The organism is Chitinophaga rhizophila (assembly GCF_019492185.1).
Taxonomy (GTDB): domain Bacteria; phylum Bacteroidota; class Bacteroidia; order Chitinophagales; family Chitinophagaceae; genus Chitinophaga; species Chitinophaga rhizophila.
The window spans coordinates 461,372-922,744 of sequence record NZ_JAICCF010000002.1 but is presented as its reverse complement, the minus strand read 5'-3'; the positions used below and the strand labels follow the sequence as shown (position 1 = coordinate 922,744).

Annotated in this window: 386 protein-coding genes, 6 tRNA genes and 2 riboswitches (2 of these 394 only partly in view); of the genes, 234 read left to right on the top strand and 158 right to left on the bottom strand. The window is 45.1% G+C overall.

All coding sequences use genetic code 11. From position 1 onward, the window contains the following. The 7 genes from K1Y79_RS12700 to K1Y79_RS12670 all read left to right on the top strand — a co-directional run. Nucleotides 1-1,226 carry the 3' portion of an ATP-dependent Clp protease ATP-binding subunit gene (locus K1Y79_RS12700; protein WP_220250407.1) on the top strand. Its footprint begins 1,309 nt before the window's first position, so the window shows 1,226 of its 2,535 coding nt (coding positions 1,310-2,535); the start codon falls outside the window, past its left edge; the stop codon is at nt 1,224-1,226. Between the two features lie 620 nt (nt 1,227-1,846). Then, entirely contained in the window at nt 1,847-3,670 is a 1,824-nt protein-coding gene (locus K1Y79_RS12695) for a hypothetical protein (RefSeq protein ID WP_220250406.1), read from the top strand. 84 nt (nt 3,671-3,754) lie between these two features. Then, nucleotides 3,755-6,490: a beta strand repeat-containing protein gene (locus K1Y79_RS12690; RefSeq protein WP_220250405.1), complete on the top strand. Its 2,736-nt coding sequence runs from the start codon at nt 3,755-3,757 to the stop codon at nt 6,488-6,490. Nucleotides 6,491-6,538: 48 nt separating this feature from the next. Then, nucleotides 6,539-8,110: a T9SS type A sorting domain-containing protein gene (locus tag K1Y79_RS12685; RefSeq protein WP_220250404.1), complete on the top strand. Its 1,572-nt coding sequence runs from the start codon at nt 6,539-6,541 to the stop codon at nt 8,108-8,110. A 161-nt stretch (nt 8,111-8,271) separates the two neighbouring features. Then, nucleotides 8,272-8,958, top strand: coding sequence for a (d)CMP kinase (cmk, locus tag K1Y79_RS12680; protein WP_220250403.1), 687 nt, complete (start codon nt 8,272-8,274; stop codon nt 8,956-8,958). Nucleotides 8,959-9,518: 560 nt separating this feature from the next. Then, the gene (locus tag K1Y79_RS12675; RefSeq protein ID WP_220250402.1) at nt 9,519-11,339 is read left to right on the top strand and encodes a tetratricopeptide repeat-containing sensor histidine kinase; all 1,821 of its coding nucleotides are present in this window, start codon (nt 9,519-9,521) and stop codon (nt 11,337-11,339) included. 16 nt (nt 11,340-11,355) lie between these two features. Beyond that, nucleotides 11,356-12,132 (top strand): LytR/AlgR family response regulator transcription factor, encoded by a 777-nt coding sequence (locus tag K1Y79_RS12670; RefSeq protein ID WP_220250401.1) that lies wholly within the window; start codon nt 11,356-11,358, stop codon nt 12,130-12,132. Nucleotides 12,133-12,559: 427 nt separating this feature from the next. Here the strand turns inward: K1Y79_RS12670 and K1Y79_RS12665 are convergent, their stop codons facing one another. Continuing rightward, nucleotides 12,560-13,786, bottom strand: coding sequence for a 4-hydroxy-3-methylbut-2-enyl diphosphate reductase (locus tag K1Y79_RS12665; RefSeq protein WP_220250399.1), 1,227 nt, complete (start codon nt 13,784-13,786; stop codon nt 12,560-12,562). A gap of 46 nt (nt 13,787-13,832) precedes the next feature. After that, nucleotides 13,833-14,711, bottom strand: coding sequence for a rhomboid family protein (locus K1Y79_RS12660; RefSeq protein ID WP_220250398.1), 879 nt, complete (start codon nt 14,709-14,711; stop codon nt 13,833-13,835). Between the two features lie 222 nt (nt 14,712-14,933). Here K1Y79_RS12660 and rpsA point away from each other — a divergent pair, with 222 nt between their 5' ends. After that, nucleotides 14,934-16,826, top strand: a complete 1,893-nt coding sequence (gene rpsA / locus K1Y79_RS12655; protein ID WP_220250397.1) for a 30S ribosomal protein S1 — start codon at nt 14,934-14,936, stop codon at nt 16,824-16,826. Between the two features lie 501 nt (nt 16,827-17,327). Here the strand turns inward: rpsA and hxpB are convergent. Beyond that, nucleotides 17,328-17,984 carry a hexitol phosphatase HxpB gene (gene hxpB, locus K1Y79_RS12650; RefSeq protein WP_220250396.1) on the bottom strand — a complete coding sequence of 219 codons (657 nt, stop codon included), beginning with the start codon at nt 17,982-17,984 and terminating at the stop codon, nt 17,328-17,330. A 476-nt stretch (nt 17,985-18,460) separates the two neighbouring features. Here hxpB and K1Y79_RS12645 point away from each other — a divergent pair, with 476 nt between their 5' ends. The 4 genes from K1Y79_RS12645 to K1Y79_RS12630 all read left to right on the top strand — a co-directional run bounded on the left by K1Y79_RS12645 (nt 18,461) and on the right by K1Y79_RS12630 (nt 23,797). Then, on the top strand, nt 18,461-20,572 hold the full coding sequence (locus K1Y79_RS12645) for a nitrite reductase (protein ID WP_220250395.1): 2,112 nt from the start codon (nt 18,461-18,463) through the stop codon (nt 20,570-20,572). Nucleotides 20,573-20,609: 37 nt separating this feature from the next. Further along, nucleotides 20,610-21,386, top strand: coding sequence for a uroporphyrinogen-III C-methyltransferase (gene cobA, locus K1Y79_RS12640; protein ID WP_220250394.1), 777 nt, complete (start codon nt 20,610-20,612; stop codon nt 21,384-21,386). Between the two features lie 81 nt (nt 21,387-21,467). Next, a complete protein-coding gene (locus K1Y79_RS12635) occupies nt 21,468-22,049 on the top strand; it encodes a precorrin-2 dehydrogenase/sirohydrochlorin ferrochelatase family protein (RefSeq protein ID WP_220250393.1) in 582 nt (193 codons plus the stop codon). A gap of 1,079 nt (nt 22,050-23,128) precedes the next feature. Beyond that, nucleotides 23,129-23,797, top strand: a complete 669-nt coding sequence (locus K1Y79_RS12630) for an HD domain-containing protein (RefSeq protein ID WP_220250392.1) — start codon at nt 23,129-23,131, stop codon at nt 23,795-23,797. 58 nt (nt 23,798-23,855) lie between these two features. Here K1Y79_RS12630 and K1Y79_RS12625 read toward each other — a convergent pair whose 3' ends face one another. Then, nucleotides 23,856-24,371 (bottom strand): acyl-CoA thioesterase, encoded by a 516-nt coding sequence (locus K1Y79_RS12625; RefSeq protein WP_012794180.1) that lies wholly within the window; start codon nt 24,369-24,371, stop codon nt 23,856-23,858. Nucleotides 24,372-24,673: 302 nt separating this feature from the next. On the opposite strand from K1Y79_RS12625, the gene K1Y79_RS12620 reads away from it, so the two are divergent. The 3 genes from K1Y79_RS12620 (at nt 24,674) to K1Y79_RS12610 (ending at nt 29,337) form a co-directional block, all read left to right on the top strand. Then, complete coding sequence (locus K1Y79_RS12620; protein ID WP_220250391.1) at nt 24,674-26,326, top strand: CTP synthase; 1,653 nt, start codon at nt 24,674-24,676, stop codon at nt 26,324-26,326. Nucleotides 26,327-26,443: 117 nt separating this feature from the next. After that, nucleotides 26,444-28,297 carry a membrane protein insertase YidC gene (gene yidC, locus K1Y79_RS12615; protein ID WP_220250390.1) on the top strand — a complete coding sequence of 618 codons (1,854 nt, stop codon included), beginning with the start codon at nt 26,444-26,446 and terminating at the stop codon, nt 28,295-28,297. Nucleotides 28,298-28,389: 92 nt separating this feature from the next. After that, nucleotides 28,390-29,337, top strand: coding sequence for a M20/M25/M40 family metallo-hydrolase (locus K1Y79_RS12610; protein ID WP_220250389.1), 948 nt, complete (start codon nt 28,390-28,392; stop codon nt 29,335-29,337). A 69-nt stretch (nt 29,338-29,406) separates the two neighbouring features. Here K1Y79_RS12610 and K1Y79_RS12605 read toward each other — a convergent pair whose 3' ends face one another. Further along, nucleotides 29,407-31,788 (bottom strand): transglycosylase domain-containing protein, encoded by a 2,382-nt coding sequence (locus tag K1Y79_RS12605; protein WP_220250388.1) that lies wholly within the window; start codon nt 31,786-31,788, stop codon nt 29,407-29,409. A gap of 206 nt (nt 31,789-31,994) precedes the next feature. Then, nucleotides 31,995-34,913 carry a type IX secretion system periplasmic lipoprotein PorW/SprE gene (gene porW, locus K1Y79_RS12600; protein WP_220250387.1) on the bottom strand — a complete coding sequence of 973 codons (2,919 nt, stop codon included), beginning with the start codon at nt 34,911-34,913 and terminating at the stop codon, nt 31,995-31,997. Nucleotides 34,914-35,278: 365 nt separating this feature from the next. Between porW and K1Y79_RS12595 the strand changes: the two genes are divergently transcribed. The 5 genes from K1Y79_RS12595 (at nt 35,279) to K1Y79_RS12575 (ending at nt 37,534) form a co-directional block, all read left to right on the top strand. After that, nucleotides 35,279-35,683, top strand: a complete 405-nt coding sequence (locus K1Y79_RS12595) for a hypothetical protein (protein ID WP_220250386.1) — start codon at nt 35,279-35,281, stop codon at nt 35,681-35,683. Between the two features lie 192 nt (nt 35,684-35,875). Then, entirely contained in the window at nt 35,876-36,334 is a 459-nt protein-coding gene (locus tag K1Y79_RS12590) for a bactofilin family protein (protein WP_220250385.1), read from the top strand. Continuing rightward, entirely contained in the window at nt 36,285-36,527 is a 243-nt protein-coding gene (locus tag K1Y79_RS29535; protein ID WP_220250384.1) for an AtpZ/AtpI family protein, read from the top strand. Before K1Y79_RS12590 ends, K1Y79_RS29535 begins: the two co-directional genes overlap by 50 nt. 91 nt (nt 36,528-36,618) lie before the next feature. Further along, nucleotides 36,619-36,906 (top strand): hypothetical protein, encoded by a 288-nt coding sequence (locus K1Y79_RS12580; RefSeq protein WP_220250383.1) that lies wholly within the window; start codon nt 36,619-36,621, stop codon nt 36,904-36,906. A gap of 7 nt (nt 36,907-36,913) precedes the next feature. Next, on the top strand, nt 36,914-37,534 hold the full coding sequence (locus K1Y79_RS12575) for a SprT-like domain-containing protein (protein ID WP_220250382.1): 621 nt from the start codon (nt 36,914-36,916) through the stop codon (nt 37,532-37,534). Nucleotides 37,535-37,591: 57 nt separating this feature from the next. Here K1Y79_RS12575 and K1Y79_RS12570 read toward each other — a convergent pair whose 3' ends face one another. Then, nucleotides 37,592-38,608 carry a DUF4407 domain-containing protein gene (locus K1Y79_RS12570; protein WP_220250381.1) on the bottom strand — a complete coding sequence of 339 codons (1,017 nt, stop codon included), beginning with the start codon at nt 38,606-38,608 and terminating at the stop codon, nt 37,592-37,594. A 609-nt stretch (nt 38,609-39,217) separates the two neighbouring features. Then, nucleotides 39,218-40,432, bottom strand: coding sequence for an ADP-forming succinate--CoA ligase subunit beta (gene sucC, locus K1Y79_RS12565; RefSeq protein WP_220250380.1), 1,215 nt, complete (start codon nt 40,430-40,432; stop codon nt 39,218-39,220). Between the two features lie 109 nt (nt 40,433-40,541). Here sucC and K1Y79_RS12560 point away from each other — a divergent pair, with 109 nt between their 5' ends. The 7 genes from K1Y79_RS12560 to K1Y79_RS12530 all read left to right on the top strand — a co-directional run bounded on the left by K1Y79_RS12560 (nt 40,542) and on the right by K1Y79_RS12530 (nt 47,769). Beyond that, nucleotides 40,542-41,363: a purine-nucleoside phosphorylase gene (locus K1Y79_RS12560; RefSeq protein WP_220250378.1), complete on the top strand. Its 822-nt coding sequence runs from the start codon at nt 40,542-40,544 to the stop codon at nt 41,361-41,363. Between the two features lie 170 nt (nt 41,364-41,533). After that, nucleotides 41,534-43,501, top strand: coding sequence for a putative porin (locus K1Y79_RS12555; RefSeq protein ID WP_220250376.1), 1,968 nt, complete (start codon nt 41,534-41,536; stop codon nt 43,499-43,501). A gap of 175 nt (nt 43,502-43,676) precedes the next feature. After that, complete coding sequence (locus K1Y79_RS12550) at nt 43,677-43,889, top strand: hypothetical protein (protein ID WP_220250374.1); 213 nt, start codon at nt 43,677-43,679, stop codon at nt 43,887-43,889. Nucleotides 43,890-43,929: 40 nt separating this feature from the next. After that, entirely contained in the window at nt 43,930-44,328 is a 399-nt protein-coding gene (locus K1Y79_RS12545; protein WP_220250373.1) for an HYC_CC_PP family protein, read from the top strand. An 84-nt stretch (nt 44,329-44,412) separates the two neighbouring features. Then, a complete protein-coding gene (locus K1Y79_RS12540; RefSeq protein WP_220250372.1) occupies nt 44,413-44,958 on the top strand; it encodes a heavy-metal-associated domain-containing protein in 546 nt (181 codons plus the stop codon). Nucleotides 44,959-44,992: 34 nt separating this feature from the next. Beyond that, nucleotides 44,993-45,853 carry a transporter gene (locus tag K1Y79_RS12535; protein WP_220250371.1) on the top strand — a complete coding sequence of 287 codons (861 nt, stop codon included), beginning with the start codon at nt 44,993-44,995 and terminating at the stop codon, nt 45,851-45,853. 227 nt (nt 45,854-46,080) lie between these two features. Then, nucleotides 46,081-47,769, top strand: coding sequence for a L,D-transpeptidase family protein (locus K1Y79_RS12530; RefSeq protein WP_220250370.1), 1,689 nt, complete (start codon nt 46,081-46,083; stop codon nt 47,767-47,769). 285 nt (nt 47,770-48,054) lie between these two features. Here the strand turns inward: K1Y79_RS12530 and K1Y79_RS12525 are convergent, their stop codons facing one another. Further along, nucleotides 48,055-49,287, bottom strand: a complete 1,233-nt coding sequence (locus K1Y79_RS12525) for an NADP-dependent isocitrate dehydrogenase (protein WP_220250369.1) — start codon at nt 49,285-49,287, stop codon at nt 48,055-48,057. Nucleotides 49,288-49,477: 190 nt separating this feature from the next. Further along, complete coding sequence (gene icd, locus K1Y79_RS12520) at nt 49,478-50,743, bottom strand: NADP-dependent isocitrate dehydrogenase (protein ID WP_220250368.1); 1,266 nt, start codon at nt 50,741-50,743, stop codon at nt 49,478-49,480. A gap of 136 nt (nt 50,744-50,879) precedes the next feature. Here icd and K1Y79_RS12515 point away from each other — a divergent pair, with 136 nt between their 5' ends. The 5 genes from K1Y79_RS12515 to K1Y79_RS12495 all read left to right on the top strand — a co-directional run bounded on the left by K1Y79_RS12515 (nt 50,880) and on the right by K1Y79_RS12495 (nt 54,697). Next, complete coding sequence (locus tag K1Y79_RS12515) at nt 50,880-51,521, top strand: SGNH/GDSL hydrolase family protein (protein WP_236059584.1); 642 nt, start codon at nt 50,880-50,882, stop codon at nt 51,519-51,521. 114 nt (nt 51,522-51,635) lie between these two features. After that, the gene (locus tag K1Y79_RS12510) at nt 51,636-52,514 is read left to right on the top strand and encodes a LiaF transmembrane domain-containing protein (protein WP_220250366.1); all 879 of its coding nucleotides are present in this window, start codon (nt 51,636-51,638) and stop codon (nt 52,512-52,514) included. A 33-nt stretch (nt 52,515-52,547) separates the two neighbouring features. Further along, nucleotides 52,548-52,901 (top strand): DUF4288 domain-containing protein, encoded by a 354-nt coding sequence (locus tag K1Y79_RS12505; RefSeq protein WP_220250364.1) that lies wholly within the window; start codon nt 52,548-52,550, stop codon nt 52,899-52,901. 25 nt (nt 52,902-52,926) lie between these two features. Next, nucleotides 52,927-53,982, top strand: coding sequence for a sensor histidine kinase (locus K1Y79_RS12500; protein WP_220250363.1), 1,056 nt, complete (start codon nt 52,927-52,929; stop codon nt 53,980-53,982). Continuing rightward, nucleotides 53,960-54,697 (top strand): LytR/AlgR family response regulator transcription factor, encoded by a 738-nt coding sequence (locus tag K1Y79_RS12495; RefSeq protein WP_220250361.1) that lies wholly within the window; start codon nt 53,960-53,962, stop codon nt 54,695-54,697. Before K1Y79_RS12500 ends, K1Y79_RS12495 begins: the two co-directional genes overlap by 23 nt. Before the next feature lie 78 nt (nt 54,698-54,775). Here the strand turns inward: K1Y79_RS12495 and K1Y79_RS12490 are convergent, their stop codons facing one another. Beyond that, nucleotides 54,776-56,653, bottom strand: coding sequence for an Nramp family divalent metal transporter (locus tag K1Y79_RS12490; protein WP_220250360.1), 1,878 nt, complete (start codon nt 56,651-56,653; stop codon nt 54,776-54,778). A gap of 104 nt (nt 56,654-56,757) precedes the next feature. Further along, complete coding sequence (locus tag K1Y79_RS12485; RefSeq protein WP_220250358.1) at nt 56,758-57,423, bottom strand: metal-dependent transcriptional regulator; 666 nt, start codon at nt 57,421-57,423, stop codon at nt 56,758-56,760. 135 nt (nt 57,424-57,558) lie between these two features. Between K1Y79_RS12485 and K1Y79_RS12480 the strand changes: the two genes are divergently transcribed. Then, the gene (locus K1Y79_RS12480) at nt 57,559-58,485 is read left to right on the top strand and encodes a hypothetical protein (RefSeq protein WP_220250357.1); all 927 of its coding nucleotides are present in this window, start codon (nt 57,559-57,561) and stop codon (nt 58,483-58,485) included. A gap of 160 nt (nt 58,486-58,645) precedes the next feature. Here the strand turns inward: K1Y79_RS12480 and aat are convergent, their stop codons facing one another. Both aat and K1Y79_RS12470 read right to left on the bottom strand, forming a co-directional pair. Next, nucleotides 58,646-59,290: a leucyl/phenylalanyl-tRNA--protein transferase gene (gene aat, locus K1Y79_RS12475; protein WP_220250356.1), complete on the bottom strand. Its 645-nt coding sequence runs from the start codon at nt 59,288-59,290 to the stop codon at nt 58,646-58,648. Further along, a complete protein-coding gene (locus tag K1Y79_RS12470; protein WP_220250355.1) occupies nt 59,290-59,598 on the bottom strand; it encodes an ATP-dependent Clp protease adaptor ClpS in 309 nt (102 codons plus the stop codon). The genes aat and K1Y79_RS12470 overlap by 1 nt, the downstream gene beginning before the upstream one ends. A gap of 113 nt (nt 59,599-59,711) precedes the next feature. Between K1Y79_RS12470 and K1Y79_RS12465 the strand changes: the two genes are divergently transcribed. Then, entirely contained in the window at nt 59,712-61,868 is a 2,157-nt protein-coding gene (locus K1Y79_RS12465; RefSeq protein WP_220250354.1) for a cation:proton antiporter, read from the top strand. A 61-nt stretch (nt 61,869-61,929) separates the two neighbouring features. On the opposite strand, the gene K1Y79_RS12460 is transcribed toward K1Y79_RS12465, so the two are convergent. From K1Y79_RS12460 to mtaB, 5 genes are all read right to left on the bottom strand, one after another. Next, the gene (locus tag K1Y79_RS12460; RefSeq protein WP_220250353.1) at nt 61,930-62,910 is read right to left on the bottom strand and encodes a methylenetetrahydrofolate reductase; all 981 of its coding nucleotides are present in this window, start codon (nt 62,908-62,910) and stop codon (nt 61,930-61,932) included. A gap of 542 nt (nt 62,911-63,452) precedes the next feature. Further along, a tRNA-Val gene (locus K1Y79_RS12455) sits at nt 63,453-63,527 on the bottom strand. Between the two features lie 83 nt (nt 63,528-63,610). Beyond that, nucleotides 63,611-63,685, bottom strand: a tRNA-Val gene (locus tag K1Y79_RS12450). 32 nt (nt 63,686-63,717) lie between these two features. Then, nucleotides 63,718-63,792, bottom strand: a tRNA-Val gene (locus K1Y79_RS12445). Between the two features lie 179 nt (nt 63,793-63,971). Further along, a complete protein-coding gene (gene mtaB / locus K1Y79_RS12440; RefSeq protein ID WP_220250352.1) occupies nt 63,972-65,249 on the bottom strand; it encodes a tRNA (N(6)-L-threonylcarbamoyladenosine(37)-C(2))-methylthiotransferase MtaB in 1,278 nt (425 codons plus the stop codon). Nucleotides 65,250-65,358: 109 nt separating this feature from the next. On the opposite strand from mtaB, the gene K1Y79_RS12435 reads away from it, so the two are divergent. The 3 genes from K1Y79_RS12435 (at nt 65,359) to priA (ending at nt 69,076) form a co-directional block, all read left to right on the top strand. Further along, nucleotides 65,359-65,814: a DUF4258 domain-containing protein gene (locus K1Y79_RS12435; RefSeq protein WP_220250351.1), complete on the top strand. Its 456-nt coding sequence runs from the start codon at nt 65,359-65,361 to the stop codon at nt 65,812-65,814. 65 nt (nt 65,815-65,879) lie between these two features. Beyond that, nucleotides 65,880-66,620, top strand: a complete 741-nt coding sequence (locus K1Y79_RS12430) for a lysophospholipid acyltransferase family protein (protein WP_220250350.1) — start codon at nt 65,880-65,882, stop codon at nt 66,618-66,620. A gap of 8 nt (nt 66,621-66,628) precedes the next feature. Beyond that, nucleotides 66,629-69,076 carry a replication restart helicase PriA gene (gene priA / locus K1Y79_RS12425; protein ID WP_220250349.1) on the top strand — a complete coding sequence of 816 codons (2,448 nt, stop codon included), beginning with the start codon at nt 66,629-66,631 and terminating at the stop codon, nt 69,074-69,076. Between the two features lie 160 nt (nt 69,077-69,236). Here priA and K1Y79_RS12420 read toward each other — a convergent pair whose 3' ends face one another. Continuing rightward, nucleotides 69,237-69,902: an NAD(P)H-binding protein gene (locus K1Y79_RS12420; protein ID WP_220250348.1), complete on the bottom strand. Its 666-nt coding sequence runs from the start codon at nt 69,900-69,902 to the stop codon at nt 69,237-69,239. Nucleotides 69,903-69,966: 64 nt separating this feature from the next. Here K1Y79_RS12420 and murB point away from each other — a divergent pair, with 64 nt between their 5' ends. Continuing rightward, nucleotides 69,967-70,983 carry a UDP-N-acetylmuramate dehydrogenase gene (gene murB / locus K1Y79_RS12415; protein ID WP_220250347.1) on the top strand — a complete coding sequence of 339 codons (1,017 nt, stop codon included), beginning with the start codon at nt 69,967-69,969 and terminating at the stop codon, nt 70,981-70,983. Nucleotides 70,984-71,004: 21 nt separating this feature from the next. Here murB and K1Y79_RS12410 read toward each other — a convergent pair whose 3' ends face one another. The 4 genes from K1Y79_RS12410 to nagB all read right to left on the bottom strand — a co-directional run bounded on the left by K1Y79_RS12410 (nt 71,005) and on the right by nagB (nt 75,728). After that, entirely contained in the window at nt 71,005-71,973 is a 969-nt protein-coding gene (locus K1Y79_RS12410; protein WP_220250346.1) for a YpdA family putative bacillithiol disulfide reductase, read from the bottom strand. 293 nt (nt 71,974-72,266) lie between these two features. Continuing rightward, nucleotides 72,267-73,160 carry a class I SAM-dependent methyltransferase gene (locus K1Y79_RS12405; protein ID WP_220250345.1) on the bottom strand — a complete coding sequence of 298 codons (894 nt, stop codon included), beginning with the start codon at nt 73,158-73,160 and terminating at the stop codon, nt 72,267-72,269. A 118-nt stretch (nt 73,161-73,278) separates the two neighbouring features. Then, entirely contained in the window at nt 73,279-73,713 is a 435-nt protein-coding gene (locus tag K1Y79_RS12400) for a phosphohydrolase (RefSeq protein WP_220250344.1), read from the bottom strand. Nucleotides 73,714-73,802: 89 nt separating this feature from the next. Then, nucleotides 73,803-75,728 carry a glucosamine-6-phosphate deaminase gene (gene nagB / locus K1Y79_RS12395; RefSeq protein WP_220250342.1) on the bottom strand — a complete coding sequence of 642 codons (1,926 nt, stop codon included), beginning with the start codon at nt 75,726-75,728 and terminating at the stop codon, nt 73,803-73,805. Between the two features lie 330 nt (nt 75,729-76,058). On the opposite strand from nagB, the gene K1Y79_RS12390 reads away from it, so the two are divergent. The 5 genes from K1Y79_RS12390 (at nt 76,059) to K1Y79_RS12370 (ending at nt 83,737) form a co-directional block, all read left to right on the top strand. Further along, nucleotides 76,059-76,469: a hypothetical protein gene (locus K1Y79_RS12390; RefSeq protein WP_220250341.1), complete on the top strand. Its 411-nt coding sequence runs from the start codon at nt 76,059-76,061 to the stop codon at nt 76,467-76,469. A 381-nt stretch (nt 76,470-76,850) separates the two neighbouring features. Beyond that, nucleotides 76,851-77,414, top strand: coding sequence for an RNA polymerase sigma-70 factor (locus tag K1Y79_RS12385; RefSeq protein WP_317197482.1), 564 nt, complete (start codon nt 76,851-76,853; stop codon nt 77,412-77,414). 91 nt (nt 77,415-77,505) lie between these two features. After that, nucleotides 77,506-78,600, top strand: a complete 1,095-nt coding sequence (locus K1Y79_RS12380) for a FecR family protein (protein ID WP_220250340.1) — start codon at nt 77,506-77,508, stop codon at nt 78,598-78,600. Between the two features lie 176 nt (nt 78,601-78,776). Next, entirely contained in the window at nt 78,777-82,259 is a 3,483-nt protein-coding gene (locus K1Y79_RS12375) for a SusC/RagA family TonB-linked outer membrane protein (protein WP_220250339.1), read from the top strand. Nucleotides 82,260-82,273: 14 nt separating this feature from the next. Next, on the top strand, nt 82,274-83,737 hold the full coding sequence (locus tag K1Y79_RS12370) for a RagB/SusD family nutrient uptake outer membrane protein (RefSeq protein ID WP_220250338.1): 1,464 nt from the start codon (nt 82,274-82,276) through the stop codon (nt 83,735-83,737). Nucleotides 83,738-83,835: 98 nt separating this feature from the next. On the opposite strand, the gene K1Y79_RS12365 is transcribed toward K1Y79_RS12370, so the two are convergent. From K1Y79_RS12365 to K1Y79_RS12350, 4 genes are read right to left on the bottom strand one after another with little or no spacing between them, the layout of a single operon-like run. Further along, complete coding sequence (locus K1Y79_RS12365; protein WP_220250337.1) at nt 83,836-84,597, bottom strand: copper homeostasis protein CutC; 762 nt, start codon at nt 84,595-84,597, stop codon at nt 83,836-83,838. A 9-nt stretch (nt 84,598-84,606) separates the two neighbouring features. After that, nucleotides 84,607-85,662: a N(4)-(beta-N-acetylglucosaminyl)-L-asparaginase gene (locus K1Y79_RS12360; RefSeq protein ID WP_220250336.1), complete on the bottom strand. Its 1,056-nt coding sequence runs from the start codon at nt 85,660-85,662 to the stop codon at nt 84,607-84,609. A gap of 38 nt (nt 85,663-85,700) precedes the next feature. Further along, nucleotides 85,701-86,666, bottom strand: coding sequence for an ROK family protein (locus tag K1Y79_RS12355; protein WP_220250335.1), 966 nt, complete (start codon nt 86,664-86,666; stop codon nt 85,701-85,703). Beyond that, entirely contained in the window at nt 86,638-88,308 is a 1,671-nt protein-coding gene (locus K1Y79_RS12350) for an MFS transporter (RefSeq protein WP_220250333.1), read from the bottom strand. The genes K1Y79_RS12355 and K1Y79_RS12350 overlap by 29 nt, the downstream gene beginning before the upstream one ends. A gap of 330 nt (nt 88,309-88,638) precedes the next feature. On the opposite strand from K1Y79_RS12350, the gene K1Y79_RS12345 reads away from it, so the two are divergent. Both K1Y79_RS12345 and K1Y79_RS12340 read left to right on the top strand, forming a co-directional pair. Continuing rightward, on the top strand, nt 88,639-89,961 hold the full coding sequence (locus K1Y79_RS12345) for a sugar MFS transporter (RefSeq protein WP_220250332.1): 1,323 nt from the start codon (nt 88,639-88,641) through the stop codon (nt 89,959-89,961). Nucleotides 89,962-90,078: 117 nt separating this feature from the next. Next, entirely contained in the window at nt 90,079-91,626 is a 1,548-nt protein-coding gene (locus K1Y79_RS12340; RefSeq protein WP_220250331.1) for an IS1182 family transposase, read from the top strand. A gap of 168 nt (nt 91,627-91,794) precedes the next feature. On the opposite strand, the gene K1Y79_RS12335 is transcribed toward K1Y79_RS12340, so the two are convergent. Then, nucleotides 91,795-93,189: a Gfo/Idh/MocA family protein gene (locus K1Y79_RS12335; protein WP_220250330.1), complete on the bottom strand. Its 1,395-nt coding sequence runs from the start codon at nt 93,187-93,189 to the stop codon at nt 91,795-91,797. Between the two features lie 325 nt (nt 93,190-93,514). Here K1Y79_RS12335 and K1Y79_RS12330 point away from each other — a divergent pair, with 325 nt between their 5' ends. From K1Y79_RS12330 to argH, 9 genes are all read left to right on the top strand, one after another. Then, nucleotides 93,515-95,596, top strand: coding sequence for a discoidin domain-containing protein (locus tag K1Y79_RS12330; RefSeq protein WP_220250329.1), 2,082 nt, complete (start codon nt 93,515-93,517; stop codon nt 95,594-95,596). Nucleotides 95,597-96,053: 457 nt separating this feature from the next. Further along, nucleotides 96,054-96,869, top strand: a complete 816-nt coding sequence (locus tag K1Y79_RS12325) for a GNAT family N-acetyltransferase (RefSeq protein WP_236059583.1) — start codon at nt 96,054-96,056, stop codon at nt 96,867-96,869. A 69-nt stretch (nt 96,870-96,938) separates the two neighbouring features. Beyond that, nucleotides 96,939-98,138 (top strand): argininosuccinate synthase, encoded by a 1,200-nt coding sequence (locus tag K1Y79_RS12320; RefSeq protein WP_220250328.1) that lies wholly within the window; start codon nt 96,939-96,941, stop codon nt 98,136-98,138. A 23-nt stretch (nt 98,139-98,161) separates the two neighbouring features. Next, nucleotides 98,162-99,145 carry an N-acetyl-gamma-glutamyl-phosphate reductase gene (gene argC / locus K1Y79_RS12315; protein ID WP_220250327.1) on the top strand — a complete coding sequence of 328 codons (984 nt, stop codon included), beginning with the start codon at nt 98,162-98,164 and terminating at the stop codon, nt 99,143-99,145. A 67-nt stretch (nt 99,146-99,212) separates the two neighbouring features. Further along, nucleotides 99,213-100,343 carry an aspartate aminotransferase family protein gene (locus K1Y79_RS12310; RefSeq protein ID WP_220250325.1) on the top strand — a complete coding sequence of 377 codons (1,131 nt, stop codon included), beginning with the start codon at nt 99,213-99,215 and terminating at the stop codon, nt 100,341-100,343. A gap of 30 nt (nt 100,344-100,373) precedes the next feature. Beyond that, nucleotides 100,374-101,333, top strand: a complete 960-nt coding sequence (locus K1Y79_RS12305; RefSeq protein WP_220250323.1) for an N-acetylornithine carbamoyltransferase — start codon at nt 100,374-100,376, stop codon at nt 101,331-101,333. Continuing rightward, the gene (argB, locus tag K1Y79_RS12300; RefSeq protein ID WP_220250322.1) at nt 101,330-102,118 is read left to right on the top strand and encodes an acetylglutamate kinase; all 789 of its coding nucleotides are present in this window, start codon (nt 101,330-101,332) and stop codon (nt 102,116-102,118) included. The genes K1Y79_RS12305 and argB overlap by 4 nt, the downstream gene beginning before the upstream one ends. A 4-nt stretch (nt 102,119-102,122) precedes the next feature. Continuing rightward, nucleotides 102,123-103,187 (top strand): M20 family metallo-hydrolase, encoded by a 1,065-nt coding sequence (locus K1Y79_RS12295; protein WP_220250320.1) that lies wholly within the window; start codon nt 102,123-102,125, stop codon nt 103,185-103,187. Nucleotides 103,188-103,190: 3 nt separating this feature from the next. Continuing rightward, on the top strand, nt 103,191-104,522 hold the full coding sequence (gene argH / locus K1Y79_RS12290; protein WP_220250319.1) for an argininosuccinate lyase: 1,332 nt from the start codon (nt 103,191-103,193) through the stop codon (nt 104,520-104,522). Nucleotides 104,523-104,592: 70 nt separating this feature from the next. Here argH and K1Y79_RS12285 read toward each other — a convergent pair whose 3' ends face one another. Next, entirely contained in the window at nt 104,593-106,158 is a 1,566-nt protein-coding gene (locus K1Y79_RS12285; RefSeq protein WP_220250318.1) for a DUF6770 family protein, read from the bottom strand. Nucleotides 106,159-106,516: 358 nt separating this feature from the next. Then, nucleotides 106,517-108,892 (bottom strand): TonB-dependent receptor, encoded by a 2,376-nt coding sequence (locus tag K1Y79_RS12280; RefSeq protein WP_220250317.1) that lies wholly within the window; start codon nt 108,890-108,892, stop codon nt 106,517-106,519. 63 nt (nt 108,893-108,955) lie between these two features. Further along, nucleotides 108,956-109,048, bottom strand: a riboswitch (TPP riboswitch). Nucleotides 109,049-109,237: 189 nt separating this feature from the next. On the opposite strand from K1Y79_RS12280, the gene K1Y79_RS12275 reads away from it, so the two are divergent. From K1Y79_RS12275 to K1Y79_RS12255, 5 genes are all read left to right on the top strand, one after another. Then, a complete protein-coding gene (locus K1Y79_RS12275) occupies nt 109,238-109,630 on the top strand; it encodes a single-stranded DNA-binding protein (RefSeq protein WP_220250316.1) in 393 nt (130 codons plus the stop codon). 589 nt (nt 109,631-110,219) lie between these two features. Next, nucleotides 110,220-110,291, top strand: a tRNA-Met gene (locus K1Y79_RS12270). A 68-nt stretch (nt 110,292-110,359) separates the two neighbouring features. Continuing rightward, entirely contained in the window at nt 110,360-111,229 is an 870-nt protein-coding gene (era, locus tag K1Y79_RS12265; RefSeq protein ID WP_220250315.1) for a GTPase Era, read from the top strand. A gap of 12 nt (nt 111,230-111,241) precedes the next feature. Continuing rightward, the gene (gene der / locus K1Y79_RS12260; protein ID WP_220250314.1) at nt 111,242-112,567 is read left to right on the top strand and encodes a ribosome biogenesis GTPase Der; all 1,326 of its coding nucleotides are present in this window, start codon (nt 111,242-111,244) and stop codon (nt 112,565-112,567) included. Between the two features lie 78 nt (nt 112,568-112,645). Further along, nucleotides 112,646-112,864 (top strand): hypothetical protein, encoded by a 219-nt coding sequence (locus K1Y79_RS12255; RefSeq protein WP_220250313.1) that lies wholly within the window; start codon nt 112,646-112,648, stop codon nt 112,862-112,864. A 195-nt stretch (nt 112,865-113,059) separates the two neighbouring features. Here the strand turns inward: K1Y79_RS12255 and K1Y79_RS12250 are convergent, their stop codons facing one another. Then, complete coding sequence (locus K1Y79_RS12250) at nt 113,060-114,661, bottom strand: S41 family peptidase (protein ID WP_236059582.1); 1,602 nt, start codon at nt 114,659-114,661, stop codon at nt 113,060-113,062. A 105-nt stretch (nt 114,662-114,766) separates the two neighbouring features. Between K1Y79_RS12250 and K1Y79_RS12245 the strand changes: the two genes are divergently transcribed. From K1Y79_RS12245 to K1Y79_RS12210, 8 genes are all read left to right on the top strand, one after another. Then, nucleotides 114,767-115,609, top strand: coding sequence for an N-acetylglucosamine kinase (locus K1Y79_RS12245; RefSeq protein WP_220250312.1), 843 nt, complete (start codon nt 114,767-114,769; stop codon nt 115,607-115,609). Nucleotides 115,610-115,624: 15 nt separating this feature from the next. Further along, the gene (murQ, locus tag K1Y79_RS12240) at nt 115,625-116,437 is read left to right on the top strand and encodes an N-acetylmuramic acid 6-phosphate etherase (protein WP_220250310.1); all 813 of its coding nucleotides are present in this window, start codon (nt 115,625-115,627) and stop codon (nt 116,435-116,437) included. Between the two features lie 88 nt (nt 116,438-116,525). Further along, the gene (locus K1Y79_RS12235; protein ID WP_220250309.1) at nt 116,526-117,089 is read left to right on the top strand and encodes a hypothetical protein; all 564 of its coding nucleotides are present in this window, start codon (nt 116,526-116,528) and stop codon (nt 117,087-117,089) included. A 254-nt stretch (nt 117,090-117,343) separates the two neighbouring features. Further along, nucleotides 117,344-118,033, top strand: a complete 690-nt coding sequence (locus K1Y79_RS12230) for a succinate dehydrogenase cytochrome b subunit (protein ID WP_220250307.1) — start codon at nt 117,344-117,346, stop codon at nt 118,031-118,033. 19 nt (nt 118,034-118,052) lie between these two features. Next, a complete protein-coding gene (locus K1Y79_RS12225) occupies nt 118,053-120,026 on the top strand; it encodes a fumarate reductase/succinate dehydrogenase flavoprotein subunit (RefSeq protein WP_220250306.1) in 1,974 nt (657 codons plus the stop codon). A gap of 28 nt (nt 120,027-120,054) precedes the next feature. After that, nucleotides 120,055-120,819, top strand: a complete 765-nt coding sequence (locus K1Y79_RS12220; RefSeq protein WP_220250304.1) for a succinate dehydrogenase/fumarate reductase iron-sulfur subunit — start codon at nt 120,055-120,057, stop codon at nt 120,817-120,819. A 112-nt stretch (nt 120,820-120,931) separates the two neighbouring features. Next, a complete protein-coding gene (locus K1Y79_RS12215; RefSeq protein ID WP_220250303.1) occupies nt 120,932-122,314 on the top strand; it encodes a Gfo/Idh/MocA family protein in 1,383 nt (460 codons plus the stop codon). 39 nt (nt 122,315-122,353) lie between these two features. Further along, nucleotides 122,354-124,486, top strand: a complete 2,133-nt coding sequence (locus K1Y79_RS12210) for a S9 family peptidase (protein WP_220250302.1) — start codon at nt 122,354-122,356, stop codon at nt 124,484-124,486. Between the two features lie 185 nt (nt 124,487-124,671). On the opposite strand, the gene murI is transcribed toward K1Y79_RS12210, so the two are convergent. The 3 genes from murI to K1Y79_RS12195 all read right to left on the bottom strand — a co-directional run bounded on the left by murI (nt 124,672) and on the right by K1Y79_RS12195 (nt 126,948). Next, nucleotides 124,672-125,490, bottom strand: coding sequence for a glutamate racemase (gene murI / locus K1Y79_RS12205; protein WP_220250301.1), 819 nt, complete (start codon nt 125,488-125,490; stop codon nt 124,672-124,674). Further along, nucleotides 125,487-126,152 carry a carbonic anhydrase gene (locus K1Y79_RS12200; protein WP_220250300.1) on the bottom strand — a complete coding sequence of 222 codons (666 nt, stop codon included), beginning with the start codon at nt 126,150-126,152 and terminating at the stop codon, nt 125,487-125,489. Before K1Y79_RS12200 ends, murI begins: the two co-directional genes overlap by 4 nt. Nucleotides 126,153-126,225: 73 nt before the next feature. After that, entirely contained in the window at nt 126,226-126,948 is a 723-nt protein-coding gene (locus tag K1Y79_RS12195) for an EcsC family protein (protein WP_220250299.1), read from the bottom strand. A gap of 85 nt (nt 126,949-127,033) precedes the next feature. Here K1Y79_RS12195 and K1Y79_RS12190 point away from each other — a divergent pair, with 85 nt between their 5' ends. Continuing rightward, nucleotides 127,034-128,680 (top strand): ABC-F family ATP-binding cassette domain-containing protein, encoded by a 1,647-nt coding sequence (locus K1Y79_RS12190; protein WP_220250298.1) that lies wholly within the window; start codon nt 127,034-127,036, stop codon nt 128,678-128,680. A 174-nt stretch (nt 128,681-128,854) separates the two neighbouring features. Here K1Y79_RS12190 and K1Y79_RS12185 read toward each other — a convergent pair whose 3' ends face one another. Both K1Y79_RS12185 and K1Y79_RS12180 read right to left on the bottom strand, forming a co-directional pair. Then, nucleotides 128,855-129,259 (bottom strand): response regulator, encoded by a 405-nt coding sequence (locus K1Y79_RS12185; protein WP_220250297.1) that lies wholly within the window; start codon nt 129,257-129,259, stop codon nt 128,855-128,857. A 290-nt stretch (nt 129,260-129,549) separates the two neighbouring features. After that, nucleotides 129,550-130,512: a DUF3450 domain-containing protein gene (locus tag K1Y79_RS12180; RefSeq protein ID WP_220250295.1), complete on the bottom strand. Its 963-nt coding sequence runs from the start codon at nt 130,510-130,512 to the stop codon at nt 129,550-129,552. A 106-nt stretch (nt 130,513-130,618) separates the two neighbouring features. Between K1Y79_RS12180 and K1Y79_RS12175 the strand changes: the two genes are divergently transcribed. Together K1Y79_RS12175 and holA are read left to right on the top strand one after the other, a co-directional pair. After that, nucleotides 130,619-131,344 carry a ribonuclease H-like domain-containing protein gene (locus K1Y79_RS12175; protein WP_220250294.1) on the top strand — a complete coding sequence of 242 codons (726 nt, stop codon included), beginning with the start codon at nt 130,619-130,621 and terminating at the stop codon, nt 131,342-131,344. 6 nt (nt 131,345-131,350) lie between these two features. Further along, nucleotides 131,351-132,346: a DNA polymerase III subunit delta gene (holA, locus tag K1Y79_RS12170; RefSeq protein ID WP_220250292.1), complete on the top strand. Its 996-nt coding sequence runs from the start codon at nt 131,351-131,353 to the stop codon at nt 132,344-132,346. On the opposite strand, the gene K1Y79_RS12165 is transcribed toward holA, so the two are convergent. Then, nucleotides 132,347-133,279, bottom strand: coding sequence for a bifunctional riboflavin kinase/FAD synthetase (locus K1Y79_RS12165; RefSeq protein ID WP_220250291.1), 933 nt, complete (start codon nt 133,277-133,279; stop codon nt 132,347-132,349). A 108-nt stretch (nt 133,280-133,387) separates the two neighbouring features. Between K1Y79_RS12165 and K1Y79_RS29405 the strand changes: the two genes are divergently transcribed. Further along, nucleotides 133,388-134,566 carry an AIR synthase related protein gene (locus K1Y79_RS29405; RefSeq protein WP_220250290.1) on the top strand — a complete coding sequence of 393 codons (1,179 nt, stop codon included), beginning with the start codon at nt 133,388-133,390 and terminating at the stop codon, nt 134,564-134,566. Between the two features lie 134 nt (nt 134,567-134,700). Here the strand turns inward: K1Y79_RS29405 and K1Y79_RS12155 are convergent, their stop codons facing one another. Both K1Y79_RS12155 and K1Y79_RS12150 read right to left on the bottom strand, forming a co-directional pair. Beyond that, nucleotides 134,701-135,951 carry a M56 family metallopeptidase gene (locus tag K1Y79_RS12155; protein WP_220250289.1) on the bottom strand — a complete coding sequence of 417 codons (1,251 nt, stop codon included), beginning with the start codon at nt 135,949-135,951 and terminating at the stop codon, nt 134,701-134,703. Continuing rightward, nucleotides 135,948-136,328 (bottom strand): BlaI/MecI/CopY family transcriptional regulator, encoded by a 381-nt coding sequence (locus K1Y79_RS12150; protein ID WP_220250288.1) that lies wholly within the window; start codon nt 136,326-136,328, stop codon nt 135,948-135,950. Before K1Y79_RS12150 ends, K1Y79_RS12155 begins: the two co-directional genes overlap by 4 nt. Nucleotides 136,329-136,478: 150 nt before the next feature. Here K1Y79_RS12150 and K1Y79_RS12145 point away from each other — a divergent pair, with 150 nt between their 5' ends. From K1Y79_RS12145 to K1Y79_RS12130, 4 genes are all read left to right on the top strand, one after another. Further along, the gene (locus K1Y79_RS12145; protein ID WP_220250287.1) at nt 136,479-137,171 is read left to right on the top strand and encodes a cell division ATP-binding protein FtsE; all 693 of its coding nucleotides are present in this window, start codon (nt 136,479-136,481) and stop codon (nt 137,169-137,171) included. 234 nt (nt 137,172-137,405) lie between these two features. Further along, complete coding sequence (rpsO, locus tag K1Y79_RS12140; RefSeq protein ID WP_012794085.1) at nt 137,406-137,678, top strand: 30S ribosomal protein S15; 273 nt, start codon at nt 137,406-137,408, stop codon at nt 137,676-137,678. Nucleotides 137,679-137,763: 85 nt separating this feature from the next. Beyond that, nucleotides 137,764-140,118 carry a polyribonucleotide nucleotidyltransferase gene (locus K1Y79_RS12135; RefSeq protein ID WP_220250286.1) on the top strand — a complete coding sequence of 785 codons (2,355 nt, stop codon included), beginning with the start codon at nt 137,764-137,766 and terminating at the stop codon, nt 140,116-140,118. 211 nt (nt 140,119-140,329) lie between these two features. Then, nucleotides 140,330-141,142, top strand: a complete 813-nt coding sequence (locus K1Y79_RS12130) for an NIPSNAP family protein (RefSeq protein ID WP_220250284.1) — start codon at nt 140,330-140,332, stop codon at nt 141,140-141,142. A gap of 95 nt (nt 141,143-141,237) precedes the next feature. On the opposite strand, the gene K1Y79_RS12125 is transcribed toward K1Y79_RS12130, so the two are convergent. Then, the gene (locus tag K1Y79_RS12125; RefSeq protein ID WP_220250283.1) at nt 141,238-141,825 is read right to left on the bottom strand and encodes a hypothetical protein; all 588 of its coding nucleotides are present in this window, start codon (nt 141,823-141,825) and stop codon (nt 141,238-141,240) included. A 113-nt stretch (nt 141,826-141,938) separates the two neighbouring features. On the opposite strand from K1Y79_RS12125, the gene prmA reads away from it, so the two are divergent. The 3 genes from prmA to K1Y79_RS12110 all read left to right on the top strand — a co-directional run bounded on the left by prmA (nt 141,939) and on the right by K1Y79_RS12110 (nt 144,548). Further along, nucleotides 141,939-142,760, top strand: coding sequence for a 50S ribosomal protein L11 methyltransferase (prmA, locus tag K1Y79_RS12120; protein ID WP_220250282.1), 822 nt, complete (start codon nt 141,939-141,941; stop codon nt 142,758-142,760). 131 nt (nt 142,761-142,891) lie between these two features. Then, a complete protein-coding gene (gene plsY / locus K1Y79_RS12115) occupies nt 142,892-143,545 on the top strand; it encodes a glycerol-3-phosphate 1-O-acyltransferase PlsY (RefSeq protein ID WP_220250281.1) in 654 nt (217 codons plus the stop codon). A gap of 199 nt (nt 143,546-143,744) precedes the next feature. Then, nucleotides 143,745-144,548, top strand: coding sequence for a M48 family metallopeptidase (locus K1Y79_RS12110; RefSeq protein ID WP_220250280.1), 804 nt, complete (start codon nt 143,745-143,747; stop codon nt 144,546-144,548). 96 nt (nt 144,549-144,644) lie between these two features. Here K1Y79_RS12110 and K1Y79_RS12105 read toward each other — a convergent pair whose 3' ends face one another. Together K1Y79_RS12105 and K1Y79_RS12100 are read right to left on the bottom strand one after the other, a co-directional pair. Next, nucleotides 144,645-145,592 (bottom strand): hydrogen peroxide-inducible genes activator, encoded by a 948-nt coding sequence (locus K1Y79_RS12105; protein ID WP_220250279.1) that lies wholly within the window; start codon nt 145,590-145,592, stop codon nt 144,645-144,647. 182 nt (nt 145,593-145,774) lie between these two features. Further along, nucleotides 145,775-147,145 carry a hypothetical protein gene (locus K1Y79_RS12100; protein ID WP_220250278.1) on the bottom strand — a complete coding sequence of 457 codons (1,371 nt, stop codon included), beginning with the start codon at nt 147,143-147,145 and terminating at the stop codon, nt 145,775-145,777. 144 nt (nt 147,146-147,289) lie between these two features. Here K1Y79_RS12100 and K1Y79_RS12095 point away from each other — a divergent pair, with 144 nt between their 5' ends. From K1Y79_RS12095 to K1Y79_RS12085, 3 genes are all read left to right on the top strand, one after another. Further along, nucleotides 147,290-148,030, top strand: a complete 741-nt coding sequence (locus K1Y79_RS12095) for a glycosyltransferase family 2 protein (RefSeq protein ID WP_220250277.1) — start codon at nt 147,290-147,292, stop codon at nt 148,028-148,030. Between the two features lie 14 nt (nt 148,031-148,044). Next, nucleotides 148,045-148,836, top strand: a complete 792-nt coding sequence (locus tag K1Y79_RS12090; protein WP_220250275.1) for an O-methyltransferase — start codon at nt 148,045-148,047, stop codon at nt 148,834-148,836. A gap of 539 nt (nt 148,837-149,375) precedes the next feature. Further along, complete coding sequence (locus K1Y79_RS12085) at nt 149,376-150,167, top strand: carboxylesterase family protein (protein WP_220250274.1); 792 nt, start codon at nt 149,376-149,378, stop codon at nt 150,165-150,167. Between the two features lie 69 nt (nt 150,168-150,236). Here the strand turns inward: K1Y79_RS12085 and hemL are convergent, their stop codons facing one another. Genes hemL through hemA form a run of 7 tightly spaced genes read right to left on the bottom strand, consistent with a single transcriptional unit; the run spans nt 150,237 to nt 157,520 of the window. Further along, complete coding sequence (hemL, locus tag K1Y79_RS12080; RefSeq protein WP_220250273.1) at nt 150,237-151,526, bottom strand: glutamate-1-semialdehyde 2,1-aminomutase; 1,290 nt, start codon at nt 151,524-151,526, stop codon at nt 150,237-150,239. Between the two features lie 41 nt (nt 151,527-151,567). Then, the gene (gene hemB, locus K1Y79_RS12075) at nt 151,568-152,533 is read right to left on the bottom strand and encodes a porphobilinogen synthase (protein WP_220250272.1); all 966 of its coding nucleotides are present in this window, start codon (nt 152,531-152,533) and stop codon (nt 151,568-151,570) included. Between the two features lie 22 nt (nt 152,534-152,555). Further along, nucleotides 152,556-153,467 carry an oxygen-dependent coproporphyrinogen oxidase gene (hemF, locus tag K1Y79_RS12070; protein ID WP_220250271.1) on the bottom strand — a complete coding sequence of 304 codons (912 nt, stop codon included), beginning with the start codon at nt 153,465-153,467 and terminating at the stop codon, nt 152,556-152,558. A gap of 12 nt (nt 153,468-153,479) precedes the next feature. After that, nucleotides 153,480-154,505: a uroporphyrinogen decarboxylase gene (hemE, locus tag K1Y79_RS12065; RefSeq protein WP_220250270.1), complete on the bottom strand. Its 1,026-nt coding sequence runs from the start codon at nt 154,503-154,505 to the stop codon at nt 153,480-153,482. A 5-nt stretch (nt 154,506-154,510) separates the two neighbouring features. After that, entirely contained in the window at nt 154,511-155,287 is a 777-nt protein-coding gene (locus K1Y79_RS12060; protein WP_220250269.1) for a uroporphyrinogen-III synthase, read from the bottom strand. 13 nt (nt 155,288-155,300) lie between these two features. Beyond that, complete coding sequence (gene hemC / locus K1Y79_RS12055; protein ID WP_220250268.1) at nt 155,301-156,224, bottom strand: hydroxymethylbilane synthase; 924 nt, start codon at nt 156,222-156,224, stop codon at nt 155,301-155,303. Between the two features lie 3 nt (nt 156,225-156,227). After that, on the bottom strand, nt 156,228-157,520 hold the full coding sequence (hemA, locus tag K1Y79_RS12050) for a glutamyl-tRNA reductase (protein WP_220250267.1): 1,293 nt from the start codon (nt 157,518-157,520) through the stop codon (nt 156,228-156,230). A 205-nt stretch (nt 157,521-157,725) separates the two neighbouring features. On the opposite strand from hemA, the gene hemH reads away from it, so the two are divergent. From hemH to K1Y79_RS12025, 5 genes are all read left to right on the top strand, one after another. Then, nucleotides 157,726-158,754, top strand: a complete 1,029-nt coding sequence (hemH, locus tag K1Y79_RS12045) for a ferrochelatase (RefSeq protein WP_220250266.1) — start codon at nt 157,726-157,728, stop codon at nt 158,752-158,754. A gap of 25 nt (nt 158,755-158,779) precedes the next feature. Beyond that, nucleotides 158,780-160,108 carry a protoporphyrinogen oxidase gene (hemG, locus tag K1Y79_RS12040; protein ID WP_220250265.1) on the top strand — a complete coding sequence of 443 codons (1,329 nt, stop codon included), beginning with the start codon at nt 158,780-158,782 and terminating at the stop codon, nt 160,106-160,108. 40 nt (nt 160,109-160,148) lie between these two features. Then, a complete protein-coding gene (locus K1Y79_RS12035; protein WP_220250264.1) occupies nt 160,149-160,898 on the top strand; it encodes a DUF72 domain-containing protein in 750 nt (249 codons plus the stop codon). Between the two features lie 118 nt (nt 160,899-161,016). Further along, on the top strand, nt 161,017-161,796 hold the full coding sequence (locus tag K1Y79_RS12030) for a DNA-formamidopyrimidine glycosylase family protein (protein WP_220250263.1): 780 nt from the start codon (nt 161,017-161,019) through the stop codon (nt 161,794-161,796). Between the two features lie 197 nt (nt 161,797-161,993). Beyond that, a complete protein-coding gene (locus K1Y79_RS12025; RefSeq protein WP_220250262.1) occupies nt 161,994-163,067 on the top strand; it encodes a hypothetical protein in 1,074 nt (357 codons plus the stop codon). Between the two features lie 41 nt (nt 163,068-163,108). Here K1Y79_RS12025 and K1Y79_RS12020 read toward each other — a convergent pair whose 3' ends face one another. Then, the gene (locus K1Y79_RS12020; RefSeq protein WP_220250261.1) at nt 163,109-164,563 is read right to left on the bottom strand and encodes a baeRF7 domain-containing protein; all 1,455 of its coding nucleotides are present in this window, start codon (nt 164,561-164,563) and stop codon (nt 163,109-163,111) included. Nucleotides 164,564-164,747: 184 nt separating this feature from the next. On the opposite strand from K1Y79_RS12020, the gene K1Y79_RS12015 reads away from it, so the two are divergent. From K1Y79_RS12015 to K1Y79_RS11995, 5 genes are read left to right on the top strand one after another with little or no spacing between them, the layout of a single operon-like run. After that, nucleotides 164,748-165,878, top strand: coding sequence for a Re/Si-specific NAD(P)(+) transhydrogenase subunit alpha (locus K1Y79_RS12015; RefSeq protein ID WP_220250260.1), 1,131 nt, complete (start codon nt 164,748-164,750; stop codon nt 165,876-165,878). A gap of 34 nt (nt 165,879-165,912) precedes the next feature. Beyond that, complete coding sequence (locus K1Y79_RS12010) at nt 165,913-166,227, top strand: NAD(P) transhydrogenase subunit alpha (RefSeq protein WP_220250259.1); 315 nt, start codon at nt 165,913-165,915, stop codon at nt 166,225-166,227. Nucleotides 166,228-166,246: 19 nt separating this feature from the next. Then, entirely contained in the window at nt 166,247-167,641 is a 1,395-nt protein-coding gene (locus K1Y79_RS12005) for an NAD(P)(+) transhydrogenase (Re/Si-specific) subunit beta (protein ID WP_220250258.1), read from the top strand. A 57-nt stretch (nt 167,642-167,698) separates the two neighbouring features. Then, nucleotides 167,699-169,093 (top strand): methyltransferase RsmF C-terminal domain-like protein, encoded by a 1,395-nt coding sequence (locus tag K1Y79_RS12000; RefSeq protein ID WP_220250257.1) that lies wholly within the window; start codon nt 167,699-167,701, stop codon nt 169,091-169,093. Nucleotides 169,094-169,140: 47 nt separating this feature from the next. After that, nucleotides 169,141-170,154 carry a LysM peptidoglycan-binding domain-containing protein gene (locus tag K1Y79_RS11995; protein WP_220250256.1) on the top strand — a complete coding sequence of 338 codons (1,014 nt, stop codon included), beginning with the start codon at nt 169,141-169,143 and terminating at the stop codon, nt 170,152-170,154. Between the two features lie 230 nt (nt 170,155-170,384). Here the strand turns inward: K1Y79_RS11995 and fmt are convergent, their stop codons facing one another. Beyond that, nucleotides 170,385-171,329 (bottom strand): methionyl-tRNA formyltransferase, encoded by a 945-nt coding sequence (fmt, locus tag K1Y79_RS11990; protein ID WP_220250255.1) that lies wholly within the window; start codon nt 171,327-171,329, stop codon nt 170,385-170,387. Continuing rightward, nucleotides 171,319-172,485, bottom strand: a complete 1,167-nt coding sequence (locus tag K1Y79_RS11985; RefSeq protein WP_220250254.1) for an exo-beta-N-acetylmuramidase NamZ family protein — start codon at nt 172,483-172,485, stop codon at nt 171,319-171,321. Before K1Y79_RS11985 ends, fmt begins: the two co-directional genes overlap by 11 nt. A gap of 128 nt (nt 172,486-172,613) precedes the next feature. Here K1Y79_RS11985 and K1Y79_RS11980 point away from each other — a divergent pair, with 128 nt between their 5' ends. Next, nucleotides 172,614-173,042: an FKBP-type peptidyl-prolyl cis-trans isomerase gene (locus tag K1Y79_RS11980; protein ID WP_220250253.1), complete on the top strand. Its 429-nt coding sequence runs from the start codon at nt 172,614-172,616 to the stop codon at nt 173,040-173,042. A 98-nt stretch (nt 173,043-173,140) separates the two neighbouring features. On the opposite strand, the gene K1Y79_RS11975 is transcribed toward K1Y79_RS11980, so the two are convergent. From K1Y79_RS11975 to metE, 3 genes are all read right to left on the bottom strand, one after another. Then, on the bottom strand, nt 173,141-173,536 hold the full coding sequence (locus tag K1Y79_RS11975; protein WP_220250252.1) for an acyl-CoA thioesterase: 396 nt from the start codon (nt 173,534-173,536) through the stop codon (nt 173,141-173,143). A 17-nt stretch (nt 173,537-173,553) separates the two neighbouring features. Then, entirely contained in the window at nt 173,554-173,796 is a 243-nt protein-coding gene (locus K1Y79_RS11970) for a cysteine-rich CWC family protein (RefSeq protein WP_220250251.1), read from the bottom strand. 69 nt (nt 173,797-173,865) lie between these two features. Further along, complete coding sequence (gene metE / locus K1Y79_RS11965; protein WP_220250250.1) at nt 173,866-176,193, bottom strand: 5-methyltetrahydropteroyltriglutamate--homocysteine S-methyltransferase; 2,328 nt, start codon at nt 176,191-176,193, stop codon at nt 173,866-173,868. Nucleotides 176,194-176,237: 44 nt separating this feature from the next. Further along, a riboswitch (cobalamin riboswitch) is annotated at nt 176,238-176,445 on the bottom strand. Nucleotides 176,446-176,675: 230 nt separating this feature from the next. Between metE and pepT the strand changes: the two genes are divergently transcribed. The 3 genes from pepT (at nt 176,676) to K1Y79_RS11950 (ending at nt 179,191) form a co-directional block, all read left to right on the top strand. Then, on the top strand, nt 176,676-177,920 hold the full coding sequence (gene pepT / locus K1Y79_RS11960; RefSeq protein ID WP_220250249.1) for a peptidase T: 1,245 nt from the start codon (nt 176,676-176,678) through the stop codon (nt 177,918-177,920). A gap of 119 nt (nt 177,921-178,039) precedes the next feature. After that, on the top strand, nt 178,040-178,753 hold the full coding sequence (locus K1Y79_RS11955; protein ID WP_220250248.1) for a MotA/TolQ/ExbB proton channel family protein: 714 nt from the start codon (nt 178,040-178,042) through the stop codon (nt 178,751-178,753). A gap of 27 nt (nt 178,754-178,780) precedes the next feature. After that, on the top strand, nt 178,781-179,191 hold the full coding sequence (locus K1Y79_RS11950) for an ExbD/TolR family protein (protein ID WP_220250247.1): 411 nt from the start codon (nt 178,781-178,783) through the stop codon (nt 179,189-179,191). A gap of 75 nt (nt 179,192-179,266) precedes the next feature. Here the strand turns inward: K1Y79_RS11950 and K1Y79_RS11945 are convergent, their stop codons facing one another. Next, a complete protein-coding gene (locus K1Y79_RS11945) occupies nt 179,267-180,994 on the bottom strand; it encodes a PAS domain-containing sensor histidine kinase (protein ID WP_220250246.1) in 1,728 nt (575 codons plus the stop codon). A gap of 99 nt (nt 180,995-181,093) precedes the next feature. On the opposite strand from K1Y79_RS11945, the gene K1Y79_RS11940 reads away from it, so the two are divergent. Then, nucleotides 181,094-181,273, top strand: a complete 180-nt coding sequence (locus K1Y79_RS11940; RefSeq protein ID WP_220250245.1) for a hypothetical protein — start codon at nt 181,094-181,096, stop codon at nt 181,271-181,273. A gap of 59 nt (nt 181,274-181,332) precedes the next feature. On the opposite strand, the gene K1Y79_RS11935 is transcribed toward K1Y79_RS11940, so the two are convergent. Next, nucleotides 181,333-182,190 carry an OmpA family protein gene (locus K1Y79_RS11935; protein ID WP_220250244.1) on the bottom strand — a complete coding sequence of 286 codons (858 nt, stop codon included), beginning with the start codon at nt 182,188-182,190 and terminating at the stop codon, nt 181,333-181,335. A 262-nt stretch (nt 182,191-182,452) separates the two neighbouring features. Between K1Y79_RS11935 and K1Y79_RS11930 the strand changes: the two genes are divergently transcribed. Then, entirely contained in the window at nt 182,453-183,856 is a 1,404-nt protein-coding gene (locus tag K1Y79_RS11930) for an alpha-L-fucosidase (RefSeq protein ID WP_220250243.1), read from the top strand. Between the two features lie 422 nt (nt 183,857-184,278). On the opposite strand, the gene K1Y79_RS11925 is transcribed toward K1Y79_RS11930, so the two are convergent. After that, nucleotides 184,279-184,701, bottom strand: a complete 423-nt coding sequence (locus tag K1Y79_RS11925; RefSeq protein ID WP_220250242.1) for a hypothetical protein — start codon at nt 184,699-184,701, stop codon at nt 184,279-184,281. A gap of 652 nt (nt 184,702-185,353) precedes the next feature. Between K1Y79_RS11925 and K1Y79_RS11920 the strand changes: the two genes are divergently transcribed. Continuing rightward, nucleotides 185,354-185,809: an SMI1/KNR4 family protein gene (locus K1Y79_RS11920; protein WP_220250241.1), complete on the top strand. Its 456-nt coding sequence runs from the start codon at nt 185,354-185,356 to the stop codon at nt 185,807-185,809. 7 nt (nt 185,810-185,816) lie between these two features. Here the strand turns inward: K1Y79_RS11920 and K1Y79_RS11915 are convergent, their stop codons facing one another. Further along, nucleotides 185,817-186,128 (bottom strand): hypothetical protein, encoded by a 312-nt coding sequence (locus K1Y79_RS11915; protein ID WP_220250240.1) that lies wholly within the window; start codon nt 186,126-186,128, stop codon nt 185,817-185,819. A 118-nt stretch (nt 186,129-186,246) separates the two neighbouring features. Here K1Y79_RS11915 and nfi point away from each other — a divergent pair, with 118 nt between their 5' ends. From nfi to K1Y79_RS11895, 4 genes are all read left to right on the top strand, one after another. Beyond that, complete coding sequence (gene nfi / locus K1Y79_RS11910; protein ID WP_220250239.1) at nt 186,247-186,933, top strand: deoxyribonuclease V; 687 nt, start codon at nt 186,247-186,249, stop codon at nt 186,931-186,933. A gap of 565 nt (nt 186,934-187,498) precedes the next feature. Further along, entirely contained in the window at nt 187,499-188,530 is a 1,032-nt protein-coding gene (locus tag K1Y79_RS11905) for a sugar phosphate isomerase/epimerase family protein (RefSeq protein WP_220250238.1), read from the top strand. A gap of 164 nt (nt 188,531-188,694) precedes the next feature. Then, a complete protein-coding gene (locus tag K1Y79_RS11900) occupies nt 188,695-189,168 on the top strand; it encodes a DUF6934 family protein (protein ID WP_220250237.1) in 474 nt (157 codons plus the stop codon). Nucleotides 189,169-189,200: 32 nt separating this feature from the next. After that, on the top strand, nt 189,201-189,401 hold the full coding sequence (locus tag K1Y79_RS11895; protein ID WP_220250236.1) for a hypothetical protein: 201 nt from the start codon (nt 189,201-189,203) through the stop codon (nt 189,399-189,401). A gap of 120 nt (nt 189,402-189,521) precedes the next feature. Here the strand turns inward: K1Y79_RS11895 and K1Y79_RS11890 are convergent, their stop codons facing one another. Further along, nucleotides 189,522-190,313 (bottom strand): FecR family protein, encoded by a 792-nt coding sequence (locus K1Y79_RS11890; protein ID WP_220250235.1) that lies wholly within the window; start codon nt 190,311-190,313, stop codon nt 189,522-189,524. 208 nt (nt 190,314-190,521) lie between these two features. On the opposite strand from K1Y79_RS11890, the gene K1Y79_RS11885 reads away from it, so the two are divergent. The 5 genes from K1Y79_RS11885 (at nt 190,522) to K1Y79_RS11865 (ending at nt 195,299) form a co-directional block, all read left to right on the top strand. Next, nucleotides 190,522-191,700, top strand: coding sequence for a proline dehydrogenase family protein (locus K1Y79_RS11885; protein ID WP_220250234.1), 1,179 nt, complete (start codon nt 190,522-190,524; stop codon nt 191,698-191,700). Nucleotides 191,701-191,859: 159 nt separating this feature from the next. Continuing rightward, a complete protein-coding gene (locus tag K1Y79_RS11880) occupies nt 191,860-192,282 on the top strand; it encodes a hypothetical protein (protein WP_220250233.1) in 423 nt (140 codons plus the stop codon). A gap of 109 nt (nt 192,283-192,391) precedes the next feature. Then, a complete protein-coding gene (locus K1Y79_RS11875) occupies nt 192,392-193,186 on the top strand; it encodes a thymidylate synthase (RefSeq protein ID WP_220250232.1) in 795 nt (264 codons plus the stop codon). Nucleotides 193,187-193,231: 45 nt separating this feature from the next. Next, nucleotides 193,232-193,726 (top strand): dihydrofolate reductase, encoded by a 495-nt coding sequence (locus K1Y79_RS11870; protein ID WP_220250231.1) that lies wholly within the window; start codon nt 193,232-193,234, stop codon nt 193,724-193,726. 196 nt (nt 193,727-193,922) lie between these two features. After that, a complete protein-coding gene (locus tag K1Y79_RS11865) occupies nt 193,923-195,299 on the top strand; it encodes a T9SS type A sorting domain-containing protein (RefSeq protein ID WP_220250230.1) in 1,377 nt (458 codons plus the stop codon). Nucleotides 195,300-195,549: 250 nt separating this feature from the next. Here the strand turns inward: K1Y79_RS11865 and dnaG are convergent, their stop codons facing one another. Then, nucleotides 195,550-197,535, bottom strand: coding sequence for a DNA primase (dnaG, locus tag K1Y79_RS11860; protein WP_220250229.1), 1,986 nt, complete (start codon nt 197,533-197,535; stop codon nt 195,550-195,552). A gap of 272 nt (nt 197,536-197,807) precedes the next feature. Between dnaG and K1Y79_RS11855 the strand changes: the two genes are divergently transcribed. The 8 genes from K1Y79_RS11855 (at nt 197,808) to K1Y79_RS11820 (ending at nt 208,635) form a co-directional block, all read left to right on the top strand. After that, on the top strand, nt 197,808-198,407 hold the full coding sequence (locus K1Y79_RS11855) for an RNA polymerase sigma factor (RefSeq protein ID WP_220250228.1): 600 nt from the start codon (nt 197,808-197,810) through the stop codon (nt 198,405-198,407). Between the two features lie 99 nt (nt 198,408-198,506). Beyond that, nucleotides 198,507-199,490: a FecR family protein gene (locus tag K1Y79_RS11850; protein ID WP_220250227.1), complete on the top strand. Its 984-nt coding sequence runs from the start codon at nt 198,507-198,509 to the stop codon at nt 199,488-199,490. Nucleotides 199,491-199,579: 89 nt separating this feature from the next. Further along, nucleotides 199,580-202,975 carry a SusC/RagA family TonB-linked outer membrane protein gene (locus tag K1Y79_RS11845; RefSeq protein WP_220250226.1) on the top strand — a complete coding sequence of 1,132 codons (3,396 nt, stop codon included), beginning with the start codon at nt 199,580-199,582 and terminating at the stop codon, nt 202,973-202,975. 11 nt (nt 202,976-202,986) lie between these two features. Beyond that, nucleotides 202,987-204,570: a RagB/SusD family nutrient uptake outer membrane protein gene (locus tag K1Y79_RS11840; protein WP_220250225.1), complete on the top strand. Its 1,584-nt coding sequence runs from the start codon at nt 202,987-202,989 to the stop codon at nt 204,568-204,570. Between the two features lie 163 nt (nt 204,571-204,733). Continuing rightward, entirely contained in the window at nt 204,734-205,942 is a 1,209-nt protein-coding gene (locus K1Y79_RS11835) for an LVIVD repeat-containing protein (protein WP_220250224.1), read from the top strand. Beyond that, nucleotides 205,942-206,697 carry a DUF3575 domain-containing protein gene (locus K1Y79_RS11830; protein ID WP_220250223.1) on the top strand — a complete coding sequence of 252 codons (756 nt, stop codon included), beginning with the start codon at nt 205,942-205,944 and terminating at the stop codon, nt 206,695-206,697. Before K1Y79_RS11835 ends, K1Y79_RS11830 begins: the two co-directional genes overlap by 1 nt. Before the next feature lie 27 nt (nt 206,698-206,724). Beyond that, nucleotides 206,725-207,381: a hypothetical protein gene (locus K1Y79_RS11825; protein ID WP_220250222.1), complete on the top strand. Its 657-nt coding sequence runs from the start codon at nt 206,725-206,727 to the stop codon at nt 207,379-207,381. Nucleotides 207,382-207,453: 72 nt separating this feature from the next. Then, the gene (locus tag K1Y79_RS11820; protein ID WP_220250221.1) at nt 207,454-208,635 is read left to right on the top strand and encodes an acetyl-CoA C-acyltransferase; all 1,182 of its coding nucleotides are present in this window, start codon (nt 207,454-207,456) and stop codon (nt 208,633-208,635) included. A gap of 344 nt (nt 208,636-208,979) precedes the next feature. On the opposite strand, the gene K1Y79_RS11815 is transcribed toward K1Y79_RS11820, so the two are convergent. Further along, nucleotides 208,980-209,618 (bottom strand): hypothetical protein, encoded by a 639-nt coding sequence (locus K1Y79_RS11815; protein WP_220250220.1) that lies wholly within the window; start codon nt 209,616-209,618, stop codon nt 208,980-208,982. 187 nt (nt 209,619-209,805) lie between these two features. On the opposite strand from K1Y79_RS11815, the gene K1Y79_RS11810 reads away from it, so the two are divergent. Then, nucleotides 209,806-210,789: a pyruvate dehydrogenase complex E1 component subunit beta gene (locus K1Y79_RS11810; protein WP_220250219.1), complete on the top strand. Its 984-nt coding sequence runs from the start codon at nt 209,806-209,808 to the stop codon at nt 210,787-210,789. A gap of 98 nt (nt 210,790-210,887) precedes the next feature. On the opposite strand, the gene cysM is transcribed toward K1Y79_RS11810, so the two are convergent. Beyond that, nucleotides 210,888-211,769, bottom strand: a complete 882-nt coding sequence (gene cysM, locus K1Y79_RS11805; RefSeq protein WP_220250218.1) for a cysteine synthase CysM — start codon at nt 211,767-211,769, stop codon at nt 210,888-210,890. Continuing rightward, on the bottom strand, nt 211,770-212,585 hold the full coding sequence (locus K1Y79_RS11800; protein WP_220250217.1) for a serine O-acetyltransferase: 816 nt from the start codon (nt 212,583-212,585) through the stop codon (nt 211,770-211,772). It lies immediately after the preceding gene. 168 nt (nt 212,586-212,753) lie between these two features. On the opposite strand from K1Y79_RS11800, the gene K1Y79_RS11795 reads away from it, so the two are divergent. From K1Y79_RS11795 to K1Y79_RS11775, 5 genes are all read left to right on the top strand, one after another. Then, entirely contained in the window at nt 212,754-213,938 is a 1,185-nt protein-coding gene (locus K1Y79_RS11795; RefSeq protein ID WP_220250216.1) for a sigma-54-dependent transcriptional regulator, read from the top strand. A gap of 99 nt (nt 213,939-214,037) precedes the next feature. Continuing rightward, nucleotides 214,038-214,694 (top strand): alpha/beta hydrolase, encoded by a 657-nt coding sequence (locus K1Y79_RS11790; RefSeq protein WP_220250215.1) that lies wholly within the window; start codon nt 214,038-214,040, stop codon nt 214,692-214,694. A 214-nt stretch (nt 214,695-214,908) separates the two neighbouring features. Further along, nucleotides 214,909-216,090: a signal peptidase I gene (lepB, locus tag K1Y79_RS11785; RefSeq protein WP_220250214.1), complete on the top strand. Its 1,182-nt coding sequence runs from the start codon at nt 214,909-214,911 to the stop codon at nt 216,088-216,090. Nucleotides 216,091-216,334: 244 nt separating this feature from the next. Beyond that, nucleotides 216,335-216,820 carry a cytidine deaminase gene (gene cdd, locus K1Y79_RS11780; protein WP_220250213.1) on the top strand — a complete coding sequence of 162 codons (486 nt, stop codon included), beginning with the start codon at nt 216,335-216,337 and terminating at the stop codon, nt 216,818-216,820. A 95-nt stretch (nt 216,821-216,915) separates the two neighbouring features. Continuing rightward, nucleotides 216,916-217,551 carry a tetratricopeptide repeat protein gene (locus tag K1Y79_RS11775; protein WP_220250212.1) on the top strand — a complete coding sequence of 212 codons (636 nt, stop codon included), beginning with the start codon at nt 216,916-216,918 and terminating at the stop codon, nt 217,549-217,551. A gap of 58 nt (nt 217,552-217,609) precedes the next feature. Here the strand turns inward: K1Y79_RS11775 and K1Y79_RS11770 are convergent, their stop codons facing one another. From K1Y79_RS11770 to K1Y79_RS11760, 3 genes are all read right to left on the bottom strand, one after another. Further along, nucleotides 217,610-219,538, bottom strand: coding sequence for an arginine--tRNA ligase (locus K1Y79_RS11770; RefSeq protein WP_220250211.1), 1,929 nt, complete (start codon nt 219,536-219,538; stop codon nt 217,610-217,612). Nucleotides 219,539-219,664: 126 nt separating this feature from the next. Then, a complete protein-coding gene (locus K1Y79_RS11765) occupies nt 219,665-220,258 on the bottom strand; it encodes a porin family protein (protein WP_220250210.1) in 594 nt (197 codons plus the stop codon). Between the two features lie 51 nt (nt 220,259-220,309). Further along, a complete protein-coding gene (locus tag K1Y79_RS11760; RefSeq protein ID WP_220250209.1) occupies nt 220,310-221,659 on the bottom strand; it encodes an OmpA family protein in 1,350 nt (449 codons plus the stop codon). A gap of 249 nt (nt 221,660-221,908) precedes the next feature. Between K1Y79_RS11760 and dnaK the strand changes: the two genes are divergently transcribed. The 3 genes from dnaK to K1Y79_RS11745 all read left to right on the top strand — a co-directional run bounded on the left by dnaK (nt 221,909) and on the right by K1Y79_RS11745 (nt 226,190). Continuing rightward, nucleotides 221,909-223,816, top strand: coding sequence for a molecular chaperone DnaK (gene dnaK, locus K1Y79_RS11755; RefSeq protein WP_220250208.1), 1,908 nt, complete (start codon nt 221,909-221,911; stop codon nt 223,814-223,816). A gap of 83 nt (nt 223,817-223,899) precedes the next feature. After that, the gene (locus tag K1Y79_RS11750) at nt 223,900-224,910 is read left to right on the top strand and encodes a dipeptide epimerase (RefSeq protein WP_220250207.1); all 1,011 of its coding nucleotides are present in this window, start codon (nt 223,900-223,902) and stop codon (nt 224,908-224,910) included. A gap of 23 nt (nt 224,911-224,933) precedes the next feature. Beyond that, nucleotides 224,934-226,190, top strand: a complete 1,257-nt coding sequence (locus K1Y79_RS11745; RefSeq protein ID WP_220250206.1) for a DUF6807 domain-containing protein — start codon at nt 224,934-224,936, stop codon at nt 226,188-226,190. 260 nt (nt 226,191-226,450) lie between these two features. Here K1Y79_RS11745 and K1Y79_RS11740 read toward each other — a convergent pair whose 3' ends face one another. Together K1Y79_RS11740 and K1Y79_RS11735 are read right to left on the bottom strand one after the other, a co-directional pair. Further along, a complete protein-coding gene (locus K1Y79_RS11740) occupies nt 226,451-226,762 on the bottom strand; it encodes a hypothetical protein (RefSeq protein WP_220250205.1) in 312 nt (103 codons plus the stop codon). Beyond that, nucleotides 226,722-227,360, bottom strand: coding sequence for a redoxin domain-containing protein (locus tag K1Y79_RS11735; protein WP_220250204.1), 639 nt, complete (start codon nt 227,358-227,360; stop codon nt 226,722-226,724). The genes K1Y79_RS11740 and K1Y79_RS11735 overlap by 41 nt, the downstream gene beginning before the upstream one ends. A 350-nt stretch (nt 227,361-227,710) precedes the next feature. Here K1Y79_RS11735 and K1Y79_RS11730 point away from each other — a divergent pair, with 350 nt between their 5' ends. After that, nucleotides 227,711-228,571, top strand: coding sequence for a DUF1266 domain-containing protein (locus K1Y79_RS11730; RefSeq protein ID WP_220250203.1), 861 nt, complete (start codon nt 227,711-227,713; stop codon nt 228,569-228,571). Nucleotides 228,572-228,836: 265 nt separating this feature from the next. Here the strand turns inward: K1Y79_RS11730 and K1Y79_RS11725 are convergent, their stop codons facing one another. After that, a complete protein-coding gene (locus tag K1Y79_RS11725) occupies nt 228,837-229,646 on the bottom strand; it encodes a DUF4249 domain-containing protein (RefSeq protein ID WP_220250202.1) in 810 nt (269 codons plus the stop codon). A gap of 5 nt (nt 229,647-229,651) precedes the next feature. Next, the gene (locus K1Y79_RS11720) at nt 229,652-231,970 is read right to left on the bottom strand and encodes a TonB-dependent receptor (protein WP_220250201.1); all 2,319 of its coding nucleotides are present in this window, start codon (nt 231,968-231,970) and stop codon (nt 229,652-229,654) included. Between the two features lie 145 nt (nt 231,971-232,115). Here K1Y79_RS11720 and K1Y79_RS11715 point away from each other — a divergent pair, with 145 nt between their 5' ends. Both K1Y79_RS11715 and K1Y79_RS11710 read left to right on the top strand, forming a co-directional pair. Next, a complete protein-coding gene (locus K1Y79_RS11715; RefSeq protein ID WP_220250200.1) occupies nt 232,116-233,183 on the top strand; it encodes a sensor histidine kinase in 1,068 nt (355 codons plus the stop codon). Then, nucleotides 233,158-233,916 (top strand): LytR/AlgR family response regulator transcription factor, encoded by a 759-nt coding sequence (locus tag K1Y79_RS11710; RefSeq protein ID WP_220250199.1) that lies wholly within the window; start codon nt 233,158-233,160, stop codon nt 233,914-233,916. Before K1Y79_RS11715 ends, K1Y79_RS11710 begins: the two co-directional genes overlap by 26 nt. A 6-nt stretch (nt 233,917-233,922) precedes the next feature. On the opposite strand, the gene K1Y79_RS11705 is transcribed toward K1Y79_RS11710, so the two are convergent. Together K1Y79_RS11705 and ligD are read right to left on the bottom strand one after the other, a co-directional pair. Continuing rightward, nucleotides 233,923-234,366: a DUF6496 domain-containing protein gene (locus tag K1Y79_RS11705; protein ID WP_220250198.1), complete on the bottom strand. Its 444-nt coding sequence runs from the start codon at nt 234,364-234,366 to the stop codon at nt 233,923-233,925. Between the two features lie 37 nt (nt 234,367-234,403). Further along, nucleotides 234,404-236,416, bottom strand: coding sequence for a DNA ligase D (ligD, locus tag K1Y79_RS11700; protein ID WP_236059580.1), 2,013 nt, complete (start codon nt 236,414-236,416; stop codon nt 234,404-234,406). A gap of 103 nt (nt 236,417-236,519) precedes the next feature. On the opposite strand from ligD, the gene K1Y79_RS11695 reads away from it, so the two are divergent. Continuing rightward, nucleotides 236,520-237,131: a chemotaxis protein CheB gene (locus K1Y79_RS11695; RefSeq protein ID WP_220250197.1), complete on the top strand. Its 612-nt coding sequence runs from the start codon at nt 236,520-236,522 to the stop codon at nt 237,129-237,131. A 128-nt stretch (nt 237,132-237,259) separates the two neighbouring features. Here K1Y79_RS11695 and K1Y79_RS11690 read toward each other — a convergent pair whose 3' ends face one another. Then, nucleotides 237,260-238,072 (bottom strand): SDR family oxidoreductase, encoded by an 813-nt coding sequence (locus K1Y79_RS11690; RefSeq protein ID WP_220250196.1) that lies wholly within the window; start codon nt 238,070-238,072, stop codon nt 237,260-237,262. A 39-nt stretch (nt 238,073-238,111) separates the two neighbouring features. Here K1Y79_RS11690 and K1Y79_RS11685 point away from each other — a divergent pair, with 39 nt between their 5' ends. From K1Y79_RS11685 to K1Y79_RS11650, 8 genes are all read left to right on the top strand, one after another. After that, nucleotides 238,112-239,455, top strand: coding sequence for a FecR domain-containing protein (locus tag K1Y79_RS11685; RefSeq protein ID WP_220250195.1), 1,344 nt, complete (start codon nt 238,112-238,114; stop codon nt 239,453-239,455). 881 nt (nt 239,456-240,336) lie between these two features. After that, nucleotides 240,337-240,912 carry an RNA polymerase sigma factor gene (locus tag K1Y79_RS11680; protein ID WP_220250194.1) on the top strand — a complete coding sequence of 192 codons (576 nt, stop codon included), beginning with the start codon at nt 240,337-240,339 and terminating at the stop codon, nt 240,910-240,912. Next, nucleotides 240,900-242,732 (top strand): porin family protein, encoded by a 1,833-nt coding sequence (locus K1Y79_RS11675; protein WP_220250193.1) that lies wholly within the window; start codon nt 240,900-240,902, stop codon nt 242,730-242,732. Before K1Y79_RS11680 ends, K1Y79_RS11675 begins: the two co-directional genes overlap by 13 nt. A gap of 25 nt (nt 242,733-242,757) precedes the next feature. Beyond that, the gene (locus K1Y79_RS11670) at nt 242,758-243,180 is read left to right on the top strand and encodes an OB-fold putative lipoprotein (RefSeq protein ID WP_220250192.1); all 423 of its coding nucleotides are present in this window, start codon (nt 242,758-242,760) and stop codon (nt 243,178-243,180) included. An 11-nt stretch (nt 243,181-243,191) separates the two neighbouring features. Further along, a complete protein-coding gene (locus K1Y79_RS11665; RefSeq protein ID WP_220250191.1) occupies nt 243,192-243,587 on the top strand; it encodes a c-type cytochrome in 396 nt (131 codons plus the stop codon). Nucleotides 243,588-243,599: 12 nt separating this feature from the next. Next, entirely contained in the window at nt 243,600-244,142 is a 543-nt protein-coding gene (locus tag K1Y79_RS11660; protein WP_220250190.1) for a YceI family protein, read from the top strand. 7 nt (nt 244,143-244,149) lie between these two features. Beyond that, a complete protein-coding gene (locus K1Y79_RS11655) occupies nt 244,150-245,034 on the top strand; it encodes a DUF5777 family beta-barrel protein (protein ID WP_220250189.1) in 885 nt (294 codons plus the stop codon). A 16-nt stretch (nt 245,035-245,050) separates the two neighbouring features. Continuing rightward, the gene (locus K1Y79_RS11650; RefSeq protein WP_220250188.1) at nt 245,051-245,194 is read left to right on the top strand and encodes a hypothetical protein; all 144 of its coding nucleotides are present in this window, start codon (nt 245,051-245,053) and stop codon (nt 245,192-245,194) included. Between the two features lie 117 nt (nt 245,195-245,311). Here K1Y79_RS11650 and K1Y79_RS11645 read toward each other — a convergent pair whose 3' ends face one another. Continuing rightward, nucleotides 245,312-245,746, bottom strand: coding sequence for a DUF2147 domain-containing protein (locus K1Y79_RS11645; RefSeq protein WP_236059579.1), 435 nt, complete (start codon nt 245,744-245,746; stop codon nt 245,312-245,314). Nucleotides 245,747-246,073: 327 nt separating this feature from the next. On the opposite strand from K1Y79_RS11645, the gene K1Y79_RS11640 reads away from it, so the two are divergent. Both K1Y79_RS11640 and K1Y79_RS11635 read left to right on the top strand, forming a co-directional pair. Continuing rightward, nucleotides 246,074-250,513, top strand: a complete 4,440-nt coding sequence (locus tag K1Y79_RS11640; RefSeq protein WP_220250186.1) for a T9SS type B sorting domain-containing protein — start codon at nt 246,074-246,076, stop codon at nt 250,511-250,513. A gap of 4 nt (nt 250,514-250,517) precedes the next feature. Next, complete coding sequence (locus K1Y79_RS11635) at nt 250,518-251,513, top strand: PorP/SprF family type IX secretion system membrane protein (RefSeq protein ID WP_220250185.1); 996 nt, start codon at nt 250,518-250,520, stop codon at nt 251,511-251,513. 223 nt (nt 251,514-251,736) lie between these two features. Here the strand turns inward: K1Y79_RS11635 and K1Y79_RS11630 are convergent, their stop codons facing one another. Continuing rightward, a complete protein-coding gene (locus K1Y79_RS11630; protein ID WP_220250184.1) occupies nt 251,737-254,100 on the bottom strand; it encodes a phosphoketolase family protein in 2,364 nt (787 codons plus the stop codon). Nucleotides 254,101-254,111: 11 nt separating this feature from the next. Further along, entirely contained in the window at nt 254,112-255,296 is a 1,185-nt protein-coding gene (locus K1Y79_RS11625) for an acetate/propionate family kinase (RefSeq protein WP_220250183.1), read from the bottom strand. 59 nt (nt 255,297-255,355) lie between these two features. On the opposite strand from K1Y79_RS11625, the gene K1Y79_RS11620 reads away from it, so the two are divergent. Then, the gene (locus K1Y79_RS11620; protein ID WP_220250182.1) at nt 255,356-255,970 is read left to right on the top strand and encodes a hypothetical protein; all 615 of its coding nucleotides are present in this window, start codon (nt 255,356-255,358) and stop codon (nt 255,968-255,970) included. Between the two features lie 127 nt (nt 255,971-256,097). On the opposite strand, the gene K1Y79_RS11615 is transcribed toward K1Y79_RS11620, so the two are convergent. Further along, nucleotides 256,098-257,345 (bottom strand): WG repeat-containing protein, encoded by a 1,248-nt coding sequence (locus K1Y79_RS11615; RefSeq protein WP_220250181.1) that lies wholly within the window; start codon nt 257,343-257,345, stop codon nt 256,098-256,100. Nucleotides 257,346-257,470: 125 nt separating this feature from the next. Between K1Y79_RS11615 and K1Y79_RS11610 the strand changes: the two genes are divergently transcribed. Both K1Y79_RS11610 and K1Y79_RS11605 read left to right on the top strand, forming a co-directional pair. After that, nucleotides 257,471-257,719, top strand: coding sequence for a hypothetical protein (locus K1Y79_RS11610; protein ID WP_220250180.1), 249 nt, complete (start codon nt 257,471-257,473; stop codon nt 257,717-257,719). Nucleotides 257,720-258,808: 1,089 nt separating this feature from the next. After that, nucleotides 258,809-259,804, top strand: a complete 996-nt coding sequence (locus tag K1Y79_RS11605) for a zinc-dependent alcohol dehydrogenase family protein (protein WP_220250179.1) — start codon at nt 258,809-258,811, stop codon at nt 259,802-259,804. 95 nt (nt 259,805-259,899) lie between these two features. Here the strand turns inward: K1Y79_RS11605 and K1Y79_RS11600 are convergent, their stop codons facing one another. Continuing rightward, entirely contained in the window at nt 259,900-260,613 is a 714-nt protein-coding gene (locus K1Y79_RS11600; RefSeq protein WP_220250178.1) for a 2OG-Fe(II) oxygenase, read from the bottom strand. Between the two features lie 233 nt (nt 260,614-260,846). Here K1Y79_RS11600 and K1Y79_RS11595 point away from each other — a divergent pair, with 233 nt between their 5' ends. From K1Y79_RS11595 to K1Y79_RS11550, 10 genes are all read left to right on the top strand, one after another. Then, a complete protein-coding gene (locus K1Y79_RS11595) occupies nt 260,847-261,740 on the top strand; it encodes a helix-turn-helix domain-containing protein (RefSeq protein ID WP_220250177.1) in 894 nt (297 codons plus the stop codon). A gap of 100 nt (nt 261,741-261,840) precedes the next feature. Next, nucleotides 261,841-262,683 carry an oxidoreductase gene (locus K1Y79_RS11590; RefSeq protein ID WP_220250176.1) on the top strand — a complete coding sequence of 281 codons (843 nt, stop codon included), beginning with the start codon at nt 261,841-261,843 and terminating at the stop codon, nt 262,681-262,683. A gap of 60 nt (nt 262,684-262,743) precedes the next feature. After that, entirely contained in the window at nt 262,744-263,271 is a 528-nt protein-coding gene (locus K1Y79_RS11585) for a hypothetical protein (RefSeq protein ID WP_220250175.1), read from the top strand. Nucleotides 263,272-263,466: 195 nt separating this feature from the next. Then, nucleotides 263,467-263,715, top strand: a complete 249-nt coding sequence (locus tag K1Y79_RS11580) for an Atu4866 domain-containing protein (RefSeq protein ID WP_220250174.1) — start codon at nt 263,467-263,469, stop codon at nt 263,713-263,715. Nucleotides 263,716-263,759: 44 nt separating this feature from the next. Then, complete coding sequence (locus K1Y79_RS11575; protein ID WP_220250173.1) at nt 263,760-264,818, top strand: NAD(P)H-dependent flavin oxidoreductase; 1,059 nt, start codon at nt 263,760-263,762, stop codon at nt 264,816-264,818. Nucleotides 264,819-264,947: 129 nt separating this feature from the next. Continuing rightward, entirely contained in the window at nt 264,948-265,532 is a 585-nt protein-coding gene (locus K1Y79_RS11570) for a TetR/AcrR family transcriptional regulator (RefSeq protein ID WP_220250172.1), read from the top strand. Between the two features lie 64 nt (nt 265,533-265,596). Beyond that, nucleotides 265,597-266,508, top strand: coding sequence for an alpha/beta fold hydrolase (locus tag K1Y79_RS11565; protein WP_220250171.1), 912 nt, complete (start codon nt 265,597-265,599; stop codon nt 266,506-266,508). A 335-nt stretch (nt 266,509-266,843) separates the two neighbouring features. After that, nucleotides 266,844-267,914 (top strand): hypothetical protein, encoded by a 1,071-nt coding sequence (locus K1Y79_RS11560; RefSeq protein ID WP_220250170.1) that lies wholly within the window; start codon nt 266,844-266,846, stop codon nt 267,912-267,914. A gap of 78 nt (nt 267,915-267,992) precedes the next feature. Continuing rightward, a complete protein-coding gene (locus tag K1Y79_RS11555) occupies nt 267,993-268,472 on the top strand; it encodes a hypothetical protein (RefSeq protein WP_220250169.1) in 480 nt (159 codons plus the stop codon). 12 nt (nt 268,473-268,484) lie between these two features. Then, entirely contained in the window at nt 268,485-269,138 is a 654-nt protein-coding gene (locus K1Y79_RS11550; protein WP_220250168.1) for a fibrobacter succinogenes major paralogous domain-containing protein, read from the top strand. Nucleotides 269,139-269,142: 4 nt separating this feature from the next. Here the strand turns inward: K1Y79_RS11550 and K1Y79_RS11545 are convergent, their stop codons facing one another. The 3 genes from K1Y79_RS11545 to K1Y79_RS11535 are packed head-to-tail and all read right to left on the bottom strand — an operon-like array spanning nt 269,143 to nt 271,114. Then, nucleotides 269,143-269,715: a hypothetical protein gene (locus K1Y79_RS11545; protein WP_220250167.1), complete on the bottom strand. Its 573-nt coding sequence runs from the start codon at nt 269,713-269,715 to the stop codon at nt 269,143-269,145. Next, on the bottom strand, nt 269,712-270,254 hold the full coding sequence (locus K1Y79_RS11540) for an RNA polymerase sigma factor (RefSeq protein WP_220250166.1): 543 nt from the start codon (nt 270,252-270,254) through the stop codon (nt 269,712-269,714). The genes K1Y79_RS11545 and K1Y79_RS11540 overlap by 4 nt, the downstream gene beginning before the upstream one ends. 5 nt (nt 270,255-270,259) lie before the next feature. Then, a complete protein-coding gene (locus K1Y79_RS11535) occupies nt 270,260-271,114 on the bottom strand; it encodes a hypothetical protein (RefSeq protein ID WP_220250165.1) in 855 nt (284 codons plus the stop codon). Nucleotides 271,115-271,390: 276 nt separating this feature from the next. Between K1Y79_RS11535 and K1Y79_RS11530 the strand changes: the two genes are divergently transcribed. The 5 genes from K1Y79_RS11530 to K1Y79_RS11510 all read left to right on the top strand — a co-directional run bounded on the left by K1Y79_RS11530 (nt 271,391) and on the right by K1Y79_RS11510 (nt 283,634). Beyond that, nucleotides 271,391-275,470, top strand: a complete 4,080-nt coding sequence (locus tag K1Y79_RS11530; RefSeq protein ID WP_236059578.1) for a hybrid sensor histidine kinase/response regulator transcription factor — start codon at nt 271,391-271,393, stop codon at nt 275,468-275,470. 199 nt (nt 275,471-275,669) lie between these two features. After that, nucleotides 275,670-278,867, top strand: coding sequence for a SusC/RagA family TonB-linked outer membrane protein (locus tag K1Y79_RS11525; protein WP_220250163.1), 3,198 nt, complete (start codon nt 275,670-275,672; stop codon nt 278,865-278,867). Nucleotides 278,868-278,887: 20 nt separating this feature from the next. Next, nucleotides 278,888-280,534, top strand: a complete 1,647-nt coding sequence (locus tag K1Y79_RS11520; protein ID WP_220250162.1) for a RagB/SusD family nutrient uptake outer membrane protein — start codon at nt 278,888-278,890, stop codon at nt 280,532-280,534. Between the two features lie 12 nt (nt 280,535-280,546). Further along, nucleotides 280,547-281,806, top strand: a complete 1,260-nt coding sequence (locus tag K1Y79_RS11515) for a glycan-binding surface protein (RefSeq protein WP_220250161.1) — start codon at nt 280,547-280,549, stop codon at nt 281,804-281,806. 88 nt (nt 281,807-281,894) lie between these two features. Further along, nucleotides 281,895-283,634, top strand: a complete 1,740-nt coding sequence (locus tag K1Y79_RS11510; RefSeq protein WP_220250160.1) for an alpha-L-arabinofuranosidase — start codon at nt 281,895-281,897, stop codon at nt 283,632-283,634. Nucleotides 283,635-283,720: 86 nt separating this feature from the next. Here K1Y79_RS11510 and K1Y79_RS11505 read toward each other — a convergent pair whose 3' ends face one another. The 4 genes from K1Y79_RS11505 to K1Y79_RS11490 are packed head-to-tail and all read right to left on the bottom strand — an operon-like array spanning nt 283,721 to nt 286,505. Further along, nucleotides 283,721-284,386: a DUF6620 family protein gene (locus K1Y79_RS11505; RefSeq protein WP_317197481.1), complete on the bottom strand. Its 666-nt coding sequence runs from the start codon at nt 284,384-284,386 to the stop codon at nt 283,721-283,723. Next, nucleotides 284,316-285,290 carry a hypothetical protein gene (locus K1Y79_RS11500; RefSeq protein ID WP_220250158.1) on the bottom strand — a complete coding sequence of 325 codons (975 nt, stop codon included), beginning with the start codon at nt 285,288-285,290 and terminating at the stop codon, nt 284,316-284,318. Before K1Y79_RS11500 ends, K1Y79_RS11505 begins: the two co-directional genes overlap by 71 nt. A 2-nt stretch (nt 285,291-285,292) precedes the next feature. Further along, the gene (locus tag K1Y79_RS11495) at nt 285,293-285,544 is read right to left on the bottom strand and encodes a hypothetical protein (protein WP_236059577.1); all 252 of its coding nucleotides are present in this window, start codon (nt 285,542-285,544) and stop codon (nt 285,293-285,295) included. A 4-nt stretch (nt 285,545-285,548) separates the two neighbouring features. Next, nucleotides 285,549-286,505, bottom strand: coding sequence for an SPFH domain-containing protein (locus K1Y79_RS11490; RefSeq protein WP_220250157.1), 957 nt, complete (start codon nt 286,503-286,505; stop codon nt 285,549-285,551). Between the two features lie 314 nt (nt 286,506-286,819). On the opposite strand from K1Y79_RS11490, the gene K1Y79_RS11485 reads away from it, so the two are divergent. Beyond that, nucleotides 286,820-287,917 carry an AI-2E family transporter gene (locus tag K1Y79_RS11485; RefSeq protein WP_220250156.1) on the top strand — a complete coding sequence of 366 codons (1,098 nt, stop codon included), beginning with the start codon at nt 286,820-286,822 and terminating at the stop codon, nt 287,915-287,917. 3 nt (nt 287,918-287,920) lie between these two features. After that, nucleotides 287,921-288,388 (top strand): hypothetical protein, encoded by a 468-nt coding sequence (locus K1Y79_RS11480; protein WP_220250155.1) that lies wholly within the window; start codon nt 287,921-287,923, stop codon nt 288,386-288,388. 106 nt (nt 288,389-288,494) lie between these two features. On the opposite strand, the gene K1Y79_RS11475 is transcribed toward K1Y79_RS11480, so the two are convergent. Together K1Y79_RS11475 and K1Y79_RS11470 are read right to left on the bottom strand one after the other, a co-directional pair. Continuing rightward, nucleotides 288,495-290,381, bottom strand: a complete 1,887-nt coding sequence (locus tag K1Y79_RS11475) for an OmpA family protein (RefSeq protein ID WP_220250154.1) — start codon at nt 290,379-290,381, stop codon at nt 288,495-288,497. Nucleotides 290,382-290,779: 398 nt separating this feature from the next. Continuing rightward, nucleotides 290,780-292,348, bottom strand: a complete 1,569-nt coding sequence (locus K1Y79_RS11470) for a hypothetical protein (protein ID WP_220250153.1) — start codon at nt 292,346-292,348, stop codon at nt 290,780-290,782. 649 nt (nt 292,349-292,997) lie between these two features. Here K1Y79_RS11470 and K1Y79_RS11465 point away from each other — a divergent pair. Then, complete coding sequence (locus K1Y79_RS11465) at nt 292,998-293,786, top strand: SGNH/GDSL hydrolase family protein (protein ID WP_236059576.1); 789 nt, start codon at nt 292,998-293,000, stop codon at nt 293,784-293,786. 226 nt (nt 293,787-294,012) lie between these two features. On the opposite strand, the gene K1Y79_RS11460 is transcribed toward K1Y79_RS11465, so the two are convergent. Next, the gene (locus K1Y79_RS11460; protein WP_220250151.1) at nt 294,013-294,882 is read right to left on the bottom strand and encodes a hypothetical protein; all 870 of its coding nucleotides are present in this window, start codon (nt 294,880-294,882) and stop codon (nt 294,013-294,015) included. 113 nt (nt 294,883-294,995) lie between these two features. Beyond that, on the bottom strand, nt 294,996-295,940 hold the full coding sequence (locus K1Y79_RS11455; RefSeq protein ID WP_220250150.1) for a hypothetical protein: 945 nt from the start codon (nt 295,938-295,940) through the stop codon (nt 294,996-294,998). Between the two features lie 422 nt (nt 295,941-296,362). On the opposite strand from K1Y79_RS11455, the gene K1Y79_RS11450 reads away from it, so the two are divergent. After that, nucleotides 296,363-297,367, top strand: a complete 1,005-nt coding sequence (locus K1Y79_RS11450) for a PDDEXK nuclease domain-containing protein (RefSeq protein ID WP_220250149.1) — start codon at nt 296,363-296,365, stop codon at nt 297,365-297,367. A gap of 135 nt (nt 297,368-297,502) precedes the next feature. Here K1Y79_RS11450 and K1Y79_RS11445 read toward each other — a convergent pair. The 4 genes from K1Y79_RS11445 to K1Y79_RS11430 form a co-directional block, all read right to left on the bottom strand. Beyond that, nucleotides 297,503-297,588: transfer RNA gene (locus K1Y79_RS11445), tRNA-Leu, on the bottom strand. Nucleotides 297,589-297,641: 53 nt separating this feature from the next. Continuing rightward, nucleotides 297,642-297,714, bottom strand: a tRNA-Gly gene (locus K1Y79_RS11440). A 258-nt stretch (nt 297,715-297,972) separates the two neighbouring features. Continuing rightward, nucleotides 297,973-298,422, bottom strand: a complete 450-nt coding sequence (locus tag K1Y79_RS11435; protein WP_220250148.1) for an Hsp20/alpha crystallin family protein — start codon at nt 298,420-298,422, stop codon at nt 297,973-297,975. Between the two features lie 164 nt (nt 298,423-298,586). Then, a complete protein-coding gene (locus tag K1Y79_RS11430; protein ID WP_220250147.1) occupies nt 298,587-299,081 on the bottom strand; it encodes a hypothetical protein in 495 nt (164 codons plus the stop codon). Between the two features lie 128 nt (nt 299,082-299,209). Here K1Y79_RS11430 and K1Y79_RS11425 point away from each other — a divergent pair, with 128 nt between their 5' ends. Both K1Y79_RS11425 and K1Y79_RS11420 read left to right on the top strand, forming a co-directional pair. Next, nucleotides 299,210-299,374 carry a FeoB-associated Cys-rich membrane protein gene (locus tag K1Y79_RS11425; RefSeq protein WP_220250146.1) on the top strand — a complete coding sequence of 55 codons (165 nt, stop codon included), beginning with the start codon at nt 299,210-299,212 and terminating at the stop codon, nt 299,372-299,374. A gap of 515 nt (nt 299,375-299,889) precedes the next feature. Beyond that, the gene (locus K1Y79_RS11420) at nt 299,890-300,702 is read left to right on the top strand and encodes a hypothetical protein (protein WP_220250145.1); all 813 of its coding nucleotides are present in this window, start codon (nt 299,890-299,892) and stop codon (nt 300,700-300,702) included. A gap of 199 nt (nt 300,703-300,901) precedes the next feature. Here the strand turns inward: K1Y79_RS11420 and K1Y79_RS11415 are convergent, their stop codons facing one another. Both K1Y79_RS11415 and K1Y79_RS11410 read right to left on the bottom strand, forming a co-directional pair. Next, nucleotides 300,902-301,837: an NmrA family NAD(P)-binding protein gene (locus K1Y79_RS11415; RefSeq protein WP_220250144.1), complete on the bottom strand. Its 936-nt coding sequence runs from the start codon at nt 301,835-301,837 to the stop codon at nt 300,902-300,904. Between the two features lie 98 nt (nt 301,838-301,935). Further along, nucleotides 301,936-302,358 (bottom strand): lipocalin family protein, encoded by a 423-nt coding sequence (locus K1Y79_RS11410; RefSeq protein WP_220250143.1) that lies wholly within the window; start codon nt 302,356-302,358, stop codon nt 301,936-301,938. Nucleotides 302,359-302,521: 163 nt separating this feature from the next. On the opposite strand from K1Y79_RS11410, the gene K1Y79_RS11405 reads away from it, so the two are divergent. The 6 genes from K1Y79_RS11405 (at nt 302,522) to K1Y79_RS11380 (ending at nt 309,232) form a co-directional block, all read left to right on the top strand. Beyond that, nucleotides 302,522-303,661, top strand: a complete 1,140-nt coding sequence (locus K1Y79_RS11405; protein ID WP_220250142.1) for a tetratricopeptide repeat protein — start codon at nt 302,522-302,524, stop codon at nt 303,659-303,661. A gap of 41 nt (nt 303,662-303,702) precedes the next feature. Beyond that, complete coding sequence (gene uvrA, locus K1Y79_RS11400) at nt 303,703-306,225, top strand: excinuclease ABC subunit UvrA (RefSeq protein WP_220250141.1); 2,523 nt, start codon at nt 303,703-303,705, stop codon at nt 306,223-306,225. Between the two features lie 75 nt (nt 306,226-306,300). Continuing rightward, the gene (locus K1Y79_RS11395; protein WP_220250140.1) at nt 306,301-307,098 is read left to right on the top strand and encodes a HipA family kinase; all 798 of its coding nucleotides are present in this window, start codon (nt 306,301-306,303) and stop codon (nt 307,096-307,098) included. Continuing rightward, the gene (locus K1Y79_RS11390) at nt 307,076-307,459 is read left to right on the top strand and encodes a DUF3037 domain-containing protein (RefSeq protein ID WP_220250139.1); all 384 of its coding nucleotides are present in this window, start codon (nt 307,076-307,078) and stop codon (nt 307,457-307,459) included. Before K1Y79_RS11395 ends, K1Y79_RS11390 begins: the two co-directional genes overlap by 23 nt. Before the next feature lie 166 nt (nt 307,460-307,625). Then, entirely contained in the window at nt 307,626-308,444 is an 819-nt protein-coding gene (locus K1Y79_RS11385; protein WP_220250138.1) for a DUF5953 family protein, read from the top strand. Nucleotides 308,445-308,500: 56 nt separating this feature from the next. After that, nucleotides 308,501-309,232, top strand: a complete 732-nt coding sequence (locus K1Y79_RS11380; protein ID WP_220250137.1) for a DNA-formamidopyrimidine glycosylase family protein — start codon at nt 308,501-308,503, stop codon at nt 309,230-309,232. 39 nt (nt 309,233-309,271) lie between these two features. Here the strand turns inward: K1Y79_RS11380 and K1Y79_RS11375 are convergent, their stop codons facing one another. Next, entirely contained in the window at nt 309,272-310,102 is an 831-nt protein-coding gene (locus K1Y79_RS11375) for a hypothetical protein (protein ID WP_220250136.1), read from the bottom strand. Between the two features lie 132 nt (nt 310,103-310,234). Here K1Y79_RS11375 and K1Y79_RS11370 point away from each other — a divergent pair, with 132 nt between their 5' ends. The 3 genes from K1Y79_RS11370 (at nt 310,235) to K1Y79_RS11360 (ending at nt 312,610) form a co-directional block, all read left to right on the top strand. Beyond that, nucleotides 310,235-311,230 (top strand): DUF3667 domain-containing protein, encoded by a 996-nt coding sequence (locus K1Y79_RS11370; RefSeq protein ID WP_220250135.1) that lies wholly within the window; start codon nt 310,235-310,237, stop codon nt 311,228-311,230. 8 nt (nt 311,231-311,238) lie between these two features. Next, nucleotides 311,239-312,018, top strand: a complete 780-nt coding sequence (locus K1Y79_RS11365) for an enoyl-CoA hydratase-related protein (protein WP_220250134.1) — start codon at nt 311,239-311,241, stop codon at nt 312,016-312,018. Between the two features lie 73 nt (nt 312,019-312,091). After that, a complete protein-coding gene (locus K1Y79_RS11360) occupies nt 312,092-312,610 on the top strand; it encodes a hypothetical protein (protein ID WP_220250133.1) in 519 nt (172 codons plus the stop codon). A 179-nt stretch (nt 312,611-312,789) separates the two neighbouring features. Here K1Y79_RS11360 and K1Y79_RS11355 read toward each other — a convergent pair whose 3' ends face one another. After that, nucleotides 312,790-315,060, bottom strand: coding sequence for a Tex family protein (locus K1Y79_RS11355; protein WP_220250132.1), 2,271 nt, complete (start codon nt 315,058-315,060; stop codon nt 312,790-312,792). Between the two features lie 138 nt (nt 315,061-315,198). Here K1Y79_RS11355 and mazG point away from each other — a divergent pair, with 138 nt between their 5' ends. The 3 genes from mazG (at nt 315,199) to K1Y79_RS11340 (ending at nt 320,599) form a co-directional block, all read left to right on the top strand. Beyond that, nucleotides 315,199-315,966: a nucleoside triphosphate pyrophosphohydrolase gene (gene mazG, locus K1Y79_RS11350; RefSeq protein ID WP_220250131.1), complete on the top strand. Its 768-nt coding sequence runs from the start codon at nt 315,199-315,201 to the stop codon at nt 315,964-315,966. A 5-nt stretch (nt 315,967-315,971) separates the two neighbouring features. Continuing rightward, nucleotides 315,972-319,751 (top strand): sensor histidine kinase, encoded by a 3,780-nt coding sequence (locus K1Y79_RS11345; protein ID WP_220250130.1) that lies wholly within the window; start codon nt 315,972-315,974, stop codon nt 319,749-319,751. A 308-nt stretch (nt 319,752-320,059) separates the two neighbouring features. After that, complete coding sequence (locus K1Y79_RS11340) at nt 320,060-320,599, top strand: hypothetical protein (RefSeq protein WP_220250129.1); 540 nt, start codon at nt 320,060-320,062, stop codon at nt 320,597-320,599. A gap of 167 nt (nt 320,600-320,766) precedes the next feature. On the opposite strand, the gene plsX is transcribed toward K1Y79_RS11340, so the two are convergent. The 3 genes from plsX to K1Y79_RS11325 form a co-directional block, all read right to left on the bottom strand. Further along, nucleotides 320,767-321,708, bottom strand: a complete 942-nt coding sequence (gene plsX / locus K1Y79_RS11335) for a phosphate acyltransferase PlsX (RefSeq protein ID WP_220250128.1) — start codon at nt 321,706-321,708, stop codon at nt 320,767-320,769. Nucleotides 321,709-321,752: 44 nt separating this feature from the next. Next, nucleotides 321,753-321,947, bottom strand: a complete 195-nt coding sequence (rpmF, locus tag K1Y79_RS11330; protein WP_012793868.1) for a 50S ribosomal protein L32 — start codon at nt 321,945-321,947, stop codon at nt 321,753-321,755. A 79-nt stretch (nt 321,948-322,026) separates the two neighbouring features. Continuing rightward, nucleotides 322,027-322,563: a YceD family protein gene (locus K1Y79_RS11325; RefSeq protein ID WP_220250127.1), complete on the bottom strand. Its 537-nt coding sequence runs from the start codon at nt 322,561-322,563 to the stop codon at nt 322,027-322,029. A gap of 167 nt (nt 322,564-322,730) precedes the next feature. Here K1Y79_RS11325 and K1Y79_RS11320 point away from each other — a divergent pair, with 167 nt between their 5' ends. Then, complete coding sequence (locus K1Y79_RS11320; protein ID WP_220250126.1) at nt 322,731-324,752, top strand: ATP-binding protein; 2,022 nt, start codon at nt 322,731-322,733, stop codon at nt 324,750-324,752. A gap of 9 nt (nt 324,753-324,761) precedes the next feature. Here K1Y79_RS11320 and K1Y79_RS11315 read toward each other — a convergent pair whose 3' ends face one another. Together K1Y79_RS11315 and K1Y79_RS29120 are read right to left on the bottom strand one after the other, a co-directional pair. After that, a complete protein-coding gene (locus tag K1Y79_RS11315; protein WP_220250125.1) occupies nt 324,762-325,643 on the bottom strand; it encodes a fructosamine kinase family protein in 882 nt (293 codons plus the stop codon). Continuing rightward, the gene (locus K1Y79_RS29120) at nt 325,633-325,779 is read right to left on the bottom strand and encodes a hypothetical protein (RefSeq protein ID WP_236059628.1); all 147 of its coding nucleotides are present in this window, start codon (nt 325,777-325,779) and stop codon (nt 325,633-325,635) included. The genes K1Y79_RS11315 and K1Y79_RS29120 overlap by 11 nt, the downstream gene beginning before the upstream one ends. On the opposite strand from K1Y79_RS29120, the gene K1Y79_RS11310 reads away from it, so the two are divergent. Next, complete coding sequence (locus K1Y79_RS11310; RefSeq protein ID WP_236059612.1) at nt 325,735-326,745, top strand: DUF3810 domain-containing protein; 1,011 nt, start codon at nt 325,735-325,737, stop codon at nt 326,743-326,745. The genes K1Y79_RS29120 and K1Y79_RS11310 overlap by 45 nt on opposite strands. 4 nt (nt 326,746-326,749) lie before the next feature. Further along, nucleotides 326,750-329,359 carry an MGH1-like glycoside hydrolase domain-containing protein gene (locus K1Y79_RS11305; protein WP_220250123.1) on the top strand — a complete coding sequence of 870 codons (2,610 nt, stop codon included), beginning with the start codon at nt 326,750-326,752 and terminating at the stop codon, nt 329,357-329,359. 85 nt (nt 329,360-329,444) lie between these two features. Here the strand turns inward: K1Y79_RS11305 and K1Y79_RS11300 are convergent, their stop codons facing one another. After that, nucleotides 329,445-330,392 carry an arginase gene (locus tag K1Y79_RS11300; RefSeq protein WP_220250122.1) on the bottom strand — a complete coding sequence of 316 codons (948 nt, stop codon included), beginning with the start codon at nt 330,390-330,392 and terminating at the stop codon, nt 329,445-329,447. A gap of 257 nt (nt 330,393-330,649) precedes the next feature. Here K1Y79_RS11300 and K1Y79_RS11295 point away from each other — a divergent pair, with 257 nt between their 5' ends. Together K1Y79_RS11295 and K1Y79_RS11290 are read left to right on the top strand one after the other, a co-directional pair. After that, the gene (locus K1Y79_RS11295) at nt 330,650-331,789 is read left to right on the top strand and encodes an acyl-CoA dehydrogenase (RefSeq protein WP_220250121.1); all 1,140 of its coding nucleotides are present in this window, start codon (nt 330,650-330,652) and stop codon (nt 331,787-331,789) included. Nucleotides 331,790-331,913: 124 nt separating this feature from the next. Further along, the gene (locus tag K1Y79_RS11290) at nt 331,914-332,591 is read left to right on the top strand and encodes a YggS family pyridoxal phosphate-dependent enzyme (protein WP_220250120.1); all 678 of its coding nucleotides are present in this window, start codon (nt 331,914-331,916) and stop codon (nt 332,589-332,591) included. A gap of 100 nt (nt 332,592-332,691) precedes the next feature. Here K1Y79_RS11290 and K1Y79_RS11285 read toward each other — a convergent pair whose 3' ends face one another. From K1Y79_RS11285 to K1Y79_RS11275, 3 genes are all read right to left on the bottom strand, one after another. After that, nucleotides 332,692-333,537, bottom strand: coding sequence for a sigma-70 family RNA polymerase sigma factor (locus tag K1Y79_RS11285; protein WP_220250119.1), 846 nt, complete (start codon nt 333,535-333,537; stop codon nt 332,692-332,694). A 40-nt stretch (nt 333,538-333,577) separates the two neighbouring features. Next, nucleotides 333,578-334,039 (bottom strand): carboxymuconolactone decarboxylase family protein, encoded by a 462-nt coding sequence (locus K1Y79_RS11280; RefSeq protein WP_220250118.1) that lies wholly within the window; start codon nt 334,037-334,039, stop codon nt 333,578-333,580. Between the two features lie 134 nt (nt 334,040-334,173). Next, nucleotides 334,174-335,019, bottom strand: a complete 846-nt coding sequence (locus tag K1Y79_RS11275; protein WP_220250117.1) for an alpha/beta fold hydrolase — start codon at nt 335,017-335,019, stop codon at nt 334,174-334,176. Nucleotides 335,020-335,256: 237 nt separating this feature from the next. Here K1Y79_RS11275 and K1Y79_RS11270 point away from each other — a divergent pair, with 237 nt between their 5' ends. Both K1Y79_RS11270 and K1Y79_RS11265 read left to right on the top strand, forming a co-directional pair. Then, nucleotides 335,257-335,616 carry a VOC family protein gene (locus K1Y79_RS11270; protein ID WP_220250116.1) on the top strand — a complete coding sequence of 120 codons (360 nt, stop codon included), beginning with the start codon at nt 335,257-335,259 and terminating at the stop codon, nt 335,614-335,616. 75 nt (nt 335,617-335,691) lie between these two features. Beyond that, nucleotides 335,692-336,933, top strand: a complete 1,242-nt coding sequence (locus tag K1Y79_RS11265; RefSeq protein WP_220250115.1) for a peroxiredoxin family protein — start codon at nt 335,692-335,694, stop codon at nt 336,931-336,933. Nucleotides 336,934-337,026: 93 nt separating this feature from the next. Here the strand turns inward: K1Y79_RS11265 and K1Y79_RS11260 are convergent, their stop codons facing one another. From K1Y79_RS11260 to K1Y79_RS11250, 3 genes are all read right to left on the bottom strand, one after another. After that, a complete protein-coding gene (locus tag K1Y79_RS11260; RefSeq protein WP_220250114.1) occupies nt 337,027-337,335 on the bottom strand; it encodes a YtxH domain-containing protein in 309 nt (102 codons plus the stop codon). A 60-nt stretch (nt 337,336-337,395) separates the two neighbouring features. Next, on the bottom strand, nt 337,396-338,118 hold the full coding sequence (locus tag K1Y79_RS11255) for an SRPBCC family protein (protein ID WP_220250113.1): 723 nt from the start codon (nt 338,116-338,118) through the stop codon (nt 337,396-337,398). 149 nt (nt 338,119-338,267) lie between these two features. Next, nucleotides 338,268-338,903, bottom strand: a complete 636-nt coding sequence (locus K1Y79_RS11250) for a tetratricopeptide repeat protein (protein ID WP_220250112.1) — start codon at nt 338,901-338,903, stop codon at nt 338,268-338,270. A 143-nt stretch (nt 338,904-339,046) separates the two neighbouring features. Here K1Y79_RS11250 and K1Y79_RS11245 point away from each other — a divergent pair, with 143 nt between their 5' ends. Then, entirely contained in the window at nt 339,047-339,892 is an 846-nt protein-coding gene (locus K1Y79_RS11245) for a 3-keto-disaccharide hydrolase (protein WP_220250111.1), read from the top strand. A gap of 22 nt (nt 339,893-339,914) precedes the next feature. On the opposite strand, the gene K1Y79_RS11240 is transcribed toward K1Y79_RS11245, so the two are convergent. Further along, entirely contained in the window at nt 339,915-340,094 is a 180-nt protein-coding gene (locus tag K1Y79_RS11240; protein ID WP_220250110.1) for a hypothetical protein, read from the bottom strand. Between the two features lie 180 nt (nt 340,095-340,274). On the opposite strand from K1Y79_RS11240, the gene K1Y79_RS11235 reads away from it, so the two are divergent. Beyond that, nucleotides 340,275-341,471: an acyltransferase family protein gene (locus K1Y79_RS11235; RefSeq protein WP_220250109.1), complete on the top strand. Its 1,197-nt coding sequence runs from the start codon at nt 340,275-340,277 to the stop codon at nt 341,469-341,471. A gap of 17 nt (nt 341,472-341,488) precedes the next feature. On the opposite strand, the gene K1Y79_RS11230 is transcribed toward K1Y79_RS11235, so the two are convergent. Further along, on the bottom strand, nt 341,489-342,862 hold the full coding sequence (locus K1Y79_RS11230; RefSeq protein WP_220250108.1) for a glucoamylase family protein: 1,374 nt from the start codon (nt 342,860-342,862) through the stop codon (nt 341,489-341,491). A 210-nt stretch (nt 342,863-343,072) separates the two neighbouring features. Here K1Y79_RS11230 and K1Y79_RS11225 point away from each other — a divergent pair, with 210 nt between their 5' ends. Both K1Y79_RS11225 and K1Y79_RS11220 read left to right on the top strand, forming a co-directional pair. Then, entirely contained in the window at nt 343,073-343,786 is a 714-nt protein-coding gene (locus tag K1Y79_RS11225) for an RNA ligase family protein (protein WP_220250107.1), read from the top strand. After that, nucleotides 343,752-344,897 (top strand): AAA family ATPase, encoded by a 1,146-nt coding sequence (locus tag K1Y79_RS11220; RefSeq protein ID WP_236059575.1) that lies wholly within the window; start codon nt 343,752-343,754, stop codon nt 344,895-344,897. Before K1Y79_RS11225 ends, K1Y79_RS11220 begins: the two co-directional genes overlap by 35 nt. A gap of 105 nt (nt 344,898-345,002) precedes the next feature. Here the strand turns inward: K1Y79_RS11220 and K1Y79_RS11215 are convergent, their stop codons facing one another. Then, nucleotides 345,003-347,213, bottom strand: coding sequence for a TonB-dependent receptor (locus K1Y79_RS11215; protein ID WP_220250106.1), 2,211 nt, complete (start codon nt 347,211-347,213; stop codon nt 345,003-345,005). Nucleotides 347,214-347,447: 234 nt separating this feature from the next. On the opposite strand from K1Y79_RS11215, the gene K1Y79_RS11210 reads away from it, so the two are divergent. Together K1Y79_RS11210 and K1Y79_RS11205 are read left to right on the top strand one after the other, a co-directional pair. Beyond that, nucleotides 347,448-348,896: a 3-keto-disaccharide hydrolase gene (locus K1Y79_RS11210; protein WP_220250105.1), complete on the top strand. Its 1,449-nt coding sequence runs from the start codon at nt 347,448-347,450 to the stop codon at nt 348,894-348,896. An 18-nt stretch (nt 348,897-348,914) separates the two neighbouring features. After that, complete coding sequence (locus K1Y79_RS11205; RefSeq protein ID WP_220250104.1) at nt 348,915-350,897, top strand: c-type cytochrome; 1,983 nt, start codon at nt 348,915-348,917, stop codon at nt 350,895-350,897. Nucleotides 350,898-351,207: 310 nt separating this feature from the next. Here K1Y79_RS11205 and dcd read toward each other — a convergent pair whose 3' ends face one another. Then, a complete protein-coding gene (dcd, locus tag K1Y79_RS11200) occupies nt 351,208-351,744 on the bottom strand; it encodes a dCTP deaminase (RefSeq protein ID WP_220250103.1) in 537 nt (178 codons plus the stop codon). Between the two features lie 88 nt (nt 351,745-351,832). Here dcd and K1Y79_RS11195 point away from each other — a divergent pair, with 88 nt between their 5' ends. The 8 genes from K1Y79_RS11195 to K1Y79_RS11160 all read left to right on the top strand — a co-directional run bounded on the left by K1Y79_RS11195 (nt 351,833) and on the right by K1Y79_RS11160 (nt 362,094). Continuing rightward, nucleotides 351,833-352,501 carry a 4'-phosphopantetheinyl transferase family protein gene (locus K1Y79_RS11195; RefSeq protein WP_220250102.1) on the top strand — a complete coding sequence of 223 codons (669 nt, stop codon included), beginning with the start codon at nt 351,833-351,835 and terminating at the stop codon, nt 352,499-352,501. An 18-nt stretch (nt 352,502-352,519) separates the two neighbouring features. Continuing rightward, nucleotides 352,520-353,044 carry a shikimate kinase gene (locus K1Y79_RS11190; RefSeq protein ID WP_220250101.1) on the top strand — a complete coding sequence of 175 codons (525 nt, stop codon included), beginning with the start codon at nt 352,520-352,522 and terminating at the stop codon, nt 353,042-353,044. Between the two features lie 372 nt (nt 353,045-353,416). Further along, a complete protein-coding gene (locus K1Y79_RS11185; RefSeq protein WP_220250100.1) occupies nt 353,417-353,809 on the top strand; it encodes a DUF423 domain-containing protein in 393 nt (130 codons plus the stop codon). 96 nt (nt 353,810-353,905) lie between these two features. Continuing rightward, on the top strand, nt 353,906-355,306 hold the full coding sequence (locus K1Y79_RS11180; protein WP_220250099.1) for an alpha/beta hydrolase family protein: 1,401 nt from the start codon (nt 353,906-353,908) through the stop codon (nt 355,304-355,306). Between the two features lie 313 nt (nt 355,307-355,619). Beyond that, nucleotides 355,620-358,253, top strand: coding sequence for an FtsK/SpoIIIE family DNA translocase (locus K1Y79_RS11175; RefSeq protein WP_220250098.1), 2,634 nt, complete (start codon nt 355,620-355,622; stop codon nt 358,251-358,253). A gap of 95 nt (nt 358,254-358,348) precedes the next feature. Beyond that, complete coding sequence (locus tag K1Y79_RS11170; RefSeq protein ID WP_220250097.1) at nt 358,349-359,026, top strand: LolA family protein; 678 nt, start codon at nt 358,349-358,351, stop codon at nt 359,024-359,026. 109 nt (nt 359,027-359,135) lie between these two features. Then, nucleotides 359,136-360,542, top strand: coding sequence for a dihydrolipoyl dehydrogenase (lpdA, locus tag K1Y79_RS11165; protein WP_220250096.1), 1,407 nt, complete (start codon nt 359,136-359,138; stop codon nt 360,540-360,542). Between the two features lie 715 nt (nt 360,543-361,257). Continuing rightward, nucleotides 361,258-362,094 (top strand): M57 family metalloprotease, encoded by an 837-nt coding sequence (locus K1Y79_RS11160; protein ID WP_236059574.1) that lies wholly within the window; start codon nt 361,258-361,260, stop codon nt 362,092-362,094. A gap of 408 nt (nt 362,095-362,502) precedes the next feature. Here the strand turns inward: K1Y79_RS11160 and K1Y79_RS11155 are convergent, their stop codons facing one another. Continuing rightward, entirely contained in the window at nt 362,503-363,399 is an 897-nt protein-coding gene (locus tag K1Y79_RS11155) for a class I SAM-dependent methyltransferase (RefSeq protein ID WP_220250095.1), read from the bottom strand. Between the two features lie 287 nt (nt 363,400-363,686). Further along, entirely contained in the window at nt 363,687-365,240 is a 1,554-nt protein-coding gene (locus K1Y79_RS11150; protein WP_220250094.1) for an acyl-CoA mutase large subunit family protein, read from the bottom strand. A 113-nt stretch (nt 365,241-365,353) separates the two neighbouring features. Between K1Y79_RS11150 and K1Y79_RS11145 the strand changes: the two genes are divergently transcribed. After that, nucleotides 365,354-366,280: a M23 family metallopeptidase gene (locus tag K1Y79_RS11145; protein ID WP_220250093.1), complete on the top strand. Its 927-nt coding sequence runs from the start codon at nt 365,354-365,356 to the stop codon at nt 366,278-366,280. 6 nt (nt 366,281-366,286) lie between these two features. Here the strand turns inward: K1Y79_RS11145 and K1Y79_RS11140 are convergent, their stop codons facing one another. From K1Y79_RS11140 to K1Y79_RS11125, 4 genes are all read right to left on the bottom strand, one after another. Then, nucleotides 366,287-366,820: a DUF7935 family protein gene (locus K1Y79_RS11140; RefSeq protein WP_220250092.1), complete on the bottom strand. Its 534-nt coding sequence runs from the start codon at nt 366,818-366,820 to the stop codon at nt 366,287-366,289. A gap of 135 nt (nt 366,821-366,955) precedes the next feature. Beyond that, the gene (locus tag K1Y79_RS11135; RefSeq protein WP_220250091.1) at nt 366,956-368,155 is read right to left on the bottom strand and encodes a pyridoxal phosphate-dependent aminotransferase; all 1,200 of its coding nucleotides are present in this window, start codon (nt 368,153-368,155) and stop codon (nt 366,956-366,958) included. Nucleotides 368,156-368,343: 188 nt separating this feature from the next. Next, entirely contained in the window at nt 368,344-369,060 is a 717-nt protein-coding gene (locus tag K1Y79_RS11130) for a DUF4397 domain-containing protein (RefSeq protein WP_220250090.1), read from the bottom strand. Between the two features lie 37 nt (nt 369,061-369,097). After that, on the bottom strand, nt 369,098-370,312 hold the full coding sequence (locus tag K1Y79_RS11125; protein WP_220250089.1) for a serine hydrolase: 1,215 nt from the start codon (nt 370,310-370,312) through the stop codon (nt 369,098-369,100). 218 nt (nt 370,313-370,530) lie between these two features. On the opposite strand from K1Y79_RS11125, the gene secDF reads away from it, so the two are divergent. Next, a complete protein-coding gene (secDF, locus tag K1Y79_RS11120) occupies nt 370,531-373,698 on the top strand; it encodes a protein translocase subunit SecDF (protein ID WP_220250088.1) in 3,168 nt (1,055 codons plus the stop codon). 705 nt (nt 373,699-374,403) lie between these two features. On the opposite strand, the gene K1Y79_RS11115 is transcribed toward secDF, so the two are convergent. From K1Y79_RS11115 to nusB, 6 genes are all read right to left on the bottom strand, one after another. Further along, nucleotides 374,404-375,513, bottom strand: a complete 1,110-nt coding sequence (locus K1Y79_RS11115; protein WP_220250087.1) for a glycoside hydrolase family 5 protein — start codon at nt 375,511-375,513, stop codon at nt 374,404-374,406. A gap of 147 nt (nt 375,514-375,660) precedes the next feature. Beyond that, complete coding sequence (locus tag K1Y79_RS11110) at nt 375,661-378,540, bottom strand: DEAD/DEAH box helicase (RefSeq protein ID WP_220250086.1); 2,880 nt, start codon at nt 378,538-378,540, stop codon at nt 375,661-375,663. A gap of 41 nt (nt 378,541-378,581) precedes the next feature. Then, nucleotides 378,582-379,205 carry a dephospho-CoA kinase gene (coaE, locus tag K1Y79_RS11105; protein WP_236059573.1) on the bottom strand — a complete coding sequence of 208 codons (624 nt, stop codon included), beginning with the start codon at nt 379,203-379,205 and terminating at the stop codon, nt 378,582-378,584. A 42-nt stretch (nt 379,206-379,247) separates the two neighbouring features. Next, nucleotides 379,248-379,589: a preprotein translocase subunit YajC gene (yajC, locus tag K1Y79_RS11100; RefSeq protein WP_236059572.1), complete on the bottom strand. Its 342-nt coding sequence runs from the start codon at nt 379,587-379,589 to the stop codon at nt 379,248-379,250. A gap of 44 nt (nt 379,590-379,633) precedes the next feature. Further along, nucleotides 379,634-380,083: a DUF1573 domain-containing protein gene (locus K1Y79_RS11095; RefSeq protein ID WP_236059571.1), complete on the bottom strand. Its 450-nt coding sequence runs from the start codon at nt 380,081-380,083 to the stop codon at nt 379,634-379,636. Nucleotides 380,084-380,111: 28 nt separating this feature from the next. Next, nucleotides 380,112-381,041 (bottom strand): transcription antitermination factor NusB, encoded by a 930-nt coding sequence (gene nusB / locus K1Y79_RS11090; protein ID WP_220250084.1) that lies wholly within the window; start codon nt 381,039-381,041, stop codon nt 380,112-380,114. A gap of 596 nt (nt 381,042-381,637) precedes the next feature. On the opposite strand from nusB, the gene K1Y79_RS11085 reads away from it, so the two are divergent. From K1Y79_RS11085 to K1Y79_RS11060, 6 genes are all read left to right on the top strand, one after another. Then, nucleotides 381,638-381,919 (top strand): co-chaperone GroES, encoded by a 282-nt coding sequence (locus tag K1Y79_RS11085; protein ID WP_012793817.1) that lies wholly within the window; start codon nt 381,638-381,640, stop codon nt 381,917-381,919. 61 nt (nt 381,920-381,980) lie between these two features. Continuing rightward, nucleotides 381,981-383,615, top strand: coding sequence for a chaperonin GroEL (gene groL, locus K1Y79_RS11080; protein WP_220250083.1), 1,635 nt, complete (start codon nt 381,981-381,983; stop codon nt 383,613-383,615). A gap of 107 nt (nt 383,616-383,722) precedes the next feature. Beyond that, complete coding sequence (locus K1Y79_RS11075; RefSeq protein WP_220250082.1) at nt 383,723-384,226, top strand: FKBP-type peptidyl-prolyl cis-trans isomerase; 504 nt, start codon at nt 383,723-383,725, stop codon at nt 384,224-384,226. Nucleotides 384,227-384,269: 43 nt separating this feature from the next. After that, nucleotides 384,270-384,776, top strand: a complete 507-nt coding sequence (locus K1Y79_RS11070; protein WP_220250081.1) for an FKBP-type peptidyl-prolyl cis-trans isomerase — start codon at nt 384,270-384,272, stop codon at nt 384,774-384,776. A gap of 458 nt (nt 384,777-385,234) precedes the next feature. Further along, nucleotides 385,235-386,668 carry an L-serine ammonia-lyase gene (locus tag K1Y79_RS11065; protein ID WP_220250080.1) on the top strand — a complete coding sequence of 478 codons (1,434 nt, stop codon included), beginning with the start codon at nt 385,235-385,237 and terminating at the stop codon, nt 386,666-386,668. Nucleotides 386,669-387,103: 435 nt separating this feature from the next. Beyond that, nucleotides 387,104-389,911 carry a TolB-like translocation protein gene (locus tag K1Y79_RS11060; protein ID WP_220250079.1) on the top strand — a complete coding sequence of 936 codons (2,808 nt, stop codon included), beginning with the start codon at nt 387,104-387,106 and terminating at the stop codon, nt 389,909-389,911. Here K1Y79_RS11060 and K1Y79_RS11055 read toward each other — a convergent pair. The 3 genes from K1Y79_RS11055 to K1Y79_RS11045 form a co-directional block, all read right to left on the bottom strand. Continuing rightward, a complete protein-coding gene (locus tag K1Y79_RS11055; protein ID WP_220250078.1) occupies nt 389,908-390,408 on the bottom strand; it encodes a hypothetical protein in 501 nt (166 codons plus the stop codon). The two genes, K1Y79_RS11060 and K1Y79_RS11055, sit on opposite strands and share 4 nt — an antisense overlap. Before the next feature lie 61 nt (nt 390,409-390,469). Continuing rightward, nucleotides 390,470-393,115 carry a valine--tRNA ligase gene (locus K1Y79_RS11050; protein ID WP_220250077.1) on the bottom strand — a complete coding sequence of 882 codons (2,646 nt, stop codon included), beginning with the start codon at nt 393,113-393,115 and terminating at the stop codon, nt 390,470-390,472. Nucleotides 393,116-393,178: 63 nt separating this feature from the next. Further along, a complete protein-coding gene (locus K1Y79_RS11045) occupies nt 393,179-394,201 on the bottom strand; it encodes a threonine aldolase family protein (protein ID WP_220250076.1) in 1,023 nt (340 codons plus the stop codon). A gap of 326 nt (nt 394,202-394,527) precedes the next feature. On the opposite strand from K1Y79_RS11045, the gene K1Y79_RS11040 reads away from it, so the two are divergent. The 4 genes from K1Y79_RS11040 to K1Y79_RS11025 all read left to right on the top strand — a co-directional run bounded on the left by K1Y79_RS11040 (nt 394,528) and on the right by K1Y79_RS11025 (nt 398,025). Next, complete coding sequence (locus tag K1Y79_RS11040; RefSeq protein ID WP_012793808.1) at nt 394,528-395,385, top strand: sigma-70 family RNA polymerase sigma factor; 858 nt, start codon at nt 394,528-394,530, stop codon at nt 395,383-395,385. 235 nt (nt 395,386-395,620) lie between these two features. Beyond that, on the top strand, nt 395,621-396,565 hold the full coding sequence (gene trxB / locus K1Y79_RS11035; protein ID WP_220250075.1) for a thioredoxin-disulfide reductase: 945 nt from the start codon (nt 395,621-395,623) through the stop codon (nt 396,563-396,565). A gap of 240 nt (nt 396,566-396,805) precedes the next feature. After that, nucleotides 396,806-397,156, top strand: coding sequence for a dihydroneopterin aldolase (locus K1Y79_RS11030; protein WP_220250074.1), 351 nt, complete (start codon nt 396,806-396,808; stop codon nt 397,154-397,156). Nucleotides 397,157-397,269: 113 nt separating this feature from the next. Further along, a complete protein-coding gene (locus K1Y79_RS11025; RefSeq protein ID WP_220250073.1) occupies nt 397,270-398,025 on the top strand; it encodes a tetratricopeptide repeat protein in 756 nt (251 codons plus the stop codon). 3 nt (nt 398,026-398,028) lie between these two features. On the opposite strand, the gene K1Y79_RS11020 is transcribed toward K1Y79_RS11025, so the two are convergent. Next, nucleotides 398,029-399,360 carry an MATE family efflux transporter gene (locus tag K1Y79_RS11020; protein WP_262903168.1) on the bottom strand — a complete coding sequence of 444 codons (1,332 nt, stop codon included), beginning with the start codon at nt 399,358-399,360 and terminating at the stop codon, nt 398,029-398,031. Nucleotides 399,361-399,421: 61 nt separating this feature from the next. Here K1Y79_RS11020 and K1Y79_RS11015 point away from each other — a divergent pair, with 61 nt between their 5' ends. From K1Y79_RS11015 to K1Y79_RS11000, 4 genes are read left to right on the top strand one after another with little or no spacing between them, the layout of a single operon-like run. Further along, nucleotides 399,422-400,291: a DUF3822 family protein gene (locus K1Y79_RS11015; RefSeq protein ID WP_220250071.1), complete on the top strand. Its 870-nt coding sequence runs from the start codon at nt 399,422-399,424 to the stop codon at nt 400,289-400,291. Beyond that, nucleotides 400,282-400,833: an RsmD family RNA methyltransferase gene (locus tag K1Y79_RS11010; RefSeq protein ID WP_220250070.1), complete on the top strand. Its 552-nt coding sequence runs from the start codon at nt 400,282-400,284 to the stop codon at nt 400,831-400,833. Before K1Y79_RS11015 ends, K1Y79_RS11010 begins: the two co-directional genes overlap by 10 nt. Before the next feature lie 6 nt (nt 400,834-400,839). Continuing rightward, entirely contained in the window at nt 400,840-401,310 is a 471-nt protein-coding gene (gene coaD, locus K1Y79_RS11005) for a pantetheine-phosphate adenylyltransferase (protein WP_220250069.1), read from the top strand. A 29-nt stretch (nt 401,311-401,339) separates the two neighbouring features. After that, complete coding sequence (locus K1Y79_RS11000) at nt 401,340-401,774, top strand: hotdog fold thioesterase (RefSeq protein WP_220250068.1); 435 nt, start codon at nt 401,340-401,342, stop codon at nt 401,772-401,774. A gap of 37 nt (nt 401,775-401,811) precedes the next feature. On the opposite strand, the gene K1Y79_RS10995 is transcribed toward K1Y79_RS11000, so the two are convergent. Next, complete coding sequence (locus K1Y79_RS10995) at nt 401,812-402,438, bottom strand: NUDIX hydrolase (protein ID WP_220250067.1); 627 nt, start codon at nt 402,436-402,438, stop codon at nt 401,812-401,814. 39 nt (nt 402,439-402,477) lie between these two features. Between K1Y79_RS10995 and pyrE the strand changes: the two genes are divergently transcribed. Together pyrE and K1Y79_RS10985 are read left to right on the top strand one after the other, a co-directional pair. After that, the gene (gene pyrE / locus K1Y79_RS10990; protein WP_220250066.1) at nt 402,478-403,125 is read left to right on the top strand and encodes an orotate phosphoribosyltransferase; all 648 of its coding nucleotides are present in this window, start codon (nt 402,478-402,480) and stop codon (nt 403,123-403,125) included. Nucleotides 403,126-403,196: 71 nt separating this feature from the next. Further along, nucleotides 403,197-403,562 carry a heavy-metal-associated domain-containing protein gene (locus K1Y79_RS10985; protein WP_220250065.1) on the top strand — a complete coding sequence of 122 codons (366 nt, stop codon included), beginning with the start codon at nt 403,197-403,199 and terminating at the stop codon, nt 403,560-403,562. An 82-nt stretch (nt 403,563-403,644) separates the two neighbouring features. On the opposite strand, the gene K1Y79_RS10980 is transcribed toward K1Y79_RS10985, so the two are convergent. Then, nucleotides 403,645-404,100 (bottom strand): LEA type 2 family protein, encoded by a 456-nt coding sequence (locus K1Y79_RS10980; protein ID WP_220250064.1) that lies wholly within the window; start codon nt 404,098-404,100, stop codon nt 403,645-403,647. A gap of 206 nt (nt 404,101-404,306) precedes the next feature. Between K1Y79_RS10980 and K1Y79_RS10975 the strand changes: the two genes are divergently transcribed. Beyond that, a complete protein-coding gene (locus K1Y79_RS10975; RefSeq protein ID WP_220250063.1) occupies nt 404,307-404,942 on the top strand; it encodes a WbqC family protein in 636 nt (211 codons plus the stop codon). Nucleotides 404,943-405,173: 231 nt separating this feature from the next. Next, the gene (locus tag K1Y79_RS10970; protein ID WP_220250062.1) at nt 405,174-406,571 is read left to right on the top strand and encodes a type III PLP-dependent enzyme domain-containing protein; all 1,398 of its coding nucleotides are present in this window, start codon (nt 405,174-405,176) and stop codon (nt 406,569-406,571) included. A gap of 824 nt (nt 406,572-407,395) precedes the next feature. Here the strand turns inward: K1Y79_RS10970 and K1Y79_RS10965 are convergent. Continuing rightward, a complete protein-coding gene (locus K1Y79_RS10965) occupies nt 407,396-408,223 on the bottom strand; it encodes a hypothetical protein (RefSeq protein WP_220250061.1) in 828 nt (275 codons plus the stop codon). Nucleotides 408,224-408,404: 181 nt separating this feature from the next. After that, a complete protein-coding gene (locus tag K1Y79_RS10960; RefSeq protein WP_220250060.1) occupies nt 408,405-408,854 on the bottom strand; it encodes an Hsp20/alpha crystallin family protein in 450 nt (149 codons plus the stop codon). Nucleotides 408,855-409,084: 230 nt separating this feature from the next. Here K1Y79_RS10960 and K1Y79_RS10955 point away from each other — a divergent pair, with 230 nt between their 5' ends. From K1Y79_RS10955 to K1Y79_RS10885, 14 genes are all read left to right on the top strand, one after another. Beyond that, entirely contained in the window at nt 409,085-409,498 is a 414-nt protein-coding gene (locus K1Y79_RS10955) for a BrxA/BrxB family bacilliredoxin (protein ID WP_220250059.1), read from the top strand. A gap of 179 nt (nt 409,499-409,677) precedes the next feature. Continuing rightward, nucleotides 409,678-410,976 (top strand): prolipoprotein diacylglyceryl transferase, encoded by a 1,299-nt coding sequence (locus tag K1Y79_RS10950; protein ID WP_220250058.1) that lies wholly within the window; start codon nt 409,678-409,680, stop codon nt 410,974-410,976. Nucleotides 410,977-410,978: 2 nt separating this feature from the next. Continuing rightward, nucleotides 410,979-411,404, top strand: coding sequence for a hemerythrin domain-containing protein (locus K1Y79_RS10945; protein ID WP_220250057.1), 426 nt, complete (start codon nt 410,979-410,981; stop codon nt 411,402-411,404). Between the two features lie 302 nt (nt 411,405-411,706). Continuing rightward, nucleotides 411,707-414,169, top strand: coding sequence for an outer membrane beta-barrel family protein (locus K1Y79_RS10940; protein WP_220250056.1), 2,463 nt, complete (start codon nt 411,707-411,709; stop codon nt 414,167-414,169). Nucleotides 414,170-414,354: 185 nt separating this feature from the next. Beyond that, nucleotides 414,355-414,921, top strand: a complete 567-nt coding sequence (locus K1Y79_RS10935) for an RNA polymerase sigma factor (RefSeq protein WP_220250055.1) — start codon at nt 414,355-414,357, stop codon at nt 414,919-414,921. Next, on the top strand, nt 414,921-415,472 hold the full coding sequence (locus tag K1Y79_RS10930) for a hypothetical protein (protein ID WP_220250054.1): 552 nt from the start codon (nt 414,921-414,923) through the stop codon (nt 415,470-415,472). The genes K1Y79_RS10935 and K1Y79_RS10930 overlap by 1 nt, the downstream gene beginning before the upstream one ends. Continuing rightward, the gene (locus tag K1Y79_RS10925) at nt 415,456-416,541 is read left to right on the top strand and encodes a hypothetical protein (protein ID WP_220250053.1); all 1,086 of its coding nucleotides are present in this window, start codon (nt 415,456-415,458) and stop codon (nt 416,539-416,541) included. The genes K1Y79_RS10930 and K1Y79_RS10925 overlap by 17 nt, the downstream gene beginning before the upstream one ends. Nucleotides 416,542-416,578: 37 nt before the next feature. Beyond that, on the top strand, nt 416,579-417,319 hold the full coding sequence (locus K1Y79_RS10920; protein WP_220250052.1) for a head GIN domain-containing protein: 741 nt from the start codon (nt 416,579-416,581) through the stop codon (nt 417,317-417,319). Nucleotides 417,320-417,471: 152 nt separating this feature from the next. After that, nucleotides 417,472-417,963 carry a YajQ family cyclic di-GMP-binding protein gene (locus K1Y79_RS10915; protein WP_220250051.1) on the top strand — a complete coding sequence of 164 codons (492 nt, stop codon included), beginning with the start codon at nt 417,472-417,474 and terminating at the stop codon, nt 417,961-417,963. A gap of 156 nt (nt 417,964-418,119) precedes the next feature. Further along, nucleotides 418,120-418,371, top strand: a complete 252-nt coding sequence (locus K1Y79_RS10910) for a type B 50S ribosomal protein L31 (RefSeq protein ID WP_220250050.1) — start codon at nt 418,120-418,122, stop codon at nt 418,369-418,371. 67 nt (nt 418,372-418,438) lie between these two features. After that, nucleotides 418,439-419,608: a putative sugar nucleotidyl transferase gene (locus K1Y79_RS10905; RefSeq protein WP_220250049.1), complete on the top strand. Its 1,170-nt coding sequence runs from the start codon at nt 418,439-418,441 to the stop codon at nt 419,606-419,608. A 32-nt stretch (nt 419,609-419,640) separates the two neighbouring features. Further along, complete coding sequence (gene tpiA / locus K1Y79_RS10900) at nt 419,641-420,402, top strand: triose-phosphate isomerase (protein ID WP_220250048.1); 762 nt, start codon at nt 419,641-419,643, stop codon at nt 420,400-420,402. 586 nt (nt 420,403-420,988) lie between these two features. Further along, nucleotides 420,989-421,597 carry a 2'-5' RNA ligase family protein gene (locus K1Y79_RS10890; RefSeq protein WP_220250046.1) on the top strand — a complete coding sequence of 203 codons (609 nt, stop codon included), beginning with the start codon at nt 420,989-420,991 and terminating at the stop codon, nt 421,595-421,597. 141 nt (nt 421,598-421,738) lie between these two features. After that, complete coding sequence (locus K1Y79_RS10885; protein ID WP_220250045.1) at nt 421,739-422,014, top strand: acylphosphatase; 276 nt, start codon at nt 421,739-421,741, stop codon at nt 422,012-422,014. A 1,091-nt stretch (nt 422,015-423,105) separates the two neighbouring features. On the opposite strand, the gene K1Y79_RS10880 is transcribed toward K1Y79_RS10885, so the two are convergent. The 7 genes from K1Y79_RS10880 to K1Y79_RS10850 form a co-directional block, all read right to left on the bottom strand. Continuing rightward, nucleotides 423,106-424,233, bottom strand: a complete 1,128-nt coding sequence (locus K1Y79_RS10880) for a C1 family peptidase (protein WP_220250044.1) — start codon at nt 424,231-424,233, stop codon at nt 423,106-423,108. 106 nt (nt 424,234-424,339) lie between these two features. Beyond that, nucleotides 424,340-426,361, bottom strand: coding sequence for a M56 family metallopeptidase (locus tag K1Y79_RS10875; protein ID WP_220250043.1), 2,022 nt, complete (start codon nt 426,359-426,361; stop codon nt 424,340-424,342). 33 nt (nt 426,362-426,394) lie between these two features. Next, nucleotides 426,395-426,787 (bottom strand): BlaI/MecI/CopY family transcriptional regulator, encoded by a 393-nt coding sequence (locus K1Y79_RS10870; RefSeq protein ID WP_220250042.1) that lies wholly within the window; start codon nt 426,785-426,787, stop codon nt 426,395-426,397. An 850-nt stretch (nt 426,788-427,637) separates the two neighbouring features. Next, entirely contained in the window at nt 427,638-428,258 is a 621-nt protein-coding gene (locus K1Y79_RS10865) for a hypothetical protein (protein WP_220250041.1), read from the bottom strand. Nucleotides 428,259-428,335: 77 nt separating this feature from the next. Next, nucleotides 428,336-429,205, bottom strand: a complete 870-nt coding sequence (locus K1Y79_RS10860) for a DUF4249 domain-containing protein (protein ID WP_220250040.1) — start codon at nt 429,203-429,205, stop codon at nt 428,336-428,338. A gap of 22 nt (nt 429,206-429,227) precedes the next feature. Then, the gene (locus K1Y79_RS10855) at nt 429,228-431,600 is read right to left on the bottom strand and encodes a TonB-dependent receptor (protein WP_220250039.1); all 2,373 of its coding nucleotides are present in this window, start codon (nt 431,598-431,600) and stop codon (nt 429,228-429,230) included. Nucleotides 431,601-431,724: 124 nt separating this feature from the next. Continuing rightward, entirely contained in the window at nt 431,725-431,943 is a 219-nt protein-coding gene (locus K1Y79_RS10850) for a hypothetical protein (RefSeq protein ID WP_220250038.1), read from the bottom strand. 105 nt (nt 431,944-432,048) lie between these two features. On the opposite strand from K1Y79_RS10850, the gene K1Y79_RS10845 reads away from it, so the two are divergent. Continuing rightward, nucleotides 432,049-433,050 carry a helix-turn-helix transcriptional regulator gene (locus K1Y79_RS10845; protein WP_220250037.1) on the top strand — a complete coding sequence of 334 codons (1,002 nt, stop codon included), beginning with the start codon at nt 432,049-432,051 and terminating at the stop codon, nt 433,048-433,050. Nucleotides 433,051-433,275: 225 nt separating this feature from the next. Here K1Y79_RS10845 and K1Y79_RS10840 read toward each other — a convergent pair whose 3' ends face one another. The 8 genes from K1Y79_RS10840 to K1Y79_RS10805 form a co-directional block, all read right to left on the bottom strand. Next, nucleotides 433,276-435,501 (bottom strand): sodium-translocating pyrophosphatase, encoded by a 2,226-nt coding sequence (locus tag K1Y79_RS10840; RefSeq protein WP_220250036.1) that lies wholly within the window; start codon nt 435,499-435,501, stop codon nt 433,276-433,278. Between the two features lie 88 nt (nt 435,502-435,589). Beyond that, a complete protein-coding gene (locus K1Y79_RS10835; protein ID WP_220250035.1) occupies nt 435,590-437,134 on the bottom strand; it encodes an NAD(P)H-hydrate dehydratase in 1,545 nt (514 codons plus the stop codon). 107 nt (nt 437,135-437,241) lie between these two features. After that, a complete protein-coding gene (locus K1Y79_RS10830; protein WP_220250034.1) occupies nt 437,242-437,763 on the bottom strand; it encodes a hypothetical protein in 522 nt (173 codons plus the stop codon). A 45-nt stretch (nt 437,764-437,808) separates the two neighbouring features. Then, nucleotides 437,809-438,264: a hypothetical protein gene (locus K1Y79_RS10825; protein ID WP_220250033.1), complete on the bottom strand. Its 456-nt coding sequence runs from the start codon at nt 438,262-438,264 to the stop codon at nt 437,809-437,811. A gap of 300 nt (nt 438,265-438,564) precedes the next feature. After that, nucleotides 438,565-438,864: a Na+/H+ antiporter NhaA gene (locus K1Y79_RS29530; protein ID WP_394370765.1), complete on the bottom strand. Its 300-nt coding sequence runs from the start codon at nt 438,862-438,864 to the stop codon at nt 438,565-438,567. A 142-nt stretch (nt 438,865-439,006) separates the two neighbouring features. Further along, nucleotides 439,007-441,037 carry an OstA-like protein gene (locus tag K1Y79_RS10815; protein WP_220250032.1) on the bottom strand — a complete coding sequence of 677 codons (2,031 nt, stop codon included), beginning with the start codon at nt 441,035-441,037 and terminating at the stop codon, nt 439,007-439,009. 8 nt (nt 441,038-441,045) lie between these two features. Beyond that, nucleotides 441,046-442,044 (bottom strand): MlaD family protein, encoded by a 999-nt coding sequence (locus K1Y79_RS10810; protein WP_220250031.1) that lies wholly within the window; start codon nt 442,042-442,044, stop codon nt 441,046-441,048. Between the two features lie 207 nt (nt 442,045-442,251). After that, on the bottom strand, nt 442,252-443,928 hold the full coding sequence (locus tag K1Y79_RS10805; RefSeq protein WP_220250030.1) for an N-acetylmuramoyl-L-alanine amidase family protein: 1,677 nt from the start codon (nt 443,926-443,928) through the stop codon (nt 442,252-442,254). Nucleotides 443,929-444,129: 201 nt separating this feature from the next. On the opposite strand from K1Y79_RS10805, the gene K1Y79_RS10800 reads away from it, so the two are divergent. After that, entirely contained in the window at nt 444,130-446,913 is a 2,784-nt protein-coding gene (locus tag K1Y79_RS10800) for a putative LPS assembly protein LptD (protein WP_220250029.1), read from the top strand. 81 nt (nt 446,914-446,994) lie between these two features. On the opposite strand, the gene K1Y79_RS10795 is transcribed toward K1Y79_RS10800, so the two are convergent. Both K1Y79_RS10795 and K1Y79_RS10790 read right to left on the bottom strand, forming a co-directional pair. After that, nucleotides 446,995-447,738 (bottom strand): lysophospholipid acyltransferase family protein, encoded by a 744-nt coding sequence (locus tag K1Y79_RS10795; protein ID WP_220250028.1) that lies wholly within the window; start codon nt 447,736-447,738, stop codon nt 446,995-446,997. Nucleotides 447,739-447,838: 100 nt separating this feature from the next. Next, entirely contained in the window at nt 447,839-448,591 is a 753-nt protein-coding gene (locus K1Y79_RS10790) for a carboxypeptidase-like regulatory domain-containing protein (protein WP_220250027.1), read from the bottom strand. Nucleotides 448,592-449,033: 442 nt separating this feature from the next. Between K1Y79_RS10790 and K1Y79_RS10785 the strand changes: the two genes are divergently transcribed. Then, nucleotides 449,034-449,786, top strand: a complete 753-nt coding sequence (locus tag K1Y79_RS10785; RefSeq protein ID WP_220250026.1) for a M57 family metalloprotease — start codon at nt 449,034-449,036, stop codon at nt 449,784-449,786. A 281-nt stretch (nt 449,787-450,067) separates the two neighbouring features. Beyond that, nucleotides 450,068-450,316, top strand: a complete 249-nt coding sequence (locus K1Y79_RS10780; protein WP_220250025.1) for a hypothetical protein — start codon at nt 450,068-450,070, stop codon at nt 450,314-450,316. Nucleotides 450,317-450,373: 57 nt separating this feature from the next. On the opposite strand, the gene K1Y79_RS10775 is transcribed toward K1Y79_RS10780, so the two are convergent. Continuing rightward, the gene (locus tag K1Y79_RS10775; protein ID WP_220250024.1) at nt 450,374-451,255 is read right to left on the bottom strand and encodes a serine hydrolase; all 882 of its coding nucleotides are present in this window, start codon (nt 451,253-451,255) and stop codon (nt 450,374-450,376) included. 375 nt (nt 451,256-451,630) lie between these two features. Here K1Y79_RS10775 and K1Y79_RS10770 point away from each other — a divergent pair, with 375 nt between their 5' ends. Beyond that, nucleotides 451,631-453,475 (top strand): glycoside hydrolase family 2 protein, encoded by a 1,845-nt coding sequence (locus tag K1Y79_RS10770; RefSeq protein ID WP_220250023.1) that lies wholly within the window; start codon nt 451,631-451,633, stop codon nt 453,473-453,475. Nucleotides 453,476-453,555: 80 nt separating this feature from the next. On the opposite strand, the gene K1Y79_RS10765 is transcribed toward K1Y79_RS10770, so the two are convergent. From K1Y79_RS10765 to K1Y79_RS10745, 5 genes are all read right to left on the bottom strand, one after another. Next, complete coding sequence (locus tag K1Y79_RS10765) at nt 453,556-454,167, bottom strand: hypothetical protein (RefSeq protein ID WP_220250022.1); 612 nt, start codon at nt 454,165-454,167, stop codon at nt 453,556-453,558. Between the two features lie 167 nt (nt 454,168-454,334). Beyond that, the gene (gene galB / locus K1Y79_RS10760) at nt 454,335-456,779 is read right to left on the bottom strand and encodes a beta-galactosidase GalB (RefSeq protein ID WP_220250021.1); all 2,445 of its coding nucleotides are present in this window, start codon (nt 456,777-456,779) and stop codon (nt 454,335-454,337) included. 3 nt (nt 456,780-456,782) lie between these two features. Continuing rightward, nucleotides 456,783-459,335, bottom strand: coding sequence for a cellulase family glycosylhydrolase (locus K1Y79_RS10755; RefSeq protein ID WP_220250020.1), 2,553 nt, complete (start codon nt 459,333-459,335; stop codon nt 456,783-456,785). Between the two features lie 23 nt (nt 459,336-459,358). Further along, nucleotides 459,359-460,387, bottom strand: a complete 1,029-nt coding sequence (locus tag K1Y79_RS10750; RefSeq protein WP_220250019.1) for a glycoside hydrolase family 53 protein — start codon at nt 460,385-460,387, stop codon at nt 459,359-459,361. 38 nt (nt 460,388-460,425) lie between these two features. Beyond that, nucleotides 460,426-461,373, bottom strand: partial view of a SusE domain-containing protein gene (locus tag K1Y79_RS10745; protein WP_220250018.1) — the 3' portion only. It continues 111 nt past the right edge of the window; the window shows 948 of its 1,059 coding nt (coding positions 112-1,059); its start codon lies beyond the right edge, outside the window — the gene reads right to left on this strand; it ends in the stop codon at nt 460,426-460,428.

Here is a 461,373-nt window from a genome sequence, read left to right as displayed (position 1 = left end):
TGGAAAAACAGATCGAAGACATCAAACAGGAAAAGAATAAAGTAGTAAAGAGCCAGCGTTTTGAAGAAGCTGCTGCTTTACGCGATACAGAAAAGAAACTCGGAGAAGATCTGGAGCGTGCGAAGAATGTGTGGGAAGAAGAAGTGAAACACAAACGCTACCCAATCGACGAAGAAGCTATCGCAGAAGTAGTGAGCATGATGACAGGTATCCCTGTTAAACGTATGGTTCAGGCTGAAACTGAGAAACTCCGCCGTATGAGTGAAGACCTCAAAGGCGCTGTAGTTGGTCAGGACGAAGCTATCCTTAAAGTTACAAAAGCTATTCAGCGTAACAGGGTAGGGTTGAAAGATCCTAAGAAACCAATCGGTACCTTCATCTTCCTCGGACCTACCGGGGTTGGTAAAACCGAGCTGGCTAAATCCCTCGCACGTTATATGTTCGACTCAGAAGATAGCCTCATCCGCATCGATATGAGTGAATATATGGAGAAATTCTCCGTAAGCCGTCTGATAGGTGCGCCTCCGGGATACGTTGGTTATGAAGAAGGTGGTCAGCTGACTGAAAAAGTACGCCGTAAACCTTACTCTGTAATCCTCCTGGATGAGATCGAGAAAGCTCACCCTGATATTTACAACATCCTGTTGCAGGTATTGGATGATGGTATCCTGACCGATGGTCTGGGCCGTAAGGTGGATTTCAAGAACACTCTCATCATCATGACGTCTAACATCGGTGTGCGTCAGCTGAAAGATTTCGGTGCAGGCGTTGGTTTTACCACATCTGCAAAGGCAAGCAGCGAAGAAGATAATACTAAATCAGTAATTGAAAAAGCACTGAAACGTACCTTCTCTCCTGAGTTCCTTAACCGTATCGATGATGTTATCATATTCAACTCACTGAGCAAAGAACATATCTATACTATCATAGATATTACTATGCAGAGTGTACTGAAACGCCTGAACAACCTGGGCTTCAGCCTGGAACTGACAGAAGAAGCCAAAGGCTTCCTGGCAGAAAAAGGTTACGATCAGCAGTTCGGTGCCCGTCCGCTGCACAGAGCGATCCAGAAATACCTGGAAGACCCACTGGCAGAAGAGATACTGAATATGAACATCCATAACGGAGATGTATTGATTGCAGATCTCGACAAGGAAAATCAGAAACTGATCTTTACCTTGAAGAACTCTTCAAAAAGTAACAAATCCGAAAAATCAGAGGCATAACAATAAGCCATAGTTGATAGAAATTGTTTCGATAAGATCCCGGACGAAAGTCCGGGATTTTTTTTGCCCTGGCTGCTGGCATATCGCTCAATGTTACCTCCTCCGTTACCCGATATTCGCCTTTTTAGTTCACCCCTAAGTTACCCACGCCCTCTTTTCATAGCAAATTATCCTAACATGAAAGTGTTATTTAAAAGCTTCCCTCCCTGAAATCAGGGATATGGTTATCAGCACTTAATTACACCTGAAAAATAAGTCTGTGACTATCAATCGCGTGTAAACCTCTTCTGTGCTGTAAAATGATACGTTCATGTCATAAGCCGAATCTCATTAATATTAGATATTTGCACCATACAAAAACAGCCGGGCACATCCGGTAAATCAGCATAAGCATTGCTTCGTAAACGATAGTGAACAATTAAAGCATCCACCTTTTTTTAACCTGCATTTTTACTGAAAAACGAATTGACTGCAAACGCAGATGGTTATGTCTTGTGTGTTTACCTCACTGCAGATAAACGTTAAGACTACTCTTTGATGCATGGTACGGAGGTTTCCGTTTGCAAATTACCGGGACTTTATTATTAACAGATAAACATAAATCTATCTATCCCTATACTATGAAATCAGTTATACGTAACACATCCCGTACGCTCGTTCTGGCTGGCGGTATTACGCTCGCAGCTACTGCAGCTAATGCCCAGATGAAGATTGGTGACAATCCGGCTACCATCACAAAATCAGCTATACTTGAGCTGAGTAGCAACAAACAAGGTCTCTTATTACCAAGAATCCCCAACTTTACCGCCATCGACGCCGCTATCGGAACAGATGCTGTAGATGGAATGATCGTATACCTGGCTAGTGGCACTCCCGCTACTGATGGGGTATACATGAGAAGAGCAGGTGCCTGGGTGAAAATTGCCAGTGCTGCTGACGCTCTCTCCAACTGGAGCCTGAAAGGTAACGCTGGTACTACCGCTACCGACTACCTTGGTACTTCTGATGCAAGACCTTTATCTCTCCGTACCAATGGTACAGAAGCTATCGGCATACAGACAGATGGTCAGCTGCACTTCTCTACTGTTAACCAGGATAACAGCCTGCTCGACGTTGTCATGCTGAGCGCTACAGGTATTGTGTCAAAAAGAACCTTACCACAAACTGCTTTCAGCAGCCTGTTTGCCAACATCAAAACCAGCGCTGATTCTGCTAACACACAGTTCAATGTAACTGAGAACACTACTACCGGTGAAATCACTGTGAATGCACCAATCCTGGCTGCATCTACTACAGCAACTTACGGTTTCCTGAAAAAATCAGACTGGGATAAACTGCAGGCTCTTTCCAGCGGTAACAATATGACCATCGCTGACTTCATTACTACTGTTGCTGCTTCCGAAGTGAACAGAGGTGGACGTATCACTTATGATGCTGCTACTGCCAGCTACAGGCTTGAACTGGTTGCTGCCAGTGCAACACAAGCTGGTATTGTAACAGCAGGTACACAGACTTTCGGTGGCGACAAGACTTTTGACGGTGCCACTACTGTTAATAACAGCCTGAACGTAACTGGTGGTACCACTTTAGGTAATACACTGAATGTAACTGGTGCGACTACACTGACCGGCGCTACAAATATTAACAATACACTTGGTGTTACCGGTGCAACCAATCTGGGTAATACCCTGACTGTAACCGGCGCTACTACACTGAATACACTTGCTGTAACCAATGCTACTACACTCAATGGCTCTGTAACGCTGAACAGTGTTGCAGATGCAGCTACTGCTGCTACTTACGACGTGTTAGTACGGGAAGGTAGCACTGTTACAAAACGTCCTTTTGATCTGGATGCTATCGCTAAAGCTATCCGCACTATCAATGCCGGTACAGGTGCTACTGATAATGTGAACGTAAGCTTTAAAGCTGACAGCATTGGTGCTAACTTCGATATCCAGGCAACTGCAAACGAAGTGTCTTTCAACCTGCCTAATGCAAGTGCAGTTGATGCTGCACACACCACCGCGCAGCGAGGTGTTGTATCAACAGGTAACCAGAGCTTTGCAGGTAACAAAAGCTTCGCTGCTGGCGTAGCTGTAGGTACTGCTGCTCCTGCTAATTCAACATTGGAAGTAAATGGTTCCGTACAGATGAGAATCTACAGAACTACTGCTTCTTACACAGTAACTGACAATGACAATACTGTCCTGGCAGATGCATCCGGTAGTGCGCTGACTATTACCCTGCCTGCTCCTTCCGCTGCTATTGCTGGTCGTATATACACCATCAAAAAAGTAGGTAACGGCGATATTGATCATGCTGTAAGGATACTGCCAACTTCCGGTACAATTGAAGGTGGTGCTGATTATACCATCTACAACGACTGGACCTTTGTAACTATACAAACAGACGGTACCAACTGGTACATCATCAGGAAATAATAGACATCTACTTAACAGGGGCAGTCTTCTACTGCTCCTGTTATTCCTTGTATATCTGAAACTTCCTGTAACCTATAAAGACCTATGAAAATATTGAATTGTCGCAGTGGTCTCCTGAGCTTGTGCGTACTGCTGCTTCCGGCGCTTGTACGTGCCCAGCAACTGAAATTGGGCACCGCTCCTGCAGTGATCGAGAAGTCAGCACTGTTAGAACTGAACAGTGATAAACAGGGTTTGTTATTGCCCCGTGTAAGCAACTATGCCGTCGCGCCGTTAAACACAGCGCCAGACGGTATGCTTATTTACTACGTTCCTGACAGAACTTTATACGTAAGGAAAAACGGTATCTGGAGGAAACTAATCGACGAAACCAATAGTATTACATCCGTTAACGGGCAAACTGGTCCCGCTGTAACCTTAACCACCAACAATATTGCTGAATCTGTAAATCTATACTATACAGACGCAAGAGCCAGGTCAGCATTCAGTGCCGGCACAGGCATCAACCTGAACGCTGCTGGCGTGATCTCAGCACTGAATACCTCCGCTATCTGGAATGCTTCTCAGCTCCGGGGGCGCAACATTGCCAATACCAATCCAAATAATAATGATGTTCTGACCTGGGATAACGGATCAGCATCATGGGTGCCCAGAGCGCCAACAGCCGGTACTTCCGGTTCTGTAACTTCAGTAGGATTGTCGCTGCCTTCCATCTTTAACGTAACTAATAGTCCGGTAACTTCTTCCGGTACACTGACCGCAACTTTCAACAACCAGCCGCAAAGACAGGTATTCGCCTCTCCCGTTTGGGGAACAGGCGCTCCTTCCTTCAGAGCGCTGGATGGTAATGATATTCCTGATATTGATGCTGGTAAGATTACCAGTGGTGTGCTGCCTTATCAAAGAGGTGGTACCGGTATCAACTACCTCGGCTCTGCCAGAGATGTACTTAGAGTAAGACCAGATGGTACTGGTGTAGAATGGTCCAATGATTATGTTGCTTTGACATCATCTCCTAATTTCAACGGAGATGTAACTGCTACAGGTAACTTCTATTCTGTTAATACCTCCCTCGTTAATGTCGGCACTGCGGGTACTTATACCAAGGTAACCACCGATGCGAAAGGTAGGGTTACCTACGGTACAACCCTTTCTGCCGGCGATATTCCAAACCTTGATGCCAGTAAGATTACCAATGGTGTATTCCCTATTGCAAGGGGTGGACTTGGTCTTGGTTACTTCGGTTCTGCCGGACAATCCATCAGGGTCAACGCTGGTGGCAATGGATTTGAATATTATACGCCTGCTGCCTCTGCTACCAATATTACGCTATCAGGAGATGCCACCGGTAGCGGTACTACCAATATTCCCGTTACGCTGGCTAATACCGGCGTAACCGCTGGTACTTATACCAAAGTGACTGTGGATAGTAAAGGCCGTGTTACGACAGGCAGTGCATTGGCTGCTGCCGATCTTCCCGCTGGTTCCGGCAACTATATACAGAACATCGGTTCAGGTACGCAAACTGCCAGTTATGCTATCAGCGGTAATGGTAGTGTAGGTGGCACCTTCTCATTGCCATCTATGACAACCGGTTCCATACTGTTTGCAGGTAATGGTGGTGTGGTGTCACAGAAGAATGCAAACCTGTTTTGGGATAATACCAATAACCGTCTCGGTGTAGGTATAAATAACCCTGCCAATACACTGGAAGTAGGTGGTACTGTGAACGGTACCGGTGTATCCGGCCTTCGGCTGAGAGACCTGAATAACGCTACTGTACAGACATATAACAGCAAAGTATTATCCATCAATAACAACGGTGATGTCATCGTTACACAGAACGCGGCTGCCAATAACTGGTTAATCTCGGGTAACAGTAATGTTAATGCCAACAACCAGTTTCTAGGCACCACCGATGATAATAAAATGGTGATCCGTTCCAATAACATCCCATTGCTGGAATTTGGCCGCAGACAAACTTTGGGACTTACTGAAGGCTATGCAGACTATACTGACAATGATGAGATGGTTACACATATGCGCTCTGCATTACAGTTTGCAGTACCTGCATCTGTTAACTTCTACAAGCCTAAAATGTGGACAACTGCTGACGGTAACTTCCGTATGAAAGGTTGCTCGGCCGGAACTGATTACTTTGAGTTCGGCGCTACCGGAGTGAATAATAATGGTGGATTTGAATTTATTGTCGGTGATGATGGCGATGAACCTATCGTTTTTAAAAGTTATAACTATACCGGTCCAACATTTACAGAGATTATGAGAATGCAGAATCTCAACGTGGGTATTGGTCTGGGAGGTGCAACGCCTGTAAAACGTTTACATGTCAATGCAAACAATGACGCAATACGCATTACTAACCTGGCTTCAGGCAGTGGTGCCCCATTGGTTATTGCCAGCAACGGCGATGTAAGACAGGGTACTTCTCTGGATGGTATGGCAATAGGTACTACCAACCCTGCCAGTGGTACATTCACTACATTATCAGTGTCCACAGGTACTTTGAACCTGTCAGGTAATAACCATAATAATATAAACATCGGCACCGCTTCTTTTATCCGGATTACCGGTCCTGGAAACGATTTTACTATCAATAGTATTATCGGCGGTACGGATGGTCGTATGATCACTTTGTACAATACAACAAACAACGACATGATCATTGGCGATAATACATCCGGTACCCAGGCTAACAGAATACTGGCTAATGGTAACGTGCGTACGAACGGTGCCGGTACTGTTTCGCTGATATACTCAGGTGCTGATAACAGATGGGTTGTGACCGGTCTTGTACCATAAATAAATTTATAAAAGTATAAGCGGCGATAGCAAACGCATTGTACCTGCATGAAGAGATATTTACTCATATTATGTTTTCTGGTGCTTTCCATCGAAACCCTTACTGCACAACAGGCGGCTTATATTCCTGCTGACGGTAAGGTGTGGAGTTTTGGCAATGTCGCTTTCTTCGGTGATGTCACCAATGACGGTACACTGGGGTCAAGCCCCTCCTCTGTGCTGTATTTCCTGGGGCAGCAATGGACCAACGGTTATAACGCGTTGCTGTCAGATGAAAGTCCTTCAGGAATTGGGGGAATGGGCGGGATTTTCCGTTTTGCGGGCATCAATGGTCAACAGACTATTGCTGGTGGATATAGCCTGGCTGCCAAAGCAGGACCAAGCTTTCCTAACCTGGAGGTCAGTAACGCCAATGGTGTTGTGCTGGCTGATCTGAATGACCTGCGCATACGGAATACACTACAGCTCACTAACGGACATGTATATTTGAATGGATGGAATCTGATGGTAGGATATAATAATCCTGGTACCATCAGCGGTTATAGCGATCAGCGGTTTATTGTAACTGGTACAGAGACTGCCGGCGGCTTCCTGTATCGTGCAAAGCTAAGCAGTACCTCTGGAAAGGTGGTTTTTCCTATAGGCACAAGCGCTACAAACTATGCGCCTGCTGGTGTGCTGTATGACGGAAATCCGGAAGATTTTAAAGCCAGGGTATTTGATAGTGTATATGTTAAAGCTATCGCCGGCAAAGTGATATATGACAGTGTAGTGTTCAAAACCTGGAACCTGGGTCAGGAAAACAGTTTCGCTATTGCGCCGACCAATATTGCTTTGCAACACATGGATGATACAGAAGGAGAGGAGTTTAAAATGAATCGCCTGAGTAGCTACATTAGTCACTTCACCAATGACAACTGGGAGCTTCGTACCTCGTCCAATGATAATATGAAAGAGGGTTCATTGACGACCCATCCTATGCAGCAGGCAGCTACCATGCACTCGCGCAGTTTTGAGGGGATAGGTACTAATGCCTATTTTACCAAGTTGTCTTCCATGTCTTCTTATCTGCCTGCAGATTTTATTTATTTTAATGCTTACCGTGTCAGCTATTCCCTGGTTGATATCGTGTGGGCAACCAGCAGGGAAACAAATAATGCGGTGTTTGAGATTGAGCGTATGCTGGATAATGAGACATCCTTTAAGAAGATTGCTACCGTTGCTACCAAAGCGCCGGGAGGGTATAGTACTACCCGACTGGACTATTATTTCCAGGATACCAATGATTACGACGGCTGGAGCTACTACCGTATCAAAGCAGTATCCACCACGGGTAAATATGTATATACTGATGTGAGGGAAGTAGGGCCATTGATTACGGCTACCGTATTCCCGAATCCGAACTATGGTCAGTTTAAAGTGAAGGTGAGAGGTATTAAAACGCCGTTGATCGTCCAGGTGATCGATACATGGGGGCAACAGATCCGCAGACTGGAGATGATCGGTGAAAGTGAGGTGAATATCAGGGATATGCCTACCGGCACTTATTTCCTTGTGCTGACGCATAAAGACAGTGGAAAACAAGCCTGGGTATCCAAAGTAATTGTGATAGACCATTGATACAGATGATGTTATTAAAGAGAAAAGCCGCAGGTGATGATAACCGGCGGCCTTTCCTGTTTTTATTTAAGGAAACCCTGCGGACTAACCTTTCCGATTCTGTATTTTTCCTTTAACTTTACAGCGTCTAATTTTTTGTACAGCATTTAACAACAGGGGTTTTGAAAAAAATTATTATCACTATAGATGGTTATTCTTCATGTGGAAAGAGTACGCTTGCCAAACAACTGGCAGCGCAGCTGGACTATGTCTACATTGATAGCGGAGCCATGTATCGTGCTATAACCCTGTACTTTATTCAGAACCGGGTGGACTGGGCCGATCATGAAGCAGTGAAAGAGGCATTAGGTAACATTCACCTAGAGTTTGAATTTAATCCCATGACACAGTCCTCCGAAATTACCCTCAATGGGGAAAACGTGGAGCATATGATCAGGGAGATGCTGGTTGCTGAAAAAGTAAGCGAGGTCGCCGCTGTAAAAGAAGTGCGTGAATTTGCAGTAGCCCAGCAGCAGAATATGGGTACCCGAAAAGGTATAGTGATGGATGGAAGGGATATCGGTACTACCGTGTTCCCGGATGCAGAACTGAAAATCTTTATGACCGCTGATACAGCCATTCGTGTTGAACGCAGGTTCAAGGAGCTCTATGCTAAGAATAAAAATATTAGTATTCACGAGGTAAAAGAAAACCTTGAACTGCGGGACTATATTGACACTAATAGGGAAATCAGTCCCCTCAGAAAAGCAGAAGATGCGATCATATTAGACAACAGTCAGCTCACTCAGGATGAACAGCTGAAGCTGGTAATGCAATGGATAGAAGACGCTGTTTTGGTACAATCCTGAAATTATTTTTTAGTTTTAAGAAAACCTTTTTAAATTTGTTCTGTTCCCGGTCGTAACCGGGGAGAAACCCTTCGGTAATTTTCCACATCCTCTCGAATTTCCTGCAATTTATTGTATCGTGTTGACCGGTTCATGTAATGCACCGTTTAATATATTATTCCCAACGTGGTCAAGAGAAGTCGTATAAGGTCACAATGATCTTACTATAACTATATCCATAGACCTGTTGCTATTAACCGTTACGAAACTAATATTCTATATATATCCAGGCTTTGTGGGCCGATATTTATTCAACTTAATGTGGTACAGGCAGGAATGCCTGCCTTGTTCCATATTTTCAGTAGGTGTATTCGGTTAATAGGAAGAAGGGGCGAATTCTTTCGCCCTTTCGCTTTTTTAATTAACTTGTGGTATTACCTGGCTGATGCATGTTTAAAGGCTACTTTCATCTACTTTTCTTGCTCTTATTGGTAATAGGGAATAATCTGAAAGCCCAGGACTCCGTCCTTGTATTCCGGACCCTTGATTCTGCAAAGCGGCTTCCCGGAGATACGAACAAAGTGAATTGGCTCATAAGTAAAGGCAAATCGCTGGGACGTTACTTTGATAAACAAGGCACTGAAAATCCCTTTTTCCACGAAGCAATTGTACTGTCACAACGCATAAAATATGCGTACGGCTCTTTCAATGCATATATAGAAGCCGGCATCTCCAAAAGAAACAAATCTGAATACCTTCTCGCCGCAGATTACCACCAGAAAGCGATCAAATTTGCTGAAGATGCCAGGAATGACCGCTGGCTATGTATTGCCTTAAATAACACTGGTGTGGACTACCGCCGTATGGACGATCAGCTGGAAAAAGCGTTTGATTACCATTTCCGGGCACTCCAGCTGGCAGAGAAAATTAATGATGTCCGCAATATCTGTATCGCTATCAACAGTATCGGTAATATCAACCTCTCCACCGAAAAATATCAGGAAGCAATCGATCATTTTGAGAAAGCCCTCGAACTGGAAAGGCAAAACAAAAATAGTCTTGGTGTTGCTATCAACCTGGGCAATATAGGTTATGCCTACCAGGGATTGAAAAAGCTGGACCTGGCTATTGAATATTATAAGAAATCGCTCGCGGTTAATCAGCAACTCGACAACAGTATCGGATTAGCTATCTGTTATAACTCACTCGGCTCAGCCTATCAGGAGAAAAAAGACTACGCCCTAGCGCATGAGTATCTCAATAAAGCCCTCGAAGTGAACGATAATGTAGGAGATAAAGTACATATCGCAGAAAGCTACCTGAATATTGGTAAACTCTGGAGTCTGCAGGGAAAACATGAAGAAGCCAGAAAGTATTTTAATGAGTCTATCAACCTGAGCCTGATATGGCGATTTAAGTTTCTGTTGATGGAAGCCTATAAGGCAATAGCAAAAGACTATAAAGCATCAGGAGACTTCAAACGGTCTATGGAAGCCATGGAAAAATCCCTGGTGTACAAAGATAGCCTTATCAGTGAACAGTCCTCCCTGGCATGGGCACAAACCCAGGCTATTTATGATGTGGATAGAAAGGACAACCAGATTAAACTGTTGGAGCATGATAAACAACTGAGTGAACTCCGCACAAAACGTAATGTTGTATATACCCTCTCTATGGCCGGGTTTCTCCTGATGCTGGTCGTAGGCGGTTTTTTTTATATCAGGCACCGGAATCTTGAAACCAATAAGCAGACCCTGCAGCTGGAGTTGCGCTCCTTGCGTGCACAGATGAATCCACATTTTATCTTTAACTCCTTGAGCTCAATTCACAGGTTCATCTGGAGTAATAATCAGGAGGAGGCATCTGACTACCTGACAAAATTTTCCAGGTTAATGAGGATGATACTTGATAATACGCAGTACACATTCATATCTTTGAATAAGGAACTGGAATCACTACGCCTGTATGTAGATCTTGAAAAACTGCGTTGCAATGATGTATTTGAATACCAGATCACTGTAGCTGACGATATTAATGAAGAGGAGGTCATGATTCCTCCGATGATTATTCAACCATATGTAGAGAATGCAATCTGGCATGGACTGGTACACAGGTCCGGCCGGGGTATGCTGGAAATAGCGGTCACATTGAAAGGGAAAACCCTGACCTGTACGGTAACGGATAATGGTATAGGACGGAAGAAAGCAATAGAAATTAAAGAAAAGAAGGGACAAACCCATCGCTCAATGGGTATGAAGGTAACGGAAGGCCGTATAGACCTCATCAGGAAGATCAATAATACCAAAGAAGCAGAAGTGACCATCACCGATCTGGAAGATGAGACTGGTAAAGCTTTAGGTACAAGAGTGACACTTACTTTACCGGTGGAATTTATATTTTAAACTTTACACAGACAGCATGAGCGAAATTAAAGCAATCATCGTTGATGATGAGCAACACTGTATCGATGCTCTGCAGACTATGCTTCAGAAGAAATGCCCGGAAGTCACTGTGCTGGGTGGGGTAAATAGCGTTAAAGAAGCAAAGGAGCTGATAGCAACGTTGCAACCGGATCTGGTCTTCCTTGATGTGGAAATGCCTCATCAGAACGGATTTGAGTTGTTGAAAATGTTTGATAAGATCACATTCGACGTAATATTCACAACCGCATACGAGCAGTATGCATTGAAAGCCATAAAATTCAATGCGCTTGACTACCTGTTAAAGCCATTCAGCGTTAAAGAGTTACAGGATGCAGTACAGAAATGTATCAGCCGCCGTAATGCAGCAGCCAGTAGTACCCAGCCCGAGGCTGTAACTTCTCCGATCGAGGTTTTCCTCCAGAATATGAAAACCCTTCATCAAACGCATAAGAAGATTGCGCTACCGACCATTAACGGACTGGTGTTTATGCCGGTGCAGAATATAGTTCGTTGTGAGTCAACAGGTAACTATACCCGCATATTTTTTACGGATAAAAAAAACCTGATGGTATCCAGGCCGTTAAAAGAGTTTGAAGAACTCTTAACCGACGTCGATTTCTTCCGGGTACATAATTCACATCTTATTAATCTACAGCAGATGCAGTCCTATATTCAGGGTGAAGGCGGTTTTGCACTGATGAGCGACGGAACTCAAGTGGAAATATCACGTAGGAGGAAGGCCGATTTCCTGAAAAAGGCCATGCAGTTCTAACCAGATTTAACCTGATTTACGCCACTTACAGGAAATAGACCACCGGATAATAATTCTCTGTTGCGCACATACTGACGAACGACTACTTTTGATCCAGGTTTAAACTTATTACGATATAAAATTTTTTTTCTCTGCATTACTAGCATTGATTAGCCCCAAAGAAAAAAGACACCGCCTGGTGTCTTTTTTGCTTTTATGAGTTTTCCGTTTTATATGTTATTCCTGCCAACACGAGACCCGCTATCGGGCATGCCTAATTATCGACCTGTTACCTGTTCAAATATTCCAAGGTGTCAACCTGTTCCAGGATAATATAGAAGTTGCTTTTCCTTTTACCATCCTACGTTCATCCTACGTTTATGAACGTAAGATGAACGTAGGATGGTAAAAGGAAAAGCGAATATTCAACGATAAATATCAATGAGGCTTAAGCGAAAGAAGCTGCAACTTCTTCTATCTTATATTCCAGGTTATAGAAAGACAGCAATTTTCTGATCACTGCTTCCACCATAGCATCAGGGCAGGATGCGCCGCTGGTGAGCATGATGGTAACCTGTTCCTGGGTTGGGAGGAAGGAAGTGCTATGTAATTCCTGTTTGTGGTGGAAATCCCAGTGATGTACTTCATTGGCTGCCACTAGTTTCTCTTCTGAGGAGATGAAATACGTCGGCAGTTTTACTTCACAGAGTTCCACGAGGTGGGAGGTATTTGAGCTGTTATATCCGCCTACTACGATAGCCAGATCTGCTTCTTCCTGGAGCAGGCCCGTTACAGCGGTCTGGTTATCATTGGTAGCATAGCAGAGGGTATCGCGGGTATCGGCAAAGCGTTCATTAACGTTGTCAATAGTCAGGCTATACCTGTCCATGATCACATTTTTGATGTAATCGGCGATGGCCTGAGTTTCAGTAGCCAGCATGGTGGTCTGATTGACAACGCCCACCCGCTGTAGGTCTTTTGTAACGTCGAAGCCGGGAGAGTATTGGCCGTCGAAAAGTGTATAGAACTCTTCAGGGCTTTTCTCGCCGGTGATGAAACCTGCCAGTATTTGCGCTTCTTTCATGTCTTTCACTACAACCGTCGGCGTATTGCTGCGGCTATGGGAAAAAGTAGCGCGTGTTTCTTCATGACCAGGTTTACCGTGCACAATAACAGTATAGGCTTGTTTACCGATCTGCTCTGCCTTATTCCATACTCTTTCAACGAAAGGGCACGTAGTATTATACTGCAGAGGTGCGATACCGAGGGAGCTGAGTTTTTCCTCAATTTCCAGGGTAGTACCGAATGCCGGGATGATCACAATATCTTCAGGAGTGAGGCTCTCCCATGATACCAGCTGTTTGCCGGCAGTATCCATGATGAATTGAACACCTTTAGCCAGCAGGTCATTATTAACATGCGGGTTATGTATCATTTCACTGAGCAGGAAGATGCGTTTATCAGGATGTTCCTCAACTGTTTTAAAGGCTATTTCGATAGCATTTTCCACGCCATAGCAAAAGCCAAAGTGGCGGGCCAGTAATATTTTCAGCGGACCAAAATCCAGTACTGTCGGAGTAAAATCTTTCTTCATGCGGTCCTGTTGCTTACGACGGTTTTTGATGGCCGTGATCAGTGGACTGCGATATATGATAGGAACGTTAAATGTTTTCATCTGGCGGCGAAGTTACATATTTTGAATGGCAGGCATACAGTGCCGCTTATTCCTGGCTCATTTTCTTTAGCCAGGCTCTTTCTTCAGGACTCAGGCTTTCGATGCCATTATCATTGATTTTGTCAAGCAGCTGATCCAGGCGGAGTTGTTTGTTTTCTTCAGGACTCGGCTTTACGACTTTCAATGGAGATTTCTTAGGTTTAAAATTGCGGCGTCTCCTGACTGTGGCGCGGGTCGGTTTGTTGAACAGCCAGATCAGAGGATGACCGAGGTCGGTGCCGTTATTAAGGAACTGGATATAGACAAAACCGAAAAGAGCGCCGCCCATATGTGCAACGATACCGCCGATATTCCCCTGAGTAAGAGAAACGAGATCCAGGATGATTACTATAATAGCCAGCCATTTTAACCGGATGGAGCCGATGAAGAGCAGTCCGATCTCATAGTTTGGTAATTTGGTGGCGCAGGCAATAAGGATAGCCATTACTGATGCAGACGCGCCGATCATGGGCACATTCAGGCCGCCGAAGGCGAGGTTATACACCAGAAGGTAGGCTGCGCCTCCAGCAATACCTCCCAGCAGGTAGAGTGGTAAAACGCGCTGATTACCAAGGAATGAGCGGAAAATATTGCCAAACCAGTAAAGATTCAGCATATTAAAGAAGATGTGGAGAATGTCAAAGTGTGTAAACATGTAAGTGAGTAATCCCCAGGGCTTTTTCAGGAAAGCAAGCACATTGGAGTGCAGGGAAAGATTGTCACTTAAAAAGAGGGAAATGAAACCGGTAGATGGAGCAATTTTGCCAGTCAGGTACACAATTCCCAGGACAAGGAAAACAACTACATTCCAGAAAAGAAGAAGGTTAATGGTGTTTCCTTGTCGAAGCCAGTAGCGAATATCAGCGCTGAATGAGGTCCCGTTCATAGTTGAAAATTAGTACAAAATCCGCAATCGGAAGTCTATTTAACATTACATTTTTTTTGCCGGAATAGCCGCCATGGACCATCCCGGATGGAAGAGGTTGCAAGGCCGTAAAACGTGCGAAAAAAGGTGGGATTATAATGTTTATTAAGTATCTTTGCCGTCCAATTAAAACTTTCGGGCACAAAATCCGGGAGAATTTTATTTAAAAGGAGGAACCAAATTTTGGCAGAAAACAACATTACTAACGAACAAAACGCTGAACAGCAGGCACCTGCAGCAGCAGCTCAGGAAACAGCGACAACAAAGGCGCCTGTTGTAGAAACCGCTCACGATGACTTCGATTGGAGCGTAGACAAACGCAATGTATCATCTTACAGCAAAGATGAGAAAGCGAAGTACGATGCAACGTACGACAACACTTTCAAAGTGATTGAAGAAAACGGTCTGCTCACTGGTACTGTAGTTGGTTTAACCAAAACAGATGTAGTGATCAACATCGGCTTCAAATCTGACGGTCTGATTTCGCTGAACGAGTTCCGCGATCTGCAGGGTCTGAAAGTTGGCGACGAAGTAGAAGTACTGGTAGTTGAAAAAGAAGACCGCGATGGTAACCTGCACCTGAGCCGTAAACAAGCTCGTCAGCAACGTGCATGGGAAAAAATCGTGGAAGTTTACAGAACCGGCGAAGTGGTTACTGGTACCGTTACCAGCAAAACCAAAGGCGGCTTGATCGTAGACGTTTATGGTATGGAAACATTCCTGCCAGGTTCTCAGATCGATGTTAAGCCTGTTACAGACTACGACCAGTTTGTAAGCAAAACAATGGAATTTAAAGTGGTTAAGGTTAACGAAGCCATCAGAAATGCCGTTGTATCTCACAAAGCGCTTATCGAAAGCGACATCGAACAGCAGAGAGTCGATATTATCTCCAAACTGGAAAAAGGCCAGGTTCTGGAAGGTACTATCAAAAATATCACCGATTTCGGCGCATTCATCGACCTGGGTGGTCTGGATGGTCTGCTGTACATCACCGACATCAGCTGGGGTCGTATCTCTCATCCAAGCGAAGTACTCCAGATGGATCAGAAGATCAATGTGGTGGTACTGGACTTCGACGACGAGAAAAAACGTATCAGCCTTGGTTACAAACAACTTACTCCTCACCCATGGGATACCCTGCCTGCACACATCACTGAAGGTGCGCGCGTAAAAGGTAAGGTAGTTAACATCGAAGATTACGGTGCATTCCTGGAAATTCTGCCTGGCGTAGAAGGTCTGGTACACGTATCTGAGATCTCTTGGGCTTCTACTCCTATCAATGCTAAAGAATTCTTCAAATTAGGCGAAGAATACGAAGCAGTGGTAGTGACACTGAGCAAAGATGAGCGTAAGATGAGCCTGTCTATCAAGCAACTGACAGAAGATCCTTGGGCTACTATCGAAACTAAATTCCCGCTGGACAGCCGTCACAAAGGTATCGTGAAGAACATCACTCCTTATGGCGTATTCGTTGAACTGGAAACTGGTATTGGTGGTATGATCCATATCTCTGACCTGAGCTGGATCAAACGCTTCAACCACCCAAGTGAGTACACTAAAGTGGGTAGCGAAATCGAGGTAGTAATACTGGGTATCGATAAAGATAACCGTAAACTGAGCCTTGGTCACAAACAAATCGAAGAAGATCCTTGGAACACATTCGAGACTATCTTCCCGATCGGCTCCGTTCATGAAGGTACAGTAGTGAAGAAAGACGAAAAAGGTGCTACAGTTCAGCTGCAGTACGGTCTGGAAGCCTACTCTCCTGCTCGTCACCTGCGCACAGAAGATGAGAAACCAATCAACGTTGAAGATGTGAAAGAATTTATGATTATTGAATTTGATCGCAGCGAAAAACGTATCCTGGTATCTCATACAAGAGTGTGGGAACAAGCTAAGAACGAAGAAAAAGAAGCAGTTGCCAAAGAAAGAAAAGCAGACGCTGACAAAACTCGTAAAGCAGTGAAAACAATCCAGAGCAAGGTAGAAAAAGCTACCCTCGGCGACCTGGGTGCACTGGCTGAACTGAGAGAGAAGCTGAAGCAGAACGAAGGCGACGAAAAGAAAGGTGAATAAGCTTTTTTAGGTTGTTGAAATATAGAAGGGTGTTCCGAAAGGACACCCTTCTTCTTTATTATAACCTGGAGATCCGATATAGATGAGTCTGAATGCAGCGGAAGCTGCTTTTTTTATTTAAGGATAGCGTTCTGCCATTACTAGTCCGCATTTACGGCAATCAAAAGCGTGGTCTAAGAGAGCAGAAGATCCGCACTATCATCTCAAGCATAGCCATTATTAGCTTTTCTCCTGAAACTGATGTGAAATTATGACATAGCGAATAGTGAAAGTCGTAGATCTCTTAGTAGGTAAATCGAAGACTTGAGTAAAAACATGGTATAATAAAATCCCGGTCACGTCTCGCAACCGGGATCAGTAAAAATATAGTGAATAGCCTTAGTTATTCGCCATCCTATCACTCTTATAAGATAGGTATATCGGTGCCTAATAAATTGATAACGAAGTTAAAGCGTTTTAGCTATTGCGAGCAGGGTGCTTCTGCATAAAAATGGTGCTGGATTATCCTAACTTCTGAAGTATAGCATCGTTGAAATCAAGTAATGAACCCAGCTGTACGTCTGCCAGTGCATAGCGTTTATTTTCACGGTTATGTGCTTCAGGCACAACGACCGTTTTCATGCGGGCTGCTTTGGCAGCAGTCATACCAGTTACAGAATCTTCAAAGGCAACACAATCCAGTGGAGAACTACCCAGTTTTTTTGCACAGGTTAGATAAACTGCAGGGTGAGGCTTACCGTGAGACTCAAATTCAGCGGAAGATATTGCCTGAAAGCGGTCCCGGATACCCATATGATCCACCGCAGATTCAATCAGGCGGAGTGGGGAAGAAGAAGCCAGTCCTATTTTGAAGTTCTTTTGAGTGAAGTACTCCAGGATATACTCCAGTCCTTCCATAGCTTCACCTTTTGCCATTATCTTAGCAATAACAGCATCGATTATCTCATTGGTTACCTGAAGATTATCCTTGCCTTCCCATTTGAAGTAATTCTGCCAGTAGTCTACTACCTCTGCTGTACGAAGTCCGGTAGTATGGCTGGCTAGTTCCGGGGTCAGCGCAACGCCGACTGTAGCAAAAACTTCTGTCATTGCTTCACCCCAAAGTGGCTCAGAGTCAATCAATAACCCATCCATATCAAATATCACCGTATTTATCATGCTCTTTACGTTTAATCTGCGCCGCAAAGTTACGACAGACGGGTCAGAAAGTAATATCTGTTGCCGCCAGGCATAAATAATAGTTATGCCTTATAATCACAGGTTATGGCGTCCATTACCGGCAGGTGGCGGCTATCCCCTGTGCAGCCTGCCATAGCGGGGAATCAGGTGAAATTACTATTATCAGGGCTGGTCAATAGGTATCTACTAACATACCCCGTAAGCGGTCAAAATACTTTTGGAAATCTCACCCAGATGTATAACTTTGTAATAGTCTACTAAAGTAATGGGGAATATAGGAATCGAGTGTAGTAGAAGATGAGGAGGCGCAGATGTATAAGAAGAATGATCAACTAAGAATCAAACAATATATACAGGGCCTCCGACAACAGTGTACGGAGGCTTTGTGTTTTATATCTGATCAGGAAGTATAACATTTTAATCTCTGATAATTTACCACCAAGAAAATATTACTTATGCAAAGCTTCAGAACAGAACTGGAAAATCCCGTCGTTGAGAGAGATATCATAGAGCTGGAGAAGAAGATCCGTCTATTCCGTGAAGGACAGATACCGGAGGAGAAGTTTCGTAGCCTGCGTCTGGCAAGGGGTATATATGGCCAGCGTCAGCCTGGTGTACAGATGATCCGTATCAAGTTGCCTTATGGTAAAATGACGCTGGAGCAGTGGAAACGTATTTCTGATGTCTCAGACGAGTATTCAACCGGTAATCTCCACCTGACCACCCGTCAGGATATCCAGATACACTTTGTAAGCCTGGATAAAACGCCTGAGTTATGGAGCAAACTGGATCTGGATGACATCACGATTCGTGAGGCTTGTGGAAACACCGTTCGTAATATTACCGCTTCTGACAGAGCGGGCATTGATCCGCAGGAGCCGTTTGATGTAACGCCTTATGCTGATGCAGCATTCCGTTATTTTCTGCGTAATCCTGTCTGCCAGGATATGGGGCGTAAATTTAAGATGTCCTTTTCCAGCAGCGATGCTGATACCGCCTGGTCATTTATGCATGACATGGGAGCGATTCCAAAGGTACGGGTGGTAAATGGAGAGGAAGTACGTGGATTTAAGGTGCTGGTAGGCGGCGGATTGGGAGCACAGCCTTACCTGGCGCATGTAGCGCATGAATTTCTGGAAGCTGACCAGCTTATACCATATATAGAAGCCGTATTGCGTGTGTTTGACAGGAATGGTGAAAGAGCGAGCCGTCATAAGGCGCGTATGAAATTCCTGATTCAAAAGATTGGATTTGAGGAATTTACCAGGCTGGTAGCAGAAGAGTATACTGCCAACAAGGTAAAGTCATTCCATGTGGATGCAGACAACTGGGCAGATCCTGAGTTGCCGGCAGCAGATGCGGTAATTCCTGCTTACACAGTGAAAGATGCCAAAAAGTATGAAAGCTGGAAAGCAACGAACGTATTTCGTCAGCGTCAGGCAGATTACTTTGCAGCTTATGTACGTGTACCATTGGGTAATATCAGTTCAGTCATATCGCGTCAGCTGATCGAAGCATTGAAACCTGCGGTCGCTAATGACGTAAGAGTAACTGCCAATCAGGGCCTGTTGCTGAAATATATTCAGCCTGCACATCTGCCATACGTGTTCAGTGCTTTAGAGGCAGCTGGGTTTGCAGAGCCGGGATTTGATAGTATTGCGGATATCACAGCCTGCCCGGGTACTGATACGTGTAACCTGGCAATATCCAGCAGTACTGGTATTTCAACCGCACTGGAACTGGTAATACAGGAAGAATTTCCGGATCTGGTATATAATAAAGATATCAAGATCAAGATCAGTGGTTGTATGAACTCCTGCGGTCAGCATGGTATTGCATCTATCGGTTTCCATGGCTCTTCTTTGAAGAGCGGTGGAAAGGTATTACCTGCTTTACAGGTATTACTGGGTGGAGGCATCGTAGGAGACGGTGTAGGTCGCGTAGCAGATAAGGTTATTAAGGTGCCCAGTAAAAGAGGCCCTGACGTACTGCGTTACCTGCTGAGAGATTATGAGGCAAACGGCCAGCAAAATGAAAGGTTCAATGACTATTACGATCGTCAGGGTGAAAAATACTTCTATGATCTGCTGAAACCATTGACTGATCTGGGATCCCTGATCGATGAAGACTTCGTAGACTGGGGACAGGGCGATAAGTTTGCTACAGCTATAGGTGTCGGGGAATGTGCGAGTGTGGTAATAGACCTGGTAGCTACCTTATTGTTTGAAGGAGAAGAGAAACTGCAGCTGAGCAAGATTGCGATGGACGAGCAACAATATGCTGACAGTATCTATCATTCTTATTCGACATTTGTTCAGACAGCTAAAGCACTATTGCTGGGTGAAGGCGTGAGCTGTAATACTCAGACCGGTATTATCAATGACTTTGATAAGCATTTTATAGAGACAGGTAAATGGTCCCTGGAAGGTAGTTTTAAAACACTGGTTTTACAGATCAATCAGAATGAACCTACAGAGAGTTTCGCCAGGGGTTATCACCAGCAAGCGGCGGATTTTTACCAGCAGGCACATACATACAGGCAACAAACAGCTGCGGTGACAGTATAAGTTATCAACAGCGGTTATCACATTTTAAACGTACACTATGCAGAATATACATCCGAAACTAACATTGGTAGGCGCGGGGCCCGGTGATCCGGAGCTGATCACAGTAAAAGGCCTGAAGGCAATTCAACAGGCCAGAGTGATCCTGTATGACGCACTTTCCAATAACGAACTGCTTGAGCATGCGTCTAGCAATTGCCTGAAGCGTTTTGTAGGAAAACGTGCGGGTATGCATGTGTACTCACAGGACGAGATCAACCGTATGATTGTGAAATATGCTTTAACATACGGCAGTGTAGTGCGACTGAAAGGAGGCGACTCATTTGTATTTGGCCGTGGCCAGGAAGAGATGGCGTTTGCCCAGCAGTTTAATATTGATACTGAAGTGATTCCAGGAGTTACCAGCGCGATCTCTGTGCCGGGTATCAACAAGATACCAGTTACAGCAAGAAATGTAAGCGAAGGTTTCTGGGTCCTGACAGGTACTACACAGAGTGGGAGCTTATCCCGAGACCTGGCTTATGCTGTTCAGGCAGATACGACCGTGGTGGTATTGATGGGGATGGGCAAATTGGATGAAATCTCAGCAGCATATGTAGCGCAGGGTAAAGGAAATGTGCCGGCAGCCATTATTCAGAACGGTACTATGCCCGATCAGAAGGTAGGCATCGGTAATGTGTCAGATCTCAAGGCGATTGCCCAAAGGGATAATCTGCGTAATCCTGCCATTATTGTAGTGGGAGAGGTCGTTCGATTCCATGAAGCTTTCCAGACCGTGCGCGAAAAGATCGCAGAAGAGTTAAAAATTGCAGTATAACTGATATATTACAGATGACGGAATGTAGTATTCTTATGGATACTGCATTCCGTCATGCTGTAATTCGTAATTTGGACTATTATGGAAGAAAATCATCTTTTCCCGGTATTTTTTAAGTTGAGCCGCTTACATGTACTGGTAGTGGGAGGAGGGCAGGTTGGCTTTGAAAAGGTCAATGCCCTTCTGGAGAATTGTCCATCAGCAAATATTACTATTGTGGCTACCTGGTTTCAGCAGGAGCTGATTGACCTGGTGAAAGACGCTCCTAATGTGGAGCTGATACAGAAGTCCTTTTCCTGCGGAGATATGCTGGGGAAAGATCTGGCTGTTGCAGCCACTGCCGATGCAGAGTTAAATCAATATGTGTGGGAGAAGGCAAAATGCAGCAGGGTACTTATTAATGTGGCAGATACGCCTGAGTTATGTGATTTCTATCTTGGTTCTATTGTTCAGAAAGGACAACTAAAGATTGCTATTTCGACTAACGGAAAGTCGCCTACCGTGGCAAAACGCCTGAAGGAAGTGCTTCAGGAGGTGATTCCTGGTTCTATTAATGAAGTACTTGACAAATTGCAGGTGATCAGGGACCGCATTAAAGGCGATTTTACGGAGAAAGTGAAGGAGTTGAACCGGATCACAGATGTTTTAGTCAGAAAAGATTAGCCCCTATATACCATTATAACCTAAATACACCTGGTTAACTCCTCCCTGATGATGTTCCTGTTCTTAAAGGAATACGGGTGTTAATATTTGTTTTGTTTCAGTTAAAATACTATTTGACTTTCGATCTCTTTCAAGATGTTTTCAGTACTTATCTATAGTATTATAAATAAAAATATGTATGATATTTCAGGTTAATGGCTGTGAAATATCATACATGATTCCTATTTTTATGATGAAATCATGATAGATGATTGGAATATTTGAACAAATGACGTGATTGTTTAAAATATAATTATATTTATAATATAACAATCTTGAGTTTATGAGAACAGTTCCGAGAAACAGATTTAGCCGAATGGTAATTAAGAGAGCCTGGTATAGTGATCATGTAGCATTGCCGGTACAACAGCATATATCTATTGTAAAAGATCAGACTGTAAAAATTTTAAAACCAACCCGCAGCGCAGTACTATCCTATGATTACCGGCTAAGAACGGGTACTGCTCTGTAAAGATACAGGAATGCCAAAAGGGTAAACCTTCAATTCATAAAAGTAAGCGGTAAAAGGCGGGGAGGTCCTATGACTAGGGTCAGCAAGGCCAACAAAAATTTTGACCTCGCAGTCAGGGATACACTGAGTTTATTCCCCCGCCTTGCGCCGCGCCTAATAGTAAAAATATTCCCGCTTCCCTGAAGTATATACCTTATACTGAGAGGCCCAAAAGGGGCCTCGCTAAGGTATTCTCCGGCAAGCGTAACAAAAGGTCTTTTAGTTTTATCAACCAGAATCGTATCGCAAAAAGCGAGTATGTAGATTGCACCCTTTTCCAGGGGAGCAAACTTTCAACAAAATCTGAATCGCAATGCGACCACCATTAAAACACAATAACGAATGGATGGCTATTACAACAAATGAATCTGCTTTTTATCCTAAACCATTCAAGGAAAAACGGAGAAGATCTTAGTGAAGCAAGGTCCCTGGACAATTCTACAATTGCATGCCGGAATCCCGGGAGGGAGGTAATCTCCTTTTCTTCGTTTTTCCTGTTATTGTTTGCCCTGATGTATATTTGGCCCCTATGAATCTATCTACTGCTGAAACTCATCAGCTGATTACAGCTACCGAACAATTCGTAAAGAAAGAACTGGAAGGCGCCGAAGGCGGTCATGACTGGTGGCATATTTACCGGGTATGGAAACTGGCAGGTACAATTGCTGCTGGTGAACAGGTAGATATGCTTGTTGTAGGTTTAAGTGCCCTATTGCATGATATTGCTGACGCCAAATTCCATGATGGGGATGAATCTGCTGGTCCGCGGAAAGCCAGGGCATTCCTGGAATCTCAGGGCGCTGCACCAGCTGTTATTCAGCATGTTGTAGACATTATAGAGAACATTTCCTTCAAAGGAGGGCATAATAGCGGGGGATTCTATTCTCCGGAATTAGGTGTTGTACAGGATGCCGACCGGCTGGATGCAATTGGCGCTATCGGTATTGCCAGAACTTTCAATTATGGAGGTTTCAAGAACAGGGCTATGTACGATCCGTCAATTCCACCTAACCTGAATATGACCAGGGAACAGTATAAAAACAGTACCGCTCCTACCATTAATCACTTTTACGAGAAGCTTTTACTGCTCAAAGACAGGATGAACACTGCTACAGGACGTAGACTGGCCTCCGAAAGGCATGCTTTTATGGAAACATTCCTGGAGCGGTTTTACCAGGAGTGGGAAGGGGAGAGTTAATATTATGACAGCCACCGGCGGACAAGCTTCTTGTCCGCCGGTGGCTACATTTTATATCTTAAAGGAATAGTGCTCTCAGCTCTTCTGCATCCTGCGGTTTCATTTTCCCACTCAGGATCAGCCTTAGCTGGCGTCTACGCATAGCACCTTCATACAGCTGCTTTTCTTCTTCGGTATCCGGAATGATCTGAGGTACCAGCCTGGATTTGCCATTAGGGTCCAGCGCCACGAACGTCATAAATGCCTCATTGGATTTATACCGGTATTGCTGTACCGGATCTTCTCCCCACACACGCAGGTGTACTTCCATGGAGGTAGAAAAAGCCCTGCTCACTTTCGCTTCAATATGTACAACGTTGCCCAGCTTAATGGGAGTCTCGAAAGAAATATTATCTACGGAAGCGGTCACTACGGGAGCACTGCAATGTTTCATGGTGGCCAGAGCGCCGGCTATGTCCATCCAGTACATAAGGCGGCCTCCCATTAGATTGCCGAAAGTGTTAGTATCATTTGGCAGTACCAGTTCCGTCATCTGGATCACCGAGTCCTGCGCACGCTTGGGCGTTAATGTCATATGCTGATTTATTACGGCGGCAAAATTAGCAAGAAGTTTGCTGACAGGCGCAAGAAATGCCACGCCCCGATAAGTATTTCCAAAATGATAAATTTATGATCTCAAATTTGGCCTATAATTAACTTGCTTTGAATCTGTTATATGTTTTAGAATGACAAAATGTGAAAATGTGGTTTGGGAGCACTTCAAATTTGTCTTAGCTTTGCATGACCTTCGGAAGTTATTTTTACTTGACTGGTTACATCAAAAGTCGTCCGGCACTTCTCTTTAGGTCAAGTATATCTACAGAATTTTTAGATCTTATGGCAAAATATATCTTCGTTACGGGAGGTGTGACTTCCTCGTTGGGTAAAGGAATTATAGCTGCCTCGCTGGCAAAATTGTTGCAGGCTCGTGGCTTTAGAGTGACAATTCAGAAATTTGATCCATATATCAATGTGGATCCGGGAACATTAAACCCTTACGAACACGGTGAGTGCTTTGTAACTGAAGATGGCGCAGAAACAGACCTGGACCTTGGACACTATGAGCGTTTCCTGAACACGCCTACTTCTCAGGCGAATAATGTGACAACTGGACGTATCTATCAGACTGTTATTAACAAAGAACGTGAAGGCGCATACCTGGGTAAAACCGTACAGGTAGTGCCGCATATCACTGATGAAATTAAACGTCGTATTCTCCTGCTGGGTAAAGACGGTAAACATGATATCGTTATTACCGAGCTGGGTGGTACTGTAGGTGATATCGAATCCCTGCCTTATATAGAGGCAGTTCGTCAGTTACAATGGGAACTGGATGAGCAGGATTGCCTGGTTGTACACCTTACCCTCATTCCTTACCTGCGCGCTGCTAAAGAGCTGAAAACAAAGCCAACACAGCACTCTGTTAAGATGATGAGTGAAAACGGCGTACACCCCGACGTAATCGTGTGCCGTACGGAAGAGCCAATGTATAATGATCTGAAAAAGAAAATTGCGCTGTTCTGTAACGTAACGCCTGATGCCGTTATTGAGGCTACAGATATGAGCACCATTTACGAAGTGCCGCTGGAGATGCTGCGCGAGAAACTGGATGTGATCTGTATGAAAAAGCTGGGTATTCCTATTGAAAAGGAACCAGATATGACCAAATGGCGCGCATTCCTGGATAAACTCAAATATCCTAAATCCAAAGTAACGATCGGTCTGATCGGAAAATACGTTGAACTGCAGGATGCTTACAAATCTATCCTGGAGTCCTTCATCCATGCCGGCGCAATGAATGAATGTAAAGTGGTAGTACAGAACATTCACTCTGAGTTCCTGACACAGGAAAATGTAGCTGAAAAGCTGCGTAACCTGGACGGTCTGCTGGTAGCTCCTGGCTTTGGCCACCGTGGTATTGAGGGTAAGATCGTGGCTATTCAGTACGCCCGTGAAAATAACCTGCCATTCTTTGGTATCTGCCTCGGTATGCAGATGTCGGTAGTAGAATACGCTCGTAACGTAATCGGCTGGACTGATGCACACTCAACCGAAATGAACCCGGATACTGCTCACGCGGTAATCGGCCTGATGGAAGAGCAGAAGAAAATTACTGTGAAAGGTGGTACCATGCGTCTGGGCGCTTACACCTGCGAACTGATCCCTGGATCCAAAGCTGCTACCATCTATGGTAGTACCCAGATCAGCGAGCGTCACCGCCATCGCTATGAGTTTAATAGCCAATACCTGGCTGACTTTGAAAAAGCTGGTATGGTGCCTTCCGGCCGTAACCCGGAAAGCGGATTGGTTGAAATGGTGGAATTACCTGATCATCCTTTCTTCGTAGGCTGTCAGTTCCACCCAGAACTGAAAAGCACCGTGGAAGCTCCTGCTCCGCTATTCGTACACTTCATAGCAGCTGCCAAGCAGTATGCAGAAGATAAGACCAATAAGGCGAAAATTGCAGAAGAAAAGATCGCACATCAATAATATTTATCTATAACTGACAAGCTTTCAGTGGTAACAATAAGGCATTATCTTTATTGATTACGGCTGAAAGCTTGTTGCTTTTACTTACCTTTGCTGCCTAAATTTTAATTGAATTTCATGGACAGAAACTCAGTCATTGGCTTTGTATTGCTGGGGGTGTTGTTCGTTGGTTACATTTTCTTTAACCAGAAACAACAGACTGCTGCTAAAATAGAGAAAGATCGTCAGGATTCTATCGCTAATGTCAATAAGCCTAAACCTGTTGATACTGCTGCCTACACCACAAACGGAGCAGCTGACTCAAGCAAACTGGCAAGCGCCTATGGCACTTTCGCCGGTGCTGCCAATGGTACACTTCAGACAGCCGTTCTTGAGAACGAAGTACTGAAAATCACCTTCTCTAACCAGGGTGGTCAGCCATCCTTGGTACAACTGAAAAAATTCAAGGATTTTGAAGGAAAACCACTGATGCTGGTAAACAGCTCTTTCAACCGTATTTCCCTTAAAGTTCCTGCTAATAACAATACCTTATTAAATACTGCAGACCTGTACTTCACCGGTGGTAAAGTACAACAACTGCAAGACGGTAGCCAGGCTATCAGCTATCGCCTTACTACCTCCAATCCTGAACAATACCTGGAGTATGTATATACCCTCAAACAGGATGGTTACGCCGTAGACTTTGATATTCACGCTATTGGCCTGGAAAACGTAGTGCCTGCCGGTCAGAAAACCCTGTCCTTACAGTGGGATTCCGAAAACGACAAGCAGGAAAAAGATATGCAGAACGAACGCCAGAACAATCAGGTACATTACCGCGATGCTGATGGCAAGCATGACTACTTCACCCTCGAACGTACCAGCAACCAGAAATGGAACAACCAGTTACAATGGGTGAGCGTAAAACAGCAGTTCTTCAATACCACCTTCATCGCCAGAAATGACGCACGCTTCGCAGCTGCTGAAATCAATACCAAGGTGCCTGAGAGTGCAAATATTGTCGGACAAACCTTCGCTACGCTGGAGATTCCATACAATCGTGCCCACGATTTTAACTTCCCGATTGAAATCTATTACGGCCCTAACCACTATAAGACTTTAAAGTCATTTGATATCGGACTGGAAAGCATCATCCCACTGGGTTCCGGTATCTTCGCTTTCGTTAAATATGTGAACAAATGGATCATTATCCCTGTGTTCAACTTCCTGAGCGAATTTATCACCAATTACGGTCTTATTATCATCCTGCTGACTTTATTCATCCGTCTGCTGATCGTTCCTTTCACTTACCAGAGCTACGTATCTCAGGCTAAAATGAAAGTACTGAAACCAGAAATTGACGCATTAAGAGCTAAACACGGAGATGACCAGCAGGCTTTCGGTATGGAACAGATGAAACTATTCAAAAGCGCAGGCGTAAACCCGCTCGGTGGTTGTTTACCAGCCCTGATGCAGTTACCTATCCTGGTAGCCATGTATAGCTTCTTCCCATCCTCCATTGAGCTGCGCCAGGAAAGCTTCCTCTGGGCAACAGACCTTTCTGCCTATGACTCCATCCTGGACCTGCCATTTACCATTCCATTCTACGGTAACCACGTCAGCCTGTTTACCCTGCTGATGACTATCACCAGCTTGATCCTGGCATTCAATAACCGTGGTATGGCAGATCAGAGCAATCCGGTAATGAAATATATGCCATATGTGTTCCCGATCATGCTGTTAGGTATCTTTAACCGTCTGGCTTCCGCACTGACGTTCTATTACTTCCTGTCAAACGTGATCAGTATCGTTTTACAATGGGCTATCCAGAAGTTCCTGGTTAACCACGACAAGATCCACGCACAGATCCAGGAGAACAAAAAGAAGCCTGCTTCCAAATCCAAATGGCAGGAGAAGCTGGAGGAAATGCAGAAAAAACAACAAGACATGCAAAAACGTCAACAGGAAATACAACAGCGTAAAAAGCAATAGTATCTGACCTATTTGACATAGTATATTAACAGAAGGCTTCCCACGTAGGAAGCCTTCTGTATTTTCAGGAAAATCATGCATAATCATACCTAATGAAGTACTTATTGTTTCTCATTACAGCTACAACTGTCTGCACCGGTGCCTATGCACAGGACTACCAACCATCCGCCAGCCGTATCCAGAAAACGGTTACTTATCTGGCATCAGAGAAATTAAAAGGCCGTGGTACTGCCGAAAAAGGCGGTATCAAAGCCAGCAGCTATGTTGCTAAACAATTCAAATCACTCGGACTGAAACCAGGTAATGGCGACAGTTACTTCCAGGCATTTTCTTTTGACAGGAAAGAACATAAAAACATCCCCAGCCGCAATGTTATCGGCTACCTGGATAATGGTGCTGCTAAAACCATCGTAATAGGCGCACACTACGATCACCTGGGTACTGCCGCGCTCTTTGATGGGAAATACCCTGTCGGCCAGATTCATAACGGTGCAGATGATAACGCCTCCGGTGTAGCCGGATTGCTGGAACTGGCCAGGTACTTTACAGAGAATGGTCAGAAAGAACCTTTCAACTTCCTCTTTATTTCTTTTGGTGGTGAGGAACTGGGCTTACAGGGTTCAAAGTACTTTACTGCTAATCCGACTATCCCGCTTACCAGCATGCACTTCATGCTGAATATGGATATGATAGGCAGATACAATGAGGAAAGAGGACTCGGCATCGGTGGATATGGTACTGCACAGGAATGGCCTGCCATATTTAAAGATGCACAGGAACCAGGCATCAAGTACTTCACAGATGGTTCCGGCAAAGGCGCTTCCGACCATCATAACTTCTATATGCACGATGTACCGGTTATATTTCTGCACACCGGACCACACGATGACTATCATAAGCCAACCGACGATGTGGAGAAGCTGAAAGCGAAAGAAGAAGCGCTGGTATTAAAGCTCGGTATTCAGCTGATTACCAATGCTATGAAGTATACAGACATACACTACGTGGAGAACGAAAAGAAGGTAGAAGATAAGAAGTAATTGTTTAGTTGTATATAAAAGTAAAAGGGCGTCCTGTACACAGGACGCCCTTTTTAATATCTATAATACTTATGGTTGCGGTTTCTGCGGATAAGTAGCTTTAGGCATGGTAGAAGGAATAGGCTTCTCCTTATTAGCTTCTGCCTGTTTCTCCCGCTCTCTTTCCCTTGCTTCCTTGTCAGCTTTTGGCTCGCTTTCATAAACATCTATATACTCGCTGGCTTCTCCATTACCCTGGTCAGCTGCTTCCGCTCCAGGATTTACATTCTCGTCAAATCGCTGATAGAACTCACTATTAACAGACTGTGGAATAGCGAAAGTAGCCTTGTCATCTATCTTTAGCGTTTTGTCAGCGTATACCTTCTGGAAGAAGTACGCCCAGATCGGCAGGCCGGTATTAGCACCCTGACCGGTTGCGGTAGAATTGAAGTGCAGGAAGTTGTTTTCACAACCTACCCAGGCACCTGCCAGTAACTGCGGCGTGAAGCCCAGGAACCAGCCATCTGTGTTATCATTCGTAGTACCTGTTTTACCTGCTACCTCACTCTGGATGCCATAACGGGAACGGAGACGGGCAGAAGTACCACCTGGTGCAGTTACTCCCTGCATCATTTTCACCATCGTATAAGACTCGTTTTCACTGATTACTTCACGTTTTTCAGGAGCGAATGTCTGCAGAATGTTTCCATTCCTGTCCTCTATACGGGTAATGTAAATTGGTTTTGTGATAATACCGCGTGCTGGGAACATGGTATATGCCTGCAGCATCTCATACAGAGAGATCTCTGGTGTACCCAGGGAAATGGATGGATAAGGAGGAATCTCTGCACTGAAGCCAATCTTGTTTTTAGCAAAATCAGCCACTGCCTGCGGACCTAATTGTTTGATCAGGTAAGCAGATACCAGGTTTAATGATTTGGCCAGTGCACCAGCCATGCTGATGTTACCGCCTACACTACCTTCAGAGTTGCGGCTCAGTGTCCAGTTATATTTAGGGAATGATACAGGCTCGTTCGGCAGCATGGTGCTAGGAGACATACCATTCATAATGGCGAAGGTATACAGGAATGGTTTGAATGTAGAACCTACCTGTCTACGCGTCTTGGCAACGTGGTCATTTTTAAAATAACGGAAGTCTGGTCCGCCCACCCAGGCTTTGATCTCGCCACTCTCCGGGTCCATAGCCATAAAGCCTGCCTGCAGGATCGCTCGCATGTACTTGATAGAATCTATCGGCGTCATGACAGTATCCAGTTCGTTCATATCAGGTTCGGTATAGCTCTTCCAGGCAAATACTTTCATCCTGGTAGGCGTATTGAATGCTTTTTTGATCTCGTCATCTGATGCGTTAGCCTCTTTCATGTTTCTGTAACGCTCAGATTCTTTCATATAACGGTCAACATAACTCTGCCAGTTTTTCCATACGCTACCTGACTTGATATTAGACTGTGTAGCAAATATCTTTTGCAGGTCTTTCAGGTGGTGGTCAACAGCTTCTTCTGCATACAACTGCATACGCGGGTTGATCGTTGTATAGATCTTCAGACCGTCGCGGTAGAGGTTATACTCAGTACCGTCAGCTTTTTTATGTTCTTTACACCACACCTTCAGTTCATCACGCAGTACTTCTCTGAAGTAAGGTGCCAGGCCTTTATTATGATCTATCTTATTGTAGCGTAATACAATAGGTTTACTTTTCGCTGCTGTTTCTTCAGGTTTGGTGATAAAGCCATTTTTCTCCATCAGTTCAATCACCGTATTCCGGCGGTTCAATGCACCTACCGGGTTACGGCGGGGATTGTAGATAGAGGTCCCTTTCAGCATAGCTACCAGTGTAGCAGCTTCCTCAATAGACAGGTGACCTGCATCTTTACTGAAGAAGGTGCGTGCACCATTTTCAATACCATATACGTTGTCACCAAAAGGAACAGTATTTAAATAAAGGGTGATAATCTCTTCTTTGGTAAAGTTGCGTTCCAGCCTTACCGCAATCAGCCATTCCTGCATTTTCTGGAAGGCCCTTACCAGCTTGTTACTGGCACGGGTAGTTCCTGTATTATCTGCTTGCAGGTTCAGTGCCAGCTGCTGGGTAATTGTACTCGAACCCCTCTTCTTACCTATAGCCAGGTAAAAAGGAATGGCGATAGTCGCATAAGGGTCGATACCAGAATGCTCGTAGAAGCGCACGTCTTCTGTAGCAATCAGGGCGTTAATGACGTTTTTGGAAATTTCGTTGTAGTCAGAACTGGACCTGTCTACCTGATAATATTTACCGAGGATGGTTCCATCTTCGGCGATTACCTCAGCGGCAAGAGCAGCCCTTGGGTTTTCCAGGGTCTCCATGGATGGCATGTTGCCGATAATGCGGAAATTGACCAGTAAGATCAGTAAAAGGAATATCCCAGTTACTGACAAAACTGTGATCCACAATATTTTAACGGATTTTTTCATACTTGCTTTAAATATTTGATTTGCCCGGCCAGCATTGCACAGGGATGGCATCTAACCCTGTTATAGCAATTTACGGGCCTTAATACGCAATAGCTTGTAATAGCGGGCAAAACTATTAAAAAATTCGGGTTGATACCCCCCAATAATTGTTAAAAGGTTGATTTAATACACTGAATGAATTAGGTTGTTTTCTATCTTATTGTCCCTTATTGTGTAACGTAGTTGTCGTTAAAGAATTTCCGGTAGCCCTCCACATCCTTCGTACTGTTCATCTGGATAAAGTTATCCCTGGAAATGATAAACATGGTATAATCGGACGGACGAATGCGCGGTGCAATCTTTTCCGCGTCATACCTGACTTCATCATAGTAGTCCAGTGCCTTATCCTCATTAGGGAACAGCCTGAAAATCAGCATCACATCCTGCTGAGTAAGCACAAAGTTGGCCACCTGGATGTTCTCTGATCCATGCTTTTCTGCATTGTACCGCGTGAACTGTGTCAGGGCTTCTTCAATAGCCGCTTTATTGGTACGCAGGAAGTACATTACTACGAAATGTGGATTATCGGCTTTCAGCTTATATATGGTCACAGGTTTGATCGGAGCTGGTAATGGCGCTACTTTCAATCCGGCGTTGGCAGTCGCCACTTTAACCGAATCAGCTTTAGCTGTCTGTATCTTCTCCGACTCAAATTTAGGCTCGGGTTTCTGCCATGGATAGCGGATGGAGATATTCTCGTCTACCGCTGTATTATTGTCATTCTTCTTTTCAATCTCCAGTCTGGACAAGTATACTACCAGTGCGGCCCTGTTATCCAGCGCTTCCAGCAAAGATTTGGCTTTCTCCTGTACCGCATCTTCCTGTTTATATTTGTTGATGACGTTCACCACTGCCTGACGGCCATATTCGCAGGTATCCATCCGCATGATGATCATCGCTTCCAACAGGTCAAATTTAGGCTGCATGAAGTTCAGCCCATAGGCGGAATCTGCTGCTTTCTTCATATCGTAGGCTGCTGCATAGTTTCCTCGTTGGAAATTCACGTATACTGAGTCATATGATGTGGATATCTCCTTCTTTTTCCCTTCGTTAATGTCCTGCAGCGCGCCATATTTGATAATATTTGCAAATTTTGAATCGCCATACTGCATCACTACGTTCTGTTTATACTTCGCCGCAAGTGCTGTATGTCCCAGTTTAGTATGCCATATGTATAAGGAATACACTACTTCCGTCTTATGTGGATGCTGGGGATATCTGTTCAGCAGCGTATCATAAGTTTCGATAGCCAGTTCTGTGTTATCCAGCTGGTCATTATATAGTTTACCAAGATCATAATAGGCGTCTTCTACAATCACATTGGATTTCAGGAGATCATCCGGTGTTAGTGGCAAGCCTGCTGCCAGTGAGCGGGCGCTGGCACTATCTCCCGAAACTTTATTTGCTTCGCCGCCGATCGGATTACCGTTTTCGTCTTCAGGCTGCAGTGCCTGATTAGCTGAAATGGCTGCTCCCTGGGTCCTACGCCAGTTATCGGCTAACGGCCTGTTCCCCCAGCGTTTCTTAAATTCTGAGTAACCAGTAGCCTTGCTGGCGCTATTGTAAAAATACCATTCGCCCTGGTCATCCTTGTTAGGGGTGGCCGGACTGTTATTATTGATCATATTGTTAGCCAGCGGGTTGTTGGCCAGCTGGGGATCAATACCTCTTTCTGCGTCTTCTCTTTCTTTTTTAGCTTTCTCTTCTGCTTCTCTGCGCATCTGACCTGCCATTTTCTCAAGGAATATCATCCTGTCAGATTCCGGCATAGCGGCAATACGCTGGAGACTATCTTCCCGCTGGATCGCTTCTACACGGATGGCTACATCATTCAATACGCGCTTACGTTTGTTAACTATCGCTGAATCAGTAAACTCAGGCGGCATTACCGTAGCGGTGCTATCATAAAAGTTTCTGGCCAGGCGATAACGGCGCTGTCCATAATAAATATCTGCAATACCCTTGAAAGACAGTGCTTTCTGCATAGTATTGCTGCTCTCTACCTTGAGGGACTGGCGCAGGTATTCCAGGGCCAGGTCAGCATCTTTGGGCAGTACCAGGTTAGCCATGGTGTAATAGATCGCATCGCGGAACTCCATGTATTTTTCCTTCCGCACCATACGTTTGAGTCGGGCCAGGCTTTCGTCCAGTGAACCACCCTCCCGGGTAGCATCCAGTTTCGCTATCTGCATACGTGCCTGGAAATCCATGATCGGATCAGGCTTTTGCTTGATCACCTTATGAAACATCATTACGGCAGAGTCAGGACGGCTGTAATTCGTATATAACTGGCCCAGGATATAGTACATGCGGGCGCGTTCATCCCGGTTACGCCTGCTTTTTACAGCTGTCTGCAACGGGTTGATCACTTCAGCAAAACGCTCCTGTTTATACAGGGCATAAGCCCTGATTTCTGCCATGTCGCCTGCCAGCCTTTTCGGGAAGTAAGGATCCTGTTCCAGGATGTTCATCATGGAACGGGCCTCGTCAAATTCTTTCATTTCAAGCAGGGTCTTGGCTCTCCACACAAATGCATCGTTACGGGCATAGGTATGCTTGAAATATCCGAACGGTGGCTTACGCTTTTCACGGGAGGCAATAGATAGCTGATCTTTAGCGGTAGAGCCCACTACAGCTTTATAGTCTGATTTTTTCTTCGGAGCATAGGTGGTATTGATAAACAGGAAGGTCCGGTTAGCTTTATCCCATTCACCCTGGTAGAAGTATGCTTGTCCGATAACCAGGTAACTGTCATCGATCCATTTACTGCGTGGATCATGTATCTGAATATTGATAGACGCTTTTTCGATCACCGTGTCAAGGTCACCTGCGCTGAGGCCGAGATTTTGTAAACTGTAAGGATAGAAGGGAAGGAGGTAGTTATAGTTATCCTGACCCTGGCGGCTCACGTTATGGGTAATGAGACGCAATTTCTTGCGGGCATTAAACAAATAGTTATATCTGGCCAGCATGTTCTGCACCAGCTTCCGTTTGATAGTCCATCGGCGTTCGGCCAGCAGTTCAGCGGGCGGACGCCTGTTTTCTGGTTTAGGCTGCGCCACTTTGGGAACAAGCGGCTTCTGCATGGTCCTTTGAGGGGGCCTGCTGTTATTATTTCTGGACTGGTTCCTCGTAACCGTGGTATCCCGTCGCTGGGCGCTTAAGCTGTTGATTCCGATACAGCACAACAACAGACTTGCTAAACAGGTATATGATAGAAATTTGAGAACTGATCTGTGATAATTCATGGATGCCAGGGTGTATAGGCCTACCTATATAACTTATATGTCAGGAAATTATTTTTTAAAGATAGCATAATTTTTTTGAGGCTATCAAAGTGTCCTGGTGGATTAAAAATGAGTCCTATCCAATTTTTTAAATACGAAATAATATAAATGTTTAACTTTAGCCGGTTGATAATCAGAAAAATTATTCAAGTTTCATAGCGAGTATGGCTAATAAGCGTGATAAAAAGGGCAGAAATGTGGGGCGGATCGGTAACAGGTACCGCCTGGTAATTATGAATGACGATACTTATGAAGAGGTAACATCATTCAAATTATCAAGGATGAGCGTGTACATTGCTTTGAGTACTTTGTTTGTGTTGCTGGTAACCATCACTGTCGCAACTGTAGTATTCACGCCATTGCGTTATTATATTCCGGGATATGGCGACCTGAAGCAGCGTAGAGAATTTATCCGGCTGAAGATGCGTACCGATTCACTGGAATCAGCTATTAATGCCCGTGATAAATACCTGGATAATATCAAGCAGGTTATCAGCGGAGACTTCTCTGCAACCAAACTCGACACAACTACCATTAAAGTTCCAAAAGTAGACAATAGTACATACTAACTAATTAAGGTCAGGGGCACAAAATATCGCGCGACAAAATATATGTCAAGGTAAGATACGCAAAGGGGGCCAGACGTCGTTATTGGGAGAATGTGAATAACTTCTTAAATGAAGTGATTGTCAATAGGGAATAATATGTTAATAAATAATACTATCTTACATCACACTAAAAGCTGAAAAACCTAGTATCCTATGTTTAGCAACAACAATCGTAATGCCAGAAGCGAAAGCAAATCGATAATGCCGTCTTCAAACGTTAACATTATTGGCAGTGGAACTTCCATTCAGGGAGATATTGTATGCGAAGGTGATATTCGCATTGACGGTCAGGTGAATGGCCTGGTATCAACAAAAGCTAAAATTGTGGTAGGTCCTGAAGGGGAGATTATCGGTGATCTGGTATGTCAGAGTGCTGACATCCTGGGTAAAGTAACTGGTATTGTTAAAGTGGAAGATCTGCTGTTCCTGAAAGGGAATGCACTTGTAAAAGGTGATCTGTACACTGCACACTTTGAGATGGAGCCAACTGCAAAATTCAATGGTCGTTGCTTCATGGAACCCGAAGAGGTAGCTGCTGCAAACGCAAATCACAAAGATAAACATGCAAAACCAGTCGTTCCAGCCAAAGAAAAAGTCGAAGAAAAAGCCTGATAACAGGTTGATTTTCCGCTATACAGGCTTGGCATTTCAGATGATGGCCACATTAGGCATAGCTGTATTCGCAGGTTATAAAATTGACCAGCGGACAGGATGGTCGTTCCCTTTCTTTCTGATCATTTTGTCTTTAATAGCTTTAGCTGTAATTTTGCGGCAAATTATCAAAGATACCAGCAGGAATGAGTGACAGGTTTTACTTTAGAGTTATTGGCCTTTTCATATTATTGAATGGCGCATTATTATTATTAAAAGCCTGGTTGTTAGGTAATGGAGCACACATGACGGCGCTTCTAATCGGCAACCTGGCTTTAGCTTCCATCTCCGCTATCACCTATAACATGAGCCGCAAGGGAATACAGTCTGAAAATAACAGCGTTTTCCTTCTCCGTGTATACGGTTCCATGATCAGCAGAATGATGTTTTGCCTGGCCGGCATTACCATATATGCCGTAGCGAACAGGCCGCATACAAGCAAAATTACTATCTTCATACTGATGTTCTTCTACGCCGTTTACTCGGTAGTGGAAAACGTTAGTCTGCAAAAAATTACAAGAAGAAAAAACTAAGACATCCGTGAAGCAGGAGGCTCCTTTACATGCATTAGCTGCATATCTGCCAGAGGGAACTTTCGAGCAGGTCATGGCCTACCTTAACCAGTACAAGGTCCATCTGACCGTAACACGTGAACGGCATAGCATCCTGGGTGACTACAGGCATCCCGACCGCAAGGGAGGGCATCGCATCAGTATCAACGGGAACCTGAATCGTTATGCCTTTTTAGTAACGCTACTTCACGAAATTTCTCACCTTACCACCTATATGCAATACGCTAACACCGTTGCATCACACGGGAAGGAATGGAAGCAGCATTTCTCAAACATCCTGAAAGAGTTTGTCGGTAAAGGGTATCTGCCCGCCGATGTTGAAGGCGCACTCCGCCAAAGTATCCGCAATCCTGCAGCCAGTTCCTGTGCAGACGATGAACTGATGCGTGTTCTTAAAAGGTATGACCGCAAAAAGGATAATCATTTCCTGGTAGAACAGTTACCCCTTCATCAGTTATTCCGTACCAAAGATGGCCGCGTTTTCCGTAAAGGAGAACGTATCCGTAAGCGCTACCGCTGCGAAGAAGTAGCCACTAAACGCATGTACCTATTCAGTCCCGTATACGAAGTCGAAGTAGTGGCTGCCTAAAAAAAGGACCTGCATCCCAAAAGCTGCAAGTCCCTTTTATGTCATAAAATCACTGTATTAAGCATTTACTCCCGCTGTTTGCCCAATCATCATACGCTTATTGTACTCCCTTTCCCTTTTCTCTATCTGTTCCTTCCGGAAAATGATATACGCATGTTCATGTGCTTCGAGCAGGTCGTCATAAGGGCCGCGCGGAGAAATCAGTTTTACAAAAACAGGCGCTGTCTCAATAGTCACAAACAACAACATAATGAACCAGTTAGCCCAGCGCACATGTTCACTACGTTCTGTCAGGTGACCTAACGCATCCAGCCGGGACGCCAGTCCGTCTATACGACTGCGGTCCAGCGAACCGACAGTTGCCTTCCTGGTAGAGTCGATGGCTGCCAGCTGCTGGCGCTTCTGGGCAATCAGGGCACCATTCTGCACAGTAATCCTTTGCAATAAAGCTCCCGCACTGTCTGCATCTGCCTTTTTTGCTTTGTAAATGGGGCCGAGGTTTTGCCTGCGGGAGCCGCCTGTACCATCTGCTTCTTGCTGCGCTATGATCTTCAGGGTGTCATGTTTGGCCGCCTGCTGACGGATACCCTCATTCAATAAGCCAATTTCAGTATTCAGTGTAACAACCTGCTGCTGAAAACGGTCCTGTACCCGGTCTTCCTGGGTTTTGAATACCTGCTGCTCCATGACGATCAGTTCCTGGTTGATTTCTTTCTCAAATACCTTCAATTCCAATGGTTTGGATATCACCACGGCAATGAATACGGCGAGAATCAGCCGGGGTAAGGCCATACCAAATTCCTGCATTGCCTTATTACGTTTCTTCATGCCTGATACAATATATCTGTCCAGGTTGAAGATCATCAGCCCCCATACAATACCAAAGGCGATGGCACCCCAGGGAGAACTGAATACGGTCCATAAAGCATATCCGCCGGAGAAAGCTGCCAGCAAACCGGTAAAAAAGATTGTTGCGCCAATGCCGCCATACTTATTTGTTTCTGATGGGGCCCTTTTCAGCATAGGCACGTGCACTCCTGAACAAAACAGGAAAAAGTCGCGGAAGCGCTTCATGTTAATTAATTGTACGATTTGGTATATATAATAAAATCTCACCCTGCGGATGGCAGGTATATAGTGAAGGATGGATAATGAAGGTACGATTTTTTGACCGCTTCCACATGGGAATGTGATCAAAACCGGTGAATATGTGATGGAAAATGGCAGGTTGAAAAATCGACATGTGTAGTTGACTACATATCTATATTATCCTGTTAGTGACGAAGCAGGTTTGTTGCCGGGCGGAGCTATAGAGGAATAGGAGAGTAAGTTAAGTCTACCAGCAGGATTATCTGGAAGTAGAAAGGACGAGCATGCCAGGTAAGCCAGGAGGAATAAGGGCAAAATAGTAGTTGCAGAAGGATGTAGATAGGATGCACTTCCTGTATGAGTAAAGTGGAATCAAAGTAAACCCAGCCTTGGAGAAGGAGATGGATAGTAGATACTTGTTGTACAGGTAGGGGGAAGCCAGGGAATGATAATAACACAAACGGGATATCAATAAGGTATACCAAGGGTAGTACTAGCGTAGTACTAGCGACCTCCAAGATGATATAAAAACAAAACCCCGGACATTATCCGGGGTTTCATTTTCTATTTTTAGTCAATCACTACAATATAATATTAAGCAGTCACTGCTTTGTTAACCAGCGCAGCAGCTTCGCTCAACAGGATAGCTGACTGTACGGTCAGACCGCTTTCTTCGATCAGCTTCTTTGCTTCTTCAGCATTTGTACCCTGCAGACGAACGATGATAGGTACAGTGATGTTACCGATTGATTTATAAGCATCGATTACACCCTGTGCAACACGGTCGCAACGTACGATACCACCGAAGATGTTGATCAGGATAGCCTTCACTTTTGGATCTTTCAGGATGATGCGGAAACCAGCTTCTACAGTCTGTGCGTTTGCAGTACCTCCTACGTCCAGGAAGTTAGCCGGCTCACCGCCACTCAGCTTGATCATATCCATAGTAGCCATTGCCAGACCAGCACCGTTAACCATACAACCTACGTTACCGTCCAGTTTCACATAGTTCAGGTTGAATTTACCTGCTTCTACTTCTGTTGGATCTTCTTCAGAGATATCACGCAGTGCTTCCAGATCAGCATGACGCATCAGTGCGTTATCGTCCAGGTTCAGTTTACAGTCAACTGCAATGATCTTCTCATCGCTGGTTTTGAACAGTGGGTTGATTTCCAGCATGCTTGCATCCAGACCTACGTACGCGTTGTACAGGTTGGTCACGAATTTCACCATGTTCTTGAAAGCCTCACCGCTCAGACCGAAGTTGAAAGCAATCTTTCTGGCCTGGAATGCCTGGAGGGTAGTATTTGGCTGTACCCACTCTTTGAAGATTTTCTCAGGAGTGTTATGCGCTACTTCTTCGATATCCATACCACCTTCTGTAGAGTACATGATCACGTTCTGACCTTTTGCACGATCCAGGAGGATAGAAAGATAAAATTCTTTTATTGGGTTAGGGCCAGGGTAGTACACATCCTGTGCTACCAGCACCTTGTTAACTAATTTACCTGCTTCTCCGGTCTGGATGGTTACCAGTACACCGCCCAGGATATTTCCGGCAATGGTTTTCACATCTTCGGCATTCTTACCTACAGCCACGCCTCTCTGTTCTTTACCACGGATGGTACCTTTACCACGTCCACCGGCATGTATCTGCGCCTTTACGACAGCAAACTCATTACCATGTTGTACTTTAAGTTGCTTATAAGCTTCTGCCGCCGCTTCAGGGGTATCTACCGGAATCCCTTCCTGTACCGGTACGTTATATTTCTTCAACAGTTCTTTAGCCTGGTATTCATGTAAGTTCATCTGATAAAAATTTGCCGCTAAAATAGGTCATTATGATTTAAATATAAAACCGTAGTGTTTTGTGAATTAAAAATAACTTTGCGCAACCTGTTTTAAAGACATTAATATAATGAGTGATCTCTTACAACAAATAGCTGCTGCGGCGGAATACATCCGTAATTCATGGTCTGGCACCCCGGAAGTGGGTATTATTTTAGGTAGTGGATTGGGCAACCTGGCCAGTGATATTACTGACAGCACCGAGATTCCCTATGAGCAGATCCCGCACTTCCCCTCTTCTTCCGTAGAAGGGCATAAAGGCCGTCTCATATTGGGTAAACTGAACGGTCGCCCTGTAGTGGCAATGGCCGGCAGGTTCCATTATTATGAAGGACTGACCATGCAGCAGGTAACCTTCCCAGTAAGAGTGATGAAAGCATTGGGAGTACATACCTTACTGGTTTCCAATGCAGCCGGTGGAATGAACAAGGCTTTTAATGTCGGAGATCTGATGATCATCAACGATCATATTAATCTGCAACCCGAACATCCGCTGCGCGGCCCTAATATCAATACGCTGGGTCCCCGTTTCCCGGATATGAGTGAACCATACTCTAAAGCATTGATTGAGAAAGCTAAAGAAATTGCTGCTGCGAATAGTATTCCGGTACATACCGGCGTTTATGTAGGTGTACAGGGGCCAACGTTTGAGACAAGGGCTGAGTACAAGTACATGCACATCATCGGCGGCGACGCCGTAGGCATGAGTACTGTTCCTGAAGTGATTGTGGCTATCCATAGCGGTCTGAAAGTGTTTGCCATGAGTGTGATTACTGATATCGGCATCCGCGAAGAGGAGAATGTCATTACTCATGAAGAAGTACTCGAAGCGGCAAACGCAGCGGAACCAAAATTAACGCTTATTTTCAGGGAGCTGGTGAAGGTTATATAACCAGCTTGTATTAGCTTGCAGCCCTGCCCGTAGGATTTTATTCTAGGGGAATGGCTGAGAATGTCCGTCTGAATTATGGGTTTTCAGCACCGGTATGTCCGGTCATATCATAGAATTTTTATCAATACCAGTCAATTAAAGAAGCTCCAAGCAGGAAATTATATCATAGGATGAGGTCATTTATTTTAATATGTTGTTTGCTGATAGGTGTACAGTGCGCGCACGCACAGATCGGGCAGCGTTTCGGTAACATGGGCGGTGGCGGCGGTTCTACCATGCAACGGGATACCGGCTCGCATGCACATGAACCGGATACTATCACTATCAGCTACCGGCTGCTGGGAGAACCTACAGATTATAAACTGGACTCCTCTGTCGCCGACTTCACCGCCTCTTTCCTGCGTATACCCGCCAGTTATGCCTTCCTGGGCAATAACGGTTCGCCTGCCAGGAACCTCCTGTTCACGCCATTCATGAAACCAGGCTTTGATGCCGGCTACCATACGTTCGACGTATATGGTTTCAATCATCAGAATGCCCGGATATATACGACAACCAAACCGTACTCTGAACTGCAGTATATGATTGGTAGTCAGCAGGAACAGCAGATCGGAGTGCTGCATACACAGAACCGTACTGACCGCTTTAACTTCGGATTTGAGTATAATAAAAAATATGCGCCAGGCTTCTTCCGCTCACAGGCCACCAACCATGATATATATCGTATCACTGGTAGGTACAACAGCAGGGATAAGCGATATAATGCCTATCTGAGCTACTTCTTTAATAAATTTATCAATGGCGAAAACGGTGGATTACGGGTAGCTGATTCTGTGCTGGACAATCCGGATTATAGCCAGCGAAAGACGGTTGACGTAAATCTGGGTAACTATACTGCTACTACTTCAGGACTATTCAGTACCACCATGCCGGTAAAGAACACCAATAAGCAGTCCGGCTTCATGCTGGTACAGCAATATGACTGGGGTAAAGGAGATACGATTCACGTTAATGACACAACAGACTATTATAAGTTTGATCCCGTATTTCGTGTACAGTATACCTTTAAAATGGATAATAACGGGTTGGAATATCTTGATGGGCAACCAGATACATTTTATTATGCTAACAAATACCGTTGGGCCTTCAGTGGAGATACTGTTCGGGCGAAACATGAATGGCGTAATATCTCAAATGATGTATCACTGATCCAGTTTCCTATCCGTGGTAACCAGGGCCACTTCCTGAGTGCCGGAGCCAGGTTTGAAAGCATCAGAGGTACTTTCCTGGATGCTAATATCAGCTTCAGCAATCTTGCTTTGCATGGAGAATACCGGAATAAGACACGTAACCAGAAGTGGGACCTGTCAGCAAAAGGTGAGTTCTACTTCGCCGGACAAAACACTGGCGACTATAATGTAAGCGGTATGTTAAGCCGTTATCTGAATGAAACATTAGGTAATGTGCACCTCTTTTTCAGTAATACCAACCGCGAAGCCTCTTATATATATAAATATTTCAGCAGCTCCTACGACAGCTGGTACAATAGTACGCTGGGAAAGGAGAATATCACACAGTTACAGTTCGCTGCTAATAATAAAAAACTGAAATATAACCTGACGGTCAACTATTACCTGATGGAGAATTACACGTATTTCCAGAATTATTATACGAGTGCGCAGGCACCTGCGTTGTTCAACCTCTTGCAGGTGATCTTCAGCAAGCACTTCAGGTATCGACATTACAATTGGTACGCTGACTTTGCATTTCAGCAGGTTCACGGCGATGGAAGGATTAATGTACCGACTATCTGGACCAGGCACAGGCTGACCTACGAGAACAAAATATTCAATAATCTGAACCTTGTTGCAGGTATTGAGGGAAAATATAATACGTCATATTACGCAGATGATTATTCTCCGGTAGTTGGTCAATTTGTGTATCAGACTACCCAACGGGTGAAATATTATGCGCCTGATCTTGCGGCTTTTGTACACTTTCGTATAAAGTCTTTGAGTGCGTTTATACGTGGTGAAAATCTCAATACTTTCTTTGCTACAAATAACTTCGCCGGACCCGCTTATCCATACAACAACTTCACGTTCAGACTGGGTTTACGCTGGTGGTTTATTAATTAACCATCTGATAACAAAGCCCTGAGGCTGCCACCTGATGACACTGTAAAGTGTTTGAAATCATTGTTTTATATTCTGCATTGGTAAACCGTTTTACTATTACTTAGGCAGATAGATTTGTTTTTGACTGCAACCTTCTGGCGTACTGTTTGTTTATGTTTGTATAAATCAATTTTATATGAAGGCCTTTACAGTTGTTTATAACGCAGACAGGTATATGGTTAAACCATTAAACGGTCATTCTCCACGCTTTCTGGTGAAAGTACACGGGCAGGATGTTATTTTTGAACATGATCTGGACGGTCATATCAGAGCAGAATCTAATAAAGTAGCAAGTATGTCATTGTTACTGGGTCTGGCTGATAAAATCGAAGAGAGCGCAGGGAAATAGCAAATCTGGCAGTAAATTGCTATTTTTGCATCCGTTATTCATGAAGAGACTCATTACCATATTACTAGCTTTCCTGTATATCACGCTCACCAGTGGCTTCACGGTGAACGCGCATTACTGTATGGGTAAGCTGGCATCCCTGAATCTGATCTCTCATGCTGATGACGTATGTAATAAATGCAGCAAACCCGAAAAGAAGAAAAAAGGGAAATGCTGTAAGGAAGAGGCCAAATTCTGTAAAGCAGACGTTTCCTCCCACCAACTAGCCAAAGTACAGCAAAGCAGTGAACCAGCTGTTAAAGATCTTAGTTTACCGGTAACTATATTACCGGTACCTGCTATCAGCAGTACACAGTTCATCGTTCCTTACAGTCACGGTCCTCCCGATGACTGTAAACCCGTACCCCTGTATATTCAGTACTGCACTTACCTGATCTGATGTGTACATCGTTTCCGAAGTATCTGGCTGCTATGCTTATAGCAGCCATGGTTATTTTTTCATTCGATTACAAAATATCAGATCATGAAGTCATTGCTTGCTATCATATTCCTGGCCATAGGCCTGCACACATCTTCTTATGCACAAATTAAAAAGGCGTCTTTACAGGCTGCCGGTCTTACCTGTGCAATGTGCTCAAGAGCAACACTTGAAGCGCTCAAAACACTTCCATTTGTAGATAAGATCGACACAGATCTTAACAACACTACTTTCCTGCTTTCATTCAAGCCTGATGCTCAGGTGAATATTGATGAGATTAAGGCGAAGGTAGAAGATGCCGGTTTCTCAGTAGCTAAACTTACAATAACCGCTTCTTTTGATAAAATAGCTGTAGAAAAGGACGCGCACATTAAATATGAAGGCGCTACCTTTCATTTCATCAATGCCAAACAACAGGTATTGTCTGGTGATCAGCAGTTAACTGTGATAGATAAAGACTTTGTATCTGCAAAGCAATTTAAGAAGTTCAGTACACAGACCACTATGTCCTGCTACCAGACCGGCGTAATGGCCAGCTGCTGCAACATGGAGGGAAAAGCGCCTGAACGCATCTATCACGTTTCTATCTGATCCACCCGGGAATGATTTCCTGCAATACCAGTAAATGAAGAGATTCTTATGCTTTATAGTCCTGCTTTTGCCTGTATGTGTACATGCGCAGGAGCTATATGTGTCTACAGAGCCCGCCAGTAATATGCCCGCCCGGTCATTAGGTTTCCGTGTTACTAACCGGTTCTTTAAAATGGAACATGAGGGAGTGACCGGTATGCGTATCGAACCGGAACTGATGTGGGGCATTTCCAAGAAGCTGATGGTGCATGTCACCGGTCTTGCTTCTAACCAGATGCAGCCCTCTCTGCGTTTTGAAGGGGGAAGCATCTACGCTAAATACCGTTTTCTTTCTTCAGATGATCTGCATTCACATTTCCGTATGGCGGCTTATGTGAAAGGATCTGTTATTGATAATCCGTTTGTTCCTGCTATGCGGGAGCAGGCCACTAAACCATTTGATAACCGGGAATTAGACCTGGAAGGTGGGGCATCCGGTGTGTCGGGTGGTATCATTGCTACACAGCTGTTACACAAACTGGCTGTTTCTGCAACACTGGGTTATAACCGGTTTATGAATAACACTAAAGATAAGCTGCCGGCATACATGTCTGCCAATGCGGTAAACTATAGTCTTTCTGCGGGGTACCTGCTTTTGCCGCGCAGTTATCGTAGTTATGAGCAGACAAATCTGAACCTTTATATAGAATTGCTGGGTAAGGCAAATACAGACGCTGTAAGCCGGAATCACTATATGGACGTGGCTCCCGCTATTCAGTTTATCTTCAATAGCGCGACTCGTCTGGATTTTTCTTACCGTACACAATTATTTGGTGGTATGTCTCGCAATGTATTTAATACCTTTACATTACGGTTCGAGCACAATATTTTCAATATTTCAACAAAGAAAAAATGAAGAAGATAGCGATAGCAGTGCTGCGGTTTATCCAATCACTGTTAATGAAGAAGGATTGTTGTAAATAACTATTCCAATCTATTAGTAAAGTTGTTGCTCTTCCAGGGGCGGGCATTTAGCCTGCCCTTTTTTATGCCTGAATCTGGCGTGGCAATTGCTAACGTTAAACAATATATTTCCAGTATTTGTACAGCAAATGTCTATCTTTAAACATTGTTTTGACGCCAATGAAGTATAGGTTTCTAAGGGACAATCTACTAATCGTAATTGTATTATTATCATTGTTTGCCTGCAACAGAAAGCGGGTGCTCCGGGAAAGGGAAATTGTAGGGGATGTACGCCAGTTAAGTGAAGTAATACCGGAAAATATTGTTGAACGTCTTGAGTTTATTGCAGATAACCAGGATGTAATGGAAGATAGTGTACCTGTGCTCAGCACAGCAGCGCTCAATTACTTCTATCAGCAGACGAATAACAGTCCTGTATGGTCGTCTGGTGGTGTACTGGATACACAGGGCGACTCGCTGTTTTCATACGTTATGCATGCTGACGAAGCAGGCCTGCGTCCTGCAGACTATCACAGTGTGGCGCTGCAACGTGCTATGAAACGTATTCAGGAAGATGCTACTGCTAAAAAAGATGCAACGCTATGGGCGCAGGTAGATCTGCTGATGACAGACGCTTTCATGAAGATGGCTACTCACCTGCGTTTTGGTACTGGTCCGCGGGATAGTATTACCCTGCGTAAAGACTCTACCTATTCAGATACCTTACTGGCCAATTATCTTACTGCTGCGTTACACCAGCATATCATCGGCGCTACGCTAAGAGGACAAGAGCCTCAGTACCAGGGCTATCAGCTGCTTAAATCTGCCTGGGCTAATTTCAAAGGTAAGTATAGTGGTATGCAATGGGACTCACTGCCGGCATCCTATACAGATACACCTGCTTTCCGCCAGCTGCTCATTAACAGGCTGGTACAGAGCGGGCATGTGGATACCTCCGGCGGTCACAGTACTGATACCTCTTTACTCAGGCCAGGTATCAAAGCTTTCCAGAAAGAATTTAATATGTATGAAGACGGGCAGGCTGGTAAGAAGACGATTCAGGCGCTTAATAAGTCATTTACTGACTGGGAATCACAGATAGCTGTTAATATGGATCGCTGGCGTAAATTGCCCGATTCCCTACCACAACGTTATATCATGGTTAATGTGCCAGGCTACCGTATGGAATTGTGGGACAGCGGAATGGTGGTTGTGGCTTCCCGGGTGATCGTAGGCGCACCCCGTACGCGTACGCCACTGCTTAACTCACGTATGACCAACTTTGTGATGTATCCTTATTGGAGAGTACCTTATAGCATTGCTACTAAAGAGATGTTGCCCGCTATCAAGAAAGACATTGGTTATCTGCACAGGAAGAACTTAGAGGTTATCAACAGTAAAGGTGAAGCGATTGATCCGAATAGCGTAGACTGGAATAAGCTAACCAAGAACTATTTCCCTTATGTACTCCGCCAGATGGATGGTATAGAAAATTCATTAGGTATTATGAAGTTCAACTTCATGAATAAATTCGCCGTATACCTGCATGATACCAATAGCAGAGGATTGTTTAATAACTCTTACCGCGCTCTCAGTCATGGTTGCGTACGTGTACAGCAATGGGATAGCCTCTCCATGTATCTGACAAAAGATGATACCCGCCACCCCAGAGATAGTATGCGTAAATGGCTGGCAAATGGAGAAAAGCGGCAGATCGATATTCAACGCGCTGTGCCTATTTACTTCAGATACTTCACCGCAGAAAGCAGGGACGGACAAATGGTGTGGCATGAAGATATTTACGGAGAAGACAAGGTATTGCTAAAGCAGATGGGAAGGAAAAACCATGATGTAGCAAGCAGGAACTAACGTGTTGTATACAATGGGTGCTTTTACATATCTCAGAAAGCGGCTGTGTTATCATATAAAATACTTAAAGGGCTGACCAGTTTTATCTGGTCAGCCCTTTCGTTTATTTCCTGCTGGTGGTATACATCATTCAAAGACTGACGGCTAAAACGATAACTGGTTTGCTGACAATAACACCTTATCAGGCGACTGGCTGATGGACAATATATGGCACCTGTGTGCTAATAAAAAAGGGTCCTGCATACGCAAGACCCTTTTGTTCATATCAGTATTAAATACGTGTACTTACTTTTTCAGCTTCGCTTTCAAAGCATTATCCAGTTCCTGAAGGAACTCTTCGGTGTAAAGATAATGTTTTCCGTGCTCAACTTTATTACCATGTATACAAACGGCAAGATCTTTTGTCATTTTGCCGCTTTCTACGGTTTCAACGCATACTGCTTCCAGTGCATGACAGAAGTCGATCAGTTCCTGGTTTTTATCCAGGCGACCACGGAACTCCAGACCACGGGTCCATGCAAAGATAGATGCAATCGGGTTGGTAGATGTTGGTTTACCAGCCTGGTGATCGCGGTAGTGACGGGTTACAGTACCGTGAGCAGCTTCAGCTTCCATTACAGAACCATCAGGTGTGATCAGGGTAGATGTCATCAGACCGAGTGAGCCAAAACCTTGTGCTACAGTATCAGACTGTACGTCGCCATCGTAGTTTTTACAAGCCCATACAAAGTTACCATTCCATTTCAGTGCGCTGGCAACCATGTCATCGATCAGACGGTGCTCATAGGTCAGGCCGTTTTTCTGAAACTCAGCTTTGAACTCGTTCTGATAGATTTCCTCGAAGATATCTTTAAAACGACCATCATACTTTTTCAGGATGGTGTTTTTAGTACTCAGGTACAGCGGCCATTTTTTCATCAGCGCCTGGTTGAAACATGCACGTGCGAAGCCTTTGATAGACTCGTCAGTGTTGTACATGGCCAGTGCAACGCCATCGCCTTTGAAGTTGAATACTTCATGTTCAATTACTTCTCCGTTTTCGCCTTCGAACTTGATGGTCAGTTTACCTTTACCTTTTGTTACGAAGTCAGTAGCACGGTACTGGTCGCCAAATGCGTGACGGCCGATACAGATAGGAGCAGTCCAGTTAGGTACCAGGCGTGGTACATTCTGGGTGACGATTGGCTCGCGGAATACGGTACCGTCCAGGATATTACGGATAGTACCATTTGGAGATTTCCACATCTGTTTCAACTTGAACTCCTTCACGCGCTCTTCATCAGGGGTGATGGTAGCACATTTGATACCTACGCCGACTTCTTTGATAGCATTTGCCGCATCGATAGTCACCTGATCGTTTGTAGCGTCACGGTGTTCCATGCCAAGGTCAAAGTATTTGATATCAACGTCCAGGTAAGGAAGGATCAGTTTATCTTTAATGAATTTCCAGATGATTCGCGTCATTTCATCACCATCCAGTTCTACCACCGGATTGGCAACTTTAATTTTTTCTGCCATTTCGACTTTGATTTTTAATTAGATACGATTGTTCATGTGATAATCGTGAAATATACGACAACCGGTTATAATTTACAAGTTCCGCTTTCCAAAGCCGGGAGCAACAACCTTTCTTTTACAGAAAAATGAAAGATTTGTTGTCAACCAACGCCTTGAAAAGCGGAACCATATCCTTAGGTAACCGGTAGGGTTACAGTTGCTTGATCACTTCGTCTGCAAACTCGCTGGTTTTCACCAGGGTAGCATCATCCATCAGCTTGTAGAAGTCTACTGTTACACGTTTGCGTGCAATAGCGGTGCTGAGGCCTTTTACAATGATATCTGCAGCTTCTTTCCAGCCCATGTATTCCAGCATCATTACACCACTCAGTATAACAGAGCTAGGGTTCATGGTATCAGTATTTGCGAAGCGTGGCGCTGTACCGTGGGTCGCTTCAAATACTGCATGACCGGTCAGGTAGTTGATGTTAGCGCCCGGAGCAATACCAATACCACCAACTGCTGCAGCCAGTGCATCAGAGATGTAGTCACCGTTCAGGTTCAGGGTAGCTACTACAGAGTAATCCTGTGGTGCCAGCAGAATCTGCTGCAGGAAGTTATCCGCAATAACATCTTTTACGATCAGTTTTTTATGTGCAATGGCTACGTTCAGTTCTTTGTTAGCTTCATCTTCGCCGCTTGCTTTTTTAGTGGCTTCCCACTGTTCCCAGGTGTATACTTTATCGCCAAACTCACGTACTGCCAGTTCATAGCCCCAGTTTTTGAAACCACCTTCGGTGAATTTCATGATATTACCTTTGTGAACGATTGTCAGGGAAGGTAGTTTCTGTTCCAGTGCATATTTCAGCGCTGCACGTACCAGCCTTTCAGTACCGTCTTTAGATACTGGTTTGATACCCAGGGAAGAAGTTTCCGGGAAACGGATTTTCTTAACACCCATTTCATTCTGCAGGAAATTCAGCAGCTTTTCAGCTTCCGGTGTTCCGTACATGTACTCTATACCGGCATAGATATCTTCAGTATTCTCACGGAAGATAACCATATCTACCTTTTCCGGATGTTTCACTGGAGAAGGTACTTTATCAAACCAACGTACAGGGCGTACACAGGCATACAGATCCAGTTCCTGGCGCATTGCCACGTTCAGGGAACGGATACCGCCACCTACCGGAGTAGATAATGGCCCTTTAATAGATACCAGGTACTCTTTAAACGCTTCCAGCGTTGCTTTTGGCAGCCATTCGCCAGTTTGCTGGAAGGCTTTCTCCCCAGCCAGCACTTCTTTCCATTCTATCTTTCTTTTTCCTCCGTAGGCCTTTTCAACAGCGGCGTCAAATACACGCACACTGGCCCGCCAGATATCAGGTCCGATTCCATCACCCTCAATAAAAGGAATAATCGGTTGATCAGGCACCTGTAACTGGCCATTGGTCATTGATATTTTTTCTGCCGGCATAAAACAGTTTCTTTACGTGTTTCGTAATTATATTAATCGAGCGCAAAGGTACGGAATAACACACATCTTTATGGGCTACTATCTATGTTCAATGCTCTTTTTCTTATTTTTGGGAACAAAAAATGAGCAAATCCCTATGATACAGGGCAACAGCACGTCTCAGGATACTACTGTTAAAATTTTCACATATCTCGCTTTAGGTGATAGTTACACCATCGGAGAGAGTGTACCCGAAGAAGACCGATTCCCTAACCAGGCTGCCAGATTGCTTGCTACCGATAGTATTCATCTTGCCCCTCCCCGCATCATTGCTAAAACAGGCTGGACCACTGATGAACTGGAAGCTGCTATCGGCGAAGCCAATGTTACCGACACTTTCAGTATCGTCAGCCTCCTGATCGGTGTCAATAACCAGTATCGCGGCCGTAGCTTACATGAATACAAGACCGAGTTTACCCGCCTGCTCAAACAGGCCATCCACTTCGCCGGTAACCATCCAGACAGGGTAGTGGTACTCTCTATTCCCGACTGGAGCGCTGTTCCTTTTGCTGAAGGCCGTGACCGGCAACTCATTTCAACTGAAATAGACGCCTTTAATGCGGTTAACAAAAACATCTCTAAAAAGTTCAAAGTTCACTATATCAATATCACTGCCGACTCCCGCAAAGCAGCCCGGGACGCTTCCCTGGTAGCTGGCGACGGATTACACTACTCCGCCAAAGGAATGGCTGTCTGGGCCGGTAAATTAGCCGGTGTAATGCGCACCATCCTGCAATAAACTTTTTTACCGGCATTTTCCTGCCTTTTACCGGCACTCTGTTACTTGTTAACCTAAATCGGCTTCCTTAACCCGCGCCGGCTTCCTAAGTTTGTATCGTAAATGATAACAAACATGGACAATCAACAATATACAAACGAAGATAATTGGAAAGAACGCCAGCTGCGTAAAGACGAAGCCCGCCGTCAGAAAAGAAATAGCAGATGCGGTAACCGGGAAAATCACTGGTATAATAAAGGACTGATCTTTCTCCTCATCGGTCTTTTCCTTTTCTTACGCACCATGGACCTCGACTTACCCGTATGGGCTGTATCCTGGCAGATGCTGCTTATCGTAATAGGCCTTATTATATGGACTGTCAGCCTGTTCAGAAACTGGGGAGGACTGATCGTTACACTGGTAGGTGCGGTATTCTTCGCCAAGCAATATATGGTAGTAGACTACAACGTCACCCGCTTTTTATGGCCGACTGTTTTCGTAATTATCGGCCTTGCTCTTATCTTCCGCAGACGCCAGGAAGTAAGCAGTAAGAACAATGATATCGCCGGCAAGACCAGTGATGATAGCAGCAATTACAGTAGCAGTGAGAGTGGTAGCCTGACTAAAGAAAAATATGTTGTTCCCCCAACAGAATTATCTTCTGAAGATGTGATCAATTCCACTGTCATCTTCAGTGGAGAAGAAAGGGTCGTGGTATCCAAAAACTTCAGAGGCGGTAATGTCACTGCTATCTTTGGTGGTGCTGAATACAACCTGATCCAGGCTGATTTCAAAGACAGGATAGAACTGGAAGTAACCTGCATCTTTGGTGGTGTAGAGATCACCTTACCTACAAACTGGGACGTTCGTGTTGAAATGGATACCATTATCCTGGGCGGTGTATCAGACAAACGCCCTGTAGAACTCCTCGCTAATGCAGGTAACTCCGACAAGATCCTGGTCATCAAAGGCACCTGCATCTTAGGTGGTATTGAAATCAAAAGCTATAATTGATAAACTTTTCCTTCATCCTCTCAATATAATTTTATGCAATGGTTTGTAGCTAAAATAGTTTACCAGATCATCAGCGGTAACGGTGATCATGCCCCTCAGTTTGACGAGCAGTTAAGACTGATCAGCGCTGATAACAAACAAGAAGCCTGGAAACGTGCAAGTGAAATGGGTATACAGGAACAATACGCTTTCAGGAATCAGCGGCAGGAACTGGTTGAATGGCGCTTCATTAACGTGCCGGAAGTGAATATGCTTTCCTCCCTGGATGACGGTATGGAGCTCTATTCACGCATCGAAGAACCCGGAGATGCCAATGCTTATATCTCCTGGTTACAGGTGAAAGCAGCACACATCAAAGGGCCTGCACTCATAGACAAACGCGCCTGATTCATTCATCCTTATTCCTAACACTTTGGCAAATCACATACTGGCAAACAGGTCTTTCAGATGGGCGATGATAAGTGCCACCTATATGTTCACTATCATTCACGCTTACCTGCTGATCCTATGGTTCAAAATTGCAGATACAATCGCATGGACTGACAGTATTATCCACATTGTATCTCTTGCGCTGATATGTGTTGCTGTCTGTTTAAGTCTGTCTCACTACAGACCTGTCAAAGGAAAGATTGCTTTTCTCCTGATCTACTGTTCGGTGCTGACTTTCATGTGGACAGGCTGCTGCTACTGGCTGATAAATGAACTCTTTCAGGTACCGTACTATCAGCACTTTACCTACTTTGCCATACCAGTAAGATTTATCCTGGGATGGCTGATTGTAACAGGTATCGGTGTGAAGACTTTGTCCTGGTATGATATGGAAGATAAACAGCAGGAGCTGGCCCGTAAAGAAGAAACCGAGCGTATGGCCAGAGAAGCGGAGCTCTTTAAACTGAGACAACAGTTACAACCGCACTTCCTGTTTAACAGCCTGAACTCTATCAACGCGCTGATCGCACTACGCCCGCAGCAGGCAAGAGAGATGGTACTGAAGCTGAGCGACTTCCTGCGAGGTACGCTGAAACGTGAAGATCAGCAATGGATACTGTTACCCGAAGAAATACAGTATCTGCAATTATACCTTGATATTGAAAAGGTCCGTTTCGGTCATCGTTTATCCACCGATACGACAATGGAAGATAGCGCGAAATCCATGAAGATGCCGCCTATGCTGCTACAACCTGTTGTGGAAAACGCTATCAAATTCGGATTATACGATACTACCGATGCTATCACGATCGCTATCTCTGCATGGGAGTCAGATGATATGCTACACATCCAGGTACAGAATCCTTTCGATCCTGAAATGCAGGCACCGGCTGGTACCGGTTTCGGACTCACTTCCATACACAGGAGACTTTATCTGCTCTTCGGAAGACAGGATCTGCTGGAAACAAACGCAAATGGAAACATATTTACAACATTGATTAAAGTGCCGCAACTATATGATAAAAGCAGTAATAATTGACGATGAACCACTGGCAAGGGAAATCGTAAAAGAATACCTGGCCTCCTTTCAGCAGATACAACTGATGCAGGAATGTGGTGACGGATTTGAAGGGCTGAAAGCAATACAACAACAACAACCTGATATCATCTTCCTCGACGTTCAGATGCCTAAGATCAATGGCTTTGAAATGCTGGAACTCGTAGAAACGCTGCCTGCGGTAATATTTACTACTGCCTTTGAAGAACATGCTATCCGCGCCTTTGAAGTAAATGCGGTGGATTACCTGCTGAAACCTTTTTCAAAAGAACGTTTTGATAAAGCTGTACAGAAATGGCTGGACCGCCATGCCGCAGATGAAGCCCAAACCGCCAATCTGCTTGAAACTGCTGCCAGTTCACCTATACAAAGTAACAGGGTGGTTGTTAAGATCAATGGTAAGATCAAAATTATTCCTGTGCAGGATATTCACTATCTCGAAGCAGCGGATGACTATGTAAAAATCGTTACACCCGAAGGCGCTTTTCTGAAGAATAAAACAATGCAGTTCTTCGAGAAATCTCTCGACCCCGAACAGTTTGCGCGTGTACACCGCTCTTACATGCTGAATGTAAACCAGGTAACGCGTATCGAGCCATATGAAAAAGAAAATCATCTGGCGATATTAAAATCAGGAGCAAAAGTTCCTGTCAGCAAAACAGGATATCCCCGGCTGAAAACAGCGCTGGGATTATAAAATATATGCTTTTTTCAGGAGACAAGGGAAAGACAGTTATTGTTTTTCCCTTTCTTTTTGCCCCTGTTGCTAACGCTTTTACTGTACAACCAGTACCGGTATCCTCACCTTATGTCTTACCTGGTTGGTTGTCTCTCCATATATCCAGTCTTTGATGCCTGTATGCCCGTGACCTCCCAGTATAAGGAAGTCTGCCTGCTCTTCTTTCACAATACGTACAATCTCTTCTGCCCTGTGGCGGTATCCCAGCAAGCCTTTTGCATGAATATTACGATCGCGCAGCAGCGTGATGTAAGCATCCATCTGTTCCTTATCCTTACGGGTTTCAAAGTCGTCAGATTCGCCACCGAGATATTTGGCGGAAGCGCTTTCCACAATATGAATCAACAGGTATTGCGTATTGGGATTACCATGCGCCAATGCATTGGAAATGATCTTTTCATCATCCTTGCTGAAATCTAGCGCGAGTGCAATCCTATTATATACAGGTGGTTGTATATCTCCCAGGGAAATAGCTGGCGTAGTATGTATCCGTGCCGATGCTTTCTGCTGATAACGGCTCATCAGCGGATAAGCGATAGTAATGCCAATCAGTACCAGGAAACCTATGCCACCCCCAATAATCAGGATATCCACCAAGATGTTGCCGTTACCTTCAATGTAACGCATCGCTTCTGTAAATACCATGCGGCTGTTAAGATATACCAGCACTGCTGTAATGATCCAGCTGATGACTTTTACCGTCGGACCAACTGCATAAGTTCCCATTGTCTTCTTGTCGCTGACAAAGTGTATCAACGGAATGATGGCAAAACCCAGCTGTAGACTTAATAGTACCTGGCTGAATACCAGTAATTCACCTACCTTTTCAGGTCCTGCTATCATAATGACCAGCAAGGCAGGTACGATAGCAAGTAAACGGGTAAGCAGGCGACGTAACCATGGATTGATACGCAGGCGGAGGTAGCCTTCCATCACAATCTGACCGGCAAGTGTACCTGTCACGGTAGAGCTTTGTCCGGCAGCAATCAATGCAATAGCAAATAGGGCAGGAGCCCATTTATTACCCAACAGTCCTTCCAGTAGCTGATGTGCATCCTGTATTTCTGCCACATCGGTACGGCCTGTTTTGAAGAATACGGCAGCTGCCAGTATCAGGATAGCAGCGTTTACAAAGAATGCCAGGTTAAGCGCTACAGCGCTGTCTATAAAGTTCAGTTTCAATGCCTGCCGGATGCCTTTTTCATCCCGCTTAATCTTACGTGTCTGTACAAGTGCAGAGTGAAGATAGAGGTTGTGCGGCATCACGGTAGCACCTATAATACCAATGGCGATATATAAAGCGGTGTTATCAGGAATGGTGGGTTTAAAACCAGTCACCACTTCGGCCATCACTGGCTTTGCCATAACCAGTTCTGCAAGGAAAGATATCCCTACAATGGCTACCAGACCGATAATGAATGCCTCCATTTTTCTGATACCATATTTCTGTAACACCAGTAGCAGGAAGGTATCAAATACGGTGATGCTGACGCCCCAGGCCAGTGGTAATCCTGTCAGCAACTGTATACCGATGGCCATACCCAGCACCTCTGCAAGGTCGGTAGCGGCAATGGCTATTTCTGCCAATATGTATAGTACGAAGTTAACGCCGGGAGGATAGGTTTCACGATTCGCCTGTGCAAGGTCTCTGCCTCTGACAATACCAAGACGTGCACTCAGTGTTTGCAGCAACAAGGCCATCAGGTTACTCATCAGAAGCACCCACAACAGGGAGTACCCGTATTGACTACCGCCTGCCAGGTCAGTAGCCCAGTTACCCGGATCCATGTATCCTACACTGACAAGATATGCCGGGCCAAAGAAAGAAAGGAGTTTACGCCAGCGGCTGGTGCTGGGCACAGTTGTGTCTACACTTTGATGTACTTCGCCTAACGACGTGTGCTGATGATTCATATGTTAGCTGTTGTGCAGCCTGCCGGCGGGTCACCCGGCCTAAAGCCGGTAGTCAGGGTGAATTTTTTAGTCTGTCCCTCTTTGATTGCCTGCAGCTGACTGTGTTATATGGGTTTGACCATTATATTTTTTGATACCTGTTCACTAATTGTAAAAGCAGGCTGGTTACGTATCTTCAGTTCTATTGAATTGTCAAATTCGTACCGTTCAATTACATCCAGTTGTGTCCCTAACCGGATGCCTTTAGCATTCAGAAATTCAAGTAGTGCGGTTGATTTGTCAGAAACGGCCACTACTTCCAGCCGTTTCGCCTTTGCCTTATGCAGGGGTGTTTGTACACGCGGCTTGCCCATCTTGCCCAGCGCATCGGGAATAGGATCGCCATGAGGATCTATCTGCGGGTTACCCAAAAAGTCGCTGAGTCGGTTGATCAGCTTCTCACTCCGCACATGTTCCAGTTCCTCTGCCAGTTCATGTACCTCTTCCCAGCTGAAGGAAAGTTTATCGACCAGGAAACATTCCCACAAACGGTGCCGCCTGATAATGCTCAGCGCCGCTTTTTTCCCTTCAGACGTCAGATTGATACCCTGGTACTTTTCGTATGATATAAGCTGTTTTTCTTTCAATTTCTTTGCCATATCTGTCACAGATGCTGGCTTTGTATCCAGTTCATTGGCCAGTGCGTTGGTGGTAACCGCCTCCTGTCCCTCTTCTTCCAGTTTATAAATCGACTTGATATAGTTCTCCTCAGCAATCGACAAATTCATCATTCCTTAAAATAAAGTTTAGGTAAATCTAAATAAAAGTTATCAGAAATGCAAACGCAACGCCCGGTAGCCCCTTTCTATTTTGATCATATCATTTTTTTCTCTAACTTTTCGGCCATAATAAACAAGCATATACGCATGAATAAGCTCGTGTTAGCGCTGTTGACTATTGGTCTACTGGCGGGATGTGGCCCCAAAAAGAATAAATCAGGAAAAGATGACTTCACCTTTGAAGACTTTCGTCAATTGTTTGCCGAGGCAAAACTGCCCTACAAACTGACGCCGGAATCTTTACAGGAAAAATCGTCCGATAGTTCCATGATCTCTCCGGAGGTCCTGAAACAGTTCCTGACCGATACACTCGGCAAATCTGATTTTCCCGAAGGTGCCACTATTAAATTCTATCCGGTAGCAACGATTGACGGTGCAGCGGTAAACTATTTTGTGGTGAAAGCGGTAGGCAAATCAGCTACCACAGCGTATATCTGCTTCCTTGATAAAAAAGGTAAATACCTGAACCGCCTGCCCGCCGCTAAAATAGAGAGCAAAAAAGACCAGCACTTCTTCTCTATTGATACCCGTCAGGTAATCAAAGTGACCAATGAAAAAGAGCTCAGCCCGGGTAACAAATCCATCCGTGAAGATTTCTTTGGTGTTTCAGAAGATGGTACTACAACATTGATCATGACTAACTCCGCAGGCGACGCTGCCGCCGGACAGTTATTCAATCCGATAGATACCATGAAGGCTGCACACAAATTGTCCGGTGATTACCTCTCCGGCGAAAACAGTATTATATCTATCCGTGATGGGGATGATCCTAAGTCATTTCTGTTCTTTATTTCTTTCTCAAAAGATAAAACAGGCTGTAAAGGTGAATTATCAGGTACCGGCCGCTTTACTGGTCAGAATAAAGGTGAGTATAAAGACAAGGAAACTGATTGTGGCATCGCATTTCAGTTTGCTGGTGGCAGGGTAAGTATCAAAGAAATTGGTGGTTGTGGGGCTTACAGAGGTGTACGTTGTTTCTTTGAAGGTAGTTACGCAAAGAAGAAGAGTAAGTAAGCAGGGTAGGTGTAGATCAAATACGTTTAATCAGATAATGCAAAAAGGGAACATCCAAGGATGTTCCCTTTTTGCATTATCTGATTAGAAGATATAAATTAACTCAGCATGGCTTTTTATTGAGTGCTTCAGGCAGACCAACTCTTTCAATAAGCTTTTATTACTCTCCTCCTTTCACTCTCTCCAGAAATTCGTCCCTCGGTATCATCCTTGCGCCCAATGATGCCAGATGATCAGTATACACCTGACAATCAATCATACCCAGGCCTTTCTCCTTCGCATACATTACGAAGGTGATGAAAGCAGCTTTAGAGGCGTTGCTGACAAGCGAGAACATAGATTCTCCGAAGAAGTTACTACCTAGTTGAATACCATAAAAGCCACCTACCAGTTTATCCTGCTGCCAGCATTCCACTGAATGTGCATAACCGGCTTTATGTAACGAAATATAGGCTTCTTCCACATCCGGCGTAATCCAGGTACCATCCTGTCCCGGGCGGGGAATATGTCTGCAACCAGCTATAACACCAGGAAAATCTTTATTCATGGTGATCGTAAATATGCCTTTCTTCAGCACCTGTTTCATGCTGGAAGAAATCCTGAGTTCGTCGGGAAATAATACAAAGCGGGGATCGGGGCTCCACCAAAGGATGGGTGGTTCGTCATACCAGGGAAAGATGCCTTCGCTATAGGCAAGTAGTAGCCGCTCTGCTGTAAGGTCGCCACCATATGCCAGCAGTCCATCTGGTTCTGCCAGATCAACGGGAGGAAAAATCAATTCATCTGTAAGTTCAAAGACGGGCATTATCCTGCTACTTCTTCTTCAAGGGTAGCGTTGATACCTCTGTCCAGCAAGGCTTCGCACATAGGGCGGAGGCGGGTAAATTCACCCTGCTTTACAGCATATTTTCCGTTGTGGTGAATGATAAGTGCGCATTGTTCAGCCTGTTCCTGTGTATGATCACATACCTCGATCAGGGATTGAATTACCCAATCGAATGTATTTACCTCATCGTTCCATACGATAAGGCTGAAGGGGAACTGCTCATCTTCAGCTACCAATACGTCTTCCCATTCTTGAATCTTCGTGCCTGTTTGATTACGCTGGCTCATAATCCGGTAAAAACTTTCCACAAAACTACGCTTAATAATCGTTAAATTAAACAGGAATGTTTGGATGGCATTGCCTGATTATTCCTATTATTGTAACCATTAGATCTAAGGTTATGAATGTTTTGAACGGCATGCAATTGTTGATGGATATTAGTTTACCACTGAAAGACCCTGTTCCGATATTTTCATTGGTATTGTTTATCATTTTGTTAGCGCCCATTATACTTCGCAAATTCAGAATACCGAGCATTATCGGCCTGATCATAGCGGGGATGGCGATAGGAGACCATGGTTTCAAGGTAATTGAAAAAGGTAGTATTGATCTTTTCGGGAAAGCCGGATTGTTGTACATCATGTTTCTGGCCGGACTGGAGCTGGATATGGCTGAGTTCCGGAAAAACCGTAATCGTAGTCTTGTCTTTGGTGCATTTACATTTTTCATTCCGCTCATCCTGGGATATTTCGTCTGTACTTATGTGCTGAATTTCAACCTAATGGCTACAATGCTGGTATCCAGCATGTTTGCCACGCATACGCTGGTGGCCTATCCGCTGGCTAGCCGCTTAGGCATCACTAAAAATGAAGCGGTTACCGTTGCGGTAGGTGGTACCATCATTACCGATACCGCCGTGCTGGTTATCCTGGCTATCATTACCGGCGCTGCCTCGGGCAACCTGAATACACATTTCTGGGTGCGATTATTTGTTTCTCTGGCAGTCTTTGCCGCCATCATCCTCTGGATATTTCCGATGATAGGACGTTGGTTTTTCAAACAGATAAAAGACGATAAAACTTCTCACTTCATCTTTGTACTGGCACTGGTATTCCTGGCTGCTTTCCTGGCCGAACTGGCAGGAGTGGAGGGTATCATTGGCGCGTTCCTGGCTGGTCTGGCACTAAATCAGCTGATACCGCACACATCACCGCTGATGAACAGGATTGAGTTCACAGGTAACGCGATCTTCATTCCGTTCTTCCTGATCAGTGTGGGTATGCTGGTGGATCTGCGGGTCTTGCTCAAAGGCCCGGAAGCCTTATTCATCGCCGCAGTACTGACAATCCTTGCACTGATCAGCAAATACTTTGCAGCCTATTTCACACAGATGACTTTCAGGTATACGCCTACGCAGCGTAACATCATATTTGGTCTCAGCAGTTCGCATGCAGCAGCTACGATCGCTGTAATACTGATCGGGTTTAACATGGGTATTATCAATGAAAACGTGTTGAACGGTACGGTAGTACTGATCCTGGTGACCTGCCTGGTCGGCTCTTTTGTAACAGAAAGCGCAGGCCGTAAACTGGCCATTGTAGATGCAGACAGTAAGCCTGCTTCTACAGATACACCTGAACGTGTACTGGTACCTATTTCCCGTCAGGGGCATATGGAAGCCCTGCTGGATTTTGCCCTGATGATCAAAGATCCTGATGCAGCCTCGCCTATCTATCCGCTGGCTGTTGTACAGGATGATGAAGAAGCTAAACAGAAAGTCGCCCTGACCAGCAAAATCATGGAGGCTGCTGTCATGTACGCCAGCGCTACAGAAAGTAAAGTACAGGCAGTAACCCGTATCGACCTGAACGTATCTGATGGGATTGCCCGTGCAGCAAAAGAACTGATGATCACTGATGTTGTACTGGGCTGGACAGAAAAGAACAGTACGACTGAACGCCTGTTTGGCTCTATCTTCGGTACTACCCTGGACAATGTACTGCAAAGTGTATGGGAAACAGTATATGTATGTGACTTCCATTATCCGCTCAATACAACCCGTAAGCTGGTGCTGGTGATGCCGAAGAATGCTGAATATGAAATCGGTTTCCTGCATTATCTGCAGAAGATATTCCTGCTTAGCAAGCAGATAGGGGCCAGACTGATGGTGAACTGTCATGTCAATACGCAGAAAGCAATAGAAGCTTATCTGCAACAGTTCAAGCTGAACATTGATGTAACGTTCAGGCAGTTTGATAACATAGATGAGATGTTACAGCTGGCGAAAGAGATTACAAAGAATGACCTGGTAATGGTAATAGCTGCACGTAAAGGTACACTGTCCTATCGTCCTTACCTGGATGGTATGGCGGGACGTCTCAGCCGTCACTTCCCAGCTAACAACATAGTACTGATCTATCCGGAACAAACGGAGATTGATTACATTGAAGCAGGGGTACAACCGGAAGATCTGACCCTTGCGCCGATACAGGAGCAGCTGGCTAACCTGAACAAACTGGGTAAAGCGGTTAAACGTATTTTAAAGGGCAAGAAATAGCAGCTTGTCAGTAACTGACCAATATTAGAAAAGGACGGCGTTGAGTGCCGTCCTTTCTGCTTTAAATAACTTCCGGTATCGCTGTAGGCTGCCGTTGTACAACTGTTTTAACAGGTTGCTTGCCCAGTTTAATAACTTCACTGAGCAACTCGACGGAGGCCGCAATTTCATCTTTCTTGATAGACACGCTTTCGATATTGAATCCGATAGACATGTTCTTCTTATCTGCGTATTCCAGCAGCTCTGACGCTACATTCAGGCATGTCTGTATAGAAGACTGCAGAATATCTTTTGAATGCTTCAGATCATTATATAACCATTTCGGTACTTTAATTCCCAGCCATTCCATGAACTCCAGCGTTTTCAGTGATCCGCAGGGTGCCAGTGTGAATATCACCGGTGATGGCGTCATGCCTGTACTGTTGGAATGATAGTAGTAGTCTGCCAGCAGGTCTTTGGTATCGTTGATATTATACACGCACTGAGATACAAAGAAGCTGCATCCCTGTCCAACCTTCCCTGTGATGCGCAGGTGTTCATCACCTTTTTTGTTATGTCGCTCGGGTATAGTGATGCCGCCAAGTAACAGGTCGGGCGCTACCTGTTGCCTCAGTGTATAAGCATCCTGGAGGGAGAAATTAGTCAGTTCAATCTGTTGTTGGGAAGACGCACCTACAAACACCGCATGTTTGATATCCTTGTTCTCCGTCAGCCACTGGTTGAACTGCTCTCCGTTCATATTGGCTATACTCTTGTAAATGATCAGGGGAACGTCCAGCGACTGCAGATAGGTTCTGCTATATTGCTCCGGCGACAGGGTAGGGATGAACGCAAATGTCCTTTCCTGGCCTGTCCTGGTTGATTCATCCTGTATATCATAAAGAATGAGGCCATCAATATCATGGTCGCTCAGACGTGCTATCTGAACTTTGGCAATTTCCGCGATCTTTTCCTGACCGTTGGTAATTTTTGGAGGAGTAAGGCTGTAAAAAACTAGTCTTGATCCTCCTGATTTGATCTTCTCAGCTAAATTATGGCCCATTAAGTGGCAGTTTTGAATGGTGTGAAATTCTGGCAAAAACAGTTAAAAAGCAAATTTTTATCTGTCACATTAGTGTTATATCAGAGAATTTTCCGGAAATAAGTTGAGTTCGGGAGAATTTTTTGTTTCAGAATAGTGATGGTCAGCTTGCCGCTTTCATCTTCACCTACTTCCGTTAATCCTTCGTTTCAGAACGTAAGATCAACGTAAGATCAATTAAAAGGCAGCACAAAAGGAAATGCCGGGAAATCACTTTCCAGGTCGCTCACACCACGATTTGGCGTCCTATGCATAGGATTTGGCGTCCTATGGACATGATGCTTTTTGCAGATGATATTTGGGGTAATTTCGTAACAACGATTCCGGTTAACAGTGTACGATAAAGGGCGGATAGCGGACTTCCACCTTTCCCTGGCCACCGGATGATCAACATAAAAACGGGTATGCCGGCTTGGCCGGTCTATCTGATCGGGTCTCAGGGCCTGCTATATGAAAGTGAAGGGCAAAAAAAAAGCCTCATCGTGATGATGAAGCTTTCGGAGTGGGAGTTGACGGATTCGAACCATCGACCCTCTGCTTGTAAGGCAGATGCTCTGAACCAGCTGAGCTAAACTCCCTTGTTTGTTTCTCTACCTGTAAGCGGTATTGAAGCGAGTATCTTTGAAAAAAAAAGCCTCATCCTATGATGAAGCATTCAGGGTGGGAGTTGACGGATTCGAACCATCGACCCTCTGCTTGTAAGGCAGATGCTCTGAACCAGCTGAGCTAAACTCCCTGAAGAAAAAAGAAATTTAAAAGAACATTGAGTGGGAGTTGACGGATTCGAACCATCGACCCTCTGCTTGTAAGGCAGATGCTCTGAACCAGCTGAGCTAAACTCCCGTTTTTTCTTCGTAACCGTCAGGCCTTTCGTCTGATGGGATTGCAAAGGTAGAAAGTATTTTTATTCTGCCAAATTTTTTTCTGATAATTCTCGGAAAAATAAGTTGACGTTTATACGAAGAACGCTTGTCCGCCTTTATAGCTAAGTGTTTCAGCAGATTGCTGCGATTTGAAATTTCTTATTTCAACTCCCATTCAATCAGCTGGTTTGTCCACTCCTGGCGGTAAGGTGTCGTTACTTTGATATAATTATCGGTGTATCCTTCCATCATACCATCCTTGCCATGTTTTTCAAACAATACTTTCCTGGTTTCGCCTACATGCTGTTCGTTGAAGTATTGTTGTTTTTTATGGCTCAGGTTACGCAGCATTTTATTGCGTTCGTTACGTACCTGCACAGGTACTACCGGCTTGATATCCAGCGCGCCGGTATTAGCCCGCTCAGAGTAGGTAAATACATGCAGGTAAGATATATCCAGTCCATGAAGGAAGTCATAAGTTTCCTGGAAATGCGCATCAGATTCTGAAGGGAAGCCTACTATGACATCTACGCCGATGGCGCAATGTGGCATGAACTGCTTGATCAGGGCTACCTTTTCTGCATACAGCTCACGGCGGTACCGGCGGCGCATCAGCCCCAGTATGTCATTACTGCCACTTTGCAGGGGGATATGAAAATGCGGCATGAACTTCCTGCTGTTGGCCACAAATTCGATGATCTCATTGCTCAGCAGGTTTGGCTCAATAGACGAGATGCGGTAACGCTCAATGCCGTCTACCTTATCCAGCTCCTGTATCAGTTCAAAGAAGGTCTCTTCACGTTTCTTACCGCCCTCCAGGCCCTTACCAAAGTCGCCCAGGTTGATACCAGTCAGTACAATTTCCTTTACGCCGGAATCTGCCAGGGACTGTGCATGCTCCGTTACACGGGCAACACTATCGCTACGGCTTTTGCCTCTGGCCATCGGAATAGTACAGAAAGAGCAGGTATAATCACAGCCATCCTGTACCTTCAGGAAGGTACGGGTACGGTCATTCACGGAATAGGAAGCATGGAAGGTATTCACATCTTCAATATCGCAGGAGCAGATCTTGGCGCTGTCACCCTTGGTCAGCGTCTTCAGATGGTCTACAATATTGAATTTCTCAGCTGCCCCCAGTACCAGATCAACGCCTTCAATCTCAGCAATCTCTTTTGGTTTCAGCTGTGCATAACAACCGGTGATCACAATCATGCTCTCCGGCGCACGGCGCTGAATACGGCGTACCAGGTGACGGCACTCCTTGTCTGCATTGTCAGTAACAGAGCAGGTATTGATCACATATACATCCGCCTGCTCTTCAAAATCTGTTTTCACAAAACCATCCTGTTCCAGCAGCCTGCTCAATGAGGAGGTTTCTGAAAAGTTCAGCTTACAGCCGAGGGTATGAAATGCTACTTTTTTACCTGTTGTCATAAGGATCGCAAAGGTAGTACCTTTTTTTTATACTGATTATATTGTCAAAATTGTATAGATTGCCGTCCGGCACGAGCAATGCTGAAAGTATTTGTAACAGAGCATAACCATGAAATCTAAGGGTAAGTATATACCTATGTTGTTATTGTCGCTGTTGCTGTGGCTGGCCTGGCAGCAGCAATGGTGGAAAGGTCCGCAGCGGGCACCACACGCTACCGTCCATAATAACACAAGTATCACCAGAACTGACAAGAAGACCAACCACGTCACCGCAAACGATCCGGCTAAACTAAACCGGCATGCACCATTAAAATACACCCGTCACGCAAGATGCCGGATGGATTGCAGGCATGTTACGGAAGAAGAAGTAGTGGATATCCTGCAAACAGGTAGTGTCAATAACGAAAAGTCTAATCCGCTGGACGAACCTTGTCCTACCTATGCATTAGAAGGCTATTCCGAAGAAGGTCAGCATCTCCGTGTTGTATTCGCTCCCTGCGAAGATACTACCAGCGTTGTAACCTGTATAGACCTCGATAAAGACTGGGCATGCAGCTGTAATTAGGTATTTCCATATGTATACTGTAATTTTCCGGCCTGCATCAGACTAAAAAGAAGATTGGCACTATTATGAAGTTATTGCTCAAGCCATTACATCTGGTATATATGATATATGCCGCGATCGTATTCCTTGTCATCATGTTCCTTATTATCCCTCCCATTTTCCTGGCATCATTCCTCGGAAGGATCAAAGGAGGGAATATCATATTCTATTTCCTGCGCTTCTGGTCTCATACCTGGTTCCCCGCTGTAGGTATCAGGGTGAAAAGGATCTATAAACACGACAGAAAAGACAAAACGCCTTACCTGTATGTTGTTAATCACCGCTCCTACCTCGATGCCGCACTGGCTGTACAGGTAATGAGACTGCCTTTCCGCCCGCTGGGTAAGATTGAAATGAAACGTATCCCTGCCTTCGGTTACATCTACCGCCAGGCTGTTGTAATGGTAGACCGCTCTGACGCAAAGGCACGCGCCCGCAGCGTTCGTGAAATGATCTCCGTTATTAAACATGGCGTTTCTATCCTCATCTTTCCTGAAGGTACCACCAACGAAACAGAAGCACCGCTGCAGCCCTTTCATAATGGCGCATTCCGTATAGCCATTGAAACCCAAACGCCTATTCAGCCTGTTCTCTACCTGGATAATGGCAAACGTCTCCATGCAAAAGGATTTAACCTGACTCCCGGCCGCTGCAGAGTAGTATACCTGCCACCTGTTCCTGTTGCCGGACTGACAATGGACGACCTGCCGGCACTGAAAAAGCAGGTATTCGATATTATGGAACGGGAATTGAAAGCTACTGTATAAATATTCGGATGAAGTTTGCAGATGTCATACTGCCATTGGCCCTGCCAAAGAATTACACCTATTCGATCCCGCCGGAAATGGAGGAATCGCTGAAGGTAGGCAGCCGCGTGGCCGTACAACTGGGTAAACAAAAGAAATACGCAGGTATCGTGAAAGCGATACATGAACAGGCCCCGGCCGACTACAGGACTAAACCCCTGCTGGATATGCTGGATAAAGACCCTGTTGTATATCCTACCCAGCTGTCATTCTGGCAATGGCTTGCATCCTATTATATGTGCAGCGAAGGGGAAGTACTCAACGCCGCCCTGCCCGCACACCTGAAACTCTCCAGCGAAACACTCCTGCTGTTCAACGACGCCTATGGCGATGACTTCTCTGACCTCGGCGATGACGAATACCTCGTGGCCGAAGCACTCAATATCAGGAAAGAACTGCGCATAGAAGAAGTACAGCTTATCCTCGATAAATCAGACGTCTATTCGACTATCAAAAAACTGATAGAGAAAAAAGTACTGCTGGTATACGAAGAACTCAAAGAAGTCTACAAGGAAAAGAAAGAGAACTACGTACAGCTGCATGCACAATACGAAGATGAAGAAATGCTGGCTCCCCTGTTCAATGAACTGGCCAAAGCACCTAAGCAGATGGAACTGCTGCTGGCATACCTGCATCTCATCAAAACACAAGGTAGCGTACTGCAAACAGAACTACTCAAGAAATCAGGCGCTACTACCGCCCAGCTCAAAGGACTGGTAGATAAAGAAATACTCTGGATAGAGAAACGTGTGGTTGATCGTGTGCCTGGTGGTGGAAAAGTAGAATCGCTGATAGCATTTGAACTCAGTCCCTCCCAGACCAAAGCCCTGGCAGAAGTGCGTAACAGCTTCGCTGCCAGACCAGTTACCCTGCTCCACGGTGTAACATCCAGTGGCAAAACACAGCTGTACGTTAAGCTGATAGAAGAATATGTAGCCAGTGGCAAACAAGTACTGTATCTGCTGCCTGAAATAGCATTGACCGCTCAGATAGTACGCCGGCTGCAAAAACATTTTGGTAATAAGATCGGGATCTACCATTCCCGCTTTAATAATAACGAAAGGGTAGAGATCTGGAACAAAGTTAAAAACGGCGACCTGCAGATTCTGTTAGGCGCGCGTTCCAGTCTGCTGCTGCCTTTCCGGGATCTGGGCCTCATCATCCTGGATGAAGAACATGACCCTTCTTACAAACAGCAGGATCCTGCTCCAAGATATCACGCCAGAGACGCGGCCATTTATTATGCCGGCCTCTTTAAGGCTAAAGTCCTGCTGGGATCCGCTACGCCCTCACTCGAATCTTACTTCAATGCGCAGCAAGGCAAGTACGGACTGGTAGAATTGATGGAACGTTTTGGCGGACTCGAAATGCCGGAAATCGCTATTGTTGATGTGAAAAAGGAACGTGCAGAAAAGAATATGCAGGAAAATTTCACGCCACAGCTGAATGCCGCTATCAATACCAGTGTGGCAGCAGGCAACCAGGTCATCCTGTTCCAGAACAGGCGTGGTTATGCTCCTTTCCTGATGTGTACTACCTGCGGATGGATTCCCAATTGCAAAAACTGCGACGTATCACTTACCTACCACAGGAACCAGGATAAACTGCATTGTCACTATTGCGGTACCCGGTATCCATATCCGCAGACCTGCGCCGCCTGTGGCAGCCAGACGCTGATACCCAAAAGCTTTGGTACCGAAAAAATAGAAGATGATCTGCAACAGCTATTCCCGAAGGCACGCATCGCCCGTATGGACATGGACGCTGTAAGGAATAAAGACAGTCATAACAAGATGATCCAGCTGCTGGAACAGCGCGATATCGACATCCTTGTTGGTACACAGATGGTTGTGAAAGGGCTCGATTTTGATAACGTGAACCTGGTGGGCATCTTAAGTGCTGACAGCCTGTTAAGTTTCCCTGATTTCCGCGTCAACGAACGCGCCTTTCAGCTCATGGAACAGGTTAGCGGAAGGGCAGGGCGGAAACATGGTAAAGGAAAAGTGATCATACAGGCCAGCAATACCCGCCACCCCGTGCTGCACTACGTGACCACACATGACTATAAAGCAATGTACGCAGCAGAGATCGGGGAAAGGGAAAACTTCGGTTATCCGCCCTTTACCCGGTTACTGAAAATTACCCTCAAACATAAAAATCAGCAGACAGTAGAACAGGCTGCCCAGGTACTGGGTAACTGGCTGCGGCCGCATATAGGCGCAAGGCTGGTAGGACCCGCCGTACCATTGGTAGGCAGGGTACGCAATAACTATCTGCAGGAAATGCTGATCAAGCTGCCCCGGGACTCGAAAGTCATTGCTGATACCAAAAGACTGGTACAGGAACACTTTATCCGCCTGCTGGCTGAGAAACAGTTCAGATCAGTATATATCGTACCTGATGTAGATTGTGTATAAGGTAATCCTGCAGCGCAGAAAATGCTGTTGCAGGTAATTGATAACCATCGTCAATGCCGGTCAGCAAATACCGGCGGCATATCCTTGAATTACAACCCGTTGTCGGTGTAGAATATGGGTGTAATAAGTTACCGTTATATGGCTGACCAATCCCGCTTATTTAGTGCTTACTCCCTAATTCTTTGATTCCGTCATATTCATACACGCGTACGCCCGTAGTCGCTGTTTTCGCTGCATTCAGCATGGCGTTAGCAACTGTTGCTGCTTTCACCGGACGGTATTTCTTCCAGTGCCCGATCAGCAGGAAATAGAATAACATGACAAGCACCTTCCCAAGAGATTCGCCTAATCTAAATTCGTTACGTGCTCCCAGCAGGATGGATGGCCGGAAGATATGCAGGGATGAGTACCCCAGCTGCTGTATGGCTTGTTCTGTTTCACCTTTTGTACGGAGGTAGAAGTTGCGCGAATGCGCTGCCGCACCTGTGGAAGATAGCAGCAGGAACTGTTGCATACCCTGTCTGCGGGCAAGTGTAGCACAGCGTACAGGTATCTCAAAGTCTACATCACGAAAGCGCTCCTGACTACCGGCCTTACGGATAGTGGTGCCGATACAGCAGAACAATACATCGCCTTGCAGCGCCGCAGACAAACTATTGGTATCATTAAAGTCAACCACTATTTCTTCCAGACCAGGCCGTTGTTTGAAGGAAGGCGTACGTACAAGTACCTTCACCTTGCTGAAATGCGGGTCATGCAGTAACAAGGTAACCAGGTGATGGCCGGTAAGTCCGGTAGCTCCTATAACAACAGCCGTTTGAAGCATGGTTTTATTATATTTGTCAGTTGATAAACGCTGTCCTGCAGCTTTATGCTAAATTTACGATCATATGCGCATATCTGAAAATGTTTCGCTCCGGCCCTATAATACGTTTGGCATTGCCGCCCAGGCAAGGTTCTTCTCTTCTTTTTCCAATGCGATGGAGCTGGAAGAATTACTAAAAGCGCCACAGCTGAAAGGCTTACCACATATGATACTTGGTGGCGGCAGTAACGTGCTCTTCACCCGTAACTATGAGGGTGGGCTGCTGAAGAATGAAATGAAAGGAATTAGTGTAACAGGAGAAGATGACAGTTCTGTCTATGTGAAAGCAGGCGCCGGCGAGAGCTGGCACGGCTTTGTGATGGATTGTATAAAGCATAACCGCGGCGGACTGGAAAATCTTTCACTTATTCCAGGCAATGTAGGCGCAAGTCCGATGCAGAATATCGGCGCGTATGGTGTAGAGATCAAAGACTGTTTCCATGAGCTGGAAGCTTATCACCTGCAGGATCATACAGTAGTGAAATTCAACAATGCGGACTGTCAGTTCGGCTACCGGGAAAGCGTTTTCAAGCGTCAGTATAAAGGGCGGTTTGCCATCCTCTCAGTAACGTTTCGTTTGTCAAAGTCGCCGAAGCTGAATACCAGCTATGGCGCTATTGAAGAAGAGCTGAAACAGATGGGCGTGCAGGAACCTACCATACAGGCTATCAGTCAGGCCGTGATCAATATCCGCAGTTCCAAGCTGCCGGATCCTGCAAAGATTGGTAATGCAGGCAGTTTCTTTAAGAATCCTACCGTATCAGCGGCAAAGCATAATGAGCTGAAAGCTGCATTCCCTAACATCGTTGCATATCCTGTAGCAGGAGGTGACTTTAAACTGGCCGCTGGCTGGATGATAGAGCAATGCGGATGGAAAGGTTTCCGGGAAGGTGATGCCGGCGTGCATGCAAGACAGGCATTAGTACTGGTTAACTATGCAGATGCATCCGGTAACGACATCTATGATCTGTCTCAACGTGTCCTGGATAGTGTTGCGGAAAAGTTTGGAGTAGAACTGGAAAGAGAAGTGAACATCATCTAACCGCCTACAGCAGGTAAGCGCCTAACGGGGCTTACCTGCGATATGAGCAATTATTTTGTCAGCATGGTCCCTGGAGTTTTCGATGAACCATACATGGGTATCCATGCCACCACACACTACGCCGGCCAGGTACATGCCCGGCATATTGGTTTCCATCGTATCCGGATTGTAGGTAGGGTATTTCTTTGCATCGCGTGATAAGGTAACGCCTGCCCTTTCCAGGAAATTGAAGTTAGGCTGATAGCCGGTAAGGGCAAGTACAAAATCATTCTCAATAGTAACCAGACCATCAGGGGTCTGTATATCCACTTCGTGTTCACGGATGGCTTTCACATTGGCGTGGTAATATGCTTTTATACTACCTTCAGCAATCCTGTTTTCAATATCCGGTTTAACCCAGTATTTGACCCTTTTCCCAATACCTTCTTCTCTGATAACCATTGTTACATCAGCGCCTTTGCGATAGGTTTCCAGCGCTGCATCCACAGAAGAGTTATTTGCACCGATCACCAGTACTTTCTGCGCCGCATAGAAGTGCGGATCTTTGTAATAATGGTTCACTTTTGCAAGGTGCTCACCTGGTATGTGCAGCATATTCGGAATATCGTAAAAGCCTGTTGCAATAATCACATGACGTGCCTGATAGGTGGTTTTATCTGTTGTAACCTGGTAAATATCCACTTCCCTGCGGATGGTCTCAACAGGTTCAAACAGGCGTACATTCAGCTGGTTGGAGATAGTAACACGCCGGTAATATTCCAGGGCTTCCGGTCTTACCGGTTTAGCACTGATTGAAACGAAGGGGATGCCACCTATTTCCAGCTTCTCTGAAGTGGAAAAGAAGGTCATGTATAGCGGATAATTATACAGTGAATTGGTCAGACATCCTTTTTCTGCAATAATATAACTCAATCCTGCCTTCTGTGCCGCCAGTCCGCAAGCTATGCCGATCGGACCAGCCCCTACTATTAGTATATCGTAAATCTGCATAATGGATAAAATTACGAATGAATGCCCGTAATTACTAGCGATGGACTGATCGGGACAGGCGTTTTCAGTCGGGAAGAGGGGAGGGGCAGGCCAGGGTAGTAAAGGATAGGTGAAAAAAGTATCATTTCCGGCTACCAGTAGAATGACAAACCCATGCTGGTGGCGGAAATGCCTGTTTGGGACGAACAAGCAACGAACAAGCGACGAATCTGCGGCGAAGAAGCGCTATACAAAAGATGGCGGAAGTGCGTTATTTCTGATAGTATTTTGGCAATAATTGTGAACGGGCGTGGCTAGTGTTCTATTACCCTGGCCATAGCTACCCGGTAAAATTCATAACCTTTCATATCCGCAGCATCTTCACCATAGTACAGTTTACGGTATTTGCCGGTATCGAGGTTATACATCAGTTCCATATTGTACGAAGCCAGGAACTGTTTAATATTAGCCGGATCTATCCCGAAGTTCCAGTATTCATTGTTGCTTTTGAGCAACCGGGTGATAGCCACAGCACCGGCAAACTTCTCAGGATGTTCCAGCACAGCCTTATCTACATAAGTAAAGATGATAATGGTGCCTGGCCGGAAACGTTTGAAGTAGTCGAATACCCTGGGAGCGATCGGATCGGCGATACTATTGGTTACGCCTTCCCAGATAAACATGGTTTTATAATGTCCTTTCTGGAACAACTGTGGCAGTACCTGATCGAGGTCCTGCGTATTCAGATCGGCAGTAATATAGTTAGTCATAGTTTCTCTGCCTGAGCTGAAGGAGGAGCGGGAAAGGACATGCCGTTTTCCTGCCTGGAATGCAGGATGGTCTACTTCGACAAACTGTACACGTTTTTTCATGTCTAGCCGAAGGGAGCGGCAGTCGTAGCCAGCACCGAATACAATGACCTGATTGATGCCTTCATCTTCGACAGTATTGACAGTCATGACGTCTACCAGTCTGGTTCTGGCAGCACAGCAAGTGAGTGCCCCCGTCCAGTTTTTATCTATGAACCAGGCAATGAATGTATTGAGGAAAGATATGCGTGACAGTAGTTCTACCAGTCTGAAAGAGGATGACAGGAATAGTTTTGCGTACGGGTCGTACAACAGGCGTTTACTTGCAGGACGGTTAGACTCAATGGCGCGTAATAAGGCCAGGTAAGTAGTAGCCTTGCTGGCAGGAACCAGGCTCATAACGGATATAGTTTTTAAATGATAATTGGCAGATTACAAACGTGGTAGGTTTAACAGCTACATGACCAGCGTGACAGATATTGGTTGAAATTTTGACGTTCCTAAATGTAGCGAATATTTAATTACGGGATATAACTGCCGCAATTTTATTATAAGCTATCAGGTATTTGTTAAAGCGTGGTATGTCTTTTTCCGTCAGTTCCGGTATCCGTCTGATGTCCATATTATCTGTCAGGTCATTCAGTTTAACCAGACAGGCCAGGCGGTTGGGTATAATGCGATCGATGAAGTGGTCATAGTCTTCATCATCAGACAGTTTGGTGACGCATTGAAGGGCAGCTATCAGGTGTGGAGGTAGTCCATGTTCGGCCAGTTGTTCAAAAGTCCAGGAGGTGTCTTCTACAACATCGTGTAGCACACCTACGATTTTTTCATCTGTTGTTTTACCGAGTTGCATTACGCGCATCACGTGAGCGATGTATGGAGCGCCGTACTTGTCGAGCTGGCCGGCATGAGCGTCTGTGGCAATGGATATGGCTTGGGAGAGTGTCATGGTTTAAAGCTAGCAAAAAGTGTGCAATAAAAAAGCCTCCGTTACTGCCGGAGCGTAACGGAGGCCGATGTTATGATTAGGCTGTTGGCCTACATGAAGTGATATCTTGCGAAAGCTTCCATAGCAGCGTATTTCTGTAAACCTAACTGGTCGTACAGGTTAGCTGTGTTGGCGTTACGGTCTTCAGCTCTTTCCCAGAACTCACGGAGGTCAGATCCCTGGAAAGGAACGACGTCTTTCTGGCTCTGGTGTATGAAGATACCGAGGCGTTTCTGCAATACCTGGTCAGGGCTCATTGGTACAGCCATTTCGATTTCATGGATATTCCATTCCTGCCATGCGCCTTTATACATCCAAACCCAGCAGTCTTTCATATAGTCTTCGTGTTTCAGTCTGTCGAGGGCTGCGAAGATGATTTCCAGACATACTTTGTGAGTACCATGTGGGTCAGCGAGATCGCCGGCGCAGAAGATCTGGTGAGGTTTTACTTCACGTATCAGATCAACGGTCATCTGGATGTCTTCTTCACCCATTGGTTTTTTCTCGATAGTACCTGTTTCGTAGAAAGGCAGGTTCTGGTAGTGGATGTTAGACTCAGGGATACCTACGTAACGGCAGGTAGCTTTTGCTTCACCGCGACGGATCAGACCTTTGATAGCACGGTTTTCGGCAGTGTCTTTCTGGCTTGGCTTCTTCACACGGAGGAATGCTTTTGCATCTTCCAGGATCTGGGAGCTTTTGCTACGGTCGATGCCGAACATACCTTCAAAACCTACTGCGAAGTCGATATAGCGCAGCAGGAACTCGTCGGTTACAGCGATGTTACCGGAAGTCTGGTAAGCAACGTGTACATCATGCCCCTGCTCGTGCAGGCGGATGAAGGTACCGCCCATAGAGATGATATCATCATCCGGGTGTGGAGAGAATATCAGTACGCGTTTTTTCTCAGGCTGTGAGCGTTCAGGGTGGCTTGGCAACTGAGTGCCTGGTTTGCCGCCTGGCCATCCTGTGATGGTATCGCGGATGCCGTTAAATTCCTCGATGTTCAGTTCATAGGCAGATCCGTACTGTACGATCAGGTCATTCAGACCGTTTTCGTTGTAGTCTCTGTCGGTGAGCATGAGGATGGGTTTATTCAGTTTCAGGGCGAGGTTGGTAACCGCTTTACGACGCAGTTTAGGCGTCCATTCGCAGTCGCCGGTCAGCCATGGTTCTTTGTAGCGGGTCAGTTCTTCAGCTGCCTGTTCGTCGATCACGAATTTGCAGTCAGGGTGCTGCTGCAGTAAGGAAGCAGGTACCTGATCAGAGCTATGACCTTCTACAGATCTGCGTACAATCTTAGCTTTGTGGGTACCCCATGCCAGCAGTACGATACGTTTGGCTTTGAAGATAGTGCTCAGGCCCATAGTAATAGCCAGACGAGGCACCTGGCTCATATTGGCAAACTCGAAGGCGTTAGCTTGTCTGGTGTTATGATCCAGTGTAACGAGACGAGTGTGTGAGTTCAGGGTTGAACCAGGTTCATTGAAACCGATATGACCGTTTGTACCGATACCCAGGATTTGCAGGTCGATGCCACCGGCAGCTTCTATGCGGCGCTCGTATTCGGCGGCATATTCTTTTACTTTTTCCTTTGGCAGGGTGCCATCCGGAACGAAGTAGTTACCTGCAGGGATGTCGATGTGATTGAAAAGCTGCTCTTTCATGAACCTGTTATAGCTCTGAAGTGCATCTGGTTCAATCGGGTAATACTCGTCCAGGTTGAAGGTCAGCACATTTTTGAAGCTAAGCCCTTCTTCCTTGTGCAATCTTACCAGTTCTGCATAAAGATATTTAGGGGTTGAACCTGTTGCAAGGCCCAGCACAACTTGTTTGTTGGCGGCCTGCCTTTCCTTAATCAGTGCTGCTATTTCCTGCGCAACTGCTCTGGAACCGTCCTTAGCGGTAGGATATATATCCACGGCTATCTGTTCGAAACTGTCGATCAGTTCAATTTCCTGATGATTAAGCGTCATGATTAATGTTTTGGATTAGATGCGGTTTAAAAACGAGACGGAAAATTAAAAAAAATCTCTTTAATCACATAGAAGTTTGAGGCTTTGTTTAAGCGGGAAACAACAAATTTGGATAAATGTACAGACTACCCTTAACATAATATTCATAATTGAGATAAAACCATCAGAGTTTTAATACCGTTAATTATTGCAGGTGTACATCTTAACCTGCAAGCAGTGAACCGGTCAGCCAGGGCATGACCGCAGAAAAACCTCCAATCATTCCGCTGGTGGCGCTACAAAGCAGCCCTGTTGTTACGTACCGGCTATATCTTCTAAAAAACTGATAAAATGAAAAGACTTCTTTTATTGATGACCTGCGCATGTTTCTCTATCGTTACAATTACAAAGGCAGATAATGGTATTGTAACTCCTGAACATCATAGCGTTGTAACAGACGACTGGGCAAAGGCCAAAAACGGTGTCTGGGAAGGCATGAAGGATAATAAAACCTATTGGTACAAGATCGATAAGAGCGCAAAGCTGTGGTGGAGTACCGATGGTAAGAAATGGGCCGCAGTGGAAGATGGTATGTGGGCCGACAAAGACGGCAAATGGCTTAAAATAGGGGACGGTAAGTTATGGTGGAGCGCCGACCAGGGTGCCAACTGGGCAGAAGTACCTGAGTGGAAATGGGAAGGTCCTAAAGGGGAGTGGTATAAATTTGATCAGGACTGGACCTTATGGGTGAGCAAAAAATAAGGTAGCAGAATAGCTGCCTGTTACGATTTAAATGCTTAATACTGAACATTTCCGGATGCAGTATTAAGCATTTTTATTTTTAACACAAAAAGGGGACTTATAAGGTTTACGGCTAATAGCGCTATTAAGTTTAATGTTTTCTATTTTGTTATAAATGGAATATTCAATACTTTGGATGTGGTATATCTCCAGAGCAGATATACATTTTATAACCGGGACACCACAAACATACAGCCGCCATCAGGGGACAATGTTTAAACCGGCAAAGGACAGAACTTATTGTTATAAAATCTATATGTCCCCAGGCTTCAGAACGGTATTGTGATTTTGAAGTCTTTTGGACTAATTTTAAGGTGCAGAGATAAAAATTATAACCCGGTAGTGCAGACACCAGACCATGCTACTATACAAATTCTCGCCGGAAGGATAGCGACCGGAGATGAGCAGGCATACAGGCAATTGTTTCGACAATTTTATAAGCCATTGTGCCAGTTTGCGTCATCTGTGGTAAAATCCAATGAACAGGCAGAAGAAATTGCTTCAGACGTTTTTATGAACATCTGGAAGAACAGGGAGCGCCTTTTACAGGTCAGCAACCTGAAGGTCTATTTGTATGTCGCTACCCGTAATACCGCTCTCAATTATCTGAATCAACAGCAGTTACAACATTTCAGTATTGATGAATTATCTGTAGATGTCAGCGTGGCTGACAGTACCCCTGAACAATTAATGATATCGGGAGAGATGGCCAGAAAGATGGCCGATGCGGTGAATAACTTGCCGCCCCGTTGCAAGATTATATATAAGCTGATCCGCGAAGACGGACTTAAATACAAAGAAGTAGCCAGTATCCTGGAGATATCTGTGAACACAATTGACGTTCAGATGGCCATAGCCTGCAAAAAGATCAGTGAATCATTGCGTTTATATCTTCCAAAACGCTAATGTTTAATTTTCGTTAAATTTTTTTTCAGATTGCTTAGTAGATTGTTAAAAAAACGCTGTCTTATTAGATGTAAAGCCCATAATAACGTTTATGAGTCAAGACAGAACCTGGATATTGCTGGGAAGAAAAATATCGGGTGAAGCTACTTTGGATGAGTTGCGGGAACTGGAAGTACTTCTGAAGGATGATGCCCAACTGAGTTATCAGGCATCTCTGATGAAAGAACTGGAACTGCAATCGCCTGGGGGCACTGAAGATATAGAGATTGCACTCGGGAGGCATATGCTGCGGATGCAGGAGTTATTTCCTGCTGATTTTGCAGCAAAGTCGCTGGAAAGTGTATTTCAGGAAAAAGTAGCGAAGAAATCCTGGTTCCGCAGTATCAGATGGCATGTATTGGCTGCTGCTGCATCTTTGCTGGCAGTCATAGGGGGATTATGGAGTACAAGGGGGCACAGACACCATGATAATAAAGAACTGGTAAGTGAGATCAGCACCCGGCATGGATCACGGTCTACGGTAACATTGCCTGACGGATCGACGGTTTACCTGAATGTTGGCAGTAAATTGACCTATGATTATGGTCAGGACAACAGCAGGCAGGTAGTGCTGGAAGGAGAGGCCTTTTTTGATGTATTAAAGGATGAACAAAGGCCCTTCATTATCCACACCAGGAAAATGGACATTACAGTATTAGGGACAACGTTCAATGTCAGAGCTTATGAGGAGGACAAAACAGTAGAAACCTCACTTATTCAGGGTAAAGTAGAAGTTACAATTAAAGGGGATATACCAAAGAAGGTGATTTTGTCACCAAATCAGAAATTAGTGTTGCAGAATGACCAGCAGCCAAAACCAGCGCCCGCAGTGCCTGTTGCTATACAGCATGATAAGGCACCATACCGGCTCGAAGAAGTAACGGTTAATCCGTCAGACAGTCTGGTTGCAGAAACGGCCTGGAAAGAAAACTGCCTGGTATTCAACAATGAGCGTTTTGAAGATATTGCGCTTAAAATGGAAAGGTGGTATGATGTGCAGATGGTTTTTGAAGATGCAACAATAGCAGAGAGCCGTTTTACGGGGACTTTTATTAACGAAACAGTGGATCAGACATTGGAAGCATTAAAATTTACGGCTCCGTTTCACTATCATATTGATAAGAAGAAAATAATCATAAAACGATAAATACTCCTTTACTTATGTAACAAACTATTGAACTTATTGATTTGTAACTATTGAACAAGAGAAAGGGGAAATGCGGCAACATTCCCCCCTTAACCAAGATCAGCGCAGGACAGGTGCGTTTCATTTGGCGATGAAACCTGTCAATGCATTTTATTGACCTTAAACAATCTAAAAGTATGGAAAAAACCAGACTTAATCTGTTTCTTTTACCTAAACCGAAGTCTTTTCTAAAAGCAATTCTATTGATGAAACTGGCCTTTATGCTGACACTCGTAACCTGTATGCAGGTGTCTGCCAGTGTATTCTCTCAGAAAAAGTTCACGCTGGACCTGGAAGATGTAAAACTGGCTAAATTGCTTAAAATCATTGAAAAGCAAAGTGATTACCGCTTTGTATACAGCAACGATGCTATCGCTGCTGATACCAAGGTGACGGTAAGTGTAACAGATAAGACTGTAGAACAGGTACTGGCTGCTGCATTAAACAGCACTGGTCTTACCTATCGTGTAATGTCTGACAAACTGGTAGGCATCGCTCCTAAAGCTGAGCAGATGGCTGACATCAGTGTAAAAGGTCGTGTTACTGATCCTGCTGGTACGCCACTGGTAGGTGTTAGCGTACGTGTGGCTAAAACCAACATCGGTACTGTTACCGATATGAAAGGTGAGTACACACTGACAGCACCGTCTAACGCAGTACTGGTATTCAGCTACGTAGGTCATATCGACCAGGAAGTAGCTGTAGGTGGCCGTACTTCACTCAACGTAACCCTGCAGGTAGATACCAAAGGACTGAATGAAGTAGTGGTGATCGCTTATGGTACTGCAAACCGTAAAACATTTACAGGTTCTCTGGCGCAGATCGATTCCAAAGCGCTGCAGACCCGCCCTATCTCTAACGTATTCAATGCACTGGAAGGTGCTGCTGCCGGTATACAGGTTAACGCAGGTAGCGGTCAGCCAGGCGCTGGTCCTAGCATCCGTATCCGTGGTGTAGGTTCAATCAACGCTTCCAGCGAACCGTTATATGTAGTGGATGGTGTACCTTTTGAAGGTAATATATCCTCCCTGGCTACAGATGATATCGAAAGCATGTCCCTGCTGAAAGATGCATCTGCTTCTGCTCTGTATGGTGCACGTGCCGCAAACGGTGTGGTGATCATCACCACCAAAAAAGGTAAACGCGGTAGCCACCGTGTTAACGTAAGAGGTATGCAGGGTATCACTTCCCGCGCTATTCCTGAATATGAGCGTGTAGATGCATTCCAGTATTATCCGCTGATGTGGGAGTCTTACAGAAATACCCTGTTCACTGGTAGTACTACACTGGAAGCCGCTAACCAGACCGCTACAAATCGTATTACAGAACGTCTGGGATACAACCCTTTCAATGTTGCCAACAATGATATCGTACGTACCGATGGTACCCTGAACCCTGACGCTCAGCTGCGTTATGCAGATGATCTGGACTGGACAAAGGCTGTTCAGCGTACTGGTACCCGTGGCGACTACGGCGTTAGCTTCAACGGTGGTTCTGACAAAAGCGATTACTTTATCTCCCTGGGTTACCTGAAAGAGAAAGGTTTCGTAATGAAGTCAGACTTTGAAAGAATCAACGGTCGTATCAATGTAAACTCAAATCCGCTGTCATGGTTCAGAACAGGTTTGAATGTGAATGGTACATTCACTAAATCAAACCAGGCTAACACCGTGGATAACAGCACTGCTTATATCAACCCGTTCAACTTCACCAGGAACATGGGTCCTATCTATCCGATCCATGCACGTGACGCTGTAACAGGTGAACTGGTACTGGACAGAAATGGTAATACCATCTATGATCTGGGTGATGGTTCCCTGGGTGGTCAGGTAGCAAGACCTGCAGGCGCAAACGCTGGTCGTCACATTATTCAGGAAACTGAACTGAATGACAACAGCTTCAAACGCAACGCATTGTCTGCTAGAACATTCGGTGAAGTGAAATTCCTCCGTGATTTTAAATTCACTACCAACCTGGGTGTGGACGTAACCAATGACCTGGTAGGTACTTTCGATAATACTACAGTAGGTGATGGTGCGCCTGCAGGACGCGCAAGCCGTACCAGCCGTACTACTACCGGTTTCACATTCAACCAGTTACTGAACTACAACCGTACTTTCGGTCTGCACAACATAGATGTACTGCTAGGTCATGAGAATTTCGACCGTACCTACAACTACTTCTACGGTGCAAGACAGATGGTAATTGTTGATGGTGCATCTACAGAGTTGGATAACTTCACAACTACCAACACCCTGAGTTCCCGTACAGATAAATATCGCACAGAAGGTTACTTCACCCGTGCTACTTATAACTACGATCAGAAATACTTTGCTTCTGCTTCCTTCCGTCGTGATGGTACCAGCCGTTTCTCAAAAGATCTGCGTTGGGGTAGCTTCTGGTCAGTAGGTGCAGCATGGAACCTGAGCAATGAGAGCTTCATGAAAGACCAGAGCTGGGTAGACCTGCTGAAAGTACGTTCTTCCTATGGTTCAGTAGGTAATGACGCGTTACTGGATGAAGATGGTAATGCTATTTACTATGCATGGCAGGCATTATATGATCCTTATCCGAATGCAGCTGAGCCAGGTGTACTGCAACGTACTATCGCCAGCAACCTGGTATGGGAGCAGAATAAGACCTTTGACGTAGGTGTAGACTTCGGATTCTTTAAAGAAAGAGTAACCGGTAGCATCGAATATTTCCACCGTCAGTCAAGCAACCTCCTGTTCCGTGTACCAACACCTTTATCCAGCGGTCTGACATTCCAGAACAGGAACATCGGTACTATGTGGAACAAAGGTTTCGAAGTACAGGTAGGTGTTGATGTGGTACGTAACAAAGATTTCAAATGGAATGTAAATCTGAATGCGACTACGTATAAAAACCAGATCACAGAACAGCCTCAGAGAGAGATCATTTCTGGTACTAAGAAGCTGATGGTTGGTCAGTCTCAGTTTGACTACTGGCTGAGAGAATACCTGGGTGTTGATCCTGAAGATGGTCAGCCACTGTACAGAGCACAGAACACTACCATCAATCCTAACAACAGGAATACCCGCGTAACCAAAAATGGTGATACCGCTACTATCCTGCTGAGCAATGCACGTTATCACTATGCTGGTTCTGCAATTCCTGATGTATATGGTGGTATTACCAACACCTTCAATTACAAGAACTTTGAGTTGTCTTTCGTAGTGAGCTACCAGATCGGTGGTAAAGTATACGACCAGACTTATATGGGTCTGATGCATGGTGGTACTTATGGTTCAGCACTGCACGTTGACGCATTACAGCGTTGGCAGAAAGCAGGAGATGAAACCAACGTTCCTAAAATGCAGTTCAATAACGTGAATAATATCAATGCGGGAACATCAGATCGTTGGTTGACAAGCGCTTCCTTCGTGAACCTGAGAAGGGTAAGTCTGGGTTATACCCTGCCTAAAGCATGGACCTCTGCAATGCGTATCAACAGCGCAAACATCTTTGCAAGCGGTGAGAACCTGTATCTCAGAACAGCTCGTAAGGGTATGAACGTAACACAGGCATTCAGCGGTGTAACTTCAAACGCATACTCTCCTGCTCGTGTAGTGACCGTAGGTATTAATGTTGGACTCTAAAAACAGAAAGAAAGATGACTAAGAAATTATTTGGTATACTCATAGCCGCATCGGCATTAATTTTCAGTTCCTGCAACAAGGAATATCTTGATACAAATCCGACAGACGCTTATCCGTCTGAAGCAGTATTCAGCAATATGTCAGGTGCCTGGGCTGCAATTAACGGTATTCACCGTTCACTGTATATCCAGTACGACAACCAGGACCAGGGTGGTCAGGGTAGCATCATGATCAACAATGATATGCTGGGTGATGACCTGGTAATGACTGCTGCCGGTAATGGTTGGTTCAACGCCCAATATCAATGGATGACCCATCGGACGGTTACAGCCACTTTCCTGAAATACACTTACTATTTCTATTATAAGATCATTGCTAACGCAAACATGATCATCACCAACATCGATAACGTAGATGGTGATCCTGCTGAAAAGAACATCGTTAAAGGACAGGCCGAAGCCTACCGTGCCTGGGCTTACTGGAACCTGGTACAGATGTATGGTAAACGTTTTGATGCTACCTCCAATAACACCCAGCTGGGTGTTCCCCTGGTGCTGACAAACATCATAACACCAACACCAAGAGTTACTGTTGCTGAAGTATATACTCAGATTAATAAGGATATTGACTCAGCTGTTGTACACCTGGAAGGTTATACTGATAATGCATCTCACATTACCGGAGCCGTTGCAAAGGGTATCAAAGCACGTGTTGCTTTGACACAGCAGGACTGGGCTACGGCTGCACAATATGCGGCTGAAGCAAGAGCCGGGAAACGTCTGATGGCAAACGATCAATATCTGCAGGGTTTCAATGACTATGGTAATGTTGAGTGGATGTGGGGTAGCCATCAGATCTCTGAACAGACTACTTACTTCTATTCTTTCTTTGCTTACATGTCAGCAAACTTCAACTCTTCTAACATCAGAACGAATCCAAAGGCGATCAATAACGTGCTGTACGAAAGAATGTCAGCCACAGATATCCGCAGACAGGTATGGAGCCCTACCGGTACCGGTGTTCCCGTTCCTTCCGGTGGTATCAGAGCGCCTTATATGAACAAGAAGTTCCTGGTTGCAAGCAGCAGCAGTATTGGTGACGTACCGTACATGCGCGTTGCTGAAATGTACCTGATTGAAGCTGAAGCGAAAGCCCGCCTTAATGACAATGGAGGTGCCGCTGATGCATTATTCGAGTTAATGTCTAACCGTGATCCTAATTATACCAGGAGCACAGCTACAGGTGCCGCACTGCTGGAAGAAATCATGACTAATCGTCGTATTGAACTGTGGGGTGAAGGTTTCCGTTTCTATGATCTGAAACGTCTGAACCAGCCATTGGACAGAACTGGTACTAACCATTCTAACACGTTCACGAATGGTCTGATGCAGGTGCCTGCAGGTGATATCCGTTGGGAATTTCTGATTCCTCAGGATGAGATCAATGCGAATGGCACTATCATTCAGAACGATCTGTAATAAGCTAACAGCAAATCTAAACCGATACGAAAAAGGGCGCCTCCTTCCGGAGACGCCCCTTTTTGCTTTTATAGAGGTTGTAAGAAACTGGCGGGTAGTTAAATACCTGCAGCTTCATTTGCCAGTGCCAGGATCTTTTTAACTTCGCTTACCTGTGTTTTGGAGATGCCATATTCCGGTACGCCGGGTATGCCGCCCATGCTCACATTTGGATTACGGTATACCATGCCGCTTTCTTCATAAGCTTTTGCTGTTGTATGAAATTCCTTCGCACCGGTTTCCTTTACCAGTTCTGCTATGTTGTGCGCGCGAACACCTGAACCCACCAGAATAGCGATACGGCCTGCAGCCTTCTCGACCAGTGTTTTCAGTAAGGAAATACCTTCTACGGCAGTATTACGTGCGCCGGAAGTCAGAATGCGTTCACAACCGGTTTCTATAACATCTTCCAGCGCCTGTAAAGGATCTTCTGTCATATCAAAGGCACGGTGGAAGGTAACTCCCATTGGCCAGGCCAGGTCTACCAGGGCTTTAGTACGTACTTTATCTATTTTCCCGTCTGCAGTTAGCAGTCCGATAACCACACCATTGCAGCCCAGCGACTTACATAGTTTGATATCCTTCTGCATCATGGTAAATTCCAGGTCGTCATACAGAAAGTCACCACCACGGGGACGAATGATAGGGTAGAGGTCTATGTTGACTTTTTCACGTGCCACCGCAATGGTGGCATAGCTGGGAGTAGTGCCGCCTTCCAGCAGGTTATCGCACAATTCAATACGGTGTGCGCCGCCTTCTTCCGCAGCAATGCAGGAAGCCACCGAGCCGGCGCAGATTTCAAGCGTGATCTTGTTGTCCATGCTTAATAGTTAGAAATAGTGCTTGCCGTCTATCAGGACGTTGTTTTCCTTCTGAGACAGCACAGCATAGTTAAATCCTTTCTGCATGCAGTACGCGCCATGCTCGCCTTTTTTGTTGATAGCCAGGAAGCCAATCTGCACTCCTTTAGCTCTTTCTTTGTTCTTTTTAACGATACGTATTACTGCTTCTTTACAGGCTGCTTCAGGAGAGTATCCCTGACGCATCAGTTCCACTACCAGGAAGCTGCCTACAACACGTATCACTTCTTCACCAACACCGGTAGCAGTAGCAGCGCCTACCTCGTTATCCACATACAGGCCTGCACCTATAATAGGAGAGTCACCTACACGGCCATGCAGCTTATAAGCCATACCGCTGGTAGTACATGCACCGGATAGGTTGCCGTCGGCATCCAGTGCAACCATACCGATAGTATCGTGGTTATACACATTACCCGGCAGTTTGAGCGGATTGAAAGTGGTGCCTTTGTCAGGACCATAGGAAGAGTTTTCTATATTCATGATAGGCTTATACTCAGATGTTTTAAGCCATTCACGCCATGCTTTTTCAGCTTCCGGGGTGAGCAGGTTTTCTTTTTTGAAACCATTGGCCAGCGCAAATTGCAATGCGCCATCACCTACCAGCATTACGTGAGGGGTTTTTTCCATCACAGCGCGTGCCACGGAGATTGGGTGTGCAATATGTTCCAGCGAAGCTACGGAGCCACAATTGCCCAGTTCATCCATAATACAGGCATCCAGGGTTACACGGCCATCACGGTCGGGGTATCCGCTGTATCCTACGGTATGGTTGTTAGGGTCAGCTTCAGGTACTTTAACACCAGCTTCTACCGCATCCAGTGCGCGCCCGCCTTTTTTAAGTACTTCCCAGGCAGCTTCGTTGGCAGCGCGGCCAAAATCCCAGGTAGACACGACGATAGGTTTAGCTCCCTTTCCTTTTTTCAGGGCAGCAGCTGCCTGTGCTTTTTCAGATGTAATGCCATCTAAAGATAAAGCAGCGGCACCAATGGCCGCTGCTTTTAAGAAATGTCTGCGATCTTGCATAATTCTTTATTTATAATACCGGATAACCGGTCGAAAGTTTAATCTTTCATTTCCCATGCCAGTGCGCTGGCACCCAGGATAGCAGCATCGCTCTCTTTCAGTTCGGAGAACACGAGTTTCACCTTATTCTGGAAGATAGGCAGGAGGTTTTTCTCCATATGCTCGCGTACAGGCTTCATGATCATGTCGCCCGCCTTGGTAAGACCGCCGAACAGGACGATTGCTTCAGGGCTGGAGAACATTACGAAGTTGGCTAGGGCCTCACCCAGTATTTTACCGGTGAACTCGTATACTTCTACTGCCAGGGGATCGCCTTTCATTGCAGCTTCATATATCACTTTGGAATTGATTTCTTCCTTCGGATGATCGCGCAGGATACTTTTGGTGTCCGGGCGGTTAGCCAGAAATTCCAGAGCTGTATTGGTTACACCTGTTGCAGAAGCATAAGCCTCCAATGAACCGTGAGCACCTGTACCAGGATGGTATCTGCCACCAGGTATTACTATACAGTGACCCAGTTCGCCGGCAAAACCGTCGTGACCGTATATCAGCTGACCGTTTGCTACGATACCGCTACCTACACCGGTACCCAGTGTGATAACGATGAAGTCTCTCATACTTCTTGCTGCACCATACTGAAATTCACCCAGTGCTGCTGCGTTAGCATCGTTAGTAAGGATAGCTGGTACGCCAAACTTTTCTCCCAGCAGTTTAGCCAGAGGAACAACGCCTTTCCAGCGCAGGTTCGGAGCATACTCGATATTACCTGTATAAAAGTTACCATTTGGTGCACCTACACCAATACCTCTGATGTTTTCGATGCCACCTACTTGTGCTATCAGTACGGAGAGATGTTCATGCAACTCATCCAGAAAGCCATGAACGTCTTCGTGTTGGTTTGTTAGCATACGACCATCACACAGAATATTACCTCTGCGATCTACTATGCCAAACTTTGTATTGGTTCCTCCAATATCAATGCCCACCGCTAATTGCTGACTCATAATCTATTCCCTGTGATTTTAATATGTTTTTAACTCTGAATGCGAAGAATGCCAGGTATGCAAAGCATACAACCGGTATAATGTAAGAATAATGGATGCCTACTGATGGCAGATCAGCCAGACCACCCTGAACAGGAGGTACCAGCGCGCCACCCAGGATCATCAGTACCAGGAACGAAGATCCCTGACTGGTATATTTGCCCAGACCAGCAATAGCCAGTGCGAAGATACAGGACCACATTACGGAGCAGAACAGGCCACCCGCAATGAATGAGAATATTGCAACCTCACCGGTAGTAAACAGACCTACTACCATGGCCATGATACCCAACAGTGCAAATATCATCAGCGTTTTAGCCGGTTTATCCTGACCTGCGAAGAAACCAATGATCTGTACTACAAGTACTGCAGCGTATGGATACAGTACACTCACATCTGTTCCTTTCAAATGGTTTGCACCCAGGACCACACCGTAGGCAATAAACGGTACGATAACGGAAAGTACCTGACGGGTAGTTTTGGATACGTTAAATACGGTAATAGCACCTGTCCAGCGACCCACCATCATACTACCCCAGAACAGGGAAACATATGGATCGATCTGTGATTCAGACAGGCCTTCCAATGTGAGGAAGCCCGGATGTTTAAGCAATGCACCCATGTTACTGGCGATGGTAACTTCTACGCCAACATATACGAAGATGGCAATCATACCCATGATCAACTGGGGATATCTCATTGCACCCCAACCATTACCGTCTTTACGAGCCTGATTCAGGGAGTAGAAGAGGATAGCCAGGATACCTACAATACCGATCAGGAAGAACGGCAGACCAAGGTCTGTAGTTTCTGAGAAACCGATTGATGTTTTGATTGCATTCAGCACAAGACCTACCATGATCAGTACGAACATTGCAGAGATACCGCCCAGAGATTTACTAGCACGGGGAGATTGTTCAAATGGCTCGTCAGAGGTGCCTTTTGGCATCTTGGAGAACCAGAAGATCGCTGCGGCAACGAGGAACAATACGATCAGTAATACATACAGTGTATTGATCTTGCTGATGTCTGTATCTGCAGAAACGGAGGCGTCTTTAGCAGAACCAAAGAGAAGAATACTTACAACCAGTGGACCGATAGTGGTACCAAAGGAGTTGATACCTCCCGCCAGGTTGAGGCGGTGAGTACCTTTAGCCGGATCGCCTAATAAGATAGCAAAGGGGTTTGCAGCAGTCTGCTGCAATGAAAAGCCCAGCGCAACGATAAAGAAAGCTCCCAGAATAAGATAAAATGCGGCAGTGGCGTCAGCCATTTCATTGCCGATGTTCACTGCGGCGATTAACGCGATTGCACCTACTACAGAGATGAGCAGGCCGTAAATAATCCCTTTCTGATAACCGATCTTGTTTAAGATGTCTACGCCTCGCAGAGCTGAAATCAGGTACAGCAACAGCGAGCCGATAAAGTAAGCGCCATAGAACGAGAAATCAATTAACTGAGATTCCAGTTGTCCCAGGTGGAAATGCGCTTTACAGAAGGGAATGAAGATGCTGTTAGATGCAGCCACAAAACCCCAGAAAAAAAATACAAGTATCAGTACAAAGAAAGATGGATGTGTGCTTTGCTTTGTTTGTTGAGCCATAAACGTGTTAAATTACTGTAATTTTTGCGCGATAAATGTATAAATTATTTTTCGACAATTCCTAAATTTTCAAAATAAATATGCCTATTTTCCTGAAGCAAAAACGTTTTAGCTAATATGTTATAAAATTTCTATTTCTTTTCACTAGAAGTTAATTAAATCGTTTTTAGATAGTCAGTAAAGTGTACTATTTAAGCTATTTAAGATGGGAATTTAACCTATGTCTACTCAAAAGCGTGAATTTGCCTCATTTAACTATGAAATACGTAAATTGTTGGCTAAGTTCGCAAGGATCGATCAAAATCATTCAAAAATATTAAACAGGAAATAATGTCAAACACCGCAACAACGATTGCCGCACCGCCTAAGCCACAGGCCAGTTATGTGCAGGCACTCAGCATTCTGGGGATGCTGTATTTCATGATGGGTTTCGTAACATGGGTAAATGGTACGCTTATTCCTTTTCTGCGCATTGCCTGCGAATTAAACATCTCTGAAGCTCTGTTGGTGACTTTTGCCTTTTACCTGGCATATTTCTTCCTGTCAATTCCGTCTTCTTTCATTATCAAAAAGACTGGTTTTAAGAATGGTATGGCACTTAGCCTGGTCGTAATGGCTGCGGGCTCACTGGTTTTCATTCCAGCGGCTAATAGTCGTAGTTTTGGCTTGTTCCTGACAGGTTTATTCATACAGGGAGGCGGCCTTTCTTTATTACAAACAGCTTCCAATCCCTATGTAAGTATCATTGGACCTATGGAAAGCGCTGCTAAACGCATCAGTATCATGGGAATCTGTAATAAGATTGCCGGCGCTATCAGTCCACTCATCCTGGCTTCCATTGTACTCAAAAACGCGACAGAACTGGAAGCAAAAATAGTCGCAGCTACAGATCCTGTTCAAAAAGCTGCTTTGCTGGATAGCTTGGCATCCAGAGTGATCGTTCCATATATCGTCATTGCAATCGTACTTGTATTACTGGCAGTAATTATCAGCCGTTCGTCCCTGCCTGAGATAGATACTGATGGTAAGACAGAAGAAACCGATGGAAAGCCAGTTTCCGACAACCGGACCAGTATATTCCAGTATCCTTATCTGTTACTGGGTACTCTCTGTATTTTCATGTACGTTGGCGTAGAGGTAATGGCAGGCGATGTGATCGGTACATACGGCAGTGCTATGGGTATGGGACTTGACAAAACAAAGTACTTCACTACATTTACCCTGCTGGCAATGCTGGTAGGATATATCATCGGGATTGTGGCTATTCCAAAATATCTTTCGCAGGATATGAGTTTACGTGTTTCTGCAATCTTAGGCATTGTGTTCACGGTATGCGCTTTCTTTACAACCGGTTATACAGCTGTAACCTTCATAGCCTTACTGGGCTTAGCCAACGCACTAATGTGGCCCGCAATCTGGCCACTGGCGATTGACAAACTGGGAGGGTTTACCAAGTTAGGTTCTGCCTTCCTTGTGATGGGTATTGTTGGTGGTGGTGTACTACCGCAAATTTATGCTGGTCTGTACGACAAAGAAAGTTTCCTGCATGTTGAAGGGATGGATTTTCAGCGCGCGTTCCTCTATTGTATGGTACCGTGTTATGTCTACATTCTTTACTATGCACTTGCCGGACACAAAGTAGGTAAAAGATAACTTGATGACATAGTCAAAAGAGGGTGTCTCAAAAGTATTTGAGGCACCTTCTTCTTTTTTTAGCAAAAAGTTGGAACAAAAAGAGCTTTAGTGTTATGATAATTAGTAAATTAAATCATGGCCAGAGGCAAAACTTTATCAGTAGTATTTAAGAGCAACTTCCAGAATCAAGGCATGTTGTTACCACCAGATATTAATGATCTGATTCCCCAAAACCATCCGGTAAGAACTGTAAACGATGTTCTTGAAAGAGTAGACATTAGCGAACTTGTTCGTCAATACAAGCCAGGGGGTACGAGCAGTTATCATCCCCGTATGTTATTGAAAATATTAGTCTACGCTTATATAAATAATATATACAGCAGCCGTAAAATAGAAGAGGCAGTGAGCCAGCACATCCATTATATGTGGCTTAGCGGCATGAGTACTCCAGATCATAATACAATTAACCGCTTTAGAGGCAAGCGCTTACAAAAGAGTTTACAACCAATATTTACCCAGGTGGTGCTATTGCTGTGCGAGGAAGGTTTACTAAGCATAAAGGATCTATACACAGATGGAACAAAGATAGAAGCCAATGCCAACCGGTACACTTTTGTTTGGGGCAATGCCATTAAGCATAATAAAGAGAAAATTAAACAACAATTGAATGAGCTATGGCAATATGCTCAAAGTGTAGCAGCATCAGAACTTGATGACACAGATCCATCAGGTTTTGATAAAATAGATAAGGAGAAGGTAAGTCAGACAATAGAAAAGATCAATGAGGCATTAAAAGGAGACAAATCAGCGGATAAAAAAATAAAGCAGAAACTTAATTATGCTAAGCGACACTGGCCGGCAGCGCTTGAGAAATATGAACAACAAGAGAAGATACTAGGTGAACAAAGAAGTAGTTATAGCAAAACTGATCCTGACGCCACCTTTATGCGCATGAAGGAAGACCATATGAAGAACGGACAGTTAAAGCCAGCTTACAACGTACAAATCAGTACCAATAATCAATTTATAGCATCTTATAGTGTTCATCAGCAAACTACAGACACTAATACGCTGATCACTCATCTTCAGGATCATATACGTCAATTCCATGGCAAGCCTAATACAGTAAAGGCCGATGCAGGTTACGGGAGCGAACAGAATTACCAATGGTTGGAAAATAAAAAGATCACAGCTTATGTAAAACATAGCCAGTTTGATCGTGATCAAAATAATCTTCTACGTAGCAAAAAGCCTTATACGATAGACAAATTAGAATACGATCCTGTAAAGGACCGTTATTACTGCCCTACAGGCAAACCTATGAAGAAGCTTGGTTCATTTACTTCCACAAGTCGCACCGGCTATGAGCGGACCATTACTCGTTATCAGGCTAAAAACTGTGAAGGATGTCCTTTAAGAAGCGAGTGCCATCAACAGAAAGGCAATCGAATTATTGAAGTCAACCATAACTGGAATAGGCTAAAACAGAAAGCTGATAAGCGATTGAAAACCAAACGAGGCATCTGTAAACGTAAGCAGCGTTGCTTCGATACCGAACCTGTGTTCGCCAATATTAAGCATAACCACCACTTTAAACGCTTCATGCTTAGAGGCATAGACAAGGTTAGTATCGAAATGGGGTTATTAGCCTTAGCCCATAATCTAAGAAAGAAAGTGGCATAAAAAGCCTTAAATATCCCTCAAACAACTCTATCACATCCCTATATACTCCATATAGTACCCTATTGATATCAGTTCAAGAGTAAATAGTAATTAGCATATAGCACGCTATACAACCGTATATAAAAATAAAGAGGATGCCTCTTTATTTATGAGACACCCTCTTTTTATTTAATACTGATCGTCCAGCGCAAATATCGGTTTCCTGTTTATCCACTGGCCCCGTGTAAAATCAGGGATGTACTGCACATTACCCCCTTCAGCCACAGACTGTTCACTGAGTGGTGTAATAGCGTACCAGGTTGCCAGATCATACACATCCAGCGCATAAGGCGCACCTCTTTTCACACTCTCAATGAACGAGTTGATCACAAACCAGTCCATCCCTCCATGGCCTGCGCCCGCCGCACTACTTGTGTAGCGCTTCCACAGCGGATGATCATATCTCGCCATATAACTGTTAGCGTCTTTTGTATTGCCTGCTTTCTCCCACTCATCATAAGGACTTTTCCCTTCTACATAAATGGCATCCAGATCGTCCATCCAAAGTCCATTAGTACCTTGTACACGGAAATTGAGGGAGTAAGGACGGGGGGAATTGGTATCATGCGACAACATGATAGTCTCTCCATTATTGGTGCGGAGCAATGTTGAAACAATATCTCCCAGTTTGAACTCCACCTTTGCATTTGGATGATTTTCTCCACCGTTGTCAACAATGTATTTATGCAATCCCCGGGCTTTTGTTGCGACTGAGGTGAGCGACAACAGGCGATTACCCCGGTTGATGTTGATCATGTTTGCAACGGGGCCTAGCCCGTGAGTAGGATAAAGATCACCATTCCGATATACACTGTGGTTGGTTCGCCACCTGGCTTCTGACATAGCTTTTTCACCAAATTCTACACCACCGCCATACAGTTGTTTGCCGTTATTAAACTTCACCTTCCGTAAGTCATGCTGATAACCGCCCTGCAGGTGTGTAAGTTCACCGAAAAGCCCCTGCCGCACCATATTCAGCACAGCCATCACATCCCTGCGATAACATACATTCTCCATGCCAAATACCTGTACGCCAGTGTCTTCGCTGGCATTAACAAGGTTCCAGCATTCCTGTATATCAGACGCGCCACAGACTTCAACTGCTGGCGTTTTACCTGCTTTCATAGCAGCAATTGCCTGTATTGTATGCCATTCCCATGGCGTAGCAATGATTACAGCGTCAATGTCGTCACGTTTAAGCATGTTACGAAAATCTTCCGGACCATTGCTGTATTCAGCTACCTTTTTCTTGGATCCATAAGCTTTTGAGATAAGTTCTCGGGATTTTGGAATTGCCCACTGTGTATCAGGGTCGCAGATTGCGGTAACATCTACGTCATCTCTTTGGAGACACAATTCAAGATGCCCTTGTCCGCGGGCACCTACACCAATCAGTCCTACCCTTACTTTTTCTTTTTTGATGTCTGCAAAGAGGCGGGCAGGAGTATTAAGGAGGGCTAATCCTACACCTGCTGCCACAGTGGTTTTGAGAAAGTTTCTCCTGTGAAATTGCTGCTTTTTCATGCGTTGTTTGGTTTTAGCTCTTGCTAAAAGAAGACTGCTGGTGTATTAGTAGCTGGTAGAATAAAAATAGAGAAATTGCGCAATAGTTGCTATCATCAATGATAAAATAGTTGTAAGTTCTATTTTATTTTGCCTTTCCCTGCATCAATTTTATCATGGTGTATGCTATACGCTCTATTAAATATTATTTTAGTTCGATGTGATATAACGTGTGAATTAACAGGTCTACGAGAATAACAGGTCTTAAGAAAATCAATTAACAGGTCTTATACTACTGATTGTGTCCGGTAATCAGTCCGGTTCCACGAAAAGTCAAACATTAGAGATGAAAAAGTTCTTACTAACAGCAGGGCTTTGCTGCTCCCTTGCGGCTGCTCATGCGCAGGAGATCGCACCTTATGGCGCATTACCCTCTAAAGCTCAGCTGGACTGGCAGCATATGGAATACTATATGTTCATCCACCTGGGTCCTAACACGTTTACAGATAATGAATGGGGACATGGAGACGAGGACCCGAAAGTCTTTAATCCGTCACAATTGGATGCCCGTCAATGGGCGCGTACCGCCAAAGAGGCTGGTATGAAGGCTATAATTATTACCGCCAAACACCATGATGGCTTCTGCCTGTGGCCAAGTAAATATAGTACACATACAGTGAGAGAAAGCTCCTGGAAGGACGGTAAAGGTGATGTGCTAAAGGAACTATCCGAAGCATGTAAAGAATATGGGCTGAAGTTTGGCGTATACCTTTCTCCATGGGACCGGAATCACCCTGCTTACGGTACGCCGGAATACAACCAGGTATTTGTTAATACGCTCGATGAAGTACTCAGTGGTTACGGCCCTGTCTTTGAGCAGTGGTTTGACGGTGCTAACGGGGAAGGTCCGAATGGCAAACGCCCGGTATATGACTGGCCACTTTTCCACAAGACTGTATATAAAAATCAACCCAATGCTGTCATCTTCAGCGATATAGGACCTGGATGCCGCTGGGTAGGTAATGAAGATGGAATTGCTGGTACTACTAACTGGTCTACTTTAAATGTAACCGGGTTTACGCCTGGTAAGGGTGCTCCTGCACAGTCAGTATTAAATGAAGGTAACATAAACGGAGAGAAGTGGATACCTGCTGAATGTGATGTGTCCATCCGCCCGGGATGGTTCTACAGTCCTTCTACGGATGATAAGGTGAAGAGCGTACAACAACTACTGGATATCTACTACGGCTCGGTAGGCCGGAATGGGAATATGTTGCTGAATGTGCCGGTTGACCGACGAGGTCTGATTTATAAGGCAGACTCTATCCGCCTGATGGAGTTCAGAAAGATGCGTGAAGCAAGCTTTAAAGTAAACCTGGCAAAAAATGCTAAAGTAACAGCCACAGAAACCCGGAAGGGTAATGCCAAAGTATCTGCGCGCAACCTGACAGATGGCAAAACTGATACATATTGGGCTACGCCGGACAACATACAGAAAGGCTCCATCACATTAAAATTTACGAAAGCAACGACTTTCAACCGCCTGGTTGTACAGGAATATATCACTCTCGGACAACGTGTAAAGGCTTTTAACATAGAGGTGCTGGAGAATGGTGTATTCAAAGAAATTGCTAATGCAACCACTATAGGCCATAAACGTATCCTGTCGTTTCCTGATGTGACTACTACGCAGGTGCGTATCAATATTCAGGATGCCCTGGCTTGTCCGGTGATTAGTGAAGTGCAACTTTTCAGAGCGCCTGGTTTACTGGCAGTACCAATGATCCAGCGTAATAAGAACGGCGAAGTGAGCATTACCTGCTCTTCTTCTGATCCGGAATTACACTACACATTGGATGGGAAGGAACCAACTTACAAGTCGCCTAAATATACTGGTTTCATCTCACTGCCTCAGGGAGGCGTGGTAAAAGCGAAGGCTTTCCTGGAAAAAGGAAAAGTTTCCAGCACAACAGTATCGGCGGTATATGACATAGCCCCGGCTAAATGGCGGGTAATTTACACGGATGGACAGGCAGCAGGCGCTGACCCTGACAGGGCGATAGATGGCAACCCTAATTCGTTCTGGATGACCAACTACCAGCCGGATGCCTCTAAATATCCGCATGAAATTCAGGTTGATATGAGTGAGTCGCTGACTTTGAAAGGGTTCACTTATACTCCTCGTCACCAGACAGTACGTTCAGGTACCATTTATGGGTATGAGTTCTATGTAAGCGAAGATGGGGAAAACTGGGGATCTCCGGTTGCACATGGCAATTTCGCTAACATTGCAAACAATCCTGTAATGCAGACTATCAAATTTAATAAGCCGGTTAAAGGCCGTTATATCAGATTAGTCGCCACAGCTCCAGCCAATGATAATGAGCACTGGGCCAGTGTGGCAGAGCTGGGCATTATCACCAGATAAATAAACTATTGATTTTCAAAACGTCCCCGCCAATCTGGCGGGGACGTTTGTTTTATATATGTTTAAATATGCTATGTTGGCCCGTAATTTGCAACTACCTATTTGGTAATTTAACTTTTAGTCTTGAATTTTTTGTCGGCGAAGAAAAAATAATATTATAACTTTGCGTTTGATTTAAAATAAAGACAGTTTTTAACAATTTAATGCTGAACTGAAGTTGGAAAACTTTGCGGCCCATAATCTTTCTGCATATCATCCTTCTCTGATGGAAGGAGAGTACTCTATTGGGTTCAATGTCTTTAGATATCTTTCCCGACGACCTCGTATTTGATAGTGTCCGCTTACATAATGCACACTATCGCAGCACCGTGACAATTCTTAGTCACAGTAGGTGTTTTTCTATCCAGTAATGGATTCCAGATATTAATTTATTGCTTTACGTTTTCAATTGACACAATTGGAAAATCCGAATATCATTGTCAGGGTTGCGACCACTGACGATAAGCATTATGGCAAAACCATCACAGATGAGATGGAGGCTTCCGCCAAAGCGCGTGGAACAGGTATTGCCAAACGTTCTCCCGAGTATGTTCAACTGAAGATGGAAGAGGGGAAGGCTGTTATCGCATTAACAGATAAAGGCGAATGGGTAGGCTTCTGCTACATAGAAGCCTGGGGGCACGATAAATTTGTGGCCAACTCAGGGCTAATCGTAAACCCTGCTTTCAGAGGGCATGGTGTGGCAAAAGCCATCAAACACCGCGTCTTTGAATTGTCCAGACAGAAATATCCGGATGCAAAAATATTTGGTCTCACAACCGGCCTCGCCGTGATGAAGATCAATTCTGAGCTTGGCTATGAACCTGTAACCTATTCAGAACTAACTGATGATGACGAATTCTGGAAAGGTTGCCGTAGCTGTGTTAACTTTGAGGTGCTGACAAGCAAAAACCGTAAGAACTGTCTTTGTACTGCTATGCTCTACGATCCTGTTGAGAAGGCAAAAGAAGAAGCTGAGAAAGAAGCGCAGAGAAAAGCTGCTCTCCAGATTAAAACAGACGGTACAACAGCCCCTCAGCCACAAATACTGGTCGCTGCTGACGGTCAGATCAGACACCATAAGAAACCAAGGAAGTTCAAAGAGAACTTCAAGCTATTTGAAAGATGGCTGCGTTTTAAAAGATTTGTACTGCTGCAAAGCAGTAAGGACAACGTGAGCGGTGGTGGAGCACCCTCCAGCAGAAAGCGTTTCTTTCTGTTCAATATATTTTAAAGGATCATTTTTTTATTATAGCGCGTCACCCATACACTGGTATGGTGGAGCAGCACAATCTTATCATAAATGAAAAAAGTAGTACTTGGATTTAGCGGAGGACTTGATACTTCCTATTGCGTAAAATACCTGACTGAAGAAAAAGGGTATGAAGTGCATTCAGTAATCGTCAATACCGGTGGTTTTTCAGCAGAAGAACTGGAGGAAATTGAGAAGCGCGCATATAGCCTGGGAGTAAAGAGTCATAAGACCGTAGATGCAATACGTTCCTATTATGATAGTGCTATCAAATACCTCGTATTTGGTAACGTGCTGAAAAATAACACCTACCCGCTGAGCGTAAGCGCTGAGCGCGTTACACAGGCGCTGGTTATCGCGCAGCATGTGAAAGATCTGGGCGCTGACGCTGTTGCTCATGGTAGCACCGGCGCTGGTAACGACCAGGTACGTTTTGACATGATCTTCCATATCATGATTCCGGGTGTAGAAATCATTACCCCAATCCGTGATATGAAATTGAGCCGTGAAGAGGAGATCGCCTACCTGAAAGGTAAAGGCGTACAGATGAACTTTGAAAAAGCAGCTTACTCTATCAATAAAGGCATCTGGGGTACATCCGTGGGCGGTAAAGAAACACTGACCTCTGATGGCTTCCTGCCTGAAGAAGCATGGCCTACACAGCTGACAAAAGAAGGACTTGAAAAAGTATCCCTCCAGTTTGTGAAAGGTGAACTGACTGGTGTCAACGGCAAGACCTTTACACACCCTTCAGAAGCAATCCAGCACCTGCAAGAGCTGGCTGGCCCCTACGCTATCGGCCGCGACATCCACGTAGGCGATACCATCATCGGTATCAAAGGCCGCGTTGGCTTTGAAGCTGCTGCACCTGTAGTCATTATCAAAGCACACCACGCGCTGGAAAAACACGTACTTACTAAATGGCAGCTGAGCTGGAAAGATCAGTTATCCCAATTCTATGGTAACTGGTTACATGAAGGCCAGGTAATGGACCCGGTAATGCGTGATATTGAAGCTTTCCTGCAGCATAGCCAGGAACACGTAACCGGCGAAGTTTTTGTTACACTGCAACCTTACCGTTTCCAGGTAACTGGTATCAAGTCTGAATTTGATCTCATGAGCAGCAAATTTGGTAAATACGGTGAGATGAACAGCGGTTGGAGCGGCGAAGACGTAAGAGGCTTCAGCAAAATATTCGGTAACCAGACTATGATCTGGCATCAGGTTGCAGACAGTGCCAAAGGCAAATAGCCATCGGCGTAAAACAGAAGAAAATGGCAAATGACAAGAAAATAAAAGCAGGGATCATTGGTGGAGCTGGTTATGGTGGTGGAGAAATGATCCGTCTTTTATTGAATCATCCCAATGTAGAAATTGCTTATGTTAATAGCCGGAGTAATGCCGGCAACCCCCTTTATGCGGTACACGCCGACCTGCTGGGGGAAACCGAAATGACCTTCTCTGCTGATGTACACAGTAATATCGACGTACTGTTCCTCTGCCTGGGTCATGGAGAAGCAAAGAAATTTGTACAGGATACTGATATCGCTCCGGCAGTAAAAATCATAGACCTAAGCCAGGATTTCAGACTTGGTGAATCTGTGAAAGACCGTGAGTTTGTATACGGTCTTCCAGAAATGCAACGTGAAAAAATCATTACTGCAAATAATATTGCTAACCCAGGTTGTTTCGCAACAGGTATCCAGTTAGGATTGTTGCCACTGGCCAAAGCGGGTTTGCTGACAGAAGTTCATACTACCGGTATCACTGGATCAACCGGGGCAGGACAGAGTTTACAGGCTACTTCCCACTTTACATGGAGGGCCAATAACATCTCTACCTACAAAGTACTGAGCCATCAGCATCTGAAAGAAATACGACGAAGTCTGCAGCTGTTGCAGCCTTCCTTTACCGGAGATGTCAATTTCGTACCGGTTCGCGGAGATTTTCCTAGAGGTATCTGGGTAACTTCTTACCTGCAAAGCGACTTATCGCTTGAAGAAGCGCAGCAGCTGTATAAAACCTATTATGCAGGCCATCCGTTCACGCATTTAAGTGACAAACAGATAGACCTCAAGCAGATCGTAAATACCAACAAGTGTTTACTGCAGCTGGAAAAAGTGGGTAATAAACTAATCATCCACTCCATCGAAGATAATCTGTTGAAAGGTGCGTCAGGACAGGCGGTTCATAATATGAACCTCATGTTCGGGTTTGAGGAAACTGCTGGTTTAAAGCTGAAGTCTATCGTATTCTAAACTATGCCCGGCTATTGCCGATTATTTACAATCCTCCCGCAGCACACGGGAAACAATCTGAGCTACCATGCAATTATTCGACGTATATCCCATCAACGATATCACTATAGAAAAGGCTGCCGGTTCCAATGTATGGGACGAAAAAGGCAACCAATATCTTGACCTGTACGGTGGTCACGCCGTGATCTCTATCGGTCACACTCACCCACATTACGTACAACGGTTAACTGATCAGCTGAATAAAGTAGGGTTCTATTCCAACTCCATCAAAATACCACTGCAGCAGCAACTGGCAGAGAAACTGGGTAAGATCTCCGGTAAGGAGGATTATCAGTTATTCCTTTGTAACTCTGGCGCTGAAGCTAATGAGAACGCACTGAAGTTGGCTTCTTTCCATAACGGGAAGAAGAAGATTATCGCGTTTAAAAAGTCGTTCCATGGCAGAACATCGCTGGCAGTAGCAGCGACCGACAATCCGAAGATCATGGCTCCGGTGAACGAAACTGACAATGTGGTATTCCTGCCATGGCAGGATGAAGCTGCGCTGGAAGCAGCCTTCAACCAATATGAGGTATCTTCAGTGATCATTGAAGGTATTCAGGGTGTAGGCGGTATTCAGGTTGCAAGTGAGTCCTTCCTGCAAAAGATCAGAAGCCTGTGCGATGCCCATAATGCTGTGTTCATCGCAGATAGCGTACAGTGTGGTTATGGCAGAAGCGGTAAGTTCTACTCTCATGACTTCGCCGGTGTAAATGCAGATATTTATACCATGGCAAAGGGTATGGGTAATGGCTTCCCGGTCGGAGGTATCATCATCGCGCCTCATATTAAAGCTTCTTACGGACTGTTAGGTACCACATTTGGTGGTAACCACCTGGCTTGCGCTGCGGCACTGGCTGTGCTGGAAGTGATTGAAAAAGACAACCTGATCGCTAATGCAGCCAAAGTAGGCGGTTACCTGATCGAGCAACTGAAAGCATTCCCGCAGGTGAAAGAAGTAAGAGGAAGAGGCCTGATGATAGGTATTGAATTACCTGAGGAGCTGAACCATGTAAGAAAAGAATTGTTGTTTAAGCACAGGATCTTTACCGGTGAAGCTAAGCCAAACGTGATCAGACTGCTGCCTTCCCTGGCTCTTACCATGGAACACGCAGATCAGTTCCTCACTGCATTCAAACAGGAAGTTGAGAAAAACTAACATCAATCATCATCAGAGCCATACTAACAAATGAAACAATTTATTTCCGTAGATGATGTTCCAAGTGTCCCGCGTTTAGTGGATATAGCACTGGACTACAAAAAACAGCCTTTCAAAGACAGAGCATTAGGTGAGAACAAAACACTGGGTATGATATTCCTGAACCCCAGTCTGCGAACACGTCTGAGTACGCAGGTGGCGGCAAAAAACCTGGGAATGGAAGTGGTAGTATTCAACATCGATAAGGAAGGCTGGCAGCTGGAAATGAATGATGGCGCTGTCATGAACGGTAATACATCGGAGCATGTGAAAGAAGCTGCCGCCGTTATGGGCCAGTACTTCGACATCATGGCTATCCGTACATTCCCGGGCCTGAAAGACAAAGAAGCTGATTACAAGGAAAAATATATCAACCAGTTCATCAAATATGCAGGCGTGCCTGTAGTAAGCCTGGAAAGCGCTACACTGCATCCGCTGCAGAGTTTAACAGACGTAATCACTATCAAGGAACAATGGCAACAGCCACGCAGACCGAAAGTAGTGCTGACCTGGGCACCTCACGTAAAACCATTGCCACAGGCTGTTCCAAACTCTTTCGCTCAATGGATCAACGCCTGGGGCGAAGCAGACTTTGTGATCACTCACCCGGAAGGATATGAACTGGATCATAAATTCTCCGGTAACGCTCAAATCGAATACAATCAGGATAAAGCCCTGGAAAACGCAGACTTCGTATATGTGAAGAACTGGTCTTCTTATAAAGACTATGGCAAGATCACCTGCACCGACAGTAGCTGGATGGTAACTAACGACAAACTGAAAGGTACCAACCAGGCTAAAGTAATGCACTGCCTGCCTGTAAGAAGGAATGTAGTAATTGCTGACGAAGTGCTGGACGGGCCACAGTCTATCGTTATCCCGGAAGCGGCTAACCGCGTATGGGCAGCCCAGGCTGTATTAAGCGAGATCTTAAAAGGCAATATCGTATGATCGATCTGTTCGTAATAAAAGTAGGCGGTAACGTCATCGATAATCCAACCCTGCTGGATGCTTTTCTACAGAAATTCGCCGCCATCCAGGGAAAGAAAATACTGATCCATGGGGGTGGCAAAATTGCCACCCGCATTGGTGATCAGCTGGGTATACAATCAAATTACGTAAATGGTCGCCGCATTACTGATGCTGCTACTATCGACGTAGTAACAATGGTATATGGTGGACTGGTCAACAAACAACTGGTTGCAAAACTGCAGACTAACGGATGTAACGCTATCGGTCTTACCGGTGCAGACGCGAATATCATCCCTGCGGTAAAACGCCCGGTAAAAGAAATAGATTTCGGATTTGTAGGAGATGTGAAACCGGAAGATGTACAGTCAACTGCGCTGAAAGCCCTCTTGGAAGCTGGTATGACACCTGTATTCGCACCGCTTACACACGATACCAAAGGACAGATCCTGAATACCAACGCTGATACAATCGCCTCCTCCCTCGCAATAGCGCTGTCTGCACACTATAACGTAAGACTGATCTACTGCTTTGAAAAGAAAGGTGTATTGCATGATGCTAATGATGATAACGCGGTCATCAACCTGATAGATCGTGTGATCTATGAAGAATTGAAAGCTGATAACGTACTGACAGACGGAATCCTGCCTAAACTTGAAAATGCTTTCGCAGCTATTGAAAGTGGTGTGGCAGAAGTGCTGATAGGTCACGCTGATGACGTACAGAGCAACACCACAGACACAGTAGCGGGTACCTTAATACGCTAAACCTATGTGGAACCAACAACTGTATGATGATGCAGTAACATTATTAAAAGGGATGATCTCCATTCCTTCCCTCAGCAGGGAAGAACAGGGGACTGCCCAACTGATCGCTGATTTTCTCAAAGAAAGAAATATTCCTTATCAGCAACACCTGAATAATATCTGGGCAAAGAACAAATACTTTGATCCTGCTAAACCGGTAATTGTTTTCAACTCTCACCACGACACCGTTAAGCCTAACCCGCAATATACCCGCGACCCCTTTTCTCCTGATGTCATCGATGGTAAACTATATGGCCTCGGTAGTAACGATGCCGGCGGTTGCCTCGTTAGTCTGATCGCTACCTTCCTGCATTTCTATGAACGCAGCGATCTGAAATATAATATTATCCTGACAGCTACAGCAGAAGAAGAGATCAGTGGCAGAAATGGTATCGAAAGTATCCTTTCACAATTACCGGCTATCGACTTCGCTATCGTTGGCGAGCCCACTTTGACGCAGCTCGCAACTGCTGAAAAAGGACTAATGGTGCTGGATTGTACCGTCCATGGTAAAGCCGGTCACGCTGCCCGCGATGAAGGAGAAAATGCGTTCTATAAAGCGCTGCCAGACCTGGAATGGTTCCGTACCTTCCGCTTCCCGAAAGTATCTGATACACTGGGCCCCGTGAAAATGAGCGTTACCGTGATTAATACTTCCAATAAAGCACATAACGTTGTACCGGCTGATTGTACCTTCGTGGTAGACGTGCGGGTTACTGAACAATATACATTGGAAGAAGTGCTTGAAATCATCCGTGCTAACGTTAAATGTGAAGTCACGCCAAGATCCATGCGTATGCGCCCTTCCGGTATTCCTTCGGAACATCCGTTTGTACAGGCAGGACTGCGCCATGGTAAATCAACATACGGTTCACCTACCACTTCCGATCAGGCATTGATACCGGCTACCTCCATCAAAATGGGCCCCGGCGATTCCGCCCGTTCACATACGGCAGATGAATATATTAACCTGGACGAAATACACCAGGGAATAGATAGTTACATTAAATTACTCGAAGAAATCCTGTAGAATATGAAAATATGGCAAAAAGATAAGACTGCACTGGCAGAAGTGGACAAGTTCACAGTAGGCAAAGACCGTGAAATGGACGCTTATCTCGCGCCATTCGATGTGCTGGGCTCATTGGCGCATACGACTATGCTGGAAAGCATTGGTCTGCTGACCGCAGATGAACTGACAATCCTCCGGAAAGAGTTAAAGCAGATATACAAAGAGATCGAGGAAGGTAACTTCGTACTGGAAGATGGTGTGGAAGACATCCATTCCCAGGTGGAATTACTGCTGACCCGCCGGCTGGGAGAAGTCGGTAAAAAGATCCATAGCGGCCGCTCCCGCAATGACCAGGTTCTCGTTGATCTGAAACTGTTCCTGCGCCATGAACTGGAAGTACTGGTAGGCGAAGTAAAGCAGCTGTTCGATCTGCTGCAACAGAAAAGTATCCAGTACAAAGATCAGCTGATACCAGGATATACACACCTGCAGATCGCTATGCCATCCTCCTTCGGATTATGGTTCGGCGCTTATGCTGAAAGCCTCGTAGATGATCTGACTGTATTGCAGAGCGCCTATAAGGTTGTTAATAAAAACCCATTGGGATCTGCCGCTGGTTACGGTTCCTCTTTCCCGCTGAACCGTACTATGACTACGCAATTACTGGGTTTCGATGACCTGAACTATAACGTGGTCTATGCACAGATGGGGCGCGGTAAGACGGAAAAGATCGTTTCCTTCGCACTGGCAGGTATAGCGTCTACACTGGCTAAAATGTCAATGGACGCCTGTCTTTTCATGAACCAGAACTTCGGTTTTATTAGTTTCCCTGATGAACTGACCACTGGTTCCAGCATTATGCCGCACAAGAAGAATCCGGACGTGTGGGAACTGATCCGCTCTCATGGCAATAAGCTACAGGCTTTGCCTAATGAAATAGCGATGATGATTACTAACCTGCCAAGCGGTTATCACCGTGACCTGCAATTACTGAAAGAAAATCTTTTTCCTGCCTTTGGTGTATTAAAAGATTGTCTGAAGATGGCAGGACTGATGCTGGAGAATATCCGCATCCGCGAGAATATCCTGAATGACGATAAATACCGTTACCTCTTCAGCGTAGAAGTAGTAAACCGCCTGGTACTGGACGGTGTGCCCTTCCGTGAAGCGTACAAACAGGTAGGACTGGATATAGAGAAAGGCAACTTTGCACCTGACCAGACCGTGCAGCATACCCATGAAGGTAGCATTGGTAACCCGGGTAATGCAGAAGTAAGCCGTATGATGGATGAAGTGATGAACGGCTTTCCATTTGATAAAGTAGCTGCCGCCGTGAAAAAGCTGTTGGCTTAAGCTGATAATAGCATAAAAGAAAGCGGGTGATAGTATCATACTTTCACCCGTTTTCTTTTACCTGTTTCTGTCAGACTGCTTCAATCGATAGTTTTGTTGACTGTTTCTTTTCATCGTATTCTGAAATAATGATGTGCCCATCCTTCGCAGGATAAATACTGGTTGTTACGTTACCCAGCTTCTTCGCAATCTTGCGCACTACTTTTTTGTCCTGCACATTATAGATCACAATATCTTTTTCTGTTTTGATGATGAGGTAGGGTACTCTTGTTTCCGGATTGTTCAACGAATAAAAGCTGCAGTTATCCATGTCTTTAAAGTTGCTCCACGGAGACACAGTCTTCCTTGATGGTATCATAGGAAGTCTGTCCAGATAACTGAGATTGCCGGTCGTATCCATCTGTATCAGCATGGCACCGTTAATTTTGCTATAGCCTAATGCACCGGTAGCAAACAGAATGCCTGGAGGACTTATTAACGGAAGGGTGATCATGGCTGCAATAATACCAACCTTACGTTTCTTCGCGGCCAGTTGACTACCCAGAAAATACGTGTTGCCTGAATAGTCTCTGAAGGAAGGGCGTGGTACAATATGAGCATTTGCACGTTTGAACAGGCCCTCAGTGGAGATTGTTTTCTTCGCACTGTCTGCCCAGTAGTTATACACAGTGTTAACGCCACCTTTCTGGGCGCTGCTGATATCTATTTTATAAACACCTTTATACGCGCCTCGTGAAATGTCGTACGTACGGTTCATGTTGTTACTCCAGTTAGGGCTTTTGCCTACAACACCAGAGATGAAAAGCCTACCTGTTGCGGGGTCATTTCCAAAACCCAGGATGTCCATCGCATTCTTTTTCTTGTCTCTTAAAGGCAATTTCAATGTCGGACTATTAGTAGTACCACTGTATCCAAATAGTGTATAGCCTGTCTGAAACTCATCATCTGCTTTGTGAGTCAATAGGTAGATATCTTCACCGGCAATGTGCAGATAGTAGCTGGACGCTTTTTCTTTCACTTGTCTTTCCATCACTTTTTCTCCGGTGGTACTGAAAGTGAGCAAAGGCCTTTTCGTTCTGTCTCCATAAAAACAGGCAAAGCCTTTACCAGGGATATTCTTTAACTGTATGTCCTGTTTCAGCGGACGAATACCATTCTCCAGCTGTTTCAGCGCATGATAGATATCGACATCTGCCTTCTTTTCAAATGTCTTTACAATTTCCCCCTGCAGATTAATAAACTGCGCGAAGAAAGCAACATATCCTTTCTTCGCAGCACGTTTGTAAGATATCTTGTGATGGGGAGTGTTGCCCAGTACATCGCTTTTGATATAAGCCAGACAAAGCAGATCTTCGTCAAACGCTACATCGCGCAGGTCAAGCTTCTGCTCACGGAATGTCATCTTCCCGATGTCGTTCAGGTTTTCATCCAATATAGTGATGGCATAGTTAAAGGAGTCTTTACTGGCCTTTTCTAGTTCAGTGAAGGTGAGATAACCTACCAGGCTACCGTCCTGAATAATACTGTGCAGCGAGGTGGAAATGCCATTGCTTACACTTTTGATCACCTTTGTTTGAGCATGGGTATGCAGTACAGTAAATAGGCAAAATAGGAATAACAGGAATTTCTTCTTCATTTTGTGTATAGTCTGATTTGTATTGTCCAGGTATTGTACAATTATTAGGTAAGGGTTTAAATGTTTGGTATCCCGTTCCTTTGCCGGCAGTAGAGACATGATTGGTAATGAATGTCCATGATATAGGGCCTTAATGTCAGTATGTATTGTCGTATTTACAAACAGCTGTACTCAGCCAGGGCTGAACACAGTTTTCATGCAATGCTCTTTCTGTCGTATAGGGATGATTTCCAGTGCAAAATAATAAATATCTGTAATCTGTAGGTTAACCGTCTTTAATTTTTCACTACGCTGATAACTATCTGCAACAAAAAAGGGCTGACCATGCGGCCAGCCCTGCGTCTCTTGTAAGACGGATTTAGAAGGCTATATTGACGCCGGCAAAGAAATTAGTGCCAGCCATTGGAAAATACCCGTTAGACGATTTCTCACGTCCTTCTTCCTCATATGCATATGTCCATCCGTTAGGTGAATACATCGCATTCCAGATATTGTTCAACATGAACTGAACGCCCACTTCCTTAAAAAGCTTCTGCGGCACAACATAGTTGAACCTCAGATCATTGGTATAGTATCCATCCAGGCTACGCTCCTTTACCTGCGAGTTGTCCATATATTGTCTGCTCACATACTTACCGATCAGACTTACTTCCAGGTTCTTTACAGGTCTGGCAGATAAGGTATAACCACCCACGAAAGAAGGGGAGAAGGAGATATCTGTGCTGTTGTATACAACAGTATCCTGTGCGCCATTATCCCAGTTATCCATAAAGTAGGTAAAGTTTTTAACCTTATTACGGCTGAATGCTGCATTGGCAGAAAGTGTAAACAGACGTCCCAGTCGGGTACTACCCTGTAATTCAATACCTGCGCGATAGCTGTCCGGTATATTGGCACGTGTGTAAGCACCTACATCATTCAGCTGACCGGTCTGCACCAGCTGATTTTTGTAATCCATATAATACGCATTTGCCTGCAATACAACATTGCTGGTACGGTAAGTATATCCCGCTTCCACATCACGCAGTGTTTCGTGCTTAGGGGTATTGTTGATACCTGCTTCGAAATCGTCGCGGTTAGGCTCTTTATTACCCACTGCAAAAGATGCATATACTTCCTGGCGATCATTCACCGTATAAGAAATACCTGCTTTCGGATTGAAGAAGTTATATGTGTTATGCTGTATCAGTGATGGATTCTTATCAAAACCATCTATGTTATATTGTACGGTACGATACTGCATATCAGCAAACAGGCGCAGTGACTGAGTGATCTTGTATTCACCTTTCCAGTATACGTTCAGATCGCGTTTAGTGGCATCATTGTCATAGTATCTGTAATCTTTTGGAATAGCATATTGTGCCCATATTACATTACCATGATGGCCGCCTTCATAACGGTTCCAGCCGCCGCCAAGGCTCCAGTTCAGCTTATCTCCCTTGTAGTTAACAGAGAATATACCGCCGTAGAAATGATTATCCAGCCAACGTTGTCTTACCAGATCAGTATTGGTAAGAGGCGCGCCATTCACAACAGGATTAGCCAATCCATAGTCAGCAAAAGCTTCCCGTTCACGGAATTGTTCATAGTACCCCCTGCCACGTGTATAGTGACCGGCAATGTTGAAATCGAGTTTGCTGCTTAGTGACTGGTTAAAGAATAACTGATAATGATCCTGCTGATAGTTATCTGTTTCATTATCGTAGAAGGTGCCATCAGCGCGTTGTCCGGCAGAGTTATACCTACGGTTCGTCTTCAGTGAATCGAATGGTACACCATTCCATGCCTGGTATGTTTTTTCTTTTCCGGAGAATACATTGAGGCGGATAGCCGTATTTTTTGAGATATAGGCAGCGGAAGTATAGAAAGATTTCAGGTCCGATGAAGCGCGATCCAGGTATCCATCAGAAGAGATCTTTGATAATCTTGCATCAATAGTAAAGTGGTCATTGATCAGCCCTGATCCCGCTTTGACGGTGTGTTTCCACGAGTTAAATGAGCCGAAGCTGCTGCTGATTTCTCCATATGCCTTGTCTCTGAAATCATTAGTGCTCAGGTTAAGGGATGCGCCAAAAGCACCAGCACCATTAGTAGAGGTACCTACACCACGCTGTAGCTGGATGCTGCTTACAGAAGATGCAAAATCAGGCATATTCACAAAGAAGGTACCCTGAGATTCAGCATCATTAATCGGAATACCATTCGCTGTGATGTTGATACGTGTGATGTCAGAGCCTCTAACGCGGATATTAGTATAACCGATACCATTACCGGCATCGGAATTGGTTACAACACCTGGTAGCTGATTAAGCAGTAATGGCAGGTCCTGTCCGAAGTTTTGCTTTTTGATCTCTTCCGCAGTCATGGTTGATTGTGTGAAAGGAGCATGTTCACCTACACGCAGACTGGTGATCTCTACTGGCTTTACAAACAGGCCTGTTTCCTCTAATGCGAAATCAGTCTGGATGCTATTGCCGGTAGCAGTGATGGCAGTGGTAAATGGTTTAAATCCTAAGTAGCTTACCTGCAAAGTATATTGACCTTTGGCAGGAATAGAAAAGCGGTACTGTCCTCTGGCATTGGTTTGCATGCCCGCATTCACTGACGGTACGCTTACAGATACACCCTCTAATGGTTTGCCACTGGCTTTATCGGTTACAACGCCGGTCAGCACAGTTTGCGCATGCACAGTACTTAAGCTGCAAAGCAGCAAAAGAAAGAATAATTGTCTCATGGACGATGACGGTTTAATAAGCTTACAATCTGAAGCTGTCAACTAAATAAATGGGTAAGGAAGAGATTGTTCGCTTACCTTTCCTAAACAGCATTACCTGGTCAGGTTCAACGGGTCTGATCTCAGCCTGATAGTAAGGCACCCCGAGGTGAAACCGGGAGTTTTTTTGTTACAGCGCAGGTTGCGCACTCCTGTTTCCAGGGGCAAAGGTATAGCTGTAGCAGGTAAAAAGTGAAAATATTTTTCACAATGACAGAAATAGTATAATTTCCGGTTAGCAGATCTCTCTCTCTAATTGCGCACTCCCCTGAACTATTTTATTGTTAACCATAATTTGTATCAGTAATGATTAAGCTACAATTAATCGGGCATCTGGGACATGATGCAGTTCAGCGGATGGTAAATGGCACAGCCGTTCTTGGTTTTCGCATGGCCCATACAGAACGCTTCCGTACCAAAGAGGGTATGCTGCAGGAACGGACCACATGGGTGGATTGTTCGCTGTGGAACAAGGAAAAGCTGGGCCCATATCTCAGAACCGGCACACGGGTATATGTGGAGGGTACGCCTTCGGCAGATACGTATGTGAATGCACAGGGAGAAAATATCTGTATCATGCGGCTGCGGGTAAGTCATTTACAGCTGTTGACCAGCCGGCGCGATGGCGGCAAACGGGAAAATGAGGTAGAAGAGATCGTAGTGGAACAGGAAGATCCGGCAGATGATCTGCCGTTTTAAGTAGTAAGAAGGGTAGGTTAACCTGCCACAGACATTAATGATTAAGGATTAGGAACGGGCACCCGGGAAACGACGCTGTGGTGAAGGACCGTTCTTGATCCTTAATTGTTTTAAAGCAATAGGTTATAAGGCTGCTATATGTCTCTGCCTATAAGGGACGAACAGTGGGAGAAGAAGAGGTGGACTAAAGGTGGACTTGAAGCACTTATCTTATTGTAATACAACTTGTTATGGGGCATAGTCCACCCCCTTTATAGCGGTATCAAAAGTGGTACCTGTAAGCAGGCAAAACGGGTGCTATCTGTATGAAAACCAGCATATTCATGGGTCATCTATAGCTACCATCCTCAAAGATGCGGCTGATCAGCAGCCAGCGGGCTTGACCAGCATATTTTTACTATAATTCAGGATAATAACAGGTTGAACAATAGATTTTTTCCATATGCTTGACGTTGTATCAAACTGCTTGCTGCAAAGGGTTTAAGAATAGGAGGTTGGGAGGTTTATGATGCCGGAAACCCTTGTATATGTTGGTTTTGCAAAAAAAGATTTGGCATGAACGATTTTAGTTCTATATTTGCATCCTCATTGCGAGGTAGAGCAGAGGTAGCTCGTCGGGCTCATAACCCGAAGGTCAGGGGTTCGAATCCTCTCCTCGCTACAAAAAGCAAAAGAAGCCGAAGTCATTCGGCTTTTTTTATTTCAGGAAGTTAAGGAAATTAGTAGTGCATGCATAAAGCTGGTTTTGTAAATATCTTCGGTAAGGCCAATGCAGGGAAAAGTACCCTGATGAACGCTCTGGTGGGCGAAAAACTGGCTATTGTTTCACCGAAGGTGCAAACGACCCGGCATCGTATCACGGGCGTGGTCACAACACCGGAATACCAGATCGTATTCTCTGATACCCCCGGTATTATTGACCCCCGTTACCGACTGCACGAAAAAATGATGGGTGCTGTTAAGTCCGCACTGGAAGATGCTGACGTGGCCATGCTGATCATGGATGCGAAAGACAATCTTGAAGAAAACCTCTCCCTGTTCGCAGCGTTACGACTGAAAGCCCGCAGTATTCTGGTTATTAACAAATCAGATCTGTTGATGAAAGATGAGCTGGAAGCGCTGGTGAAGAAATGTGAGGAGTGGGGCAAGGCGGAAAAAGTGGTTGTTATATCAGCCCTGCAAGGTAAAGGCGTTCCGGCATTGCTGGAAAGCATTGTATCTATGCTCCCCGAAAGCGAACCCTTCTATCCGGAAGATACTTTAACCGACAAGTCTACACGTTTCTTCGTAGGCGAGATCATCCGGGAAAAAATATTCCACCTCTTTGACGAGGAGATCCCTTATCATACAGCAGTAGCTGTAACACAATACCAGGAAAAGAACACGCTGATCAAAATCTCAGCTGATATCATCGTTACACGCGAAACGCAGAAAGCGATTATCCTGGGCGACAAAGGATCTTCCATTAAAAAGATCGGTACGCTGGCCCGCCAGGATATCGAGAAATTTGTTGGTCAGAAAGTGTTTCTTGAACTATTCGTGAAAGTCAGAGGTAAATGGCGGGATAATGATATTTATTTAAGGGAATACGGTTATTAATTTTATTTAGTTATGGCAGGATTTACAGTAGCAATCGTCGGTCGTCCAAACGTAGGGAAATCAACCCTGTTCAACCGTTTGCTGGAACAGCGTAAAGCCATCGTAGATGACGTAAGCGGCGTTACGCGTGACAGACAATACGGTATTGCGGACTGGAACGGGAAGTCGTTCAACGTGATTGATACCGGTGGTTTTGTATCCAGAAGTGAAGATGTTTTTGAGCGTGAAATACGCAAACAGGTAAAAATAGCAATGGAGGAAGCCAATCTCCTGCTCTTCATGTGTGATGTAGCAACTGGTATTACAGACCTGGATGCAGAGATGGCAGATATTCTTCGCCGCTCCTCCAAACCGGTTATGCTGGTAGTCAACAAAGTAGATAACAATACGCGTCAGCTGGAAGCGACGGAATTTTATAGCCTTGGTTTTGAGGATGTGTACTTCATGTCTTCCATGAGTGGTAGCGGTAGCGGCGAACTGCTGGATGCTATCGTTAGTCAGATCCCGGAAGATGATGAGACACTCGAAGCCGCTCAGCAAGCTGCAGAACTACCTAAGATTGCGATCATCGGTCAGCCGAACGTAGGTAAGTCCTCCCTGCTGAACGCACTGATCGGGCAGGAAAGAAACATCGTATCAGATATTCCGGGTACTACCCGCGATACTATCCATACGCACTATAAGATGTTCCAGAAAGATTTCGTACTGATCGATACTGCCGGTTTACGCCGTAAGAACAAGGTACAGGAAGACCTGGAGTTTTACTCTGTGATCCGCGCCATCAAAGCAATGGATGAAGCAGACGTATGTATGCTGCTGCTCGATGCCACTAAAGGTATCACCGCACAGGATCTGAGCATTTTCAGCCTGGCAGGCCGTAAAGGTAAAGGACTGGTTGTACTGGTGAATAAGTGGGATCTGATTGATGATAAAAGCACCAACTCGGCAAGAGATTATGAGAAGGACCTGAAAAGCCGCCTCGCGCCGTTCAATAATGTGCCTATCATCTTCACATCTGTAGTTGAAAAACAACGTATTTTCAAGGCGATAGAAGAAGCGCTGCGTGTATACGAGAACCGTAAACGTAAAGTACAGACTTCCAAGCTGAATGAGGTAATGCTCAAAGCTATCGAGTCGTTCCATCCACCGGTTGTGAGAGGTATTCCTATCAAAATCAAGTATGTAACGCAATTGCCTACATTTACCCCGGCATTTGCATTCTTCTGTAACCTCCCGGATGATGTGAAAACGCCATACCGTAACTACCTTGAAAATCAGCTGCGTAGCCATTTCGATTTTGAAGGGGTACCGTTAAAATTATTCTTTAGAAAGAAATAAAGGTGAAATTTTCGTATGGGTATTGTTCCATAACTAAAAATAACTATACCTTTGCGCATCTTTTAAAACAAACTAAGCATGAAAAAATTATTCTTCTTCGCAGTTGCTGCCGGTATGTTCTTCGTAGCTTGCAACAGCGGTGCATCTACTTCTACTGCTGATTCTACTGCTACTGCTCCAGTTGATTCTGCTGCTGTTGCTCCAGTTGATTCTGCTGCTACTACCGTAGATACTGCTGCTGCTGCTCCAGCTGCTGATACTACTGCTGCTGCTCCTGCTGCAGAAGCAAAACACTAATCCTGTTTTGTAGTATTAATTTTATTGGCCGTCTCGTGTAAACGAGGCGGTTTTTTTGTTCCCGGAAGGAAACAGCCATGTACTATATCATATCAGCTCCCAATAAAAAAGGGGATGTATCCTGCCAGTGATACATCCCCCTTTTTGTTATCTGCAGGCAGGAAGATTTGTTGCTTCCTGCCTGTGTTCATTTTACTATTTCTTCTGCAGCACATCGACGGCCTTCCGCATCATCTCATCATCCTTGTTCAATGCCTCATAAAAGCCTGCATATCCCCACAGTTGTCTGGCCAGCAGGGCCTTCAAACGTGTCTTGATTTCCTTCTCATCATGTGCATTGATAGCTGCTACATTCCGGATGCTGTCTTTTATAGCAAAGGTTTTGAAATCATTATACACCTCATTAGGCAACTGGTATTGATTAGTAAAAGCCGTTGCGTCTTTATACTGGGTAAACTCGCTCTTATGACTATTGTAGTATTGGTAAGCAAAGTTACTGAACGTACTGCGGGAGTACATAGCTGTCAGTACATTGGTAAACCGTGCAGTGTCAAAAGGAATGAAGATATCCGGCGTAATACCGCCGCCGCCATATACCACTCTGCCGGCAGCAGTTTTATATGCTATGGTATCTTTCTGATGGATGCTGTCCTGACTTACAAATTCACCATGATTATACCGGTTCATGATATCGTCGTCGTAGGCGTCCCTTCCGTCAGCATATGACTTCTGGATACTTCTGCCTGAGTTCAGGTAGTAACGGGCTACAGTCAGTCGCAAGGCGCCACCGTTGCTCAGGTCAAACTGTTCCTGAACCAGACCTTTACCAAAGGTGCGACGGCCGATGATAGTACCGCGGTCCCATTCCTGTACAGCGCCCGCCAGGATTTCACTGGCACTGGCAGATCCTTCGTCAGTCAGGATGGTCAGTCCTCCCTTTTCAAACAGCCCTGGTTTTTCGCAGCGGTAGTCCGAACGCGGATAGCTTTTACCCTGGGTATATACAATCAGTTTATTCTCATCCAGTAATTCGTCTGCAATACGGGTGGCAGCATCCAGGTAGCCACCGGGGTTTTGGCGAAGGTCAATCACCAGTTTTGTCATACCACCCCTGGTCAGTTTACGCATAGCGTCCATAAATTCCTGGTAAGTGGTGCCCGCAAATTTGCTGATCTTGATATAGCCGATCTCCGGTGTGATCATGTAAGAAGCATCTACGCTGTACAATGGAATATCGCCCCTGACAATCTGGATAGGAAGGAGTTTCTTCTGACGTAACATGCTGACGGTTACTTTAGAGTTTTTCGGACCGCGCAGCATTTTACGGATCTTGTCTCCGGTGATGCTGTTACCTGCCACCAGGGAGTCGTTCACCTTGATAATTTTGTCTCCGGTTTGTACACCAGCAGTTTCAGAAGGACCACCTGGTACAACAGATACGACATTCACAGTGTCTCCTATAATGTTAAATTCCACGCCGATACCAGAGAAGTGACCTTCAAGGTCTTCATTGACTGTCTGAAGACTGGACGGCGGAATATAGATAGAGTGAGGATCCAGGTGCCCTAGTAGTCCCTGGATAGCTTCTTCCTGCAATTCTGCTACCTGCAAGGTATCTACGTATTTTATTTTCAGCAGGTCCATCACCTCCTGTAACGGTGCTCTGCTAGGTCTGGTGAATAGTAACGTTTGCGCGCCTGTGTTGGCTCCTGGCATTTTATGACCCAGGTACATTCCCAAAGCCAGCACTACCGCAAATAAGAGCGGTAAAAAAACATTCAGTTTCCTTTTCGACATAATGATGTATTGAAAACAGCGGTAAGGTAAACTTGTATCTTGTCGCTATTTATTTAACTTGTGGCAAAAATAGTATATTAAACCTCAACCTTCAACGGATGTGTCATGAAAGTACAGCTTATTGCAGATAGTGGATCGACCAAGGCTGAATGGGCCCTGTTGGGAGCCCCGGAGGCAGGTCGTTTTAAGACGGGTGGTATCAGCCCCTATTTCCTGAATGAAGGGCAGATACAGGAACTGCTGGAAAAGGAGTTATTGCCACAGTTACCTGCTGACGCACAGATAGAAGAGGTGCATTATTATGGAACCGGCTGCTTACAGCGCAAGAGTGTCGAGATCGTGTCTAGCGCCCTGAAAGCAGTATGGCCTGTTGCCGCTATTGAGGTGAATCATGATCTGATGGGCGCAGCCCGGGGCCTGTGTGGAAAAGAACCCGGCATCGTCAGTATACTGGGTACAGGCTCTAATTCCTGCTATTTCGATGGTTCAATAGTCAAAAAGAACAATCCCGGACTAGGATATGTGCTGGGAGATGAGGGGAGTGGCGCTTACCTGGGTAAGAAGCTGTTGCAGTATTTCCTGTACAACTCGTTTGATGAAGAGCTGAAGGCCCGTTTTGACGCACAGTATAATACCAATCACGAAGAAATACTGGAAAATGTATACCGCAAGCCCTTGCCTAACCGTTATCTGGCAGGTTTTGCCCGCTTCCTGGGCGAAAACCGGGGGCATTTCATCGTGGAAAACATCCTGGAAGATAGTTTAAACGAATTTTTCTTCAACCATATCTATAAGTACAGCGAAAGCTGGACACACCCGCTGCATTTCACAGGTAGCATCGCCTGGCATTTCCAGGACATCCTGCAGGAACTGTGCGACCTCTATGAGCTGCAGATGGGCCGGATATTGCGTAGTCCCATGGATGGACTGGTGGCATATCATCAATAATCAAATCAACTACAAATGTCTTTTCAGAGAGTAACAGAGCAGACGTCAAACTACCGTCACCTGGAGAAAATGAGTGTGCAGGAGATCCTGACCAGTATTAACCAGGAAGACCATACCGTTCCGCAGGCAGTGGCCAAGGCGCAACCAGCTATTGAGAAACTGGTGGTTGCCATTGCAGACAAGATGCTGGCAGGCGGACGTCTGTTTTACCTGGGCGCAGGTACCAGCGGACGGCTGGGCGTTGTGGATGCCTCAGAGTGCCCGCCTACCTTCGGCGTACCACATGGACTGGTGGTAGGATTGATTGCAGGAGGAGATACCGCCATCCGTAAAGCAGTTGAATTTGCTGAGGATGACCGGGAGCAGGGCTGGAAAGACCTGCAGGCATATGACATATCTGACAAAGATGTAGTCGTAGGGATCGCCGCCAGCGGTACAACACCCTATGTGATCGGGGCTTTGAACAAGTGCCGGGAACATGGGGTTATCACCGGCAGCATCTGCTGTAACCCGGAAGCGCCATTGTCAGCAGCGGCAGATTATCCCGTCGAGGTAGTCGTAGGACCAGAGTTTGTTACCGGCAGTACCCGTATGAAAAGCGGTACTGCACAGAAGCTGGTACTCAATATGATCTCGACAGCAGTGATGATACAACTGGGCAGGGTAGAAGATAACAAGATGGTAAATATGCAGCTGAGTAATGACAAACTGGTAGACAGAGGTGTCAAGATGCTGATGGAGAAGTTGTCGCTGACAGACTATGAGAAGGCCAAAGCATTATTGCTGAAAGCAGGCAGCGTTAGAAAGGCCGTGGAAGACTATGTATAGTTACGAATTTTTCCAGACATGCAGCGTTTCTATTTTTTGAATTTTAGGCCGAAATTTGTAGAAACGAACATTTTAGAGCTAGTGTGACATGCATGATATAGAACCTTTTTATAACTGGCGGCATCTGTATACAGCAGAAGAAGATGAGTTATCTCCTTTTTATGGCAGGGAATACAGTGAGTTTACTTATAGTAATACCGTGTATAATTATTATGTACATCCGCAGTGGGATGAGTTTGGTTCCCGCACGCTGTACATTAAGGTACTGTTTGCTGAGTACCAGTTCAACTATGCCATTATTGAGGTATTAGGAGAATGGAATGATGCTATTGAGAATGATGTAATGACGTTGAAGCGGGATGTGATAGACGTAATGATCGGTTCCGGCATCAACAAGTTCATACTGATTACCGAGAATGTGATGAACTTTCACTCTTCAGATGACTGTTACTATGAGGAGTGGTGGGACGACATCAGGGATGATGGGGGCTGGATTGTGAGCATCAATATGCCTGAGCAGACGAAACAGGAGTTTGTCAGGGCTCACCTGGACAATTATGTACACCTGCTGGAGGTGGATAAGTGGCGTACCTACCAGCCACAACACCTTTATACGCTGATAGACAATGCAATGATGCGTCGCCTGGAGTAGGCAGCCGAACAAAGGCTAGTCATCGTTGTTAAATTCCATGTATGAGAACTGAACGGCACTTTCCGGCAGGAAGGTGTTAATGGATCTGGTCAGCCCGGTGATATTCTGCTGTCTTTGGCAGGTGTTGGGCCGGCTATCGCCTGGAAACCAAAAACTGAGAAATATCATTTGGTTTTAATTTTTCCTGCGCTAAATTTGCGCGATATATTCGAATTATTATCATATCATTTTTAAGGAAGCTTAGAATTTAACTTATGAAGTGGTCACAGTTCTTTAATACCTCTATCGGTAAAAAATTATTAGTGGGTGCTACCGGCCTGTTTCTGTGTAGTTTTGTAATCGTGCACCTGGCTGGTAATCTTTCGTTACTCAAAAACGATGAGGGCGAAGCTTTTAATACTTATGCCGCATTCATGAGTCACAATGGCCTTATTCAATTCATCGCCTGGGGATTGAAGATCGTTATTCTTATCCACGCTATTCTTGCTTTTCAACTCACATTCCGTAACAGAGCTGCACGTCCTGTGAAGTACGCTGTCAACCCGGGTAACCAGACTTCTTCCTGGTTTAGCCGTCAGATGGCTATCATGGGTAGTATCCTGTTTGTGTTTCTGTGTATTCACCTGAAAGATTTCTGGTGGACGATGCACTATGGTGAGATGAACGAAAAAACCTATGAGGGTATGATCCATCCTGTTAGAGACCTGTACTATGCAACCCGTGTTGCTTTTGAACAGGGCTGGCTGGTTGCGGTTTATGTAATCGGTATGGTTGGTCTGTCTTTCCACCTGATTCACGGTTTCAAAAGTGCTTTCCAGACGTTCGGTCTGAACCATGTAAAGTACAATGGCCTGATCAATTTCGTTGGTGTATGGTTATTCGGGGTGATCATTCCAATAGGTTTTGCCATCATCCCTATCTGTATTCATTTCAAATTAGTTTAGTAAAGTAAAGTAAGGATATATGTTGAACTCAAAAATTCCTGCCGGTTCATTAGACAAGAAATGGGAAGATTATAAGGGGCACTGTAAGCTGGTTAACCCGGCTAACAAGCGCAACATGGAAGTGATCATAGTGGGTACCGGTCTGGCAGGGGCATCTGCCGCTGCATCTTTGGGAGAGTTAGGCTATAAAGTGAAGGCGTTCTGTTTTCAGGATAGCCCACGCCGTGCGCACAGTATTGCTGCGCAGGGTGGTATCAACGCTGCAAAGAACTACCAGAACGACGGTGACTCCGTTTTCCGTTTGTTTTATGATACTGTAAAAGGTGGCGACTACCGTGCCCGCGAAGCGAATGTGCATCGTCTGGCAGAGGTAAGTGGCAATATTATAGACCAGTGCGTGGCACAAGGTGTTCCTTTTGCCCGTGAATATGGTGGATTGCTGAGCAACCGCTCTTTCGGTGGTACACAGGTACAACGTACCTTCTATGCTGCCGGTCAGACCGGTCAGCAGCTGCTGTTAGGCGCTTACTCTGCACTGGAGCGTCAGGTAGCACTGGGTAACGTTACTATGTACAGCCGTCACGAGATGCTCGAAGTAGTTACGATCGATGGTAAGGCGCGCGGTATCATCGCCCGTGACCTGATCACCGGTAAACTGGAGCGTCACTTCGGTCACGCAGTTCTGCTGTGTACCGGTGGTTACGGTAACGTGTTCTACCTGTCTACAAACGCTATGGGATCTAACGTAACAGCTGCCTGGAAAGCTACCCGTAAAGGTGCTTACTTCGGCAACCCTTGTTATACCCAGATCCACCCTACCTGTATCCCCGTTTCCGGCGACCATCAGTCCAAACTGACACTGATGTCTGAATCACTGCGTAACGATGGTCGTATATGGGTACCTAAAAAACAGAACGACAACCGTAAACCTTCTGATATTCCTGAAGAAGAAAGAGACTACTACCTGGAAAGAAGATATCCTGCCTTCGGTAACCTGGTACCACGTGACGTGGCATCCCGCGCTGCCAAAGAAAGATGTGATGCCGGTTATGGTGTAGGTAGCTCAAGACAGGCGGTATACCTGGATTACGCAGCTGCGATCGAGCGTTATGGTAAGATCGAAGCAAATAAACGTAACCTGCACAACGCTTCTTCTGCAGACATTACTAAACTGGGTAAAGAAGTAGTTGCTGAGAAATACGGTAACCTCTTCGATATGTATGCAAAGATCACCGGTGAAAACCCATACGAAGTACCAATGCGTATCTACCCTGCAGTACACTATACCATGGGTGGCTTGTGGGTTGACTATGAACTGATGACTTCCATCACCGGTCTCTATGCACTGGGTGAAGCTAACTTCTCTGATCACGGCGCTAACCGTCTGGGTGCTTCCGCACTGATGCAGGGTCTGGCAGATGGTTACTTCGTAATCCCTTACACACTGGGTAACTACCTGGCTGACGATATCAGAACGAAAGCTATCCCGACTGATCATCCTGCTTTCGTTGAAGCAGAGAAGCACGTACAGGATACTATCAATAAAATGATGAGCATCAAGGGTACCAAATCCGTTGACCACTTCCACAAGAAACTGGGTAAGATCATGTGGGATAAATGCGGTATGGCACGTAACGAAAAAGGTCTGAAAGAAGCAATCGTGGAAATTCAGCAGTTACGTGAGGAGTTCTGGAAAGATGTACGTATCCCGGGCGATGCTAACGAGTACAACCCTGAGCTGGAAAAAGCAGGCCGTGTGGCTGACTTCCTGGAGCTGGGTGAACTGATGTGCGTAGATGCACTGAACCGTCGTGAATCCTGTGGTGGTCACTTCCGTGAAGAGTCCCAGACAGAAGATGGTGAAGCACAACGTGACGACGCTAACTTTGCATACGTAGCTGCATGGGAATATAAAGGACCTAGCCAGTTTGAGCTGCATAAAGAGCCACTTGAGTTTGTAGAATGTAAACCAACTCAGCGTAGCTATAAATAATATTCACAACAGTAATAGTCCAATAGATATGGAACATTATAACATGAATCTCACACTTAAAGTGTGGAGACAGAAAAACACAGACGCACAGGGACATTTTGAAACTTACCCGGTTTCAGGTATTTCTTCCGAAATGTCATTCCTTGAAATGTTTGACGTGTTGAATGAGCGTCTGATCAATGAGGGTAAAGAGCCTATCGCATTTGACCACGATTGTCGTGAAGGTATCTGCGGAGCTTGTTCCATGCACATCAATGGCCGTGCACACGGTCCATGGGCTGGTACTACTACCTGTCAGCTGCACATGCGTGCGTTCAAAGATGGCGATACCGTTACTGTTGAGCCATGGAGAGCAGGATCTTTCCCTGTAGTAAAAGATCTGACTGTTGACAGAGGTGCTTTTGACCGTATCATCGCAGCAGGTGGTTATGTATCTGTAAATACAGGTAACGCGCAGGATGCTAATAATATCCTGGTGGCAAAAGATAAAGCAGATGCGGCATTTGCTGCAGCAGCCTGTATCGGTTGCGGCGCTTGTGTAGCAGCTTGTAAAAACTCTTCAGCGATGCTGTTCGTTTCCGCTAAGGTATCCCAGCTGGCATTGCTGCCACAGGGTCACCCGGAAAAGAAAACCAGAGCGCTGAATATGATCGCTCAGATGGACTCAGAAGGTTTCGGTAGCTGTACCAACACCGGCGCTTGCGAAGCAGAGTGTCCTAAAGAGATCTCCCTGACAAACATCGCACGACTGAACCGCGAATACATCGTCGCTGGTTTCAGCTATGAAAAATAGTAGTTGTCAAGATTGTATTGGTGAATACCATGTTCCCCCTCGCTAAAACGAGGGGGATTTTTTTTGTATATTGTTTAAGTTAAAAAACCCTTCAGCACTCAAATTTTACGTTATGACAGACAATTCCAGGAGAAAATTCCTCCGCAACCTAGGAGGTACAGCTGCCTTGTTTGGCGCCGGTTCATTGGCAACCTTCGGGAAAGAACAGGTACATCTGCTGCATCCCGATACCCGCATCTCTGCCAATGATAAGATCCGTATCGGCTGTATCGGTATGGGTATTATGGGCTTCGGTGACGTAGATACCGCCTTGAAAGTGCCCGGTGTCGAATTTGTAGCCGCCGCCGACCTCTATAACGGACATCTGGATAAGGTGAAAGAAGTATACGGTAAAAATGTGTTTACTACCCGCGATTACCGCGAACTGCTCAACAGGAAAGATATAGATGCAGTCGTCGTCGCCACCCCCGATCACTGGCATGATACTATCTCTATCGATGCTATGGAAAGAGGGAAAGCTGTTTACTGCGAAAAACCTATGGTGCAGCAGGTGGAAGAAGGGCATAAGGTGATTGCCACTCAGCAGCGTACAAAGGCTGTTTTTCAGGTGGGTAGTCAGCGGGTGAGCAGCATTGCCCTGGCCGAGGCAAAGAAGCGTTATGAGGCCGGAGAGATTGGTCAGCTGAATATTGTGGAGGCCCGCATGGATCGCCATGATGCTTTAGGAGCCTGGCAGTATTCTATTCCCCCGGACGCTACTCCCGGCAATATCGATTTTGATACTTTCCTGAAAGATACTGCCAAACTACCCTTCGATCCTGTACGCTTCTTCCGCTGGCGTAACTACCGGGCATATGGTACAGGCATCCCCGGCGATCTGTTTGTACATCTTATCTCAGGCCTGCACTACATCACCGGGTCCCTAGGCCCCGAGCGTATCTACTCCAGCGGTAACCTGGTACAATGGAAGGATGGACGCGATGTGCCTGACGTAGTAGTGGCTATCTTCGATTATCCCGAAACAAAAACACATCCTGCCTTCCAGATGACATTACGTGTGAACTTCGCCGATGGTGGCGGGGGAGGAGAGTTTACCCGCTTTATAGGCACCGAAGGTGTACTCGAACTTGGATGGGATGACTTTAAGATAAAGAAACATAAGCTGGCCGCTGCACCTGGTTATGGAGGATGGGATACCTGGAATACTTTTACCAAAGCTACGCAGGATGCTTATGTAAAACAGTATAATGAGAAGTATCCGCCCGATCAGCGGAAGCCTGCACAACGCTCAGAAAGTGCGTATGCCGCGCCAAAGGGGTACGATTCCCGCCTGGATCACTTTATTAACTTCTTTGAGGCGATGCGTACAGGCAAACCGGTTGTAGAAGACGCCTCTTTCGGACTGCGTGCTGCTGGCCCGGCACTGGCTGCCAATGAGAGTTATTTCAATAAGAAAGTGATCAACTGGGATGCGCAAAAAATGAGAATTGTGTAACAGTAATAGTATTACATTCGTAACCTCAATTTGTCACCTATGAGGAAAGCCGCTGCATTTGTCATAATGTTGTCAGGCATGGGCCTGTTTGCCTGTAAGGAAAATAAGAAAAGTATGTCAGCCGAAACTAAAACAGCTAAACCGCCGGTAGCGGAGCAGATAGATACTACAATGACTATCCATGGAGATACCCGGGTAGATAAGTATTATTGGATGAATGACCGCAATGATCCTAAAGTCATTGCCTATCTGACAGCCGAAAATAAGTACCTGGATACAGTCATGGAGCCTCATAAAGAACTGAGGAAAAAGCTGTATGAAGAGATGAGGGGCCGTATCATGGAAACCGATGCCAGCGTACCTTACCTGAAGAATGGTTATTACTATTACAGCCGCTTTGAGAATGGAAAGGAATATCCGATCTATTGCCGTAAAAAAGGTAGTCTGGAGGCCGCAGAAGAAGTAATCCTGAACGTAAATATATTGGCTAAAGGATACGAGTATTATCAGGTAGGTGGCTTGTCTGTCAGTCCGGATGCTCAATGGCTGGCATATGGTGTTGATACTGTAAGCCGTCGTAAATACACGATCTATATCAAAAACCTACAGACCGGCGAATTGCTGACAGACGCTATTCCGGAAACATCCGGCAGCGTTGCCTGGGCAAATGATAACAAAACCTTCTTTTATACTGTTAAGAACGCAGTTACCCTGAGAGAAGAACGCGTGCTGCGACACGTGGCCGGTACAGATGTTAAGCAGGATAAAGAGATCTTCAATGAAAAAGATGAGACCTTCTATGTAGGTGTCGAGCGTTCCAAATCAGGTAAATTCATCCTGATACAGAGCAGTAGCACTGTGTCTACCGAATACCGGGTATTGGATGCTTCAAAGCCGGACGATGCTTTCCGGACCTTTGAACCTCGTAAACGCGACCATCTGTATGAGGTTGATCATAAGGATGACAAGTTCTACATCGTTACCAACTGGGATGCGGTTAACTTCAGACTGATGGAATGTGGGCTGGAAAAGACTACCCGCGACAACTGGAAAGAAGTACTTCCTCACCGTACAGACGTGCTCTTACAAGGTATTGAACTGTTCCGGAATCATATGGTGCTCAGCGAGCGTAAAAATGGTCTTACACAGCTGCGTGTGATCAACTCACAAACAAAAGATGATTATTACCTGCAGTTTGACGAACCGGCATATGTGGCATCTATCTCTGTCAACCCGGAGTTCGATACCAAAACCCTTCGATATTCCTATACTTCTATGCAAACGCCGGTATCCACGTATGATTATGACATGGATACAAAGAAAAACGAACTGCGTAAAAGACAGGAAGTACTGGGTGGATATGACCCTAAGAACTATGTGACAGAGCGTGTATATGTCACCGCCAGAGATGGTGTTAAGGTACCGGTATCCCTGGTGTATAAAAAGGGGTTTGAAAAGAACGGTAAGATGCCACTGTTACTATACGGATATGGATCTTATGGACACAGTATCGAACCTTCCTTCAGCAGCAACCGTCTAAGTTTGCTAGACAGGGGCTTTGCCTATGCAATTGCTCATATCAGAGGGGGCGAAGAGATGGGCAGACAATGGTATGAAGATGGTAAGCTGTTTAAGAAAATGAACACTTTCACTGATTTCATAGACTGTGCCGACTACCTGGTGAAGTCACATTATACTGATAGTTCACATCTGTATGCAATGGGCGGTAGCGCTGGTGGTTTGCTGATGGGTGCAGTAATAAATATGCGTCCGGGTTTATGGAATGGCGTGATCGCTGCCGTGCCTTTTGTAGACGTAGTAACGACTATGCTGGATGAGAGCATTCCTTTAACGACCGGTGAGTTTGACGAGTGGGGTAATCCTAAGAAGAAGGAATATTATGACTACATGAAATCGTATTCTCCTTATGATAATGTGACAGCCCAGGCTTATCCGAATATGCTGGTAACAACAGGACTGCACGATTCGCAGGTACAGTATTGGGAACCTGCCAAATGGGTAGCCAAACTACGAGAACTGAAAACAGATAATAATATGCTGTTGATGCATACGAATATGGAAGCAGGACATGGTGGAGCGTCAGGTCGTTTCAAGATGCTGGAAGACATTGCTTTGCAATATGCTTTCCTGCTGGATCTGGAAGGTAAGTAACTGGTATACTGAATCAAAGCACTACCTGATATCTTCAGGTAATGAAATAAAAAAAATAGGCTGTCTCAAAATATTGAGCAGCCTATTTTTATTTCGCTATCTGATAGAATCAGGTGCTTATTCAAGCTATGCTGAAGACGTTTCTTTGTTGTTGATGCCTCCACGTTTTCGTTTATATCATCAGCTCAGGGAGCTATATATTCAGTCTTGACAGTTTCCCCCAGAAAGATTTCCGTCTGTTTTTCAAAGATCACCGGATCATCTGTTGTAAAATACTTGTGGCCACCGTTTTTACTGAGCCGTATTTCCATCTCCGGATGTCTGTGCAGGTAGTCTTTCAGACTATGTGCGACAATCTTACCCTGCGAGAGCAATGTGATGCCGCCAGGCAGGAACTGCCTGATCTTTTTAGTGAGAATCGGATAATGCGTGCAGGCAAGTACAAGCGTGTCGATGTCAGGTGCGTCAGTGAGTATCTGATCCAGGTATTTCTTTACGAAATAGTCGGCTCCTTCACCATCTGCTTCTCCGTTTTCAACAATGGGTACCCACATCGGACAGGCCAGTTGATGCACCTTCACATGGGGGAAGAACTTATTAATCTCTATCGGATACGATTCGGATGCTACCGTACCTTTAGTAGCCAGAATCCCTACTTCACTGCTTTGTGTAAGTGTACCTACCATTTCTGTTGTAGGCCTGATCACACCGAGTACCCGCCTGTCAGGCGCTATCCTTGGCAGATCTTTCTGCTGGATAGTGCGCAGCGCCCTTGCTGATGCAGTATTACATGCCAGTATAACAAGTGGGCAGCCCTTATCAAACAGATGCTGCACACACTGTAGTGTATAGGTATGTATGGTGTCAAAGCCCCGGTTGCCATATGGCGCGCGGGCATTATCGCCAAAGTAGACATAGTCGTATTGTGGTAGCGTAGCTATAATTTCTTTCAGTACGGTTAGTCCGCCGTAGCCTGAATCAAAAACACCGATAGGCCCTGTCATTGATCATCCTTTTTTTTCATGAGTCCTTTACCTGTCAGGTCGTAAATTTCCTGGATATTGTGCAGGATACCTTCAAAGTCGATTTTCAGATCAATCAGGTTACCAGTATAGAGGTCATATACCCAGCCATGTACGGTAGGATATCCGTCATTTACATATGATTGTTGTACTGCTGCTGTTTTGATCACATTTACACACTGTTCCTGTACATTGAGTTCTACCAGTCTGTTAAAGCGCAGGTGATCTTCTTCGATTTCATCCAGTTCCTGACGATGCAGGCGGTATACGTCCCGGATATTGCGCAGCCATGGGTTCAGTATACCAAGATCGGCAGACTGCATAGCTGCTTTTACGCCGCCGCAGTTATAATGACCACACACAATAATATGCTTTACTTTCAGGTGGCGTACTGCGTAATTGATGACTGACATTACGTTAAGGTCAACGCTGTTAACAAGGTTGGCAATATTGCGATGCACGAATACCTCTCCGGCGTCAAGTCCCATGATCTCATTAGTAGGTACACGGCTATCACTGCAACCAATGTAGAGATAATCAGGATTTTGTTCTTTCGCCAGCTTTTCAAAGAAAGACTTATCCGTAGCAGTTTTATTAGCTACCCACAGCCGGTTGTTGTCGAAGATTTCATCGTAACTAGTCATGACGTATGCAGTTTAAGTTAAGGTGATTCAAATGGTATATTATTCCTGTGAGCGGTAAAGATAAGTAAAGCGGTCATAACTGTTTCATCAGCCGTAGGCGATAGGCATTCATAGCGCTCTGACCTAGTTTATCTGTTAGCCGGTGATTAACATATGCACCTACAGCTGCGCCTATTACCGGCATAAGTTGCAGCAGCTTAGCCAGATCAAGATAGTCACGGTATTGCTGCTGGAAGTTACGCCAGTCAAATGCGTTGATATCATCCGGCAGGTCCTTGCTGTAATTATCCCAGTCTGCAATAGCAGGGTAGAGGCGGTTACGGAAGTCCTGCGTAGAGAAAGTAATAAAGAAAATATGCAATATGAACAGCCTTTCCCTGTAATCATCTACGTCTTTGCCATATAATGCTGCAATGTCAAACAGCATTTTCATCTTGATGGTCAGAAACAAAGGGAAATCAGCCAGTCCGAGCAGAATACCTCCTGCGCCTGTCAGTGCGCCTTCTGTAGCAGCAGTCGTTTTATAAAACGTGATCCGGGACTTCACACGAGCTTCCCGTACGGCCAGGTCGTGTTCATATACCGGCGGCGGACTGATGAAGCCTGCCCCTGATATTACGCCCCGGGTCATCTGTTTAATTGCGGTAGTCATCGCGCGATGTACCTTTTCGGGAATAACGCGGTTGATTTTCCTCTGTACCCCCCGGGAGAGCCTCCCGGGAAGGCTAATCCCGCGCTGCATGGCCTTCTGCCATGTTCTGAGCTCTTTCTTGACTTGTTGCAGATATACGTCCATATAGAGAATCTTACAAAGAATAAACCACAAAACAGGAAAACCAGGAACATTTAGTAACTTTGCGCCTTAAATTTCTTTAGCCAGCATGATCAGTGTAAAAAACGTATCGCTTTCTTTTGGAAAAAGGGTGTTGTTTGATGAAGTTAACCTCAATTTCACCAAAGGTAACTGTTATGGTGTGATAGGTGCGAATGGCGCCGGTAAATCCACCTTCCTCAAAATATTATCCGGTGAGATCGACCCTACCAAAGGTACGGTAGAGATTACACCAGGTGAACGCATGAGTGTTCTCAAACAGAACCACTTTGAATTTGATGAGACAACTGTACTGAACACAGTACTGATGGGTAATAAAAAGCTGTGGGAAATCGCAAACGAAAGAGATGCGATCTATGCCAAAGCTGACTTTACAGAAGAGGATGGTATGCGCGCCGGTGAACTGGAGGCAGAATATGGTGAAATGGGTGGTTACACCGCAGAAAGTGACGCTGGTGTAATGCTGGGCGATCTGGGTGTAAAAGAAGACGTGCATGGCTTACTGATGAAGGATTTGAGTGGTAACCTGAAGGTGCGTGTGCTCCTGGCACAAGCCCTGTTCGGTAACCCTGATATACTCCTGCTGGATGAGCCTACCAACCACCTGGACGTAGAAACGATCGGCTGGTTGGAGAACTTCCTGGCTGATTATGAGAACATTGTGATAGTGGTATCCCATGACCGTCACTTCCTGGATGCGGTTTGTACCCATGTGGCAGACGTAGATCGCGCCAAGATCCAGATCTTCTCCGGTAACTATAGCTTCTGGTATGAGTCTTCTCAGCTGATGGCTCGTCAGATTGCCGATAAGAACAAAAAGATGGAAGATAAACGTAAGGACCTGATGGACTTCATTGCCCGATTCAGTGCCAACGCTTCCAAAAGTAAACAGGCTACCTCCCGTAAAAAGGCCCTGGAAAAACTGGTTATTGAAGATATCCAGCCTTCCAACCGTAAATATCCTGGTATCATCTTCAAGCAACGTCGTGAAGTTGGTAACCAGATCCTGAATGTGGAGAAACTGGAGAAATCCACCGAGGGTACTACCCTGTTCAGCAATGTAACCTTCACTGTGAATAAAGGTGATAAAATCGCATTCCTGGCTAAGGAGCACCTGGCATTGACCACATTCTTTGAAATAATCAACGGCGAACAGACCGCTGATGGTGGTAAATATGAGTGGGGTACTACTGTAACTTCTGCTTACCTGCCTAATGATAACGCTAAATTCTTCACTGATCCTTCCCTGAACCTGATGGACTGGTTACGCCAGTTCGTGCCACCACACGTAACTGATGTGGATGAGCCGTTCCTGCGTGGCTTCCTGGGTAAAATGCTGTTCAGCGGTGACGAGATTATGAAGAAAACCAGTGTGTTAAGTGGTGGTGAGAAAGTACGTTGTATGACCAGCCGTATGATGCTGCAGGATCCTAACGTGGTAGTGCTGGATGAACCTACCAACCACCTTGACCTGGAATCTATCCAGTCTTTCAACGAAAGCATGGTGAATTTCAGTGGTATCGTACTGTTCACTACACATGACCATACATTCATGCAGTCAGTAGCCAACCGTATCATTGAGATCACTCCTAAGGGTATTATTGACCGACTGATGACCTTCGATGAATACCTGGCAGATGAGCGTGTGAAAACACTGAGAGAAGAAATGTACGGTGAAAAGATTGCTATTGCATAATACAGTCAGTAATTTGAAATCAGGGGTCGTTTGATCTCCGGTTTTTCAAGATAGAAAAAGGCGCTTCACTGAAGCGCCTTTTTCTTTATATACTGTTAGTTTATATCGTGTTACATCCTTTTCGTAGCTTGTATGTATCCTAGTCCTTTTATGCCAACCCCTAAACCTTCACTACTAATTGCCAATTAGTTTCTTTATCTGCTGCATCTTCTCCGAATCCAGCGGTTTCGTAATATACGCCATCAGCTCTGGTGTCCTTTTCACCTTTTGTATGTCCCTGTTGTCAATGGAAGAAGAGCACATAACAATGGGAATCTGCTGACCAAGGTTACACTTGATGTCCCGGTAGGCCTCTATGAAGTCCCAGCCGTTCATACGCTGCATATTCATGTCCAGGATAATCAGGGAAGGTAATAACTGGTTATCAGGTTGTTGCAAACGCTCCAATGCATCTTCCGCAGACAGGAAGGATGTCACTTTCAGTTTATTGTCGATCTGTTGTTCAAACATCTTTTTCAGGATGAAATGGAATATTTCATCGTCATCAACCACATACACCTGTTTAGTGTTTTCCGCCATATATACCTGGTTTAACGCCGTGAGTTTCTCTAACTGTAACAATTGGGGGCAACATTGTATGTAAGCTGATGTAATCCCCGGTTTTCACATGATGCAATCGGGTGCAAATAAACACTAATTAATTATAAATTTATATATGAATATTTATCAATAACTAATTGTTAACAAATTTTCAAAGGTAGTTTTCTTATTGATCGACTTAATAAGGAGTCCTTATAGAATAAAAAATCCCGGATGCCTGTTTCCTGTAGGAAAACGACATCCGGGATTCATATATGAAGATGTGACTATTAGAACAGTCCGCCTTTTTTCAGCGTCACTTTACCAGAACCAATTTTGAAACCATCGTGATAGATTTCTACTGCGTAATCGCCTGGTTTGAAATCGGAATTTTGTTTCCAATCCATGCTTACGCTCTGTTTCTGACCGGTAGCATAGTTAACTGTTTTCTTTGCAGTATACAGTTTTTCGGTACCATCTTCCAATGTAAATCTGCCAGAACCCAGCGCTTCTACAGCCAGCGGAGATCCATCAGGGGAAGTGATAGAAACATATAATTCTTTGTCACCGGTAGGAGCGATCCTGTTTTCATCCAGGTCGAAGGTTACGCGCATCATATCAGCACGTTTTGCTTTGGTTGTTTCTACCTCTTTACCGTTCTTTTTCAGATTAATAGGCTGCAGGTGAATGTTAGATGCATGTAATACAGAACCCAGGTTCACTTTCTTATTCAGACTGTCTCTCTGAGTGGTTACTTCATCTCTTTCTTTGCGGGCGTAATCACGCTCACCTGTCAGGACGATTTTCTCACCTTCCAGACGCTCAATTGTCTGCGTATAGTTCTCAATGTTACCTTTCAGGGTTTCGATCAGACGACGGGCTTCAGCCAGTTCTTTCTGCGTTGCGTTTTTGTTAGACAGGATACCAGAGATCCTTGCCTTCATATCCGCAATTTCTTTATCTTTTGTCTTCACGAGACTGTCCATGCGGCTGTTCTGGGAAATCAGATCATCCAGACGGGCATTTGCAGCATTATATTCCTGCTGTAAAGCATCTCTTGAAGTTGAAATTGAATCTATCTGTGTTGCCTGTTGAGCAATTTGATCGGTAGTTTTATTTTTGTCATACAACATATAAATCCAGGTACCGGCCAGTGCTGCTATCAGTATACCATATATCAGACCATTACGGCTTCTAGGTTTTTCAGGTCCAGGAGATCCTGCCGCAGGCGTGTTAAAAGTGTTCTCAGTCATAGTCGTTTTTGTGTTTTATAGTTTATTGTTATATGGTTAAATGTTCTTATGCAAATGTAATTGTTAAAAATACTTTATTACAAAAAAATATAAACCGTACAAAATAGTGTTAGCGAATATATCTTTAGATCAGTTATTGTTGCTTGATATTGAGACAACTCCCGCTGTAGCGGCCTTTAATAGCTTACCTGACAATATGCAGTTGCTCTGGACCGACAAAATTGCAAAAACTTTGCCAGATTCAGGGGACGCGGCAGAGGCATATGCAGACAGGGCTGGGATCTATGCGGAATTTGGCAAGATTGTTTGCATTTCCGTAGGCTTCTTCTGTGTAGAAAATGGTCGTTATCAACTACGTATAAAATCCTTCTCTAATGACGATGAAAAGGTTGTATTAAACAGTTTTTTAGAATTGGTGAATAAATTTCATCTGAAGTTTAATGGCTTTCAGTTCGCCGGACATAATATCAAAGAATTTGATATTCCTTTTATTTGCAGGCGATCTGTTATCCATCAGCTATCTTTGCCCCTGCCTTTGCAGATTCATGGGTTCAAACCCTGGGAGTTACCAATGCTGGATACCATGCAGTTATGGCGCTTCGGAGATTTCAAAAACTATACGTCCTTGAAACTCCTGACAGCGATAATGGGTATTACAACACCGAAAGATGATATTGACGGTAGTATGGTTGGAAAGGTATACTGGGAGGAACGTGATCTGGAAAGAATCTCCAGCTATTGCCAGAAAGACGTTTTAGCTGTAGGGCAACTGCTGATGCGCTTCAAAGGTATTCCCCTGCTGGAAGAGCATGACGTAGTATATACAAAATAATAAAGCATGGATTATCAGGATATTATATCAGACTGGAAGCAAAAGAAGTTCCGCCCCCTATACTGGCTGGAAGGAGAAGAAGATTTCTTCATCGATCAGGTGAGTACCTACGCCGAGCATCACCTGCTGGACGAAGCAGAAAAAGGATTTAACCTGACCGTCCTCTATGGGAAAGATACCGACTGGAGTACTGTAATTAATGCCTGCCGTCGTTATCCGATGTTTGCAGAAAGACAGGTAGTGGTCCTGAAAGAGGCCCAGTCTATGAAAGATATCCTGAAACTGGAGGCCTATATCGATAACCCATTGTCTTCCACCGTTTTCGTAGTAGCCCATAAGCAAGGTAAGATTGACGGACGTAGCAAACTAGCTAAGCTGATCAAGGAAAAGGGAGTGTTATTGACTACCAAGAAGATGTATGATAACCAACTGCCTGCCTGGGTAGACGCTTATGTGGTCAGCCTGGGAAGAGCTATTTCACAAAAAGCCGGTATCCTGCTGGTAGACCATATAGGGAATGACCTCTCCCGTATGGCTAATGAAATAGACAAGCTTTTGGTAAACCTGCCTCCAAATAAGAAAATCGATGAGAACGATATCGAAAAATACGTTGGTATCAGTAAGGAATACAACGTATTCGAGCTTCAGAATGCCTTGGGACAGAAAGACATTGCGAAAGTAATGCGTATCATCAACTACTTTGCCGCCAACCCGAAGGCGGGTCCGATACAGATGGTACTACCGGCTTTATACAACTTCTTCAGCAAAATGAACATGGTATTTGGTGTGAAAGGAGGAGAAAAGGAAGTGGCAGCCGCTCTGGGCGTACACACCTTCTTTGTCAAAGACTATGTGAACGCCGCCCGCCAGTATGGACTGGAAGGTACCGAAAAAGCTATCCTGCTGCTGCATGCTTATAACCTGCGCAGTATTGGTATCAATGATAGCGGTGTGGAAGATGGTGAGTTAATGAAAGAACTGGTATATAAGCTGATGTATTGATCAGGCGTTCAGTACTTTTCTGGCCTGCAGGCTGTCTTTATCCATCTGGGCAATCAGGGCATCTATATTGTCAAACTTCTGATTAGCTCTGATATAGCTGATCAGTTCCACCCGCAACAGTTTGTCATAGATCTCCTGACTGAAGTCAAAAATATGCGCCTCCACTCTCAGGTCAGTCCCGTTAAACGTCGGACGTGTACCAATACTCATTACGCCATTTAAAGGCGGTTGTTTATCCAGATGTACCTTTATTGCATATATACCCTCTACTGGTATCAGTTTTCTGGGATCCGGCAATTCCATATTGGCAGTAGGATAACCAAGCTTGCGCCCCATTTTATCGCCATGTACAACCTTCCCTTCAATGAAATAAGGATACCCCAGTAATTCATTGGCCAGTTCAATATTGCCTTCATTCAGACTTTTACGGATCTTAGTCGAACTCACAGCCAGATCATGTACGACCTGCTGAGGGATCTCAACCAGCTGAAAACCATACTGGTTCTGCTCTGCTTCCAGCAATTCCAGTCCGCCTTCCCGATTATGCCCAAAACGATGGTCATATCCAATAATAATAGTGTGAGGATTAAACTTTTCTATAAGAAAGTCTTCCAGGTACTCCCTGGCGGAAAGCTCCGAGAACTCCCGGGTGAAAGGTACAATAACAACATGGTCAATGCCCTGGCGGGATAACAATTCAATTTTCTCATCGAGCGTAGTCAACAGCTTTACTGGCGCGCCTCCAGGTTGTAATACCTCCCTGGGATGAGGGTCAAAAGTAATAATCACAGTCTCCCCATCACAGGCTGCTGCTGTCTCTTGCAATTGTTGAATAATATAACGATGACCGCTGTGTACGCCGTCGAAAGTTCCTATTGTAATAACAGCCCGCCTCAAAGCTGGCAAATGGGTGAGGTCCCTGTGTATCCGCATAAATTGCCTTAAACGATCAAAATCCTATGCAAATTACAACATTTAGATATCAGATAAGTGGCTAATCAGTTACTTTTGCAGCAGATTGTTCATTAATAAAATTATCTGGTGGATCAGAATATCTACGCGCAGCGCGGCGTTTCAGCCGGAAAAGAGGATGTGCATAATGCTATTAAGCATATTGACAAAGGACTGTTTCCGAAAGCTTTCTGTAAAATAGTGCCCGATATCCTGGGCGGACAGGAAGAATATTGCAATATTATGCATGCTGACGGAGCAGGCACTAAATCTTCTCTGGCTTATACTTACTGGAAAGAAACAGGTAACCTGGACGTGTGGAGAGGCATCGCTCAGGATGCCATCATCATGAACATAGATGACCTGCTGTGTGTGGGCGCTACCGAAAATATCCTGCTATCTTCCACTATTGGCCGTAATAAACAACTGATTCCCGGAGAGGTGATCGCTGCTATCATTAATGGCACTGAAGAGATCCTGGAAGAACTGCGCAGCCATGGTATCAGCATACATTCAACAGGTGGTGAAACTGCCGATGTAGGCGATCTGGTTCGTACCATCATCGTGGACTCTACTGTCACCTGCCGTATGAAAAGATCTGAAGTGATCTCTAATCATACCATACAGGCCGGCGATGTAATTGTGGGACTATCTTCTTACGGACAGGCGTCTTATGAGAAATTCTACAACGGTGGTATGGGTAGTAATGGCCTGACTTCCGCACGTCATGACGTATTTAATAAACAGGTGGCTGAAAAATATCCGGAGAGCTATGATCCGGGTATACCATATGAACTCATATTCAGTGGTAAGAAGTCCCTGACTGATAAAGTTGATATTCCGGGATTCGGCACAGTAGATGCCGGCAGACTTGTATTATCTCCTACCCGTACTTACGCACCTGTCATCAAACAGATACTGGAAGCATATCGCTCCCGTATACACGGCATGGTACATTGTAGTGGCGGTGCACAAACCAAAGTGCTGCATTTTATCGATAACCTGCATGTGATCAAGGATAACCTGTTTCCTGTTCCGCCATTGTTCCAGCTTATTCAGGAACAGTCAGGCACCAGCTGGAAAGAAATGTACCAGGTATTCAATATGGGGCATCGTATGGAACTGTATGTACCTGAAGAAATTGCGGCAGATATTATCAGCATCAGCAAGAACTTTAATATCGACGCCCAGATTGTTGGCCGTGTGGAGCCAGCTACTGTTAAACAGGTAACTGTGCGCAGCGCGCAGGGCGAGTTTGTATATAACTAATCTGACCGCAGAGGTAACAGGTCAGTTACGTATTTGTGCTGCCGCTCAGATCAGACAATATGATAAAAATGAAAACCGGATACCTGTAAGGCATCCGGTTTTTGTTTTTTAGTTGTGTTAGATATTACTTCAGACTAGTCCTGCAATACAAATCTGATAGGAAGATTGAAGGCTACGTTTACCGCCTCGCCATCTTGTCTCCCCGGATTCCATTTAGGCATTTCATTTACAACACGAAGTGATTCTTCTTCCAATCCTGCACCTATACGGTTACCGACTGTTTTAACGTTTTGGATATAACCGTCTTTATCTACCACAAAGTTGACAAAAATAGTTCCTGCTATATTTAAGTCCTGTGCCTCTTTCGGGTAATGGATGTTGCTGCTCAGGTAGCGCATAAGCGCGTCTTCTCCTCCCGGGTAGCTCGGCGGATCACTTACGAAAGTTAACACGTCGCCTTCCAGGGCTTTTTTAGCAGATGGATTGCCGGAGGTACTTACAGGCTTATCCTTTTTTATATTCAGATCCAGTTCCTGCTGGCAACCAATAGCGAAGCCCAGCAATAATACTATGGGGAAAATGATGATCTTTTTCATAAGTGTATAATTAGTGTTTTGGGTAAACAACATGAGTATCCGGCGTTTGACAGGTGACTGCGAGAAACTGTTGGTCAGCAGGGGTAACCTGGTCTGCAGGGTAATCTGCAATAAGGTGCGCGCATAATCTTCTTTTGCTTCTTCTTCGGCAGCAGCCCTGTCGGCCAGAAATTCATGCACCATCACCAACTCCTTTTTAAACAGGTGAAAGAAAGGATTGAACCAGCATACAGCACATACCAGTTGCATAAACAGTTTGTCGGCCGTATGTCTGGCCCGCACGTGTTCCAGTTCATGTTTCAGCATCTGACGGCCTTGAGGGGTGTCAGGAGTGGTTTCGTCAGACCAGAATATATCTCCGAAAAAGGAAAAGGTGGATTTCACCTGCGGATGTGTGATCATCCGGTAACCGTTACGCTGTGTTTTTTCTCCGCTGCGTACCAGGCGTTTTATCAGTACCCAGTTACGGGCTATATCCACCAGTAGTATCAGTGCAACAAGTCCATACAGCGTAATGGGCAACCATGATGTGATACTGGCACCGGCCTGCTGTACGGTGTGATTTACGTAGGCTACCACTATGATCATGTTCATCTCGTTGGCGGCTGCCGGAGCTGCCTGCACGGAGAACTGTAAGGCTGGTATCAGCAGGGAGGCAATAACTGCCAGCAGGATGAAACCCCTGTTCCAGCGGTGGAAAGGATTGTTTTTCAGTGCCAGTGCATAATAGGCATAAAGGATGCCTGAGCATACAAGCACCTTAATTGCGTAGGGGAGAAGCGCATTCATGGTTGATCTTTTTTAGCGTCCTTAATTTGTTCCAGTAATTGCTCCAGTTCATTTACACTGAGATCCTTTTCTTTCACAAAGAAGGAAACCATATCTCTGAAGGAGCCGGAGAAGTATCCTTTTACAAAATGCTGCATTGTGTTGCGGCTGTATTCTTCTTTTGAGATAAGAGCATAATACTGGTAGGATTTGCCAAAGGCTTTATAATCAACAAAGCCTTTTTCCTGTAATATTTTGATCAGGGTAGAGACCGTATTATAATGTGGCTTTGGTTCAGGCATCAGGTCTATCATGTCTTTTACAAATGCCGGCCCTGTTTTCCACAATGCCTGCATAACCTGTTCTTCCGCCTTGGTAAGTGTTTTTACAGTTGTCATAATCGGTGGCGTTTAGTTGTTATTCTAAAGGTATAACTACTTTTTTAGTTTACAAACTATTTTTTTAGTTGAATAAGATATGAGGTAATTTTATGACGTGGAACAATCCTAAATAGCTATTTTTGTTTTAATAAACCCATACGGCGAGAAATGACAGAACAACCGATTATACAATTATCCAATGTGAATATCTTCCAGGGAACGTCCCTGATCCTTGCTGACGTGAACATTACGGTGAACAAAGGAGAATTTGTATACCTGATAGGCAGAACCGGTACTGGTAAGTCCAGCCTGTTGAAAACGCTGTACGGAGATCTTTCCCTGAAAGAAGGTGCAGGACAGGTAGTTGGGTTTGATCTGAAGAAGATGGACTGGAAAAAGGTACCTTATCTTCGTCGTAACCTTGGCGTAGTATTTCAGGACTTCCAGTTACTTACAGACAGAACGGTTCAGGACAATCTGAAGTTTGCCTTGAAAGCAACCGGCTGGACTGACAATAAGAAGATGGAAGAGAAGATCAATGACGTACTGGACAAAGTAGGCTTAAATACGAAGGGTTTCAAAATGCCTTACGAACTCAGTGGTGGTGAGCAGCAACGTGTAGACATTGCCCGTGCTATGCTTAATTCACCAAAACTCATCCTTGCAGATGAGCCAACTGGTAACCTGGACCCTGAGACATCAGATGGCATCATGCAGTTACTGTTTAGGATCAGCAGGGAAGAGGGTGCGGCAGTAGTTATGGCTACCCATGATTATATATTATTACAGAAATTCCCTTCCAGGGTATTGCGTACCGAGAATGGCAAGGTTACTGACCATGCAAGCGTTACCTTTGTGTAATAATAACTGAATTTTTAAACGGACACGTTATTGGGCAAAGCGGGCTCTATCTTCCTGACTTTCAGCTGCTGCCGGGTTTTACCGGATGGGACTGACAGAATGGAAGGAGGCCAGGTGGATATCTTTTCAGGTAAAATTTTTACGAAATTGTTAATTCACAATATTTAATTTACCTTTGCCCCGGAAAAATAGCGACTAAATAAACCTTTATCATTTTATTATTTAATTATTAAGATGTCTTACTTAACTGTTGAAAAGAAAGCCAATATTTTTAAAGAATTTGGTGGAAGCGAGAAAAATACCGGCTCTGTAGAAGCGCAAATCGCACTGCTGACTGAGCGTATCAACAGCATTTCCAGTCACCTGAAAGAAAACAAAAAGGACTTTTCTACACACCGTGGTTTGATGAAAATGGTAGGCCAGAGAAAGCGTCTGCTTTCCTACCTTTCTAAAACTAATCTCACAGGCTACCGCGCCCTGCTCGAGAAATTAGGTCTCAGAAAATAATAGGAACTTTTTTATAACGCTATTCCCAACTTATAAGGTTGGGAATAGTTTTTTTTTAGGTATACCATTTTAATCTTCTCTTTTTATGAATCTGACACCTATCTCAGTTAATTTCGATATAGGAGATGGCCGGATCGTGACCATTGAAACTGGTAAGTTAGCCCGCCAGGCAGATGGTGCCGTTACGGTTCGTCTAGGCAACTGTATCCTGCTGGCTACGGTTGTTGCGGCAAAAACTCCAAAACCAGGACAATCCTTCTTCCCCCTTACTGTTGATTACCAGGAAAAATTTGCTTCTGCAGGACGTATCCCAGGTTCTTTCTTTAAACGCGAAGGAAAATTATCCGACTACGAAGTACTGATTTCACGTTTGATCGACCGCGCATTGCGCCCACTGTTCCCTGATGACTATTTCTGCGAAGTACAGGTACTGGTAAGCCTCATCTCTTCCGATCCGGAAGTGATGCCGGATGCACTGGCCTGCCTTGCTGCTTCTGCTGCACTGGCCGTTTCTGACGTGCCTATTCAGGAAATTATCTCTGAAGTAAGAGTGTCCCGTATAGATGGACAACTCGTTATCAATCCAAACCGTACTCCGCTCGAAAAGGCAGACATGGACTTCATCATCGGTGCTACTGACAAGAACATCATGATGGTGGAAGGTGAAAGTAAGGAGTGCAGCGAGGAAGATATTATCAAAGCAATTGAACTCGCTCACAATGCTATCCGCGTACAGGTACAGGCACAGGAAGAACTCCGTGCAAAAGCTGGCGTAACTGGCAAACGTGATTACGATAAACCATACGCGAATGAGGAACTGAAGGCTAAAATCAGCGATTTTGCCAAAGACCGCATTCTGGCAGTAGCTAAATCTGCATCTGCAAAACACGATCGTTCGGATGCCTTCGATAAAATCAACGAAGAACTGGTAGCATTTTTGGGTGAACTGCCTGAAGAAGACGCTCCACTGGTAGGTAAATATTTCCATTCTCTCGAGAAGGAAGTAATACGTAACATGATCCTGGATGAATCCATCCGTCTGGATGGCCGTAACCTTGATCAGGTACGTCCACTCAACATGGAAACAGATATCCTGCCTTCTCCGCATGGTTCCGCACTCTTCACCCGTGGTGAAACCCAGTCACTGACTACTGTGACCCTGGGTACCCCGGATGATGAACTGCTGATCGAAAGCGCTTCAACATCAAAATATACTAAGTTTATCCTGCACTACAACTTCCCTCCATTCTCTACAGGTGAAGTAAAACCTATGCGCGGTCCTGGCCGTCGTGAGGTAGGGCATGGTAACCTGGCTATGCGTTCCCTGAAGCAGATGATGCCAGGTAGCGAATACGCCTATACCGTGCGTGTAGTTTCTGATATCCTTGAGTCTAACGGTTCCTCTTCAATGGCAACCGTATGTGCTGGTTCACTGGCACTGATGGACGCAGGTGTACCTTTGCCTAAACACGTATCTGGTGTGGCTATGGGTCTGATCTCCCGCGCTTCTGATGGTAAGTGGGCTGTGCTCACCGACATCCTCGGCGATGAAGATCACCTGGGTGATATGGACTTCAAAGTAACCGGTACCCGCGATGGTATCTGCGGTATCCAGATGGATATTAAAGTAGATGGCCTGAGCATGGACGTAATGCGTAAAGCACTGGAGCAGGCACGTAACGGCCGTCTTCATATCATCGATGCAATGTATAACTGCATGGAAGCGCCACGTCCGGAACCAAAACCACACGCTCCTCGTATGGAGAAACTGATCATCGACCGCGAATTTATCGGTGCTGTGATCGGACCAGGTGGTAAAGTAATTCAGGAAATTCAGCGTGAAACCGGTACAACCATCAACATCGAAGAAGTTGGTGAAACCGGCGAAGTAAGCATCTTCTCTGCACAGAAAGAAGGGCTCATGAAAGCGCTCGAGTGGATAAAAGGTATCGTTGCTGTACCTGAAATCGGTGAAACTTACGAATCAACTGTTAAGTCAGTAATGCCTTATGGTGCATTCGTTGAGTTCCTGCCTGGTAAACAAGGTCTGCTGCACATCTCTGAAGTTTCCTGGAAACGCCTGGAAACAATGGACGGTGTACTGACTGAAGGCGAGAAAGTAAAAGTGAAACTGGTAGGTACCGATCCTAAAACCGGTAAGTTTAAACTGAGCCGTCGTGTACTGATGCCAAAACCAGAAGGTTATGTAGAAAGACCTGAAGGTAGCGAGCGTGGTGATCGCGGCGACAGAGGTGATCGTGGTGATAGAGGTGACCGTGGCGATCGCGGTGGACGTCCTCCTTTCCGTGGTGACCGTAACGACCGTGGTGGTGATCGTGGTGACCGTCGTGGTCCTCGTGATGGTGGCGACAGAAATGATCGCGGCCCTCGTCCAACGCCACCAGAAACTCCTCAGGAGCCAATGTTTGACGAAGAATAGTCTTATACATAGACTAAAACATATAGCAGCCGTTCTGTCTCACACAGAACGGCTGCTTTTTTTTCGCCATAATTATCCGTACTGAACAGTAACTGAACCGCACCTACTATTTTATCTGATAGTTAATATAATCACTACCTGCCCCTGTTTATAAATCGTATATTAACAGTCAGGTACACGCTATTTTCAGGTCTTCAAAAACTCCACAAAAGTGAAAACAAAGAGTATTTCATTACGTTCCCGGCAGGCAGCTATTGCCAGCCTGCTGCTTTTCCTGCTGCCCTGCCTGTTGCAGGCGGCACATCATACTCCTCCTAAAAAAGAGTATTACAGCATTCTTGTGTATCATCTGAAAGATGCAGCACAGGAAGCGCGTATGGACACCTATCTGAAAGACGCACTGATGCCGGCGCTGCATAAGGCTGGTACTGCACATGTGGGCGTCTTTAAACCGGTTGGTAATGACACCGCCGCAGATCGCAGGATATATGTATTGATACCTGGTAACTCTGCCGAACAACTTTTACAATTGCCCAAAACATTACTACAGAACAGTACCTACGTCAATGCTGCTAAAGATTTTATCGACGCCGCCTGGGATAACCCAACATTCCTCCGCCAGGAAACCATTATCCTGCAGGCTTTTCCAGGAATGCCTAAAATGGCACTACCCGGATTAACCGGACCTAAAAGTGAACGCGTTTATGAATTGCGCAGTTATGAAAGTCCGACGGATAAACTGTATCGTAACAAAGTAGATATGTTCAATAAAGGTGATGAAGTGGGCATCTTTAAACGGCTGGGTTTTAATGCGGTTTTCTATGCTGAAGTACTCAGTGGTAGCCGTATGCCTAACCTGATGTACATGACTACCTTCGATAACAAAGCTGCCCGGGATGAGCACTGGAAAGCGTTTGGCGCTGATGCTGCGTGGAAGCAACTGTTGGCTAAGCCGGAGTATGCACACAATATGAATAAGGCAGATATCATCTTCTTACAGCCTGCGCCATATTCAGATATCTGATAGAAAGAGCTATAGCATTTAATAACAAAAAGGCCGGAACGTATTAAGTTCCGGCCTTTTTTGCGACTGTTGGATATTCAATTGAGTAGGTACAATTATCTGGCAGTGCCAGCGCCGGCATACTGCTCGATATAATGATTACTTTCTTTAAATATAATTCTGCCGGAAGGCAGTTTATAAATCTTGAAGCCCTGTCCTGCAATATCTTCCCAGAAGATAGTATACTGCGGAACAATTTTATTACTGCTTCTGTCAATCACTTTAATACGACCATCCTGTAACAGGCTGGACAACATATCTTCTATGTATGGCAGCAGAATGTTCTCATCTTCTGTCCAGAACTGTACAAATTTGTCAGTATTATATTCCAGGTTAGTATGATTGGAATCAGCCAGGAAAGTTTGTGCACTGGTGAAGTGTGATTCCAGCTCCTGCGCAGTCAGATGACTGAACTGGATATTACGGAAATAGGTGTTATTGCTATAACATTCTTTCTGTAATAAGGTATCCATACCCTTCATATAGTTAACCAGATCTACGCGATTGATAACAAGGACGCTGGTTTTGTTCTGGTAAATAATAGAATCTTTCATTGTATCGTCAGGGTACAACTTAACGATTTCCTGCGCTTGGCTGGCGAGGGCTGCAACCAGCATTATCACTGTTAAAAACAAGGTTCTCATAAAATATGGTTTCATTAAATATTTCACAAATATAACAAAGATATTTTATGCATGTCTATCCCTGAAAATGGCCAAATTATCAGGATGCACTTAGTTTCTCTATCTTTGTTGCTATGGCACATATCGCAATTACCCTAACCTGTACCAATGACCTGAAAGATATACTGGTGGCAGTGTTAGCAGAGAATGGTTTTGAAGGTTTTGAAGAGCAGCATGGAGATATCCTCGTTGCATATATTCCCGAGGAAGATTTTAATGAATCAGCAACCAACGAACTGGCAGAAGGCTTTGGTCTCACATATACAAAAGAGCGTATAGAACAAACCAATTGGAATGCCGTATGGGAAAGTAATTTTCAACCGGTACAGGTAGATGATTTCTGTGGTATCAGGGCAGCATTTCATGAGCCTTTTATGCCGCAACCCCGGCACGAAATACTGATCACCCCCAAAATGTCTTTCGGAACAGGACATCATGCCACAACCTACTCAGTAATTAAGCTGATGCAGGGTATTGATTTCGGAGGCAAACAGGTATTCGACTTTGGTACAGGTACAGGTATACTTGCCATCCTGGCATGTAAAATGGGCGCTGCTGTAATAGATGCGATTGATATTGATAACTGGTCCGTAGAAAATACAAAAGAGAACATTGCCAATAATAATGCATCGCCTGTAAAAGTCTGGCAGTCTGACAGCCTGAAGAATATAAAAGGCAGCTACGATGTAGTACTGGCTAATATTAACAGGAATATCCTGTTGGAATTTATGGCCGATATGCGCCGTATACTGACGAGCGATGGGATATTATTACTCAGTGGGATACTTAAAGAAGATGAAGCGGTTATACTTGAGGCAGCCCGTAAGTATGCACTGGTGCTGGAATCGCAGCTGGAAAAAGACAATTGGCTGGCAATGAAACTATTAGCACGATAGTTGATGCTGGTTCATGATAAATTAGTTATTATTATTCTGAAAACTATACAATTTTCGTGTTAATGAATTTCTTAATGTTTTCTTAATTTTAACGAACGAATTTACTATCTTAGCAAAACCTAACTTGTTGTATGACAGAATTATTGTTACTATTTTGTGCTTATCTGATCGGTTCCGTGCCTACAGCGGTATGGGTCAGTAAGGGCGTTTTTGGGATGGATATCCGGGAGTATGGCAGCGGCAATGCCGGTGCTACCAACACCTTCCGTGTATTAGGACCAAAAGCAGGATCTTTTGTGATGCTGGTAGATATGCTCAAAGGAGTAATTGCAGTACGCCTGGCTTATCTTGTTGGCTACTATCAGAATCCGGAACACCTGACGGAAGTAACCACTCAACTGGTGAACTTTCAAATAGGACTTGGTCTGGCCGCCGTAGTAGGACACATTTTTCCTATCTGGGCAAACTTCCGTGGCGGTAAAGGTATTGCAACCCTGTTCGGACTTGTACTGGCTATTCAGCCGCTCGTAGCTATCTGCTGCGTAGGCGTATTTCTGCTGAGCCTTTCCCTGACAAGGTATGTATCACTGAGCTCCATTTCTGCAAGTATTGCATTCCCGATCCTGATCCTGTACATCTTCAATGAGCCCGAAGTATTCTACCGTATCTTTGCCATCGCTGTCGCACTGATGGTTGTACTGACACACCAGAAAAACATTTTCCGTCTTATCAACGGTAATGAAAGCAAAGTTCCTTTATTCAGGAACAGGAGAGATAAAAAATAGCTCCGCACAAACCCGATATGCCGCTTCCCTTTCTGGCATATCTATTGCACTGAATCAGATTAATATTTAACTTTCCGCAGTTTTTGATTGTTACATTATAAGGTGTTCACATACCGTATAACGTGAGAATCAAAAACTGCTTTAATAGCTGTTAGCACTTTCGGATGGGTTAACACTCATCACAAACAAACTGTCTCAGATGCAAAACAAACTACTTCTTCTCGGTACCGGTCTGGCGTTGATCACAGCATGCGCCAAAGTACCTATTACTGGCCGTAGCCAGTTAAATCTGATTCCTGAAAGCACTATGCAATCCATGGCCCTTCAGGAATATCAGAGCTTCTTATCCCAGAATAAAACAGTAGCAGCTACCACCAGCAAAGACGCTGAAATGGTAAAAAGGGTAGGGCAGCGTATCGCCAATGCTGTGACCCGATACATGACTCAGAATAATATGGCTGGGGAAGTAGCAAACTACAAATGGGAATTTAACCTGGTAGACAGTAAAGAAGTGAATGCCTGGTGTATGCCAGGTGGTAAAGTGGTTGTTTATACAGGTCTGCTGCCAGTTACACAAAATGAAACTGCACTTGCCTGTGTAATGGGGCATGAAATTGCACATGCCATCGCCCGCCATGGTAACGAGCGTATGAGTCAGCAGGTAGTTGCACAAGGCATACAGGTAGCCGGCTCCGTAGCCCTGAACCGTAACCCCGCTGCACAGAATATTTTCCTGCAGTCATTTGGTGTAGGTGGTAACCTGGGTATGCTGGCATATTCCCGCAAAAATGAGCTGGAAGCTGACCACCTGGGTGTAATCTTCATGGCAATGGCAGGTTACAATCCGCAGGAATCTATTCCTTTCTGGAAACGTATGGCTGCTGCCAGCGGTGGCAACAAACCACCTGAACTGGTAAGTACCCACCCAAGTGATGATCGCCGTGTGTCTGAACTGCAAAGACTCATGCCGGAAGCACTGAAATATTATACGCCGATCAAATAGAACGGCTTACAATAGTAACAGCCCCAATTTTTACTGCTTACCGTATCAACAGATAATAAGCATTAAAAATTGGGGCTGTTTTTATTTTTCTCAGGTTTACTTCTCTATCGCAATATCTACCACCTGTTTGTTCTTCTGCACCTTCATCTTATCTGGTACATGTGCCAGTATCTCTTTCTTGAACGCTGCAATAAGCGCCTGCTTAATGAAGAAGCGGTGTGTAACAATGCTGATCTCTCTGACAGGTTCCGGTGCTTTAAAATAACGCACCATATTCATCTGACGGGCAGACATCTCCTGCAGAGATAACTCAGGTAAGATAGTATAACCAGCATTCAGGTCTACCATTCTTTTCAGCGTTTCCACACTGCCTGTATTATACTCAAGATTTTTAAATTCTCCCATTGTGAACTTATCCCGGCAGATGTTCAATACCTGGTTACGCATACAGTGCCCCTCATTCAGCAGCCATACTTCACGTACGTCAATATCCTCCGGCTTAATATATTTCTTTTCAAATAGGCTGTTTGTTTTTGCAGCATATACTACAAATGACTCGTAGAACAACGGTTGTTCGTCAAGATTCGGATTGTGCAGCGGTGTTGCCAGTAACCCGCAATCCAGTTGTTCCTGCTTTAACAGCTGAATAATCTGTTCTGTAGGATGTTCCCATATCTCCAGCTTCACTTTAGGATACTTCTTCATAAAACCGGTCAGGATGCGTGGAAGCAGATAAGGCGCTAACGTTGGAATAATGCCTACACGCAATACTCCCTGCACTTCCTTTTTATGCTCTCCGATGATTTCCTTGATCTTGCCATTTTCTTTCAGAATGATCCTGGCCTGTGCAACGATTTCAATACCTATTTCCGTCGGGATGACAGGCAATTTACTCCTGTCAAATATCTTGACTCCCAGCTCGTCTTCCAGCTTCTGAATCTGCATGCTGAGTGTTGGTTGGGTAACGAAGCATTTTTCGGCTGCAATCACAAAGCTCCGGTAGGTATCAACCGCAACGATATATTCTAGTTGAACTGTGGTCATGCGGTAAAATTACGAATTATCAATTACGATTTATGATGAATCAACGACCTGTGGCCGGATAAACGCACCGGCTGGTGTGACAAGATTACGCAGTCAGACAAAAAAAATGACGGATTACAAATAGTACCAGGGCTGATCCTGATCATTCGTAATCCGTCATTCGTAACTGTTAACCGAGGTTGCTAGAATATTCTGTATCTGTATTTGATCTTGTCTGTGTTGTTATACAGTTCCTTGATGTTGATAGAAGCCTGAATTTCTTTTACTGCTTCATCTTTCAGGTTACGGAACTCTGCCTGTTTGGTATCGATCGTATTTTTATCTGCCAGACCATTATCCTGCGCTATTTTCAGCGAACTGTTTACTTTACCATAGTAAGAATCCAGCAGGGTAAAGTATTCATTATACAGGTTCTCAAAACGTTTGGTCTGAAGTATCAGATCTTCCAGCTGGTTGTTTACCTCTTTCAGATTCGGATTTTCACGCAGCAATGCTTCGTAATCTACCTTTCTGCCTTTGGTATATTTTGATTCCAGATCGCTGAAGAAAGTAACTACTTTATCTCTTTTGAAGTCAAAGAAGAAATCATTCAGCGTTTCTCCAATCGATTTATTACCACGCTGAGGCAGCTGGTATTTCAGCGCACTGGCAGTGAACATGATATGATCATACAAGTTATCCTGCAGTAAGTTCAGCTGATCTTTGTTGAAATTCAGTCCGTATTCAAACTTCTGGTTTGCATCATTCAGTGCAGTATAATACACAACATACTTGTTCAGTTCTTTTTCAAACTCTTTCAGTGTGTTCTGATTGATCTCTTTATTGTTCACGCTGATACTGTGCAGGAAGTTCATCACAGAGTTAGCGATGGCCAGGGGAGGAGTCAGTGAGGTGAAACTCTGGAAGATAGGGCTGGAAATGATAGACTTGGTAGATTCTACGATCTTGCCGTTCTTTTCATTTTTGTCAGCTTTACCTTTCAGCACCACTTTCTCTACCAGCTCCACGATACGGTCACTCAGGGAAAAACCCAGCTCTTTACTTTCCGGGTTGTTCAGTGAAGTGATGAACACATCAAGGTTGTTGGTAGTTGTACGTGATTTAAGGTCGATAATTTTTTTATTCAGCAAATAATACGTTTCGCTGGCGAACACGATATTATTACGGATGAGTTCATATTTGGTAATATTATCAATCTCACGACCCTGCAGCAACCCCTGAATAGCATTGGAGTTTTGCTTGTCGCTATCGTTAATACGCTGTAGTTCCTCCATTATCTTGCGAATGGTCGTATCCTGGGTCCTAACCTGAGGCATCACCACATTTTTGAGTTCGTCGGTGGTGGTTGGCTTCGGTTTCTCCGGTTCCTGTGCCTGCGCATAATGGAAACTTGAAATAAAAATCAGTAGTAGTGTCAGATATCTCATAGAATTTAAATGCGTGATCTTGAACTGATTTGAAAAATAGCAAACATTCACACCAGGATACACATCTTCCATCAAGCTGCCATTGGATAGCCCGCTTTCAGTTGCGACCTGTAATTGTTTCTGCATGCTAATGTATTAGCGTTTCTTTAACAAACCATGAAAATATGGTGCCAAAAAACAACTTTACACAAAGATAACAATTTATAATAAGTTGAAAGATGCAGTCTTTCAGCTACTTTGTTAACTTTGACCTCAAATCTACCCACTTTCATGTTGAATAATAAGAAGATAGTGGTCGTATTGCCAGCCTACAACGCAGCTTTGACACTAGAGAAAACCTACAATGAAATTCCGTTTGACATTGTTGATGACGTCGTATTGGTCGATGACGCCAGTAAGGATGAGACTGTAGCTGTCGGAAAGCAGCTGGGAATCAAGCACATAGTGCGCCACGACAATAACAAAGGTTACGGAGGTAACCAGAAATCCTGCTACAACAAGGCCCTTGAGCTGGGAGCAGATATCGTCATCATGCTACATCCTGATTATCAGTACACGCCAAAGCTCATCATTGCCATGAGCAGTATTATTGCCAATGACGTATACCCGGTTGTACTGGGCTCCCGTATCCTTGGCAATGGGGCACTGAAGGGAGGCATGCCTATTTACAAATATGTGGCTAACCGCTTCCTTACCCTGAGCCAGAACCTGATTATCGGTGCAAAACTGAGTGAATACCATACCGGTTATCGCGCCTTTTCAGGAGAAGTACTGAAAAACATAGATTATCTGGCGAATAATGACGACTTTATCTTTGATAATGAGATGTTGTCCCAGATTTTTATGAAGGGTTATGAAATAGGTGAAGTAACTTGCCCCACCAAATACTTCGAGGAAGCCTCAAGTATTAACTTTAAACGCAGTAGCATCTACGGATTAGGCGTATTGAGAGTTAGTTTGCAGCACCGGCTGCATAAGTGGGGGTGGATCAAAGCGAAAATATATAACTGATTAAACTGTTTATTTTGGGCCTTCAGTGGGAATTAGCGAAAAAATACCTGCGTTATCGTTTGTCAGCAGGTAATCGTCATGATGTACATTCTCCGTTTGTATTCGATTTAGTTGAAAAAGTATTACGCGATAGCAAAAAGCCGCCGGTATTCCGGGAAATCGAGCAGTTAAGAAAATCACTGCTACACAGTAATGAAACACTGCAGGTAACTGATCTGGGAGCCGGTTCGCTCATGAATGCCGGACGTGAACGTAAAGTTAGAGACATTACGCGCCATGCAGCTAAACCGGCGAAATTCGGTCAGCTATTCTATCGACTGATACAATATTTTCAACCCGAATACCTGGTTGAACTAGGTACCTCCATGGGGATGTCTACTTCTTATATGGCAAAGGCAGCGCCCGATGCAACCATTCATACTATCGAGGGTTGTCCGAATATAGCTGCCCGTGCAGGTCGCAATTTTGAATCGCTGCACCTCAGTAATATCAGGCAGCACACCGGTAACTTTGATACCGTCCTGCCTTCGTTACTGAAAGAAGTGCCCAGACTGGACTATGTGTATATTGACGGAAATCACCGGTCTGCTCCAACATTGTCCTACTTTGAACAATGCCTGGAGAAGGTACATGATGATTCTCTCCTGATCTTTGACGACATTCACTGGACGCCTGACATGGAAAGTGCCTGGCATACTATCCAGGAACATCCCAGAGTCACATTCACCATCGATTTGTTTTTTATCGGACTGGTATTTTTCAGGCCGGAAATGAAGATTAAACAGCATTTTGTATTAAAGTATTAAGCGACGGGAATGAGTCGCCGTCATGCCCGGTTATGAACCGCAGTATCACGGAATGCACTTAGCTGGTCGTTTCAACAATTTAGTCCTGAATCGGGTTGACAGTAACTATTGTTAATCCTGATTCAGGACTTTTCTTTTTGTTGTTTGCCCGCCATCTTCTTGCAAATCTCTGATTGGTTAAATTGTCCTTCTTTTTATTCAGAGAAATGTAAACTTATATCAGGACGATCACCTGTCGTTTTGATCTTTACCATCCTACGTTGATCCTACGTCTTTAAACGTAGCATCAACGTAGGATGATTAAAAAATTACAGAAAAAAGATCAGCCGCCTATATCGGGGTGTCAACTGTAGGATTTTTATACAAATATTTGATTATTAATTAATTGCGTATTTTACCGTCGTCCTGTGCACCTGATTTGGCGTCCTGTGGACATTGTCCGGAATCGAGTTGATAATTACCTTAATATTGTAGCTGTGATCGTGAAATGTTTATTTTCAACGCTTACATCCTGATTTATCAACATAAATGTTCCAATTATGAAAAGAGTGTTGCTTTTATTGTTTTTTTGCCCCCTGTTTGCCATGGCCCAGACAATTCCGGATTATAGTGCTTTTAGTTATGAGGTATTTTCTCATAATGGTGATTCTCTTCGGTACCGCATGTTATTGCCCGAAGGATATGATGCGCATAAGGCGTATCCGTTGATCATGTTTCTGCATGGTTCCGGTGAGCGCGGTGCGGATAATGCAGCGCAGCTGGTACATGGCGGCAAACTTTTTCTGAAGGATTCTGTGCGGAAAGGTTTTCCGGCGATAGTGATATTCCCGCAATGTCCTGCTGATTCTATGTGGTCTACCATGATTGTAAAACGGGATGCTTCCGGAAAGGCGATAGACCGTTCATTTTCTGATGCTACTGACAAACAGGCTACGCCGGGTGCGTTGGTAATGATGCTGACAGATAGTCTGGTAAAAGCAGGGAAAGCAGATAGCAAACGGCTATATCTGGGTGGATTGTCTTTAGGAGCCATTGGAACTTTTGACATCCTCGCCCGCTACCCTGATACATGGGCGGCAGCTTTTCCTATTTGTGGGGTAGGTAATGTGGATAACGCTGCAAAGTTCAGTAAGGTGCCGATGTGGATTTTCCATGGTGCAGCTGACAATGTAGTATTACCTGCAGGTTCACGCAACTATTATGAAGCGTTAAAGAAACTGAAAGCGGATGTGAAGTATACTGAGTATCCTGGAGTAGGACACAATAGTTGGGATAATGCGTTTGCAGAGCCACAGTTGTTACCCTGGTTATTTTCTCATAAAAAGAAATAATGGCTGTAAGTATAAAACGCCCCGACACATGATCGGGGCGTTTTTCCACTCTGCACAGGATTTGAATTGTTAACTATGTATAGCCTGTATAGCTGAACGCGCAGCTTCTACAGTTGCATCTAAATCTTCGATTGTCAGGGCTGAGCTAAGGAACCAGCTTTCAAAAGCAGAAGGAGGCAGATAAACACCACGTTCCAGCATTGCATGAAAGAAATGTTTGAATAACTCGTTGTTGGCGCCTGAAGCAGCTTCAAAATTAATAATAGGATACTCTGCAAAATGAACACTCATCATAGATCCGAGATTGTTAACCTGATGAACAATCCCTGCTGCACTCAGTACAGATTGTAACCCTCCGGCAAGGTATGCTGCCTTTTCAGCCAGCTGCCGGTAAATATCCGGATTTTCATTTAAGGTCTGCAACAAAGTATAGCCTGCAATCATGGCAATCGGATTACCACTTAATGTTCCTGCCTGGTAAATTTTCCCTGCAGGGGCTATATGTTCCATGATCTCTCTACTTCCGGCGAAGGCGCCTACAGGCATACCTGCGCCAATTATCTTGCCAAAGGTAACCAAATCTGCTTTAATACCGAACAGTTCTTGTGCACCCCCACGCGCCAGACGGAAACCGGTCATTACTTCATCAAAGATCAGCAGCATATTATGTTGGTCGCAGAGATCTCTTAAACCTTGCAGGAACCCTTCCTGTGGCAGGATACAGCCCATGTTACCAGCAACCGGTTCTACTATGATGGCAGCAATCTGGTCGGGATAAGCTGCTATCAGTTTTTCCACAGCCGGTAAATTATTGTAAGGAGCGGTAAGCGTATCGTCAGCTACGGTCTGCGTAACACCAGGTACAGATTGTATGTCTAGTGTGGCTACACCGCTACCTGCACTAACCAGGAATGAATCGGCATGACCATGATAGTTGCCTTCAAATTTGATAAATTTATTGCGGCCGGTATAACCTCTTGCAAGTCTGAGTGCTGACATGCACGCTTCTGTTCCTGAGTTCACCATTCTTACCTGCTCAATATTCGGCACCATACTGATAATCAGTTCTGCAATTTTGATTTCCAGCTCAGTGGGCGCACCGAAAGAAGTTGAGTAAGTGGCATATTCCTGGATGGCTTTCACTACCGGCTCATAGGCATGCCCCATGATCATTGGCCCCCAGGAATTGATATAATCTATATAGCGTTTCCCGTCCACATCATACATATAAGCGCCTTTAGCGCTTTTCATGAAGATAGGAGAACCGCCAACGCCTTTGAAGGCGCGAACGGGAGAGTTTACTCCACCGGGAATAACCTGTTTTGCTTTTTCAAATAATGCTTTGCTTTGCGTGTACATGGTAGTGATAATATTTTTAACTGAAAAGCATGAGTATCAGATTACAATAACCGCACCGCATCTTTTGCAAAATACGTGGCGATCAGATCGGCGCCAGCACGTTTAATACTTGTCAGCGCTTCAATAATAGCTTTTTCTTCATTCAGCCAGCCCATTTTTGCTGCTGCTTTGATCATGGCATATTCACCGCTGACATGATAAGCGCTTACCGGCACCTGTACTTCATCCTTGATCTTCTTGATAACATCCAGGTAATACAATGCAGGTTTTACCATTACAATGTCAGCGCCTTCTTCCACATCCATCAGTGTTTCTTTGAGTGCCTGTGTAGCATTCGCATAATCCAGCTGATAGGTCTTTTTATCGCCAAAGCCAGGAGCAGAGTCCAGTGCATCACGGAAAGGACCGTACAGGCAGGAGGCATATTTAGCGCTGTACGCCATAATACCTACTTTGTGAAAGCTATGTTGTTCCAGCGTATTACGAATGGACAGAATACGGCCGTCCATTTTATCACTTGGCGCTACAAAGTCTGCACCTGCTTCTGCATGGCTCAGACTCATGCGGGAGAGCACTTCCACTGTTGCATCATTCACAATTTCTCCGTTCTCTACAATACCATCATGACCGAAGGAAGAATAAGGATCCAGCGCTACGTCGGTCATGATCACGATTTCAGGAACAGCGTCTTTGATAGCTTTGATAGCACGTTGCATTAATCCATCAGGATTCACTGCTTCTGTACCTTTATTATCTTTCAGGTGATCTTCGCATTTAATGAAGAGCAGCACGCTTCTGATGCCCATGCTCCAGAGTTCCTTCACTTCCTTCACAGTAAGATCTACTGAATGGCGGAAGTAACCTGGCATTGAACTGATCTCTTCTTTCACATTTGTACCTTCTACAATAAACAACGGTGCTATGAAATCAGCCGGTGTCAGTATTGTTTCTGCTACCATCGCACGGATGGCGGGAGAAGTTCTCAATATCCTGTTTCTGCGTATCATGATAAATGTGTTTTGTTTTGTGTTAAACAGCCCACTCTCTGGGTTTGAGGTATTCTTCCAGTTGTGCTTCCGGACTACCAGGAGCCGGATGATAGTCATACTCCCATCGTGCTCTTGGCGGAAGGCTCATCAGGATAGATTCCGTACGGCCATTTGTTTTTAATCCAAACAAAGTGCCCCTGTCATGGATCAGGTTGAACTCTACGTAGCGTCCGCGCCTGTATTCCTGCCAGTCTTTATGTGCAGCTGTGTATGAAATATCTTTTGTCTTTTCTACGATTGGCAGGTAAGCATGTATGAATGCTTCTCCATTTGCCTTAGCCAGGTTAAACAGTTGTTCTGCACTCATTTTTTCACCCGGGCGCTGATAGTCGTAGAATATACCACCGATGCCGCGTGCTTCATTATTACGGTGCTTGTTGGTGAAATATTCGTCACAATGTTTTTTGAACTCAGGGTATAGCGACGTTCCGAACGGATCACATGCATTTTTGAATGTCTGATGGAAATGAATACCATCCTGCTCATCCAGGTAGTAGGGCGTGAGGTCTGCACCGCCGCCAAACCACGAATCTTTCAGCGCACCTGTTTCATCATACAGTTCAAAGTAGCGGAAGTTGGCGTGTACAGTAGGTACAAAAGGGTTTACAGGATGTATAACCAATGAGATACCGCATGCCATGAACTGTGCCTGTCCGACGCCAAACTGTTTAGCCATCAGTTCAGGCAGTTCTCCGTGTACTACTGATGTGTTAACGCCGCCTTTTTCAAAAACGTTACCATCAGCGATTACGCGTGACTTACCGCCACCGCCACCGGGACGTTCCCAGCGATCTTCACGGAAAGTAGCTTTACCATCTATATTTTCCAGCGCTGTGCAGATTTCATCCTGCAGGCGATGGATGAGGGAAATAAAGTTGTCTTTAATGTTCATCACTGATTTCCTTTAAAATTCTTTTACAGTATCAATAAATGCTCTGGCATGGTCAACCGGAACATTTGGCAGAATACCATGTCCCAGGTTAGCAATGTAGCGGTGTTTACCAAACCCGCCCAGCATTTCTTTTACTGCTTTCTTTATCTCAGGAATTGGTGCCAGTAGTTTTGCAGGATCAAAATTACCCTGCAGGGTGATGTTATCGCCGGCAAATTGTCTGGCGCGTGCAGGCTGTATACACCAGTCAACACCCAGGCAGTTGGCACCGGTGGCAGCCATCTCTTCCAGTGCAAACCAGGCACCTTTGGCGAATACTGTTACGGGGCATACATCTTTCAATGCAGCCACGATCTGACGCATATACTGAAGTGAGAAGTTTTCAAAATCCTGGGGACTAAGCAGTCCGCCCCATGAATCGAACAGCTGGATGCAGTCAGCGCCTGCTTTTACCTGTTCTTTCAGATAAGCGATAGTGGTATCAGTGATCATCTGAAGCAGCTGGTGGGCTACTTCCGGTTGCTGATAGCAGAATGCTTTGGCAGCATCAAAAGTTTTGGATCCTTTACCCTGTACCATGTAGCAGAGTAGGGTCCATGGTGCACCTGCAAATCCGATCAGCGGCACAGCGCCGGCAAGTGTTTTCTTGGTTAAAGCCAGCGCTTCAAATACATAATTGAGCGTGTCTTTTACATCAGGTACGCAGAGTTTCTTTAAATCTGCAGCGCTTTTTACCGGATCGGGTAATACAGGGCCTATTTTTTCAATAAGCTGTACTTCCATCCCCATGGCCTGTGGTACTACGAGAATATCAGAGAAGATGATGGCAGCATCTACGCCTACCTGGTGTACCGGCATCACAGTGATTTCAGTAGCCAGTTCAGGATTCATGCAGCGTTCAAAGAAAGAATATTTCTCCCGCAGTTTGATGTAATCAGGCAGGTAGCGTCCGGCCTGGCGCATCATCCATACAGGTACACGTTCTGTTGTTTCTCCGCGTAAAGCTCTCAGTAAAAGGTCGTTCTTTAAGGCGCTCATTCGTATCAGTTGATGTTGTTAAAATAGTTTATAGCAGTCTGCACCATATCATCTATACGCTGACTGGTGCTGATAATTATTTTATTGCTGGTATATGCTTCCAATGCTTTTGCCGTAGTATGTCCTATGGAAAAGCATATAGTATGTGGTGGCAGGCTGTTGACAGAAAAGAAGCTCTGTACGGCACTCGGGCTGAGGAAGAATACACCATCATATTGTTTCTCAGTGCTAACAGGAGTTTCGGTAGTACTGTAAATGATGATTTCGTCCAGCATAATACCGTGCGCTGCCAGTATAGCAGGTAGGTCATCGCGGCGTCTGTCTCCGCAGAAGAATGCGACATGGCCTGTTTCTTCATGCAGGACGATTTGACGGGCCAGGGCAGTAGCATCATTAGCTGTTGCTATAATGTCATGCCGGATGCCTGATGTGCTGACAGCCTTGAGCGTTGCTCCTTCCAGGCAATATACTTTCCATCCGGGCGTATAAAAGCCGCCCTGCCGGAAGGCCTCTATCTGTTCTGCCGGTGTATCCGGAGGGAAGGACAGCCAGTCGCCGTAATAGTATTTTCCATCTGCTGACAGATAGTGATCCTGTATGGCACTGACCGCATTGGCACTGGTGAAGACGACAGTAGCCATTTGTCTGAGCAGCTGGTGTACACGTAGTTTAAGTGCATCTGTTACCAGCGGCGTAATGCTGATAAATGGTTGTGCGTCGATATCTACATTATGAGACGCCGCAAAACTGATCAGTTCCTGACTGACTGTTTTGGTGCTCAATATGTGGTATCTCTTAGTTAAATGCATTCCTAATTTGTGCGACGATTTTATCGCCGCCCTGTGCCAGTATTTTTTCTGCGGCTATCTTACCAAGAAGACCAGCATCCTGAAGTGGCGCTTGTTCTGTAATGGTGAATAATTGCTGCCCATCGAGGCTACAAAGTTCTCCGCTAAAATGTATTGTTTCGTTGCTGATAGTTGCGTAAGCGCTGATTGGTGTTGTACAGCCACCCATAAGGGTACGCAGGAAATCACGCTCTATTCTTGTGCAGAGGGAAGTAGCCAGGTCATTGAACGGTGCACATGCCTGTCTGCAGAAATCATCATCTTCCCTGCATACAGCTACTACTGCGCCTTGTGCGGGAGCGGGCAGCATCCAGTCCAGTTCTATAGAAGTGGAAGGACGTACATTGATCCTTTCCAGTCCTGCTGCGGCAAAGATCGCCCCATCCCAGTTCTCTGCTGCAAGTTTCTGCAGGCGGGTATTTACGTTGCCGCGCAGGTTGTGCAGTTGGTGCTTAGGATATTTACGCAGCCATTGAGCTTTACGCCTTACACTGCTGGTTGCGATATTCGCTATATATTCCGGCTGATCAAGGAAAGTAGTATCCTGACGGTATACCAGCAGGTCTTTCACGGGACCTCTTTCCAGGACAGCTGCCTGTATAATATTTTTAGGTAATTGCGTAGGAACATCTTTGAGAGAGTGAACGGCGATGTCAATACGGCCATTGAGGAGGGCAATATCAAGGCTTTTGGTAAAGATGCCTTGTACCCCTATTTCGTAAAGTGGAGTAACGAGGTCGATATCTCCCTCGCTTTTGATAGGTACCAGTGTCGTGCTGTAACCCTGTGCTTCCAGCAGGTCTTTTACCTTATTAGCCTGCCACAGTGCAAGCTGACTTTCTCTTGTACCTATCTTTATTTCTCTGTTCATGAATTATTCCTGGTTAACGCCTGTCTCAAAGATATCATTGATCATGGCGATATATTGGTCACTTTTATCTGTTTCGCGGCGTACTTTGCCAGCCATCAGGTTGATCATCTTCTGGATGATACGGGAAGATACTGCTTCAATATCTTCAATATTGTACTGGTTGCCGTTCTTCTGTTGCTGTATTTCTTTAGTATGTATTTCTGTCAGCTTATCTTTCACAGCCTTCAGCACTACTGCATGTTTGCGCATCTTGTACCAGTAGAGGAACTCATTCATATGCTCCTCGATGATGGACAATGCTTTGGGAACCTCCTGCAGTCGCATCTGGAGTGTTTCATCCTGAATTTTAGACAGTTCATCCACATTGACTAATTCAATATGTTGCAGGTCTTTTACTTCCGGCGCAACGTTGAAGGGGATAGACAGATCAATCACCAGTTTAGGAGAAGAGCCCGTAAAATGTTCTGCCAGTACATTAGGTTCCGGCGCATTAGAGGCTACGAGAATGATATCAGCAGCCTGTAATTCTGCTGCCAGATCCTCATACGGTGCATACCGCAATCCGTGCTGGCTGGCAAATTCCTGCGCGGTTGCGGTAGTACGGTTTACCAATGTGACGTTGGTCACACCGAGGTAATCCATCAGGTTTTTGCAGGTGTTACGGCCAATCTTGCCTACACCTACCAGTAATATCTTCTTATGATGAATATCAGGCACTTTATGTTCCAGCAGACGTACAGCGGCAAATGCCACAGATACGGTACCAGCGCTAAGCCCTGTTTCATTTTTGATGAGTTTGGATACCTGTAATACGCTGTTTACCAGTCGTTCCTGGAAACCGCCGAAGCATCCATTTGATTTGGAAAATTTCGTAGCGGTACGTATCTGCCCGATGATCTCATAGTCTCCCAGGATCTGTGAATCCAGTCCTGTGCCTACCTGGTAAAGATGTTTAATGGCATCTTCTCCCGATTTGACATACGACAGCTGACTGAAAAGGTTGCAATCACCATCGGTTTCATTGCATACCAGCTCCATCAGGTGTTGTGGATCATCAGCAAAACCATAAATCTCAGTTCTGTTGCATGTTGAGAGTACAAAAATATCGTCCAGGTATTGGGACTTCGCACTATCGAGTAAGTGCTGATATTGTACCTGATTAATAGCGAACGATCCTCTTATAGCAGCATCTGTTTTCTTATAGTTGATACCAACGATATGAAAATGGGCTATATCTTTTGAATGACTACCCTGCATTTTATTCTTATAAGCTTCCGGGTGCAAAAATACTGGCATAGAGTGCAAGAAAGGGCATTATGCTGTCATTAGTGTGTCATTTCTCCTCCTGGTAATATGACATGGATAAAAATGATTTTTATCAGTTTACATGCTGATCGACATTATCTATGATGTTATAGGGAATAATTCTTTTATTTCAACAATTGTATGACATTTGCAGGCCCGATTAGCAGTTACATTTGCAACAATTTTAAGTATAAGGATGGAAGCAAAATCTGATAAAGGAATTATTCTGATGAACCTGGGTTCGCCGGATTCTACGGCAGTACCTGATGTTAAGCGTTATCTAAATGAGTTTCTGATGGACAAGCGGGTGATAGATTATCCCTACCTGTTCCGTCTGATGCTGATTAAAGGCATTATTGTGCCACGGCGTGCGCCAAAATCGGCAGAAGCCTACCGGTCTATCTGGTGGGAAGAGGGCTCACCACTCATAGTGCTGACAAAACAATTACAGAATGCCGTACAGCATGATCTGCAGATGCCTGTGGAAATTTCCATGCGTTACGGTAATCCTTCACAGGAAGATGCTTTTGACAAACTGCTGAAACAGAATCCTGATATTAAAGAAGTGATATTGTTACCACTGTATCCGCATTATGCCATGTCTTCTTATGAGACAGCCGTAGAACATGCGAAGTCGGTACATAAAAAGAAAGGATATCCCTTCAAACTAAATATAATCGCCCCATATTACGACGAACCGGATTATATTAACGCGTTGGCAGAAAGTATGCGCCCATATGTTGAACAGGAGTACGACCATCTGTTATTCAGCTATCATGGCGTACCAGAGAGGCACATACGAAAAGGTGATATTACAGGAAAACACTGCCTGCAGGTGGAAGATTGCTGCCATGTAGGGTCGCCTGCGCACGAGTTCTGTTACCGTCACCAGGTGCATATCACCTCCGAATTGGTAGCAGAGAAACTGAAAATACCAAGAGAGAAGTGGAGTGTGTCTTTCCAATCCCGTCTGGGAAGGGAAGAATGGCTGAAGCCATATACGGCAGCTACTTTTGAAGAACTGCCGAAGAAAGGAGTGAAGCGTTTGCTGGTGGCTTGTCCGGCATTTGTGTCTGACTGTCTTGAAACGCTGGAGGAAATAGCAGTAGAAGGTAAACATACCTTTATCAATAGTGGCGGAGACAGTTTTACCATGATACCATGTATGAATGTACATCCCCTATGGGTGCAGGCAGTGGTAAAATGGATGACAGCACTGTCCTGACCTGTTATTACCAATATCCGCGATCATGCAAACAAGACCCGTTATCATTGCCGGCGCCGGTATTGCCGGACTTAGTATTGCCTACGAATTACAGCAGAAGGGTATACCCTATGAAATTATGGAGGCATCTTCCCGTGCGGGAGGTGTAATAAAGTCATTACATATTGATGGTTATGAACTGGATGCCGGCCCTAATTCTCTGGCTGCATCCCCCGAGTTCATGGCCTACATTCATCAGCTGGGGTTACAGGACCAGGTGCTGGAAGCAAATGCTGCCAGCAAAAACAGGTTCCTTGTACGGTATAATAAACTGCATGCAGTTTCTCCACATCCGCTTAAAATACTGCAATCATCCTATATCAGCGGCAGGGCCAAGTGGCGGTTGTTTACGGAAAGATTCCGGAAACCTGCTATCCCGCAAGGGGAAGAATCTGTCTCCTCCTTTGTCGTCAGACGTTTTGGTAAAGAAATTAACGAGTATCTTTTTGAACCAGTACTGTCAGGCATCTATGCCGGCAATCCGGATCTGATGTCAGTAGCAGAAGTGTTACCTATGTTACCGAAATGGGAGAAAGAATACGGAAGCATCACCCAGGGGCTACTGAAGAACAAGAGCGCTATGGGTGGTCGGAAGATCATTGCGTTTAAAGGAGGAAATGTTACTTTAAGTGACAGGTTATTGTCGCTGCTTACCGGTAAGATCCGTTACAACTGTATCGTAACAGGCGTTACCCGTGGAGCAGACGATTACATCGTGCAGTATTCAGAAAACGGCAATACAGGTATGCTAAATGCCGGCAAAGTAATCTTTACAACACCAGCATATAGTACCGCGGCAGCCATACAAGGATTAGATCCAGCGCTTTCCACTTACCTGAGTGAAATACCATATCCCCGGATGGGCGTATTGCATCTGGGATTTGGTAAAGAAGCAGTAGCTAAATCTCCGGAAGGATTTGGTTTTCTGGTCCCACATGCAGCAGGTAAGCACTTCCTGGGTGCCATCTGTAACGCCGCAATATTCCCGTCCCGCGTGCCTGAAGGAAAGACATTGTTTACCGTATTTATCGGCGGGGCAAGACAGGAACAACTGTTTGATCAGCTGGGACCTGAAAAGCTACAGCAGACTGTGGTAAAAGAACTGATGGAATTGCTCGGACTGACCACACCACCGGAAATGCAGCGCTTTAGTGAATGGAGCAAGGCTATTCCACAATTAAATGTGGGTTATGCACAGATGAGACAGCAAATTCATCTTTTTGAACAGCGGTATCCTGGTATCAGGCTGGCTGGTAATTATGTAACCGGCGTAGCAGTTCCCGCCATTATACAAGCGGCAAAGCAGTATAGCTGAGTCTTCTGGTGTTGGCATGTTTTTCCCTTTGCTTACGAATATGGCAAAAGGGAAGATACATATCGGGACGTCTGGATGGAGTTATAAACACTGGCGGGAGATATTCTACCCGCCAGCAGTGAAACCTGCAGATTACTTGTCATACTACGCTGATCATTTCCATGTTTCGGAGATCAACATGAGCTTTTATCGTTTGCCTACACTGGCAACGGTGGAAAAATGGGCTCATACCGTTAATTCCAGGTTTAGATTTTGTCCCAAGATCAGCCGTTTCGTTACTCACACCAAGAAGCTGAATGACCCCGAGCTTACCCTACCCAGATTCTTTGATATTTTTGATCCGGTACATAAACACCTTGGACCTATACTGATCCAACTGCCGGAACGGCTGCCATTTAACAAGGAGAAAGCAGCGCATTTCTTTAAAGTACTTACACAATACAAAGGACACTCCTTTGCGCTGGAACCCCGGCATACCAGCTGGATGGAAGATGAGGCCATCGCTTTACTGAAGCGGTACAAAATAGCATTTGTCATCGCAGACGCTGGTGATCGCTGGCCATACGGTGAATTTGTTACCGCAAAACATATATATGTGCGTTTCCATGGGCCTGATGGATCTTATGCAAAATCGTATGATAATACAGTATTGAAAAAGTACGCCCGGAAGATGATAGCATGGCGGGACGAAGGGCATACTGTGTGGGTATTCTTTAACAATGACATACATGGATATGCATTTGAAAATGCACGGACACTTATTGAGTACACTGCAGAGACATCCATCTGACATCCGGTGAAAAATCATTATCTTGGAGAAACAATGTCTGTTGCCAGACTTGTCATGATAGATAATGTCGCCATCATCCGGACTATATTTCAGCACTTATCACCTAAATAACATACATATGCCCGAGTTACCAGATTTGCAGGTATTCAGCCATAATCTTGATAAGCAACTATCAGGTAAAAAGGTCACACAGGTGCAGTTAAAAAATGCTAAGAAAGCTAAACAGAGTGCAGCTGCTTTTAAGAAAGCGCTGGAAGGAAATAAGCTGAAGGAAGTGTACCGCGAGGGAAAAGAGTTGCGCTTCCGTTTCAAAGACGATGTGATATTAGGCATGCACCTGATGCTGCATGGTAAGTTGTTTTACTATGAGGCTGAAAATCCGAATAAGCACACTATTCTGGAACTGCTATTTGATGATAACAGCGGTCTGGCGCTAACTGATTATCAGGGGATGGCAGTAGCTTCACTGAATCCGGAGGAAACGGGCGTACCGGATGCATTGTCTGATGAAATGACGGCAGACTTCCTGAAAGAAACACTGGCGAAGAAGAAAACGATCATTAAAAAGCTGTTGCTGGATCAGCATATTATCAGAGGTATAGGCAATGCATATGCAGACGAGATATTGTGGGTAGCCGGTATTTCGCCCTTTTCGGTCAGCAATAAAATTCCTGCCGCAAAAGTAAAAGCATTGCATAAGGCAATTCATAAAGTCTTAAAGGATGCTGAGAAAAATATCCGTAAAGCACACCCCGATATTATCGCAGGAGAGGTACGTGATTTCCTGAAAATACATTCTCCAAAACAAACACTTAGTCCTACAGGCGCTACTATCGAACAGCAGGCATTAAACGGTCGTAAAACCTACTACACAGCTGAACAGGAGTTGTTTGAATAATAGTAGTGCGGAGTAAAAAAAGGCTGTATTACGTACTTTTTATTCTGCTTGTTTTTTAGTATATTAGTAATGAAATTTGTTATACCCCGACCCGCTACCTGTGTTTGTCATGTTGAGATCCTTTTACAAATTGAGCATATAAAGACATATACTGCCATGTCGGAAAGACTATTCCTCATTATTTAATTTGTTTTGTTATGGCTAAGATCCAAAATGCCAGCCCGCTATCTGCGAAACCTCCTTATAAGGATTATGATGGCAACGAGATAACACCCGCCGGTAAATGGCTGGCAGGCATCCTTATCATATTTTTCACGCTGTGCAGCGCTATCTATATGATTGCTCACTGGCCTGACAGAATACCTGGTCCGAAAGAAAATACAACAGCACTTTACACTAATCAATGGTTTAATGTACGCCTGATTGATGCTATTATTGATACTTCTCAGGTTAGATCGGCAGCGCCCGTTGTCATTGCGGATACTACCGGCACTGATACTGCAATAATGCAGACAGATACAAATGTCGGGACAGTGCCTTTGAGCGGCCGTGAAGAGATATTTTCTCCAGCGCAGGTACAGGGTAAAACAGTATTGTATAGAACAGGGAATGAAAAATTGATACACATTAATACCCTATTGCTGATACTTGTAGGTGTGGCGGGTTTCCTGGGTAATATGATCCACATTGCTACCTCATTTACCACATTTATAGGGGCAGGAAAATTCAGGAAAAGCTGGATAATGTGGTATTGTGTAAAGCCCTTTACGGCAGCCGCACTTGCTATTGCTATCTATTTTGTTTTCAGAGGTGGATTTCTGAACATGAGCGACGATAGTTCTAACATTAATATCTACGGTTTAATGACGATATCCATGTTATCGGGTCTGTTTACAGACAGAGCTACGTTGAAGCTGAAAGAAGTGTTTGATGTATTGTTCAGGACCAGTCCGCAGGAGGAGCGACCAGACCAACTGACTAATGAAAATCCGGTAATTGTAGGTGTACAGGCAGCTCCTCTGGAAGCAGGAGTTCCGGTACAAGTTACTATAACTGGGGAAAAGCTGGACGAAGGCGTCATAAATGTTGCAATAGAAGATATCGCCATCAGTGACCTGGAGAGAACCGTTGATAGTATCAGTTTCAGCTACACGTTGCCGGAGGTATTACAGGATAAGGCGTTTGTAATACTATCTGTTAAGCTGGATAAAAACCCTGTAGTTACCTATCCATTGAAGGTAAAAGAGTATGCGGCAGAACAGGAAGGGTGAAAATGAAACTGACCAGGACATCTCCTGGTCAGTTTCTTATTTTATGCATAGCGCAACGAGGCGGCTATACTACTCTCTGCTGGCATTTTGTCCTTCTCCAGAATGAACACATCGCCATTGTGGAGAATTGTCTGGGTGATGGCGTTATTTAGCAGGCATTCGTCCTGGGGTTCCTGGGCTTCATGGATAATCACCCTGTTTTCTTTTTCATCAAAAGTACCCCATAGTTGTGCATCTTTTGCTACGAATAAACAATCTACCTGTCCATAATAGCTGGCGGGTATAACATCATCTGGAATAGATGCTGTAAGTGCGCCGGCTGAACCATTATAGTATTTCTCTAATGCCTGCTCTCTTTTTTTCTCAAAGAAAGGCTGCATTTTCTCTCGGGCCTGTTTGTAGATATTAGCTGTTTTCTCGTGTTCAAAATTTCCAGTAAGCGCTTCTTCAGCGATATGCTGATAGCGGGTCACTTTTCTGAAAATAGGTTGGAGATAATCAACAGCAGCCATCATTAATGGAATATGCTTGTCATGCAGCACTTCTTTCCATATTGTTCTGTCCACTTCTTCCAGATAGTTTGCGATATCTGTTTTATGGTCCGGATTGGAGTTCATACCATGATAGTTCGCTCCCTGGCCACCGCCAGAGCTACCTGTACGGAACAGTTGCTGATTGCCTTTTTCTTCAAAATGTATCACATCGTCCATACCATTTGGCATCCCTTCCACACGTATTTCCTTCATGCCGTAGGCATCTGCCAGGAACAATTTCGCGTTGTGTTTGCTGAAAGTCAGCAGATAGAATTGTTCAGTACTATTGAGCATTGGCAGCAGCGGCGTCATCATAAATGAATGATTACAGTAGATTTGCTGCTGCATAGATACAGGCAGTTTCAGATAACGGAATGAATCTTCTTTGATAAAGCACGCAAGTCCTTCCTGTTGATTTTTCCAGAACATTTCATCCATCAGCAATTGATAGCCTGGTTCCAGCATCAGTTGAATCTGTGGCTGTGGAATAGACTTTTCTTCCAGTAGTTTCTGGGTTTGCTGAAGCATATTTTTGAACAGAATAAGGTCTTGTTGTTCGTTGACAGCATGGCCGGAAGCGTGAGCAGGCATGTAAATGGTGACGCAAATGTCTCCTCTGTCTGCTGCCAGATCAGCGAATATTTCTTTGTTGATCCTGCCTTGTATTTCGGTGGCAGTAATGTTATGCTGGGGCTGATCAAACGTTTCTTCTATAGCTTTGTCAGCAGGCGCTTCTCTCACGTTCTGTTGCTGTGTAGCTTTTTTGGCCGTGTCTCTGTTGGGATGACGCATGTGTACAGCAGGCTGTAATTCATCAGGACCCATTGTGTATTTTTCTGTCATTTCAAGGTCTGTTTCCAGCTCCTCAGGAGTGATAGATTGCCTCAAACCCAGACCTTCCTTCCCATTGCCGGAGGGTTTTCCCTTAATCGGTGTAAATTTCCCGTTTTGATCTTTTGGCATAATATATCAGTTTAAAATTAACTTAGAAAACAAGCTCAGCCTGATTCCGGGCTGTTTGCCTGATTTGGTTGTACCAATATCCTGCCAAGCCATTGCTGCTGAGCCGGAGAGTTTTTTGTTCAACTTGTTGTGATACACTATATTTAGAAAAACTACCGTAAATTCAGATTATAAATTCCACTAGATGATTGCAGGCGTCCTCAAAGAACAGCTTGGAGAAAACAGGGTTTCTTTAGTGCCGGAGATTGTTAAGCAGTTAGTAAAACAGGGTGTGACGGTTTGGATAGAGCCGGATGCCGGAGCCCGGGCATATTACCCCGACGATTCCTATATACAGGCAGGTGCCGCTGTTAAGTCTGCACATGAAATTCTGCAACAGGCAGATATTATCCTCAGCATACAGATTCCCGAACAGGCAGCCTGGCAGATGATCCCCCCTGGGAAGGTCGTAGCAGGTGTTTATCAGCCGTTATATAATGCGGTGCTTATGCAGCAATGGGCTGACAGGCAGCTTACTACTTTCAGTCTTGATAGTATACCCCGCACTACGAGAGCACAGAGTATGGATGTACTAAGTTCTCAGGCAAATATATCAGGGTATAAAGCAGTATTGCTGGCAGCCTGGAAGTACAGTCGTTACCTGCCTATGTTCATGACGGCGGCAGGTAGTATTGCGCCGGCAAAGGTGCTGATACTTGGAGCCGGGGTAGCCGGATTACAAGCCGTAGCGACAGCAAGACGCCTCGGAGCAGTGGTAGAGGTATTCGATACCAGACCAGCCGTCAGGGAAGAGGTAATGAGTCTTGGTGCAAGATTTATTGAAGTGGAAGGCGCAGCAGATGCATCAGCAGCAGGTGGTTATGCAGTAGAGCAGAGTGCCAATTATAAAGAAAAACAACAGGCAAAAATTGCTGAGAGCATTGCCAAAGCAGATATTGTTATCACCACCGCACAGATACCCGGGCGTAAGGCTCCTGTGTTGATTACAACAGACATGCTTGAAAAAATGAAGGCAGGTTCCGTAATAGTAGATCTGGCAGCAGCTACAGGTGGAAATACAACACGTACTGAAAACAATGATACGGTTGTACATAACGGCGTTACCATCATCGGTGATTCCAATCTGCCATCGTCCATGCCGGCAGATGCCAGTAAACTGTATGCAAAGAATGTCTATAACTTTTTGCAGCTACTGATCAAAGAAGGAGATCTGGTGCTTAACTTTTCAGATGATATTGTGCAGGGAGCATGTATCACTCATAGTGGCACTATCACCAATGAACGGCTTAAGCAGGCAGAAAGTGTAAAACCATAACCGGTAATTCTCTGAACCAAATAACTCTCCGATAATGACACCTGTTTTTTCTTTCCTGGAGCAACATCTTGAGTTGACCTATATCGTTATTCTATCCATTTTCCTTGGTGTAGAAGTAATATCCCGTGTACCATCAGTATTGCATACCCCACTCATGAGCGGCGCTAATGCTATACATGGCGTAGTGATCATCGGGGCAATTATTGTTATGGGACAGGCCAGCGAGGAAAATTACCTGGCGCTCATCCTGGGATTTCTTGCAGTGATACTTGGTACGGTGAACGTAGTCGGAGGCTTTGTAGTGACAGACAGAATGCTGGAAATGTTTAAGTCGAAAAAGAGTAAATAGTTGATCTAATTGTTTTACTATGTTATCACTGATCTATCTGATAGGCTCTGTTACGTTTATTATCGGACTAAAGATGCTGGGCAACCCGGCTACTGCGCGGAAAGGTAATGCAATTGCCGCGGGCGGAATGGCGCTTGCCATATTGGGTACTATTTTCCTGTACAGACATCACGGGCAGGGATTGCATAACTACGGCTGGATCATAGCGGGGCTGCTCATAGGATCTGTAATCGGTTTCATCTCTGCCAGAACGGTGAAGATGACAGCAATGCCTGAAATGGTAAGTCTGTTTAATGGGATGGGAGGGGCCTGCGCAGCGCTGATATCAGTAGTGGAATTTGAGCATATGTCAGACACCCTGGCGGATACAACAGGGAGCCGCATGCAACTCGGAATCATATTCGCAGGAATGGTCATCGGAGCAGTATCATTTGCAGGATCGGTAATTGCCTGGGGCAAACTGAATGGACGCATCCGCGATGTATCGTTTCAGGGCCAGCATATACTCAATATGTCAGTGCTGGCAGTGATAGTCTTGCTGGCTGCTTATGTAACAATACTGCTGCCATCTTCAACGGTTATACTCTTCGCAGCTGTACTCGCTTTATCACTGGTATATGGTATTATCTTCGTATTGCCTATAGGCGGCGCTGATATGCCGGTAGTGATTTCTCTTTTGAACTCATTTACAGGTGTAGCAGCAGCCTGCGGAGGCTTCCTGTACAATAATCCTGTTATGCTCACGGGTGGTATTCTGGTAGGATCTGCAGGCACCATTCTCACTATCCTGATGTGCAAAGCCATGAACCGCTCATTGAAAAATGTGTTAATAGGCGCATTTGGAGGTGCAAAACCAGGTAGTGCCAGTAAGGAGCAAGGCGCTTATAAAGAAATTGGATTGTCTGATACCGCTGTTGTCATGGGATATGCAAATAAGGTTATAATTGTACCAGGCTATGGTTTGGCGGTAGCGCAGGCACAACATGCCTGTCATGAACTGGAGACCTTGCTGGAAGCACGTGGCGTGGAGGTAAAGTATGCTATTCACCCGGTGGCGGGCCGTATGCCCGGGCATATGAACGTGCTGCTGGCAGAAGCAGATGTACCCTATGACAAATTACTCGAAATGGAGCAGGCCAACGGACAATTCACCACTACTGACGTAGTACTGATACTAGGGGCAAATGACGTGGTAAATCCCGCAGCTAAAAGTGACCCTTCCAGTCCGATATATGGCATGCCCATACTGGAAGTGGAAAATGCAAGAAGCGTGATAGTCAACAAACGGAGTATGAAGCCCGGTTATGCCGGCATTGAAAATGACCTTTTCTTCCAGCCCAAAACATCTATGTTGTTTGGAGATGCCAAACAAGTGCTGCAACAGCTTGTAGCAGAGATAGTCAACAGCCTGTAAAGGAGCCACTGACTACTATGCCCTGTTTTTTCAGTATTTTGCCGAAAAAATAACGGGTTGGATTTCTTACCAAAAAAATTTACGGACACACTATCAGGACTGCCAGGCATGGATTTGGCAGCCTTTTTGCGTATACATGAGGCAGGCGAAAAAATCACTTCTCTCAGGATAAATCCGAACAAATTACAGGATGACCAGGCAGTACAAAAGGTGCTGCAGACATTGACAGAAGTACCGGCCAGCCGGGTGCCATGGTCACAGTTTGGATACTATCTGCCAGCAAGACCTTCATTCACTTTTGATCCTTTCTTTCATGCAGGGGCCTACTATGTACAGGAAGCCTCCTCTATGTTTGTGGAACAGGTAATGCGGCATGTGTGTGATTTGAACTCGCCACTAAAGGTGCTGGACCTGTGCGCTGCACCCGGAGGAAAGTCTACGCTACTCCAGTCGCTGATCAGCACAGACAGCGTCCTGGTGTCTAACGAGGTGATAAAAAGCAGGGCAGCCCTGCTGGGGGATAATATCAGCAAATGGGGCGCTGCAAATGTTGTGGTGACTAACAATGATCCACGGGACTTCAGCAGACTTCCTTGTTTCTTTGATGTCATGGTCGTGGATGCACCTTGCTCAGGATCAGGACTTTTCAGACGAGAGCCGGATGCGGTAAATGAATGGTCTCCTGAGAATGTCATATTGTGTAGTCAGCGTCAGCAGCGCATACTTGCAGACGCATGGAGTACGTTGAAGGAAGATGGAATACTGATCTATGCAACATGTTCGTACTCACGGGAAGAAGATGAACAGATCATGGAATGGATACAGGAAAACTTTTCAGTGCAGAATATCGCTATACCTTTGAGTGAAGACTGGCATATTGTCAAAACAACAGTCGGACCACAACAGGCAGAAGGTTATCGCTTCTATCCTGATAAAGTAAAAGGCGAAGGCTTCTTCATTACCTGTTTCAGGAAAACTTCCGGTGATATATATTCCGCTAAGAAACAAAGGGACGTTGTCACACCTGTATCAAAGAAAGATCATGAGAAAGTTGCACAATGGTTGAAAAATACAGACAACCTTTTCCTGATGGATCATCAGGGGGATGTATTAATATTTCCGGAAAATATGGCGTCGGTTGTATCTTTACTACAACAGCACTTATATTTGCGGAAAGCTGGCCTTAAAGCAGGTCAGCTGGCGGCAAAAGAACTGATTCCCGATCATCAGCTGGCAATGAGCAATATGATCAGGGATACAGTACCGCAAGTGACGTTGACCCGCGAGCAGTCTTTACGTTATCTGAGAAAAGAAGACCCTGAGGTAACTACAGATGTAAAAGGCTGGGCTTTGATGATGTATGAAGGGATGTCGCTCGGATGGGCGAAGATCTTACCAAACCGTATCAACAATTACTATCCTAAAGAACTCCGTATTCTGAAAGAAGTGTAGTCAAAAAATTTTAATTTAGTTACCTGAAAGGTATAAACAGCGCAGTAATGGTAAAAACGTTCATGACAATTGCAGGACTTGTATTATGTGTTGCCGGTGGCGTACAGGCACAGGATAGGGTACAGGTACAAGGTACCACACCCGATCTGTATGTATTGCACACTGTTAAGAAAGGGGAGACCCTTTACAGTCTGGGCAGGTCTTACAGTTTGTCTCCGAAAGAAATAGCAAGCGGGAACAATATTTCGTTTGAACAGGGTTTGCAACTCGGACAGTCTATTAAGATTCCGTTGAGTAATACAAACTTCTCTCAGAAATCAGATGCTGGCGGAACGCCGGTTTATCATAGGGTAGAGGAGAAAGAAACGCTCTACCGCCTCAGCGTCAACCATAATAAAGTACCGCTGGATAATATCCGCCGCTGGAATAACATGTCGGGAGACGGTTTGCAGAAGGACAGCTATGTTATAGTAGGTTATCTGAAAGGTAGTGGAATCCCTGCGTCAGCACCGATAGCCAGTAATCCTTCACCGGCACCGGCTCCTGCTACACAGCCGCCAGTAACAACATCACCAGTAGCAACGCCAGCGCCATCTACACCAGCGCCGACTGCTCCGGTAGTAACAACACCTCCGGCTAATAATCCTGCTACTCCTGTTAACAAACCTGACCAGCAGGCCCCACCAGAACCAGTTAAAGCGCCTGAGACTAACACAGGCGGTCCAAAAGCGACACCAGCCGCAGGCGCTTCTTTTGAACAACTGTACAACCAGCAGACCACCAATGGCAAGAATGTAACAGCGGAAAAAGGTCCTGGCGGATGGTTTAAAAGCAACGCCAGCCCAGGTAAGTATTATGCACTCCACAATTCTGCGCCAAGAGGCACTATCATCAAAGTGACAAACCCACTGAATGGTAAGTTTATCTATGCAAAGGTGCTGGAATCTATTCCTCAGATCAAGCAGAATGAAGGCCTGATTATAAAACTGAGTGATTCTGCACTGGAAGCGCTGGGTACCAATGAGGCTAAGTTCTATTGCCAGCTGAATTACGAAGACTAAGAGTTGATAGTAGATATGCTAACAGCTGATATGCTTTAGACGCCTTATCCGTGTGAGTTCGGGAGTAGAGATGCTGATTCCCCGGGATTAGATTTAGCGCTAAGGTATCAGTTGGAAAAGATATAAGAGAGCGGGGTGCTTCATCTAATGAAGCACCCCGCTCTCTTATATACATTCATTGTTATATTGATAGCATCTCGGTTGGATTGCCGATGGCTCATTGCTGATAGCTATAACTTATTTCCCCTGAGAAATGCTTCCACGTCCATTCGCTTCTTACCTTCCATCTGCATTTCGGTCAGTGACAGGTATCCGTCGGTGGCTGCTATCTTAAGGTAGGTTTTGTTATCGCTGATAAACTCACCTGGCGCTACTGAAGGCGTGGCATGCTCTCTTGTAGCTTTAAAGATCTTGATGCTTTTCCCGTTCAGCAAGGTCCAGGCAGTAGGGTAGGGGCTAAGGCCACGTACCAGGTTATAAACGTTTTCGACCGGTTGATCCCATTTGATCTGGCAATCTTCTTTAAATATTTTAGGGGCGTGTTTGATATCTTCTGCCTTAATCTGTGCCTGTGGTGTTTCCCTGGCAGTACCCGCAGCCAGTGCAGCTACAGTTTTTAGTAACAAGGTGGCCCCGGTGACCATGAGGTCATCATGTAGTTCCCCGGCGGTTTCATCATCGCGGATGGCGACTGACTGATTGAACAGGATATCGCCGGTATCAATTTCATGCTGTAGTTTGAAGGTGGTAACTCCCGACTCTTTCTCCCCATTAATAATGGCCCAGTTGATAGGCGCAGCGCCTCGATAGTTTGGCAATAGAGAAGCATGTACGTTGATGGTTCCCAACGGTGGCATATTCCATACAACCTCTGGTAACATACGGAAAGCAACCACTACCTGGAGATCAGCTTTTAATGCGCTTAGTTCTTCCAGGAATACCGGGTTTTTCAGTTTCTCCGGTTGCAATACCGGAAGGTTTTTGGATAATGCATATTGTTTAACAGCGCTTTGCTGTAGTTGTAAACCTCTGCCGGCTGGTTTGTCAGGCGCTGTAATTACAGCGACAACATTATAGCCGTTTTGCACCAATATATCGAGTGAAGCCACTGCGAAGTCGGGGGTGCCCATGAATATGATTCGGAGGTTTTGCTGGTCCTTTAACTCACTCTGCATATAGTAAATATTTCTTCCTGATGGTTTTAAAATTGCTCAGGGCTGGTTCCCAGGTCTGGCGTATTTCTGCTTCACTGAGGCCCTGTTTTATCTGACGCTGCAAGGTAGTATTACCTGCCAGTTTATCGAAAAATGGGGTAAAGAAATTTTCTTTCTCCATATATAGATCGTAAGCCTGTAATAACCATTTCAGCTGCATCTTATTGTCCATTTCAGCCCTTATTGCGGCAGGGGTGCCTGTCAGATTATAACCGTAGCAGGTCTGATTTTTCAGCGGTGGTTCTTTAGCACCGGCAGTACTGCGTGGGGTGAAGCTATACAGCTCTTTTGGATAAGAAGGATGCCCAAACACCTGGAACGGCAGGTCTGTACCCCGGCCCAGGCTTAGTACAGTACCTTCAAAAAGGCATGTGGATGGATACAGGTATATAGCCGCCATATTAGGCAGATTAGGCGATGGCTTTACCGGTAACTCGTAATAAGTATGATGGTCGTATCCCTGGCAATGAATCACTGTGAGCTGGCACTGCACTTTGTTTTTCAGCCATCTCTCTCCATTGAGCATGTGCGCGTATTCTCCTACTGTCATACCATGGACCACGGGTATAGCCTGCATACCTACAAATGAACGTAAGCTGGCATCTTCAAGTACCGGACCGTCTACATAGTGCCCATTAGGATTAGGGCGATCTAGTACAATCAGCGGTTTATTATTTTCAGCAGCAGCTTCCATCAGTTCCTGCAGTGAGGATATGTAGGTGTAAAAACGTGTACCCACATCCTGGATATCGAAGACGAGTATATCCACATCTTTCAGGTCAGCGGCATCTGCCTTGCGATGCTTACCATATAGTGATACGATAGACAGACCGGTACTTGCATCTTTGCTATTACCTATCTTTTCGCCAGCATCGGCATTGCCCCTGAAGCCATGTTCAGGACTGAATATTTTCTGAATACGGACCTGCAATTGCAGCAAAGAATCCACCAGATGTGTAGTGCCGATAGTGGCAGTCTGATTAACCAGTAATGCAACCCTTTTATTCTTCAGCAAGGGTAGGTATTCGTTGGTTCGTTCCGCGCCAGTAATCACTTGCGCAGGGCTTTTAGCAAAGAATGCGAGGCACAATAAAAGCGTAATAGCGACCTTATACATAGCGTAAAAATAGTTCAATTAAGGGAAGATATAAGGATTGGTAGTTTAAGAGAATAATGCTAAATTGAATATCTATACAGTTTTCTTACCTTGCGGTATTAAATCATAACACTTTTAATTTTATTCTTATGCAAGCAGTTAAACACGGAGACACGGTGCGTGTGCATTATCATGGCCGCCTGACCAACGGAACAACATTTGATTCCTCTGAGGGCAGGGACCCATTGGAGTTTACGGTTGGCACCGGTCAGGTTATTAAAGGCTTTGACAATGGTGTTGTGGATATGAAAGTTGGCGACAAAAGAACGTTGAATATTCCTGTTGATGAAGCATACGGTCCAAAAAACGATGAGCTGATCATGGAGTTCCCTAAAGAGAACATCCCGTCAGATCTGAACCCACAGGTAGGTATGGACCTGCAGATGAGCAACCCACAAGGCCAGGTATTCCCTGTTAAAGTGGCTGCTATCGGCGATTCCTCTATCACCCTGGATGCTAACCACCCGCTGGCTGGTGAAGACCTGGTTTTTGAAATTGAACTCGTAGAGATCAAGTAGTTTGTCAGGTCAAGGGAAGTTAAACTCTTTAAGTAAGAACGCTGATTATCCGGAAGGGTAATCAGCGTTCTGCGTTTAAGACATGTTATACTATTGCATTAGTCATGCATTAATACAATTTTCGTCGGCCGTTTCTGGTCATCAATTGCTACAAATGTAAATGTGCCGGAGATAGCTTTTTCCCGGTGTGTATTGTACATCTGTTCAACGAAGATATCCACTTCCACTTTCAGACTGGTTGTACCTACATGTACAACCGTGCCCACCAGTTCTATGATAGTACCATGCGGGATTGCCATTTTAAAATCAATCTTGTCACTTGATACTGTTACCATGCGCATGCGGCTGAAACGGGTTGCCGTAATAAAGGCAGCTTCATCCATAAGCTGCATAGCGGTGCCGCCAAATAATGTGTCGTAGTGGTTTACTGTGTTTGGAAATACCGCCTTAAATATTCTTGTAACGGATTCGGCTATCTGCTTTTCGTATGCCATATTGTTGATCTACTATTTTATCTTTTAGCCCGCAAGGAAAATATCTGTAGCAGGCGTTCTTTAAAGCGGGTCTGCCTGTAGTCTTTTTTCATGTCACTTAAACATCCGGCGCAAAGGCATCCGGAATAAGCTTCGCCTATAAAGGCGCGCTCCTCTTCAGTCAGCGTAACCTGCTGGCATTGGCAGCGAAGGATAGAACCAACACGGCACTCAAAGGTTGCTTTACAGCGTGGGCAGCTAATGGTTTCATGACAAGCCATGCTCAAAGTTACGAATCATTATCAGTAAACTGACCACAGTGTCGTAATGGGCTGTTTATGAGTTGCTTATCAGCTATTGACCGCTTCCTGCTGTATGTTGACCAGTTGCTCGCTCCTCATTTTCCGTGCGGCGGCTACCATATTACGGAGTGCCTGCTCAGTCTCAGGCCATTTACGGGTTTTTAGTCCGCAGTCAGGATTTACCCAGATATTACGTGCAGGAAGTAACTGTACGGCTTTCTCCAGCAGTGCGATCATCTCTGCTACTGTAGGCACTCGCGGTGAATGGATATCGTACACGCCCGGGCCTATCTCGTAAGGATAACGGAAAGTGGAGAATACTTCCAGTAATTCCATCTGTGAACGGGATGTTTCAATCGTGATTACATCTGCATCCATGGCTGCGATATTGCTGATAATATCATTGAATGCGGCATAACACATATGCGTATGTATCTGTGTCGCATCTTTTACGCCTGCTACCGACACCCGGAACGACTTTACTGCCCAGTCCAGGTAAGTTTGCCAGTCTGCTTTACGTAATGGAAGGCCTTCTCTTACCGCTGGCTCATCGACCTGTATAATACGGATACCTGCTTTTTCCAGGTCGGTTACTTCATCTCTGATAGCCAGTGCGATCTGTAACGCGGTTTCAGAACGAGGCTGATCATCACGTACAAACGACCACTGAAGAATGGTCACGGGACCAGTCAGCATGCCTTTCATGGGTTTATCCGTCAGCGATTGTGCATAACTGCTCCAGGCTACTGTCATTGGTGCGCTACGCTCTACATCTCCGTAGATTACAGGTGGTTTAACACATCTTGAACCATAACTTTGTACCCAGCCGTTTTTAGTAAAGACAAACCCTTCCAGCTGTTCACCAAAATACTCTACCATGTCATTGCGTTCAAACTCTCCATGTACCAATACGTCCAGGTGCAGGTCTTCCTGTATCTGTACGGATTCCTGAATGGCTTTACGGATGGCATTATCATACTCTTCCTTTGTAATAACACCTTTCTTTAGATCTGCGCGCAGTTTCCTGATATCTTCTGTCTGTGGAAAGGAACCAATAGTAGTTGTCGGGAATAGCGGTAGTTGTAATACGCTTTCCTGTACTTGCTGCCGGGTACTGAAGGGATGTTTACGCCTGGCATCTGCTTCTGTTAATGCCGCCAACCGTGCCTTTACTGCAGGTTTGTGTATGATAGCGGCCGTACGTTTTTCCTGCATGGCTGCCTGATTAGCGGCCAATGATGCAGTATCTCCGTTGATGATATCCCGCAGCGCAATTATTTCATTAACTTTCTGTCTGGCAAAGGCCATCCAGTTCTTAATCTGTGGAGAAAGCGTTTCTTCTGCTGTTTCCAGTTCAAGATCATAGGGTGTATGGAGGAGGGAGCAGGAGGTAGCTATAGATACGCGATCTTGTCCTATTTTGGCGGTAGCCTGTTTGATCAGGCTAAGAGAACGGTCGTAGTTGTTTTTCCAGATATTGCGGCCATCAACCACGCCTAAAGACAGCTGCAGATTTTCAGGCAATAATTCGAGTACTGTATTTAGCTGCTCAGGGGCTCTCACCAGGTCAATGTGTAATGCATCGACTGGTAGTTGCAATGCCAGTTGGGTGTTTTCCTGCAGGCTACCAAAATAGGTGGTAAGTAGCAATTTAAGTCCTGGTACTGCTTCCCTGAGGCGCGTATATGCCTGCCGGAACAGATCCTGTTGTTCGGGTGTCAGGTCAAGTACCAATGTAGGCTCATCCAGCTGTATCCAGGTAGCTCCTGCTGCCTGGAGCGACTGTAGTACCTGTATATAAACAGGCAACAGGCTATTAAGTAATGCAGGCAGTTGTAAGGTTTCGTCTTTTACTTTTCCGAGCAGCAGGAAGCTGACAGGGCCAATCAATACTGGTTTGGTGTGTATGCCGATGGTCAATGCTTCATTAAATTCTTCCAGGCATTTGTTATATAACAGCCTGAATTGCTGTGAAGCATCAAATTCTGGTACCAGGTAGTGGTAGTTAGTATCAAACCACTTTGTCATTTCCATAGCGGTAGCATCAAAACCATTCTTCTGGTAGCCTCGGGCCATAGCAAAATATAGTTCCGGACTGCTGGGTGTAACGAGTGACTCCTTCAATGCTTTGAAGCGGGAAGGAATAGCGCCAGTCATAATACACATATCCAGCATCTGATCGTAATAGGAGAAGTCATTAGACGGAATCAGGTCAATGCCTGCACTATGTAGTGTTTCCCAGTTCTGCCGCCGTAATAGCCTGGCTGTGAGCTGTAATTTCTCAAGCGAGATCTTTCCCGCCCAGTAGTCCTCGTTTGCCTTCTTCAATTCCCTGTTGCTACCAATACGCGGATAGCCAAGAATGTTGGTCTGCATACTTTCAAGTTTTAATAAGTGAGTAATAAGGTGACTTACAGGCATAGAATGATCTATCAGCGGCAAGTATCCTGGCTTGTAACAATGCCGGCCTTCCTTCTCACCGCTACGCTTGCGGGCGTATAACGGCAATGGACAAAACCAGCCGGCATTCCGGATATTACTTACAGTTGCGCGTCAGCCCATGATTCACACACGGTTCCTTTTTAATCCCTTCCTGATGGCAAGGGTTCCGCAGATAGTATCATGTAGCGGTAAGTTCCTTTTAGTAGGATATGTTTATTTCCTATGCAAACTTACTTATGTGGAACAAAATATCGTAAAATTATTTTTATTCAGTTATTTGTTCTGTTATTTCAGTTTTATAAGAACTGATAACTGTTTTTATGTGAAATCACGTATTAAACAGTGATTTTTTCTATCACCAGTAGAAATCAACACGCAGACACGCCCCTGATGCTGAAATTCCTTACGTTTGCAATATGTTTGATAATTATAAATACACGGTTACAGAGCGCTTTATACGCTACGTACAGATAGATACACAATCCGATCCTTTGAGCAAGAGTTTTCCATCCACAGAAAAGCAAAAGGACCTCGGTCGTTTACTGGTAAACGAATTACAGGGAATGGGCATTACTGACGCAGTGATGGACGAGCACGGATATGTCTTTGCTACCATTCCCGGCAACACTACCAAGCAGGTACCTGTTATCTGCTTCTGCTCTCATATGGACACTTCCAGCGATTGCAGCGGTAAAGATGTAAAGCCTATTATACACCGTCAGTATGATGGGGGCGATATTCAACTGCCCGAAGATGGAACTGTTATCAAAGCAGCTGCACATCCTTATCTTGTTTCCAAAAAAGGAGAGGATATCATCACGGCCAGCGGTACAACCCTGCTGGGTGCAGACGATAAAGCCGGCATAGCCGAGATCATGGACGCTGCCCACTTTCTGCTGGCACACCCGGAAATCAAACACGGGGATATCCGGATCCTTTTTACACCAGATGAAGAAGTAGGACGTGGTGTGGAAAAGCTGGATATGCAGAAACTGGGCGCGCAGTTTGGTTATACACTGGATGGCGGCGAACGCGGCTCTCTGGAAGAAGAAAGCTTCTCTGCTGATGGCGCAAAGATCACTATCGAAGGTGTAAGTGTGCATCCTGGTACTGCAAAAGATAAGCTGGTAAGCGCTGTAAAGATAGCCAGTGAGATCATTGACGCCCTGCCAAAAGACAGCTTATCCCCTGAAACGACTGAAGACCGCCAGGGTTTTATTCATCCGGTACGTATACACGGGATAGTAGAGCATGCAGAGATCGACTTCATCCTGCGCGACTTCGTAACGGCTAAACTGGAAGAACATGCCAGCTTCCTCCGTAATATCATGGATACTGTCATGTCGCGTTATCCACAGGCTACCGCTACGCTGACCGTTACACAGCAATACCGCAACATGAAGGAAGTACTCGATCTTTACCCCCAGGTAACTGCCAATGCAGAAGAAGCCATCCGTCGTGCAGGAGTAGAACCTTTACGCCTCATCATCCGGGGTGGAACTGACGGGTCCAGGCTCTCCTTTATGGGCTTACCCTGCCCTAATATCTTCACCGGCGAAATGGCGCTGCATAGCAAATATGAGTATGTGAGCATCCAGGACATGGAAAAAGCGGTACAAACTATCGTTCACCTGGCACAGGTATGGGAAGAACGTAGCTGATTACTTTATTGATTGACAATATTTTGTCAGAACATACGTTAAATGTTTACCATATTATTGGTATCTTCCTGACTTGTTGCACCTGAAATATATACTTTTGCAAGGTTAAATTTTTATTCATGCTCCTAGGACTCGTTACATTATTACAGGATTCTCTATTACAGCCAAAGGCTGATACTGTCGCTACCGCCGCAAGTGCAGTAACTGCAGATCAGTCAATCAAGTTACTCGACCTGCTCATGAAAGGTGGGGTGCTGATGATCCCTTTGGGCATCCTTTCCGTGATCGCAGTATTCGCCTTCGTGGAAAGATTTCTGACTATCTCCAAGGCTGGTAAGCTGGAAGATAACTTTATGCCAATGATCAGAGATCATATCTCCAATGGTAATGTCTCTGCTGCACGCTCTTTGTCTAAAAACACCAATAGTCCTATTGCACGAATGATCGATAAAGGTATCCAGCGTATTGGTAAACCTATCGAGAACATTGAGAAGTCCATGGAGAATGTAGGAAAGCTTGAAATCTACAAGATGGAAAAGAACCTGGTTATCCTCTCTATCATCGCGGGTATAGCTCCCATGTTCGGGTTCCTGGGTACCATCGCTGGTATGATCCAGACCTTCTTTAACATCTCCATCACCTCTGATATCACGCTCGGCGCTATCGCTGGTGGTATCTATGTAAAGATGATCACCTCTGCAACTGGTCTGATCATCGGTCTGGTAGCCTTCATCGGTTACAGCTTCCTGAATGCACAGATAGACAAGGTTATCAATAAAATGGAAGGCGCTTCCGCAGAATTTATTGACATTTTGCAGGAGCCTACCAAGTAAACCATTGATCATCTGTAATTGTAAATTATGAACTTACGCAGTAGAAGAAATAAGCGGCATCTTGAGCTGCACAACGGCGCACTGAATGATATCCTGTTCATTCTGTTGCTGTTCTTCCTGATCGTTTCTACCCTTGCTAATCCGAATGTTATCAAGCTGACATTGCCTAAAGCAAAGAGCAATACCAAGGCCAAACAAACGGTGGTAGTCAGCATTAACGATAAACGCGAGTTTTTCGTAGGTACCAATAAAGTGCCTTTCGAGAGCCTCAAACAAATGCTGATACCAGCTTTAGGACGGGAAACTGTAGATCCTACCATTGTCATCAATGCTGAGAAAACAGTGCCTGTAGAAGATGTGGTAAAGATCATGGAAGTAGCCCGTGAAATCGGCGCTAAAGTGGTGCTGGCTACAGCCAATCCGCAGAGTAAAGGTTAAAACAGCTGTTAAATGATAAAAGCGGTCCGGAAAAGAGTATAACTCCTGTTCCGGACCGCTTTCTTTATATACTATCTACGCGTTCAACTTATGTTCCTGCGCTACGTCTGGCGCTGGCTGTAGTACCGGCAAGGTAATACTGAAGGTGGCTCCCTCACCATATTCACTGGTAGCTGTTATTGTACCATGATGCCGCTGTACAATCTTTCTGCATAGTGACAGTCCAAGTCCTGTACCGTCATACTTATCTTTGGAATTGAGCCGTGTAAACGTCTCGAATATCTTCTCACTCTGTTCCTGGTCAAATCCTATTCCGTTGTCAGTAACAATAATATCATAGCTGGCTACATCATCCGGTAGTACCGGTACCGCCCGGATCACAATCTTTGGAGGGACGCCATCACGGGTGAACTTCAACGAATTATTCAACAGGTTATAAAATAACTGGTGTATCAGTATACGATCGCCTTCAATTACTGGTAACGGATCAACAGTAATGTCAGCCTGTTTCTGCTGTATTAATACTTCCAGGTCATTCCTGATCTCGGTAATAGTCGTGTTCAGGTCCACTTTCTCATTGATCTGCTGCGAGCCATTCTGAACAGAATAATTGAGCACGCCTTCTATCATAGTAGACATACGTTCTGCGGAAGAAAGGATCTTATGAAGATAAGTTTTGCCCTTGTCATTCAGCTGTTCCCCGGCCTCGTCCTGCAGGCGCGAGGTGAATATCTTGATCTTTCTGACTGGTTCTTTCAGATCATGGCTGGCTACGTGGGCAAATTGTTCCAGGGTATCGTTAGAGCTTTGCAGCGCAGCATTCACATTATTCAGTTCGTCTGTTCGTTCGCTGACTCTCGTCTCTAATTGGGCCATCAATGCTTTACGTTCTGCCACATCTTTATACCACTCTATAACGATGCCGGCAGTGCGCGCCATCAGTTCAACGGCCTGCCTGTCTTCTGCGGCGGGCATTTGTTCGGTAGGATAATACAGCGAGAATGTTGCCAGTGGTGTACGCTGTGAAGAAAGAATCGGCGTAGACCAGCAGGCACGCAGGCCGTGTGACAGCGCCAGGTCTTTATAATTAGCCCATAAAGGATTATTGGCAATATCTTCTACCAGGATCTCTTCGCCGGTAAAAGCCGCCGTTCCACAGGAGCCTGCGAGCGGACCTATCTCTCCGCCATCCACTGCATCATTGTAAGTCTGGGGCAAACTGGGAGATGCACCCAGCAGCAGGTGTTTACCATCCTTGGCCATCAACAGGATAGAGGCAAATAACTGACGTTCAGACTGTTCCTCCACTGTTCTTACAATCGTCTCCAATACCTCCCTGAGAGGGTAGCCATGTACAGCCTGCTCCAGCGCATACTTCTGGCCTTTCAGGATAATTTCATTCCTTTTCAGGGCACGTTCTGCCACCTTTTTAGCGGTAATATCATGGGTAACAGCCAGTTGTGAATAAGTACCATCACTGTTACGCAGGGGCACTGCATGCGTCTCCATATGACGCCGGCTGCCCCTCAGACCGATTATATCAAACTCCCAATTGATACTTTCCCCCTGGCATACCCTGTTATGGTTTTCAATCCAGGTGGCACGGTGGTCAGGAGCAATCAGGTCAAATACACAGGCACCTTCAACTGATTGTCCTTCAGTAGCTTCTACCATGCATAAGCCGGCTTTGTTCATAAACTGCACCAGGCCATCGGGACCGACTATCTTTATACACTCAGGTGTTGCTTCTATAACAGCCTTTAAACGGGCCTCATTGGTGTCCAAAAGTTGTTGTACTTCCATCATCCTCTGTTGATGCAAAATTGAACTTGCATTCTTGCCCAAATTTCGGATTATTTAGAAGATATTTCGCTTAATATTTGGGGTCTGCACTCAGCGTCAATGACAGCTCAGTTACCCTGCATTCAACCCGGGATCAGGAACAGGCAGGCCCATGAGATGGAATATGATACAGTAAAGGGCCAGACAGGGCTATATCCCGGTGATCGCTTTGCTCCACAACTTGTAGAGGACGCTTATGGTTGTGGAGGCACATTCAATGCCATCATAGGAGTGAAATAAAAAAACAAAGGGCGTCCCCTTTACGGAGACGCCCATACTTGCTATAATGAAATGGATGATTATCCTTTTTTCTCCAGCAGCTTAAAGAACTGATCCAGCTGTGGAAGAATTACGATACGTGTACGGCGGTTGGTCGCACGGCCTTCAGGTGTATCATTGCTGGCAATCGGCAGGTATTCACCTCTACCCGCAGCAGTGATATGTGCTGGCGGAATAGCGTAATCATTCTGTAATACTCTGGTTACAGCAGTTGCTCTTTTCACACTCAGATCCCAGTTGTCCAGCAATACGCCTTTCCTGTAAGGGTTGGTATCAGTATGACCTTCAACCATGAACTCAATATCCGGCTGATTCAGCAGCACTTTTGCCACTTTACCCAGTACTTCTTTTGCTTTAGGCGTTACTTCATAACTACCGCTTTCAAACAGCATTTTATCAGAGATATCAATATACACTACTCCTTTCTCCACTTTGATGTTGATATCCTTATCATCCAGGTTGCCGATAGCACCTTTCAGGTTCATTACCAGAGCCATATTCAGCGAGTCCTTACGTGCAATAGCTGATTGCAGATCCTGGATATAGGCGTCTTTCGCACCAATATTATCCAATGATTTCTTTATACTTTCCGCCTGTGAATTACTGATCACAGACAGGTCTTTCAACTGATTAAGTAAGGTGCTGTTGTTCTGTTTCAAGCCTTCAACTCTCTCTTCACTCTGGCTTCTGCTACGCTCAAATGCGGATGCAGTATCACGAAGGCTACGCTGACAATCTTCCAGTTTACTCTGCAGACTAGCATACTGTGATGATAACTCAGCATACTTCGCCTCAGAAGCTTTAAACTTCTTTGTGCTTACACAGGAAAATAAAAAAATGGGAAGGGTTAGCCCTAGTGATATGACTCTAAGTTTCATATAAATTGTGTTTGTTTTTAATGACTCGTTCTTCAGTTCTATTTACAGGGCTTAAATCCAACACCATGCCATTTTTTAAACACGTTTAATTAACAATCTATTTAAATTGTTAAAAGATCTCAACTGATGGGAAATTCACAATTCATCATAGTGTATTCTCATCACTGTAAAGCATTGCTTGTTTGTTATATTTTAGTATCCGTAGACATTACAATTATCCACGAACTCTAGGTCTCAAAATCTAAAATCGTATTCAGACATTATGAAGAATGTATTCTTTTTGCGTCTTGCGCTAGGCATGCTATTGGCTATGCCAGCAATGTTAAAGGCACAGGCACAACCAACCGCAAAACCACTCGCAACATTACAACAGCAGTTTGTTGATCTCCGCTTCGGTATGTTTATTCATTTTAACATCCCGACTTTTGCTGACCAGGACTGGCCAGATCCAGAGGCTCCTGCATCACTCTTTAATCCGAAGAAGCTGGATGCGGGTCAATGGGCTTCAACTGCCAAAGCAGCCAACATGAGTTATGGCTGTCTTACTACCAAACATCACAGTGGGTTCTGTATCTGGGATACTAAAACGACCGATTACAATGTGATGAACAGCCCTTACAAAAAAGACGTTGTAAAGGAATATGCTGATGCATTCCGCGCCAAAGGACTGAAAGTAATGCTGTATTACTCTATCCTGGATACACATCATAAACTGCGTCCGCGCGAGATCACCCGTCAGCATATCGAAATGGTAAAGGCGCAGCTTACAGAACTGCTGACCAACTATGGTGAGATCACCGCGTTGATCATCGATGGATGGGATGCACCGTGGTCCAGGATCTCTTATGATGAAATCCCGTTTGAGGAGGTTTACCGCCTCATTAAGACGCTGCAACCGAATTGCCTGGTGATGGATCTCAATGCGGCAAAATATCCGACAGAGGCCTTATTTTACACCGATATCAAGTCTTACGAGCAGGGAGCAGGTCAGCACATCTCCAAAGAAGCTAACAAACTGCCTGCATTGTCCTGCCTCCCGGTTAACACTGCCTGGTTCTGGAAGACGAATTTCCCGACCACTCCTGTCAAAGATCCGGCGAAACTGGTAGACGATATCCTGGTACCACTGAACAAGGCGTGGTGCAACTTCATTCTGAACGTAGCGCCTAACCGTGATGGACTCATTGATCCTAACGCGGTGAAAGCCCTGGAAGAAATAGGTAAACGCTGGAAGAATACCGGTGCTATGCCGGCTTTAACACCTGCGGAAGCGCCTATCATCTCCTCCAATATTGCCAAGTTTCAGCGCAGCAATTCCAGCTGGAGCAATGATATGAACATCATGGACTTTGCTAACGACGACCGTTTCGGCAGCAGCTGGCAGTCTAATCCGGTAGTGAAACAACCCTGGTATGAAATCTCTTTTGATAAAGATCAGCGCTTCAATATGATTACGATCGTTGAAGATGGCAGTAATATCAAAAAGTACCGCCTCGAATACAACGAGAATGGTGTATGGAAACCACTTACGAAAGCAGAAGGTGGTGGTCGTGTAAAGATCCATCGTTTTGACAGCGTATGGGGCGGTAAAGTGCGTATCCTGATCGATGAGTTCAGCAATGCGCCTGCTATCGCAGAATTTGGCGTATACAACGAAAGAAGATAGTATCCGATAGTCATGTGATAGTCGAAAGCTCCCGGTGTGTAATGCCCGGGGGCTTTTTTTGTATCCGGTCATCAACAGCGGCTGCAGACTGATTGCAGGTAGGGGCTTGTTAATATAATATCAACATGATAGCTTTTACCCCTCATTGCTTGTTCGTCGCTAATTCGTCGCTTGTTCGTCCCTTGTTCGTCGGAGATTCGTCCGGACCAGCTCCGGACTGCAAAATTGCTTGAAATATAGGCTGATGGCGGATATAGGTCTTCCGGCCTATTTTGGAAATGATACTATATTAACAGATGATGTGTGTAGTATTTCCTGATAAACTGACTTTGTTAATTACATGTCGTAAAACAATGGATATTATTAAGCACATGAAAGCCGTCCCATATTATAAATGGGACGGCCCTAGGTTTATACATAGTCTATATTCGGTCGTCATCCAGTAGCACACTGCCCAGACAGATCATTGCCACATCTTCCACCAGCCCTACGATAGGATCGGGTGTACCTGATATCTGTCCGAACTTCTTACGTGCATAATACGTTACATAGGCCCCTGCGCAGGCAGCAGCCGCACCTACCAATGCCCCCAGCCACATACTTCTTTTTCTGCGTTTGCTGACAACAGCGCCGGTGAACGCGCCGGAAATACTTCTGCCGATTAATCCGGCTGTTTCAATACGGTCGCCTATGCCTGGCAGCTTATCAACGTATGTCTCACCTGCCGCCATCATGGTCAGCACTTTGTTTTCAGGAAATAACAATGCCGGTGCGAGGGTAGCACGTGAACCGGCAATGGCACTAACTCCTGCTATAACAGCTATATCCGAGGAAGCCTTTTTCATCCTGTCTGGGTTTTAATGAGTGAACATTTTAACAAGCTTATAAAATCATACCAAATTCGTAGTTACCAACATATTACGGCAGCAAGACAGCACCGGATTATTTACCGGAAACCAGGAATAATGGACGTTTTGCTATTGAGATGATCCGCTTAATCGGCGCTCATAGCCCGTGCTTCGATAGGAGAGCTGTGTTTTTCTGCTGTAGGTGACGTATCAGCGGAATAGCGGAAACAGGCTACTGCAGTATGTCGTACTCATCCGCAGCAGCTATTGACCGGTGTGTAGATAGTCCTACATTCTGGCATCTATTTTGAAACATAGGGGAGGCACAATTTTCGCAAACGATTTAAGGCCTTTTATCCATTATTTGACCCAACGTACATTTTCCCTCATTTTTCTAATTCGATTCAGGCAACATATCGCTTGCCACTCCGATATACACTGGTTAATTCACTCAGGATCAGAATATACGCTGGTCTGTTACAGGTTCTCAATTCAGATGTCCGGGCCATGTCCATCCGTATTTCAGCGGATAGGCATGGCCTTCTTGTTATGGTGCAGAACAGGTAATTGTATGGTAGCAGACTGTAGGAAAAAATCCCCAAGTAATGAGAAAAATAATTAATATTATGAATTATTATCAGACTATCAGATGGCAAAATATCTGGATTTCCTGCAACAGTATCCGAAGCACCTGGGTGATCCTCAGGGAGTTAGTGAGGATGATATCAAAGAGATTGAACGTCAGTTCAATGTAAAGCTTCCATCAGCCTATATGGAGTTCATTGCTATTTTCGGAAAAAAAAGAGGCCGTATTCTACGTAATTATTCATGCGAGGTAGCCTATCTGGCGCAGAACAGGAAGGATGCATTGAAGGCATTGCGGGACGCCGGGAACAGTGCTTTTACTATTACAGATCAGCATTTTATTTTCGGGCAGTGGCAGGGCTTTTCTTCGTATTTTTTTGACTGTGCAGTGCCGGACGATGATCCGCCTGTATATGTACTTGACGCGGGAAAGGCAGATGTGTTCAAAACCTCTTTTTCTCAGCTTATCAGGGAGGAGTTGAATAAGGTATTGAAATTTGATGGCGTTATCAAGAAATAACTGCCTGTCACTCTAGTCTTGTGATATCCGATATAGTTGTCAGCCGGGGCATTGTACAGATAGCGAGGCAGTAGACTGCGGGCGGGGTGCCATGTCGCTGGATATTAAATGCAATAGCGTCTCCGGGCTTCAGATCTGAGGCTACGAGCGTGGCAATTGTGCTGTCAGTACCGGCGATATTGATCCTGTAAATTCTGCCGCCTTCGGGTGAGGAGCAGCAATTGTCTGCTTCAGTGACGATTCCTTTAAAGGTCCTGTTATTATCTTTGGAACAGGAATAAACAATCGATATCAGGGCACAAATAGTAATGCGTTTCATGTGGTAATTGCTGGGTGATTAACTAGGGGTGAATGCTTGAATGTCAGTTAAACGTATTGCAGGTGTAAAAGTTACATGTAACCCTCATCAGCTTGCATAGGAGAAAAGGAAAATTATCATGACCAGTATACTTACAGAGCAGCAGGCGATTGGCTTACAGGAAGTGTTGCGCGAACAGGTGATACAGGAAGACAGGCTGCCTGCTGAAATAAAACTTATTGCCGGCGTTGACGTGGAATATGATAAAGACAGTGATCTGATTGCCGGCGCTTTTGTCTTACTCGATTATAATACGCTGGACGTGGTGGAGGTAGCCACGCATTGTATGGAGGTTACCTTCCCGTATATACCTGGTTTATTTTCATTCCGGGAGATGCCGGTATTGCTGGAAGCGTGGAGTAAACTGACGCAAAGGCCGGATGTGATCATCTGTGACGGGCAGGGAAGGGCGCATCCGCGCAGGTTCGGATTGGCCTGTCATATGGGGGTAGTGCTGGATGTACCGACGCTGGGATGTGGAAAAACACGCTTACTGGGAGAATATGTTTCACCCGGAATGGAGAGAGGAGCGGTAAGTCCGCTGCTGGCAGAAGACGATGGAGAGCATATAGGCAATGCCCTGAGAACGCAGAAAGGTATTAATCCGGTATTTGTTTCTGTCGGACATAAAGTTTCCCTGGAGACAGCTACTTCAATTGTGTTGAAGATGTGCCGGGAATTTCGCTTGCCTGAAACAACCCGCAAGGCAGATCATTATGGGAGGGAGGCTTTTTTAGCTTACAAGGAGAGCGGAGCAGGTAGCTAACCGCACAGCGATAGAATGGGCTGACCGAGAAAGCCTTTCAGCAATAGAAACGGAAAGGTAGCCCCTGATTTGTATATCACCGTGTCGCAGTTTTCACTTTACTAATATTTTCACGAGAAGGCCTATACTGTATCTGATTTATCAGGTAATGGAAGCTTTTTGTTGATCAACGCGTACGAGCAGGAGTACTGGCTGTTAAGAGCAGCGGGAGAGGTGGTGGATTGCGGGAAATATATTTATTGGGTAATGAACGTTGTGATAGCAGGCGATAGGGTTAGGGAAGCAATTAAATATGTGTGGGTAGCGGGGGGAACAAATGGAAAAGCCGTCCCGCTGGAAACGGAACGGCTTTAGTTTATCACGTTATAATGGCAGAAAACACACGTGCTGCGCATTAATGAGGTGGAATATAAATAAAGACAAACGGGAATTACGTGTTAAGAGGATATCAAGATAGTGACAAAATGCGAAAAAACTATTCTTTTAAGGTAATTTTTTACAGTTTTTTTTCAGGGGGTACTCACTTTGAGTCATAAATTGTATTTTGTTATACAAAACCACGTATATGAACAATACTAAACATCGTAGGGACTTCCTCAGGCAATTAGCTTTATATTCAATGGGAGCGGGCCTGTTACCATCAGTGCTGACTGCATGTAACAATGGCGCTTCGACTAAGGAAAGCAAAGACAGTACAAGTGCAGGAGAGACGCCTGCGGTACCTGCTGCCAAAGACTTGTTTTTCAAGATATCCCTGGCTGAATGGTCCTTTCATGAAGCATTGTTTTCCGGTAAGCTGAAGCACCTGGATTTTCCCGCCAAGGCGAAGAATGATTTTGGTATTGAAGCCGTGGAGTATGTGAATCAGTTCTTTAAGGATAAGGCAACAGATAAGGCTTATCTGGCGGATCTCAAGAAGCGTTGCAGTGATAATGGCGTACGTAGTGTATTGATTATGGTTGATGGAGAGGGTGACATGGGCGCTATGGGAGAAAAGGACAGGAATAAGGCAGTGGAGAACCATTACAAGTGGGTAGAAGCAGCGGCATCCCTGGGATGCCATGCAATACGCGTAAATGCAGCGGGCGAAGGTAAGCCAGAAAATGTGGCTAAGGCAGTAGCGGATTCTTTGCAGAAGCTGTCTTCTTTTGCTAATACACATAACATCAATGTTATTGTAGAGAATCATGGTGGTAGTTCATCTAACGGTAAATGGCTGGCAGATGTTATGAAACAGGTAAACATGCCTAATTGTGGCACGTTGCCTGATTTCGGTAATTTTTGCCTGAACCGTACGAAGCCGGTGGAGAATACGCCGAAGGGATGGGCAAATACCAAATGCCTGGAGGAATATGATCGGTATGAAGGGGTGACAGAGTTAATGCCTTTCGCGAAGGGAGTAAGTGCAAAAACGCATGATTTTGATGCAGATGGTAATTGTATTGAAACAGATTATCGTAAGATGCTGAAGATTGTAAAGGACGCTGGTTATAAAGGTCATATTGGTATTGAATATGAGGGCACGAAGTTGTCTGAAGATGACGGTGTGCGTAAAACACTGGAGTTGTTGAAAAGAGTAGGTGCAGAGCTGAGTTAATATCCGGCAAAGCATGTAATGAACGGAGGTATGCCTGGAGGGCGTGCCTCCGTTTTTTATTTCCCTTTTGTCATCCTATTCAGTGCGGAGGGCTTTTATTCAGTTTTGTTCATGTTAATGTGTGGTGTTGGAGGGGTGCTGATAAGTATTACTTTGCAGCTGTTATGGACTTAGAAACTTACCATTGTTCAGTTAATCCGGCCACAGGGCTTTTTGAGTTTTATAGCGAAGGGCCTAAAGGAAGAATCAAGAAAGTTGTTAACTACCAGGAGCTGCAAAGCGGTATTTCGGGTATGCCTGCATACAATCTCTGTTTTGGTGATTGGGATGAAGATACGGGGGATATTCGGGACAGGAGGGTCACCAATAACAGAGATATGGGCAAAATACTTGCAACGGTAGCCAGTACAGTTGTATCATTTACCGATGTGCGTGGGCCATGTATGATATACGGTGAAGGTAGTACCGCTTCCCGCACCCGTTTATACCAGATGTGTATCAATGCTAACTGGGAACAGGTGAGCAGGTTGTTTTTTGTCAGCGGGCAATTCCGGGATAAGTGGGAACCATTCCGGCAGGGTAGGAATTATGACGCATTGCTGGTGATGAAGCGGCTGGCACTTGCAGCAGCTTCCTGATTTTTTAATTATAATCATTTAAACGAAAGGATATGGAAATAACATCACTGAAAAAACACAGGAACAACACAATCCCTAAATTAAAATACACGATTGACTACAACATGAGGGATTATTCTGACACGCCGTTTTTCAAACAGAAGTTAGCGAGGGCGAAAGCGTCCATTGCGAAAGCAGGGCTGCCGGACATGCGGGAAATGTATAAGGCTGCATTATCTGTAACCGGGCAATAAGCAGCCTGGCAATCTTCCTATTATGATTCCTGATCAGTAGACAGACTACTGATCAGGAATACCAGAACAAAGTACCTGACCGGTTAGATCAGCGATGAAGTGTTGAAATTGTTACAATATCTAAAACTTGATCATCACTTTATTCTTTTTCATCTTATAGCTGAAATTCGCTTTCTGTTTCAGTTCGTCCAGTACTTTTGACAGTGAAGCACCATTGAACTCGCCTTGTATCTCGCCGGCAGCTGACGCATTGCCATCCACATATATCTCAGTGCTAAACCATTCTTCCAGTTTCCTGACTGCATTCATAAAAGGCTCGCCGTTAAGAACCAGCTTATCCTGTAACCAGGCCTCCATCTCAGCTGCATGGTAAGTTTCCTTTTCCATCAGGTCAATTTCCTTATTGGCCAGTACCATATTGCCCCGGGCTAATACCTCGGGCTGGTTATCGGTATTGGAATGGTAGGATTTTGTTACAGTCACTTCCCCGTTCAGGACATAGCCGGTAGCGCCCTGTTGAGCTTCAAAGCAGCGGATCTTGAAAGAGGAGGGTACTTTAGCTGTCATGATCAGGATATTGGTCTTGACAGTCAAAGGGAATGCCGTAGAGTCGAAATAAGCCTCCCCGTCAAGCAATAAGGTACGGCTACGGGAATAGTCTGCCGGTACCAGCAATCGGGTATTACTATTCAGAATCACCGGGGCTCCGTCCGGTAGCGTAATTGTCTTCCGTTCACCTAATACCCCCTCGAAGGTAGTATACGTTTGCCCTTGCTCCTGGAAGGTGCTCAGGACAGGTTTATTACCCAACTGCTGACAGGAAGGTAAAAGCGTAAGGGAACAACAAAGCGATAGCAGGACGAAAATGCCCGCCCCTGCGCGGATTGTAGGTTGCTGCTGAATCAAAGGCACTGAGAATACTGATTTTGATGAAGATATAAAATTAAAGAAAAAAATATAGGAAGGAAGTTTTGTTGAGTTTAATTAAGATTACTTTATCAGATGATTTGTTTAAAAAAGTAAGATGTTCTTTAGATGTTATCAAAACGATTGTAAACGGATTGTTATACTTGTCAGATCATTTTTGCGATGACCGGTCAGCATACTAACTTTGCGGCCCATGGAAAAGCAGCTATCATTATCATTCGAGAATACCACCATAGCTTTTGAATCAAAGACAGACAAAGCATTAAAAAAAGCTGACTTCCTGTTTACAAACATAGGTAAGCCCTGGCTGGTGAAATTAGGCGCGGCGGTAACTCCGCTGGCCCTGAAGATGGGATTACCTATTAAAGGGTTGATCCGCAGTACTATCTTCAGTCAGTTCTGTGGAGGAGAAAGCCTCCAGGAAGCTGCTGAGACAGCCAGTCAACTGGGTAAATTTCACGTTGGGGTAGCGCTCGACTACGGAGTTGAAGCCATGGAAGGAGAGGAAAACTACGACCATGCTGTACCGGAGTTTGTACGTGCTATTGAGTATGCGGCTGGTAATCCGAATATTCCATTCATTGCTATCAAAGTGACCGGATTTGCTCGTTTCGGTCTGCTGGAGAAGATACACAGCAAAGAAGCCCTTACACCAGATGAAACTGCTGAATACGGCCGGGTACGTGCCCGTATCCATACCATCGCTGCTACTGCTGCCAAACATAGGATCGGTCTGCTGATAGACGCCGAGGAATCCTGGATCCAGCAACCTGTAGATGATCTGACAGACGAACTGATGGCGCAATTCAACAAAGAGAATGTTATTATATTTAACACCTTCCAGATGTACCGTCACGACAGACTGGCCTTCCTGAAACGCTCTTTTGAAAAGGCGCAGCAACAGGGCTATCTGTTAGGCGCTAAACTGGTAAGAGGTGCATATATGGAGAAAGAACGCAGACGTGCAGCTGAAATGGGTTATCCTTCTCCTATTCAACCTGATAAAGCTTCTACAGACAGAGACTATGATGCGGCTGTGACATTCTGCATGGAACGTCTCGATAAACTGGCTGTATTTGTGGGTACCCATAATGAGCAAAGCAGTATGCTGGCTGCCAGGCTTCTACATCAGCAGCAATTGCCACATAATCACCCGCATGTAAGCTTCTCACAGCTGCTTGGTATGAGTGATAATATCACCTTTAACCTGGCACATGCTGGTTATCATGTATCTAAATACCTGCCTTACGGCCCGGTGAAAGATGTAATGCCCTACCTGCTGCGCCGTGCACAGGAAAATACCTCTATCTCCGGACAGATGGGTCGTGAACTGGGATTAATCCGCAAGGAAAGAAAACGCCGAGGTATTTAGTTTTTTTAAGACGTTGTAACTTTCCAATACTAGTTGCGTTTCATAATAGTGTAACAACTGTTGTGAAACGCTTTTTTATTTGTGCCTTTGCTATACTGCAAGGTGTAATGTAACCATTGACTTATACCATCCACCTTAAAAGACATAAACCCAAATGTTATGAAAGTTCCTGTACTGTTGATGGCTGTGTCCATCGTAATCTTAATTGCAGCATGCAAAAAGGATCATTATACCCCGATACCTTCTTCCGCAGCTTACCTGTTTGGCGACTGGCAATTGATTGCCGTATACAGCTCTACAGGCGCTATGGGCTCCTGGTCTCCCGCTAGTAGTAATGAAAAAGCGTCCTTCAGTTCAAGTGGCAGATTTTCAGCTACAGACATGCATTTCAATGCCTACCGGATTGACTCTGTTTCCTCTGGGGTGGCCGGAGCTATGAAGGCGCTGCTCGTGCTTTACAAAACTGGTAAGGCGGAAGATGAAGCCCGCTATGATATCAGAAGAACTGCCAATGATACGCTTGAGCTATGGTATCAAAGCTGTTACGAGGGATGTGGCATCAAATACGTGCGCCGGAGATAATAAGGAGACTTATTGAAGGTTTTACTAATACACGATAGGTTGTAATGTTGCTGCCATATCAATAAGGCTGCCGCATAACTTGCTGGGTAAAATTTCGTTACTTTGCTCCATGGAACAATACCTTCAACTACTCCAACATATTATAGATCAAGGCAGTGTAAAGACTGACCGTACTGGCACCGGTACGACCAGCTGCTTTGGCGCTCAGCTCCGGTTTAATTTGCAGGAAGGCTTTCCGCTGATCACTACCAAAAAGGTTCACCTGAAGTCTATTATTTATGAACTGCTATGGTTCCTGAATGGCGATACTAATATCAAATATCTGAAAGATCATGGTGTAAGTATCTGGGATGAATGGGCAGATGAGAACGGAGATCTGGGACCAGTTTATGGTAAACAATGGCGTAGCTGGGAAACAAAAGACGGTAAAGTGATCGACCAGATCACGGAAGCGGTGAATACGATTAAGAACAACCCTGATTCACGCCGCATCATTGTGAATGCATGGAATGTAGGCGACCTGCCGCATATGGCATTAAGCCCATGTCACTGCCTCTTCCAGTTCTACGTAGCTGATGGTCGCCTGAGCTGCCAGTTATATCAACGTAGTGCAGACGTATTCCTGGGGGTGCCATTCAACATTGCCTCTTATGCCATATTAACGATGATGATGGCGCAGGTTTGTGATCTTGAACCAGGAGACTTTGTGCACACTTTCGGTGACGTACATCTCTACAGCAACCATATAGAGCAAGCTAAACTACAGCTGAGCCGTCAACCGTTTGAGTTACCGACACTGAAGATCAATCCGGCAGTAAAAGATATATTCGGCTTCAAATTTGAGGACTTTGAAGTGCTGAACTATCAGCATCACCCTCATATCAAGGCACCAGTTGCTATATAAGGGACCAGACATATCATATTATTCTGACTTATTAAATTATACTGCTTGACACTATCTATTATCGTTGCGGCCTCTGAAAATAATATCATCGGTATTAATAATCACTTGCCCTGGCATTTACCGGTTGACATGAAGTACTTTAAGGACACGACTATGGGAAAGCCTATCGTAATGGGCAGAAAGTCCTTCGAGGAACTAGGAAGAGTTTTACCAGGCAGACCTAATATCATGATTACCCGTAAGCCGGAATATGCCGCTGAAGGGTTACATATTGTACCCTCGCTGGAAGCAGGTATTGAAAAGGCAAAAACCTTTGGCACCGAAGAGATCTTTATTACCGGCGGTGGTGAGATATTTAAAATGGCCTTGCCGATAATTGACAGACTGTACCTGACACGTGTACATGCCGTTGTTGAAGGAGATACTTATTTCCCTGAATTTGATCCGCGTGGCTGGAAACTGGTGAAGAACGAGCGGCACGAAAAGGATGAAAAACATGCACATGCCCTGACGTTCCAGGTATGGGAAAGAGAGAAGTAAGGTAGCGCTGAGCGGTTTTTTCTCCAGTGTAATTGGCAGTACTAACTGCTTCCAGTGGTTTGGATATGTGATTGTTTTACACAATATTCTTATAATCAATTTTTTAATAGGCCTTGGGTGTTAGCATCCAGGGCTTATTTTTTTAATACTATTGACCTATATTTATGTAACTCAATATTCACCCAATTCCTATTCTATGAAGAGAACTTTACTATTGTTTGTATTACTATCCCTGTGCCGTTACGTAGTTGCCCAAAGCGTATCACAGGAGCTTCCTAAGCAATCATCAAATGCAGTCGTGCCGCCAGCGATGTGGACATTGCAGACCAGTTACCGAAATACCCGTCCCTGTGGCGATAGTGTAGTGCTGACCGCAAAAACCAATGCGACAAAGGGTGCTTACGTTATTACCTGGACTCCTGGTGGAAACGGTGACTCTATCCTTGTTACCCAGCGTAACAGGTTATACCTTGCGTCGTTAAAGGACAGGTCCGGCCGGGTATACAAAACGGATTCATTATGGTTACCTGTTAATGAACAGTTCACGGCCCGCCTTGAATTACATCAGGCACCTCACAGACGTCATGATACCCTGTACGCATATCCGTTATCATTTAATCTGAAATACACGTATCATTGGTATAAGGATAACAGATTTATCAATAGCGGATATTATCCTGTAATGAACGGTCTCACCAAAGGCGTGTACCATGTAGTAGTAACAGACGTTGCGACAGGTTGTAGCAGCCGCTCTGACACCCTACGTGTGGATAGTACATTAGGACAGCCTATTGATACAACCTGGAAGGTAAATATCAATGAAGTGAGCAGCAGCTTGTGCGGAGATACCGTATTGCTGTCTACAAATGTATTTGCAACAGACAACAACTATCATCTGGACTGGAATACAGGGGAGTCAGCAAGATCTATCTATGTACAGACTCCGGGCTTATATACAGTGGCACTGAAAGACAGTTATGGCAATACCCGTGCTGTAGATTCTATTATCGTAACATTGCCTCCGCGATTCATTGCATCACTGGCTGTACACCGTGCGCCTGTACCTGGTAATGATACGATCGTTGCTTATCCACATACGCCGACGTTTACAGGGTATTTCTATAAATGGTATCATAACGGGGCGGAAGTGCTTACAGGTAATACGCCTCATTTGTATCAGGCGGTACAGGGAACGTATATGGTGTATATACAAAGTGATGCAGGTTGTGAAAGCTGGTCAGACTCAATTACCTACTATCCTTCAGATACATTGAATGTAACTGCACGCAGAACACCTGTGCTGCCCGCTGCTAACGGTAATATTTCACTGAATGATGTTAAGGTAAAGGCTTATCCGAATCCGGCATCAGAGCTGGTATATATCCAGTTTGACAGGCCGTTATCGCAGAAGGTGACGATCAATGTATATAGTGCAAATGGCCGTCTTGTTCAAACGCGTACTACCAATCAACAACAGCAACAGCTGGATCTTTCCGCTCAGCCCAAGGGGTTCTATCTGATAGAACTAAAAACTAACGGCGCTAAAAAGACGATTTCCATATTACTGCAATAAAGCTTATTCAACGTAATAGGGCCTGACTGTTATATACAGTCAGGCCCTATTACGTTATAAATTGAGGCGGTTATATACGGTTATTTCATTCGACCTGCATTGATCACTTATTCCATTTTTGTGGAACGTGTTGCGCTTACTGATCCATCTATAGTATTTATCTGCACTGCTCATCCATCTGCCGGTCTATTTGCAGTCTTTTCTTCCGGTTGGTCCAAGCTGCATACCAGTAGTAAGTAGAAGGTACTTATTATCTGAATATCACTGTGCCTAATCCCTGCGTCAGCTCATTCTCTAATACTTTCAGGTGTTTATGCATTTCAATGCATTTGATCTGGTCTTCAAACACGGTGCACTTCTCCAGTTCCTGCTGATTTTCCATGATCATTTTCCTGATTTTTCTTAGAATAAGGTAGTTGGTGGTAGAGATGGTATCTTTCAGATAAGCGCCATCGCCATATACAGTATCAATTTCAAATTTATCCTTCCAGGCGGTGCTAAGCTCAGCTTCTTTATCCTCCATAATACCCACTACCAGTGTTGCAATGTCCTGGTCATTATGATAGAGGAACCACTTCTTATCTGGCAGGTTATCCTGGTCGTACATCAGCTTGTATTCCCGCAATACTCTTTTCACCAGTTCATTATCTGCCAGGGATTCAAAGTCGTAGGGCAGGTGGAAGATGTAGTCGGCTACGGTACTCTGGTCTTCTTCATTAAAAGGTTTATCACCAAAGCGCAGCAGTATCTTGACTAGTTCGCGTTCCTGCTTTTCGTCAGGATTGAAGAAATTCACTGCCGGCTCTCCACCATTTTCCATGGCTTCCAGTGCGGCAATAGCTTCGGGAGACAGATCGTCGTCTCCTGCAGGTGCGGCTGCGTTGTTATTATTGTCGCGGGCGAACTGTTGTTCCTTTTTCTGGAATCTTTCGCGGATGAATTTATTAACAAGATTTATAAGGCCCCCTTCATCAATCTTCAGCAGTTGACTGCACTGGCGGATGTAATCCTGTTGCCGGGTGAAGTCTTCTGTTTTATCAATCTTTGATATGGTTTCGGCAATCTCATTAACAAGCTGTGATTTGCGGCTGGTATCACTACCAGCATCCTGCATAGATATCTGCAGCTTGAAGAGTATGAAATCCTGCTTATTAGCCGCTATAAACTCCCGAAAGGCATCAGCGCCTATCTTTTGTACGTAGCTGTCTGGGTCTTCCTTATCGGGGATTAAAACCAGCTTTACGTTCAGACCTTCCTCAATCGCCATGTCCAATCCTCTCAGTGCTGCCTTTACACCGGCATTGTCACCGTCAAAGAGGATAGTCAGGTTATTCGTATATTTTTTAATCAGCCTGAGCTGGTGTTGCGTCAGCGAGGTGCCACTAGAGGCTACTACGTTTTCAATTCCCGCCTGATGGAGGGAGATAACGTCTGTATAACCTTCTACCAGCAGACATTCATTTAGCTTGTCAATTGCATGCCGGGCAAAGTAAGTACCGTACAGCACCCGGTTTTTAACGTAAATCTCGTTTTCAGGAGAGTTGACATACTTAGGTGCGCGATCATTCTTGACAAGTATACGTGCGCCAAACCCCAGTACTTTCCCGCTCTGGTTATGGATAGGGAAGATGACCCGGCCCCGGTAGTTATCACCAGGCTGTTCATTCCTGATAGTAACAAGACCAGTTTTTTGCAGGTAGTCCAGGTTATAGCCCTTGGCTAACGCTGTTTTTGTGAAGGCATCCCAGGTATTGAGGCTGTACCCCAGCTGGAATTTACGAATGGTTTCCTGGGTGAAACCACGCTCTTCAAAGTAGCTGAGACCGACATTCTGGCCTTCTTCCGTATTAAATAACGTATTGGAAAAGTATTCGCGGGCAAAGTTGTTGATGATATAAAGGCTGTCCGCCATCAGCTGTTGCTGCCTGATCTCCGGACTTACCTCTGTCTCCTCAACAGGTACGTCGTACTTCTGTGCCAGCCACCGAAGGGCTTCGACATAGGAATACTTTTCATGTTCCATCAGGAACTTAATGGCGTTGCCACTCTGGCCACATCCGAAACACTTGAATATCTCCTTGCTGGGAGTAACAGTGAAGGAAGGCGTCTTTTCATTATGGAAAGGACAGAGGCCAAGGTAATTGGCGCCCCGCTTTTTCAATTTCACGAAATTGCCCACTATCTCCACGATGTCAATCCGGCTGAGTATCTGCTGTATGGTATTTTGTGAAATCAATGGCGCTAAAAATTCAGACTGCGAATTTAACTAAAAAACACCGCTTGACCGGCCACACAGTTTGTAATGAGAATCAGTTCCTTATCTGAGGAAGCAGATGGAGGTATGCCTAGCCATATCTCCGGAAATATGCCCAACAAAAGTAACATATGGTAAAAAAGTACCTTAATTCGATAATTTACCATTTATTTTCGACAGGCACTTATCCTAATTTCGGTCAACACGTTTCCGAAGACTAAAAACAGCTATATAAAGAACGAGGGGATAGACGAGTGTTAACGCATTTTGCCAATAACGACCAACGGCTGGCTGCACGCCTGCGAACAAGTGATCATAACGCTTTTGAAGAATTATACGCTGCCTATCATCAGCTGTTATACAGCACAGCCTATAAGTACCTGAAAAGCGATTCGGTTGCTGAAGACGCCGTACATGAAGCCTTTGTAAAGGTCTGGGTACACCGGGAAGAACTTGACCCTGTACAAGGCGTTCGCAATTATCTCTTCAGATGCCTGAAGTTTCATGTGCTTAACCTCATCCGCGACCAGAAACGCAGTCTCTCCAAACAATATGAACTAGTATACAATACATCCGCTGAACACAGAGACGCGGAGGCGACTGTGATCCTTAATGATTACAAAAAAGTCGTAGAGCGTGCTGTGAATAACCTTTCTGCACAAAAGAAAAGAATATTCAGGCTGCGCTCTTACGAGGGACTCACCAACGAAGAAGTAGCCGAGAAACTAGGCTTGTCCATTAACACTGTTAAATTCCAATATGCACAGGCTAGTAAGACCCTCCGTCATGCACTCAAGATTATGATGAGCACCTTCTTCACACTGGCCATTTTCCTGCAGGTAATTCTTTTTTAAACTTTTTTTTCTATTGGTATAATACTTTCCCTTTTCCCAGGTGTAGTATATACAGAACGTCACATATCAGTTGTTGATTTTATAACTGTCATCCACATTATGGAGTTTTTAGACCCAAGTCTGCTACATAAATATGAGCATAACCAATGTACTCCTGAAGAATACGAAAGAGTACTCGAATGGTTTTCCACACCCGAAGGACGGGAATACCTGGATGCTGCTATCATGCGGGAACTGGAAAGTGAAGAACCAGCATCACTTATGCCATCATCACAAGCGGCAGACCTTTACCAGCGTATACTGGATACCACTGGTCAGGAACAGTTACAACATCGCCGGAACCGCCGGTTTACAGGTCTCAAAGTGGCTGCGATGATATCGGGAGCTATCCTGCTCGCTTATGGCGGATGGATGTTTACCGGTCGTCAGCGCAGCACAATTTTCCACACAGCCTATGGAGAAGTACGCACTGTCGTATTGCCCGATCAGTCGGTGGTAACACTGAATGGCAACAGTACCCTGCGCTATGCGGGTACCTGGGATGGCGACAGTCAGCGCGAAGTCTGGGTAGAAGGAGAGGCATTTTTTTCCATCAAACCTTCAGCTGTTCCCCGTTCTTTCCTGGTGCATACTGCCAGTGATATGAATGTGGAAGTGCTGGGTACCAGCTTTAACCTGGTTGATCGTCATGGCCGCATGCAAGTAGTGCTTAACAGCGGAAAGGTACGACTGCATAGCAGTAAGACACCAGAAGAAACGGTCATTATGCAACCCGGAGATCTTGTTGAATACAAGGAACAGGTACGCATCAAGGTGAAGAAACATGCTAATCCGCAGCAATACTCTTCCTGGAAAACTAACAATCTCCAGTTTGAGAATGTCAGCTTCGCTGAATTGGCACAATTGTTAGAAGACACCTACGGCGTAAAGGTAGAAATCAAAGATACCTCCCTGTTACATCAGGAATTTACAGGTACTATACCGGGCCAGCAGATTGACATGTTGCTGAGCGGGCTTTCACAATTATTTCACCTGAAAGTGAACCATGTCGGAAACAGTGTAATTATTGAGAAACAAAACTAAATAGTAAAACAATGCAGTTAACGCTGCCAGCTGGTGTACAACAGCAAGCAGTGGCCAACGCAGGGGTAAATCATCAAACTTAACATCTCATGAACAAGTTCATTAGTGCCTTTATGGCGGCTGTGGGCATGGCATGCTATTGCCATATGCCGGCAGAAGGGCAGGACCTGGCATCGCTGGGACAACCCGTACGCCCTTTGGAAAAAATTCAGACGAAGTCATTGAAAAATGTGCTGGATGGGCTTGAAGTAAAATATAATGTACACTTCATGTACAAAAGCAATCTCGCAAAATTGCAGTTGTCACATATTGAAAGCGCTAAAGGAACTTCGCTGGAAGAAGAACTGAAAAGTATTACCACTCCAAATAAATTACGGTATAAGAAGATGGGAGACGGCTTCTATATCGTCTTCTCCCAGGATGATGAACCGGCAGATGCTGCTGCTCCTGCGGCTCAAATACCGGCTCCGTCATCGTCAGCCAGCAGCATAACTGTTGCTGCTCCTGTTGCTATCCCTGTTAAAGGGACTGTAACTGATGATAAAGGTCAGCCTATCCCTGGTGTAACCGTCCTGGTAAAAGGGACTACAAACGGTACTTCTACCGGCCCCGATGGCTCCTGGTCTTTACAAGTGCCTGACGAAAATGCCACGCTGGAGTTTTCCTTCATTGGCTATTCCAAACAGGAGGTAAAAGTAGGTAGCCGTACCTCTTTTTCTATTAAACTGATGCCTGACGTTACTGCTATGAATGAAGTAGTGGTGGTAGCCTATGGTACACAGAAAAAAGTAAACGTTACCGGCGCTATTGCTGCTGTTGACGGCGCAGATCTTAACTGGAAACCTGTGGGGCAGGTGTCTGCTGCATTACAGGGTGTTGCCTCTGGTGTAACTGTAACTACTACCAGTGGTCAGCCGGGTGTTGACCAGGGTACGGTTCGCATCCGTGGTATCGGTACGATGAACAGCACTGATCCGCTAGTACTTGTAGACGGTGTACAGATGAATATGAACGATATTGATGCAAATGATATCGCATCCATGTCTGTGCTGAAAGATGCTGCTTCTTCCGCTATCTATGGGGTAAGAGCTGCCAATGGTGTAATACTCATCACGACTAAAAGAGGCGCTTCGGGTAAAGCCAAAGTATCCTATTCCAACTACTTCGCCTGGCAGCGCCCTGCAAGGCTGGCAAAATATGTAGGTGCCAAGGACTTTATGAACCTTGCTAACCTGACTGCTACCAACTCCGGCGGTACTGCTTCTTATTCTGATGCCCAGATTGCTGCATATGACGATCCAAACCGTAATAACTTCACACATCCGGATAATTACTGGCTGGACGATATCCTTACAGGTAGCGGTTTCCAGCAGGAGCATAGCCTCGGTGTAAGCGGTGGTACAGAAGATGTGAAATATCGCTTCTCTGCCAATTACTTCGATCAGGCTGGTCTGATCTCTAATATGGATTTCAATCGTCTTACTGTTCGTCTGAATACAGATATCAATGTGACAAAGAAACTCACCTTTAGTGCAGATATCGCTGCGCGCTTGGGCAACAGACAAGAGCCACAGGGCGCTTCAGGGTCGGCCTGGTATCAGTTCGGACAAGGCGCTATCATCAACCCACTATATCCTATCAGGTATGCGGATGGTACCTGGCCCGTGATCAGAGGTGGACAGAACCCTATCCGCTTACAGGAAGAAGGTGGTCTGTACCAATATAAAAGCAACCTGTTTACCGGTAACTTCAAAGCAACTTACAATCTTGCCAAAGGCTTGAAACTGACAGGTCTTACATCCGTTAACTACCGCTCTGATTACAACAGCGTACGTGAGAAAACACTGACCTATTTCAAAGATCCTGGTACTAACGAAGACCCATTGTTACTCGGACAAAACTCTGTAAAGAAACTGTACCAGGGTTACTGGTTCAGGAACTACCAGGGATTAGCAGAGTACTCCAATAACTTCGGCAGGCATAACTTTACTATACTTGGTGGCGCTTCCCGCCTCACTGAAACTACAGATGACCTGAGCGGTTACAGGGTGAACCTGCCAGGTAACCTGGGACAGATTGATGCAGGCGAGCAGAATGGACAGATCGCAGAAGGTAATGCTGTCGCTTATTCCCTGGTATCGTTCTTCGGCAGATTGAACTACTCATTTGATGATAAATACCTCTTTGAAGCCAACCTGCGTCGCGATGGTTCCTCCCGCTTCTCTGAAGGACAGAAATGGGGCCTGTTTCCATCATTCTCCGCCGGATGGCGTATATCAGGAGAAGAGTTTATGAAGAGCGTTTCCGTAATCAATAACCTGAAACTGCGTGGCTCCTGGGGTAAACTGGGTAATGACGTTATCCTGAACAGAGACAGGCAGACGACTAACTACCCTTATCAGTCACAATACTACTATAACAGTTATCCATTCGGCGGCGTACTGCGTCCTGCTGCTGGTATCACTATCTACCCCAATTCCGGCCTGACCTGGGAAACTACTGTCATGACAGATATTGGTATTGATGGTACGCTGTTCAAGAACCTGGACTTCACATTCGACTACTACGTTAAAAACACAAACGATATCCTTCTGTTCCTGCCAATTTCTCCTTCTGTAGGCCTTGATCCGTCTGCACAGAATGCAGGTAAGGTAAGGAATAAGGGATGGGAGTTTGCAGTGAACTACCGTGGTAAGATCGGAGAACTGAATTATAACATAGGCGGTAATCTCTCTGATGTACACAATACGGTTATCGATATCAAAAATACCGATGCAATCACCAGAGATAATAACTACATCTATACAGGTCTGGTAACCGGTAAACCCATTGGTAGCTTCTATGGATATGAAGTAGAAGGCATCTTCCAGGACGCTGCGCAGGTAGCTGCTCATCCTACACAACCATTCCCTACTACAGGGCCTGGCGACCTGATATACAAAGATCAGAACAATGATAAGGAAGTAAAAGAAGGCGCTGTTGACAAAGGCGGCGACATGGTATATCTCGGTAGCCCGATCCCAAGATTTACGTATGGTATCAACCTGGGAGCAGATTTCAAAAACTTTGACTTCACTGCTTTCTTCCAGGGAGTTGCTAAAGTAGATATTCACACGCTGCCCATAGAAAGAGCGCCTACCAATACTGACGGTAACTTCAGAGAACAACACCTGAACAGCTGGACGCCTGACAATACCAGTGCAGACTTCCCAAGGCTGGTGAGCACTTTACAGAACTACCAGTCTTCTTCCTACTGGGTGAAAAGCGGCGCATATCTGCGTCTTAAAAGCTTACAGCTGGGATATACATTGCCATCAGGTATCATGAAGCGCGCTGGTTTCGACAGATGCCGCCTCTATGTGAGTGGACAGAACCTGCTGACGTTCTCTCCGCTGGCAAACGATATAGACCCGGAATCTCCTAATGACAGCAGGTATTACCCGCAGGTGAAGACCTTCACTTTCGGATTAAATGTGCAATTCTAAACAACGTAGTCATGAAGAAATTATCAATAATAATAGCACTGGCAGGTCTGGCGACTGTGACAGCCTGTAAGAAAGCACTGGACGAACAGCCGCAGGATGCAGTAAGCCGCGAAACCTTCTGGCAGACTGAAGCCGATGCAATCAACGCTGTAAATAACTGTTACCGCCGCTTAGGGGATGTAGATAACCGCATGTTCCTGACCTGTGTAACTGATGATAGTTATGCATGGAGTAACTGGCCCAGTGACGCTATCTATGTAGGCAATGGTAGTGCCTCTATCAGCACCGGCATGTTCGATAACTTCTGGAGCAATTTCTATAAGATGATCGCTTCCTGTAATGATGTGCTGGAAAACATTGACAGAGACAAAGCATTATCCGAAGAACTGCTGAACAGGCTAAAAGGGGAAGCCCGTTTTATCAGGGCCTACGCTTATCAGCAGCTGATAGGGCTGTATGGAGATGTAGTACTGAGAACTACTATTCCCCCTACCAGCGAATTTAATGTGAAGCGTACATCCCGTGCAGAAGTAGCTGAGTTTATTGTAAAAGAACTTGATGAGATCAGCGCCTCTCTTCCTGTATCCTATGATGCGGCAGATGAAGGCCGCGCTACCCGCGGTGCAGCCCTGGCACTCAAGTCCCGCGTGTTGCTGTATGAAGGTAAATATCCTGAAGCAGCTGAAGCTGCACAGGCGGCCATGAGCCTGGGCTCGTACATCATTGACCCCAGCTATCTGAGCTTGTTTGACGGAACTAACAAAAACAGTAAGGAAATTATCTTGTCTGCCCGTTATGTGAAGAACACTTTGCCTAATGCCATGGCTACCTGGGTAGGCGGTCCGTCTTTGGGTGGATGGTCAGAGATCACGCCGTTGCAGTCGCTGGTAGATGCCTATGAATGTACGGATGGAAAGACAATCGGAGCGTCTGCATTATATGATCCTGCTCGCCCTTTTGAAAACCGTGATCCTCGTCTGAAGCTCACAATAGTAGTGCCGGGCGTACAGGTAAACGGGGTAACAATCGATGTGACCAATCTGAACGGTCTGGATGCATTGGGGAAAGGCAATGCTTCGTTTACCGGATACTACTACAAGAAATACGTTCCCCGCGATATCCAGGGTAACTGGGACAACAACTCTTACAATGACGTAGTCCTGATGCGATACGCAGAAGTGCTGCTAAACTATGCAGAGGCAAAAATAGAAAGTAATCAGATTGACCAGACGGTATACGATGCTATCAACCAGGTAAGACAACGTACCGGTGTGGATATGCCGGCACTGACACCTGCTAATACCAGCGGACAGGAAGCATTACGTGTGGCCGTGAGAAGAGAGAGAAGGGTAGAGTTTCCAATGGAAGACAACCGCCTGTTTGATATCCGCCGGTGGAAGATAGCAGAGCAGGTAATGGCAGGCCCTGCATATGGTATCCTGAATAACTTTGATGCCAACCGTAAAGACGACTACGGAAAAAATATACTGGTGGAACAACGTAGTTTCCAGCCTGGCCGTGATTATCTCTGGCCGGTGCCACAGCGCGAAGTATCACTTAACTCCGGCGTATTGCCTAATAATCCGGGTTGGTAAACCATATTTCCGTTGCCTGATCAGGAACGGTTATGTTCAGAGAATGTCGGCCGTCTCAGTTTCCTGAGGCGGCTTTTTTCATAAAAAACACCTTAACGTTTTTTTAACCCTATACATGTAACTTTCGGTTATATTTGCGCGCTTAACGGTAAAATACCTATACATGGCCCGCCTATTACTGACCTATGTACTGTTAATCACCTGTTTTATATTGGGAGGATGTGTTGATGATAGATGGCAAAGAGGTGAATTTGACGCTTATGTACCAATTTATGATAATGATCCCGCTTTAAAATCTGTCAGCTATCTGCCTCCAAGAAAGACGCAACACGGAGGGAAATTGTACACGTATGGAACTTACCTGCTACAGGAGGAAACTGATTCCGGCCTCCATATTATCTCTTACCAGGACCCGGCGCACCCCGTAAAAACCGGTTTTCTGCGTATCCCGGGCTTCCATAAGGCAGCTATAGAAAATGGTTATCTCTATGCAGATAACTTTGATGATCTGGTGGTCATCCCACTCAATGATCTGCCGGCGCTGACACGCGTAGGCAGGGTGCCACGTACGTGGACGTCGCGCGACTTTCCCCCTTACAGGCATGTCTACTTTGAATGTGTGGATCCGTCTAAAGGCGTTGTTGTCGGATGGCGGAAGACCAAAGTCAACAACCCCAAATGCCGGGTGATGAGCAGTTATTATTTCGACTATGGTGAAGAGCGTCCGCGTTTCAGTGCGGGTATAGTAGTCCGGAACAATTATCTATATCTGGCAGACAATAGTACGCTTGTATCTTATGCTATCACACAGCCACTTGCACCCGTATTAAAACAACGACTGGAAACAAGCTGGATCATTGACAGTATTTATGCATTGAACGGACAGCTGGCTGTCTCAGACGTAAAATATCATGGTACCAACCTGTATAATATTAATGATGCAGGAGACATTATCATTCATACAGACCTGGACCTTTCTTCCTGCCAGCTGCTGCTTGCGAAAGGCCAGTATCTGTACACTGTGCCGAACCCTGCACGCAACTCCTGCTATCCTGCTCCGCTGCATGGGATGACAGTATATGAGATGGATGCAAATTCGGCAGCTACTGAAAGGTTTAATCTGCCTTTTGATACTACCTATACCATGGCATTAACCGGCAATCATCTGTATGCTGGCACGCTGAAAGGCATCAGTATACTGGATGTCTCTGCACCGCCGGCTGTTACCCGCTTTGCTGATAAAGCAGCTGATGCCTATACAGACATCATGATTACAGGTAAATACCTGTATTGCCGAAGTAAGACTGCTATTGACTGTTATGACATCTCTGTTCCTGCTGCTATTCAGTTCATCTCAAAACTTGCCTACTAATGAAACAACTATACGCTGTAATCTTCTGTTTATGCCTTACAGCTGCTGCCTTTTCCCAGGGCAGGTCTGCCGGCAACAGCCGTCGTGCGAAAGTGGCTATACCAGCAGTATCTTTCAGTCATAAAGGAGTAGATGAATCTCTACTTACAGGATGGAGTCTGAGTACAAACCTGCTATCCCTCTACGCTGCCGACGGAGGCATATCCCTGGCAGCAGAATACCGCTTCAATAAAAGCTGGAGCGTCGTTGTGGAAGGATGCGGTATATTCATAGATTCAAAGAATTTCTATGACCTGAGAGGCAGATTTACCCCTAAAGCACAAGGCTTTTATGTACGCCCTGAAATCAGGTATTATCTGCCTGGTAAATATAGAAGATACCGTTGGTTCTTCGGACAGGAGATTGCTTATAAACAGGTAGCTTTCCTTGAGGAACGCATTGAAAGAATCGGCGGTAGTAATCCTGATGAAGGCATATATGATTATGAAAAACTGTCTGTTTATGATAAGACAAAACGCATCTACAGTACATCCGGTAAATTCGGGATGCAGACGTTCTTCGATAAGCAGCACCATTTTCTTTTCGAGTTCCATGCCGGACTAGGTGTAAGGTACAAGACTTACAGCTATAAAGCTGAACCTCCTGCAAGCAGTTACCTGGAAGACAGGAACTACAATTTCGACAGCCGGGAAGATCGCAGATATCTCTGGGATATCAGTATTCCAATGGCAGTCAAATTCGGTTACAGATTCTGATATTCCCCACCTCCATAAATCAGCAAGATGAAGCATTTACTACTTACGTTTTATGCCCTGATATTTTCCGGCGTACTCCTAGCGCAGGATGCACCGCCGGCTGCTCAGAAGAAAGGGCCAGCCCGCACAGGTATTATCTTACATACTACCCTGAGCACATTGACAGAAACAGATGCCGGCCCATCACTGGGAATAGAATACCGGTTATTGAGAAGCCTGGCATTTAGTGTGGATGCTACCGCGTTGTTGTACTCCCTGCCTGATGTGTATGATGATTACTATACCCGGAGCGGCTACCGGATCAGGCCGGAAATTAAGTTTTTCCCTGCCTGGGGATTGAAGGAAAGCCGTGCTTTCTATGTCAGTTTAATGGGTACATACAAACGTGTCGGATCAGATGAGGTAGACTATGATGATGAAGCCTACCCACATCCAGTTAGAAGAATAAAGCAGGTGCGTGCGCTTTCTGCGAATATGGGTATCCAGCGTTACCTGGGTCCGCAGCGCCGTTTTATGCTTGAACTGTATGCAGGTCTGGGTTTACGGCACCGTCGTACCACACCGCTTCCTTACTATGCTGAACTGGATGAAAAAGGTCTCTTTGAAGGACCGCACCTTACAATAGATGAAGACGGATATAATCCACAGGTCGCATTCGGGTTTAAGCTGGGCTACCGTTTCTGAAATTCGTTATATTTGGTGAAAACCAAACAATCTTAACAGTTCCGCCCCCGGGCGCAACGTAAATTTCTACGGATGAAAGAAGTATTTATAGTTTCAGCAGTGCGTACCCCCATAGGATCTTTCAATGGCGCATTGGCTTCCTTTTCTGCGACACAACTCGGTTCTATCGTAATGAAAGCTGCATTGGAAAAAGCTGGCGTACCGGCAGATGCGGTGAATGAAGTATATATGGGTAATGTGATCAGTGCTAACCTGGGACAGGCACCTGCTAACCAGGCCAGTATTCATGCCGGCATTCCCACTAATGTGCCCTGTACGACTGTTAATAAGGTCTGTGCCTCTGGTATGAAAGCTATTATGTTAGGTGCGCAGAGTATCCTTTCCGGTGATAATGATGTGGTAGTTGCCGGCGGTATGGAAAGTATGAGCAACGTGCCCTACTACCTGGATAAAGCCCGAGGTGGTTACCGGTTAGGTAATGGTGCTATTACAGACGGTATTATCCGTGATGGTCTCTGGGATCCTTATAAGGATTTCCATATGGGCAACGCGGCAGAACTTTGCGTTACCGAATATAAACTAACCCGTGAAGAGCAGGACGCCTATGCCATACAGAGCTATAAGCGGGCAGCGGAAGCTACAGAAAGCGGTTATTTCAAAGATGAGATCATTCCGGTTGAAGTGCCTGGAAAACAGGTAGTTACAGTAACGGAAGATGAGGATTATAAAAAGGTGAATTTCGATAAAATACCTACACTCAAGCCTACTTTCCAGAAGGATGGTACAATTACAGCTGCAAATGCATCTAATCTGAATGACGGTGCGGCAGCAGTGTTGCTGGTAAGCGGAGAGAAACTGAAGGAACTCGGATTGAAGCCATTGGCGAAGATCATCAGTTTTGCAGATGCCTCTCAGGCCCCTGAGTGGTTTACTACGACACCGGTAAAAGCGGTGAATAAAGCACTTGAAAAAGCAAAGCTGACGGTTGCAGATATGTCATTTGTAGAGATCAATGAGGCCTTCTCCTGTGTAGCACTGGCAAATGAGCGTGACCTGGGCCTCTCTGCAGATAAGGTAAATGTATGGGGCGGCGCGGTGTCAATGGGGCATCCTATTGGCTGCAGCGGGGCGCGTATTGTAGTGACGCTCAGTTCCATACTGCGGAAGAACGGTGCACGTTATGGCGTTGCAGGCATCTGTAATGGCGGCGGCGGCGCAAGTGCTATAGTGATTGAAAACGTGGCAGGTAATTAAGCATCAGTAAGTAAAGATCAGACATCAACAGGGCAGAGAAGTATCGCATGACTTACTTTGCTGCTGATAAAACAGAAAGGGCGTTCCGGTAGCGGAACGCCCTTTCTGTTTTATCAGTATCGGCAGGGTAATGTTGGTCACTGGCCGGCCTTTGTTATCGGTTAGTGTTTTATACCATCCCGTCACCATAAGGGCACCAAAAGGGCACTTCAATATCCCCGGGATATTGAGGTGCCCTTAATATGATGAATTTGTGCAGCTTAGGTATGAATACCAGAACGGGTATTATACCATCACTGACCAACGGTTATAGATGGCGGGTGATAATTCACTAAATTGCTTGCTTAGTTTCTTAATGCGATCGTCGTATCTACCGTCATGGTATTACCAGGTTCGTTTACCAGGCTCACCAGCAGTCGTACGCTATCTTCCGCAGTTTTTTCAGTTTTCATCGCCGTCAGTTGTCCTTCCGGTGTGATTACATCTCCTGAAATCTTTTCAAACAACCAGTATTTATCTTCTACAAGGCTGTAACGGGGGGAGCGGTAGATGATATCGACGGATTTAGTCTGGATAGCGTAGTCGTCATCGATGGGATAACGTTTCAGTTCTCCGTCGGACAGTAATCCGAGACCGGCAATCACGGTAAGGGTACGCAGGGGAGGGAGGAGCAGGCCAAAGAGCAGTACGAAGGGAAATCCGTAGAAAGCACAGAGGTATACCCATTTACCGGATACTTCCTGCGGTGTGAGGCCATACAGCAGTATACCAGACCCGGCATATAACGTCAGAAATATTCTTTCGGTGTGAGCGCCTTTAAATCCGTAACCACTTACCAGCAGTAAGATGCAGAGGATGGAAAAGACGCACATGGCCAGGTGGAAATACCAGAGTAACCCGGTAATCAGTGGTGCTTTGACCTTTTTAATCTTACAGGATATGGCGGCCAGAAAGCAGATAGAAAGGACAGTAACTGTAAACATAGGATAGGATATTAACTTGTAACAGGCAGTAAGACTGCTAATATATATAATATTCGATATATAGTATTTAAAATCTGCCGGACTTCCCTCTGAAGTTTTCCTTTGCTTTTTTCGCCAACAAACAATAATTTTGCCCCTGCCTCAGTATAAATGAGGTATTAAACTTTCAAACTTTAAGAGTAACAGCATGCGTCAGATAGCTTTCAGACAAGCCTTACGAGAAGCCATGCAGGAAGAAATGCGTCGTGATGACCGCGTTTTCCTGATGGGAGAGGAAGTAGCAGAATACAACGGAGCCTACAAAGTTAGCCAGGGAATGCTGGATGAGTTTGGCCCGAAGAGAGTAATAGACACGCCAATCGCCGAGCTGGGTTTCACTGCTATCGCTGTTGGAGCTGCTCAGAATGGTCTCCGTCCAATCGTTGAATTTATGACCTGGAACTTTGCCGTACTGGCACTGGATCAGATCCTGAACACAGCATCTAAAATGCTGGCAATGAGTGGTGGACAGGTAGGTTGCCCTATCGTTTTCCGCGGACCTAACGGTTCTGCAGGTCAGCTGGGTGCACAGCACTCTACGGCCTTCGAAAGCTACTATGCTAACATTCCTGGTTTAAAAGTTATATCCGTATCTAACCCATATGATGCAAAAGGTCTGTTGAAAGCGGCTATCCGTGATAACGATCCGGTTGTATTCATGGAGAGTGAGGTAGGTTATGGCGATATGGGTGAAGTACCTGAAGAGGATTACATCATTGAAATTGGCAAGGCTGATATCAAACGCGCTGGTAAAGACGTAACCATCGTATCTTTCAACAAAATGATGAAAGTTGCCCTGGGTGCTGCTGAAGAGCTGGCGAAAGAAGGTATCGAAGCGGAAGTAATTGACCTGCGTACGATTCGTCCACTGGACTGGTTCACCATCCTGGAATCAGTGAAGAAAACTAACCGCCTGGTAATTGTTGAAGAGCAGTGGCCATTTGCGAGCGTTTCTTCCGAGATCTCTTACCGTATTCAGAAGGAAGGCTTTGACTACCTGGATGCTCCGATCCGTCGTATCACTGCTGCTGATGCACCAATGCACTATGCTCCGAACCTGGTGAAAGGTTACCTGCCAGACGTAGAGCGTACTGTGAAACTGGTGAAAGAAGTGATGTACATGAAGAAGTAACAGCTACTTTGTTATAAAAGAAAGAGGCCGTATCGTTGATGCGGCCTCTTTTTATTGTAATGCCTGCCTTCTAAGGCCGGCTATGAGTATCTTGGTTATCAGCCAAAAAGATCGGAAGACAGATACCTGTCACCCCTGTCACAAATAATACATACCAGTATACCGCGTTCAAGCTCCCGGGAGATTCTTTCAGCCGCAGATACAGCGCCTCCGCTGCTCATTCCGCAGAATATACCTTCGTCTTTTGCCAGTCTGCGGGTCATAGCCTTGGCCTCTTCTTCAGAAATATCCATAATACGGTCTATCCTGGATTTGTCGAATATCTTGGGCAAATAAGCCTCCGGCCACTTGCGGATACCGGGTATTTTGCTGCCATCAGTAGGTTGGCAACCGACAATCTGCACCTGGTTATTCTGTTCTTTCAGGTATTTTGAGACCCCCATAATAGTACCCGTAGTACCCATGGCACTGACAAAGTGGGTGACTTCCTGGTTGGTGTCGCGCCATATCTCCGGGCCTGTTGTTTTGTAGTGCATACCGTAGTTGTCTGGGTTGCCGAACTGGTTCAGCATATGATAACCGCCTTTCGCTACCTGGGCGTTGGCATAGTCAATAGATCCTTCCATGGAATCCTCTTTAGGCGTCAGGATCACCTTGGCCCCAAATGCTTCCATTGTCAGTACCCGCTCGCGGGTAGCATCTTCAGGCATTACCAGTTCTATTTCCACACCAAACAGACTTGCGATCATGGCCAGGGCAATACCCGTGTTACCACTGGTCGCTTCAATCAGTTTAATACCCGGTTTGATTTCTCCTCTGTCCAGTGCGCCTTTGATCATACCATAGGCTGCTCTGTCTTTCACACTGCCTCCCGGATTGTTCCCTTCCAGTTTTGCGTAAATGGTGACATCAGGATTAGTGCTGACGCTTTTAAGCGCCACCATGGGCGTGTTACCCACAAGATCTAATATTGAATGCATTTAATAACTGTTTTCAACAACATTAACACTGCCGTCAGCCCTGTAATATATGCGGCTGAAAGGAGCAGTGCTTTTAATCAGCCATACATTACCGCCGATAATACTATGGTGTCCTACCACAGTATCGCCACCGAGTATGGTAGCGCCGGCGTAAATGATGACATTGTCTTCTATAGTAGGGTGACGTTTGCTGCGGGCCATGTCTTTTTCCACACTTAATGCGCCGAGCGTCACACCCTGGTATATTTTTACGTTGGAGCCGATAACGGTTGTTTCACCGATGACGATCCCGGTACCGTGGTCGATGCAGAAATAGGGGGCTATTACTGCCGACGGATGGATGTCGATACCCGTACAACTATGCGCCAGTTCGGTGATCATGCGTGGCAGCAGGGGAATCTTCATGAGTTGCAGGGCATGCGCCACGCGATAGAAGGCGATGGCATAGAAGCCGGGATATGCCCTGATTACCTCGTACATACAGGTAGCTGCAGGGTCGCCCTTGTAGATGGCTTCTGCATCTTTTCCCAGCGCATCATAGATGGCAGGAGCCTGCTCCATAAACTGCGTGCTTAATACTTCTGCTGTAGCAGGCAATTGCTGTTGCATAGGCAACAATAACTGTTGCAACTCCAGCTGCAGCATATGCGCGTATTCTTCGAGCAGCACAATATCCGCCATCACCTTTCCGGTATATTCAGGAAAAAGCCAGTTTATGAAGTTATTGGCAAAGTCGTTCACCGCACTCGTAGGAGGATAAGCAGTCGCTGCAGCAAGCTGGTGCCTCCGCCTCAGTTCTTCTAAAAGTTGTTGCATGTTCAAGAGAATTACAGGATTGAGGGAAAACGATCATTGAAATTACGTATTAAAGTCGAAAGTCCATAAGGCCTGTAGACAAATAAACCGGGTTTAACAGCATTTGTTATCTTGACCGGGATCAACTATTTTACCGTAATTTTGTTCGTTGTTCACTAAAATAATGATATGGCCAGCATTCTGATAATTGATGATGAAAGAAGCATACGTAAAACGCTATCTGAAATTCTGAGTTATGAAGGGTATAAGGTGGAAGAGGCAGCTGATGGTGCGGAAGGATTCAAGATGTTCAAAGATAAGCAGTACGATGCTGTGCTCTGCGATATAAAAATGCCCAAGATGGACGGGCTGGAATTTCTGGAAAAAGCCAGGGAAATCAATACGGACGTGCCTATTATAATGGTATCTGGTCATGGTAACATTGATACGGCAGTAGAAGCGGTCAAGAAAGGGGCATATGACTATATTTCCAAACCACCTGATTTAAACCGGCTGCTGATCACACTGCGGAATGCGATGGATAAGAGTAATCTGGTTACAGAGACCAAGACCCTTCGCCGTAAAGTGAACAAGACACAGGAAATGATCGGGACGTCTGCGCCGATTGTAAAAATAAAGGAGACGATTGAGAAGGTAGCCCCTACCGATGCACGTGTGCTGGTAACCGGCGAAAACGGTGTAGGTAAGGAGCTGGTAGCCCGCTGGATACATGAGCGCAGTAACCGTGCAACAGGCCCGATAGTAGAGGTGAACTGTGCGGCTATTCCGAGTGAACTGATTGAAAGCGAGTTGTTTGGGCATGAGAAAGGATCGTTCACCTCTGCCGTAAAGCAGCGCATCGGTAAGTTCGAGCAGGCGAATGGCGGTACGCTGTTCCTTGACGAAATCGGGGATATGAGCCTTAGCGCCCAGGCCAAAGTATTGAGAGCCTTGCAGGAAGGGAAGATCACCCGCGTAGGTGGTGATAAAGAGATCAGTGTGGATGTACGTGTTGTGGCGGCTACTAATAAAGACCTGCTAAAGGAAGTGGAAGACAAGAATTTCCGTCTTGACCTCTATCATCGCCTCAGCGTCATCCTGATCCATGTACCATCCCTGAATGACCGCCGTGACGATATACCGGCATTGGTAGATCATTTCCTGGAAAGTGCCTGTCAGGAGTACGGAATGGCCAAAAAGCAGATAGACAAGGAAGCAATGAAGGCGTTGCAGCAGCATAACTGGTCGGGTAACATCCGTGAACTGGGTAATGTGGTGGCTCGTCTGGTCATCCTTTCCGGTAAGACTATTACCGCAGATGATGTCTTTGACTATGTATTGCCTTCCAGGGAAAAAAAGAAGATGAACGCATAAGATAAAAGAAGGCTGTTCCATAGGGAATGGCCTTCTTTTCTAATAATCCGCTGGGAATACATTTCCCGCAATTTCACCCGTCATATTCAGCAAGGGACCATGGAAAAACACCTATACCTGCTCAGCGGAATGGGAGCAGACAGAAGAATATTTAAAAACCTCACTTTTCCAGCTGGTTACACCGTCCACTACCTGGACTGGCTTACCCCGGAAGCCGGAGAGACCTTCCCTGCATATGCAGCCCGTATGGCCGCAGGCATAGCGCATGAACATGTTACACTCATAGGCGTATCTTTTGGAGGTATGCTGGCAGTAGAGATAGCCAGGCAAAGGCCGGTACAGAAGGTCATCCTGATCAGTAGTATTAAAAACACCCTGGAGAGGCCGCCTTACCTGGGTTGGGTGAAGAAAACAGGCTTGCTGGTATTGCTCCGTTTACCGGATGCCATCATATTTACCCGCAGAAAAGGAATCGTTAAGATCTTCCTGAATGCAGAAACAGATGAGGAGCTGCAGCTGCTGTCAGATTACATGCGTAAGACATCTTACGGATATCTGCGTTGGGGAATACGTACGATTGTGCACTGGGCTAATGATTTTGTGCCGGCATCCATTGTACATATCCATGGGGGCAAGGATCGTGCTTTTCCAATGAAATTTGTCAAAGCTGATTATACCATTGCTGATGGAGGGCATTTTATGGTCTATAACCGTGCAGCGCAGATCAGTGATATCCTTGCCAAAGAGTTATCATGAGCCGGTACGGCAAATGCTGCACTACCTGGTATGAGTGCCTGGGGAAGTAAGGACAACTGCCGGAAAACGGTCTGTTTCAATGTCCTTACATGTAAAAAAGTTTATTAAATCAACCTAATCCTATTATTTTAGCAAAACATTTGGTTAGTATTAATTAGCTTGCAGGACACTGTATCTTATATTTGATCTTTAAAAAAATCTTAAACGAATCTTAATGAACCCGGCTTTTTGGAGAAGAAATAACGAGGGTCAGCCAAAGAAGAAGAAATCTGCCGTAAGAGAGTGGTTTGATGCCGCAATATTCGCCATCATCGCAGCTACCTTAATACGCACTTTTATTTTTGAGGCGTACACAATCCCAACCCCATCTATGGAAAAGACCTTGCTGGTAAACGACTTTCTGTTTGTTAGCAAGATCAGCTACGGTCCACGTATTCCTATGACGCCGCTGGCTGTACCATTTACCCACCACACATTACCATTTACAAAATATAGTAAGGCCTATTCTGAAGCAGTACAGTGGAAATACAGACGTCTGCCAGGTTTTTCAGATGTAGAGCGTTACGATGTTGTTGTATTTAACTTCCCCGAAGGTGATACGGTAGCCCTGGAACAGCAGGAACAGAGTTATTATCAGCTGGTAAGATTTTACGGCCGTGACAATGTATGGGAGCAGAATCACGTAACTGCCCGTCCGGTGGATAAGCGTGAGAATTATATTAAACGTTGTATGGCCATCCCTGGCGATACACTGTCTATAAAAGAAGGTGTAGTATATGTCAATGGTGCACAGGCACCTATCCCACAGGAAAGTGAGCGCCGTTACTGGGTAAAAACAACCGGCGATCCGCTGAATCCTGTCCGCCTGGATGAACTGGATATTGATCCTAATCCGGCTGGCGTATTTGACTCTGCGCTGTTCCGGTATGATCTGACACCGGGTATGGCAGATCTGCTGAAAACATGGCCTGTTGTGAAGGAGGTAAGACCTTTTGTAAGAACTGCTACACAGGAGATCCAGGTATTCCCGCATGATACTGCTAACTACAAATGGACTGAACACAATTTCGGACCATTGTACATACCTAAGAAAGGTGCGACAGTACAGCTCAGCAGCACCAACATATCTATCTATGACCGCATTATCAGCGTATATGAGGGTAATAAGCTGGAAGAGAAGAACGGTCAGTTCTATATCAATGGCAAACCTTCCAGTACTTATACATTCAAAATGAACTATTACTGGATGATGGGTGATAACCGTGATAACTCACTGGACTCCCGTTTCTGGGGTTTTGTTCCTGAAGACCATGTGGTTGGCAAGGCCTGGTTGATCTGGATGAGCTATGGCCATGGTAGTATCAGGTGGAACCGGTTGTTCAGAACTATCCGATAATCTATAATAGATTATGTATTAAGCATTCAGATGGAATGGAGGTAAGAAGGGTTGTGAATGAATGATGAATATTGAAATATTGCAAAGGGTGCTTCAGTGGAGGCACCCTTTGTTTTTACAGGAAGTCCGGTCAATCCGGCAGAGACTTTGTTATGCTATTGACGCAGCATAAGCGTAATTGAGTATAAAGCGCCTGATTACTGATTCTTAATTCCTAATTGCCAATTTTAATTTAAATTGTCTTATGGACGTTCGCAAACACTCTTTTGAATATCAATCCTTTCCAGATAGTGCAGCTTTGCCTACCGCCGACCAGCGTATACTGGAAGATGCCCGTGAGGTAACTGCACAGGCATACGCCCCATATTCCAACTTTTACGTAGGGGCTGCCATCCTGTTAGCCAACGGGATTATTGTGAAGGGAACCAATCAGGAGAATGCCTCATTTCCTGCTGGTATCTGTGCAGAGCGGGTGGCATTATCTACCGCAGCATCGTTGTATCCGGGAGTACCGATACTGACTATTGCAGTAAGTTACCATAATCCGAATGGCAGTAATGATGCGCCGATATCACCCTGTGGTATATGCCGGCAGACGTTACTGGAGTATGAGGGGCGTCAGCAGCAGCCTATCCGTATTATCATGAGCGGTCAAACCGGTAAAGCGTTTGTTATTCCCACAATCAGACACCTCCTGCCACTGGCATTCACAGCAGAAGATATGCAATAAATTTGCTATCTTTGTGACGTTCCGTATGATGCTCTATGCTGAATGTCCGTATCCTATGTCCACTGCTATGGGCTGTTCTATTTGTGCAAGTTGCTATGGCTTTTCCTGGAAATAAATTAAAGAGTCTTTACAAAGAAGGTATCAGCTGCCGCAATGCGGGAGCTTTTGGTGCTGCGAAGAGGTGCTTTAAGGAGATCGTGCTCCGTGACAGTAGTTATGCGCTTGCATATCTGCAACTGGCGGAGATTGCAGCCCTGGAGGAGGTGTATCCGGAGAGTATAGGTTACTATAAACACTATCTTCAGCTGGAAGAGGAGCAGTCAGGGGCATGGTATACTATAGGAGTGCTGTATTTCAATACAAAGGAGTATTCTGCTGCGGTGACGGCATTTGAAATGGCTTTGGCCAAAGGCAGGAGGAAGGATGCAGATATTTGTCTGACGGCAGGCATGTCGTGCTTGCAGATGAAGGCAACGCAGAAAGGTATACAATACCTGGAGAACTGCCTGGCATTCAGGCCGGATGACCCAAGGGCGTTACAGGCCCTGGCCCATCATTACTATCTGGCAGGAAGTTATCAACTGGCAGTCAGCTACTGGGATAGACTACTGAGTATACAGCCTGGAAATGCCTTTGCGATGTTTATGCTTGGTAAGTCTTACATCGGAACAGGGGAAGTGAACAGGGGAGAAGCTTTATGTGACAAAGCGTTGGCGGCAGCGCCAATATAAATGAAGAGGGTGTATCACAAGCATGATACACCCTCTTCATTTATATTGAATGAGATGATTACATTCTTTCAGGAACATCGATACCTAACAGTTTCATGCTCTTAGCGATAGTCGTAGCGGTGAGCATGGCTATCTGTACCCGTAGTTTCTGTTTTTCGGGCGTTTCGGCCTTATGTACGGAATAGGTATAGGCACCTTCCACCTTTTCAGCATAGAAGGAGTTGAAAGTCTGTGCCAGCTGATAAGCGTAGTTAGCGATAACTGACGGACTCATTTCCTTGGCAGCATCCTCTAATATGTCCTCAAATTGCTCGTTCAGGAGTATAAGTTCTTTTTCCAGCGGCAGCAGGCTGCCCTTATGACAGTAGCCTTCCAGTTTATTTACGTCCGGAGCTACCTCACGCAGGATAGACTTAATACGTGCATGGGCATATTGTACGAAGGCACTGGTAAATCCGTGCAGGTCAATTGATTCTTTCGGGTCAAAGACCATTTTCTTCTTAGGATCAACACGCAGCAGGAAGAACTTCATTGCTCCAAGACCGATCATGTTATATAACAGATCCCGCTGGTCGTCGCTCATATCATCCAGCTTGCCGGAGGCTTTAGTTTGTTCAGCGGCAGTAGCGATCATTTCATCAATCAGGTCATCCGCATCAACAACAGTACCTTCCCGGCTTTTCATTCTTCCACTTGGCAATTCCACCATACCGTAAGACAGGTGATAGATACCGTCGGCGCATGGTTCCTGGAGCTTTTTGAGTATCAGCTGAAGTACCTTGAAGTGGTAGTTTTGTTCATCAGCCACTACATACAGGCTTTGTTCCATTTGGTAGTCGTCGTATTTCAGACGGGCAGTACCAAGGTCCTGGGTCATGTATACGGAGGTACCATCGCCGCGCAGCAGGAGCTTTTCATCCAGGCCGTCAGCAGTAAGGTCTATCCATACCGAGTTATCTGGTTTTTTGAAGAGAACACCCTTGGCGAGGCCTTCTTCTACCAGGTCTTTACCCAGTAGATAGGTTTCACTTTCATAGTACATCTTGTCAAAATCGATACCCAGCCGTTTGTATGTTTCATCAAAGCCTTTGTATACCCAGCCATTCATGGTAGCCCATAGCGCCCTTACTTCAGGGTTGCCTGCTTCCCACTGCTGCAGCATGATTTTAGCTTGCTGCATGATTTCTGTCTGCTTACGGGCAAGTTCTTTGATTTCGTCATTGAGTTTATCCAGTTTCTCTTTATCAGCCTGTACTTCAGGTTTATGGAAAACCGTTACCAGTTTCTCAATACGTTCTTTATCAGCGCCTTCAAAATCTTTGAAGTCGCTTTCCAGCGCGCGTGCGATAATAGGTTCGGTTTGTTCTTTCAGGATGGATTCAAACTTCACATAGTAGTCGCCTACCAGGTGATCGCCTTTGATACCTGTTGACTCCGGGGTATCGCCGTGTGCGAAGAGCTGCCATGCCAGCATGGATTTACAGATATGAATACCCCTGTCATTTACCAGGTTGGCTTTTATCACTTCATAACCATTGGCTTTCAGTATTTCTGATACGGAATAACCCAGGAAGTTATTACGCAGGTGGCCCAGGTGCAAGGGTTTGTTGGTATTGGGGGAGGAGTACTCCACCATTACTTTTTTACCATTGGATGGTTTCTTACCAGTATTGCGGTTATTGAAATGTTGCTGGAGGTATTGTGTCCAGTATTGTTCAGTGATCTGGATATTCAGGAACCCTTTGATCACATTGTATCCTGCTACGAGGTCAGGATTGTGTTCCTGCAGGTATGTACCCAGTCGATCAGCAGTTTCTTCGGGTTTTAAGCGGCTGAATTTAGTGAAAGGAAACACCAGGATGGTGTATTCGCCTTCGAATTCAGGTTTAGTCGTATTGATGGCAATATCCTTTGCAGGTATTGTCTGGTCAAAAAGCGCCTTTATTGCTGCGGCAGCAGCAGATTTGATGGATTGTACAACACTCATGCTGATAAACTGTTAATGCAAAAAGTAGCGTCAAAGGTATAAAAAATCTGGCGGGGGAGTTGGGGAGGGCAATAATATAATAAAGAAAAAGGGCTGGCAATCATAAGCCAGCCCTTTTAAAGTCGGTTATTTCCTGCGTTTAACCGGAGCGTGATGGTTAAATGTATAGAAAAGTCCTATCTGGGCGACGCCGTTCTTATTAGTCTCGAAGCTTCTTTCAAACACTTCTGACAGTCCGAACATATAGCGGGCAGCAATGCCTACACCTGCAGGGAACTGATAACCCAGACCGAAACCCAGTCCGAAGTCTACTCCTTTGGTATTGTCTTTTGTATCAACCGTTACTTTACCGGTGTTTGATTTAGAGGCAATATTAAAGCCTAGTTGCGGACCAGCTTCCAGGAAGAACTCAGGAATGAGGCGGTACTGGAACATTACCGGCACGTTGATATAGTTCAGGCGTTGTGTAGTAGTCTGATTTAGCACTTTATACTTCACACCCTGGCCTGAGTATAACAACTCTGGTTGAAGGGACATGCTTTCATTGAAAGCAATGTTAGCGAAACCACCGGCAAAGATAGATGCACGTGCCTTTGAATTGTCAAACTGGGTCAGCGTAGATATATTCAGACCACCTTTGACGCCGAAGGACACTGTCTGTGCATTTGCTACGAATGCCGTGCAAGCAGCCAGCATTACAGAAAGGAAAACTTTTTTCATAAAAGACTCATAGAGATTTGCCATGCTTAGCAAAATCTATGCCTATATTATTTAATATATGGTAAACTCAACCCTTCTGTTCTTTTGTCTGCCGGCAGCTGTTTTATTAGTAGCTATCGGCTGGTTGGCACCATAACCTACCGCTTCAATCTTGGATGGATTAGCACCTTGTTCTACCAGGTATTGTTTTACTGATTCAGCCCTGTCTTTTGAAAGCGCCATATTCTTGGTAGCGTTGCCTATATTATCGGTGTGACCGCCCAGTTTTAAGCTGAAGCCTTTGGTACGAAGCATTTCAGCTACCTTATTCAGGGAAGGGTAGGAGCTGGCTTTGATGCTGGATTTACCAAATTCAAATTCCAGGTTCTGAATAGCGTCTTTGATCAGGCGGCGATCATCATCAGTAATAGTTACTTTGGTGATCACCTGTTTAGGTGTAGTATCTTTTGGTAATTCACAGCCGCTGCCATCTACCTTGATACCAGCTAATGTACCCGGGCATTTATCAAAAAAGTCAGATACGCCATCGCCATCAGCATCAGCGGTTAGCTTATCCACATCAGCGGTCAGTTTAGCGTTAGCGGCGCGGGATGCTTCCAGTTCCTGCTGCAGATTGGCTTTTTGCTGAGCGAGGTCGTCGTACAATACTTTTGCCGGGTTTTGCCAGCTAAGCTGTGGTTTTGACCTGCTACCCAATGGAAATTCCAGTCCGGCGTAACCATATGAATATTTATCCTTGTCGGGGCCGTAGTTAAAACCGTCGAGGTTATCGCCATCGGTATAATGCATGGTATAACCCAGGTCCAGGTTAACAGATTCTGACAGCTTGAATTTCAATCCTGCGCCGATAGGTACATAAAATTCCTTGATATTTTCGCCGTTTGGTTTATAGTCTTTGAGGCCGCCTTCCAGTTCAGTACTGATTCTTGGGGAGTAGCCTGCCAGTCCACCACCTGCAGACAGGTATATCTGAACAGCATTCTTTTTGTACATCCAGTTGATGGTGGCTACATTAACGACAGCGCTGACGCTGGCTGACCATTTCAGTTTGGTTTCAAATGAATTATATTCTCTTGCTGGATCTTTTTCATTCCCCAGTTTGCGGTCATTATTTCCTGCCAGCTTGCCACCTGTATAGTCTGCGCGGATACCCAGGGAATGGAGGAGTTGCCATTTAACATAAGCGCCGTAGCCTGCCGACGCTTTCCATTTAGTAAAATCGTTACTACCACCGGAGGCTGCTACCGGGGCTAATAGTCCGCCGTTAACGCCTATTGACCAGCGACGGTAACCGGGGCCATCCGTGAAGATAGGGCCGTTAATGGTGGTCTGAGCTATGGAGCATAAGGGGGTAAAAAGGGCCAGCATACAGGCAGCCCGAAAGAAAGAGGAGCTTTTCATAATTGTTCAGGGTTAGAAAATTTAGTGTTTGCATTACTCGCCAGAGCATGGTTGGTGCTTCGGTGTATATTTAACAACCGCATTACCTGAAAATTGTTCAGTCTTTTTACTGGTTTTGCCAGTATTTGGCGGTGAACTGACACTTGTAACTGACATATTTGCATGACGTATCCGTTGGCATAATCATTGACATTTGGTACCCGGAGACAAATAATCTATCTACAACTACAAGCGAGAATATTTATAATTATGGGAAAGATAATAGGTATTGACTTAGGAACTACCAACTCATGCGTTGCTGTAATGGAAGGTAACGAACCGGTAGTAATTGCCAATGATGAAGGACGCAGAACTACGCCCTCCGTTGTGGGTTTCTTAAAAAATGGTGAAAGAAAGGTAGGTGATCCTGCAAAGCGTCAGGCTATCACAAACCCGATCAACACTATTATGTCAGTAAAGCGTTTCATGGGTCGCCACTTTGATGAGGTGTCTAATGAAATTCCTCACTGGAGCTATAAAGTAGCACGTGGTGAAAACAATACTACACGTATCGATATTGACGGCAGGTTATATACTCCGCAGGAAATCTCTGCAATGATTCTTCAGAAGATGAAGAAGACTGCAGAAGACTACCTGGGTCAGGAAGTAACTGAGGCCGTAATTACTGTTCCTGCATACTTCAATGATGCTCAACGTCAGGCTACGAAAGAAGCTGGTGAGATCGCAGGTCTGGCTGTACGCCGTATTATCAATGAGCCTACAGCAGCTGCCCTGGCTTATGGTCTGGATAAGAAACATGCAGATAGCAAAATCGCAGTATTTGACCTTGGCGGTGGTACTTTCGATATCTCCATCCTGGAACTGGGCGATGGTGTATTTGAAGTGAAATCTACCAACGGTGACACGCACTTAGGTGGTGATGACTTCGATAAAGTGATCATGGACTGGCTGGCTGAAGAGTTTAAGAAAGATGAGGCGGTTGATCTGCATAAAGATCCAATGGCATGGCAGCGTCTGAAAGAAGCTGCTGAGAAAGCGAAAATTGAGCTGTCTTCTTCACAGGAAACTGAAATCAACCTGCCATATATCACTGCAGTTGACGGTGTGCCTAAACACCTGGTGAAAAAACTGAGCCGTGCTAAATTTGAGCAACTGGCTGATACACTGGTAGAAAGAACACTGGAGCCTTGCCGTAAAGCACTGAAAGATGCAGGCATGAATCCTTCCGAAATTGACGAGGTAATCCTGGTAGGTGGTTCTACCCGTATTCCTAAGATCCAGGAAGTAGTGGAAAGATTCTTTGGTAAAAAACCGAACAGAAGTGTAAACCCAGATGAGGTAGTAGCTGTTGGAGCTGCAATTCAGGGTGGCGTACTGACTGGTGAGGTTAAAGATGTACTATTGCTGGACGTTACTCCGCTTTCTCTGGGTATCGAAACAATGGGTGGCGTATTTACCAAACTGATCGAGTCCAACACTACCATTCCAAGCAAGAAATCAGAAACATTCTCTACCGCAGCTGACAACCAGCCAAGTGTTGAGATCCACGTACTGCAAGGTGAGCGTCCAATGGCTAACCAGAACCGTACACTGGGTCGCTTTATCCTGGATGGTATTCCACCAGCACCACGCGGTGTACCTCAGGTAGAAGTTATCTTCGATATCGATGCTAACGGTATCCTGCATGTAACTGCAAAAGATAAGGGAACTGGTAAAACACAGAATATCCGTATCGAAGCAGGTAGTGGTCTGAGCAAAGAGGAGATTGAAAAAATGAAGGCAGAAGCGAAAGCTAATGAATCTACAGATAAAGAACAGCGTGAGAAGGTTGAGAAACTGAACCAGGCTGATAGCCTGATCTTCCAGACTGAAAAACAGCTGAAAGAGTACGGTGACAAGATCCCGGCTGATAAAAAAGGCACTATTGAAACTGCCCTGAACAAACTGAAAGAAGCACATAAGAGCGGTGATGTCGCTCAGGTGGATGCAGCTGTTGCTGAAATGAACAATGCATGGACTGCTGCTTCAGAGGAACTGTACAAGGCAACGCAGGAAGCGCAGGCTAATGGTGGTGCTCCGGGTGCAGAAGGTCAGCCACAGGGAAGCGCTGCAGGTAACGAAGGCGTAACTGATGCTGAATTTGAAGAAGTAAAATAAGCAGATTGCTTAGAGATATCAGTATAAAGGGCTGGCCATAGGGTCAGCCCTTTTTTTATGCCGCTTTATTTTTATTTTGTGTTATGCAATTGACACTATACCCGTTTGAATTAAAGTTCAGACACACTTTTACCATCTCCCGTAAATCGAAAGACGTACAGCCGCTGCTAGTGGTCAAACTGGAGCAGGATGGATTCAGCGGACTAGGAGAAACAGCAGATAATTCATATTACAATATGACGGTACCCCGGCTGATGGACGATATCAACGCCCATCGGTCACTAATAGAAGCACACACCTTGAAAACCCCGGAGTCCTTATGGGAGCTACTGTACCCTTTGTTTAAAACTAACCTGTTTGCTTTATGTGCAATCGATCTGGCAGCACATGATCTCTATGCGAAGATGCAAGGTAAGAAGCTATACGAAGTCTGGGGGCTGGACATCTCCAGCAATCCATTAACTGACTATACGATTGGAATAGATACGGTGGAAAATATGGTCAGCAAACTGAAGGAGTTCCCCTGGCCTATATACAAGATTAAACTGGGTACAAAAGAAGATATTGCCATTATACAGGAATTGAGGAAACATACCAGTGCTACCTTCAGGGTGGATGCTAATTGTGCCTGGGGAGTGGAGGAAACTTTGAAGAATGCGGCGGCTTTTAAGTCATTGGGAGTAGAATTTATCGAACAGCCTATGCCTGCCGCTGATACCGAAGGAATGAGGCGCGTATATGAGCAGTCAGCCCTGCCTTTGATGGCCGACGAGAGCTGTATTACAGAAGCTGATGTACCCTTGTGTCATGGTCTGTTTCATGGTATCAATATCAAACTAACTAAGTGTGGTGGTATTACTCCAGCCAGAAGAATGATTGCGCAGGCAAGACAACTGGGTATGCAGGTGATGACGGGAAGTATGAATGAGAGTACAGTTGGTACGTCTGCAGTGGCCCATCTGCTGCCATATCTTGACTATGTGGATATGGACGGTCCACTGTTACTGGCAGAAGACACCTCAGACGGCGTCAAGATTATTGATGGTCGAATTATTTATGCTGATAGGCCAGGAACCGGCGCTATTTTGAAATAACCCACTACTTATATTGCACTGTTATGAAAAACAAATTAACCCAAAGTATTGCTATAGTATTGCTGTTAATATTATCCCTGCCTTTACGGGGTCAGGTCCTGGCTAGGATGAATGTTAAGTCTGGTAACTCAAAGCGAGTAAATACAACAGTAAATGCTACTATAAGGCTTTCTCTGCTACCAGTAACTGATTCTTTGCAGCTATTTGAGGTACTAAGGGATCGCAGTGTACCAACGCCTTTCCAAATTATTGGGGACAAGTTATACTGGATAATGAGCGGAGTGACCGCTCCTGGTAATACACGTAAATATGAATTACGGAAGGCTTTGCCGGAAGTACCAAGTGTAGCAATGCATGTAACAGATTCAAATGGAGCATTGGTATTAGGCAAAGGAAGCCGCAAACTGCTTCAGTACAATTACAGTATAGCAGAACCTCCGGCAGGGGTAGATAAGATTTATCGGAGAAGTGGTTTTATTCATCCTTTATGGGCCCCTGATGGGCAAATTATTACCAATATCCATCCAAAAGGGCACTGGCACCATATGGGTATCTGGAACCCCTGGACGCATACTTCATTTAGAGGAAAGGAAACAGACTTCTGGAATCTCCATAAAAAAGAAGGAACGGTACGTTTCAAAGGTTTAATAGGTAAAACGGCCGGACCTGTTATATGTGGATTTAAGGCATTACAGGAGCATATTGCTTTTATAGATAAAGAGGAAACTGTAGCTATGACTGAAGAATGGACGGTCAATGTGTTCCATCCGGGCACTGATACTACCCGATTCATCTGGGATCTGTCCAGTATACTGAACTGTGCCGATACTGCCGGAATCACCTTTCTACAGTATCGTTATGGGGGTGGTTTCGGACTAAGGACAACTGCAGCCTGGACAGCTACAAATAGTGAGGTAGTAACTTCTGAAGGAAATACCCGTAATAATGCAGACAGTACGCGTGCCCGCTGGATTAAAATTACAGGACATACCGACAAAGGGCAGGCTGGACTGGTAATTATGAATCACCCTGATGATTTTGACGCTCCGCAGCCTGTGAGGGTTTGGCCGGCAAATTCTGAGAGAGGCGAAATCATGATGAATTTCAGTCCAACCAAAATGAAAGCCTGGCAATTAAAATACGGGCAGTATTATCAGCAGGCATACCGGGTTGTTACCTTTGTAAACGATCTGACAAAGGAAGAAGTAGAAGAGTTATGGTTGGACTACGTCAGGCCTCCGGAGGTTACCGTTTACCAGCAAGAACCACCTTCCAGGTAATGATGATATTATAAAATCAAGCAACCCAATATCCAATGATATGCTGGCCGGATGGACCGTTATGCCTGCTAAACTTAGCCGCACAGCTTTTATTAAGCCGTGTGGCCAGGAAGATGATGATAATGCTCCATTGTCCACCGGTGCGATAGATATGAAGTTCAACATGCGTTAGCCGGAGCCCCTCTTAATGGATGTTCCTGTGTAGTAAACTGTATAAAAACGCAAGATTGCAGATCCGAAGCCTATCAGGGCAACAATGCTTATCCAGATGACGCTTTATGCCTTTTAGCTTCGTAGTCTGAGTTGATGGCTTTGAGAGTAGTATCGAGTATGTCGATGAATTGATTGATATTTTCAGGTGCTTTATCAAAGTCAAGTAACCATTCTTGTCCGCCGGCTTCGTGTGCTGATAGACGCAGGTCTTTCTGACTAGTGGGTTGTTGAGGGTAGTTTGCAGACTTCAATATGTAACAAAAAAGAACGGCCTGTACCCCGGAAGGGACAGGCCGTTCTTCTCTCTGAGAAGTATTATTATATAGCAATGCCGTGTGAATCCTGATGGCTTGCATCATATACTGCTGAGAGTACATCTCTCTTTTGTAATGATTTCTCCATGTAGAGATCAACTGCACTATATGCAATTTTTAGTGAAGGTGTCAATACATAGATAGCAGGTGTTGGTACATCTTCATTTACTCCCGAAAGTCTGTCCCATATAGGATCAGAAGGAGAATATAAACCTGCTTTGCGTGCAATCTGGAACTGCTGATCCCAGATAGTTGCGAAAGGTAGTTGCTGTGAAGGCGTCACTTCATCAAAGTATTTCTTTTCTTCAGCAGTCACTAACAGTAACTGCCCGCCCATTACGCGTATATCTGCATAAATATCCTTCAGGTCTTCCAGTAGCCTGTCTCCATAGCTATTCCAGTGAATAGAGTGGAACACCAGTACTAGCGGACGGTCAACCAAATTTGTCACTGGCTGGGAGCCATTCAGTGACTTCAATATATCGGAAGAAGAAATGATGTTTTTTCTGTTGATGTTAAAAGCAGGTAATGTATCACCAGCATGTAAAGGACTGATTGGAGTTCTGTCCTTCCATGGCTTTTTTACATATTCCAGTTCATATTCAGGGAAGAAATCTGCGTATCTGTTGATATTGGTAGACATAAAATAAGTTTTAAGGGATGCTTGTTAAACAGTGAGTAATTAATGAATGGTTGTAATGATTTTTAGAAACGTGCCGGCTGGATTTGTGCCGCCGAGAAATCAGTTACAACAACAACAGACAGCAATAGCTACAGTCATTTTATATTCATGAATTGTTGGCTTGATAGCATTCGGCATATGAACCAGATTTATGTGATCGCCGTGATTGACAACACAAATATAGTGATATTTCTATAATACCCTACAAGTTTTGTAGGGTATTTGTTAAGGTGTTGATAATCATAGGTTATATTTTAAAGAATTTGAAAAGTTCTATATTTGATGCTTCTTTGTTTATTAAATAAAGCCACATGAAAGGATTCTATACAAAAATCATCGCTGCTGGGGGCCTCCTGGCTGTAATTACAGCAGGATGTAACAGCAAAAATGCCAGTCAGGAAGAGAAAAAAGAGCAAACAGTAGCGACTGCCGAAGCAGTGACTATCAAGAATGACGAATTATATCCATTTATGTTGGCTGGCGTTTACTTTGTACATGGTTATGGTGGTCCTACGCATACCTTTGATGGTCTAATAAAGCCTTCTGTAAAAAGTGAGCCGGGAACAGAGGCCTTCTCAAAAGAGATGCAGGCGGCATATAGCCGGTATTTCATTTTCCCTTTCAAACCAGGCGATGCAACAGGTGAGAAAGATGCCAAAGCAACACTTGCACAATACTGGGATATACACAATGTAGCTGATCTGGAGAAATCTCTTACCTGGCTACTGGACGAAGGCCATCAGGCGCAATACGCTCAGTATCGCAAAGTACTGGATGAAAACGGAGGTGCTTCCGCGGACCTGAATACTATAGATCTGGCTAAGTACCAACTTGCGAAGAAAGATCTGCCTGCTATTCAGTTTATTAAGGAGCACTACTCTGCCTTCAGTAGTTCAGGTATCAAAGCATGGGACCTGGCCAGATATATTAATAATATATGTGTTGCCTATCAGGCCGGCTACTTCAATAGGGGAGAAGCTATGGCTTGGTTGATGAAGGCTCCGCAAGTGGCACAAGCCCGTTATAGCGACTGGAAAGCTTACTTCAATGACTTCCTGCTCGGACGTGAGTTCTGGGGAGGCGGAGTAAGTGATAATGCGAAGTTTAAGGAGGAGGTTGCAGGCATGCTGGATAGTAAGTACAGCATTTATTCTTATATGCCGATAAAATAGAATGGAATTTATTCGTAAAGACGCCCGTTGCAGTTCATACTGCACCGGGCGTCTTTATGAATAGAAGCTTGCTACAACCTTGGTATTGACTAGCTAGCCTGAAGAACATTCAGATCGGCATCATACCCCTAAAAAGGTTTAAACTGACCATTAATAAACTCCAGTCTGCCTATTTTAGCCAGGCTTTATTGCCTATAGTACTAAAACAGGAAAGCCGGATCTATCACGATCCGGCTTTCCTGTTGATAATCGTTAACAACACCTGTCAGGGTACTATTACTGTTTTGGTCTCGATAGTCTGTGCACTGAAATATCCTATTGCATTACCCTTGATATTGCTTACCGGATTGGCAGGCGTAGCAGAATTGCTTTCACCAGTAGCACTATTACTCAGACTATAAAAATACTTGTATACATCGGCATCGATATTCATCATATCCACGGTTACTTCATCGCCGCTTTTCAGCTCATTCTCATCATCGTCATTCGCATCGCCAAAGATGTACAAACGAGCTGTGATATCATTACCATTTGTAAGATCATCATTTCTTACCCAATAGCTTTTGATTGCTCTGCCATTCAGGTATTGACGGAAGCGATAATAGTTCGCTTCACCGGCTGGATCCTTAAAAGATACTGTGGCTATCTTAGTAAGATCTCCAAAGAGATCTTCGTCCAATACATCCAGATTAGTAAAAGGCACTTTTGTTGGCATTCTGGACATAGCTGTAATCTGCTCCCCATCAATCGTTACCAGCAGTCCGTATGTAGTACCACTTACGCCGGATAACTCAGGCGCTGTATATACACCTGCTGTTGTCTCTGATAATAAGGTAGTATCTGTCCCGCTCCAGATCTTTACGCTGGCACCAGCTACTCCATTAAATTCATTATCGCCGTCAAAGTTTTTGGTACGGCTGATCTTCACACTACAACCGCCCTTATTATCGGTAAGCACGCCTTCTATCACATACTTATTATCGTTCCCATTCAGGTTAAGGTCAATTTCTTTCTCACAGGCTGTACCTAGTAAAAGGGCTCCACCTAGTATGGTATATATAAAACTGTTACGCATGGTAATTAGAACTTAAAGTTATAAGAGATGGAAGGAATGAATTTGAACAGGGCTGTCTGTTTAGCAACTGTTTTGTTCGGATCATCCTTGCTGTCCTGGAAAGTGATGGTATAAGCATTCTCACGGCCATAAGCATTATACAGACTGAATGCCAGCTCTGATGACCAGCGTTTACGTTGTTTCAGCTGTAAGGTAGCTCCCAGATCCAGTCTATGATAGTCCGGCATACGGTATGCATTACGACCTGTGTAATAGTAAACGGTCTGTCCGTCGATATTATATTTGCCGGAAGGATAAGTAACAGCGTCTCCTGTATAGTAAATCCAGTTTGCAGACAATGTCCATTTTTTACTGAGCTGGTAAATGGCCACAATCGCAATATCATGGGTTCTGTCCTGACGTGCATTATACCAATCATTGTTGTTAATGCCGTCGATCTTTCTCTCTGTCTTTGACAAAGTGTAACTTACCCAACCATTGAATTTACCTACTCTTTTCTTAAACAACCATTCAATACCATAAGCGCGGCCTTTCCCGAATAAAAGCTCAGATTCTATCGCGTTACTCACTGAATTGACATTCGCACCATCTCGGTAGTCTATCTGGTTCTGTAATGACTTATAGTAAGTTTCTACTGTCAACTCATAATCACCTCCGAAAAGGTCTTTGTAAAAGCCGATAGAGTACTGGTCAGAGATCTCTGGTTTGATTATATTGGTGCTAGCCACCCACTTATCTGTCGGACTGCTGGTGGTACTGTTGGAGATCAGGTGAAGGTTCTGTGCATTCCGTACGTAGGATGCCTTGATAGAAGAAGTAGTATTCACCTTATAGCTGATAGCCAGTCTTGGTTCCAGGTTAACATATGTCTTGACAAACTCGCCCTTTTTATAGCTCAGTGTATCCAGGATCTTTCCATTCTGATCGATGTTAAAGAAGTCTCCTTTACCCAGCACACTGAATGTTGACAGACGCAGACCATAGGTCATACTCAGCCTGTCAGACATTTTCCAGCTATCACTAGCATATATTGCATTCTCCCAGGAATGTCTGTTCTCCAGTGTTCTTGAATTGATCTGAGAAGTCTCAGAGGTAGTTACCTGGCCTGGAGTGATGGTATGATAGATTGTATTGAAGCCGAAACGTACACTGTGGTTAGAGGAAGGATACCATTGCAGTTCTTCTTTCAGATTGTAGTCCCTGATTTTGGAGTAGATATCTGCACTGACTGAACCACTGTTGATAGACACGGTGTAGTCATAGTTACTGTATATCAGGGAGGTGTTAGAGAATAACTTATTATTGAAAATATGGTTCCAGCGTAAGGTGCCGGTTGTATTACCCCATTTCAGTCCAAAGAGATCGCCTACACCCAGTTTATCCTTTCCGAAGTAACCAGAGAGGTAAAGCTTATCTTTTTTACCCAGCTCATAGTTCATCTTCGCATTGATATCGTAGAAGTAAAGGGTATTGTTATTCAGACTAGAATCGTTGGATAATCTCAGGAACATGTCTGCATAGGTCCTTCGGCCAGAAATCAGGAACGAAGACTTGTCTTTCTGAATAGGTCCTTCTACGTTCAGTTTGGCAGAGATCAGTCCGATACCGCCACTTACCCCAAAATCCTGGTTGTTACCATCATTCATCTTAATATCCAGTACAGAAGACAGACGGCCACCATATTGGGCCGGCATTCCGCCTTTATATACGGCGATATCCTTGATAGCGTCAGAGTTAAAGGTAGAGAAGAAACCGAGGAGGTGAGAAGCATTATACACGGGCGCTTCATCCAGCAGTATCAGGTTCTGGTCGGCGGCACCGCCACGTACAAACATACCGGCATTACCATCGCCGGCTGATTTAATACCCGGTAGCAGCTGGATAACTTTAATTGCATCTCTTTCACCCAGCAAAACAGGCACGTTCTTCATCTCCTTGGCAGTCAGCTTCTCCAGTCCCATCTGCGGAGCGCTGAGGCTTCTTTTCGTGCTGGTACCGGTAATAGTCACTGCCCCCAGCGAAACAGATTCGTCTTCCAGGGAGATATTTATCGTCGTATCCTTCCGAAGGGTAAATTCAAGCGTCGTTGCCTGAAGGCCCATAGAGGTATATTCCAGTTTGTGTTTGCCATCGGCGAGTGTAATGGAGTAGAAGCCGTATTCGTTGGTGGTGGTTCCTCCGCCACCGCTGATTCTTACGGTCGCGCCGATCAGGGTTTCACCTTTGGCTTTGGACTTAATGGTTCCGCTAATTGTGTGTTTCTGCTGTGCTGTGGCTTGCAGGGCCATCAGCGAGACAGCAATCAGCAACAATTTTGATTTCATCCGGTTTAAAATTTAGTGCGAAACAAATAATAATTATCTGATATGCAAAAAGACATTGGGCTGAAACAGACAAAATTACGGCTGAATCGGACAGTGAAAAGTTGACCCGTCCGGACAATAGGGTGTAATTTGCGGTCTGAAACACATGAAAAAGATACCTGTCAGAAGTCTGATACGTGTAAGTCTGGCCGCTCCGTTATGTATTGCCTTATTAGTAGGCCTGACTTCCTCAGTAAAAGACTATTCACTTAACACCACACTTATCAAGTCAGTACTGATCTACTTCGGTATACTGGCCGTAGCGATATACAATCTGCTCATAATGATGGGCGTAGCTACACGTGTGCAATATGGTTCCCGCCGATACAAGATAATAAGAATCATGCTGAGTTTTATCGGCCTGGTATTAATTAATTATTTGTTATTCAGATATCTACTGCATTCTCCCCTGAAGCCTTACGTAATACCAGACTGGTATGAAGAAGTGCCCAATCGCAATGCATGGCCCTTCCTGTATATGCTACACTGGATAGTCGTGAATATTCTGGTAGTTACCATCCACAACTATGTCACGCTCTCTCAGGCAAAAGCGGATACCGAACTGGAGAATGCACGTCTGAAATTTGCTAACACAGAAGCAATCAACCAGTTATTAAAACAGCAGATCCACCCTCATTTTCTTTTCAATGCACTTAATACATTGAAGTCGCTCATACGCAGACATCCTGAGAAAGCGGAAGAGTACCTGATCCACCTGTCTGACTTTTTAAGGGCCAGTATTTCCAAGGGCCAGCGGGATATCATTTCCCTGAAAGATGAGCTTAAGCTAAGTATGGACTACCTGGAAATGCAAAAGATGCGGGCAGGGGAGGCATTAAAGTTTGATATCCATATAGATGAATCGTCTCTGACAGGTAAGTGGCTGCCTGCTTTTTCGCTACAACCACTATTGGAGAACGCCATCAAGCATAATATACTGACTACAGAAGATCCGCTTTACCTGGATGTGATCCAGGAAGGAGAATATCTGAAGGTAGTGAACAATCTGCAGGTGAAACACCTGACGGAAGGCTCGACAGGCTGCGGACTGATGAACTTATCAGAACGTTACCGTATGCTGGCAGGAGAGGACATCCTGATAGAAGATGATGGGAAAACATTTACTGTAAAGATTAAAATATTGCGACATGCGGGTAGTCATCATAGAGGATGAAGCACTGACAGCAGAAGATTTGCAGGAGAGTATCCGTAAGGTGGATGATACCGTGCAGGTAGTAGCGATGTTGAAGTCGGTAAAAGAGTCGGTAGCTTACTTCAACACCCACGATATGCCCGACCTGATTTTCAGCGATATACAACTGGGAGACGGAGAAAGCTTTGATATATACCGCCTGGTAGAGGTGACTGCCCCGATTATTTTCTGTACTGCCTATGACGAGTATGCATTACAGGCATTTAAGGCCAATGGAATAGAGTATATCCTTAAGCCTTTTACAGATGCAGCTATTGCCAATGCGCTGAAGAAATACAATACGTTACGTCGCACTTTCAGTACGAAAGATAACAGCGCAGGCCATCCATTTGCAGCAGTGTTTGACCATACATCCCGGCCGGCAGCAATACTTGTGCATTACAAGGACAAGATTGTGCCTGTAAGACTGGATAGCATAGCACTGTTTTATATAGAAAAAGAGGTGCTTTGCCTGATGACATTCGACAGGCAACACTATCACCTGAAGAAGTCACTCGAAGAAGCCGAGCAGCTCTGTGGTGAAAGTTTCTTCAGGGTAAACAGGCAGTTCCTGGTTAACCGTAAAGCTATAAAAGACGCGTCACATTACCTGTCTCGCAAGTTATGTGTCAATCTTACCGTGCCTTTTAAAGAGGTAATTACAGTAAGTAAGGAAAAGACGCCTCAGTTTCTGTCCTGGCTGGGAGAGAAATAAGCAGGATTACGTCCTGGCAGCGCGTTTTTTAGGCGCAGCGCTCTTCCTGGCAGCTGCCTTCTTAGGTGTAGCCTTCCTGGCAGCCGCTTTCTTTTTAGGGGCAGCTTTTTTAGCAGCCGCCTTTTTCTTAGGAGCCGCTTTTTTAGCAGCTGCTTTCTTCGGAGTAGCTTTCCTGGCAGCAGCTTTCTTTGGTGTAGCTTTCTTAGCGGCTGCTCTTTTCTTCGGAGTAGCTTTTTTAGCCGCGGCTTTCTTCTTAGGAGTTGCTTTTTTGGCTGCAGCTTTCTTTGGGACCTTTGCACCTTCCTTCCGCGCTTCAGATAGTCCTATTGCGATTGCCTGTTTGGGATTGGTCACTTTTTTATTACTTCTTCCGCTTTTCAGTTTGCCCTTTTTCATCTCATGCATATTCTCTTCCACCTTATCCTGACTCTTTTTTGAATACTTCGCCATGTTATTGAATTTAAAGGTTAATAAAAGGCATACCTGCCTATGGTTGTATGGCACGTAGTACTTTCTTCATATCAATTCCCTTGCCTAAAACAGGCTTAAAGATGTCTCCCATTTCATTGATGCGAGCAAGTGAGTTGGTAATATTGAAATCTTTCATCTTTAGTCCTTTTTTCACTTCATCCCAGTGCAGTGGCATTGAGACCGTAGCACCGGGTTTAGGTCGCAGCGAATATGGTGCTGCCAGTGTAGCTTTAGGCCTGTTTTGTAAGTAATCAACATATATCTTGCCCTTTCTATTCTGCGTCATGCGTTCGATACTTGTGAAATCCGGCAATTCGAGATGTACTTGCGTAGCGATCCACTTTCCGAATAACTGACATTCGTCGTAAGTATATTTTGCATTTAACGGAATATAGATGTGTATGCCGGTGGAACCGGATGTTTTACAATATCCCTGCACATTTATACTATCCAGTACAGCTTTAGTCACTTGTGCAGTTTTAATGACCTGTTCAAAAGTGTTTTTATCCGTAGGGTCAAGGTCAATGATACACCAGTCAGGGTGATCAGGTTTACTTGTCCTGCTGTTCCACGGATTCATTTCTATAGCGCCCAGATTGGCCATGTACAATAGACTGGATTCGTCTGTGGCCACCATAAAGTTTTTGTCTTCCCCATCACTTGTGTGATACGGGAAAGTCTTTATCCACTCAGGCGCTTTGCCCGTTACATCTTTCTGGTAAAAGCTCTTGCCTTTAATACCATTGGGGAACCTATTCAGCGACTGCGGACGGTCCTTCAGGTAAGGTAGTATAAACGGTGCCACCTGGTAGTAGTAATTGAGCATATCGCGTTTGGTATACTTTTCTTCCGGCCAGTATACTTTGTTAAGATTGGCAAACTTCAGCTCATGTTTATTGATCTTCTTTACCTGAGTAGCTTCAGACGGGTTCAATAATGTCTTTCTGCTGCCGCCTTTAACAGGGGTAAGCATTTGGGCTGACAGGGTATTGGTTGCCTTTTCCAGCGTTTGTGTAACTGGTACCGGTATTTCCCTGGTCACATCTTTAGCGTCTTTGTCAGTACGCATACCTTCAAAAGAAGGGTGCCGCATTACGCCATCACTGGTGATCTCAGCATAGCTTACTTCGCAGACCAGTTGTGGTTTCAGCCAGGTAGCTACTGCCTTAGGAGGATCAGGACGGAAGCGGGAAGGTTTATTGATGTCAGGTTCAGTAGCAAACGGAGATGTCTTCCTGATCAAAGGTTTGAAAGTACGCATCAACTCTTTTTGCAGTGCACTGGAAAAGCCTGTACCTATTTTACCAGTGTATTGCAATTGACCGTTTTCAAATACGCCTACTAGCAGTGAACTGAAAGGTTTCGATGAGTTTTCATTGTTAGTAAAACCGCCGATAACCACTTCATGCCGCTTGCTTATTTTTATCTTCAGCCAGTCCCGGCTACGAACACCGGTATGGTAGATGCTGTCTTCTTTTTTAGCAATGATACCTTCCAGGCCAAGTTGACTGGCTGCAGCGAGGAAATCAGTGGCAGAAGTATCTCTGAAAGTAGTGCTCATCCGGACAATATCCGGGGCAGGAAATAGCCGTTCCAGTAGTTCCCGTCGCTGAATCAGGGGAAGTTGTGTAAGGTCATACCCATTAAGCCACAGCAGATCGAAAACGTAAAAGATTAGCTCTCCGTCGGCTTCACTTCTCCAGTTTTGCAGGTCGGTAAAGCTGGAAATGCCATCAGCGTTCAATACTACAATCTCACCATCAATGACCGCATTAATCTTCCAGGTTTTAAGCGCATTGAAAACGGGGTAGAATTTCTCTTCAAAGGTCTTGTTGTTACGTGAGATCAGCTGCACGTTGCCTTTGTTCAGCAGGGCTACTGCGCGGTAGCCATCCCATTTAACTTCATACATCCAGCCGGAAGCGTCAACAGGTTTATCAACCAGTGTGGCCAGCATGGGCGATATGGTAGCAGGAAATTTCGCTCGTTTACCTGCCGTGGGCTTTGTATCGGTAGACTTTCTGCGCATGGTGAAAGTAGTGCAAAGATCTTACCAGTACGTAGAGCAATCTCATGAGCGACTGGTTTAGCCTGAAATTTGAAGTAGAGATGATAAAAAGTATTAAGAGAAGATGGTGAAACCCGATTTTTTTATAGTAGGACTGGGATGTTCTGCAGGATGTCTGGACGTATTAAAGACGTTTTTTACACACATACCGGAAGGAACAGGGATCGCTTTTGTGGTGGTACAACATTTATCCAGGAATTATACAAGCATACTTGATAAGCTACTGCAATCGCATGCGCGGTTGCCGATTGTGAGGGTGTTGGAAGATATGGAGATCAAGCCGGATCACATTTACCTGTTACCGGAGGGTAAGTTCATGTTGATAAAGGATGGTATACTAACGTTGACACCACGTACATCAACGCAGATAGTCAACTTTGCGGTGGATATATTTTTTAGGTCGCTGGCAGTGTATGCCGGCAACAAGGCGATAGGTATCATATTGACAGGGATGGGAACAGATGGAATGGAGGGGGCAAAGGCGATTTATAAAGCAGGAGGCGTGGTGTATGTGCAGGAGCCGGCATCAGCAGTGTTTAAGGGGATGCCGATGGCAGCAATTTCGGGAGATCATCCTGATTTGGTATTACCACCGGCACAGCTAGCGCAGGCGTTGGCTAAGTATTACAGGAAGAGTGAAATAAAGGGTGATAAGGGGTTTGAGGCCGCAGGGTAAGTGATTGTGCATCTTGTTCACTAAAACAATAAACCCGTTATATATTATTCACTATTGTTCATTCATTATCAGCTGTTTGTAGATTAGCAGAAAGTGATACTTTTGGGATGTACTATTATAGAACGCCATTACAACACTTCCTGGTCCCGCTCTTGGATGCCTGCTTTTCTGGCCATACGGTAATAGGTAGCGGGCAATAGCAGGCGTAACCAGTATAACCATCTTTCTTTTCTGGCGATAATGATGTGCTTCTTTTTACGAGTGATGCCGGAGAGGATTTTCTGAGCGCACACATCCACAGGTATACCATTTAATTGTGCGTGATCCATTTTATTATAAGGCCGCCCATCCGCAGTTAAGGCAGAGAGTGGGAGAGGTGTATTGACTCTGCCTGGACTTACAATTGTAATATAAAAGTGGGGAATAGTATGTTCTACCTGCAAGGTTTCAAAATATCCTTTCAAGGCATGCTTTGCTGCGACATAGCCACTGCGGCCGGGGAAGCCCATCAAGCCAGACATACTGCCAACAGCAACAATATGCCCTGCGCCACGTTGCTGGAAATGGGGTAGTAGATACTGAGTGATGGTTAGCGGACCGAAGAAATTGACATCCATCAGCTGGTTGTAGACGGATATGCCGGTATCAATCGCAAGTGAGCGTTGACCTATACCCGCTGAATGTACTAGAATGTCAATATGCCCATACACACGGAGAGAGTCTTCCACTATAATGTGTAGTGTATCCCGGCGGGTAATATCCGCCGGTAACACTATGCAGCTTGTCAGCGCTTTCAGTTCTTTTGCAAGTATATCCAGTTTGTCACTATTGCGTGCAGTAAGTATCAGCAATGCCTGTTGCTGTGCGAATTGCTTAGCGAGAGCTGCTCCTATCCCGGAGGAGGCACCAATGATCCAGACTACTTTATTCTTGTATTGCATATGGACAGTAATTGAAACAAGAAGACAAAGCTACAGTTTATGATGATTGGCTGTACTGATTGCAGGAAAAGGCGGGTATCGGGTGATTTTGACCAGCTGGCATATAATTCGTATATTCCTGTTAAGATCATCCGCGTTATGCAGGAGATAAATTATCACGACACAGAACTGCTGCAAAGCATTGCCGATGGCAATGAAAACTCATTTGTCCGTTTTTTCAGGGCCGTAGCACCCATCATATATGCTGACATCTCCGTAATTATGAACGGTGACCAATACCGCATCAACGCTGTATTACAGGAGACATTCATCATCATCTGGTTACATAGGGATAAACTGCCTCATGTTAAAGACATTGATGCATATCTGCGATCTGTCACTATACATGAGTGTTATAGCTATCTGCAGGACTCAGATGCCGATGAGCTATTGCCGGTACCGCAATATGAAGAGGAACAGCCGCCGGAAGTCCTGCATTATAAAGCCTATCAGTCGCTTATACATGATACTATCATGTCTTTGCCCGAACAGCGTAGACAGATATATGAAATGCACCGGCTTAAAGGGATGTCTGCCGCGCAGATCGCTACTGCTATGCAGCTATCCGCAGAAACGGTCACCTGTGCCATTAACGCAGTTCACCAGTCCGTCAGGCAATGTCTGAAAGATGTATCACACAGCAGCGTCTCATCCCGTCATAATAACTGGGTAGTACAAAAGACGAAACTCCTGGATGATGATCTTCCCGGAAAGCCTTCATTTAATGAACATTGGCTGCCAATGGCGTCTAAAGCAATGGCTATTGACCGGCCTATACCGGCAGACAGTACGCCTATTATACGACGGTTCTATTCACACAGGTTGAATTATCTGTATGCAGCAGCAGCCTTAATCTTTGTTATCGTCGGCCCTGGCCTTTATCTGATGGTTATGCGGTCGGAAAAATCCGCTTCCCTGCGGACATTATCCACCGCGTCGGATAAGAAATCAAGAGACACGCTGCCAGATGGTACCCGTGTTTGGCTGAATACCGGTAGTACAGTAAAATATCCCGTATCCTATATCAGTACGGACAGAGAAGTAGAAATAGATGGAGAGGCTAGTTTCATGGTTGCAGGTAATCATGAGCAGCCCTTTCAAATTCATTCCCATTCCCTTTCCGCCGAAATAAAAGGCGCTGCCTTCAATATCCACAGCTATCCTACACCTGCCCGGATAGTCATTACCGCATTACAGGCGACAATTCAACTGCGGGCAGGCAATAAACGGCTCTCCGTCCATCCCGGACAGCAGGCTGAACTATCAAGAGAAGGTAAGGTCGTAATCAGTATAGGAGATACCACCGCCATCAGTGCCTGGAAGCGTGAGGCTGATCAGGAATAATGCACCTGAATATCGGGTTAGGCCATAGCCAGGGTCTGTTCCGATACCTCAATGAATAACTTCGCTAGTTCGTCCCGGTCAGGTTTCAAGTCCACGTCTAGTTCGTCGCCAGTTCGTTGCTAGTTCGTCCCGATCAGGTTTCAAGTCCACGTCTAGTTCGTCGCTAGTTCGTCGCTAGTTCGTCCCGGTCAGGTTTCAAGTCCACGTCTAGTTCGTCGCTAGTTCGTCGCTAGTTCGTCCCGATCAGGTTTCAAGTCCACGTCTAGTTCGTTGCTAGTTCGTCCCGGTCAGGTTTCAAGTCCACGTCTAGTTCGTTGCTAGTTCGTCCCGATCAGGTTTCAGGTCCACGTCTAGTTCGTCCCTAGTTCGTTGCTAGTTCGTCCCGGTCAGGTTTCAGGTCCACGTCTAGTTCGACGCTAGTTCGTCCCGATCAGGTTTCAGACCCATGTCTATTTTGCGCTCCGAATGTATGAATATATGTCGGGTAATATTACCGGTCAGCGATGACTGGTTTTGATGACGTATTAATTGATTATCAGTGATTTATTGATTTGGTCGCGGTAATGGTGTTGCAGAGGTCCTCATCCATTGGTTGATGTAGCTGTTACTGGAGGGGGTATAGACAGCTTTAAACTAACCGTCGGACAAACGGTCGGGTTTACAGATATTTACTCAGTCAGTCGTTTGCTGACGGGAAGTAGCTGAATTAGGAAAGTCCTATGTTAATATTCAACTATTTATACGATATCTGGATATTGATTTATAGTGACTTACATACTTGTGGAAACATATTTGAAAAATATTTTTCACCTGAGGCAACCTTTCTTCAGTGCTTCCGTATTTATTAGGTACAAGGACACAGTGGACCTTTTGACAAAACATTGGAACAACTTTCTACCATAATACAGGGGTGCGTTAACAAACAGCCCAAAAGCCAGAAGGTATTGTATGAGCTATACTATGGCTATGCATTTAAGATAGTGTTCCGGTATATTTACAGGTATGAAAATGCCGCAGATGTTGTAAATGATGGTTTTGTGAAGGTGTTTTCCCGCTTTGACAAATTCAGCTGTGAGGATACTGAGGATCAGGAGAAAATGCTGATGGGATGGATCAGGCGGATCATGGTAAACACGGCAATAGACGAATTGAGAAGGAGAAATATGATACCGGAAATCGGTGGAATACCTGATGAAGTATGGGAAGTACCGGATGTGGGACAATCCGCAGAACAGAAATTATATTACAAGGAGTTGATCATACTGATCAAAGAGTTACCGCCTTCCTATCAGGTGGTGTTCAATATGTATATAATTGATGGATTTTCCCATCAGGAGATCGCAGATAAGCTGAATATCAGTATCGGCACTTCAAAATCTAATCTGGCCAAAGCGAGGGCTTATTTGCAGAAAAAATTAAACACAGATATACCTGAAATAGACGTATGCAGCTCCTAGATGACGATATGGACGAATTATTCCGCAAGGCGGCTTCAGACTATCCCCTTAATACAGGGGCTGGTGACTGGGATGCTATGAGGAATAAGTTGCAGCAGGCTGACAACAGTCAGCAGGGGACGGCTACAAGAAGCTTTAAAGATCGCTGGTGGTTCAGACTCGGCATTATTGCCATCATCACAGCCACTGTTGCCATCGTAGCCATTAGCGTAGTACAGCATGAAAGCGGCAAACGGTCCGCAGGTAATGCTGCAACTCCGGCAGGCGCAGTACAACAACAAGAAAATGCTGCGGCACAAGCCAGTGATCAACAGGGTGCGGGTAAGCCATCTTCAGTAACTGATGCCCAGACAAATGTGTCGCAGGGAGATGTTGCAGAGACAAGCGATAAGCTGGCCACAGAAAAGCAAACAGCAGCTGGTGTGATACCAGAGATTACAAGTCAGACAGGTAATGAATTGCCGGAAGTGAATAAGAAGGCCACAAACACTCAGCCGGTAAAAGCCGCAGCTACGGAAGACAAACAAGCTGTAATTAAGCCTGAAGGAAAAGGTGAGCCATCCGCTGCTGTAAACAATGCTTCCGCAAAAGAAGATATTAACACGGTAAGCAAGAGAGGCGGTAAGAAATCAGCTTTTGCTGCAGAGAATAACAAAAGTGTACCTGCGCTGGTGAATAATCACACAGTGAACATGCCCGCAAACAAGGTAGATGTAACAAAAGGAACATCTGATAACAAACGTACCGGCGGGTATCCGGCTTCGTTAGTTAAGCGCAGACCAGCGGGTATAAATGCTGCCGATATTCAGACAAACCATATACCAGCGGCAACGCCGGTGCAGACGGCGAAGACAGAAAGAACAGCCGGTGATGCGCAAACGAATAGGGACATCGCTGCTGTTTATAACAAGAAAGATAAAGAACGTGCTGCCGTAGCGAACAGTGAACAATTAACAGGGAACAGGAACAAAGGTAACATTGCCCCGCACACAAGAGTAACAGGGAATGTTCCTGCCAGCAGTTATCCTGCGGCCAACCAGGGGATAACTGCTGTTTATCAGCAATTATATATTGAGAAAGTACGTGGAGTAACTTCCGGTTTCAACATGCCGGCTGCAAATATTAAAGGCAACGTTGCAATGATTACGCTGCCTGCCAATCCAACGGCTCAAACTAATGCATCGGCGGAAACTGTCACAACCCGGAAAAATGCTGCCGGTATGAAAAGTGGCTTTTACTATGGCGCAGTGCTTAGTCCGGATCTGACCACGGTAAAAATGCAACGTACCGCAGGCCTGGGATATAATGTAGGGCTGATTGCTGGTTACACTGTGAATAAGCAACTGTCCATAGAAACAGGCATATTGTATGAACGCAAATACTACTACTCTGTCGGAAAGTATTTCGATGCAAAGAATACCAACTGGCCGCCTTATATGACAGTATTCGATATAGATGGATGGTGCAATATGTATGAGATACCGTTAAATGTACGGTACACTTTTGCAAAGGGAGTCAGAAACAGCTGGTATGTGAATGCAGGAGTGTCATCGTATATTATGAAAACGCAGCAATATGACTATAGCTACGAATATTACGGGGAGTATGGCAAAAAAAACTGGACGTATCATAAAGCTACTGCGGACTGGTTTTCCATTATACATCTGGGCGTTGGTTACGAACGGCCAATTGGCGTCTTAGGTACATTGCGATTGGAACCGTATATCAAGATACCGACCCGGGGAATTGGCGTAGGTAATCTGCCGGTTACCAGTGCCGGATTGAATATTGGCCTGACCCGGCCATTACGCCTGAAGTAAGAACAGTATTTTAACTAGCAACTACATGACGCGAAGAAACACGATTATTCTCGCAGGGGCATTGCTTTGCCTGATAGCGGCGGGAACTGGGTATTATTTGTATAACAAGCCAAGGACTTCTGCTTCGGAAGTCAAGACAGATAAGCAGGTGACTGCCGAGAAGCTGTATGAGGAATTTACAAAGAATGAACAACAGGCGAATAGCCTGTATGTGAATAAAGTACTGGAAGTAACAGGCACTGTGGCTGATGTGCAAACAACAGGATCCGCTGTATCCATACTATTGTCTGCACAGGCTGGAGGCATGGGTGGTGTAAACTGTACCCTGGCGACCGGAGCCGATGGTAAGTTGCCCGAAGTAGGTCATACTATAACGATTAAAGGATTGTGCACAGGAGTATTGATGGATGTAAGCATCGTTGACGCAACTATTATAAATAACAAGTAACAATTCTGACTATGAAGAAAGCATTCTTTCCACTGATGGCACTTGCCATCGCATGCAGCACCATCATTGTATCCTGTTCTAAAGACAACGAAGAGGATGTGAATAATCCTAATCCAGGCGGTGGTGGGGGCACAACCTGCGATACTGTTGATATGCGGTATACAGCCAATATTCAGCCTATTATACAAAGCAATTGCTACAGTTGCCATGGTAATGGTAATGCAAGCGGCGGTATTTCTCTGGGTAACTATGCCTCACTGAAAACGCAGGTAGATAATGGTAGACTGGTTGGCGCTATTACACACGCTTCCGGCTTTTCACCTATGCCACTGGGTGGTGCGAAATTGTCTGACTGTAACATCAACAAGATCAGGGCCTGGATTGCCAGAGGTGCACAGAATAACTAAAAATATACGGATATGAAAACCATATGCTTTATTGTGTTGTCATGTCTGCTGTATCTGCAAATGCAGGCACAGACATATGTTTCAAGGAATGCAAATGTCAGCTTCTATTCAAAGACGCCATTAGAAGATATAAAGGCAGAAAATAAGCAGGCCTTCGCAGCTGTGGATCTGGGAAAGAAGTCTGTCGCTTTTACTTTGCTGCAACGCAACTTCATGTTTCCTAAACAGCTGATGCAAGATCATTATAATGAGAACTATGCAGAGAGTGAGAAATATCCTAAAGCACAGTTCAACGGTACAATCACTGGCGATGTGCCTAACAAACCAGGTAATTATAAAGTACAGGTAAGCGGACAACTCACCCTGCATGGTGTGACACAGCAAGTGCAGAACATACCTGCAGAGCTGGAAATACAGGAGGGCAAACTCACTGCAAAAGCAGCATTCGCCGTAAAGCCAGGCGATTATAATATTAAGATACCGTCACTGGTAAAAGATAAAATTGCGTCGCAAATCAATGTACAAATCCTGGCGGTATGTCTGCCGGCAAAATAGATCGAATATGCAAAAGATAGCCTGTTACATCATATTGTGTTTATTTCTCGGAAATGCAGCTGCCATTGCGCAGGATACCAGCCTGCTGAAGATGCTGGAGGATTCTGAAAATACGGCAGAAAACTCCCACGTAGTTACCGGCACATTTAAAGCTACGCAGCTTATTAATATGCCTACAGTGGAGTCGCCGGGTAAACAAAGCCTCCAGTTTCTGATCATGCACCGCTTCGGCAAACTGAACGAAGGCGCATATGAACTGTTTGGACTGGACAATGCCTCTATACGCTTTGGCCTGGATTATGGTTTTACTGACAGGTTATCTGCAGGTATTGGCAGAAGCTCCGTTGATAAGGCGTTTGATGGTAACGTCAAATACAAAATATTACAACAATCCACAGGTGCAATGCCCATTTCGCTTAGTCTGTATGAACTCGTAACACATTATACACAACGATATACAGATAAACCTTATCTCAATTCACGGTTCCGTACCAGTTATACTTCTCAGCTACTTATAGCCAGGAAGTTTTCACGGAATCTTTCGTTGCAGCTGGCCCCGTCATGGACGCACTATAATCTGGTAGCAACAAAAGGAGATATGAATGACATTTTTGCAATCAGTGCAGGGGGACGGATGAAGTTTACCAAGAGAATGAGTCTGACTGCCGAATACAACTACCTGCTGTCAGACCCGGTAGTATCTTCAAAAATCTATAACTCACTGTCGCTGGGGGTAGATATTGAAACCGGCGGACACGTATTTCAGCTTGTATTTACCAATTCCAATGGTATGATCGGACCTTATTATCTGACTAAAACAAATGGTAGCTGGGGGAAAGGAGATATATTCTTCGGATTCAATATTTCGAGATCGTTCAATTTCAGGAAATAAACACAGGAACTGGTTTATGCAGGAAGATGTGGGAAGTGGTGCAACTATGGATGTCCTGTTGACGATGCTGCCGGCGGTAGAGAATAATTTTCAGGAAAATAGAATCAGTAGTCAGGAGTTAATGGGTAATCATTTGGGAAAAGGATCAGCGGTTAAATAAAGTTGGCATTAAAAGACATATCAAATACAAACCTATGCCAACAAGGTTTGGCCGGCAGGTTGCGAAGCGTATCTGTATATTTCAGCTACAATCCGTAACCTGCCCGGTTTAATATCGTCAGCTTCTGGTCCAAACAGTAGTACGGCCCATCATCGAAATGCCAATGTACCCCCTGATCTGTAAGGCATCGCCTTTGAACTTCATGTTGCAGCTATAGGTCTTGCCGCTTTTAGGATCATAGATCTTGCCGCCTTCCCATTCTCCGTCATCGTAAGTAAAGTTCGTCAGTATAACCAGGTCCTGTAATTTCCGGCTACGCAATTTAGCGTCAGGATTTTTGATATCAGTACGGGAACTACCGTCCGGCTCATACATGTTTTTTCCCCATACTAGTTTACCGAAATACTTATCGCCTGATTTATAGATCTCTATCTTACCATCCTTTTCTTCACTGAGCCATGTGCCAATGATTTTGTCGGCCGCGCCTTTCTGTGCAAAGAGACTGCCCGTGGCCACTACCAGGGCAAAAACGAGTAGAGTGAGCTTTTTCATCATAGAATATTTAAGTTGTTTATTACCCTCTGCAGGGATTTACTGTTAGTATGCAATATTCAGGCCGGTCGCATTCGTGCCTTACACTGTTAATTTAACATTTTTTAGCATCCAGGCCGTTAATAGCTGTGAAATCGGAAAGCGATATAAGTCAATCAATTCGTGTAATCCGTAACGGTTACAATTATATTATTTTGCATTCATATTACATTTATATCGTAATTATCTCTATATTACGAGCCAGATTGATGTATAATAAGTGGATTTCCACTAACAGACTTTTGTAGTTTCCCGAAAGTACCTATGAACCGAATAGCCATAAGATTATTGAAAATCTCATTTCCCGTATTATTCTTTGTCTCATCAGTCACGGCACAAAAAGGATACATCTACGTACATGTCAGCGCGCTTAATGAAGAATCATCGTCTGATTTTCAATTCTCTGTAAACGGAGGTATAACAACAGTTCCCGATTTCTATCTGAATGACCAGCCATTGACCGCAGGTGCTATTAACGATATAGGCGCGGGTCATGGAATAACAAATAATGGTACCGGCGATGGTGAGTTGTGGTTGTCATTACAGGCAGGGGGGCAAATATATCATCGCGTAGCCGGTAGTAGCCGGTGGCTGCCGACGGGCTATACGGGTACTTCCCTGGATGGCGCTGGCCCCGGACAGTTTGTACATACCACTGCTGGCGGAGATGCCTACTTCTTTGACGGTAATAATCAGCAACTTATTTATACAGCAATGGCGCATGGGGGAGTCCGTGCGGTGGATATCACTTACGGCGACGGACGCATAGCAATTGTGACGGAAGATGGCGCTATACTGACAAACAATATTACATCAGCGCCTTATACAGATGCCTGGACGACGTTAGCTGCTCCGGGAACCGGCGCTTCCCGTCTGGATATGCGCTCTTCCTCGGGAGAGATCGTCTATTATAGTGCAGGAAGCGGCGCAGTGTTTACGCTGCCTTTCGCCGGAGGAACTGCAGTGCATCTGGGTACCCCTGGTACGACTGACGTTGCCTATGGAGATGATGGCGTCATATACGCAAACGGATACAACTGGAATGGCGTCAGCTGGTCTGCAGATGTGATGCGGTATACATCGCTGAATCGAATTACGGCCGGAGTACAGGTATGGGCAACATCGGTTATCCCATTTGACAATGCAATTATATTTTCACGTACTACAGATGGCAGCTGGATAGATGATGAACGTGTTACTCCGGCGTTTGGCAATGCCATCATCTTACCGGTGGAAGCAGGTAATTATGCCTTATCCGCTGTAATACCTGCCGGTTGGGCGTTATCCGGGTATACAGTTTATAGTTCGGGAGGAAACAGCGTGACTACTCCAGGCGCGGTAACGGTGAATATTACAGTAACTGCTGGGGAAACAGTACATATTATCGCACACCAGGCGGCACTAAATCCAGTAGCCATATCCCAGGCATGTGGCGTGATCTTTACTGAAGATTTTGGCGCAGGGAGTGCAGGTTCATTTGCAGCTACTTCCTACCATTATCATAACACCAGCGATATCAGTGATGGTTATTATGCCATTCAGCCTTTAGATCAGGCAGGTCAGCTCACAGATCATACATCAGGAACAGGTAATATGCTGCTGGTGAAAGCAGGTTTTCACCGGGAGTATTTCTATAGAAAGCGATTAACTAATCTGTTAACTGGCCAGCCATACAAGCTCAGTTTCTGGGTTGCTAATATTAACCCTGCGGCACGTGTCAAACCAGACATACAGGTGGGTATGGTAGCCGCTGATGGTAGTTCGCTGACCACTTTCAGTACAGGCGCTGTTACCAGTAATAACTGGCGGGAATACACTTTTACATTCATCGCGCCTGCCAGCACAGCAGACATCTATCTTCGGAATAATGTAAGCGGTATAGACGGGAATTATTTCGCACTGGATGATATTGCTATCATACCGATGGCCGGCGTTTTACCAGCGAGCATGTTGAATCCATCACGAGCGGGTTTGTGTGAAGGAAGTACCGCTATCATCTCAAATGGTACACCAGATGGCCGCTGGTCAACCAATAATCCCGCAGTTGCTACAGTAGATGCGACAGGCAGGATTACAGCTGTCAGCGCCGGTTACGCAGACATTACCTATACCGTGACTGATGTTACCGGTTGTGAAGCAACGGCCATTCATACCTTACCCGTGTATACATTGCCGGACGTGATGGCCGTCGCAGATAAGACAGCATTATGTCCGGAGGATACTGTACACCTGGAAGTAACTGCCCGTAATACGCCAGGTCCTTATACCTACAAATGGACGGCATCGCCATTGGCAGGAAGTAATCTTATTGATGATCAGGCAATACAAACAACGGCAGTTCCTACAACGTCAGGCAGCGGTTATGCATACATAGCCGTTGTAACAGACGCACGTGGGTGTACAGCATCCGGCATGACAGATACCGTGATACTGCATCCATTACCTGTAGCTACTATCAGTTATACTCCAGATGTCTGTAAGACAGGAGTAGCAGCTGTCATGCTGACCGGTACAGCAGGAGGCACTTATACAGGAACACCCGGATTGATTATAGACTCATTGACCGGCTCAATAGATCTGACAAATAGTACAGCTGGTGCGCACCAGGTAACATATACATTCAGCAATGGCCAATGTAGCAATGTGACTAGCGCAGGATTGACCATTCATGATCTGCCGGAAGTAGCCGCGATGACGGCATCTCCGGATGTATGTGCAGGCGATCAGGTTCAGTTGCAGCATGCATTGACCGGTGGAGTATGGCGCACTGAGGATAATGCATTTGCGATTGTTAGCACAGCAGGTATGTTGCAAGGTATTGCAGCAGGTACTGTCAACGTACGATACATTATTACCAATGAATGGGGATGTGCAGACAGTACTGGTGTTGACGTGGTAGTCAATCCTTTGCCGCAGGCATCAATAGCATATGATAAACCCGTTTTCTGTGTAATAGGAACCGCGGATGTGAGGGTGACAGGAACAGCGGGCGGCACCTTCAGTGCAGGCAGAGGGTTGGTGATCAATCCGCAGACGGGTGCAATAGACCTGGCAGCAAGCAGACCCGGTACTTACACTGTATCCTATAGTTTCACTGAGGGTAAATGCGGCAATACTACTACAACGGTATTAGCGGTTGAGGCATTGCCCGTAGTAGCGGCCGTCACCGGTGATAATATGGTGTGTATAGGGAATGAGAGTGCTGATCTGGGTAGTCTTACACCAGGTGGGGTGTGGATCAGCAGCGATGTAAATATCATGCAGGTAAGTGCAGCAGGTCGTGTAACAGCCATAGCTCCCGGCAATGCAGTCATTACTTATCAGGTCACAACAGTAAATGGTTGCAGTAATAAGGCCGATTTTGCAATAACTGTTCCGCCGATGCCCGAGTTCACAGCGACTACCACACCTACAACGTGTAGTAGCAGCAAAGACGGTAGTATTACAATACCAACGCCAGGCAACGGTTATAAATATAGTCTGAACGGTGAAGGTTGGCTGGACGAAAATACCTTTTCCGGTCTGAGAGGAGGCGATTACAGTGTGCAGGTAATGAATGAAAAGAATTGTGTATCTGCTGTAAAAACAGTCAAGGTACCTGCTCCGCTGGATATTGCTTTAGTAGTGACACCCAGGGATGTAACCTGTCATGGGGAGAGTTCCGGCGCGATTGCTTTGTCAGCCGCAGGCGGCACACCGCCCTATCGCGTAATGTGGAGTACGGGGGCGACCAATAACAGGATCACCAATCTGCCTGCGGGCGATTATAGTGTAACAGTGACAGACCAGAACGGTTGTGCGTCTTCGCTGAAGGTACGTCTTACCGAATTGTTTCCCGTATTTGTAGTAGATGATCCTGTTAAACAGGAAGGAGGATTACTGCGGATCACCGGTACTGCTATACCTCGCGCTAATATCCTGGTGACATATCCTGATGGTAGTATTACAACAACGCATACTGATGTCAAAGGAAATTTTAGTACCCTGTCACCCAATGTAGTAGAGACAGGGACTATCGTCGTAACAGTCACTGATCCTGCAAGTAAGGGGAATTGTACTAAAGTGATTGACTATCGCAACAGCACTTCGGCAGATCTGTCTGTCATCAAAAGTATAACAATAGCCAAAGCACCCACAGTGGGTGACCTGGTTACGTTTACACTTACAGTGAATAATAAAGGTCTGGATCATGCAACACAGGTAATTGTAACAGACGACGTATCCGGGATGTTGGACGAAATAACTGATATGACGGCAACCGGTGGCTATGTCAGTTTCAATCCACGCACGCGCCAGGTAGTATGGAATATTGATACTTTATATGTGAATAAAGCGATGCAGTTATCATTTTCTGCCCGTATACTATATGGTGGAAGACTGGAGAACAGTGCCATCATTTCCGGACGTGAAATGGATCCTGATCTGCGTAATAATGAATCAGCTATTCAGCCGGTAGAGATCTCGCCAGACTTATTTATTCCGAATGTAGTGACGGCGAATGGAGATGGTAAGAATGATTACTTTCTTGTCAGAGGCATTGATCAGTACCCGGGATCTGTATTAGAGATATATAATCGGTGGGGTAGTCAGGTATATCGCTCCGGTAATTATGCCAACAACTGGGGAGGGGCGGGACTTGCGTCTGGTATTTACTACTATGTACTAAAAATCAACATGGCCCGTACTACAAAAGTGTATAAAGGATACATAGAACTGATCCAAAAATAGTAATATGAGAAATGGTGCTTTACTGTTCATTTGTTTTTTGCTGTTGTCCTGTTTTGCGCAGGCACAGCAGGATGTGCAGTTCAGTCAGTATGTATTTAATGGTTTGAGCGTTAATCCTGCATATGCAGGATATAGAGAAGAACTGTACCTGCATAGCACCTATCGTCAGCAATGGGCCGGTTTCCAGGGCGCGCCGCAGACAGGCACCATCGCGCTGGATGGTGTAACTGATGTATATTCAAAGAAAGTTGGTCTTGGCGGACAGGTAACCTGGGATCGTCTGGGGCCGCAGGAGTCTATCTCACTGTATGGGTTTTATGCCTATCGTATTCCACTGGCGAATGACAGCCGGTTGTGTATCGGACTAGGACTCGGGGCTACGCAATATGCGGTGGACGGCAGCTCCCGTAAGTACGTAGATGCGGATGATCCTGCGTTGATACTGGGAAAACAGAGCACGCTGGTACCGGATGCCCGGTTCGGGATTTACTATAATACTTATCGCACATTTATCGGCTTTTCTATGATGGATCTGTTTTCTGCCTATACCGGTGGAAAGATCTACTTTGGAAATGGGACACTGTATTCCACCTTACGAAAGTCCCGTCATATTTACCTAAGTGGTGGTACGGTTGTTTACCTGACGAATGACATCAAACTGAAGCCTTCGGTAATGATTAAGGAAGACCTGAAAGGACCCACCAATATTGATTTTAATGTGTTCATGCTACTACAGGAAAAGGTGTGGTTGGGAGCTTCCTATCGCGCAGGCTTTAACCTATGGGGCAAACCGGCGTTAGAGACAACTTTACAGCGGGGAAATGCAGTCAGTGTGATGGCAGAGGTATTTTTATCAGATAATATGCGGCTAGGCTATTCGTATGATATTACAACTAATGGCATCTCCCGGTATCAGCGGGGCTCGCACGAACTGTCAATAGGCATACTGTTTCCGCATAATGATAAAGTAGACAATGCCCGTTGTCCCCGGTATTTTTAAAGTTTCCGGGTCTTATCTCAGCTGTACAAATCTGTTGATATTTTCCCGCCAGGAAGAGTGTAAAGCAAAAAACCGTGATTTGTCCAATAAATTCCAGACTTCGTACAGCAGCGGTACCAAAATGCACACGTACTTTTGTATCACTAAAGATATTTGATTACAGATAATGTAACAGTTGTAGGTTTAAGCAGCACACCGGAATAGTCCTATTCCGGTGTTTTTATTATATATCACTCCATTTCCAGTCTCTTATATCAGGCATATCTTCCAGGCATTCGCGGATGTAGATATTATGCATACTTAATTTATCTTCAAAGTAGCTGATAGCTTCCGCCTCATTTGCCGGTTTTCGTTCTGCGCGTTCGATAGCAGCGATAGCCAGGTGAAATCTGCTCATTCTGTTCAGCACAACCATGTCGAAAGGAGTAGTGGTAGTGCCTTCTTCCATAAAACCTCTGAGGTGGAAGCGCGCAGGGTGGGGGCGTCCGTGTACAAGATCATGTATGATGCGGACGTAACCATGGAATGCGAAGATAACCGGCGTATCATCTGTGAATATGTCAGAGAATAACGAGGCTTCCATACCATGCGGATGATATTCTTTCGGCGACAGCGCCATGAGATCAACCACATTTACTACTCTTATTTTCAGGTCGGGCAGATGTTTACGAAGTAACCATGCCGCTGCAATAATTTCCAGTGTTGGTACATCGCCGGCACAGGCAAGTACTACGTCCGGCTTTCCTTGGTTGGCATTGCCGGCCCATTCCCAGACAGAAGCGCCCTGTGCGCAATGTTTGGTAGCTTCTTCCATATTCAGCCACTGAAGAGAAGGTTGTTTACCTGCAACGACCAGGTTTACGTAATTGTAGCTTTTCAGGCAATGGTCCATTACAGCCAGCAGGCAGTTTGCGTCAGGCGGTAGATAAATGCGAACGACGTTACTCTTCTTATTAGCGACGGTGTCAATAAACCCTGGTCCCTGATGGCTGTAGCCATTATGGTCCTGCCTCCAGCTGTGAGAAGTGAGCAGGTAGTTGAGCGAGGGTATATCCTTCCTCCATGGGATTTCCCGGCACGTTTTCAGCCATTTAGCATGCTGGTTGAACATAGAGTCGATGATCGTAATGAAAGCCTCGTAACAGGGAAATATGCCATGTCTGCCCGTCAGCAGATATCCCTCCAGCCAACCCTGGCAAAGATGCTCGCTAAGTACCTCCATTACCCGACCGTCTGGTGACAGATGCTCGTCATTATCAAGCAGGTGTTCCATAAAGCAGCGTTCTGTAACTTCAAATACCGCATCAAGTCTGTTAGAGCTTGTTTCATCAGGGCAGAAGATCCGGAAATTCTGATGATCTTCATTCAGTTCAAAGATGTCACGCAGCATCTTACCTAGTTCACGGGTGCCTTCAGCAATAGATTCTCCAGGTGCTTTTACTGACACCGCATAGTTAGTATAATCAGGCATACGCAGTGGATGTACATCAGTGCCTCCGTTTGCATAGGGGACGGCGCTCATACGTTTATTGCCGGAGGGAGCCAGAGCAGCCAGTGCGGGTTGTAGTTTCCCGTCGGGTGTAAAGTGCTGTTCCGGTTTATAGCTCCGTAACCATTGTTCCAGCAGCGCCAACTGATCCTGATCTTTCACCACATCTGTCAGAGGAACCTGGTGAGAACGAAAAGTCCCTTCAATGTGTTTGCCTTTCCACATCACAGGCCCTGTCCAGCCTTTGGGAGAACGGAGAATAATCAGCGGCCACAAGGAGGGTGAGTTGCTTTTCTTCCCCTCTCGGGCGAATTGCTGGATTTCTCTGATCTGTTCATATGCAGTATCGAGGGCCATTGCCATTTCCTGATGAATGTCTATCGGATCATCAGCCCGAACAATAAGTGTATTGTAGCCATAACCGCTGAACAGTGCAGTAAGCGTCTCGTCAGGTAAACGACCCATAACTGTAGGGCCGGATATTTTGTAGCCATTCAGGTGGAGTATAGGCAGTACGGCTCCGTCACGGGCGGGATTCAGAAAGCAATTAGATTTCCAGCTACCGGCTAGCGGACCAGTTTCTGCTTCCCCATCACCGATTACACAGGCAGCTATCAACGCCGGATTGTCCATCACAGCCCCGGCAGCATGCGCCAGGGAATAACCCAATTCCCCACCTTCATGTATAGACCCTGGTGTATGCGCGCTGACATGACTAGGAATACCGCCAGGCGTAGAGAACTGCCGGAAGAAGTATCGCATACCATTCTCATCCTGCGTGATGTCAGGGTAAGTTTCAGTATACGTACCCTCCAGGAAAGTATTAGCCAGTACAGCGGGTGCGCCATGACCAGGGCCGCAGATAAACAGGAAATCGGCATCGCTTGCTTTTATCAGTCTGTTAAGATGGACATATATAAAATTGAGACCCGGCGAGGTACCCCAATGGCCTAGTAGGCGAGGCTTAATATGGGCAGGCAGCAGAGGGTCTTTCAGTAATGGATTATCCTGCAGATATATCTGGGCAGCTGCCAGGTAGTTGGAAGCTTCCCAATAAGCTTGTATGTTATTCAGGTGATCCTGTGTCAATGTTGCCATATTGCAAAGGTTTAACTAGCCCGCAGGCATTGCTGTGTATGTTGTGCAATGATGAGTTCTTCATTCGTTGCAATTACTCTCACTGTTACTTTGCTATCTTTTGCCGAGATAACATCACTGTTTGCATTATTAAGATGGTGATCTATCTCTATACCGAGATATTCTAGTCCCGCACAGATCCGCTCTCTGATTACGGGCACATGTAGTCCAATACCACCTGTAAAAACAAGTGTATCAATACCACCTGCGGCGGCAGTCAGCGCCCCAATGTATTTCTTGGCCTGATAACAGAATAACTGTACGGCTTCAGCTGCCTGATGATCATTCGCTTCTTGTTCCAGTAATACACGAATATCACTCGCTGTTCCGGATACACCTTTCAGTCCGGATTGTTTATTGAGTAATTCATTCAGCGCTCTTTCGCTCAGGAATTGTTTTTCTTTCAGCAGATAGAGAATCACACCCGGATCAAGGTCGCCGGAGCGTGTGCTCATGACCAGTCCGCCGGTAGGTGTAAGTCCCATGGTAGTATCAATACTTTTTTCTTCCCGAAGCACAGCCATGCTTGCGCCATTTCCAAGGTGTGCGAGGATGACTTTGCCCGCTGCTTCCTGTGGTGCGGTTTGCTTTAATTGTTGATAAATATACTCATACGAAAGGCCGTGGAAACCGTACCTGATAATGCCGTCCTCCCACAGGTGACGTGGTATAGCAAAATATTTCGCAGTTACCGGCATGTCTTTATGAAAGGCGGTATCGAAGCAGGCTACCTGTGGAATATCCGGATAGGCTGATTCAAAAGTGCGTATTGCCGTAATTTCAGCAGGCATATGACCAGGAGCTAGTGGAATGAGTGACTCAAACTCATCCATTAATGCTGGTGTGATTAGTTCTGGCAGGTAGTGTAATTTACCACCTTGGACTATCCGGTGTCCTATGGCACGGATCTGATACGGCGTATAGCTTTCCTTTAGCAACGCTATCAGGAAGTGTATAGCAGCCTGGAGATCCGGAATGGATTGGGCGACCTCTTCCTGGTGACCGTTGCCGTCTTCCAGTTGAATATGGCACTCGCCTCCTATCTGCTGTATATTGCCTTTGCTGACTAACTCGAGTGTATCGATATCAAACAGGGCAAATTTCAGACTGGAAGAACCGCAATTAATGGTTAGTATAACTGTAGTGTACTGGTTCATAGTAGCTGTGTTTGATCTGGCATAAAATTTTGACAGGTAACTTATCTTAAATCAATTGTATGCCAGATCAAATTTCAGCACCCTTTATTCCTGTACAGTATACAGGGGAGGAAACCGAAACGTCCTCACAGAAAGTAGCCGACAGTGAACAGGCTGCTATTGCTATTTTTGAACGTGCTGTAAAACGGTTGAAGCAGGTTAATGAGTGGGGCAATATGTGTGGAGCATTGTCTTCATCCTTTCAACTGGTAGACAAGCAGGGAGAAGAGATCAACGATGCGGCTAATCCAGGTATGTTTATCCGCATAGATATACCCGGTCCTGGTAACAGTGCCGGGAAAGGATATGACTGGGTTTCTATCGAACAGGTGGAAGAAATACAGCTGAATGAGCAGCAGCAGTTGTTTTTCATACGTGCACGTCCCTGTGGACATCCTCAGCAGCAGAACGCTGGTACCGCTCATTTTCTGAAGGAGGAAGCTACCAGTTCCTTTGTTGTATCCAGAGATGATACGCAGGTAATTGCGACCGTTTACGGCAGAAATGAGGTGCCTAATGTGACGGCAGATGATACGGTGGATAAGATGCGGAATGCGTTAGTGGGCACAGGTGGGGCAATAGGCATTTCAAAGCTACAGTGGAAGGCATTGGTAAACGGCCTGCTGGAAGAATAAACTGATAGATCAAACTGAATAGGCACCGATATTTAAGAGTAGGCAGTCTGCTGAAAGTTAGCGTCTGAGAACATTCTTGCAGCAGGCTGCCTGAATCTTACTTATCAATGTGCAATTCTGTAGTTGATTAATCTTTATATCCGGGAATGAATACTTCTCCGGTATTCTGATCCATATAACCTCTTGTACCGCTGGCGGTTTTTACAAGGAATGCCTGGCGGTTCTGATCTTCATCAATAATCTGTACAAGAACGGGCTTTTTCAGCTCTTGCATAGTCTCCGCAGGAATTACGCCTATTCTGTTACCAACTTTCGTTTCAATGAAAGCATAGTGCCCGATATTGTCTTCCCTATAGGTAACATCATCATAAATAAGCGGCACAAGTACATTTCCTTTCATGTCAATAACACCTGTTTTACCGTCTTTTACAGCTTTTAGCTTGCTTTGATACTTCGGCGTTTGTTCACGATATGACATGTATTCGATCTGCGAGTATCCATTGAGATCAACACTATCGAGCGCCTGTCCGCGGCGTTGGAAGTCGGTCAACTCCAGTACAATTCTCCACTTATTATTCCCAAGCTTGTAAATATGCAGGTCTTTTTTCCCGTCAGCAGATGCGAAGCTGCCAGGTGTATGGTTGGCTGCCTCAGTAGCTACTTCTGCAGCTTTGGCAGCAGCAGCGGAAGTTACTTTACCGGTAGCGTCGAAGTAAACAGTACGTTCGTCTTCGGTCACTGCTTTAATAAAGTCTTGCGTGCCGTCAGTGATGCCTTTTACTTCGCTGTAAGTGGCCGGAATGATCTCTTTACCAGTGTAGGCATCAGCAACGCCATATTTACCATCAAGGCCAACGATCATGAAGTTCCTAAGTGATTTTTCTTCGAAGAACTCACCATCATCATATTTAAGCTTCTTATTCACCAAATCGCCGGTTGACATATCTATCACACCAATGTAGCCTTCTTTTTTAACCAGCAGGAGATTGGTATGTCTTGACATCGGATTAATGCCGGGTATTTCGTCAAATACAAGCGACCCTTTCTGTTTGCCGGTAGCAGGGTCCAGCAATACATACCCCTTTACCAGTCTGGCTACTGCCATTCCATTAGGCGCTACGAAGGGCATATCAGCATAATTGCATGCATATACAACCTTCCCGGAAGTATGTATTAATCCTACTTTTTTGTTATTCTCAATACGGGCATAATCGCCGTTAAACAGGTGTATACTGTCATATTGAGGCTCTGCAATCACTGCATGTTTCCTGTTGGTAAGTCCCCACTTATTCTTTTCCGCATAGGGATAGACACCATTCTGTGCCTTGCACCACACGCTGATAAGCAGGACAGGGAGAAAATAGATGGTTTTCATAAAGTATAGGATTGAAGTCAGAGACAAATATAAGGGTTTTGCTAAATATATGCATCTTCTCTTTAATATGTTGGTATCTTAAATCGGGAGCGGTATATTTGCCCTCGAAAATGTATCGGCAAATTATGAGAACAAGTGAACAGGCTTTGTCAGTCATTGAACAAATAAAGCAGGCCATTAACGACACAGCGGTAGAAACAATCGTAGCAGCGGCAGCAGAGATCGCAAGCAATAAACGACTACTTTTCGAGCAACTCGAAGCGCTCATAGGCAATATTTCTCCTCTGGAATGTGACAGTCAGCAATGGCGTAATTTCAGAATTGCACGCATCAACCTCAGTACACAACTGCGGCGGGAAGCGCTGGCCTGTTAGGCCACAAGCGGAATGGTAGCCCAGGTGTGCCTGGCCATTTCGTTCTTCTTTTTATTTTCTGTTCATCTCATCACCACAACGAGATCATGACCTTGATCTTCGTAGATTAAACTCGTGCCATTGTCAATATGGGCGATCGCATCTACCGGAGCATCAGGCTGTAAGTCTATTTCTGTAAGCAGGCAGTAGTTCGTACATCCGTGCGTCAGTTTGGTAATAGTGGATCTCAGGGATTACCAGAACTATCGTACGAGGAGCGGTCGCTCTTCGTACCGGATTTCCATACTCAATGCTTCCCAGCCGAAATAGTTCCGGACAAAGACATGAAACTACCCAACTCCTCACCAGCAACCTGGTAATAGATTACTACATATGCGACGTAGCATGATACAGTAGGCTATATACTATAAATCAACTCATTACCCACTGCCAATCCGGCAATAACTGACATGAAAGCGTTTGTCATGCCAGGTGCTATTTTAATACTCATAGGACTGCTCTCTTAGTCAACATATATTGCTGCAAACAGACAAATTACACACTCTATGCATGTGCTGAATGCAGCCTACTACCGGCTTTCACTGTCTCCTACCTACTTTCACACCACTTGTCTGCCCTCACATCTGAACAGACGCTCGTTATCGAGTTTTAGGCAAACTGTACAGCAGCTGCCAGTTTTTCAGCAGGCCCTCGGGACGTAGCTACTGATAGCTGTAACAAGTCATTTTTCATCAAGAAGGGAACGGCTATTCCGGAAACAATTCAGTAAAAATCAAGCAATATGTCCGTTCAGATATAAAATTATTTGTATGCCATGCGGTTCGCAGCGACAAACAGTACTTTTTTCATCAGGAGATTTACTTTGTGAGTCACATAAAATATGCAATAAATAGTGAGAATGCCAGTTTGTCGTTTTGATAAGATGTTATTTATCATAGTATTATAAAATGGAACGCTTTTCGTATAGAGGGAATTGATGAGGAAGCTGGCAGTCTTTAATATCTGCACTGTAGTGACTGCATATATATCGTCATGTGTCCTTTACTATTAAGATAATAAACAGCACAATAAAAGATTAATCGACTAATTATGACAACTGAGCACATGCGCGCGCTCGTACTTGAGGATTACGGAGCCCCATTTGTATATCGGGTAATAGACAGGCCAAAGCCAGATTACGGAGAGGTATTGATAAGAGTCAAGGCGAGTGGTGTAAACCCACTGGATGCTAAGATCAAGGCAGGAGAAGCGGAGCATGCGAAACAGCCATTACCGGCAGTACTAGGTATTGACATGGCAGGCGTCGTGGTAGAAGTAGGAGAGGGTGTGACCAGCTATGTACCTGGCGACAAAGTGTTTGGCATGACAGGCGGCGTGGCCGGTTTACAGGGTTCCCTGGCAGAGTATGTAGCGGTAGACGCTGAACTGATTGCCAGAAAGCCTGCAAATCTAACCATGCGTGAAGCCGCAGCTATTCCATTCGGATTCGTAACTGCCTGGGAAGGACTGGTTGACAAAGCTAAGATCGTAGAAGGTCAGAAGGTACTCATACATGGCGGTTCCGGCGGCATCGGACAAATGGCTATTCAAATTGCGCGGGCATTCGGCGCAGATGTATATGCTACTGATACTGCCGACAAGAAAGCCATTATTGAGTGGTTTGGCGCTACACACATTGATCATGAGGTAACAACCATTGCGGAATATGTGGATAAGTACACCCGCGGAGCTGGCTTCGATATTGTGTTCGACACCATAGGTGGCACCACACTGGACGCTTCTTTTGAAGCTGTCAAGCAAAATAACGGACATGTCATCAGTTCCCTGGGATGGGGCTCACACAGTCTGGCACCACTGACCTCGAAGGCAGCTACCTATTCAGGGGTTTTCACCCTACTGCCAATGCTGACAGGCATGGGTAGAGAACACCATGGCGCTATCCTCCGTGAAGCAACCAGAATGGCAGAGGCAGGTCAGATATTGCCCTTACTCGATCCCCGGCATTTCCATCTCCAGACCGCAGATCAGGCGCTTACGCTGATTGTACGTAAGGGAGAAACCGGCAATATCGTCGTAGAGATTTAAGATTATACGCTATATAAGAAATATAAAAGGCGCTTCATCCATGGAGCGCCTTTTATATTTCTACATACGGAGGGCCAGACTAAGCCTTTAGCGCGTCAGCTTAACGCATCATGGAAGATGATACCGAGGGTATGCCGGTTGCCACTATGTATGGAACTAACTCCATGTTTCATATTGACCCTATAATACCCCCTGCTGCCTTTTGCCGGTCTGAAATTGGTAGTAAATAACAACATATCTCCTCTACGCCCCTGTATAACGCTGGCTTTTGACTGCGCACGGGGAATCTGCTCTGTCAGTACAAATTCTCCCCCGCTGTAATCCTCACCGGGTTCATTCAGGAACAGCACCAGCTGCATGGGAAACCATATCTCTCCATACAGGTCCTGGTGTAAGGTGTTGAAACCTCCAGGGCCATATTTCAGTATCAGAACCGTAGGCTTATCCTGACCCTTTCCGCTGCATTGTTCTCTTAACGTGGAATGGGCGGAAGGAAAGCGTAGATCTGACTGCAGGATTTCCATCCACTTATTGGCTATTACTGCCAGATAAGGGTAGCAGGTCTCCCTGACAGCCTGGATCAGTTCCGGCAATGGATACCGGAAGTATCTATATTCTCCTGCACCAAAACGATAGCGTTGCATGGAGATAGTTTTTCGGTAGGCCGTATCGTTATTATACAATTCAATCAGCTCCTGGCACTCAGTTTCAGACAATATACCGGTCAGCAACGTATAACCACGCTCATGCATATCTGCACTTACCTGTTGCCAGTCCTTACTACGGAGGCGTTCTACAATCTTTTCCATTGGCAGCTTTTTTGTAAAAATAGGGACAGGCTGAGTTGTAGAAAACCCGAAACTTGCGCTTTAGCGCTCAGGAAAGAGAGGCGATTGTTTGAAATTTACAACTAATACTTTGTTTATCGTAATGACCAGCTGGGGCACGGTAAGTAATTTTGTATGTAGTAGCATGTATGGTTTGTTGCAGAAAGGTATTTTCCCTAAATACTCAACCCATCTTTTAAGTTAATCATAAACATATGCTGACAGAAACACTGGAAGAGTTTTATCAGAATAAGATAAAGGAGGTACCGGCTAATCTGGGCAAAGAAACCGGTCATTTTAATGTCTTCAGACTGGAAAGTCATTGTGCGCCACAGCCACCCCGATACAGCCGTAAATCCTTCTATAAGATCGGTCTCTCGCGTGGACATGGCTTTTACCATTATGCTGATAAGAGCATAGAGGTATCCGGTACTACGCTGATGTTCTTTAATCCTAACGTGCCTTACACCTGGCAATCCTTGTCGCCGGAGCTGGGAGGCTTCTTCTGTATCTTCAAAGAAGGCTTTTTTACCGAAAAAATGCGCGGTAGCCTGAGCGATTTCCCCATGTTTGCTCCAGGTGGGAAACCTGCTTATTTCCTGGATGATATGCAGGACCAGCAGGTGAATGCCATCTTTGAAAAGATGATACAGGAAATCCAATCGGACTACATATATAAGTATGATCTGCTGAGCAATTATGTAATGGAGATCATACACTATGCGTTGAAATTATCTCCGTCAGAGAAGCTATATCAGCATAGTGATGCAAAAAGCCGCATCACTTCTGTATTCACAGAGTTACTTGAAAGACAGTTTCCTATAGAATCGCAGGATCAGCGTTTTGAACTGCGCTCTGCTAATGACTTTGCACGCCATCTGTCAGTGCATGTCAATCACCTGAATCGTGCCATTAAAGAGACTACCGGCCGCACTACTACTGAGCATATCTTCGACAGATTAGCCAGTGAAGCCCGCACACTTTTAAAACACACAGACTGGAATATCTCTGAAATTAGCTATTGTCTTGGGTTTGAAGAACCTGCCCATTTCAATAAATTCTTCCGCAGACAGGTAGATACTACTCCAACAGCCTATAGAAACAGCTAAAAATATAAGGTTGTTTGAAAGATACAATTATCACTTTGAATGATGTAATAATACCCCTTAGCAACCACTGTAACTTTGTATTCAACAAAAGCAAAAAAGTATGAAACAGCAAAAAGTATGGTTTGTAACCGGAACCTCCAAAGGATTTGGATTAATTATCGTGAAACAATTACTCGCACAGGGTACACCTGTTGCTGCAACTACCAGGAACATAGATGAACTGGTAAAAGAAGTAGGTGAAGATGAGAACTTCCTGCCCCTGAAAGTAGATCTCACTTCCGAGCAAAGTGTAGAAGAAGCACTGGCTGCTACTGTAAAGAAATTCGGACGTGTAGATGTGATTGTAAATAACGCAGGTTACGGACTGGTAGGCGGTCTGGAAGAATTATCAGACGCTGAAGGCCGCAAGAACTTTGACGTAAACGTATTCGGTCTGCTGAATGTAATCCGTAAAGCATTACCTCATCTGAGAGCGCAACGCTCCGGCCATATTATCAACTTTTCCTCAATCGGTGGTACCGTAGGATCTTTCCCTGGTTTTGGTATCTATTGTGCTACCAAGTTTGCCGTGAACGGACTTACAGAAGCATTGGCAACTGAGGTAGCACCTTTCGGTATACATGCTACCATCGTAGCACCAGGCTATTTCAGAACCAACTTCCTGGCATCTGATTCACTGGTTACACCTAAGAATGTTATTGAGGCATATAGCAACGTACGTGCATCTCAGGAAGAACATCAGCAGTCTCTTGCCGGCAATCAACCTGGCGACCCTGAGAAAGGCGCTGCTGCTGTAATCAAGATTACAGAGGTAGAAAATCCACCTTTATATCTCTTCCTGGGTGAAGACGCCTACGACCTGGCCACTAAAAAGCTTGACTCACTGAAGAGTGAAATAGCTACCTGGAAGGAACTGACCGTATCCACAGGCATAGAAGCATAGTGCATGAGCTTCCTTTTATCAAAGGTGATAGTGGCTTTTCTGACGATAAATATCGAACGGATGGGAAGATGTTACAAGCGTGTGTTAAAGCTACTGCCTATGCATCCGGAAGGACCCACTGGCAATATAGAAGTATATAGACTGGAAGATGCACAGGCATCACACACAAGGCAGCTGACAAAACGAAAGGAATACTATAAGATTGGTCTGGTAAAAGGAAGCAACCGATATCACGCTACTGAAGAGGGCCTGGTAGTATCAGGTAACTCACTGGTTTTTTTACATCCACGCGCGCCATCAACATGTGAGTCATTGACAAGGGGACAGGAAGGGTTTTGTTGCATATTCAACGTACCATTCTTTACAGCACAGATGCAGGAGAAGATCAATGCACTTCCCATGTTCATGGCCGGTGGAAGACCAGTGTATCATCTTACAGAAGAACAGACAGCCGCGGCAACAGATATCTTCAGAAGAATGGTGGAAGTGCTGGCGTCTGATTACAGATTTAAGTATGAGTTGCTGTGGAACTATGTGGCCCAGCTGATGCATATGGGACTGAAAATACAACAGACTACAGATAAGTAGGATAGGGGTCAAGATCCACAGGAAGGCAGAATGAACAACCGGGAGGCAGGAATGAGGAATCAGAGGTGCTATGAAGAAACAAACAATCAGCATCAGCAGGCAGGCATTATGCATCTTACTGCCGGATAGGTTGTCCTGGTTTCACAGCTTATCAGGAAATATTTACAATTAAGCGAATTAATTAAATCAACAACAATGGAAAATGAAAATAAGTATGTAGGTATGTGGGTAACAGCTGATGGCTATATCAGGCATGAACTGTTGCCAGGAGGGAGGTATGACGAAGCAAGAGGTAAAAAGCAAAGCGCTTATCAGGGTAGCTACACTATTACGGGCGATCATATAGACTATAAAGATGACACAGGCTTCACTGCCGATGGTGATTTCAGAGACGGGATACTGTATCATGCGGGCATGATATTGTACCGGGAAGAGAAGAAATAGTGACGTTACTTTTTGACTTAACTTCAGTAAGTCAAAAAGTATGTATGATGGAATGGAATAATGAACTGACGGCAAAGTTAGCTATTACTTACCCCATTATCCAGGCCCCGATGCTGGGTATTACAACTCCGGAAATGGTAGCAGCCGTTTCAGAAAACGGAGGACTGGGTTCACTGCCTGTCGGTGGCTTATCGCCGGATAGCACACAGGAACTTATCCGTAAAACAAAATCACTCACTAATAAACCGTTTGCGGTTAATCTGTTCACGAATGGCGTACCTGAGTACAACCATGCGGATGCCGAAGTTATGCTGTATTTCCTGGAAAAGTTTTGCCAGGATCATCAGCTGACATTTGAAAGGCAGTCGCTGGATGCACTCAGGTTCTTTAGTTATACAGAGCAGATAGAGGTGCTGATACAGGAAGACATACCTATTGTCAGCTTTACCTTCGGCATTCCAGACGCGCCGGTTATGGCGACACTGAAAAAAAGAGGCACATTCCTGATCGGGACTGCCACCTCTGTAAAGGAGGCGACGCTTGTGCAACAGGCAGGTGCAGATGCCGTAGTAGCGCAAGGCATAGAGGCAGGCGGACACAGAGGTACTTTTCTCGATGAAGAGCCACTGCCCACTATAGGAACTTTCGTACTTGTACCAGCAATAGCTGCACATGTTGACATACCTGTTATCGCTGCCGGTGGTATCAACAGCGGCAGGACAATCAAGGCCGCTCTCACCCTGGGGGCACAGGCTGCGCAAATCGGTACTGCCTTTATAGCCAGCGATGAAAGTCTGGCTTTCCCCGCTTACAAAACTGCATTAACCCAGGCCCAGGCCACTGATACTGCGCTAACCCGGGCCTTCTCCGGGCGTTGGGCCAGAGGAATCAGGAACACTTTTATGGATGCAATAACACAGGCCGGACTGAACATTCCTCCTTATCCTATACAGAATAGCATTACCGCCGGACTGCGACTCAAAGCACAGCAGGCAGACAGGAAGGAGTTCACCAATATGTGGGCAGGGCAGGCCGCTGCAGGCGCGGAAAGTAAGCCTGCTGCATTCATCTTCCAGCGGCTGGTAACAGAGATGAAAGGATGAGTCCCGGCATCTCTGCAGGGCTATTATCAACTCATAGTTATTCTTCAATAAACATAAAAAATAAACGCTAAACTATATTTTGTACTAATCGGTACATTATCTATCTTTGCCTTGTAAACAATAGTAACAATGGCAGGCAGACCAAAAATATTCGAGGAAAAAGATGTGGTCGAGAAGGCAGTAGGCGTGTTCTGGAGCAAGGGATATGAGGCAGCTTCTGCTGACGAACTGCTTGCTGCTATGGGAATAGGCAAAGGAAGCTTTTACCTGGCCTTTAAAGGAGGCAAGAAGGAACTGTATGAGAAGTCACTGCAATTCTTCTCAGAAACTTATGACAGGCAGTTATTACGCGACCTGGCTAACAGTGATGACCAGATAAAGTTCATCAAAGACTTCTTTATGTCCCTGGCGGATGCGCCTGAAGCTAAAATTATGAAAGGGTGTTACCTTGGAAATGCATTAGTGCAATTGTCTGAAATAGATCATGACACTAAAGCTATTGCCGCCACCTTATTGGCTAAAACAGAAGCCATCTTTACAGCAGTCATCAGGAAAGCGCAGCAGGAAAAGAAGCTCAAAAATAGCACTAGAGCGGAGGTGCTGGGTAAATACCTGATCAATCTCTGGAACGGGGTCAATGTAACCCGCAGAAGTCACCCCGATTACGAGGTGCTGAAAGAAATGCTTGAAATGAGCCTGGAAGTATTAAAGTAAATTTTTTTATACAATATTGTACCGATTGGTACATAATAAAAGGAGCCCATAAAATCTTATTACCATGACACAGATCACAAACACAGCAACCGTCCGTCAGGACGTAGACATCAGCAATGTATCATACAACACGCTGACTATCGAAGGACAGGACATCTTTTACCGGGAAGCAGGATCGCCGGATAATCCTACCATCCTGTTATTACATGGATATCCATCTTCTTCCTTCATGTTCCGGAATCTGATCACAGCGCTATCGGGTAAGTACCATCTGATAGCACCGGACTATCCCGGATTTGGTAACAGCAGTATGCCATTGGTGACAGACTTTGCATACACTTTTGATCACCTGGCTGATATCATTGACCAGTTTATCACGGCAAAGGGCCTTACTAAATACAGCCTGTATGTAATGGACTATGGTGCACCAGTAGGTTATCGTATTGCGACGCGGCATCCTGAAAGGGTACAGGCGTTGTTGGTACAGAATGGCAATGCTTATGTAGAAGGATTATCTCCATTCTGGGATCCTATTAAAGCTTTCTGGGCGAATCCGCAGGACGAGGCGGTGATTAATAACATGCGGGCCACTTCCCAGCTGGAGTTTACAAAATGGCAATATCTTACGGGTGTAAAAGACGCTAACAAGATCAGTCCTGACACCTGGGTGTACGATCAAAGTAAACTGGATCGCGTTGGAAATGTGGATATCCAGCTGTCACTGTTCTATTCTTACAGGACCAACATAGAACGCTATCCTGAATGGCAGGCCTTCTTCCGTAACTATCAGCCGCCAACGCTCATCACCTGGGGCGCTAATGACGAAATATTCCCTGTAAGCGGAGCGCGCGCTTATCTGAAAGATCTGCCCGATGCAGAACTGCATCTGCTGGATACAGGTCACTTTGCACTGGAAGAAGAAGGTACCCGTATTACTTCGTTGATAGATGATTTCCTGACAAGGAAAGTGAAATAATTGCGCTCTGCCAAATATTGTACCGATTGGTACATATGTCTGTGTAAGCGGATCGGGGCGCTGGTAAATGCCAGCGCTCTTTTGTTGCCCTGCTGATACTATTTTAACATAAGTGCTTCTTCGTCGCTTCTTCGCCGCTAGTTCGTCGCTAGTTCGTCCCTTGTTCGTCCACGATAGGTGTCAAGATACTGTCAATATACTGTCAGCCGTACATTTGTTATACCGCTATCTCCCTGCGGGCACGCTATACAGTATAGGACAGTTTTTAAAAAGAAATAAGGCATATTTATAAAAGCCAATTATTACCCCTCATTTGTAACCTTTAAAATCTCGTTATGAAAAAACTGTTTATGCCGATGCTGGCGTTACTATGCGCTGTTGCCGGCTGTTCCAGAAATGAAGACCTTAATGAACTATCCCCCCGCAACACCTTATCTGCTGTAGCGGCTGCTGCTGCAAGAAGTGCAGAAGTTGTAAAAATCAACAGTAACTACAGGGCCAGTGTCAACGGCTCCCAGGTGTACTTAGGCACTGATTATATTGCAGCAATTAATGCTGCCATTGCAGGCCTTACGCCTGGTCGTACTACCAAAGAATGGGTTTTGATCAAGAACTCCGGCAGTTCAGGCAATTCAGGCGGCGCTGTGAAAGCAGTGAATATGCAGAGTTATACAGGACTTGACTTTGCCGGCACTACTTTTACCTGTAACAGTAATGATCTGCTGATTGTACCGGTACAGGCTGACCGTAAAACAGAGATAGAAGTAAAGAATCTCAGAGTAGCGGGTAATCCGCGCTATGGCATCTGGTTCAAAGGCTGTTCCAATATGATCATCAGCAACATCACCATGAACCTCACCAATGGCTCTGGTCAGTTTGGCCTGGGCATCCGTGTGGATCATAGTACTGCGGCCACACGTAATCTTACCATTAACGGAAACATCAACATCACCGGCGGTGACATGTCTATAGAAACATATGGCGTGGATGGCTTCAATATTGGTAATGTTACTACCAGCAATAACTTTGGTTGCGGCGTACTGCTGAATCAGTCAAGGAATGGTTCCGTTGGAACTGTAACCGGTAACTACAACTGTAATGGCGGCGGTTATGCAACATTCCGCGTAGCCAACAACAATGGTCCGAATGTAACCTGTGCAAAAGTGTATTCACGTAACAGTGGAAGAGGCTTTTTCAGCGTATCTGGCAGTAATGGCACTACGGTGAATACTGTGGACATTGCTAACTCTACCAGCCATGGTATCTTCCTCGAAGACGCTTCCAACACCTTTGTGAACGCAGGCACTGTATCAGGTGGTAATCCAAACATTCAGCATGTAAGGACTTCCAACTGTGTCACCCGTGTGAACGGACAATCGTATACTGCTGCTAACGGCAGATGGTAAATCATGTGTAATAATTGGCTACCATTATAACATGTGCCTGATTCCAGGCACATGTTCTTTCTTTATAAATTCCCATGTATGCGTATTATGTTATTCGCCCTGTTGCTGATCACGAAGTTCAGCACGGCGCAACCTGCTGTTGTCAACGATTATATAAAAGCACATTTACCTTCCTGGCAGCTATGCCGTAATGAAGATTACCCGGCCAGCTTCTGGTCTTTTTACAGCCGGGAATCCCTGCCTTTTTTTACTGCGGTAGATATTAATGATGATAACCGCGTAGACTATGGTGTATTGATCCGGCAACGGCAGGAGATACGCCTGCTGATTATCTTAAGCGATCATGCCGGATATACACATTATCTGTCAGATACCCTTGCCGGTACTACCCTGGACTACTGCCTTCTGCCAGCGCCTCCGGGCAGGATTGATATTGCATTCCCTGCTATCAGTTCGTTGATACTAACCGCCAACGGTATCAATCTCATGAAGATGGAAAACAGGATGTGTATCTATTACTGGAATGGTGCATCTATCGATATTTTTAAAACATTATAATACGGTATGGCAATGAAATATCTGATTTCTTTTTTACTGCTGCTGACCGGTTGTGCCGGAGCGGATATGAACACGGTGCAGGATATTGATGGGAATGTGTATCCTGTAGTCAGGATCGGTAAACAGCTATGGATGGCTAAGAATCTGGAAGTGACGCGGTATCGTAATGGCGACAGTATATTATTGCTGCATGACGATATAAAATGGAGTACTTCGCAGGAGGGGGCCTATTGTATGTATCAGCATGATACAGGTTATGTGAGGGACTATGGTTTGTTATACAACTGGCACGCAGTGAGTGATAGCCGTAATATTGCTCCGGAAGGCTGGCGTATTCCTACTAGTGAGGACCTGGCTATACTGGTGGCGTCGCTGCGGGGAGATACGGTAGCAGGTGTAGCAATGAAAACGGCCGCTCCCGGATACTGGCATTATCCTTATACAGGCGCAGACAGCAGCAGCGGTTTTGCGGCATTGCCGGGAGGTTATCGTTACGGACCTGATGGCAGTTTCCATACATTAGGCAGTAACGGGTACTGGTGGCATAATAGAGGCAGTTATGAACTCTATGCCTGGAGTAACCGTTTCTATAGCTATTTCGCTGATGTGCAGCGCGACCCTGAATATATGGAATTTGGTTTCTCGGTACGATGTATAAAAGAGTGACCGTTTAATTCGGCTTCGGTGCAATTTTATAGTCTTCGTCTCTTAACCCTTTCACGCCTTTGGGTTTGGGCCGTGGTGTGTCTGCCACCGGCGTAATCACTGGCGTAATCACAGCTGGCGGTGGTTCAATCAGGTCGGGCGTTATTGTGCTCAGTGTATCGGTGATTACCGGCGTAACAAGTAGTGGTGTGACAGTCTGAACCGTATCTGCAGCAGGTATATTCCGGGGAGGTATCAACTCGCGGGCAGGTGGCGGCGGCAATACTTCCGGTGGTGGTTGCAGTATACTATCCTTTAATTGTACTGGTGGTGGAACAACGGGTAGAATGGCGGTACGGCGTTGTTCGACAAAGATAAATGTGGTGATTGCAATAAGGAAGACAAAAAGTGTGACAATGTTCAGGAATGTGGTGTTAGCAGCCGGGGGGACTGTTGTTTCAGGGGCCTGTGGGGTTTCAGGCATTTCAATATCCAGTTGGGCGCTTATCCTGTTCCAGATAGCGTCTTCCATGGCAGGAACAGGCAGCTGTTCCAGCTTCCGGGCAATGATGTTTTCATATGTTTCTTTTTGGTTCATTCAGTCTGTAACTGTAATGTTTGTTTAAGTATTTTTCTTGCTTCGCTGAGGTGCCATTTGCTGGTGCCTTCGCTGATGTTAAGTTTGGCGGCAATTTCTTTGTGGGTATGTCCCTCCATGACGTACAATATGAATACCGCGTGTGTGGCAGGCGGAAGTTTTTTAATGAGGGTCATGATATCTTCAGCCTCCAGTCTGGCAATTACTGAATTATCGATAGAGGGAGCATATGTCTCTTCAAGTTCCACAGGGCTGAACTTACCCAGGCTTTTCACATGATCTAATCCTTCATTGGCAACAATACGTTTGATCCAGGCATGCAGGCTTCCTTTCTGCGGATCGTAGGTATGCATGCTTTTGAAGATCTTCACAAACGCATGACTCATAATATCAGCAGCATCCGCCTCACTTCTGGAATAACGCATAGCGATAGACATAGCAAAGCCATAGAACTGCCGGTATAGCTGTTCCTGCGCCTTCCGGTTATTGGTAAGGCAGCCTTCAATCAGTAACGATATGTCCTGTTCCTGGCTTTGCAACGGTATCAGATAGTTGTTTTGTCTTCGGGATTTTCTACTTGTTTCAGCAGGATAGCAGTACCCATTGCCGAAAGGATGAATTTGAGCTGCTCTTCCTGCTCATTATATATCCAGAGTGCTTTATCCATAGTATCAATGATACCAATGACACCATCAGCGGTACTCAGCTCATACCCGGAGAGTATTTTAGCTCCAAGCAGCGTCTTTGACACTTTCCCCTTTTTGTTAGCGAAGGTATTCAGATTCAGCGATCTTATTCTGATGGTATCTCTTCCGTTAGTAGCATAGCCTTCTTCTGCTACATAGGGTCTGTCAAAGATCCGGCGTGCGGTATCAGCTGCGATGTCATATCTGCTCACCATCAACAAAGACCATAGTCCGAGTTTACTGGTATCGCTGGGTATCATTGCGGCAGAGAAAGCATAGTTAAAATTCAGCTGCGTACTTGTTTCACCGGTCCACTGAGGTATATGCAGCGCTTTGAATTTTAATTCGTGACTGTCATATATTTCGGTACAGAAAATCTCTGCACTATGCTGATCGTTGGTCAGGGTATACCTGAACCTGCTTTTTTCGTTATTCCGCTCTGTCATAGAAGTAATGCCGTGCATATTCAGTAATACTTCCTGCGGAGATATCCAGCTATTGCTATATTTCACCCCGGAAGCCAGGTTCCATCCTCTCTTAATACGGGAAGTAGTATAGTTACCAAAGCTCAGGTGCTGATTAATGTGCTGTACTTTGGCGCCTTTCACGGGGTATCTTGTGGCCTGGCTGCTGAACTGTTCAGGTACGGCCAGCCGGCTGGTACTACAAGAGGCAGTTACTGCAAGCAGTATAGGTAAAAAAATGCGTCTCATTTGTCTTTCTTAAATAATTTAATAATTGGGTGCTACCGTGGGTAGTCTGTGTTAAAAACTACTGATGTTGTTGATAATGAGTATTCTAAGTGATTTATGCCATATTTGCTGTTCCAGTTTATATAGGTAATACCCCGGGGTGAGGCAAAAGGGTTGGGTAAATTGAAGAATTTTTTTTCAGGCGGAACAGGGGTTTTTATGTCTGCGGAAAAAAGCCGCTTTGTATGGCTGGAAATAACTATTTTTAGTATAAGTACTGAGTCGTATTCCATGTTGATGAAAAATTTGCTGCTTCCACTGTTATTGCTGGTAAGCTATGCCTATGCACAGCCATCCTACCAGTTCTCTTCTTTAGATGTGAACAACGGTTTATCCAACAACCAGGTTAACTGCATCTACAAAGACGTGCGCGGATTTATGTGGTTTGGTACCATGAGTGGTCTGAACCGCTATGACGGGTATACCTTTAAGACCTTCCGGCATAGCACGGAGCCAGGGGCCATCAATGATGACTACATCACCGGTATCTATCCTGCTCCCAATGATCAGCTATTTATCAGAACCCGTAATGGCGATAACTTTTATAACCCGGCAAAAGAGCAGTTTGCAGATGCTGCCGCCTGGTTCAGAAAGAAGGGGTTGCCCGAACTGGGGATTACTTGCGTAGCGCAGGCCGGCGGACAATGGTGGATTGCTTATGCTGACTGCCGGCTTTACCGCACAGACAGTACCGGGCGTGTTACGAAGATACTCTTACCAGGAAGAAGGAATACACCTATTGCAGACCTGCAGCGGGATAAACAAAACAGGCTGGTGATCCTCTACCTGAACGGCGACATAGAAAAACTGGACATTTCCCAGAATAAGGTAGTATACAGGCACGCCACCGTGCGCAGGTACCTCACGAAGCCGCCACTGGGCTTACGTCTTTTCATTGACGCAGCAGACGATATGTGGGTGTACATGCCGGCAACCGATTTTGGGGTGTTATATGTAAGCAATACCGATGGTAGCGTCAGGCAGTTATCCAGCAAATCAGGGTATCTGAACAATGATATCGTCAACAGCATCGTGGAGGATGATAAGCAACTGATCTGGATTGGTACCGATCATGGGGGCATCACACTGATTGATAAGAAGAATAACTTCAAATCCCGCTTCCTGCTCAGTAAGGAAGGCGATGTGAAAACACTTGCCGAAAATGCTGTTTATGCCCTTTATAAGGACGATGCCGGTATTATCTGGTGCGGCACCTATAAGCGGGGGATCAGCTACTTTACTGAAAATATGGTGAAGTTTCCGCTGTATAAGCATAGTCATACAGATAGCCGCAGCCTGAGTTACAATGACGTCAACTGTTTTGCAGAGGATAAAAAGGGCAATATATGGATTGGTACCAATGGAGGAGGGCTGATCTATTACGACCGTATTAACCAGACATTCAAACGCTTTCAACACGATCCGGCCAATGAAAACAGCATCAGTAAAGATGTTATTGTCAGTCTATATGTGAATAACTATGACGATTTATGGATTGGGTATTATTTCGGGGGAATGGACTTCTACCGGGGAGGCCGTTTTACACATTACCGTCATGAAGAAGATGATCCCAACAGCCTGGCCAATAAGTCAGTCTGGAAGATATACCGCGATAAAAGGAACAACTTCTGGGTGGGAACACTCGGGGGAGGGCTGGACCGGTTTGACCCCGGAAATGGTATCTTTTATCACAATAATGTGAACCTGCCTGCTTCCGTCCACTCCAATTTTATATCTGGGTTTGCAGAGGATAACAGTGGCAATCTGTGGATCGCTACAGCCTATGGTATCGATGTGCTGGATAACTCCAAGGGGGTATTTGTTCATTACCTCAGTGCCACGCATCAGCTGAGCAATGACAATGTCAGTTCCTTGCTGTATGACCGTCGCGGACATATGTGGGCAGGGACCAGGGCCGGACTTAACGTATTTGATCCCAAGGTGCAGCAGTTCCGGTCTTTTACCGTAAAAGACGGACTACCGGATAATAACATCATCACCATGCTGGAAGACAATGCCGGATATCTCTGGCTTGCCACGTCTAATGGGCTTAGCCGGGTGACCGTGAATGATGGTCCGCAGGGAGTCACTATCAGCTGCCGCAATTATGACGATAAAGACGGGTTGCAGGGTAAGGCATTCAACGTGAATGCAGCCTTTAAACTCAGCACAGGTGAATTGTTGTTTGGGGGTGCTGACGGGTTTAACCTGTTCCATCCTGCTTCTTTACCGCAGAATAATACCCGTCCTAATATCGTGTTTACCGGTTTGCGGTTATTTGACCGTAATATCGAAGTAAATGCCAGGGTACATGACCGTATACTACTGCCACAGGCATTAACAGCTACCAAAGAGATTGTACTGAAGCATAATGAGAATGACTTTTCTGTCGAATTTGCTGCATTGAACTTCGTTAATACAGAGAAGAACAAATATGCTTACCGCCTGGATCAGTTTAATGATAACTGGCAGATTGCAGACGGCGCTACCCGGCGGGCAACGTATACTAATATTAGTCCGGGTACCTATACACTGCAGGTAAAGGCGGCTAATGAAGATGGCTTCTGGAATGAGGAAGGTATTTCACTGAAGATCAGGATATTACCACCATTCTGGAAAACGCCGCTGGCTTATATTATTTATGGTGTGCTGGTAGTAGTCACCCTGTTGTTGCTGAGACGGAGTGTGATCAGGCGGGCGCACCGGCGGTTTATACTACAGCAGGAAAGGCAGGAGGCACGTAGGATGCACGAGCTGGATATGCTGAAGATCCGGTTATTCACGAATCTGAGTCATGAGTTCAGAACCCCGGTCTCGCTGATCTTGTCGCCGCTGGAGGAAATAATGCAACAGGCAGAAGACCAGAAGGAGAAGGGTAAGTTGCAGCTCATTTACAGAAATGCGAAACGCCTGTTGATACTGGTGAACCAGTTAATGGATTTCAGGAAGATGGAGATGCAGGAGTTACGACTTAATCCAGCCTGGGGAGATATAGCAGTATTTATCCAGGATGTTGCCTGCTCCTTCACAGATCTGGCGGAAAGGAAAGGAGTAGTATTTTCCTATATCACTCAGTCGCCGCATATCTATACCTATTTTGATAATGATAAGATAGAGCGGATACTTTTCAACCTGTTATCCAACGCTTTCAAATTTACCCCCAGGGGCGGTAATGTGCAGGTAGAGGTGACCAGTACCCCAACCGATGATTGTACCTGGCTGGAAATCAAAGTGAAAGATACGGGCATCGGTATTCCGCCGGAGCGGCTTGAAAAGGTATTTGAGCAGTTCTTCCAGAGTGATATGCCTGACAGCCTCACCAGCAGGGGTAGCGGTATCGGACTAGCCATCACCCGGGAATTTGTTAAACTGAATAACGGTACGATTACGGTGGAAAGTGAAGTGAATAAGGGAAGCTGTTTTACAGTCAGACTACCGCTTGAACGCTGTGAACAGCCAGAGGAAATAGTGACCGACCCTATCATTCCGGAGCAGCCTTTAACTGTAGAGGACCTGATTACGGATATGAGTGCTGAAACCACAATGCCAGAACCATCTCCGCATAAGCAGACAATCCTGCTGATAGAGGACAATGACGACTTCCGTTTTTACCTGAAGGAGAATCTGAAGCAGGCGTATAATATTATAGAAGCAGCCGACGGTACGTCGGGGTGGCAAAAGGCATTGTCAGGGCATCCTGATCTGGTAATGAGCGATGTGAATATGGCAGGCATGAACGGGACAGAGTTGTGCCGGAAGATTAAAAATGATGCCCGTACCAAACATATCCCGGTCATCCTGGTAACGGCGGCAGCAGGAGAGCGCGAGCAGCTGCGCGGACTGGAAGCCGGGGCAGCCGATTACCTGGTCAAACCGTTCAATTTTGAGATCATGTTATCCAGGGTCAGGAATTTGTTATCCCGACCGGCAGCAGCCAAACACCTGGTTAGTCCGACGGATGTTGCCGGTGCTGACTTTGAATTATCACCTAATGAGAAGTTCCTGCGAAGAGCATTGGAAATAGTGGAGTTGAATCTATCAAATGCCGGTTTTTCGGTCGAGGAACTGAGCCGGGAGCTATTTATGAACAGAGTATCCCTATATCGCCGGATTTTCAACCTGACCGGTCAGACCCCGGTAGAGTTTATACGGATGGTACGTATAAAGAGGGCGGCACAGCTATTGTCCAAGACAGAAATGAATGTAACGGAGGTGGCCTATGAGGTAGGATTTAACAATCCGAAGTACTTTGCCCGGTACTTTAAGATGGCGTATAATATGCTACCCTCTGCCTATGCTATCGCAGCCAGAAAGTGAGTATTGTAATAAACAATGCAGTTCAGGCTACATTTTATACCCCTGCTGCAACATTTTATCCCATCAAATATACATTCTACAGCCCTGTTTTTCAGTGGAGGATGATACTTTTATATCATCAAGGGGAACACGATATGAGCAATGATCACCAAAATCCAAAGAATCGCGCATTAATCTAAACATTTAATTCTTCCACGCTATGAAACGAGCCAGTTTTACTGGAAAGTCGTACCTGATGGTATGGGTATCGATTTTCTTTTGGGCTATCACTATGCCTGCGCTTGCACAAAATCAGTCTGATCCGGAACGCAGGATTTCCGGCAGCGTCACCGCCGGAGAAACGGGGAGTCCGGTTCCAGGTGCTTCAATTACTGTTAAAGGGACAAAAAAGATGACCACAACTGATGCAGGGGGGAACTTCACTATACCGGCATCTCCTGGTCAGGTCGTTTCTGTAGCATCCATGGGATTTATGGCCCGGGATGTAAAGGTCGGCTCCACTGGGTCATTAACAATTGTACTACAGGAAGATTACCGGAAACTGAATGACGTTGTGGTAGTGGGTTATGGTAAAATGAAAAAGACAGACCAGACCAGCGCCCAGGTATCAATCAGTTCTACAGATGTGAACCGTACCATTAACACCACCATCGACCAGGCTATACAGGGCCGTGCTGCCGGTGTATATGTTACACAGAACTCCGGTCAGCCGGGAGGGGGTATTTCCGTGAACATAAGGGGGGTAAATACACTGAGTGGAACCAATGAACCACTTTATGTAATTGATGGCGTTCAGATACAACCGGCAACCGTATCTTATGGTGCGACCAGCTCTGTTAATCCGCTGGCGGGTATCAACCCTTCCGACATCGAATCGCTGGAAATCTTACAGGGTCCTTCCGCGACAGCGGTATATGGTTCCAGGGCAACCAACGGGGTAATCCTGGTTACTACCAAAAGAGGCAAATCCGGACAGATGAAACTGTCTTACAACTATCTCTATTCTCTGCAGGATAAACCGGAAGGTATTACCACCATGAACCTGCGGCAGTTTGCACAAATGAATAATGAAATTGCGGTATTGCTAAACCGTACCCCAACACCTGAATTTCAGAATCCAAGTGTATTAGGTGATGGTACCAACTGGCAGGATGCCTTGTTCCGGACTGCCGCTTTGCAGAAACACCAGGTGAATATCAGCGGAGGTGCCAGCAATACTACCTACTATATGTCAGGAGAGTATTTCAATCAGGAGGGCGTGGCTATCGGCTCTGACTTCAACCGTTATTCTTTCCGTCTGAACCTGGATAACCAGACCTTTAAATGGCTGAAACTGAGCACTTCGCTGAACTTCTACCAGACAAAGGAAAAACTGGCCTCTACCAGTGAAGATGTGATCAGAAATGCTATCAATCTGGCTCCTAACATTCCGGTAAAGAATGCAGATGGCAGCTGGGGCGGTGCCACAGAAAATGAGTATGGCTCCAATGCGAAGTTTGCGCCGCTTAATCCGGTTGCAATATCCAGCCTGGTGAATAATGATTATAAACGTACCGGCGGATTAGGAAGTGCCACCGCAGAGGTGACCATTATTAAAGGGCTCACTTTCCGTACCAGCTTTAATGGCAACTTTGAGTATACAGATGGTAGTAAGTTTACTCCTACTTACCGCTTAGGTTTCAACGTGAATGAAAAGGCTTCGCTGGCTGTATCTAACGGAAGAAACTTTTATTGGAATCTCAATGAGTTACTGCAATATACCCGTGAGTTTGGCAAACACAATCTCAGTGTAATGGCCAGCCATGAGGCGCAGTCATGGAACTCACAAGGCTTTTCTGCACAACGTGTAGGATTTGCCAGCAACAGTATTCCATCCCTGAACCTGGGCGACGCGCTGGGCCAGACAACAGGTAGCTATAAAAGTTCAGGAGCCTTGGAGTCTTACCTCGGTCGTGTGAACTATAGCTATGATAACAGATATATCCTGCAGCTGGCAGGACGTGCGGATGGGTCTTCCAACTTTGGTCCGGAGAACAGATGGGGCTTTTTCCCTTCCGTATCTGCCGCATGGCGGGTAACCGGAGAAGAGTTCATGAGGGCGATACCGTTTATCAATGAACTGAAGATCCGTGCAGAATATGGTACTACTGGTAACAATGGTAGCGGTGGTGCACAGTTCTCTTCGCTGACCTCAGTAACAACACCATGGGGTGCAGGTTTCCGTACCGGGCAGTATGGTAACTCCGGCATCAAATGGGAATCTACAGAAACGAAGAATATCGGTTTTAACCTGAGCGTGCTGAAAGACCGTATCCAGTTGGAGGGCGATTTCTATATCAAGAATACCGACAACCTCCTGATGCCTAATCCGCTGCCAGCTTATATGGGTACACAGGGCGAAGGTGCTATTAACGCACCGATTGTGAACATTGGCGCAATGAAGAACAAAGGTTTCGGTGTGACATTGAATACAGTGAACATTGACAACAGGAATGGTTTCACCTGGAAGACAAACCTCAACGTTTCTTCTTTCAAAACAGAGATCACCCGGTTCTATTCTGAAGCAGCGTTCCTGTCGAGGTCAGCATGGTTCCTGAACAGTTTTACAGCGCGTTCAGTAATCGGACAAGCTCCCTGGCAGTTCTATGGTTACGTAGCAGATGGTCTGTTTCAATCTGTTGATGAGATCAACAGCAGCGCTATTCCTGCACAGGCAGATGGTTCAAGATTGCCGGTGGCTAAAGATGGCGGTGTATGGGTAGGCGATATTAAATACAAAGACCTGAACGGAGACAATATTATAGACTCCCGCGACCAGACATTTATTGGTAATCCTTGGCCTAAACTGACCTTTGGTTTCACCAATACATTTTCATGGAAAGGTTTTGATCTGAGTGTACTGGTAACAGGAGCACAGGGTAATGACATCTTCAACTACCTGCGTTTTGAAAACACAAATCCTAACAATGTCAACCTGGGAAGGAACTTGTTGCAGGAGTCGTTCAATTATGCAAGGATAGGAGATGACGGAGGAAAAACCATCTTACAGAATCCGGGTACCAATGTACCGAGGATAGTAGGTACAGATGTGAATGGTAACGGTAACCGTTTTACCAATCTGTATGTAGAAGATGGTTCTTATATCCGCATCAAGAATATACAGCTGGGTTATAACATACCACATACTCTGCTGAGACAACAGTCTGTTGTTAAAAATATCAGGCTTACAGCTGGCGTGCAGAACCTGGCTACATTCACTAAGTACAAAGGTTATGATCCGGAAGTGGGCGCATACCTTGGGAAGGAAGTACAGTTGAGCAATCAGCTGACAGGTGTAGATGCCGGCCGCTATCCATTAACCCGCCTGTATAGTGCAAGCGTAGCGGTTGATTTTTAATGAGCTTTAAAACAGACACTATGAAAAAGACAAACAATCATATATATCTATTCGCGCTCGCCTGTATCATGTCATTGTCAGGCTGTAGTAAAGACTTTCTGAACAGGCCACCCGAAGATGCTATCGTGGATGTGAACTTCTATCAGACCACGGAGCAGGTATTGGCAGGAACAGCGCCACTATACAACATTGTATGGTTTGCGTATAATGATAAGGCCTCTCACGGAATCGGAGATGGGAGAGCAGGCGTACTGATGTCCGGCTCTTACCAGGTGGATAACATCCGCATGCAAACAACCGATGTAACGCCGGAAGTGTATAGTTCATGGACATCCTTCTTCAATGTCGTAGCGCAGTCAAATCTGATCATCAGTAACCTGACAGCATTTACGGCTCCTTCAGTACCTGAGAATGTGAAGCTGGCAGGAATAGCAGAAGGACGTTTTATGCGCGGACTGGCGTATTCTTACCTGGTACAGAACTGGGGAGCAGTACCTATCATTGCAGATAACAAAGTATTGCTGACAGATACATCTACTGCACGTAATACCGTAGAATCTGTATGGGAGTTTATCATCCGTGATATCCGGTTTGCCGCGCAGCATCTGCCGTCTGCACCTATGCAGAGAGGTCGTTTAACCAAATGGGCAGCAGAAGGTATGCTGGCGAAGATGTTCCTGACACGTGCAGGCATATCAGGCACCCGTAATCAGCAGGATCTGGATAGTGCAGCCTGGTACGCAAAAGATGTAATAATGAATAGCGGAGCCGCCCTGATGGATAACTATGAGGATCTGTTCATGACGAAGAACAACAATAATTCAGAGAGTCTGTTTGCTTTGCAATGGAAGTATGATGGCGACTGGGGAACACAGAACAGTGTACAGGCATTCCTGGCTTACGGATCAGAGATAACAGGTTTCGGAGATGGCTGGGGTGGTGATCTTGGTGCATCGCTCGATCAGCTGAGACTATACAGAGCAGATGACAAACGTCGCAAAGGTACATTCATGTTCCCGGGTGATCATTACTCTTACATCCATCAGTCAGTAGACGACCCTAATAACCCCGGTAAGAAGATCATACAGGAGTTACAGGTACCCTGGAACTTTTCAGGAGCAGAGCGATACAATACAAGAGCATGGGTAAAGAAGTATGTGGTTGGCCGTCCGGAAGACAATGATGGTAAGGTTACACAACAGCATACTGAGATCAATACCTATATGCTGCGTCTGGCAGATGTATACCTGGTATATGCAGAAGCACTGTTAGGCACAGCGGCATCTACTTCCAATACCGAGGCATTGCAGTACTTCAACAGGGTACGTCGCAGAGCAGGCGTACCAGAGAAGACAGTGATAACATGGGATGATATCCATACAGAAAGAAGACTGGAGCTGGCAATGGAAGGGCAGGCCTGGTATGATCTGGTAAGGTTGTACTACTACAATCCTGCAAAGGCGATAGCATTGGTGAATGCACAGGATCGCGGATCTTACAGGATTGTTGCGAATGCAGCAACAAATGCTACCTCATGGACCATCACTTCAGATGTGCCGGCCTTCTATCCGGTTACACAGAGTAATTTCCTGTTGCCACTGCCGGCAGCAGAACTCACGGCAGCTCCTAATCTGAGGAAACCTCCGGTACCTTATCAATTCAACTAAAACTGACTGATCATGACTTGCTATATTACAAAGGCTGCCAGCCATATCAAACGGTTGCCAGTTCTGTTCATTCTTATGGTTATTGTGGCCTTTTCGGCCTGCTCTAAAGATGATAGCGGCAGTGGCGCTCCACCGATGGTAACCGCAGTAAGCCTGCTGGATTCCACAAAGGTGGACAGTACATTCACCGGTGCATTGCCAGGTACAATGATACTTGTTACCGGACAGCGCCTGGATGGAATTGTACGGGTATCCTTTAACGGGTTGGAGGCATATTTCAATCCAACGTACAACACCAGCACACACCTGATCGTAACTATTCCTGACAAGACACCGACAGAAGCCACCGATCCGGATGTGCCAAACACCATACACATCGTTACCACACACGGAGAGACGAGTTACACATTTACAATACAGATCCCACCGCCATCTATAGCGGCCATTTCCAATGAGAACGCCCTCGCCGGTGATTCATTGATTATCTATGGTTCCAGCCTGTGGCTGATAGATAAGATCGTATTTCCCGGTGGAAGGGAAGTGACCAGTTTTGCAGCAGATGATGCAGGTACAAGAGTAGGCCTGATTATGCCTGCACTGGGAGAAGATACCGGCAGACTGGTCATCCATGCAAAGTATGGAATGGCACGTTCTGACGGGCCTTTAAATGATCACCAGAGTGGTGATGTGATCAGTAACCTGACAGCAGAAGGAGAAACAGGAGAAAAGCCTGTATTCAACTGGGCCTGGTGGGGTGCAAACCGTACATCAGATGCAACACTGTTTCCGGGTACCAGGGGTAGTTACCTGCAGAACATTTTTGGCGGTGTGGGTGTGAATGATGGCGGATGGTGGAATGGCAACCGCTCAGGCAACTTTAATGATGTGCCATTGTTTACCGCAGCAGTGATGACAGAAGAAGCAGCCAGCTATGCGCTGAAGTTTGAGATCAATACCAAAGAACCATGGACAGCAGGTATAAATGTGTTGCGTCTGGGAGATAATTATGCCTACAGGTTCATGCCATGGTCAGGCGCAGCAAACTCCAGGTTTGAAACTAAGGGAGAGTGGCGCACAGTAACTATTCCATTGTCCTTGTTTAAAACAGCTGCCGATGGGAAAGAAGGTACTGGCGCGGGTGCTGTGGTAATGGGAGATGTGCTGAAGGCGGGCGGCGTCGTAGCATTTGGCTACCGGTTCATTACCGAAGATGCGCCGGTAGAGGTGTACAATGCGGCTTATGATAACTTCAGAATAGTGAAAATCAGATAGTGAACATGAATAGTAGGCATCACAAAGTGGAAAGCCATGAAGATGAAGTGAACAATATAGATATGAAGACACTTATTAACAGTTAAAAATGAAGCGCATATTTGTTCTCGGTTTTATATGTACAGAAATATTGTTGTGCACAGCTTGTAATAAAAGCAATGGAGAACAATATGGAGAAGAAGGTACAGATACTTCTGGTACGACGGTAACAGTGCCTGAAGATCCGGCACTGGCAGCAACGATAGGGTTTTTTATGTCGCCTTGGTCATCAAAGACATATACAGCTACTTCGTATACAGCAGCGACGCCACCGGCCACCGCTACTTACCAGGTAACAGTAGATGCATCGCGTATCCTGACGAAGATCTCTCCTGCATTATTTGGTAACAACAGTAATCCTTACATGACGCAGATGGTGAACCAGCCGGCGCTGATTACTCACCTTACCAATCTGCGTCCGCGCCTCATCAGATTTCCCGGAGGAAATATCAGCAGTATCTATTTCTGGAACAGGCAGCCCGGCGCTGCTCCATCAGATGCACCTGCACAGCTGACCGATGCAGATGGTAACAAGATAGATCCTGGTTACTGGTATGGTGGTAATACGGCTGACTGGACGCTGTCAGTGAATAACTACTATACGATGTTGCAGCAAACCGGAAATGAAGGGATTATCACTGTAAACTATGGTTATGCGCGGTATAGCACAGCAGCCAACCCTGTTGCAGCAGCCGCTCACCTTGCCGCAGACTGGGTCAGAGCTGATAACGGCCGCACCAAATATTGGGAAGTAGGCAACGAGAGCAACGGTACCTGGCAGGCAGGGTACAGAATAGATGTGACACAGAATAAAGACGGTCAGCCGCAGTTTGTAAGCGGAGATCTCTATGGCCGTCATTTCAAAGTGTTTGCAGATTCTATGCGTAAAGCCGCGACAGAAATCGGTAAGACTATTCAAATAGGTGCGCAGCTGCTGGAACATGAGCCGCCAATATGGGCGACAGAGACAGACAAACGATGGAATAATGGTGTATTGCAACAGGTAGGTAACACAGCAGACTTCTACATTGTGCATAGCTACTTTACGCCTTACAATACCAATTCCAATCCGCAGGAGATCCTTGCCTCTGCCACGACAGTTACAAAGGCTATTTATGACCACGTGACAGGCTCTTTTACTGCCAACAGGGCAAAGCCTGCACCAATTGCACTCACCGAATGGAACATCTTTGCAGTGGGTTCACAGCAGATGGTATCCCAGGTTGCAGGTATGCATGCGGTGATGGTATGGGGTGAGATGATCAGGAATAAGTTTGGTATGGCCAGCCGCTGGGACCTTGCGAATGCCTGGGAGAATGGTAATGACCATGGTTTATTCAGCCAGGGAGAATCTGCTTCGGGCGAAGCAAAATGGACGCCCAGGCCGGCATTCTACTACCAGTATTTCTTCCAGAAGTTCCTGGGAGACCGGGCTATTGATGCCGTAGTGGCTGACAGTAATGCGGGTGTTAACGCATACGCTTCTACATTTAGTTCAGGAGAAGTAGGTATTACGCTGGTTAACCGTGCAGCCATGACCCGTAATGTAACGGTCAACTTTAAGAACTTTATCCCCGGAGAGCGATTCTACTGGTACGTACTGACCGGTGGAGAAGGCGTAACCGGATTTTCAAGAAAGGTTTTTGTAAATGGAGCCGGACCTTCCGGTATATCCGGCGGACCTGCTAACTACAATGTTTTAAATCCATATGGTGCGAGTACCGCTGGAGGTATTAAGGTCTCGCTACCACCTATGGGCGTTGTGAATATGGTAATAGAGAAAAAGTGAGTTGTTGTTGAGTGGAGAACGATGATGAATGAAAAAGCCTTCCTGTGTTAAACGGGAAGGCTTTTTTCATATCAGCAGTGCTCAGATCAAAAGTCAACATCATCAGCAATATTGCCTCCGTTTTCATCGGCAAACTTTCTCGCATACTCCTGTCTTTTTGCTTCCATATGGTTTACATATTGCAGCATTTCTTCCGGAGCTTCGTTTTTCTGTTGTTCCATCCACTGCATAGCTACCTGCTGGAAGTCGCCCAGTGAGATGCCGTAATTGTCCTGTATCCATTGAGCACCGTCGAGACCTGCTTCGTAAGCGGCACTACGTGCGCCGTTCAGTTCTTCGTAGAAGTAACGGTCTGTAGCCAGTAGCTGCAGGTTCTGTGCATTACCGCCGCCAGCTGCCGGCTGAAGATGTCCCAGTTTAGGATGTTGGTCAGCTTGTGCGAAGAAAGTACCCATTTCAGAAATCACGATGAAGTCTGCATCTTCCTGCATACGTTGTACCCATCCCTGGCTTGCATCTTCCCATACAGGTATTTCTACCCCCAATGCGCTGCAGATTGCTTCAACAGGAACGCCGTTTGCCAGTTTTGCATTAGCAGAGGAATAATCATATAGGCTGATACCGTGGATAGGTTCAAAAAGTGGGTTGTTCTGACTCATGGTTCTGTTATTTATGAATGTATTAAATGTTTGTGCTTCGTTTGCTTTGATAGCGCTGGTAGTTTGTCTGCAGAGATACAAAGAACTTTTCATGGTGTTCCTTCAGATCCGGCAGCAGTTTATTCAGTTCATCAAAGATGTTTCTGTAATACTTATCCAGAAGTTCTGGCGCTTCCTTTTCGGCCTGTAACCGTTTTTCTTCCAGCACCAGTAATTGTTGATACCCCGGGCCGCTTTGCGTTTCCAGTTCTTTTAAGGTGAGACCAGTTTGAATAGCATGCATCTGCCGGTAGTATTCATTTTCTTCTTTACGCCGTTGTTCGCTGAGATCAAGGAAATGTTTACTACGTTGTTCAGCCAGTTTCCTGGCAGTATGTTCAATGTCGCGGGCAATAACGCCTGGCTCGAAGATATTCTGTGTCTGGCACGAGCCGCAGGTCACATAGGCGGTGTAATAGTATACCTGCTGAATATGCAAAGGTGCACCGCATTGGCGACAGTTAACAGACTTACATTGTTCATAGTAGGTATGCATCATCTCACTGAACACAGGCTCATAGTCTTTGTACTCGACCTGCTCAGTAGCCTGGTCAACACGCAGTTGCAATTGTTCTTCCCATATGCTCACTTTTTCTGCACAGCGGTTACGCCATTCATAGAGCGTACGATAGGCTTCACTGCCAGCAGATACTGTATCAATATATTGCCGATATACAGGTTCTATCTGATTTTCGCTGACGTCCTGTACTTTCTCCCGCATATTACCTGCCTGTCCCTTCATGGCAGCTGAAAAGCGGTTATAGGCTTGTCCGAAGCGATCGTCAGTCGCAATAATAGCAGGCGCTTCCTGCAGAAATCCGGTCAGTAAGATGTCTATGCGTTCATTCATTTTGGCCAGGAAGGTATCCAGGCGGTTTTCTAATGCATCCAGTTCACTCTTGAATGCAGGAGGTTGCTGTTGTTCTTCTTTTGATTTCCCCCAGTTAAATAGTCCCATGCCTAAGTGTTAGCGTTATCTGACTTTTTGATGTAATGTCCGTCAGTAAGTGTGGTGATATTGAATGTATGTCCGCAATAAGCACAGTGTGTCAAACCATCCTGTTTGGCCCTGCCTGCGCCGCAGTTGGGGCAGGCAGATTCGTCTGTGCCTGCTGTAATATCCTGGGCTTTGCCTCCATATTGTTGTTGTGAAACAGCCCGTTGTTTCATTCTTTCAATGAAAGACATTTTCTTGTTTTCTTCCTGTATCATAGTGCTACAGTTTGGATATAATGGCAGCTTTTTTCTCTTTGTATTCTTCAGCGTCTATCAGTCCCTCATCATGTAGGGCTTTCAGTTGTTTAAGCCTTGTGGTGATATCATCCTGTTTTTCTGCAGGAGGAGGTTGTGCATGCTGCGCCTGTATAGCTGATACCATATATGCCATTGCAGCGCCTTGCTGAGCAGCATCGTTCATGGCGGTTCCTTCTGTTCCCAGGGCATTAGCCTGGTTGAATTTCATGTAGGCATCCATGTCACTGACCATATTCATGCTGGTCACCTTATCGAAGTGGCTGGCTACATCATCGGGAAGCGTTACACTGGTAATAACAAACTCAGTTACTTCAATGCCGAAGGTATCGAAGTACGGCTGTATGAGAGGCCTGATCCGATGGTTGAGTGTTTGCAGATTGCCGGCAACTTCCAGTACCTGTATCCGGGCGGCAGACAATGCCTCGCCGAATTGTGGTGCGATATAGTCCCGCAGTTTATGCTGCAGGTCTACAATTGACAAATAAGGTAATGTGCCGGCATATTCGCGGAAGAACTTAGCAGCATCCGCAATCCGTACATTGTAGCTGCCAAATGCCCTGACACGTACCTGGCCGAACTTCTGATCGGTGAGCATAATAGGTGCCGGTGTACCCCATTTAAGGTTCACAAATTGCCTGGAAGACAGGTAATATACATCCACCTTAAATGGACCCTGAAACCCGTATTTCCAGCCCTTCAGCTTTGTTAGCAGGGGGATGTTCTCTGTAGTAAGCGTATGAGTGCCTGGACCGAATACATCAGCCAGTTTTCCTTCACTGAGTATCAGTGCAAGTTCTGATTCACGGACAATGAGTTTAGCGCCATTTTTTATATCTGCTTCCTGATGCGGAAATTTCCACATCAGCAGGTTGGGGTCTTTCGTTGTCCACTCTATGATTTCAATAAACGGTAAATTCATAGTCTTCAATTATAATCAATAACCAATGGGGCTGCGTTAAAGAATTATATATGCAAAGATATACGTATAGCCGGGAGTAAGATATACCGGAATTTGGGTATTTTCTAATTTGAAAAATAGATTATCATTAAGGCCAGCTTAATCAAGCTGACAGTCAGCCCAGCTGATCTGCAGATAGCGGTGGAGATTTTTCACACCATTATTCACTATGGGGAAAAGATTACCTGTAAGCCTTCCGGCAGGCGCAACAGGATAAGCTGAAAACAGCAGGCACTGTTGTTGTAACTGATGCTGATAGACATATCTTACCCATTATGATTTATCGGACCAAAGTTTTTAATGCAGCCGCTATACTGCTGGTGTTAACACTACTTGTTGTTATCCTGGTGTATGGTAAACCGTTTTTCGTGCCTATCGCATTTGCTGGTTTACTGGGGATGCTGTTGTTGCCTGTTTGTAAATGGTTACAGGCGAAGGGTGTCAATCACGCCATATCGGTATTATTATCATTGATGATATTTGTTATCTTTCTGGCATCAGTCATCGCATTTGTAAGCTGGCAGATCTCAGACATTGCAGAGAATGCCTCACAGCTGGAGCAGCAGATTATGCAGAAATATCAACAGTTACGGCAATACCTGAGTTCAGAGTACGGCATCAGTCCGGAGAAACAGCAACAAATGCTGAAAGAGCAGCAGCAATCTTCTTCCGGAAAAGTCAGTGCAACATTGACGGCCATCATTAGTGGATTCGGTGGTTTCCTTACTAACCTGTTACTTGTAATGGTGTACGCCTTTTTGTTTATGTACTTCCGTGCGCGTATTAAAGGATTTATCGTTCGCCTGGTACCAGATAGTGAAAAGTCGAAGACTGTTTCTTGTATTCAGAAAACGCAGCAGACAGCCCAGAAATATCTGAAAGGGTTATTTCTGATGATTGTATTTTTGTGGGTAATGTATGCGATCGGATTTACGATTGCCGGAGTAAAGAATGCTATCTTCTTCGCCATTCTCTGCGGATTACTTGAGATCATTCCATTTGTGGGTAACCTCACCGGTACAGCACTGACACTGTTAATGTCGCTGGTGCAGGGTGGTGATATGAACCTGGTTATAGGTATATTGGTCACATACGGATTGGTACAGTTTATCCAGTCTTACCTGCTGGAACCGCTGGTTGTAGGATCTGGTGTAGATATTAATCCAATGGCTACGATCGTGGGACTGGTAGCAGGGGAGATGTTGTGGGGTATACCCGGAATGGTGATTGCCATACCATTGATAGGCATGTTGAAGGTGATCTTTGATCATATTCCGGTGATGCAACCTTACGCCTATCTGCTGGGGCAGGATAAAAAGGAAAGTAAAGGGATAGGCGAGCGGATAAAGGGATGGTTCAAATCAAAAAAATAAACTATGACAAGCCAGGAGATGGTTGCCTTTAAGAATATGCTTAAAAACACTGCGGTAGCAATAATTGAAGAACGTATCTTAATGACTAAGTCGGCTATTGACAGTGCGCAGGAAGCCGCAAACAATGAAGATAAAAGTTCCGCAGGAGATAAGTATGAAACTGGAAGGGCAATGGGGCATCTCGCCAAAGATATGTATGCACGTCAGCAGACAGAGAACATCAAAGATCTTGATCAGCTCCAGAAAGTGAATATACAAACGGTGTACTCAACAGCGCAGACGGGCGCATTTATCAGATGTAAAGATCATGCATTCTTTATTGCGGCAGGCTTGGGAAAGCAACAGGTAGCGGAGTGGTCAGTGTTTTTTCTATCGCCTAATGCACCGCTTGCAAAAGTCTTATTTCATAAAAAGCCAGGTGATACGTTCTTGTTTAATAAGCAGGAGCTGTTGATAGTGGAAATTTATTAACCAGGTGTTTTAAATGATATTAAAAAGGGCGGTCTTTCAGTATTCAATGCTGAAAGACCGCTCTTTTTATGGAGCATGTTTCCTAGTCAGATATAGTGAATGGCATCTACTGCGGACAGTTATCGCAATTGAACTTCCTGATCTCGTCATACTCCAGTAACTGGAAACTGGAACCTCCACTATCAGGTGGTTGGAAGAATTGACAGAAACGTGCACGGTTAATGTTTGCCGCATTTAGTACAGCATTCTGGAAGTCTTCACTATCGAAAGACTCATGATCAAAGAAACATAGATTGATAAAGTAGAAGATAATATTTTCTGCTGCATCCAATTGGTTGACGCGTGGTTTTATCATGGCAGTTGCCAGATCCATACGCCCATACTCAGTAAAGAACCTGGCGAGTGAATAGCGCTCTTTGTCATTAGGAGTAAGCTTTGAGAATGCATTACTGACGTATTCAACAGCCACATCTTTTTGTTCATATTTCCCCTGTTCCATCAATAGTTCTGCCAGTACAATGTTGTAGTTGATCAGCATGCGATTAACCAATGAAGGATGTATTCCCCGGGCAGCGAGTTGTTTGATATTTGCCAGGAGTTGATTTATATTGATGGGTACTGCCGCATGGAACTTCAGGCCTAATATCTCCAATATACAAATGTTATAGCTAAGGAATGGATCAGCTGGTTTCAGCTGCCTTAAAGCATACATCTCTTTCAGTATCTCATCCTCAAACAGCAGTCCGATGTTATAACTATACATAGCTCTGTCTGATAACAGGTCCAGATAATCTATGGTAGCTGGTATTTCCAATTGGTCAATATATGTATCAGGAAGCCGGTTATCTGCAACGCGCACAGCGATTTCTTTCAGTATGCGGCGGCTGTCTGTGTTACTTCGTTCTTTGACGGATTTGTTGAATGCGGGGATCAGTGCGTCGTTGGCCATGTCGCTGAGGCGGGTATTTTTGTCCAGCCATATTGTAATGACTGCTTTTCTGTGTGCGGCCAGTAGCGGTTCAAGCTGTGCAAGTAGCTCTTTATTCTGCAGCTGTCGTTTGATAGCTGTCTTGGACAATGTTTTCCATTGCGGCATTTTAGGAATGACATCCCGGTTAAATTCTATCCAGTTCTCTGCCGGTATGATGGTGGCGGAGGGTTTACCGGGAGAAATGCCGTTAATAGCTTCCTGGACAGCTTTGGCTCTTTTCTGCATCAGCAGGCGATTGGTCTCTTCGGGTCCTTCTACGGAAGAATATGCACGTACTTCTATGTGGCGCACGCTATAGTTACCGGACGCGATTGAATCTCTCAGCTGGCTAAGTTCTGCAGATTCCAGTGTAGCTGTCGCTTTTCTGAACGGCAGCGTGATGTTTTTCTTTGTAGTATAAATAATTGAGGCAGCGGTATCGCTATTACCGGTAAACTCAGCCTGCTGTAAAGTATCGGTATAGAATCCCATGGGTAAAAGCTCAAGTGGACCGCGTTCTATGTCAAAGGCTGGATGATACTGGCAAATGTTTTTACCGTTCACGATCACGAGGTTGCCTTCAATCACCTGGTTACTGAGGTGTGCAGGTATTTTTCCGATAGGGATGATGATTAGTCCGCCGACAGTATCAGCTTTCCTGATCAGTTCATTCCGGTATATTGGTTTCAATACAAATCCATGTGTGCTACCACTTTTCAAAGGAGTATTGCAGTTGTACCGGCTGCGCGAAACAATATCCACCGTAATTCCCATATCCGGGCTGTTGATGATTTTGTGGAACCACGCTATATTATTCATAGTGAAAGTGATATTATTGCCGTCCATCCGAATACCAAATAATACCTCGTAAGGCATTTCGCTGAATACCTGGTTACAGGATGAGCATGTATTACTGAAACGTCCTTCTAACAGTGTGAAAGACGATTGGGCGGCTGCACGTGATCCTATGAAAAGCAGCAGCGGCAGGAGCAGAATGATAGTAGCATATTTTAAGTCAGGCATAGGTGTATTTCTGGGGTTAAAGATAAGAATGTCTTGTTGACTATGGTAAACGACTCTGGTGCGCGAGCAGTACTTTTTGCTGCGTATTCAGGAGGTCACTTATGCAATATTAGGGAAAGTATGAACGCTATTCCGGGCAATGTCCATAGGACGCCAAAACAGGTGCATAGGACGCCATATAGTGGTGTGGCGAGGCTATGTAGGGAAATAAAATAGAAGGGTTGGAGAGATGATCAGATTTCGGCTGAATTGCCGATTTCCGTCATCCTACGTTAATGCTACGTTCTTTAACGTAGCATTAACGTAGGATGACGGAGATGTAAGCAAACATGTGTAAAAAATAATGGCACAATTTGAAGCTAGTATTCAGAAAGCCAATAAACGGTACTTGTCTGTTATCATGAAGGAGTCATCCATACTATTCTCCAGCTCTTTTTCTTGCCGAGTTGTTCAGCCTTAACAACCACATATTTGTTTTTGAGTGAGTCATAGTCATATGTTTTGAACATTCCGAGATTATCTATGCCTATAGCTGATCTACTAAAAAAAGGTTTGGCAGGGGGCACTTTTTTGTTTCCACTCAGGGTAAAGACATAGGCGTCACACTCCTGCAATGAGCGTCTTATCTTTAGAGATTTTTCAGCTTGTCCGCGTGCTATATTTTCTGGCGTTTCGTTTAGGAAAAAGTATTTTTTTCCATTTGCCTCCAAAAAATTGAATGACTCCATTGCTGACATATGTTTATAGGCTAGTTCTAAGTCAATCGCTGCGTGGGGTACATCCAGACTGTTTATAGAATTATTAGGCACCTCCCATCTCTTCGGAATTGTATAACTTTCCAATTCTGTAAGCTTGTCTACGGACAAAGTAGATAGCGTATAGTCAAGTCTAAAGTGTCTGGATGAACCTTGTGAGCCTGGTGTACCAACTATAAGATGATGCCAAAAGTGTTCATATGCAATGGTAAAATTGCCGTCGTCATTTGCAAAAACATTTTCGAGACGTAGCGCTCTATCATTGTAAGACTTTTTGTTAGTCGTTTTGTCAGGCATTAGCGGTTTAGTAAAAATGGAGTTTTTTACGGGATCTATGATAGAAGCTGTAATATCAGCCAAGTATTCTTTTGTTAACAACATTATTTTGTTCGATTTCGGATTGTATTTAACCAATGAGTAATGGGGTGGTGCCAATGAACTTTGAAGTTCAGCAACCGTCAGGTGATTTTCTCCTGCAATTAAGGTTCCGAAAAGCAACGCACATTCTTTGTCGCCTGAAGACCTGGTATTATAGCCATATGCAGCTATGCCCAGTTTGCTTTTTTCCAGGGGGAGCAAACCAATATATCTTATATATTTATATCGTTCATCGGTCGTCTTGAAGTAAGCGCGACTCAGCAAAGTGTTATCCAGACCATAAACTGTCACATACAGACGCTTGCTACGATCTTGCTCAAAGCTGTTCATAGTTGCAATAGCATATCCATTTCCTTCAGGCATCGCTTCTGAGAAAAAGTTTGGTTCGGGAACATTAAAACCTAACCCAATGTTTGCAATGCTGGGAATCTTTAACATCTCGTCAATTTTTGTCTCTTCTTTTAATATACCGGTTGATCCGTCAAAGATGAGTCGCTTGAGTATGATCTGGTGATCAACGATAGTGCTAAGTAACATCGTTATATCTTTATTCATCTCGTACATGCCGATAATTCTGAAGGCGCTTCCTTTACCGGCAGGTGCTTTACTCTCCTGGATTGTTTTTAGCGAATGGTTAGCATTGTATATACGGACGGCCATGGTCTTCTTGCTAAGGCTGAGGTAAAATGTATTACCATCCTTCAGAAGTAAAACCTTTTTAATGCTGAGCGACTTTTTTTCTTTGAAAGACTCGCTTTGCGCATCAGTCTTCAGCTGTGCGTAAGAACATAGGCAGCATAGTATAAATGCTGAGATAAGGGACAAATATTTCATAGTCAGGATATGTAAGCGTGCAAAATTAGGGAATATCAGAATAATATAGAGCAGGAGGTCTAATACTCATTGAACAGTTGATAAGCGTTGGAGGATGTTAATTTTTCAATAATTAATTGTTATCAGTATCGCTGGGTAGTTGTGTGTAATAATAAGTTCAAATGATCCGTACGATGTCAGTATTATGATAGCGATATGAAAGTTGGCCAATTAGCTAGTGAGTAAACCTGTATACATTGGTGTATATTATGTGCAGTACTGCTAACTGGTTGGGGAAGATATAGTCGCCGTGGGCATATATCACAGCGTACTTTCAATTGCTGCATGACTAGGTATCTTTTGATTCTATCTTAAGATAGTAATCAATTTACGCGTGCTATAGATCAATGATAATTTCGTAATTAAAATGTTCTCTATAGAAATACAATCGTTGGCAGATGGGTAAGTGATTATATGTCAGCTTATACATGCGTCTATGCGAGTAGCACTAATATTGATTATTGAAATGTTAATCAGTATTAACAAATGAAGTGATATAAATATTGAGATATATACAACTATACGCAAATATATTACGTATGTACTATTTAAAAAGTGTAGTATGCAAGTTCGTAAGCTGTTTTCACTGTTATTAATTATAACAGTGTCAATGAGTTCCTTTATCCCACAGAAAAGGATTACCTGGACCGCCATTGGCGATTCTTTTACTTATTTGAATGATCATCTGGAAGAAAGTGAGAACCGGGTTGAAAAGGGTTGGATAACCCGCACAACTGAATTGGTACCGGGCCTGACGTACATCAATCATGGCCATAATTACTGGACGAGTGTAGAGATAGCGTTCAAGATAAATCAATTTGATCTGCAGCCTTCAGATGTGTATTCAATATTTCTGGGCACCAATGACTGGTGGCTGGGTGTGAAACCCGGTACGCTTGATGATTACAGGAACAATACTGGTATTAGTACTGTAAGCGGGGCTTTCCGGGTTATCATTGATAAGTTGCGTAGTTTGAATCCGAAGGCGCACATTATACTGATGACGCCTATGCAGCGCGGTGATTTTGTTTACCTCCTCAATCACAAAGTACATAGCTGGGGCTCATATAAAGATCAGGAGGGCCAGAGTTTGGAATCTTTTGTAAATGTGGTTAAAGAGATAGCTCAGTCAGAAAATTTTGAAGTAGTAGATCTTTATAATGAGCCGAGACTGTCAATAGATCAGGCAGTGAAGTTCAAGTATCTGCGGGATCCTCAAACACGGGAATATAAAGAATATGCGTATCCTGATTATATCAACATACCATATACAGTAGGTGATAAGTATCCTTATCCGTTAAAAGCAGTTGACGTGACTTACGATGGTATACATCCGTCAGATAAGGGATGTTCCATCATCGCCGAGTTACTGGCAAAAGTGATTAACAATTTAAAGTAATAAGAATAGTAAGGTCTCATAAGTAAATACACATCTTCTTGCTGGCTTTCATGAAGCGACTGGTAAGCGATAACACGACAGGCCATAGTAATTCTAGCTCAATAATAATACAGGCATCAGCGTATGTTGATGCCTGTATTTGTTTTTATAACGTCTGCGCTATATCCACTGATGATGACCTATTATCAATAAGCATCAGAACAGCTGAATAATATGCTGGGAATTGTTATTTCTGAGGTAGTTTCTTTCTGATTTTGAGCATATATAGCGCAATCGGGTAGTTTGACGAATAACTTAGTGAGTTGGAAGTTCCATAAAGTGCTTGCGGAGTGGGTATCACAGCGGTAAGAAATTCACCGAGCACTCCGGGGCCCGTCACTACCCATGTCGTGTCTGTACCGAGTGCGCCGGTATGGAAGCCTTCGGAATAGACAAAAGAATAACCGAAGTCCTGACTGGTTTCCAGGTTCTTCAACCCTAGCAGTTTTCTGCTGATAGAGATCGCGGTACCTGTTATATAACCCGGAGAACTTGACTCATACTCTCCACCTGCCGCATTCCAGGTATAAACATATGGATAAGAACTGGTCAGCAAAAGTTTATTATTGGCAGAGCTAAGTTTTGCACCACCACCTATCAGTTTGTAACCTGCAGTATCAATTATAAAACTCACAGCAGGGTTGGAGGAATAACCGGATGTGACACTTGTAACTTTAATATGTTGCAGCAGTTGTTTACGACTTAATCCGAAAATTTTGATTCCAATTGCATAAGAGACCAGTTGATGATTGAAAGGTTCCAGGTGTGCTATAGACGAGGAATGCCACGTCAGCAGGTTACTATCCGGATAGTTACCGGTAAGGAATGCGCCGGGCTTTGTAAACTGTGGTAATATTGTTGCGCCACCACCAACAAGTACATAGTCTGGTGGTACGGTTGCCTGAATATTATGTGTTTGTCCATATGAAGATCTTGCTGCAACCACAATAGTGTGTACAGTGCCTGACCAGTCGGATGCACGTACCGTATCAATCGATGCTGCGGCCGTCATTGCGGCCTGCGTATCAGAGATCTTCAGAGGTGGAGATTGTTTCATTTCCTTGGTACAAGAGCATAAAATTCCAGTGCTAACAACTGTAGCAAGAAGAGACCTGCGGTTCATATATGTGCGTTAAGGGGTGAGAGAACGATGAGCTTAGAAGATTGATTTTATTTATTAGCCTTCTGATTGTCCGGAAGCTTCTTTCTGATCCTGATCATAGAAACGCCTGAGTTGCCGGAAGCAGACACCACAAGATCGCTTGATATGGCATATACGGCATTTGCAGTAGGTAAGAGACTAGCCAACATGCGATCGCCACCGGTAAATCCTCCTGCACTGGTAACCACCCACGTGGTATCGGTACCAATGAAATGAATATTAAAGCCAGCGTTATTTACATTGCCACCGCGGCGTTGTTCCACTTCAATATTGTTAGCTGTAGCAAAATCTTTACTGATACCTATGGCATAAGCTGTCAGATAGCCGGGAGAACTAATCAGATGATCTTTGGCTGAAGCTACCCAATACATCTGATCTGGTTGTGTGGTTGTAAGTAATAAACCGGCACCTGAAGTAGTTGCCCGGGCTCCACCACCGATGAGCTCATAACTACTGTCAACGTTTACGAATGCAAAAGGCTGGGACTCAAAATAAGAGTCAGCGTTCACTAATTGCATATGCTGAAGCAGTTCCGCTCTACTGTAACCGTCTATTCTGATGCCAACCGCATACGACGTTAGCGTATGAGTAAATGTCTGGTAATGGTCTTTAGAAGATGTGTGCCAGGTAGTGAAGTCTGCGTCCGGATAAGAAGACGTCAGGAATGCCCCCGGCGCTGTAAACTGGGGCGATACGACTGCGCCTCCGCCAACGAGTACATAATCTTCCGGCACGGCAACACTGACATTGTTAGTACGTCCGTAGGAGCGGCCGGCCACTATAATACTATGGATGGTACCTGACCAGTCCGAGCTATGAACAGTGTCTGTCTGTATGGCCGCTTGTACAGCGGCAAGGCTCGTAGGAAGTTTTAAGGGTTTCTCTTTGGCTTCCTTTTGACAAGCCACGAAAAATAATGCCGTGATGGCAAATACGGGTAAGAGTTTTTGCATGATGATCTTTTGGGTTAAATGATAGGGGAGTTCGTCGGTAATGAAGATAAGGGGTTTATGAGTTAAGTAGTTTGTCCGGCTTAGCTATTAAGGTAGGGGTAATAGGCTAAAATTGGAAAATAAGCAACCCCAATTGGTGGGTAACAGAAACGCCTTCCACGTTTGCACTTGAAAGGCTTTTATTATTCTTACCCCGGACGAGACAATTAGCGAACCGGTTTGTAGAAGATTTAATAGCTTTTAGAGTTGCTGCTAAATTAATTTTGATACTGATTTAGATCTTGGAGATAATGATTGGTAGTTAAATTGGATGATCAAAATTATAGATCTATAATCATAATTAATTGATATACAATATTGAGTTGTTGACTGTAGAGTTTTCTTTAGATTTGTATTTATCGTTTATATCACACATTTAGACAATGGAGGTTTTGCAAAAAGCTTATCAACAACTAATAACTGGAATTGGACTACTTCTTTCTTCTGGTAGAGAAAAGGCTGCCAGGGAGGTCAATTCTATATTAGTACAGACTTATTGGCAAATAGGACATTACATAGTTGAATATGAACAAAGAGGAAATGAAAAGGCTGAGTATGGTAGTCAGTTATTCGATCGTTTGTCGAAAGACTTAACAGCGGTTCATGGCAAGGGGTTTGGAAGGTCTAACTTATTTTATATGAGGAAGTTATATCTTTCTTTTCAAAAAAGTGGGACACTGTCCCACAAATTGACATGGAGCCATTATTACGAGATATTAAAGTCAGATTCTGATCTTGAGATTAATTTTTATGCGAAACAATGTGAAAAAGAAAAATGGAGTGTAAGAGAACTGAAACGGCAAATGAAAAGTATGCTGTTCCACCGATTGGCTCTTAGTACAGACAAAGAAGGTGTGTTAAAGCTTGCTAGCAGCGGTCATGAGGTACAGCAACCAGAAGATTTGTTGAAGGACCCATTTGTACTTGAATTTTTAAATATTCCAGAACGGGATATTTATCTGGAAGGAGAATTAGAGGAAAAGCTTATCAATAATCTTCAACAATTCCTACTCGAATTGGGTAAAGGTTTTGCTTTCATTGGGCGACAGTATCGTATGACGATAGGTGGGCGGCATTTTAAAGTAGATTTGTTATTCTACCATCGTATTCTCAAGTGTTTCGTGTTAATAGATTTAAAACGTGGAGAGATAGACCATAATGATGTTGGGCAGATGAATCTTTATCTGAATTATTTTAAGAAGGAAGAAGCAACGGAAGGAGATAATGAACCAGTTGGAATCCTTTTAGGGGCATACAAAGACCATATTTTAGTAGAATATGCAACAGCAGGCATTACGAACAAAGTACTATTAGCAAAATATCAATTGTATTTACCCGATAAGGTTCAATTGGAGAATGCATTAAATAAATTGTTGGAAACAGAATAAACTTGTTTTAAATCTTCATAAAGCAGATTTCTTTTAATAAAAAAAATTGGACATTTTGGGAACGTACTTAAAATGGGATTCAGATTATAACAAAAAAGCCTTCCAAGTTTGCACTTGAAAGGCTTTTATCATTCGTACCCAGGACGGGAGTTGAACCCGTACGAGCGTTGCGGCTCACAGGATTTTAAGTCCGGCGTGTCTACCAATTCCACCACCTAGGTATCCTGTAAACAAAAAATCCAAACCGCTATGCAATTTGGAAGTCTTGATACTGAGCGGAAGACCGGGCTCGAACCGGCCACCCCAACCTTGGCAAGGTTGTGCTCTACCAAATGAGCTACTTCCGCTTGTTGTTAAGAACTATTCCCTCAGAGAACTGTTTGTTTTTTCGTTGGGATTGCAAAGATAGGATTTCTTTCTAAAGAACCAAAAAGTTATCCAAATTTTTTCAAATTTATTTTAACCAGAAGATGTAAAGGCGCTGTAGTAGCGTGATTTAAGTTACGAAATTGATTCCTTATACGCAAGTAATAAATGGTTATCTACTCTTAAAAAAGGAAAAGGCTGTCGATAGGACAGCCTGTATTTCCTCAGGTGAAGTGATCTTAGTTCACTTCGATCATCTTTGGAGCTTGTTGTTTGGCCTCTGCTCTTTTTGGGATGACCAGGTGCAATAACCCGTTATCATACCGGGCGTTAATATTTTGCTCATCTACCACATTCTTTGGCAGCTCAAAGCTCCTTTGGAATGACTGGTAGCTAAATTCTCTTCTGGTATAGTTATTTTCCTTCTTTTCCTGACTCTGCTGTTTGTTGGAAGAGATTGTCAGGGTGTTGCCATGAAGCGTAATGTTGAAGTCTTTTTTATCCATACCAGGAGCCGCTACTTCGACCTCAAAGTTGTCAGCAGTCTCTTTTATATTAACTGATGGTACAGTTGTACTGGTAGCTGAGAAGTTATTGTTGCCCCAGTTAAAAAATTCGCGGCTGAAAAAATCATCAAACAGAGATGGTACTCCAGGGAATGAATTTCCGTTTCTTTTAATGAGTGACATAATAAAACCTCCTTTTAAGTAAGTGAATAATTAGTATTTACTCAGTTACAGGTTGGCCAACCTTTCTGGAAGGTATTATTCAAACCCGGTGCCACAGCGGTTTACACTGAATTTTTTTCAGAAAAACTGTCATTTTTTACGAAAGAACTGTATACTTGTCAGGATCACTCCAATTCCCCTTTTTTCATTCGCTCGACTGTCTCCAGCATCCCGTCATGATCTGTTGATCTGGCTAGAGGCAAAGCAAGGATCTGCCAACGAATGCCTTCTTCCTTGTGGCCAGATTGATATAACATTCTGGCGTGGTAGCGCATATAATCGCTGAACGCATATCGTTGCTTCGAAGGAATAGACAGCCCATACTTTTTGGCGTAAGGAATAATGGCGACGGAGAAATTAGCCCAGTCGTCCTGTTGCATGCTGTATATTGTCTGACTGAGTAGGTGAACTTCTTCCCCGATATCACCATATCGGTTAATCAGACGTTTTCCTAGGGTGGTCCAGTCGGGCGTAGTGTCGCAGGTTTGCAGGTAAGGCATCACATCCTCCATAAAGATCCGGTTCATTTTTTGTTCATGAAGACTATCGGCAGATGGTTGCGCAAAAGAAGTCAGGCTAAGCAGACAGAATAAGGTGAAGGTTACAACAAATGGATACATGGCATAAGGTATTAATGAGGTATGTTATGAAGTTACATCATAGACACCCCATTTTACTTAGGATATCAGGAAAATAGTTGCTCCATCAAATATGCTGGATAGTCGTTCATCATTGATAAAAGACACTCATGGAAAATGTTAATATCCTTCAGATAGTCATTGTGCTGTTTATTGCATTGGCAATTGTTGTCTTTGTGGTCATCAGGAACAAAAAAGACAGGAAGAAATTATTAAAAAATGATCCTGTAGAAGGTAAAATCGCAGAACAACACCGTAACAGAGATAGACGCTAATCTTATAAAAGTGAACATGATATTGTAAATTTACTTATGTCTGCGTCTTTGCGCACTGATTTATACCCAACGAATTGTTAACCCTGGCATCAGCATGCTCACTTTTGTGATAAATTGTTTTCATCATGTAGTAAAGAAAATATGGCTCTCTCAACAATCTTGAGATTCCTGAATTAGGCAGTGTGGTGAAACTGGACCGGGTTCATTACAAGACCGACCTGGCAGACACGGCACATTCGTCTTGTTAGTAAACAGCTTACTGGTATATGTGGATGTCAGATTAACACAGATGCTGACTCAATCCCCTGAAAGCAACAAAGCATTTACTATTGTTTTTATTTATAATGGTGCTGGTCAGCTGACATGGATGGATACTGATAATAGGCTGTCAGCCTTCTGACTTTTCTGTGCCTACACAAAATATGCGGAATTTCCTGTACTTTAGTCTTACCCCAAGAACACAACAGATACCCGGCCACGGGGTAGCCCATTTGATCTATTTAAATCATTATACCATGGGAAACAATTCCACAGAACACATTAATGAAGCCATGAACAAGGACGTTGCGGAATCTAAAACAGTCCCCTCTGCTTCAGAAGCCCAGAAGATGCTGGCCCTGCAAAACAATATGCTCTACATTGGGGCTGATGCCTATGTGGGTAATCCGTATGCATTGCTGGGTACTGTATTGGAAATCCGGAAGACAAAGGAAGACTGTCCGACGATAGCCAACACAGACAATGCTTCCATTGAATTTTCACCGTTTAAGATTCCGGGGGTGCTGATAGACGAAAGCTCTAAAATAAAGGAGCCGATCAAAAGGCAGTCCATCCTGGTTGATCAGAAACTGTCCGTTGAAGTAGGTTTCCTCAATTACCTCTCCGGTGAGTTTGAGGGAGAATCATCTTTCAGCTTAATGGTCTTTGATCAGGCAGCAGGGCTTGTTAACCGTGATGACGATAGCTGGACAAAAGGCGTACAGTCCTGGATGGCCGACAATAAAACCAACGTACTGGATGACCCCGCGGTCTGTTATGTGTATGCTGTTATCGGTTTTGTACAGAAATACATTATCCGCCGTAAGTATACTAAATTCACTGCCGGCGCTAAAGGCGGCGCATTTGGCGTGAACCTGAACGGACAGCTTTATACCAGTTCGGAAGACTATTCTTTGGATATACGGTATGGATTGCAGACGGTGATTCTGAAACGCCCAGCTGCTACTAAATCATTGTTCGCTGACAATGACCTGCTGATGGAAGCCCAACCTGCAGAACTAAATCTATTAAATGCCATAGCACAGGAACGTACTGTTATTGTACGCTAGATCATCATCCTGCTATGTCAGGAAGCATCATCAGGAGAAGTGTCATGTATCTACTTTTCCTGATGATACATATATCCTTATCATAAGCTGATGGAAATGCAGGGCATAGTATAGTCGTAACCCGCAATGCTACAGGTACTCTGTCTATTCAATCAGATGGAGGAGTTGAAGGTTGGCTGGATTGAAGAAGTAGTGCCAATCAGGCAGCAGCTTTTTTCGTGGTTGTTCTTTTTCTGGTTTTAGTTTTGGCTACCGGAGGTATAGCTATCTGTAAGGGAACATGCTGTTTAATGTACTCGGACAATGTTGTCTTTAATTCAACCTGCACGGTTCCATTCTTTTCAGGAACTGCTTTACCGGCAATTACTGCCTGCGTCATCTCCACAAAATTTCTGATAGCGTCAGGAGAGAAACCAATGCCACGTAAAGTGCTTTCCCATTCCTCTCTCGGAGTCTGTACTGCTTTCACTTCTTTACCAAGTGCTTCAGAAAATGCTTTTGCTACATCATTACTGCTGTAAGTGGATGGCCCTGTCAGTTCAAATATTTTCCCGTCCTCATCCTCTTTTTGTATAACATTGGCAACAAATGCGGCCACTTCTTCTGGCGATACCATTGGGATAGACAGGTCTACAGGAAAGAATGTCGGTAATACACCTGTTTCTTTTACTGTTTCAAGGTACATCATCCAGTTGCTGAAATAATAGGCAGGACGTACGAAGATCTGTTTTACCGGCATTGCTGTAAACGCATGCTCCAGTAAGTAAGACATCACCAGGTTGCCAGTGCCTGATTCGTACTGTGCACCTATGGATGATAAGCCTACTACTTTCTTGATCGGAGAGTGAGCCAGGGCTTTACGATAGTTTTCAAGAATATCAGTGGTTTCACCTATTACGTTGCGCTCGTGTCCGCTCTCTGGTGTCAGTGCAAACAGGGTGCTGCCATCCTGAAATGCAGCTACCAGAGCAGGAAGATCGTTAGCGTCAGCGATAGCGACTTTAGCGCCGGTTTTCTCCAGCTGAGGAGCTTTCTTTTCATCTCTGATAATGGCTTTTACAGAAGCTCCTTTCTCCATTAGATGGTTAACAATACCAGAACCTACCTGTCCTGATGCGCCGAGTATAATGTCCATAAATCTTTGGTTTTCTGAAGTTATACCAAAAACTGGTCCATACGCAAAAAAAAAGATCGCACTTTTTTGAGTAGTCCGGCGCTGGTACAAGATGGGCGTCAATTCTGTGTAAACGTTAAAAATTCGTCACTGTCATCATTGTCATCTTTCAGCTTGATTTCTGTGGCACTAATCGAAATAATGTCCCAATCATCCGTCAATTCCCCCAGCGGTTTATTGGCATCGGTTTTTGCGCCAAAGTTGAGGTTAAATTCTCTTGAGCTACTACTGATGCTCCATGTGCCGCTTTTATTTGCTGCGCCTTTGGCAGCAGCTGCCGTTCCGTCACTATCGAAACTGAAAGAATATCCTGCAAAATCGCTGGTTTCATCCTTACCACTATCAGTAAACAGCGTCACCCGCCAGGTGCCCGTTTTTGGGGCGTCAGTATCGACAGCTGGTGCCGGATTGTTATCATCATCGTTGCTGCAGGACACGACACATGCACTCAGCAAAATCACCAGTAGCCACTTATGTTTCATAAACGTGTATTTATTGTAGGAACTCTATATAGTAATACGGATGAGTGAGGCATTTGGTTGCCTCACAAGACAAATTATTCGGTCAAATATTACTCATTCAATAGTAATAACTAAATTTTTCTTTTTAAAACTAAATATTTAGTTTTAGTGTAAATCCCATGATATGAAGAAACTCATAATGATGTTATGCCTGCTATTCCTGTTTAACGCTAGCGGCAAGCTCAATGCGCAACAGGCAGACAGACATCTTGTAATGGACTACCTTCAGAACCAGCAATATGATGATGCCATTGCTTATCTCAGCCCCATTACTGACAGCAACAATGTTAACCAGGAATCTTTACTAGCTTACACCTTCTACCAGGCTGGCAGAACGACTGATGCGCATGCCCATTACCTGCGCGTCATCGCTATTGATTCCAGCCATATAAGCGCTCGCCAATATCTGGCCACCATCTATATGCAGCAGGATCAACCGCTGTCTGCAATTGCGCACTATCAGAAGATAGTGGAACTGAAACCGCAGAACGCCACAGCATGGAAACAACTGGGGATGGCAGGTTTTATCGCCCATATGCCTGACTCCGCTTTTGTATGGTTAAGTAAGTCATATGACCTGAATCCTAGTGATGCCAGGGTGGTAGCCAGACTAGCGGAGGAATGGATAGAACGGAAGCGCACCGGGATGGCTGATACCATGCTTAAAACTTACTTAATGAAAGACTCCTCCAATGCACTTGTGCTGGCAACAGCTGCAAGAACATCTTACCTGCTCAAGGATTACAAGCGTACCTTATCGATTGGAGATAAGCTCAAACAAATGAACATTGCCAGTCCAAATACATTCCTGTATATAGTTGCAGCAGCCTATTACCTGTTTCGCTATGAAGCCTGCATTTCCACCTATGAGTATCTGAGTATGCACAATGCTAATTCTGAAAGCATCACCTACTATACAGCGATGGCCTATACTCAGCTAAAGAAATACAAGGAAAGTAATGGTCTCCTGCAAATCTGTATAGATATGGCCAAATCGGTAAGTCTGGACAACTACTACTCGGCCAAGGCTATTAATTACGAAGCGCTCAAATTGTACAAACCTGCCATCGCCAGTCTGGATACTGCCTATTATATGTTTCATCAACCACTGAAACAATACAGTATCGGCCGTATCTATGATGCGCACCTTAAAAACGAAGTAGTGGCCACGCGTTATTACAAACGTTATATGCAATTATATAAAGGAGAAACCAGGGAAGAACGTGAGATCTATGATTACCTGAAAAGCCGCTTTGGTAAATAACCTGACAATGTGTAAGGGCATAATCTTTGCGCAGTTCAGGCATGTCAGATAAATCTAATCAACCTGTCCGTTCTGACAGGAGCGGTTTTGTTCAGGTACGGGGTGCCAGGGAACATAATCTTAAAAATGTTGACCTGCAGATCCCTCGTGATGCACTTGTTGTTTTTACCGGAGTATCTGGTTCCGGTAAGTCTTCTTTGGCTTTTGGTACCCTGTACGCGGAAGCCCAGCGCCGGTACCTTGAGTCGGTATCTCCATATGCCCGCAGGCTGTTTCACCAGATGCCGGTGCCTGAAGTTGATGAAATAGATGGTTTACCTCCGGCGGTAGCACTCCAGCAGCAAAGAGGTACGCCCACTACCCGGTCTTCAGTAGGAAGTGTGACTACCTTATCCAACCTGCTGCGCATGTTATATTCCCGGGCGGGAGACTATCCACCGGGACAATCCATCATTTACGCAGAAGCATTCTCTCCTAATACAGCCGAAGGTGCCTGTCCGCAGTGCCACGGTCTTGGCCGCATCTATGATGTTACTGAACAATCCATGGTTCCGGATGATACATTAACTATCCGGGAAAGAGCAGTAGCTGCATGGCCCACTGCATGGCAAGGTCAGAATCTTCGGGACATTCTCACCACCCTAGGTTATGATGTGGACAAACCCTGGAAAGAGCTATCTAAGAAAGACCGGCAGTGGATACTCTTTACACATGAACAACCTGTCGTACCAGTTTATGCAGGATATACTCCGGCTGAGGTAAAGGCTGCGCTGAAAAGAAAAGAAGAACCCAGTTACATGGGCACTTTTACGAGCGCTAAGCGCTATGTCATGCATACCTTCGCCAATACGCAGAGTGCCATGATGAAAAAGCGTGTTACCCAATATATGCTCAGTACTGCCTGTCCTGTATGTGATGGCAGAAGATTACGTAAGGAGTCGCTTTCTGTGAAGTTTGCCGGCCTGGATATCACAGAGATGTCAAGACTTCCTTTAGCACGCCTATACAGCACCATACAGCCATATGTCGTTAAAAAGACTACTCCTGACCATGATCATCCGGAGAAGGCCATCGTAACCCAGCGAATAGCTACTGACCTTACTGCGCGCCTGGAAGTTCTGATGGAACTCGGATTAGGGTACCTTACCCTGGAACGGAGTACACCAACATTATCGCCAGGTGAGCTGCAACGGCTACGCCTGGCCACACAGGTACGCTCTAATCTGTTTGGTGTAGTATATGTGTTGGATGAACCTTCTGCCGGTCTCCATCCTGCAGATACAGAAGCTTTGCTGAGGGCGCTCGACAGATTGAAGTCCGGCGGTAACTCCCTGTTTGTGGTAGAACACCAACTCGACGTGATCAGACATGCTGACTGGATTGTAGATGTTGGTCCGGCGGCAGGTGAACACGGCGGACAAATACTCTATAGTGGTCCGCCACAGGGATTGTCAGCTATTCCGGATTCCCTCACCCGCAAATATCTCTTTGAAGAAAATACTGCTATCTCTCATACGCCCCGAACTCCCCGGGCCTGGCTGCAGCTGAAAGATGTTACCCGTAATAATCTGCAGCAGTTATCAGCTGATTTTCCGCTGGGTGTCTTTACTACTGTAACCGGTATTTCCGGCTCTGGAAAGTCAAGTCTGGTCAGTCAGGCCTTAGTTGAGCTGGTACTGCAACGACTCGGGCAACACCGTAATGAGGAAGATGAAACTGACCTGCTTGAACAGGAAGCGCCTGCCACATTGGAGGGATACATTGCCACAGGTATGGAACATATAAAGCGATTGGTATTGGTAGATCAGCAACCGATAGGTCGCACTCCCAGATCAAACCTGGCTACCTATACAGGCCTGTTTGACCACGTAAGAAAGCTCTTTGCTTCCACGAAACAAGCAAAAGCCCGAAAGTATGACGCAGGCAGGTTCTCTTTCAACATTGCCAAAGGGCGTTGTGAAAACTGTAATGGTGAAGGCTTTGTCATGGTGGAGCTCCTGTTTCTCCCAAGTGTCTATGCACCCTGCCCGGTATGTGAAGGTTCCAGGTATAATGCAAAAACGCTAGAAATCAAATACCGGGAGCATTCTATTGCTGATGTATTACAGATGACAGTGAATGACGCCTACGCCTTCTTTAGTGAGGAGCCAACCATTCACCATTCCCTGCATGTGCTGAAAGAAGTGGGGCTAGGTTATCTGCGTCTGGGGCAACCGGCTACTGAACTTTCGGGAGGTGAGGCCCAACGTATTAAGCTGGCAACAGAACTGCAACGCATGGGACGTGGTAATGCATTGTATGTGCTGGATGAACCTACTACAGGTCTCCATCCTGCGGATGTGGAAAAGCTTATGTCTCAGCTGAACCGGTTGGTAGATGCTGGTAATACAGTAATTGCGGTTGAGCATAATATGCGCGTGCTGGCCGGTAGTGACTGGGTAATTGATATCGGTCCTGGTGCAGGCGAGGAGGGTGGAAAAGTAGTAATAGCAGGTACGCCGGCTGATGTGGCCAGGCATTCCAAGAGCCGTACAGCGGCATATCTTGCACGTCATCTGAAATAGACTTAATTTCACGCTACTTATACAACCGGCAGTTTGTTTCAACTGCCGGTTGTCATTTGTATAAACATTGCATCAATGAGTAGTAAAAAACCCGAACTGAGAACAGTTAATGTAACCAGGTACGTGACGCCGCTACGTGAAGGCGGTTCCCTGCCGGCCATTGCTGAAGCAGATGATGGATTCTTATATGTGCTGAAGTTTCGTGGCGCCGGACAAGGTATCAAGGCGCTTATCGCTGAACTGATAGGAGGAGAGATTGCCCGCACAGTAGGACTGAAAATACCGGAAATCGTTTTTGCCAATCTGGATACTGCCTTCGGTCGTACAGAGCCGGATGAGGAAATTCAGGACCTGCTGAAAGCAAGTGTTGGCCTGAACCTGGCACTGCATTATCTATCCGGCGCTATTACCTACGATCCGACAGTTGCAGTGATAGACCCGCTGACAGCCTCACAGATTGTATGGCTGGACTGCCTGCTCACCAATGTAGACCGTACGCCGCGTAATACCAATATGCTGATGTGGCATCGTGAACTATGGTTGATTGACCATGGCGCATCCCTCTATTTCCATCACTCCTGGCAGAACTGGGAAGAATCAGCCAAACGCCCGTTTGTACAAGTAAAAGATCACGTGCTGCTGCCACAGGCATCAGAACTGGAAAAAGTTGATGTTGCTTTTCGTGCAATACTAACAGATGAACAGATCCGCGATATCGTTTCTGTTGTACCGGATGAATGGCTGCTGACATTATCACATCATGGTACACCTGAAGAAATCAGGGCCGTATACACAGGATTTTTAATTACACGGTTAGCCAATACCGCAACATTCGTAAACGAAGCGCAAAATGCAAGAAAAACACTTATTTGAGTACGCCATCATCCGCGTTATGCCGAGGGTGGAAAGAGAAGAGTTTCTCAATGCCGGTGTCATCCTCTATTGCAAACAGCAGCGGTTTTTGCAGGCGCTTATCACATTGAATGAAGAGCGGCTCAGGGCCTTCTCACCAGCAACAGATATTGAAGAGGTAAAGTCTTACCTTAACGCTTTTGACTGCATCTGTAAAGGTGGAAAAGCAGCTGGTCCTATCGGACAGCTGGACCTGGCCTCACGGTTCCGCTGGCTCACTGCTACACGCAGCACTGTCGTACAGGCAGGCAAAGTACATCCGGGATTCTGTGATGAGCCGCTGAAAGCACTTACCCGTTTACACGAACAACTGGTGTTGTAACGAATGCCAGCGCAGCAGACGCCCAATATTATTATGCCTCCGGATGTATACCGGGGGCATTTTTGTTATGACTAATGCCACCTGAAATGCCTATGTTAAGTTTTCTATACCTCCCTCTTTGTATAGACTTTTTGGTTAGATTTACATGAAACAACCCCCGAAACCGATGTCTATACACGTAAGCACCTTACAACTATTCCGCCGGAAAGACGCAGACTCCCTATCCCGTTTTCTTGACCTTGTACAGACATGTAATGACCATAGTCAGGCAACAAGATTGCAATATATCTATGACGGGAATGCTTATATTGACTATACCTCTCCTTCAGCCCTGCAGCAGACATTTGCTGATCTGGAGAAATACTGGAATGAAGGAGATTATGATAAAGATGTTATTCTGTTCACCGATAAAGAACATCCTTTGTTTTCACTCGTTCATACGGATCCATTTGAATATACCAATGAAGATACTGCTGCGTTCATCTTTAACGGAGGTAAGCCCTTGCTACAGCCCGGTGGACATTTCTCATACGAGACGTTCCATCACTTCTTTACCGCTACAATAGATGCCTACCATGCCCAATATGCTGCTGTTTATGATACAGAGCTGGAAACACTGATTTCGTTCGCTTCTTTCTATGGCGAGGTAGAAATAGATGAAGAAATCACTACGCCGGACATTGTGTTAAATACACCTGAAGGACTGACAGCCCGCATTGGCCGCGTAATATCTCCTGAACTATTCAATCCCCTGGAAATACCGCCAGCTATCTACTGGTTCAATTACTGGAACGAAACACAGGTGAAGGCTATAGGAGAGGAGAAGATAAAGCTCGCCCCCTTTGAAGTAATAGAAAAACGTGCAGATGGCGGCTATATCCTTGTCGTACAGAAAGAGAACTTCGATACCCGCAATACAGCTCACCTGGAACGCCTGGCCACCCTGTATGATTACTTTGATCTGCATACCCTGCAGGAAGCCTGATGCTGCTCCTTGGCTGGCGCAGATATTGTATACTGTTAGGTATTAACTGTATCAATATGCCTGAAGGTCCATCCATTGTTATACTAAAGGAAGAAGTTGCCGGTTTTAAAGGTAAAAAGATCACAGATGTGTCCGGATATACTAAGATTGATCTGGACAGATTGCTCAATAAAAAGATCATTGCTTTCAAAAGCTGGGGCAAGCATTTTCTCATCTGCTTCAAAGGATTCACTATCAGGATTCACCTGCTTATGTTTGGCAGCTACCGGATTAATGAAAAGAAGGATAGTAATCCTGCATTACATCTCGGCTTCGGTAAAGACGAACTAAACTTCTATACCTGCGCTGTCAAGTTGATAGAAGAGCCGCTGGATGAGGTATATGACTGGAGTGGCGATGTAATGAGTGAGACATGGGATGCCAGGAAAGCAATGGCTAAGTTGAAGCAGGTACCTGACATGATGGTAGCGGATGCCTTATTGAACCAGGATATCTTTGCCGGTTCCGGCAATATTATCAAAAATGAGGTAATGTATCGTATCCGGGTACATCCGGAAAGTAAAGTCGGCAGCCTTCCGCTTAAAAAGAAGCGTGAACTGATCAAAGAAACAGTCAACTATAGTTTTGACTTCCTGCACTGGAAGAAAGAATTTAAACTAAAGGAACACTGGCTGGCACATACCAAAAAGATCTGTCCGCGTTGTAACATACCTTTCCACAAAGCATACATCGGTGCCACCAAACGACGTACATTTTATTGTACGAATTGCCAGGTGCTGTATCAATAAAAGTAAAAAGGCCGCATCTGAGCAGATGCGGCCTTTTTATTATCTTCTGTATTTATACCTGACGGTTCCCAGCAGCTCTTTTTTCTTTCCGTAACACTCTTCCTGTACCGGCAACCCATTCTCATCATACGTGTATCTCCAGATAGTATAAGTAGCCGTTTCACCATTTACGGTGGTCATAGCTCCTATCCGGTTGTTCGCGTCATAATCGAAGATATAGTCCGGCAACATCTTCTTACGGGCAGGGGAGTAACGTACTATATCACTCAGCAGCCCCTGGTCGTTATACTTGTAATAAATGCGACGGCCCTTAGCGCCCTTACCTGTTTCAATCTCCTCTATTACCTGACCTAATGAGTCAAGCGTAAAGGTGACAGTTGTAGAATCTTCTCGTTTATCTCCATGAAAATGAATCATATGCGATAAACGGCCCAGACTGTCATACATATACCGGCGCGTCTCTGTGAATTTATACTTGGTCTTCGGCTCGAACGAAGTCAGGTATACTTCTCTTAGTTTACCGCTCGTATCGTTCGTATTACGCATGTAGATCACAGTCGTAATGATATTACGGGTACTATCTATCGTTTTCGTCATCTTCCCTTTATTGTTGAAATAAGTGGTCATGGCCGAATAACCGGTAGAACGGGATACGGTAACAGAACGGATCTGGCGGAAGTTAGACGATAGTTCCCGGGTACACCTGAAATCATTGTCAGTATCCCGGTTTGCGTCAAGACTTTGCACCAGCTGGGCAGTAATCTTGTTTTCCTTCAGCAGTGCCATATTGGCTTCGGTACGAGCTGTATTGACAATATCCTGGTAGTAATATTGGGCGGAAACAGACAAGTTTAACCCAAGCAATGCCATAACAAGCAAAAAAATGGTTCTTCTCGTGTACATATTAGATACAAAAATAATGATTCGGGAACATTCAGCAGTTCATTTCTGTAAAGATAATTTTTATATTTACCATCTGTAACCTATCAACCACACAATCGCTTGAAAACACAGCCACTCAGGAAAGAAACTAACTGCCTTAACTGCGGAACGGATGTTCCTGGCAGATATTGTACTAACTGCGGACAGGAAAACATTGCCCCCCATGAAACTTTCGGCCACCTTGTTAAGGAATTTGTAGCAGATATTGTCCATTACGATTCTAAAGCGCTACTCACCTTTAAGTACCTGCTAACGCGCCCCGGATATATCACCAAAGAGTATATCGCTGGTAAACGTGTGAAGTTTGTACATCCTATCAAACTATACATTTTCTCTTCTTTTGTGTTCTTTCTGCTTTATTTTGCGCTGTCGCCGGCAGTGAATCAAGATACGCTTGACAGCAACACAAAAGCGCAACTGGCAGCAAACCGTGATAGTGCAAAAGAGAGCTTTGATAGTTTACCAGACTCTGTGAAAACCGGCGATCTTAAGACTGAAGACTGGTTCAGACGTTTATACACCTTTGAAACCCGTGAAAACTACGACTCTTTTCAGCATACGCTGCCCGAAAAGTACAGGGACGGTACTATTCAACGTAGAATGGCCGCATATTATTTTAAAGCTACCAAAGGAGTTCTGGGAACAGAGGAAGAACGGAAACATGCCGCAGAGGTACAGGAAGAATTATTTCACCACAACTATCCTAAAATGATGTTTGTGCTGTTACCTTTGTTTGCGCTCTATCTGCGATGGATGTACGATAAGAAGAAATGGTATTACGCTGACCATGCAATATCTTCGATACATCTGCATGTCTTCTTCTTTATCTTCTACCTGCTCTGTGTAGCGCTCGACAGGCTGTTTGATACAGAAATAGTCACCAGTATCGGACTATTCTTCATATTCGTTTACCTGGTAATCGCATTGCGCAATACTTACGGTCAATCCTGGGGAAAATCATTGTTAAAAGCATCACTGCTGATACTGACGTACCTGGTAACACTACTCATCGTATTTGTAGGATTTATACTGACGATGACGGTATTAAATCCGTAAATTGAGGAATGCAACCACAATTTATAATCATACACCAGCAGGTAGCCCCCTATGTGGCTCACATACAGTTAAACCGCCCCAAAGAACTGAATGCACTGAACCTTGAACTCATGGGAGAACTCAGGGACGCATTGAAAGTATTGGATGCGGATGACAATGTTCGCGTAATCATCATCAGCGGTAATGAGAAAGCTTTTGCCGCAGGCGCTGACATCAAACAGATGGCGGGTAAAACCGCAATGGATATGTATAATATTGATCAATTCAGTACCTGGGACACAATAAAGAAAACCAAAAAACCGTTGATTGCCGCAGTAAGCGGTTTCGCATTAGGAGGGGGATGTGAACTGGTAATGCTCTGTGATATGATCATTGCCAGTGAAACTGCACGGTTCGGACAACCTGAAATAAAGATAGGCGTAATGCCTGGCGCAGGCGGAACTCAACGCCTTACCCGTGCCGTAGGCAAAGCACTGGCCATGGAAATGGTATTAACCGGCCGCTTTATTACGGCAGATGAAGCTGCCCAGGCAGGCCTTATCAACAGGGTAGTACCTGTTGAACTTTACCTGGAAGAAGCAATCCGGCTGGCATCTACTATAGCATCGCTTAGTCCGCTGGCCGTAAAGATGGCCAAAGAATCCGTCCTGAAAGCATTCGACAGCAGTCTCGAAGAAGGCCTGCACTTTGAACGTAAGAACTTTTACCTGCTGTTTTCTTCTGAAGACCAGAAAGAAGGCATGCAGGCTTTTGTTGACAAAAGAACACCTGTATTTAAAGGAAAATAAGCTGTGTATTACAGGCCCAATCATGCACTGTCATTGCCACGTAGTACACAGTTAGCAATTCGTATTTTACACCATGACCAAGAACAAACACCTGGCAGCAGTATATCTGGTAGCTGCCTGTATCCTGGGATGCAAAGAACCGGCCGTTAAAAAGGACAGTCAGCAACAAGGAGGAGCTCCTCCACCCGCAACAGACACCATGATGACCATCGCCGACAACATTGAACCCACTCCGGTTGCCTCCTGGCAGTCGTTTGAACACTTTGAAGGTAAGTACATCAGTGAGACGTCTATGTTACAGCAGGAACCTCTGCGTTCCCGCATTAAGACACTACTGGATGCAGAAAATGCTGCCTTCTCGGAACGGTTTGACGTCACTCCTCCTGTAGAACTGGAAAATGATGTCCTCTACAATCAAGGTTGCCTCCGCCATTATTGCGGTGCAGATGAAGCGGCCCTGGCTATTGATATGCGCCGTGATATAATCTATGTTGGCATTGCGGTGAATGGTATAGTCACGCTCTTCAGTGAAAGAAGCGATTCCGCTTTTCCGGAAAAGCTTTTAAGGTGGAAAACCAAGTTCCCTTCCTGAACATACGCCTTATTACAGGTCGGGCTAGTAGCCATCCTGCGTTAATGGCACAACAGTTATCTCAGACCTTCAGCGGCATAAAAAAGGCGGTTAAGATCACTTGATCCTAACCGCCTTTTTGTATATACAGCAGCCTGCCGGCCACTCATTTTTATTACCTGATGGCTGACTACATGCTGTTAGTTGAACTTCTTCTTCAGCTCTGCCAGCTTCGCCTGGAAATCATTCAATGGTGCAGGTGCGCCTTGTTTAGCAGGTCTGTTGCCACTGTTACCACCTTCTTTCCTCTCCCTGCGCTGCCCGCTGTTACTTGCCTGTGGCGCTTCATTGTCTTTCATAGACAAAGAAATACGCTTACGGGAAGGATCTACCTCAAGCACCGTTACTGTTACCTTCTGATTCAGTTTAACTGCTTCATTCGGATTACTGATGAAACGATTGCTCAGGTGGGAAATGTGTACCAGACCATCCTGTTTCACGCCAACGTCCACAAAAGCACCGAAATTGGTAATATTGGTCACTACACCTGGTAATGTCATACCTACTTTCAGGTCTTCCATGGTACGGATACCTTCCGCATATTCAAAGATAGCGATCTCGTCACGTGGGTCGCGGCTAGGTTTATCCAGCTCTTTCAGGATGTCTTCCAGGGTCAGGAGACCAACTTCTTCACTCACATATTCCTTCGGATTGATCTTCTTGCGGAGGTCTTCTTTCGCCATCAGATCCTGAACAGTACATTGCTGTTTGGTTGCCATGGATTCGATCAGGGAATAACGCTCAGGGTGTACTGCTGAGTTATCCAGCGGATTGTCTCCGTTTTCAATACGTAAGAAGCCCGCACACTGTTCAAATGCTTTTTCACCCAGACGGGTTACTTTCTTCAGCTCTTTACGGTTTCTGAATGCGCCATTTTCCTTACGGTATTTGACAATGTTTTCAGCCAGGGAAGGACCCAGACCGGATACATATGCCAGCAGGTGCTTAGAGGCAGTGTTGAGGTTTACACCTACATTGTTCACACAGCTGATCACCACTCTGTCCAGGCTCTGTTTCAGGCTGGATTGATTCACATCGTGCTGGTACTGGCCTACACCAATGGCTTTAGGATCTATTTTTACCAGTTCAGCCAGTGGATCAATCAGCCTGCGGCCAATAGATACAGCACCACGAACGGTTACATCAAATTCAGGAAATTCTTCTCTTGCTACTTCAGATGCAGAGTAAACAGAAGCACCGCTCTCATTCACCATGAACACGTTAACTTTCTTACCAAAGTCGATCTTTTTCACAAACTCTTCCGTCTCACGGCCTGCAGTACCATTACCTACGGCAATAGCAGCAGTGTCATATCTTTCTGCCCATTTTTTCAGCAGGGCTTCAGCGTCATCTCTCTTATAGTTTTTCTCCAGCGGATAGATCACGTCATTGTCCAGCATGTTACCCTGGTTATCCAGTGCAACTACTTTACAACCAGTTCTGTAACCCGGATCAATGGCGATAACCGCCTTTGGCCCCAGTGGAGCAGCCAGTAGCAGTTGACGGAGGTTTTCTGCAAATACCTCGATCGCTTCTGCATCAGCTTTCTCTTTGGATAATGCACGGAACTCGTTTTCCAGCGAAGGACGCAGCAGGCGTTTGTAGGAATCAGCGGCTGCTTTTTCCACCTGTTTGCTGCTATCGTTGTTACCGGTAACGAATTGCTTGTTGATAATATCAGTAGCCTCTTCTTCCACCGGATTAATGGTGGCATACAGGAACCCTTCTGATTCACCACGCAGAATAGCCAGTACCCTGTGAGAAGGGATAGCATGGATCTCTTCGCTGAAATCGAAGTAGTCTTTGTATTTAGCGCCTTCTTCTTCTTTACCTTCTATCACTTTGGATGTCAGTACTGAAGTATGTGTGAACAGCTTACGCAATTTATCACGCACTTCAGCATTTTCGTTGATCCATTCCGCCATGATATCACGCGCACCTTTCAGCGCTTCATCAGTAGACGCTACCTGTTCGTTCAGGAACCCTTCAGCAGCAGTCAGCGGTGCAGCTTCCTGTTGTTCAAAGAGCAGTTTTGCCAGCGGCTCCAGACCTTTTTCGATAGCCTGAGTACCTCTGGTCTTACGTTTCGGTTTATACGGCAGATAAATATCTTCCAGTTCAGTAAGAGCCCAGGTGCCTTCAAGTTTCCCCAACAGTTCAGGCGTCATTTTCTCCTGATCTGTGATGGTTTTAATAATGAATGCGCGGCGTTCATCCACTTCCTTGTAGCGTTTCTGCAGGTCTTCGATCTTTCCGATCTGTACCTCGTCCAGACTACCGGTCACTTCCTTACGGTATCGGCTGATAAAGGGAACGGTTGATCCCTCACTCAGCAAATTCATGGTGTTCTCCGCTTGTCGCGCTGAAATATTCAGCTCCGCTGAAATTAGCGCAATGTGTTTGCTATTCATGAACTAAAAATTAATGGTTTTCCGGTTAACCAAAACCGGCGGCAAATGTAACTAAAATGCCCTATCTGTCAACAAAAAGAAATTAACATAAATCCCTCTGCAAACTTTCCCCCTGCGGGAATTTTTTATATTTGACAGATGGAAAATACTTCTGCCTTCAACCGCCTGCTGGAAATCATGGACGATCTGCGGGAAAAATGTCCCTGGGACAGGAAACAGACTATCCAGACGCTACGTCAGCAAACCATAGAAGAATTGTATGAACTGGCAGACGCCATAACTGAACAGGACTGGAAATCAATTCGTGAGGAGCTGGGAGATCTCCTGCTGCACATCGTATTTTATGCCAAAATAGGCAAGGAGCAGCAGCAGTTTACCATAGAGGATGTTATCAACGGTATCTGTGATAAACTCATCTACCGCCATCCGCATATCTATGGCGACGTAAAAGCAGAAACGGAAGAAGAGGTAAAACAGAACTGGGAAAAACTGAAACTGAAAGAAGGCAAATCCTCTGTGCTCAGTGGCGTGCCGGTATCGCTGCCTGCCCTGGTCAAAGCCATGCGCCTTCAGTCCAAAGCTCAAAAGGTAGGATTTGAATGGGATAATGCTGAACAGGTGTGGGATAAGTTAAAAGAAGAAATGGATGAACTGCATGAAGTAGTGCAGCTGGGGCAGCCTGACCGGATAGAAGACGAGTTTGGCGATGTGATGTTCTCACTGGTCAATTACTCCCGCTTTCTGAAAGTAGATGCGGAAAATGCCCTGGAACGTACCAACAAGAAATTCATCCGCCGCTTTCAGCAGATGGAGCAGATGGCTGTCGCACAGGGCAAAGCGCTCGATGAAATGTCCCTTACCGAAATGGACGCCCTCTGGAACGAAGTGAAAAAATCAGAAAAATAAAGAAGTTGCTGGATATCAAAGAAATAAGGATCTTCTTCATCCGCCATGGGTACCTCCTGATCATTGCTGCATGGTTGTTCACTTTCTCCTTCCTTTTCAGCAATTACTGGTCTTACTACTCTTCTCCGCAGGGGGTAAAACGCAGTCTGGAAAAAAGTATCCAGTTGCGGGAAGAGGCTTTCCAGGAACTGTCGGAAGATACCACCCTGATGGAGCATATCTTCGCCCGCGATCATGATGAAGAAGAAGAGAAAAGGATCTCTGATCTCGGATTCCATGTATTTGCCTATGATAGCAGTACTGCCAGCCGCTGGCTGGTATACTGGAGCACTAACCTGGTGCTGCCGGAAGAGTGGCAGGCACCCCTCCAGCCAGGTATCCGCTTTCTGAAACTGAAGAACGGTTACTACGAAGTAGTCTGTAAAAAACTTCCCTCCCGGCAGAAAGGGCATGAGCGCTATCTCATGGCCGCTATCCCTGTCATGATGGAGTATAGTCTCAGCAATAATTACCTCGTCGATCATTTTCACAATAAACCTGCCCTGGGAATGGAATATACCATTCACCTCAAACCGCCGGGTATTCCGGTGCTGAACGGGCAGAACCTGATATTGTTCTATCTCTATTACGATCGTGCACTCGATACTGGGCCGCCTAACCTGCTCAGTGTCATCCTGCGCGTGCTGGGCTGCATCTGCGTACTGATTTTCATTAACCTGTTTGCCACTATGCTCACCAGGCAAAAGAACCCGATATACGGTTTCTTCTTCCTGTTTGCCGTCATCATATTCAGCCGTGTACTGAGTTATGTCTACCCTTTCCCGTTCAACCTGCGTACGCTCAATATCTTCACTCCGCTGATCTATGCAAAGGATGAAGTATTCCGGTCGCTCGGAGACCTGTTGCTGAACGTGCTGCTAGGCTTCTGGCTATTACTCTTTTTCCGTGAACACGTAAAGACAATCAAGCCACCGAAAGTAACAAACCGTGGGCAGCAACGTGTGGTCATCATTCTTGCCAGTTTCATCATGTATGTGGTAGGAGAATTTCTGTCGCAACTGATCCAGAGTCTCGTTATTGACTCCAGGATCTCTTTTGATGTGGCCAACCCTTTCAGCCTGAATGAATACAGCATTATCGGCTTTATTATCCTTGGTTTTATCTCTTTCAGTTTCCTCTTCTTCTCACAGATTATTAACTATCTGCTGAATGAACTGACCAACTTCCGCCATCGTACCAAATACTTCTTCCTGGCCATTGTAGGTGTTGTGTGGCTGGCATTCCGCCTGCAGAATCCGGATCTTTATTACTCGGTAGCCATGGTCATCTGGCTGATACTTTATGTTGTATTACTCGACACACTGTCCTGGCGTTTTGAGAATAGTCTGGCTACAGTACCCTTCCTTTTCTGGCTGTTCCTGCTTACCATCACGACCTCCGCTGCATTGGTGTATTACAATGATAAAAAAGAGATCAGTCTGCGGGAACGTATGGCTGTCGAACTCTCCAAGCAAAAAGATCCTTATGTGGAAATGCTGCTTACAGACGTTACCCGGCAGATGGAGGAAGACGAACTGCTGCACTTGTTCTTCCAGCAAGGTGCCGGCACGGGTAGAAGTGTGCCCAGAGGGATGCTGGAAAATGAACTGAAACAAAAGTATTTCAAAGGATATCTGGGGAAATTCAATGTTGGTTTCTATCCTTTCAACGAATACTTTGAACCCATCTATGGTGGCGATACGTCTACGTTTCCCACACTCAGCAGACGTATGCTGATGGGATCAGAACTGATAGGAAATGAGCTTTACTATAATGAACGCAGCTTTAATGATTACAGCTACATCGGACGTAAAGATTTTTACAGAAATGGCGTGCCTTCCGGTTACCTGATATATGAACTGACACCCGCCGTTGTCAATACCCAACGCTTATATCCGGAGCTGCTCGTAGATGGAGATATCTATGACCCTGAGAAAGAATCTTCCGCTACTTATTCCTACGCTATTTATGATCAGGGTGAACTGGTCAGTAACAACAATGATTTTGCGTTTCCTGTCAGATTATATGCGTCAGATATTCCGAAGGAAGAGATCACTGTAGAATCAGAGAAAGGCTTTTCCCGGCTTATTTACAAAGCCTCGAAAGACAAGGTGGTCATCGTTGTGAAAGAGAGCAGGAGTTTTGTGGAGTTCATCACCTTGTTTGCATGGATGTTCTGCCTGTTCCTGTTAATTATCGCTATCTACAGAGTACTGGATCTGATGGTGAAAGCGAGGATGCGTATTGGTAATCTGAAGACGCTGATCAATATCAGCATCCGTAAAAAAGTGCATGGTACTATTATCTTCATTGTAGTATTTGCCTTTATCATATTGGGTCTGACAACGATCCTGTTTTTCATCGACCGCTCGGAGAGAGAGAATAAAGAACGTCTCAGCCGCACGATCAACGAGGTATCCCGCGATGTTGAAAAGGTTTTTGAAAACCAGCGTATGTTTGATGATATTGAAGATCTGTATGATCCTATATTCCAGGCTGGCCTGACAGCTGCGATGGCAGAGATTGCGGATGAACGCGCACTGGACATCAACATTTATGACAGGGATGGGAATCTGCAGGTAACGACGCAACCATTGATCACTGAAAAGGGATTGTTGTCGCGGAAAATCAATCCGGATGCATTCCTGCAATTATACCGTGAGCCGAAGATCCAGTGGATACAGAAAGAGAAGATCGGTACTATGAAATACCTCTCCGGTTATGCGCCTTTACGCAGCAATAGCGGAGAAATCTATGCCTACCTGAACGTGCCTTATTTTGCTACGCAGACAGAGCTGAATCAGCAGATCTCCAACTTCCTGGTAGCACTGATCAATTTTAATGCATTTATCTTCCTGATAGCCGGTTTGCTGGCATTGCTCATCACTAATTCTATTACCAAATCATTCTCCCTCGTAACAGAGAAGCTGCGCCATGTAAACCTCGGGCAGCAGAATGATGAGATTGAGTGGGAAAAGGATGATGAAATCGGTGCGTTGGTAAAGGAGTATAATAAGATGGTGCGTAAACTGGAGGTGAGTGCAGCCAGGCTTGCAAAGAGCGAGCGGGAAGGGGCGTGGAGGGAAATGGCCAGGCAGGTAGCGCACGAGATTAAGAATCCGCTGACGCCGATGAAGCTCAGCATTCAGTATCTGCAGCGCGCTATTGATAACGATGCTCCGAATGTGAAACAGCTGTCAAAAAACGTTGCACATACACTGGTTGAGCAGATAGAACACCTGGCAAATATTGCATCAGATTTTTCTGCATTCTCCCGTATTGATGAAGCCAACAGCGAGGTGTTGTTGTTAAATGAGGTACTGCACTCGCTTAAAGATCTTTACCAGATACACGAGCATTGTAGTATCCACTTCACAACGCCAGGGAAAGCCTTTTATGTATTTGCCGATAAAACGCAGATGAACAGGTTATTTACCAATCTGTTGCAAAATGCGGTACAGGCATTACCGGAAGGCAGGGAAGGGCAGGTCAATATAGCCATGACACAGACAGACGATGACTGGGTAGTAGTGAGTGTAGAAGATAATGGCGAAGGTATTCCCCCTGAGATACAGCCAAAGATCTTCGTTCCGAACTTCACCACGAAAAACTCTGGTACCGGCCTTGGACTAGCGATGTGTAAGAACATTGTAGAGCAGGCGAGAGGGGAGATCTGGTTTGAGACCCAGTTGACCGTCGGTACAACTTTCTATGTCAGGTTACCGTTGGAGAAAAACAAAGATTAACACGCAAACATATAGCAAGGTATCCCTGATGGGTCCTGGCAGCTGATAAAAAGAAGAGGACGCTTCGATAACGAAGCGTCCTCTTCTTTTTACCAGCAGTTGTGGGTGTGTTTTTGGTGAATATCCATCTGTTATGTGTGAGTCAATCTTCGATATCATAGTGTATCCAAAAGTACATGTAGAGTACACCTGTATATCCCCGGGATAATAAAGTGTACTTCAGATGTAGTATTAGTGTTGGTACAGTATAAATACCATAGCAGTAACAGGTCGTAACTTAGGGATTGGAACCTCAAAATTGAACTGACATGGCTATTGTAAAGGATAATATACTCCTGCAGCTGGTGCGGGGCTCTATTGGCAGATTGATGACCATTTATGAGCGGAACGGGCAGATTATTATGGCGAAGAAGCGTGGGCCTTCGACGACAAAGCCTACGGCAAAGCAGCTGGAAGCAAGGCAAAAAATGAGATTGGCGGCGGCGCTTGCGCAGCAGCTGCTGAATGATCCGGAGTTGCGTGCGTATTATACGTCGCTGGCCGGGCCGGGTCAGAATGCCTATAATATGGCAGTGAAGGATGCTTATCATTCGCCGGAGATCCAGCAAATCCGGTTGGAGGAGCAGGAGGGGATAGTGACTGCTAAAGACGAGTTCCGGGTGGCAGAGGTGAAGGTGCAGGTAGTGGATGCGGAGGGTAAAGTTACGGAGAGCGGGCAGGCCACAGTGAGTCGTAATGGCGTAGACTGGTATTACAGGGTGGCGAAGCTGCCTGTGGGGGGCTGTGTGAGAGTGATAGCAGTAGATTTACCGGGTAAGGATACGGTGAGGGAGCTGCTGTTGGAGTAGTGTAGTGTTAGTGATGGGCAAATCGTAGTGTTGCCATGACAATTTTACTGGCATAATATCCGGGGATTGGGACCGGAGGGGCGAGGTATTGTGTGTGGGGAAGGTATATCAGATAGCAAAACGGCCCCGGGTTTTGCCCAGGACCGTTTTACTTTCTAATAAAAAAATTATTTTACAAAGCTTTCTCTGATTCTCTCAAGTAGCTTCGTTTCAATCATCTGTTGAGCCAGTGTGATCATGTTCATAAAAGCGGTAGCTTTTGATATACCATGACCTATAATTACCGGTTGAGACACACCCAGAACAGGGGTACCACCGTAGCTTTCGAAGTCGAATTTCTGAATGAACTCATCATTGATGTTGCGTCTTACGGCAATATCATGGAAAGACTCAGCCAGTTTAAGGACTACGTTACCGGTAAAGCCTTCACATACAATTACATCCGCTTTGTTAGTGAGTACATCACGTCCTTCAACGTTACCGATGAAGTTCAGCAGTGGATGTTCTTTGAGTAAAGGATATGTGGCCTGTGCGAGGAGGTTTCCTTTTCCTTCTTCTTCTCCTATGTTCAGCAGTCCAACGGATGGATTGCTGACGCCCAGGATGTGTTTGGAATAAAGGGAGCCAAGGATAGCAAATTGCAGCAGGTTTTCAGGCTTACAATCAGCGTTGATACCAACATCCAGCAAGAGTCCGAAGGATCCATCTTCCCTTGGAACGGGAGTGGATATAGTTGGCCGTTGTACGCCTTCTATCGCTTTGATGGAGTAGAATGTTCCAACCATCATGGCGCCGGTGTTACCGGCACTGATAAATGCATCGATTTTACCTTTTTGCAGGAGGTGAAACCCGATACCGATAGAAGACTGCGGTTTTTCCTTCAGTGCCTTGGTAGGATGTTCATTCATCCCGATAACCTGAGATGAATGAACAACTGAATATTTTGATTGGTCTAACTGCGCATCTGACAACAAGGGCGCTAAAGCTGCCTCATCACCAATCAGCACCAGATGTGCATCATTAGCAACAGTGTCGAAAAATAATTTTACTCCTTTTACTGCTTCGAGGGGGGCAAAGTCGCCACCCATCATATCAAGCCCGATTCTCATGAACGTTTAGGTTTGTCTGTTTGGTCGGGGTAAAAATAGTAAAATTATTTAGTGCTGCTTTGTTTTTCCAATACTACTTTTCCTCTGTAGTACAGTTTGTTTTCTACCCAGTGAGCACGATGTCTCAGGTGCACTTCACCAGTTGCGCTATCAGTGCTTAAAGTATCCGCAAAGGCCTTGTAATGCGTCCTTCTCTTAGCTGATCTTTGCTGAGAATGTCTGCGTTTCGGATTTGGCATCTTATTTAAGTTTTAATTGTCCGTGTTTAAGTTTAATAATTTGAATATCAATCTCCGCCTTTGACGTACACTGAAATTGTTAGTTGTTACGAAATTTGTCCAGATCTTTCCAGATCGGGTTGTCTTTTTCGTTCGCCTGGTTGTTCATTTGGTCCAGCATGTCAAGTATCTTCGGATCACAACCGCTTTTACCTGAACTGTCTGCGGGATGAATACGCTGCATTGGAATACTAAGGTTGATAAACTCATAGATCCAGTCTGCCACATTCAGATGAGATTCTGTCAAAGCTATGAAAGAAACATCTGTGTCATCTTCCTCATTCATCTCGTCGGGATTGTTCACCATCTTTACAACATGTTCAAAATCATCCCATAGTTGTAATTCAAATGGCTGTCCGCAACGATCGCAGTTTACAGATACAGTACCACCGATTTCAAACTTTAACAGGAAGAAGGTATTCTTCTTGTCCAGCAGCAACTTAACCGTTGCATTGCAATTACTGAAATCCTGCGCGCCGTAGTTTTCAAAGAAACTATCCGTAATTTGGTACTCAAATGTATGCTCTCCGGGCTTCAGTCCCACAAAGGCAATATCAAATTGACGGAGTGCTTTCATAATAAAATCCTCACTTTTAGAGGGATGCAAAGGTAACCAAATATTTGCAATTGCAAAAATTTCCTAATTTTGTTGATTCCCAGCATAATATTTCTATATTGTATAGAGTATAAATTTATGTAGAGGAGCGCCAACGAGCGTGAACTCCCAACCAGTCCTAAAGAAGAATGGCCAAAGCCCGGATCAAAGGTACGAGAAATCATCCCATAGCCCGTAGTTTATCTGCGGACAATCCTGCTATATTTTCCCTTCCAGTTAGTGTATTGTTACAAAACAGTAACGCGGGCGTACTTTTAACGGATGGAAATCACCGCGTTATATGGGTCAACCATATATTTGAACAAAATGCGGGTGCCGATGTACGTCTCATCTTCGGGATGTCTTATTCCTCCATTATCACTTTTTTCAGTCGAATGGTCCAGCATGCGCAGGAGTTTGCGCTGAAAATGAGAGAATTACGTCAGAAGAAGAAGCCTTTCTTCGGATGGGAGATCATACTTCGGGATGGACGTATTTACGAAGTCAGCTATAATCCGCTCATAGAAAACGGGCAATTTATGGGCAGCGTCTGGCAGATAGTAGACGTATCCCGCCATAAAATGCCCCGTTCCCAGATGGAGCTTGCCCGCAGGCAGGCAGAAGAGGCCAGGGGCGCTCAGAAGGAATTTCTGGCCAGTATGAGCCATGAAATCCGCACACCCCTGAATGTGATCGTTGGCATGGCGCATCTGCTGGAAGAGACTAATCTGGACACCAAACAGCGGGATTATATTAATATACTCAAACATTCCTCAGGCATCCTTATGGGCCTGATCTCTGATATTCTGGACCTGTCAAAGATTGAAGCCGGCGAGTTGCAGGTCAACCAGCGGGAGTTCAATCTTACTGAACTGGTACAGTCGCTCAGGCATACCTTTGAACTGAAAATGGGTAACCGGCCGGTTGTTATATCCGCTTCCATAGATCCGCAATTACAGACCCGGCTCGTGGGAGATGATATGTTGCTGAACCAAATACTTATGAACTTGTTAGGTAATGCAGAGAAATTTACCCGGGAGGGGAGGATAGCCATTAATGTGAAGCTGGATTCGTGGCAGGAAGATAAGAGGTGGGTCACCTTTCAGGTATGCGATACTGGTATTGGTATTCAGAAAGATAAACTTGAACTGATTTTCCAGAACTATAAACAGGCGGAACAGGAGATTAGAGAAATTTATGGAGGTACCGGCCTGGGTTTAGCCATATCCAAACAGTTGGTGGAATTGCAGGGAGGATCCATTAAGGTAGAAGAAGCTGACGGATTCAGCACCTGTTTTTCCTTTACGCTGCCCTTTATTGATACCCGTAAGCCCTTTGTTTCAAACACAAGGCCAGGATATATGAAAAGGCTACCTAACTTCTCTACCGCCAAGGTATTGGTAATTGAAGATAACCCCATGAATCTGAGGTACATTATCAGCCTGCTGGAAAAATATAATATTCAGCATCAGCTGGCAACTAACGGGCCGGATGCACTCTATTTTCTGGATTCTCGTTTATATGATCTGATTTTACTCGATATTCGTATTCCTGGTCTGAATGGTCTTGAACTGGCCTGCAAAATCAGACAGGATGAGACGAAACCCAATGTAGCTACGCCACTGGTAGCCACTACCGCCCTCGCCATGGAGAGCACGTTTACCCAGGCAAGACAGGCAGGTATCACGGATATTTTAACGAAACCTTATACACCAGACCAATTATTGCAGGTACTGAATAAATACCTGAATGATGACGAAACAGAATTAATAATGGAAGAGTCCACAAATATTTCAGGATTTGAATTTCATCACGAGCTGGATGTAAAGTACCTCAATACTTTATACGAAAATAACATCTCGTATGCTGCTGATCTTTTTGAGATCTTTCTCAAAACAATCAGGGAAGAAGTTGTGAAGATCAGAAAACTCGTGGAAAACCGGGACTGGGAACACCTCAAATTCCAGGTTCATAAACTGAAACCTAACTTTGCTATGGTGGGCCTTACCTGGATCACCAGCAATATGCAGCAGCTGGAAAACACTTTGAACAGCAATAAGCGCATACCACCGGAAGAAGTGGATGCTGTATTTGCGGATATATCCAAAGATCTGGAGAAGTTCTACCCCATTATAGAACAGGAATATGAGCGCATGAAAGAAAGTTCTTAAATCTTTCGCCTAATTAAAGCTATCCAGGATGTCTCTTACGCTTGTATAATAGCTTCCTCCAAACAATAACAGGTGTACCAGCAAAGGGTACAGCTGACATATCCCTATACGTTGCTGCCAGTTTTCGGCCAGCGGATACATGCTCTGATAAGTAAAGAAGAAACGGGTGTCAAAGCCGCCGAAGAGCCTCGCAGTTGCCAGGTCCATTTCCCTGTTGCCATAATAAACGGCAGGGTCATACACACATGCTTTGCCATCACGCCCTACCATGTAATTGCCTGACCAGAAGTCGCCATGTAGCAATGACGGCCGCTCTTCAGGAAATATCTGTGGCAGGTGCTTCCACAGGTTTTCCATCTGTGTGACCATCTGTTTATCAATTACCTGACGGTCGTATGCTTCTTTGGTCAGCGGCTGCAGGCGATTGAACGCATAAAATACAGACCAGCTGCTGTAAGGTGTATTATATTGTTTGATGGTACCTATGTAATTTGCCTGTGGTAGGCCGAAGTGTGGCTGCGTATGCCGGTGCATACGGGAAAGGTTAGCGGCAAAGTTCTCCCAGAAATCAGGATTAGCACCGCCTTTTTCCATAAACTCAGTTATCAGGAACACCTTGCCACCTGAAACGCCCGAAGCCAGTGGGCGTGGCACTGATAAGGTATTGGTAGCATACAATGTCTCCAGACTCATAAACTCTCTCTCGAACATGTCCGGATAATTGTGGGCATCATTCATTTTAAGAAACAGCAGACCACTGTCTGTATTCAACTTAAAATGTTCATTTATATCTCCACCGGGTATTTTTTCTGCGTAATTAATGTGTATTTTCATTCCCGACTGACAGGAAAGTGCAGATGTCAGCTCACCCATTAATATTTCATCGGTCATTCTTTAGCAGGTTGATATGGATTTTAGAAAAAAGGTAAAGGGCAATATCATTAGTATACTGATCACCGTAGTCTGCTTGCTGGTGCTGCATATGCTCTTCGCATTCAGCCATAGGTTTGCTGAGTTTTATTTTCATAGGTTATACGTTTGGATCAGTTTAATATTCCGTCAGGTACTGGGGAAAGTACCGTTCAGTATAGGTGACGTAATTTATACCGCCTGGATTATAAGTCTTGTCATTTATCTGTTAAAGATATGTTATAAAATTATAAAAAGGCAATGGAAATCCGTGGGAATACAACTAATTGGTGGTATAGAAGGCTTATTGATTGTCTACCTGATATTTATGATATGCTGGGGATATAACTACGACCGTAACTCTCTCGAGAAAGATCTGTCACTGAAAGTGAATAACTATACTACCGAACAATTATACCGGCTTTCCGATACATTGTTGCAACAGGTAAATCAATATAAAACCGCGCTGGGAGACACTATTAACGCTACCCATCCAGGGGCTGACAGCGCAGTTATGTTCAGACAGGCGGTAGCTGCTTATGAACTGGCGGCGACCAAATGGCCGGGCTTGCGATATAAACATCCCTGTATCAAACCTTCGTTGTACGGACACTGGTTAAATTACATGGGCGTAGGCGGGTATCTGAATCCTTTTACCGGCGAAGCGCATGTCAATGTAACAACACCTGGCTTCGTACATCCGTTCACCATCTGTCACGAAGTGGCGCATCAACTGGGATATGCTCCTGAGGAAGAAGCCAACTTTGTGGGCTATCTTGTGGCCAGTAATTCTCCTGACGTTCATTTCAGATATGCAGCTAACTTTGAGATGTTTATGTATAGTGTCAGACAGTTGCGACGCCAGGATACTACGCTTGCAGGTGAACTATGGAGAAAAGCTGTACCGGGAATCCGCGCAGATGTGCGGCAGATCAGGGACTTTTACGACAGGTACCGCAGCCCTGTCGATGATTACACATCAATTATTTATGATCAATATCTAAAAGCTAACAATCAGGAAAAGGGCATCCGCAGCTACAGTGAAGTTGTGGGCTGGCTAATCGCTTATTTTAAGATCAGATAACAATATGAATAAGGAACAACAAAGATTACAGCAGAACGGATGGAAGAAATGGGGCTCTTACGTGAGTGACCGCCAATGGGGAACTGTCAGAGAAGACTATAGCGCTGACGGCAACTCATGGGATTACACCACACACGATATGGCCCGCAGTAAAGCCTGGAGATGGGGTGAAGAAGGTATTGCCGGTATCTCTGATGATAAGCAGTTGTTATGTTTTTCTCTCGGACTGTGGAACGGTAAAGACCCGATTATTAAAGAGCGCTTCTTTGGCCTCACCAACGCGCAGGGCAATCATGGGGAAGATGTGAAAGAGTTATATTACTATCTCGACGCGACGCCCACTCACTCTTATATGAAGATGCTGTATAAATATCCACAGCGCGAATTTCCTTACCAGCGGCTCATCGATGAAAATGCCCGCAGAAGTAAACAGGAGGGGGAATTTGAACTGATTGATACCGGTATTTTCAATGATGACAAATACTTTGACGTTTTTGTAGAGTATGCAAAAGGAGATACTGATGATATCCTTATCAGTATCACCGCCCATAATCGTGGCAATGAAGCTGCAGACCTTCACCTGCTGCCTAGCATCTGGTTCCGCAATACCTGGGTCTGGGGCAGACATCCTTACAAACCTGCCCTTTGGGAAGAAAGTGACAGCGCTATACGTATCTCGCATGAGAAATTAGCGGTAAAATACCTTTACCAGGAAGGTGGTGGAGAGATCGTATACTGTGAAAATGAAACCAATAACCGCCGTCTTTATGACGTAGACAGTAATACCCTTTACCCAAAAGATGGTATCCATGACTATGTGGTACATGAAACCAATACTGTCAATCCGGAAAAAAAGGGTACAAAAGCAGCAGTACACTACAACCTCTTTGTGCCTGCAAAAAGTCTTGCTACTATACGTCTGCGTCTTACAGACAAAGAACTGAAAGCGCCTTTTGCTGACTTTGATGAGATATTTCATGCCCGCCTGGAAGAGGCAGATGCCTTCTACAGCGATGTACAGGAAGGCGTTGAAGATGCCGACCAGCGACTGGTACAGCGGCAGGCGCTTTCCGGCATGCTGTGGAATAAGCAGTTCTATTGCTATAAGGTACAGCAATGGCTGGATGGCGATCCTGCTGGTCCGCCACCGCCACAGGAAAGATTAAATGGGCGTAACAAGAACTGGAAACAGCTGAATAACGAAGATATCATCTCCGTACCCGATAAATGGGAATTTCCCTGGTATGCAGCCTGGGATCTGGCATTTCATTGCGTTACCCTGGCTATGGTGGATCCTGACTTTGCCAAGCAGCAGTTACGGCTGCTGACCGAAGAATGGTATATGAACCCTTCCGGTGAGTTTCCTGCATACGAATGGGCCTTCGGTGATGTAAATCCTCCGGTACATGCCGGCGCTACCTACAGAGTATTCAAACAGGATGCTGCTATTAGTGGCAGGAAAGACTATGAGTTCCTGGAAACAGTCTTCCATAAACTGATGATCAACTTTACCTGGTGGGTGAACCGGAAAGACAGTAACGGCAGCAATATATTTGAAGGTGGGTTCCTCGGCCTGGATAACGTAGGAGCCTTTGACCGCAGTATGCCATTGCCAAGCGGAGTAAGGCAGGAACAGGCAGATGCCACCAGCTGGATGGCAATATATGCGCTTAATATGCTGCATATTGCCCTGGAACTGGCCAGCTATAATAAGGTATATACAGGAATGGCCACCAAGTTCTTTGAGCACTTCCTCTATATCGCCGGTGCAATGGCCAGTATGGGAGACGTGGAGAACGGACTATGGGATGAAAAAGACGAGTTCTACTATGACCAGATTCGTATGCCTGACAATCATGTGGAACGCCTTCGCCTGAGAAGTATGGTTGGACTGATACCGCTCTTTGCCGTAGAAGTGATATCTACTGAGACGTTAAAGAATAATCCTGCTTTTGAGAAACGTATGTCCTGGTTCCTGCGTCACAGGCCGGATCTGGCACAGCTGGTATCCCGCTGGAATGAGGAAGGCCAGGGTAACAAGCATCTGCTCAGCCTCCTGCGTGGTCATCGTATGAAACGCCTGCTCAGCAGAATGCTGGATGAAGCAGAGTTTCTGGGTGAATACGGGGTGCGTTCCCTGTCCAAGACCTATGAGAAAACGCCTTTCATATTCCGCAAGGACGGTATTGAACTGAGCGTAACCTATCTGCCAGGAGAGAGCGATAGCTATACCTACGGCGGTAACTCCAACTGGAGAGGTCCGGTATGGCTGCAGATGAACTTCCTGATGATAGAAAGTCTGCGCAAGTTCCATTTCTTCTATTCAGATGATTTCAGGATTGAATATCCTACCCGTAGTGGTCAGTACTACTCCCTGAAAGAGGTCGGTACAAAACTGGCTGAACGCCTGCTGAAAATCTTCCTGAAAGATGAGAACGGCCGGAGAGCAGTGCATGGAGATAATGAAAAGTTGCAGACTGACCCTTACTTTGAGGGGTTAATACAATTCCATGAATACTTCCACGGAGATAATGGAAAAGGACTGGGTGCAGCACACCAGACAGGCTGGACCGGGCTGATTGCTAACCTGATCAAGATGGTGAACAATCCGTAAGCAGGAGTGGAGATAAAAGCGTTAAGCATGAATGGTGGGTCAGCCGCAAATAACGGCACCGACTTTCATGCTTAACGCTTTATTATTAGTTGAGCAGCAATACGTTAACGCTTCGTTGTAAGATATTGAAGGCTATTTCTGCCATCAGGTTTTCTTTATCCAGCGTCGGATTCACCTCTGTAATCTCAAAACAGCACACTTTCCTGTGCTGCATGAATTTAGAGATCAGGTCTTCTACCTCGCGTTCCCGCAGTCCATTAGTTACCGGAGTGCCGGTACCTTTGGAAATAGATGAATCCAGGCTGTCCACATCAAAAGATACATAGATATACTCACAGTCGCTCAGGTAGCGGAATACAGAACGGGCAATCTGCTCAGGGCCTTTACGGCGTACCTCGTTGGTAGAGATTACTTTCATTCCGTAGGACTTAATCAGGTGTTCTTCTTCCTTCTCATAGTCCCGCAGGGAGATGAATACAATATCTTCCGGTAATATTTTAGGCGCAATACCTCCGAGGTTTTTCAGTGCTTCCCATGTTTTGATAGTATTGTCATCGACTTCATGGACTTTGCATTCCAGGTTATCTTCTGCGATAGATATTGCTACCGGCATACCATGCATATTGCCGGAGGGAGTGGTAAAAGGAGTATGCAGGTCGGCATGGGCATCAATCCAGATAGCGCCTAGTTTAGCTTTCGGGCGCGCCATCTTCAATCCGGCAATAGTAGCGCCGGCAGTGCTATGGTCGCCGGATAGTACCACTGGAAACCAGTTTGCTTTAACAGTTTCAGAAATGCTTTTGCTGATCCTTTCATACAGCGCCAGGGTGCCCTTGATTCGTTTGGCATAAGGAGATTCGATCGGCTCAAACAGCAGCTTATTCTCTGTTTCTATGGATTCGGTAGGGAAGTGTACAAAAAAATTGCTCATAAAATCCAGTGCAGCTATTTTGATGGCTTCTATACCCAGGCTCGCGCCACGGGTACCTGCTCCAATTTCCGACTTCACCTCAATGATCTTGATATTTTTCATAAAAGAAAGTTATCCTTGCTACCAAGCTACACGATTTTAACAGAATGGTTTTCAAACCCTATTGTCGAGGCGTATATTCACTTGCGGTAAACGATAAAACAATTGCAATAAGGACCGTGTATCTTCAAATAATCTTTAATGTTTTGCTGATAATGATGGATAACCATGAATTTTAAAGGCAGTATTTTTTTAGATGGGTATTAAAAAATAGATTTGAAAAACTGATAAGTTAACAAAACCCAGTAAAACAAGATTCCATGGATTTTCAACTTACTGAAGAACACCTCATGATACAGAAGGCGGCACGTGATTTTGCCGTAAATGAACTACTTCCCGGCGTTATAGAGCGTGACGAAAAACAACAATACCCTGCAGAACAGATTAAAAAGCTGGGCGAACTCGGTTTCCTGGGCATGATGGTAGATCCGAAATATGGCGGTGCCGGATTGGACACCGTTTCTTATGTACTGGCCATGGAAGAGATTTCCAAGATAGACGCATCCACCTCGGTATGTATGAGTGTGAATAACTCCCTGGTATGCTGGGGACTGGAAACTTTCGGCACAGAAGAGCAGAAACAGAAATATCTTGTTCCCCTGGCAAAGGGAGAAATTACAGGCGCTTTTCTGCTGAGTGAACCGGAAGCAGGTTCTGATGCTACATCACAGCGTACCCTGGCAGAAGATAAAGGTGACCACTACCTGGTTAATGGCACCAAGAACTGGATCACCAATGGTAGTAGCGCCAGCGTATACCTGGTTATTGCACAGACGCATCCTGACAAGGGTAGCAAAGGTATCAACGCCCTGATTGTAGAAAAAAACTCTCCTGGCGTGGTAGTAGGCGCTAAAGAGAACAAGATGGGTATCCGCGGCAGCGATACGCACAGCATCATGTTCCAGGATGTAAAAGTGCCGAAGGAAAACAGGATAGGAGAAGATGGCTTCGGGTTCAAATTTGCCATGAAAACACTAGGTGGCGGCCGTATAGGTATTGCTTCTCAGGCATTGGGTATAGCCAGTGGCGCGTATGAACTGTCATTGAAATACGCCAAAGAAAGGAAAGCCTTCGGGAAAGAGATCAGTCAGCATCAGGCCATCCAGTTTAAATTGGCTGATATGGCAACCAGAATAGAAGCCTCCCGCTTGTTATGCCTGAAAGCTGCAAGAGAAAAAGATTTACATCTGGATTATACCCTAAGCGGCTCTATGGCAAAAGTATTTGCTTCAGAGACTGCCATGTGGGTAACTACTGAAGCTGTACAGGTACACGGCGGTTATGGGTATGTGAAAGAATATCATGTAGAACGCCTGATGCGCGATGCCAAGATCACACAGATCTATGAGGGCACCAGCGAGGTGCAACGCATCGTAATAGGAAGATCTATTTTAGGATAACGATCTGCACCAGAACAATCATATACATCCCGGTTGACATGCTCATCCGGGATGTGTCTTTTTAAGGGATGACAAGCATCATCGCGGATTTGTAATTCGTAGCTGATTACAATACTTTTGCAGCATGTCAGTCAATTTATCAGCATACAACAGGATCAACGAACAGCTATTGCCGTATAACGCAAAGCTAGTGGCCGTGTCGAAGATTAAACCCCCGTCAGATATTAAGGCATTGTATAATGCCGGTCAGCGTATCTTCGGAGAGAACTATGTACAGGAGTTGCAGGAGAAGCAGGCGTTGCTGCCGGCAGATATAGAATGGCATTTCATCGGGCATCTTCAGTCCAACAAAGTCAAATATATAGCGCCTTTTGTCAGCATGGTGCATGCAGTCGATAGTATTAAATTACTGGAAGAGATCAGCAAACAGGCGGCTAAGCATAACCGCGTTATCCGTTGCCTGCTACAGGTACATATTGCAAAGGAAGAAACGAAATTCGGTCTGAGTGATGAAGAGCTGATAGCGCTCCTGGAATCACATCAGCAGCAAGCCGCCCGCTTCGCTAATATAGAAATAGCCGGTTTAATGGGAATGGCTACCAACACCGATGATATGGAGCAGGTAAGGACTGAATTTCGTCACCTCCATACATTACAGCAAAGTCTGAAACAACGTTTCTTTGCGGATACTAACGCCTTTACTGAGCTGTCAGTTGGTATGAGTGGTGATTATACCATTGCGCTGGAAGAAGGTAGTACCATGGTCAGAATAGGTAGTATGCTATTTGGCGCAAGACTATAAACAGCTGGTAAGCAGGAATCAGGAAGTATGCCATTGCCTGATCGCGCATATTAATAGCGGTAAGGTTGATAAGCTGCCAACTCCTGATTCCTGCTGCTGATTACTGGTTCCTGAATGACTTCAGTTTATCCGGATCCAGCACTGTAGATATCTGTGATATCTTGTTATCCTCTTCCGAAATGGTGAACACCTGTACACCATACAATTGCTTCTCCATATAAAACAGCAGTGCCGGCTGGTGATTGATCATAGTAAACCTGAAAGTAAAGTTCTGCTGATATTTGTTGTATACCATCAGTATCAGTGCTGTCACATCCTGCAGACCGGTACAGATCTTCTTCGCTACATTCACCTTACCTCCGCCATCTGCATAGAATACAATGTCTTTTGATAGCATATGTTCCAGTCTTTCTGTGTCGCCTTTTCGTATGGCATGCAGATACTGGTCCAGCAGGGCGGCAGATACGGTTCTGTTATTAAGCGGCATACCTTGTTTCCGCTGGTCAAGTTTTGCCTTTGCACGGCTGAGCAGCTTGCGTGATTGCTCGATACTGCCGGCAAGTACATCTGCAATCTCTTCGTGAGAATACCCGAAACCTTCCTTGAGAATAAAAACCGCCCTTTCTTTGGGATTTAGTTCTTCCATCAGTATCAGCATTGTATAGGAACCGATATCCCGCAGGTGCAGCGCTTTATCTGCTTCTTCTGTGGCCACCGGTTCCGGTAACCATACATCTTCATAATTAACCGTTCTGCGCTTATTTTTGGCATTGATCGACTGGTTGATCACACTGCGTACCAGGTATGCTTTTTCATTCTCTATTCCTTTTTTATTGGCGGCAATATAATTAGACAGTACATCCTGTATAGTATCTTTTGCATCTTCTGCAGAACCAAGAATATTATACGCGTACGGAAACAGTGTGTATTGATAATCTTTTAACATAGTTTATCCAGATGATCGTTGCTAAAATAAGAAGGTTTCTTTAGGCAAACTGCCCTACTTTGTAGTGGCCTGGTACTGTCTTAAATGTTTTATTCAGCCTGTTCCAGGTATTGACGGTAGCAATAGCAATAGTGAGCGTGGCAATCTCCTCGGTAGTGAAAAACTCCGTCAGTGCATTGTATATATTATCGTCAATGTCCTGCTGATTTGCATTTGTCAGCGCTTCTGTAAAGGCCAGGGCGGCACGCTCTCTATCATCAAAGTAAGGGGTTTCTCTCCAGGCAATTACACCATGCAGGCGCTGATGGGTATCGCCGTGCGCAATAGATTCCTTATGATGCATATCAAGACAGAATGCACAGCCATTAATCTGTGATGCCCGGTAATACAGCAAGGATAACAGCTTTTGATCAATATCTGATGTTTTCAGATAAGCGCCGATACGCATCATTGAACTCATAAGTTCCTGTGGTACTTCCTGGAAAGTGATTCTCTGTGTCATATTAATCGTTTTTGATGTAATGAAAGTGTTTACGATAATATGACAGGTCAGTCAATCAAAACGTGACAGGAAATTAGAAAAAGTTTTTGGGATGCAGCGTTGTACTTATCTGGATTGAATAGTGATGCCAGTCTTTATTTTTCCTGCAGGTAGTTAACGATCTTATCCAATACCTGCTGATCACGAATGATTTTGTAATGACCTTCCCCCCGGATGGCAAAGCCTTCTACTTCCGGATGCTGTTCCAGAAAGTAGGCTGACTGTTTCGGAGAAATGATTTCATCATTCTCATCATAGATAAAGAGCATCCTGTTGGTCTTTACTTGCCTGAACTGTTGATGCATATCCATTGTGGCAATATCGTCTTTCAGCTTCTCGCGTACAATACCAGGAATAACTTTACGCACTTTGTTGTCCAGTTGCATCAGATCATAGGCTTCATCGAAGATAGCAGGAGCAGAGATGGAGGCTGCAATAATGATCAGTTTCGGAACATATACCTGTTCCCTGGCTAATGTCAGCGTCGCTGCCAGGCCTCCGAAAGAATGTCCGATAATACCATATATACCAGGGTATTTTTCCAGGATGGCGCGTATCACATGCATCCATTGGATCATGTTACTGTTTTTGCCGGTAGAGAATCCATGTGCCGGCTGGTCAAAAGAAATTACCTGGTAACCATTGTCCACAAGAGTGTTGACCATATGTCCGAAGTCGAGAGCGCTGCCACCCCAGCCATGTAATAATAATATTCTTGGTCCACTGTTGCCCCAGCTGTAAGTTTTTACATTGATCTGTTGCTTGCTGAAAGCATATGCTGTCAGCGGTGTATTACTTTCTGCAGCTGATTGTCTGAGCGTCAGATGGTGATGGCGGAAGGTCCTCCTGGGAGGTTTGCTGAAGAAATGAAGGAAGGTTTTGGCAGCCATCCGAGGAGAAATAGTGCCGATAATAGAAAAGGCTAACCTATACTTTTTCATGATCTTGCTTTAAACGCCTGATAACGATATCAAAATTCAGTTTACACGCACGCTCAAAGGTACTTCTATGTTGGCAGAGTTTGTATTTACTGAATATGTTTTTTACTTTAGACAGCAGACAATTAAAAACTATGAATTACCAATTGGTAATCAGGGATTCATTAGCATTGACGTCCCCGTATTGCAAATTCCCTATTACTGACAGATAATCGCTGATTGCTAATTTTCACAGGAAGTATGACACAATTAAATCTCGTAGTTATCAGAACCAACAGACAGGACGATCAGGTAAGATTTTACACTACCCTGGGGTTAACCTTCAACCATCACCGGCATGGTAACGGGCCTTATCACTACAGCGCCATAATAGGAGGACTGACCTTTGAAATTTATCCCTTGCCCGCAACTGAGCATGAACCTGATACCACCACCCGGCTGGGTTTTACTATAGAAAGCCTGAATGCAACGCTGCAATGCCTGGAGGAAATGGGCATTGAAACAGTACAGGCACCTGCCAGTACTGAATGGGGATATGCCGCTGTGGTAAAGGATCCGGATGGACGTAGGGTCGAGCTGATAGAAAAATTAATCAAATAAACTTTTGTTATCTTCAGTATACTCTACTAATATTGTAGGATAAATAAGACGTAAAATAGGTACGCAAACTATAATATGAAGAAATTTTGGCTTTTATTATGCCTTCCGGCATTCATCTTCGGTACGCAGCTTGAAAAGTGGGATCTTGAACCTGGTGTATGGCAAGCCAGCCTGCACAGGAAAGACGGCGCGGATATCGTTTTTAATTTTGAAGTGAAAGACAGCGCCCGTAAGAAACTTATCTATGTGCTTAATGCGAACGAGCGCCTCCTGGTCGATGATGTAAAGGTCCAGGGAGACTCTGTATTCATCAGAATGCCTTTCTTCGACTCAGAATTTCGGGCTGCCTTCAGTAAGGCAGGCCGTCTGGAGGGTAACTGGATACGTCACCTGGCAGACAGAGATGTCAGTATCCCATTCTCTGCTGCACACAATGTAAAACAACGTTTTACACAACATGCGCCTGCAAACGGCAATGTGTCAGGCCGCTGGTCTACCTGGTTTACAGCACCGGGCAAGAGTGATTCTTCCTATGCGATCGGGGAATTTAAACAACAGGGTAATATTGTACATGGCACCTTTCTCACATCTACCGGTGACTATCGTTTCCTGGAAGGTGTTGTAGACGGAGATACACTGAAACTTTCCACATTTGATGGTTCTCATGCCTATTACTTTACGGCCCTGGTGAAAGGCAATGCCCTGGAAAATGGTGTATTCTATGCAGGTATCGGAGATGGTAAGGAAAACTGGACTGCTGTTAAAGACGACAAAGCCGTATTGCCGGATGAAACTGCCCTTGCATCTGCCAAAGCGGGCAGTGGCCGCCTGGATTTCAGTTTTAAAGACATCAATGGTAAAAAGGTAAGCTTCAAGGATAAGCGATTTGCTAATAAGGTCGTAGTGATCACCATTATGGGGTCCTGGTGTCCTAACTGTATGGACGAAACAGGTTTTCTGGCAGATTGGTACAAAGAGAACAAAGCACGTGGGGTAGAGGTGATAGGGCTGGCATACGAGCGCACTACTGATTTTGCCAAATCACAGAAAAGCCTGCAGGGCTTCCTGAAAAGATTCAATGTGGATTATCCGGTACTGATCACTGGCGTAACTGTATCTGATCCTGAAAGGACAGAGAAAACATTACCACAGATTACCAAAATAAAGGCATTCCCAACCACAATCTTTGTTGATAAGAAGGGAAATGTAAGAGAGGTACATTCTGGCTTCTCCGGGCCTGGTACAGGAGAACATTATGAGCATTTTAAGAAGGAGTTCAATACGCTGGTAGATGGCCTGCTCGCTGAGAAGTCCTGATGACAGATATTAACCAACCTGACAAAAAAAGAGGCGGTGACAAGCTATAAGCTGCACCGCCTTTTTCTTTTATTGCTGGTCATCCGTTGTCAGTTACACAGATTCTTTCGCTTCTTTTTTGAAGCTGTTGAATGTCTCGATGGACTCGTCCAGCAATGTGAGGATACGTGTTCTCACATCGTCTTTCAGACCAGTCACTTCATGCTCGAAAATATATTTTAACTCAGTCAGTCCATCTGCACCTTTCCCTAATATCTTCTTAACCCGGCCCTGTAGATGATGGGCAGACCTTCTGATTTTCCTTCTGGTTTCTTCACCGCTATCAGGAGCAGTCAATAATCCGATAGCCATTCCTGCAGCCACACCAGCCAATGCTCCACATAAAATTTTCGCAGTGCTCATAATTATGATTTTAAAGGTGTAATAATTACGTGTACAATGATTTTCCAAATATTGGGCCAGTTAGGCAGTAATCTCACCTGTTTCCACATAATGCTTGAATCGCATTACATCCTTTTCTACCATTTTATGGAAAGCACTGTTCAGTAACCACGCCAGTCCTGTACCTACATAACCTGCCGGTGGACGGTACGCTATGACTACCTCTATCTCTGTACCTCCGCCGATCGCATCTGAGAAAGTTACCTTACCTGCAGTAGCAACATTAGAACCCGGGGCAGAGCGCCAGCCGATCAGTGCACCGGCTTCATCCTTAATGATCTCTGCATCCCATTCCAGGGTCCCGATGCCTCCAGGGCCTTTAACTACCCAATGAGAATGGTAATCGTCGTGTTCTGTAATAGAGGCCAAGTGCCGCATAAAGTGGGGCAGATTTTCCAACCTGCGCCAGAAATGATATACTTCGTCTCGCGGCTTTTCTACGACAAACTTAGCCCGCACATTGACAGTACTGTTATGCCTGTCACTCGTTCTTCTGCCAGCGTAGGCGGATAACGGACAGTTCCCTGACATGCCCCTGTACAATAGGTAACCACCGGCTACCAGTCTTAACAGGCTCCTGATCGGATGCTTTGTTACATTGTTGATTGCTGAATTTGCCAGTAGAGCGCCACCGACAATAGAGGCGATACGCCCCTGCTTGCTTACGTTCAGGATATTCGACTGCTCGTATAGCCTGGTAGCGCGGGGTTCGCCGTGTCCGTTTAGACTTCTGAATGTATTCATAAACAATGGGTTTTTAATATCAGATAATGCTAAAATCTTGCTTGATTAATAAAGTGTTAATAATTAATTTGTTATAAAGCCAGTCTATTGTGGAGTTGCGTAAAAAATTGCCCATCCTTTTGTCTTATCTTCCGAAGGATATTGATTACTTACTTCATTTGTTCTTCCAGTTCCTTGGCGATGTTTTCTCCCCATCTGGGTGACAATTCATCTTTCGGCTTAAATGCTGTAAACTTTTCTGCTGCCTCTTCAGCTACAGGAGCTGCTTTCTTCTTACCTCCGCCAAATATGCCCGGCGTATGATAAATTACAAGCGCTTTCATCAGATAGGCTCTTGGATTACTGCTGTCGGCAGCTATTGCCTTATCTGAGTAATTACGGCTTTCAGGGCCAAGTGATACGCCTCTTGTATTATTAGCATTAATACGTGCCGACAGCCAGTAGGCCATTAACGTCAGGGTTTCTGTATTATCCGGCTGCAGCTCAAGCGCCTTCTTAACATAAGGTTCTGCCTTATCTGTACTTGGCTCAGCTTCCCCTTTAGGTGCGCGGAACGATGATTGGGTATATGCCCATCCGGTATAATATTGTAACAGCCATTCATCCGGATGTGCAGCAGCCAGCTTTGACAGTTGTGCCGCGCCTGTCTGCCATTTGCTGAAGTCAGTTGTCGCTTCCAGCTGACTGATTTCTTTTTTCAATGCACTTTTCCAGTCGGCATGCTGGCTCTTTGCTGTATAACCCGATATGATAAGTGTGAGCAGTAATGTTGTAAAGAGTTTCATAATAATGCTTTGACTTGAATATCCCTAAATACATGCCAACTCAATAAATCCCACCTCGCTGCATAATAACGCATAACTGAGGGGCCTGGTTCTGTAATATGTCCGATTTACTGACTATCTTAAGGCAATAAATTAAATGACGTATGAAAAAACTATTCACGTGCGGGCTGTTACTGCTCTCACTCACTGGAATGGCGCAAAAGAAGGCGAATAAGGGTTGGATACAACTTTTTAATGGTAAAGACCTTACCGGATGGGATGTCAAGATTAGAGGCCATCAATTGAACGAAAACTATGGGAACACCTTCCGGGTGGAAGACGGGCTACTGAAAGTACGTTATGACCAGTATAGCAATTTCAATGAGCAATATGGTCACATTTTCTATAATAAGAACTATTCAGCCTATGTCGTAATGGTTGAATATCGCTTTGTGGGCGAACAGGTGGCTGGCGGACCAGGATGGGCACTACGTAACAGTGGTATTATGCTGCACGGACAATCAGCTGCCAGCATGGGCAAAGACCAGGACTTTCCAATTTCCCTGGAAGAGCAGCTGCTGGCTGGAAATGGTAAAGATCCACGCAATACCGCAAACCTATGTACGCCGGGAACCAATGTTGTCATGAATGGTAAGCTGATAAAGGACCATTGTATCTCCTCCACTTCCAAGACTTATCATGGCGAACAATGGGTGAGGGCAGGCGCACTGGTATTAGGCGATTCCGTGATCAAACATTTCGTGTTCAACGATACCGTGATCGTGTATAATAAACCGCAGGTAGGCGGAGGCAGTGTATCTGACGCCGATAGCAAACTGCTGGTAGAAGGAAAGCTGTTAAAAGAAGGATCTATCTCCCTGCAAAGTGAGAGTCATCCTGTTGATTTCAGAAAGGTGCAGTTATTCGATCTGTCTCCTTATGTAGGCGACCCGGTAAAGCTGGACGCTATACTGAGAAAACTACAGCAACAAGGTAAACAGCTAAAATAAAGAAAGAGCCGGACACCGCGGCTCAGGCCATAGTGGCTCTCTGAAAAGTGGTGTCCGGAATCGTAAATTGTACCGCTCCATGCGGAGGCCTCGGTGGTCTTGGTGGCTTTGGCGGACGCGGAGGACCATGACGAGGCGGAACGCAACTTGCTCCTGCCAGCAATAATCCAAATACCGCGGCTAATAGTCGTCTCGATTTCATATTAACTGGTTTGAATACGCGGATATAAAACAAATTACATGCCGTTACCACTGAACCACACTCTTACTGTTCTCCGACCGCATCCCCCGCTTTATAACCTTTCATAAAGGATATCATACGGATATCTGCTACAGCGCTAATTTTATATTCTGCCGCCCAAAATCCGCAGCCCTTCCTTTCATGTCACAGCCATTATCCGCCGGTAAACACCTTGCCGGATTAGATCATTTACGCGCCTTCGCGATCACCTTTGTATTCCTGTATCATTATCGCATCTTTCAACATCCCGAATGGATTGATACTATCGGAGCTTTCGGATGGACGGGAGTTGATCTATTCTTTGTACTAAGTGGTTTCCTGATCGCTTCACAATTATTTGAACAGATAGACCGGCACGAACACCTATCTTTCCGTACCTTCTTTATCAAGCGTTTCTTCAGGATTATTCCCGCTTACCTGGCCGTATTGTCGCTCTACTTCCTGTTGCCGGTCTTCCGTGAAAAGGAAGCACTGCCACCGCTCTGGAAGCTCCTGACCTTTACTCAGAACCTCGGTTTAAACCTGAAAGAACGCGGCACATTCTCGCACGCCTGGTCGCTCTGTATTGAAGAACAGTTTTATTTTCTCTTTCCAATCATCTTAATAATGCTGGTAAGATGGAAGGCCCTTAAACTGGGACCTTGGCTCATCGCATCGCTCTTCCTGGCGGGGTTTGCCATTCGTATATGGTGCTGGTTTGAGTTGGTTTCTCCCGCGCAGGATACAAACCACTATTGGGTAACGTGGTATATGTGGATGTATTATCCAACCTTTACGCGTCTGGATGGCTTATTAACCGGTGTAACGCTGGCAGCTGTATTTGTGTTCCTGCCTAATGTAAAACGGCAGCTGATAGCCAGGGGGAATATGATGTTACTTGCGGGACTGTTAATACTTATGGCCTGCTGGTGGTCCTTTGTGGACAACCCTACTACTTTTACAGCTTCCGTATTCGGCTTCCCGCTTATAGCCCTGGGTTACGGTACAATAGTGGCCGGCGCTGTCAGTAAAAACAGTTTCCTCGATAAATATAAGCTATCCTTCACAGCTACACTGGCTGCCTTGTCATATGCTATTTACCTTTCCCATAAAGGCGTTATTCACCTCACACAAATGGCACTTACTGATATCGGAATAGAAGCCGACAGCACACTTTCTTTCTTTATCTGTACGATAAGCTGCATACTGTCGGCCTTTCTTCTGCGTATGATTGTAGAAAAGCCTTTCCTGCAAATCAGGAACAAACTGCTTGGAAAAGCATATCGGTCTTCTTCCCAGCAATCGCTATCATCATCACAGACCCAACCGCATACCTCTCAGCTGCATTCTGATAACTGATTGCAGGCCCTGCCTATCTAATTATTCAAGTATGGGCTTTTGAAATCCAGTTTCTTTAACCCGTCCAGCACTTCCGGACAACTCATAAATAGCTTCCACAGCAAGCCGCTGCGGTAGTTCTCCATCATTACCACAATAGGGCCCTGGTCTATGGCCAGGTACCTTTGTGGATACCAGTCGTCTGTTTCGCTGAAAGCATCATAGAAGCCATATTTACCAAAGATCTTCCCGCGCATATCATTATACCAGTGTACCATTGCTTTCTTGGAATACTCCGGTGTATATGGCATGGAGGACAGTGCTGCGGTTGGCGCTATCACGCCCAGATCGTCTTTTTCTCCGGGTGCATGCGCGTGATATCCCTTGACGGAATAGCTGGCTGTCAGTCCCCAGCTGTCAGGGCCATATCCTTTGTATTTCTTTTCATTCTGTATACACCATTCCCGGTTGATCAGTACATGGTTTACATTGTCTTCCCAGTAGTCAGCATATTTGTCTTTTAAACCATGGGGGTCAAGTCCGAGGTAGGAGTAATGCGACCAGAACAACGGACCGCCATATTCTTTTGCATAGTTATGTGAGAGCCGCAAAGTGTGACCATAAGCATTAATACTATCCCTGATAGCTCCTCTTCTGGCCCATCCGTTGTGATATACTGTTGCGGGTACGCCATGGGTAGGCGAGGAGGCGGCGAGTATGTACATAATAAGGCATTCATTGTACCCGGTAACTGGAAAATTCATCTCCCACTGATATTCCGGAGACCAGTGCCAGTACAATACATCTTTGCCGTTCCTATACCAGTTGAAATCAACTTCTTTCCATAGCTGATCTACTTTTGCAGCAAGGGCTTTTTCCTGCTCATTGCCATCGGCAAAATACTGTCTTACACAAAGTAGTCCCTGCAGCAGGAATGAAGTTTCCACAAGGTCTCCGCCATTGTCCTTTCTCCCGAACGGCTTTACCTTCCCGGTTTCTCCATACCACCAATGTGGCCATGCACCATGGAAACGATCCGCCTTTTCCAGGAACGATACGATAGTGGTGAGGCGTTCCAGTCCCTGTTGCCTGCTAATGTACCCTCTTTCGATACCGACCAGTATGGCCATTACGCCAAAGCCGCTACCTCCTGAAGTAACAACGTTCAGGTCATTTTCGGGATACTCTCCATCGACATGAAAGCGCTCCCGCGCCATACCGCTTACCGGTTCTGCACCATCCCAGAAATACTGGAAGGTACGTTCCTCTACAATATTGAAGATCGAATCAGCAGATAGTGCAACCGTATCCGTTACGGAGCTTTTGGTAGATTGAGGCGAAGATGAACCTCCACATGACATCAGTGCTGGAATGCTCACTACCAGCAAACTGTAGAATAGTAAGTTTCTCATGGCCGTAAGTTAGTCCTTTTTGATTTGTGACCTATTACATACGAATGATTGCTATATGAAATGAATTTCGTTACCTTTGCAACGCAAACAATATAAAAACTGGCAAACCTTGCGTCATGTAATAACACAGGCATATTAAATTTTAACTTCGCCACCTGCATCCTGCGGGACTGGCCTGTGAATCTTTTTGCTTATTAAATTTACCCCGATATGGCTATTTCTGAGAAATATGGCCGTACCTATCATTTTCCGTTCTCGCCGGGTACTACCAGCGATGACCGCATTCAGCATGATTATTGGCAACATATCAATGCCATACCTCAGCTGATACACACGGAAAAACTGGACGGCGAAAATAACTGCCTGTCCCGCTATGGTGTATTCGCGCGCTCTCATGTAGCGCCTACTACATCTCCCTGGACAGAAACACTGCGCCGGTACTGGCAGCTCATCAGGCATGATCTCGGTGACTTGGAAATATTCCTTGAGAACCTGTACGCAATACACTCGATTGCTTACAGTCATCTTGATCATCATTTCTATGTGTTTGCTGTCAGAGAAAATGGACACTGGCTCAGTTGGGAAGAGACCTGCTTCTATGCAGCCATGCTTGACCTGCCTACTGTGCCTGTCATTAAAAAGCTGGATACGCCCCAGCTCCAGTCAGCGTTTGAAGAAGATATCCTGACCCTTGTAAAAGGGCGTGGCTGCTTCGGCGCAAATGATGCCGCTACCGGTGCGCCGGTAACAATGGAAGGTATTGTAACGCGTAATGCAGCAGGGTTCCCTGTATCTGCATTCGCAGAAAATGTATTTAAATATGTACGAAAAGGGCATGTCAAAACAGACGTACACTGGACGCGCAACTGGCGCAGGGCTGCCCTCAATTATGAAGGAGGTAATTATGTGGACCATCACCGATAACAAATCATGGACATTCCTGGAGCAACAATATGACTGGATACGCGATATGCAGCATGTGCCCCAGGACCCCGTACACCATGCGGAAGGCAACGTGGCCATTCACACGCAGATGGTACTGGAAGCACTGCAACAGCAGCCTGCTTACCAGCAGTTGTCTGATCAGGATAAAGAAATACTCTGGGCGGCCGCGTTGCTGCATGATGTGGAAAAGCGCAGCACGACCATCATCGAAGACGATGGCCGCATCACCTCTGCGGGGCATGCTCGGAAAGGAGAAGGCACTGCCAGGCAGATACTTTATCGTGAAATACCAACTCCTTTTCTTATCCGCGAACAGATTGCCAAACTGGTAAAGTTTCATAGTCTGCCACTCTGGTTACTGGAAAGGAGAGATCCGTTACGCACAATCATCCATGCCTCACTGCAGGTCAATACCGCTCATCTTGCCCTGCTCGCACGTGCTGACATGATAGGTCGTACTGCGCCCGATAAAGAAGATATGCTCTATCGCATAGACTGTTTTGAAGAATACTGTAAGGAGCATCAATGCTGGGGTACGCCATGGCCATTTGAAAATGCCCAGGCCCGCATGCATTTTCTCCGGAAAGGGGATATTGCACCTGGTTATGTACCTTACCATCCGCCGGCAGTGAAGGTGGTCATCATGAGTGGTTTGCCCGGTGCTGGTAAAGACACCTATGTGAAGAAGCACTTCAAACAGCCGGAATGGGAAATTATCTCGCTGGATGATATCCGTGTACAGATGAAGATCAGCCCTACTGACAAAAGCGGTAATGGCACTGTCGTACAGGCGGCAAAAGAGCAAGCCAGAGTATACTTACGCAGTAAACGATCATTTGTATGGAATGCTACCAATACCACCCATCAGATGCGGGAACAGCTGATCGCCTTATGTCTTCAGTATGATGCGCATGTAACAGTTGTGTATGTAGAAGTTCCGTATAAGGAGCTATTCCGGCAGAATGGTGGGAGGGAAGCGGTCGTACCAGCACCTGTAATGCATAAGCTGATCGCAAAGCTGGAAATACCTGATCTGACGGAAGCACATGAGGTACATGTGGTTAATCAGGCAGCAGGAATCCATAGCTAAGCAAATTATACCTGATAAAAACCGAAAAGCGGTCCGGGAGTATGTATCCCGGACCGCTTTATTAATATGGTTGTCTATCGTTAAATATCTGCTTTCTGTTGGTGACTAAAACCGCACTGTCAGCCTGCCTCTGATATTGAACGGTGTGCCTGGTGTAAAGTGGATCTCCTGCACCGGCGTTACTTCATTCTTTAATCTGCTCTCTGTGGCAAACTGTGTTTCATTCCATGCAGTGTTAAATACATTCTCTGTGATAACACCGATGGTGAATTGTTTATACTGATAGCTGACATTTGCGTCGGTTACGCAATACCCTTTTGCAACGATACTGTTATCTTCATTTGCGGGACGATTACCCAGGTAGCGTGTATTAACACCTGCATGTATGCCGGATGGATGGTGCAGGCTGATACCGCCTGTGGCAGTTACTACCGGTGCCAATGGGATACGGTTTTCGTTTTTAGGTGCTTCTGTTGCGCGACCGTGCGTATAGGTAAAGTCTCCGTTGATGAAGATCCATTTACCTAGCTGGTAACGCGCGCCCACATCAATACCCTGACGACTGGTTTTACCGCTTGGCTCTACAATGCCGGCATCGCCTACATACACAAATTCCTGTTGCAGGTGAAGGTACCAGAGCGCTGTGTTTACTACTAACCTGGATATTGGTTTCCAGATCATCCCCAGGTCTGCACCATGAGCGGCAGGTAAGGTAGAATGGCCACTTTGAGATACGATCACGCGGGTATCGTTACTATGAAAGCCTCTGCCGAGTTTCAGGAAGTACTGGATCTTGTTACTGGGATTGTACAGGAAGTTCAGCTTCGGACTAACAATCGATTTACTCTGGGCCTGTGTGCCATAAACGGTCGATAGTTTATCCACATAGTCGAACTTAAAATGGTCAACACGTACGGCCGGATTAATCAGCCACTTACCTAGTTTATAATCTGCACTCACATAAGCATACAGATTGGTTTCATTGATATCACCGAGTTTCAGCTGTTCCAGCGTTATCTTCCTGTTGGCAGTATGAGACAGCTCTATGTTATTGACATCATCATTACGCATACCGGCCGCCGCCTTCAGTTGAATTGCCTGCTTACCGGCATACAGGGTTTTATTGAGCTCTGATTCAAATCCGAAGAGATTCCTGTTCTCTTTCTGCCTGATCTGATCACCATTTACGGCATCTTCCAGGTAGAAGGTGAAATTGGAATACAGCTCAAAGTCATATTGACTGAAGTAAGCCGTATTTTTCACATACGTATTTTCATCTACATGCTTGATATACTGTAGATTCATATTGGTACGGCTGGTATTACCGCCCTCTGTATTGTCAATAGCGCCGAAACGGGTGATGATTCCTGCGTCGATGGCACGTTGCGGTATCTGGCCGCTGGCATCCCACTTACTGTCAAAATGAGAGATACTCATGGACAGCTTATCATTGTTATCCATGTATGCAGTGTATTTACCCATGAGATTCAGGCGGTTGAAGTGCTGGGGAGATACAAAGTAGCCATCGGTCATCTGATAGTCGGCAGCGATGTAGGCAGACTGCTTACTGTTATTCAGAAGGCTGAACATACCCATCGTGCGGTAGGTATCAAACTTACCTGCTTCCAGGGTAATGCTGCTGTTTTCCAGCCTTTCCTTGGTTTTGAATGCTACATAGCCTGCTGTGGCAAGGTTGCCCTTGTCTGCATGATAAGGGCCTTTGTCAAAGTCGATGTTTTCCACCGTTTCGGGTATCAGGAAGTGCAGGTCAGCATATCCCTGTCCGTGTGCATGGCTGACCATATTCACCGGCATACCGTCTACACTGATGTTGATATCCGTACCATGGTCTATGTCGAAACCGCGGAGGAAGATCTGTTCGGCCTTACCGCCGCCGGCATGTTGCCCGATAAATAAGCCGGGCACCGTGCGTAAGAGTTCCTGGGAAGATTTTACGGGGTTGGTCTTAAGATCAATGTCTGAGATGATATTCAGGTGCCTGAGCGAGGTGGCAATAGCTACTTCGTGCAGTTGCAGCTCTGATGGTTCCAGCGTAATTTCCGGATTGGCAGCTTGTAACACAATGATCTGTGTTTTGTAGGCTATCCGGGAAACCTTCAGCGAATCTCCGGTTTGTGCATCTTTCAGCCGGAACGAGCCCATTTCATTGCTATGTGTGTGGGCCCCGGTACGCTGATTATAGATCATTGCGTCCTGCACAGGCTTTTTTTCTTTGTCATGGACAGTACCGCTGAATTGTTGTGCTGATACAGTAAGTGTAAATAGGGATAGGACAGTCGTAAGGATTTTGTACATAAGGGATTGTGTGGTGTTTCGAAGTTATTTCACATAAGGTTTCATGTATATGGTACTGCGAAGATATACAAACCCTTAACAATCTGTTAAATATTTCGGCCTTTAAATATTTCCGTTCATCCTATTTTCCTGCCTTTAGGTTTGTCTTGCGAGTAAACAATCTATATATTAGCGCCACGTCAAAGGGTCTCAACTTTCTATTATTCAACTTTTGACTTAATTTTTTTTAACGTTATGTTACTTAGATCGAAGAATCATGCAAGCCGGTCTCTGATGGGATTCCTGTGTCTCTATGGTATAGGTATGGCTGTTGCCCAACCTGTTGCTGCGCAGACAGGCAAATTGCCATTGCAGGACCTGTCCGCCTTCCGCGAGCCCGGCAAGAGCTGGAGTATCACCAGTGATGCCTCCGCAAAACTGGAAAATCCTCATGTACTGGATGGTGTATCCGGAACAGGAGTACTATTCAACATGCCCGACAAAAAACGTCCGGGTAAAGACCTTTTCTCCAACGAAGAATATGGTGATGTGGACATTGAACTGGACTACATGATGGCACCGGGTTCCAATTCCGGTATCTATCTGCAGGGCAGGTACGAAATCCAGCTGCTCGATAGCTGGAATACCAAAGTACCTAAACCAGGCGATAACGGTGGTATTTATCAACGCTGGGACGATAGCCGTCCTGAGGGCCAGAAAGGCTACGATGGTCACGCTCCCCGTGTAAACGCAAGCCGTGCACCAGGGCTCTGGCAGCACATGAAGATCTCCTTCATAGCGCCCCGCTTTGATGCAAATGGTAAAAAGATTGCGAACGCCCGTATACTCCAGGTAGACCTGAACGGTGTAACCATCCACGAAAACGTGGAACTGATGGGCCCTACCCGTGGTTCTATCGGCAATGGTGATGAAAAACCAACTGGTCCGCTACGCTTCCAGGGAGACCATGGCGCTGTTGCCTTCCGCAACATCGTTATCAACAAACCAGCTACTGCTACCCAGACAAATGAGCGATACAGACCGGTAGATCCGATCCTGGTAGATGCACCGGTAAATACCCTGCTGCGTAGTTTCATGGATGTGAAAGATAACTATCGTATTGTACATGCTATCTCTATCGGTTCTCCTGAGAAAATACATTACACCTACGACCTGGATAAAGGTATGGTTGCTCAGGTATGGCGCGGTGAGTTCCTGGATGCTACTCCGATGTGGCATGAAAGAGGAAATGGCTGCTCCCGCCCACGCGGTACAGTACAGTTCCTGGGTAACTCTCACTTCACCATCGCTAAACTGGCTTCTCCGCAGACTGCCTGGGTGAATGACACCACCGGTTCCGGTTTCCGTCCTAAAGGTTATACCCTGGATGAAAACGATCTGCCTACTTTCAAATACCAGGTATATGGTACCTCTGTATCTGACATGGTACGTGTAATGCCTGAAGGAAAAGGCATCAGCCGCGAACTGTCAGTAGCTGGTCCTGTTGATGGACTGTACGCTAAACTGGCGGAAGGTGCTTCTATTGAAAATCCTTCAAGGGACCTGTATGTGATAGATGGAAAATCTTACTATCTGAAACTCGACAACGCAGGCGGTGAAAAACCTGTGATCCGTGACGGTGCTGGTGGTAAAGAACTCATCATCCCTGTACGCAGTAAACTGAGTTATTCCATCCTTTTCTAATTCCTTTCGACTATTACAATGAAAAACATTTATAAGGCATTCATCAAAAAGACCACGTTGTATTCGCTGCTGTTAGCTGCGGCAACGGGTGTTACTTCCGGGGTACATGCCCAGGAAACGCCTAAAGAAGAAGATTTTTATAAGATACTGAAGGTATCTTCTCCGGAAGGTACCCTGCTGGAAGTAGGTGGTCTGACTGTACTGCCGAACGGTGACCTGGGCGTTTCTACCCGCCGTGGCGAGGTATACGTTGTGGAAAACCCTACCAGCCGTAAACCTTACTTCCGCAAATTTGCCACCGGTCTGCACGAGATTCTCGGCCTGGTATGGAAAGACGGCGCTTTCTATTGCGCACAGCGTGGTGAACTCACTAAACTGGTAGATACTAACCAGGATGGTAAAGCAGATGTATACGAAACAGTATACGCATGGCCACTGTCCGGTCACTATCATGAATATAGCTTCGGTCCGAAGGTAGCGCCTGATGGCTCCTTCTTCGTATCCGGCAACGTAGCCTTCGGTAACCAGGAATGGTGGCGCGGTGAAAGCCGTGTGCCTTACAGAGGCTGGATGATGCACATCTTCCCTGATGGTCGTATGGAACCTTATGCAACAGGTTTCCGTTCTCCCTGCGGATTGGGTATGATCAACGGTGAACTGTTCTATACTGATAACCAGGGTGACTGGTTCGGATCCGGTGGCGTATGGCCGGTAAAACAAGGCGATTTCGTAGGCCATCCTGCGGGTTTACGCTGGACTAACCTCCCTAACTCTCCGCTGAAGCTGACACAGGAACATTTCTTCTCATTGGTAGATGAAGGTCGCCCGAAAGATGAAAAAGGCAACTATACCAAACCAGAGAACAGCACTACAGCACCTTTCGTAACGCTGATGGATGTGAAAAAGAAAATCCCTGAACTGCGTCTGCCTGCTGTGGTATTGCCACACGGCATCCAGGGTATCTCCAACTCCGAAATCGTTCAGATTCCTGAAGGCTCTTTCGGTCCGTTCGGTGGTCAGCTGCTGGTTGGCGATCAGGGACAGAGTAAGATCATGCGTGTGATCATGGAGAAAGTAAAAGGTGAATACCAGGGTGTGTCTATTGACCTGCGCAATGGTTTCCAGTCAGGTGTACTGCGTATGGCATGGTCTCAGGATGGTTCTACCCTGTTTGTAGGTGAGACCAACCGTGGTTGGGGTTCTGCCGGTGAAGCCAATGAAGGCTTACAACGCCTGATATGGAACGAGAAGATGCCTTTTGAAATGAAAACAATCAAGGCAATGCCTGATGGTTTTGAAATCGAGTTTACCCTGCCGGTAAATAGGAAATCTGCTGAAGATCTGGCTTCTTACTCCGTAGAAAGCTTCACTTACAAATATCACTCTGTATATGGAAGTCCGATGGTGAACATCGCTAAATGTCCGGTGAAAGGTGTGAAAGTATCTGAAGACGGATTAAAGGCAAGAATCATCGTGGACAGCCTGCGTCTGGACTATGTACATAATATTACGCTGGAAGGGGTACGTGAGAAGGATAATTCCTATTCCCTGGTTCACCCGACCGGTTATTATACCCTGCATAACCTTCCTGACGGAGCAAAGCTGCCTTTAAGCCAGGCGAGCACCTTCAACTCTGCAAAGGTTCCGCCAGCGCCAGCTGCTGCGGAAAAAGGCAAAACGCCTGTAAAGGACGCAAAAGGTACCGCAGCAACTGCTGCTAAGCCAGCGCCTGCAGTGGCAAAAGTGCCTACTTACGAAGAGGTAAAACCATTGCTGGCAAAATATACCTGTAACGCATGTCACAATGCTAACAAACGTCAGGTAGGTCCGGCTTTCGTAGATGTAGCTAAAAGAAAATATTCTGCTGAGCAGATCCTGAAACTGATTGCTAATCCTAAGCCACAAAACTGGCCTGATTATGCAACAGAAATGCCGCCAATGCCGCAGGTGCCTCGTGCAGATGCGCTGAAAATGGCTGCCTGGATCAACTCACTGAAATAATTAAACGGGGACGATCGCTGGTTATTAAGGCCAGATTAGTAAATTGACAAACAGGGCTGTATCTATTAGATACAGCCCTGTGTTATTATAAAAATATCTACTTGTTAATATCCTACCATAAGCCAAAACGGACAAAAACCATCCTAACCGGCCACAGACAAGCCTTACAGCTATTTTATACCTCCTGAAGAGCTCCATTCGAACACGGGACGAACAAGCGACGAACAAGCGACGAACTAGCGCTATACAAAAAGAAACGGCCTCCCGGGATAATCGGGAGGCCGTTTGATACTATATTAACAGTAGTGACTTAGAACTGGTTCTTCCACATCATGCTTTCTACAGGCTTGATAGTGCGTCCGTTATACTTAGCATTACCCTTCTTGTTATAGAAAGTCTCCACATCTCCTTCCACGACGAAGTAGATCAGCTGTCCGATTGGCATGCCCGCATATACACGTACGGGTTGTGCGCAGGATATTTCCAGGGTCCAGGTATTGCAGAAACCTACGTCGCCCTTACCGGCGGTAGCATGGATGTCTATACCTAAACGGCCGGTGCTGGATTTCCCTTCCAGGAAAGGCACGTGAGCATGTGTCTCAGTATACTCCAGGGTTACGCCCAGATACAGGGTGCCGGGTTGCAGTACATATCCTTCTTCCGGTATCTCGAAGTGTTCAATTTCGTTGTGACTACGGGCATCCAGTATTCTGTCCTTGTAGGTTGCCAGGTATTTACCCAGGTGTACATCATAAGAGTTGGTGCCGAGATATTTCCGGTCATAAGGCGAAATGACAATAGTGCCTTTTTCAATTTCCTCCAATATCCTTTTGTCTGACAGGATCATAGATCGGGTGTAATTAGTTTTGTTGTGTTAGTTAGTGTGCAGGCCAAATGCGCGTTGCATTCAGCTTTTTGCATTAATTTGGCAAGATATGCCATTAATACGTACCGTACAAATAAACCCCGCCTGCCGGCTGGGGGTATGGAAGATAGCCGAGGACGAGGCGTTTTTTAAGGAGAAGGTGAATATCTCCTCTGCTATCCACCATCCGCATAAGCGCTTGCAGCATCTTGCAGGGCGCTATCTGCTCCAGGAACTATTTCCAGGCTTTCCGCTGTCAAGTATACAGATTATGCAGAGCCGGAAGCCGTACCTGGAGTGTAACAGCCTGCATTTTTCTATCTCCCATTGCGGAGATCATATCGCTGCTATTGTAAGCAGCCAGGGTGCGGTAGGGATTGATATTGAAGAAGTAAAACCGAAGATTGAGGCCGTGTCACATAAATTTCTGTCACCCGATGAACAGGCATTTATTGATCCTGTTAATTCACTTCCGCATAAAACCGTCTGCTGGAGTGCCAAGGAAGCAGTATATAAGTGGTACGGGCTGGGCAGCGTTGATTTCAGGGAAAATATGCATCTTACCCCCTTCATATTTCAACCCAGGGGCTTCCTTATCTGCAATTTTAACAAAGCAGATAAAAATGCACGGCTATATTTGCAATATCTGATAGAGGATGGGCTGTGCCTGTCATGGACGAACGAGTCTGAAGACATCACGGTCACCACCACAGCAGAGAACGCAGCTTCACGACTTTAACGTTTAAAAACTGGTATTTTGAAAATTTTCCTACTCGGCTTTATGGGCGCCGGCAAGACTTACTGGGGAAAACAACTGGCAGAGCACCTGTCATTGCCCTTCTATGATCTGGATGACGTAATCGTCGAATCAGAAGCGATGTCTATCAGCGATATCTTTGCCACCAAAGGTGAAGACTATTTCCGTCAGCAGGAAAACTATTGGCTGAAAGAACTGTCCCGCAACGACAGCTTCCTTATCTCCTGTGGCGGCGGTGCTCCCTGCTTTCAGGATAATATGGACATCATGAACAATAGCGGTACAACTATCTGGCTGAATCCTGATCTGTCACTGATAGTAGAACGCCTCAAACGTAAGAAGTCCAAACGTCCGCTGATTCAGGATCTGGATGATGATGAACTGCTCGGCTTTGTCGAGAAGAAATTGGCCGAACGTGTACCTTTCTATGAACAGGCACAGCTTACTATCGCTGAATCTGAAACCATCAACCTCAATTCTTTTATTCAAAGACTTGATGGTATTAAAACAGTTGAAGGTCAGTAAGCCCTGACGGCAACAGGTAGTAATTAGGTCAGGAAGTAAAGGCCCCTAACGGGACGACTGATGTACACCAGACATTACAGTGCTTTCAGTTTTATACACCTGATAAATTCATATTTATGGTGATGCAGTGCAGTTATATCACAGCATCATTGTATAAGATGAACAAACTGAACATAACAACTTCCATACTTTCAAAATACCAGACAGTTAATACTCAGTAGTGCTGTTCTTATAAATTGTTGCCTGTTGATCCTAACAAATGTCATAGTCCGGGCGGCAGAAAAGTACTAATATCGTGCGCTTTTATCAGCTGACAAACAGCTGCTGAAACAAGCCATAACAGTATTATATTAAACAAACATTGAACAATCCATGCATAAGGGATTTCTTATTATCGCAGCAGTATTAGGCGCACTGGCAGTCACCCTGGGCGCATTCGGCGCACACAAACTTAAAGAACTGGTTCCACCGGAAACAGTAGGTACCTTTCAGACAGGTGTAACCTATCAGTTCTATCATACCTTCGCCTTACTGGCAGTTGGTATACTGTTCTCGCAGTTGCCGGCAGGCACCAGTCTGCTGGAGTGGGCGGGCCGTTGCTTTATCATAGGTATATTGCTTTTCTCAGGTTCACTGTATCTGCTCACTATGCTGAAAGCAACAGAGACAGTAGGACTTAGCAAAATAGGTATCATTACACCAATAGGCGGACTATTCTTCATTGCAGGATGGATCTGCCTGATCCTCGCACTGCTGAAGAAGTAGTTGCTATCAATTGAATGAATATATCCAACAATAAATAAACTACTCAGGGGCTGGCCACAATGGTTGAGCCCCTGTGATTTTAATAAAGTTGAAACCATGTTAAAATATCTGATTATCATTTGCCTCAGTATAGCCGGAACAGTGAATGCACAGAACATCAATGGCAACTGGTATGGCGTCTTTACTACTCCGCAGGGCCAGAAGCAACGGCTACAGCTGCAGCTGCAATTGCAGCGTACCAGTGATCAGTTCAGGGGAGTGATGAGAAGCCCTGATATTGCAGCAGATAGTATTGCACTGGATACGGTATACTACAAAAATGGTTATCTCAATTTTACCATCAATAGTATCAGCCTCAAATACAGTGGCAACTGGAATAGTATCAGGAATCGTTTTGAAGGATTTCTGGAACAGGTAGGCAATAAAACTGTGCTGAATTTTTCACGTGAGGAGGTAACAAACCTGACCGTAACCCGCTTTCAGGATCCATCTCCCAACCCTGTATATGATGTACAGGAAGTGAAGCTCGTGAATACGGTGGATAAAGTATTGCTTTCAGGTACATTCACAAAACCAGGTGTAAAGGGGCCTTTCCCTGTGATTGTGCTGATTACAGGCGCTGGTCAGCAGAACCGGGACAATGAAATGTTGGATCACCGGCCTTTTGCTGTGCTCACAGATTACCTGGTGAAAAGGGGTATTGCAACGCTCAGACTGGATGACCGGGGTGTAGGAGAAAGCACCGGCAATTATGATTCTTCCGGTATTTTCAACTTTGCTGAAGATGCCAAAGCTGCTGTCAGCTGGTTAAGGAAGAACAAAGATGCAGATACAGCAGCCATCGGCCTGCTCGGTTTTGCAGAAGGAGGAGCCGTAGCCCAGATAGTAGCTGCCGGCGATTCGAATATCGCTTTCATTATCAATATGGCCTCGCCCGGATTAGAAGGGCGTGAGGCCTATAACCGCCGTCTGGTACAGACAGCAGCAGCTTATGGCGAAAAAGAGGCTTACATTGAAGGGTATGTAAGCAGTTATCAACGTTACCTCAACGTACTCGCTTTGACAGCCGATCCGGATGAAAGACAGCGCAAAGCCTATTCTGAACTTGCTGCTATTTATGATCACTTTGCCGATAGTGCAAACATAGCTGGTAAAAAGCATTTCATTGAAACTACCTATGCCGTAGATACCAAAGCAGAAACATTATCCCTGTTACAATATGACCCCGCAGTATGGCTCTCGAAAATAAAATGTCCGGTACTTGCCATTAATGGGATGGAAGATCTGATCAATGATGCTTCCTCCAATCTGAAGGGTATTGAGAATGGCGTTGTCAAAGGCGGTAAAGGGCTTGTGACGGTGCGCGCTTTCCCCGGCCTTAATCACCTCTTCCAGCGCTGCAATACCTGCAGAACAGAAGAATATGGTACGCTGGATGAGACAATAAATCCGGCAGTATTGGAGTTTATCACCAGGTGGGTACATCTGTTATACTAGCAATCATCAGCCAATCTTTCACAGCCATATATCTCACGGGTGATGATGCAGGGTGGGGCAGTAGCATATTGTTTATAAATATTTGATTTAAAACAGATAGCGGCTGTCCTGCAATTTAAGGTATAGTTGTTGTTGCTCAGTAAAGCCAGAAAAAGGATCAGTACTGACCGGTTAAGAATTTGTGACTTGTAAAGGATGTGAAAAGCACTCATGGCGTCCGATTCGTGATTACTGATTCCTGATCGCTGATATTCACACGTATATAAATTTCTTAAATCAGGCTGTCATCCGTAATTTTGGCCGGCTATATCATATGTCTAAAAATAAATTGAAATCAGAGAAACCGGAGAGTAAAAAGGCGCGTGGCAATGACCCCAACGTACTAAAGCAAGATAAAGAAGCAGAGGTAAAAGTAAAGGAACTTGTGAAGGACGAAAGAACCCATAAAGTCCTGGGGGTAATATGCCTGTTGTTGGCACTCTACTGTTTTATTGCATTCACATCATACCTCTTTACCTGGGAAGAAGACCAGGATAAAGTATTCCGCTATTCTGCCAGCATTTTGCTGATGGACTTTGATAGCGTGAGGGTGGAAAACCTTCTTGGAAGACTGGGGGCTTTTGTATCTCATTGGTTCTTCTATAAAGGTTTTGGCATTGCGTCATATTTGTTTTGCTACCTGTTCTTTATTCTGGGCGTCAACTTCATTGTCGGGCGCAGGGTATTCCGTGTGTGGCGAAACATCAAGTATATTCTGTTTGGATTGTTGTTCATCAGTGCCGCGGCCGCATTTGTGTCGATGTTCTCAGACTTTCCCTGGGGAGGAGCGCTGGGTGACGCGGTGAATCATTGGATGATCGGCTTCCTCGGCCGCGCGGGAACCGTGCTGTTGTTAATGGTAGCTGGACTTTCCTGGCTGATCTGGAAATACAATATCGATTTCAAATGGGTAGAGCAACAGTTCAAACCTAAGCCTAAACCTGCCGTAGCGCCGGCGGTTGCCCAGGCAGTACCGCAAACAGCCACTATCGCCGTAACGCCCCAGGCTACTACTGCAGCTACTGGTACCAATGCTGCGAAGGAAAAACAGGTGGCTGCGCAGACGAATAAGCTGAAAGAGGCGGCGGTTGCCGTGATACCTCCGCCAGCTGAAGACGACGAACTGCCGGAAATGCAGCTGATTGAAAGGGAAGACGCATCTATTACCCTGATACCGCCTGCACCTACGCACATACCCCAGCAGCCGGTAGATGAGGACGTAGACGAGGAGGTAGATGAAGATCCGGGACCACTGTTGTACATAGAAGAAACTGTTGACCAGACGGCTGCCCGTAAACAGAAGAAACCTGCTACGGAAGACGTAGCCTGGGAGATCAAACCTTCAGTAGAAGATGATCAGGACGAGGTAGAAGATCAGCCTGTCAGACAACCGGTGCAACTTGACCCTTATGAGCCTACATTAGACCTCCGCGACTATAAATATCCGTCCCTGGAACTCCTGGATAACCACAGTACCGAAAAGATTGTACAGGATGCAGGAGAGCTGGACAGGAACAAAGATCAGATTATCAATACCCTTAAGAACTACGATATCGCTATCCAGAAGATCAGTGCAACCGTAGGGCCGACAGTGACATTGTATGAGATCGTTCCCGCTGCCGGCGTGCGTATCTCCCGGATCAAAAACCTTGAGGATGATATTGCGCTCAGTCTTTCAGCATTGGGTATCCGTATCATTGCGCCGATCCCTGGTAAGGGAACTATCGGTATTGAGGTGCCTAATGTGAAGAAAAGTACAGTATCGCTCAGGAACCTGCTGGCATCTGAGAAATACCAGCAAAGTACAATGGAGCTGCCGATAGCGATAGGTAAAAAGATTGATAATGAAAACTTTATAGCTGATCTGGCTAAAATGCCTCACTTGCTCATGGCAGGTGCGACAGGCCAGGGTAAATCAGTGGGTATCAATACATTGCTTGTATCACTGCTGTATAAGAAGCATCCTTCACAGCTGAAGTTTGTACTGGTGGATCCCAAGAAAGTGGAGCTTTCCCTATATAAACTGATTGAAAAGCACTTCCTGGCGAAACTGCCGGGAGAGGAGGACGCCATCATCACCGACACCAAGAAGGTGATTCATACCCTGAATGCGCTTTGTATCGAGATGGACCTCCGTTATGATCTGTTAAAAGAAGCCGGAACCCGTAATATCAAGGAATATAACAACAAGTTTGTACAGCGTAGGCTGAATCCGCAGCGCGGACATCGTTATCTGCCATTTGTAGTATTGGTGGTCGATGAGTTTGCCGATCTGATTATGACAGCAGGTAAGGAAGTAGAGATGCCTATTGCCCGTCTGGCACAGCTGGCCCGTGCGGTGGGTATCCACCTGATCATTGCTACGCAGCGTCCGTCTGTAAATATCATTACCGGTACAATCAAGGCCAACTTCCCGGCCCGTATCGCGTTTAAAGTGTCTTCCAAGATCGACTCCCGTACTATCCTGGATACAGGTGGTGCAGAGCAGCTGATTGGTCAGGGGGACATGCTGATCTCTATCAATGGAGAGCTGGTACGTCTGCAGTGTGCGTTTGTCGATACGCCGGAGGTGGAAAAGGTGGCAGAATTTATCGGAGAACAGCGTTCTTATCCGGAAGCCTACCTGTTGCCTGAATATGTGGATGATAAGGAGATGGATGGTAAAGAGATCAGTCTGCAGGACAGAGATCCGCTTTTTGAAGAGGCAGCACGGGTGATCGTGCAGAATCAGCAGGGGTCTACTTCACTGTTGCAACGGCGTATGAAGCTGGGTTATAACCGGGCCGGCCGGTTGATGGATCAGCTGGAAGCGGCAGGTATAGTTGGGCCGAATCTGGGTAGCAAGGCAAGGGAGGTGAATGTTAAGACAGAAGCAGATCTGGAAGAGATCCTCAACGATCTCGGCTGATAGTCGTATTTTTGACCTTATTTTAACTAGAGAATAAACCTATCGGCACAACATTTGTCAAACTAACTAACAGCAAGAAACAAAATTTACGAAAAATGAAGAGACTTTTATTATTGGCCATGTTGACGGGCGGAGTAGTAATGAATGGCATGGCTCAATCCAGGACGCCTGTAGGCAGCCTGGGAAAGAACGATCCTAAGGCAAAAGCTATACTGGATGGTGTTAGCAAGAAATTTTCCCAGTTGAAGTCAGTGGTAGCCAACTTCGTATTGAAAGTGGAAGGTGCCAATAATAGCGTAACTGACTCAAAGAAAGGTACAGTATATCTGAAAGGAGCTAAATATAAGGTAAATCTGGATGGTCAGGAGCTGATCAGCGACAATAAGACCACCTGGACATATACAAAGGATGCTAATGAGGTAACAATCAACAATGTAGACCCTAATAGCACGTCTTTGTCTCCGGCAAAGCTGTTCACTAATTTCTATGATAAAGACTATCTGTACCGCTTGGATGGAGAGACGACGGAGAAGGGTAAGGTGCTGCAGAACATTGAAATGACGCCTACAGATAAGTCGAAGAACGTATTTAAGGTAATTGTGTCTATCGATAAAAAAGGACAGAACATTGCCAGGATGAAGGTTTATGAGAAGAATGGTAATCATTATACGTACGAGATCACGAACTTTACACCAAACGGTGCAGTGACCGATGCTACATTTAGCTTCGATCCTAAAAAATACCCTGGAGTAGAGGTAGTTGACCTTCGCTAAAATATTGATGGGTCTTCACAATCGAAGACAAGAAAAGCCTGGCTATTTTTGGCCGGGCTTTTTCTATTTTATTATTACCTTTGGCAAGTTTAAATTAAAATTAAGCAATATGGCATACGACGTAATCGTAATTGGTAGTGGCCCTGGTGGATATGTGGCTGCTATCCGTGCTTCTCAGCTGGGATTTAAGACGGCAATAGTTGAAAGAGAGAGCCTGGGCGGTATTTGTTTGAACTGGGGCTGTATTCCCACGAAAGCATTATTGAAGTCCGCACAGGTAATGGAATATATACAGCACGCCAAAAATTATGGAATTAACGCAGGCGAAAGTACCGCTGACTTTGATGCCGTAATTAAGCGTAGCCGTGGTGTGGCTGACAAGATGAGCAAGGGCGTTCAGTTCCTGATGAAGAAGAACAAGATTGAAGTGCTGGTAGGTACAGGTAAGCTGAAATCCAAAAATCAGGTTGAAGTAACTGATAAGGATGGTAAATCTGCTGTTCATGACGCAAAATACATTATCCTGGCTACCGGTGCTCGTGCACGCGAATTGCCAAACCTGAAGATTGATGGCAAGAAGGTAATTGGTTACCGTGAAGCAATGGTACTGCCAAAACAGCCTAAATCTATGATCGTTGTAGGTTCCGGTGCGATTGGTGTTGAGTTTGCATACTTCTATGCTACCATGGGTACCAAGGTAACTATCGTCGAGTTCATGCCGCGTATCGTTCCGGTAGAAGATGAGGATATCTCTAAAGAACTGGAGAAGATCTACAAGAAGAAAGGTATCGATATCATGACCAATGCATCTGTTGAAGCTGTTGAAGCAAACGGAGAAGGCGTGAAAGCTAGAATCAAGACTGCGAATGGTGAGACATTCCTGGAAGCAGATGTTGTACTGAGCGCTGTTGGTATCGCTGCAAATATCGAAAATCTGGGCCTTGAGGCGCTGGGTATCAAAACTGACAAAGGCAGAGTACTGGTAGATAAATACTATCAGACCAATGTTGGTGGCGTTTACGCTATCGGTGACATGGTTCCTGGTCAGGCACTCGCACACGTAGCTTCTAAAGAAGGTATTATCTGCGTGGAAGCTATCGCTTATGGTGAGAAGAAATACGCTCACAAACCTGAGCCAATTGACTACATGAACATTCCAGGCTGTACTTATTGTGCACCTGAAATCGCTTCTGTAGGTTATACTGAGAAAGCTGCGAAAGAAGCTGGTTACGAAGTTAAAGTGGGTAAATTCCCATTCTCTGCATCTGGTAAGGCAACAGCTGCTGGTGCAACAGAAGGTTTCGTAAAAGTGATCTTTGACGCTAAATACGGCGAATGGTTAGGTACTCACATGATCGGTGCTAATGTAACTGAGGTTATTGCACAGACAGTGACTGCCCGTAAACTGGAAACCACTTACCAGGAAGTGCTGGATTCTATCCACCCGCACCCGACTATGAGCGAATCTGTAAAAGACGCTATAGAAGTGGCTTACGGCGAAGCAATTCACCTGTAATAACAATAAGACTTTATAGTGGAAAGAGCGTACAGTATCTGTACGCTCTTTTCTTTTATAGGGCATGCGAAGTCCGGGTGGTGTTTCACCATTACAGCGTTCACTGGAACTATTCTCATTAGCTTGCCTTCAGTTGGGGGATAGACACTTTCATAGAGTCATGCATCCTGATGCCCATTCCTGATACCCCTCTGCATATTTATGGGTCTTTTCTCTTCGTAAATCCCTGTTCTTTTTTTCAGCGTGCACATTTATTTTCTGAGTATCAGAGAATGTCGTAATATTGAATGTCGAGCAACTGAAATCTAAACAACGAGCACTAAGTCAACAGAAAATCTACTACCGGAACAACCGGAGTTAACCAGAATCAATTATTAGAATCCAAAACAAGCAAAGACGCGGTAAAGCGCCGTCATCCGCATGTCTTGCAGTGAAAAAATGAAAGCATGAGTTAAGTAATTATCTGTCAGGATTAGCTATATCTACTGATGAACAATGTTTAATATTCCACAGGAATACCTATTGGCATTCACCTTCGGCCTGCGGGGGGAATGAGCTGTGTTGCGATTACAACTGACTGCGTTAGCGCAGGCGGTGGACTCATATTCCTGCATGAGAGGAGCATTAATGCCATGACCACAACATCTGTCATCAGCTGATCAGCTAATCAGCTAATAATATCTACATTTTTATCAGAACCCAAAATCTTAAATGTATGCGAAAACACACATTAATGGCTTGCTTTTGCCTGTTGGCAGGAGCTGGAACCCTCATCGTTTCCTGTAAAAAAGAAAGCGCACCGGTAACGACTACAGAAGATCAATCAGCCGTATCACAGTCTACTTTAGACAGAATCAGTGCATTAGGCTTCAGCACTGCAGGCGTTCGCAAATTCAATGATGGTTATCTTGTAGAAGGAGATATCCTGTTGAGCGAAAAAGACCTGGCTACACAGAAGATCAGCCATGCACTGCACACACCAAAAGAAGAGCAGTATAGCACTACTAACCTGGTGACAGGTCTTCCCCGTACTATTACCGTAAGAGTAGCCTCGACTTTGGGTACTGCTTTTGTAACAGGTACTGATACTGCAATTGCACGTTACAACAGACTTAATCTGCGTATCACTTTCAGACGTGTTACAAGTGGTACTGCAAATATTACTATTTCTGGCTTCAACCAGGGCCCAAGCGGCGGTGGTATCGTACTGGGTTCAGCAGGTTTCCCTACCAGCTCAGGCAACCCGTATAATTCAATTCTCATGAACACAAATGCAGCAGCATATGGTTCCAATCCGAATGTACTGTATGTTGGTTCTGTAATTCAGCATGAAATTGGTCACTGTATCGGCTTCCGTCATACAGACTATTTCAACCGTGCTCTCAGCTGCGGCGGTGCTACTTCAAATGAAGGTACAGCAGGTGTGGGTGCAGTACATATTCCAGGTACGCCAACTGGTAACAGTTCTAACTCCTGGATGCTGGCTTGTTCAAACGGCGGCAACCGTACCTTCAATGCTGCCGATATCGTAGCACTGAACTATCTGTATTAATATTTCGCATCCGGCAGCAATGGACTATGTCTTGTATACCGGGATGCATGAGCACAATCTTTAACCCATAAACAAATATGCATGCGTAAGCATTATAACGGTGGTCCGGGCATGTTACATGCGACCGCTATTATTGCACTCAGCTATTTGTATTAGTTAGTAAGATCCCTTATTAGCTGATGCATGAGCAAATGACGATAGTCCACAACATTGTACTCACGGGTCTTGTTGAGGCTATCGTCTGATTATTTAGCATAAAAAAACAGCGATAATAACGGATGCTACTATCGCTGTTAATGCTATATGTGTGTCGGATGCATGGGATGCAAACGACGCAATGTTAACCTTCACTGGCCTACCTGATATACCAGGAAGTTGCTTTATTTGCTTTAAAAGGTTGCAGGCTACTTAATCGGCCTTACATTCATATACAACAGAGCTACATCTGTTGACATCCTTTAATCCTTTTCTATAGGAGATGAAGCCATTCCAGAAGCCTTTGAATAAGCCATTGCCTCCTGTTTTATACTTTTCGCTGAGCAGACTTACATAATAGCCGTCAAATACCATCGGGTGCTTCCTTACGACCCTGATCTTGTGTTGCTTCAACAGCTCTTCCATGGAAGAAGGAGAGAAGTGATAAAGATGTCGAGGTACGTCATAGGCAGCCCACAACTCTTTGTAATGCTCCGCATCCGGCGAGGTATAGTTTGGCACCGCAATGATAAGAGCGCCTTCTGGCTTTAGCAGTGTTCTGATCTGTTTCAGATAGTCATGTAATGCATGTACATGTTCCAGTACGTGCCACATAGTGATCGCATCATACTGTTGCGGAGCAAGGGAGAACAGCTCTGAAGAGGGCAATGGTTCTATCCCGTATAAAGTCTTTGCATTATTTCTTGCAATATCATCAGGTTCCAGTCCGGTCACCTGCCATCCTATCTGTTTCATGTAGTGCAGGAAAGCGCCTGTACCACAACCTATATCCAGCAGTGTACCCTGTTTTAACCCTGTTGCAGCCTTCACCCAGTTCTGTTTGGAACGCATGGTGATCTTCCGCACGCTATGATATAAACGATTGATTAAGCCTTTTTTGGTTTCGGAATGCGAAATATATTCCTGTGATTGATAGTACCGGCCTATCTCCGTACTACCCGGCACGTGCTGTGTGAAGCGTCCACTGCAATGTCCGCAGTGGAAAATGTCAAATGTTTCGCCGGATACTGTATGATCTTTGGCTGTAAGTACTTTGTGTATATTGCCGGACCCGCATAAGGGGCAGGCTTTATAATAAATCGAAGACATGGCCCGAAAATACAATACAATTACGAATTACGGATGACAATTGAGAATGCATTGATAATTAGCTGCTTGTGTACACTGGTTTTGATGGTAGTAATAATAGCTGTCTGAAAACAGTATAATAGCTCGCAGGAGAAGGCTCTTCTGAGCCATTAATTGTAGGTACTGCTAGCAATCATCTGCAGTAAAAGGTTACGGATGTACCTGCACTCATGAATCTGCGTTTGTTGCTTCTCCTACTTCGTACCCGCGTCTGCATCATATCATACCCGCCGTTGGGTGGCTATACTTTATATGCCTTTATGTTCACCCCAGACCTTCCGCAGCACGTCTGCGATCTCGCCAAGTGTACAGTAGTGCTCCACCGCCTCTACAACGATCGGCATCAGGTTCTCTGTGGTTCCTGCGGCTGTTTCTAACCGCTGTAGCAATCCTGCCACCTTCGCCTGGTCTCGCTTTTCACGCAGCACTTGTAGCCGTTCGGTTTGTACCTGCCTGATACTGTCATCAACGCGGAATACTTCGCCTGCTGCTCCTTCTTTTACCGCAAATTTGTTGACTCCTACAATGACCTTTTCCCCTGATTCTATCTCCCGCTGATACCGGTAGGCACTTCTTGCAATCTCATCCTGCATGAATCCTTGTTCGATTGCGGCAACAGCGCCTCCCATCACGTCTATTTTTTCAATCAGTTCCCAGGCTTTGGCTTCTACTTCATTGGTCAGTGCTTCCACATAATAAGAACCGGCCAGCGGATCCACCGTATCCGCAATACCACTTTCATACCCTACGATCTGCTGGGTACGGAGAGCGATGCGCGCAGCTTCTTCTGTAGGCAGTGAGAGCGCTTCGTCATAACCATTGGTGTGAAGAGATTGTGTACCTCCTAATGTTGCTGCCAGCGTCTGTACGGTTACCCGCACGATGTTATTATGTGGCTGCTGGGCAGTAAGTGTACTACCTCCGGTTTGTGTATGAAACCGCAGCATCTGGGCTTTAGGATCAGTAGCGCCCATGTCTTTGGTCAGATGCGCCCACATCCGCCTTGCTGCGCGGAATTTGGCTACTTCTTCAAAAAGATGGTTATGCGCATTAAAGAAGAAAGAGAGACGGCGGGCAAATATGTTAATATCTAACCCACGGTCTAGTGCTGCTTTTAGATATGCTTTCCCGTTTGCCAGGGTAAAGGCGAGTTCCTGTACCGCGTCAGCGCCAGCCTCCCTGATATGGTAACCTGAGATAGAGATAGTATTCCACTTGGGTACTTCCCGGCTGCAATAGTCGAATATATCAGTGATCAGCCGCATAGAAGGTTTAGGGGGATAAATGAAAGTACCGCGAGCCGCATATTCTTTCAGGATGTCGTTCTGAATAGTACCTGATAGCTTCTTGAGATCAGCTCCCTGCCTTTTTGCAAGCGCAATATAGAACGCCAGTAGTATGAAACCAGTAGCATTGATCGTCATGGAAGTAGAAATGTCTTCCAGCCGGATACCTTTAAACAGACGTTCCATATCCTCAATACTATCAATGGCTACTCCGACTTTACCTACTTCCCCTTCCGACATAGGGTGGTCTGAATCATACCCGATCTGCGTCGGAAGGTCGAAAGCTACACTCAGTCCCATCACGCCCTGCTGTAACAGGTAGTGGTACCGCTCATTTGACGCTTCTGCCGTGCTAAAGCCCGCATATTGCCGCATGGTCCAGAGTTTATCTCTGTACATCGAGGCATGTACCCCTCTCGTGAAGGGAAACTCACCTGGCAGCTCCTGCATAGGCACAGATTCCGTATATACTGGCGCAATGGTGATACCGGCATCTGTTTTGATGTTATTTTCCATAATGTGTTTTTCGTGGAATGAATGTAGTAGTAAGAGCAATGTTACATAATTATTACGTTATTGCCGTTGAGCTCAAAATATTGATAATTTGCAAAAAGATTTTCTGATAAGCTATGTTTATTTACGCCTTGTTACTACTTACATTTGCCCTGGCGCTGTCGAGCATTTTCCTGGTTTTTATGGCTTCCGGACGTACATTGCAGCGTGGTTGGTCATTATTACTGGCTGGATTATCGCTGGGTGTTTTTATTTATCTCTATGGAACCTGGATTTACCTTAGTGTCGATGTCAAATGGGGATTTGGCATCGTTTTACTGCTAACCCTGCTGGGTGGCTTCTTCCGCAAAAAGAAGCAGTTAAAAGCGCCCCGTGTATGGCAGGTGAGCGCAAATGTCTTCTTCTCCGTCCTGTTTACCACTTTATGTATTCTTTATTTTACCGGAACTACCGGCAAAGCGCGGGCTATAGACCTGGCATTTCCGCTGAAAACGGGTCGTTATTTCGTTTTGCAGGGTGGTAAAGGATTGCCGACTAATCTTTTCCATTATAGCCTGCGCGGAGCGGTATATGCGATGGATATTGTCAAATTAAAATCTGATGGTAGCCGGGCTAACAAGATTTTCAGTCCGAAACTGGAAGACTATGAGATTTTTGGGGATACGCTATATAGCCCCTGTGATGGGCGTATTGTAAAAGCAATAGGAGAGGACCCTGACAATATTCCGCCGAATATGGCCCGGGGACCGCACAATACTAACCAGGTGCTGATAGAGACTGAGAACAGCTATGTGTTTCTGGCTCATCTGAAGCAGGGAAGCGTAGTCGTGAAGGAAGGCGATATGGTAAAACAGGGGGATCCCCTGGGATGTGTAGGCAACTCCGGATTCAGCTCAGAACCGCATTTACATATTCAGGCACACGTAAAAGTGCCCGGCGAACCCTGGTTCCGTTCTCCTCCACGATACATTCACTTTAATGGAAGAGGATACCTGTTATATGAAGTAATCCGTCCACAGCGGGTAGAGATGGTACAGAAGTAAACGGTTTTAGAATAACCGTTTAGCTTCTGCATTTAATATCTGAGATGTCAGTTCGGAAGGTGATGTTTCCGCTTGCAGGAATATTTCCAGTATCTGTTTGTTCAGGTCCATTGCGGTCGCATCAGGAGGCAGCTGACTGGCTACCTGGTTTACCAGGGTAATGCTCTGCTCTTTCAGTGTTTTGACTGCTTCCCAGGCAGTAGGAGATACGTATATCTGCTGCGCAATGTTGTGTTCAAATTCAGCTTTGATAGTCTGCACCAGTCCGACATGCATGTCTACAGCGCTAAGTCCGGGCTGAAAAATGCGGCTGATGAGGTTCTGCAGATTAATACGTTCAACCAGTAATACCAGGCGTTCATAAGCCTGAAGTTGCAATGGCAGAACGGCTTTATCTACGGCTGCTTTAGCTGGATCAGCAGCGGGAGCTGGTGTAGCGTCTTTAGGCTTCCGGATCATGTCTTTTACCATCGTATACAGGATGAAGAGGCCGCCGGCACCCAGCAGAATAAAAAGGAAAGTGCGATTTGAGAAGTCCATTCGGATTGATTATTACTGATGCAAATATATGGAAATGAATTAATATGCAAAGGTTTAGCGCTTTTGAAACGCAATAAAAATAAAAGGGCTGACCTTAACACAGGTCAGCCCTTTTTATATAAAATACAGTTAATGTTAGCTCAATTGAGCAAATCCTGCTTTTAACCTTTTCATTCCTTCTTCCAGCTTGGCCATGGAGGTTGCATAGGAAAGACGGATACAGTTTGGTTGTTCAAACGCCGCGCCTGTTACGGTAGATACGTTCACCTTATGCAGCAGGTACATACACATGTCATCCGCATTGTTAATAGTATTTCCCTCGTAAGATTTACCAAAGAAGGCGCTTACATCCGGGAACATATAGAATGCGCCATCTGGCTCAATGAGTTTTAGGCCGGGGATGCTGCTAAGTTGTTCAAATACGAAAGCACGTCTCTTTTTGAACTCAGTCACCATTTCCTGCGCCGTGGTAAGATCACCTGTCAATGCAGCAACAGCGGCTTTCTGGGTGATAGAGCAGGTAGCTGAAGTAAACTGACTCTGGATATTATCAGCCGCTTTCGCCAGCGCTTTTGGGGCCGCAAGGTAACCCAGACGCCAGCCGGTCATAGCAAATCCTTTGCTCAGACCATTTATAATGATAGTGCGTTCCTGCATGCCCTCAAACTGGGCAATACTTTCGTGCTTACCAACATAGTTAATATACTCATAGATCTCATCCGCCATAACATAGATCTGCGGATGTTTCGCAAATACATCGGCCAACGCTTTCAGCTCTTCTTTGCTATATACAGAACCTGTAGGATTGCAGGGAGAAGAGAACATGAACAGCTTTGTTTTCGGTGTAATAGCTGCTTCCAGCTGCTCTGGCGTAATTTTATACTTATTCTCAATGCTGCAGGGAACGAATACTACTTCTCCCTGGCAAAGTTTGACCAGTTCTGAGTAGGTAACCCAATAGGGAGTAGGAATGATCACTTCATCACCGGGATTGATTACACTCAATACAGTGTTAGCGATGCTCTGCTTAGCGCCTGTTGACACTACAATCTGCTCAGGCGTATATTCCAATCCGTTATCGCGCTTCAGCTTGTGTATCACAGCCTGACGCAGGTCGGGAATACCGGCTACCGGTGTATAATGCGTAAAGCCATCATCAATCGCTTTTTTCGCAGCCTCCCTGATGTGGGCAGGTGTATCAAAGTCAGGTTCTCCTATGCTCAGATCTACAATGTCTATACCCTGGGCTTTCAGCTCACGGCTTAATTTAGCCATCTTAATCGTTTGAGGCTCGGATATCCTCGACAGCCTTTCGGCGAGTTCCATTTGCTTCATAAACAATAACAGTTTTATAGGGTTAACAGGGACAAACCTACAATAAATTTGCTAGTGTCCCAGTATAAAAAATGGAAAACCCCTCCGGCAGAAAGAGATGTATAGACAAACACTGCTTCAAAAAAGCAGCCGGAGCCAACTATGACGTTGACCCCGGCTGAGTGTATATGGAGAAAGAGAAATAACGACTAGTACAGGCTGTACATGTTGTTTACCACCAGTTTTCTAACGTCAGTAAACGACTTGTCGCCAGACAATACTATAGTATATACCCTGTTAGGCTGGAATGTCTGTGCAGGGCTGGTGTTTTCTACCAATACAGAATCAGTACCGGCCAGCTTTACTTTGATATTGTTGGAGTAGATAGAGTTTTTAGGCTGTTTGAAAGTGAAATCAAAGTTACCGCCACCAACATAAGTACGATTGCTGTCTACTTTCTGGTTATCCAGGTATAGGTCAACAGCTGGAATGTTTGGGCTCAGGTGGAAAAAGCGGAAGTTTACTTTATCATCCTTTGCACTGGTGAAGTCATCTTTCACAGCTCTCATATAGGTTTGGGTAGAGTCGCCCCATGCAATGATGGTATTATAAGTCATTGAATCAACACGGTAAGTAGTTGTTGCCAGGTCTGTAGCTTGTCCTACCGCTTTGAAAGCAAAGATATGCACACCACCATATACTACATATGGAACCAGCAGAGAACTGGTATTAATTGGATTTGTATTTACTTTCTGTCCCTGGTCATAGAAGTCCATTTGTCTGTTGGTCAGGATGGCATTGATTACGCCAAAGCCAGCCTGTGGACGCTGAGGAGTAGGATTATCAGTTTTCAGACAGGAAGTAAAAGCTGTCGCCACGATCACAAGGGCGAGCATTGCCCACACGCGAATTTTTGTAATTGTCATTGTGCTATCTTTTAGTGCAATTGTATGTTATAAAAGGTCATTCAATTTTGGTGTAATCGAACCTGAATTTGGACAGGTCCGGAGTATACTTCCTGGTTCGCAGCAGTTCATACTCATATATTATTTCTCCCAGTGCTCTCAGAAATGGCTTACCTGTTTCTTCAAACTGATAATGTCTGTCGTTTAATATCCCGTCGTTATTTACATATACAGTGGCTGACAGCATAAATTCCACATGATGTGTGAAGTCTGCTATGTAGGCTGCATCTGTAAGAAAGCCGTATGCCCATCCGGGTTTATTGAAGCTACGCACGTCTGCAGTAGGTCTGTTACGTTGTACTCCCCCAAATAGCAAAAATTTCACATAGTTGTGGTGAAATTCCGTGGTATTGTAACGGGGAAAGGTCGATTCTTCCGGCTGCGCTGACATACAATGGTGTAAAAACCTGTAATCTTCTTCCTTTAAACGAAACCGCTGTGATTTTGTTACAGCTTCCGGAAAAATTATGCTGCGTAGTATGTTATGGAGGTCTACCAAAGGCAGACGATTCTTCTGAGAAGCATCCATGGGGCTGTTGACCAGTTCGTTCCTGGGGTTATACCATGCTTTTCCTATCAGGTCATGGCGTGGAGAAAAGGCCAGATTGCTGATAGCGGAAGCCTGTTCATATACCACCTGGCCGTCTTTCCTGAAAGTAACGGCGTTGGTATGCCGGTTTTGTTCCGGAGTAATGCGGGTCACGCCAACCCGATGCAGTATCTGCACATCGGTATAGCCCTGTTCCCATAACTGGGTATTGAATGCCTGCTGCCCGATGAACTCATATAAACGGTTAAAAGCATCATTATCACTTGTTAATAATATTTTTTTAATATATTGCCCAACGGAAGGCTGGTAATCTGCTGCGCTACTGTCACTCATAACAGCCGGAGAGATCCCCTCCAGGTTGCTGGTGTACATTGGCGTATGGCGGTCTAAACCCGCAATACGCAGGTCATTCAGCTTTTCCAGCGCTAGTGCTGCCGCAGCCAGTTTAACGGTGGAGGCAGGGTAGAAGTATTCACCAGTATCTACCCGGTAGTAGTAATCGGTGAAGTATGGCCGGTTATGGGCATCCCTGTCAATGCTGGTATAAATAATCTGTAGCCGGTACGCCTGTGGCTGCTGAAAAATGGCTCCCAGTCTGGCTGCGTGGGATTGAAGCAAAGTGTAAAGAAAAGAGTCTGAGGATTGATAATGCTTGGTTCCCATATTTTTATTAGTATTGCAACCTGCAAAGAAGAAGAACAACCAAAGAAATATACACCAGCGCATAAATAGAAGATTGATTTGACGAAAAAGTGAGGGTTTATTTAACTGACTATCAATTATTTCCAGCTTTTTCCTTTTCTACCTTTGATCGGCTTTAATATATCAATTTAAATTCTATCTTTGCAACTCTTAAAAAATTTTTATAAACCCGAAACAATATGCAACTTAAAGGACTGGTTAGATTTTTTGCCGGTGCATTGATCCTTATCTCTGTGTATTATTTGTCGTTCACGTTCTTGGTACGTAGCTACGAAAAGAAAGTTGCTGCGCAAGCTCAGAGTGATATCAGCAAATCTTTTAAAAGTGCTGAACAGCTGTATCCAAATAGTAAAGAGCTGCAGGCTGTTTACTCGGATTCACTGGCAGACCTGGTGAAAGAGAGAAGACAAAGGATTCTGGATAGCACCAGCAACACAGAAATAGCGGGTTTTCCTTGGTACGTAACCTATGACAAAGCCAAAGAAAAAGAGCTGAACCTGGGACTTGATCTTCAGGGAGGTATGAACGTCGTTCTTGACGTTAGTGTGGAGGATGTGATCCGTGCATTAAGCGGTCAGTCCCGTGACGCGGCTTTCAATAAAGCCCTGGAAATCGCTGTACAGCGTAAGAAAACCAGTCAGTCAGATTTTGTAACATTGTTCGGACAGGCTTATGAAGAAGTACAGCCTAATGGCCGTCTCTCTCTGATATTCGCTAACGCATACCAGAAAGACATCGACTTCAACACCACCAACGCTAAAGTACTGGATGTGATCCGCCGTGAGGCAAGCGCAGCCATCAAAAATACTTACCTGGTACTGCAGAAACGTATCGATAAATTCGGTGTTGCTTCTCCAACTATCAGCCTCGATGAAAACAAAGGTATCATCTCTGTTGAGCTGGCCGGCGTTGACAATCCTGAGCGTGTAAGAAAATACCTGCAGGCTAGCGCTAACCTGGAGTTCCGCGAAGTTTATAAAAACGATGAATCTTTCATCGCAAACGTTATTCAGCCAATGAATGACGCTATCAAATCCGCGGTAGGCGCTACCCCTGTGAAAGCAGCTGCTGATTCTACCAAAAAAGATTCTGCTGCTGTTGCTAAAGCTGACGGCGATACCTCTACAACAGGTAGCCTCTCCGCTATCCTGAATAAAGATAGCTCCGCTTCAGGTAAAGCTGACTCTCTGAAGTCTGATGCAGAACGCAGAGCTGAGCTTGCAAAAGCTGAGCCTTTCTTCAGCATTTTCTTCCCAAGATATGATCCAAGACAAGGTGTTGCTTACGGCCCGATCGTAGGTCACATCCTGCCTTCTGATACTGCAACCTTCAGACAATATCTGCAGATCCCTTCTGTAAGAAACGTACTGCCTAAAGATCTGGCTTTCGTGTACGGTGCTGAAGACAAAGAAAATAAACGTGCGCCACTGCCGGTTTATGCTATCAGAATAAACCCTATCAATCCTGCTCCTCGTGTGAGTGGTGAAAGAGTAGTAGACGCTAAACAGGATTACGACCAAAGCGGCCGTCCGGAAATTTCCATGACTATGGACGCTATGGGCGCAAAAGAATGGAAAAAGCTCACTGGTGAACTGGCTCCTACTGATCCTACCAATATGGCTACCCTCAACTACGTAGCTGTTGTACTGGATAATATCGTTTACTCTGCTCCATCCATCCAAGGTGAAATCGCAGGTGGTCGCTCTTCTATCTCTGGTAGCTTTACCCTGGAAGAAGCAAATGACCTGGCTAATATCCTGAAATCAGGTAAAATGCCTGCTCCTGCTAAAATCGTTCAGGAACAGATCGTCGGTCCAACCCTGGGTGCTGAATCCATCGCTGCCGGTGCAAAATCTTTCCTGATCTCCTTCGGTGTGATCTTCGTACTGATGCTGGTATATTACAATACTGCCGGTTGGGTAGCTAACATCGCCCTGATCCTGAACCTGCTGTTCACTTTCGGTATCCTTGCTTCCCTCGGCGCTACGCTGACAATGCCAGGTATCGCGGGTCTGGTACTTACCATCGGTATGGCTGTGGATACGAACGTAATCATATTTGAACGTATTAAAGATGAACTGAGCCGTGGTAAGAGCTACCAGCAGGCAGTAGAAGACGGTTACAAACGTTCCTACGCTCCTGTACTGGATGGTCACATCACCTCCCTGCTCACAGCTATCATCCTGTTCTACTTCGGTCTTGGTCCGGTACTGGGCTTCGCTACCACTCAGATCCTCGGCTTGCTGCTGTCTCTGTTCTGTGGTATCATGATCTCCCGTATCGTTACTGACTGGTGGACTAACAAGAAAAGACACTTCGAGTACTTTACTCCGGTTTCCCGTAAAATATTCAAACACGCTGCTTTCGACTTCGTAGGAAAAAGAAAATACGCTTATATCGTATCATTCATCATGATCGCTTTAGGTGCATCTTCCTTCTTCCACGGTTTCCGTCACGGTGTGGATTTCGATGGTGGCCGTAACTTCACTATCCGCTTCGAAAAGCCAATGAGCGCTGATGAAGTACGTAATGTACTGGAACACGAATTTGGTACAGAGCCTTACGTGAAAACAATCGGTACCAGCAACCAGTTGAGCATCACTACCAACTACAAAATCGAAGAACAAAACGAAGCTGTTGATAGAGAAGTAACAGAGAAACTGTTCAATGGTCTGAAGAAATTCTACGAGCCAGGACTGACTTACGAAGCATTCGCTTCTCCAAGGTTCATCGTAGCTTCCCAGACGGTATCTCCAACTATCTCTGATGACTTACGTGCAGGAGCTATCAAAGCAACCGTACTGTCACTGATCGTAATCTTCCTGTATATCCTGCTGCGCTTCAGCAAATGGCAATACTCTATCGGTACACTCTTCTCCCTGCTGCATGACGTAATGGTAACCCTGGCAGTATTCTCATACTGTCGCGATATCGTTCCGTTCGCACTGGAAGTTGACCAGCACTTCATCGCGGCTATCCTTACCGTTATCGGTTTCTCTATGAACGATACCGTGATCGTGTTCGACCGTATCCGCGAATACTTCCGTACAGGTTCAATGAAAGGTGCTCACAGAGATGAGGTAATCAACAGAGCTATCAACGATACGCTGAGCCGTACCGTGATGACTTCCCTCACTGTGTTCCTGACCATCCTGATCCTGTTCATCTTCGGTGGTGAAGTAACACGCGGTTTCGCCTTCGCAATGCTGATAGGTGTACTGACCGGTACTTACTCTTCTATCTTCGTGGCAGCGCCAATCCTGGTTGACTTCGATAAGAACAACCAGCTGGCAAACGAAACAGAAGCACTTCCGGTAAAAGAAGCTACTGCTTCAGCTAGCAAATAAGCGTTTAACTAAAATGTTTGATATTGAAGAGCCCTTCGGATAACGAAGGGCTTTTTCATTTTATCCTCTGCCTACTATAAAACCCGCTCCACATTTAACATTCCCCATCCCGCCAAACATCCGCTGCCGCACAGGAACTTGGCGCCTTCATATCTATGGTGTATATCGCCTGACCAGTATCAGCTAATGATATCTCCCATATCTGCCTCTATTTGCTCAGGCGGTTCTACATTTCTATATAGACCTGTTTCTGCCTGGTGCAACACAGATCTGCTGCCTGCTTTCTATCTCCTGCCGATATGCCGGCAAATAAGCCAAACTATAAATGGAGTCAGCTGTATATGTACTGCGCATCTCCGGAATCGGCAGACAAAGCAGATATGCTATCCCTGGCTGCGCTGCTTCCCTTCCCGGAATGCCTTCCTCCATCACTCCATCTTGCCGGGCCGTCCATAAGAAACGACACAAAAAAAGGGCGCTTCCACCGAAGCACCCTTTACAATATCCCTGGTTTAAGCTTTCCTTTCCGTTTCTGCGTCGCCTGCTGCAATCACAACATCTGCACTGATCTCCTGACCCTTTGAGCGGACCTTCCTTTTCGCTGCACCGACTGCAAATATCGTCAGTCTCCTAAACGCCCATTCCCGATGATGTAATCTCCTACCTTCAGAAACATGTATTGTTGGTGATATCTTCCCAAGGCATCTATCTCACTAGCGTTTTTACCAGTTTGTCGTCCATGTCTCCCTTATCATCCACTATCCCAAAACTGCCCTTATAATCCCATACAGACCAGGCAATATTATTGTCTTCCAGCACTTTCCTTACATCTCTGTACCAGCGCAGCCTATCCTTTCTTGGTACAGTGTTCAGACAGCCCCACTCTCCGCAGTAGAGTGGTAACTTCATCTTTTGCGCTACCTTAACTGCTGTCATTACCTGTTGACGGATAACGTCTTCATTGTATTCATCTGTACTGCCAGCCAACAGATTCCGTATAGTAGCGGGTTCCTTGGCCAATTCCTTCTTGGTAATGGTAGGCCCAGGGTATTGTACTGCTCCGCCGAAATCTTTATGCGGCGTCCAGCCAGCTTTGTAATGGGTAAAAAAGAAAGGACTATAATAGTGAAAGCTCAGGATCAGTCGCTTGTCATCCGTTGGTACTTTCAGTAACGGAAAACTAGCAACAGATTGATAACGGTTGCTGCCCACAACAATCACCCGCCTCGGCTCCAGTTCCCTGATCAGGGCAACACCTTTTCCAAGCAGCTCATTCCATTGCGCTGCGCTGTCTGCAACCGGTTCATTCAATAGCTCGTAAGCTACCAGGTTAGTAGGATATTTCTTTAGTTCTGCACTCAGCTCACGCCAGCATTGCAGGAAACGTTCCTGGGACGCTGACTCTCCCCATAGCCTGTTGTTCTTTCCATCAAAATGATGGCTCCGGAGAATGTGCATATCTACTATCGCCCGCATATGGTACTGTTTACACCATACAATTGCCCGGTGCAACAGATTGAAAGCTTCTTTATACTTCTCGTCTTTGTAATCCCACAACTCAGCTTCCTCTACCGGGATGCGGATATGATCAAACCCCTTTTCTGCCAACAGGGCTATGTCTTTTTCAGTAATGTAATCTGCCTGAGCAATACCTTTCCGGCCGCCGGATTGTGAAAGCCAATGGCTGATATTAACTCCTTTGTGGATGTCAAATCCTTCCGGCATCCGCTGGGTCTGGGCGAAAACTGTGGCTGAGGGAAATGCCATCAGACTTACCAATAATGCAATAACAGGTAGTTTGTAGATCTTTAACATGACGCAAATATTCAAAATTTACTCTATAAGGGCAAACCTAACGGCCGGAACAGTTCCGGATATAGTACAACAAATGCCCCGATCCCCGAAATGATATGTATATGATAGGCCTGATGTCGCTGCTTTCACCAGGCTATCTGTTCACTGTTAACTGAATAAAAACGCGACATCATCTGCTGTCAGCTTCTTTACAAAGCCCGTATCCTCGCTGATAAGATCATCTGCAATCATCTTCTTCCTTTCCTGTAAAGCAAGGATTTTCTCCTCCACCGTGTCTTTACAGATCATCTTATACGCAAAAACCTTGTTCTGTTGCCCGATACGATGCGTACGGTCAATGGCCTGCTGCTCTGCTGCCGGGTTCCACCATGGATCTACCAGGTAGACATAGTCCGCTGCTGTCAGCGTCAGTCCTACACCGCCCGCTTTAAGACTGATCAGAAATACCCTCACTTTTTCGTCTTCCTGAAACTGTTTCACCAGCTCCTGGCGGGTTTCGGCCTTAGTGCCTCCATCCAGGTAAAGGAAGGGTAGGCCTTCTGTTTCCATAGATCTGGCAATCAGCTGCAACATACCTGTGAACTGAGAAAACACCAGCACCTTATGTGTACCGGTATTCTCACTGATCTCGCGCATCAGCTCATCCAGCTTCACAGAACTGTTTACATGTGCTTCCTGCTCCACCAGCTGCGGCGCATTACAGATCTGCCTTAATCTGGTCAGACCTTCCAGTACGTAGATGGTACTGGCGGCAATGCCTTGCTCATTGATACGCTGTAATACCTTCTCTTTGTAAAGATCGCGGGTCCGGTCGTATGCTTTCCGCTGTTCTTCTCCCATCTCGCACCACATGATAATCTCGGTTTTATCTGGCAAATCCTGTGCAATTTGTTCTTTTGTGCGCCGGAGTAGAAAAGGATATATCAATCTCCTTAAACGACTCGCCTTTTCAGCATCTGCATATTTATCTATCGGCATGGCAAATTCCGACTTGAAAAATGCCTGACTACCCAACAATCCCGGATTGGCAAAGTTCATCTGCGCATACAGATCCATCGTATTATTCTGAATGGGCGTACCACTCAATATCAGTCTGTTCCTGCATTGCAACACCTGCAGCGCTTTGGTAGTCTGTGAAGATGGATTCTTGATAACCTGGCTTTCATCCAGTACCACATAGCCGAACACATGATGATTAAAAATCGCTGTATCACTACGTACAGTTCCATAACTGGTGATAACCAGCTGATATTGTTTCCATGCAGCTGCGTCATATTGTCTGTTACTGCCATGGTACACTATGTACCGCAGACCGGGGGCAAATTTCTGCAATTCAGCTTCCCAGTTGTAAATGAGGGAGGTAGGACATACCACCAGATGTGTTTCTCCCGGATATCGCTCGCAAAGGTGTTGCAGGAATGTGATGGTCTGCAGTGTTTTACCAAGACCCATATCATCTGCCAGGCATCCACCCCAGCGCATGGCATCCAACAGGCACATCCACTCAAAGCCTGCCTGCTGATAATTTCTTAAGGTAGCATTGATGGTGGCAGGCACAGGGAACTGTCCGCCGGCATGTGCCTGCAGATGCCGTAGTTTATCCATCGTCATTTCCTGCACCGGCATTTCCTGCTTCTCCAGCACTTCCTGGGCAACCGTGAAATGCAGGCGCGATAGTCTCAGACGGTCCTTGTTTACCTGCCCCAGTTTCCATAACAGGTCATGTCTTTGCAACCATTCATCTGGTATCACACCGATGGTACCGTCTTTTAATAGCAGGTGTGGCTGCCGGTGCTGCAATGCTTTCTGTATGTCAGTCAGCGGAACAGGAATATCGCCGTATTGCACATGTATCTGAAGGTCGAAAGAATCTTTGTCATCGCTGTGCCAGCGTACTTCCATCACCGGCACATGTGTATTATAGCGGAAATGGCGGAGTTGATCCATGCCATATACGCCAATGTTTTTATCAGTAAGTTTGCGGTAACATTTCACCAGCCACTGGCTTTTCTCTGCATCAGCAAAAGGCAGGTAGAAATAGCCGTTACGTTGTTGTGCAAAGCGGGCATGCAAGCCACGGATGAAAGCAATCATGTCCTTCTCTGCCCCAATGTCCCGCCTGATCTCATATTGTATATCTCCCACCGTTTTCAGCACAACCGGTTCGCTGCTGTCTTCGATAGTAAAGTCGCCATACTGCCATTGAGGCGTCAGTACCAGAAACGCTTTATTCAGTTCGCTCAGCCAGATATTACATGCCGGCGCTGTATCAATCACCTCTTTTTGCAGCAGGATGCTTTTGTTGACGGTATATTGTTCACTGAGGACAGGCAATACATCGCGGAGAAACGCTTCTTCTTCCGCAGCAGGTACTTCCATGATACCGCCAGGAAACTGTTCCAGGGCAAGGGCGGCAGTGGGAGGGAGGATGAAAAGTTCTCCTTCTTTACGCAACAGAAAACCATAGTGTTCAAAATCTGTCAGCGGTTGCACGACGCCATTGATGGTCACAATTGCGATCATCCGTAAAGCGCCTGTTGTGCTACGTTTCAGCTCAAAAGAAAGGATAGGTGGGAAATTGTTGACTGTTGCCGGACGCGTATGCCGCAGCAGCATGCTGTCATCTGTGATCATGGTGTACCATGGTAACACAGGCGTCAGTGGCCGTAGTTGCTGCAATGTATGATACAGGTATTGCTGCATGCCTTCATGGATGTACTGCTGTTGTGTAAGTCCTTTGACAGGGTTATCGCGGAACTTCTCTTTCAGCTGTAATTCCTTGTATAGCATTGCTTCCTGGGTACAAGGTTGTAGCAGGTGCTGCACGCCTGCCGGCAGCGTATTGAATATAGTGAGTGATTTTTTGTCGTTGAGTGGTACACGCTGACAGGTTCGTCCTGTTGCGTCTTCTTTCAGCATGCCTGCACTGATCTTTACCGGATCTGGGTGATTAGACTGCAATTCAAGCAGCAGCACAGGTATGACTTTATTTTTATTGTTACTGTTTTGTGTAATGGTTTTACCCATGCAATCTAAATGGTTATAGTGATCGGGAGGCCGGTACTGTACTATCTGGAAGCTGCCAGTGCCAGCAGTTTTTCGTGCAGTGCGAGTACCTGGGGGATGACCATTTCCTGTTCATCGTTACGGATCACATAGTCGCACAGTTTCATTTTGATATTATCATCAATCTGTTTGTACATTCTGGCCAGTACATCTGCGCGGCCGATGTTATCGCGCTTCATGACACGGTGAATACGCAGGGGCTGAGGAGCGGATACACCAATACATTTATCCAGGAATTGAAAAGAGCCTGATTCAAACAACAGGGCTGCTTCTTTCAGTACGTAAGGAGCCGTCTGGCGGTCGGCCCACTCATCACTATGGCGGATGGTAGCGGGGTGAACGAGTGAGTTCAGCAGCTCGAGTTTATCTTTATCATTAAAGACAATCTTGCCAAGAGCGGCTCTGTCCAATACATTGTGTGCGTCATACATCTGCTCACCGAAGTGTTCCTTCACCTGTTCTATCAGCAGAGCGTCGGTCTGCATGATAGTCTTCGCAGCATCATCTGCATAATACACCGGAACGCCGAGCAGTGCAAATATCTTTGCGACTGTACTTTTACCTGAGCCTATACCGCCTGTGATACCTATTTTCAACATACCGGCAAATTCCAAAAAAAATCCCAAACTCCACGAGGGAATTTGGGACTTACTATCTTAAGACAGCAATTATTTAGCTGCAGTTTCAGTAGCTTTCTGTTGTGCTGTAGTATACTCCATGCTGATAGCGGAACGCTCAACAGTAAAGTATGTACCAGGGCTAACTTCGATCTGCAATGTATTATTATCGTTGATCTTTTTCACTTTGCCGTGGATACCTGCAATAGTTACGATTTTATCGCCTTCACGCAGATTGCTGATAAAGTCTTTCTGCATTTTTGCTTTCTTGGTCTGAGGGCGGATCATGAATAACCACATTACCAGGATCATACCCCCGATAAATATGAATTGGAAGCCAGCGCCACCTTGAGCACCAGCTGCACCACCACCCATCAGTAGAACGTTCAGCATGTTAGTGTACATCGTATTAAGTTGTATTTTGTTGTTTTAAGTTGTTATGTCTTCTGCTTCATTATCGTACACTGGATTTTTGGTCCCTGTACTGTTTCAGGCTTTGTATTAGCCCGGATAATGATTTCCTTTTCTGTATATCCTTCCTTCCCTGCACTGTTGAATACTACTTTCATATAGCTGGTCTTACCCGGTTTGATTGGTTCTTTAGGCCATTCAGGTACAGTGCAACCGCAGCTGGAAGTTGCATCTGTTATCAGTAGGTCACCGTTTCCGGTATTCGTGAATTTGAAAGAATATTCCACTCTTTCGCCTTCAGTGATATTGCCAAAGTTGTGCGCCATCTCATCGAAGGTCATTACAGGCGTACCTTTTGTACTATCTGCCGCGGCTGTAGCAGAAGTCTCCTGTCCTGCCTGTTTGCCGGCGTCTGAACTGTTGCATGCGGCGGTCAGTAGGCTGCCTGCAAGCATATAAAAGAATATCTTTTTCATAATAGTATCGGGTTCGACCCAAAAATAGCTATTTTTTTGTACGGTCTACCTTCTTTATCATATTCGCCTGATCCAGGTCTTTCAGGATATTATCCAGGATACCGTTCACAAACTGACCACTCTGTGGCGTACTATAAGCTTTTGCCAGATCAATGTATTCATTGATAGTCACCTTGGTAGGGATGGTTGGGAAATACAGAAATTCACACACACCCATTTCCATCAGTAACATATCCACTGCGGCAATACGTTCAGGATCCCAGTTCTGTAATTTTGGCTTGATCAGTTCCAGGCAATACTCTTTTTTATCAAGTACTGTCAGCAGCAGTTCGCGTGCGTATTCCAGTTTCTCTTTGCTGATCAGCTGGAGGAAGTTGAACAGGTGCGGCTTGTGCATATAGTTAGCTACCAGGAGGTCCATCATTTCAGCATCGTCGCCCCAGTGCAGGAAGGAATCTTCCATATGTTGGAGGAACAGCTCGTTTTTAGTCAGGATCTCTTTATAGACATATTCCATGATCTCTTTCTCTCCGGCTCTGGTGCGGGAAGGTTCCTGGATATATTGCTGGTAAATGTCAGTGGCTACAAGCGTATTGTACAGTTTACGCATCAGGTCCTGTTCAGGAAGATGCCTGAGTTTCCATTGTTCCAGGTTTACCTGAAAACCTTTGTCATTGATTATCTGGAAAATGAATTCGTTGCCTGCAATTTTGGTGTTCACCTGCAGGTCTGCTGCGGAGGGAAGGTGTTTCGATGCACGGGTCTGCGCGTCGATTTCTGCATACTGGGCTACCTGTGTCAGGCAGTGTAATACGTATGTAAAGATCTGACTCGTCTGGTCCAGCTTCTCGTTCAGTAAACTGGTAGCCGTGCCCGGCTTAATGGCACCCGGTTCCATCGTTTCCAGTGCATAAAGGGTCTGCATGACCTTCACCCGGATATTTCTTCTGCTAATCATCTTATAATCAAGAACTGTATGAGGGCGCAAAGCTATGTAAAAATGGTCAATTAGGCGATGGCAATTAAGAATTAGGCCGGCAGAGCAGGGTAGATAAGGGGTTATTATGCTGATAATCAGTTATTAATAATGTTTTGGACAAATATCTAAAGCTTCCGGTCCCTGTTATACTCGTACCAGTATACAGGTACTGACAGCCTGCCCTGAAGGGAATGTATAAAAGAGGGGAAAGTAATATGGCGGATAGGCAGACGAGGGCTATTAACTGGTAACCGGAGGAAATATATCCGGACGAACAAGGGTAGAACAAGGGAGCTTGTAGCGACCTCCAAGCGACGAACAAGGGACGAAGACCGGACGAAGACGCGACGAAGAAGTAATAGCCGGCAGGGGGTACCCGTCAGCGAGGCAGTGAATCCGGTGTTGGCACATTGATTTTGTCAGGTTTTTTCTGAAAAAATGGCATTTTTGTCAGTGCCGGTAATATGACTACCTTCAATGACTGAAAATTTGACCAGAAAAACGCCTTGGCACAATTATCGAAGTGCCAAGAGCACAATAAATCTTCATCTTACCTTTTTAAAAAGTATAATTATATGGCACAAGATTTAAGTATTAAACCCTTAGCTGACAGGGTGATCGTGAAACCCGCAGCCGCAGAAGAGAAAACCGCTGGTGGTATCATCATCCCTGATACCGCAAAAGAAAAACCACAGAGAGGTACTGTAGTAGCAGCCGGTCCTGGTAAGAAAGATGAGCCGGTGACTGTAAAGGTTGGTGATACCGTACTGTATGGTAAATACTCCGGTACTGAAATCAGCATTGAAGGTGGCGATTACTTAATCATGCGTGAATCTGACATCTTAGCGATCGTTTAAGCAACGCCGTTGATTTTGACAGACTAATCCAAAACACTCAACAGAAAAACATTAAGCTATCATGGCAAAACAGATATTTTTTAGCACAGACGCCCGCAACAAGATGAAGAAAGGCGTTGACACCCTGGCAGATGCAGTGAAAGTAACCCTGGGTCCTAAAGGTCGTAACGTAGTTATCGAGAAAAAATTCGGCGCTCCTTCTTTAACTAAGGATGGTGTAAGCGTTGCCAAAGAAATCGAACTGGAAGATCCAATTGAAAATATGGGTGCACAGATGGTGAAGGAAGTTGCTTCCAAAACCGCTGACATCGCTGGTGACGGTACTACTACCGCTACCGTTCTGGCACAGTCTATCATCGGCGAAGGCCTGAAAAACGTTGCTGCCGGTGCTAACCCGATGGACCTGAAACGTGGTATCGATAAAGCTGTTAAAGCGATCATCGAAAACCTGAGCAAACAGGCTGAGAAAGTTGGTAACGACAACAAAAAGATCGAACAGGTTGCTGCTATCTCTGCTAACAACGACGCTGAGATCGGTAAACTGATCGCTGAAGCGATGAATAAAGTAACCAAAGACGGCGTTATCACCGTTGAAGAAGCGAAAGGTACTGATACTACAGTTGAAGTAGTAGAAGGTATGCAGTTCGATCGCGGTTACCTGTCCCCGTACTTCATCACCAACAGCGAAAAAATGCACGCTGAACTGCAGAACCCTTATATCCTAATCTACGATAAGAAGATCAGCACCCTGAAGGATATCCTGCACATCCTCGAGAAAATTGTTCAGAACGGACAGCAGCTGCTGATCATCTCTGAAGATCTGGAAGGTGAAGCACTGGCAACCCTGGTTGTTAACAAACTGCGTGGTCAGCTGAAAGTGGCTGCTGTTAAAGCGCCAGGTTTCGGTGACAGAAGAAAAGAAATGCTGCAGGATATCGCAACCCTCACAGGTGGCGTTGTTATCAGCGAAGAACAAGGTTACAAACTGGAAAATGCAGACCTGAGCTACCTCGGTCGCGCAGAATCCGTAACTATTGATAAAGACAACACAACTGTTGTTGGTGGCAGAGGCGAGAAAGAAAACATTCAGGCTCGTATCAACCAGATCAAAGCACAGATCGAAGTAACTACTTCTGACTACGATCGCGAAAAACTGCAGGAACGTCTTGCTAAGCTGAGCGGTGGTGTGGCTGTACTGTACGTAGGTGCTGCTACTGAAGTAGAAATGAAAGAGAAGAAAGATCGCGTTGACGATGCACTGCACGCTACCCGCGCTGCTGTAGAAGAAGGTATCGTACCAGGTGGTGGTGTGGCTTATATCCGCGCTATCGAAAGCCTGGAAAACCTGCAGGGTGAAAACGTTGACGAAACAACTGGTATCGCTATCGTTAAACGCGCTATCGAAGAGCCACTGCGTCAGATCACCGCTAACGCCGGTATCGAAGGTTCTATCGTAGTACAGAAAGTAAAAGAAGGTAAAGCTGATTTCGGCTTCAACGCTCGTACTGAAGTATACGAAAACCTGCTGGCTGCTGGTGTTATCGACCCGGCTAAAGTTACACGTATCGCACTGGAAAACGCTTCCTCTATCGCAGGTATGCTGTTGACCACTGAGTGTGTGATCGCTGACAAACCAGAGCCTAAATCCGCTGCACCTGCCCCTCACGGTGGTCACGGTATGGGTATGGACTACTAATTTAGTATCCAAAAATATAGTTGAAAAGGGTGTCCTGGTAACAGGATACCCTTTCCTTTTTTACCCGCCAGGTGTAACTTTACCTGCTTTTTCTTCGTTATAGATATATGAACTTATCTCTACGCGCCACCTTTTATCTCTTATTTTCACTTTTTGTGATCACCAGTTGTTCAAAAAGTGATGATACTGCTGCTGACTACCCGGTTATCGGTAACCGGATTATGCAGGAGCAGGATTCTGCTATCCGTAAGTATATGGCTGATAACAACCTTGAACTGATCCAGGACTTCAGCGGTATCTATTATAAGATTGAAAAGCCAGGTGATCCAGGCGCTTTCATGACGCTTAACTCTATACCAACGATTACCTATACCCGTCGTAACCTGAAAGACTCTATCCTGGATGCTTCCTTCGGTAGTACCGACTTTGACGGCCGCCCCCTGAAAGATCATATCATGGGCTGGCAGGTAGGCCTACGGAAAATTGGGAAAGGTGGGAAGATCTTTCTGATTATACCCTCTCCCCTAGGCTTCGGCAATGTTGCCGTAGGTAATATTATACCTGCCAATTCCGTTCTTGTATGCGACATGGAACTGGTAGACTTTAAATAATCATTTCGTAATTAATAAGTTCAATTATAAATCCGAGCATTTCATGAGAAAATTAAGCATGAGAAACTTGTTCCTGATCGGAGCAGCACTGATGATGGTAGTTTTTGCAGCTTGTAGCAAAGATGATGGAGAGACCTACGATCCGGTACCTCAGTTTAACAGAGACGTCGATTCAATTAAGGCTTATCTGAAAGCTAATACCCTGACCGCCATCCAGGATACCGCTACCGGTATTTTCTATAACATCTCCGTTCCAGGCAATGGGAAAGACACCGTTAAATACAGAAGTACGAAAGTAAAGACCCTGTATATCGGTAAATTATTGTCTGACGTTGTATTCGACTCAACTACAGTTACTCCGCGTGAATTTGCCGCTGGTGACGTTATCCTGGGATGGCAGTTCGCTCTTACCAAAATAACCAAAGGTGGTAAGATCAGGGTTTACTTGCCATCCTACTACGGTTACGGCCGTCAGGCGCAAACACGTATTCCGGCCAATTCTCCGCTGATATTCGATATCGAGCTGGTAGATCTGACCAACCCACAATAAACGCTTCGTAACCGGTAAGGAAGGACCTGCCAGCAGCGCTTGCAAGAGATTGATCCTCTTTGCTGCGCACTGCCGGATGTACTGGGTTATAAATCAATATTGTACTTACACTGAGAAAGGGCCTGCGCTGGTAACAGACAGGCCTTTTCTGATGTAGCTGCCTCCTGTCACTACTTTATACTATCGGTGTCAGAGGTATTGCTTAACAATAGAGTTGGCGTATGATACACCTGTGGTAGCTGTGGTAAATCCTCATTTATTAGTTACCCCATGATTACCATTGTTGTATAATACACCCGTGGTTGCTGCAAAAAAGCGTTCTCCGGCCAGCGCATTTAACCGTAGTTTATACCCTGATATTATCACGGACAGTCCTGGTAGTTTTATCGCTGAAGCACCTAATCGCTAATTCATTATTCCTACCTACTATTCCCTTACATTTGTCCAAATTCTAAGTCGTGGCACACGAATGCATCTCTGTATTTGATATTTTCAAGATAGGCGTTGGTCCTTCAAGTTCACACACGTTAGGCCCATGGCGGGCTGCCTTGCAGTTCCTGCGCGAAGTGCAGGCTTCAGGCAGAAAGCTCGAAACTATTGAGCACGTCAGTGTCTTACTCTATGGATCACTGGCAAAAACCGGCCACGGCCACGGTACTGATATTGCGGTACAGTTAGGTCTCTGCGGAGATGACCCTGTAACCTTCGATGTCAACCAGATCAATAGTAAGATGGATGATATCCGCAGGAATAAAGTAATGATGATTGGCGGTAGTCACCAGGTACCTTTCGATCCGTTGCAGGATATCTCCTTTCTGTTTGATGAATCACTCCCATACCATCCCAATGCACTGACCTTCCTGGTCACCTTCAACGACGGCGAGCAACAGGCTGCCACCTATTATTCTATCGGTGGCGGATTTGTTGTGAAAGAAGGTGAAGCACAGGGCGGCGGCGCAGCACAGGTTGATCTGCCATTCCCTATTGACACTGCACGTCAGTTGTTACAATGGTGTATCAAAACCGGTTACTCCATCTCCGAACTGGTTATGGAAAATGAACATGCCTGGAGACCTGAAGCGGAAACGAAAGCAGGTATTATGAATATCTGGCGCGTGATGAAAGAGTGTATCTACAGAGGTTCACATACAGCAGGAGAACTTCCCGGTGGATTGAAAGTGGCCAGACGCGCTGCTGCACTGAATAAGAAATTATTGAAAGGCCGTACTTACTCCGACTACGAATCCTGGATAGTTGCTATCAGAGAAGGAGGGAACCACTTCGCATATACGCTTGACTGGGTTAGCTGTTTCGCCCTGGCCGTGAATGAAGAGAATGCCTCTTTCGGCCGTGTTGTGACTGCGCCGACCAATGGTGCTGCCGGCGTAATACCTGCTGTACTACAATACTTCATCACCTTCTGTGATGGCTACAATAATGACAAGATCATGCAGTTTATGCTGACCGCCTCTGAGATAGGTAGTATCTTCAAAAAACGGTCAACTATCTCTGCTGCAATGGGAGGCTGTCAGGCTGAAATCGGAGTATCCTCCGCCATGGCGGCAGCTGCACTAACTGAGTGCCTCGGAGGTTCCCAGCGTCAGGTGCTTATGGCTGCCGAAATAGCTATGGAGCACCACCTCGGATTAACCTGCGATCCTATCGGCGGGCTGGTTCAGGTACCCTGCATCGAAAGAAATACCATGGGCGCTATCAAGGCTATCACCGCCTCTCAGCTAGCACTGCAAAGCAACCCTGAACTGGCAAAAGTATCGCTGGACGCAGTAGTTAAAACCATGTGGGATACAGCATTGGATATGAATAGCAAGTATAAGGAAACATCTGACGGCGGATTGGCAGTTAACATTCCTATCAGTCTTCCAGAATGTTAGCTATAGCAATCAGGGCACAGGTAACCAAGACAGCCTGCTTGCTCCTCTAAAAGTTATCATTTCTGATGGCGTTGTTGCTTTATTCATTTAGCTCATTCCTGATTAGTAGCCAGGTACCCTGACGGAGTATCAGCAGTTCCGAAATCAGTTTACCAGCATTTATTGTCGCTGATGAGGTATTGAATGCATGCAGCAACGCCGTTTTCAACTCCGGATTTGCAAAGACCTGTTTACCAGTCACTATTTACCCATATTTCTTCGTCTTTCTGGACAACATGCAGTGCTGACTGCAAAGCTGATGTTCCGTAACCTGCTACCGGTTAATATATCTCATCTATTCCCCCAAAGCCTCAGCCAGACTATTCCCCTGATTCTTAATTCTTATTCCTGATTCCTGATTTTCCTCCGTATCTTGCTCTACACCCTGCAATTGATATGAAATTCATCTCATCCCTTTTACTATTCTTCCTCCCCATTGCCGCAATGGCACAATCCTTTGGTGGCAATCCACCGTCTGTTAAATGGCGGCAGATCAATACAGATACAGCCCGTGTTATCTTTCCTGTCGGCCTGGAGCAACAGGGCCAACGGGTAGCTAACCTGCTTCATTATATTGACAGGTATACCCGGTCTTCTATAGGAGATCGTACGAAAAAGGTCAGTATCGTATTGCAGAACCAGACGCTGGAGTCAAATGGATATGTTGCCATGGGCCCGTTCCGGTCTGAGTTTTATCTGACACCTCCGCCTGCTTCCGCAGATCTTGGCTCCCTGCAATGGGAAGACCAGCTGACAGTGCATGAATACCGCCACATACTGCAGTACCGTAATTTCAATCAGGGCCTCACCGGAGTAGCTTATTACGTTCTCGGAGAGTTGGGACTTGCAGGATTTGCCAGTACAGCAGTACCTAACTGGTTCTGGGAAGGAGACGCAGTCACTATGGAGACAGCGCTTAGCGAACAGGGTAGGGGTAGACTACCTGCGTTCTTTGATGGCTTCAGGGCACTATCCCTTGAGAACAGGAATTACAGCTATATGAAGATCAGGAATGGATCTTATGTGGATTTTACCCCTAATCATTACCCGTTAGGATACCTGATGAATGTATACGGCCGCGAGCATTATGGCCGGACTTTCTGGAAGGATGTAACTACAGATGCGGTGCGTTACCGTGGATTGTTCTATCCGCTCTCACGCAGTCTGAAGAAGCGCACAGGCAACAATGTCACCGGCTTCTATCATGCAATGCTGAAAGAATACCAGCCTCGCTGGAATGACTATGCCGTTACAAACAGTACTCCTGGGAAAGCCATGATGGCCTCACCCCGTACGGTAACCAACTACAAATACATATATCCGGTGAAGCCTGGAGAGTGGGTGGTATACAAAAACTCATATGATCGCCTGGCAGGCTTCTACCTGCTTGACAGCACAGGAAAGCAGCAACTACTGACCCGTCCCGGGATAAACTTTGATGATTATTTCAGTTACAATAATGGAAAGCTTGTGTGGACTGAAGCCCGCTTTCATCCCCGTTGGTCCTGGAAAGACTACTCAGTAGTCAAGATACATGATCTATCCACAGGGCGGACAAGCACCGTGACTCATACTACGCGTTATTTCTCTCCGGATATCTCTGCGGATGGAAAAAAGCTTGTTGTAGTATCAACATTGCCTTCCCAGCGGTATAGTCTGCAGTTGCTGGATGCGCAGACCGGTGCTGTAACAGATTCCCTGCCGAACCCGGATAACTGGTATTACACTTATCCTAAATTCTCTTCGGATGGGCAATGGGTGATCAGTAACGTGCGTAATAACAAAGGGGAGATGGCAATGGTGCGCCAGTCGCTGACAACCGGTGATCGGGAGCAGCTTACTCCGTTTACCTTCACCGTATTGGGTATTCCTATTGTAAGCCAGGATACAGTTTATTATACAGCCGCTTATAAAGATGTGGATAACATCTATGCGCTGACAATGTCTGACAGGAAGATATGGCAGGTCACGGCGCATTCCAATGGCGTATTGCATGCCGCGGTCGATAATAGTTCCCAGCAGGTCATCTACAGTGCCTTCGGTGCACAGGGGTATGCCTTATACGCTACACCGCTGACACCAAAAGAGTGGCAATCAGTAGACACCGCCCGGAACTACCATAGTGCCTGGCTGCAACCCGAGTTTCAAGAGGGTGGTGATATACTCAGCAAAGCGCCGGATGAGGTGTATAAGGTAGAGAAGTATGCTAAAAGTGCCCGCTTGTTTAACTTTCATAGCTGGCTGCCGGCATTTGACGATCCGAATTTCAGTGTTACCCTATATGGAGATAACGTCCTGAATACAGCCTCAACCTCTCTTGGATATACCTATAACCGTAATGAGGGAAGTTCCGGTTTTACAGGAGATTTCATCTATGGAGCCTGGTTTCCGTATTTGCAGGCAGGAGGGAAGTATACCTTTAACCGTTCTGATTATTTTTCCGGGAAAGGGCGGTTGTATTGGAAGGAGATGGATATACATGCAGGCTTCACGATCCCGCTGAATCTTTCTGCTGGGTTATACAGCCGCAGTTTGTCGTTATCTTCGATGTATCACTACCTGGAGAGGTATCCGCAGGGAGCATTCCGGTTTGTAAATCCGAGTATGCAATACATCGGTAATACGCTGGTATTCAATAATCAGCGTATCCGGGCCAGGCAGCATATATACTCTCACTTCGGACAATATATTGCGTTGCAGTATAACCGGTCGCTGACGAATCTTTTTGCTGAGCAGTTATATGCCAGGATGGATCTGTACCTTCCGGGAATCATGCCGTCACATAGCCTGGTATTGCAGGGGGCCTGGCAACAGCGGGACACCTCGCGTAATTACTCCTTCACGGATAATTTCGCTTATGCCCGGGGGTACAATGAGCCATTCTATGAGCATATCTATAAGGCCGGTGCCAACTACCACTTCCCTATAGCATATCCTGACTGGGGATTTGCGCAGATATTGTACTTTATGCGTATCAGGGGGAATGTCTTTTTTGACTATAGCAGAGCCTATAACTTCATCACAAAGGTGAGTACCACTTACAGATCAGCAGGGGGAGAGTTGTTTTTTGATACAAAAGTGGGCAACGAGATTCCCTTCACCTTTGGCGTACGTTATAGCAGGCTGCTGGACAGAGACCCTATTGATAACGCGAAACAAAGATTTGCTTTCACACTGCCTTTACAGCAATTGTTCAATTATTAGCGAACGTTGAAGCGCATCTTTGGCGCTCTGTATAGCTTATCGCCAGTATAATTTATCAGGATATTATCGAAGTAGAACACTTCGTTTCTTTCAATCATCTCCTTGATCCGTTCTACCCAGAAAGGAGGCAGTCTGTCGCCTTTAAAGTCATCGCCTACAAACTCTGTATAAAAGGCAGGTTTGCCGGTTGTATCATTCAGGTAAGCTTCTCTTTTCTCATAGGTGAACTGGAAGGAAACGACGGGGTATTTGATGTTCTTCTCGTCTCTTACTACAAGCGGAGAGTCCAGTAATTTGATGATCTCCGGACGAGGTAAGGTATCGGCGAGGAATATGCCCCAGGTGGTACGGAAACGGGTAGTAGTGGTTTTAGTACCATTACCGGCAGTTGTTGCAGGTTTTTTAACGGCAGGTTTCTTAGGTTTGGCGGTTTGCGCCAGTACAGGTATACTGGCCATTAGTAACAGGATTCCCGAAATCAGATAACATTTACGCATAGTATAAACAGGGATATAAAGCAATCGCCCGGAATAGTTAACGTCCGGGCGATATTGAAAATTATAGAGATTTTAAACTTTCCGTAATGGCTGCGATCTTCGCTTCGGCATCGGCTTTCTTCTTTCGCTCTGCCTCTACAGCCTCAGGTTTCGCATTCTGGACAAACTTTTCGTTGCTCAGCTTCTTATCTACAGATAAGAGGAAGCCCTGCAGGTAAGCCAGATCTTTCTCAAGTGCCTGTTTCTGGGCAGCGGTGTCAAGTTCAGTTTCTGTTTCCAGATAGAACTTGTCTTTCTGTACGACCATAGTAATACAACCACCTACCGGCTCTTTTGTATAGTTGATAGCCTTTGCATTGACCTGTTTGGACAGCATCACCTGGATCTGTTTGAAAGTGTCTTCCTGCAGCGTATCGATATGCAGTACTATTTCTTCTTTCGGCTTGATCTGGTGTTTATTACGTGTATCACGGATGCTGGTAATCACTTCTTTCAGCAGGTCACCTTGTGCCAGGATGGTTGCGTTTGTAGCGCCTGGAGCTGTATACTGCCTGATAATCAGGTCATCGCCTTCAGCACGTTTCTTCAGCAGTTGGTATACTTCTTCAGAAGAGAAAGGCATGAACGGATGCAGCAGCTGCATCAGCTCTTCAAAGAAATAGACAGTCTTCTGATAGATGCCTGCGTCACAAGGTTGCTCAAAGCCAGGTTTCACCCATTCAAGGTACCAGCTACAGAAGTCATCCCAGATGAGGCTATAAAGTGCTTTCAGTGCTTCGCTCAGTTTAAAGTCTTTAAACAGGTCAGCTACCTGGGCTTTTACTTCATTCAGTCTGCTTTCAAACCATTGTACAGCGAAGTTATCGTCAGCAGATTGACTACCCGGAGCTGTATTGGCTTCCCACATTTTCACCAGTTTGAGGGCATTCCAGAACTTGTTGGAGAACTTGCTTCCTTGTTCCAGGGTGGCTTCATCAAACAGCAGGTCGTTACCGGCAGGAGAGGAGATCATAATACCGAAGCGGACAGCGTCAGCACCATACTTCTCGATAAGTTCCAGCAGGTCGGGTGAGTTACCCAGCTGTTTACTCATCTTGCGTCCTTCCTTATCACGCACCATACCAGTGAAGTATACGTCGTTGAAAGGCTTAACTTCCTTATATTCTAATCCGGCCATGATCATACGGGCAACCCAGAAGAAGATGATGTCTTGTCCGGTTACCAGTACATTGGTTGGATAGTAGTAATTGATCTCTTCGTTGTCAGGCTGGGAGATACCGTTAAATACTTCCATTGGCCATAGCCAGGAGGAGAACCAGGTATCTAAGCAGTCTTCATCTCGACGGAGGTCGGCCGCAGTATATGTAGATCCTTTGGCTTTGAACTGTGCGATGGCTGCATCCACATTCGGAGCTACTTCAAATGTGCCGTCTGGAGCATAAAATGCCGGGATCTGTTGTCCCCACCAAAGTTGGCGGGAAATACACCAGTCTTTTACATTTTCCATCCAGTATTTGTAGGTAGCAAGGAAGCGGTCGCCGGGGTGAATTTTCACATCACCATCAACAACAGCGTCGAGAGCGGGCTTTGCCAGTTCTGCCATTTTCACGAACCACTGGGTAGATATGCGTGGTTCAACTACGGTGTCAGGGTTACGCTCGCTGTAGCCAAGACGAGTAGTATATGCTTCTTCTTTCACCAGCAGGCCTTGTTCGTCCAGGGCAGCTACTACTTTCTTACGCGCTTTAAAGCGATCTTCTCCAATGAATACGCCGGCAGCAGCACTAAGGGTACCGTCATCATTCAGTGTATCTACTACTTCCAGGTTGTGTTTCAGACCCAGGTTGTAGTCATTGATATCATGCGCGGGTGTTACTTTCAGTGCGCCGGTACCAAATTCTTTATCGACATAAGTATCGAAGATGATAGGCACTCTGCGGTTTACCAGGGGTACAATAGCAAAATGACCTGTCAGGTGTTTATAACGTTCGTCATCAGGATTAACGCAGATAGCGGTGTCACCCATGATGGTTTCCGGACGCTGGGTAGCGATAGTGATGGATTCACCGGTAAGATTGTTCTCAGAATCGGTGATGGCGTATTGTACATGGTACAGCTTACCTGTAAGGTCTTTGTACTGTACTTCTTCATCGCTCAATGCAGTTTTAGCCTTCGGGTCCCAGTTGATCATACGGGCTCCACGATAGATTAAACCTTTATTATACAGGTCTACGAATACCTTAATAACAGCTTCATAGTAGTGATCATCCATGGTGAATGTCACTCTGTCCCAGTCGCAGGAGCATCCCAGTTTTTTAATCTGGCTATAAATGATGCCTCCGTATTTCTCTTTCCATTCAAAAGCATGTTTGAGGAACTCTTCACGCGTCAGCTGTGATTTCTCAATACCTTTTTCGGTTTTGAGCATGTTCACCACTTTTGCCTCGGTAGCGATGGAAGCATGGTCAGAGCCAGGGACCCAGCAGGTATTGTATCCGCTCATACGGGCCCGGCGCACGAGGATATCCTGGACTGTCTCGTTCAGGGTATGTCCCATGTGCAATACACCGGTGACGTTAGGAGGAGGGATCACAATGGTAAAGGGAGGACGGTTGTCCGGCTTACTACGGAAATAACCTTTGTCCATCCAGTGCTGGTACCACTTGCCTTCAACAGCAGCAGGGGTATAATTTTTAGAAAGTTCCATGCTAGCGATATATCATTTATATAAGTGTGCAAAAATAAGAGAATAAGTAATGCTATTGCATGACTATTCCATTTGTGAAATGATAGCACACGTTTTTTCCACCATTTCCGGTGTTACATCCAGGTGCAGTACCATACGTACCTGTGTATCAGATATTGCGGTGACCAGGATACCTTCCTGTTTCAGGTAGTCAGAGAACAGCTTAGGTGTCCAGCTGCCCTGCAGGTCAAAGATGAGGATGTTGGTTTCAACCGGCAACATGTGACCAACAAAGGTCTTTTGCAGCAGATATTTAGCAATCTGCTTGGCATGGAGATGGTCATCTGCCAATCTGGCAATGTTATGTTCCATGGCATAAAGTCCGGTAGCTGCCATATAGCCAGCCTGACGGAGACCTCCGCCTAGTTTTTTCCTTACCCGGCGTGCGGACTTTATAAAAGCTGCGCTCCCCAGTAGGAGTGAGCCCATTGGGCAGCCCATTCCTTTGTTGAGGCAGACAGAAATACTATCGAACAGTTCCCCGAATGTTTTCGGATTTTCCCCGGTGGCTACGAGCGCGTTGAATAGTCTTGCGCCGTCCAGGTGAAGTTTCAGGTTATTATCACGGCATACATTCTTAATGCGGGCTACCTCTTCAAGGTCGTAGCAGCAGCCGCCTCCACGGTTAGAGGTGTTTTCGAGGCATACCAGGCTAGTTGTGGCTTTATGTACGTCGTCAGGGTTGATAGCAGCGGCAACCTGGGCAGCAGTAATCATCCCTCTGTCACCTTCCAGTGCGCGCACCTGAGCGCCGGCATTGAATGCGATGCCGCCACCTTCATATATATAGACATGGGCTAAGTCACTACATATCACCTCGTCGCCAGGTTGGGTATGTACCTTTATGGCAATCTGGTTACTCATGGTACCTGACGGGCAGTAAAGCGCCGCTTCTTTGCCGAAGAATGCCGCCATGGCGGCTTCGAGTTGATTCACGCTTGGGTCTTCGCCATATACATCATCACCGGTTAATGCAGCCGACATAGCTTCCAGCATTCCGGGAGTGGGCCGGGTGAAAGTATCACTCCTGAAATCAATAATCATCATTGAAGAATTTGCAATGTATTGAACAATAAATTAGTGAAGTTAATAATCTGAAGTTGATTATTTTTCAATTGTTAAAATTTAATTAAAGCGGCGAAAATACCTAATAAAGGGCTATTAAATATCGTTTATATAGAGTACTTTGTTATAGTAAATAGATGGCTTGAAAAGGATTTGGCGGTATGGGGTATTAGCACGATCTTTGCAGGCTAATTTGTTAAAACGATAATGTTAGAGGAGTGGAATAGGTTGTAAGATAATTATTTAAAATATCTCAACAAAAAAATTCTTTTAATGTTATTCAATTTATAAACTAATAAACTTTCAATATGAGGCAACTTAAAATTGCCACCCAGATCACAAACCGTGATTCGCAGGCGGTAGAAAAATACCTGCAGGAGATTTCAAAGATCCCTTTGTTAACACCTGAGGAAGAGACCGTACTGGCGCAACGCATTAAAATGGGTGACCAGAAGGCTCTTGAACGTTTAACTACAGGAAACCTTCGTTTCGTAGTATCAGTTGCAAAGCAATATCAGCACCAGGGCTTAAGCCTTAGCGACCTCATTAATGAGGGCAATCTCGGGCTGATCAAAGCTGCGCAGAGATTTGACGAAACGAAAGGGTTCAAATTCATCTCTTACGCTGTTTGGTGGATTCGCCAGTCAATACTGCAGGCTTTAGCAGAGCAGGGCCGTCTGGTTCGTCTGCCGCAGAATAAAATCGGCACTTATAATAAAGCTAATAAAGCCTACATGGCATTCGAACAGGAGAATGAAAGAGAACCTTCTACAGAAGAGTTAGCAGAGATCCTGGAGATGTCAGAATCAGAAATCAACAATATTTTCCAGAGCAATACCCGCCATATGTCTCTCGATGCTCCTGTTCATGAAGCAGAAGACGTAGCAATGGGCGACCTCCTGGAAGGTGGCGATATCACTGATGATGATGTAATGCGTGATTCACTGCGTGAAGAAATCCGTCGTGTGCTGAAATCACTCAGCCCTCGTGAAGCGGAAATCGTAAACGCATACTTTGGTCTGGATGGAGAGAATGGAGCAACGATCGAGCAAATCGGTCAGAAATATGACCTGACAAAGGAAAGGATTCGTCAAATCAAGGAACGCGCCATTAAAAGGCTGCAGAAAGCCCGCTACAGCGGAGCACTGAAATCTTATCTGGGTTAATCCCTCGCTAAGACTTCAGACAAGAAGAGGATAAGCATTTAGTTGCTATTCAAATCATAGATCTATAACTTTATATAGATGCACCGGCTGTAATTTTATAGCCGGTGTTTTTTATTTTATGGGGAACCGTATTTTTGCAGACCACATCATTTAGGAGAATGCCTTCTATTATAGTGTGTTTCTGTCCGAAGATATGGACAAGCATAAACCATCATTATAATTTTACATAGTAAGCATGGAAACTAACCAACAGGAACATGTACATCTATTGATCGTAGGTTCCGGACCAGCAGGCTACACTGCTGCGATATATGCCGCGAGAGCAAATCTTAAACCTGTACTTTACCAGGGTATTCAGCCCGGAGGCCAGCTCACCATCACAACAGAAGTGGAGAACTATCCGGGTTACCCCGAAGGTATCCAGGGCCCTGAGATGATGGTAGACTTCGAGAAACAGGCTGCACGCATGGGTGCAGATATCCGCTTCGGTATGGCTACATCTGTTGACTTTAGCAGCAAACCATACAAAGTAACAATAGACGAATCCAAAGTAATGACCGCTGATGCGATCATCATAGCAACCGGCGCTTCTGCCAAATGGCTTGGTATGCCGTCAGAACAACGTCTGAACGGTAGCGGTGTGTCTGCCTGTGCTGTATGTGACGGATTCTTCTTCCGTGGTAAGGAAGTCGCTATCGTCGGTGCCGGTGATACCGCTGCTGAAGAAGCTCTCTACCTCTCTAAAATGTGCAGCAACGTTCATATGATCGTTCGCCGTCATGAAATGCGGGCATCCAAAGTAATGCAGGATCGCGTACTTAAAACATCCAATATCATCGTCTACTGGAATACTGAAACTCAGGAAGTTCTGGGTGAAAACAAGGTAGAAGCTGTGAGACTGCTCAACACTGCCAAGAATGAAGAAACAACCGTTCCGGTAAGTGCCTTCTTCGTAGCAATTGGACACCAGCCTAACTCAGGTATCTTCAAAGACTACCTGCAACTGGATGAACAAGGTTATATTAAAACCGTTCCTGGCTCCTCCCGTACTAACCTGGAAGGCGTGTTCGCCTGCGGAGACGTGCAGGATAAAATCTATCGCCAGGCTGTGACTGCCGCTGGTAGTGGTTGTATGGCTGCGCTGGATGCAGAAAGATACTTAGCAGCACAGGACTTCTAAAGATAAAATCCGGAATTAAGAATCAGCCATCAGGAATTAATACTCAATCTTCTGGTACCTGATTCTTAATTTCTGGTTATTATGCTAAGCATTGTAGGTTACTACTTTTGCAGATACGCCGGGGCATTACCATTACTTGTACAGATTGTCATCAAATTCTTTATTGCCAGAATATATAGTTGCCAGCTATTCATATGTCTGCCTGGCCATAATTTTCAAAGCCTAATTCTAACTTTTCTCATGTTAACTGTTGGTCTGGAACAAGCTACTTTCCGCGCCTTTCATGGTCTTTACCCGGAAGAACGTATTCTCGGCAATGATTTCATTGTAGATATCTTTGTTACCATTCCCGGTACCCGGCATATTGATAGTATATCAGAAACTGTCAATTACCAGGGACTATACAATATTGTCAGAAAGATCATGGCTATTCCACAGCCACTGCTTGAACAGGTGGTGTATGACATCAGCGATGCTGTGAAAGAGAAGTATCCCGAAATTCAGCGTTCCATTGTTTCTCTCAAGAAACTAAATCCTCCTATGGGCGCGTCCATCCGCAACTCTATTGTTACGCTCGAAAAGAATTATTAATTAGTAGCCCTCCAACTTACTTTATAACGCTGTCAGTTTAATACATGTACGGTATGGTTATTCTATTGAGAAGCGTTAAATTTATTTAATTAACATGTGAAAACTTCCGTCCTATGTTTAAGAAGGTATTTGTATCCGCTGCGCTAGTCCTCTTTACTACAATCTCTTACGCTCAGACTGCAGATGAAATGGTAGATCAGGCGAGACAGCTTGAAAAAAAGATGAAAGAACCAGCAGCGCTTACCCTCTATAAAGATGCGCTGAAAGTACAGCCCGAAAATATTGCTGCACTTACAGGTGCCAGTGAACTTACTGCACGTGAAGGTAGCCGATCAACCGATAAAGATGAGAAATCCCGCAACTACTCCGAAGCCAAAAGTTATGCAGATCAGGCCATAAAACTCGCTCCTGAGAATCCCGAAGCTAACTATGCTATGGCTGTGGCACTGGGACGGTCAGCAACGACAATGGGTGCAAAAGATAAAGTAGCTGCCTATAAGGAAGTAAAAAGGTATGCCGAACTAGCTATTAAGTTCAACCCGAATTATGCAAAGGCCTATTATATATTTGGCAGGCTCAATTATGATATGGCCAATATGAACGCGCTCGAAAAGGCTGCTGCCAAAGTCCTGTTTGGCGGTCTTCCTGAAGGCTCACTTGATAATGCCATCTCCAACTTTGAAAGATGCCGGAAACTTGACCCATCATACCTCGTTAATTACCAGGATCTTGCTAAAGCTTATAAAGACAAGGAAGAACTGGAAAAGTCTATAGAAGTACTCCGGAAAGCAGTAACCTTACGCCCTATCTATCAGGATGACCCGGGTATTAAGGCTAATTGTAAGAAGATGTTGGAGAGTATGGAGTGATTGTCAGATAGATTTTGACCTCCACCTGCCGCTCCGCAGATATAACACACACAATAGCAATATAATAGTCCAGTAGAAGAAGTCTGCCAGCCATGCTATATGCAGCGGACTGCGCCAACGTTCTACCACAATACTGCAATATACCAGATAGCCGATTACTGCGGCAAACTCAATGGCGACGTTGATCCGTGTATTGCCGGTACCTGTTACTGCGCTTAATACTACCCCCGACACTGCCATTAGCAATGTACTAAGTGTGATGATCCGCACGGATGGTATTGCTTCGCTGATCAGTTCTTTGTCATTGGTATAGATATGCAGCAGTGTATAAGGAAACAGATTTACCAGAATACATACTATCACCGTACACAATAAGCTGATTCCCACAATCTTGCGGATCGCTTTGAAGACCAGTTCCGACTTTCCCTGTCCGATCACATTGCTTACCATTGTATTACAGGTTGAAGCCAGTGCCCAGGTAAAGACTCCAAAGAATCCAAAGATGCTGCGTAGCATATTTGAGATTGCCAGCGGGCGCTCTCCCAAATGTTCAATAAAGATGAAAAATATGAACCAGCTGCCAATACTAAAAAGGAACTGTATTATTAATGGCGCTGAAATAGTCAGGATGCTCCGCATGATATCCCAGGAAGGTTTCAGGTAACTAAACAGTGAGAACCGTTTATGGTACCCCTTGCCAAAAAGGATAGTATAAGCCACAAACATCCCCGTACATTCTGCCAGTACCGAGGCTATAGCTGCACCATTTAACCCCAGGGCGGGCAGTCCGAATTTACCGAAGATCAGTAGATAGTCTCCGCCAATATTCACCATTTCCTGGCATAAAGAGGTCACTGCCAATACTTTAGAGTTGCCACTCCCAATATAAAATGCATTAGCCATACTCAACATCATCAGAAAGGGAATACCCCAGATGCGGATACGGATAAATGACAAAGCTGCTTCGTAGATATGCTCATTATGAAGACTTTTTGAAAAAAACCATGGGGCCAGAAATAGTGTCAGCGCAATCACCAGAAATGATGAACCCAGTCCCAGCTGTATGCCATTGGAGAATAACTGTCCGATACCTGCTATGTTCAACTGGCCCGCTCTGCGTGCAATCAGTACCTGTAACCCGTTGTTAAGTCCATAGGCCACCATGTACATAACCAGGTAATAAATACCGGCAATTCCATTAGCAGCAAGCTCTAACTCCCCCAGGCGCCCCAGGAAAGCTGTATTTGTCATGTGATTTATTTGTGGAATAATGAGAGCCAGGGATATAGGGGCGGCAATTTTTATGATCTGCCTCGTGTTTACTTCAAACTGCATAGGAGCAAAAGTCGCGTTTTTTGGTTATTATTGTGCCATATCTAATGTATTAATAATGTCTGTGTCTTATAAAATTCATCCTGCCTTTGCTGCGGATGATGCTTCTCTGCTCGAGACGGATCTTACTTCCTGCCAGCTGCTTGTTCTGATCGGAAAAGGTACCTTCAGTTATGTAGTATATAATCCGGCCGCGAAAAAGTTCCTGGCATTGAAATCTTATCATTTTCTGCCTCAGAAAACTGCTACGGCAGATCTGCAGATGATTGAACAGATATTCGATGCAGACAAACTTCTGTTCACCAACTTCAGCCTGGTACAACTGGCTTTTGACGGTGTTAATAGTACATTAGTGCCCGAACAACACTACAATCCGTCACTGAAAAAAGACTATCTGCACGTTATATATCCTGAACAGACCCAGGAACTGGTGCTGGCTGATGTAATATCCGAACAGCAGCTGGTTAATATCTATTCAGTGGATAAAGACGTAATGGGCTTCCTCAGGAAAGAGTTTTCAACCGATAAAGTAATCCATGCCAATACAGGCCTGTTGAAGTCTTACCGCTTCGACAATGACTTCCTGGAACTCAATGGTGTAGCTTACGTTGATATTCAACAACATAAGTTCTCCCTCACTATCTTCAGATTCGGTAAGCTGCTTATTCAACAGGATGTGTCCAGCCAGACAGGCCTGGATGTTGTATACCATCTGGTGAACATCTTACGTCAGACCGGCCTTGATGAACAACTGGTAAAAGTGAAAGTAGGAGGGGCAGTTACATCCGACTCACAAATACACGAGGAATTGCGCCGTTTCATTCCTAAACTGGAATGGATGCCGCGTTTGTCGGGTTTCTGGTATATTCCGAAAATGGAAGAGATACCAGGCTATTATTTTAATAATCTTTATGCGATGGCGTTATGCGTATAATCGGAGGAGAAAAGGGAGGATTGCGGTTTCAGCCGCCAGCAAATATGCCGCACACCAGACCAACTACAGATATTGCCAAAGGCGGCTTATTCAACATCCTGGAGAATAACCTGGAATTTGAAGGTCTGAAAACACTGGATATCTTCGGTGGTACAGGCAGTATTAGTTACGAACTGGCCTCAAGAGGGGTAACAGATCTGACTATTGTGGAGAAAGATCCGAACATGGCCGATTTTATACAAAAGACCGCCCAATCACTGGAAGTTCCCTTGAAACTCCAGCGGATGGATGTGTTCAAATATCTGGAGCAGTGTACGGAGAAATTTAACTTTATCTTCGCCGGCCCTCCTTATGCTTTGACTACCATCGACCAGCTACCACTGATCATATTTGAAAAACAGTTGCTGGAACCTGAAGGATGGTTTGTACTGGAACATACACCACGCAATAACTACAAGAATTACTCATATTACCGTTCTGAACGTAATTACGGTACTACTATATTTTCGATCTTCATCAACAGGGAGGAGCTGAAAAAATAAACAGGCATGAAACGCATTTGCTTATTTCCGGGCACATTTGATCCGATAACGCTAGGACATACTGATATTATAGACCGTTCACTCGACCTATTTGATGAAATTGTGGTTGGTGTAGGTGTAAATTCTGCCAAAACCCCCATGTTTCCCCTGGAGCAGCGTATGCAATGGATCCGCGAGATCTATAGTAACCAGCCAAAGGTGAAAGTTATATCTTACGAAGGCCTGACCGTAAAAACCTGCCAGGAGATAAGTGCCCGGTTCATCCTTCGCGGTATCCGTAGTATCGGAGATTTTGAATACGAAAAATCAATTGCTGATGTAAACAGGATGATGGACGCAGAGATAGAAACGATCTTCCTCAGCTGCTCTCCTCATTACTCCACATTAGCTTCCTCGCTGGTCAGAGATGTATTACGATATGGCGGCGATGCCTCAAAATTGCTGCCTGATACTATCATCCGGCAGATCAAACCTTAACCATTTTTCATACAAACTTGTTATCGCCCATGAAACCGATATGGCATTCCCTGAATATTTCCCTGGATCAGTTGAATGAAAGTGGCATTAATACCTTGTCCGGACACCTGGGCATGGAATTCACTGAGATTGGTCCGGACTACCTGCGGATGATTATGCCTGTGAATGAAAGGACTAAACAACCATACGGTTTATTACATGGCGGCGCATCTGCAGCCTTGGCTGAAACCGTAGGCAGTGTCGCTTCCACCCTGATAATTGATCCTAAGAAACAAATCTGCGTAGGGCTGGATATCAATGCAAACCATGTAAAGGGAGTAACGGAAGGGTATGTACATGCAATAGCCAAACCGCTTCATATCGGGTCTACGACACATGTCTGGGATATCCGCATCTGCGATGATGATAATAAACTGGTATGTATCAGCCGGTTAACGGTAGCAGTGCGGGACAGGAAGGCTTAATGCCGTTATCCACAGCACTAAGCCCCATTGTATTAATTTATACTGCGTAACCTTCTTTGGTAAACACATCTACAATGTTCTGATAGGAGAACTTCAGGTATTTGCCCAGGTGCTCCGGTTTGATCCACTGTATATCTATAATATCTTCTTCTATCTGCGGTACGGTCAGCTCGGTACCTGTAAATTTCATCTTATACCAGTAAGTATGCTTCAGCGTGCGTTTTTCTTTCCAGGTATAAAAATGAAAGGTTTCGCAGATCTTATGTTCCAGTACTACATTATGAAGACCGGTTTCCTCTGCTACCTCTCTGATAGCAGCTGTCTCAAGGTTTTCTCCCTCATCCTGCTTACCCTTTGGCAGGTCCCATTTTCCACGGCGGAACATCAGCAATACTTCTTCTTCCTGGTTGGTAATCAATCCACCTGCTGCTACCAGCACATGGAAATATCCTTTTACTTTGTCCACCAGGGCCGGTGCATCGGGATGAATAAAGATAGCAGCTTCAGATTTGCCTGTCTCAAGGGCCTGTAATACCGATTCTATTGTAGCAGCGTCCGGTTCTGTATACAAAGTTGCACCTTTGTATATTTCAGGAATACCCTGATGGGTAGCCGTAATCAGCAGCGGGCGTTCGTTAAGATAAATAACTGTATCTGTTTGCATGGCGCAAATGTAATCCGTAATTAACTATTTTTGCTTACTATGAGTAAGATCAGCGAAAAACAGGTAGCAGAGAAACTGCTGCAGATACAGGCGGTAAAATTGCGTCCGTCAGAGCCATTTACCTGGGCATCTGGCTGGAAATCACCTATTTACTGCGACAACCGTAAGATATTGTCTTATCCTTACGTACGCGACTTCGTAAAATCAGAGTTGTGTAATGTGGTATTTGAAACATTCCAGGATGCAGCGGTACTGGCCGGTGTAGCTACAGGCGGTATTCCTTTAGGAGCCCTGGTAGCTGACCAGCTGAAACTGCCTTTTATATATGTAAGGGCAAAGGCGAAAGAACATGGTATGGGTAACCTTATTGAAGGTGTATTACAGCCAGGACAGCCTGTTGTAGTAGTAGAAGATCTGATCTCTACAGGAAAAAGCAGCCTTGAGGCAGTAAACGCTATCCGTGCAGCGGGTGGTGAAGTGATTGGAATGGTGTCTATCTTCAACTATGGTTTTGACGTAGCAGTAAAAGCATTTGAAGCTGCCAATGTACCCTACTATTCACTGAGTAACTACAGTGCATTGATAGAGCTGGCAGTAGAAAAAGGTATGGTATCTGCTGATGAACAAGCTACCCTGGAAGCCTGGAGAAGCGCTCCGGATAAATGGAATGCAACGCCTGCTATATAAGCAACCGTTCTTCCCAAAACGTCCTGTCAGTTAATAAGTATTCGTTATATTAGGGTCGTAAAAAGAAAATTATGCGTATCGTAAAACTAGTATTAGTATTATTATTTGCGGGTATCGGCGTTACTATGGCCCAGACTAAAAAGGGTACACTGGTAACAGCTAAAATCGCTACCCCGACTGTGCAGTGCGAGCAATGTAAAAATCGCATAGAAAGATACCTTTCAAGAGAAGAAGGCGTACAGACTTCTAAAGTAGACTTCAAGAAAGGTATTACAACCGTTAAATTCTTCAGTGATCGTACTAATATTGAAAATGTAAAAACTGCTATTGCTAATGCAGGGTACGACGCAGACAATGTTACTGCCGAGGAAGAAGCTTATAAAAAACTGCCAACCTGCTGTAAAAAGCCGGAAGATGGTGGTCACATCAAGAAGTAGTCAGTTCTTCTGAGTGCATTAAGAAAAAGAAAGGCCTCGATTGCATCGCAACGAGGCCTTTTTAGTTTTTACACGGTTATGATCAGAAAAACTTGAGTGGCTGTTTTGTTTCACACTTGATAGGGAAGGGCAGGTAAACTCCGCCTTTGCCAACTTTACAATTGCCGGTCGCCTTGATAGTCACCTCTTTATTCATCAGTGCTCCTAAAGCATTTTTGAAGACATTTTCCATATTTACTTCCAGCTTCACCGGAAAATAGAAAGTATCCCTGGCAGGTATCGCAATCATCGTGTCCTGCAGGGAGTGGCCAACCAGGTTGTCATCCATAAACAGGTCGAAAGATGCATCCTTCAGCTTCAGTTTGAAGTTGTTAGGGTTGTAATAGGCGAGAGTCAGTCTCACAATGCTTTTGGAAAAGCCGAGATTGTCAAAGTTGACGCCTGCTACCCTCACAAATTCAAGATCTTTCGCCTTCTCACACGAACTTACAATACCCCAGATTGCCAGCACGATAACGCCTAGTCTGAAAAACTTCATGAAGAATTTTTAACAAACCTACGGCAAACGGCAGATAAGTCAAAAGCAGTGGTCAGGAATTAGGAAACTTTTAACCTCTTTAAAATCACCCATTAATATTTCATAATAGCACTGCTTTCCCGCTGGAAATTGTCCATAAAAGCTACTAATTAGTTTAGTAAATTTGCGGCTGCATAACCAAGCAAAAAATTACCAATATACACGACATGGCAGCTGAGGCAAATAAGAAGACGTTACTCGTTGAATCACAGTACTTTCCGAATATCTCATTTTATAAGGCACTAACCGATCACGAAAAACTGTTGATTGAGAAGAACGAACATTACCAGAAAGTCAGCTTTCGTAACCGTTGTTATATAGCAGGGCCTAATGGGAGCATTCTGCTCAGTGTGCCCCTTGCCCGTGGAAAAAATCAACGTACTATCATGAAAGATGTGCGTATCAGTAATGTGGATAAGTGGCAGGCTTTACACTGGAAAACACTGGTATCTGCCTACCGCCGCTCGCCCTGGTTTGAATACTATGAAGAAGAACTCGGCAGCCTCTATGAAAAACAGGTAACATTTTTGCTTGACTGGAATATGCAATGCTTTGAGTGGGCCAACAAGGTGATCGGTGTATCTACTCCTGTAACATTTACGGAAGAATACCATAAGACCTATGCACCGGAATTGTCAGTAACAGATGCAAGAGATATCATCCGCCCCGGAGACAAACAGGTGGAAGAAGGTACAGTCAGATACACCCAGGTGTTTCAGGACCGTGTAGGTTTCCTGCCGGATATGAGCATTCTGGACCTCATTTTCTGTGAAGGAAAACGTAGTCTGGAACTGCTTAAATAACGACAAAATATTATGTGTATAACCTACTAATATATTCAGACGTAAGGTTTTAGCGTAATATTTAATCGTCTAAAAAAAAAAGAAAGTTTTTGCCCGGCCAATTAGACAAAATATTTAGCTTTGCAACCAATTTTGCTGGGTTTCGAACTGACGTAGGTGTGTAAACCAGGAGTTTTCCAGCGAGGGTTGTGATGGCTTTTTACTAATCCTTAAAATGTTTCATAGGTTTAAATGAACAGCACCTACACAGATCTCGTTAACCAAACCTTCGAATTTCCTCAGGAAGGTTTTGACGTTCAGGATAATTACCTGGAGTTTAATGGGGTGAATATCAAGGCTTTGATAGACAAATATGGCACACCTTTCAAGCTGACTTATCTGCCGAAAATCGGAATGCAGATCAACAAGGCAAAGAAAATGTTCCAGGATGCAATTAGGAAGAACAGGTACGATGGGAATTATTACTACTGTTATTGCACCAAAAGTTCGCATTTTTCCTTCATCATGGAGGAAACCCTGAAGCATGGTATTCATATCGAGACTTCCTTTGCATACGACATTGACATTATTACAAAGCTGTATGAAAGGAAGAAGATCAACAAGGATACTTTCGTTATATGTAATGGTTATAAAACCAAACCATATACCAAAGCGATTGCTCGTCTGATCAATTCCGGTTTCCGCAATGTTATTCCAGTATTGGATAACAAGGAAGAACTGGAAGACTATAAAAAATTTATACGTGCAAAGGATAAGGTGAAACTTGGTCTGCGTATAGCTGCAGAAGAAGAACCAACCTTTGACTTTTATACATCCAGATTGGGTATCCGCTCCCGCGACGTACTTGAGTTTTATGTAGATAAACTCAAGGGAAATGAAAGATTTGAGCTGAAAATGCTGCATTTCTTCATGAACAAGGGTATTAAAGATGATATTTACTACTGGAGCCAGTTCAACCGTGTGCTGAACCTCTATTGCCAGCTAAAGAAGATCTGCCCTGAGCTGGATAGTATCAATATAGGCGGCGGTTTCCCTATCAAACACTCCCTCGGTTTCGACTACGATTATAACTACATTGTAAATGAAATCGTTGCCAACATCAAGAGTGTTTGTAAAAAGAACAAAGTGCCGGTTCCGGATATCTATACCGAATTTGGATCCTTTACAGTAGGAGAGAGTGGCGCGGTAATTTACAGCGTAGTGGGCGAGAAAATGCAGAACGACAGAGAAAACTGGTATATGATCGATAGCTCCTTCATTACCACCCTCCCCGATACCTGGGGTATCGGAGAAAAGTTCCTGATGTTGCCTATTAATAAATGGGACCAGGAATATCAGGAGGTCCATCTGGGCGGTCTGACGTGTGACGGATATGACTTTTATACTTCAGAAGAGCACATCAATGCGGTGTTCCTGCCGAAGCTCGCTGGTGAAGAACCTCTTTACATCGGATTCTTCCATACGGGCGCTTATCAGGATCAACTGAGTGGTTACGGCGGTATTAAACACTGCCTCATACCTTCCCCGAAGCATGTGATCGTAGGATATGACAAAAACGGGCAGCTGAAAGACTGGCTATACGCCAAAGAGCAAACTGCCCAGAGTATGTTAAAGATTTTGGGTTATTAAAAAAATGGGTTAGTAATCCACTGAAATACCCCGCGATTTTTCGCGGGGTTTCTTTTTTATACCCGGTGCAGATAGTAGTATGCAAGCCGATCCTACTGCTTTACTACTTGATTCGCCTCAGCGCCTGGCTGGTATGCCTTGACCTACCCGTTTTCTACCTCCTCCAGTCATCAAAATAACGCATGCAGGTGCCAGATTCAGCAGCAGGTACTATGCTCATTGGTCATTCGATTGACAATGAGTACCTTATATCAGTTTCCGGGCTTCAAGGAAATTATTTATCCAAACAGCTGACCACTATGCCTCATTTGGTCACGAGGTATTTTCGTGCCTTTCCTGGTAGGTGATCAATTTATGGCAACGCTTTTCCAGGATTATTGGTTTAATCTCGCTTAGATCTTCATATTATTGGTTCACCAAAAGGTCACCAAAAGGGCACTTCAATATCCCCGGGATATCCAGGTGCCCTTTTAGTGCCCTTCAGACGGCACTATGGATTAAAACATGAAGGGAGTATAAAGCAATTACTGTAGTATGGAAAAAAAACTGGCTCCCCTTTATGCAAAGAAGAGCCATTCCACGGCATAGGTTTACCATCAAAGCATAAAGGGAAATAAGACTAAAAAGAAGGGATAAAGAGGTTGTGGTGTATAGGGAGAAAAAAGACTCAGTCGGTGTATAGGGAAAAAAGGACCCTGTTGTTTACATCACAAAGATAAGACGGCTTATAATGGTGGGAAATACCCGAAAGTTGTAATTTTCCTAACACTATTTTACCATTTTCTGAAACTGCTCACACAGAAGTGTACCCTACGAGCTTGGCTTTAGTTTTCACTGGCTGAGTCATCGTCGAGGTAGCTAATGGCAGATTCACATTGCTTCTCAATCTCCACCAGACAAGCTTCCAGCAGTTCTTTGTTACCATCCATGTATTTGGACTTACCGGAGCGGGATAGCCCTTTAAGTATGATGAACTGCTTAGTCAGCCGCTGACTTAATAGTGAGGAGTGCTGCCTTTGTTTCTGCAGCGTGCGCTCATGTTCAGTGATGAAGATATTTTTATAATGTGCTCCTAATACCCGGATCAGGAAAAGTATGTACAGACCGGTGATGATTGGATTGAAAATCAGGCTCTGTTCGTGTGTAAAGCCGGGAGTGCTGTATACCGGTATCTGGTTGACCTGTACCCAGGCGACCAGCGTAAGGTATCCGCACAAAGTAGCTCCGAGTGCCAGCGTTGCAGTAGCGTTGGTAGCAATATAACAGAACAGTATACTCACGATCCAGACCATGGAATAGCGCGGCGACAGGTCCTGATTATTGAGGAAAGAACAGGCTGCAGGTAGTATCAGTGTCAGAAAGGCGGCCAATACACTTACCGTTTTAACCGGGGTTCCTTTCCTTAATAATAATAAACAGCCTACCAGGGTAAATAGGAAAGAGGTATTTAGTAACAGTTCCGTTGTATTCCGTGCATAGAGTCCTATGAGGTATTTGGGAATCAACAGCACCAAATGGAAGAAGAGATAGTCAAATAATAACCGGGTATTACACCTGTCTTTTGAATCGGTAGTAATGTATAAAATATTGCCTATCACTGCATTCTCAAGATTGCGGTAAGCATTAACTGCGATGTAATAAATTTTGCTCATCAACTGCGGCATAGCCATACGGTTATATGAGCAAATTATCCTTTAAATATATTTTTACTCTTAAACGTTCGTGTGAATTATTGGGGAGACGGCGATATCTTATAAATAAAAAATCCCCTCCGGAAAAGAGGGGATTTCACACGTTATCCAACCTTACACTAATTTAGAATCAACCTTACACTTATTCAACCACAATTGCTTTTGCTGCATCCTGCACTTTCTCTTTCTTCGCCAATTGCAATTTCAACACGCCGTTTTCATATTTCGCCTGGATCTTTTCAGCATCCACTTGTTCATTCAATGTAAAGGAACGTTTGAAAGAACGGAAGCTGAACTCTCTGCGTAGTTGTTTCTGATTTTCGTCTTTCGCTTCTGCTACTTTTTCTGCGCTGATAGTCAGGATTTTGTTTTCAAGGCTGATCTTGAAATCTTCTTTGTTTAAGCCAGGAACGAGCAGATCTACCTGGTAGCTTTCCTTATTCTCTGTAATATTTACCGGAGGATAAGCGCCATAAAAATCGTTGGTCTGATAGTCATCTTTTAGGAATTTGTTGGCGTTATTAAAGATATCTTCTACTAAACCGCCGAATGATTTTACTGCTGGAGCCTGGTTGAATTTTACGAATGTCATAGTTTATAATTTTTTGAGTTTGTTTTTAAATTTGAACGATTAGGTATAAGCAAACAGAATACCATGGCACAAAAACTGCTATTTTGCTAGAAAAGAGGTCTTTTGATCGGACTTTTTGTCGCAACGAATGGTTTTTTAATGACATATAGTCATATTCATTCATGTTTTTCTATTTATCTCCTGAATGATTAACTTTGTGAAAACTATCGAACAAAAAAAATTGTAGTTATATGTATCCAGCAGAACTAGTAATGCCGATGAAGGCAGAATTGACAGATAATGGTTTTGAAGAATTGCTTACGCCGGAGAAAGTAGATGAGATATTGAAAAAGGAAGGTACTACACTGGTTATGATCAACTCCGTTTGTGGTTGTTCTGCAGGTAGCGCTCGTCCGGGTGTTTTAATGGCTGTTGCACACAGTGAGAAAAAGCCAGACAGATTAACTACCAGCTTTGCAGGTTTTGATCTGGCGGCAATACAGCAGATTCGTTCTCACCTGTTGCCTTATCCTCCGTCTTCTCCAGCGATCGCTTTATTTAAAGATGGCCAGCTGGTTCATTTTATTGAGCGCCACATGATTGAGGGACGTCCTGCGCAGATGATCGCAGCGAACCTGGTGGACGCTTTTGCACAACATTGCTAAAACACCTTCCGGATCATAATCCTTTTACTGTTGGTTGTTAATATATTAATTACACAATAGAAAAAGGGATTATGATTTGGAATTTGTAATTTTTACAGCTTACTTTGGTGGTTTGATTTTCCGTTTGACTAATTCGGCTTTGTTCATAGGAAAATTCAGATCACCAATTTTTTTTGGCTATGTATCCTAATCTATATTACGCATTTAAAGACCTCCTGGGCCTAGAAATCCCTGTATTAAAACTCCTCCAGACTTTTGGATTCTTTGTTGCAATTGCCTTTCTGGCGGGCGCTTACGTGCTGACTGCAGAATTGAAAAGAAGAGAAAAATTAGGATGGCTGAAAGGGGTACCCGAAACAATCATTACCGGTAAACCCGTAGGTACAACGGAAATACTTGTACATGCAGCACTTGGCTTTCTTTTAGGACATAAAATATTAGGTCTCGTTACCGAATGGGCAGAAGCTTCTCAGGATCTGCAATCATATATGTTATCTACCCGCGGAAACGTGTTAGGCGGTATTATACTGGCCGGCGTGTTCGGATATATGAAATACCGTACCGGCAAGAAGGAAGAGAAGGCAACTCCGAAAGAGGAGACTATCATCGTTATGCCTCACCAGCGTGTGCCTGACATTACAGTAATGGCAGCGGTAGGCGGATTGCTCGGTGCTAAGATCTTTCACAACCTGGAAAACTGGAATGAGTTTGTACAGGATCCTATAGGCGCTTTGTTATCTTTCAGCGGACTTACATTTTACGGTGGTTTGATCGTTGCCGCTGTAGTGATTATACGGTATGCTTCAAAAAAGGGTATTAATGTATATCATCTGATAGACAGTGCAGCTCCGACGCTGATGCTGGCATATGGTATAGGACGTATGGGTTGTCACTTTTCCGGTGATGGCGACTGGGGTATTTACAACAGTAGCTATGTTACAGATGCTGCCGGAAAAGTAGTACCTGCTGATCCGTCTAAATTCCAGGATGTAGTAAAAGCGAGTGAACAGTTCTTTGCAAGACAGTATGGTAGCTTGGAACATATACCGCATGCGCCCTTTACAAAACCTTCCGGTCTGAGTTTTCTGCCTGACTGGTTCTTTGCCTACGGATATCCTCATAATGTAATTAACGAAGGGGTTCAGATGGCTGGTTGTACCGGTAAGTACTGTAGTGTATTGCCTGTATCTGTTTATCCGACCGCTTTATATGAGATCATTGCCTGCCTGATACTATTTGGCGTGCTGTATGCCATCCGCAAAAAAGTGACAGTACCGGGTGTTATCTTTGGTATATATCTGATTATGAATGGTATGGAGCGTTTCTTCATTGAGAAGATCAGGGTAAATACAAAGTATGATATCTTCGGATTTCATCCTACCCAGGCAGAAATCATCTCTTCATTAATGGTACTCGGTGGTGCAGCGTTGATCTGGTATTGCCGCAAAATACATAAAGCAGCAAAACCAGCAGTCTGATTATGCAACGTCACCCTGTCCTCATACCATTATCACAGGAACACCAGCGGTTACTGTTTGTTTGTCGTTATCTGAAGAACGATGCAGCTGCTTATGAAGGTTTTCCACTCGAGACAGATGCCAAACTGGCCTATATTGTTAAGGTCTTTCAGGAAGTAATGGTACCGCACATACAAAAAGAAGAGTACTTATTTGAAGTATGTATGGGCCGGCATGCGGAGATAGACCTGCTTATACGTGAGCTGACGCTGGAGCACCAGCAGATATCCCGGATGTATAGCGCGCTGACTGAAAATACAGATATGATAGCCGCGATGGATGTGCTGGCACGTAGCCTGGAGGCACACATCCGTAAAGAGGAACGAGTATTGTTTGAAAAGATCCAGGCAGAACTGCCTGATATACTGGATAATATTAAGTGGTCCTGAAGTAAACGGACCTTTATATAAAAAGAAAAGCGTTGCTGGAAACAGCAACGCTTTTCTTTTTATATGCCTTTGTACTGCAACTAAACGTTAAGTCGGTCGTCTTTATACCAGTTTTCACATCTCTTTAGGATTATTTCTACCAATCATCCCTACTGGGTTACCGCTTATGTAAAACTATGTACTATGCAATGCACAATACCTACCTTTACACTGTAGTTGTTTAAGACTGGTTCTGTATAAAAATGGTTCTATAGTAATAAGCAATTAGTAGATAACCTATAATAAATTTAAAGCATCCTTATATGAAATCGACCACTACATTGTTGGCCTCCTTTTTACTGATATGTAGCATTAAAACCACCCAGGCACAGCAGATCGAATCAGCCCGAATCACTGGTCGGGTATCACAGGCAGGTGAAAAACCTGTAGAATTTGCCACGATAACATTATTGAAAGCAAAAGACTCTTCACTAGTTAAAGGCGCGATTGCAGACATCAACGGTCAGTATGAATTTGAGCAGGTGAAGCAGGGGAAGTACCTCATTGCTGCCGCTTATGTTGGTATGACAAAAGCTTATAGCAAACCTTTCGATGTGAAAGGCAGTGCGCCAGTAACAGTAGAGGGTCTGACCCTGAGTGCTGACTCAAAGAATCTGAAAGAAATAAATGTGACTGCCAAAAAGCCTTTTATTGAGCAACGGGCTGATAAAATGGTAGTTAACGTTGAAAATAGTATTGTAGGTGCCGGCGGTACTGCTATGGAAGTACTGGAGAAATCTCCCGGTATCGCGATTGATAAAGACGATAATATTAGTCTGAAAGGAAAGAGTGGAGTTGTTATCATGATTGATGGCAAGCTTACAAACATGAGTTCCCAGGATGTTGCCCAGCTGCTGAAAAGTATGCCCAGTAGCAATATTGAGCAAATTGAATTGATCACCAATCCTTCCGCCAAGTATGATGCAGCTGGCAACTCCGGGATCATCAACATCAAACTGAAGAAGAACAGGATGGTCGGTACCAATGGTAGTGCTTCTATCTTTGGTGCTTATGGACTGACGCCTAAGTATGGCGCGTCTCTGAACCTGAACCACCGCAATGACAAAGTGAACATCTTTGGTTCCTATAACTATAACCACCGCGAAAATCAGCAGATGCTCGGTTTATACCGTAGTGGTACAACAGCAGGTAAGCCAACAGTATTTGACCAGGAAAACGAAAGGAAAAGAAGGTCTGACTATCATGGAGCAAAAGTTGGATTGGATTATTCAATCAACAAGAGAAATACAATCGGTGTAATGGTAGATGCCGGATTCAGAACGTCTGACGAACCAGCAAACTCACTAACAAAGATTGGCGATGGTACCCGCGTAGATTCTACACTCAGAACAATTACTACTTTCGATGGTAACTGGAAGAGATTTGCTTACAATGTTAACTATAAGGCAATACTGGATACGACCGGTAAAGAGCTGAATATCGACGTGGATTATGCACGTAACTCAGAAGACCGTGGTAACAATATTTTCTCTACCATCTGGGATGCTTCCGGTAAGAACTACATGCGTGGAGATACTTCGCGGAATAGTCAGCCAAATTCTATTGATATAAAAACGATTAAAGCTGACTATGTTCATCCAATGCGCAATCAGGCAAAGCTAGAGGCAGGATTTAAACTCAGCTTCGTGAAGACAGACAATGATGCCAAATTTGACTCTTTGCGTAATGGTAACTGGGAATATGACAGGAATCGTTCTAACCATTTTATCTACAAGGAGAATGTGAATGCTGCTTATGTTAACTTCCAGAAACAGTTTAAAAAGGTAAATGTTCAACTGGGTTTGCGTGCAGAGCAGAGTAATGTAGAAGGTAATTCCATTACGATGAATCAGCTTACTGATACCAGCTACTTTAACCTGTTTCCAAGTGTGTTTGTAAGCTATGATGCAAGTAAGGCGCATCAGTTGGGATTCTCTTATAGCCGTCGCCTGCAGCGTCCTGATTATGAAGACCTGAATCCGTTCCAGATTTACCTTGACAGGTATACGCTGATCTCAGGTAATCCTTATCTGAAACCATCATATGCAAACAGCATTGAGCTTACACACACGTTCAAGCATTTCCTGACAACCTCTGTGGGTTATACACATACAAAAGACAGGATTACACAGATAGTTGAAGCTGACAAGGATGTAGTATCAGGAGATACGTTGAATATCCGTTATAAGTACCTCAACGTGTCTGAATCCGATGTATTTAACCTGAATGTTTCGTTCCCTGTACAAATTACCAAATGGTGGAACAGCTTTACTTACCTGTCGGCATACCACAGCAAATATTCGACAGTAATAGATAACAATTCAGTGAATATCTCAGCTGGTGGATTTATGGGACGTACGCAACAGACGTTCACTTTGCCGAAAGATCTGAGTGCAGAAGTAAGCGTATTCTATTTGTCTCCGCAGATTGCTGATGAGGGGTTGTTCAGAATGAAGCACATGTGTGCCGTTGACCTCGGATTTTCCAAATCTATTCTGAATAAAAAAGGTAGTCTGAAGTTGAATGTAAATGATGTATTCAATATCCAGCGCTTCCGTGGAAACTTTGAAAATGCGGGCCGTTATACTGGTGTTAGCAGTAAGTGGGAGAGCCGTCAGGTAAGACTGACCTTCAACTACCGCTTTGGTAATACCAATATTAAAGCCGCCCGTGCCCGTAAAACCGGTCTTGAAGATGAGCAGGGCCGTGTAAAAAGCGGGAACTAATCTGACCTGTTTTTAGGTATATATAAGGATGGAATAGGACGTGACCTGCTCTCAGGTTGCGTCCTTTTTTAAATCATGAAGTATTGATTGCTAATTCATTGTGATAAATTGTTTGTGTGTTTTCCCCTTCTTCCCAAAAAAAAATCACTTTTCGTGCAACCTTTTTCTGAAATAATGTCTTTATAATGCAAGCATCAGCCAACAACTTGAACAATACGACCATAACAGACCACCTGGTGTCCCGGTGTAAGAAAGGAGACACGCTCGCATTCCGTGAGTTATACAATGCCTATTCGGGCGCTATGTATAACATCTGTCTGCGTATGACGGGGAATCCGGCGGATGCCGAAGATACCCTGCAGGAGGCTTTTATGCAGGTCTTTAAGAATTTGGAGCGGCTGGAGAATGCAGGCAGCGTGACAGCATGGATTAAGCGGATTGTTGTAAATCATTGTCTTAGTCACCTGCGCAGGAAGAAAGTATATTTTGAGGAAGTAGACAATATAGATGTAGAAGAGGAAACGATAGTAGACGAAGGTGATTTTGCATGGACGGTAGCAGCTATTAAGGATGCAATACATGTTTTACCTAATGGTTACCGTACTGTTCTTAATCTGTACCTGTTTGAAGAATACTCACATAAGGAAATAGCGTCAATGCTCGACATTTCTGAGTCAACAGTGAAAACACAGTATATGCGTGCAAAGGATAAAGTGAGACAGATTATACAACAGAAAAAAATGATACGCTGATGTCAGAAAGTAGGTTTGAAGATTTTGTCAGGCAACACCGTCAGGATTTTGAAGTGCCGGGCCCCCCTCCAAGGGTATGGGCAGCGCTGGAGGAACAGCTGGCACCCCGCCGAAAGAACAAAGTGATAGAGATGATGGGCCGTCATTGGCTAAAAGCTGCAGCCGTATTGGTATTGGTGGTAAATAGTGTTATGATCTACCAGTTTCTGCAGATGAAGAAAGCACAGCATCTTGTTAATGTTTCTCCTGAAATGCAGGAAGCCAAGATGTATTATACTACGCAGATAGAGCAACGGCTGGAGGCCATTAAGACTTATCCTACATCGGTACTTGGCCTGGATAGTACCGGACGTAAGGAGCTTGAATTGCGGAATGAGACATATCAGATGCTTGAAGCAGAGCTGATACAGAATCCGGGTAATGAAAGAATAAAGGCAGCTATGGTCCGCTATTATCAGATGAAGCTGGATCTGCTTGATAAAATATTGGAAGAGCTGCGGGAAAAACAGCCAGTACGCCAAAAGCAATCTAATTATGAAAGAGAGATTTAGTTTCCTGTTATTGTTACTACTACCTATACTCACCTACGCTAAGAAAGGAGATAGTGAATTTAAAAAAGTGATTGTAAAGGAATTTAGTGCAAATCCGGGTACCGCATTGAGTGTATCCAACAAGTATGGTAAGATAATTATCCATACCTGGAAGAAAAACGAGGTGAAGGCAACGGTGACTATCACAGGTTTTGGGAAGAGTGTAGAAGAAGCTACATCCATCGCCAATATGGTAGATATTATTGTGAATAGCTCAGGCAGTAATGCAAGTCTGCAAACAAGCTACAATCCTTCCGGCTCTGGTAGCAAATGGTTTTCGTGGGGAGGGAAGAAAGACTCCAAAGATTACGTGAATATAGATTATGAGATGTATGTACCTGAAAGGCTGGCGAGGCTTGCGCTGGATAATAATTTTGGAGATGTGATTACAGATGTGCTGTCTTTTCCAGCTTCAATTAAGATGAATTATTGTAATTATGATATCAAGCAGGCTGACAAAGAGCTGAATCTGGATATGAATTACTGTGACCGTGGACGTATAGGCAAAGCAGCGTTGGTGAACATCCGCGCAAATTATTCCAATGTCAAAAGCGATGTGATTGCAGAACTGGTAACCAGGTCTAACTACTGCGAATACAATGTGGGTAGTGTTGGCAGCCTTACAACTTCCGGCAATTATGATGACTATAATATTAGTAGGGTAGGGGCATTCAATGGTAAAAATACGTATACAGACTTCCGGTTTTCCGAGTTACAAACTGAACTGAATACAAAGCTGGTGTATGGTAATCTGTCAGTGAAGTCACTGGGCGCAGGTTTCAAGAGTGGAGAGCTGCATCTGACTTACACTGATGTGAAGATGGGAGTACCTCAGCGATTAGGGATGCATATCAAAGTGCAGTTCACCAGCGGAGATGTGAGGACAGGAGAGCTTTCTTTAAAGAATGTGACCCACATCAAGAAAAATTCACAACTAACATACATGGCTTCCACGAATGCTGCAGACGACCGCTCCGGCACTATAAAAGTAAATGGTGTTTACAGCGATATCAGCTTTGAAAGCCGTTAATCTGCTAAAAAATCCTTCAACCGATCAAATCTCATTTATGAAAACATTACGTTTAAACTGGCTGCTGCCGGTATCGCTCTTGCTTTTTGCATTCGCAGTATCAGCGTTTACTATTGAGCTACGCAAGGAGAAAGTAACAGGTAGTGGTAAGATCAAAACTGAAACTCGTACAGATGGCCCCTTCAAAAGTATTAGCACTTCAGGCGTATACAATGTATACATCACACCGGGAGCAAAAAACGATATCAGGATTGAGACAGATGACAATTTATTGCCGCTGATTGAAACAGAGGTCAGAGGAACGGATCTGCATATCCAGACTAAAAAAGGATACGACATCAAGCCTACACAGAAGGTGAATATTTATGTAACGATGAGTGAAGTAGAGGAATTAGCTTCCAGTGGAAGCGGTGGTTTTTACAGCAGGGGAAAATTAAAAGGGGATCAGGTAAAGTTTAGATTTAGCGGTAGTACCCAGACTGAGATTGAAATGGACGCTAATGCTTTAAAAGTGGAGGTTTCTGGTAGCAGCAAGTTTAATCTGAAAGGTAATATTGAGATGACAAGGTATGATATTTCTGGTAGTGCTGATGTAGAGGCGCTGGAGCTGAGGGCAGCAAATGCGGATATTAACATCTCCGGTACAGGCAAACTGGATCTGGTAGCAGAAAAGAAATTGGATGTAAACGTATCAGGAATGGGCAAGGTTCGTTACAAGGGATCTCCGGTAATAAATCAGTCTTCATCAGGTATGGCTAAAATCTCCAGGATAGATTAAAAGATAGTTGTTGGCTGCTTAGCAGCCCCCGTTAATGGAAGGCATTCTGTTAACACACCCCGGGTATTGTCCCGGGGTTTTTTATATCTCGGTAGTATTGGTTTATATTTGTACCCCTTAAGTAATATTTGTAGATATAAAAATATTTCAACATGCCATCCTTTGATATTGTTAGCAAAGTGGATACACAGACACTTGATAATGCGGTAAACACCGTAAAAAAGGAAATTACCAACAGGTACGACTTTAAAGATTCGCATGTAAGTATAGAATTGAATAAAAAGGACCTGGCGCTGAACGTGGAAGTTGACAGCGATATGAAACTGACTCAGGTGATTGATGTATTGATCAGCCGCACTATGAGACAGGGACTGGATGGTAATATTTTCGACCTGAGTAAGGAGCACTACCAGAGTGGTAAAGTGGTTAAAAAGGATATTCCTGTGAGAAATGGTATCAAGCAGGAAGATGCCAAGAAGATTGTGAAACTGATAAAAGATTCCGGCGTGAAGGTACAGGCTGCCATTATGGATGATATTGTCAGAGTAACCGGTAAGAAGATAGATGATTTACAAGAGGTTATACAGAAAATAAAGGAAGCGAGCTTAGGCATTCCTTTACAGTATGTAAACATGAAGAGCTAAAATATTTAGTCTTCAGTTGTTGTTTTTAGAAAATTTATTTTACCTTTGCACCCTGTCTAATAATATTGGTATGAAACCAAGCATGGCATTCATCATGCATCAGAGGAATGAATATGCGGGGTTGCATCTGGTAACAAAAAGAAAATTAACATTCAGATGAAACAGGGAATCCATCCAGAAAACTACAGATTTGTAGTATTCAAAGATATGTCAAACGGTGAAACTTTCTTAAGCCGTTCTACCGCTCCTTCCAAGGAAACTATCAAATGGGAAGATGGCAACGAGTATCCGGTAATCAAATTGGAAATTTCCAATACTTCTCACCCTTTCTATACTGGTAAGAACGTATTGGTGGATACAGCAGGACGTATCGACAAGTTCAACAAACGTTACGGTAAGAAAGCCTAATCAGGCATCTAAAATATTTTCAGAATCCCATCGACATTATCGATGGGATTTTTTATTTTTATCCCCTATGGAGCGGAATTACATTCTTTTTGACACACCCGCGCGAGAGTTGTTATATCCCTTCACTCATACAAGACCGGTGGCAGCCTGCCGTATTGGTATACTGACAATCCGCGAAAAATGGGAGCGCTGGCTGAATGCCGCTGTAAGTCACCTCACGGTTCCCTATCTGCAACAGAAATATCCACTTATAAGAAACGAGGCAGTTCCAGCTGTACTCATCCGTGGCGATGTACTACCTGATGAGGCTTTAGTACGGGAGATAGCAGCATTGCAACCTGGCCAGGGATTGTATCAGGGAGATGAACTGATTGCAAAAGTGACAGATGGAAGTGATACAGATATAGCACCTGTAGAACGAAAAGAGTATCTTGTCGGGATATCGGTTGTAAGAAGGCCCTGGGATTTCTTCCTGTTGAATGATAAGGAGCTTCGTAGCGACTATACATTGGTTACAGCTGGTCGCACATCTGCCCCGCTGAGCGATACGAACAAAGTCTCTGGGGAAGAGAATATTTTCCTGGAAGAGGGGGCGGTTGTTGAACATAGTGTGTTGAATGCTGTGACCGGGCCAATCTATATCGGGAGGAATGCTGAAGTGATGGAAGGTTGTCTGGTAAGAGGGCCGCTTGCGATGGGAGAAAAGGCCGTATTAAAGATGGGTACAAAGGTATACGGGGCGACAACACTTGGTCCGGGAAGTGTAGGAGGTGGAGAGATCAAGAATGTGGTGATGTTCGGTTATTCCAACAAAGGCCATGACGGATACCTGGGAGATGCAGTGATAGGCGAGTGGTGTAATCTGGGCGCGAATGCTACCAGTTCCAATCTGAAGAATAATGGTAGCACTGTAAGAGTTTGGATGGAATCTTTACAAAGAGCAGAGCCGGCAGGTATTAAGTGTGGATTACTGATGGGCGATTACAGCCGATGTGGTATTGGAGCATTGCTGAATACCGGAACTGTGATAGGAGCGTGTTGTAATATATTTGGAGCTGACTTTCCGCCTAAATTTGTGCCGTCTTTCTCTTGGGGTGGCGGAGCAGGCATTGAGCGCTACAGGATAGAACAGGCTATACGTGATATAGAGACTTGGATGCGATTCAAAGGACAGCAAATGACAGAAGCAGATAAGCAGGTGCTTGAAGTACTGTTTGCAAAGCTGACGGATGTTTAATCATACTTTTTAAAATCAATATAGCGATAGACATGAGAAAAAAAATCGTTGCTGGAAACTGGAAAATGAACCTGACCCTCGGACAGGCAGAACAGCTGATCAATGACATTCTGCAGGCTGGCCTGCGTTTGAAGGAAGGACAGGAAGTGGTGCTGGCCACGCCTTTTCCATACTTGTTGAAAGCAAAATCATTATTGAAAAATACGCCTGGTTTTTACCTGGCTGCACAGAACAGCGCATCTGAAAAATCTGGTGCATATACCGGAGAGGTATCGGCAGAAATGCTGAGCTCTATAGGTGTTGATTATGTTATTCTGGGTCACTCTGAAAGGAGAGAGTATTTCCAGGAAAGCAATGCTACACTGGCAAAGAAGATTGATCTGGCACTGGCAAATAATATTAAGCCAATCTTCTGTTGTGGTGAACCGCTGGAAATCAGAAAGGCAGAAAAACAGAATGAATATGTGGCGAAGCAACTGGAGGAAAGTCTCTATCATCTGACAGAAGAACAGCTGAAAAATATTGTTATCGCATACGAACCAATTTGGGCAATTGGTACTGGTCTGACAGCGAGCGCTGCACAGGCACAGGATATGCATGCTTTCATCAGAGCGCAGATTGCTGCTAAATATGGCAGGGAGGCGGCCCTGAATATCACCATCCTGTATGGAGGTAGTGCAAAACCATCTAACGCTGGTGAGCTGTTTGCTTGTCCGGATGTAGATGGAGGTTTAATTGGTGGTGCATCTCTGGTAGCTGCTGATTTCCAGGCTATCATTAGTCATCTGGGATAACCTTTGGTATAAATATATACTGACGGACTTGCGATTACGCAGGTCCGTTTTCTATTTACTAAGGAGTAATAGGTAGTTGTGTAACTTAAAGAACGGGTAATACAGACCATGATTAAAAACTTAGAAATGAAGTCTGGAAAGACTTGCAGATTAAAAATAAGTCTGCCTGGCGTAAAAACTATGCAGTAGCTAACAGGGGAAGAGTGATCAGCTGTTATAAGGATCTTTCAGGCGGGAAATTGTTGTCCGGTTCGGTGGTAGAAGCTATACGGTATGAGATGTTAAACCAGCGGACGTTTATCGGTCCCTTTACCTGCCGGAAAGTAGCAAAGCTATTTAACAAGAAGCCGGGACGTAATTATAGATTTGTGATCTACCATGGATGACGCTTAAAAAAAACAAAAGCCACTGAAAGGTTACTATAAACCACAAGAGATCAAATTGCTAATAATCAATGCTATATGGATAAAAGCAAAATAATTTAGTATTAAATACTAAAAATATTAGTATTTTGAAGGAAGTTTCCTATATTTGTAGTGTCAATATTCAAGTAACCAGTACTTCATAAGTTTAAAACTACTTGGTTATGCAAACAAATAACAACATTGCATTCGAACAGGAAACATTGTACGATTACTTGTTGGTAGTAAGTCCGGGTACTCACATTACCAATGATGTAACTGCATTAAAGCAATTGGTAGCCCGAGAGCTGGGAATGTATGGAAGCCGTCTTTCTCAAGCTAATATCAGTCTGTTCAGATCGGTTTTCCCTGAAAGGTTTCAGGAGGAGTTTATAAATATGCTGGAAAATATTGCCAGAAAACAATCCGGATTCACGTTATACACCTCAAAATTTGATCATTTTCAGCACGGAGAGGATAAGCGCACTATTTACGTAAATGTTGCTAATCCCAAACCGCTTGTTGAGCTTCACAAAAGAATACTTCATGAGTTTGACATAAAACCAGGGACATTCAAACCGCATATTACAGTTGCAAGAGCGATCGCGACATCTGAATTTGATCGTGTGTATGATCACTTTCACAATCAGGTATTTGTTCGCAGCTTTCAGTGTAAAAGCTTCATGCTATTACGTAAGCCTGCAAGTGGCGGTCAATATGAACTTGTAAAAGAATTTCTATTTGGTGATGAGGCTGTTCAACAGGACATTAACCTGTTCAATTATGCAGCATAACCATTGATATAAATTATCGTTGTTATTTGCTTTTATCTTTTGTTTGTTAACCTTTCCCATTCAATTTAATTTTTCCTTTTACCGGTCCGTTTGTAGTTTTGACGGGTAACTCCCATTACTCATCTACATTAAGACGTAAATATGGAAAAGATTCATAAGGATATTCTGGTCAAAGGAAAAGTGCAAGGTGTTTCCTTCCGTGCAAGTGCTAGGCATACAGCTAATGATTTGGGTATTACAGGAGAAGTAAGAAACTTGCCTGATGGTAGCGTATTTATCAGTGCAGAAGGAGAGGAGCAGCAGATGGAATCTTTTATTGCCTGGTGCCGGCAAGGGCCTGCATTAGCTAAAGTTACGGAACTGGTGATTACTGTGGCACCGGTACAACATTATAAGTCTTTTGAGATTGTACGTTGATCTGTTTGCTTTAATTAATGCGCTGAAAGATATGATTGAATAGATACTCTCGTTGAAGAAAGCGGCCGTTTAGCATGTTAAAGACGCCTGCCGGGCTATACCCACTTTTCACTTTTCTGGTCAATATTGAAGATGCTAGATAGATAGGCATTAGAACGTAAGACTATCTTGCCTGGCAATGACTTTGAATGTCTGGATTGTAAGTTAAAGAATGATCGAATAAGATGGTTTCTTTTAATTCGATATTCGATCTGAAGATCCAGTGAAAATATGGTTCTGCTATGTTGATTGTTGTTAAACCGTTTGACGGGCATTACCTCGATATTATCTGGATGTAATTGGAAGTATGTGTCAGATAGTGTGGTCAAGGTATCATACTTAGATAGCCGACTTGATAATATGTAAATAGCTTTGTGTCCCTGTGGGATTTGAATGTGGTTGTGTAGTATAGCTATTTATGATTACAGTCAAAATAAAGTATAAAATGTTTAATGTTCTAAAGACTTCGGCATGCAGTTGATCATGTAGGATATGTTTTTGATAACGTAGCTGAAGAGATTACATACCATAATAGAGACAGTCTTATATATAGCCTTCTTGGTATTGATCTTTCTGTCACGGCAGCAGTCCAGGAAGAAATAGACCTCGTTACCTCAATTTCTTTGATATATTTAAATTAGAAATACGCTAACACTTCATCGCATGTAAAATCAAAACAATATAGCGGCAGTATTTTCTGTTGTCTTATAAAATAATGTTTCTCTGGAATGCCCTCAGGGCGCTTTTGAATGAAAGCTCCTCATTGACCCAGTTGTATAGAAATTCTACGCTTCTTCTATTACGACACCCCTTAAATAACCATTATAGCTCCAATTCATATGCTATTTAATCCTTTTTGGTAGAGAAAAAGCTTTCTCATTACTCATTATTTCAGTTCATAGTCTATGCCATATGCATGTGCTCTGCACAGAGCTTGCCTATATTCTAATAGTGAACCTTATACCCAATTCTAAAGATTTAATTATCCCTTCTTTTCCCTCAATCGTCCCCCTTAAAAAACGAGTCCTGCGATTCCGCAGGACTCTTCCTAATTATTTTATAGCCAGTTTCCCACTAAGCGATTTCTCCAGAGCAGCTTTAGGCACAATGATCGTAATCGTATTTATAGCAAAATAAGGTACAGATACCTTTATGAAACCATCAAAAGGTCCCATCTTACTGCCATATGAGTTTTTTACAATAAAGAACTCCTTGCCTTTTCCGGTTTTGCCGATACCTGTGATATGCATCAGGTGGTCGTCTTGGGTAATGAGGCTTTCAAATAATTGCTGACGTTCTTCCTGAGAATAACTCATCTCCTCGAGGTCTGGATTAATGAGACCACTATGAGTAAGTGAATCAGATACCGGACGCAACGCGTATCCCTTGCCTACCATAAAGCCACGATTGCTCACGTCAGCATCCCACATGACAGTATAACCTTTCTCTAGTGTGTTTTTTGCAATATTGATTAGCTCATTCAATGGTACATTATAGTAGGCACCGTTTGACACATTGTCGGGTACCTCTAAGACAAACGAGCTGTAGAAAGGATGATGGGTGAAAGATGTCAGGCTGACATAGTCCTCCGGATTGAACTTAACAACCTCTTTGGCGAAGGTCTTAGGTGTGTAAGGTTTACCCTTATATTCAAACTTAGCTGGTACAGCTCCGAGATGCTTATCAAGGATGGCAGTAAAGCCTGTTTTCCAGTCATTAGAAATAGGCTTTTCGGCTTTCATAACACTATCCAGATAGTTTCTAAGTTCTCCAACCATTTGACCATGATCATGGGAGATCTGTCCTTCCCTGAGTCCGCTGTAGATAGCTTCCGGGATAATACCATAAGTTGCCATAGCGTGGATGGCATCATGTCCCAATGCTCCTTCATCAAAACGGGTAAAACCCTGTCGGAGAATATAGTTTTCTGCCTTTTCCATGTAGATGTTACGGGCAGTAAACATTTCTGAGAGATCCAATACCGGCTGACCGTTATGCAGGCAGTCCGCTTCTACCATAGACGTCGCAGAAAATGACCAGCAGGTTCCAGTATTCGCCTGATCCTTAACAGGAGTATAGGGGTTGTTTTTAATAATCCTGATCTCTTCCAGGGTCTTTATTTCCTGTGCCTGGCTTTGTATGGTAAAAACCAACGCCAATAATGTTACAGCAATTTTCATATAACTAAGTGAGGTTTTATACTTAAAGATAAGGCCTTAAAACATACAAAAAGCGCTACTGCTGTATAAACGGCAGTAGCGCATATAATGGCGGAAGAAACTACAGTTAGTGCTCGTTAACGTTGATGTTTAGCGTACCTTTTTTACCATTAATAGTTAGCGCATCAGCTTTTCCGATAACATCTGCGTACTTTTGAAGGACTGCCTCTGGCTGGCGCACACCGTTGATGGTCAGTACATCATCCTTCTTTTCTACAGTAAACTCTTTATTAGTGTCAATCAGCTTATCTTTCTCCATTCTACTGATTAGATCTTTATATTTTGACGAGGTGGACTCATCAATTGTTAGGTCATCATCATCGTTCTCCATTTTCTGAATAACCCCGTTTTTGTTCTTGATGATAATCTGTTTTTTAATGTGCTTCTGGGAATTTTTGATTTCCTGCTGAGCCTTTTCTATCTCTTTACGTGCTTCCAGCATAGCAGCTTTCACTTCATCGCTGTTCATCGCTTTTCTGGCTTCTTCCATACCTTTTTTAGCCTCCTCCATACCTTTGCGCATTTCGGCGCGTACTTCCTCAGAAGATAGGGTAGATAAGGCTATTTTAGCACCTTCCATACCCATCCGGATACTTTCCTGTATTATTTGGGGATCAACCAGTTCGCCGTTAGTATTTTTCAGATCTTTCTTAATCTCCTTATTGATCTCGTCCCAGTTAATTTCTTTGAGGGCTTTGGATACTTCTGTATTGATTTCGTTCCAGTTTACCTCTTTCATGGCTTTACTGACTTCCTCGTTGATCTTCTTGAAGTCAACTTCCTTCATTGCATTGGAAATCTCTGCATTGATCTGCTTCCAGTCAATATTTTCCATGGCCTTCTTAGCTGCTTCAAGTCCTGCATCTGCTGCCTCCATACTTGCTCTTGCAGCTTCTTCTTTAGCCCTCTGGCGGTTGGTTGCACTGGCAGGAACGGTATCAGTCAGATAATGTGCTACATTGATGAAATGTGCCACGATAGGTGTGCTGCTGGCTGGTGCAATGGGCGAAGCAACTGGCGCTGCTACAGGTGTGCTTTTATCAGGTTGTTCTTCCTTATTTGTGGGATTTAGCCAGGCAATGGATACTAGGCCGACAGCTATAATCATCACTGCCAGTAACTTTTGAGTATAATTAATATTTTTAGTTTTCATTTCCATGATGCGTTTGATGCGGTGAAATAAATGTTGTTTGTTATCTGCCGCGGCCATGGCTAGTGCATTGACTGTTAACCGGTATTCTTCCAATGCGACCAGGGCTTTGGCATAATGCAACGGTTGCACCTGATGTCTCAGTACAATATCGTCGCAGCAGTGTTCTCTTTCCAGACGGATGTTTTTAGAGATCCACCATACAAAAGGGTTAAAGAAGAGAATTGTCTCAACAATGGATTGGAAAATATTCAGTAGATAATCATTGCGTTTGATATGTGCCAGTTCGTGCAATAAAATAGCCTCCAACTGTTCTGCAGTAAGGTTATTGAACATGGCTACCGGCAGAAGTATTACAGGTCTTATACAGCCTATCATTACTGGTACCTGGATATACTGGGAAATCAGCAATTTCACGCGGCGTGGAATATGTAGCTGACTTTTCAGTTTATGGAGATGATGCTCCCATGCTTCATCAATAGGAAATACCTGCGTCCTTTTGATCTGTTGAAGCTGAAGCAGATCACCTGTCAGTTTGATGATCATCACTGCCACTCCGGCCACGTAGATGGCAACTAGTACAGGAAACCACATCTCCAAAGTGGGAAACAACGATGTAAGTTGCGACTGACTTTTGTAAATAACCGGTACCTCTACAGCTGTAGATTGCCGTATACCCGTTTCTATCATGAACTGCGCGGCTGCATGTACTCTTCTTACACCTTCTATCTGTTGCCATAGCGTAACAGTAAACCAGCTGAAAATACCTGCCAGGGAAATAAAGGACAAGTTATATTTGATGCTGGCCCCCGCCTGCGGCCACAGATATAAGACAAGGCGCAGACAGGCAAAGATGAAAAATGCCTGCCAGAAAGAGTGCAGAAGCGCCCAGCCGAAGGCCTGGATCAGGTCTGCAGTGAATGGAAGTTGTGCAGTCATAATAGTAATATTAGCTGCGCCGGAGCGCCGGTTTTACTTTTTCTGTTGTTCCTCAATTGTGTTCAGATACTGCTTGATCATGTCCAGTTCCTCCTGAGAAGAACGATGATTACCCAGTGCCTGCATAACCAGCTGGGTCGCTGATCCGTTGAACACTGTATCAATCATTCTGGTCAGTAGTTGCTGCTGAGTGCTTTCCTGAGATATCGCAGCTTCATACACATGTGTTTTACTGCTCGTATCTCTCTTAAGCAAACCCTTTTCGTGCATTATCTGCATCAGCTTGAGGGTAGTAGTATAGCCCGCGTCCTTGCTTTTTTCCAATACTTCATGGACTTCCCTCACTGTACCTGCGCCTTTCTCCCACAATATTCCCAGGATCTCTAGTTCACTCTCTGTAGGCTTGTTGTTCTTTGCGGTACTCATTTATTTTCAATGATTATTGATCTACGAATATTTTCGTAAACAAATGTACGATAGTTTTCGTAATTGCCAAACTTTTCAAAAGATTTCCCGGATTTATTTGGAAAAGCTACTATGATATATAGTCAGATAAAGGCTAGAAGTCAACATTCACAAAGAGTACTTGTAAGTCAACAAACAGTACTGGATCCTTTAAGCAGATTGAACATTATGAAATAAGGAGTAGAATGAACCTTCTAACCAACAATGTGCTGTAATCATTACTAATCACAATAGAATAAAGATGCTGTCATGCAGAGTATCTAATTCCTCCGAGGTGCTATTAGTTGACTGGATAAAGTTGGGTTTGTAACTCAGATCCCCCTTATCCTATAAACTCATTAATAAGCTCAGTCGTACTTATGATCTTCAAATGTCTACCAGTAGGTTCAAGCGGCGGCTATATAAAATAATAAGTCAATGCCTTAGAGCCTTTCTTTACTGAGTACTGGTAGTAAACCAAATTTTCAAGTCCTGCAATTGTCCATACAATCTTGAATAAGCAAGCAACCCGGCAACCGCATTTCAAATTACAGATAATAGGCCTCCGTTCTAACCAGCTCCCGGTAACCGTCCTCACAACCTAAACAGTAAATTACCTGACAGTCGCTATGCAGATTACAGATATAGAGCCTGCGTTATAATAATGTGCGGAGCCTGATCTATAAGCCTACCAGCCAAGTCGTTCAATTGCGACCGCAAGACTTATCACACCCGCTTGCATCAAAACAGGCATTTTGTTCGCCTGCGTGAAATCGTTCAGCCCGACGAACAACAATGCCTGCTAGAAAACAGCAATTATTGGGAAGCTGCTTTAAAATTTACCAGCTTTCAACCCGACATGTACGGATGGCCCACTTAATTTACTATCAGTGATACCTGTTGTACTGGAGCCCGTAATAAAGCGATAGGATGCACCAATATCCAGCCGCAGGAATTTGGTAATATTCACTTCAATGTTAGCAAATGGTTCTGCTACAAAGAAGCCGCTGGCGTCCATTACGCCACCATGATCATCCCAGTCGTTATTTCCCCATCTTTCTCTGCGGCCTACGCCTCCACCTCCTAATAAAGTACCTGCTGTCCAATGTACCAGCTTGTCAGAATTATGAATATATTCTGCTACAAAACCTGTATACCACAGGTTAACATATTCGCGGTTACCTCCTGTATTCAATACTGGCATTTCCACGTTATTTACCAAGGTATATGCACCTGCTCCAAGCATGATTTTTTTGTTCAGCAGTACTCCTCCATATCCGCCTGTCAACACCCCAAAGTTACCATCAATGGGTGTAAATTTGGCAGCAGGGACACCATAAGCGCCTATTGTTGTCTTACCTTTTTTGGAAGAAAATAATGTTTCGGTATCGGCATGCTGCGCCCAGGCCTGCTGTGCTACAAGCACCAGCAGCGCTGATAAAATCTTTTTCATAAAAGTTGACTTAAAATTTGTGTAAAATGTACCGGCCGGTACACCTATTTCCCGGCCGGCTATTGCTAGTGAGAGATTTATTCTATTACCCGTTCCATACTGCTGACTGCGGATACGCCAAACCAACCCAGGATCTTAGATTGGCCGCCCCCCGGAGTTACATTCAGGGCGTTACATTTAACATTTTCCAGTACCTTGGCAAAAAGTCCGCCGGCATTGATCTGCGCCTGCACCTGCGTCAGGAAGAAATGACTCTGGTAAGTCACTGACCGTAGCTTTACAACCACTTTCTCACCTTTCTGGAAAGGCTTGTCAAAGTCCGTCACGGCCTCCTGGATAGGCAAAATAAAAGCTGAACCGTCCTTTACGCTCTGGTCAAAATACCCGTCCACTGAAAACGCATCTCCTACCTTATGCTGCAGATCATTCCTGTAAGAACGCATCCAGTAGTAGTCAACGCCGCCTGCGATATCTTTGGCGTGAAACTTAGCCACATAGCCATCTTCTGAAACAAAATTCTCGTCTTTCGTCTGCCACTCATAAGAGATGGAGTCAATCGGTGTGATACGCTTGATAGTATCGATGGCTTCAAAGACTTCTGTATTATATTCTACTCTTAGACGATAAGCATGACCGACTACGCCGATTGTCTGGTTATCCCCCGGGTCGTAGGTATAAGTACCATCCTTGAAAATGAAAGGATATGACTTCCTGGCTGTTTCATCAAAAAGGGTGATCACTGCGTCACCTATTACTGGTGCCGGTGTCTGATCTGTATACGGGAGTGATTTTGTAAATCTGATCTTCTGTATTCCCGGCTCTGTAGTAATCCAGGCATCCAGTACCGGAAAAGATGTACCTTTTTGTATGTCCAGGTCTACTACATCCTCGCAGGCAGTAAACGCAGCTGCTATCGCTACTAATATGCTCAGTCTGATCTTTTTCATCTGTATCGTGTTTTAAAGGATGTTAGAATTTGAAGTTATAGGTAATGCCAGGGATGATAGAACCGATGATAGAAAGACGCACTGCCTCTTTTTTGGACGGATCATCGTCGTTCTGTCTGAAGTAGATGGTATAAGCATTTCTGCGTCCATACACATTATACAACGAGAATACCCATTCTCCCTTCCAGCGGCGCAGTTGCTTTCCTTTCACTGTCAGCGACATATCCAGGCGGTGGAAAGAAGGTAGCCTGTAATTATTCCGTTTGTCTGTACTGTTGTAAGGAATATCCCAGTCCTGGAACTCCAGGCGGCTGTCTGCAAAAGTAGCCGGTGTGCCCGACGCATATACCCAGTTGGCGGAAAGAGAGGTGCGTTTAGACAATTCACGTGTAACAACTACATTCACGTTATGTGTACGATCGTAACGGTTCAGGAACCACTCGTTTTTGCTGATGCCATTCGTCTGCCTTTCTGAACGGGATAAGGTATAACTAACCCATCCTGTTGTTTTCCCCACTTCCTTCTTTGCCATCAGTTCCAGACCATATGAACGGCTGTGCGATTGCAGCAGGTCTGCCTCTATCTGCTGATTCAGTTGCAGGCTTGCATTATCAATGTAATCCAGCTGGTTTTCCATGTTCTTATAGAAAGCTTCAGCAGATAATTCAAAAGCGTCAGATGGTGCATCATATACATACCCGACAGTATACTGATCTGCTACCTGCGGCTTAATATTGTTGGTGCTCGGCGTCCAGATGTCCAGCGGGGTAGGGGAAGCTGTATTGGACAACTGATGCATGAACTGCGTCGTACGTGCATAAGACGCTTTCAGTGCATGATTGGTCGCTACATTATACCGTGCGGTAATTCTCGGTTCCAGGTAGCTATATGCCTTGATTAACTCGTTAGCGCCATACTCCCTGGTTCCTGCCAGTGTTTTGCGGATACCTGGTGTAGTATCATTGTAGTAATAGGCGGTTCCTTTACCCAGGTATTGATAGGAAGATAAACGAACGCCATACTGTACACCGAACTTCGGACTAGGTTTCCACTCATGATCCAGGTAAGCCGCAGCTTCCAGCCCATGCTGCTGCGTCAGTTGCTTTATACTGGTCTCATCTCCTTCCACACCTGTACCCGTACCTGGTTTAAAGGTGTAGTATATGCCCTGCAGACCAAAGTGCACGCTATTCTGTGTATTGATGTAGAACGTGAAAGCCGGTTTTACACCATAGTTGATAATGTTGGATGTCCATTTATATTTCTGTGTAGCCTCACTGGCACCTTTGTCGCTTTCATTGTTGAAGTCCAGACTATAATCATAGTTGCTATAAAAGGTAGTCAGGTTCATGAATGTTTTGTTGGTAAACACATGATTCCAGCGCACCGTTGCTGTCTTATTCCCCCAGTTCATATTCACCTGCGTGCCAAATCCGAATACGTCACGTCCCAGATAACCACTGGCAAAAAGCGTGTTGTTCTTGTTCAATTTGAAGTTGACCTTACCTGTTACATCATAAAAATTCAGCTTGGTATCTTTCATGTCTCCTTTCAGAAAAGGCTTCATCAGCACATCAATATAAGAACGGCGTGCCGCCAGTATAAAAGATGATTCATCCTTCTTGATAGGCCCTTCGAGCGACAACCGGCTGAATACATTGCTGATACCGCCATTTACATTGAATTTCTGGTTGTTTCCGTCCTTCATGCGTATATCCAGCACGGAAGAAGTGCGACCGCCGTATTCAGCCGGAAAACCGCCTTTAATGAGATTCACACTTTTCACCGCGTCAGGATTAAATACTGAGAAAAATCCCAGCATGTGCGTCGAGTTATACACAGGCGCTTCATCCAGCAATATCAGGTTCTCATCCGCTGCACCACCCCGCACATTGAAACCATTGGCTCCTTCACCCACCGTATTTACTCCCGGCAATGTCTGGATAGAACGAAGCACATCCACCTCTCCCATAAAAGTGGGCATCTTCTTCATCTGCGCAATATCCAGCCTGTTCAGACTTGTACTGAGCGTGTTGATCGCCTTCTCCTGCTTATTGCCGGTAACAGTCACTGTACTCAGCTGACTGCTCGACTTCTCCAGCTTAACGTCCAGGTTCTTATTAGCATTCAGGGAAATGTTCATTTTAACAGGGGCATAACCAATGTAAGAGAACTGTATCTCATGGTCGCCCGCAGGCAGGGTTAAAGAATAAAACCCATACTCATTGGTCACTGTACCGAGGCCAGTACCTGCCTTTGATACGGAGATGCCGATAAGGCTTTCACCGTTCTGCTGGTCTTTGATATAACCACTTATTGTGTATCGTTGTTGTGCATAGGTTACCTGCATAAGCAGCAGGCAAATGCCCAGCAGCATAAGTAATCTCGTCTTCATATAAGGTGCTTGTAGTGTTTAGTAGCGGATAGCTGGCTATAACATTTTTTGTTTACGCATATATGACGGGGAGAGATAAGATTACCCCTAAGAGCTACTGAGAGATTTTTTTAAACAGGACAATTTAATCCAGCAGATCGCAGTCGAAACCCTGGCTACGTACGAAATGAATAACATCATGTGCTGTTACCGGTAACGTGCCCGGTAATACACGCATCACCCGGTCGCAATCTTCTATATCAATGGTGCAACTGCTAATCATGAATTGATTATGTACGGCTTCTATAATTGTATGTTTATCCTGTTGTGTACTGATGTTCGTCCGGAATATTCCCACCACCATGATTATTAATATTAACTTTATGGAATATTTTTGTACAAAAGTGTAGGTGTTTCTCCGGATAACTGTTACATAAAACGGATTAAGATTTATATTTAAAGGATTTTTATGGACATCCAGATCAGAAATGACGCCAGCGAAATAATCTATAATGAACAACAGGAATTTCCGTTGGAAAAGCTGCGTTCTGCTGCACTGATAGAAGATGCCCAGTCCATCACCCTGGATTTTGCCCAGGGCGATTTCCGGGAAATGTATTTTGACGGCTATCATATCGCTATCGGAGGTGTCAATGTCCATGAAAACATCCACATCACCACCACCGAACACGTTTCTACCATCTCCCTCATGTTCGTGCTCAATGGTCAGTTTGATACAGGTCCGGGACCGGAACCCGGCAACTTTGCCAAACGCAGGTATAAGTCACTGGAACATAATCTTTTCTATAATCCCACTATTGCAGAAAACACGGATGTTGAAAAACAACGTGATTTTGAGATGATCTCCCTCAGCTTCTCAAAAGAAAAGTTTCTCGAACTAGCGGTAAATAACGGCCGCGTACTGGACCAGTTGGCCGACAAAGTAGCCGGTGACAAAATCATTTATCTTAACCGTAAACAGAACCCCCCGATCACCACCCGCATGATGATGGTATTGGAAGAGATACGCAGGTGCCAGTTCACAGGCGGTACCAAAAAGTTGTACCTCCAGTCCAAAGTACTCGAACTACTGGCACTGCAATGCGAACAACATGAAAATGTAGAACAGTTAAGAACCAGTACCCCCCAAATATCGCCGGCAGACCGCGAAAAGCTCTATTATGCCAGGGATCTGCTTATGAAAAATATACAGTCTCCACCATCCTTACCAGAGCTTTCCCGCATGGCCGGACTCAATGAGTTCAAACTTAAAAATGGCTTCCGCCAGCTGTTTGATAACTCAGTATTCGGATACCTGAATGACCACCGTATGGAGTACGCCAGAAAACTCATACTGCGTCAGGAATCTTCTATGTCCGAAATAGCCGAATCTCTCGGCTTCTCCTCCCTGCAACACTTCAGCGTCTCTTTCAAGAAAAAGTACGGCGTTAGTCCCTCCAGGATCAAATAACAGCTACTTCCCCCGCTATAGGATGCTTCCCCTGCCTGATAAAGGAGGTCTTCATTATGCGCATACGCCATTGCCGGAAATACACACAAGTCCAATCCATCCGGAAATTTGGTGCAACAGGCATCACTGCTCCTCAAAAAAAGAGGGTACCAGTGCTTACCTGGTACCCTCCGGCATATTATTTTTATGGCTACAATTGCGCGCTCAGTAGTCGCTACCTCCTGCTCAATGCTTCACTATTACTTCTTTCTTCACAATCTGCTCCGTCTTCACAGCTTTCTTTGCTGCCACTTCTTTACCGGTGCCATGTAACTCAGCCAGGGTAGGCGCAATTACCAATGACACAATAGACATCAGCTTGATCAGGATGTTCATAGAAGGACCAGAAGTATCCTTAAACGGATCTCCCACTGTATCTCCTGTTACGGAAGCTTTATGTGGCTCGGACTTTTTATAGTACACCTGACCTTTGATCTCTACACCTTTCTCAAAAGACTTCTTCGCATTATCCCATGCACCGCCGGCATTGTTCTGGAACATCCCCATTAATACACCGCTTACGGTTGCTCCTGCCAGGAAACCGCCTAATACTTCCGGGCCGAATATGAAGCCCACAATAATAGGAGAGAGGATGGCAATACTACCTGGCAGCATCATCTTTCTGATGGATGCCTGAGTGGAGATGGCCACACATTTATCATATTCCGGCTTGCCGGTACCTTCCATAATACCTGGTATTTCCTTGAACTGGCGGCGTACTTCCTCCACCATACTCATAGCTGCTTCACCCACCGCACGGATAGCCAGGGAAGAGAATATAAACGGTATCATTGCGCCGATGAACAGCCCTGCCAGTACATCTGCATGATATATATCAATACCGCTGATCCTGGCTACACCTACAAATGCAGCAAACAGCGCCAGTGCCGTCAGCGCTGCTGAAGCGATTGCAAAACCTTTACCTGTCGCTGCCGTAGTATTACCTACTGCATCCAGAATATCCGTTTTTTCACGCACTTCTTTAGGTAGTTCACTCATCTCTGCAATACCGCCTGCATTATCTGCAATAGGACCAAAAGCGTCAATGGCCAGCTGCATCGCCGTAGTAGCCATCATACCTGCTGCGGCAATCGCTACTCCGTAAAGGCCTGCACAGGCGAATGAACCATAGATACCTGCTGCAAGTACAATAATCGGTAATAAGGTCGATTCCATACCTACCGCCAGACCGGCAATCACATTCGTTGCATGACCGGTAGACGATTGGCGGATAATAGACAGTACGGGCCGTTTGCCCATCGCTGTGTAGTATTCTGTAATGATACTCATCAGCGTACCTACTGCCAGACCAACGATAATAGCGCCTACTACGCCATTCTGTGTGATAGCTTTAGCACCGGGTTTCAGTTCGCTGGTACCTGCTATAAAGTCGCGTTTCAGATAAATCGCTTCTGCCGGAAGAATATAGTATACCAGGGCTGCACTCGCAATAGCAGACAGAATGATAGAGCCCCAGTTCCCCATATTCAGTGCCCGCTGTACAACAGAAGTATTCAATCCTACATTGTCTGAAATTCTAACAAACAGGGTAGCTATGATGGAGAATACAATACCGATGCCTGCAATCAGCATAGGTAGAATGATAGGTGCTACACCTCCGAAGTTATCATTAGAGATAATTTCACTGCCCAGTACCATGGTAGCCAGTACGGTGGCCACATATGAACCGAAAAGGTCAGCGCCCATACCAGCTACGTCTCCTACGTTATCGCCTACGTTATCGGCAATGGTAGCGGGGTTACGCGGATCGTCTTCCGGGATGCCGGCTTCCACTTTACCTACCAGGTCAGCACCCACATCGGCGGCTTTGGTATATATACCACCACCTACACGTGCAAACAGGGCAATGCTCTCTGCTCCCAGCGAGAAGCCTGTCAGTACTTCAATGGTCTTGATCATTTCTTCTGTATTGGCATTTGCGCCGAAATAGGCCTGCAGGATAATGAATAATCCGCCAAGCCCTAATACGGCGAGTCCGGCTACACCCATCCCCATTACAGAACCGCCTGTAAAGGAAACCTTCAGTGCATTAGACAGGCTGGTACGCGCTGCCTGTGCCGTACGTACGTTTGCTTTGGTGGCAATACGCATACCGATAAAACCGGCGGTAGCAGAGAATACGGCACCAATAATAAATGCCAGGGCAATAGTCCAGTCAGAGTTGTGGTTTGTGGCACCCATATAGCCTAACAGGAGAGCGGCTATAATCACAAAATAGGTAAGGATCTTGTACTCAGCTTTCAGAAATGCCATTGCGCCTTCTGCAATGTATTGGGCGATTTCTTTCATTTTCTCATTGCCGGCGTCCTGGCGGGATACCCAGGCACTTCGGATGGCAGTAAACAATAAGGCTAATAATCCAAAACATGGAACGAGGTAAACGATCTTCATATACGTGATTTTAACAATTCTATAAATATAACCTTTTATCGATTATCAATTATGGGGTTTTGACGCTGTCACAGGGCTAAAAAAGGGGTTAACAGGTATGCGGTTTACGCAGGTGTTGAAAGCCCCTGCCAAGGAACTCAACAATGTCTTCCGCTATCATGGCTTCTTCTGAAAGTTCCGCTGCGGCATAGTCGCCGGAGAGTCCATGCAGATAGACGCCCATCAGCATCGCGTCTCTGGAATTATAACCCTGCGCCAGGAGGGAAGTGAGTATGCCGGTAAGTACATCGCCGCTGCCACCGGTGGCCATACCCGGATTGCCGGTCGTGTTAAACCAGATAGAACCATCCGTAAAGGCCATGGCGGTATACCTGCCTTTAAGCAGGATATTCAGTTGCCTTTTTACGGCATTGCCGGATAATATCTGCAGTCGCTCTACATCGTTGGCGGTCCGGCCAAACAGTCTTTCAAACTCCTTCGGATGTGGTGTGAGTATAGATCCATGGGGAACTTTGTTCAATAACGTGGGATTGCTGCTCAGGATATTCAGGGCGTCTGCATCCAGTACCATCGGCTGCCGGTAATGATCCAGCAACTTTTCCAGTGCCCAGCAGGTACCTGCCGCGGTGCCCAGCCCCGGGCCTATACCAATAGTCTTGAACCTGGCAGCTGCTTCCGGCGTGCTTACGTGGTTGTGGAAGCTGGAACTGTGATCTTTCTGTTCATCAATAAAACACATCGCGCCAGGTGCTGCAATCTGGATGATCTCATAACCGCACTTGGGTATATGGCAGGTAAGAAGGCCAACGCCTGTACGCAGACAGGCCTTTGCACTCAGTACGGCTGCGCCGGTTTTGCCTTCGCTGCCGGCTATCAGCAGGGCATGTCCGAAGGTGCCCTTATGAGAGAATGCTTTACGAGGCCGGTAGATGCCCCGTACCTGCTGGATATCCGTAATATTAAACCGGGAAGTAGTTTGCGCAATATATTCCGGTGAAAGATCTATTGTAAGAATGCATATTTCCCCCACCGCAGCTGCATTTTCAGGCAGGAGGAATGCCAGTTTATAAAACTCGAAACTGAGTGTATGGTCTGCCTTTATAACGGGCGTGTTGACAGACGAAGCATCTGCCTGCAAACCCGAAGGGATGTCTATTGCAACGATGTCATGCTCTGCTTTCAGGTCGTTCAGCTGGTGGATAATGTTTGCTGTCCATCCTTCTGCCGGGCGACTCAGCCCCGTTCCCAGTATCGCATCTACGATCAGTGCATGCGCGTCTGGCCGGGGCAGTAGTCCGTTCTCTGCAATGTCATGCACAGCGCCGGGATATTGCTGTTGTAACGCCTGACGGTTCGCCGTATGATCTGCAGAAGCAGTAGAACTGTGATGGAGAACATAGGCATGTGCCTCATACCCTCTGTTACGCAACAGACGGGTAATGGCGAGCCCGTCCCCTCCGTTATTGCCCATACCACAGAATATATAAACAGGTGTATATTCATTGTAATGGCGGCATATCCACGCCGTACAGGCAATGGCTGCCTTTTCCATCAGATCCAGGCTGCTGATCGGGGTGTTAGCAATCGTGTAAGCATCCGCTTCACGAATCTGTTGCGCTGTGAATATTTTCATGGTTATTTATGTGCCGTGGGGCATAGCTTATAAATATAAGCAAAAAAAAACGACCATACCGTAAAACGGCATGGTCGCTGCATATTGTTTTTTGTTTCAGTCGATGCTTAGAAAGTATATCTTACAGAAGCTCCACCAATTTCTTCTCCTACAAAGTGAGTACCACCATTGAAGTTGAAGTAAGGTTTCAGGTCAGCGCTGACAACCAACGGAATTTTCTTAAACTTATATTCCAGACCAACGATACCGTCCAGACCTGCAGATACATAAGTACCATCACCATGTCTGTAATAGTTATCCCAGTCATAGTCGCGGCGATCGTAAACACCTACGTGTGCACCACCACCAAAATACAGGTGAAATTCCGGTTTAGGGAACGGAGCGATATGGTATTCATACAAGCCAGTGAAGGTAACGTTTCTTCTGTTGCCTACGTTGGTAGTGACCAGCCCTTCAATGGCGTGCGGAGCAGCAAAAAAGTGCTTTACGGTAGCGCCTATCACCCATGGGTTTACTCTCAGACCAAGGGCCGTTTCATAGCCAAAATCTGTTGAACTGCTTCTTCTTTGTGCATTCGCCGTCACTGCCATCACTGTGATCAGGCCAAATAATAACACAATTTGTTTCATATTTATAACTGTTTAGAATAATTGGTTAATAGGTATTTCTTTCTTTTATCTTCCCAGGGTATACCTGACAGATACAGCAAAGTCTGTCAGATCAGAGGATGTATTGAAGTGAATAGCCGGTTTCCAGTCAAGACTCAGGTTCAGCGGCAACGAAGGAAAGGTGTAATCCATACCTCCAATGCCATCCACGCCCGCTATAAATTTCATATTCCCATCCGTTTTACGGCTTCCCAGGTGAGCACCGCCTCCTACAAACCATCCTAATCCCTCGGTTGTTTGTGGTGAGAGATCAAAATGACGCTCATAAAGGCCCGTTACGGTAAAAGTACCAGCATACACGCCGGCAATACCTTCGACGGCGTTCGCCTCATCAAAGAAATAACGTGCGGTACCACCGAAAGGTAAGCCCAGACGTAATCCTAATTGCGGATTACCTTTTGTTTGTGCATTCACTATCTGAGTGCACACTCCAAGTAGCAGGGTTATGAACAGACGCTTCATAAATTATTGCTTTGCTTTGCAATAACGGTGCCAAGATATAGATTATTATCTTTTATTGTATAAAGAACTACAAATTAATGGCTAAGAAATATTCACCTCTAATAATGATTCTTCACAAGCTTTTATAAACCAGTTAAATGCCCGCCAGCTGCTGTTACCTCATTATGTCGTTTCCCATTGGGATTCCAGCTTTTGGCGTCGCTGAATACCTTATTCTATTCCATCACTATCAGTATACCTAAAGGGCACTTCAATATCCCAGGGATATTGAAGTGCCCTTATGATGACGAATAAGTAACCTTATAATATAGGAACCAGACCCTTACCCGGCCGCGGCGAACAGCAATTAATGAGCTGCTTCTTCATTTTCAGATACAGATATCCTGTTACTCCTGCTAATAAGCAGGCAACCATGAGCGCCATCTTCGATATACGCTGCGACTCCACAGAGGGGTATGCCAGTATAGCAATGAAGATCGACATGGTAAATCCGGTGCCGGCCATCATACCGGTACTAATCATTTGTGGCCAGCTGGTCTGTGCAGGCAGAGCGGTTAATTTCAGACGGGTAGCGATGTAAGATAAAAGGCAGATAATCAATGGTTTACCCGGAAGACAGGGTATCCGTGCTGTCAGGGTGAATGGGCCAGTAACAAAGAAAAAGCCGTGCGGCTGATCAATATGATCACTACCGCACGGCTATTCTATAAAAATGTGTAGATCGGTGATAATAACTTTCTAATTAAAATTCATCCTCATCCTTTTTAGGTGCCTCAGCTTCCTCCCTCTTTTTAACATCTCCTGCGGTGCCGAAAAGTTCATATTTACTTTTTGGTCTGCGTCTGATGTCCCAGTGGAAGTTCTCCAGCTCCATTTGATCCAGCGGACGTTGCGTGAACGGATACATGGTGCCTTCAGGATCTTTAATGAATGAAATAGTATTCAGTTCACCCTGTCTGAAGTAGATGTTAATAACACCGCTCAATGTCCTGTTGACACTGACATAAGCTTTATCATCATCCTGGATATAGTAAATGCTTTCCGCATTACCATCCACATGCATCCAGTCAAGCGACTGTCCGGCGAAGTAGCCGGTGATCTGGTTACCTTTGATTTGGTTATACATTTTAGGTCCGGACTCTTTCACCAGCAAACCATTCTGGTCTAACAGGAGTTTGTCCGCCTTTTGATTCTTTGTATACAGGAAGATAGTATCTCCGCTCAGCTGTGTTTCATTAGCCCACAATACAGGGTTTCTGTAGAAGCGGAAGATAGAATCTTTGCCGGAATAGTATATACTGTCAGCAACACCTTGCAGCGAATCGGAATAGATACGCACGTTATGCCACGCTTTGATAAACCGGATTTCGCTGGTGTCTTTGGCGTTGGTACCGGTATCCGCGGGTAATGCCTGTGTTGCATTGGCAAGCGCAGCGGTGTCACTGGCTGGTATCAGATTTACCTTCAAATTATTGCTGGAATCTTTTGCGATGACCACGCCTTGTGGTTTGCTGATCTTACTGGTATCTGCCACCCTCGGCTGAGTTTTAGCCGAATCGTTTAATTTGGCGAGGGCGTTTGTCTTCATTTTTACGCCAGCAGAATCAGGAGGAGCGACCATTACTGGTATTAGTCTGGCGCTATCTCCAGTGATAGTAGCATCCTGCAGCTTCTTCGCAAAGGCGGATGTATCAGCGTCCGGGTTGATGGCTACTTCGGATGGAGGGAAGTTAGCTGTATTAGCACTGTCAGTGGCAGTCAGGGTATCGGCCGCTGTTCTGACAGGCGCTACGGTGAAAGTATCTTTTTTGATCACGCCGGAGAAAAGGCTGTCAGCAGCCAGGAAAAGCGTATCGTTCTCCCGTTCCATGATCATTACCGGATGTTGAGTAGCCAGAATTGTTTTTTCTATCTGGTTCACGGTACCGTAGTTAGACAGTAGGGTCATTTTCTGGGCCGTATCCCGGTAGATCATGTTGCCTACGGCATAGGCCAGACCGGTACGTTTATCCATTGTGATCCTGTCGGCAGTGATCGTCGCTGTGCTGTCTTCGATGGTGGGTCTGCTGTCAAAGTTCCCTTCGCCGGTGTCTGTATTATATTCTCCGGAGGTAGCGTACATGACGGTTTTACCATCGTTGATAGTAGTAGGTGCCACGATGGTGGCTATTCTGGTACCGGTATTATATAATAAGGTATCTGTGGTGAGGGTATATTCCGGATCGACCAGGAGTACGTTTCTGTTGAAGTAAACGTCTTTGGTATCCGCATAGTAATAACCTTCCTGGCTGGTCAGTACGCTGGAGCCGTTGACTAGTTTACCACCTTTGACATAGGTACCGATACGGGCATTCATATCATATTGCAGTTCCGGCCCGGAAAGCGTCACCTTGCCGTCAGTCAGGCGTGCATTATCACGGAGGGTAGCCATACGGGTATTCCCTTCATAATGAAGATATTCTCCGTATATGTGGATACTATCGGCCTGATTAATATGGATATGACCATAGGCATCCAGTACATTGGATTGCCGGTTGATCAATGCGCTGTCGCAATAGAATAGAGTATTGCCCTGCCGGAAGATGGCATTACCGATAAATCTGTTCAGCTGGACGTTCTCTTTTGTCAGTACATTCAGTTTATCTGACTGAATGATGTGTATAACCTGTGTTGTATCCCGCTGTATGGAGGTGGTGTCCTGGGCGCGGGTTGTCAGGAAAGATCCTAGAAACAATCCGGCCAGGATAAGCCCGCATTTTGCTAGTTGCTGCATTGTTTAGATTATAGTGCCTTTGCGGTGTCAGATGGTATGGGCTGTACTTTAGCTTTCTTACCAAACAGGGAGAAGTGCACGTAGCGTTTAGGATTTACGCGCAGATCTTCAAGCAGTTTGTTGAGATTGCCGAGTGAATTTTGCAGATTGTCATACACCTTTTTGTCGTTGAGCATCAGTCCTACGGTACCATCGCTGCTATTCAGTTTAGCGATTGTTTCATTGAGACGTGTAGACAGCTGGTGTAATTCTGCGAGTGTTTTATCCAGTTCTCCGTTTGCCAGGGCAGCCGTAGTCTTTTCAGCATTGCCCAGTATAGCGGTAATCTTATCGTTATTGTTTTTCAGATTTGCTGTCAGTGCCTCCAGGTTATCAAAAGTAGCCTTTACATTTCCGTGCTGAGGGTCCAGCATGTTATTGAGGGATGCAGAGGTACGGGTAAAGTTGCTCATGGTGGTATTGAGGTGTGCGATTGCATCACGCAGATTACCTTTGGTAGCAGGGTCGAAGATAGAGTTGACGGTTGTCAGTACTGAATCAACGGAACCCAGGGTACCTTCAAGTTTTTTCACGAGCGGGTTGAGTTGTTCTTTGAGTGCATCAGTAATGGAGCCATCTACAGCAGCGTAGATAGTGTCGCCGCTCTGGAGATATACATTGGCGTTACCGAAGTCTATCTGTACTGTTTTTGTGCCTAACAGGTCGCTGGAGATGCGTGCTACGGAGTTCTGTGGGATATCGATTTTCTTGGTGATTCTCAGTTCCACGAGGATTCTTCCAGCATTTTTATCCATAATTTCCAGGTTTGAGACGCTACCTACTACCAGACCGTTTACCTGTACAGTAGCTGATGGTTGGAGTCCATTTACCTGGGTATATACTGCGTAGATTTTCTTACTTGTTGAAAAAAGGCTTTTACCTTTTAACAAATTAAAACCCAAAATCAGCAGTGTTATTGCGATAGCTGCAAGAACGCCTACTTTGGTTTCATTAGATACTTTAAGCATAGAATACGTTATACGTTGCTACAAAAATAATCAAAAAAGGTTGCGGGCAAGCACAATCCGGATGCTGGCGTCCACACCAAATCTGATACCGTTTTATTCTACGGCAGGCAAATATGCAGCTTTTCGCGAAAAAAAGTAATGTATATATTGTTAAAGAAGATCGGGAGGCGGGTTAAGCAGTGGGTGTATAGCTGGAGGGGGAGGGGCTTATCGGGTAGCAACGGTGTTATTCTCGGCGGATATCAGGTAGGCATTCCAGAATCCGGCTTTCTTAGCTTTACTTAGGGCAACTTTAGCTTCTTTCTCTGTCTGGAAGTCAACCCATATATATTTATTGAGTGTCTTTTTGTTGATCACGACGGTCTCCCGGATGATGGTACCGCGTAAATCTTTGAAAACCGGGGCACTACGGGTATATTTTTTCTCTGTGACTACTAGTTGAATATTATATTTCGGTGTACCCCTGGATACTGGTTGGCGGGAGGTATGCGTATTGGAGGAAGCGGGAGCAGGGGTATTCACTGCCAATGCTTTCTGATTACCCTGGCCCATCAATACCGCTTTCCGGAAGCCCAGCTGCTTTGCCTGACGCAAAGCAGCATTCACTTCAGCCTGGGAACGGAAACTGCCCCAGATATATTTATACTTATTGATCTTTTTGCTGTTCATGACCACCTGTTCCTTCCGGATAGTGCCTCTGAGTTTATTGAAGATAGCGGCATCCCGGGTATACTTTTTATCACTTACCAGCAGCTGGATATCATATTTATATGGATTTCCCTTTTCCTCCTTACGGGGAGCCGCTGCCTGGCGGCTGCTGGTGGTAGTCTTCGGAGCAGGCTTAGGTTTGGCTGCTGCAATAGCAGGTTTTTTAGTAGTAGTACTCCTGGATTTAGGGGAGCGGTAGCTTACCGGAGACGATCCACCGGATTCTCCGGCAGGGGTTACCTGTGGTCTATCTTCCGGGGCACTGTACCGGCTCAGTTCATCCTTGTATTTTTTAATCGCTTTGAAGATACAGCTGGCAGATTCCTGCTGGCCTTTCTCTGAGTTCAGGTAATCTTCCTCTTCCGGGTTACTGATAAAGCCCAGCTCAACAAGTACGCTCGGCATGGCGGTAGCTTGGAGTACCCAGATGCCTTTTTCATCACGCTGACGGGCACCACGGCTGATACGGCCTACACTTGAAAATTCGTCTTCGATCATGGTAGACAGGCGTAAACTGTGGTCGAAATAGGCGTTGCGAAGCGTGTTTAATAATATAAAGGTCTCAGGATCACTCATATCCAACACCGAGTTGGCATCTTCTGAGTTGGCATCCAGCATGATTACAGAGCTTTCTTTCAGCGATTCAGTCTTGGCATTGTTCTTTCCGGTGGCCCAAACATAGGTTTCGGTACCTTTCGCTGTACTGGGAGAGGTAGCGTAGATAGCCCTTTTTACGGGCACTTTTTTCTTACCTTTCTTAACATATACTGTGTTATAACCGGTCACCCTGCGGGTAGGACCAGCTGAATTACAGTGTATAGAGATGAAAAGATCCCCTTTTTCCCTGTTGGCGATGATGGCTCTTTCGTTCAGATCTGCACGGAGGGTAGCGCCAAGGGCGTTCCTGGTTTTACGGGTATAGACTACACGTACGTCTTTCATATTCTCCTCGATCAGTTTCCCGAGTTTCAATGCAACATCCAGTACCACTCCTTCTTCAGTAGAGTATTTACCACGTGCTCCCGGCGTCTGGGCGCTATGCCCCGGATCTATAATGATAGTACGGAGGGGAGGATTCTGCTTTTTACCATTTGACGGTCGGTTCGTTGCATAAAGTAGGATAGTTCCCAGAAAGATGGCACATCCGAGAAATATCCAAAATCGGTTCCAGCGCATGACTCAGTTTTTATATAATTTAATGGGCGTTAGTATTGTGTTAAATTGTGTGCGGATCGCAGTGCTCGCTTTGATCCTTCAAATGACGTTCGTATTTTGTTTTCAATAAATGACTGGATGCTTGTTTGCCTGGCACTTATTTTCGTTTTACAATTGATAATAATTTGTCTAAAAACTTGTAGGTTTGTGCCCGCTTAACACATGCACCTGAATCACAAAAATAATTATAAAAAGTTTTTACGACAGATATACCTGACTTTTGCCGGTATATTAATCGTCATTCCTTTTATAATAAACGCAGTAGCAACTCCCGCGCCAAATGCCGGAGTACGTTTTAACAAAAGTTTCACAGATACCGTACCGACCGACACAACCCGTCGCCCCGGAGATACGTCTGTTATTCCAGCCGTAAAGGATATACCTGTGCCATCCCTGCAGCCTGAACTTCCGGATTCTTTGCCGGAATCGCCGGATCTGACGGGAACGGATACTATGTATGTGCCGAAGGTATCGAAAGATAGTATAGAAGCGCCTATTACTTATAAGGCGAAAGATTCTATCGTGTTACTTGTACCTGATAAACGCTTTTATTTTTACGGTACAGCCAATACCAAATACCAGAAAACCACCCTTAATGCCGAGCGTATGAACTACAATCAGGCTACTGGTGTTATGGAAGCGACTACCGCTACAGATACTGCCGGCAAGGCCTATGGCCGTCCGCAGCTGGACGATAATGGCCAGGCGTTTGATTCTGATACGCTCAGGGTGAATATTGCAACACACCGTGCCAAAATCTATAACACCCGTTCACAATATGGGGAGGGCTACGTATTGAGCAAGCAGACGAAACGTGAAGCAGATAACAGCATCTTCGGTTACAAAAACGGATATACGACCTGTAATCTGGACACGCCTCACTTCCAGTTCAATGCCAGAAAGATCAAGGTAGTTCCAGACAAACTGGTTATCTCGGGTCCTGCCAACCTGGAAATCGAGGGGGTGCCTACGCCATTATTTATACCTTTCGCTATATTCCCGATTACACACGGACAACAATCAGGTATCCTGGTGCCGAGCTACATCGTAAATGCGCAGAAGGGTATGGGGCTACAGAATGGCGGTTACTATGTGGGCCTTGGAGAAAACTTTGACATGACCCTGCGCGGTGAGATCTATTCTTATGGTAGCTGGATGCTGACAGCCAGTCCGACCTATCGTAAACGTTACCGTTATAATGGTGGTCTGACACTGAGCTTTTCCAATACCCGCCTGGGCGATCCTTCCGTAAAGAGTGAGTTTAACCGGTCCCGCGACTTCCGTGTTAACTGGAACCATAGTATGGACAGTAAGGCGCGCCCTGGTATTACATTCGGCGCAAACGTAAGCTTCGGTACATCCAGGTTTAATACGTTCAACCTGTATGACTACGCCAGCCGTGTTAATAATAACCTGACATCCTCCATTAACTTTTCAAAAACCTGGCAGGGTAAGCCTTTTAACTTTACCTCCAGCCTTTCTCATAACCAGAACCTGAGCACCAGGGATGTGAGTATCTCATTCCCTTCTGCAACATTCACCATGAATACCATCTATCCATTCCAGCCAAAGGAAATGGTCGGAAGAGCGAAGTGGTATCATAAACTGGGTATAGGTTATAACGGATCACTGAACAACAGCGTAACTTTCAAAGACTCGGTGTTTGGTAAAGCGGCCATGTTCGACGCGTTACAGTCAGGGGTGAAACACAGCCTGCCTATCGCATTCTCTATACCCGTATTCAACAACTTTACCCTATCTCCGGGCGTGAGTTACTCAGAGTTTTGGTATACAAAGAAGACGATCAGGGAATGGAGACCCAATAAACGTGTTTCTCTTGACTCCCTCGGTGGTATAGATACGACTTATCAATCAGGCTTCTTTGCAGCGCGTCAGGCAAGTGCCAGCATCTCATTGGCAACAGCTGTTTATGGTATGTACCAGTTCGGCAAGACGTCAAAAGTAAAGGCTATCCGGCACGTAATGCGGCCTACCATCAGTGCCAGCTACACACCTGACCTCGCGAGAAATGCCTATTATTACCTGCAGTACAATCGTGCAGGTGATAGTACAAGGCAATCTTTCTTCACCAGCTCGTCTGTAGGCGTGCCAACAGACGGACGATCAGGGGCTATCTCGTTCCAGTTGGATAACAACCTCGAAATGAAGGTCTTCTCTAAGAAGGATACCTCGGCTAATAAAGAAAAGAAGATTAAACTACTGGACGGTTTTGGTATCAACGGGTCTTATAACATGCTGGCAGACAGTTTCAAATTATCGCCATTCCAGATCTATGCCCGTACCAACCTCTTTGATAAACTGAACATTACAGCCAGTGGTAATATTGACCCTTATGAGGTAAATGCCAGGGGTAAAAGAGTAGATAACTATGTCTGGAATACGGGAAAACTGAGTTTGGGAAGACTGACCAGTGCAACTGTTGCGCTGCAGACCTCCTTCCAGTCGTCAGACAAGAAGAGCAAGGATAAACAGCAGCAACTGAGTGAACTGGAGAACGAACAAAGTAATGATGCCGCCTTCCAGGCCCAGCAAAGGCAACTGGAACAGGTAAGAAGGAACCCCGGTGAATATGTAGACTTTGATATTCCCTGGAAACTGGACCTTTCTTATAGTTTGTCTTACTCCAACACGGTATTGCCTGACTCCGGAGGTACAGTGAAAACATTCACCCAGTACCTGGCTTTCAACGGTGATTTCAGTCTGACGCCAAAGTGGAAAGTAGGGGTAACCAGTGGTTATAACTTTATAGAGAATAAACTGGCTTATACCAATATGTACATCTCCCGCGACCTGCATTGCTGGCAGATGTCTATCAACCTGGTGCCTATCGGAACATATCGTCAGTTCAGTATTACTATCAGTCCTAAATCCGGCATCCTGCGTGATCTCAGGATTAACCGATCGCGAACGTTCTATGATTTATAGCTACCGGGGTAGCATTATTGATAAAAAGAAAGCAGGCGCATATAATATGCGCCTGCTTTCTTTTTGTATCTGTCAGTATTATTACTGTTTTTGTGCTATATGCTGCCACATGGTATTGTAGACATTTTCCTTCAGTTTCTCCAGATCATCAGTAGTTAAACCTTCCGTTCTGATGGGTGTAAGGAAATGAATGTCTATTATATGTGGTAAGGCATAAAATACTTTGCCGGGGGGCATGATTTTCCGCGTATTGAAAATGACAGCCGGCAGAATAGGCCGTTGTGTTTCAATGGCCAGGGAAAATGCCCCATCATAGAAGGATTTCAGTGGCTGATCTGTTTTATTGCGGGTGCCTTCCGGATAGAGGAGCATATGAATACCTTCGCTGAGTACCTGCTTCATTTCCTGAAAGCTTTGTTTCCTGCTTTCAGGGTCATGCCTGTTTACCAATACAGAGCCTACTTTGTACATAATACCCCAGATAGGCGTATTCTCCATTTCCTTCTTAGCCAGGCTTTTGCTGGGTCCAGGAATAGCATAAGTGGTAGTCGGCACATCCATCATGGAATTATGGTTACATACAATAATGTAAGGTTCTTTAGCCTTAAAATGTTCTACTCCCTTCCGTCGTACAGGACAGAAAATCAGGGGCATATACACATGCATCCAGCCACGGCCCAGCGCCATGAAGTAACGTATATTCCTGGGAGAGGGAAGGCGCGACACCAGCCACATAGGCAGCAGCATGATCAGCATAGTGCAGATAAATAATATCAGTGCGTAGGCTGCGTACAATCTGGCCAGTATATTCTTAAGCCAATTCATAATCTGTAGAGTTAATCTTGAGTCCCTGTATTTACTATATAAATATAGGGACTATCAGTTATATATGTACGGCTGGCAGAGTAGTAACATTAAAAAAAGGTCAGGGAGTGTTTTTGCGTTTTTGCCTGGTATCTTCCTTGAAATAGCGACTCAGATCTTTGAGGTACCGGTAATATTCGTAATCATTGTCAAAACTCAGCAGCAGGGGATAGTCTGGCCGGTATTTTTCCATAAATACATCCAGATCAGGAGATTCCAGTCCGGTGAGCTTTTTAACAAGTGGTCTGTTAAAACGTTGCTCAATATAGTTTTGTTCGTATTTCTCCTGCTCCAGCATCATCAGCTCATTCCTGAACTTCTCCATCCGCCGGTTTTTGCGCATAGTGAGCAATGCATCTATATTCAGCCCTACGACCGTACTACCGGTGCTGATATATTCTGTTGAGAAGTCAAATACCTTTCTGTATTCCTGCCTGTTGGCAATGGAATCTGCCTGGTAAGACCGTATTTTCTCTTCAACCACGACGGTGGGCAGCGTAGTAACGTCTACATGGATCTTGGTATCGAAAGGTCTGTTAGGTGGAATCTCACTTACCGGGATTCTCATGGTAGCCTTACCCTGATAAGAAAAGCTGATAGAGTCAGTGCGTGCCATATTAATACTATAGCGGCCAACTGAATCGGTAACCGTACCGTTTCCGGAAGAACTTATTACACTGACGTAGGGCATACCGAAACGGCCTGAACGGTCATATACTGTTCCATATACGCGCAACTGTGCCTCGGCAGCTATGCCGGAGAACAGTAACAAAAAGAATAGTATCGTTTTCAGTAAGAGGGTAGAATTACGCATTGCAGGCTAAGCTAAGACAGGGCGAAAAGATAAGCAAGAATACAGCAAATATTAACATTTCATTTTAGATGAACAGGCCGGTGATCCGGATAGATAGTGTGACGTTTAGGCTGTTACTATTAAATAATTCTGCTGAGATCTCCTCACACTGCCGCAATTAAACCACTTTACCGGGTAAATAAATCTTTGTATCATTGTCAAAACCAAAATCTGTCAACCTGGTCTGAATCGTAGCGTAGTCACTTTTTCGCAGAATAATTTTGAGAGCCTAAACTATACCGGAAGTTTTGTATGAATGCTGTAGCAAAGATCTGACTCGTAATAGTACGGGAGTGATATTCCCTGTAATATCCTATGTAGCATGCATGGAGATAGGTTCTGCGTAATTACAATTGCTTTTTTTCTAACCCTAATCTTTTACTTAACCAAAATCAAGATCGACATGAGAAACATGTTCTTTCCGATGGTCATCCTGTTGACCATTAGTCTTGCAGCCTGTAAGAAATCAGCTGATGGACCAGGCGAAACGCCACAGACAACATCTGACAATGCACAGAAGGTGCGCGCTTACATTCGTGACCTGGGCTTCCCCGACAACCAGGTTGTTGAAAACCAGCATGAATTTATTGCTGAAGGCGACATTGTTTTCCCTAAAGACATGCAGGTACCTGCGGGCAAGGTAAAAACAGAGCAGTTTTACACCGGCAGTCTGGTGTCAGCTTCTAATGTAACTAACATCCGCCTGAAGATTGATGCCTCCATGACGTCTATGACTTCAGAAATTAATTCAGCCATTGCACAATGGAACTCCCTGGCAAACTGCTCCATCAACTGGACAATAGCAACAGGTTCTTCCTATGACGTAATTATTGTTAACAGCAATCTGGGTAATGGTGTATGCGGATCAGGTACATTCCCTTCCGGCGGCCGTGCAGGCGGTACTATCCGTATCAACAAAGCCTATATTGCAGGTAACAGTTTTGCACAACGTGCACGTACTATCTGTCATGAAATGGGCCATAACGTTTCTTTCAGACATACCAACTGGTCTGCTATCGGAGAATCGGGCGGTATTGCCGTTCCAGGTGTAGGCGGTACAGATGCATCTTCACTGATGAATGGTGGTCAATGTGGAAGCGGCGCAACCGTGCTGTCTACAAAGGATAAACAGGCAGCGCAAGCGCTTTATCCTTGATAGACAGGTAGTAAGAATTAAGGATTAGCGACGATGTCTTACCAGCTGTCCCGACTAACTGGCCTTGTTGCAAGATAGTAACCGGGTAGCATTCCCTTCGGGGATGCGGGTAAGCAGTATCAGTGGTTAATCCTTAATTCTTACCAGCTAACAGGCTTTTCAGGTGCTGGCGTAGTAGAAGAAATTAGCTGTATAATTCTGCCGGAAAGTTGCATTTTTTATGCCCTTATGCCGTGGATACCATTGTTATTGGGTAAATTTGTGTTATAAACACGATCATCATGGACAAGAGAGAAACTATTCCGGCGGGCGGCAGTTTTTATCCATACGTAATGGAGCTTTTTGAAAGCAAAACGAAGGTAGGCATACTGTATGAAGATAGTGGTGTTACCCGCGCCAACGGTTTTATAGAAAGCGTATTCGAGCGGGATGGCCTGCAATGGCTGAAGATGGAAGATCAGACAGAGATCAGGATTGATAAGCTGTATGCTATCAACGGTAAATTCTCTTCTGAGTATTCAGAGTGCTAATTTCGTTTAAAGTATATTTTGACAGGCATAAGCTCCGTATTCCGGAAGGGAAGGAGACTATGCCTTTTTTTTCTTCTTTTGAGGATGCTCGAAATAGTCCCATAGATAAGCGGCAATCTTTCTGATAAGTTGCTCTGCTTCATTTTCATTTGTCCAGCGTTGGTCTTTGTTGTTTTTCGTGCCGGCATAGAACACATACTCCCCATGTGGCGCATGGACCAATATCACTTCTGAGCGGGAAGCGTCTACTGAGCCGGATTTATGTGCTGCCTGTATATAAGGGGGGATCTGCGATAAGCCACCCTCATCATAGTAGCCGTGTGTCATCAGCCGGTACATCCTGGAGGAGGCATTCTCACTGATGATTGCTCCCTGCCTGATCTTTACCAGCAATTCTGCCATCTCTCGAGGCGTAGTCATTCCCCAGCCATAAACTTCACGCATTTGTTCTCTGCCGGGAGTACGGGAATTGACCCGCGTAACCTGTAGGCCGTATTGCTGCATCAGCTCATTAATGCGCTGTCCGCCGCCAGCAAGCGCCTGATTCCAGAGCGAAGTGGTATTATCGCTATAAGACATCATCAATGCTACGAGTACGCTTAGTTCAGTCACTGTGCTGTCTTTAAAGAACTGCATCAGACCTGCGCCTCCGTATTTGATAGAATCACGATATACCAATGGTTGATGATATTGCAGTTCTCCTTTCTCTATTTTATCAAACACACCTACAAGGATAGGGATCTTTATAATGCTGGCGGTGGGAAATACTGAGTCGGCGTTGATAGCAGCATAGCGCCCTGTTTTAAGATTGCTGACATAGATACCTACATCTCCCTGGAAGCCCGTAATAATTTCCTGCAGCCCTTTTTCCAGTTTATGGTCCTGCTGGGAAAAAGCGAGTGCAGGTAGGAATAGCAGCAGTAGCAGATATCTGATCATCGCATCGACGTTTATAACAAGATAAGAAACAACAGTTAATTTTCCATTGTATCCAGACTACCGGTTTTAAGTAGAGGAAGGGCAATTTACCTGTCTGGTAATGGCTGTACCGGCCCGAGTGTTTTATAGTGCCCCCGCTGTATTTGCTGTTCGGTACCAACCGTCCATGACTCGGAGCCGACTAGTATGCACTTAATACTACACTGTAAATGAATAAGATGAGGTAGGACCCAGCGATAGCGAGATGCCTGCCATTGTTATCATGATAGACGGATTGCCTGAATTGTTAATGAAAGTTAAACAGAACTCATTGTTAATCAGGGGTTAGCACTTTTAAAACATTTGATTAAATTTAGCTCCCACAATCTATCATGTATGAAAAAACTCGTCACCTGTCTCGTGTCATCTGTGTGTATCGCTTCGGCTGTTAAGGCCCAGCAGCCTCAGTGGCAACTGATCAAAGACAGAATTGTAACCCAATGGGCTGAAAAGGTAGATCCTAAAGCGCCTTTACCCGAATATCCACGTCCGCTGCTGGTAAGAAACAATAACTGGCAAAATCTTAATGGTCTCTGGAGTTATGCAATTACAGGTAAGTCTCAATCACAGCCATCCGCTTATGAAGGTAGTATCCTGGTTCCCTTTGCTGTCGAATCTGCGCTGTCGGGCGTAGGCAGGACGGTAGGAAAGGATAGTCTGCTGTGGTATAAGACAGCAGTCACCATCCCCGCCGCCATGAAAAACAAGGACATTCTCCTGCATTTTGGGGCGGTTGACTGGCAAACGGAAGTATTCGTGAACGGCAAAAGTGCCGGTAAACACGAAGGCGGATATGATCCTTTCAGTTTTAACATCACCCCATTACTGAAAAAAGGCGGTAAACAGGAAATTACCGTACGCGTATGGGATCCGACAGATGACGGTCCACAGCCCGCCGGTAAACAGGTTGTAAAACCTGAGGGTATCTGGTATACGCCGGTAACTGGTATATGGCAGACTGTATGGCTGGAAGCCGTTCCTAAAACATATATCGCTGCTACCCGGCAAACGCCCGACATTGATAAGCATACCCTCACACTGTCTGCTGATGTACAGAATGTACAGACCGGCGATCAGTTGAAGATTGAAGTTCTCGATGGTGGCAAGGTTGTCGCACAGCAACAGGCTAACGCAAAAGAAACGGCTGTAATCACACTCTCTAATGAGAAACTGTGGTCGCCTTCCAGCCCTTTCCTGTATGATCTGAAAGTAACGCTGCTGCGCAACAATAAACCGGTTGATGAGATTAAAAGTTACTTTGCCATGCGTAAAATATCAATGGCGAAAGATGCAGCCGGGATTCAACGCATGATGCTCAATAACAAGTTCCTTTTCCAGTATGGTCCACTGGATCAGGGCTGGTGGCCTGACGGTTTATATACACCGCCGACTTACGAAGCCATGATATACGATGTTGACCAGCTGAAGAAAATGGGCTTCAACATGATCCGTAAGCATATCAAGGTAGAACCTGCAACATACTATGCTTATTGTGATAAAGCAGGTATGCTGCTCTGGCAGGATATGCCAAGCGGTGACAGAGGTAACGGATGGGAAAACCGTATCGGTATCCTTGATCACCAGACAGATAAAAACCGTACCCCTGAATCAGAGGGCTACTTCCGTAAAGAGTGGACGGCTATCATGGATGCGCTGCACAACTATCCCAGCATCGTAGTATGGGTACCATTCAACGAAGCATGGGGACAGTTCAAAACGGTGGAGATCACAGAATGGACAATGAAGAAAGATCCTTCCAGACTTGTAAACAGCGCCAGTGGTGGCAACTTCTACATTACCGGTCATATTCTCGACCTGCATAACTATCCGCATCCTGCGATGCCAAGTCCGGAACTGTTCGGCGAAAAACAGATCCTGGTATTAGGAGAATTTGGCGGACTGGGATTACCAGTAGAAGGGCATACCTGGCAGAAAAACAAAAACTGGGGTTATCAGTCTTTCAAGACTTCAGAAGAGATGTTTAAACGTTACCAGGACTTCACGCAAAGGATCGCACAATTGATTCCTCTGGGACTGTCAGCAGCTGTTTACACACAGACCACCGATGTGGAAGGTGAGATCAATGGTTTTATGACCTATGATCGTAAAGTAGATAAGTTTCCAATTGATAAGCTGAAGGAGGATAATCAGAAGTTGTACAATCCTGCATTGGTAAAGTAAAGAAACAAACACCTTTACTGCTAAATAACAAAGGGCGTCTCATTGAGTTGAGACGCCCTTTGTATTATTAACTATTGCTATTATTTCTTCTTAAAACGCGTAATCATTTTCACACGTAAGATATCCTTTGCTCTCTCATCCTGCGCTTCCTGTACAATTGTTGTATCCAGCAGGCTGGTAATAACCAGGGTATCGCCTGAGAATTTATAGGTAGCGCCAGCGCCTTTTGGCACTTGTATGGTACCAGGGCTCGGCATACCTATCAGGAAGCCTTCACCAAAATAGATAGAATCCATGCCAACCAGTTTGTACGCCTGCACTGAAGATACAGGTTCTGCTTCGTAGTTAATAGGCAGATCCATCACCTCAGTTTCTTCACCATTGGTGTATAGTTTTGATACTGATGAACCCTTGGCTATGAAACTTAGCTTATCACCGGTGAAATTAGTTGCACTGATGCTGGCAGTTCCTGACTGGGAAGTACTAGCATATTTGGTATTTGTTGCAGTACTGTCTTTTTCGGAAATGCTGATGGTTTCGTATGTGCTGGCTGCAAACATTTCAACGCTTGTGCCGGCGAAGGTATACTCACCTTCAATGCTGGTAACTACTTTATCGTCGTCATCGTTTGAACAGGAAACAACCGTAGAGGCCAAGGCGGCTAACAATAATGCCGATTTTAATGATTTCATGATATAGGGTTGATTATTAATGGCCCCAAAGATATATACAGATAATTAATTATTAAAATTATTTATCTGTATGGTCTGATTGCTTCATTCCCCCTGGCTGATATCGCCATCATGATAAATTAGGGGTCAGGCATCCGGGTATGGATGTCTGACCCCTGATACGGTACTTATTTCACTTTCAATACACAGGATGCTGCCTGTAACTGATCAGATTTAACCGTCGCTTTAATACTTCCTGCTTTCTCCCCGGCCTGTACAATAAATGCCAGCTTACCACTGAATGCTTTCATTTGTGGCAGATGGAACAGTTCCAGGCTGGTGGCGTCGCCATTCGCTACTGCTTTGTATTTACCAGCACCGCTGACTTCAAACTGTAACAGATTATCGGCGTCCGGACAAACATTTCCATCAGCATCTACCACAGTGGCAGTAATATATGCCAGGTCCTTACCATCAGCTGTCAGCACGGTACGATCTGCGGTCAGCTGAATATGATGGGGTGTACCTGCCGTTTTCACACTGTCAGCCGCAACTGCTTTCCCGGCAGCGTCATAGGCTACTACACGGATAGTACCCGGCTGATATACTACATCTTTCCACATCAGGCGGTAGCGGCTTTGGTTGCTGGAAGTGTCTTTTGATATCTTACCCATGCTTTTACCGTTTATAAACAGTTCTGCTGTTGGATAACTGGTATAGCAGAATACTGGCGTTACCTGCCCTTCTCTGCCTGGCCACGTCCAGTGAGGTAACAGATGTAAAGTGGCCTGCTGCGTGTTCCAACGGCTTCTGTAAAGGTAGAATCGGTCCTTTGGGATGCCGGCCAGATCGAAGATACCAAAGTAGGAACTGTGTGACGGCCACTTAGAATCATATGGTGTCGGTTCTCCCAGGTAGTCGAAACCTGTCCATACAAATTCACCGATGGTATAGTCAAGATCATCTTGCTGTACAAACTCGTCATCCGGCACCTGCGACCAGGAACAGGCCTCAAAGTCATAGGAAGAACACTGATTATCGTCATACATTTTGTTCTTAAAAAACTCCACCGGGAACTTATACACACCTCTTGAACTGACGGTAGACGCTGTCTCTGACCCCATCAGGAAACCCTGTGGTAGCTTGTTATGCGCCTCCGGATACCGGTTGGGCTTATAGTTAAAGCCTGGTATATCCAGCACTGCGGCAAAGCCCTTATTGATCGCATCATCAAAGCGGTCCATCCCTACCGTTACGGGGCGGGTAGGATCTTCGCGGTGACAGATGTCCTGTAGCCTGCGCGCAATAGCAGCGCCATTAGCAGAACTTTGATCAGGTACCTCATTACCAATACTCCACATAATATTAGATGGATTGTTCCTGAAGTGATGTAACATATTTATCAGGTCTTTCTCCACCCATTCGTCAAAGTACAGGCTGTAACCATTCTTTACTTTCGGAGCCTTCCATTCATCGAAAGATTCCACCATCACCATAATGCCCATTTCATCACATAGCTTTACCAGCTCAGGTGCAGGCATATTATGTGTGGTACGGATAGCGTCACAGCCCATGTCTTTCAGCAGTGTTACCTGTCTGCGCAGGGCTGCTGTATTGATGGCTGCTCCCAGAGGACCCAGGTCGTGGTGATTACATACGCCTTTGAACTTCCTCGGACTACCATTCAGTAAAAAGCCTTTCCCTGCCTTGTATTCAATAGAGCGGATCCCAAACGGGGTCTCATAGACGTCTTTCAACTGTGCTCCTTCATATACCTGTGTGACAGCCTTATAGAGTACAGGTGTTTCGGGTGACCATAATGCGGGTTCTGCTACGCTGAATTGTTGCGTTACCCGACTACTATCTGCCGGTAAAGGGGCAGACGCTGTAGCCACTATTTTACCTGCGGCATTCAGCAGATTTGTTTTCACGGTCACGGCAGCCTGTTTATTGCTTCTGTCAATAGTCGTCACCATCCTCACCGCCGCACTGTCTCTGGTAATGACGGGCGTGGTAATGTAGGTACCCCATACTGGTACATGGGTGTCATTGGTAACGATCAGGTGTACATTGCGATACAGACCTGCTCCCGGATACCAGCGGGATGCCTGCTCAAAGTTTTCCAGCTTTACCGCCAGGGTGTTCTGACCTTTGGCGTGGATATAGTCGGTAATGTCAAAAGAGAAGGAGTTATACCCATAAGGCCAGTTGCCCGCTTTTTTACCATTCACATACACTTCTGCATTGCTCATTGCCCCATCAAACAGCAATACTACTCTCTTGCCGGCGCTGAACTGTGGTACTGCAAAGGACAGACGGTACCATCCTTTTCCAATAAATGGCAGTCCGCCGGTACGTCCGGCCTTCATGGTTGCTTCCTGCTCTCCATTCTGTACGATCTGTACCTTCTGGAGGTCATTATTGCCGTCAAACGGGCCTTTAATGGCCCAATCGTGCGGTACGGTCACTGATTCCCACCCTTTGTCATTAAAGGCTTCGTTCAGGGCCTCCGGATGCTCTCCTTTGGCAAACTTCCAGTTCTTTTCCAGCAGATATTCCTGCCGGGCCTGAGACATACCTTTTACACTCATCAATACCATTGCCAGCAGCAATGATGTCTTACACTTATTCATACTTTATTTAGCTTTTAACCAGACGGATTCTACTTCTATTGTGTATGGTGTGGTGTCCGCAGCAGGTATGTTTGTAATTTCTATTTTATCCAGTTTGCTGATATCTAAAGGTGTGTTGCCTCCCTTCAGCCACAAAGGCATGAAGCCGGGATACGGCCTCGGCAGCAGCAGGCTCTGGTCAGCTGTAAGGCTGCTCAAGGGTACTACTATATCAGTAAATTCATTAGTAATGGCAAAAGGCGCTGCATAAGCGCTTGCGTCGCCTGTAACAAGTGCTACCCGCGCCTGGGCTGCTGACCGTCCTGTTACTCTTGCACGGATAATAACGGTCTTAAATGCGGCCAGTTCGCTTGCTCTGCCTTTGATGCTGGCTGCTACTGCTCTGCTGATGCCGGTGATAGTATCTGCCTTGACGCCTTGTCCGTTGAAACTGAATGCCAGTTGTCCGGAACGGCTGCCGGCGGTATATGCACCCTGTGTATAAGCGGGGAGTGTCATCAGATCACTGTCTGTAGCTACATTCAGTAATGACAACATACTATTCGGCGCTGCAACGCTGGTCTGCCAGCTCTCTCGCTGGTAGTAATCCCATGCATGCGGATCGCCGGTATGACCGCCTGGGAACGTTGTAAACGTTTCGCCCTGCTGTATCATCAGCCTGTATTTTAACAGGCCGGGTACTGCCTGTGCCGCGGATAGCTCTGCTGTATACTGGCCAACACCTGTCTGCTGCATATCTGCCTTGAACCATTTACTACCCAGCATTTCTCCTTCCAGCCATATGCGCGCTGTACTGTCAATGCCTGCAATGGTGGCTGTAATGCGTATCGGCTGACCTGCGCTCACCTCTGCTGCCGGCGCGTGATACACTGCTAATGAGGTATGCACAGGCTGTGGTGCGGCAAATTCATGCAACCCGATAACGCCGTTGATCTTGCTGCTCGTTTTACCCGCTGCCGCTCCCTTCTTTGTAAGCAGATACGTGCCGGGATGTAAGGTGAATGAATTGCCGCTTACCTGTGGCTGCCGCTGGTTGCCACTATTCACTGCTGTAATATCGAATGACTCGCCCAGGTCAGGGAGCTGTATACGCATTGTCTGATTATTCCATTGTACCCTGCGTACTTCCCTTGCAGGGGATGCTTTCCCGAAAGGATCGCTGAGTTGTACTACATCAGGTAGTACTTCCAGCCGCCAGCTGCCCGCTGCCACCTTATCCAGGAAATAAGCACCGGTACCGCTGTATTGTACCACCGGAGAATTACCCGTACCTGCCAGATGTGCCAGCTGTAAAGCATTTACCGGGTTAGTACCTGTATGGCTGGTATAATAAAATTCCGTCGCGGTGTTCCATTCGCTCAGCTGTTCGGCATAACTTACCCTGGCATTTCCAAAGATGGTATCTGCCGGATATTTGCCATAACGTTGCTTACGGGGCGTCTCCCGGAATACCTTGCCGGCTATCAGAAAACTGATCGCTTTCTCTGGTGTATACGCCAGATTCATATAGTGCGTCTGGTATTCTGTATTACCGTACGCGGTGGCCATCGGGTCATAGGCAAACTGTGTGGCCCATTGAAAGCCTGCTGTCCGGAAGCTGCGCGCCATTGCCGGGTACATTACGGGTTGCATAACGTCGCCTGCATCAAACTCATATACCATTCTCGCCTTATTATGAAAGGCGGCGATGGTATCGAATGGTATGCGGTAGTAGTCTACATTAGGTAACAGGTTACCTTGCAATGTACGGTTAGCTACCAGTCCTGTCGGATACCACTGGAAGCTCACGCCGTCAATCTCTGCGCCTGCCACTGCGCTGGCATAATATGGCGACTCACTGATATTATAGAATACCGGCTTCTTCCAGCCTGTACTCCGGATAGCTGCTGCCATCCGGTTCACATAATCTCCTGCGCCGGGTATAGGGCCACTGTGATGCGGCTCATTATTGATCTCCGTAGCTATGATATCCGGATCATTCTTGTAGCTCATGCCGGTATACTTATTTACATGCACGAAGAACTGTTTCATATAGTTCTCCTGTGCACGGATAGCAGTATCATTCACTACTGATCCTCCTTTCCCGAATACATAGGCGAAGCTGCCTGTATTGATATCTTTCTCCGGATACCCATTGCCCCAGAAGGCAACAGGTGTCAGCAGTATTTTGATCTTCCTTTCTTTCAGCTTGCTGATCAGATAATCAAACAGGTCAAGATGCTCATTCGTCAGCAGATTCCCTTTCACATCTGTGATCTCGGTATCCCACACATGCACCCGGAAGGCATCAATACCCAGGCGTGCCAGGTGATATACATCATCGTCTATCGCCTTTTTGAGATCAACTCCCAGGGCTTTATGCGACCGGTAACCATATGCAAAAGGTACAGTATAGTTCACGCCAAAGAAGGCGGCTTCCTGTTTACCTTTCGTATAGCGTATTACGCCTGTCTTATCTACATATATCAGTTGCTCTCCTGTCTTAGCCTGCTGCGCCTGTACGGTGCAGGTGCCGGCCAGCAGAAGTGTTAAAAGTTGCGCTGTTCTTCTAATCATTATCGATGCGTTAGTTTATATACTTATCTGAAAGCGTCCATGGCAAACGTGGGTCTGCCAGTGGCGTCAAATGCACCCAGGCCATAGTTTTCCCATCTGTTGTATGCCTGCGGCTCCCAATAGAATATGCCCAGACCTTTACCATCGGGTAGGTTATGCAATCTGGTGTAAAGGTCTCTGATGAAGTAGTTAGTCGCTACGGGTGATGAAGCGGGCATACCTACTTCGCACAACATGATCTCTTTGTTATACCGGGAGATCATATCTTTCATATTCACTTCACACTGCTGGTTAGGTGTCTGCCATTCATTGGTCGAAGGATACAGGGACATGCCGATGATATCGAAGTTCGCCTTGTTCTCTGTCAGTCCGTCAAACATCCACCTGAACAGGCCATTGTCAAATCCATTGGAGATATGTACAATTACTTTGATATTGGCATCTATCTCTTTCACGGCCTTGTACCCTGCATTGATCAACAGGGCAAAGTTGTCCATATGATCAGAGGCTTTACCCAGGGGCCATAGCATCCCATTGTTGGTTTCATTACCTACCTGTACCCAGACTGGTATAATGCCTTTATCTTTCAAGGCTGTCAGTACTGACTTGGTATGATCATATACGGATGTCTGCAGGCCTGCTATGTCCTGGTTAGCCCAAGCGGCGGGTGTTGTCTGATGACCTGGATCAGCCCAGGTATCGCTATAGTGAAAATCTATCAGCAGCTGCATGCCCAGCTTGTGTGCGCGTGCTGCCTTTGCCACCACATCTGCGGTATTGTTATACCCTTTTGCCGGATTTACCCATACTCTCAGGCGGATAGCATTCATATTGATATCCTTCATTAACTGAAAGCCATCTGTTGCTTTGCCGGTGGTGTCATAAAATTTTAAGCCTGCTGCTTCCATTTCTGTGATCCAGCTGACGTCAGCCCCACGTATCATGTTCTCCAGTATAGGATTGGTAGTCGGGGTATTACCCGGCATTTCATATTTCTTACAACCTGTGGCTGCCATAAACAGCATGCCTGTTGCTATAATTAGCTTTTTCATTGATTTCTCCTGCTTGATGTTAAACAATCCGATAGCCTTTACAGTTTGGTGAGGGTATAAGTATAGTTGCCTGACTCGCTCAGGTTCAGCACTACCTTATAATTACCTGCTACTCCGCCTGGCGCAGAAATATTTCCGCCGTCCTGTACCAGTTTACCATCGGTAGGGCCGTAGTTGATCGTCCAGGCGTTGTTAGCCCTGAACTTGAATGAGCCTGCACCTTTGATCATCACTGATTGTGCAATCCAGGTTCCTGACTCAACATCATATGTCATTGGAATATCGGTCTCCCAGTTGTCTGCTACACCATCACCTACCAGCGACCAGGTTGTGGCTGTGGTACTCCAGTCTCTTGAATTGACATTCGCCTTCACCAGGTAGTAACCTGCCGCAGGTACATAAAGATCTCCGCCGCCCTTTACCATCTTGGTGGCGCTTTCATACCCCCAGGCCGGGTCATTCCAGTTAGGCGCTGTGGTGATCTTGAATGTATAGTTCCCATTGGCATTAGCAGGGAAATAGATGTAACCTTCATAAGCGCCTTTACCGCCTGCATCAGCAATCGTAGGGGCAGTAGCGGCATTCCATCCCTGGTATTCACCGGGTACCCACATCCGTGCAACGTTACCTGGTGCATAAGGGGTTACGGTCAATGTCAGCAATGCCGAATAAGTAGCTGGAATAGACGACGGATTGGTGTTGGTACCATTCTGACGTACTTCAGCTTTCATCCTTACATACAATGCGCCTGCCTTATCGCCTTCCAGACCGGCCTGCAGTGCGATCGCATTCAGCGCAGCAACGGTATAGGCATGGGAAGTGTCTGCATTCATGATAAACACAATAGCCCGGGACATGGCTGTGCTGGTATCAAATTCAAGTGAATAAGTAACGTCTGCATTAATACCGTAGTTCACTGTTCCCCAGGAGAAAGCCACGGCTGTTTCCTCTCTTTTTGTACTATCCAGCACTGCTGTGGTAACACT

Bases quoted from the DNA above. Each gene is read 5' to 3' on its own strand.
- K1Y79_RS12695 (WP_220250406.1), top strand. From the start codon at position 1,847: ATGAAATCAGTTATACGTAACACATCCCGTACGCTCGTTCTGGCTGGC.
- K1Y79_RS12690 (WP_220250405.1), top strand. From the start codon at position 3,755: ATGAAAATATTGAATTGTCGCAGTGGTCTCCTGAGCTTGTGCGTACTG.
- K1Y79_RS12685 (WP_220250404.1), top strand. From the start codon at position 6,539: ATGAAGAGATATTTACTCATATTATGTTTTCTGGTGCTTTCCATCGAA.
- K1Y79_RS12670 (WP_220250401.1), top strand. From the start codon at position 11,356: ATGAGCGAAATTAAAGCAATCATCGTTGATGATGAGCAACACTGTATC.
- K1Y79_RS12665 (WP_220250399.1), bottom strand. From the start codon at position 13,786: ATGAAAACATTTAACGTTCCTATCATATATCGCAGTCCACTGATCACG.
- K1Y79_RS12660 (WP_220250398.1), bottom strand. From the start codon at position 14,711: ATGAACGGGACCTCATTCAGCGCTGATATTCGCTACTGGCTTCGACAA.
- hxpB (WP_220250396.1), bottom strand. From the start codon at position 17,984: ATGATAAATACGGTGATATTTGATATGGATGGGTTATTGATTGACTCT.
- K1Y79_RS12645 (WP_220250395.1), top strand. From the start codon at position 18,461: ATGCAAAGCTTCAGAACAGAACTGGAAAATCCCGTCGTTGAGAGAGAT.
- cobA (WP_220250394.1), top strand. From the start codon at position 20,610: ATGCAGAATATACATCCGAAACTAACATTGGTAGGCGCGGGGCCCGGT.
- K1Y79_RS12635 (WP_220250393.1), top strand. From the start codon at position 21,468: ATGGAAGAAAATCATCTTTTCCCGGTATTTTTTAAGTTGAGCCGCTTA.
- K1Y79_RS12630 (WP_220250392.1), top strand. From the start codon at position 23,129: ATGAATCTATCTACTGCTGAAACTCATCAGCTGATTACAGCTACCGAA.
- K1Y79_RS12625 (WP_012794180.1), bottom strand. From the start codon at position 24,371: ATGACATTAACGCCCAAGCGTGCGCAGGACTCGGTGATCCAGATGACG.
- K1Y79_RS12620 (WP_220250391.1), top strand. From the start codon at position 24,674: ATGGCAAAATATATCTTCGTTACGGGAGGTGTGACTTCCTCGTTGGGT.
- yidC (WP_220250390.1), top strand. From the start codon at position 26,444: ATGGACAGAAACTCAGTCATTGGCTTTGTATTGCTGGGGGTGTTGTTC.
- K1Y79_RS12610 (WP_220250389.1), top strand. From the start codon at position 28,390: ATGAAGTACTTATTGTTTCTCATTACAGCTACAACTGTCTGCACCGGT.
- K1Y79_RS12605 (WP_220250388.1), bottom strand. From the start codon at position 31,788: ATGAAAAAATCCGTTAAAATATTGTGGATCACAGTTTTGTCAGTAACT.
- porW (WP_220250387.1), bottom strand. From the start codon at position 34,913: ATGCAGAAGCCGCTTGTTCCCAAAGTGGCGCAGCCTAAACCAGAAAAC.
- K1Y79_RS12595 (WP_220250386.1), top strand. From the start codon at position 35,279: ATGGCTAATAAGCGTGATAAAAAGGGCAGAAATGTGGGGCGGATCGGT.
- K1Y79_RS12590 (WP_220250385.1), top strand. From the start codon at position 35,876: ATGTTTAGCAACAACAATCGTAATGCCAGAAGCGAAAGCAAATCGATA.
- K1Y79_RS29535 (WP_220250384.1), top strand. From the start codon at position 36,285: ATGCAAAACCAGTCGTTCCAGCCAAAGAAAAAGTCGAAGAAAAAGCCT.
- K1Y79_RS12580 (WP_220250383.1), top strand. From the start codon at position 36,619: ATGACGGCGCTTCTAATCGGCAACCTGGCTTTAGCTTCCATCTCCGCT.
- K1Y79_RS12570 (WP_220250381.1), bottom strand. From the start codon at position 38,608: ATGAAGCGCTTCCGCGACTTTTTCCTGTTTTGTTCAGGAGTGCACGTG.
- sucC (WP_220250380.1), bottom strand. From the start codon at position 40,432: ATGAACTTACATGAATACCAGGCTAAAGAACTGTTGAAGAAATATAAC.
- K1Y79_RS12560 (WP_220250378.1), top strand. From the start codon at position 40,542: ATGAGTGATCTCTTACAACAAATAGCTGCTGCGGCGGAATACATCCGT.
- K1Y79_RS12555 (WP_220250376.1), top strand. From the start codon at position 41,534: ATGAGGTCATTTATTTTAATATGTTGTTTGCTGATAGGTGTACAGTGC.
- K1Y79_RS12550 (WP_220250374.1), top strand. From the start codon at position 43,677: ATGAAGGCCTTTACAGTTGTTTATAACGCAGACAGGTATATGGTTAAA.
- K1Y79_RS12545 (WP_220250373.1), top strand. From the start codon at position 43,930: ATGAAGAGACTCATTACCATATTACTAGCTTTCCTGTATATCACGCTC.
- K1Y79_RS12540 (WP_220250372.1), top strand. From the start codon at position 44,413: ATGAAGTCATTGCTTGCTATCATATTCCTGGCCATAGGCCTGCACACA.
- K1Y79_RS12535 (WP_220250371.1), top strand. From the start codon at position 44,993: ATGAAGAGATTCTTATGCTTTATAGTCCTGCTTTTGCCTGTATGTGTA.
- K1Y79_RS12530 (WP_220250370.1), top strand. From the start codon at position 46,081: ATGAAGTATAGGTTTCTAAGGGACAATCTACTAATCGTAATTGTATTA.
- K1Y79_RS12525 (WP_220250369.1), bottom strand. From the start codon at position 49,287: ATGGCAGAAAAAATTAAAGTTGCCAATCCGGTGGTAGAACTGGATGGT.
- icd (WP_220250368.1), bottom strand. From the start codon at position 50,743: ATGCCGGCAGAAAAAATATCAATGACCAATGGCCAGTTACAGGTGCCT.
- K1Y79_RS12515 (WP_236059584.1), top strand. From the start codon at position 50,880: ATGATACAGGGCAACAGCACGTCTCAGGATACTACTGTTAAAATTTTC.
- K1Y79_RS12510 (WP_220250366.1), top strand. From the start codon at position 51,636: ATGGACAATCAACAATATACAAACGAAGATAATTGGAAAGAACGCCAG.
- K1Y79_RS12505 (WP_220250364.1), top strand. From the start codon at position 52,548: ATGCAATGGTTTGTAGCTAAAATAGTTTACCAGATCATCAGCGGTAAC.
- K1Y79_RS12495 (WP_220250361.1), top strand. From the start codon at position 53,960: ATGATAAAAGCAGTAATAATTGACGATGAACCACTGGCAAGGGAAATC.
- K1Y79_RS12490 (WP_220250360.1), bottom strand. From the start codon at position 56,653: ATGAATCATCAGCACACGTCGTTAGGCGAAGTACATCAAAGTGTAGAC.
- K1Y79_RS12485 (WP_220250358.1), bottom strand. From the start codon at position 57,423: ATGATGAATTTGTCGATTGCTGAGGAGAACTATATCAAGTCGATTTAT.
- K1Y79_RS12480 (WP_220250357.1), top strand. From the start codon at position 57,559: ATGAATAAGCTCGTGTTAGCGCTGTTGACTATTGGTCTACTGGCGGGA.
- aat (WP_220250356.1), bottom strand. From the start codon at position 59,290: ATGCCCGTCTTTGAACTTACAGATGAATTGATTTTTCCTCCCGTTGAT.
- K1Y79_RS12470 (WP_220250355.1), bottom strand. From the start codon at position 59,598: ATGAGCCAGCGTAATCAAACAGGCACGAAGATTCAAGAATGGGAAGAC.
- K1Y79_RS12465 (WP_220250354.1), top strand. From the start codon at position 59,712: ATGAATGTTTTGAACGGCATGCAATTGTTGATGGATATTAGTTTACCA.
- K1Y79_RS12460 (WP_220250353.1), bottom strand. From the start codon at position 62,910: ATGGGCCATAATTTAGCTGAGAAGATCAAATCAGGAGGATCAAGACTA.
- mtaB (WP_220250352.1), bottom strand. From the start codon at position 65,249: ATGACAACAGGTAAAAAAGTAGCATTTCATACCCTCGGCTGTAAGCTG.
- K1Y79_RS12435 (WP_220250351.1), top strand. From the start codon at position 65,359: ATGAAATCTAAGGGTAAGTATATACCTATGTTGTTATTGTCGCTGTTG.
- K1Y79_RS12430 (WP_220250350.1), top strand. From the start codon at position 65,880: ATGAAGTTATTGCTCAAGCCATTACATCTGGTATATATGATATATGCC.
- priA (WP_220250349.1), top strand. From the start codon at position 66,629: ATGAAGTTTGCAGATGTCATACTGCCATTGGCCCTGCCAAAGAATTAC.
- K1Y79_RS12420 (WP_220250348.1), bottom strand. From the start codon at position 69,902: ATGCTTCAAACGGCTGTTGTTATAGGAGCTACCGGACTTACCGGCCAT.
- murB (WP_220250347.1), top strand. From the start codon at position 69,967: ATGCGCATATCTGAAAATGTTTCGCTCCGGCCCTATAATACGTTTGGC.
- K1Y79_RS12410 (WP_220250346.1), bottom strand. From the start codon at position 71,973: ATGCAGATTTACGATATACTAATAGTAGGGGCTGGTCCGATCGGCATA.
- K1Y79_RS12405 (WP_220250345.1), bottom strand. From the start codon at position 73,160: ATGAGCCTGGTTCCTGCCAGCAAGGCTACTACTTACCTGGCCTTATTA.
- K1Y79_RS12400 (WP_220250344.1), bottom strand. From the start codon at position 73,713: ATGACACTCTCCCAAGCCATATCCATTGCCACAGACGCTCATGCCGGC.
- nagB (WP_220250342.1), bottom strand. From the start codon at position 75,728: ATGACGCTTAATCATCAGGAAATTGAACTGATCGACAGTTTCGAACAG.
- K1Y79_RS12390 (WP_220250341.1), top strand. From the start codon at position 76,059: ATGAAAAGACTTCTTTTATTGATGACCTGCGCATGTTTCTCTATCGTT.
- K1Y79_RS12380 (WP_220250340.1), top strand. From the start codon at position 77,506: ATGAGTCAAGACAGAACCTGGATATTGCTGGGAAGAAAAATATCGGGT.
- K1Y79_RS12375 (WP_220250339.1), top strand. From the start codon at position 78,777: ATGGAAAAAACCAGACTTAATCTGTTTCTTTTACCTAAACCGAAGTCT.
- K1Y79_RS12370 (WP_220250338.1), top strand. From the start codon at position 82,274: ATGACTAAGAAATTATTTGGTATACTCATAGCCGCATCGGCATTAATT.
- K1Y79_RS12365 (WP_220250337.1), bottom strand. From the start codon at position 84,597: ATGGACAACAAGATCACGCTTGAAATCTGCGCCGGCTCGGTGGCTTCC.
- K1Y79_RS12360 (WP_220250336.1), bottom strand. From the start codon at position 85,662: ATGCAAGATCGCAGACATTTCTTAAAAGCAGCGGCCATTGGTGCCGCT.
- K1Y79_RS12355 (WP_220250335.1), bottom strand. From the start codon at position 86,666: ATGAGTCAGCAATTAGCGGTGGGCATTGATATTGGAGGAACCAATACA.
- K1Y79_RS12350 (WP_220250333.1), bottom strand. From the start codon at position 88,308: ATGGCTCAACAAACAAAGCAAAGCACACATCCATCTTTCTTTGTACTG.
- K1Y79_RS12345 (WP_220250332.1), top strand. From the start codon at position 88,639: ATGTCAAACACCGCAACAACGATTGCCGCACCGCCTAAGCCACAGGCC.
- K1Y79_RS12340 (WP_220250331.1), top strand. From the start codon at position 90,079: ATGGCCAGAGGCAAAACTTTATCAGTAGTATTTAAGAGCAACTTCCAG.
- K1Y79_RS12335 (WP_220250330.1), bottom strand. From the start codon at position 93,189: ATGAAAAAGCAGCAATTTCACAGGAGAAACTTTCTCAAAACCACTGTG.
- K1Y79_RS12330 (WP_220250329.1), top strand. From the start codon at position 93,515: ATGAAAAAGTTCTTACTAACAGCAGGGCTTTGCTGCTCCCTTGCGGCT.
- K1Y79_RS12320 (WP_220250328.1), top strand. From the start codon at position 96,939: ATGAAAAAAGTAGTACTTGGATTTAGCGGAGGACTTGATACTTCCTAT.
- argC (WP_220250327.1), top strand. From the start codon at position 98,162: ATGGCAAATGACAAGAAAATAAAAGCAGGGATCATTGGTGGAGCTGGT.
- K1Y79_RS12310 (WP_220250325.1), top strand. From the start codon at position 99,213: ATGCAATTATTCGACGTATATCCCATCAACGATATCACTATAGAAAAG.
- K1Y79_RS12305 (WP_220250323.1), top strand. From the start codon at position 100,374: ATGAAACAATTTATTTCCGTAGATGATGTTCCAAGTGTCCCGCGTTTA.
- argB (WP_220250322.1), top strand. From the start codon at position 101,330: ATGATCGATCTGTTCGTAATAAAAGTAGGCGGTAACGTCATCGATAAT.
- K1Y79_RS12295 (WP_220250320.1), top strand. From the start codon at position 102,123: ATGTGGAACCAACAACTGTATGATGATGCAGTAACATTATTAAAAGGG.
- argH (WP_220250319.1), top strand. From the start codon at position 103,191: ATGAAAATATGGCAAAAAGATAAGACTGCACTGGCAGAAGTGGACAAG.
- K1Y79_RS12285 (WP_220250318.1), bottom strand. From the start codon at position 106,158: ATGAAGAAGAAATTCCTGTTATTCCTATTTTGCCTATTTACTGTACTG.
- K1Y79_RS12280 (WP_220250317.1), bottom strand. From the start codon at position 108,892: ATGAGACAATTATTCTTTCTTTTGCTGCTTTGCAGCTTAAGTACTGTG.
- K1Y79_RS12275 (WP_220250316.1), top strand. From the start codon at position 109,238: ATGATTAAGCTACAATTAATCGGGCATCTGGGACATGATGCAGTTCAG.
- era (WP_220250315.1), top strand. From the start codon at position 110,360: ATGCATAAAGCTGGTTTTGTAAATATCTTCGGTAAGGCCAATGCAGGG.
- der (WP_220250314.1), top strand. From the start codon at position 111,242: ATGGCAGGATTTACAGTAGCAATCGTCGGTCGTCCAAACGTAGGGAAA.
- K1Y79_RS12255 (WP_220250313.1), top strand. From the start codon at position 112,646: ATGAAAAAATTATTCTTCTTCGCAGTTGCTGCCGGTATGTTCTTCGTA.
- K1Y79_RS12250 (WP_236059582.1), bottom strand. From the start codon at position 114,661: ATGTCGAAAAGGAAACTGAATGTTTTTTTACCGCTCTTATTTGCGGTA.
- K1Y79_RS12245 (WP_220250312.1), top strand. From the start codon at position 114,767: ATGAAAGTACAGCTTATTGCAGATAGTGGATCGACCAAGGCTGAATGG.
- murQ (WP_220250310.1), top strand. From the start codon at position 115,625: ATGTCTTTTCAGAGAGTAACAGAGCAGACGTCAAACTACCGTCACCTG.
- K1Y79_RS12235 (WP_220250309.1), top strand. From the start codon at position 116,526: ATGCATGATATAGAACCTTTTTATAACTGGCGGCATCTGTATACAGCA.
- K1Y79_RS12230 (WP_220250307.1), top strand. From the start codon at position 117,344: ATGAAGTGGTCACAGTTCTTTAATACCTCTATCGGTAAAAAATTATTA.
- K1Y79_RS12225 (WP_220250306.1), top strand. From the start codon at position 118,053: ATGTTGAACTCAAAAATTCCTGCCGGTTCATTAGACAAGAAATGGGAA.
- K1Y79_RS12220 (WP_220250304.1), top strand. From the start codon at position 120,055: ATGGAACATTATAACATGAATCTCACACTTAAAGTGTGGAGACAGAAA.
- K1Y79_RS12215 (WP_220250303.1), top strand. From the start codon at position 120,932: ATGACAGACAATTCCAGGAGAAAATTCCTCCGCAACCTAGGAGGTACA.
- K1Y79_RS12210 (WP_220250302.1), top strand. From the start codon at position 122,354: ATGAGGAAAGCCGCTGCATTTGTCATAATGTTGTCAGGCATGGGCCTG.
- murI (WP_220250301.1), bottom strand. From the start codon at position 125,490: ATGACAGGGCCTATCGGTGTTTTTGATTCAGGCTACGGCGGACTAACC.
- K1Y79_RS12200 (WP_220250300.1), bottom strand. From the start codon at position 126,152: ATGACTAGTTACGATGAAATCTTCGACAACAACCGGCTGTGGGTAGCT.
- K1Y79_RS12195 (WP_220250299.1), bottom strand. From the start codon at position 126,948: ATGGACGTATATCTGCAACAAGTCAAGAAAGAGCTCAGAACATGGCAG.
- K1Y79_RS12190 (WP_220250298.1), top strand. From the start codon at position 127,034: ATGATCAGTGTAAAAAACGTATCGCTTTCTTTTGGAAAAAGGGTGTTG.
- K1Y79_RS12185 (WP_220250297.1), bottom strand. From the start codon at position 129,259: ATGGCGGAAAACACTAAACAGGTGTATGTGGTTGATGACGATGAAATA.
- K1Y79_RS12180 (WP_220250295.1), bottom strand. From the start codon at position 130,512: ATGACTGAGAACACTTTTAACACGCCTGCGGCAGGATCTCCTGGACCT.
- holA (WP_220250292.1), top strand. From the start codon at position 131,351: ATGGATTATCAGGATATTATATCAGACTGGAAGCAAAAGAAGTTCCGC.
- K1Y79_RS12165 (WP_220250291.1), bottom strand. From the start codon at position 133,279: ATGCGGATACACAGGGACCTCACCCATTTGCCAGCTTTGAGGCGGGCT.
- K1Y79_RS12155 (WP_220250289.1), bottom strand. From the start codon at position 135,951: ATGAATGCGCTTCTCCCCTACGCAATTAAGGTGCTTGTATGCTCAGGC.
- K1Y79_RS12150 (WP_220250288.1), bottom strand. From the start codon at position 136,328: ATGACAACTGTAAAAACACTTACCAAGGCGGAAGAACAGGTTATGCAG.
- K1Y79_RS12145 (WP_220250287.1), top strand. From the start codon at position 136,479: ATGACAGAACAACCGATTATACAATTATCCAATGTGAATATCTTCCAG.
- rpsO (WP_012794085.1), top strand. From the start codon at position 137,406: ATGTCTTACTTAACTGTTGAAAAGAAAGCCAATATTTTTAAAGAATTT.
- K1Y79_RS12135 (WP_220250286.1), top strand. From the start codon at position 137,764: ATGAATCTGACACCTATCTCAGTTAATTTCGATATAGGAGATGGCCGG.
- K1Y79_RS12125 (WP_220250283.1), bottom strand. From the start codon at position 141,825: ATGAGAACCTTGTTTTTAACAGTGATAATGCTGGTTGCAGCCCTCGCC.
- prmA (WP_220250282.1), top strand. From the start codon at position 141,939: ATGGCACATATCGCAATTACCCTAACCTGTACCAATGACCTGAAAGAT.
- plsY (WP_220250281.1), top strand. From the start codon at position 142,892: ATGACAGAATTATTGTTACTATTTTGTGCTTATCTGATCGGTTCCGTG.
- K1Y79_RS12110 (WP_220250280.1), top strand. From the start codon at position 143,745: ATGCAAAACAAACTACTTCTTCTCGGTACCGGTCTGGCGTTGATCACA.
- K1Y79_RS12105 (WP_220250279.1), bottom strand. From the start codon at position 145,592: ATGACCACAGTTCAACTAGAATATATCGTTGCGGTTGATACCTACCGG.
- K1Y79_RS12100 (WP_220250278.1), bottom strand. From the start codon at position 147,145: ATGCAGAAACAATTACAGGTCGCAACTGAAAGCGGGCTATCCAATGGC.
- K1Y79_RS12095 (WP_220250277.1), top strand. From the start codon at position 147,290: ATGTTGAATAATAAGAAGATAGTGGTCGTATTGCCAGCCTACAACGCA.
- K1Y79_RS12085 (WP_220250274.1), top strand. From the start codon at position 149,376: ATGAAAAGAGTGTTGCTTTTATTGTTTTTTTGCCCCCTGTTTGCCATG.
- hemL (WP_220250273.1), bottom strand. From the start codon at position 151,526: ATGTACACGCAAAGCAAAGCATTATTTGAAAAAGCAAAACAGGTTATT.
- hemB (WP_220250272.1), bottom strand. From the start codon at position 152,533: ATGATACGCAGAAACAGGATATTGAGAACTTCTCCCGCCATCCGTGCG.
- hemF (WP_220250271.1), bottom strand. From the start codon at position 153,467: ATGAACATTAAAGACAACTTTATTTCCCTCATCCATCGCCTGCAGGAT.
- hemE (WP_220250270.1), bottom strand. From the start codon at position 154,505: ATGAGCGCCTTAAAGAACGACCTTTTACTGAGAGCTTTACGCGGAGAA.
- hemC (WP_220250268.1), bottom strand. From the start codon at position 156,224: ATGAACAGAGAAATAAAGATAGGTACAAGAGAAAGTCAGCTTGCACTG.
- hemA (WP_220250267.1), bottom strand. From the start codon at position 157,520: ATGCCAGTATTTTTGCACCCGGAAGCTTATAAGAATAAAATGCAGGGT.
- hemH (WP_220250266.1), top strand. From the start codon at position 157,726: ATGGAAGCAAAATCTGATAAAGGAATTATTCTGATGAACCTGGGTTCG.
- hemG (WP_220250265.1), top strand. From the start codon at position 158,780: ATGCAAACAAGACCCGTTATCATTGCCGGCGCCGGTATTGCCGGACTT.
- K1Y79_RS12035 (WP_220250264.1), top strand. From the start codon at position 160,149: ATGGCAAAAGGGAAGATACATATCGGGACGTCTGGATGGAGTTATAAA.
- K1Y79_RS12030 (WP_220250263.1), top strand. From the start codon at position 161,017: ATGCCCGAGTTACCAGATTTGCAGGTATTCAGCCATAATCTTGATAAG.
- K1Y79_RS12025 (WP_220250262.1), top strand. From the start codon at position 161,994: ATGGCTAAGATCCAAAATGCCAGCCCGCTATCTGCGAAACCTCCTTAT.
- K1Y79_RS12020 (WP_220250261.1), bottom strand. From the start codon at position 164,563: ATGCCAAAAGATCAAAACGGGAAATTTACACCGATTAAGGGAAAACCC.
- K1Y79_RS12015 (WP_220250260.1), top strand. From the start codon at position 164,748: ATGATTGCAGGCGTCCTCAAAGAACAGCTTGGAGAAAACAGGGTTTCT.
- K1Y79_RS12010 (WP_220250259.1), top strand. From the start codon at position 165,913: ATGACACCTGTTTTTTCTTTCCTGGAGCAACATCTTGAGTTGACCTAT.
- K1Y79_RS12005 (WP_220250258.1), top strand. From the start codon at position 166,247: ATGTTATCACTGATCTATCTGATAGGCTCTGTTACGTTTATTATCGGA.
- K1Y79_RS11995 (WP_220250256.1), top strand. From the start codon at position 169,141: ATGGTAAAAACGTTCATGACAATTGCAGGACTTGTATTATGTGTTGCC.
- fmt (WP_220250255.1), bottom strand. From the start codon at position 171,329: ATGCAGAGTGAGTTAAAGGACCAGCAAAACCTCCGAATCATATTCATG.
- K1Y79_RS11985 (WP_220250254.1), bottom strand. From the start codon at position 172,485: ATGTATAAGGTCGCTATTACGCTTTTATTGTGCCTCGCATTCTTTGCT.
- K1Y79_RS11980 (WP_220250253.1), top strand. From the start codon at position 172,614: ATGCAAGCAGTTAAACACGGAGACACGGTGCGTGTGCATTATCATGGC.
- K1Y79_RS11975 (WP_220250252.1), bottom strand. From the start codon at position 173,536: ATGGCATACGAAAAGCAGATAGCCGAATCCGTTACAAGAATATTTAAG.
- K1Y79_RS11970 (WP_220250251.1), bottom strand. From the start codon at position 173,796: ATGGCTTGTCATGAAACCATTAGCTGCCCACGCTGTAAAGCAACCTTT.
- metE (WP_220250250.1), bottom strand. From the start codon at position 176,193: ATGCAGACCAACATTCTTGGCTATCCGCGTATTGGTAGCAACAGGGAA.
- pepT (WP_220250249.1), top strand. From the start codon at position 176,676: ATGTTTGATAATTATAAATACACGGTTACAGAGCGCTTTATACGCTAC.
- K1Y79_RS11955 (WP_220250248.1), top strand. From the start codon at position 178,040: ATGCTCCTAGGACTCGTTACATTATTACAGGATTCTCTATTACAGCCA.
- K1Y79_RS11950 (WP_220250247.1), top strand. From the start codon at position 178,781: ATGAACTTACGCAGTAGAAGAAATAAGCGGCATCTTGAGCTGCACAAC.
- K1Y79_RS11945 (WP_220250246.1), bottom strand. From the start codon at position 180,994: ATGGAAGTACAACAACTTTTGGACACCAATGAGGCCCGTTTAAAGGCT.
- K1Y79_RS11940 (WP_220250245.1), top strand. From the start codon at position 181,094: ATGACAGCTCAGTTACCCTGCATTCAACCCGGGATCAGGAACAGGCAG.
- K1Y79_RS11935 (WP_220250244.1), bottom strand. From the start codon at position 182,190: ATGAAACTTAGAGTCATATCACTAGGGCTAACCCTTCCCATTTTTTTA.
- K1Y79_RS11930 (WP_220250243.1), top strand. From the start codon at position 182,453: ATGAAGAATGTATTCTTTTTGCGTCTTGCGCTAGGCATGCTATTGGCT.
- K1Y79_RS11925 (WP_220250242.1), bottom strand. From the start codon at position 184,701: ATGAAAAAGGCTTCCTCGGATATAGCTGTTATAGCAGGAGTTAGTGCC.
- K1Y79_RS11920 (WP_220250241.1), top strand. From the start codon at position 185,354: ATGGCAAAATATCTGGATTTCCTGCAACAGTATCCGAAGCACCTGGGT.
- K1Y79_RS11915 (WP_220250240.1), bottom strand. From the start codon at position 186,128: ATGAAACGCATTACTATTTGTGCCCTGATATCGATTGTTTATTCCTGT.
- nfi (WP_220250239.1), top strand. From the start codon at position 186,247: ATGACCAGTATACTTACAGAGCAGCAGGCGATTGGCTTACAGGAAGTG.
- K1Y79_RS11905 (WP_220250238.1), top strand. From the start codon at position 187,499: ATGAACAATACTAAACATCGTAGGGACTTCCTCAGGCAATTAGCTTTA.
- K1Y79_RS11900 (WP_220250237.1), top strand. From the start codon at position 188,695: ATGGACTTAGAAACTTACCATTGTTCAGTTAATCCGGCCACAGGGCTT.
- K1Y79_RS11895 (WP_220250236.1), top strand. From the start codon at position 189,201: ATGGAAATAACATCACTGAAAAAACACAGGAACAACACAATCCCTAAA.
- K1Y79_RS11885 (WP_220250234.1), top strand. From the start codon at position 190,522: ATGGAAAAGCAGCTATCATTATCATTCGAGAATACCACCATAGCTTTT.
- K1Y79_RS11880 (WP_220250233.1), top strand. From the start codon at position 191,860: ATGAAAGTTCCTGTACTGTTGATGGCTGTGTCCATCGTAATCTTAATT.
- K1Y79_RS11875 (WP_220250232.1), top strand. From the start codon at position 192,392: ATGGAACAATACCTTCAACTACTCCAACATATTATAGATCAAGGCAGT.
- K1Y79_RS11865 (WP_220250230.1), top strand. From the start codon at position 193,923: ATGAAGAGAACTTTACTATTGTTTGTATTACTATCCCTGTGCCGTTAC.
- K1Y79_RS11850 (WP_220250227.1), top strand. From the start codon at position 198,507: ATGGAGTTTTTAGACCCAAGTCTGCTACATAAATATGAGCATAACCAA.
- K1Y79_RS11845 (WP_220250226.1), top strand. From the start codon at position 199,580: ATGAACAAGTTCATTAGTGCCTTTATGGCGGCTGTGGGCATGGCATGC.
- K1Y79_RS11840 (WP_220250225.1), top strand. From the start codon at position 202,987: ATGAAGAAATTATCAATAATAATAGCACTGGCAGGTCTGGCGACTGTG.
- K1Y79_RS11835 (WP_220250224.1), top strand. From the start codon at position 204,734: ATGGCCCGCCTATTACTGACCTATGTACTGTTAATCACCTGTTTTATA.
- K1Y79_RS11830 (WP_220250223.1), top strand. From the start codon at position 205,942: ATGAAACAACTATACGCTGTAATCTTCTGTTTATGCCTTACAGCTGCT.
- K1Y79_RS11825 (WP_220250222.1), top strand. From the start codon at position 206,725: ATGAAGCATTTACTACTTACGTTTTATGCCCTGATATTTTCCGGCGTA.
- K1Y79_RS11820 (WP_220250221.1), top strand. From the start codon at position 207,454: ATGAAAGAAGTATTTATAGTTTCAGCAGTGCGTACCCCCATAGGATCT.
- K1Y79_RS11815 (WP_220250220.1), bottom strand. From the start codon at position 209,618: ATGTTTACAGTTACTGTCCTTTCTATCTGCTTTCTGGCCGCCATATCC.
- K1Y79_RS11810 (WP_220250219.1), top strand. From the start codon at position 209,806: ATGCGTCAGATAGCTTTCAGACAAGCCTTACGAGAAGCCATGCAGGAA.
- cysM (WP_220250218.1), bottom strand. From the start codon at position 211,769: ATGCATTCAATATTAGATCTTGTGGGTAACACGCCCATGGTGGCGCTT.
- K1Y79_RS11800 (WP_220250217.1), bottom strand. From the start codon at position 212,585: ATGCAACAACTTTTAGAAGAACTGAGGCGGAGGCACCAGCTTGCTGCA.
- K1Y79_RS11795 (WP_220250216.1), top strand. From the start codon at position 212,754: ATGGCCAGCATTCTGATAATTGATGATGAAAGAAGCATACGTAAAACG.
- K1Y79_RS11790 (WP_220250215.1), top strand. From the start codon at position 214,038: ATGGAAAAACACCTATACCTGCTCAGCGGAATGGGAGCAGACAGAAGA.
- lepB (WP_220250214.1), top strand. From the start codon at position 214,909: ATGAACCCGGCTTTTTGGAGAAGAAATAACGAGGGTCAGCCAAAGAAG.
- cdd (WP_220250213.1), top strand. From the start codon at position 216,335: ATGGACGTTCGCAAACACTCTTTTGAATATCAATCCTTTCCAGATAGT.
- K1Y79_RS11775 (WP_220250212.1), top strand. From the start codon at position 216,916: ATGGCTTTTCCTGGAAATAAATTAAAGAGTCTTTACAAAGAAGGTATC.
- K1Y79_RS11770 (WP_220250211.1), bottom strand. From the start codon at position 219,538: ATGAGTGTTGTACAATCCATCAAATCTGCTGCTGCCGCAGCAATAAAG.
- K1Y79_RS11765 (WP_220250210.1), bottom strand. From the start codon at position 220,258: ATGAAAAAAGTTTTCCTTTCTGTAATGCTGGCTGCTTGCACGGCATTC.
- K1Y79_RS11760 (WP_220250209.1), bottom strand. From the start codon at position 221,659: ATGAAAAGCTCCTCTTTCTTTCGGGCTGCCTGTATGCTGGCCCTTTTT.
- dnaK (WP_220250208.1), top strand. From the start codon at position 221,909: ATGGGAAAGATAATAGGTATTGACTTAGGAACTACCAACTCATGCGTT.
- K1Y79_RS11750 (WP_220250207.1), top strand. From the start codon at position 223,900: ATGCAATTGACACTATACCCGTTTGAATTAAAGTTCAGACACACTTTT.
- K1Y79_RS11745 (WP_220250206.1), top strand. From the start codon at position 224,934: ATGAAAAACAAATTAACCCAAAGTATTGCTATAGTATTGCTGTTAATA.
- K1Y79_RS11740 (WP_220250205.1), bottom strand. From the start codon at position 226,762: ATGATGCAAGCCATCAGGATTCACACGGCATTGCTATATAATAATACT.
- K1Y79_RS11735 (WP_220250204.1), bottom strand. From the start codon at position 227,360: ATGTCTACCAATATCAACAGATACGCAGATTTCTTCCCTGAATATGAA.
- K1Y79_RS11730 (WP_220250203.1), top strand. From the start codon at position 227,711: ATGAAAGGATTCTATACAAAAATCATCGCTGCTGGGGGCCTCCTGGCT.
- K1Y79_RS11725 (WP_220250202.1), bottom strand. From the start codon at position 229,646: ATGCGTAACAGTTTTATATATACCATACTAGGTGGAGCCCTTTTACTA.
- K1Y79_RS11720 (WP_220250201.1), bottom strand. From the start codon at position 231,970: ATGAAATCAAAATTGTTGCTGATTGCTGTCTCGCTGATGGCCCTGCAA.
- K1Y79_RS11715 (WP_220250200.1), top strand. From the start codon at position 232,116: ATGAAAAAGATACCTGTCAGAAGTCTGATACGTGTAAGTCTGGCCGCT.
- K1Y79_RS11710 (WP_220250199.1), top strand. From the start codon at position 233,158: ATGCGGGTAGTCATCATAGAGGATGAAGCACTGACAGCAGAAGATTTG.
- K1Y79_RS11705 (WP_220250198.1), bottom strand. From the start codon at position 234,366: ATGGCGAAGTATTCAAAAAAGAGTCAGGATAAGGTGGAAGAGAATATG.
- ligD (WP_236059580.1), bottom strand. From the start codon at position 236,416: ATGCGCAGAAAGTCTACCGATACAAAGCCCACGGCAGGTAAACGAGCG.
- K1Y79_RS11695 (WP_220250197.1), top strand. From the start codon at position 236,520: ATGGTGAAACCCGATTTTTTTATAGTAGGACTGGGATGTTCTGCAGGA.
- K1Y79_RS11690 (WP_220250196.1), bottom strand. From the start codon at position 238,072: ATGCAATACAAGAATAAAGTAGTCTGGATCATTGGTGCCTCCTCCGGG.
- K1Y79_RS11685 (WP_220250195.1), top strand. From the start codon at position 238,112: ATGATGATTGGCTGTACTGATTGCAGGAAAAGGCGGGTATCGGGTGAT.
- K1Y79_RS11675 (WP_220250193.1), top strand. From the start codon at position 240,900: ATGCAGCTCCTAGATGACGATATGGACGAATTATTCCGCAAGGCGGCT.
- K1Y79_RS11670 (WP_220250192.1), top strand. From the start codon at position 242,758: ATGACGCGAAGAAACACGATTATTCTCGCAGGGGCATTGCTTTGCCTG.
- K1Y79_RS11665 (WP_220250191.1), top strand. From the start codon at position 243,192: ATGAAGAAAGCATTCTTTCCACTGATGGCACTTGCCATCGCATGCAGC.
- K1Y79_RS11660 (WP_220250190.1), top strand. From the start codon at position 243,600: ATGAAAACCATATGCTTTATTGTGTTGTCATGTCTGCTGTATCTGCAA.
- K1Y79_RS11655 (WP_220250189.1), top strand. From the start codon at position 244,150: ATGCAAAAGATAGCCTGTTACATCATATTGTGTTTATTTCTCGGAAAT.
- K1Y79_RS11650 (WP_220250188.1), top strand. From the start codon at position 245,051: ATGCAGGAAGATGTGGGAAGTGGTGCAACTATGGATGTCCTGTTGACG.
- K1Y79_RS11645 (WP_236059579.1), bottom strand. From the start codon at position 245,746: ATGAAAAAGCTCACTCTACTCGTTTTTGCCCTGGTAGTGGCCACGGGC.
- K1Y79_RS11635 (WP_220250185.1), top strand. From the start codon at position 250,518: ATGAGAAATGGTGCTTTACTGTTCATTTGTTTTTTGCTGTTGTCCTGT.
- K1Y79_RS11630 (WP_220250184.1), bottom strand. From the start codon at position 254,100: ATGGCAACATTGACACAGGATCACCTGAATAACATACAAGCTTATTGG.
- K1Y79_RS11625 (WP_220250183.1), bottom strand. From the start codon at position 255,296: ATGAACCAGTACACTACAGTTATACTAACCATTAATTGCGGTTCTTCC.
- K1Y79_RS11620 (WP_220250182.1), top strand. From the start codon at position 255,356: ATGCCAGATCAAATTTCAGCACCCTTTATTCCTGTACAGTATACAGGG.
- K1Y79_RS11615 (WP_220250181.1), bottom strand. From the start codon at position 257,345: ATGAAAACCATCTATTTTCTCCCTGTCCTGCTTATCAGCGTGTGGTGC.
- K1Y79_RS11610 (WP_220250180.1), top strand. From the start codon at position 257,471: ATGAGAACAAGTGAACAGGCTTTGTCAGTCATTGAACAAATAAAGCAG.
- K1Y79_RS11605 (WP_220250179.1), top strand. From the start codon at position 258,809: ATGACAACTGAGCACATGCGCGCGCTCGTACTTGAGGATTACGGAGCC.
- K1Y79_RS11600 (WP_220250178.1), bottom strand. From the start codon at position 260,613: ATGGAAAAGATTGTAGAACGCCTCCGTAGTAAGGACTGGCAACAGGTA.
- K1Y79_RS11595 (WP_220250177.1), top strand. From the start codon at position 260,847: ATGCTGACAGAAACACTGGAAGAGTTTTATCAGAATAAGATAAAGGAG.
- K1Y79_RS11590 (WP_220250176.1), top strand. From the start codon at position 261,841: ATGAAACAGCAAAAAGTATGGTTTGTAACCGGAACCTCCAAAGGATTT.
- K1Y79_RS11585 (WP_220250175.1), top strand. From the start codon at position 262,744: ATGGGAAGATGTTACAAGCGTGTGTTAAAGCTACTGCCTATGCATCCG.
- K1Y79_RS11580 (WP_220250174.1), top strand. From the start codon at position 263,467: ATGGAAAATGAAAATAAGTATGTAGGTATGTGGGTAACAGCTGATGGC.
- K1Y79_RS11575 (WP_220250173.1), top strand. From the start codon at position 263,760: ATGATGGAATGGAATAATGAACTGACGGCAAAGTTAGCTATTACTTAC.
- K1Y79_RS11570 (WP_220250172.1), top strand. From the start codon at position 264,948: ATGGCAGGCAGACCAAAAATATTCGAGGAAAAAGATGTGGTCGAGAAG.
- K1Y79_RS11565 (WP_220250171.1), top strand. From the start codon at position 265,597: ATGACACAGATCACAAACACAGCAACCGTCCGTCAGGACGTAGACATC.
- K1Y79_RS11560 (WP_220250170.1), top strand. From the start codon at position 266,844: ATGAAAAAACTGTTTATGCCGATGCTGGCGTTACTATGCGCTGTTGCC.
- K1Y79_RS11555 (WP_220250169.1), top strand. From the start codon at position 267,993: ATGCGTATTATGTTATTCGCCCTGTTGCTGATCACGAAGTTCAGCACG.
- K1Y79_RS11550 (WP_220250168.1), top strand. From the start codon at position 268,485: ATGAAATATCTGATTTCTTTTTTACTGCTGCTGACCGGTTGTGCCGGA.
- K1Y79_RS11545 (WP_220250167.1), bottom strand. From the start codon at position 269,715: ATGAACCAAAAAGAAACATATGAAAACATCATTGCCCGGAAGCTGGAA.
- K1Y79_RS11535 (WP_220250165.1), bottom strand. From the start codon at position 271,114: ATGAGACGCATTTTTTTACCTATACTGCTTGCAGTAACTGCCTCTTGT.
- K1Y79_RS11530 (WP_236059578.1), top strand. From the start codon at position 271,391: ATGAAAAATTTGCTGCTTCCACTGTTATTGCTGGTAAGCTATGCCTAT.
- K1Y79_RS11525 (WP_220250163.1), top strand. From the start codon at position 275,670: ATGAAACGAGCCAGTTTTACTGGAAAGTCGTACCTGATGGTATGGGTA.
- K1Y79_RS11520 (WP_220250162.1), top strand. From the start codon at position 278,888: ATGAAAAAGACAAACAATCATATATATCTATTCGCGCTCGCCTGTATC.
- K1Y79_RS11515 (WP_220250161.1), top strand. From the start codon at position 280,547: ATGACTTGCTATATTACAAAGGCTGCCAGCCATATCAAACGGTTGCCA.
- K1Y79_RS11510 (WP_220250160.1), top strand. From the start codon at position 281,895: ATGAAGCGCATATTTGTTCTCGGTTTTATATGTACAGAAATATTGTTG.
- K1Y79_RS11505 (WP_317197481.1), bottom strand. From the start codon at position 284,386: ATGAAAAGTTCTTTGTATCTCTGCAGACAAACTACCAGCGCTATCAAA.
- K1Y79_RS11500 (WP_220250158.1), bottom strand. From the start codon at position 285,290: ATGGGACTATTTAACTGGGGGAAATCAAAAGAAGAACAACAGCAACCT.
- K1Y79_RS11495 (WP_236059577.1), bottom strand. From the start codon at position 285,544: ATGATACAGGAAGAAAACAAGAAAATGTCTTTCATTGAAAGAATGAAA.
- K1Y79_RS11490 (WP_220250157.1), bottom strand. From the start codon at position 286,505: ATGAATTTACCGTTTATTGAAATCATAGAGTGGACAACGAAAGACCCC.
- K1Y79_RS11485 (WP_220250156.1), top strand. From the start codon at position 286,820: ATGATTTATCGGACCAAAGTTTTTAATGCAGCCGCTATACTGCTGGTG.
- K1Y79_RS11480 (WP_220250155.1), top strand. From the start codon at position 287,921: ATGACAAGCCAGGAGATGGTTGCCTTTAAGAATATGCTTAAAAACACT.
- K1Y79_RS11475 (WP_220250154.1), bottom strand. From the start codon at position 290,381: ATGCCTGACTTAAAATATGCTACTATCATTCTGCTCCTGCCGCTGCTG.
- K1Y79_RS11470 (WP_220250153.1), bottom strand. From the start codon at position 292,348: ATGAAATATTTGTCCCTTATCTCAGCATTTATACTATGCTGCCTATGT.
- K1Y79_RS11465 (WP_236059576.1), top strand. From the start codon at position 292,998: ATGAGTTCCTTTATCCCACAGAAAAGGATTACCTGGACCGCCATTGGC.
- K1Y79_RS11460 (WP_220250151.1), bottom strand. From the start codon at position 294,882: ATGAAACAATCTCCACCTCTGAAGATCTCTGATACGCAGGCCGCAATG.
- K1Y79_RS11455 (WP_220250150.1), bottom strand. From the start codon at position 295,940: ATGCAAAAACTCTTACCCGTATTTGCCATCACGGCATTATTTTTCGTG.
- K1Y79_RS11450 (WP_220250149.1), top strand. From the start codon at position 296,363: ATGGAGGTTTTGCAAAAAGCTTATCAACAACTAATAACTGGAATTGGA.
- K1Y79_RS11435 (WP_220250148.1), bottom strand. From the start codon at position 298,422: ATGTCACTCATTAAAAGAAACGGAAATTCATTCCCTGGAGTACCATCT.
- K1Y79_RS11430 (WP_220250147.1), bottom strand. From the start codon at position 299,081: ATGTATCCATTTGTTGTAACCTTCACCTTATTCTGTCTGCTTAGCCTG.
- K1Y79_RS11425 (WP_220250146.1), top strand. From the start codon at position 299,210: ATGGAAAATGTTAATATCCTTCAGATAGTCATTGTGCTGTTTATTGCA.
- K1Y79_RS11420 (WP_220250145.1), top strand. From the start codon at position 299,890: ATGGGAAACAATTCCACAGAACACATTAATGAAGCCATGAACAAGGAC.
- K1Y79_RS11415 (WP_220250144.1), bottom strand. From the start codon at position 301,837: ATGGACATTATACTCGGCGCATCAGGACAGGTAGGTTCTGGTATTGTT.
- K1Y79_RS11410 (WP_220250143.1), bottom strand. From the start codon at position 302,358: ATGAAACATAAGTGGCTACTGGTGATTTTGCTGAGTGCATGTGTCGTG.
- K1Y79_RS11405 (WP_220250142.1), top strand. From the start codon at position 302,522: ATGAAGAAACTCATAATGATGTTATGCCTGCTATTCCTGTTTAACGCT.
- uvrA (WP_220250141.1), top strand. From the start codon at position 303,703: ATGTCAGATAAATCTAATCAACCTGTCCGTTCTGACAGGAGCGGTTTT.
- K1Y79_RS11395 (WP_220250140.1), top strand. From the start codon at position 306,301: ATGAGTAGTAAAAAACCCGAACTGAGAACAGTTAATGTAACCAGGTAC.
- K1Y79_RS11390 (WP_220250139.1), top strand. From the start codon at position 307,076: ATGCAAGAAAAACACTTATTTGAGTACGCCATCATCCGCGTTATGCCG.
- K1Y79_RS11385 (WP_220250138.1), top strand. From the start codon at position 307,626: ATGTCTATACACGTAAGCACCTTACAACTATTCCGCCGGAAAGACGCA.
- K1Y79_RS11380 (WP_220250137.1), top strand. From the start codon at position 308,501: ATGCCTGAAGGTCCATCCATTGTTATACTAAAGGAAGAAGTTGCCGGT.
- K1Y79_RS11375 (WP_220250136.1), bottom strand. From the start codon at position 310,102: ATGGCATTGCTTGGGTTAAACTTGTCTGTTTCCGCCCAATATTACTAC.
- K1Y79_RS11365 (WP_220250134.1), top strand. From the start codon at position 311,239: ATGCAACCACAATTTATAATCATACACCAGCAGGTAGCCCCCTATGTG.
- K1Y79_RS11360 (WP_220250133.1), top strand. From the start codon at position 312,092: ATGACCAAGAACAAACACCTGGCAGCAGTATATCTGGTAGCTGCCTGT.
- K1Y79_RS11355 (WP_220250132.1), bottom strand. From the start codon at position 315,060: ATGAATAGCAAACACATTGCGCTAATTTCAGCGGAGCTGAATATTTCA.
- mazG (WP_220250131.1), top strand. From the start codon at position 315,199: ATGGAAAATACTTCTGCCTTCAACCGCCTGCTGGAAATCATGGACGAT.
- K1Y79_RS11340 (WP_220250129.1), top strand. From the start codon at position 320,060: ATGGCTATTGTAAAGGATAATATACTCCTGCAGCTGGTGCGGGGCTCT.
- plsX (WP_220250128.1), bottom strand. From the start codon at position 321,708: ATGAGAATCGGGCTTGATATGATGGGTGGCGACTTTGCCCCCCTCGAA.
- rpmF (WP_012793868.1), bottom strand. From the start codon at position 321,947: ATGCCAAATCCGAAACGCAGACATTCTCAGCAAAGATCAGCTAAGAGA.
- K1Y79_RS11325 (WP_220250127.1), bottom strand. From the start codon at position 322,563: ATGAAAGCACTCCGTCAATTTGATATTGCCTTTGTGGGACTGAAGCCC.
- K1Y79_RS11320 (WP_220250126.1), top strand. From the start codon at position 322,731: ATGGCCAAAGCCCGGATCAAAGGTACGAGAAATCATCCCATAGCCCGT.
- K1Y79_RS11315 (WP_220250125.1), bottom strand. From the start codon at position 325,643: ATGACCGATGAAATATTAATGGGTGAGCTGACATCTGCACTTTCCTGT.
- K1Y79_RS11310 (WP_236059612.1), top strand. From the start codon at position 325,735: ATGCTCTTCGCATTCAGCCATAGGTTTGCTGAGTTTTATTTTCATAGG.
- K1Y79_RS29120 (WP_236059628.1), bottom strand. From the start codon at position 325,779: ATGAAAATAAAACTCAGCAAACCTATGGCTGAATGCGAAGAGCATATG.
- K1Y79_RS11305 (WP_220250123.1), top strand. From the start codon at position 326,750: ATGAATAAGGAACAACAAAGATTACAGCAGAACGGATGGAAGAAATGG.
- K1Y79_RS11300 (WP_220250122.1), bottom strand. From the start codon at position 330,392: ATGAAAAATATCAAGATCATTGAGGTGAAGTCGGAAATTGGAGCAGGT.
- K1Y79_RS11295 (WP_220250121.1), top strand. From the start codon at position 330,650: ATGGATTTTCAACTTACTGAAGAACACCTCATGATACAGAAGGCGGCA.
- K1Y79_RS11290 (WP_220250120.1), top strand. From the start codon at position 331,914: ATGTCAGTCAATTTATCAGCATACAACAGGATCAACGAACAGCTATTG.
- K1Y79_RS11285 (WP_220250119.1), bottom strand. From the start codon at position 333,537: ATGTTAAAAGATTATCAATACACACTGTTTCCGTACGCGTATAATATT.
- K1Y79_RS11280 (WP_220250118.1), bottom strand. From the start codon at position 334,039: ATGACACAGAGAATCACTTTCCAGGAAGTACCACAGGAACTTATGAGT.
- K1Y79_RS11275 (WP_220250117.1), bottom strand. From the start codon at position 335,019: ATGAAAAAGTATAGGTTAGCCTTTTCTATTATCGGCACTATTTCTCCT.
- K1Y79_RS11270 (WP_220250116.1), top strand. From the start codon at position 335,257: ATGACACAATTAAATCTCGTAGTTATCAGAACCAACAGACAGGACGAT.
- K1Y79_RS11265 (WP_220250115.1), top strand. From the start codon at position 335,692: ATGAAGAAATTTTGGCTTTTATTATGCCTTCCGGCATTCATCTTCGGT.
- K1Y79_RS11260 (WP_220250114.1), bottom strand. From the start codon at position 337,335: ATGAGCACTGCGAAAATTTTATGTGGAGCATTGGCTGGTGTGGCTGCA.
- K1Y79_RS11255 (WP_220250113.1), bottom strand. From the start codon at position 338,118: ATGAATACATTCAGAAGTCTAAACGGACACGGCGAACCCCGCGCTACC.
- K1Y79_RS11250 (WP_220250112.1), bottom strand. From the start codon at position 338,903: ATGAAACTCTTTACAACATTACTGCTCACACTTATCATATCGGGTTAT.
- K1Y79_RS11245 (WP_220250111.1), top strand. From the start codon at position 339,047: ATGAAAAAACTATTCACGTGCGGGCTGTTACTGCTCTCACTCACTGGA.
- K1Y79_RS11240 (WP_220250110.1), bottom strand. From the start codon at position 340,094: ATGAAATCGAGACGACTATTAGCCGCGGTATTTGGATTATTGCTGGCA.
- K1Y79_RS11235 (WP_220250109.1), top strand. From the start codon at position 340,275: ATGTCACAGCCATTATCCGCCGGTAAACACCTTGCCGGATTAGATCAT.
- K1Y79_RS11230 (WP_220250108.1), bottom strand. From the start codon at position 342,862: ATGAGAAACTTACTATTCTACAGTTTGCTGGTAGTGAGCATTCCAGCA.
- K1Y79_RS11225 (WP_220250107.1), top strand. From the start codon at position 343,073: ATGGCTATTTCTGAGAAATATGGCCGTACCTATCATTTTCCGTTCTCG.
- K1Y79_RS11220 (WP_236059575.1), top strand. From the start codon at position 343,752: ATGAAGGAGGTAATTATGTGGACCATCACCGATAACAAATCATGGACA.
- K1Y79_RS11215 (WP_220250106.1), bottom strand. From the start codon at position 347,213: ATGTACAAAATCCTTACGACTGTCCTATCCCTATTTACACTTACTGTA.
- K1Y79_RS11210 (WP_220250105.1), top strand. From the start codon at position 347,448: ATGTTACTTAGATCGAAGAATCATGCAAGCCGGTCTCTGATGGGATTC.
- K1Y79_RS11205 (WP_220250104.1), top strand. From the start codon at position 348,915: ATGAAAAACATTTATAAGGCATTCATCAAAAAGACCACGTTGTATTCG.
- dcd (WP_220250103.1), bottom strand. From the start codon at position 351,744: ATGATCCTGTCAGACAAAAGGATATTGGAGGAAATTGAAAAAGGCACT.
- K1Y79_RS11195 (WP_220250102.1), top strand. From the start codon at position 351,833: ATGCCATTAATACGTACCGTACAAATAAACCCCGCCTGCCGGCTGGGG.
- K1Y79_RS11185 (WP_220250100.1), top strand. From the start codon at position 353,417: ATGCATAAGGGATTTCTTATTATCGCAGCAGTATTAGGCGCACTGGCA.
- K1Y79_RS11180 (WP_220250099.1), top strand. From the start codon at position 353,906: ATGTTAAAATATCTGATTATCATTTGCCTCAGTATAGCCGGAACAGTG.
- K1Y79_RS11175 (WP_220250098.1), top strand. From the start codon at position 355,620: ATGTCTAAAAATAAATTGAAATCAGAGAAACCGGAGAGTAAAAAGGCG.
- K1Y79_RS11170 (WP_220250097.1), top strand. From the start codon at position 358,349: ATGAAGAGACTTTTATTATTGGCCATGTTGACGGGCGGAGTAGTAATG.
- lpdA (WP_220250096.1), top strand. From the start codon at position 359,136: ATGGCATACGACGTAATCGTAATTGGTAGTGGCCCTGGTGGATATGTG.
- K1Y79_RS11160 (WP_236059574.1), top strand. From the start codon at position 361,258: ATGCGAAAACACACATTAATGGCTTGCTTTTGCCTGTTGGCAGGAGCT.
- K1Y79_RS11155 (WP_220250095.1), bottom strand. From the start codon at position 363,399: ATGTCTTCGATTTATTATAAAGCCTGCCCCTTATGCGGGTCCGGCAAT.
- K1Y79_RS11150 (WP_220250094.1), bottom strand. From the start codon at position 365,240: ATGGAAAATAACATCAAAACAGATGCCGGTATCACCATTGCGCCAGTA.
- K1Y79_RS11145 (WP_220250093.1), top strand. From the start codon at position 365,354: ATGTTTATTTACGCCTTGTTACTACTTACATTTGCCCTGGCGCTGTCG.
- K1Y79_RS11140 (WP_220250092.1), bottom strand. From the start codon at position 366,820: ATGGACTTCTCAAATCGCACTTTCCTTTTTATTCTGCTGGGTGCCGGC.
- K1Y79_RS11135 (WP_220250091.1), bottom strand. From the start codon at position 368,155: ATGAAGCAAATGGAACTCGCCGAAAGGCTGTCGAGGATATCCGAGCCT.
- K1Y79_RS11130 (WP_220250090.1), bottom strand. From the start codon at position 369,060: ATGACAATTACAAAAATTCGCGTGTGGGCAATGCTCGCCCTTGTGATC.
- K1Y79_RS11125 (WP_220250089.1), bottom strand. From the start codon at position 370,312: ATGGGAACCAAGCATTATCAATCCTCAGACTCTTTTCTTTACACTTTG.
- secDF (WP_220250088.1), top strand. From the start codon at position 370,531: ATGCAACTTAAAGGACTGGTTAGATTTTTTGCCGGTGCATTGATCCTT.
- K1Y79_RS11115 (WP_220250087.1), bottom strand. From the start codon at position 375,513: ATGTTAAAGATCTACAAACTACCTGTTATTGCATTATTGGTAAGTCTG.
- K1Y79_RS11110 (WP_220250086.1), bottom strand. From the start codon at position 378,540: ATGGGTAAAACCATTACACAAAACAGTAACAATAAAAATAAAGTCATA.
- yajC (WP_236059572.1), bottom strand. From the start codon at position 379,589: ATGCTGAACGTTCTACTGATGGGTGGTGGTGCAGCTGGTGCTCAAGGT.
- K1Y79_RS11095 (WP_236059571.1), bottom strand. From the start codon at position 380,083: ATGAAAAAGATATTCTTTTATATGCTTGCAGGCAGCCTACTGACCGCC.
- nusB (WP_220250084.1), bottom strand. From the start codon at position 381,041: ATGATTAGCAGAAGAAATATCCGGGTGAAGGTCATGCAGACCCTTTAT.
- K1Y79_RS11085 (WP_012793817.1), top strand. From the start codon at position 381,638: ATGGCACAAGATTTAAGTATTAAACCCTTAGCTGACAGGGTGATCGTG.
- groL (WP_220250083.1), top strand. From the start codon at position 381,981: ATGGCAAAACAGATATTTTTTAGCACAGACGCCCGCAACAAGATGAAG.
- K1Y79_RS11075 (WP_220250082.1), top strand. From the start codon at position 383,723: ATGAACTTATCTCTACGCGCCACCTTTTATCTCTTATTTTCACTTTTT.
- K1Y79_RS11070 (WP_220250081.1), top strand. From the start codon at position 384,270: ATGAGAAAATTAAGCATGAGAAACTTGTTCCTGATCGGAGCAGCACTG.
- K1Y79_RS11060 (WP_220250079.1), top strand. From the start codon at position 387,104: ATGAAATTCATCTCATCCCTTTTACTATTCTTCCTCCCCATTGCCGCA.
- K1Y79_RS11055 (WP_220250078.1), bottom strand. From the start codon at position 390,408: ATGCGTAAATGTTATCTGATTTCGGGAATCCTGTTACTAATGGCCAGT.
- K1Y79_RS11050 (WP_220250077.1), bottom strand. From the start codon at position 393,115: ATGGAACTTTCTAAAAATTATACCCCTGCTGCTGTTGAAGGCAAGTGG.
- K1Y79_RS11045 (WP_220250076.1), bottom strand. From the start codon at position 394,201: ATGATGATTATTGATTTCAGGAGTGATACTTTCACCCGGCCCACTCCC.
- K1Y79_RS11040 (WP_012793808.1), top strand. From the start codon at position 394,528: ATGAGGCAACTTAAAATTGCCACCCAGATCACAAACCGTGATTCGCAG.
- trxB (WP_220250075.1), top strand. From the start codon at position 395,621: ATGGAAACTAACCAACAGGAACATGTACATCTATTGATCGTAGGTTCC.
- K1Y79_RS11030 (WP_220250074.1), top strand. From the start codon at position 396,806: ATGTTAACTGTTGGTCTGGAACAAGCTACTTTCCGCGCCTTTCATGGT.
- K1Y79_RS11025 (WP_220250073.1), top strand. From the start codon at position 397,270: ATGTTTAAGAAGGTATTTGTATCCGCTGCGCTAGTCCTCTTTACTACA.
- K1Y79_RS11020 (WP_262903168.1), bottom strand. From the start codon at position 399,360: ATGCAGTTTGAAGTAAACACGAGGCAGATCATAAAAATTGCCGCCCCT.
- K1Y79_RS11010 (WP_220250070.1), top strand. From the start codon at position 400,282: ATGCGTATAATCGGAGGAGAAAAGGGAGGATTGCGGTTTCAGCCGCCA.
- coaD (WP_220250069.1), top strand. From the start codon at position 400,840: ATGAAACGCATTTGCTTATTTCCGGGCACATTTGATCCGATAACGCTA.
- K1Y79_RS11000 (WP_220250068.1), top strand. From the start codon at position 401,340: ATGAAACCGATATGGCATTCCCTGAATATTTCCCTGGATCAGTTGAAT.
- K1Y79_RS10995 (WP_220250067.1), bottom strand. From the start codon at position 402,438: ATGCAAACAGATACAGTTATTTATCTTAACGAACGCCCGCTGCTGATT.
- pyrE (WP_220250066.1), top strand. From the start codon at position 402,478: ATGAGTAAGATCAGCGAAAAACAGGTAGCAGAGAAACTGCTGCAGATA.
- K1Y79_RS10985 (WP_220250065.1), top strand. From the start codon at position 403,197: ATGCGTATCGTAAAACTAGTATTAGTATTATTATTTGCGGGTATCGGC.
- K1Y79_RS10980 (WP_220250064.1), bottom strand. From the start codon at position 404,100: ATGAAGTTTTTCAGACTAGGCGTTATCGTGCTGGCAATCTGGGGTATT.
- K1Y79_RS10975 (WP_220250063.1), top strand. From the start codon at position 404,307: ATGGCAGCTGAGGCAAATAAGAAGACGTTACTCGTTGAATCACAGTAC.
- K1Y79_RS10970 (WP_220250062.1), top strand. From the start codon at position 405,174: ATGAACAGCACCTACACAGATCTCGTTAACCAAACCTTCGAATTTCCT.
- K1Y79_RS10965 (WP_220250061.1), bottom strand. From the start codon at position 408,223: ATGAGCAAAATTTATTACATCGCAGTTAATGCTTACCGCAATCTTGAG.
- K1Y79_RS10960 (WP_220250060.1), bottom strand. From the start codon at position 408,854: ATGACATTCGTAAAATTCAACCAGGCTCCAGCAGTAAAATCATTCGGC.
- K1Y79_RS10955 (WP_220250059.1), top strand. From the start codon at position 409,085: ATGTATCCAGCAGAACTAGTAATGCCGATGAAGGCAGAATTGACAGAT.
- K1Y79_RS10950 (WP_220250058.1), top strand. From the start codon at position 409,678: ATGTATCCTAATCTATATTACGCATTTAAAGACCTCCTGGGCCTAGAA.
- K1Y79_RS10945 (WP_220250057.1), top strand. From the start codon at position 410,979: ATGCAACGTCACCCTGTCCTCATACCATTATCACAGGAACACCAGCGG.
- K1Y79_RS10940 (WP_220250056.1), top strand. From the start codon at position 411,707: ATGAAATCGACCACTACATTGTTGGCCTCCTTTTTACTGATATGTAGC.
- K1Y79_RS10935 (WP_220250055.1), top strand. From the start codon at position 414,355: ATGCAAGCATCAGCCAACAACTTGAACAATACGACCATAACAGACCAC.
- K1Y79_RS10930 (WP_220250054.1), top strand. From the start codon at position 414,921: ATGTCAGAAAGTAGGTTTGAAGATTTTGTCAGGCAACACCGTCAGGAT.
- K1Y79_RS10925 (WP_220250053.1), top strand. From the start codon at position 415,456: ATGAAAGAGAGATTTAGTTTCCTGTTATTGTTACTACTACCTATACTC.
- K1Y79_RS10920 (WP_220250052.1), top strand. From the start codon at position 416,579: ATGAAAACATTACGTTTAAACTGGCTGCTGCCGGTATCGCTCTTGCTT.
- K1Y79_RS10915 (WP_220250051.1), top strand. From the start codon at position 417,472: ATGCCATCCTTTGATATTGTTAGCAAAGTGGATACACAGACACTTGAT.
- K1Y79_RS10910 (WP_220250050.1), top strand. From the start codon at position 418,120: ATGAAACAGGGAATCCATCCAGAAAACTACAGATTTGTAGTATTCAAA.
- K1Y79_RS10905 (WP_220250049.1), top strand. From the start codon at position 418,439: ATGGAGCGGAATTACATTCTTTTTGACACACCCGCGCGAGAGTTGTTA.
- tpiA (WP_220250048.1), top strand. From the start codon at position 419,641: ATGAGAAAAAAAATCGTTGCTGGAAACTGGAAAATGAACCTGACCCTC.
- K1Y79_RS10890 (WP_220250046.1), top strand. From the start codon at position 420,989: ATGCAAACAAATAACAACATTGCATTCGAACAGGAAACATTGTACGAT.
- K1Y79_RS10885 (WP_220250045.1), top strand. From the start codon at position 421,739: ATGGAAAAGATTCATAAGGATATTCTGGTCAAAGGAAAAGTGCAAGGT.
- K1Y79_RS10880 (WP_220250044.1), bottom strand. From the start codon at position 424,233: ATGAAAATTGCTGTAACATTATTGGCGTTGGTTTTTACCATACAAAGC.
- K1Y79_RS10875 (WP_220250043.1), bottom strand. From the start codon at position 426,361: ATGACTGCACAACTTCCATTCACTGCAGACCTGATCCAGGCCTTCGGC.
- K1Y79_RS10870 (WP_220250042.1), bottom strand. From the start codon at position 426,787: ATGAGTACCGCAAAGAACAACAAGCCTACAGAGAGTGAACTAGAGATC.
- K1Y79_RS10865 (WP_220250041.1), bottom strand. From the start codon at position 428,258: ATGAAAAAGATTTTATCAGCGCTGCTGGTGCTTGTAGCACAGCAGGCC.
- K1Y79_RS10860 (WP_220250040.1), bottom strand. From the start codon at position 429,205: ATGAAAAAGATCAGACTGAGCATATTAGTAGCGATAGCAGCTGCGTTT.
- K1Y79_RS10855 (WP_220250039.1), bottom strand. From the start codon at position 431,600: ATGAAGACGAGATTACTTATGCTGCTGGGCATTTGCCTGCTGCTTATG.
- K1Y79_RS10850 (WP_220250038.1), bottom strand. From the start codon at position 431,943: ATGGTGGTGGGAATATTCCGGACGAACATCAGTACACAACAGGATAAA.
- K1Y79_RS10845 (WP_220250037.1), top strand. From the start codon at position 432,049: ATGGACATCCAGATCAGAAATGACGCCAGCGAAATAATCTATAATGAA.
- K1Y79_RS10840 (WP_220250036.1), bottom strand. From the start codon at position 435,501: ATGAAGATCGTTTACCTCGTTCCATGTTTTGGATTATTAGCCTTATTG.
- K1Y79_RS10835 (WP_220250035.1), bottom strand. From the start codon at position 437,134: ATGAAAATATTCACAGCGCAACAGATTCGTGAAGCGGATGCTTACACG.
- K1Y79_RS10830 (WP_220250034.1), bottom strand. From the start codon at position 437,763: ATGAAACAAATTGTGTTATTATTTGGCCTGATCACAGTGATGGCAGTG.
- K1Y79_RS10825 (WP_220250033.1), bottom strand. From the start codon at position 438,264: ATGAAGCGTCTGTTCATAACCCTGCTACTTGGAGTGTGCACTCAGATA.
- K1Y79_RS10815 (WP_220250032.1), bottom strand. From the start codon at position 441,037: ATGCAGCAACTAGCAAAATGCGGGCTTATCCTGGCCGGATTGTTTCTA.
- K1Y79_RS10810 (WP_220250031.1), bottom strand. From the start codon at position 442,044: ATGCTTAAAGTATCTAATGAAACCAAAGTAGGCGTTCTTGCAGCTATC.
- K1Y79_RS10805 (WP_220250030.1), bottom strand. From the start codon at position 443,928: ATGCGCTGGAACCGATTTTGGATATTTCTCGGATGTGCCATCTTTCTG.
- K1Y79_RS10800 (WP_220250029.1), top strand. From the start codon at position 444,130: ATGCACCTGAATCACAAAAATAATTATAAAAAGTTTTTACGACAGATA.
- K1Y79_RS10795 (WP_220250028.1), bottom strand. From the start codon at position 447,738: ATGAATTGGCTTAAGAATATACTGGCCAGATTGTACGCAGCCTACGCA.
- K1Y79_RS10790 (WP_220250027.1), bottom strand. From the start codon at position 448,591: ATGCGTAATTCTACCCTCTTACTGAAAACGATACTATTCTTTTTGTTA.
- K1Y79_RS10785 (WP_220250026.1), top strand. From the start codon at position 449,034: ATGAGAAACATGTTCTTTCCGATGGTCATCCTGTTGACCATTAGTCTT.
- K1Y79_RS10780 (WP_220250025.1), top strand. From the start codon at position 450,068: ATGGACAAGAGAGAAACTATTCCGGCGGGCGGCAGTTTTTATCCATAC.
- K1Y79_RS10775 (WP_220250024.1), bottom strand. From the start codon at position 451,255: ATGATCAGATATCTGCTACTGCTGCTATTCCTACCTGCACTCGCTTTT.
- K1Y79_RS10770 (WP_220250023.1), top strand. From the start codon at position 451,631: ATGAAAAAACTCGTCACCTGTCTCGTGTCATCTGTGTGTATCGCTTCG.
- K1Y79_RS10765 (WP_220250022.1), bottom strand. From the start codon at position 454,167: ATGAAATCATTAAAATCGGCATTATTGTTAGCCGCCTTGGCCTCTACG.
- galB (WP_220250021.1), bottom strand. From the start codon at position 456,779: ATGAATAAGTGTAAGACATCATTGCTGCTGGCAATGGTATTGATGAGT.
- K1Y79_RS10755 (WP_220250020.1), bottom strand. From the start codon at position 459,335: ATGATTAGAAGAACAGCGCAACTTTTAACACTTCTGCTGGCCGGCACC.
- K1Y79_RS10750 (WP_220250019.1), bottom strand. From the start codon at position 460,387: ATGAAAAAGCTAATTATAGCAACAGGCATGCTGTTTATGGCAGCCACA.